Source organism: Paenibacillus sp. P36 (genome assembly GCF_045866505.1).
GTDB classification, from domain to species: Bacteria; Bacillota; Bacilli; order Paenibacillales; family NBRC-103111; genus Paenibacillus_E; species Paenibacillus_E chondroitinus.
Window position 1 is genome coordinate 5445079 of record NZ_AP038372.1, and the last position, 461373, is coordinate 5906451.

Annotated in this window: 373 protein-coding genes, 2 pseudogenes, 1 riboswitch and 2 other annotated features (1 of these 378 only partly in view); of the genes and pseudogenes, 72 read left to right on the forward strand and 303 right to left on the reverse strand. The window is 47.2% G+C overall.

What is annotated here, in order from left to right; genetic code table 11:
• Positions 1-30 precede the first annotated feature (30 nt).
• Positions 31-1029, reverse strand: a complete 999-nt coding sequence (gene gpr / locus ACKTT9_RS24615; RefSeq protein ID WP_157321725.1) for a GPR endopeptidase — start codon at positions 1027-1029, stop codon at positions 31-33.
• A gap of 196 nt (positions 1030-1225) precedes the next feature.
• Here gpr and rpsT point away from each other — a divergent pair, with 196 nt between their 5' ends.
• On the forward strand, positions 1226-1477 hold the full coding sequence (rpsT, locus tag ACKTT9_RS24620; RefSeq protein ID WP_028557986.1) for a 30S ribosomal protein S20: 252 nt from the start codon (positions 1226-1228) through the stop codon (positions 1475-1477).
• Positions 1478-1548: 71 nt separating this feature from the next.
• On the opposite strand, the gene holA is transcribed toward rpsT, so the two are convergent.
• From holA to ACKTT9_RS24635, 3 genes are all read right to left on the reverse strand, one after another.
• Positions 1549-2568, reverse strand: coding sequence for a DNA polymerase III subunit delta (holA, locus tag ACKTT9_RS24625; protein ID WP_407867967.1), 1020 nt, complete (start codon positions 2566-2568; stop codon positions 1549-1551).
• Between the two features lie 215 nt (positions 2569-2783).
• On the reverse strand, positions 2784-4004 hold the full coding sequence (locus tag ACKTT9_RS24630; protein ID WP_407867968.1) for a zf-HC2 domain-containing protein: 1221 nt from the start codon (positions 4002-4004) through the stop codon (positions 2784-2786).
• Positions 4001-4549, reverse strand: a complete 549-nt coding sequence (locus ACKTT9_RS24635; RefSeq protein ID WP_127449845.1) for an RNA polymerase sigma factor — start codon at positions 4547-4549, stop codon at positions 4001-4003. Before ACKTT9_RS24635 ends, ACKTT9_RS24630 begins: the two co-directional genes overlap by 4 nt.
• A gap of 338 nt (positions 4550-4887) precedes the next feature.
• On the opposite strand from ACKTT9_RS24635, the gene ACKTT9_RS24640 reads away from it, so the two are divergent.
• The 4 genes from ACKTT9_RS24640 to ACKTT9_RS24655 are packed head-to-tail and all read left to right on the forward strand — an operon-like array spanning position 4888 to position 8943.
• Positions 4888-6450 carry a spore germination protein gene (locus ACKTT9_RS24640; RefSeq protein WP_407867969.1) on the forward strand — a complete coding sequence of 521 codons (1563 nt, stop codon included), beginning with the start codon at positions 4888-4890 and terminating at the stop codon, positions 6448-6450.
• A gap of 2 nt (positions 6451-6452) precedes the next feature.
• Entirely contained in the window at positions 6453-7562 is a 1110-nt protein-coding gene (locus tag ACKTT9_RS24645; RefSeq protein WP_407867970.1) for an endospore germination permease, read from the forward strand.
• Complete coding sequence (locus ACKTT9_RS24650; protein ID WP_407867971.1) at positions 7552-8751, forward strand: Ger(x)C family spore germination protein; 1200 nt, start codon at positions 7552-7554, stop codon at positions 8749-8751. The genes ACKTT9_RS24645 and ACKTT9_RS24650 overlap by 11 nt, the downstream gene beginning before the upstream one ends.
• 6 nt (positions 8752-8757) lie before the next feature.
• Positions 8758-8943: a hypothetical protein gene (locus tag ACKTT9_RS24655; protein ID WP_407867972.1), complete on the forward strand. Its 186-nt coding sequence runs from the start codon at positions 8758-8760 to the stop codon at positions 8941-8943.
• Between the two features lie 4 nt (positions 8944-8947).
• Here the strand turns inward: ACKTT9_RS24655 and ACKTT9_RS24660 are convergent, their stop codons facing one another.
• From ACKTT9_RS24660 to ACKTT9_RS24670, 3 genes are all read right to left on the reverse strand, one after another.
• A complete protein-coding gene (locus ACKTT9_RS24660; protein WP_407867973.1) occupies positions 8948-11473 on the reverse strand; it encodes a ComEC/Rec2 family competence protein in 2526 nt (841 codons plus the stop codon).
• Between the two features lie 107 nt (positions 11474-11580).
• A complete protein-coding gene (locus ACKTT9_RS24665; RefSeq protein WP_157321785.1) occupies positions 11581-12093 on the reverse strand; it encodes a dCMP deaminase family protein in 513 nt (170 codons plus the stop codon).
• A gap of 83 nt (positions 12094-12176) precedes the next feature.
• The gene (locus tag ACKTT9_RS24670) at positions 12177-12812 is read right to left on the reverse strand and encodes a ComEA family DNA-binding protein (RefSeq protein WP_407867974.1); all 636 of its coding nucleotides are present in this window, start codon (positions 12810-12812) and stop codon (positions 12177-12179) included.
• Between the two features lie 160 nt (positions 12813-12972).
• Between ACKTT9_RS24670 and comER the strand changes: the two genes are divergently transcribed.
• Positions 12973-13812, forward strand: a complete 840-nt coding sequence (comER, locus tag ACKTT9_RS24675) for a late competence protein ComER (RefSeq protein WP_157321789.1) — start codon at positions 12973-12975, stop codon at positions 13810-13812.
• Positions 13813-13825: 13 nt separating this feature from the next.
• Here comER and leuS read toward each other — a convergent pair whose 3' ends face one another.
• The 18 genes from leuS to ACKTT9_RS24765 all read right to left on the reverse strand — a co-directional run bounded on the left by leuS (position 13826) and on the right by ACKTT9_RS24765 (position 31087).
• Positions 13826-16285, reverse strand: a complete 2460-nt coding sequence (gene leuS, locus ACKTT9_RS24680) for a leucine--tRNA ligase (RefSeq protein WP_407867975.1) — start codon at positions 16283-16285, stop codon at positions 13826-13828.
• Between the two features lie 63 nt (positions 16286-16348).
• Positions 16349-16586, reverse strand: a binding site (T-box leader).
• A 68-nt stretch (positions 16587-16654) separates the two neighbouring features.
• On the reverse strand, positions 16655-17416 hold the full coding sequence (locus ACKTT9_RS24685) for a class I SAM-dependent DNA methyltransferase (RefSeq protein ID WP_407867976.1): 762 nt from the start codon (positions 17414-17416) through the stop codon (positions 16655-16657).
• 1 nt (position 17417) lies between these two features.
• Positions 17418-18311, reverse strand: coding sequence for a S1 RNA-binding domain-containing protein (locus ACKTT9_RS24690; RefSeq protein ID WP_407867977.1), 894 nt, complete (start codon positions 18309-18311; stop codon positions 17418-17420).
• On the reverse strand, positions 18308-18655 hold the full coding sequence (gene rsfS / locus ACKTT9_RS24695; RefSeq protein ID WP_127449916.1) for a ribosome silencing factor: 348 nt from the start codon (positions 18653-18655) through the stop codon (positions 18308-18310). Before rsfS ends, ACKTT9_RS24690 begins: the two co-directional genes overlap by 4 nt.
• Before the next feature lie 18 nt (positions 18656-18673).
• On the reverse strand, positions 18674-19240 hold the full coding sequence (gene yqeK / locus ACKTT9_RS24700) for a bis(5'-nucleosyl)-tetraphosphatase (symmetrical) YqeK (RefSeq protein WP_407867978.1): 567 nt from the start codon (positions 19238-19240) through the stop codon (positions 18674-18676).
• Positions 19230-19817 (reverse strand): nicotinate-nucleotide adenylyltransferase, encoded by a 588-nt coding sequence (locus tag ACKTT9_RS24705; RefSeq protein ID WP_407867979.1) that lies wholly within the window; start codon positions 19815-19817, stop codon positions 19230-19232. The genes yqeK and ACKTT9_RS24705 overlap by 11 nt, the downstream gene beginning before the upstream one ends.
• 12 nt (positions 19818-19829) lie before the next feature.
• Entirely contained in the window at positions 19830-20123 is a 294-nt protein-coding gene (gene yhbY, locus ACKTT9_RS24710; RefSeq protein WP_407867980.1) for a ribosome assembly RNA-binding protein YhbY, read from the reverse strand.
• Between the two features lie 20 nt (positions 20124-20143).
• Entirely contained in the window at positions 20144-21004 is an 861-nt protein-coding gene (gene aroE / locus ACKTT9_RS24715; RefSeq protein ID WP_407867981.1) for a shikimate dehydrogenase, read from the reverse strand.
• 17 nt (positions 21005-21021) lie between these two features.
• Positions 21022-22137, reverse strand: coding sequence for a ribosome biogenesis GTPase YqeH (gene yqeH, locus ACKTT9_RS24720; RefSeq protein WP_407867982.1), 1116 nt, complete (start codon positions 22135-22137; stop codon positions 21022-21024).
• An 8-nt stretch (positions 22138-22145) separates the two neighbouring features.
• Complete coding sequence (locus ACKTT9_RS24725; protein WP_174806720.1) at positions 22146-22640, reverse strand: YqeG family HAD IIIA-type phosphatase; 495 nt, start codon at positions 22638-22640, stop codon at positions 22146-22148.
• A 90-nt stretch (positions 22641-22730) separates the two neighbouring features.
• Positions 22731-23510 carry an alpha/beta hydrolase gene (locus tag ACKTT9_RS24730; RefSeq protein WP_407867983.1) on the reverse strand — a complete coding sequence of 260 codons (780 nt, stop codon included), beginning with the start codon at positions 23508-23510 and terminating at the stop codon, positions 22731-22733.
• Positions 23511-23571: 61 nt separating this feature from the next.
• Complete coding sequence (locus ACKTT9_RS24735) at positions 23572-25803, reverse strand: DUF3488 and DUF4129 domain-containing transglutaminase family protein (RefSeq protein WP_407867984.1); 2232 nt, start codon at positions 25801-25803, stop codon at positions 23572-23574.
• Positions 25796-27082 (reverse strand): DUF58 domain-containing protein, encoded by a 1287-nt coding sequence (locus ACKTT9_RS24740; RefSeq protein ID WP_407867985.1) that lies wholly within the window; start codon positions 27080-27082, stop codon positions 25796-25798. Before ACKTT9_RS24740 ends, ACKTT9_RS24735 begins: the two co-directional genes overlap by 8 nt.
• 4 nt (positions 27083-27086) lie before the next feature.
• Positions 27087-28046 (reverse strand): MoxR family ATPase, encoded by a 960-nt coding sequence (locus ACKTT9_RS24745; protein WP_127449931.1) that lies wholly within the window; start codon positions 28044-28046, stop codon positions 27087-27089.
• A gap of 317 nt (positions 28047-28363) precedes the next feature.
• Complete coding sequence (spoVAE, locus tag ACKTT9_RS24750) at positions 28364-28714, reverse strand: stage V sporulation protein AE (RefSeq protein WP_127449933.1); 351 nt, start codon at positions 28712-28714, stop codon at positions 28364-28366.
• Positions 28711-29730 carry a stage V sporulation protein AD gene (gene spoVAD, locus ACKTT9_RS24755; protein WP_127449935.1) on the reverse strand — a complete coding sequence of 340 codons (1020 nt, stop codon included), beginning with the start codon at positions 29728-29730 and terminating at the stop codon, positions 28711-28713. The genes spoVAE and spoVAD overlap by 4 nt, the downstream gene beginning before the upstream one ends.
• A 4-nt stretch (positions 29731-29734) precedes the next feature.
• Positions 29735-30208 carry a stage V sporulation protein AC gene (gene spoVAC, locus ACKTT9_RS24760; RefSeq protein WP_157321810.1) on the reverse strand — a complete coding sequence of 158 codons (474 nt, stop codon included), beginning with the start codon at positions 30206-30208 and terminating at the stop codon, positions 29735-29737.
• 18 nt (positions 30209-30226) lie between these two features.
• Positions 30227-31087 carry a DUF421 domain-containing protein gene (locus tag ACKTT9_RS24765; RefSeq protein ID WP_407867986.1) on the reverse strand — a complete coding sequence of 287 codons (861 nt, stop codon included), beginning with the start codon at positions 31085-31087 and terminating at the stop codon, positions 30227-30229.
• 198 nt (positions 31088-31285) lie between these two features.
• Here ACKTT9_RS24765 and ACKTT9_RS24770 point away from each other — a divergent pair, with 198 nt between their 5' ends.
• Entirely contained in the window at positions 31286-31492 is a 207-nt protein-coding gene (locus tag ACKTT9_RS24770) for a DUF1657 domain-containing protein (protein WP_127449940.1), read from the forward strand.
• A 186-nt stretch (positions 31493-31678) separates the two neighbouring features.
• On the opposite strand, the gene ACKTT9_RS24775 is transcribed toward ACKTT9_RS24770, so the two are convergent.
• The 11 genes from ACKTT9_RS24775 to ACKTT9_RS24825 all read right to left on the reverse strand — a co-directional run bounded on the left by ACKTT9_RS24775 (position 31679) and on the right by ACKTT9_RS24825 (position 44867).
• Positions 31679-31819, reverse strand: a complete 141-nt coding sequence (locus tag ACKTT9_RS24775; RefSeq protein ID WP_127449942.1) for an N-acetylmuramoyl-L-alanine amidase — start codon at positions 31817-31819, stop codon at positions 31679-31681.
• A 27-nt stretch (positions 31820-31846) separates the two neighbouring features.
• Positions 31847-32608 carry a C1 family peptidase gene (locus ACKTT9_RS24780; protein ID WP_407867987.1) on the reverse strand — a complete coding sequence of 254 codons (762 nt, stop codon included), beginning with the start codon at positions 32606-32608 and terminating at the stop codon, positions 31847-31849.
• Between the two features lie 613 nt (positions 32609-33221).
• A complete protein-coding gene (locus ACKTT9_RS24785) occupies positions 33222-34337 on the reverse strand; it encodes a rhamnogalacturonan acetylesterase (RefSeq protein ID WP_407873106.1) in 1116 nt (371 codons plus the stop codon).
• Between the two features lie 3 nt (positions 34338-34340).
• Positions 34341-35366 (reverse strand): glycoside hydrolase family 88 protein, encoded by a 1026-nt coding sequence (locus ACKTT9_RS24790; protein WP_407867988.1) that lies wholly within the window; start codon positions 35364-35366, stop codon positions 34341-34343.
• A gap of 53 nt (positions 35367-35419) precedes the next feature.
• Entirely contained in the window at positions 35420-36265 is an 846-nt protein-coding gene (locus tag ACKTT9_RS24795) for a carbohydrate ABC transporter permease (RefSeq protein WP_407867989.1), read from the reverse strand.
• A gap of 12 nt (positions 36266-36277) precedes the next feature.
• The gene (locus ACKTT9_RS24800; protein ID WP_127449952.1) at positions 36278-37165 is read right to left on the reverse strand and encodes a carbohydrate ABC transporter permease; all 888 of its coding nucleotides are present in this window, start codon (positions 37163-37165) and stop codon (positions 36278-36280) included.
• A 100-nt stretch (positions 37166-37265) separates the two neighbouring features.
• Positions 37266-38585 carry an ABC transporter substrate-binding protein gene (locus ACKTT9_RS24805; RefSeq protein ID WP_407867990.1) on the reverse strand — a complete coding sequence of 440 codons (1320 nt, stop codon included), beginning with the start codon at positions 38583-38585 and terminating at the stop codon, positions 37266-37268.
• 111 nt (positions 38586-38696) lie between these two features.
• Positions 38697-40250, reverse strand: coding sequence for a response regulator (locus tag ACKTT9_RS24810; protein WP_407867991.1), 1554 nt, complete (start codon positions 40248-40250; stop codon positions 38697-38699).
• A 5-nt stretch (positions 40251-40255) separates the two neighbouring features.
• Positions 40256-42025, reverse strand: coding sequence for a sensor histidine kinase (locus ACKTT9_RS24815; protein ID WP_181646169.1), 1770 nt, complete (start codon positions 42023-42025; stop codon positions 40256-40258).
• A gap of 129 nt (positions 42026-42154) precedes the next feature.
• On the reverse strand, positions 42155-44194 hold the full coding sequence (locus ACKTT9_RS24820) for a beta-galactosidase (protein WP_407873107.1): 2040 nt from the start codon (positions 44192-44194) through the stop codon (positions 42155-42157).
• A 190-nt stretch (positions 44195-44384) separates the two neighbouring features.
• Positions 44385-44867, reverse strand: coding sequence for a DinB family protein (locus ACKTT9_RS24825; RefSeq protein ID WP_407867992.1), 483 nt, complete (start codon positions 44865-44867; stop codon positions 44385-44387).
• A gap of 218 nt (positions 44868-45085) precedes the next feature.
• On the opposite strand from ACKTT9_RS24825, the gene ACKTT9_RS24830 reads away from it, so the two are divergent.
• A complete protein-coding gene (locus ACKTT9_RS24830) occupies positions 45086-45988 on the forward strand; it encodes a LysR family transcriptional regulator (protein WP_407867993.1) in 903 nt (300 codons plus the stop codon).
• A 619-nt stretch (positions 45989-46607) separates the two neighbouring features.
• Here the strand turns inward: ACKTT9_RS24830 and ACKTT9_RS24835 are convergent.
• From ACKTT9_RS24835 to ACKTT9_RS24870, 8 genes are all read right to left on the reverse strand, one after another.
• Positions 46608-46934, reverse strand: coding sequence for an L-rhamnose mutarotase (locus tag ACKTT9_RS24835; protein ID WP_157321824.1), 327 nt, complete (start codon positions 46932-46934; stop codon positions 46608-46610).
• Positions 46935-47073: 139 nt separating this feature from the next.
• Positions 47074-48258, reverse strand: coding sequence for an MFS transporter (locus ACKTT9_RS24840; protein WP_407867994.1), 1185 nt, complete (start codon positions 48256-48258; stop codon positions 47074-47076).
• 165 nt (positions 48259-48423) lie between these two features.
• On the reverse strand, positions 48424-48897 hold the full coding sequence (locus ACKTT9_RS24845; RefSeq protein ID WP_407867995.1) for a DinB family protein: 474 nt from the start codon (positions 48895-48897) through the stop codon (positions 48424-48426).
• A gap of 80 nt (positions 48898-48977) precedes the next feature.
• Positions 48978-49613 (reverse strand): ThuA domain-containing protein, encoded by a 636-nt coding sequence (locus ACKTT9_RS24850; protein ID WP_407867996.1) that lies wholly within the window; start codon positions 49611-49613, stop codon positions 48978-48980.
• Between the two features lie 20 nt (positions 49614-49633).
• A complete protein-coding gene (locus ACKTT9_RS24855; protein WP_407867997.1) occupies positions 49634-50359 on the reverse strand; it encodes an SDR family NAD(P)-dependent oxidoreductase in 726 nt (241 codons plus the stop codon).
• A gap of 26 nt (positions 50360-50385) precedes the next feature.
• On the reverse strand, positions 50386-51072 hold the full coding sequence (gene rpiA / locus ACKTT9_RS24860; RefSeq protein ID WP_407873108.1) for a ribose-5-phosphate isomerase RpiA: 687 nt from the start codon (positions 51070-51072) through the stop codon (positions 50386-50388).
• A complete protein-coding gene (locus tag ACKTT9_RS24865) occupies positions 51062-51292 on the reverse strand; it encodes a DNA-directed RNA polymerase subunit alpha C-terminal domain-containing protein (RefSeq protein WP_407867998.1) in 231 nt (76 codons plus the stop codon). Before ACKTT9_RS24865 ends, rpiA begins: the two co-directional genes overlap by 11 nt.
• Positions 51293-51299: 7 nt before the next feature.
• On the reverse strand, positions 51300-52760 hold the full coding sequence (locus tag ACKTT9_RS24870; RefSeq protein WP_407867999.1) for a PLP-dependent aminotransferase family protein: 1461 nt from the start codon (positions 52758-52760) through the stop codon (positions 51300-51302).
• 129 nt (positions 52761-52889) lie between these two features.
• Between ACKTT9_RS24870 and ACKTT9_RS24875 the strand changes: the two genes are divergently transcribed.
• The 4 genes from ACKTT9_RS24875 to ACKTT9_RS24890 all read left to right on the forward strand — a co-directional run bounded on the left by ACKTT9_RS24875 (position 52890) and on the right by ACKTT9_RS24890 (position 57673).
• A complete protein-coding gene (locus ACKTT9_RS24875) occupies positions 52890-53504 on the forward strand; it encodes a LysE/ArgO family amino acid transporter (protein ID WP_407868000.1) in 615 nt (204 codons plus the stop codon).
• 1278 nt (positions 53505-54782) lie between these two features.
• On the forward strand, positions 54783-55286 hold the full coding sequence (locus ACKTT9_RS24880; protein ID WP_407868001.1) for a TRAP transporter small permease: 504 nt from the start codon (positions 54783-54785) through the stop codon (positions 55284-55286).
• Positions 55286-56578 (forward strand): TRAP transporter large permease, encoded by a 1293-nt coding sequence (locus ACKTT9_RS24885; RefSeq protein WP_127449979.1) that lies wholly within the window; start codon positions 55286-55288, stop codon positions 56576-56578. The genes ACKTT9_RS24880 and ACKTT9_RS24885 overlap by 1 nt, the downstream gene beginning before the upstream one ends.
• Positions 56579-56611: 33 nt before the next feature.
• A complete protein-coding gene (locus ACKTT9_RS24890) occupies positions 56612-57673 on the forward strand; it encodes a TRAP transporter substrate-binding protein (RefSeq protein ID WP_157321842.1) in 1062 nt (353 codons plus the stop codon).
• Between the two features lie 29 nt (positions 57674-57702).
• Here the strand turns inward: ACKTT9_RS24890 and ACKTT9_RS24895 are convergent, their stop codons facing one another.
• The 5 genes from ACKTT9_RS24895 to ACKTT9_RS24915 form a co-directional block, all read right to left on the reverse strand.
• Complete coding sequence (locus ACKTT9_RS24895) at positions 57703-58455, reverse strand: helix-turn-helix domain-containing protein (RefSeq protein ID WP_407868002.1); 753 nt, start codon at positions 58453-58455, stop codon at positions 57703-57705.
• A 4-nt stretch (positions 58456-58459) separates the two neighbouring features.
• Positions 58460-60304, reverse strand: a complete 1845-nt coding sequence (locus ACKTT9_RS24900) for a sensor histidine kinase (RefSeq protein WP_407868003.1) — start codon at positions 60302-60304, stop codon at positions 58460-58462.
• A 74-nt stretch (positions 60305-60378) separates the two neighbouring features.
• Positions 60379-60696: a cupin domain-containing protein gene (locus ACKTT9_RS24905; protein ID WP_145657127.1), complete on the reverse strand. Its 318-nt coding sequence runs from the start codon at positions 60694-60696 to the stop codon at positions 60379-60381.
• A 138-nt stretch (positions 60697-60834) separates the two neighbouring features.
• Positions 60835-62340: an alpha-glucosidase/alpha-galactosidase gene (locus ACKTT9_RS24910; protein ID WP_407868004.1), complete on the reverse strand. Its 1506-nt coding sequence runs from the start codon at positions 62338-62340 to the stop codon at positions 60835-60837.
• A gap of 67 nt (positions 62341-62407) precedes the next feature.
• A complete protein-coding gene (locus tag ACKTT9_RS24915) occupies positions 62408-63367 on the reverse strand; it encodes a helix-turn-helix domain-containing protein (RefSeq protein WP_407868005.1) in 960 nt (319 codons plus the stop codon).
• A 217-nt stretch (positions 63368-63584) separates the two neighbouring features.
• On the opposite strand from ACKTT9_RS24915, the gene ACKTT9_RS24920 reads away from it, so the two are divergent.
• Complete coding sequence (locus tag ACKTT9_RS24920) at positions 63585-64808, forward strand: aspartate aminotransferase family protein (protein ID WP_407868006.1); 1224 nt, start codon at positions 63585-63587, stop codon at positions 64806-64808.
• A gap of 1 nt (position 64809) precedes the next feature.
• Here the strand turns inward: ACKTT9_RS24920 and ACKTT9_RS24925 are convergent, their stop codons facing one another.
• Positions 64810-65646: a phytanoyl-CoA dioxygenase family protein gene (locus ACKTT9_RS24925; protein WP_407868007.1), complete on the reverse strand. Its 837-nt coding sequence runs from the start codon at positions 65644-65646 to the stop codon at positions 64810-64812.
• A gap of 132 nt (positions 65647-65778) precedes the next feature.
• Here ACKTT9_RS24925 and ACKTT9_RS24930 point away from each other — a divergent pair, with 132 nt between their 5' ends.
• A complete protein-coding gene (locus ACKTT9_RS24930) occupies positions 65779-66645 on the forward strand; it encodes an AraC family transcriptional regulator (protein WP_407868008.1) in 867 nt (288 codons plus the stop codon).
• A gap of 789 nt (positions 66646-67434) precedes the next feature.
• Here ACKTT9_RS24930 and ACKTT9_RS24935 read toward each other — a convergent pair.
• Complete coding sequence (locus ACKTT9_RS24935) at positions 67435-67590, reverse strand: hypothetical protein (protein ID WP_315952360.1); 156 nt, start codon at positions 67588-67590, stop codon at positions 67435-67437.
• A gap of 174 nt (positions 67591-67764) precedes the next feature.
• On the opposite strand from ACKTT9_RS24935, the gene kduI reads away from it, so the two are divergent.
• From kduI to ACKTT9_RS24955, 4 genes are read left to right on the forward strand one after another with little or no spacing between them, the layout of a single operon-like run.
• Complete coding sequence (gene kduI, locus ACKTT9_RS24940; protein WP_127449997.1) at positions 67765-68598, forward strand: 5-dehydro-4-deoxy-D-glucuronate isomerase; 834 nt, start codon at positions 67765-67767, stop codon at positions 68596-68598.
• 35 nt (positions 68599-68633) lie between these two features.
• On the forward strand, positions 68634-69389 hold the full coding sequence (locus tag ACKTT9_RS24945; protein WP_315952363.1) for a DeoR/GlpR family DNA-binding transcription regulator: 756 nt from the start codon (positions 68634-68636) through the stop codon (positions 69387-69389).
• A gap of 18 nt (positions 69390-69407) precedes the next feature.
• Entirely contained in the window at positions 69408-70160 is a 753-nt protein-coding gene (gene kduD / locus ACKTT9_RS24950; protein ID WP_407868009.1) for a 2-dehydro-3-deoxy-D-gluconate 5-dehydrogenase KduD, read from the forward strand.
• Positions 70161-70991 (forward strand): sugar phosphate isomerase/epimerase family protein, encoded by an 831-nt coding sequence (locus ACKTT9_RS24955; RefSeq protein WP_407868010.1) that lies wholly within the window; start codon positions 70161-70163, stop codon positions 70989-70991.
• Between the two features lie 53 nt (positions 70992-71044).
• Here the strand turns inward: ACKTT9_RS24955 and ACKTT9_RS24960 are convergent, their stop codons facing one another.
• From ACKTT9_RS24960 to ACKTT9_RS24985, 6 genes are all read right to left on the reverse strand, one after another.
• Positions 71045-71263 carry a hypothetical protein gene (locus ACKTT9_RS24960; protein ID WP_315952367.1) on the reverse strand — a complete coding sequence of 73 codons (219 nt, stop codon included), beginning with the start codon at positions 71261-71263 and terminating at the stop codon, positions 71045-71047.
• 92 nt (positions 71264-71355) lie between these two features.
• Positions 71356-72363 (reverse strand): LLM class flavin-dependent oxidoreductase, encoded by a 1008-nt coding sequence (locus ACKTT9_RS24965; RefSeq protein ID WP_407868011.1) that lies wholly within the window; start codon positions 72361-72363, stop codon positions 71356-71358.
• 365 nt (positions 72364-72728) lie between these two features.
• Entirely contained in the window at positions 72729-73544 is an 816-nt protein-coding gene (locus ACKTT9_RS24970) for a carbohydrate ABC transporter permease (RefSeq protein WP_407868012.1), read from the reverse strand.
• A gap of 20 nt (positions 73545-73564) precedes the next feature.
• Positions 73565-74440, reverse strand: a complete 876-nt coding sequence (locus ACKTT9_RS24975) for a carbohydrate ABC transporter permease (protein WP_407868013.1) — start codon at positions 74438-74440, stop codon at positions 73565-73567.
• Position 74441: 1 nt separating this feature from the next.
• Positions 74442-75743: an ABC transporter substrate-binding protein gene (locus tag ACKTT9_RS24980; protein ID WP_407868014.1), complete on the reverse strand. Its 1302-nt coding sequence runs from the start codon at positions 75741-75743 to the stop codon at positions 74442-74444.
• Between the two features lie 44 nt (positions 75744-75787).
• Complete coding sequence (locus ACKTT9_RS24985; protein WP_407868015.1) at positions 75788-76981, reverse strand: LLM class flavin-dependent oxidoreductase; 1194 nt, start codon at positions 76979-76981, stop codon at positions 75788-75790.
• A 248-nt stretch (positions 76982-77229) separates the two neighbouring features.
• On the opposite strand from ACKTT9_RS24985, the gene ACKTT9_RS24990 reads away from it, so the two are divergent.
• The gene (locus tag ACKTT9_RS24990; protein WP_407868016.1) at positions 77230-78102 is read left to right on the forward strand and encodes an AraC family transcriptional regulator; all 873 of its coding nucleotides are present in this window, start codon (positions 77230-77232) and stop codon (positions 78100-78102) included.
• Between the two features lie 112 nt (positions 78103-78214).
• The gene (locus tag ACKTT9_RS24995; RefSeq protein WP_407868017.1) at positions 78215-78409 is read left to right on the forward strand and encodes a hypothetical protein; all 195 of its coding nucleotides are present in this window, start codon (positions 78215-78217) and stop codon (positions 78407-78409) included.
• Positions 78410-78772: 363 nt separating this feature from the next.
• Here ACKTT9_RS24995 and ACKTT9_RS25000 read toward each other — a convergent pair whose 3' ends face one another.
• The 8 genes from ACKTT9_RS25000 to fucU form a co-directional block, all read right to left on the reverse strand.
• Positions 78773-80557 carry a sensor histidine kinase gene (locus ACKTT9_RS25000; RefSeq protein WP_407868018.1) on the reverse strand — a complete coding sequence of 595 codons (1785 nt, stop codon included), beginning with the start codon at positions 80555-80557 and terminating at the stop codon, positions 78773-78775.
• 145 nt (positions 80558-80702) lie between these two features.
• Positions 80703-81584, reverse strand: a complete 882-nt coding sequence (locus tag ACKTT9_RS25005) for a carbohydrate ABC transporter permease (protein ID WP_407868019.1) — start codon at positions 81582-81584, stop codon at positions 80703-80705.
• A complete protein-coding gene (locus ACKTT9_RS25010) occupies positions 81581-82492 on the reverse strand; it encodes a carbohydrate ABC transporter permease (RefSeq protein ID WP_407868020.1) in 912 nt (303 codons plus the stop codon). Before ACKTT9_RS25010 ends, ACKTT9_RS25005 begins: the two co-directional genes overlap by 4 nt.
• Positions 82493-82558: 66 nt before the next feature.
• Positions 82559-83983, reverse strand: a complete 1425-nt coding sequence (locus ACKTT9_RS25015; RefSeq protein WP_127450025.1) for an ABC transporter substrate-binding protein — start codon at positions 83981-83983, stop codon at positions 82559-82561.
• Between the two features lie 112 nt (positions 83984-84095).
• The gene (locus tag ACKTT9_RS25020) at positions 84096-85418 is read right to left on the reverse strand and encodes a response regulator (protein ID WP_407868021.1); all 1323 of its coding nucleotides are present in this window, start codon (positions 85416-85418) and stop codon (positions 84096-84098) included.
• 940 nt (positions 85419-86358) lie between these two features.
• Positions 86359-86562: a hypothetical protein gene (locus ACKTT9_RS25025; RefSeq protein WP_407868022.1), complete on the reverse strand. Its 204-nt coding sequence runs from the start codon at positions 86560-86562 to the stop codon at positions 86359-86361.
• A gap of 258 nt (positions 86563-86820) precedes the next feature.
• On the reverse strand, positions 86821-88611 hold the full coding sequence (locus tag ACKTT9_RS25030; protein ID WP_407868023.1) for an L-fucose isomerase: 1791 nt from the start codon (positions 88609-88611) through the stop codon (positions 86821-86823).
• Between the two features lie 83 nt (positions 88612-88694).
• The gene (gene fucU / locus ACKTT9_RS25035; RefSeq protein WP_127450032.1) at positions 88695-89120 is read right to left on the reverse strand and encodes an L-fucose mutarotase; all 426 of its coding nucleotides are present in this window, start codon (positions 89118-89120) and stop codon (positions 88695-88697) included.
• 121 nt (positions 89121-89241) lie between these two features.
• On the opposite strand from fucU, the gene ACKTT9_RS25040 reads away from it, so the two are divergent.
• Both ACKTT9_RS25040 and ACKTT9_RS25045 read left to right on the forward strand, forming a co-directional pair.
• The gene (locus ACKTT9_RS25040; RefSeq protein WP_407868024.1) at positions 89242-90249 is read left to right on the forward strand and encodes a LacI family DNA-binding transcriptional regulator; all 1008 of its coding nucleotides are present in this window, start codon (positions 89242-89244) and stop codon (positions 90247-90249) included.
• Between the two features lie 134 nt (positions 90250-90383).
• The gene (locus ACKTT9_RS25045) at positions 90384-90695 is read left to right on the forward strand and encodes a hypothetical protein (RefSeq protein ID WP_407868025.1); all 312 of its coding nucleotides are present in this window, start codon (positions 90384-90386) and stop codon (positions 90693-90695) included.
• Positions 90696-91008: 313 nt separating this feature from the next.
• Here the strand turns inward: ACKTT9_RS25045 and ACKTT9_RS25050 are convergent, their stop codons facing one another.
• The 7 genes from ACKTT9_RS25050 to ACKTT9_RS25080 form a co-directional block, all read right to left on the reverse strand.
• Positions 91009-91518, reverse strand: a complete 510-nt coding sequence (locus ACKTT9_RS25050) for a hypothetical protein (protein WP_127450038.1) — start codon at positions 91516-91518, stop codon at positions 91009-91011.
• Positions 91519-91605: 87 nt separating this feature from the next.
• On the reverse strand, positions 91606-92448 hold the full coding sequence (locus tag ACKTT9_RS25055; protein WP_407868026.1) for an SDR family oxidoreductase: 843 nt from the start codon (positions 92446-92448) through the stop codon (positions 91606-91608).
• Positions 92449-92636: 188 nt separating this feature from the next.
• Complete coding sequence (locus ACKTT9_RS25060) at positions 92637-94439, reverse strand: DNRLRE domain-containing protein (RefSeq protein ID WP_407868027.1); 1803 nt, start codon at positions 94437-94439, stop codon at positions 92637-92639.
• Positions 94440-94640: 201 nt separating this feature from the next.
• Entirely contained in the window at positions 94641-95486 is an 846-nt protein-coding gene (locus ACKTT9_RS25065) for an AraC family transcriptional regulator (protein WP_407868028.1), read from the reverse strand.
• 190 nt (positions 95487-95676) lie between these two features.
• Entirely contained in the window at positions 95677-95889 is a 213-nt protein-coding gene (gene tatA / locus ACKTT9_RS25070) for a twin-arginine translocase TatA/TatE family subunit (RefSeq protein WP_127450046.1), read from the reverse strand.
• A gap of 20 nt (positions 95890-95909) precedes the next feature.
• On the reverse strand, positions 95910-96470 hold the full coding sequence (locus tag ACKTT9_RS25075) for a RidA family protein (protein WP_127450048.1): 561 nt from the start codon (positions 96468-96470) through the stop codon (positions 95910-95912).
• Between the two features lie 20 nt (positions 96471-96490).
• Positions 96491-98098 carry a flavin monoamine oxidase family protein gene (locus ACKTT9_RS25080; protein WP_407868029.1) on the reverse strand — a complete coding sequence of 536 codons (1608 nt, stop codon included), beginning with the start codon at positions 98096-98098 and terminating at the stop codon, positions 96491-96493.
• Positions 98099-98329: 231 nt separating this feature from the next.
• On the opposite strand from ACKTT9_RS25080, the gene ACKTT9_RS25085 reads away from it, so the two are divergent.
• The 3 genes from ACKTT9_RS25085 (at position 98330) to ACKTT9_RS25095 (ending at position 100313) form a co-directional block, all read left to right on the forward strand.
• Positions 98330-98557 (forward strand): MerR family transcriptional regulator, encoded by a 228-nt coding sequence (locus tag ACKTT9_RS25085; protein ID WP_127450523.1) that lies wholly within the window; start codon positions 98330-98332, stop codon positions 98555-98557.
• A gap of 28 nt (positions 98558-98585) precedes the next feature.
• Complete coding sequence (tatC, locus tag ACKTT9_RS25090) at positions 98586-99344, forward strand: twin-arginine translocase subunit TatC (protein ID WP_407868030.1); 759 nt, start codon at positions 98586-98588, stop codon at positions 99342-99344.
• Between the two features lie 81 nt (positions 99345-99425).
• Complete coding sequence (locus ACKTT9_RS25095) at positions 99426-100313, forward strand: LysR family transcriptional regulator (protein WP_127450054.1); 888 nt, start codon at positions 99426-99428, stop codon at positions 100311-100313.
• Here the strand turns inward: ACKTT9_RS25095 and ACKTT9_RS25100 are convergent.
• Positions 100297-101628, reverse strand: a complete 1332-nt coding sequence (locus tag ACKTT9_RS25100) for an APC family permease (RefSeq protein WP_407868031.1) — start codon at positions 101626-101628, stop codon at positions 100297-100299. The genes ACKTT9_RS25095 and ACKTT9_RS25100 overlap by 17 nt on opposite strands.
• Positions 101629-101968: 340 nt before the next feature.
• Positions 101969-102094: a hypothetical protein gene (locus ACKTT9_RS25105; protein WP_407868032.1), complete on the reverse strand. Its 126-nt coding sequence runs from the start codon at positions 102092-102094 to the stop codon at positions 101969-101971.
• 411 nt (positions 102095-102505) lie between these two features.
• Here ACKTT9_RS25105 and ACKTT9_RS25110 point away from each other — a divergent pair, with 411 nt between their 5' ends.
• Positions 102506-103930 carry a discoidin domain-containing protein gene (locus ACKTT9_RS25110; protein WP_407868033.1) on the forward strand — a complete coding sequence of 475 codons (1425 nt, stop codon included), beginning with the start codon at positions 102506-102508 and terminating at the stop codon, positions 103928-103930.
• 275 nt (positions 103931-104205) lie between these two features.
• Here the strand turns inward: ACKTT9_RS25110 and ACKTT9_RS25115 are convergent, their stop codons facing one another.
• The 6 genes from ACKTT9_RS25115 to ACKTT9_RS25140 all read right to left on the reverse strand — a co-directional run bounded on the left by ACKTT9_RS25115 (position 104206) and on the right by ACKTT9_RS25140 (position 110119).
• Positions 104206-105180 carry an ROK family protein gene (locus ACKTT9_RS25115; RefSeq protein WP_407868034.1) on the reverse strand — a complete coding sequence of 325 codons (975 nt, stop codon included), beginning with the start codon at positions 105178-105180 and terminating at the stop codon, positions 104206-104208.
• A 16-nt stretch (positions 105181-105196) separates the two neighbouring features.
• Complete coding sequence (locus tag ACKTT9_RS25120) at positions 105197-105880, reverse strand: N-acetylmannosamine-6-phosphate 2-epimerase (protein ID WP_407868035.1); 684 nt, start codon at positions 105878-105880, stop codon at positions 105197-105199.
• Entirely contained in the window at positions 105877-106803 is a 927-nt protein-coding gene (locus ACKTT9_RS25125; RefSeq protein WP_407868036.1) for a dihydrodipicolinate synthase family protein, read from the reverse strand. The genes ACKTT9_RS25120 and ACKTT9_RS25125 overlap by 4 nt, the downstream gene beginning before the upstream one ends.
• Positions 106804-106858: 55 nt before the next feature.
• Positions 106859-107752, reverse strand: a complete 894-nt coding sequence (locus tag ACKTT9_RS25130; RefSeq protein ID WP_407868037.1) for a carbohydrate ABC transporter permease — start codon at positions 107750-107752, stop codon at positions 106859-106861.
• A gap of 9 nt (positions 107753-107761) precedes the next feature.
• Positions 107762-108658 carry a carbohydrate ABC transporter permease gene (locus tag ACKTT9_RS25135; protein WP_157321905.1) on the reverse strand — a complete coding sequence of 299 codons (897 nt, stop codon included), beginning with the start codon at positions 108656-108658 and terminating at the stop codon, positions 107762-107764.
• Positions 108659-108733: 75 nt separating this feature from the next.
• The gene (locus ACKTT9_RS25140; protein ID WP_407868038.1) at positions 108734-110119 is read right to left on the reverse strand and encodes an ABC transporter substrate-binding protein; all 1386 of its coding nucleotides are present in this window, start codon (positions 110117-110119) and stop codon (positions 108734-108736) included.
• 221 nt (positions 110120-110340) lie between these two features.
• Between ACKTT9_RS25140 and ACKTT9_RS25145 the strand changes: the two genes are divergently transcribed.
• Genes ACKTT9_RS25145 through ACKTT9_RS25155 form a run of 3 tightly spaced genes read left to right on the forward strand, consistent with a single transcriptional unit; the run spans position 110341 to position 113777 of the window.
• Positions 110341-110682, forward strand: a complete 342-nt coding sequence (locus ACKTT9_RS25145; RefSeq protein WP_407868039.1) for a response regulator — start codon at positions 110341-110343, stop codon at positions 110680-110682.
• Positions 110649-111983: a helix-turn-helix transcriptional regulator gene (locus ACKTT9_RS25150; RefSeq protein WP_407868040.1), complete on the forward strand. Its 1335-nt coding sequence runs from the start codon at positions 110649-110651 to the stop codon at positions 111981-111983. Before ACKTT9_RS25145 ends, ACKTT9_RS25150 begins: the two co-directional genes overlap by 34 nt.
• On the forward strand, positions 111984-113777 hold the full coding sequence (locus ACKTT9_RS25155; protein ID WP_407868041.1) for a sensor histidine kinase: 1794 nt from the start codon (positions 111984-111986) through the stop codon (positions 113775-113777). It abuts the gene before it with no gap.
• 150 nt (positions 113778-113927) lie between these two features.
• On the opposite strand, the gene ACKTT9_RS25160 is transcribed toward ACKTT9_RS25155, so the two are convergent.
• From ACKTT9_RS25160 to ACKTT9_RS25215, 12 genes are all read right to left on the reverse strand, one after another.
• The gene (locus ACKTT9_RS25160; RefSeq protein WP_407868042.1) at positions 113928-114722 is read right to left on the reverse strand and encodes a sporulation protein; all 795 of its coding nucleotides are present in this window, start codon (positions 114720-114722) and stop codon (positions 113928-113930) included.
• A 2-nt stretch (positions 114723-114724) separates the two neighbouring features.
• Positions 114725-115483, reverse strand: coding sequence for an AAA family ATPase (locus tag ACKTT9_RS25165; RefSeq protein WP_127450076.1), 759 nt, complete (start codon positions 115481-115483; stop codon positions 114725-114727).
• A gap of 26 nt (positions 115484-115509) precedes the next feature.
• On the reverse strand, positions 115510-115923 hold the full coding sequence (locus ACKTT9_RS25170) for a pentapeptide repeat-containing protein (RefSeq protein ID WP_407868043.1): 414 nt from the start codon (positions 115921-115923) through the stop codon (positions 115510-115512).
• Between the two features lie 78 nt (positions 115924-116001).
• Positions 116002-116634, reverse strand: coding sequence for a carbohydrate-binding family 9-like protein (locus ACKTT9_RS25175; protein ID WP_407868044.1), 633 nt, complete (start codon positions 116632-116634; stop codon positions 116002-116004).
• A gap of 26 nt (positions 116635-116660) precedes the next feature.
• Entirely contained in the window at positions 116661-117863 is a 1203-nt protein-coding gene (locus tag ACKTT9_RS25180) for an enolase C-terminal domain-like protein (protein ID WP_407868045.1), read from the reverse strand.
• A gap of 28 nt (positions 117864-117891) precedes the next feature.
• Positions 117892-118665 carry an SDR family NAD(P)-dependent oxidoreductase gene (locus ACKTT9_RS25185; protein WP_407868046.1) on the reverse strand — a complete coding sequence of 258 codons (774 nt, stop codon included), beginning with the start codon at positions 118663-118665 and terminating at the stop codon, positions 117892-117894.
• Positions 118666-118691: 26 nt separating this feature from the next.
• Positions 118692-120917: an AraC family transcriptional regulator gene (locus ACKTT9_RS25190; protein WP_407868047.1), complete on the reverse strand. Its 2226-nt coding sequence runs from the start codon at positions 120915-120917 to the stop codon at positions 118692-118694.
• Positions 120918-120943: 26 nt separating this feature from the next.
• Positions 120944-122488: an ABC transporter substrate-binding protein gene (locus ACKTT9_RS25195; RefSeq protein WP_407868048.1), complete on the reverse strand. Its 1545-nt coding sequence runs from the start codon at positions 122486-122488 to the stop codon at positions 120944-120946.
• Between the two features lie 59 nt (positions 122489-122547).
• Positions 122548-123453 carry a carbohydrate ABC transporter permease gene (locus ACKTT9_RS25200; protein WP_407868049.1) on the reverse strand — a complete coding sequence of 302 codons (906 nt, stop codon included), beginning with the start codon at positions 123451-123453 and terminating at the stop codon, positions 122548-122550.
• 16 nt (positions 123454-123469) lie between these two features.
• A complete protein-coding gene (locus ACKTT9_RS25205) occupies positions 123470-124390 on the reverse strand; it encodes an ABC transporter permease (protein ID WP_407868050.1) in 921 nt (306 codons plus the stop codon).
• Between the two features lie 190 nt (positions 124391-124580).
• Positions 124581-125504 (reverse strand): EamA family transporter, encoded by a 924-nt coding sequence (locus tag ACKTT9_RS25210; RefSeq protein WP_407868051.1) that lies wholly within the window; start codon positions 125502-125504, stop codon positions 124581-124583.
• Positions 125501-126667, reverse strand: coding sequence for an iron-containing alcohol dehydrogenase (locus ACKTT9_RS25215; RefSeq protein ID WP_407868052.1), 1167 nt, complete (start codon positions 126665-126667; stop codon positions 125501-125503). The genes ACKTT9_RS25210 and ACKTT9_RS25215 overlap by 4 nt, the downstream gene beginning before the upstream one ends.
• Positions 126668-126805: 138 nt before the next feature.
• Here ACKTT9_RS25215 and ACKTT9_RS25220 point away from each other — a divergent pair, with 138 nt between their 5' ends.
• Positions 126806-127144: a L,D-transpeptidase gene (locus ACKTT9_RS25220; protein ID WP_127450087.1), complete on the forward strand. Its 339-nt coding sequence runs from the start codon at positions 126806-126808 to the stop codon at positions 127142-127144.
• Between the two features lie 67 nt (positions 127145-127211).
• On the opposite strand, the gene ACKTT9_RS25225 is transcribed toward ACKTT9_RS25220, so the two are convergent.
• The 3 genes and pseudogenes from ACKTT9_RS25225 to ACKTT9_RS25235 all read right to left on the reverse strand — a co-directional run bounded on the left by ACKTT9_RS25225 (position 127212) and on the right by ACKTT9_RS25235 (position 134163).
• Positions 127212-127664 (reverse strand): sensor histidine kinase, encoded by a 453-nt coding sequence (locus ACKTT9_RS25225; protein ID WP_397369258.1) that lies wholly within the window; start codon positions 127662-127664, stop codon positions 127212-127214.
• 54 nt (positions 127665-127718) lie between these two features.
• Positions 127719-132407, reverse strand: a pseudogene (locus ACKTT9_RS25230) (AAA family ATPase); the annotation flags it as partial.
• Positions 132408-132510: 103 nt separating this feature from the next.
• Positions 132511-134163, reverse strand: a complete 1653-nt coding sequence (locus ACKTT9_RS25235) for an FAD-dependent oxidoreductase (protein ID WP_407868053.1) — start codon at positions 134161-134163, stop codon at positions 132511-132513.
• Between the two features lie 467 nt (positions 134164-134630).
• Between ACKTT9_RS25235 and ACKTT9_RS25240 the strand changes: the two genes are divergently transcribed.
• Positions 134631-135848 (forward strand): PASTA domain-containing protein, encoded by a 1218-nt coding sequence (locus ACKTT9_RS25240; RefSeq protein ID WP_407868054.1) that lies wholly within the window; start codon positions 134631-134633, stop codon positions 135846-135848.
• A gap of 53 nt (positions 135849-135901) precedes the next feature.
• Here the strand turns inward: ACKTT9_RS25240 and ACKTT9_RS25245 are convergent, their stop codons facing one another.
• The 4 genes from ACKTT9_RS25245 to ACKTT9_RS25260 form a co-directional block, all read right to left on the reverse strand.
• Positions 135902-137668: a methyl-accepting chemotaxis protein gene (locus tag ACKTT9_RS25245; protein WP_407868055.1), complete on the reverse strand. Its 1767-nt coding sequence runs from the start codon at positions 137666-137668 to the stop codon at positions 135902-135904.
• 166 nt (positions 137669-137834) lie between these two features.
• The gene (locus ACKTT9_RS25250; protein WP_407868056.1) at positions 137835-138209 is read right to left on the reverse strand and encodes a hypothetical protein; all 375 of its coding nucleotides are present in this window, start codon (positions 138207-138209) and stop codon (positions 137835-137837) included.
• Entirely contained in the window at positions 138199-138369 is a 171-nt protein-coding gene (locus tag ACKTT9_RS25255) for a hypothetical protein (protein WP_157321945.1), read from the reverse strand. The genes ACKTT9_RS25250 and ACKTT9_RS25255 overlap by 11 nt, the downstream gene beginning before the upstream one ends.
• 224 nt (positions 138370-138593) lie before the next feature.
• Positions 138594-138779 carry a hypothetical protein gene (locus tag ACKTT9_RS25260; RefSeq protein WP_407868057.1) on the reverse strand — a complete coding sequence of 62 codons (186 nt, stop codon included), beginning with the start codon at positions 138777-138779 and terminating at the stop codon, positions 138594-138596.
• 74 nt (positions 138780-138853) lie between these two features.
• Between ACKTT9_RS25260 and ACKTT9_RS25265 the strand changes: the two genes are divergently transcribed.
• Both ACKTT9_RS25265 and ACKTT9_RS25270 read left to right on the forward strand, forming a co-directional pair.
• Positions 138854-141178 carry an ATP-binding protein gene (locus ACKTT9_RS25265; RefSeq protein WP_407868058.1) on the forward strand — a complete coding sequence of 775 codons (2325 nt, stop codon included), beginning with the start codon at positions 138854-138856 and terminating at the stop codon, positions 141176-141178.
• The gene (locus ACKTT9_RS25270; RefSeq protein ID WP_127450103.1) at positions 141175-141822 is read left to right on the forward strand and encodes a response regulator transcription factor; all 648 of its coding nucleotides are present in this window, start codon (positions 141175-141177) and stop codon (positions 141820-141822) included. Before ACKTT9_RS25265 ends, ACKTT9_RS25270 begins: the two co-directional genes overlap by 4 nt.
• A 132-nt stretch (positions 141823-141954) precedes the next feature.
• Here ACKTT9_RS25270 and ACKTT9_RS25275 read toward each other — a convergent pair whose 3' ends face one another.
• The 7 genes from ACKTT9_RS25275 to ACKTT9_RS25305 form a co-directional block, all read right to left on the reverse strand.
• Complete coding sequence (locus ACKTT9_RS25275; RefSeq protein WP_407868059.1) at positions 141955-142677, reverse strand: nucleoside phosphorylase; 723 nt, start codon at positions 142675-142677, stop codon at positions 141955-141957.
• Between the two features lies 1 nt (position 142678).
• A complete protein-coding gene (locus ACKTT9_RS25280) occupies positions 142679-143356 on the reverse strand; it encodes a sulfite oxidase-like oxidoreductase (RefSeq protein WP_157321953.1) in 678 nt (225 codons plus the stop codon).
• Between the two features lie 21 nt (positions 143357-143377).
• Entirely contained in the window at positions 143378-144301 is a 924-nt protein-coding gene (locus ACKTT9_RS25285) for an ABC transporter permease (RefSeq protein ID WP_315952446.1), read from the reverse strand.
• Positions 144285-145352: an ABC transporter permease gene (locus tag ACKTT9_RS25290; protein WP_157321957.1), complete on the reverse strand. Its 1068-nt coding sequence runs from the start codon at positions 145350-145352 to the stop codon at positions 144285-144287. The genes ACKTT9_RS25285 and ACKTT9_RS25290 overlap by 17 nt, the downstream gene beginning before the upstream one ends.
• Positions 145345-146844: an ABC transporter ATP-binding protein gene (locus ACKTT9_RS25295; RefSeq protein ID WP_407868060.1), complete on the reverse strand. Its 1500-nt coding sequence runs from the start codon at positions 146842-146844 to the stop codon at positions 145345-145347. Before ACKTT9_RS25295 ends, ACKTT9_RS25290 begins: the two co-directional genes overlap by 8 nt.
• 90 nt (positions 146845-146934) lie before the next feature.
• Positions 146935-147966 carry a BMP family protein gene (locus ACKTT9_RS25300; protein ID WP_127450115.1) on the reverse strand — a complete coding sequence of 344 codons (1032 nt, stop codon included), beginning with the start codon at positions 147964-147966 and terminating at the stop codon, positions 146935-146937.
• Positions 147967-148195: 229 nt separating this feature from the next.
• A complete protein-coding gene (locus ACKTT9_RS25305; RefSeq protein WP_127450117.1) occupies positions 148196-148465 on the reverse strand; it encodes a late competence development ComFB family protein in 270 nt (89 codons plus the stop codon).
• 300 nt (positions 148466-148765) lie between these two features.
• Here ACKTT9_RS25305 and ACKTT9_RS25310 point away from each other — a divergent pair, with 300 nt between their 5' ends.
• Complete coding sequence (locus ACKTT9_RS25310; RefSeq protein WP_157321961.1) at positions 148766-149275, forward strand: metal-dependent hydrolase; 510 nt, start codon at positions 148766-148768, stop codon at positions 149273-149275.
• Positions 149276-149326: 51 nt separating this feature from the next.
• Here the strand turns inward: ACKTT9_RS25310 and ACKTT9_RS25315 are convergent, their stop codons facing one another.
• Together ACKTT9_RS25315 and ACKTT9_RS25320 are read right to left on the reverse strand one after the other, a co-directional pair.
• Entirely contained in the window at positions 149327-151078 is a 1752-nt protein-coding gene (locus ACKTT9_RS25315; RefSeq protein ID WP_407868061.1) for a sensor histidine kinase, read from the reverse strand.
• A gap of 295 nt (positions 151079-151373) precedes the next feature.
• Positions 151374-153359 carry a hypothetical protein gene (locus ACKTT9_RS25320; protein WP_407868062.1) on the reverse strand — a complete coding sequence of 662 codons (1986 nt, stop codon included), beginning with the start codon at positions 153357-153359 and terminating at the stop codon, positions 151374-151376.
• A gap of 152 nt (positions 153360-153511) precedes the next feature.
• Here ACKTT9_RS25320 and greA point away from each other — a divergent pair, with 152 nt between their 5' ends.
• Positions 153512-153982, forward strand: coding sequence for a transcription elongation factor GreA (greA, locus tag ACKTT9_RS25325; RefSeq protein WP_315952457.1), 471 nt, complete (start codon positions 153512-153514; stop codon positions 153980-153982).
• A gap of 80 nt (positions 153983-154062) precedes the next feature.
• On the opposite strand, the gene murI is transcribed toward greA, so the two are convergent.
• From murI to ACKTT9_RS25355, 6 genes are all read right to left on the reverse strand, one after another.
• Positions 154063-154839 (reverse strand): glutamate racemase, encoded by a 777-nt coding sequence (gene murI, locus ACKTT9_RS25330; protein ID WP_407868063.1) that lies wholly within the window; start codon positions 154837-154839, stop codon positions 154063-154065.
• 31 nt (positions 154840-154870) lie between these two features.
• The gene (locus tag ACKTT9_RS25335; RefSeq protein ID WP_407868064.1) at positions 154871-155641 is read right to left on the reverse strand and encodes a Cof-type HAD-IIB family hydrolase; all 771 of its coding nucleotides are present in this window, start codon (positions 155639-155641) and stop codon (positions 154871-154873) included.
• A 125-nt stretch (positions 155642-155766) separates the two neighbouring features.
• Positions 155767-156297 (reverse strand): ATP-dependent Clp protease proteolytic subunit, encoded by a 531-nt coding sequence (locus ACKTT9_RS25340; protein WP_407868065.1) that lies wholly within the window; start codon positions 156295-156297, stop codon positions 155767-155769.
• 151 nt (positions 156298-156448) lie between these two features.
• Positions 156449-158449, reverse strand: coding sequence for an MASE4 domain-containing protein (locus ACKTT9_RS25345; RefSeq protein ID WP_407868066.1), 2001 nt, complete (start codon positions 158447-158449; stop codon positions 156449-156451).
• 94 nt (positions 158450-158543) lie between these two features.
• Positions 158544-158861: an MGMT family protein gene (locus tag ACKTT9_RS25350; RefSeq protein ID WP_407868067.1), complete on the reverse strand. Its 318-nt coding sequence runs from the start codon at positions 158859-158861 to the stop codon at positions 158544-158546.
• A 1-nt stretch (position 158862) separates the two neighbouring features.
• On the reverse strand, positions 158863-159942 hold the full coding sequence (locus ACKTT9_RS25355; RefSeq protein ID WP_407868068.1) for a lactonase family protein: 1080 nt from the start codon (positions 159940-159942) through the stop codon (positions 158863-158865).
• A gap of 518 nt (positions 159943-160460) precedes the next feature.
• Here ACKTT9_RS25355 and ACKTT9_RS25360 point away from each other — a divergent pair.
• Entirely contained in the window at positions 160461-161108 is a 648-nt protein-coding gene (locus tag ACKTT9_RS25360) for a transcriptional regulator (RefSeq protein ID WP_407868069.1), read from the forward strand.
• Positions 161109-162294: 1186 nt separating this feature from the next.
• Here ACKTT9_RS25360 and pruA read toward each other — a convergent pair.
• Both pruA and ACKTT9_RS25370 read right to left on the reverse strand, forming a co-directional pair.
• A complete protein-coding gene (pruA, locus tag ACKTT9_RS25365) occupies positions 162295-163863 on the reverse strand; it encodes an L-glutamate gamma-semialdehyde dehydrogenase (RefSeq protein ID WP_407868070.1) in 1569 nt (522 codons plus the stop codon).
• Positions 163864-163890: 27 nt separating this feature from the next.
• Positions 163891-164805 carry a proline dehydrogenase family protein gene (locus tag ACKTT9_RS25370; protein ID WP_407868071.1) on the reverse strand — a complete coding sequence of 305 codons (915 nt, stop codon included), beginning with the start codon at positions 164803-164805 and terminating at the stop codon, positions 163891-163893.
• Between the two features lie 230 nt (positions 164806-165035).
• Here ACKTT9_RS25370 and ACKTT9_RS25375 point away from each other — a divergent pair, with 230 nt between their 5' ends.
• On the forward strand, positions 165036-166766 hold the full coding sequence (locus ACKTT9_RS25375) for a sigma-54 interaction domain-containing protein (protein ID WP_407868072.1): 1731 nt from the start codon (positions 165036-165038) through the stop codon (positions 166764-166766).
• Between the two features lie 49 nt (positions 166767-166815).
• Here ACKTT9_RS25375 and ACKTT9_RS25380 read toward each other — a convergent pair whose 3' ends face one another.
• Positions 166816-167550 (reverse strand): aminoglycoside adenylyltransferase domain-containing protein, encoded by a 735-nt coding sequence (locus ACKTT9_RS25380; RefSeq protein ID WP_407868073.1) that lies wholly within the window; start codon positions 167548-167550, stop codon positions 166816-166818.
• A gap of 76 nt (positions 167551-167626) precedes the next feature.
• Positions 167627-168439: a phytanoyl-CoA dioxygenase family protein gene (locus ACKTT9_RS25385; protein ID WP_127450145.1), complete on the reverse strand. Its 813-nt coding sequence runs from the start codon at positions 168437-168439 to the stop codon at positions 167627-167629.
• A gap of 185 nt (positions 168440-168624) precedes the next feature.
• Here ACKTT9_RS25385 and ACKTT9_RS25390 point away from each other — a divergent pair, with 185 nt between their 5' ends.
• Positions 168625-169557, forward strand: a complete 933-nt coding sequence (locus ACKTT9_RS25390) for a hypothetical protein (RefSeq protein ID WP_407868074.1) — start codon at positions 168625-168627, stop codon at positions 169555-169557.
• Between the two features lie 485 nt (positions 169558-170042).
• On the opposite strand, the gene ACKTT9_RS25395 is transcribed toward ACKTT9_RS25390, so the two are convergent.
• From ACKTT9_RS25395 to ACKTT9_RS25415, 5 genes are all read right to left on the reverse strand, one after another.
• Positions 170043-170726, reverse strand: coding sequence for an HAD family hydrolase (locus ACKTT9_RS25395; protein WP_407868075.1), 684 nt, complete (start codon positions 170724-170726; stop codon positions 170043-170045).
• A gap of 615 nt (positions 170727-171341) precedes the next feature.
• A complete protein-coding gene (locus ACKTT9_RS25400; RefSeq protein ID WP_407868076.1) occupies positions 171342-171485 on the reverse strand; it encodes a hypothetical protein in 144 nt (47 codons plus the stop codon).
• A 467-nt stretch (positions 171486-171952) separates the two neighbouring features.
• Complete coding sequence (locus ACKTT9_RS25405; RefSeq protein ID WP_407868077.1) at positions 171953-172321, reverse strand: resolvase; 369 nt, start codon at positions 172319-172321, stop codon at positions 171953-171955.
• A gap of 168 nt (positions 172322-172489) precedes the next feature.
• On the reverse strand, positions 172490-172885 hold the full coding sequence (locus tag ACKTT9_RS25410; protein WP_407868078.1) for a VOC family protein: 396 nt from the start codon (positions 172883-172885) through the stop codon (positions 172490-172492).
• A 335-nt stretch (positions 172886-173220) separates the two neighbouring features.
• Positions 173221-173592: a winged helix-turn-helix transcriptional regulator gene (locus ACKTT9_RS25415; protein ID WP_407868079.1), complete on the reverse strand. Its 372-nt coding sequence runs from the start codon at positions 173590-173592 to the stop codon at positions 173221-173223.
• 128 nt (positions 173593-173720) lie between these two features.
• On the opposite strand from ACKTT9_RS25415, the gene ACKTT9_RS25420 reads away from it, so the two are divergent.
• Entirely contained in the window at positions 173721-174902 is a 1182-nt protein-coding gene (locus ACKTT9_RS25420; RefSeq protein ID WP_407868080.1) for an MFS transporter, read from the forward strand.
• 123 nt (positions 174903-175025) lie between these two features.
• Here ACKTT9_RS25420 and ACKTT9_RS25425 read toward each other — a convergent pair whose 3' ends face one another.
• From ACKTT9_RS25425 to ACKTT9_RS25530, 22 genes are all read right to left on the reverse strand, one after another.
• Entirely contained in the window at positions 175026-175538 is a 513-nt protein-coding gene (locus ACKTT9_RS25425) for a hypothetical protein (RefSeq protein ID WP_407868081.1), read from the reverse strand.
• Between the two features lie 507 nt (positions 175539-176045).
• A complete protein-coding gene (locus tag ACKTT9_RS25430) occupies positions 176046-177461 on the reverse strand; it encodes a sulfatase-like hydrolase/transferase (RefSeq protein WP_407868082.1) in 1416 nt (471 codons plus the stop codon).
• 5 nt (positions 177462-177466) lie between these two features.
• Positions 177467-178858: a sulfatase gene (locus tag ACKTT9_RS25435; RefSeq protein WP_407868083.1), complete on the reverse strand. Its 1392-nt coding sequence runs from the start codon at positions 178856-178858 to the stop codon at positions 177467-177469.
• Positions 178855-179394: an adenylyl-sulfate kinase gene (gene cysC / locus ACKTT9_RS25440; RefSeq protein ID WP_127450158.1), complete on the reverse strand. Its 540-nt coding sequence runs from the start codon at positions 179392-179394 to the stop codon at positions 178855-178857. Before cysC ends, ACKTT9_RS25435 begins: the two co-directional genes overlap by 4 nt.
• Before the next feature lie 24 nt (positions 179395-179418).
• The gene (locus ACKTT9_RS25445) at positions 179419-180414 is read right to left on the reverse strand and encodes a Gfo/Idh/MocA family protein (RefSeq protein ID WP_407868084.1); all 996 of its coding nucleotides are present in this window, start codon (positions 180412-180414) and stop codon (positions 179419-179421) included.
• Positions 180408-181856, reverse strand: coding sequence for a sulfatase (locus ACKTT9_RS25450; RefSeq protein ID WP_407868085.1), 1449 nt, complete (start codon positions 181854-181856; stop codon positions 180408-180410). The genes ACKTT9_RS25445 and ACKTT9_RS25450 overlap by 7 nt, the downstream gene beginning before the upstream one ends.
• A 31-nt stretch (positions 181857-181887) precedes the next feature.
• Complete coding sequence (locus tag ACKTT9_RS25455; protein WP_127450163.1) at positions 181888-182688, reverse strand: sugar phosphate isomerase/epimerase; 801 nt, start codon at positions 182686-182688, stop codon at positions 181888-181890.
• Between the two features lie 19 nt (positions 182689-182707).
• Entirely contained in the window at positions 182708-183697 is a 990-nt protein-coding gene (locus ACKTT9_RS25460; RefSeq protein WP_407868086.1) for a Gfo/Idh/MocA family protein, read from the reverse strand.
• 21 nt (positions 183698-183718) lie between these two features.
• A complete protein-coding gene (locus ACKTT9_RS25465) occupies positions 183719-184678 on the reverse strand; it encodes an AraC family transcriptional regulator (protein ID WP_157321998.1) in 960 nt (319 codons plus the stop codon).
• Between the two features lie 71 nt (positions 184679-184749).
• Positions 184750-185508, reverse strand: coding sequence for a DeoR/GlpR family DNA-binding transcription regulator (locus ACKTT9_RS25470; protein WP_127450529.1), 759 nt, complete (start codon positions 185506-185508; stop codon positions 184750-184752).
• Between the two features lie 50 nt (positions 185509-185558).
• Positions 185559-186380, reverse strand: a complete 822-nt coding sequence (locus ACKTT9_RS25475) for a sugar phosphate isomerase/epimerase (protein ID WP_127450168.1) — start codon at positions 186378-186380, stop codon at positions 185559-185561.
• A 27-nt stretch (positions 186381-186407) separates the two neighbouring features.
• Positions 186408-186863, reverse strand: a complete 456-nt coding sequence (locus ACKTT9_RS25480) for a hypothetical protein (RefSeq protein WP_157322002.1) — start codon at positions 186861-186863, stop codon at positions 186408-186410.
• Positions 186847-187245: a hypothetical protein gene (locus ACKTT9_RS25485; protein ID WP_407868087.1), complete on the reverse strand. Its 399-nt coding sequence runs from the start codon at positions 187243-187245 to the stop codon at positions 186847-186849. Before ACKTT9_RS25485 ends, ACKTT9_RS25480 begins: the two co-directional genes overlap by 17 nt.
• On the reverse strand, positions 187242-188267 hold the full coding sequence (locus ACKTT9_RS25490; RefSeq protein WP_157322004.1) for an ABC transporter ATP-binding protein: 1026 nt from the start codon (positions 188265-188267) through the stop codon (positions 187242-187244). The genes ACKTT9_RS25485 and ACKTT9_RS25490 overlap by 4 nt, the downstream gene beginning before the upstream one ends.
• Entirely contained in the window at positions 188264-189298 is a 1035-nt protein-coding gene (locus ACKTT9_RS25495; protein WP_407868088.1) for an ABC transporter ATP-binding protein, read from the reverse strand. Before ACKTT9_RS25495 ends, ACKTT9_RS25490 begins: the two co-directional genes overlap by 4 nt.
• A 12-nt stretch (positions 189299-189310) precedes the next feature.
• Positions 189311-190471: an ABC transporter permease gene (locus ACKTT9_RS25500; protein ID WP_407868089.1), complete on the reverse strand. Its 1161-nt coding sequence runs from the start codon at positions 190469-190471 to the stop codon at positions 189311-189313.
• Complete coding sequence (locus ACKTT9_RS25505; protein ID WP_127450180.1) at positions 190468-191466, reverse strand: ABC transporter permease; 999 nt, start codon at positions 191464-191466, stop codon at positions 190468-190470. Before ACKTT9_RS25505 ends, ACKTT9_RS25500 begins: the two co-directional genes overlap by 4 nt.
• Positions 191467-191566: 100 nt before the next feature.
• Positions 191567-193528: an ABC transporter substrate-binding protein gene (locus ACKTT9_RS25510; protein WP_407868090.1), complete on the reverse strand. Its 1962-nt coding sequence runs from the start codon at positions 193526-193528 to the stop codon at positions 191567-191569.
• Between the two features lie 822 nt (positions 193529-194350).
• A complete protein-coding gene (locus ACKTT9_RS25515; RefSeq protein ID WP_407868091.1) occupies positions 194351-195211 on the reverse strand; it encodes an AraC family transcriptional regulator in 861 nt (286 codons plus the stop codon).
• A 220-nt stretch (positions 195212-195431) separates the two neighbouring features.
• Positions 195432-196244, reverse strand: a complete 813-nt coding sequence (locus ACKTT9_RS25520) for an MBL fold metallo-hydrolase (RefSeq protein ID WP_407868092.1) — start codon at positions 196242-196244, stop codon at positions 195432-195434.
• A gap of 4 nt (positions 196245-196248) precedes the next feature.
• Positions 196249-197151: an SMP-30/gluconolactonase/LRE family protein gene (locus tag ACKTT9_RS25525; RefSeq protein WP_407868093.1), complete on the reverse strand. Its 903-nt coding sequence runs from the start codon at positions 197149-197151 to the stop codon at positions 196249-196251.
• 136 nt (positions 197152-197287) lie between these two features.
• Positions 197288-201190 carry a polysaccharide lyase family 8 super-sandwich domain-containing protein gene (locus tag ACKTT9_RS25530; RefSeq protein WP_407873109.1) on the reverse strand — a complete coding sequence of 1301 codons (3903 nt, stop codon included), beginning with the start codon at positions 201188-201190 and terminating at the stop codon, positions 197288-197290.
• A 512-nt stretch (positions 201191-201702) separates the two neighbouring features.
• Between ACKTT9_RS25530 and ACKTT9_RS25535 the strand changes: the two genes are divergently transcribed.
• Both ACKTT9_RS25535 and ACKTT9_RS25540 read left to right on the forward strand, forming a co-directional pair.
• The gene (locus ACKTT9_RS25535; RefSeq protein ID WP_407868094.1) at positions 201703-202854 is read left to right on the forward strand and encodes an MFS transporter; all 1152 of its coding nucleotides are present in this window, start codon (positions 201703-201705) and stop codon (positions 202852-202854) included.
• A gap of 48 nt (positions 202855-202902) precedes the next feature.
• Entirely contained in the window at positions 202903-203682 is a 780-nt protein-coding gene (locus tag ACKTT9_RS25540; RefSeq protein WP_157322021.1) for a 3'-5' exonuclease, read from the forward strand.
• Between the two features lie 83 nt (positions 203683-203765).
• Here ACKTT9_RS25540 and ACKTT9_RS25545 read toward each other — a convergent pair whose 3' ends face one another.
• Both ACKTT9_RS25545 and ACKTT9_RS25550 read right to left on the reverse strand, forming a co-directional pair.
• On the reverse strand, positions 203766-204143 hold the full coding sequence (locus tag ACKTT9_RS25545; RefSeq protein ID WP_127450193.1) for a hypothetical protein: 378 nt from the start codon (positions 204141-204143) through the stop codon (positions 203766-203768).
• A 99-nt stretch (positions 204144-204242) separates the two neighbouring features.
• Positions 204243-204935: a polysaccharide deacetylase family protein gene (locus ACKTT9_RS25550; RefSeq protein WP_407868095.1), complete on the reverse strand. Its 693-nt coding sequence runs from the start codon at positions 204933-204935 to the stop codon at positions 204243-204245.
• Positions 204936-205062: 127 nt separating this feature from the next.
• On the opposite strand from ACKTT9_RS25550, the gene ACKTT9_RS25555 reads away from it, so the two are divergent.
• The 4 genes from ACKTT9_RS25555 to ACKTT9_RS25570 all read left to right on the forward strand — a co-directional run bounded on the left by ACKTT9_RS25555 (position 205063) and on the right by ACKTT9_RS25570 (position 211957).
• The gene (locus ACKTT9_RS25555) at positions 205063-206631 is read left to right on the forward strand and encodes an SWIM zinc finger domain-containing protein (RefSeq protein WP_407868096.1); all 1569 of its coding nucleotides are present in this window, start codon (positions 205063-205065) and stop codon (positions 206629-206631) included.
• Positions 206628-209540: a DEAD/DEAH box helicase gene (locus tag ACKTT9_RS25560; RefSeq protein WP_407868097.1), complete on the forward strand. Its 2913-nt coding sequence runs from the start codon at positions 206628-206630 to the stop codon at positions 209538-209540. Before ACKTT9_RS25555 ends, ACKTT9_RS25560 begins: the two co-directional genes overlap by 4 nt.
• 22 nt (positions 209541-209562) lie before the next feature.
• The gene (gene uraA / locus ACKTT9_RS25565; RefSeq protein WP_407868098.1) at positions 209563-210876 is read left to right on the forward strand and encodes a uracil permease; all 1314 of its coding nucleotides are present in this window, start codon (positions 209563-209565) and stop codon (positions 210874-210876) included.
• A 223-nt stretch (positions 210877-211099) separates the two neighbouring features.
• On the forward strand, positions 211100-211957 hold the full coding sequence (locus ACKTT9_RS25570) for an AraC family transcriptional regulator (protein ID WP_407868099.1): 858 nt from the start codon (positions 211100-211102) through the stop codon (positions 211955-211957).
• Positions 211958-212045: 88 nt separating this feature from the next.
• Here ACKTT9_RS25570 and ACKTT9_RS25575 read toward each other — a convergent pair whose 3' ends face one another.
• Both ACKTT9_RS25575 and ACKTT9_RS25580 read right to left on the reverse strand, forming a co-directional pair.
• Positions 212046-213455: a HEAT repeat domain-containing protein gene (locus tag ACKTT9_RS25575; RefSeq protein ID WP_407868100.1), complete on the reverse strand. Its 1410-nt coding sequence runs from the start codon at positions 213453-213455 to the stop codon at positions 212046-212048.
• A 118-nt stretch (positions 213456-213573) separates the two neighbouring features.
• Entirely contained in the window at positions 213574-214806 is a 1233-nt protein-coding gene (locus tag ACKTT9_RS25580) for an HAD-IA family hydrolase (protein ID WP_407868101.1), read from the reverse strand.
• A 193-nt stretch (positions 214807-214999) separates the two neighbouring features.
• Here ACKTT9_RS25580 and ACKTT9_RS25585 point away from each other — a divergent pair, with 193 nt between their 5' ends.
• Positions 215000-215893, forward strand: coding sequence for an AraC family transcriptional regulator (locus tag ACKTT9_RS25585; protein ID WP_407868102.1), 894 nt, complete (start codon positions 215000-215002; stop codon positions 215891-215893).
• Positions 215894-215918: 25 nt separating this feature from the next.
• Here ACKTT9_RS25585 and ACKTT9_RS25590 read toward each other — a convergent pair whose 3' ends face one another.
• From ACKTT9_RS25590 to ACKTT9_RS25600, 3 genes are all read right to left on the reverse strand, one after another.
• Entirely contained in the window at positions 215919-216563 is a 645-nt protein-coding gene (locus tag ACKTT9_RS25590) for a hemolysin III family protein (RefSeq protein WP_407868103.1), read from the reverse strand.
• 112 nt (positions 216564-216675) lie between these two features.
• The gene (locus ACKTT9_RS25595; protein ID WP_407868104.1) at positions 216676-217308 is read right to left on the reverse strand and encodes a glycerol-3-phosphate acyltransferase; all 633 of its coding nucleotides are present in this window, start codon (positions 217306-217308) and stop codon (positions 216676-216678) included.
• Positions 217305-218399, reverse strand: coding sequence for a glycosyltransferase (locus ACKTT9_RS25600; protein WP_407868105.1), 1095 nt, complete (start codon positions 218397-218399; stop codon positions 217305-217307). The genes ACKTT9_RS25595 and ACKTT9_RS25600 overlap by 4 nt, the downstream gene beginning before the upstream one ends.
• A 216-nt stretch (positions 218400-218615) precedes the next feature.
• Between ACKTT9_RS25600 and ACKTT9_RS25605 the strand changes: the two genes are divergently transcribed.
• The 5 genes from ACKTT9_RS25605 to ACKTT9_RS25625 all read left to right on the forward strand — a co-directional run bounded on the left by ACKTT9_RS25605 (position 218616) and on the right by ACKTT9_RS25625 (position 221729).
• On the forward strand, positions 218616-219173 hold the full coding sequence (locus tag ACKTT9_RS25605; RefSeq protein ID WP_407868106.1) for an S-Ena type endospore appendage: 558 nt from the start codon (positions 218616-218618) through the stop codon (positions 219171-219173).
• A 132-nt stretch (positions 219174-219305) separates the two neighbouring features.
• Positions 219306-219638 carry an S-Ena type endospore appendage gene (locus tag ACKTT9_RS25610; protein WP_407868107.1) on the forward strand — a complete coding sequence of 111 codons (333 nt, stop codon included), beginning with the start codon at positions 219306-219308 and terminating at the stop codon, positions 219636-219638.
• A 159-nt stretch (positions 219639-219797) separates the two neighbouring features.
• Positions 219798-219974: a hypothetical protein gene (locus tag ACKTT9_RS25615; protein ID WP_164819425.1), complete on the forward strand. Its 177-nt coding sequence runs from the start codon at positions 219798-219800 to the stop codon at positions 219972-219974.
• Positions 219975-220014: 40 nt separating this feature from the next.
• Positions 220015-220764, forward strand: coding sequence for a hypothetical protein (locus ACKTT9_RS25620; RefSeq protein ID WP_407868108.1), 750 nt, complete (start codon positions 220015-220017; stop codon positions 220762-220764).
• An 89-nt stretch (positions 220765-220853) separates the two neighbouring features.
• Positions 220854-221729 carry a helix-turn-helix domain-containing protein gene (locus ACKTT9_RS25625; RefSeq protein ID WP_407868109.1) on the forward strand — a complete coding sequence of 292 codons (876 nt, stop codon included), beginning with the start codon at positions 220854-220856 and terminating at the stop codon, positions 221727-221729.
• Between the two features lie 21 nt (positions 221730-221750).
• Here the strand turns inward: ACKTT9_RS25625 and ACKTT9_RS25630 are convergent, their stop codons facing one another.
• From ACKTT9_RS25630 to ACKTT9_RS25705, 16 genes are all read right to left on the reverse strand, one after another.
• Positions 221751-222902: a Gfo/Idh/MocA family protein gene (locus ACKTT9_RS25630; RefSeq protein ID WP_127450218.1), complete on the reverse strand. Its 1152-nt coding sequence runs from the start codon at positions 222900-222902 to the stop codon at positions 221751-221753.
• 186 nt (positions 222903-223088) lie between these two features.
• On the reverse strand, positions 223089-223259 hold the full coding sequence (locus ACKTT9_RS25635; protein WP_157322049.1) for a hypothetical protein: 171 nt from the start codon (positions 223257-223259) through the stop codon (positions 223089-223091).
• Positions 223260-223293: 34 nt separating this feature from the next.
• Positions 223294-224277, reverse strand: coding sequence for a formylglycine-generating enzyme family protein (locus tag ACKTT9_RS25640; protein ID WP_407868110.1), 984 nt, complete (start codon positions 224275-224277; stop codon positions 223294-223296).
• Positions 224278-224393: 116 nt separating this feature from the next.
• Positions 224394-225404: a LacI family DNA-binding transcriptional regulator gene (locus tag ACKTT9_RS25645; protein WP_407868111.1), complete on the reverse strand. Its 1011-nt coding sequence runs from the start codon at positions 225402-225404 to the stop codon at positions 224394-224396.
• Positions 225405-225487: 83 nt separating this feature from the next.
• A complete protein-coding gene (iolB, locus tag ACKTT9_RS25650) occupies positions 225488-226306 on the reverse strand; it encodes a 5-deoxy-glucuronate isomerase (RefSeq protein ID WP_407868112.1) in 819 nt (272 codons plus the stop codon).
• 23 nt (positions 226307-226329) lie between these two features.
• Positions 226330-227373 carry an inositol 2-dehydrogenase gene (gene iolG, locus ACKTT9_RS25655; RefSeq protein WP_407868113.1) on the reverse strand — a complete coding sequence of 348 codons (1044 nt, stop codon included), beginning with the start codon at positions 227371-227373 and terminating at the stop codon, positions 226330-226332.
• Complete coding sequence (gene fba / locus ACKTT9_RS25660) at positions 227370-228248, reverse strand: class II fructose-1,6-bisphosphate aldolase (RefSeq protein ID WP_157322061.1); 879 nt, start codon at positions 228246-228248, stop codon at positions 227370-227372. Before fba ends, iolG begins: the two co-directional genes overlap by 4 nt.
• A gap of 43 nt (positions 228249-228291) precedes the next feature.
• Positions 228292-229737 (reverse strand): CoA-acylating methylmalonate-semialdehyde dehydrogenase, encoded by a 1446-nt coding sequence (locus ACKTT9_RS25665; protein WP_407868114.1) that lies wholly within the window; start codon positions 229735-229737, stop codon positions 228292-228294.
• A gap of 42 nt (positions 229738-229779) precedes the next feature.
• Complete coding sequence (gene iolC, locus ACKTT9_RS25670; protein ID WP_157322063.1) at positions 229780-230790, reverse strand: 5-dehydro-2-deoxygluconokinase; 1011 nt, start codon at positions 230788-230790, stop codon at positions 229780-229782.
• 7 nt (positions 230791-230797) lie between these two features.
• Positions 230798-231706: a myo-inosose-2 dehydratase gene (gene iolE / locus ACKTT9_RS25675; protein ID WP_407868115.1), complete on the reverse strand. Its 909-nt coding sequence runs from the start codon at positions 231704-231706 to the stop codon at positions 230798-230800.
• A gap of 18 nt (positions 231707-231724) precedes the next feature.
• Positions 231725-233590 (reverse strand): 3D-(3,5/4)-trihydroxycyclohexane-1,2-dione acylhydrolase (decyclizing), encoded by a 1866-nt coding sequence (gene iolD, locus ACKTT9_RS25680; protein ID WP_407868116.1) that lies wholly within the window; start codon positions 233588-233590, stop codon positions 231725-231727.
• A gap of 128 nt (positions 233591-233718) precedes the next feature.
• Positions 233719-234618, reverse strand: coding sequence for a TolB family protein (locus ACKTT9_RS25685; protein ID WP_407868117.1), 900 nt, complete (start codon positions 234616-234618; stop codon positions 233719-233721).
• A gap of 139 nt (positions 234619-234757) precedes the next feature.
• A complete protein-coding gene (gene fdhA, locus ACKTT9_RS25690) occupies positions 234758-235972 on the reverse strand; it encodes a formaldehyde dehydrogenase, glutathione-independent (protein WP_407868118.1) in 1215 nt (404 codons plus the stop codon).
• Positions 235973-236205: 233 nt separating this feature from the next.
• Complete coding sequence (locus ACKTT9_RS25695) at positions 236206-237153, reverse strand: hypothetical protein (RefSeq protein WP_407868119.1); 948 nt, start codon at positions 237151-237153, stop codon at positions 236206-236208.
• A gap of 39 nt (positions 237154-237192) precedes the next feature.
• Positions 237193-237510: a MocE family 2Fe-2S type ferredoxin gene (locus ACKTT9_RS25700; RefSeq protein WP_407868120.1), complete on the reverse strand. Its 318-nt coding sequence runs from the start codon at positions 237508-237510 to the stop codon at positions 237193-237195.
• On the reverse strand, positions 237500-238639 hold the full coding sequence (locus tag ACKTT9_RS25705; RefSeq protein WP_407868121.1) for a fatty acid desaturase family protein: 1140 nt from the start codon (positions 238637-238639) through the stop codon (positions 237500-237502). The genes ACKTT9_RS25700 and ACKTT9_RS25705 overlap by 11 nt, the downstream gene beginning before the upstream one ends.
• Before the next feature lie 167 nt (positions 238640-238806).
• Between ACKTT9_RS25705 and ACKTT9_RS25710 the strand changes: the two genes are divergently transcribed.
• Positions 238807-239691, forward strand: coding sequence for a helix-turn-helix domain-containing protein (locus ACKTT9_RS25710; protein WP_407868122.1), 885 nt, complete (start codon positions 238807-238809; stop codon positions 239689-239691).
• A 4-nt stretch (positions 239692-239695) separates the two neighbouring features.
• On the opposite strand, the gene ACKTT9_RS25715 is transcribed toward ACKTT9_RS25710, so the two are convergent.
• From ACKTT9_RS25715 to ACKTT9_RS25735, 5 genes are all read right to left on the reverse strand, one after another.
• Positions 239696-240973, reverse strand: a complete 1278-nt coding sequence (locus ACKTT9_RS25715) for a polysaccharide lyase family 7 protein (RefSeq protein WP_407868123.1) — start codon at positions 240971-240973, stop codon at positions 239696-239698.
• Positions 240974-241289: 316 nt separating this feature from the next.
• The gene (locus ACKTT9_RS25720) at positions 241290-242291 is read right to left on the reverse strand and encodes an aldo/keto reductase (protein WP_407868124.1); all 1002 of its coding nucleotides are present in this window, start codon (positions 242289-242291) and stop codon (positions 241290-241292) included.
• A 164-nt stretch (positions 242292-242455) separates the two neighbouring features.
• Positions 242456-242602 carry an aspartyl-phosphate phosphatase Spo0E family protein gene (locus ACKTT9_RS25725; RefSeq protein WP_145657396.1) on the reverse strand — a complete coding sequence of 49 codons (147 nt, stop codon included), beginning with the start codon at positions 242600-242602 and terminating at the stop codon, positions 242456-242458.
• A gap of 149 nt (positions 242603-242751) precedes the next feature.
• Positions 242752-244593: a PAS domain S-box protein gene (locus ACKTT9_RS25730; RefSeq protein ID WP_407868125.1), complete on the reverse strand. Its 1842-nt coding sequence runs from the start codon at positions 244591-244593 to the stop codon at positions 242752-242754.
• 226 nt (positions 244594-244819) lie between these two features.
• Complete coding sequence (locus ACKTT9_RS25735) at positions 244820-245698, reverse strand: phytanoyl-CoA dioxygenase family protein (RefSeq protein ID WP_407868126.1); 879 nt, start codon at positions 245696-245698, stop codon at positions 244820-244822.
• 172 nt (positions 245699-245870) lie between these two features.
• On the opposite strand from ACKTT9_RS25735, the gene ACKTT9_RS25740 reads away from it, so the two are divergent.
• Positions 245871-246731: an AraC family transcriptional regulator gene (locus tag ACKTT9_RS25740; protein ID WP_407868127.1), complete on the forward strand. Its 861-nt coding sequence runs from the start codon at positions 245871-245873 to the stop codon at positions 246729-246731.
• 69 nt (positions 246732-246800) lie between these two features.
• On the opposite strand, the gene ACKTT9_RS25745 is transcribed toward ACKTT9_RS25740, so the two are convergent.
• Positions 246801-248000: an ATP-binding protein gene (locus ACKTT9_RS25745; protein WP_407868128.1), complete on the reverse strand. Its 1200-nt coding sequence runs from the start codon at positions 247998-248000 to the stop codon at positions 246801-246803.
• 234 nt (positions 248001-248234) lie between these two features.
• Here ACKTT9_RS25745 and ACKTT9_RS25750 point away from each other — a divergent pair, with 234 nt between their 5' ends.
• Both ACKTT9_RS25750 and ACKTT9_RS25755 read left to right on the forward strand, forming a co-directional pair.
• Positions 248235-249392, forward strand: a complete 1158-nt coding sequence (locus ACKTT9_RS25750) for a glycosyltransferase family 4 protein (protein ID WP_407868129.1) — start codon at positions 248235-248237, stop codon at positions 249390-249392.
• A gap of 14 nt (positions 249393-249406) precedes the next feature.
• The gene (locus ACKTT9_RS25755; RefSeq protein ID WP_407868130.1) at positions 249407-250735 is read left to right on the forward strand and encodes a UDP-glucose dehydrogenase family protein; all 1329 of its coding nucleotides are present in this window, start codon (positions 249407-249409) and stop codon (positions 250733-250735) included.
• A gap of 58 nt (positions 250736-250793) precedes the next feature.
• On the opposite strand, the gene ACKTT9_RS25760 is transcribed toward ACKTT9_RS25755, so the two are convergent.
• From ACKTT9_RS25760 to ACKTT9_RS25915, 32 genes are all read right to left on the reverse strand, one after another.
• Positions 250794-251471, reverse strand: coding sequence for an MgtC/SapB family protein (locus tag ACKTT9_RS25760; protein WP_157322333.1), 678 nt, complete (start codon positions 251469-251471; stop codon positions 250794-250796).
• Between the two features lie 48 nt (positions 251472-251519).
• Positions 251520-252653, reverse strand: coding sequence for an alanine dehydrogenase (ald, locus tag ACKTT9_RS25765; RefSeq protein ID WP_407868131.1), 1134 nt, complete (start codon positions 252651-252653; stop codon positions 251520-251522).
• 19 nt (positions 252654-252672) lie between these two features.
• The gene (gene phnW, locus ACKTT9_RS25770; RefSeq protein WP_407873110.1) at positions 252673-253773 is read right to left on the reverse strand and encodes a 2-aminoethylphosphonate--pyruvate transaminase; all 1101 of its coding nucleotides are present in this window, start codon (positions 253771-253773) and stop codon (positions 252673-252675) included.
• A 42-nt stretch (positions 253774-253815) separates the two neighbouring features.
• The gene (gene phnX / locus ACKTT9_RS25775) at positions 253816-254631 is read right to left on the reverse strand and encodes a phosphonoacetaldehyde hydrolase (RefSeq protein WP_407873111.1); all 816 of its coding nucleotides are present in this window, start codon (positions 254629-254631) and stop codon (positions 253816-253818) included.
• Positions 254632-254666: 35 nt separating this feature from the next.
• Positions 254667-255452, reverse strand: coding sequence for a DeoR/GlpR family DNA-binding transcription regulator (locus ACKTT9_RS25780; protein WP_407868132.1), 786 nt, complete (start codon positions 255450-255452; stop codon positions 254667-254669).
• Positions 255453-255499: 47 nt separating this feature from the next.
• Positions 255500-257221, reverse strand: a complete 1722-nt coding sequence (locus ACKTT9_RS25785; RefSeq protein ID WP_407868133.1) for a putative 2-aminoethylphosphonate ABC transporter permease subunit — start codon at positions 257219-257221, stop codon at positions 255500-255502.
• Positions 257221-258258 carry a putative 2-aminoethylphosphonate ABC transporter ATP-binding protein gene (locus ACKTT9_RS25790; protein WP_407868134.1) on the reverse strand — a complete coding sequence of 346 codons (1038 nt, stop codon included), beginning with the start codon at positions 258256-258258 and terminating at the stop codon, positions 257221-257223. Before ACKTT9_RS25790 ends, ACKTT9_RS25785 begins: the two co-directional genes overlap by 1 nt.
• A 91-nt stretch (positions 258259-258349) precedes the next feature.
• Positions 258350-259444: a putative 2-aminoethylphosphonate ABC transporter substrate-binding protein gene (locus ACKTT9_RS25795; RefSeq protein WP_407868135.1), complete on the reverse strand. Its 1095-nt coding sequence runs from the start codon at positions 259442-259444 to the stop codon at positions 258350-258352.
• 365 nt (positions 259445-259809) lie between these two features.
• Positions 259810-260850: a LacI family DNA-binding transcriptional regulator gene (locus ACKTT9_RS25800; protein WP_407868136.1), complete on the reverse strand. Its 1041-nt coding sequence runs from the start codon at positions 260848-260850 to the stop codon at positions 259810-259812.
• 34 nt (positions 260851-260884) lie between these two features.
• Positions 260885-261439 carry an HAD family hydrolase gene (locus ACKTT9_RS25805; protein ID WP_127450280.1) on the reverse strand — a complete coding sequence of 185 codons (555 nt, stop codon included), beginning with the start codon at positions 261437-261439 and terminating at the stop codon, positions 260885-260887.
• Entirely contained in the window at positions 261429-262454 is a 1026-nt protein-coding gene (locus ACKTT9_RS25810; RefSeq protein ID WP_407868137.1) for an ABC transporter ATP-binding protein, read from the reverse strand. Before ACKTT9_RS25810 ends, ACKTT9_RS25805 begins: the two co-directional genes overlap by 11 nt.
• Before the next feature lie 2 nt (positions 262455-262456).
• On the reverse strand, positions 262457-263500 hold the full coding sequence (locus ACKTT9_RS25815; protein WP_407868138.1) for an ABC transporter ATP-binding protein: 1044 nt from the start codon (positions 263498-263500) through the stop codon (positions 262457-262459).
• A 29-nt stretch (positions 263501-263529) separates the two neighbouring features.
• Entirely contained in the window at positions 263530-264675 is a 1146-nt protein-coding gene (locus ACKTT9_RS25820; RefSeq protein ID WP_157322108.1) for an ABC transporter permease, read from the reverse strand.
• A 2-nt stretch (positions 264676-264677) separates the two neighbouring features.
• Positions 264678-265676, reverse strand: a complete 999-nt coding sequence (locus tag ACKTT9_RS25825; RefSeq protein WP_407868139.1) for an ABC transporter permease — start codon at positions 265674-265676, stop codon at positions 264678-264680.
• A gap of 88 nt (positions 265677-265764) precedes the next feature.
• Entirely contained in the window at positions 265765-267738 is a 1974-nt protein-coding gene (locus ACKTT9_RS25830; protein WP_407868140.1) for an ABC transporter substrate-binding protein, read from the reverse strand.
• 393 nt (positions 267739-268131) lie between these two features.
• Positions 268132-269106, reverse strand: coding sequence for a substrate-binding domain-containing protein (locus tag ACKTT9_RS25835; RefSeq protein WP_407868141.1), 975 nt, complete (start codon positions 269104-269106; stop codon positions 268132-268134).
• Positions 269103-270896, reverse strand: a complete 1794-nt coding sequence (locus tag ACKTT9_RS25840; protein WP_407868142.1) for a sensor histidine kinase — start codon at positions 270894-270896, stop codon at positions 269103-269105. The genes ACKTT9_RS25835 and ACKTT9_RS25840 overlap by 4 nt, the downstream gene beginning before the upstream one ends.
• Positions 270889-272502 (reverse strand): response regulator, encoded by a 1614-nt coding sequence (locus ACKTT9_RS25845; protein WP_407868143.1) that lies wholly within the window; start codon positions 272500-272502, stop codon positions 270889-270891. Before ACKTT9_RS25845 ends, ACKTT9_RS25840 begins: the two co-directional genes overlap by 8 nt.
• 133 nt (positions 272503-272635) lie before the next feature.
• Positions 272636-273643 (reverse strand): ABC transporter substrate-binding protein, encoded by a 1008-nt coding sequence (locus ACKTT9_RS25850; RefSeq protein WP_407868144.1) that lies wholly within the window; start codon positions 273641-273643, stop codon positions 272636-272638.
• Positions 273644-273710: 67 nt separating this feature from the next.
• Positions 273711-274709, reverse strand: coding sequence for an ABC transporter permease (locus tag ACKTT9_RS25855; RefSeq protein ID WP_157322117.1), 999 nt, complete (start codon positions 274707-274709; stop codon positions 273711-273713).
• Positions 274710-274725: 16 nt separating this feature from the next.
• On the reverse strand, positions 274726-276204 hold the full coding sequence (locus tag ACKTT9_RS25860) for a sugar ABC transporter ATP-binding protein (protein ID WP_407873112.1): 1479 nt from the start codon (positions 276202-276204) through the stop codon (positions 274726-274728).
• Between the two features lie 192 nt (positions 276205-276396).
• Complete coding sequence (locus ACKTT9_RS25865) at positions 276397-277182, reverse strand: DeoR/GlpR family DNA-binding transcription regulator (protein ID WP_157322119.1); 786 nt, start codon at positions 277180-277182, stop codon at positions 276397-276399.
• Positions 277183-277393: 211 nt separating this feature from the next.
• Positions 277394-279142, reverse strand: coding sequence for a hypothetical protein (locus ACKTT9_RS25870; protein ID WP_407868145.1), 1749 nt, complete (start codon positions 279140-279142; stop codon positions 277394-277396).
• A 33-nt stretch (positions 279143-279175) separates the two neighbouring features.
• On the reverse strand, positions 279176-280804 hold the full coding sequence (locus ACKTT9_RS25875; protein ID WP_127450302.1) for a DHA2 family efflux MFS transporter permease subunit: 1629 nt from the start codon (positions 280802-280804) through the stop codon (positions 279176-279178).
• A 14-nt stretch (positions 280805-280818) separates the two neighbouring features.
• Positions 280819-282135 (reverse strand): efflux RND transporter periplasmic adaptor subunit, encoded by a 1317-nt coding sequence (locus ACKTT9_RS25880; RefSeq protein ID WP_407868146.1) that lies wholly within the window; start codon positions 282133-282135, stop codon positions 280819-280821.
• Positions 282136-282144: 9 nt separating this feature from the next.
• Positions 282145-282804 carry an HlyD family secretion protein gene (locus tag ACKTT9_RS25885; protein ID WP_157322124.1) on the reverse strand — a complete coding sequence of 220 codons (660 nt, stop codon included), beginning with the start codon at positions 282802-282804 and terminating at the stop codon, positions 282145-282147.
• Positions 282801-283244 carry a MarR family winged helix-turn-helix transcriptional regulator gene (locus ACKTT9_RS25890; RefSeq protein WP_407868147.1) on the reverse strand — a complete coding sequence of 148 codons (444 nt, stop codon included), beginning with the start codon at positions 283242-283244 and terminating at the stop codon, positions 282801-282803. Before ACKTT9_RS25890 ends, ACKTT9_RS25885 begins: the two co-directional genes overlap by 4 nt.
• A gap of 870 nt (positions 283245-284114) precedes the next feature.
• Positions 284115-285044 (reverse strand): nucleoside hydrolase, encoded by a 930-nt coding sequence (locus tag ACKTT9_RS25895; protein WP_407868148.1) that lies wholly within the window; start codon positions 285042-285044, stop codon positions 284115-284117.
• 24 nt (positions 285045-285068) lie between these two features.
• A complete protein-coding gene (gene glpK, locus ACKTT9_RS25900; protein WP_407868149.1) occupies positions 285069-286574 on the reverse strand; it encodes a glycerol kinase GlpK in 1506 nt (501 codons plus the stop codon).
• Positions 286574-287515 carry a transketolase family protein gene (locus ACKTT9_RS25905; protein WP_407868150.1) on the reverse strand — a complete coding sequence of 314 codons (942 nt, stop codon included), beginning with the start codon at positions 287513-287515 and terminating at the stop codon, positions 286574-286576. Before ACKTT9_RS25905 ends, glpK begins: the two co-directional genes overlap by 1 nt.
• A gap of 1 nt (position 287516) precedes the next feature.
• Complete coding sequence (locus ACKTT9_RS25910; protein WP_407868151.1) at positions 287517-288362, reverse strand: transketolase; 846 nt, start codon at positions 288360-288362, stop codon at positions 287517-287519.
• Between the two features lie 14 nt (positions 288363-288376).
• Positions 288377-289810, reverse strand: a complete 1434-nt coding sequence (locus tag ACKTT9_RS25915; RefSeq protein ID WP_407868152.1) for an L-fucose/L-arabinose isomerase family protein — start codon at positions 289808-289810, stop codon at positions 288377-288379.
• Positions 289811-290082: 272 nt separating this feature from the next.
• On the opposite strand from ACKTT9_RS25915, the gene ACKTT9_RS25920 reads away from it, so the two are divergent.
• On the forward strand, positions 290083-291132 hold the full coding sequence (locus ACKTT9_RS25920) for a LacI family DNA-binding transcriptional regulator (protein ID WP_407868153.1): 1050 nt from the start codon (positions 290083-290085) through the stop codon (positions 291130-291132).
• Between the two features lie 85 nt (positions 291133-291217).
• Here ACKTT9_RS25920 and ACKTT9_RS25925 read toward each other — a convergent pair whose 3' ends face one another.
• Positions 291218-291640: a universal stress protein gene (locus ACKTT9_RS25925; RefSeq protein ID WP_407868154.1), complete on the reverse strand. Its 423-nt coding sequence runs from the start codon at positions 291638-291640 to the stop codon at positions 291218-291220.
• Between the two features lie 170 nt (positions 291641-291810).
• Between ACKTT9_RS25925 and ACKTT9_RS25930 the strand changes: the two genes are divergently transcribed.
• Genes ACKTT9_RS25930 through ACKTT9_RS25950 form a run of 5 tightly spaced genes read left to right on the forward strand, consistent with a single transcriptional unit; the run spans position 291811 to position 297070 of the window.
• On the forward strand, positions 291811-293370 hold the full coding sequence (locus ACKTT9_RS25930) for a spore germination protein (RefSeq protein WP_407868155.1): 1560 nt from the start codon (positions 291811-291813) through the stop codon (positions 293368-293370).
• Between the two features lie 16 nt (positions 293371-293386).
• Positions 293387-294580 (forward strand): Ger(x)C family spore germination protein, encoded by a 1194-nt coding sequence (locus tag ACKTT9_RS25935; protein ID WP_407868156.1) that lies wholly within the window; start codon positions 293387-293389, stop codon positions 294578-294580.
• 5 nt (positions 294581-294585) lie between these two features.
• On the forward strand, positions 294586-294825 hold the full coding sequence (locus ACKTT9_RS25940) for a hypothetical protein (protein WP_407868157.1): 240 nt from the start codon (positions 294586-294588) through the stop codon (positions 294823-294825).
• Between the two features lie 27 nt (positions 294826-294852).
• The gene (locus ACKTT9_RS25945) at positions 294853-295956 is read left to right on the forward strand and encodes an endospore germination permease (RefSeq protein WP_407868158.1); all 1104 of its coding nucleotides are present in this window, start codon (positions 294853-294855) and stop codon (positions 295954-295956) included.
• 16 nt (positions 295957-295972) lie between these two features.
• Entirely contained in the window at positions 295973-297070 is a 1098-nt protein-coding gene (locus ACKTT9_RS25950; protein ID WP_407868159.1) for an endospore germination permease, read from the forward strand.
• A gap of 42 nt (positions 297071-297112) precedes the next feature.
• Here ACKTT9_RS25950 and ACKTT9_RS25955 read toward each other — a convergent pair whose 3' ends face one another.
• From ACKTT9_RS25955 to ACKTT9_RS25995, 9 genes are all read right to left on the reverse strand, one after another.
• A complete protein-coding gene (locus ACKTT9_RS25955; protein WP_407868160.1) occupies positions 297113-298081 on the reverse strand; it encodes a 2-hydroxyacid dehydrogenase in 969 nt (322 codons plus the stop codon).
• Positions 298082-298133: 52 nt separating this feature from the next.
• Entirely contained in the window at positions 298134-299333 is a 1200-nt protein-coding gene (locus ACKTT9_RS25960; RefSeq protein WP_407873113.1) for an MFS transporter, read from the reverse strand.
• A gap of 65 nt (positions 299334-299398) precedes the next feature.
• On the reverse strand, positions 299399-300058 hold the full coding sequence (locus tag ACKTT9_RS25965) for a hypothetical protein (protein WP_407868161.1): 660 nt from the start codon (positions 300056-300058) through the stop codon (positions 299399-299401).
• A 286-nt stretch (positions 300059-300344) separates the two neighbouring features.
• On the reverse strand, positions 300345-301643 hold the full coding sequence (locus ACKTT9_RS25970) for an ABC transporter substrate-binding protein (protein WP_407868162.1): 1299 nt from the start codon (positions 301641-301643) through the stop codon (positions 300345-300347).
• Between the two features lie 42 nt (positions 301644-301685).
• Positions 301686-302840, reverse strand: coding sequence for an efflux RND transporter periplasmic adaptor subunit (locus ACKTT9_RS25975; RefSeq protein WP_407868163.1), 1155 nt, complete (start codon positions 302838-302840; stop codon positions 301686-301688).
• A gap of 42 nt (positions 302841-302882) precedes the next feature.
• A complete protein-coding gene (locus ACKTT9_RS25980) occupies positions 302883-303743 on the reverse strand; it encodes a carbohydrate ABC transporter permease (RefSeq protein WP_407868164.1) in 861 nt (286 codons plus the stop codon).
• 11 nt (positions 303744-303754) lie between these two features.
• On the reverse strand, positions 303755-304618 hold the full coding sequence (locus tag ACKTT9_RS25985; RefSeq protein ID WP_407868165.1) for a carbohydrate ABC transporter permease: 864 nt from the start codon (positions 304616-304618) through the stop codon (positions 303755-303757).
• A 115-nt stretch (positions 304619-304733) separates the two neighbouring features.
• Positions 304734-305822 (reverse strand): sensor histidine kinase, encoded by a 1089-nt coding sequence (locus ACKTT9_RS25990; RefSeq protein WP_407868166.1) that lies wholly within the window; start codon positions 305820-305822, stop codon positions 304734-304736.
• Positions 305815-306507 carry a response regulator transcription factor gene (locus ACKTT9_RS25995; protein WP_407868167.1) on the reverse strand — a complete coding sequence of 231 codons (693 nt, stop codon included), beginning with the start codon at positions 306505-306507 and terminating at the stop codon, positions 305815-305817. Before ACKTT9_RS25995 ends, ACKTT9_RS25990 begins: the two co-directional genes overlap by 8 nt.
• A 355-nt stretch (positions 306508-306862) precedes the next feature.
• Between ACKTT9_RS25995 and ACKTT9_RS26000 the strand changes: the two genes are divergently transcribed.
• Together ACKTT9_RS26000 and ACKTT9_RS26005 are read left to right on the forward strand one after the other, a co-directional pair.
• Positions 306863-307267 carry an Rrf2 family transcriptional regulator gene (locus tag ACKTT9_RS26000; RefSeq protein ID WP_407868168.1) on the forward strand — a complete coding sequence of 135 codons (405 nt, stop codon included), beginning with the start codon at positions 306863-306865 and terminating at the stop codon, positions 307265-307267.
• A 72-nt stretch (positions 307268-307339) separates the two neighbouring features.
• Positions 307340-307975: an NAD(P)-dependent oxidoreductase gene (locus ACKTT9_RS26005; RefSeq protein ID WP_407868169.1), complete on the forward strand. Its 636-nt coding sequence runs from the start codon at positions 307340-307342 to the stop codon at positions 307973-307975.
• Between the two features lie 58 nt (positions 307976-308033).
• Here the strand turns inward: ACKTT9_RS26005 and ACKTT9_RS26010 are convergent, their stop codons facing one another.
• Complete coding sequence (locus ACKTT9_RS26010; protein ID WP_407868170.1) at positions 308034-308774, reverse strand: SDR family oxidoreductase; 741 nt, start codon at positions 308772-308774, stop codon at positions 308034-308036.
• A 174-nt stretch (positions 308775-308948) separates the two neighbouring features.
• On the opposite strand from ACKTT9_RS26010, the gene ACKTT9_RS26015 reads away from it, so the two are divergent.
• Positions 308949-309530 (forward strand): TetR/AcrR family transcriptional regulator, encoded by a 582-nt coding sequence (locus tag ACKTT9_RS26015; protein ID WP_407868171.1) that lies wholly within the window; start codon positions 308949-308951, stop codon positions 309528-309530.
• A gap of 48 nt (positions 309531-309578) precedes the next feature.
• On the opposite strand, the gene ACKTT9_RS26020 is transcribed toward ACKTT9_RS26015, so the two are convergent.
• The 6 genes from ACKTT9_RS26020 to ACKTT9_RS26045 all read right to left on the reverse strand — a co-directional run bounded on the left by ACKTT9_RS26020 (position 309579) and on the right by ACKTT9_RS26045 (position 321691).
• Entirely contained in the window at positions 309579-311267 is a 1689-nt protein-coding gene (locus ACKTT9_RS26020) for a methyl-accepting chemotaxis protein (RefSeq protein WP_407868172.1), read from the reverse strand.
• 164 nt (positions 311268-311431) lie between these two features.
• Positions 311432-316771 carry an S-layer homology domain-containing protein gene (locus tag ACKTT9_RS26025; RefSeq protein WP_407868173.1) on the reverse strand — a complete coding sequence of 1780 codons (5340 nt, stop codon included), beginning with the start codon at positions 316769-316771 and terminating at the stop codon, positions 311432-311434.
• A 430-nt stretch (positions 316772-317201) separates the two neighbouring features.
• Positions 317202-318800: a diguanylate cyclase gene (locus ACKTT9_RS26030; protein ID WP_407868174.1), complete on the reverse strand. Its 1599-nt coding sequence runs from the start codon at positions 318798-318800 to the stop codon at positions 317202-317204.
• Between the two features lie 119 nt (positions 318801-318919).
• Entirely contained in the window at positions 318920-320158 is a 1239-nt protein-coding gene (locus ACKTT9_RS26035) for a TolB family protein (RefSeq protein ID WP_407868175.1), read from the reverse strand.
• 132 nt (positions 320159-320290) lie between these two features.
• On the reverse strand, positions 320291-320746 hold the full coding sequence (locus tag ACKTT9_RS26040) for a CBO0543 family protein (protein ID WP_407868176.1): 456 nt from the start codon (positions 320744-320746) through the stop codon (positions 320291-320293).
• Positions 320747-320839: 93 nt separating this feature from the next.
• Positions 320840-321691, reverse strand: coding sequence for a bifunctional 5,10-methylenetetrahydrofolate dehydrogenase/5,10-methenyltetrahydrofolate cyclohydrolase (locus ACKTT9_RS26045; RefSeq protein WP_407868177.1), 852 nt, complete (start codon positions 321689-321691; stop codon positions 320840-320842).
• A 56-nt stretch (positions 321692-321747) separates the two neighbouring features.
• A riboswitch (ZMP/ZTP riboswitch) is annotated at positions 321748-321826 on the reverse strand.
• 116 nt (positions 321827-321942) lie between these two features.
• On the opposite strand from ACKTT9_RS26045, the gene ACKTT9_RS26050 reads away from it, so the two are divergent.
• Positions 321943-322359, forward strand: coding sequence for a GNAT family N-acetyltransferase (locus ACKTT9_RS26050; RefSeq protein WP_407868178.1), 417 nt, complete (start codon positions 321943-321945; stop codon positions 322357-322359).
• A 141-nt stretch (positions 322360-322500) separates the two neighbouring features.
• Here the strand turns inward: ACKTT9_RS26050 and ACKTT9_RS26055 are convergent, their stop codons facing one another.
• Positions 322501-322956: a GNAT family N-acetyltransferase gene (locus ACKTT9_RS26055; protein ID WP_407873114.1), complete on the reverse strand. Its 456-nt coding sequence runs from the start codon at positions 322954-322956 to the stop codon at positions 322501-322503.
• Positions 322957-323731: 775 nt separating this feature from the next.
• Positions 323732-323929: a hypothetical protein gene (locus tag ACKTT9_RS26060; RefSeq protein WP_407868179.1), complete on the reverse strand. Its 198-nt coding sequence runs from the start codon at positions 323927-323929 to the stop codon at positions 323732-323734.
• A 289-nt stretch (positions 323930-324218) separates the two neighbouring features.
• Between ACKTT9_RS26060 and ACKTT9_RS26065 the strand changes: the two genes are divergently transcribed.
• A complete protein-coding gene (locus tag ACKTT9_RS26065; protein ID WP_407868180.1) occupies positions 324219-324428 on the forward strand; it encodes a hypothetical protein in 210 nt (69 codons plus the stop codon).
• A gap of 139 nt (positions 324429-324567) precedes the next feature.
• Here ACKTT9_RS26065 and ACKTT9_RS26070 read toward each other — a convergent pair whose 3' ends face one another.
• The 5 genes from ACKTT9_RS26070 to ACKTT9_RS26090 form a co-directional block, all read right to left on the reverse strand.
• Entirely contained in the window at positions 324568-325401 is an 834-nt protein-coding gene (locus ACKTT9_RS26070) for a nucleotidyltransferase domain-containing protein (protein WP_407868181.1), read from the reverse strand.
• Positions 325402-325423: 22 nt separating this feature from the next.
• Positions 325424-328039 carry a GH116 family glycosyl-hydrolase gene (locus ACKTT9_RS26075; RefSeq protein WP_407868182.1) on the reverse strand — a complete coding sequence of 872 codons (2616 nt, stop codon included), beginning with the start codon at positions 328037-328039 and terminating at the stop codon, positions 325424-325426.
• Positions 328040-328090: 51 nt separating this feature from the next.
• Entirely contained in the window at positions 328091-328969 is an 879-nt protein-coding gene (locus ACKTT9_RS26080; RefSeq protein ID WP_407868183.1) for a carbohydrate ABC transporter permease, read from the reverse strand.
• Between the two features lie 17 nt (positions 328970-328986).
• Positions 328987-329880: a carbohydrate ABC transporter permease gene (locus tag ACKTT9_RS26085; protein WP_407868184.1), complete on the reverse strand. Its 894-nt coding sequence runs from the start codon at positions 329878-329880 to the stop codon at positions 328987-328989.
• A 73-nt stretch (positions 329881-329953) separates the two neighbouring features.
• A complete protein-coding gene (locus ACKTT9_RS26090; protein WP_407868185.1) occupies positions 329954-331222 on the reverse strand; it encodes an ABC transporter substrate-binding protein in 1269 nt (422 codons plus the stop codon).
• A 393-nt stretch (positions 331223-331615) separates the two neighbouring features.
• Between ACKTT9_RS26090 and ACKTT9_RS26095 the strand changes: the two genes are divergently transcribed.
• Complete coding sequence (locus tag ACKTT9_RS26095) at positions 331616-332617, forward strand: LacI family DNA-binding transcriptional regulator (protein WP_181646056.1); 1002 nt, start codon at positions 331616-331618, stop codon at positions 332615-332617.
• 88 nt (positions 332618-332705) lie between these two features.
• On the opposite strand, the gene ACKTT9_RS26100 is transcribed toward ACKTT9_RS26095, so the two are convergent.
• The 7 genes from ACKTT9_RS26100 to ACKTT9_RS26130 all read right to left on the reverse strand — a co-directional run bounded on the left by ACKTT9_RS26100 (position 332706) and on the right by ACKTT9_RS26130 (position 343041).
• A complete protein-coding gene (locus ACKTT9_RS26100; protein WP_407868186.1) occupies positions 332706-335294 on the reverse strand; it encodes a discoidin domain-containing protein in 2589 nt (862 codons plus the stop codon).
• A 239-nt stretch (positions 335295-335533) separates the two neighbouring features.
• The gene (locus ACKTT9_RS26105) at positions 335534-336418 is read right to left on the reverse strand and encodes a carbohydrate ABC transporter permease (RefSeq protein ID WP_127450379.1); all 885 of its coding nucleotides are present in this window, start codon (positions 336416-336418) and stop codon (positions 335534-335536) included.
• Positions 336419-336435: 17 nt separating this feature from the next.
• Positions 336436-337326 (reverse strand): sugar ABC transporter permease, encoded by an 891-nt coding sequence (locus ACKTT9_RS26110; RefSeq protein WP_127450381.1) that lies wholly within the window; start codon positions 337324-337326, stop codon positions 336436-336438.
• Between the two features lie 75 nt (positions 337327-337401).
• Entirely contained in the window at positions 337402-339111 is a 1710-nt protein-coding gene (locus tag ACKTT9_RS26115) for an extracellular solute-binding protein (RefSeq protein ID WP_407868187.1), read from the reverse strand.
• Between the two features lie 160 nt (positions 339112-339271).
• Positions 339272-340375: a response regulator gene (locus ACKTT9_RS26120; protein WP_407868188.1), complete on the reverse strand. Its 1104-nt coding sequence runs from the start codon at positions 340373-340375 to the stop codon at positions 339272-339274.
• Positions 340368-342104 carry a sensor histidine kinase gene (locus ACKTT9_RS26125; RefSeq protein WP_407873115.1) on the reverse strand — a complete coding sequence of 579 codons (1737 nt, stop codon included), beginning with the start codon at positions 342102-342104 and terminating at the stop codon, positions 340368-340370. Before ACKTT9_RS26125 ends, ACKTT9_RS26120 begins: the two co-directional genes overlap by 8 nt.
• 55 nt (positions 342105-342159) lie before the next feature.
• Positions 342160-343041 (reverse strand): helix-turn-helix domain-containing protein, encoded by an 882-nt coding sequence (locus ACKTT9_RS26130; RefSeq protein WP_407868189.1) that lies wholly within the window; start codon positions 343039-343041, stop codon positions 342160-342162.
• A gap of 129 nt (positions 343042-343170) precedes the next feature.
• On the opposite strand from ACKTT9_RS26130, the gene yicI reads away from it, so the two are divergent.
• Positions 343171-345492, forward strand: a complete 2322-nt coding sequence (yicI, locus tag ACKTT9_RS26135; protein ID WP_407868190.1) for an alpha-xylosidase — start codon at positions 343171-343173, stop codon at positions 345490-345492.
• A 652-nt stretch (positions 345493-346144) separates the two neighbouring features.
• On the opposite strand, the gene ACKTT9_RS26140 is transcribed toward yicI, so the two are convergent.
• From ACKTT9_RS26140 to ACKTT9_RS26185, 10 genes are all read right to left on the reverse strand, one after another.
• Positions 346145-347677, reverse strand: a complete 1533-nt coding sequence (locus ACKTT9_RS26140; RefSeq protein ID WP_407868191.1) for an extracellular solute-binding protein — start codon at positions 347675-347677, stop codon at positions 346145-346147.
• A gap of 96 nt (positions 347678-347773) precedes the next feature.
• Positions 347774-348646 (reverse strand): carbohydrate ABC transporter permease, encoded by an 873-nt coding sequence (locus ACKTT9_RS26145; protein ID WP_407868192.1) that lies wholly within the window; start codon positions 348644-348646, stop codon positions 347774-347776.
• Between the two features lie 27 nt (positions 348647-348673).
• Positions 348674-349636, reverse strand: a complete 963-nt coding sequence (locus tag ACKTT9_RS26150) for an ABC transporter permease (protein ID WP_407868193.1) — start codon at positions 349634-349636, stop codon at positions 348674-348676.
• Positions 349637-349863: 227 nt separating this feature from the next.
• Positions 349864-352191: a helix-turn-helix domain-containing protein gene (locus ACKTT9_RS26155; RefSeq protein ID WP_407868194.1), complete on the reverse strand. Its 2328-nt coding sequence runs from the start codon at positions 352189-352191 to the stop codon at positions 349864-349866.
• A gap of 280 nt (positions 352192-352471) precedes the next feature.
• Entirely contained in the window at positions 352472-354007 is a 1536-nt protein-coding gene (locus ACKTT9_RS26160) for a glycoside hydrolase family 28 protein (protein ID WP_407868195.1), read from the reverse strand.
• Positions 354004-355641, reverse strand: coding sequence for a glycoside hydrolase 43 family protein (locus tag ACKTT9_RS26165; protein WP_407868196.1), 1638 nt, complete (start codon positions 355639-355641; stop codon positions 354004-354006). The genes ACKTT9_RS26160 and ACKTT9_RS26165 overlap by 4 nt, the downstream gene beginning before the upstream one ends.
• Complete coding sequence (locus tag ACKTT9_RS26170; RefSeq protein ID WP_407868197.1) at positions 355638-356765, reverse strand: glycoside hydrolase family 105 protein; 1128 nt, start codon at positions 356763-356765, stop codon at positions 355638-355640. The genes ACKTT9_RS26165 and ACKTT9_RS26170 overlap by 4 nt, the downstream gene beginning before the upstream one ends.
• A 270-nt stretch (positions 356766-357035) precedes the next feature.
• Complete coding sequence (locus ACKTT9_RS26175) at positions 357036-358670, reverse strand: AraC family transcriptional regulator (protein ID WP_407868198.1); 1635 nt, start codon at positions 358668-358670, stop codon at positions 357036-357038.
• Between the two features lie 2 nt (positions 358671-358672).
• The gene (locus ACKTT9_RS26180; RefSeq protein ID WP_407868199.1) at positions 358673-359647 is read right to left on the reverse strand and encodes an ABC transporter substrate-binding protein; all 975 of its coding nucleotides are present in this window, start codon (positions 359645-359647) and stop codon (positions 358673-358675) included.
• A gap of 491 nt (positions 359648-360138) precedes the next feature.
• A complete protein-coding gene (locus ACKTT9_RS26185; RefSeq protein ID WP_407868200.1) occupies positions 360139-360921 on the reverse strand; it encodes a class I SAM-dependent methyltransferase in 783 nt (260 codons plus the stop codon).
• Positions 360922-361045: 124 nt separating this feature from the next.
• Here ACKTT9_RS26185 and ACKTT9_RS26190 point away from each other — a divergent pair, with 124 nt between their 5' ends.
• Entirely contained in the window at positions 361046-362080 is a 1035-nt protein-coding gene (locus tag ACKTT9_RS26190) for a stalk domain-containing protein (RefSeq protein ID WP_407868201.1), read from the forward strand.
• Positions 362081-362088: 8 nt separating this feature from the next.
• Here ACKTT9_RS26190 and ACKTT9_RS26195 read toward each other — a convergent pair whose 3' ends face one another.
• Positions 362089-362994, reverse strand: coding sequence for a beta-propeller fold lactonase family protein (locus ACKTT9_RS26195; protein WP_407873116.1), 906 nt, complete (start codon positions 362992-362994; stop codon positions 362089-362091).
• Between the two features lie 163 nt (positions 362995-363157).
• On the opposite strand from ACKTT9_RS26195, the gene ACKTT9_RS26200 reads away from it, so the two are divergent.
• Positions 363158-363334 carry a hypothetical protein gene (locus ACKTT9_RS26200; protein ID WP_157326056.1) on the forward strand — a complete coding sequence of 59 codons (177 nt, stop codon included), beginning with the start codon at positions 363158-363160 and terminating at the stop codon, positions 363332-363334.
• 80 nt (positions 363335-363414) lie between these two features.
• Here the strand turns inward: ACKTT9_RS26200 and asd are convergent, their stop codons facing one another.
• The 38 genes and pseudogenes from asd to ACKTT9_RS26390 form a co-directional block, all read right to left on the reverse strand.
• Positions 363415-364500 (reverse strand): aspartate-semialdehyde dehydrogenase, encoded by a 1086-nt coding sequence (asd, locus tag ACKTT9_RS26205; protein ID WP_407868202.1) that lies wholly within the window; start codon positions 364498-364500, stop codon positions 363415-363417.
• Between the two features lie 130 nt (positions 364501-364630).
• Positions 364631-364895, reverse strand: a binding site (T-box leader).
• A 72-nt stretch (positions 364896-364967) separates the two neighbouring features.
• Positions 364968-365276 carry a hypothetical protein gene (locus tag ACKTT9_RS26210; RefSeq protein WP_407868203.1) on the reverse strand — a complete coding sequence of 103 codons (309 nt, stop codon included), beginning with the start codon at positions 365274-365276 and terminating at the stop codon, positions 364968-364970.
• Positions 365277-365401: 125 nt separating this feature from the next.
• On the reverse strand, positions 365402-366409 hold the full coding sequence (locus ACKTT9_RS26215) for a DUF3231 family protein (protein WP_407868204.1): 1008 nt from the start codon (positions 366407-366409) through the stop codon (positions 365402-365404).
• Positions 366410-366587: 178 nt separating this feature from the next.
• A complete protein-coding gene (locus tag ACKTT9_RS26220) occupies positions 366588-372350 on the reverse strand; it encodes a glycoside hydrolase domain-containing protein (protein ID WP_407868205.1) in 5763 nt (1920 codons plus the stop codon).
• 26 nt (positions 372351-372376) lie between these two features.
• Positions 372377-374140, reverse strand: a complete 1764-nt coding sequence (locus tag ACKTT9_RS26225; RefSeq protein WP_407868206.1) for an S-layer homology domain-containing protein — start codon at positions 374138-374140, stop codon at positions 372377-372379.
• Positions 374141-374166: 26 nt separating this feature from the next.
• Positions 374167-375891, reverse strand: coding sequence for a metallophosphoesterase (locus ACKTT9_RS26230; protein ID WP_407873117.1), 1725 nt, complete (start codon positions 375889-375891; stop codon positions 374167-374169).
• A gap of 26 nt (positions 375892-375917) precedes the next feature.
• Positions 375918-377591 (reverse strand): annotated as a pseudogene (locus ACKTT9_RS26235) (discoidin domain-containing protein).
• 941 nt (positions 377592-378532) lie between these two features.
• On the reverse strand, positions 378533-379423 hold the full coding sequence (locus ACKTT9_RS26240) for an alpha/beta fold hydrolase (protein WP_407868207.1): 891 nt from the start codon (positions 379421-379423) through the stop codon (positions 378533-378535).
• Positions 379424-379442: 19 nt separating this feature from the next.
• Positions 379443-379883 (reverse strand): DUF1330 domain-containing protein, encoded by a 441-nt coding sequence (locus ACKTT9_RS26245; protein WP_407868208.1) that lies wholly within the window; start codon positions 379881-379883, stop codon positions 379443-379445.
• Between the two features lie 17 nt (positions 379884-379900).
• Positions 379901-380509, reverse strand: a complete 609-nt coding sequence (locus ACKTT9_RS26250; protein WP_407868209.1) for a DUF2239 family protein — start codon at positions 380507-380509, stop codon at positions 379901-379903.
• A gap of 296 nt (positions 380510-380805) precedes the next feature.
• Positions 380806-381756, reverse strand: a complete 951-nt coding sequence (locus ACKTT9_RS26255) for an iron-hydroxamate ABC transporter substrate-binding protein (protein ID WP_407868210.1) — start codon at positions 381754-381756, stop codon at positions 380806-380808.
• Between the two features lie 48 nt (positions 381757-381804).
• Positions 381805-382824, reverse strand: a complete 1020-nt coding sequence (locus ACKTT9_RS26260) for a FecCD family ABC transporter permease (RefSeq protein WP_407868211.1) — start codon at positions 382822-382824, stop codon at positions 381805-381807.
• On the reverse strand, positions 382821-383786 hold the full coding sequence (locus ACKTT9_RS26265) for a FecCD family ABC transporter permease (RefSeq protein WP_407873118.1): 966 nt from the start codon (positions 383784-383786) through the stop codon (positions 382821-382823). Before ACKTT9_RS26265 ends, ACKTT9_RS26260 begins: the two co-directional genes overlap by 4 nt.
• Before the next feature lie 151 nt (positions 383787-383937).
• Positions 383938-385617 (reverse strand): helix-turn-helix domain-containing protein, encoded by a 1680-nt coding sequence (locus tag ACKTT9_RS26270; protein ID WP_407868212.1) that lies wholly within the window; start codon positions 385615-385617, stop codon positions 383938-383940.
• A 226-nt stretch (positions 385618-385843) separates the two neighbouring features.
• Positions 385844-386845, reverse strand: a complete 1002-nt coding sequence (locus ACKTT9_RS26275; protein ID WP_407868213.1) for a FecCD family ABC transporter permease — start codon at positions 386843-386845, stop codon at positions 385844-385846.
• Positions 386838-387857 carry a FecCD family ABC transporter permease gene (locus ACKTT9_RS26280; protein WP_407868214.1) on the reverse strand — a complete coding sequence of 340 codons (1020 nt, stop codon included), beginning with the start codon at positions 387855-387857 and terminating at the stop codon, positions 386838-386840. The genes ACKTT9_RS26275 and ACKTT9_RS26280 overlap by 8 nt, the downstream gene beginning before the upstream one ends.
• A complete protein-coding gene (locus tag ACKTT9_RS26285; RefSeq protein ID WP_407868215.1) occupies positions 387847-389817 on the reverse strand; it encodes an ABC transporter substrate-binding protein in 1971 nt (656 codons plus the stop codon). Before ACKTT9_RS26285 ends, ACKTT9_RS26280 begins: the two co-directional genes overlap by 11 nt.
• 355 nt (positions 389818-390172) lie before the next feature.
• Positions 390173-390724, reverse strand: coding sequence for a GNAT family N-acetyltransferase (locus ACKTT9_RS26290; protein WP_407868216.1), 552 nt, complete (start codon positions 390722-390724; stop codon positions 390173-390175).
• An 18-nt stretch (positions 390725-390742) separates the two neighbouring features.
• Positions 390743-392635 carry a substrate-binding domain-containing protein gene (locus ACKTT9_RS26295; RefSeq protein ID WP_407868217.1) on the reverse strand — a complete coding sequence of 631 codons (1893 nt, stop codon included), beginning with the start codon at positions 392633-392635 and terminating at the stop codon, positions 390743-390745.
• A gap of 1 nt (position 392636) precedes the next feature.
• Positions 392637-393842 carry a response regulator gene (locus ACKTT9_RS26300; RefSeq protein ID WP_407868218.1) on the reverse strand — a complete coding sequence of 402 codons (1206 nt, stop codon included), beginning with the start codon at positions 393840-393842 and terminating at the stop codon, positions 392637-392639.
• Between the two features lie 10 nt (positions 393843-393852).
• Positions 393853-395637, reverse strand: a complete 1785-nt coding sequence (locus ACKTT9_RS26305) for a sensor histidine kinase (RefSeq protein WP_407868219.1) — start codon at positions 395635-395637, stop codon at positions 393853-393855.
• 37 nt (positions 395638-395674) lie between these two features.
• Entirely contained in the window at positions 395675-396703 is a 1029-nt protein-coding gene (yjfF, locus tag ACKTT9_RS26310) for a galactofuranose ABC transporter, permease protein YjfF (RefSeq protein ID WP_407868220.1), read from the reverse strand.
• Positions 396687-397727: an ABC transporter permease gene (locus tag ACKTT9_RS26315; protein WP_407868221.1), complete on the reverse strand. Its 1041-nt coding sequence runs from the start codon at positions 397725-397727 to the stop codon at positions 396687-396689. The genes yjfF and ACKTT9_RS26315 overlap by 17 nt, the downstream gene beginning before the upstream one ends.
• Complete coding sequence (locus tag ACKTT9_RS26320; RefSeq protein ID WP_407868222.1) at positions 397699-399234, reverse strand: sugar ABC transporter ATP-binding protein; 1536 nt, start codon at positions 399232-399234, stop codon at positions 397699-397701. Before ACKTT9_RS26320 ends, ACKTT9_RS26315 begins: the two co-directional genes overlap by 29 nt.
• A gap of 85 nt (positions 399235-399319) precedes the next feature.
• Positions 399320-400351 carry an ABC transporter substrate-binding protein gene (locus ACKTT9_RS26325; protein WP_407868223.1) on the reverse strand — a complete coding sequence of 344 codons (1032 nt, stop codon included), beginning with the start codon at positions 400349-400351 and terminating at the stop codon, positions 399320-399322.
• A gap of 651 nt (positions 400352-401002) precedes the next feature.
• Entirely contained in the window at positions 401003-406681 is a 5679-nt protein-coding gene (locus tag ACKTT9_RS26330) for a family 43 glycosylhydrolase (protein WP_407868224.1), read from the reverse strand.
• A 210-nt stretch (positions 406682-406891) separates the two neighbouring features.
• Entirely contained in the window at positions 406892-411232 is a 4341-nt protein-coding gene (locus ACKTT9_RS26335) for a family 16 glycoside hydrolase (RefSeq protein WP_407868225.1), read from the reverse strand.
• 119 nt (positions 411233-411351) lie between these two features.
• Entirely contained in the window at positions 411352-411945 is a 594-nt protein-coding gene (locus tag ACKTT9_RS26340; protein ID WP_164819437.1) for a TlpA disulfide reductase family protein, read from the reverse strand.
• A 179-nt stretch (positions 411946-412124) separates the two neighbouring features.
• Complete coding sequence (locus ACKTT9_RS26345; protein WP_407868226.1) at positions 412125-416366, reverse strand: PA14 domain-containing protein; 4242 nt, start codon at positions 416364-416366, stop codon at positions 412125-412127.
• Between the two features lie 305 nt (positions 416367-416671).
• Entirely contained in the window at positions 416672-417706 is a 1035-nt protein-coding gene (locus ACKTT9_RS26350) for an S-layer homology domain-containing protein (protein WP_407868227.1), read from the reverse strand.
• 469 nt (positions 417707-418175) lie between these two features.
• Entirely contained in the window at positions 418176-418460 is a 285-nt protein-coding gene (locus ACKTT9_RS26355; RefSeq protein WP_407868228.1) for a chorismate mutase, read from the reverse strand.
• Positions 418461-418477: 17 nt separating this feature from the next.
• Positions 418478-419380, reverse strand: coding sequence for a glycoside hydrolase family 43 protein (locus ACKTT9_RS26360; RefSeq protein ID WP_407868229.1), 903 nt, complete (start codon positions 419378-419380; stop codon positions 418478-418480).
• A gap of 67 nt (positions 419381-419447) precedes the next feature.
• Positions 419448-420239 carry a sugar phosphate isomerase/epimerase family protein gene (locus tag ACKTT9_RS26365; protein WP_407868230.1) on the reverse strand — a complete coding sequence of 264 codons (792 nt, stop codon included), beginning with the start codon at positions 420237-420239 and terminating at the stop codon, positions 419448-419450.
• A gap of 379 nt (positions 420240-420618) precedes the next feature.
• A complete protein-coding gene (locus tag ACKTT9_RS26370; protein ID WP_407868231.1) occupies positions 420619-421260 on the reverse strand; it encodes a YfbR-like 5'-deoxynucleotidase in 642 nt (213 codons plus the stop codon).
• Positions 421261-421435: 175 nt separating this feature from the next.
• Positions 421436-422605 (reverse strand): chromate transporter, encoded by a 1170-nt coding sequence (locus tag ACKTT9_RS26375; protein WP_407868232.1) that lies wholly within the window; start codon positions 422603-422605, stop codon positions 421436-421438.
• A gap of 588 nt (positions 422606-423193) precedes the next feature.
• A complete protein-coding gene (locus ACKTT9_RS26380) occupies positions 423194-424102 on the reverse strand; it encodes a hypothetical protein (protein WP_407868233.1) in 909 nt (302 codons plus the stop codon).
• Between the two features lie 199 nt (positions 424103-424301).
• Positions 424302-425201 carry a DMT family transporter gene (locus tag ACKTT9_RS26385; RefSeq protein WP_407868234.1) on the reverse strand — a complete coding sequence of 300 codons (900 nt, stop codon included), beginning with the start codon at positions 425199-425201 and terminating at the stop codon, positions 424302-424304.
• A gap of 150 nt (positions 425202-425351) precedes the next feature.
• Positions 425352-426020 carry an O-methyltransferase gene (locus ACKTT9_RS26390; RefSeq protein ID WP_407868235.1) on the reverse strand — a complete coding sequence of 223 codons (669 nt, stop codon included), beginning with the start codon at positions 426018-426020 and terminating at the stop codon, positions 425352-425354.
• Positions 426021-426148: 128 nt separating this feature from the next.
• Here ACKTT9_RS26390 and ACKTT9_RS26395 point away from each other — a divergent pair, with 128 nt between their 5' ends.
• A complete protein-coding gene (locus ACKTT9_RS26395) occupies positions 426149-427054 on the forward strand; it encodes a LysR substrate-binding domain-containing protein (RefSeq protein WP_407868236.1) in 906 nt (301 codons plus the stop codon).
• Here the strand turns inward: ACKTT9_RS26395 and ACKTT9_RS26400 are convergent.
• From ACKTT9_RS26400 to ACKTT9_RS26465, 14 genes are all read right to left on the reverse strand, one after another.
• A complete protein-coding gene (locus ACKTT9_RS26400) occupies positions 427033-427938 on the reverse strand; it encodes an aminoglycoside phosphotransferase family protein (RefSeq protein WP_407868237.1) in 906 nt (301 codons plus the stop codon). The two genes, ACKTT9_RS26395 and ACKTT9_RS26400, sit on opposite strands and share 22 nt — an antisense overlap.
• A 58-nt stretch (positions 427939-427996) precedes the next feature.
• Positions 427997-429187 carry an MFS transporter gene (locus tag ACKTT9_RS26405; protein ID WP_407868238.1) on the reverse strand — a complete coding sequence of 397 codons (1191 nt, stop codon included), beginning with the start codon at positions 429185-429187 and terminating at the stop codon, positions 427997-427999.
• A gap of 72 nt (positions 429188-429259) precedes the next feature.
• Positions 429260-429619 (reverse strand): response regulator, encoded by a 360-nt coding sequence (locus ACKTT9_RS26410; RefSeq protein WP_407868239.1) that lies wholly within the window; start codon positions 429617-429619, stop codon positions 429260-429262.
• Positions 429620-429706: 87 nt separating this feature from the next.
• Positions 429707-436780 (reverse strand): S-layer homology domain-containing protein, encoded by a 7074-nt coding sequence (locus ACKTT9_RS26415; RefSeq protein ID WP_407868240.1) that lies wholly within the window; start codon positions 436778-436780, stop codon positions 429707-429709.
• A 20-nt stretch (positions 436781-436800) separates the two neighbouring features.
• On the reverse strand, positions 436801-442587 hold the full coding sequence (locus ACKTT9_RS26420; protein WP_407868241.1) for an Ig-like domain repeat protein: 5787 nt from the start codon (positions 442585-442587) through the stop codon (positions 436801-436803).
• A gap of 225 nt (positions 442588-442812) precedes the next feature.
• Positions 442813-443913, reverse strand: a complete 1101-nt coding sequence (locus tag ACKTT9_RS26425; RefSeq protein ID WP_407868242.1) for a response regulator — start codon at positions 443911-443913, stop codon at positions 442813-442815.
• Entirely contained in the window at positions 443906-447025 is a 3120-nt protein-coding gene (locus ACKTT9_RS26430; RefSeq protein ID WP_407868243.1) for an ATP-binding protein, read from the reverse strand. The genes ACKTT9_RS26425 and ACKTT9_RS26430 overlap by 8 nt, the downstream gene beginning before the upstream one ends.
• A 182-nt stretch (positions 447026-447207) precedes the next feature.
• Entirely contained in the window at positions 447208-447690 is a 483-nt protein-coding gene (locus ACKTT9_RS26435; RefSeq protein WP_157326093.1) for a CcdC protein domain-containing protein, read from the reverse strand.
• A 116-nt stretch (positions 447691-447806) separates the two neighbouring features.
• The gene (locus tag ACKTT9_RS26440; RefSeq protein WP_407868244.1) at positions 447807-448439 is read right to left on the reverse strand and encodes a DUF2306 domain-containing protein; all 633 of its coding nucleotides are present in this window, start codon (positions 448437-448439) and stop codon (positions 447807-447809) included.
• A gap of 30 nt (positions 448440-448469) precedes the next feature.
• Positions 448470-449018: an ATP-binding protein gene (locus ACKTT9_RS26445; protein ID WP_407868245.1), complete on the reverse strand. Its 549-nt coding sequence runs from the start codon at positions 449016-449018 to the stop codon at positions 448470-448472.
• Between the two features lie 428 nt (positions 449019-449446).
• The gene (locus tag ACKTT9_RS26450; RefSeq protein WP_407868246.1) at positions 449447-450364 is read right to left on the reverse strand and encodes an aldo/keto reductase family oxidoreductase; all 918 of its coding nucleotides are present in this window, start codon (positions 450362-450364) and stop codon (positions 449447-449449) included.
• Between the two features lie 142 nt (positions 450365-450506).
• A complete protein-coding gene (locus ACKTT9_RS26455; RefSeq protein ID WP_407868247.1) occupies positions 450507-451055 on the reverse strand; it encodes a D-lyxose/D-mannose family sugar isomerase in 549 nt (182 codons plus the stop codon).
• Positions 451056-451450: 395 nt separating this feature from the next.
• On the reverse strand, positions 451451-452302 hold the full coding sequence (locus ACKTT9_RS26460; protein WP_407868248.1) for a thermonuclease family protein: 852 nt from the start codon (positions 452300-452302) through the stop codon (positions 451451-451453).
• Positions 452303-452432: 130 nt separating this feature from the next.
• Positions 452433-453800, reverse strand: a complete 1368-nt coding sequence (locus tag ACKTT9_RS26465) for an MFS transporter (RefSeq protein ID WP_407868249.1) — start codon at positions 453798-453800, stop codon at positions 452433-452435.
• A gap of 118 nt (positions 453801-453918) precedes the next feature.
• On the opposite strand from ACKTT9_RS26465, the gene ACKTT9_RS26470 reads away from it, so the two are divergent.
• The gene (locus ACKTT9_RS26470) at positions 453919-454263 is read left to right on the forward strand and encodes an ArsR/SmtB family transcription factor (protein ID WP_407868250.1); all 345 of its coding nucleotides are present in this window, start codon (positions 453919-453921) and stop codon (positions 454261-454263) included.
• A 153-nt stretch (positions 454264-454416) separates the two neighbouring features.
• On the opposite strand, the gene ACKTT9_RS26475 is transcribed toward ACKTT9_RS26470, so the two are convergent.
• The 3 genes in view from ACKTT9_RS26475 to ACKTT9_RS26485 are tightly spaced (at most 3 nt apart) and all read right to left on the reverse strand, a layout consistent with a single transcriptional unit that may run on beyond the window.
• Positions 454417-457149 (reverse strand): alpha-mannosidase, encoded by a 2733-nt coding sequence (locus tag ACKTT9_RS26475; RefSeq protein ID WP_407868251.1) that lies wholly within the window; start codon positions 457147-457149, stop codon positions 454417-454419.
• A gap of 3 nt (positions 457150-457152) precedes the next feature.
• Positions 457153-460284, reverse strand: a complete 3132-nt coding sequence (locus ACKTT9_RS26480) for a beta-galactosidase (RefSeq protein ID WP_407868252.1) — start codon at positions 460282-460284, stop codon at positions 457153-457155.
• Positions 460281-461373 carry the 3' portion of a glycoside hydrolase family 125 protein gene (locus ACKTT9_RS26485; protein WP_407868253.1) on the reverse strand. It continues 227 nt past the right edge of the window, so 1093 of the gene's 1320 nt are visible here — the last part of the coding sequence; its start codon lies beyond the right edge, outside the window — the gene reads right to left on this strand; the stop codon is at positions 460281-460283. Before ACKTT9_RS26485 ends, ACKTT9_RS26480 begins: the two co-directional genes overlap by 4 nt.

Genomic DNA, 461373 nt, shown 5'->3' on the forward strand with positions numbered 1-461373 from the left:
ACGAAAATCGCAGACACAGTTCCGATATGTTCAGTGCGTATAAGCCGCGACATTCTCAACGCCAACGGCGTCGTGCAGTGCAGCATTCAAACCGCTGGCAATAATATTGGCGATGTCCTCGATAAACTGATCAATTTCCTTCGGAGTGACTAATAAATCGTGGCCGACAGGGTTTAGCACTTCTTTAACAAGCTGAAGACGCTCCTCCTCGTGAATATTGTCCAGCAGCCCAAGTATTTGTCCCGTATTGGCCGTCTGTTCGCTAAAATGCTTTTGCATGAGGTCGAAGGCGTTATTGACAATGGTTGAAGCATAAACAACCGTCGGCACGCCTATAGCCACTACAGGTATGCCAAGATTCTCCATCGTTAACCCTTTGCGCTTATTGCCGATACCGGAACCCGGATGAATGCCCGTATCGGCAATTTGGATGGTCGTATTTACCCGATCGAGCGATCTGGAAGCCAATGCATCGATGGCAATGATGAAATCAGGTTTGGATTTTTCAACAATCCCGAGCACGATATCACTGCTTTCAATCCCCGTTGTTCCAAGCACCCCGGGAGCTACCGCACTGACGGGGCGATAGCCTGGACTCACATCTTCCGGCATCAGTTCAAAGTAGTGGCGTGTCACCATGATATTGTCAACTACGAGTGGGCCGAGCGCATCCGGCGTCACGTTGGAGTTGCCGAGTCCGATAATCAGCGCTTTGGCATTCTGGGGAATCCCTATGTCCCGCAAAAATTGTTCGAATTCTTGGGCCAGCTTCGTAGCTACACGGTCCTGCAATTGGCTGTCTTTTTCGCGTAGTGCAGGAACTTCTATCGTTATATAATGTCCAAGGAGTTTGCCAAGGGCTTTGGAGCCTTCTTCATTTTTTACGTTAATTTTGGTAACGCGTATGCCATTTTCACGAGTCGACTCCTGTTCAATACCAGGTATCGGCTGCCCTTGATTCGCTGCATGAGCCATATCCCTTGCATCCAGCGCAAGATCCGTATGGGTGGTAAAAGAGCTTAAGTCCATGGAAGTTCCCCTTTCTGAGGTGCTTTGCATCTCTTAGTGTGTGACGAATATGAGGCCGTTATGCAAATGGAATAGCCACTGAAAACCTATTGACAGGTCTTGCATTTTCAATAGTTGCATGGTAGAATACTTAAAGTTGTCAGCAAACATACAAATGTAACGTTGAACCGTGTTTTGTAAGTAGGAGGTGAATTTCATGCCAAACATTAAATCCGCTATTAAACGAGTAAAAGTTAGCGAAAAGCGCCGTCTTCGTAACGCTTCCCAAAAGTCCGCTCTGCGTACTGCTGTGAAAGCTTTCGAAACAGCTGTAAGCCCAGAAGCTCTAATTAACGCTTCCAAGAAGTTAGATAAAGCAGCTTCTAAAGGTTTAATCCATAAAAATGCCGCTAACCGCAAGAAGTCCCGTCTGGCTAAAAAGCTGAACGCTCTTACGGCCCAAGCGTAATACAGGACATAAAGCAAAAGTCCAGTTCTCTTCCGAGAATTGGGCTTTTTTCCGTTTAACAAAAAACCTCCTTAGGCAGCCAGCCTAAGAAGGAACATTTCTAACCCTAGCACTTTATCAATTTTCCCGGTCTTCATCTGGAAATCAAGATCAGCCAACTGGGACATGATATCGCTCAGTTTTTCAATATTGTATTTCCGCGCTTGACCTTCAGCCACTTTCACCGCGAAGGGGTGCAGCCCGATCTGAGAAGCCATTTGCTGCTGAGAGTAGCCTTGCTTGCTAAGCTCTTTGACCTGCAGCATAATACGAAACTGCCTTGCAATAAGCGCAGCTATTTTGATCGGCTCTTCCCGTTGTTTCAGCAGCTCTTCTAAAATAACAAAGGCACGATCCAGCCTCACGTTCACAATGTCTTCAATGAGTATAAAAACGTTCTGCTCCGTGCTTCGAGCGACAAGCTGATCAATTACATCTGTGGTTGCCTCGCTCCCAGCCCCCACATATAAGGAGATCTTCTCGATTTCTGCGGATAACGATTGCAAATTGCCACCTGTATAGAGGATCAGTTGGTCCGTAGCTTCCCCGGTAAACGAGAACCCCCGCTGACGCGCCCTGGCAGCCACCCATTGCTGCAGCTCTTCTGGGCTTAGGGATAGGAAGGGAACAGCCGCCTCCATGTCTTTGAGCGCTTTGACGATTTTTTTGCGCTCGTCCAATTTATCAGCGTCAACAGTAAACACCACGACAGTGTGCTCGGCGGGCGATTTTAAATAGTCGGTTAAACGTTCTAAGTGATGCTCAATTTTCGTGCTTTCCTTAGCCCCAGTAAAAAACAGCGCGTTTTTGGCGATGACAAGCTTCTTGGGCACCATAAATGGAAGCGTCTCCGCATCTTCAAGTACGGATGAAAGCGAGATTTCGCTTAAATCGAATTTACTCACAGCAAATTCCTTATGTTCCGGCTCAATAAGTGAATCTGTTAACACCTGAATAAACTCTCTCATTTTATATTTCTCAGGACCGTAGCACAAATATACGGGTGCTTGCCGCCCTGCTTGTATATCTTTCAATGCTCTCTTTGCGTCCATAGCTGGCGTTCACTCCTCGCCTTCATTTTACCAACAACAAAGGGATTACGTCAAAGTCCTTCGACCTTGAAGTAATCCCTTTGTCTGTCTATTTAAACACCGGTTAAAGGCTCTAGAAACCTTAGACCGTGTGGGCGAACCCTTAGCATACTTTCGCTTTCCTTTTGTATAACATACGCTAGAGCCCCTCTAATGGTGCACTCATTTTAAGCTTTTTACGGAGATACTTCCGTTTTGAGCTTCACATCGACGCGAATGGTATGCAGGGTGCCCCCGCTTTGCACTTGATAAAAGAATTTGTCATCCTTGGACCACTCGACCAATGTGATCTGATCCTCCGGCTTCCACACTTGCTTGGACTCGAAAATAATCTCTAAAGTTTCACTATTACGGATCACGACGTGATGATCTTCAACGGCCGCCGTTAACGCCCCTGTCGCTGACTTCATAAAATTATCCGTGACCGGTACAGTCATCGCAAACATACCTGCCCCCGTATCTCTCTCAATCCCTTTTTTTGCAGAGGGAGTTGGTGAAGGAGTTGGTGAAGGCTGTATGGTTGCTGCCTTCTGATCATTATCAGCTTTAGTGGGAGCAACTGGCGCCGGATTCGGACTCACTTGATTCTGATCTACAGATTTCTGCTCATTTCCGCCAGTTGTACCTGAATCTTTCATACGTGCAGGCTCCGAAGTTGAAGGGACCGTAGGCGTTGTATCCTTGGAGTCCACCGATGTCGACGGACTAATCGTACCCGGCTTTTCCAGTGGAGCATTCGTTGTAGCCTGCGGTTCCGCTACATTAGACCCCGCAGAAGATGGGGACTCCTGCCCCGCTGCCGGTGCAGAACCAGAAACAGCATCGCTTGGCGCAGGTGACTCAGTAGCGCCAGAATTACCGGAACCTTTCATCTGATCCTGGGCTTCTCGATTCAACTTCAGCTCTGGGGAAGCCGCTTCCTTCTGGCCAACCTCTTGCTTGGATGCTGCCATTGGAAGCAAACCATCAGCATTATCCATCACAGGATGCTTCATGTTAAAAGCAAAGAATCCAATAATGAGACCCGCGGCAACGACGCCACTTGCAAATTTCCAAGAGAACTGCGATCCTAATCGGCGTGTCCAAGGGAGTTTCTTGCGCTGTCCTTGCTCGATATGGCTAACTTCTGCGTTGAAGACAGCTGCCTTGTCGGTAATGGACGCCGCGGCTCCTTTATCAATCTCATCTAGCTGCGGCAGAATGGCATCGACCAAGCTGTATGGAGGGACAACCTTCGGTAATTGGGCGAGTTCACCCGACAATCTTTGTAAACGTTCAAACACTTGTACACAGTCTAGACAATAGGCTAAATGAGCATGGAGCTCATCTTCCTCTTGCGAGTTCAGATCTCCATCCAGCTGCCTTTGCATAAGTTCCATCACCTCTTGACAATTCATCCCCGAACACCTCCTTTCTGATAATCTTGGAGCAACAATTGTAACTGTTGTCTAGCTCGAAATAAGTAAGACTTCACCGTATTTAGCGGTAAATTTAACGATTCAGCAATTTCATGATACGAAAAGTCCTGCAAATAACGGAGAACAACAACAGACCGATGGTGCTCGGGAAGCTTATCGATTGCTTCTCGAATATCTTTGGCTAAATAGCCAGACATAATTTCATATTCAACATTTTGCTCTGCAGTAAACGTCATATCATGCTCATCAATAGAAACCGTAGGTTTCGCCTTGCGAAATTTATCGATGCAGATGTTCGTTACAATCCGCTGCACCCACGTCTTAAACAACGCTTTTTCTTCGTATGAGTTGATTTTGGTATAAATCCGAAGGAGCGCCTCCTGTGAAGCATCAAGGGCATCTTGTTCATTATTCAAAATATAATAAGCGGTTCGATAGACGTGAGACTCAATTTCTCGCAATAGGGTAATGAGTGCATCACGATCACCGGCCTGAGCTCTTTTAACCAGTTCGGGTGCTACCACTGGGATCCCTCCCTCTTGCAATCTTACAGACGCGGCAGCGTCTCATAATGTTGCAGTATTTTTAGAATAAAAAATATAAAGGCTGTTTGCAACTTCCAGAATAACAAACTTTCGTGAATAAATACACAACTTAGACGTGATAGAAGCGTGTTAGTTTAATCCATTTGGATGAATTTGTTCATTCCCCTTTCTGATTTCGGTCAAATTACTCTTCATTCTAAACCTTTTCCATCGTTCGGAAAGTACTATGTTTGCGTAGTACCTTACAAAAAAACCGTTTATTTCTAACTAAAGTGGTAAATATTACTGAGAAGCTACTTATAAGCGGAGGGCTTGCCGTGTTCAAACAATTATTCGGTAGAAGACGCATGTCTCACAGCAGCATTACGAAATCTCAAGCAAAACCATCATCATCAGACCAAACCAAAGTCATGCTGCCGACTCTGTTAGATAATTTGAATACCATTAGAACGCTGCTTCATCAGCCCAGTGACCTCATTATCAGACAGTTTACGGTTGGCCAGGAAGAGTACCCTTGCGCAATCGTCTGCATTGATGGCCTTGTAGATACAACGCTCGTTAACGAGCAGCTCATTAATCCGATGCTTCACTCCGCCTTACAACCTGTAAGCTCAGCCCTGGAACTTTTGAATATCTTAACGCAGCAGGTTTTAACTAGCTTCGAAATCGAAACCGGTGAGCTTCTGGACGAGGCACTCTTAGAGATCCTTTCCGGAAACACATTGATTTTACTGGATAATCTATCTCAATACATTATTGTTACGAGCAGCGGCTGGAAATCTCGAGGCATTGAGGAACCGCAGACGGAATCCATCATTCGCGGACCGCGGATCGGTTTCACCGAAGATTTACGAACAAATACTGCGCTCCTTAGAAGACGCATAAAGGAAACCAATCTTGTTTTTGACACTTTTCAAATTGGCCGAAGAGCTAGAAGAAAAGTTATCGTCACTTATATTGCCGATATTGTCCATCCGGATCTAGTCAAGGAAGTTGTGCGGCGCATCAATAGTATTGATATGGATGATATCGAGGGTTCCGGTTATTTGGAGCAATGGATCACAGATAGCTTTCTGAGCCCTTTTCCTGTCATTCTGAATACAGAACGGCCTGATAAAGTTTCCGGCGCTCTCCTCCAAGGTCGCGTAGCCATTCTAGTTGACGGTGATCCCTTTGCCCTCATTTTGCCGATTACGTTTTCCTCCAGCTTACAATCACCTGAGGATTATTATCAAAACTGGCTGATCTCCACGCTGACTCGGATTCTGCGGCTAATTTCAGCCTTTATTGCTACCTTCCTGCCTGCGCTCTATATTGCATTACTTGAGTTTCATCACGGGATGATTCCGTCCAAGCTTGCCTTTTCTATCGCGGGAGCGCGGGAAGGTGTGCCGTTTCCAGCCGTTATTGAAGCATTCGTCATGGAATTCACATTGGAGCTGCTTCGAGAAGCAGGACTGCGTCTTCCTAAACCCATTGGACAAACGATTGGGATCGTAGGAGGTCTAGTTATTGGAGAATCCGCGGTAGCTGCCGGTATGGTAAGTCCAGTTATGGTTATCGTCGTTGCCGTCACGGCCATTTCCTCTTTCTCCTTACCATCCTACTCATTTGCCATTTCCTTGCGCGTCATGCGGTTCGGCATTATGCTGTTCGCGGCATTCCTTGGATTGTATGGCGTCATTCTGGCTTATATCATGATCAACATTCATATCGTTAATCTGAAAAGCTTTGGAATCCCATACTCCACACCGTTTGCACCTATGTTCATTCGCGACTGGAAGGATCTCGTGCTGCGTGCCCCTCTTCACTTCATGAAGAAGCGGCCGCAAATGCTTCAAACGAACAATGACGACAGAATGAAAACCAAGGAGAAATAAGAATGAAGTCTTTTGAATACGGGGATAAAGAGATCAGTTCATTGGATATTTCCATTACCGTGACTTCGATGATTATCGGTGTAGGCATTTTGATGCTCCCACGTGAGTTAGCAAAATCAGTCAACGGCTCGGACGGTTGGATATCTATGATCGCAGCAGGCATAATTGCCATTGGAATCGCTTGGATACTCGCCAAAATAGCGACGCATTTCAGCAGCCAAGGCTACTACGTCTATGCTTCTGCTGCGATCACAAAGCCCCTTGCCTTCGCTGCCGTTTTATTGCTATCGCTTTATTTTCTTTCCTTTTGCGCTTATGAAGTCAGGGCAATCGCCAATATTGCTAAACAATACTTATTTGAAACAACGCCTGTAGAGGTCATTGCCTTTGCTTTCTTAATGGTAAACGTGTATGCCGTTAGCGGCAGCCGCGTAGGTCTCATTCGTTTAAATATCTTATTTATCCCGATCGTACTCTTAGTCGCGGTGCTCGTTCTTCTATTTAGCCTTGGTATGGTCGATCTGAAAGAACTAAAACCTTTTTTTACGACGAATTGGAAATCGTTAGCCGCTGCAACGAAAACGACCGCTTTTTCACTTTTGGGTTTTGAAGTCGTCCTGTTCTATATTACAATGATGAACCGGCCGAAAGATGCCCCAAAAGCTGTAGCCATCGGTGTGCTTATCCCTCTCGTGTTATATACGGCCATCTATCTTGTCTGCGTAGGTGTTTTTTCACAGCTTGCACTGCCGGAAATCACTTATCCTGCTGTGGAGCTTGCTAAAGAAATGCAGATCCCTGGTGAATTCTTTGAACGGTTTGAATCCATATTTTTCACAATTTGGATCATGGCTGTTTTTACGACAACTGTAATGGCCTATGATTGTACGATTTATGGACTTCGGTCTTTGTTTCCCAAACCTAAGCACAAAACATGGGTATTTATTCTCAGTCCGATCATCTATTTGTTGTGTATGTATCCGAAAAATCTCTCAGATTTTAGTAAAATGAGCACTTTCATCAGTTACGAAGGAATCATTGTAAGTATTCTGTTTCCAATACTCATTTATACGGTTGCCAAGCTTCGAGGAGTGAAGAGCGATGCTTCCTAGAAAAGTTCTCTGCACGCTATGTCTCGGCTGCACGTTGTTGCTGCTGACAGGTTGCTGGGACCGCGTGGAAATTAATCAACGCGGCTTCGTTGTTGGAGTCGCCATCGACAAACCCGAGGGGGAGAACGGAAAAAATCTATACAAAGGCACCTATCAAATGATAGTGCCTGGAGGTCTAAAACAAAGCAGCGGGAGTACAACCGGACAAGGCAACAGCATGAATCCCCATGCCGGACAGGCTTATTTCAATATCTCGACAACAGAAAACTCGATGCCGGCTGTAGCGGCCAGAATAGCGGGAAGAACAAGCCGATCTCCTTATTTTGAACACTTGAGAATCATCATCATTTCTAGTGATGTAGCGAAAAACAAAGCCAACCTTCCCAATGTGCTAGATTTTTTTCTGCGAAATAGCGAAATGCGGCGCGGTGTTCAAATTTTAATCGCGGATGGGAAAGCCTCGGATATCCTCGGCATTTACCCAAACAATGAATCAACGCCAATTGATTATATCTCCTCTATCGCCAAAAACAATCAAAAAACGAATTTCATGCTGCCTGAATCGAGGATTGGCGATGTGCACGAATTTTTAATCAAAAATGAAAGCTTTGTTCTACAAACAATTAAAAAGGAAGACGGAGGTGTGACCCTAAATGGAAGCGCCTTGTTTGATGGAACAACCAAGCAATTACTCGGCTTCCTAACGGGAGAAGAAACGCAAGGATTAAACTTTATTACACAGCGAGTGAAGGGCGGGATCATTGAATCTAACGTCGATGATCAAGTCGTAGGCTTTAAAGTGGAACGCTCAAATAGGAAGTTTTACGTCCAACAAACAAGTCCGGGACATATGAAATTTACGATTAAGATCATAGCCGAAGGTACATTGGACAAATCCATCACCAACATTGATCCCTCTGAAGGGAAAACCGTAGAAGCACTTGAGAAAAGCTTGCAAGATAAACTGGCATCCACAGCCAATAAAACAATCAAAAAATTGCAGCATTCCTATAAAAAAGACGCTCTGGGCCTGGGCCCTTATCTATTCCAGGATCATTATAAAATGTGGAAGCCCATTGCGGAAAATTGGGATAACGGAGAAAATTTGTTTGCCCAAGCAGAAGTCGACGTGCAGACCAAAGTGATTATCCGCCGTATAGGCAATATTTTCGAATCAACAAAGGAGTAATGAGCCATGTGGTCAACCTTTTTAGGCTTAATGCCTTCCGGACTGGTCTTGATCTGTACCATCCTTTCGTTTGTTGTACCACTCGGTACTTATCTGATTAATCAACTCCTTCACAAAAACGGAGACCCGCCATGGAAGCAGCAAAACGATACGGTTCAGCAGCAATCGAAACCCCCGGAGGCCAAATCTTAAAATATCAGGGCAAGACGATTTTCGTACGCGAAAATAGCCCATCTTTGCGCACTTCCAACTGAACCTCCCCCATCCGATCCGTTCGAAATACGTGTGAACCTATATTGCTTAACCGCTCCATGACATCGGGCGCTGGATGACCATATAGATTTCCAGCACCAACTGAAATCACAGCCGTTCGCGGCCGCCAATAATCCAGCCATTCCTGCGAAGTAGAGTATTTGCTGCCATGGTGCGCAATTTTCAAAACATCTAGACGATCTGGTACCTCCTTGCTTTCTTTCAGTCGTTTCAGCAGCGCCAACTCCGAGTCCTTTCCCATGTCTCCTGTAAAAAGCCACCTCGTTCCCAACATTTCCAGCAGGAGCACCACAGAATATTCGTTTTGTTCCTTCACAATCTCTGCATGTTCTACGACTTCTGAAAAAGGATACAGAACCTTCATTCGGGTCACAGGATCGATCTGGATCCATCCGCCTTGCTCCCCGGCAAGCATCGGGATTTTCCGATCGAGAGCAGTTTGGAATAGTTTCTCTATGCCTTTATTCGGATTGTAGGTACCGTTGAACATAAATTGCTTAACAGGAATTTGTTCCATAACAGCCTGAAGCCCTCCGCTGTGGTCGGTATCTTCGTGGGATAGTACCAGCATATCCAATTGATGAACACCACGCTTTTTAAGCAAAGGAACCAGCAGTTTTTTCCCTACTTCATAAGGATCTTTTCTCGCTTTCCAACCTTCGCCAGCCTTGCTGAACGAAATTGTGCCTCCGCCATCTATGAGAAGATTTCGCCCATACGGTGTGCTAATCAATATGGCATCCCCTTGACCCACATCTATAAATTGAACAAGTCCGGTCCTCTCCAGTCTGTCAGGGGAATAGCCTATCCACAACAGGCCAAAAAAACCTCCTACGGCAAGCCATAATCCTATCGCGTGTTGCGCTCCTCCTCTGTCATGTAAACTCTCTAACCTAATCGGGGGCTCATCCATAGTGCCGAGCATCCAGCGTCTCCATGACCCATAAATCCCAATCAACAGCAGATAATAAAAAGCAATCCACGGCAAGCTTGGGCTTGGCCAAATTTGTTTGAATAGGTACAGATGTTGAAGCTTGTCTGTCACCCAAAAAATCGCATCATTTAACCACGAAATGAGCCACCCCATTCCTTGGCCAGCCGGCAAATACAATAGTCCCGCAACGACCGCCACGATACCAGCAGGAAAGACAACTAAGCTGATTACAGGAACAAGAACGGCATTAGCCAGCCAGGAAAGCAAGGAAAATTGATTGAAATAATAGATTGAAACAGGAAAGGAAACGAATTGCGAAACAAGGGTGATTGACACTGTGTTTCTTAATACGGAGGAGGTTAGCCAACCTTCAAGCAATTCATTTACACGCTGTACACCAAGAATAAGTCCAAGAGTGACCAGAAAAGAAAGCTGAAAGCTGACATCCAGTAAGAAATATGGATTCCACACCAGCATGACCCAAGCCACAATCGCCATGCTGTGCAGCACATCCTTCGTTACTCCTTTTCTTGCCGCGTACAGCGCCACCATGGCCATCAATCCCGCTCTTACAATAGAAGGAGATGCACCCGTCAGCAGGATGTAGAAGGGCAGCAGCCAAAAGCATATGCGTAAGTATGATTCTTTGGTCAGCTTTAAGCGACGCATTCCCCAGAAGCAGACACCTAGAAACACGGCAACATTCAAGCCTGATATGGCTAAAATATGGGTCAGCCCCAGCTCCGAAAATTGCTGGAAGCGTTCGGGATCCAGATCGTCCGTCAATCCGATCAGCATGCTCTTCATAAACCCCGCCTGCGGCGCGGGGAATATCAGGTCCATGCGGCGGCTGAGGCTATCCCGCAGCATGTCGTTCCAGCGCAGCAGCTGCGTGGCGCTGATGCTCGCAGCCGCAGGCTGCACCTGCGCCTGATCCACCCCTTTGGCTACCACCTGCCAATGGGTGTGGTGAAGGCGCAAATATCGGCGGTAGTCGAAGCCGCCGAAGTTGCGTGCCGGGGACGGGCTGCGCAGCGTCCCCGTGAGCGTCAGGGCGTCGCCTCGGCGCCACGCCGACGCCACCTCCTGCTGCGCCTGCGCCAGCAAGCGCAGCGAGACCTGCACGCTTTCCCCGCTGAGCGGGAAAGCGCGGTCCTGGAAGCGGATGGACTCCGCTTCCACGGTAAAGCTGGCCCTGTCGCCGTCTACGGTGACAGGGGAACTGAATCGGCCGCGCAGTATGACTTCGCGGCCGTCCGGGTTTTCCTGCTGCGTGAGGGGCAGCAGGGCCGTGACGTTGCGCTGGTCGGTCCATTGGAAGTAGCCGTAGGCTACTCCGACCAGCAAAAGCGCGCACAGCGGCTGTCCGGCAGGCAGCCGCAGCAGGCGGATGACGACGATCGCGGCAAGCATTAGCGCGCTCGTCGTCAAAGACAGCCATGGCAGATGGCTGTAGAGTGCAAGCACATAGCCAGTTATCCACAGACAGCATCCTATAACAACTGGTCGTTTCATTTAAGCTTATTCCTCCCTTCCGGCAAAGCAAAAAACCTCATTCCAGATGAGCCTTAATCTTAGGCTGCTGCTGAAATGAGGTTCTTCCCCAATGTAGATTGAATGATCTAATTCACGACGTCAGATACGGTGCCAGGCGGAGGCTCATACCCTTCCATAGAGCGGAAGGTGATGCCTCTGGCCGACATTAACTGGCTGACCTTCTCGTTATCCTTCGGATAACCGCGATGGAAAACAATCTCTGTCACACCGCTATTTGCGAGCATATTTGCGCAAGTCCAGCAAGGTTGATCGGTGACATAGACCGTAGAGCCCTCCCGATCCTCGCGATCTGTAAAGAGCAACAGATTTTGCTCGGCGTGAATGGTGCGGATACAGCGCTGCTTGCGCACTACTTCCTCAACATCCTCCACTACTTTCAGTTCAATTTCTTCAACAAGCATACACCCGGCTTCCGTGCAATCAGGTACTCCCATTGGAGCACCATTATAAGCTGTTCCGAGCAGCTTTTTCCCTTGAACAAGCACAGCTCCAACATGGCGTCGATTACATCTGGAACGCGTGGAAGCCATATAGGCGATATCAAGAAAGTAAGTGTCCCAGTCTTTGCGGTTACTCATCGTAGCTCCCCTCCCATGTCCTTTATATTCCTTTTTTCATTTCTAGTATTCTCTCATACTTCATCTCAAAATGAAAGAAAGGACTATATTGAAGTTACGTAAACCAATGGCTTCAGCTTTTCGAGCATTTTATCCCCAATCCCCTTCACCTCGGTTAGTTCTTCAACCCTGCTGAATCTACCTTTTTTCAAACGGTAATCCAGAATGGCTCTTGCTTTGCTGTCGCCGATCCCTGGCAAATCATTTAGTTGCTTAAGCGTTGCGGTATTCAAATCCAATAGACCCTTTGCAGGCGCTGGTGGAGGGCTTCCTTTTAGCTTAGGTAAAGGCGATTCAGATGTGATGTTTGTTACAGGTGCGGCCGGAGACGCATCAGGTCTAGAAGGTTCTGAGGTTTCTGAGGTTCCAGGGGTTCCAGGGGTTCCAGGGGTTCCAGGGGTTCCAGGGGTTCCAGGGGTTCCAGGGGTTCCAGGGGTTCCAGGGGTTTCAGAAGTTTCTGTGGGATCAGAGACTTCAGAAGTAACTCCAGGTGTTGCGAGGGATTCCTGAGCTATTTCCTCTCCATTCGCTATAAGAGCTTCAATTTGCTCATTCACCGGTTCAAACTCCGTTTGTATCATCGATGACCGTCCTCCAGTCACAAAAGGCCATACAACAAAAACGACAATACAAACAATTACAGCAGTATACAGAAATTTTCGATAACGAAATAGAGCCACGAGTTCCCTCCTAACAGTTAAATAAAAAAAACAAGCTAATCTTTCATAACGGCAGAGAAGCATGCATATACATGAAAAAGCATCCGAATGGCATCCAAAACTGACCCCGTTCTATAAATATTAACGAAAGTGACTGATTTTTTTCGGGAGGGATTACTAGATGAAAGCAGGGTTCATCGGTACTGGGAGTATGGGAAGTATTCTGATTGAAGCGTTCATTCATTCTGGGGCTTTCAATCCGGAGCAAATTATTGCAGGAAATCGAACGATTCGTAAAGTTGAGCTTCTTGCGGAGACATATCCTGGGCTTCTGGTAGCCCAATCGAATAGAGAAGTCGTGCTGGAGAGCGATATTATTTTCCTCTGTGTGAAGCCTTCTGAATTTAAAAAGGTTATTGATGAAATTAAAGAGGACGTGCTTCCCTCCCAGTTCATCGTATCCATCACAAGTCCTGTGCTGATTAAGCATTTGGAAAGTCTTTTGCCGGCAAAAATAAGTAAAATCATTCCAAGTATTACGAACTATGTATTAAGCGGTGCTACACTCTGCATTCATGGTAATCGGATGCAGCCTGAGGATAAAGAATGGCTTGAGAATTTATTTGCCCATATCTCATCACCGATACGGGTATCTGAAAATTACACACGCATCTCATCAGACCTATCCAGCTGCGGCCCTGCTTTTCTTGCCAACTTCATTCAATCCTTTATCGATGCAGCTGTTGAAGTCACAGGCATCTCCCCTGAAGAAGCAACGCTTCTAGCCAGTGAGATGACACTTGGAACAGGCAAGCTGCTGACGACGGGCGGCTTTAACCCTATGACCTTGCAAAAACGCGTTTCCGTGCCCGGCGGTATTACTGCCGAAGGATTGCGTATTTTGGATGAAGAGCTTTCCGGCGTATTCTCGCGCGTGATCCACGCTACCCACGACAAATATCAAGAAGACCTTGAGAAGACTGAGCAGCAATTAACCATAAAGCAACAGTCTTCTCAATAGTCTTTTTTCTTGATTAGCCTACAACGATGTTCACTAATTTACCTTTAACGACAATCAATTTGCGAACGGCCTTTCCGGCGGTCGCTTCTTTGACTTTATCAAGATCAAAAGCGATTTTCTCCATCGCAGCTTCGTCCGTATCTTTTGAAATCAGCACGCGGTCCACAATTTTGCCGTTGACTTGTACTACGATCTCAATTTCATTGTCGACGGTCCAAGCTTCGTCATAAGTTGGCCATGGTGCATACGTGATTGACTCGGTACCACCCAGCTTCTCCCACAGTTCTTCCGCCAAATGCGGTGCAAGCGGAGACAACATCTGAACGAAGTTTTTCATCGCTTCGAGCGGCAAGCGCTCCGTTTTGTAAGCTTCATTGACGAAAATCATCATTTGGCTGATCGCCGTATTAAACCGCAGCGCTTCGAAATCCTCCGTGATTTTCTTGATGGAACGATGCCATGTTCGTTTGAACGTATCGCTTCCAAGCGTCTCATCCGCGCTGATTTTGGATTGAACTTGACCGTTCTCATCCACAAACAGTCTCCACACACGGTTCAAATAACGGTAAATGCCGTCTACACCCGTTGTGTTCCATGGTTTTGTCGCTTCAAGCGGTCCCATAAACATCTCGTAAATACGCAGTGTATCCGCGCCTTGATCGCTCACGATATCATCCGGATTTACAACGTTGCCGCGTGATTTACTCATTTTCTCCATGTTTTCGCCAAGAATCATCCCTTGGTTGACCAACTTATGGAACGGCTCCTTCGTATGAACAAATCCAAGATCATAAAGCACTTTATGCCAGAAACGGGCATACAGCAAGTGAAGTACCGCATGCTCAGCTCCGCCAATATATAAATCAACCGGCAGCCATTGCTGTTGAAGCTCATGCGAGCAGAACTCTTTATCGTTACGCGGATCGATGAAACGCAGGTAGTACCAGCAGCTGCCAGCCCATTGCGGCATCGTATTCGTCTCGCGGCGAGCTTTCATCCCCGTTTCCGGATCGGTCGTATTCACCCATTCAGATACGTTAGCCAGCGGTGATTCCCCAGTTCCCGAAGGTTTAATTTCATCAACTTGAGGAAGCAGAAGCGGAAGTTGGTCAACCGGTACAGGCTTCATCGTGCCATCTTCCAGGTGAAGAATCGGAATCGGCTCTCCCCAGTATCTTTGACGGCTGAACAGCCAGTCTCTCAAGCGGTATGTGACCTTACCTTGACCTTTGCCGTTCTCTTCAAGCCAAGCGATCATGTGACTGATGCCTTGCTCAATGTTCATGCCATCGATAGGTCCAGAATTCACATGAGCGCCGTCTCCAGCGTAAGCTTCTTTCTCCACATTGCCACCTTGCACGACTTCAATAATCGGCAAATCGAACTGTTTCGCAAACTCCCAGTCACGTTGGTCGTGTCCAGGCACTGCCATGATGGCGCCAGTACCGTAACCGCCAAGCACATAATCCGCGATCCAGATCGGCACTTTCCCGCCATTTACTGGATTAATCGCATAGGCACCTGTGAATACGCCTGTTTTGTCTTTAGCCAGGTCAGTACGCTCCAGATCGCTTTTGCGGGAAGCTTTTTCTTGATATTCTTTCACAGCGGCCGTTTGTCCGTCTGTCGTAATTTGCTGCACAAGCTCGTGCTCAGGTGCAAGCACACAATAAGTCGCTCCGAACAAAGTATCTGGACGTGTTGTAAAGACAGTCAGGCTCTTCTCTTCATGCCCTTCGATCGCAAATTGAACTTCAGCGCCTGTCGATTTACCGATCCAGTTGCGCTGCATATCCTTAATGCTCTCCGACCAGTCAAGCTCCTCTAGATCTTCCAGCAAACGTTCAGCGTATTCCGTAATTCTCAGAATCCACTGACGCATCGGTTTACGGATGACCGGGTGGCCTCCACGTTCACTCAAACCATCGATAACTTCTTCATTCGCAAGAACCGTCCCCAGCGCCGGACACCAGTTAACAGGCACTTCGTCTACATAAGCAAGGCCTTTGTTGTACAGTTGGATGAAAATCCATTGCGTCCATTTGTAATACTCCGGATCCGTCGTGGAAATCTCCCGATCCCAATCGTAGGAAAATCCGAGCGATTTAATTTGACGGCGGAACGTATCGATATTTTTCTGTGTAAAATCACGTGGATCATTCCCTGTATCCAAAGCGTATTGCTCAGCCGGAAGTCCGAATGCGTCCCAACCCATTGGGTGAAGAACGTTGAAGCCTCTCATCCGTTTGAAACGGGAGACGATGTCCGTTGCCGTATAACCTTCCGGATGTCCTACATGCAGACCTGCTCCTGAAGGATATGGAAACATATCCAACGCATAAAATTTCGGCTTATCCGAATTTTCAAGCACTTTGAATGTTTTCTTTGCATCCCAGTAAGCTTGCCATTTGGGCTCAATCGCTTGCGGATTGTAACCCTGTAATTCCTTGGTTTCTTTCGTTTCCTGTGTCATGTGAAATTTCCTCCCTGTGTACGGCTATAAGCGCCAAAAAACCCCTCATCGCTAGCGGATATCGCTAGGGACGAGAGGTTAGATTCCCGTGGTACCACCCTAGTTAACACCAGGCATGCTTTGCCTGTGTTCACTCTGCCCCTTAACGCGGGTGAAACGATCCGGCTAACGCCAACATGCGTGGCGATTCACCTTCTAGCTCCAAGGCGAGTTCACAAGACGGACATCTACCGGCTTCCACCCTTTAACCGGCTCTCTGCGAGATGCTGTGCAAGTTACTAATCCTCTTCCAAGCTTTGTGATCATCTGATTAGCTTTGATTATATGTAAAATAATGCCGCACTGTCAAGCGGCGGGGCTCCTTATGCTTTATTTCTTTGCAATAAAGAAAGCCCGCTCTGTCAGCTTCGTAGGTTGTTCCCATGTAAAGTCGGCTGCCTTGTACACTTCAAGAAAGCCTGCTTCCCTCAGCATCTGCTCCAGCCAATCCAGTGCATAAGCGCGCTGTTCATGCGTTTCATCGATGCGCCGGAACAGTTCCTTGCCGCCTTCCTCTTTGACAAAGATGGTCAATTCGTGCTGAATTTGAACTCTTTCCTCATTCAACTCGCTTGTCCAAATGTAAGCTACATCCTCTTCGTTCAAAAAGAAGGGCTGAGATTCCGCATAAGCAAACAGCTGCTGGGGCGTATGCACATCGAACAGGAATAAACCGCCCGGCTTAAGCCCTTCATACGTTTGGCGAAAGGCATCTACAATGTCCTCTTCCTCTAGCAAATAGTTCAAACTATCACAGAAGGATAGAGCGACATCAACCGATTCCCCCAGCTCCCACTCCCGCAAATCCTGCTGAAACAAACGAACGGCTCCGCTGCGCGCAAGCTGAGGGTGTTCTCCTGCTTTTTGTTCCGCTACAGCCAGCATATCTTCCGACAAGTCAATGCCTGTCATTTGATAACCTTGCAATGCCAACGGAATCGTCAAGTTGCCGGTACCGCAGCCGAGATCAACGATCGAAACCGGCTTCACGCCAAACCGGTCAAAGCTTTCTTTGACAAAACGAAGCCAATCCTCGTAAGGCATGCTGTTCATCAGACGGTCATACGTGTAGGCAAATTTCTCATAGCTCATGTTAACTAGGATTCTCCTCTTTTTTCAGATAGGTCCAGTCGTCCTCCTGATAGATGAGCCCGTCTTTCATCAGCTTGCCTAACGCACGCTTAAAAGCCGCTTTGCTCAGGCCAAACCGATCCTTAATGATGTCCGCAGACGTTTTATCTGAAAATGGCATCGCATTTCCTGGACGCGTCTCCAGCACACTAAGAATTTTCTCCGCATCTTCATCGCGGCCTTTTTCCTTTGGCTGTCTCATCGACAGATTCACGCGGCCATCTTCTTCGCGAACGAAGGCGACACGTACATCCACCAACTCACCCACACGAAGCAATCGTGTTCTCTCCGTAGGAGCGATAAGTCCGATCACACCGTAACCGAGAACACCGGCCTCGCAAATAACGAAAGTGCCCATCTGCAGCGGCCTGTACACGCGCGCTTTCACCCAGCGGTTGCTCCAGCTTGAAGGAGCACGCACACAAAGCGGAGCCAGATCGTCTTCCAGTGCCAGCTTCGCAATCAAGCGGCCTTGACGGTCATGCGCTAATGTTGCAAACACCTTGTCCCCTACTTGAGGTCGCAATTCCTCCAATTCCGGGACATGACGGTAAGGAAGGAGCAAGTTGCGCCCTAATCCCATCTCCAGAAAGTAGCCAAATCTCGGATGAATATCGACAACCTCGAGCAGCCCGACTTCGCCCATTCGGATTTGCGGACGTTTCATAGTAGCCATGAGCCTGTCCTGCGTATCATGGAATAAAAAAGCTTCCACGTGCTCACCGGCCTTGATTTTGCCTACAATCTCCGCATAAGGTAAAAGTACATCCTGATAGCCGTCGCTCAGGAAATATCCGTTTGGCGGAACTTCCCTCGCTACCTCAAGGGTAACGAGGGATCCTGCTTCCAGTCTCATACGCGCTCCACAACTTTGGCATCGGACCAAAGTCTTTCGATGTTATAGTACTCGCGATCATCGCGGTGGAAAACGTGCAGAACAACATCTCCTAAATCAAGCAGAACCCATCTAGCTGTATCAATACCTTCGTAACCTCTGATCGTGACGCCATACTCATGTGCTTTCTTTCTGGCTTCGCTCGCGATCGCTTGCACTTGTGTTTCTGAATTTCCGTGGCAAATGACGAAATAATCCGCAATCAAGGAAATACCTTGCAAATTAAGCGTGACAACGTCCGCCGCTTTTTTATCCTCTGCAGCCTCTACGACAAATGCTAAAATCTCTTCTGGGCTTTTACTCATTCAATCAACCTCCATTAATTAGTTGTTTATTTGTTGAATCAAATCATTCCGTGTCAAAATAGTAAGCGGATAAATTCGTTTTCCTTTTTCAATCAAAAACCGAATCGTAGAATCAAACCCGACAACAAGCGCCTTCTCCAAGCTGGTCTTGGCTTCCTCACGGATGAGCTCTACACCGGGGAATTCCCGGCCTGGCTCCATATAATCCGCTAAACATACGATTTTGTCTAACAGCGTCATCCCTTCACGCCCTGAGGTATGGTACCGGATCGCATCCAATATCTCTTCGTCCTGAATACCAAATTGCGACTGGGCAATGAACGCCCCGGCATGCGAATGCCAAAGCTCCTTGTCAAAATCCAATAAATCCTGCGGCAACCCATTCTCGCGAATAATCTTAGCTTGCTCCTGCACAGGCCAATACTTGCAATAGTCATGTAAAATAGCTGCAAGATCAGCTTTGACAGGATCTCCACCGAATCGCTTCGCAAGCATGACGCTCGTTTCCATGACACCAAGTGTATGAAGCCAGCGTTTCTCCGGCATTTGTTCTTTTACGGCTGCGATTAGCTTCTCACGATTCATACAATCGGTTCACCTCCATGTAACCGTTCACGACTTCCGGAACAAGGTATCGGACCGATCGTTCCTGTCTTCGTTCCTCGCGAATGGCCGTGGATGAAATTTCAACAAGCGGCATGGGGACAATGGTTACTCGCTCACGGATGTTAGCCGACATATGCGCCATATCCAGTTCGTAGCCAGGTCTGGCTAAACCGATAAAACGAATATGCCGCACGATGTCATCGATGCGATGCCACTGCGGCAAATACTGAACCATGTCTGCACCTATAATATAAGCAAATTCTGTAGTGGGATATTGTTTGCGCAGCAGTTCAATCGTATCGATACTATAAGATACGCCGCCTTTGCTGATTTCGATATCAATCGGACGAAAAAAAGGATTCCCTTCCGCAGCAAGGCAAACCATCTCCCAGCGCTGCTGCGTTGTGGCCTTCGGCGCGTTGGACTTATGCGGCGGCACATTAGCCGGCATCAGCCATACTTCGTCTAATCCTGCTTCCACCCTCGCCCGCTCCGCAGCGATCAAATGACCGGTATGGATCGGATCAAAGGTTCCACCCATAATTCCGACAAGCATGCTTACACCTCTTTAGCTCGGCAGTTCAATCTTTTTCTTGTCACGCGATTCTTTGTACAATACGACGATTTTACCGATCACTTGTACGAGCTCAGCACCGGATTTCTCGGATAATTCAGCGCCTACCTCATTCCGATCTTCTCCGCTGTTATTCAGCACTGTAATTTTAATCAACTCACGAACTTCCAGCGCTTCTTGGATATGACGGATTAAGTGTTCGTTCACGCCGCCTTTACCTACTTGAAAAATCGGATCTACATGGTGCGCTAGCGAGCGCAAATAACGTTTCTGTTTGCCTGTTAACATGGATGTCCCTCTATTCATTCTTATTCAGCTAACGACTGTTCTACCACCTGTCTCATCGCCGCAACGGGCGCAGGTTTACCAGTCCAGTATTCAAAAGCAAAAGCACCTTGATATATAAACATGCCCAGTCCGCCATGAATGCGGGCTCCCTTGGCTTCCGCCTCACGAAGGAACCTTGTAATGCGCGGATTATAGATTAAATCGCTCACAAGATGATGTTCTTTCAGAAGTTCAACCGGCATCGGCAGCTCTTCCGTGTTAGGATGCATCCCCGCAGAGGTCGTATTCAGTACGAACTGGACCTCATCCACGACATTTGCAATCTCATCAAGTCCAAGACCCACGGTCTTCGTAAAAGCGCTGATCGTTTCTGCCAACTCCAAAGCACGCTCTTTGGTTCGGTTTGCAATATAAATGCAGCCTGCACCCTCTTTGGCGAGCGCATACGCAACCCCTCTGGCAGCTCCGCCGGCTCCAAGGACAAGAACGCTTTTCCCCTTCAAATCGATGCCCGTTTCTTCTTTGAGAGAACGAACATACCCAATACCGTCCGTATTGTAACCGGTAAGCTTGCCGTTTTCATTCACGATTGTATTTACCGCGCCAACGATCCGAGCTCCCTCGTCAATTTCGTCCAGGTACTGCATAACTTCAACTTTATGTGGAATAGTGACATTAATGCCTCGATACCCCAGCGCCCGAATCCCCCGAACTGCATCTCCTAGCGCGTCAGGACGTACATGAAAAGCAGCATAAACCGCGTTAATATCCGCTTCTTGAAAAGCGCGATTCAACATGATTGGCGATCGGGAATGCCGAATCGGATCTCCGAATACCCCATATAGAATCGTATGACTGTCAATCGCCCGGCTCTTCTCCATGGTTTCCTCTGGTCCCCCTATATCAATGACTCTCGTGTGATAACCTTGATCCCCTTCGGTGCATGCACGGCAAGCTGTGAACCAGCCAGGCTGTTCACTTTAATCCAACCTAAACCGGAGATGAGCACATCCATTTGTTTCCCCTTTGGAATGTTCAGCCCATGCTTCACAAGTGGAGGCAGCTCGTCCAAGTCCGCTTCATTCGGAGGCGCTAACATGACGCCTTTGTGATCGGCGTACAGATCATCTGCCCGCTCCAACTTCGTGCGATGGATTTGAATCGCGTTGGACGTGTAGCATGTGAACGACTGGTGTTCGCCTTTTATAAAATCAAAGCGAGCTAACGCGCCAAAAAACAACGTTTGTTGTTCATTTAACTGAAAAACAACCGGTTTGAGCGGCTTATCCGGCATGATACGTGCCAAATCACGTTTCTTCACAACCTCGGTTAGACGGTGCGTGTGCACAATCCCCGGCGTATCTACGATAAACCGGCCATCGTCGAGCGGGATTTTGACCAAATCCAGCGTCGTGCCCGGGTATTGGGATGTCGTAAGCTCCGCTTCCAAATCGCTGTAATCGCTGATTAAACGGTTAATAAGCGTCGATTTGCCGACATTGGTGGCACCAACAACATACACGTCTCTGTCGCCGCGGTGTTCCTGCACAGCCGTAATCACGCGATCGAAGCCGATGTTTTTCTTCGCACTGCACAGCACAATATCAACAACCTTAAGGTTGGCCTCTTTGGCTCTGCGCTGCACCCAGTTGATGATCTTGTTGGCATTGGTCACTTTCGGCAGCAAGTCAATCTTGTTGACGACAAGCAGCACCGGATTCGTGCCGACAAACCGTCCCAGACTGCTGAGCATACTGCCTTCAAAATCAAAAATGTCCACAATCTTCACAACTAGCGCCTTGGTTTGGCCGACATGTCCAAGCAACTTCAGGAAGTCGTCCTGCTGCAGCGTGATGCTGGAAGATTCGTTATAATGCTTGATTCGGTAGCAGCGCTGACAAATAACGGGCTCCTTTTGCAGCGCTTCTGCCGGAATAAATCCGAGCTTGCTTTTGTCTTCTGTTTGCAGCAATACGCCGCATCCCGCACAATGATTAATCGTTTCTGTACTCATGAAACCTCCTAATTCTTCATCCTGGCATTCGCCCATTTCTCAATCCGCCGGTTAATTCGTGTGAAAAAACCTTCGTCATTGATAGAAATCGGATTGACCAGAATCGTGTAAAGCCCCATTCGATTGCCGCCAAGCACATCCGTCAGCATTTGATCGCCTATGACCGCTGTTTGTCTCGCATTCGTACCAAGCAGCTTCATAGCTTTGTGAAATGAAACGTTCCATGGTTTCTTGGCTCTGTGAATGAATGGAATGCCTAACGGCTCCGCAAAGGCGGATACGCGTCCATGATTGTTGTTGGACACGATGACGACCTTGAAGCCCATCTTCTGCAACCGGTTCAACCACTCTATTAACTCTGGAGTCGCATGCGGATCGCGCGCGCCTACGAGTGTGTTATCGAGATCGGTAATGATACCGCGAACACCAAATCCCCATAGATGATTGGCATCAATATCATAGATTGTATGCACGGACTGTCTGGGTACGAGCTTTTTCAGCAAACCATTTCCCTCCACTGCTTCCTCGACATATACGAGAAACTATACCATAGTGACCCGTTTGTTGCAAAAAGAAAAGAACATATTTTCCCACTAGCCGCGGGCTGGAAGCGGCAGCCAATTCAGGACATTTTGGATTTGACGATCCCAATAACCCCACTCATGTTCTCCAGGCCCTTCCTCATAAGTCAAATCCAGACCCAATTCCCTGCAATAATTTCGGAAACGGATGTTATCTTCATATAGGAAATCTTCCGTACCGCAGCACTGATATAAATCCGGCTTCGGTCCTTTGCTAGCCTTCACTTGCTCTGCCAAATAGAATAAATCATTTGCGCTGCCTTTGATCCTTGTCACATCGCCATAAATCAGCTTAAATTCATCCGGAAAGTTTAATGCTCGCTGCGAAATATCTACGGCGCCCGACAAGCTGGCGGCAGCTGCAAACCGGTCTGGATGCGTAAGGGCCAGCTTCATTGCGCCATATCCGCCCATCGACAAGCCCGCAGCATAATTCAACTCTCTTTCCTCCGCGAGCGGGAAAAAAGATCTGGCAATCGCCGGCAGTTCCTCGCTAATAAACGTCCAGTATTTCGGACCTGCCGCCATATCCGTATAAAAGCTGCGATTAACAGCCGGCATAACAACGGCAATCCCCAACTTGGCCGCATACCGCTCGATAGATGTTCTCCGCATCCAGATGGTGTGATCGTCAGATAAACCATGCAATAGGTACAGCGTAGGATGCTTTGTAGTGCCGTAGCTCGCTGAGGCGATCCCGATCTGACTTTGAGCCGGCTGCGGTAAGATCACATACATGGAAGCTGAGACACCAAGGGAATCGGAGTAAAAATGACAATCGATAAAAGCCATGCGAATATGCTCCTCTCATAGGGAAAACCACCCCCCGGCAAGGGAAAGTGGCTTTCATCACCTATTTCATTTGTTCTTTTAATTTCATAATCGATTGACTCACGGTTTGATAATCGGTTTCGGTCGAAACATTTTGACTGTATTTTGCTCGTTCAAACAGCTCTAACACCGTTTCCAGATCTTTTTTCATCCATTTGCTCTGGCTTGACCACCTGGCCGTCGCTTCTCTCATCGTTTCATGCTCTAATCTGGTATAGCCCTTACGCCGGCTCATCCGCAGAAGCTTCTCGAATTCCACGATAATTTTCTGATTAAAATTAACGGCTTTCAATTGCTTTCTGTGCATCCGCCATGTTCGCCAATAATTGCTTTTGAGCAAAAATACAGCGCCAGCAGCAATTACTAGAGCAGCACCAACACCGCTTAACGTCAACCATAGCCAAGTGAAGCTAGGTGCTTGACTCGTCTCTTCAGGCAGTGTAACCGGATCGCTCTCTGTCGTGGGATCAACAGGCGGAGGTGTCTCCGCTGGGAACACATTCGGAAGCGCAAAACCGGAAGTAGGCTCGAAAGGGATCCAGCCGAAGCCTTCAAAATACACTTCAACCCAGGAATGAGCATCCGAATTCCGGACTGTATACGTACCGGCAGCGTCGGCATCAATGTCTTCACCGAATTGACTCAAAATACCAAATTCTCGCATCTGATCAGATTGCGGAGAAGTTCCTGATGAGTACCCTTTCACCCAGCGGGTCGGAATTCCGATTGAACGAGTAAGCACAGCCATTGACGTGGAATAATAATCACAGTATCCCTGTTTGATTTCGAACAAGAATCGATCTACAAAATCCTTGCTTTTCCCTTTACTTTCGTCCGGTGTGTTCGTATAAGGGTAATGCGCTGATAGATAAGCCTCAATCAGCTTGGCCTTATCATAAGGATTAGTCGCTGATTTAGTGATGTCGATCGCAAGTTGTTTGACTCGTTCGGGAAGATCCTCCGGTATTTGCAGATACTCCGCCCATTCCGGCTTATTCGCATAGTCATTCTTCACCTCGCGCAGCTGCGCTACATCCAAAATAGGCTCTTGAGTAATAATGGCATACTCTTTGGGATAATTCGTTCTGCCCGTGTACCGGAGCTCAGATTGTCGAGGCGACCATAGAATACGCTGGAACGGATTCTCACCTTGATTCACTTCCACCAGACGCTGAACGGCATATCCGCCGAAGAGTACCGGAAACACATCTTCTCTCTGCATAACAACAGTTTGTGTGACTTCCTGGGTTTTCAGCAGTGAGAGATCAAATCTCGGATCAAGAGGCAGTGTATTCAAATTGACTCGATTCATCGGAAGCTTTTTCTCATTCGGACTAAGCTCCCAACCTTTTCCATTATACTGAGCTCTCGTCTCACCGCGGAAGTAGGTGCGTTTGCTCGTTTCAACCGTCATGACAGGTGTGTAATCAAATTGAAACCCGCCACCCAGATGACTGTCATCCCTGCTGTAACCCGAAGAAGTATCGGCAGTAGAAGCCGTCACGCTTACCCCTTTCCCTAATAGAGGTACAGATTCTCCCCGACTCACCTTATAAGCGGTGTATGGATCGGTTAAGACCGGTTCTACGGTAGGGGCCAGAAACCCAACAAGCGTAATAACAGCTACGATCAGCCCCACTGGAAGCAGAAGCGATGAGGGATAATCCGTAATCGTCTCCCAAATAACAGGTGCCCGTTTCTTCAGCTTGGCGAAGTGGCGAACCATCAGCAGCGAAAATCCGCAGAAGATGACCATAGCTACTTGCGGCCACAGAAAAATCGTGCTGAAGGAATCTCGTATGGCAAAAAACAATATACTGACAGCAATGAGAACGAAAATACGCAGCCTCGATTTTACTGACCACATAGCAAATAAATAGGTAAGCCAAGCAGCTAAGCTAAACCAAATATATGGCTCTAACTGACCTGCGTTTAAAGCGACCCAACGGAGTGCAGTCTTCCATGTTGTCACTTTTACGGCAACGAAATGGTAACCCATCCCGATGATGTGAAGCGCAATGACCAATCCAAATTGAATGAGAACTCGCCATATGCGGCGAAGATGCGGAATCAGATACGTAACCGCTGCTAGACTTAATGTTCCTGTGACAAAAACGACCGTTTCAGGGAGCCACAAGCCGTCTTCCTTCATAATCCAAATCACAAATTGATACAGATAAATACCAGTAAGAATCGCACTAAGGCGCTGTTCCCAATCCGTAAAAACAATTCGCTTCCAGAGTGAGCTAAGCATAACGTTTCGCCCCTCCCAACAGGTTAGGCAAGTCCGTTAATTGACTGACCTCGTACCCCATATAGCCTTGTGAGCGAATCGCCTTAACCCAATCATCTTTTGCGCTATCCTGAACCGCACCCTGCAGTTTGAACGCATGCGAAGGTTCAGCATGTATCCACATATGGCAAGGATTCATTTGCAGATGCTCGAGTTGTGTCAGCACCTGCATCATGACCGAACCCTTTTGCGGGGAAATAAGCACAAAGAAGCAGCCGGCGGGGAGTTCCCGCGAATGTTCTTTCAAAATTTGCTGCAGAGAGCGAAAGCCGTCCGCTTCGACCCCGACCAAATGTTTTAAAATATGCTTGTGGTGATTCTGGCTTTGTTTCGGTTCAAAATAGGTGGATTCTTTCCCGATGGACAGCAAACCAAGCGCTAAGTCGCGGCCGGACCCATAGCGGAACAAAGATGCCGCTACAGAGACTGCTAGTTCAAATTCAGCCGCGTCACCATAGGCACGAGCCGAGCGATCCAGTAAAATGATCGTTTTGGGCAGCGACTCCCTTTCGAACTCCTTGGACTTCCAAGTCCCGGTCTTCGCTGTGGCATTCCAGTGAATGCGGGACAAGCGGTCCCCGTAAATATATTCACGAACACCGTTAATTTGCGTCGTTTCCCGGTGCGCTCTTGTCGTCGTAGAATGATGCTGCATGCCTTTGAGCATTTGATGGAATTGCGCCCATTCCCGGATGGCCACAGTTTGCGGATACACCGTAACGGATTGCTGCAATTCCAGGCGTCCCTTGTGCTGGAAGAAGCCAAAGATATCCTCGGTCAAACATTCCGTATCGCCAAACCGGTAATACCCCCTTCGCAGTGGAGGCGTGCTGTACAACAATTCTCCCCTGCGCTTCCAGTCCGGAATCAGCGAACCTTCAAAGATGGTTTCTTCTCCACTCTGGCGAATGAATTGATCTTTGATAATCATATAAGGAATCGGCCAAAAACCAGGAATTTGTACGCCAATGCCGATTTGCAGCGATTGACCCGCTTCAAGCTGTGCATCTTGCCCTTGAATGGAAAGCTTGCGCGTCCCTTGAGCGCGTCTAATGCCGCTCCAGTTGCCTGCGAGCAAGTAGATCGCCAAAAGAGTGATGATAATAAACAGCATGGAGGCCAGCTTTCCTCCTTGGAATAGCATGAAGAATAAGCTAGCCGTAAAGCAGGAGATCAGTAGCCATAAAGGAGCCGGAAACCGGGGACGTTCCCCGAATCGTTTGAATACCGGTCGAGTCATAGGCTCACTTCTCCAATCGAACCGGCACGCGAACCTGCTCGAAAATCGAACCGAGCACGGAGTTAACGGTAGCTCCATCCATGCGTGCTTCGGAATGAAGGATCATTCGGTGACCGAGCACAAAAGGCGCAAGGTACTTGATGTCATCTGGAATGACATAGTCTCTGCCTTTTAAGAACGCATATGCCTTGGACGCTAACACAAGCGAAAGCGTGGCACGTGGACTTGCGCCCAGAAATACAGCGTGATGGTCGCGCGTTTTCCTGGTGATATTAACTAAGTAATCCGATACCGCGTCATCCATATGTACCCTGCGCGCTTGCTCTTGTGCTGCCAGTACTTCCGACGTATCCATCACCGCATGCAAGGCTTCCATCGGATGCGCTTTGATTTGCGAAGCAATCATCTGTTTCTCGGCAGCTTCGCTCGGATAACCCAAACTAAGCTTAATCATAAAGCGGTCAAGCTGCGCTTCCGGCAGAATATACGTGCCTTCGAAATCAATGGGATTCTGAGTGGCCAGCATGAGAAAAGGAGAAGGCAGCTCATGGATATCGCCGTCTACCGTAATGTGCTGCTCTTCCATGGCTTCCAGCAGTGCCGATTGTGTTTTGGTCGTTGCGCGATTGATTTCGTCGACAAGTAAAATATTCGCCATGATCGGTCCTGAGCGAAACAGGAATTTTTCTTCTTTGGGATGATATATAGAAACACCGGTAATATCCGAAGGCAATAAATCGGGATTGCACTGAATGCGACGGAATTGGCCGTCGATGGAACGGGCGAGGGCTTTGATCAGCACGGTCTTGCCAGTACCAGGCACATCTTCGAGCAACACATGTCCGCCGGCCAGCATCGCAGTCAGCAGTAATTCAATCTCAGCGCTCTTGCCGAGTATGCAGGATTCTAAATTCGTTTTCAGTCTTGTTAAAACTTCTACATGATGATGGGTGGCAGTTTCCATGACTTAATCCTCCTTAGAGTTTTCGTAAGAAAACTTACTTCGTAAGCGTATGCTGCACGGCATTAAAACCTCATCTTGTCACGACCGCCAGGCGCAAAAAAACGCCAAAATGACCGTAATTCTTAAAATAGAAGAGAAAAAGTGCGTAAATCCAGTTTACAGCAAAGTTTTTCGTCCGTATACTTGTAATTCCTCTAAATTTATTTGTTAAAATTACCCATGTGCATTTGGCGGCGTTGCAAAAGAAAAAAGTGCAGCAATTTGAAGGTGTAAGGCGATTACACCAATCAATTTGCTGCACTTGTTGCAGATCGTTTCTATCCCTTTGGCTTAACAAATACGGCGGCAATAAACGAGAAAATAATCGCGGCCGAGATACCCGCGCTGGTCACTTTGAAAATCCCGGTTATGATCCCGATGTAACCGTCCTTGTGCAGCTCTTCCAGCGCCCCATGCACGAGGGCATTACCAAAGCTGGTAATCGGGACGGTTGCTCCCGCACCCGCAAATTCAATAAATGGGTCATATAAATTGCAACCATCCGCAATAGCTCCAAGGACGACAAGCGTACTCATGGTATGCGCCGGCGTCAGCTTCCCAACATCCATTAGAAGCTGCCCGAAGACACAGATAGCACCGCCAATGACAAAAGCCCAAAAAAAGTTCATGCGTACAACCCTCCAGACTCAATAGAAACTGCATGCGCGATACACGGGATACTTTCCCCTTGCTGGAAGGAGAGCGGTGACAGCAAAGCTCCTGTAGCAACAACAAGGATGCGCTTCAGCTCTCCTTTCTTCATGCGTTTGAGGAGATGCCCATAGGTGACGGTTGCGGAGCAGCCGCAGCCGCTGCCTCCGGCTTGCACATTTTGCGTGTCCCGCTGATAGATCATTAAGCCGCAGTCATCATACGTCGTTTGTTCAATCGGAACCTTGTGCTTTTCGAACAGTTCACGTGCAATCTCGGAACCGACCGCAGCCAGATCCCCGGTTACAATGAGATCATAATAACCCGGCTCGCGGCCCAAATCGCGGAAGTGAGCCTGGATCGTATCCACCGCAGCCGGAGCCATCGCTGCGCCCATATTGAAAGGGTCTGTGATCCCCATATCCACAACCCTGCCGATCGTTGCCGAGGTGATGACGGGGCCATCCCCCGTCTTCCCGAGCACGGCCACTCCAGCGCCGGTCACGGTGTATTGCGCGGTCGGCGGCTTCTGCGATCCGTATTCCGTCGGATAACGGAACTGCTTCTCCACCGTGCAGTTGTGGCTGCAGGTGCCTGCCATTATATAATTGGCCGCGCCTGAATCCATTAACTGCGCGGCAAGCGCCAGCCCTTCCATTGAGGTCGAGCAAGCGCCGAAGATGCCAAGATACGGCATGCCCAGCGTGCGTGCCGCGAACGTATTGGAGATGATCTGATTCATCAGATCGCCTCCAATATAGAACTGAATTTGGCCGCCCGTGAGCCCGGCATTATCAAGGGCATGCTGCGCGGCTTCCTCAAGCAGCGCTTTCTCCGCTTTCTCCCACGTCTTCTGGCCGACCGTCAGATCGCCATGCACGATGTCAAAGTCTTCCGCCAGTGGACCTTCGCCTTCATCAGGTCCAACTACAGTCCCTGTGGACAGAATGACCGGACGATTCTCGAAAACCCAGCTTTGATGCCCTTTCAGCATAGCATCAGCCCCCACCCATTATGATTAGATGCAAGAGTCCCACAATGAAAGCTGCCACGGTGCCAAAAACGATGACAGAGCCCGCTAATTTGAACATATTCCCGCCTACACCAAGGACTAATCCCTCAGCCCGGTGCTCAATTGCAGCAGAGCAAAGGGAGTTCGCGAATCCTGTAACAGGAACTGCGCTGCCGGCCCCAGCCCACTGAGCAATTTTATCGTAGATGCCAAAGCTTGTTAAAATGACCGAAATGATAATCATAACAGCCACGGTAGGGTTGCCGGCTGTTTTCTCAGTAAACCCGAACCAATTGATAAACATTTGCATAAAGCACTCACCAATTAAGCAAATCGTGCCGCCAACTAAAAAAGCTCTAAGGCAATTTTTCAAAACAGGTCTCTTGGGTTCAATCCGTTTTGCTAATTCCTGATATTCCTGTTGGGTCATTGTTAGATTTTTCTTCTTATTGTTGGCCATACTTTCCCTCCTGCTTGATTAGGATCTTAACAGGGTATGAAGATCCTGAATGACCTTCGTCATCACCACGGAGCTGTCTTGATACATTTTTTTCGCATCAGGATGCTTCGTTGTTAAGGAATACAGCTCAAGATCCGCTTCGCATTTCTTCAGAGTTGCAAGAAGCGCAGGTCTTTCGCTCGGCTGAGGCACTTGCAGCTTGTCATCATAGAGATCAACGGTTAATTCGCCGTTGGTGTCTACATGGCCAAGAAACACATTTTCTTTCGTTACTCCTAGCTTATCCAGTTCCGTTTGCAGCCATCCCATTCCTTTCCCTGCTGCAGCCAGCGGCTCCTTTTGGATCACACCATCCATAATGACCGTTTGGGTCGGCTTTTCTGTTCCCAGCTTCATCCCCAGATGCTTGGGCGTCAGAGGCTGTGACTCGCTTTTGAGCAAAACACTCAGATCACCGCTGGATTCGAGCATCGCAAACTCCACATCCGCCACTCGGAAAACACTTTTCGTACGCAGCTGCTCAAGAAGCTCGTCCCCTGTGTACCGCTCCTTTTTCAAATTATCCTCAAGCACCTTCCCATCTTTGATGAGCACTGTGCCTTTCCCTTCAAACCACGTACGCAGCGTCTTGCTCTTGAGTGTTAGCAGCTCCAAGATAAACGGCACAAGACACCAGACCAATATGGCAATAACCCCATGCATAAAGTTGCTTTCTACATCCGTTGAAATGACACCAGCCAAGTCACCTAGCGTGATACCTATCACATATTCGAAGAACGTCAGTTGAGATATTTGTTTCTTACCAAGGATTCGTGTCAGTACAAACAGAATAACTAGCGCGCTAAATGCTCTAATAACGATATGTAGCCAATCTGCCACGGGCCCGTTCCCCTCTCTTTCTTAGTGCTCCAAACAAAGTCATTATGTGCAAAATAAGCGAGTGCTATCATTGAATTGATTTGTATTTAATTGTCAATTATGAGAACGAAGAGAAAGGGTATATTAATGAGCGCAAACAAGTGAAATCGTTATGCTCTCTTTGGTTGCAATCCAAATTCAAATGAAGAGGTGTCTACCATGACTGTAGCTGCTCAAGTAAAAACAACACTAGCCTCCCTCAAAAGCGCGCAAGCCAGCCTAGAGACCTTTGCGTTGTCTACGCAGAATCAGGAAGCTAAACAACTGTATGAAACTGCCGCGATGGCTGCCCAAGACATTGTGAATCAAGTTTCCTCCAGGGTGCAGCAATTGGAAAACGAAGAGCCGCAATACAAAGGCTTCTAGTCTGAACACAAAAACAGCCGATACTTACGAGAAACGCTCTCGTGTACCGGCTGTTTTTGCTTTTTAATACATCATGAGGAGAATGAGGGCAAGTAATACAAAAAGCACTAAAATAAGCAATTTGAGATGATCTTCTTTTGGCATGTGAGCCGCCCCTTGTTTCAGATCGTTTCCGTTAAATCTTCCTTATTGTGTCGGTTGGCCGGAAGCTTTCCTCAATTCATTCGCTAAACGGTGAAACTCATCTCTTGCCTGCGGGTCCTCCGTTGCCATGTATGCCGCAGATAAAAAGGCAATGATTTTATTCGCGTCTTCAACACTTATCACAGCTTATTCCCTCCTAGAAGCACCACTTTATTTTCCGGTCCAATAATCGAAGGTCAGCACATTGTTTTTGAAAAAGGAATAAGGCAAATAACAGTAGCCTTGATCTCCCCAACTTTTTCCCCAAGAGTTGCGGACGATCATTACGCCTTGGCCTTTCTTCTTGCCGTCTCTGTACCCAACAGCCAGCATAGCGTGCCCGCCTAGCAGCATTTCTTTTTTTCGATCTGGATAAGGGACACGTCCTGTTCGGATAACCGGCAGGCTTTCAAAAGAGCTATACAGCCATATGCCGAAAACAACAGGCTGACCGTCTGCCAAAGCCGCTTTGATTCCCGCCAGATCGTGAATGCGATGATAACTGCCGATGCGATAATTTCCTGCCGTTTGTTCAGCCTCTTTATCCGGCTTCTCTTTATATTTGGCAATTTGATACGGCCATTCGCTTTCCGGGCAAACACCGATTTTCTGAAGCACTTTCATCCCGTCGCGGACCGTTGCGCCAGAGTCCCTACTTACCGTGCCTTCTAATTGCCGCTCATGCCAATAATGAAAAAGCCGGGATAATCGAAGCGCTGAATCGCTTTCTTGACGCAGCCAATATTCACGTAATCCGCTTACAATGGCATTCGACGTGCAAGATCCTAAATTCCCTTGATTGACAATTGGAGAAAGCTTGCTCCGCAGGTCGACTTTGCCGGGCAGCTGAGATTCACGGACATAATTGGCACTTCGGTAAAAATAGTCGCGAAAGTCACGTTGGTCCCTCTTTACCGTTAACTTTCTTCTCATCTGTTTTCCTCCCCATTGCCCGTTTGTGGAATTGTTACTCCAGTGTATTCATGCATAGGCAGGAGCGTGCAGAAAAGCGCATACCCCTCTGGCATGCGCGCGGCTTTTTCATGTTAAACCGTCCAATCATTTGACTTCTACTGGACCTACGGATTTGATATTCGGGAACTACAGGGCGCTATTTCTCGGAAAACACATGTTTTCTGGGCGAAAGGGAACTGTGGGCCTCTATTCCACGAATTTCGACCAAAATGCCTGTCGCAGGGGTCAGATAAGACCCTGTAGTTCCGCTCATCGAGGAAATTGCTCGATTTCTTCGAAATAGAGGACGCCAGTTCCCTTATGAACAGCCTTAGCGGAATTTTTCGCTAGTCTTTCTGTGTCTGGTGAGGTGGAAGGTTGCAAATGTTGAGTAGAACGGTTGGATCGTGGAAGGTAGGTAAAGTAGCTTGATTACGCAGGCTTTTTGTTGTACAAAAGCCACCGCATGACGTAGCACGAACAACAAGGCGTTATTTCCCAGAAAATAACGTGCCCGCCCAAACGAAAAAACCAGGTAAACCACGCCTGTTTCAGACGGATCCACCTGGTTCTATTAGAATCTCCTCAACGCTTACCGCAGATAGCGTGAAAGCGGCTGTATCTGTTGCTTTCGAATACACGCAACGACTAGCTCGGCGATAGCGATACCGCCTTTTTCTTGAAAATGCGTATTATCCTCTGCTCCTTTTGGGAAGTTAGGAAACTCCCCGGGCCAGGCCCACATGAACAAGGATTTGGTTTCCTCAGGACCGAGCGCTTCGAACAATTGCTTGCTGGCTTCCGCCAGATCAATGAGCAGAACATCCGCCTCTTCGGCCAGCTGTTTCATAGCTTCGATATACTCGCCGTGGGTGTCGACGATTTTGCCAGCTTCATCAAAAAATCTCCGCTGCACTGGCGTCACCAGAATGGGAACAGCTCCCCGCGTTCGAGCCTCCTGAATATAAATCAGGAGATGCTCTTTATACGTGGTAAAAGGGGAGGTCGCCCGCTCCTCATCCAACTTTTGATCGTTATGCCCAAATTGAATGAATAAATAATCATTCGCATTCATCGTATCAAGAATCGGCGTAAACCGTCCTTCGCTCAGGAAGCTCTTGGAGCTGCGGCCGGACATCGCGTGATTCGATACAGCGGCATCCGATTTGATGAACAGCGGCAACATTTGTCCCCAGCCGGTGTACGGATATCCATCCTCGGGCTGATCGGTTACCGTGGAGTCGCCAACCAAATATAAGGTAGAAGCTTGAGGCGCCGAAACGATCTCGAGCGCATTGATGCGCGGTGCAGCGCCTGAGAAGGCAAGCCTCAATTGCCCATCTGCTACATGGACGCTAAAGCTGCTGGACACGAACTCCCCGGCCGCCGTTCGGCATTCCGAAAGCAGCAGCCTTCCCTGCCCTACCTTCAAGCCCGTAACCGTTGCGGTAATGAGATCCCCCATCAGTGTGTGAATCGTGTAATTGCCATTCGGCAAATCGACAAGAAACACAGCGCCCACAGGAATGCAAAAGTCTTGACGAAGCGCTTCCGGTCTCCCGCGATCCCTCTCATATACCTCTGAGCCAACCCTAAACCCATAGCCGCCGTTACTCTCATGATAAAAAGAATCATGGCTAATTTTCGTGAAACCCTCTTTCGCACCACTCTGTTCAGGACCAAAGTCGAATTTCAAATGTATGTTCATCATTTACCAGTCCCTGCGGTTTAGTAACGAGGATAAGAAAATCAGTCCCAATCCTTGACCCCAGCCTTGAATCCGTTTGTAGGGAACTCCTTTGTAGCCGTCAATATCCCGCATCACCGCTGTTCCGGCAGACACGCCCGTGACTGTACCGTCATCTGTTATACATGAAAGAATCCCCTTGATCGACTTGTTTGTATATTTATTGTATAACGGCCCTGCACCGATGAGGGTGGCCGCGATACCTGCGGAACCGGATGTTTCCAAATACGCATCCTTATCCGTCAGAACGGTATGCCATAATCCGCTTTCATCCTGTAACCGCACGAGTGCGCTTAATTGATCACGCAGAGAACCTTCAATAATCATAAAAGAAGGATGCGTCACATGTACGAGCCTCAATGCGCGTGCCATCGTAATGGCAGCCCACGAGTTGCCGCGTGCCCAATAAATGCCTGACATGTGGTTTTGCGCCAAATTGTCCCAGCCATGGTAATACAAGTTCGTCGCAGCATCCTGCAGCACATTTTCATGGCCGTGGTACTGCTTCAAGCCGTCCTCGAAATAATCCTCACGATTCAGCATCGAACCGATCCGCACCAGGAAATAACCCGCCATGAACATCGTGTCCACCCATGCCTGCTCTGGGAAATTGTACGTTTCCGAATTCACAGTATGCTGGAAAATGCCGTCTCCAAAACGCTCCGCCTCATGCTTCAGGAAGTCCGCCATTTGCGTAGCGATTTCCATATACCGCTCTTCCCCGGTTTCCTTGTACAAGGTTAACAACGAGTGACCGATCGAGATGCCGTTGACGGACAACTTGGGCAGCCCGTCTTCCAGCTTCTCATCGACCCATTCTTTTAACAGTTGAAGATACTCTTTATTTCCGGTTGCTTCATAGGCTTCCGTCACCCCATAAAAAGCTACGCCGCCTGGCCAATCCCAATTAAAGTCCATGCGGAACGTTCTATGCACAACGCGGTCAATGACTTCGCGAATCTCATCCGGATCAAATTGTAAAGCTGGCATCTCTTCATTTCCTCCCTGTAGCTGGTTATTGATCAAATGAGCATTCATTCTCATTACCCTTTCAAACCGCTCGTCGATATTCCATCAACAATATATTTTTGGAAAATCATAAACACAACGAAAATCGGAACTAGCGACAACGTCGACATCGCGAACATACCGCCCCAGTTATTTAAGGATTCGCTGTCCAAGAATAGCTTAAGCGCTAGGGATACTGGATACAGCTGGGCATTATTTAAGTAAAGCAACGGCGTGTAGAAATCGTCCCATCTCCAGTAGAAGGAGAAGATTGCCGATGTCACGAGAGCCGGGACGATAAGCGGGATAATGATTTTGTAGAAAATGCTGTATTTGCTGCAGCCGTCCATTTTCGCGGCTTCATCAAGCTCAGGCGGAATCGTGCGGATAAACTGCATAATCAGAAAGATAAAGAACGGAATTCCGAAAAACTGCGGCACAATAATCGGTTTAAAGCTCGATAACCAGCCAATTTTGGCGAACAAAATATACTGCGAGATAATCGTTACATCTTGAGGCAGCAGCAGCGTCAACATCACCATGGCGAACCAGAACTTGCTTCCTGCAAATTTGATGCGAGCGAAGCCATATCCGACAAGAGCGGAAGAAGCCACAGCGCCAATCGTTGAAAGAATCACGATAATGAAGCTGTTTTTCATGAAGGTCGCAAACGTGATGCCCGCAAATCCCTTCCAACCGGATACATAGTTGCTCCACTCCAGCCGGCTGGGAATCAGTGAGGTTGCCGTTGTATAAATCTCATCATTTGGCTTAAAGGAACTGGCGACCAGCCAGAGAATCGGATAAATCGCAGTAAGCGCGATGAGGCAGACGAACAGATGATACAGCACTTTTTTCAAATTTTTTGCTCGAAAAACCATGTCAGATCCCTCCTAGCTCTCGTAATGAACCCAATATTTTGATGTTTTGAAAATAACCAAGGTGATGAGCCCGATTAAGATGAGCATGAACCAAGCCATTGCTGACGCATAACCCATTTCAAAGAAGACAAATGCGCGATGGAATAAATACAGTGAATATAACAGCGTATTGTTAAGCGGACCGCCTTCACCGTTCGAAATGATATAGGCCGGCGTGAAGGTTAAGAAGCCCGAAATCGTTTGCAAAATGAGATTAAACAAGATAATTGGACTTAACAAAGGCAGTGTGATGTGAAAAAATTTGCGAACAGGTCCTGCTCCGTCCACGCTTGCCGCCTCGTAGTAAGTGCCTGGAATATTTTTAAGTCCAGCTAGAAAGATAAGCATTGATGAACCGAACTGCCAGACCGATAAGAGCACCAACGTGCCAAGCGCCGTAGCCGGCAAGCCAATCCAAGAAGTGGTGGTGTGGATACCAATGCTGCCGAGAAACGCATTAATTAACCCTTTGTCACCGAAAATTTGACGCCACATGATAGATACTGCTACGCTTCCGCCAATCAACGAAGGCAAGTAGTAGGTAGCTCGGTATAAGCCAATTCCTCTTGCAGCACGATTGAGCAGCATGGCTACCAATAAGGCAATGATCAGACGCATTGGAACGGATGTAAGCACGTAGATTAGCGTCACGCGAATTGAATCTATGATTTTGTCATCACTAGTAAACATCTTCTCGTAATTCGCAAATCCTACCCATCGCGGCGGAGACAATAAATCATACTCCGTGAATGAGAAATAGAGCGAAGAAAACATGGGAAACAGCGTGAAGATCAAAAAACCAAGAATGAAAGGTGAGACAAACACATAGCCGACTATGTGATCATTTTCACGTAGTTTCATAATTCCACTCCTTTATGCTTATCATTTTCTGTGTATTTGGAAGGGCAGCCGGATTAGAGCCACCCTTTTATACCTGTAACTTGTGTCAAACTATCCATACTTACTTCTTATTTTTCGCTAAAATGGCATTGGCTTCACTCATGAATTTGGCAGCGGCCTCTTCCACCGTAAGCTTGCGAAACAAGATTTGCTCTTGCATATCGCGGAGCAGCTTGCTTACTTCTGCGGACCCGATCGGATCAGGAGGATCCATGGGGCTGCTGTTCTTCTCCACCCAAGTCACATAATCGTACACTTTCAATTCTTCTTCAGAGAGCGTTGGCTTTAAGCCTTCCTTGACCTTCGAGGAAATCGGAATCCCCCGATCGCCTTTGATTAATTTATTAGCCTCCAAATCATTTAAAAACCATGAGATGAATTTGGCGGCTTCCGTCTTTTGTTTGGAGCTTTTGGCGATGGAGAACAACATCGTTGGCTTTAAGTAAAGCCCTTGGTTCCCGTTCGGTCCCGGCAGTCCGGTTAAGCTGAGCGGTTTCTTGGCGGCTTCCTGCAGCGACGTGAATTGATTCGACCACGCCATCGTCATGAAGCCATCCCCTAGCGCAATCGGATTCTCCTCAGGCGTCAGCTTGGACAATGACTCTTTGTCCCAGTCGCGCATATAGCCCGCTTCATACCACTCTAGGTACATGGTGAAGTAATCTATAAAATAGCGTGGATCGCTAAATCCAAGACTCGTACCATCCTGACTAAAATAGTGCTGATCTTGCGTACGCAGATAGTATGGGAAAAACTGGTCAAAGCGCATATGGTCGAGCACTTTCCCTTTTGCCTTCATCCGCTTGGCGATTTGCTCCAAATCGGACCAGGTCCAGTTCTTCGGGATGGCAGAGATCCCCGCCTCCTTCAACATGGCGGCATCATAGGTGGTCCCCATCGCATTAACACCTAACGGGATGCCGTACAGCTTCCCGTCCACTCGTCCGGAATCAATCGTCTCGGGTGATGCTGATCGCACATCGATCGTTCCGTTATTCGTCAGCTCGGACAAATCTACTAATTGATCCTTTGTTGCATATTGGGTTAGATACGAGATATCCATCTGGATAATATCAGGCAATTGATTGGCCGCAGCTTGTGGCGCTAGCTTTTTCCAGAAGTCATCAAAGCCGGCATATTCCGTATCAATTTTCACGTTAGGATTCAGCTCCTGGTACATGGCAATCAGCTTCAACGTGTAGTCATGTCTGGATTGACCGCCCCACCAGGCAATTCGCAGCTTAATTTCTTGTTTGGAAGTGCTTCTATCAGACTCCATGTTCCTCGGGTTTCCATCGGCAGATGGTTGTTTCGCGCTGCATCCGATGATGGCGAAAATCAATGGAATGAGAAGCATGGCCGGTAAACGTCTGCGTTTCATTGTTAGCGTCCTCCTGTGTACCCTGCGCCACATCTCTTATTATGGGCTCGCAGAAGCAAAAATTGAATCTAATTTACCGCGTTAAATGTTCAAAAAACAGTGAATACGGGCCTACATCGTCAGCTTCTTATACTCGGATGGCGCGCAGCCGGCAATCTTTTTGAACACCTGTGAAAAATACTGCGGGTTATCGCCGAAGCCCAATTGTTCGGCTAACTCGAACATTTTGACATCATCATTCGATTTGATCATCTCCATAGCTTTTCGAATTCTTACCGTGACAACGTAGTTAGAGAAACGCTCGCCCGTCTCTTTTTTGAACAATTTGCCCAAATAATCCGGGTTCATATACAGCATTTTGTGCGCTACCCAGTTGAGTGACAGCTCGGCATTCGAGAGCTCCGCGTTCACAATATCGATCACCTTCTGAATGACCTGGGAATGCTTATTTCTGTTCTGTTCAAAAATGGCGTGAGTAATTTCAGAAGCGGTTTGCTTCAGCAGCTGGATGCTCGCCTGCAGTGTTTCCATCTGTGAAATATGGCCAATAAGCCCCATATACTGGTGCATTTGTGGTTCTGCACATAACCTTGTCATGGAAATAAAGCTTTGAATGACATACGATTTTGTCGTCTGAATGTCCAATCGGGAGTTCACAAGAAGGTCTTGAAACGCTTCAATACTAGCTTCAGCTTCTTCCCAGTTTCCTGCGCGGATCGGAAATAGAATGCGATCTTCATCAAAAACAAACTGGGCTTGACTCGGCTGCGCAGATCCCAAAATGTCGCGCATCGTGATAAGGCCGCCTTCACCCAGATAAAAACGGTGGCTCAAGCAATCTATCGCTTGCAGATACAATTTTCTGGCTTCCCCGATTTCCCCGGACTCGCTTAGAGCAGCGGTGGTATCGATTTTGTAATACAGCATGAAAATACGCCGAATTTCTTCAATTTGCTCCTGCAGCCGTGTCATATCTTCCTGATCCTCGATCATGACCAAAATTTGCTCCGCGATAGTAGAGCTCAGGAGCGGTTCATCGAGAATATCTTCGGCAATATTTTTCACAGCAAATAAATGCTCATATTCAAACTTGTCTTCCAGCCGGAATAACAACAATCGAACTTTCCTGCCGCTGACATGCAGTCCGAATAAATCCTGATAATATTCCCAGTCGCGGCTGCCATACGATTTATTCGTCACGAATTCCTTCAAGAATTGCTCTTTGACATGCGGAAGCACTTTCTGCAAATTGGCTTTCATCGACTGAATGAAACCTTCTTTGCTCTCCTCCTGTTTGTACTCGGCAGCAATTTCACTAAGCGCTTTCAAAATGCTGTTCTCGTTGCACGGCTTCAACAAGTAGTGTTTAACGCCATGCTGCATCGCAATTTGTGCATATTCGAATTCATCAAAACCCGAAAGCATGATGAAGCGCGTATGAGGATGTGTTTCCTTGACTTTGGCGACTAACTGCAAGCCGTCCATGCCAGGCATCCGAATATCACTGATCACAATATCCGGCTCGTGTTCACACACAAAAGCGTAAGCCTCAATCCCGTTGCGGGCGGTTCCTATAAGCTCGGTATCAACCGATTGCCAATCCACAATGGATGAAATCCCTTCCAGAATCATCCGTTCATCATCAACCAATAACACTTTATACATCGTCGTTACCCTCTTTTCGTCATCGGAATTCGAATGGTAATACGTGCGCCGCCATCCGTGCGATTCTCTACTTGAATACCGAACTCTTCGCCAAACGTCAGCTTAATCCGTTCGTCAATATTTTTCAGGCCGATGCCTGTGCCTTTGGATTGGCGCTCCCCTGTCAGGATTTTTTCCAAATAAGCCTCATCAATCCCTGGACCATTATCTTCTACGATTAGAAAGACAGCATCGCCTTCCTCCCGCCCCCAAATGTGAATGATACAAGGTTCCAGCATGACCTCGACCGCATACTTAATCGCATTTTCGAGCAAAGGCTGCAGCGTCAGCTTCGGAATGCAATGACCTCGCAAAGCTTCCGGAACGTCGAGCCGGAAATCCAACCGCTCCTCGAAACGCACCTTTTGAATCGTAATATAATGCTGCACAAGCTTCAGTTCGTCTTCAATCGGAATCATATCCTGCTTTAAACTAATCGATGAACGAAGCAGATAACCCAGCGATTCCACCATTTGCGAAACTTGCTGCTGCCCATTCATCTTGGAAATCCAATTGATCGACTCCAATGTGTTATACAGAAAATGCGGGTTGATCTGCGCTTGTAAGGAGCGAAACTCCGTCTCTTTGATAATGAGCTGCTTCGTGTAGTTCTCTTTGATCAATTCCTGTATGCGCACAATCATCATCCGGTACGTCCGCTGAAGCAGCCCAACTTCATCCATCTGCTGCGAAATCGGTGCAATTGGCGGAAGCTCCGAATTTTCCAGATCGCCGATTTGCAGCCCCCGCATATTGCTTATTAAGCCTTCAATGGGACGAGTAACGCTTCGCGCAACCGCCATCCCGAAACCAACGAGCAGAAAGAAAGAAATAAGGAATGCGGCGATCATCCAATTTTTCATCAATGTCAGATTATAAAAAATCGTTTGAAACGGCAGCGTATTGTAATAGGTCCAGCCCAAATAATCGGAATGAATGTGAGACACGAAATATTTCTCGCCATCCTGTTCAATAATGCGAAATCCCCTCACGGAAGCTCCGACTGGACTGTTTTCACTAATCAATGACTTCATGCTCACAGACCTCGGATAAACTAAAGTCCCCTTGGAGACAATAATGAGCTCGCCGTCGCGGGTTACAGCTTCCCTCGCATATTGATTCACCATCTTGTCCAAATTGACATGCAGCACCAGGCTGCCAAGCTTCTTCAACTCCAAATTGTCCGAAGATCGGATTTGCCTTGTTGCAATAAGGCTGTAATCCTGCTCATCCGGATTTACCCAACCCAAGCTGCCCGCTCCGCGATCCGAAGTTTCTTGGATCAGAGCTTTCCGCTCGGGAGAAAGCGTTGTCAAATTTCCGCTGGAGTAGCTATTTCCCATCACATCAGTAATATCCGCGGCTGAAATATACGTCTCCGAGTTGATATACTGGACCAGCCGGTCTACGAGCTTGGCGCGGGACTGAATGCGGATATAATCCGATTCATTCGAATTCATCACAATCAAATGCTGCTGAATTTGCTCATCCGACATGATGCTGAACGTCAGCCGCTCCACTTTGTTCAACTCATTTTCAATTAACGTGGAGGAAAGATTCAGAACTTGCGACGATTTCTCGTAAATTTGCTGATCATACATCGAAAAGGCGATCTGTAAGCCTACCAGTGAAATGCTGGAGCTGACAGCCATTGTAATGGTAATAAGCAGAAACAGCTTCGCTTTAATCCGCATATTACGAATTTCATCGAACCAGAGGCGGAAGCCCGTTTTCATGTAAAGTTCACCACTTTTCTTTCTGTGTAAGGTCTTGTAGCACTGATTCTTCGCGGTGGAGGGCGCCATTCCCTCTAACTGCATAAAAAAAGGATGCTGGAAATAAATCCCAACACCCCATTTATCGGCCTACGACCTGCTTCGCTTCAGAACTCGCACCCCGTAAGATTGAAGTACTATGCTTGAATTGACGGTACCTGACTCCGCTGTTCCATCCGAAATAAGCATGTCGGAATAGGATTGTTCATCGAGCAAAACCGTCTGATCTTGGTCGCTGAAATTCATCAGGAAAATGAAATCATGCACCCCATCTGTGCGGATTTGTGCTGTCACCTGGTGAGGCAGTTCCGTTTGTAAAGCTGGCTTGATATTGGCCTCTTTTATAATCTGCTTATAGAAGCTGTTCTGGAACGATTGCTCCGCACGAGCTGCCATGTAGTAAGCTTTTCCTTGTCCAAAACGATTAACGGTCAGGGCTGGCATGCCCGCATAGAAATCTTCACCATAGACAGCAAGGGTCTGAGCCCCTTCCAAGTGGATCAGCTCGCACAGCTCACGAACCTTAAAAGCTCCAGTTAGTTCAAGCGGGTTCCCCTCGTTGCAGATGATTTGATTTTCATCCTGATCGTAAAGCCCGTCGATTTCTTCCGACCAAATACCAAGCGTTTGACGAAGCGGCCCTGGGAATCCGCCAAGGAAGCACAAATCGTTTTCATCGACGACGCCCGACCAGTACGTGGCTACAAAAGTGCCTCCACCAGCAACGAATTGTTCAATCCTCTCTCCAACTCCAGGACGAACCATATAAAGCATTGGAGCGACAACGAGCTTGTATTTGCTAAAATCACCTGTCATATCAATGACATCAACCGGGACGCCCTGATCCCAAAAAGCTTGATAATGACTTAGAACCGTCTGCTCATAGTTGATTCCCATATTGCGTGGACCTTGCGAATCTTTCACGGCCCAACGGTTCTCCCAGTCGAAAATGACGGCAGTTTCCGCCGGCACGGTCGTACCCAAAATTTCCGTCAGCTGCTCAAGATGACCGCCTAGCTCTGCAACATCACGGAATACGCGTGTGTGCTCATGACCGACATGATCGACTACTGCGCCATGAAGCTTCTCGCTGGAGCCACGGCTTTTGCGCCACTGGAAATATTGCACAGAATCCGAGCCGTGAGCGACAGCCTGCAAAGAGGATAGCAGATGCATACCCGGCCGCTTCAGCTTGGAAACGGGCTGCCAATTCGTGGTGCTCGGCGTGCTCTCCATCAGCAGAAACGGTTGTCCACCACGCAGGGATCGGAACATGTCATGATTGAGCGAGAACCATGCGGCCAAGCTGCTTTGATCCTTGGCATGATGCCAAGTTGGATACGCATCCCAAGAGATTACGTCCAGCACATCCGTGAACTTCCAGTAGTTCAACCCTTCGTAAGCGTCCATGAGATTAGCTGTCACAGGAAGTTCTGCGTTGATGGCTTTCAGGGGAGCGATCTCATGTCGGCAGAAGTCAACCGTCTGGTCTGTCACGAAGCGTTTCCAATCGAGATTCATGGCATGCACAAGTTTCTCGCCGTGTGGTGCCGGGGATTCGATTTGCGACCAGCTTGTATACGTGTGGCTCCAGAAGCTTGTCCACCATGCCTGGTTCAACGCGTCAAGTGTTCCGTATTTGCTTTGCAGCCATCCGCGGAATGCCTCTTGGCAATAATCACAATGACAATCATCGCTATATTCATTGGAGATATGCCAACCTACAACGACTGGATGCTGAGAATAGCGTTCAGCCAATCTTCGATTCATCTCCGTTACTTTCTCACGATAAACAGGGGAGGTGTAGCAATGGTTATGGCGTGCACCAAAAAGATTGCGCACACGATTAGCGCCAACGCGCAGCACTTCCGGATATTGCTCCGCCATCCATGCCGGCCTTGCCCCGCTTGGGGTAGCCAACCAGGCGTAGATGCCATTCTCGGCAAAGGTATTCAGCACGCGGTCCAACCATTCGAAGGTAAACACCCCTTCTTCCGGTTCAAGAGCGGTCCAACCAAAAATGCCGACAGCCATTACATTGCATTTGGCAAGCTTCATTAAACGAATATCTTCTTCAAGCACCTGCGGATCATGCTGCCATTGATCGGGATTGTAATCGGCGCCATGCATGAAAACAGGAAGCTTAGGACTAACAGGCGGAAATTTGTATGGCAAGCTGTTCACCTCTTGGATATTTTTGGCATTGATCGAATTGTCAATTTCATACCATAAGTATCCATGACATCGCTTACTAGTGCAACCTCATTTTTCATTTAAAAAAAACCGAAGCATGGTTGAGCCATGCCCCGGCTTATGTTGTTTATGCTTGCATGCTTTTACTTTGAATCACCTTGAGTAAACAATCGCAGGTTGCAAGATGCATCCCTTCGTGAACGACTCCGAAATTGAGCAACTCCCCTACTTTATAAAATGTGAGCGGTCCAAATGGCAATGGATTTTCGAATGTAACCTCGAGACTCTCTGGGGATAACTCGCTTATTTGGTTTAGCTGGGCGGATAACTGGACGATGAGTTCTTCTTTAGATGGTGGAATGTGGGTCCAGCTTGCCGGCGATGTCCCGGAATTGAAGAATGTAGCATAGCTTTCAGGAATCATCGAATCCTTCGCAAACCCGATCTTCATATAAGCGTCCATCCAATAAACCATGTGTCCAACATTCCAGCGAATCGTGTTATTGTAGGAATCTGCTTGAATATCAAATAGTTCTTCCGGGATGCCCTGTACCTTGTGAAGTACCACTTGGCGTACTGTTTTTGCCGTGCTGATAATGGTTTCTGACATTTGAATTCCTCCTTTTGGGTGAGAAGCATTTGGTATGCTTTTAGTATAGATTTCACGGGAGGTACCATCAATGCAGTACAAATTACCGAAACGTTAAGTATAAGTTAATGATCATGCATTGACAGAGAAACAAGAGGAAGCAACAATAAGGATTAGAAATCTCTTAAATTGAAAATGCCTTCCATCTTCAGCGATGTTTTTGAAAGCGAGTGTGAGCTATGGAGTTAAAGCAGCTGCAATACTTTATGGCGATTTGTGAAGAACTTCATTTCACGAGAGCCGCCGATAAAATGGGCGTGAGCGCTCCCAACATCAGCCAACAGATTAGAAGATTGGAGGAAGAATTAGGCGTTCTCCTTTTCGATCGAGTTGGCAAAACAATCGTCCTCACAGAAGCAGGAGCCATTCTGCAAGAACATGGTGCTGCTGTGTTTGGACATCTGAAGCAAGCGAACGATGCTATTGCCGATCTGAAGCAGATGCAAGGCGGATCGTTATCCATCGGTGTTTTGCCTGGTGATGCGGATCTCCTGTTTAACGCCTTGCTCCTGAGTTTCCATCAGACCTATCCCACCATTACGCTCTCACTGATGGAAACCACGAGAGTCACGGAACAAGTACTGGACCGCAGCATCGATGTTGGCGTCACGATTGGACCTGTCAGCGATGAGAGGCTCACCTCCATCCCTCTATTTCACGAAGAATTTTCGTTGGCTATAAGTAGGAATGATCCCCTTGCCGATGAGAATTTCATCCCACTGAGCAAGCTGAATGACTTAAAAATGGTCATGTTTCCTCCAGACCATCAATGCCGTAAACTGATTGACCGCTTCTGCATGGAGAAAGGGTTTACTCTGCAGCCGCATATGGTGACTACAACATTATCCTCCCTCCTCCAAATGGTGCAGAGCGGAATTGGTGCCTGTGTGCTGCCACGCCTGCTGCTCGATACCCTTCCAAACAAAGAGATAAAAGTGGTTAGCCTGCGCCAGCCAACACCTTCCCAGGACATTTGTCTCATCTACCGCAGTGACAGGTATGTCGGATATGCGATGCGTACTTTTATTAAAACGCTCAGAGCCTACGTCGAAGCCGCCATCCAACAAGCGAAAACTTCGTAGGGGGAAGGCGCCTGCCAGCTTTCCTCTTGCGAGCAGCAGCTGTCGGCTAACGGACTGAGATGACGCTATTTGCTGCTTTTGAACGGGTTTTAGCTTCTAACGGACTCCAGTGCCGTTATTGGCCGTGAATTTGCCTAAAACAGCAACAAAATCCAATAATAACGCTGCCTCAGTCCGTTAGCACTTCAAATTCAGCCGAATTCGGCTGAATAACGGCTGCTGGGTCCGTTACAGAAAGCTAGCTACTTGAGGGGAGTGACGGACGAGGCACTGTTGATGGGGTTCATGGCACGTTAACTAGTTGGCTACTATTGGCGGTATTCTTGGTACTTCAGCCGCCCAACTTGCCTCTCTTGCGAGCAGCAGCTGTTGGCTAACGGACTGAGATGACCTTATTCGCTGCTTGTGTGCGGGTTTTAGCTTCTAACGGACTCCAGTGCCGCTACCTACCATGAATTTGCCTAAAACAGCAACAAAATCCAATAATAACGCCGCCTCAGTCCGTTAGCATCTCAAATTCAGCCGAATTCGGCTGAATAACGGCTGCTGGGTCCATAAAAAATGGCTATCCCTCCGCCATTTTCATGACTTCCGGGATAGCCTTTTCGTAATTTATGTACTATGCCAAATAAAAAACTTCGCGCATCGGTTGAATCGGTACAGCTTCACGGAAATCGAAGGAGCCTACGACCATTTTGCTCGTAATTGCATTCCATCGATTGCAAGCCTCGCTCTCAGCCAAGTAAGCAAAAGCGGCTTCCAAGTCGTCGCATAAAAAGCAATAAAAGAATTGATTGCCATTTTGGAAGATGGAGTAATCCCTGATCCCTGCTTTGCTGTGTTCTTCCATAATTTCTGGCCAAGGCGCCAAATGCATTCGGACGTATTCCTCCAAATCTTCCTCCCGAATCGTCCATGTCCATGCGAACTTCCCGCTAGTGGTCATGCGCTACACCCTCTCCCCATTTATTGGATAACCGATTACTTTTACTTTACCGCGCTAAGTCTGTCCCGTCAATGCTCATCCCCATCAAAATAAAAATAAACAAAAAAAAGAAGTCACGAGGACTTCCGTTTTTTCGTTTTTACATTTGTTTGATACTACGAGATGCATATACAAACCAAACAAAAGAAGCAAAACAAAGCAGAGCAATAAAACCATATCCGCCAAATACATCATAGCTCGCTGCGAAATAGCCAAAACCAAGACCCGCGAACGTGCTCAACACATTCTCGCCCAACGACTGAAAGGAATCAATGGTTGCCCTCGTGTTTGATTCTATGCGGTGATGCAAATAACCGGAGGCAAGCGGCTGCATGACGCCAGAGAACAGGCAGATGATAAACATGGCTGCCAACCCGATGGAATCATGGCAAATAGAAACACAAAGGAATCCGACCGCGATCGTCGCGGTAATACAGACAATCAGCCTCTTGTAGCTGAATCGCCGCAAAAGCGCATAGGATAGCAGATTGCCAGGCAGCTGCAAAAGCATTATAACCGAAGACAGCACCCCGAAAAAGTAGACAGGCGTCCCTAAACGGCTCGCGTACAACTGCCAAAATTCTCCCACATAACTCATTGACGCACCAGTAACCATACCGGAAAGCATAACCAGCGAGACATTGGGATTTTTTCTAAAAAAACGCAACGATGCCGTGACATACGTTTTAAAAGGAACAGCTTTCTCAGCATCCGTGCCCTCCGCACACTTCTGCGGCTCGACCAGCAGGAACGCAAGCATTAGGGCAATGCCCGAACTGACAAGCGATAGCCAGTAGTTCAGCTCAAGACCGAATTTACCAGCGAGCAGGCTCCCGCAAAATGCCGCAAGAATAGCCGAGAGCAAATCACAGGCGTTCAATCGTCCTAACAGCTTTTCGAAATGGGAACCTTTCCCCTGCTGCATTAATGTATCATACAACAAAGCGTTCTCCGATCCGCTGCTTGCTGAACGAGAGATGCCCGCCAAAAAGACGACGAGCGCAAAATGCCAAAACTCTGTCGCAATGATCAGAATCAGAAACTCGCAGCAGCCTAGCAGAGCGCTTAGAACGAGCATTTTTTTCCTGCCCCATTTGTCCGCTATAACACCTGTTGGAACTTCTAGCAGCACGATGGTCAGTGCAAAAATAATTTCCGTATACACGACCATCTGAATGGTCATGCCCCGCTCCTCCCAGTACAATCTCTCAATAACATAAGCAGGGATGAGACTGGAAAAAAAGCGAAGCGCAAACAGCACGCGTATGTTCCTTATGTTGTTCATATGGAGCTCCTCTCCGAAATCTGATTGGGTAGATGAACTCAACCGGATCGGGGGCGCTCGTGAACAACGAAACGTTACGTCTTAGCAGGGAGGCCTTGCGAACTTGTTGAACCTCATCACTTGAGGATCTCCTCCATTCGTCAAAATCTCATTTCGTTGAATAATTTATTGGGATAATAATACCTTGTAAATTTTAATAACACTAAAATGCATGCCTTCATGATATAAATTAAAGCTGAGGAACTGCTCTAAGGATTCAAGTTTCATCCCTGCCGAAGTTGTATAAGGCGTCACGTTGTCTTGCAGCCGGTTACCCAGTTCATTGCTAATTCTCTCAATCTGATTTTTAAGGAGAAATTTCAACTCTGAGAGAGTAGGAACGACAATGTCCGCTGGCGTAGTTAAAGGAGATGTCTTGTATTCAAATTGCTCCTTGAACCCCTGTGGTAGTTGAACTGGAAGATCCATGTATTGAAAAGCGTACCTTTCCATGACGACATAAATATGTCCCAACTGCCAACGAATTGAATTGCGGAATCCATTCGGAATCTGGTCCGCTGTTTCTTCCGAAATCCCTTCAACCGCTTGAAGAACTTGATTTCTAACGAATGTCAACTGCCTGAATAAGAAATGTTCCAAAATCCTCACTCCTTTAGCGACTCTTTGGCCTATTGTAGCACACATCCCCATTAGGGAGTATATGGAAAAACAGCTTTATTCTACGCCTGCCTGCTCAACCAACGTGCGCTGTTTAACACAAGTCGTCGGTAGGCTTCAGGTTGGAAAGAAGGAGCATGATGTCCTGGCTGCAAATACACAACCTTTCCTAAACCATAAGCGTGCTCCCATGCCGCGGGATACCGTTTTCCTTCAAATTCAAACTCCATAAATACCGTTTTTTTCGTAAAAGGATCAAATTCGAACAAGTACGGCTCTTCGTCCAAGTTGAAGTTCTCGACACCTTCCAGTAAAGGATGCTCGGCGGCTGATCCATAATAAGCTAGTGGCTGGTAAGGAGGATGCCCCGTAAACTTGGCGCCGATCATCTGCAGCAGCTCATAGCTCCGCTGAAGTGAAATACCATTATGGATAACTAGCAGGCTGCCTCCTCCTGCCACATAGCGCAGTAGTCCTGCGGTTTGCTGCGGCGTCAGGTCTCGTTTCCAACAGTCCGTATAGGAAATACACAGAGGAAACTGGTTGTAATCCAACTCCGACAAGACTTGATAGTCTTCCGTAGCGGTTAGCGCAAACTCGTCGCCAAGAATGGCCGCAAGCTGCTGCCTGGCAGGCTCCAGTGGATGCCACGGAGCATCCGTGTTATCGCCGATCAGCATGACTTTTATCTCGCTCATATGTCCTTCTCCTCCTCCCTTTACCAGGGCAGCTCTTTTCCGCTGTCGGCTTCGATATAAAGCGGCAGAGCCGCAAGCTTGTCCTTGTTTTCCTCAATCCGGTCCAAAATATTCGCGGCGGCTTCTTCCGATGTAAAGGTACCGGCCGGATTCCATTCGCCACTCATATATGATTTGACCCAGCCGGGGTGGATCAGCAGGACGCGCCCGCCTTCTTTGCGAATTTTGTTATGAATGACCGTGGACCCCATGTTCAGAGCCGACTTGGCCATACAGTACCCGAACCATGCATCCCGATGGCTGTTCGCTATGCTGCCCGCTTCGGAGGATATGTTAACAATCAGCTTGCCGCCATTCATGATCGGCTCAAGTAAGCTATTGGCCATGCGAATAGCGCCAAGCGCTGACACATTATACACTCGCTGAATTTCTTCGAAATCAAGGTCATCTTCGATCGTTTTCACCGTATCGCCGAGAATGGCGGCGTTGTTGATCAAAAACTCCAATTGATTGGACCTGCTTTTGATATAACGAGCTGCTTCCTTGACACTTTCGTCAGAGCCCACATCCAATTTGAAAACGTGGAGTTGATCAGGAAATTGAGCTCCGAGCTTGGTCAGCTCCTCGTTATTGCCCATAATGCCGCCAGCATAAACGGTGTATCCTTGATGCAATAAAGCTTCCGTAATTGCAAGTCCAATCCCTCTGTCCGTTCCGGTTACACAAACTGCTTTGTTCAACAACATCTCCCAGCTCCCACCATTCCTAGTTATTAGACAAGCTTCAGCTCTTCCACAGATCCGTCTTGATAACCAACGATGACTCTTGCAGCCATCTTAATAAACAACCCATTATCGACGACACCCGGAATACGATTAATGGCATCATGACATTCACTTGGTCTTTTAATCTGCTTAAAATCACAATCCAGAATATAGTTGCCATTATCCGTCGTAAAAGGCTGCTGATCGATCATTCTCATCTTTGGTTCGCATCCAAGCGCGCTAAGCTTGTTACGTGTAAGCTCATAGGCAAACTTCACTACCTCAACTGGCAAATGGAATTTCCCCAACTGGTCGACAACCTTGCTTTCATCAACAACGATAATAAGCTGTTTGCTGGATGAAGCGATGATTTTCTCACGGAGCAGCGCACCGCCCCCGCCTTTGACCAGATTCCACGCACCGTCCACTTCGTCAGCGCCATCAATCGTTACATCTATTTCCTCTACTTCAGAAAAAGGAATCAAGGGAATTCCTAGCTCTTTAGCCAAATTCTCCGATTGTACGGAAGTTGCTACTGCCTTGATTTGCAGCCCGCTCAGAACTCGCTTTCCAATTTGTTGAATAGCCCAATAAGCTGTGGAGCCGGTGCCCAAGCCTACTGTCATACCATCCTGAATATACTCCACTGCTTTTTCAGCGGCAGTTCGCTTGGGATTATTACTCTCAAGATTCATCTGCAAATGTCAGTCCCTTCTCGGCAAGTGCACGGCGAAGAGGATCCAGCGACTTGGGTCCCATGCCATGCAGCTTCATAATCTCTTTCTCGGTTGTTTTGCTAAGTTGTTCAAGCCTGTGATATCCGGCACCTGCGAGTGCACGAAGGGCAGGATTTGAAAGCTTAGGCAAGTCTGATTGCTCGTCTTTCTTATTCAACTGCGCGTCATTCGTTGACAAACCTCGCTCACCTTCCCAATCTTTTTTTCCCAACCAAATCTCGAATTAAAAACGCTACTCGCTCAAGTCCCCATTCCAGCTCATGCAGCTTGGCATAGGCGTACGAGATACGCAAATAGTTGCCTGTAAGTCGATTATAAATCGAACCCGGGTTTAACAAAACACCCTCTTTGAAAGCTCGCTCGAACAGGATTTGCATCGGAACATCGACTGTAAGCTGTACCCAAATGTAGAAGCCTCCCTTCGGAACTGACCAAGTGGCGATCCCAGTGAAAAAAGCTTGGAGCAGCTCCACTGTCCTATCCCTTCTCAACTTTAGCTGTACTCTGATCTTGAGAAGATGCTCCTGATACAACCCTCTTCCCAGCCACTCCGCTGCAGCCCATTGAGAGACAGAGCTCGAACCGTAGTCATTCTGCATTTTAATATCCGCTAATCGTTCGATAACAGGTTCCGGAGCAACCACCCAACCAATGCGAAGCCCTGGACTTAATGTCTTGGACAGTGTTCCTAGATACAGGACCAGTGCATGCGGGTCCCTCGCTTTCAGAGGTAAAGGAGGCGGTTCATCAAACCATAGCTCTCTATACGCATCATCCTCAATAATCGGGAGACCTTCGTCCGCGCAAGCACTCATAAGCATCTGGCGCCTTCCCTCGGGCATCAAAATGCCGGTTGGATTTTGAAAAGTAGGAATTGTGTAGAGCAGCGAAGCGTTATATCCCTTTTTGTGACGCGCAATCTGGTTCGTAAGCAGGCCATCCTCATCCATGGGTAACCCTACAAGCTTAATATGGTTCGACTGAAAAACATGGACAGAATACAAGTAAGATGGCTTTTCTAAAAGAATCGAAGAACCTCGCGGCAGCAGCCCGATTGAAATGAGTTGTAAAGCTTGCAGCGCCCCGGAGACAATCAGGATGTTCGATGGCGAAGTATTCACGCCAAGGCCTTGCAGGTAGGCTGCCAGCTGTTTGCGCAAATAAAGATTCCCCTTCGGCTCTTCATATCCTAAGAGGAACGAATTTGTCGAGCTTTCGGCGAAAATCTCCTTCATCCGCTCCGATGGCAGCAAATCCGGCGAAAGCTCCCCGGTTCCAAGCCGAATGATACCTTCTTGAAATTCCGCCCGATTGATGTGCTGGATCGTCGGCTGGTTGGGATAGTGTGCTCCAGCTTGTACATACGAGCTCCAGTCTGGAGGAGGAGAAGCCGTTAACAGATTCCAAGAGTTATTAATAACTCTCGTCCCTCCTTTAGTGTTGCCCTCCAATAGCCCATCAGCGATCAAATCGCTGATCGCCGTGACCACTGTGCTGCGGTTCACGCCAAAATGCTCAGCCAAAGCCCGCTGCGATGGAATTTTGGTCCCCACCGCCCATTCACCCAGCGATATTTTATGGATAATAAAATCTTTAATCTGTTGATATAACGGAGTTTCAGATGATAAATCAGGTCGCCAATCCATCGTTTCCTCCTTCCTTACAGCTCCACTATATCATTTGGTTGGGGTCGATGCCATCCATTTGGACGGAGACAAATATCAAAATCCCTCTATACTAAGTAAGAATTCGACAGCTAGATTGGAGTGATGATTTTGTTTCAAACGATATTACATGCGGTTGTTTTGGGCTTTGGACTTATTTTACCGGTTGGGGTGCAAAATGTTTTTGTGTTTAATCAAGGCGCCAGCCAGCGCACTTTCCTTGGGGCATTGCCCGTTATTCTCACAGCTTCCCTCTGTGATACCATCCTTATTCTCGCAGCGGTATTCGGAGTTTCCCTAATCGTGCTAACTTTTTCGTGGCTGCAAGCGGCATTATATGGAATTGGCTGCGTCTTCCTGCTCTACATGGGCTGGGTGCTTTGGCGCAGTAAGCCGAGTAGTTCTTCTACCCAACAAACGGAGGAGGTGCGCCAGCCGAAAAAGCAAATTCTATTCGCGGCTTCCGTCTCCTTACTGAATCCTCACGCAATTTTGGATACGATTGGCGTTATTGGCACCAATTCATTGAACTATGCCGGCGGGGAAAAATGGGTGTTCATGATCAGCATCGTGTGCGTGTCTTGGCTGTGGTTTTTTGGATTAGCCTTTGCAGGGCGGCTCATTGGTAAACACGATACAAGCGGGCGTTTTATTGCGAGATTAAATAAAGTGTCGGCTTGCATGATATGGGGCGTGGCCGTGTATATGGGGTTGCAGTTCGTGTGAGCTGCAGGCGAAAAGGATGCAGGCTACCCGATGCATTTCATATGGCTGACTCAGCCGATATGAGAGAACTGTAGCAGCCAGTTGCTGATGAAATCTCATGCTGGAACAGCAGTTCCGTTGGATGAAATCCAACGAACACTGCAATTTCACCACACAATGCGCCGGTTGATTGGATGAAATCCAATCGAGCTCGTGAAAATCACCTCAAATAGCGCTAAAATCAGTCCTCGCATTGGAATACGTCCAATGAAAAGTGGGATTTACGCTGTTAGAGGTTGCTTTCATTGGAATTTGTCCAGTGAGGTTATGGGGTGAGGGATGTTGGGGTGTTGGGGTGTTGGGGTGTTGGGATGTTGGGATGTTGGGATGTTGGGATGTTGGGATGTTGGGATGTTGGGGTGTTGGGGTGTTGGAGTAAGGTGAGTAGGAGTGTAGAAGTGCAGTTGAGTAGAAGTAAAGGAGAGTAGAATTAGATGTAGGCGAGTGAGTAATGAGCCGTACGTCCGCTTTATTTAGCGTTGCACATCACCTCCCGCCAAGATGTACATATTAAAGTCCACTCCTCGTTGTATTTTTTACAACATACAGACGCTTTTTACGCTGCAATCTCATCTTCATTGCACAAAATACAATCATTTGAACCCGAAATGACAAATAAGTGCCCATTTCATGTGAAATGGTTGTATAAACTACAACATAGACGAGTAAAAAGCCAGATAGACTCCCATTTGGTTGTACAAACTGCAATATAGTGCAGTGTGGCACCAAGGAGCATTGCCGTTATTCCACTGCATGGCCATTTCTCCACCTCACTACTCTACTCCTCAACCCTCCTCTTGCTACTCTACACATTCCCCTATTCACTCTGCGCCACTACTACTTTACTCACTCTACTCCTCAACCCTCCTCTCACTACTCTACTCATTCCCCTCCTCACTCTGCGCCACAACTAGTTTACTCACTCTACTCCTCAACCCTCCGCTCACTATTCTACTCATTCCCCTCCTCACTCTGCACCACAACTACTTTACCTACACTACTCCCCAACCCGCTTCTCACTTCACTTTACTTCACTTCATACTCATCCCATCGCTTCTCTACACACTCCTCATCTCACTCCACTCCTCAACTCATCCCTTCTTGTCCTCCCCCAATCTCCTAAAAAAACTACAAAAAAACCTAAAAGCAATGGTGTACCAGCCCAAACACTGGAACGCTATACTTAAGTCAACCCAAATGAAAGCACTTACAAAATAAAAGAAGGGAGGTCGCTTAACGATGCGGTTACTTCGCAAAATAGCATTAGGCATCGATACTTTCATCGAATCAGCCGCACTAATCGGCTTGCTCAGCATGATTATTATCGTTACTGTCCAGGTGATGACGCGCAAGCTGTTCGATTTCGTTTTCTTCTGGTCCGAAGAAGTGACCATGCTGCTGCTCATTTGGTTCTCTTTCATGGGCATTGCGATTGGCTTTCGAGAAAAGCTTCATCTCGGCATTGATTCCTTCACGCACAAGCTTCCAGCGCCCATCAACAAAGCACTGGATAAAGTGATCGAGTTAGTCATCCTCGCTTTCGGAATCTATCTGGTGTTCTATGGCTGGGATTTTACCGTCATGATGAATGAATCCGAGCTGCCGGCCACCGGCTTACCGAACAGCACACTCTATGTCATCATGCCGATCACCGGCGTTATGACCTGTGCTTATGCACTGCTGCAACTGTTTGGGATCGAAACGAAGCGGCATGTCAATCTTCAAGAAGGAGGCAACCATTAATGGATCCGACCATTGCCATACTCATTCTTTGCGTCGTCTTCATCCTCCTGATCATCCTGCGCTTTCCGATCTCGCTAGCTTTAGCCGGTTCATCGCTGCTCACTTTGCTTTACTTGAAAGTGCCACTGGCTACCGTTGGCCAGACGATGATTCAAGGGATGAATTCGTATTCGCTTCTGACCATCCCGTTCTTCATCCTGGCCGGCCAAATCATGAGCGAAGGCCAGATGGCCTTGCGCCTCATCAATCTCGCCCAAGTTCTCGTAGGCGGTATTCGCGGGGGCTTAGCCATGGTCAACTGCGTTGCCTGCATGTTCTTCGGGAACATTTCCGGCTCCGCCATTGCGGATGTTTCCTCGATCGGCTCCGTCATGATTCCCATGATGAAGAAAAAAGGCTACGACACCGATTATGCCGTAGGTGTCACCGTCTCCGCCGCCATTCAAGGCGTCGTCGTTCCGCCAAGCCACAATCTCGTGCTTTATTCTCTGGCAGCTGGAGGCGGGATCTCGATCGCTTCGCTTTTTCTCGCGGGCATCGTTCCCGGCTTGATCCTCTGCGTATCGCTTATGATTACAAGCTATTTTATCGCCATTAAGCGCGGCTATACCAAAAGCGAAGCCGTTCCTCTGCGGGACATTCCCAAAATTGTGCGCGACGGCCTGCTTTCACTTTTAACAGCGGTCATCATTCTTGGCGGTATTTTCACCGGCTGGTTCACGGCTACAGAAAGCGGCGCGCTTGCGTGTTTGTACGCTTTTATCCTCACCTTTCTCGTATACCGGGATATTCCGATCAGCCGCATGTGGGTCATCCTGAAACGCACGTTCCGAACTGTCGCGATGGTGCTTTTCCTCATTGCCGCCTCCGCTACCTTCAGTTATGTGCTCGCCTTCCTCAAAGTTCCCGGCATGCTGACGGATTGGATGCTTGGCATCACCGACAGCCCCATTATCATTCTGCTGATCATCAACGTGTTGCTGCTCTTGCTTGGCGCACCTATGGATATGGCTCCGCTCATCCTGATCATGACGCCGATTCTGCTGCCTGTCGTCACCGCGCTTGGGATGGACCCTGTTCACTTCGGCATCATTATGATGTTAAACTTAGGCATCGGATTGCTGACGCCTCCTGTTGGAACCGTTTTATTCGTCGGCTCCGCCATCGGCAATATCTCCATTTCGGAAGGCACCAAAGCCATGATGCCCTTCTTCTATGTCATGTGCGTCGTGCTCATGATCCTGACTTATATCCCTGGCCTTGTGATGTGGCTGCCAAATCTTATGAAATGACCAACTAATTTTATGAAAAAGGGGATCACCAATATGAAAATGAAAAAATCATATATAACCGCACTTAGCACAATGCTCGGTGCAAGTTTGCTGCTAGTCGCTTGCGGCGGGGGAAGCACTCCGACAACCGGCAGCTCGACAACGGCTCCGGGAGCAGCTAGCCCTGCAGCAGCCAAGAAAGCGGAAGGTCCGAAACTGACTTTTCGCTTGGCTGAAACACATCCCGCCGACTATCCGACAACACTTGGCGATAAAAAATTCGCCGAACTCGTGAATCAAGCCTCCGATGGCCGCATCAAAATCGACGTCTTCCCAGCTTCCCAGCTCGGTGAAGAGAAAGCCGTTATCGAACAGGTGCAATTGGGTGCGATTGAGTTCACTCGCGTCAGCACCGGAGCGCTTGGCGGCTTCAACAAACAATATGAAGTGTTCAGTTTGCCTTATATTTTCGACAATGACAATCACCAATGGAAGTTTCTAGAGAGTGAACAAGGCACAAAGCTGCTGGACAGTTTGGAATCCTCGCGTATGAAAGGGCTTGCCTACTACAGCTCCGGAGCGCGTCATTTCTACTCCAAAAAGCCGATCAAAAGCATTGCCGATCTAAAAGGACTTAAAATTCGCGTGATTCAAAACAAAGTGAACATCGATCTCATGAATGCACTCGGAGCGAATGCAACACCGATGCCGTACGGAGATGTGTTCAACGCCCTGCAAACAGGTGTTATCGATGCCGCAGAGAACAACTATCCGAGCTACTTCTCGTCCAATCATTTTCAGCAGGCGAAAAATCTCATCCTTGACCAGCATCAACGTGTGCCGGAAGTGCTTTTGATCTCCAAAGTAGCTTGGGATAAACTGAGCAATGACGACAAAGCGCTGATCAAAAAAGCAGCCCTCGAATCCGTCAAAACGCAAAAAGCCGAATGGGATAAATTCGAGAAAGACTCCGAGGCCAAAGTCAAAGCGGCTGGGGTTACGATCACCGATGTCTCTGACCTCAAGCCATGGCAGGACGCAGTAAAGCCGGTTATCGAGAAGTACCGCGCAGAGTACAAAGAAACGTTGGAAGCTATTGAAAAGGCGAGAAAGTAATAACAAACCAAAAGGAACCTGAGATCAGCTCAGGTTCCTTTTGGCTCTTGCAGCTTCCCCCCACTTTTTCGATATTCCAGTGGAGAGCTCCCCGTCAGCTTTTTAAACGTGTTGCTAAAATAGGCAATATCGCCATACCCCAGCCTCTCGGCGATTTCAGATACGCGCAGAGAGGTTTTGATAAGCAGCCGCTTCGCCTCTTCCATTCTCATGAGAATGACATAGTCAACAAATTTGCCGCCCGTTTGCTGCTTAAACAACTGACTTAAATAGCTGGGATTCAGATGAACTAAAGCTGCCGCATCGGTTAACGTAATATCCTTCGCTAAATTAGCAGCTACAAACTGCTGTACTTGCTCGATAACTGACATTTCGGCCGTTTCGAGCGAACCACTCATGCCTCCCGCCGCCAACAGCGCTCTACTTTGTATCCATCGCTCCAAACAATCCGCCATTGCCTCCGTTTCCACCGGCTTCAGCAAGTAATCTTTGACGCCATAGCGAATCGCTTTCTGCGCGAATTGAAAATCGTCATAACCGCTCACAAGCACCAGATTGGCTGTCATCGCCGCCATCTGCTCAGCCAAACCGATGCCGTCCATAATCGGCATTTTCACATCCGAAATCACCAGATCCGCCGCATGCTTCTGCACCGCATCCAAGGCTTCAAGGCCGTTGGCGCATTCCTGCACAATCGTAACGGGAAGTTTCGTTTGCTCCACAGCCTTGCGCAGCACAACCCGAACCCATTTTTCATCGTCGGCGAGAATGATTTTGTACATGTCTCTACGCTCCTTCCCGCATCCCAAGTCCAAGCGGCAATTTCAAGCTAACGGTCGTTCCTGCGCCTGCACGGCTTTCCAGCTCTAACCCGTAAGCCTCTCCGAATAAATAGGCGATACGCCGGTGCACATTCACGATTCCTATCTGTGAAACGGCTGCCACCATATCCTTTTGCAGCAAATCGAGCTGTAAAGCACGCAGCCTTTCTGCCGGAATCCCCGTCCCGGTATCTTGGATCTCGATGACGAATTGCTGCTCATCTACCTTTTTAGCGGAAATCGTAATATGAACCTGACGGTCGCTCGTCTCGATGCCGTGGATCACGCAATTTTCCACTAAGGGCTGCAGCGCAAACTTCGCAATCAACTGATTTTCCACCCAATGCGGGATTTGAAACTCGTAACTAAGCTTCTCTTCAAAACGGTACTGCTGTATTCGCAAATACATCTCACAAATATGAATTTCCTGCTGCACAGAGCTCGTAGCACCCGCATGATTCAAATTGTAGCGCAGCAGCCTCGCCAAGGAGGCGACTAACACGGAAATGTCGGTCATATCTTTTTCCAGGGCCATCCCCCGCACCGTTTCCAAAGCATTCATAAGAAAGTGAGGATTCACTTGGGATTGGAGCACCTTAAGCTCGGTTTCCTTCTGGCGAAGCTGAAGATCCTTCTCCCGCAGCTGGGAGTAATAAATCTCATCGAGTAAGATTTGCAGTTTTTCCACCATTTTATTAAAATCATTCGTCAGCTGCCCGATCTCATCCTTAGATTCGATGTCCACCCGAGCTTGAAAATCTCCTTCTTTTACCCGTTTCATAAAATATTGCAGAGCCCGCACCGGCCGAACGATGCTTGTCGCAAAGCCGATCCCGATTAAATAAGCGATAACGAGGGTCGCAGCTACCGTCCACCAAATGGTCTGCCGAATATATTGTGTTCCGTGCGTCAACTCATGCTCAGGGATGGTCGTTACCAGACGCCAATTCAAATAGGACGATCGACTAAACGTATAAAAGGGCTTATCGCCGGTTAACGACTGATAGGAGCCACTCTCCTGCTGCAAAATATAGTCCAGCTGATCCCACGCCGCCAAGTGGCCAATATCCGCATACTCCGGGGAATAAATATACCTGCCGTTCGGGTCTAAAATGGATAAATATCCTGTCCTGCCAATCGTAACACGTTCGGCAATTTCTTGAATGCGTTTAAAATTTACTTCCATGATGAGCGTGGCCACAGGTTCTAATGTATTGGGACTGACCAGTCGCTTTACAATGGAGAGGACAGGCACATCTTCCAGCTCATAGCGCTCCGAAGGCGGACGGATAATGAGCATAATGTCGCTGTTGGATGGCACACTGGCAAACCATGGCTCCTCGATAAGCTGCAGCGCCGGTGTCACATTTTTGTCCATACTCGTATCGAGTACCGTTTGATTTTCCATAATCAGCATGATCCGGGAAATGTCCGAGCGGGAGTACGCCGTATCTTTCAGAAGCTGCATCATCGGCTCGCGAATGCCCGAATCCCGCACTTCCTGCTCACTCGTCATACGAAGAAACTGCTGCATGGAGGGATGATTTTGCATTCGGATGGAGTCGATTTCGAAATCCCGAATGTAATATTCGATATGCAGCTTTACCTGCTCAATGATTTGTTCGTTGCTTAAACTCGCTTCCTCGCGCAGCACTTCCGAAGATTTCTGATACGAGATGAGCCCAACAATAACCAGCGGAATTACGACCAACATAGCAGAATATACGAGTAGTTTGACGGTCAACGGTCGATCGCGCAAAAATAGACTCCTATAAAACCACGTCCAAGCCCGGCGGCTTTTTCTACCCATAATTGCCTCCTCCCGCACATCAATGTAAACGCATTCACATTAAAAGAAAGAAAACCAGTTGCAAGAGCAACTGGTTAACGTTTCACAAGATCTTCACGAATCGGTGTAAATACATCCAGTAAAGCAGATGCTTCCAAAGCTGTTACGCCATGCTGCGCTCCGCTAGGTATGTAAACCGTTTGTCCTTGTTCGATGACCGTCACAACACCATCTATCGTAAACTCAATTTTGCCTTTTAGGCAATAGGACATTTGTTCATGCACGTGACTGTGCTGATATCCTACGGCTCCTGGCTCAAAGTGAACCTCCATCATCATTAACCCGACTTCAGCTTTCAAAATGCAGCGTTTCACGCCCGGCTCAGCCGGTTCCCATACGCCAATATTCGACATCTAACTTTCCCCTCTCCCATTTGAACGATCCTAGAAAAATAAAAAAGGGCCGCAAGCGGCCCTTCACTTACAAAACTAATTATAACCCAAAAGAACCAAAATGAACATACTTGAAAATAAACGAACATTGCGTTTCTATTAGGATGAAACAGCCGCACGGTCTTTCCCTTTGTCTGCTTCGCCTGCATTTTTGTTTGCAGCTTGCCGGTCCTGCTTCATTTCTTCCACTGTTTTCACCTTCAAGCGCGCTGCGCCTTCATAATCACGGGTAGGAATGAGATTGCCAGCGGCAAGGCGGTTTTTGGCTTCTTCAATGGCAGATCCGTACTGCGGCAGCCATTTCTCTTGGGCAACCAACATCTCATCCACCATTTGCCAAATTTCTTTCGGATTGCAGACAGCTCCAACGAGAGGATCCATCATAAACGCTTGACGAAGCAGTTTATCGTCCCCATGCACAGCCGCTTCTACAGCCAGACGCTGTACAGAAATGCTGACATTACATACGGCAGCAGGGCCTAATGGCAGATTTCCTACATGCGGCATCGAAATCCCGTTGCCATCCACATAACCCGGTGCTTCAATGATCGCATCATTTGGCAGATTCGAGATGACGCCGTTATTCACCAGGTTGAAATGTCCGCGATACACACGGCCGGTTTCAAGGCCCTCGATGATATAGGAACCGTGCTCTTCACTACGCTTCTCCGCTGTGTAAACCATTGCCTTATCCTTCATCCAGTTCGGAAAATCCGTCTCAAACCAGTTCCGCCCTTCCGTACATACGCGCAAGTAACCGCCCGTTTCACCGTTAATCCAGCTCCCCAGATCGATCCAATCCTGGATTTCACTAGCGCGTTTCCGGTACCAGGGCACATACTCGCTAAGATGGCCGTTGGATTCTGTGCTGTAGTAGCCGAAGCGACGAAGCATGTCGATGCGCACTTTCTCCGTGCGGGCATATTCCGGATGGTTCTCGAACGCTTCCAGCAGGCCTTGCGTCAGATCCTTGCCTTGGTGGCGGGCCTGTACATACCAAGTTTGATGATTAATTCCTGCACAGATAATATCGACTTCTTCTTTCTTCAAACCGTACACGTCAGCAATTTGACGATGGCCGTGCTGCACGCCGTGACATAACCCGATTGTCCGTACGCCGCCGTACGTATTACAAGCCCATGTCAGCATCGCCATCGGATTCGCATAATTTAACAGCAGCACATCCGGCGAAGCTACATCGCGAATGTCTCCGCAAATACGCAGCATTTCTGAGATCCCGCGCTGGCCGTACATAATGCCTCCAGCGCACAACGTATCCCCGACGCACTGGTCAACACCATATTTGAGCGGGATATCAACATCCGTTGCAAAAGCTTCCAGACCCCCGACGCGAATCGTACATAACACGTATTTTGCGTCTTTCAAAGCTTCCCTGCGATCCGTGCTTGCTTGAATTTTAATGTTCAGACCATTCTCCACAATGTCTCTTTGGCACAGCTCGGTCACCATATCCAAATTGTGCTGGTTAATGTCTGTAAAAGCGACCTGAATATCTTTAAACTCAGGAACTGATAATAAATCCCTTAGTAATCCGCGTGTAAAACCAATACTTCCTGCTCCAATAAAAGCCACTTTAAATGACATGTTTATCGCCCTCTCTATCGTGTTCTCTACCTTTCACATTGTATCAAGCACGAAAGAGAAACCGTTATCAAATTTCTAACTTCCTCGTCTCACTTTTGTCAAAAATCCTAACTTCTTTCGGATAGTTTCGTTTCTCCGCATACATGGATTTACGAAAATCGGTGGGGGTCAGACCCGTATAATCTTTGAAAAGCATATGAAAATACTGCCGGCTTCCAACACCGATGTACTCACAAATATCGGAAATCGGCACATCGGTTTCAAGGAGCAGCATCTTGGCCTTTTCCATCCGAATGCCGGTTAAATAAGCCATTAAGGTCTGTCCAGTCAAGGATTTGAAAATCCGCTGCAAATACCCTGGATGCAAATTAACAGCCCCGGCAATATCCTTCACTTGAATATCACGGTCATAGTTCTGATGCAAATACTCCATCGAAATCTTGACATATCTTTCACTCTGCGCCTCTCCGCTATTAACCGTTTCACGCCAAAGCCGTGCAATACGAATCAGTAGTTGTGTGATCAAAAGTTGAACCATCAAGTCGCTTTTATTCGCAGCTTTATCCAGCTCAAGCACCAAGCTTTTCATAATATGGTAGACTTCATCTCCATCCCGCAGCACCAAATAGGGAGCTTCCGACGCCAATAAGGCGATCAGCAGGTCATCTTCGGCAGCCAATTGCTGAATCGAGGGGAATACCCCTTTATTCGGAGTAAAACGAAATTCTACATTGAGCATTCTGCATGGATTAGCTGCATCGACCAGCAAACGATGGGGGACGTTGGCATTTATAATCATAAACTCGCCTTTTTTGAGCGCGACCTTCTCGGTATGTGCCGGCTCAGTTTGAACCTCAATTTCGCAAAAGCCTTGAATTGTATACATAATTTCAGTGGCATCATGACGATGAAAGGGCATTTCAAAGCCTTGCCATTGTTTAAAATAATACGCCATTACATGCGGGTGACCGTTCGATTCCATTAAGAGAGCCGGAAATAACGATTCGTTATCAGGCATAAACGTCATCTTTCCCTTCCACAAAACGTTGTCATTCCTATCGTCATTGTAACCCCCTATTCATAAAAAGAAAATCGTCAGGCAGCCAAATGCGTAGGCCTCTGCTAAGGGCGTGCCCTGACCAAATAAAAATGGATAACCATGCTAATTATTTTATTGAATAAAAATACATAATCGTGTATAATTATTCATTATTTCTTATTTTTATTATAAAGGATGTGTCTATGTGGACAAGGAAAAATCATACACAGATGAATTATTGGCTGAGGCTAATGCCTCTATTCTATTCGTTGCAAACCGACCTCAGGTCGTTATGGAACGCGGCGAAGGGATGTATCTCTGGGATACGAACGGGAACAAATATTTGGATTTTGTCGGGGGGTGGGCGGTTACCAGTTTAGGCCATTCGCCTAAAGTCATCAGCGATGCGCTGCTGGAGCAGTCTGGAAAGCTTGTTAATGCCAGTCCTGGCTTTTTTAATAAGCCGATGGTTGAATTTGCCCGCCTGCTGACGGGACTATCGGGATTGGAGCGCGTATTTTTTGGCAGCACAGGTGCGGAAGCCAATGAAAGTGCGATTAAACTTGCCCGTAAATACGGCGCTGTCCGTAAAAATGGCGCTTACGAAATTATTACAGCGAAGCGCAGCTTCCACGGGCGTTCGTTGGCGACTACGGCGGCAACAGGAAAAGCCGGCTGGGAGCACATGTTTGCTCCGCAACTGCCCGGCTTTGTGAAAGTGCCTTTTAATAATATTGAAGCCATGAAGCAAGCGATTACTCCCCGTACCTGCGCTATATTCATTGAGCTCATCCAAGGTGAAGGCGGTGTGTATGAAACTGATCCCGCCTATATTCAAGCACTCCGCACCCTATGCGATGAGCAGGGGATTTTGCTCATGTTCGATGAAGTGCAAACCGGAATTGGCAGGACTGGAACCATGTTCGCCTACGAACATTACGGCGTAATGCCTGATGTGCTCACACTCGCCAAAGGGATCGGCGGCGGATTTCCGTTATCGGCGATGCTTACGAAAGAAGCGTATAATCTTTTTGAAGCAGGCGACCAAGGCGGCACCTATACCGGGCAACCGCTTGCCATGGCCGTTGGCCTTGCTGTCGTAGGCGAAGTGCTTGAGCGTAAGCTTCCTCAGCAAGCCGCAGAGCAAGGAGCTTATTTGCTGCAAAAGCTGCATGGTATTAAGGAGCAATACGGTGTGACCGATATCCGCGGAAAAGGATTATTACTAGCTTTTGATCTTCCCGAGCCGCGTGGCGCCGAACTGGCAGCCGCTTGCCTGCAAGCCGGCTTGCTGATTAACTCGTCCGGTCCGAGTACCATCCGGTTGATACCCGCTTTGATTGTATCGAAAGCCGAAATCGACGAGATGATGACTCTTTTATGCAACGTGATGGATCGAGTTTTCAAAGATGTAGCGTTACGAGGCTGACTTATCTTTGGAACAAAACCGGAAAATAGTCGTTCGCAAAAAGCTGCCCCTGCTGCGGGCGCGGCCCCAACAGTCGGATATTGTCATGCCGCTGAACGCCTGCTCGATAGCTTGTGCCACCCGGCATCAAGTGCGCTACGATTGACAAACGAGGCTCCGCCGTTGTATTCGCACCGGACCCGTGGAACGTTAGTCCGTGATGAAAGCTAGCCTGCCCTGCCTTCAAAATGCAGGGCTCTTCCACCCAATCACGCCCGGCGGCGTATTTGTCCCTAAGCTCTTCCATGTTGGGATTGAAGAACGTGTCGCTATCCGGAATCAGCCCCCATTTATGCGAACCGACGATCGTCTTCATCCCGCCATTGGTCAGGTCCGTGTCCTGAAGAGCAATCCAGACAGTCACCATGTTGGGATTGCTGGAACACTGCCAGTAGCCATAATCCTGATGCCAACCCACATTGCCTACCGCCGTCACTTTGTCACCGACACCCGGCTTATAGATGACCTGATCATGCCACAGTCGAACTTCATCTGTTTGCAGCAAGTCTGCCGCCAGCTCCCCGATCAACGGATCCGTGACGGTGCGGCGAACCTCATCATTAATCCACCAACCGTTGTCCAGCTTGCGCAAGGCGTCCGGGTTGGAAGTTGGCCGATAATGGTTCATCGGCAGCCCGTCCCCATCATAATTACCGCTCCAAATGCGTTCGTGCGCCTCACGAAGTCGTTCAATCTGTCCATCATCCAGCAATTTCGGTGAAATCCAATAGCCGTCCCGATCGAATATTTCCTTATCCTGCGTAGTAATTTTGTAAGTTCTTTCTGCTTGCATAGTCATAGTAACATGCCTCCTTCTTCGTCTTGCTTTCATCATACGGGTTCTGCGGGTTATTGACGTTCATAGACCTGCTGAGTAGTATGAGAAACATAGAAGATAAATAAGAACATGTTCGAAAAAGGAGGCTTGCCTGTGGTTGCCAAACAAAGTCCCCGCTGGACCTATGATGCCGAGTTACAAGCATCGATTCCTGATGTTCCGGAGTTGGTCCTTTTCGGCTTCGATGAAATCAAATCGGCGCTCCCCCTCTCCTACCATCAACATGACGGCTATGAATTTGTACTGGTAGAACGCGGGAAAGCGAGCTGGGAGCTGGACGGACAAGTCTATGAAACCAAAGCTGGCGATGTCTTTCACACTTGCCCTGGCGAGCTGCATCGCGGTGGTTTCAATGTCATAGAACCGAGTCGGTTTTGGTGGTTCATCGTCACGCCTCCCCATACGGAAGATTGGCTCCGACTCCCTTTGGGAGAAAGCGAAAACATCGCTAGCGCTTTGCAGATGCTCCCGCGAGTTCGCCATATCGGCCTGCAAGCCATTCAAGGCTTCAGGCAGCTAGGCGATGCAATAAACAGCAACAGCCCGATGCGTTCTACCGCCGTACGCCAAGCGGTTATGGGGCTGCTACTTGCCATCGTGCAGGCGAATGAGCGTATGTTTTCGCTTGCGGACGACCTGGCCAGCCAATTCGACCTGCTGCTCCGCCGCATCGAGGATGAGCCTGAATGGCGGCCGGATGTGGAAGAATTGGCGGGCATGGTCCGGGTCAGTCCCTCCCACTTTTTTCGGACTTTTCAGTCGTACACGGGACTGCCTCCCATGAGTTATATCGAACGGATGCGCATCAAAAAAGCTTGCAGCTTGCTCGCAGAGAGCAGCGCGACCATTACCGAGATCGCAAATTCGCTTGGCTACGCCTCCTCCCAGCATTTTGCCACCGTTTTTAAGCGCATCATTGGGATGACGCCTTTGCAGTGGCGGATGTCTAGCGGAGGGTGAAGGAGGCGGATGAGGAAACGAGGAGAAGTGAGAAGGCAGGATAAGGAACGACGAGAAGTGAGGAGACCTGGGTTGAGCTTGTGGAGGCGTGCAGCCTCAAGAAGAGCGCTAAGGTGGCTGACACCGCCACCTTAGAGGAACTACAAGCCGCTATTTCGCAGAAAAGTGGCGATAGTATTGTGCTGGGGAACTACAGGGCTCTATTTCAATGTTTCAGGCGGAATTTCCGCCAAATACCTTGAAATAGCGGACCGTAGTTCCCCTTCCTTATAAAAAAGGCGCATTTCGTAGAAATAGCGCCCTGTAGTTCCCATCTGCGGCTGGGCTTAGCCGCAAGGGGTGTTTGAGAGGGGCAATTGCCCCCTCTGTTGTTTATGCTAGTTTAAGAGCGAACAATGTGCGACTTTTGGAGGGGTTGAGCGTGTGCGCGCTGATGAAATGAGCGCTCAAGTTAAGCATACTGGAGGCGTGCAACCTCAAGAAAAGAGCTAAGGTCGCTGATACCGCCACCTTAGAGGAACGACAAGCCGCTATTTCGCAGAAAAGCGGCGATAGTATTGTTGCTGGGGAACTACAGGGCTCTATTTCACAGTTTTAGGCGGGATTTCCGCCAAATACCTTGAAATAGCGGACCGTAGTTCCCCTTCCTTATAAAAAAGGCGCTTTTCGCAGAAATAGCGCCCTGTAGTTCCCCTCTGCGGCTCAGCCGCAAAGTGTGTTTGAGAGAGGCAAGCCTCCCCACCGTGAACCAAAAAAAGAACGAAGCAGCAACCTGCTTCGTTCTTTTTCTTAATCCCGCTCGTTCGTCGAGAAGGCGCTTTTGATATTGTCCATAATTTCCTCGACCGCGTCACTGACCAAATCGGTTGGCGTCGTACTTTCTTCCTCCGGCTTGGTCGGGATCGTATCGTTGCAGACGTGGTCGAAATAATGACTTTTATCCATAGACATAACCTCCTGTAGGGTTGTTTTTTCCTTAATCTTGCTCCTTTATTCACTTCAATGGAACGATTTGTAACCTCCTCCGAAAACACTTGCTTAATCTGGCTGATTGGAGTAAATTAAACCTATATGAACCCATATCAACACAAATAAACCAAACCAAGGAGCGATTATCACATGGATATCCGTTACGCATCACACCCGAATGAAGTTAAACAATTTGACACAGAGCGCTTGCAATCCGAGTTTCAAATCAACGCTTTGTTTGTTCCTAACGAGATTAAACTAGTTTACTCCCACGTTGACCGTTTTATCATCGGCGGTGTTCTTCCGATTACAGGTTCCCTGCAGCTGCAAGCCGATAAGAAAGAAATGGCGGCTGATTATTTCTTGGAACGTCGCGAAATCGGTATCATTAACGTTGGCGGACGCGGGACGATTACGGTTGACGGTACCGTTTACAACATGGATTCCAAAGATTGCATCTACATCGGACTAGGTTCGAAAGACATCACTTTTGCCAGCGAAAATGCGGCTGATCCGGCTAAATATTACTTCAACTCAACACCTGCTCACAAAACATACCCAACGGTAAAAGCGGCAATTAGCGAAGCGACTCCAGCACATCTGGGCAGCATCAATACATCCAATGAGCGTACAATCTACAAATATATCCACTTGGATGGCATTCAAAGCTGTCAACTAGTTATGGGTATGACCCTTCTTAAACCGGGTAACATGTGGAACACAATGCCTTCACACACACATAACCGCCGTTCTGAAGTTTACTTCTACTTCGACATGCCGGAAGATGCGGTTGTTTTCCACATGATGGGCGAGCCGCAACAAACGCGTCACGTAGTTATGCGCAATGAGCAAGCGATCATTTCCCCAAGCTGGTCCATTCACAGCGGCGTAGGCACTAATAACTATACATTCATCTGGGGCATGGCTGGCGAAAATCAAATGTTCGACGATATGGACGCCGTGGCTATGAAAGATTTAAAATAATCGGTAATCTCTCTTTTGGAAAGTGATGATCATCGATGAACCCTTTACGCAGATACGAAACCATAATGGAAATACTCCTGGCTCAGAAAGAAGTCACGGTTAACGAACTTAGTGAACGACTGGACGTAACAGGTAAAACAATTCGTGAAGATTTGGCCAAGCTGGAGGAAAAAGGGCTGCTCGTCCGCATTCATGGCGGCGCTATGCTCGCTCAAAGCGATCAGCTTGGCATTCTTTCGGCGAAGGAGCCGATCGTCAAACATGCCGATCAAAAATCGGAAATCGCGACGATTGCCCTTCGCTACATTCAGCCTCGAGACATCATTGCCCTCGACGGCGGCAGCACAACTCTTGAGATTGCTAGGCGGCTGGACAATCAGCCGCTTACTGTCGTGACCAATGATTTATACATTATTTCCGAGCTTGTTCATAAGGAAGAAATCCGGCTTGTTGTTCCTGGCGGGTACCGAACGCGGAATATGCTTGCCGGGCCTGAAGCCGTTGCTTATGTGAGCTCGCTGAACATTCAGAAATCGTTCATTTCTGCAACCGGCGTTCATCTGCAGCACGGCTTTACGATTTATACGAGCGATCACGCCGACTACAAACGTGCATTGATTGCATCCAGCGCAGCCGTCTATGGCGTTGCCGATCACTACAAGTTCGGCCAATGCGCCCTGCGCACTTTTGCTTCTTTGTCAGAGGTTGCCCTGATTATTACCGACAGTAACCTGCCCGCAGAAACGGCCAAACAATACCGTGATGCAGGCATCCAAATCGTCACTCATTAGTGAAAAGGAGTATGTTTCATGACACTTTTTAACTTAGCAGGAAAAACAGCTTTCGTAACCGGAGCTTCCGGCGGTCTGGGTCAAGCAATGGCCATCGGGCTTGCTGAAGCAGGCGCCAACGTTATTGCTGTCTCTTCTTCCGAAAGCGTGCAAACCGTTGAAGCGATTCGCGTATTAGGCGGTAAAGCGGAGCTGATCGCAGCTGATTTAAGCAACGAAGACATCCTGGAGGATGTCGTCAACCGAGCTGTCGGCATTTATGGCGGCATCGATATTCTTGTGAACAACGCGGGAATCATTCGTCGTACACCGGCTGTTGACCATTCCCGTGAAGACTGGCACGATGTCATCGACCTTAACTTGAACTCCGCATTCTTCCTGTGCCAGCTGATCGGCCGTCACATGATCGAGCGCGGCAGCGGTAAAATCGTCAACATTGCTTCTATGCTGACTTATCAAGGCGGCATTAACGTGCCTGGCTACACAGCTAGTAAACATGCGATTGCAGGTGTTACGAAAGCATTAGCGAACGAATGGGCCGGCAAAGGCATTCAAGTCAATGCCATCGCACCTGGCTATATGACAACAAACAATACCGCGCCAATCCTGAAAGATGAGAAGCGCACACAATCGATTACAGAGCGTATTCCTGCTGGCCGTTGGGGCTCCCCTGAAGATCTCAAAGGACCTGTTGTGTTCTTGTCCTCCAATGCTTCGGATTATATGAACGGACACGTATTATGCGTGGACGGCGGATGGATGGCGAGATAGATGGGCATCGGGACGCTAGCTCACACTGTCGGTCATCTTCCACTGAATCAATTAACAGAGAAACTGCGCGGCCGAGGCGTTGACTTCGTGCAGTTGGCTCTAAGCAAAGCCATCAGCGATATCGACACAAGTTTGGGAAAGCTCAGCCCTGGACTCGCCAATCATATTGGCGAACAGTTCCAGCGCGCTGGTATCCGTATCGGCGTACTCGGCTGCTACATCAATCCGATTCATCCAGATCCACAGCAGCGTCGCCATGAGATCAACAGATTTAAGGAGCATCTGCGTTATGCCAGAGATCTCGGAACGTCCATCGTGGCAACGGAAACGGCGGATTTGACGACTTATCTCACGCAGGATCCCGAGCGTTATGAAGCCATCGGTTGGGAACTTTTTAAACAAACCGTTGAGGAATTAGCGGAAGAAGCGGAGCGTTGGGGTGTTCATATTGGTCTTGAGCCCGTATTCACACACACATTATCCAGTACGGAGAAAATGGTGCGTATTCTGGAAGAAGTCCCATCGAGCAATTTAGGAGTGGTCTTTGATCCCGTAAATTTGCTTCCTCCAACGGCCATTCATGCACAAGAGGCATTCCTGGATGAGGCATTTGCAGCTTTCGGTGATCGCATTGTTCTGGCACATCTGAAGGATGTTATCGTACAAGACGGCAATCTGAAGTCTGTCCGTTCGGGCGAAGGCATTTTCCAAACCAAATCATTTCTGGAAAAGCTTCATCGTGCAAAGCCGGGCGTTGACATCTCATTAGAGCAGCTTACCGATGAAACGATGAACGATGCCTTCCATTATGTTAGAAGTCTTATGTCTTAAAACAAACTAAAAAAACCTATTCCGATCTTCAGAAGATCGAATAGGTTTTTTATTTATGTTTTAGGTTGCTCCCGTACGACGCGAACAGGCCGTTCGACCCAATTGTCGCGTTTCATTGGCCGCACTTGATTAATCGGATTATTGTAGTCAATCTCCGGATTTTTACCTTCTGCTCTCGCAGCCTCGGCCAACTTCTCTTTATAACCCGTTCCAGGTGCCGGTCCGCCGCCCCCATTGCGCTTACCTTTATTCCAAACTCTGTTCTTGCTCATCTCACCACTCCATTTTTTGTTTAAGTGTAAGGGCAAGAGCAGAAAAACGCAAATTTTTATTAGCGGATTACGCCCAGAGGTACTTAACAAGATCAGCCCTGCATGCCAAATACTTCAGCTAAAAGCCTGTAGGAATGGATTCTCGCTGCCACATCATGAATGGGTGAAACCACCATTAATTCATCTGCTTGATATGCTTCATTAAGTTTGATCATTTGGGCTTTCACTTGCTCTGGTGTACCCACGATCCGCTTATGTTGGCGGTCTTGGATCAGGGCCAGATCCCCCGGTGTATAAGGATAATTTGTTGCTGTCTCAGCCGAAGGAAACGATGGTAGCAGTGCGCCACGGCCTAGGGAGAGGAAAAATAAATCCGAGCTCGAAGCCAGACGTTTGGCCTCTTCTTCCGTATCCGCGCAAATCACCATAATCGCTGCAAGCGAGTGTGCTCGCTCATTCAGAATCGACGGTTTAAAGTTCTCACGATAAATCCGCAAAGCCTGCTCGCAATCTGCATTGCCAAAAAATTGCGCAAAACCAAAAGCAGCCCCTTGATCAGCTGCTATTCGGGCACTGTCATAGGAAGAACCTAACAGCCAAATTTCCGGGGCTGTCTCAATGATTGGCGAGGCATGCAGAGCCGCAAAACGGTGGCTCTGCGGCAGCGAGTCATATAAATAGCCCGTTAGATCAGCAACTTGCTGCGGGTATTGATCTACGCTAGTATATTTCCCCTCTTGCAGAGCGCGCGTGGATATCGGCATTCCGCCTGGTGCGCGGCCAAGACCAACATCAATCCGCCCCGGATGAAGGGCCTCCAGCAACCGGAAGTTCTCCGCCACCTTATAAGCACTGTAATGAGGCAGCATGATGCCGCCAGATCCTAACCGGATGCGATTCGTTTTGGCAGCCAAATGTGCAATAAGCACCTCCGGACTTGAGTGCGCAAGCGCTTGTGACGCATGGTGCTCCGAAACCCAATACCGCGAATACCCTAATTTATCCGCTTCTTGCGCCAACTCCGTCGTTTCGGCCAGCGCACTTGCCGCGGTGCGGCCTTCCCCTATTTGTGATTGGTCCAAAATACCCAATTTAAACATCGTCGATCACCTCACTTCTAACTGTAACATAAGAAAGCACAGAATAGCAAAAAACAGTCAAGCATCATGCTTTGACTGGCTCCAAACTGATATGAAAAATCTGTGCCTTTGAGTTCTCATTGGATGAAATCCAAGATGAACACCCTTTTCAGGGCGAAATATTGCCTTCTCGTGGACGAATTCCAATGGCCTCGGGAAAAAACGTGCTATTTGGCTTAAATATCGGACTGCCATTGGATTTACTCCAACGAAAATGACTCAAGCACCTCATATCTTCTCTTCTCGTTGGATTTCCTCCAATGACAGCCCGCATCTCTTTCAACTGCACAGCCTGGGCTAGGCGAAAACTAACGGTTGCCATCTACTTACCCCTTCAATGACCCCGCCATCACGCCAGCTACAAAATAACGCTGCAGGAACAAAAACAACACAACCATCGGCGCCGCCGTAATCACTACACCCGTTAACAACATCGGGTAATCCGTCACGTATTCCCCTCGAAACTGCAGCATAGCAAGTGGAAGCGTGAGCTTCGACTTACTGTTGATGAGCAGCATCGGAATGAGCAGGTCATTCCATACCATGACGAACAAAAAGGTTGCCGTAGCGGCCAGTGAAGGCGCCGACAAAGGCAGGGCAATGCGCGAGTACAATGTCCACTCGCCGGCCCCATCGATGCTGCCGGCTTCCAGAATTTCTTTGCTCAATACCTGCATGAAACCTTTCAGCATGAAGACTGTCAAAGGCATCAGCATGGCAACAGATACAAGTATTAAGCCGTATAAGCTGTCCGACCAGCCAAGTTTGTGCGTGAGCGAATAGATGGGCAGCATGTTCACCTGAGACGGGACGATGAGTCCTGCAAGGAACAAAGCAAACAATATCGTTGCGAGTCTGCCACCCAATCGAAAAATCGCATAGGCGATCAAGCTGCCCAGCAGCAGCTCAATCAATACCGTGCCTAACGTCACTTCTACACTATTCCAAAAATACTTGATAATCGTCTGGCCTTTGAACATGGACGTAAAGTTAGACACTGTGAACGGCTTCGGCCAACCCAGCGGTGAAGCAAAAAAATGCTGCGTCGACTTAATCGACGAAATAAATACAAAATATAAAGGCGCTGCAATAATGACTGCATACAGCAGCAGCACAACGCGACCAAACCATTTCATTCCCATATTGGTCAACCTCTTTTGGATTAATACGAAACACGATCTGCACGCAGCGCTTTGAACTGCAGGACCGTCAAAATAGACAACAAAATAAGGAACAAAACAGAACCTGCTGAAGCCATGCCAAACGAGTAGTTAGCAAAAGCCGTGTGATAAATGTAAGTGGTCAAAATTTCGGTCGCATAGTTGGGGCCGCCGTCCGTCATGGTAAAGATTAGATCGAAAGCTTTAAACGACTGAATCGTCGTATAAGCAACAACAATCGTCGCTGACGGAGCCAACAACGGCCAGGTTACTTTGCGGAACACTTGCCACCTGGTGCCCCCATCTATTTTCGCCGCCTCATATAACTCTTCCGGAATCGCGTGTAAGCCAGCAATAAATACAATCATCATTTGCCCGGCATGCGCCCAGACTTGAACGCCGGCTATGGCGTAGAGCGCGATTTTGACGCCGCCAATCCAATTTTGGCCCCATGCCCCAAGCCCTGTTTGGTTGAGCAAGGTATTAATCAATCCCAAGGAAGGATCGTACATAAACGACCAAATCAACCCCACCGCCACTGACGAGAGGATGGTCGGGAAAAAGTAAAGCGCGCGCAGGAGCACGTGTATCTTACTATTTTTCACGAGCAGCATGGCTAGTGCCAAGGACACCAGCGTTTGCACGATCACAACCGTCAGCATGAATTTCGTATTGTTCCAGAGCGCTTTCTGGAAGACGATGTTATGCAGCGTTTTGGCATAATTGTTCAACCCGACAAGCTGATAGGACGGCGATACGCCGTCCCAATCTGTAAACGAGTAAAACAATCCGGTTAATGTCGGCCCTACGAATAAAAACAAGTACAGCAGCGTTCCCGGCAGAAGGAACAGCCATAACACACGGCGATTATGGGTCATCTTATTTGACTAGATGCTGATCGATAATAGCCTGCGCTTCTTTCGCAGCATCCTGAGGCGATTTACCGCTGAGCACAGCCTGGATCGAATTCGTTACCGCCTTCTGATTATCAGCATTCGTGATGCTGAAGCGCGGCTGGAAGAGTGTTTTCTTTCCTGCCCACTCTGTCGCTACCTGAAGCTCAGGCGATGTGTACTGAACGTCTTTGACTGTTACATTTTGCCCCGTTTCATTCGCATACGTACCCGCAATCTCCTTACGGCTCAAAAATTCAATGAATTTCTTGGCTTCAGCCGGATGCTTGGATTTGCTATTCACGGCTAGCATAAACGTACTTGTGTGGACACCTTCATATTTTGCCTGGTCAGCAGCAACCGTGATCGGAGCGAGCAATTTTTGCTCCAAGTTCGGATTTTGCTTTTTGTTTTGCGCTAATTGATAGGATCCGCTGGCCAGAATGGCTGCTTTTTCTTGGATAAAAAGAGCCCCTGCTGCCGCATCCTTTGTGCCCAACGCATCAGGCTGGAGATAACCTTTGTCGTTAAGCTCCTTGAATTGCGTTAAGGTTTTGACCCAGAACTCGTCGGTTAATTTCGCTTGACCCGCTTCAACTTTGGTGAAAATGTCGGCGCTTGGTTCATTGTTCATCACCATCGTATTCATAAATTGCCCCGGGCCAATATCCGCACCTGCAAAAGCAATGGGAATAATGCCGTTCTTTTTCAACGTTTCGCATAAAGCCAGAAAGCCTTCCCAGTCCTTCGGAGGAGTCAGATTAAACTTTTGGAACAGTTTGACATTATAAATCGGATCGTTGTAAACCAGCTGGTAAGGGACTGCCACTTGTTTACCGTCTTTTTTGCCTACTTGAATAAGGGTATCATTAAAATTGCTAAGGAATTTTTCAGAAGACAAATCCGTGAAAATACCAGCTTTGGATAACGCTTCGAACTGCGCGCCAGGGAACGTTGTGAACACGTCACCTACAGAACCGTCTGCCAGCTTGGCTTGTGCAGTGGATTGATACTGCTCCGAGGGCATCGTTTGCATCTCGACCTTAATGTTTGGATTCTCGGCTTGGAATTTGGCAATAATGCCGTTCAAGGAGTTCACGTCTTCTCCGCGCCAATGCAGGAAGCTAATCGTTACAGGTTTGCCTGAAGCAGCAGCGGTCGCGCCTGCTCCGGTAGATGCGCCTGGTGTAGAAGCGGTGTCTGTATTCGATCCGCATGCTGCCGTAAGGATGGACAGCAATGTGATCGTTGCAACGAGGAACCCGCTCTTTCTTTTATGTTTTTTCATGGAAAGACCTCCTGATTAATTGTTTCGTTACGATGCTGCTTGCTTTATGCGTTAGATGGCACTCCGGCCTCTTGCAGTTTCAATTGCCATTTCTCACGGAATAACGGAAGTGCAGCTTGACCAAATGTTTCTGCCTCCTCCAGATGAGGGTACCCGGAAAGGATGAACGACGAGACGCCTAATTCGGCGTATTCAACCAATCGATCCGCAACCTGATCGGCTGTGCCGACAAGGAGGATTGCACCACCGGAGCGGACAAGGGATAAACCCGTCCACAAATTGGGTCCTACGACGAATTGCTGGTCCTTCGAAAGCTCCCTCAAATCGTTCTGACGCTGCTGATTGGTCGCATCTGTTTTGGCAAACGACGCTTGCGCTTTCGCAATCGCTTCTGGCGACACCTTGGAGATGCTCTCCCAAGCTGCTGCCCAAGCCTCTTCTTCCGTTTCACGAACGAGCACTTGCGCTCTCAGTCCGTAACGAAGAGGACGGTCCACTCCTGTTTCTGCCGTATACTCGGCCCGAACCGTTTCGATCTCACTGATCTGTTCACGAATCCAATCATGAGGTTCGCCCCACATCAGATACGTGTCGGCCACTTCAACCGCCAATCGCTTGGCAGCAGGCGAGCTTCCTCCTAGGTAAAAAGGCGGATGCGGCTTTTGAACCGTTAACGGAGAAGAAACGGGACGATTGAATTGATAATACTTCCCTTGGTAAAGCTGGCTTTCTTTCATCTTTTCATTCTTCGATGCATCCGCAAACTCGGAAGCCGCGAGGACATCGGTTTGCGTCCAAGCTTGCTGCATAACCTCTACATACTCTCTAGCACGCTCGTATCTTTCATCATGGGCATGTGCTAATGGATCCCCTAATTCTTCCAAATCCTGCACGGACGAGCCGGTTACAACATTGATCATGGCCCGCCCTCCGGAAAGCACATCCAATGCCGCTCCCATCCGCGCTGCCAGTACAGGAGCGACGAGTCCGGGACGTACGGCAACTAACGGCCGCAAAGTCGTCGTTTGGCTCATCACCGCAGAGCCTACAACCCAAGCGTCCAAGCAAGCTCCTCCGGTTGGAATTAGCACAAATTCAAATCCGGATCGTTCTGCCGTTTGGGCGACATCAATTAAATAATCTAACGTAGCTTCCCGCTCCGGGGCTACCCCAACATACTTACCATCACCGGATGTCGGTAAAAACCAACCAAACTCAATCTCTTTATGAAGTGTCATCTCAGGCTCTCCTGTCGACTTGATGTTATTTTTATTTTTGTTATTTCCAGTTGTCTGGTCAAAATCCTACAAAATAGGTAGGAATAGAATGTATTTGTATCATAACAACGAACCACGGGCGTGGTCAATGTCATTTCGTGTTATTTTCAACTTGTCAATTTGTGGTTTTTAGTCTTATGATGGAGTTGTCATTCTGCTTACTTCATGAAAGTTCATTGGGCTGGGCATGTGAAAAAGAGGTGTAGTCAATGAGGAAAAACATGCGTGAAGATCATCATGAGTATTTGGAGATTTACTATTTTACCCCTTCCGAATTTGAAAAAGCAGGCAATGTGTGGCCCATTCGCATCGGCCATAATATCGCAAAATCCAATTATCATATCGGTCCCAGGACGACGCCCTATTATTATTTGATTTTCGTGCTGGACGGCCAAGGGACATTTTATCAAAACAATCAGACTTTCCTACTAGGCAAAGGAGATATGTTTTGTTTATTTCCACAGGTGACGCATGAGTATGTGACCGTCGCGAGCAATCCGCTGCGTAAAATTTTCGTGGCTTTTGACGGGAAGCAGTCGCTTCATTTGTTGGAACGAATCGGGCTGAGCCCTCACTCGCCTCATCTCTCGGGCGCTGCAACCGAGCAAGCTCTCAGCCTGATGTGGGACTTCATAAGCGCAGTCAGCGAAGGAGAACGCCAAGCAACAGATCTGACGAGGCTGAATCATCTGTATCGTGTTTTTGATTCATTATCAGGTATGCACAGGCCCGCGGCCAATCACGAAAATCGCTCCGTTACCTGGCTGCAAATGGGCCTCTCCTATATGCAAATCCATTACGCCGAAGGAATCACGGTACAGCGGGTATCGGATCATGTTGGCGTAGAAAGAACACATTTTACCAAACAATTCGGCAAAACGTACGGGGTCACCCCGATGGAGTACCTCCAAACCTTGAAAATGAATGAAGCCAAACTGCTACTGGAGCAAACGGCATACACACTTTCCGAAATTGCAAATTCCGTTGGCTATCCTGATTTATTTAGCTTTTCTAAAGCGTTTAAGAAGCAAATCGGGATGCCCCCAACCCTCTATAGGCAGCAAAATAGAAGCAATTCATGATATTTACATGAAATAAGCCAAGAATTGACAATATCTATCAATTTACACCTCTACCAAAAATCTGCGATTGATGATAGTTTAAGATATACATCAAAGCGAGGGAGAGATCAGAATGAGAACCATTTATGAGAATTACCGAGGCTTTAAGATTAGTAAAGAAGAAAGCACCTATAATGCTATCTCTTCAGACCATGTTATTTTTAGCCGCTGGCAGTTGAGTCAGGTCCTGGACACGGTCGATCAATATGTGGATATTACTGATCCCAATACATCAACGAATAGCGAGTTTGGTTTACCGCAAAACTAAACTTAAACATAGCCTCACGCGAAAGAACCTAGTGGTATTTTATACCGCTGGGTTCTTTTTGTGTGATAAATTTCAGATCATCTAGCGTTAATTTCCGCTTAGGTTTCACTCGAAGGGAACTGGTGTCCGCTATTCTCGAGGAATTCAACCTATTTCCTCCCGAGCGGAACTACAGGGCTTTATTTCGCCTCCTTGGCACGTTTTCCAGGTGGAAATGGTCAAATAGCGGACGCTAGTCCCCGTCGCAATCGCTAGGCCTTCTTTTTCCAGGAAATAGAGGCCTGTAGTTCCCTGACGCGGGAGGGTTGGACGACTGCATTTGTAACGAGCCAGGACTACTCCTCACGCAGTAGTTCCCAAGCCTCAGGCCGGAGGCTGCTTCCATTCATTCTCATCAAGAACAGCCGGAATCTCAATCAAGGCACGTACGCCTTGATCCTCTCTGTGGCTGTAGCGCAAGCCGTAACTGCTCCCAAAATGCAGCTGAATCCGCTTCTGAACATTAATAATACCGAACCCACGATTATTTTCTTTGCCTTTTAAAATCGCATTCAGCATCTCGATATCCACCTGCCGGTAACCGTTATCTTCCACGCTGATCATGACGAGACCACCCCGCACGCGCACCGTGATCCACAGCTCCCCGTCTTGACTCATATGCTTGATACCGTGCAGGATGGCATTCTCAATAATTGGCTGCAGGATGACCTTTGGTACGAGATACTTTTTGGCCTCCTCCTCAATGTCCCAATGCACCTGAAAAGCGTACTCATAACGGAACAATTGCAAGCGGACGTATGCCTCTGCATGATTCATTTCCTCCATAACCGGAATCAGCAGCTTTCCTTTACTTAACCCAATTCGCATAATAAGCGATAAGTCCTTGATCATTTCAGCGGATTCCGTGGCGCCTTCCATAAACGTATGCCAGTACACAGACTCCAGCGTGTTGTACAGGAGATGCGGATTAATTTGCGTATGAAGAATCGATAATTCGATTTCCTTATGTTTTAACTCCAGCTCATATTGATCATAAATCGTCTGATTCAAACGGTCGGTCATCCGGATAAAATGATTGCTGAGCAGCACGATCTCATTTTTACTCTCCGAATGCATGGAGATGGCCAGCGGCCTGCCTGGATGATAGGAATTGGTGATACGCGCCAGCCTCGAAATCGGCTTCAAAATCGATTGAATAAAGTAGATGCTGGCCAAAAATAAAATCAAGAAGTAAATAAACATAATCCAATCCACGAGGCGCTGCACACTAATATGATCAATAATGATCGATTGAACCGGCACCCTCATGAGTAGTTTCGTGTTCGTAGCCTCACTAGTATGCAGCACATGCATGTACTCCACGCCGGCTTCCTTCAGCTTATAGACACCCTCCACTTTATCCGCAGCCGCAGGCACTGTAGAGCCGATCTCGAATTTCTCAGTGTTGGAGGCAAGCACCGTATTTTCTTGGTCCAGCAACATGACTTGCCCATCCGCATATTTATCAAAGGGCGAAAAATCCTGCTGCAAAGGCGTTTCAATGCCCGACACAAGCAAGTAACCGATGACCGTCTCTCCGTTATAAATGCTGTTGAGCTGCCGTAAATAAGCAACCGTTTTCACGTTATTCGGATTATAGCCGAACTTATCAATGACACGAAGAACCCCTTTCCCCTTTGCTTGACTCACCGATTTATACCAAGAGAGCGCATTCAAATCCGTCGCATAAAAGATCCCATTGTTTAAAATATCCGAATTCGGCACGAAGGAATATTGCTTATCGGTGTCTGAAAAGAACATGGAATAACGAATCGCATTCGTTGAATAATTGCTCAAATATTTATCAAGCGTCTTGAAGATTTCAAATCGCTCATATTCCGATGAGGAAGGGATACTGGCAAGCTGTTGAATCTCCTGAGAGATCATGATTTTTTCCGTCTTTTCCTCGAAATCGCTGCTTTCCCGATCCAACGTTAAGTGGCTGCCCCGCACTAATTGCAGCAAGGCGTTGCCCACCTGCTCCTCTGTAATGGACTCCAGCTTTTTGGCGACAACCAAATCCAAAACCAATATCGGGATGACAACGAATAAGATGAGCAGGACGATCAGCTTTTTCATCAGATTCATATTACGCAGCATTTTTCGCATACTGATTTCCCCTTCCTTTCCAGCCGTTTCATCAGGTCATACTCCCGATATCCCTTGCTTTCACCTAGTTTCGCGATCTCAGAGACATTCTCCTTTAAGCAAAAGAAAACGCCACCAGAAATAGTTTCTGATGGACGTTATTCGCTTATCCTTTTACACCGGAAACTGAAATGCCACGAATAATAAATTTTTGAAAAACGAGGAAAAACACCACAGGCGGCAGCATCGCCATCGTCAGCACCGCAAAGCGCACACTCCACGGAATCACCGATGTCGAGTAAACGACATACAGATAAATCCCGGTAGCCAGGGGATACATCCCTCTCTCCGACATCACGAGACTAGGCCAGTAGAAATCGTTCCAAGTCGCCGAAAAGATTAACATCAACAGGGTACCGATAATCGGTGTTGAAAGCGGAACAGCAATCCGGATGAAGGAGCTGAATTCGGTTGCGCCATCTATCCTCGCCGCTTCCAGAATCTCTTTGTGAATGCCGTCAAAAAAGTTTTTGAGCAGCAGCATGAAATACGCATTTGCCGCAGCCGGCAGCCAGAACGCCCAGTAGGTATTCAGCATACCGAGGCTTTTCAAATTGAGCAAGTTAGGCACAACGTACGTGGCCGGCGGGATGAGGAGCGTGGAAAAGAAAAACAGCGTCACCCATCGTTTAAACGGAACTTTTAAGTGCGACAGCGCATATGCCGCTAATCCGATCAACAGCAGGGAAACGATCACATTGCCGACATAGATGAACACGGTATTTTTGAGAAATGTCAACAAGGGCAGATCGAATCCGGTAAAAGCATCCTTATAGTTGGTCCAAACCCAGCTCTTTGGGAAGAAAGTCGGAGGGAAAGCGAAAAATTCCTCCCGCGTTTTTAATGAGCCAAAAAATGTATTGAAAAACGGGTATAGCATCGTTACACCCATCAAAAGCATCAACACCACCATAATGGTGTAGCCCGTGCGTACCGTGCCTTTTTTCATATCAAATCTGGAAATAATGCCGCGTTCTTCTTGCTTCATGCCTTCTCACCTCTACGCTGCAGCAGATTGTATAACACAGACAACAGGATTAAGACAAAAAACATTAAGCTGCCCATCGCGCTTGCTTTGCCAAAATCAAGATCCCGGAATGCCGTATGATTGAGCCACAGCAGATACGTTAACGTCGCATTGTTCGGTCCGCCATCGGTCATGGATAACTGCGCTTGGAAGCCCTGTGACGTTGTAATCACCTGCAGAAGCAGCAGGAGCAGCATCAGTGTTCGGATACTGGGCAAGGTGATGTAGAGGATTCGCTGCCACACGCTCGCCCCGTCAATCTCCGCAGCTTCGTAGATGTCCCTTGGAATTCCTACGATAGCGGCGATATAGATGAGTGTAGCCGCCCCGAAGCTTTGCCACGTTTCCAGCAGAACGATGGAACCCATAGCGAGCTTAGGGCTGAAGAATTGCAGCTGTGGAAGCCCCAATGTTTGCAAAAAAGAGTTGATCGGACCTACTGCATCATAAAACCACTGCCACATGCCGTATAGAACGATAGCGGGAATCGCACTGGGCAAATATCCGATAATGCGCGCTCCTCCCTGAAACCACTTCAATTCCGTGACTGCGATCGCAACAAGCGGTGGGACCCAGAAGCCGATCACGATACCCAGCCCCATATAATACAAGGTATTTTTGACAGATATCAGCAGAAGCTCATCCTGAAAAATACGAAGATAATTTGCAAGGCCAATAAAATGATTGCCATCCACAAAATCAATATTGTAAAAGCTGTAGAAAATCCCTTTTATAATCGGCACCCACAAGAAAATTATAAACAGCACAATCTCCGGGATGATGAATAACGTTCCCCACAAATACCAATTGATCTTCTTCTTAGCGGTGCTTGCCGCTGCGACAGGCTGTACACTTAGTTCTGCATCCATCTCCAACACTCCTTATGAAATCGGACCTAAACCGCAAAGGCAGCTTAGATCCGATTGTTCCGGTCGCTATTCGACTTTCACTTTATCAAAGACTTCCGTTTGCACTTTATTCGACGCATCTGTTAGAGCCTTTTTCAAATCTACATCTTTGGTTGTGAACACTTTTTGGATCACATTGGCCATCTCTGTGTAATACTTTTGCGCTTCGTATTGGGCTTCCGGCTTGCCGTCCCAGAGGCTGAGCAGCTGCGGATCGTATTTGAAGACGTTGTCATATTTAGCTAATAAGTCCGTGTATTTCTTGCCGAAATCGGAGGAATCTTTCCAGTAGTTGATCGGCTGCGGAATGTAGACACGGTTTTTCGTTTTACGGTCCTCGATCTCTTTTTTCGTGGAGTTCAAGAAATCGTCCGTGAAGTACTCATCCGTAATCCATTTGAAAGCCACCGTCTGCTGATCTTTGTCGCTTTTCGGATTGATCACTCGGTAGTTGCCGCCGAGAACGCCCGTATGTTTGCCGCCTTTGGTAAGCGCCGGCATCGGATATACCACCATATCCTCTTTGGAGATACCGCCTTCATTAATCGCAGCATCTGCTGCATTTCCGCTTCCGCACATAACCATAGCGCCGCGTCCTTGAGAGAATGCGCTTAATGCATCCCCGTAACCGAGTGCCCAGTTTTGCGGAATCAAGTTTTCATCTTTCAGCTTTTTATAAAATTCAAGCGCTTTCAAACCAGCGTCGGAATTGAAGATTCCTACGACTTTGCCGCCATCGAGCTTTTGCACATCTCCGCCCGCTGCATAGAGGAAATTCGTCCAGTTCCAGCCCGCTTCCGGACCTTTGCCCATTGGAATAAAACCAGCAATACCTTTGGCCGGATCGTTGATTTTTCTCGCAGCTGCAAGAAGGTCATCCCACGTCCAATCCATTGGCGGAAGTTCGACGCCTTTCTCTTTGAACAATTTCTTGTTCAAGGTAATCGTCATGACGTAGCCGTCGATCGGCACTCCATACGTTTTGCCATTCACAACGAACGGTTTAGAGAGAAGATCATTCATGTCTTTCGAATGCTCCCAGGCGTTCATGGAATCGGTAATGTCCGCTACCCATTTCTTATCTACGAGCACCTTGCCTTCCGTTGCATACGTTGTGTATTCGGTCGGAGCGCTGTTCGAAGCCATTTTGATCCCAATTTCAAGCGGATTGTACTGCCAGTCGTCTTTCTTAAACTCAACGTTCGGATTTTTCGCTTTAAAACGGGCGATCCGCTGATCCAGTTGATCGTTTTTCTCTTTTTGGTCCGGCTTGAAGCCTTGGGCGGTGATGGTCACCTTTTTGGCAGCAGGCGTTGCCGTGGAAGCGTTGGTTGCTCCCGTTGCGGCAGGACTCGCGCTTGGCGCGCTCGTTGTTGTGGATGATGTGCCGCATCCTGCCAAAAAGACCGTCAGGGCAATCGCCGTAATTGCGGATGTCTTCTTACCTCTCATATTTGGTTCCCCTTTCAAAATCATGTTAGTTACGTTTGCTGCTACAATTCCGATTATAAGGGGTACCCCGGCAGCCTTGCGATGTGCCTTGTTACGCTAATCATGTCGCATATTACGGTCCCGCCATTTTGATCTCCGAAATATTCACCCCGAAATGCTTTTTAAATATTTTGCTAAAATGCTCCGGCGATTCGTACCCGATTTCCTCCGAAATCTCATATCGGCGTTTATCTGTTGTGAGAATCAGCTGCTTCCCTTTTTCCATACGCAGTTGGGTCACATAATCCCAAATCCCCTGGCCCATCACTCTTTTAAACAAATAACTCAAGTAATTGGGGCTCAAATGCACACTGTCTGCGATGTCCTGCAGCTTCAGCCCTTTATCGCAAAAATGATGCTCAATATACGTTTTCGTCTCAAAAACAATGCGATTATTCGCCTCGTCCACTTGCGTGTTCGTTAAATTCTGCTCATTCGTCGTTTTCCCGATATCCTCTATGTAAAACATATAATGGTCCTTCTGGGTCTCTCCCCACGTCAAGCTCTCCATCGCTTCTTTGTAGATGACCGGCCACTTGATGATGCCTTCCTGAATACGGCTGATGCCGATTTGGCATTTGACATTCACATATTTTTGCAAATTCGCATGAATCATTTGAGCGACCATCAGCATCTGATTAATACTGAGCGTTCCTTGTTTCTCTTCCTCAGGAATTTGCATCAACAAAGAAAACGTGGAATAATGCGTGTTAAAAACAAGATGGCTCCACTGGCTGGCGGTCTCTTCAATAATATTCAAAGCGGCGTACTTCAGAAGACTACGGTCCTTCAGCGTCGCAATCTCCTCATCTCTAATGCCGCCCCGGTTCAAAAATAACTTGATCACCAGCATGCTGTAATGGGTGCCAGACGCACGACTCCCGAGCTTCTCCCTAATATCGGGCACTTCAGATTCATGGACGGTTCCCGTGACAATCTCGCTCAAATAATAGTTCATTTCCAGCGTCGTAATGTCCGCCAGCGTTCGATTGCCTTCCCAATTGGAAAAATGCTGCTGCCGTTCTTCCTTCTCCTTAAGCAGCTTCGCTGTTACTGCAATCAGGTGCGGCGGCGTAATCGGCTTCACCAAATATTCCTTGGCTCCGAAACGAATCGCCTTCTGGGCGTATTCAAACTCGCCATGAGCGGATAAAATGACAATCGGGATCGATGGATCCTCCATGAATATATTTTCAATTAATTCAATACCGTTCATCTTTTCCATCTGAATGTCGGTAAACACGAGATCAATTTTCTCCAAATGGATGAAATCGAGCGCCTCAAACCCGTTATATGCAATAAAAACCTCGCCAATATCCAGCTTGGACTGCTTCAAAATGGTTGCAACACCTTTACAGATCATAGGCTCATCATCGACAACTAAAATATTTACCATAGTTCACCTCGGTATTCTTTTCATGCATCCTCTTCATTTTATTGTACAACAATTGGCTTTCCTATGGTTTTTATTACGTTTATTGTGTCGGATGTAACTATGTGCAACTTGCCATAAACCCTCGGGAGTCTGAGTACTCGAAACCAAAGTGCGGGAATCTGAGTACGGAAACCTAGTACGGGAATATAATTGCCATAAACCCTTACGTTTGAGCACGGGGAGGGAATTGGATATGGGGTTCCAACCGTTTCTTGAAATCGTGTTTCTTTTGAATTTAATTTTATGGTTTGAACACGATTTCAAATACGGGCGCTACGCTTTTCCACCCCATATCCATTCCCTTTTTGTTCTACTTGGTGTTGACTGCTGCTTCTACGTCTTCATACTTATACACCTTATACACCACTTTAGTCTCCATTAGATGAGCTCCAATGAATTGTGCATGCAGCCGTCGCGCTAGTATAACCATTACATTGCTTCGCTTCACTTCACATCGAAACACCAATGCAGCACTAGCACTAGCAATCCACAACGAAACACCATTTCTCATTTATCGCTCATCACCATCACTGATCCTACCACTACGTAGCATTAGCACAAGCAATCTACAACTAAATACCATTCAACACTTATCACCAATTCTCACTCCTCCACGATGAATCACCAGCAGAAGCAATCTACAATTAAACACTATTTATCGCTCATCACCATTTCTCATTCCTTCACGACGCATCACTAGAACGCTGATTTCATCAGCGCTCACACACTTAACCCCGCCGAAAGTCGCGCATAGCTCGCTCTTAAACTAACATAAACAATTGAGGGGGCGATTGCTGCCCCTCTAATATCTCTGTCGGCTGTGCCCAGCCGCAGATGGGAACTACAGGGCGCTATTTCTGCGAAATGCGCCTTTTTTATAAGGAAGGGGAACTGTGGGGCGTTATTTCAAGGTTTTCGGCGGATATTCCGCCCAAAACCTTGAAATAGTGCCCTGTAGTTCCCCATCAACAGCTCTATCGCCGCTTTTCTGCGAAATAGCGGCTTGTAGTTCCTCTAAGGTGGCTTCGAAGCCAACCTTAGCTCTTTTCTTGAGGCTGCACACCTCAAGATGTATTACTTGAGCGCTGATTTCATCAGCGCTCACACACTTAACCCCGCCGAAAGTCGCGCATAGCTCGCTCTTAAACTAGCATAAACAAATGAGAGGCCCAATTGCCACTCTCAAACATCCCCATTGGCTAAGCCCAGCTGCAGACGCCCAGTCTCTCCCCAAACACCAATAAACCCGCCCCCATCAAATACCGATGAGAACGGGTTTTCTGCTACTGGCCCCGAAATCGACGACCAGCATTTTCTAAGGGTGTGTACTAAGTGCACTAACGAGGCGGAACCTCATTACCTCCTACTTGTACAAAGGACCAAAAGTGCTGCAAGCCCTGAAATCCGCACCTTCCGGATCGGACGTTCCGAAATTGCTCCAAACACGCGGGCGGAAAACTTGCTCTTTGGCCACGTTATGCATGGAAACCGGAATTCTCAACATTGCCGCTAGCGTGATCAAATCTGCGCCGATGTGGCCGTAACTGATGGAACCGTGGTTCGAACCCCAGTTATCCATAACCGAGTACACATCCGTGAATGACCCTTCACCTGTCAAAATCGGAGCAAACCAAGTTGTCGGCCACGTTGAATCCGTACGATCATCTAATGTCTTATGAACATCTTCAGGCAGATCCACGGAATAACCTTCGGCCAATTGCAGGACAGGTCCCAAGCCTTTCACAAGGTTGATTCGGGACATCGTTACTGGCATTCCGCCTTTGGTAAGGAAGTCTGACGAGTACCCGCCTCCGCGGAAATATTCGAGGGAAGCCGGGCGCCAAGATGTCGCTTTCAGACATTTGCCCACTTCTTCATCGGTAATTTCCCAATAAGGTTTCATGGCAGGCTGACCGTCACGCGTTTGCTCACCTGTACCGTCGAGTGCTGCTGGACCCGAGTTGATTAAGTGAAGAATGCCGTCTTTGGCCGCACCGCTTAATGTGTGCCCTGTCACCCGTCTAACGGAGTCAGGACTCCAGTATGTTCTTACATCTGCAAAAATTTGTGCCGTGTTCGTCAAAAGATTACCGAAAAGCATCGCAACCCCATTAAGGCTGTCGTTTTCCGTAGCAACCAAATAAGGCGCACGTTTGCCGTTCCAGTCAAAGGATGTGTTCAAGATCGCTTCCATGAAGTCGCCGTTCGGGAAGTGATCCGTCCAGTGGCGTTGGCCCTGGAAGCCGGAAAGGATCGCGTTGTGACCAAGCGCTTCTTCTCCAAATTCAAGATCAGCCAGGCGCGGATTGCCTATCATTAAGTCCCTGACGATCATGGACATTTTCACAACGGTCTCCCAGTCTTGATCTTTTCTTTCACGTGTTGTTTGGATGGCGGCTGGATTATTATCCGGCCCTTCTGCACAATTCTCTTTGACCCAGTTTAGCGCCAATTGGTACTCTTCCGGATCAAAAATTTCCTCCTCTATGCGGCGGACCAGCTCCGACATATCGACATACTCGTTGCGCATACCCAGGTAGTTCTGAAATAACTCCTCATTCACGATCGAACCCGCAATCCCCATGGAAACAGAGCCAATCGCCAAGTAGGATTTGCCTTTCATGTAAGCGGCTGCAAGACCGGCCTTAGAAAAACGGAGCAATTTCTCCTGAACGTCTTGAGGAATGTCCGCTGAACCGGCATCCTGCACATCTTTCCCGTAAATACCGAAGGCAGGAATCCCTTTTTGTGCGTGACCGGACAAAACTGCCGCCAAATAAACAGCGCCGGGACGCTCTGTACCGTTAAAGCCCCAGATCGCTTTCGGTGTGGACGGATCCATATCCATTGTTTCTGTTCCGTAGCACCAACAAGGAGTAACCGTAATGGACACGCCTACGCCGGATTTCGAGAATTTGTTGGCTGCGGCTGCCGCTTCCGCTACCCCGCCAATGCAAGTGTCCGCAATGACACACTCAACAGGTTCGCCATTTGGATATTTCAAAGTTTCGCTTAATAGTGCAGCTACGGCTTTGGCCATGTTCATCGTTATTTCTTCCAGAGATTCGCGAATCCCTTTTCTTCTGCCGTCAATCGCTGGTCTGATCCCGATCTTCGGGAAATCCTGGTTCCATCTGTGATTGCTGTTTGCCATGTTTTTAACCTCCTCAGTAATGGGTTATTGAGATTTACAAGGTTCTATCGCACGTCAACTTTTAGAGTTATCGATAATTCAAATTACGAGCTAATGACACCTTTTTTCAAAATAACATTGGCGTATAAAGCTTTCTCGCTTGTTGCTACAATGGCATAAGCCTTCTTGGCTCTTTCATAAAAAGCAAAGCGCTCAACATATTCAATCTCCGGTTTCATGTGCTTTTGAATGATTTCTTCGTATACGCCCCAGATCGGCGTTTCCACTTGATCACCGGGGACAACGGCCATTAAAGCTACCGGTTGTTCACTGTATGTATCCAGAGGGAACAACGATAAAACCGCTTCCAACAATTCCGGAACGCCATGGCCGTCGCAGCGAAGCAGACGATTCGCATGGCTTGCTGCCGGAAAGTTTCCATCCGCAAAAATAATCTCATCGCCATGGCCCATCTCCATCAACACCTTCAATAACTCAGGTGACAAAATGGGCGGTATTCCTTTTAGCATATTCAAGCCCTCCTCTAAAAATGTGTGTTATCGATAACTCAAAATTATCAACTTTAAACCTTGCTGTCAATCTTTAATTTCTATACAATAGACAAATACATGAATGAAAAGGTGACGCTATTTGATTACAATTTATGATATCGCTGAAAAAGCCGGTGTTTCCGCCATGACCGTTTCCCGAGTTATCAATAACACGGGCCGCATCAGCGAAGCCACGCGTAAGCGTGTGAAGAAGGTTATGGAAGAACTTCATTATATTCCAAACTCGATGGCCCGCAGCCTCGTCCTTCAAAAGACGAAAATTCTGTCACTGCTCATAACAGATATTACGAACCCGTTTTATACAACACTCGCCCGCGGGGCTGAGGATGCCGCACTTCGGGCCGGTTACCGGCTGTTGTTCGCAAATAGCGATGAGGACTACGCCAAGGAGAAAGGTTATGTCGATATGATGTTGTCTACCCGTGTGGACGGCGTCCTGTTCGCCCCTACCGGGGATCACTCGCTCGAGAATTTGCTGCAGCTGCAAAAACATAACATTCCTTTCGTCGTACTCGACCGTGAAATTCCGGGCATTGAAGCGGATCTCGTGCTTGGGGACAGTAAAGAGGGCGCAAGAAAGCTCGTAGAGCACTTGATTGAGCTCGGGCATCGCCGGATCGCCATGATTAACGGCTCCCCTGATGTATCTACCGCTCGTCTACGGTATACAGGCTATCGCGAAGCACATCTACTCAGTGGGCTTGCTGTCGAGGATTCGCTCGTGATTCACCGGAACTTTCGGGATTTTCAGGATGAATCGGCACTTGATGCGCTGATCCATCACGAGAATCCGCCTACCGCCATTTTTGCAGCCAACAACATGCTGGCCATTGGCGTCATTCAAGCCCTGCGAAAGCGCGGCCTGCAGGTTCCCAGCGATCTCTCGGTCGTTTGCTTCGATGGTTTCGGTCCTACCGATGCCTTAAACCCTTTTCTGACCGTAGCTTCACAACCGGCCTATCAATTCGGCGCGTTGGGCATGCAGCTGCTCATTGAGCGCATTGAAGGTGAAGCAACGCTGGAGCATCGGAAGATGATCCTGCCTTCGGAGCTGCTCATTCGTTCATCTACGCAAGCTTTGGCGTGAGGCATATGTAACGCCGAGATACATCGTTACATACGCGCAGGGTTCACTGCCGCACTCCGCGACAATGTAAAATATCACCGCGTACTCTTACGCCTCACACCCAGCAAAATCAACAGGTTATCAAAGGAGATCCCATGAACCCAACCGTTAAAGAAGCCCTGCAAACAACTATCGACAACTGGAACGCCATGTCTGCCTCGCGTAACGATGAGCAGGAAGCGGTCGCGGACCAATTCCAGTCCTCTTTTTACCTATTCATCGATGTTTTCCGTGAATGGGTTCAAGCATTAGAGCCGCGGCCGCAATCCATCGACGATCTGATGAATTTGGAGATGGTGCAGGACATCCTGGACATCCTCCCCGCGCCGCTCCACCTCAACTTTGAGACGGAAGCCGAATTGATCATGGATAATGTCCTCCGAATTGACGATGATAAATATGATTAAGACCGGCATACGCTTGAATACGGCGACAACGTTACTTACATTTAACGGAACTACAAGACGCTATTCTCTGGCAAACAGGCGATTTGGCAGCGGAAACGGAACTACAGGGTTCTATTCCAGCGAATTCGCCCCATTTTATCCAAAAACCTTAAAATAGTGACCCACAGTTCCCTTATAATGTCGCAAACGGCTAATTACATCAAAATAGCGCCCCGGTGTTCCTTTATCTCTCTTATCTCTCTCATCTGCACGGCAAACAAAAAAAGCCGTCTCCAAAGGTCCATCAGACCCACGAAGACAGCTTCATTCATGCCTATACCGTTTTATCCACAAAAGCAACTTGATTCTGCTCAGCAAATTTCTTCAATCTGCCCGCCATGGCCGCAACATCAAAACGATTCAACGTTCTGTTGTATACCCAGCGCGGGGACTTGCCTTTCAGATGAATAACCACCTGTCCTGGCGCATACACGATCTCGTTAATGTTATCCGCGCCCAGTACCAGCTCTCTGGCAAACCCACGCTTCGACAAGCTCGTCTTGCTCACCTTCAGATAAGGTCTGCGAATGAAATAAACGAACAAACCTACTACCATGTATGCGCAAGTTGTGTACCAATACATGGTGTCCCCACTCGTTTTAGTCAAAGTCAACAATAGAAAGACGGAAATCAGAACGAAAAACAAAGCTAACATAATGCTTCTGCCCTTAAATACTTCAGCTCGATCAGGATCTGTAGAAATAGGGGCAATCCCTCTTTTGGACCTATCCTTATTGATTTTCTTAGCATTTTTACTGACCATTCGTTCCCACTTGCGAGACATTCATTTCACTCCTTGATCTTCTGCGTTCTGGACTCCCTGTCACTGTTGCTATCACTGTCACTACCTCTACCGCTACCACCGACATTGTTATTTCAACAATCGATGTAAGAGGCCTTCATACCATTTCCATGGCAAAAAACTCCTAGCCCAAAGCCCCATCTGCACACCGCGGCCAAGCGGATAACGAAGTTTCGCTCCCGGCTTGTCCACTAGCCGCGCGATTGCGTCTGCAACTTCCTGCGGATCGGGTGCGGTCATGGCCGCTTTCCGCGAATACGCCAGCACCTTGCCGAGCTGCTGCCAGTACGGCGATGTTTCCGTCGTATGAATAGCCTCGAAACCTTTTCGCCAAATCTCCGTGCGGTAGGCTCCCGGTTCAACCAAATGTACACGAATGCCAAACGGCAGCATTTCCAAACGAAGGGATTCGCTAAAGCCCTCGATTGCGAACTTGGATGTGCTATACGGTGCGTACCCGGGAAAGGCCGACATTCCGCTCACACTGCTCACATTGACGATACAGCCTGATTGGTTAGCGCGCATGATCGGTAAAACGGCCTTGGTCGTCGCTATGACGCCAAACACATTTGTTTCCAGTTGGGACCGCCAGGCTTCCATCGGTACATCTTCTACATAGCCGCCAACAGCGAAGCCGGCATTGTTAATCAGCACATCGATTCGTCCATACTTCTTCATGATAGCAGAAACAGCCTCTTCAATCGATGTCTGAATCGTTACATCTAAGCGCAAGGTGTCGATAGATGAGCATACTCCTGCTTTTTCAGCTTGCAGCAGCAAAGAATCACTCCTGCTCAAGTCCCTCATCGTCGCGATCACATGGTACCCTTTTTGAGCCAGCGTAATTGACGTTAACAAGCCGAAACCGCTGGATGCACCTGTCACCAGTGCGATTCCATGTGTAATCCCCATCGCCGCCACCGCCCCTCATCTAGCAATCACTACCCTACATAATCCCACACAAACCTCGCAATGTCGATATACAAAAGTGATTCAGCAAAAGCAATTATTCTCTTGCATGCCCATAACGCAGGCATTTTAATCCCTCTTCCCCTCAAACAAAAAGAAGCCCCACAACTGGGACTTCTCCTACTTCACCATCATTTATTCACATTGGAGTTATACAAGTTACCTCCGCCCGTCCGGGTGTCATTCTGAGCCGTCGTCCCCGTAGCAGCGCTTGTCGCATAAACTACATAGCCTGTTGAGCTATCTAAATTTACCGTGTTATTGTTAAAAGCATTATTCGTACCTGTCGCATACTCCGTGCCATGGGTACGAACTTGGAACGCATCCAACACGTTGGCATTACCGTTTCTGTACCCTTGATTATAGCGTACGATTGTATTTACACCTTTGATATCGATAAAACTATCTGCACTGTTCGCTCCGCTTATACCAGTCCCGTTGAACGTACAGTACTCAATAATCGTACCGGTAGCTCCTTCTTTTACATCAATATGCTCAGCGGTAATCCCGCCGTCAAAATTCGTGTGCGAGATCACATTCCCTGTCACAACATGCTCATAATCGGAACTGGAATCCGAACCTACATAGGCTCCTTCACCATAACCCGCTTGGTATTTGCCGGTATCATAGATCAAAGAATACTCCAGCGTGTTGTTCGAGCTGCCGTCACGGAAATGCACACCTTCGTCTCCCACATAATGAACTTCAACATTGTTAAGCAGATTGCGGTTTCCATTGTCAATGATGATTCCTTTTTGGGCATTGGTGATCTCAATATCCCGAATTTGCCAGTAATCACCTGTCAGGTGAATGCCATAGGAACCATCGTTCACATTCACGCCTTTGAGGATTGCAGGGTTTGCAGCATCACAGCTTTTCAAGATAATCGGATTGGCAGATGTCCCGCTTTTACCTGAGTAGAATAACCCTTGACCACCTGGATCGCCACTTGTCGATCGGTTGCCGACGTAAGTGCCCGGAGCAATAGAGATGACACTGCCTGCTGACGCATTCAGCATGGCATCCTGGATGGCAGCTGTTGTGTTCAGCGCATTTGTGCACCCCGTCGGCGGTGACCCTGCACTCGTTGTCGCGTTGATCGTGCTGCTCTGCGCGGAGGCATTGCCTGCGGCGTCTTTCGCTTTGACATAATAGCTGTATGTCGTCGAAGCCGATAAACCGGTATCGCTAGTCGAGGTGCCGCTTACGTTTTTCAGGAATGTGCCGTTGCGGTACACATCATAGCCCGTAACCCCTACATTGTCGGTGGATGCATTCCAGCTTAAATTGATTTGCGAGCTGGAGGCCGCTGATCCTGTCAAACCTGAAGGCGCAGTTGGCGCCTGCGTATCTCCGCCCCCGCCGGCACTGCCGCTAACGACAACAAGCTGAGGTTTATTCGCCGCGTTTTCACTGCTGTTGAGGGTTGTGTACTTACCAACACTTTCCTGGAGCGCAAAAGAAACAACGCCATCCCCTGCAGCTTGCGCAGTCACATAGGAGGTCACATCAATTTCGTTATACGTATTTGTCGTATTGATTGAAACACTACCAGCCGAACTGCCAATTGCAGGTTTGTTGTTCCAGGTCAGCGCCGTCTGCGTCCAACTGTCAGCCGTTTGATAAGCAGATAAAACCGTTGCTGCCGACGCGCTTCCGTACACGCGCAATTTGGCGCTTGTTACACCGCTCAGACCGCTTAGATCAAATTTGAGATACGAGTAGCGAGATGCGCTTGCATCATTTTTGACATACAAGGAAGTCGCTGTCCCATAATTGGAATCTCCGTTACTTTGATGAACGTAAGCGTCATCAGACGGAGCGAGCGTCGACGTTGCAGCACTTGCGAACGATGGCAGCGCCATCAGCATCCAAGATGAGAGCAGAACCGCAGCCCAAGTCTTCCCTGCATGTTTGCGAACGATTGTAACCATTACACCATTCCTCCTAAATGTTCAAATCTTCTCCTCATTGCCCAGATGACCAGCGGTAGATTAGCAGCAGACAGGTTCACACGCTCCTCTTTTCCACACATTCCTATCAACTTGGCAACGCTTACATATGAAAGTATAAAAGATTGCCAGCCCAGCATGTGTCCATTTATTGTCTAGAAGTTGCACTGTGTTGCGGTATTTCTAAAGCTGCAGACGGTAGGTCTTCGGAGTGATCCCCAGCACTGTTTTAAATACTCGGCAGAAATAAGACCCATTCAGAAAGCCGACCTCCTGCGCAATGAAACCGGCCGTTTTATTCGTCGTTTCGAGCAGCAAACAAGCCTCTTTTAGCCTGCGTGCCACGATAAATTCTGTAATGGAACTGCCCGTAGACTGCCGAAAAGTATGAGACAAATAATAGGTGGATAAGTGCAAATCCTCGGACATCCGATTTAAATCGAATTTCTCTTTATAGTGAAGTTCAATCCATTCGATCATCTGTATGGCGGTATGCGAATAACGTGGTCTGAGCTTGTCTTCAAGACCGCTATACAGCTTTTTCCTGACAGGCTCAATCCCCTGAAGAATGGCTAAAAGCGATAAAACGAACTCTTCCTCCTGTTTATGAAGGAGCGTACGCGCCAATTTCTCGTGGAGTCGCTCAAATAAAGCTGCCACATGCTGCTGCTCCCCAATGGCCTGACATTGTAACGGCTGCTTCCAGAGGATATTGAACCACTGGCGCATTCCGCTGAAAGCGAGCAGCGCTGCATCCAGCTTATAGGGATCAAACATGAGGATGGAGCGAACGAACGGCCCCTTAATTTGAAGCCGATGCAATTGAAATGGCTGAAACACCAGCAGCGTGCCAGGTTCAACAGGGAAAACCTGTTTATTCACCTCGACACGGCCGTATCCCTCGTAGACATACAGAAACTCCATACAAGGATGAGCATGGTAAATCTCCCACGCGGGCTTTCGACTGACCTTGTAATGGTTCAGGTGAAACGGTTCTTTTCTCACATCAACATTCGTGCTTAGCTTCAATCGCGATCCCTCCAACTGATGGAATGAAATGGCAGCCTTTTGCGTGAGCACACTATATCACATCCAGCCTTCCTGCAATTGTGTAAAACCTAGGTTTGCCAGTGTTTTTTATAGGCAAAAAAACCTGCACTTGCTCCCTCCCAAATGAGGAGGATCGCAGGTACAGGTTTCTTTTATTCACGTCGTGAAGTTAAGCCTTTGCTTTATCTAACAGTTTATCATCCTTCTCGATGTGATCAGCTGTTTCTTTGCCTTCGGAAACAAGCTCCCTCGCCGAACTCTTAAACTCATGCAGCGTACGTCCAACAGCGCGCCCAAGCTCCGGAAGCTTGGAAGGCCCGAATAGCACCAGCACAACAACTAAGATTAACATAAGACCTGGAAACCCAATATTTTGCAGCATAGATCATCAACTCCGTTTCATTAGTCTTGGTTATGATGTTTCGGATATACCGCTACCGCTTCGATTTCGATCAACCAGTCAGAGCTGACAAGGCCTGCCACGCCTACTGTGGAACGCGCCGGTTTCACAGGATTGGCTTCCGTGCCGAAGAATTGAGCATAAGCATCAAACCAACCTTGATAGTCAAACTTGTTCTCTTTGGCGGCATCAGCTGTCACATAGACTCGCAGATAAGCGACATCGGCAAGCGTCAAGCCTTTCTCCTTCAATTGCTTTTCAATTTCCTTCAAAATTCCGATACCTTGCGTTTTGGTATCTCCATAACGCTCATAAACGGTTTTGCCATCCTTATTAATAACCGGCGGCACGGTACCGCTTGTAAACAAATAGGAAGAGCCGGCCGGGACGGATACGCCCGCAGAAATCGATGAGCTCGGATTACCGTAGAACTCGACTTCATTAATAGGCTCCGCTGCATATTTATTTGTCTTCTCAGCTCCTGCTGCATAAGCGCTAACACAAATGAGGCATGAACCTATGGTGGCAGCTGCTATGGTTTTCACTTTTTTAGTTAAGATCATCGTTCATCGCTCCTCTTTGTCTACTCTTTCATGACGCGCTCATGAATCTCGGTGACCACTTTTCTTGCAGATTCGATAGCCCCTGCTTGCCAAGCGGTAATATAGCTGATGTGCTCTCCCGCCAAATAAATGCGGCCGTCCGGCTTACATAACGTCGGATAGTAGTTTTTACGGTCATCCGCCGTATAGGACGCCCATCCGCCCAGATTATACTTGATCTTCTTCCAGTCGATGGAGAACGAAGCTTCAAACTCTTTATAATATTGCGGATGGATTTTGGCGCCTTGGCTTAATGCATAATCTTCGCGCTGGGCCGGCGTCATTTTGCCGAGTTTATCCGCATTTCCGCCGAAGGCGTAGTAACCGAGCAGAAGCCCTTTTTTCGCAAAATAGTCGGTAGGCGGGTAATAAATGCTGGAAATATCCATATTCGTCAATGTACTTCCGCCGTAGATGAATTCATCTTCCTCCCAGAAGCGGCGTTTGAATTGAAGACCGATTTTACCAGCAGATGCGTAAGCAATCTTGGAAATCGCCGTCCTCATTTCAGCGGAGAAATCAGCCTTAATATCAGTGAGAACAGGAAGCGGAATGGTACAGATACAGTAGTCTCCTGAAATCTCTTTACCGGCACCCGTGTTCAAATCCTTGTACAGAATGGTTACGCCGTCAGACGATTGTTTAATTTCTTGCACTTCGGAATGGAAGACAATTTTGTCGCTTACACGCTTCTCGAAAGCTTTGGCAATCATATCCATCCCGCCAACCGGGTGGAACATCATCATTTGTTGGTCATAGGAATATTCACTGCTAAAAAATTGCCCAAAACCGGAATTAATGATGGCCTTTAAGCTAAAAGGGTCTTTCCGAACGCCGGAGTCGAATTTACCGCCCGGTTCCTCGGTGTAGCCGGCCCGCTCCGAGCCTTTGTAGAACAGATCCGCATTAAGATCTCCCTCGGATTTCAAGTATGCGACGAGCTTCGCTTTCTCTTCTGTTGTTAGAGGAAGATCCAGCGCCTTCTGATTCACTGCTTTCGCCAACATTTCGGCAACATACCCTCTTACATCCGCTTTGGCCTGGCGCTTCGGAATTTTCACACCCGATAATTCGCCAACATTTTCATTGTAATAGTAACCACTTTCGTTCACATTGTTAAACGGCTCGATCGCTACGCCAAATTTACGGGCATAATCCAAAGTTACATGAAACTGTGGAATCCGCATTGGTCCTGCGTTAAAATACATCCCGTTATCAAAGCGGGCCACTTGCTTGGTACCGCCAATTTCCGTGACCGACGTTCCTCTGCGAACCGACCATGCTCTACCACCCGCACGAGCTCTAGCTTCTAGAATGGTGCATTGATACCCCGCATTCCCTAGTTCATAGGCAGCTGTTAAACCTGCAATCCCTCCGCCTAAAATGATGACTTTCTTACCATTGCGATTGGTAGATGTGAGATCCCAGCCTGAAGGAGGCGTATAGTCGGCTGCTTTCATTGTCTCTGGGGATAACAAACCTAATGTACCCATTACACTGAAAAGTGCGGCTGACCCTCCTACTTTTCCGACTGTGGTCAAAAATTGTCTACGTGTAATTTGATCTTCTTTGATCGGTGTCTTCTCCATGCTCCCATCTCCTCGTTCGTGTTTGGATAAACCGCACCTTAAACATACCAACGGGAAATGGTTTCGTCATTAGTTTATGTAAGATAACATTACATAAATTAAACTTATACTAGGATAAAAAGGGATTATTTGATCTGTTTTTGCTGAAATGATAGAGTTTACTTATGTTTACGTCACTTACATGTTAGTTTAACTTACATAATTGGAGGTTGGATAACGATGATAACGAAGATGACGCAAAAGAAAGTAATACAAATCGGAGTGGTCAGTGAATTAACCGGATTATCAGAAAGGCAAATTCGCTACTACGAGGATCGGAAGCTTATTTTTCCGGAGAGGAGCAAAGGCGGCGTTCGCAAATATTCGTTCGAGGATATTCAGATGATTATGGACATTCATACGAAAATGTCGGACGGCTTCCACACCCTTGAGCTCAAGCGCATGCTGGCAGGTTCGTAAGGTAAACTGAGAGTTGGAGGCGCCATCTATGCAACTAAAAGAAATGATGTCATTAGTTGACCATTTATCCGAACTCCGAACCCGCATCATTCGAATTTTGGTCGTGCTGGTTCTTACTATGATTGGCGGCTTTTTCGCAGCACAGAAAATTCTCCTTTACTTTAAAGAGACACCACCGGCATCTACGATGAGTTGGCATGTGTTCTCTCCTATGGACGGCATTCGCATCTATATGATGATCGCTTTCGTCATTTCGCTTACGATTACGCTACCTTTCATCCTTTTTCAATTATGGGGCTTCGTGAAAGAAGGTCTTACGAAGGAAGAACAAAGCGCAACCCTTCGCTATATTCCTTATACCTTTCTCTGCTTTATCATCGGCCTTTCCTTTGCTTACTTCGTCGTTTTCCCAATGTGTATGACATTCACCGTGCGCATCACGGAAAACCTTGGTTTAACTCAAACCTATGGCGTCGCTCAATATTTCGGCTTTATGCTGAATATTGTGCTCCCTTTATCCATTGCGTTCGAATTGCCGATCGTCGTGATGTTCCTGACACGAATTAAGCTGCTCAATCCGAAGCTGCTGCACAAATTTCGCCGGTACGCCTATCTCGTTCTCGTCATTACGGCCAGCCTCATTTCACCGCCTGATCTTATTTCACATCTGATGGTTGCCATGCCCTTATTTGCTTTATATGAAATCAGCGTCGTGCTTTCCCGCTTCGTGTTTAACGCGCAAATCCGCGAAAACAGTAAAGTAAGCGCAGAACTTCCTTCTTATTAAAATAGGCCTTCATTATCATTGCCTTCCCTTGATGTATGGGATATATTTACACCAAGATATCCTACAGGGGCAGGGTGAATTATGCGTATCGAACAACTGCTGTATATGATTGAAATCAATCAAACAGGATCTATTTCGCTTGCAGCTGAGAAGCTGCATGTTTCCCAACCTAATATTTCACAAGCCATCGTCTCTTTAGAGGAGGAACTTGGCGTGAAACTTTTTAATCGATCCCGTTTTGGTGCTGCACCTACCGTAGAAGGCAAGCTAATCATCAGTAAAGCAGAAGAAATCATTAGCAAAGTAGAGGAGCTTCGGGAGTCTGTCAGTCATCATGACAAGGAACTCTCCGGGCTCCTCTCCATTGCGTCCATACCCAGCCTATGCTTAAGCGTTCTCCCAGGAGCGTTAGCGGTTTTTAAAGAAAAACACCCTGAGGTTGAGTTAGAGATGCTTGAACTTGATTACCAGCAGATCAAACAAGAGGTTCTTTCCGGCAACGTTGACATGGGGTTAATCGCTTTGTCCAAAGAACACGAAGAGAACAATAAACAATTAACGGTGGAAAAGCTGATGGATAACCGAGTCATGGCGTGTGTAGGCAAAAATTCACCATTCGCTCATCGGACAAGCATTTCCATTGAAGAACTGGCGAATCAACCAATTCTGCTCAATTCTGAACACTTAATTGAAAAGCTCCGAAAATACGGGGAACCGAACATTTTATTCAAACTCGGAAACTCGGAAGCAGCGAAGCGCGTGATCGCCGAGGGTATTGCGATTGGCTTTTATACCGAACTCGGTTTGAAATATGACCCCTACATTCTTACAGGCAACACGATTGCCCTGGAAATCACCGGAGAAGACATGGATGTCACCTTCTGCTCCATAAGATTAAGAAATCGGCATCAATCCATCGCCTCCAGAGAATTTGCCAAAGAATTAAAAGCGATTATTGCGTTAAATTAATTTCTAAGCGATCATCTTTTCGTCTGCCAACCATTTTCACATAAAGGATCGAAGCGATGAACAGCAGGACATTCCCAATAATTAATGGCGTTGACAACCGGCTTAGCAGTAAATAACCCTGGTACACTAGTAAAATAACAGCTATGGAGACAATGATATATAGCAAGGCTGGTTTCATGGTGAAGGGAGCTTTCCGGTAAAGCTCCGGATGTTTGCGTGGCAGTTGAAGTGCCGAGAGGACAGGAAAAATGCTGGAAAAAAGCAATATGCCGACACCAAGCTGAGAAATCGTCGTTAAGGATACGCCCGTCACGATCGGTATGACGCCGAGTAAATAGTAGAACGTCAGCAGCCAGTGCGGCGTGCCGAATCTGCGATTGACGGCGCCGAATGCGGCAGGAAGCCAACCGTCCCGGCACGCAACCAGCATTCCTCTCGTCACCCAAGAGAAGGTCACATTCAGGGTTGAAGCTAGCGCGAACATGGCTCCCCCAACGATAAAAAACAAAAACAACGGATGGGGCAATATGGTTCTGGCCACATCAGCAAGCGACTCTCCCGCAACCTCGCTAACCGGCAAAACACCAGTCGCCACAATGCCAATGCCAATGTACAACAGAGCAACGATACCACTGCTAATCAGTATGGCAAGCGGAATATCCCGATGAGGGCGTTTCATCTCCCCTCCCATTTCAACAACCGCATAAGCGCCGCCGGAAGCGAAGGAGGTCATCCCTACAGCCGTTAGCAACCCCGTCCAGCCACCTGGCATCATCTCCTTCGGATGAAACACCGAGTAATCGACTTCCGTCACTCCCCACACAATGAAAACAAGCAGCGAAACCAGCTTGATTACAACCAGCAATTTGCCCAAAGATGACATGAATTTCACGCCGAACAAATTAATCAGATAGAAAAACGTGAGAATAATGAAGGCAACCAGCATAATTGGCGCCTCTGGCATAAGTCCTTGTAAATATTGAGCAAATGAGATGGCATACACCGCTATCGTCAAATGGCCGAAAGTGAATAAAAGCAGATAAACAAACCCTGCATTCGGAGACAGCAGTCGGCTTGTGTACGTGTACATACCTCCTGTTGTTGGCAGAACAGATCCTAGTACCGCAAGTGGAATCGTAATAATAAGCATAAAAATCGAGGAAAGCAGGAAAGCAAGCGGCACCCCCGTCCCGGTTAAGCCAATGGCGATCCCGGTAATAGACATAATGCCTGCACCAATGATTTGACCAATTGCAATGCCAATTGCGTCCCTTAACCCTAATACCTTTTTTAAATCCGCTTCTTCATTCGCCACAATGACAACCCCCTCACAACTTTATTCACAAAGTTAACAACCCAATTCTTCATGCAGTCGACATTCCCTGCTTATTTTCTGAATATTTATTTTTTTTGTAATCCGGCATAAAGCTTCCCTGCCCCTGCATAGTTTATATAGTTGCTTATTACTGAAAGCCGCATGAAACTTTTACAGAAAATCATTTTTACTTGGGAAGGGAAGTTGATTTCGTATTCTTACACTTGAGAAAATCGAACACATTGAGGTTGGCTGTACAAATCCGCAGGACGCTATCATTATTCGCCTGTTGGTCGAGGGCATTGAGGCCCACGAAATCGTTTATTTAAAAAAGAGCTCATTAGACACCAAGAAGCAATTGCTTACTGTCACGGACGCCTTCGGGGCCAAAAGACAGGTACACGTATCCAAACGTTGTGTCGACTTGTTTCAAAAGGCCATGCTCCAAACGCAATATGTCGCTCACCTCGGCCATCCTACCAAACAAAAGGTCACCGATCTACGCAGCAGTGACGACCTGATCAAAGTCAGCATGGACGATTTCATCGCAAATCGGTGTCTGATTACTCAGATGGATTGCGTACTTTTAAGAACCATTTATATGCGCCTTCGGCAGTTAGCGGAAAGGTTTGCGACGCCGGAGCTTACATATTTAACTACGACCAGACTAGAGATAAAGCAAGCCGCACATGCTTAACATCGAAAAGAGGCCCTAGGGCCTCTTTTTTGATAGCTATTTCCCGCCAACCTACCCTTATACCGTAGCGAAATGTTCTATTTTTATTGTTTATGTACGAAAATGTTTGAATAATTCAGGATGATATGTTATTTTCATTATTGTAAGCGATTACATATAAGCGAAAGGCGGTATGAGGTAATGACTTATTTTGTAATGAGGACAGCCAGCCTATCCAACGTTTTCAGGAGGAAATCCACCCAACTGCTGCTTGTTTCGACGCTAGCAGCTGCGTTTGCACTGCCGGCGCAAGCTGGAGCGGCAACCGTTAACTGCAGTTCAGCTTCGTGCCTGACAACCGCACTGGCGAATGCCGCCCCCGGCGACAGAATCGTTCTTGCCGCAGGCACTTACACAGGCAACTTTGTGTCAGGTGTAAACGGCACGGCAGCGAATCCGATCACCATTGAAAGCGCCAGCGCCACCAACAAAGCTATTTTGAATGGCGGAGGAACTTCCAGTGGCTACACGCTTTATCTGACTGGTGATTACACCCAAGTGAAAAACTTGAAGATTACTAACGCCAAAAAAGGCATTATGATTGACAATGCCAACTACGGCCTGATTGATGGCGTCGAAGTGTATAATATCGGCGAAGAAGGCGTTCATTACCGCGACGGAAGCTCCAACAACGTCATTAAAAACTCCAGCGTGCATGATACCGGACAAGTCACCGCCGATTATGGCGAAGGTCTTTATGTGGGATCTGACGTCGGTAAATGGGAAACATACGTCAAGGAAGCGGATAACAATCGCATTACGAATGTAACGATTGGGCCGAACGTAACAGCGGAATCCGTTGACATCAAAGAAGGCACGACGGGCACCATCGTAGAGAACAGCACTTTTAACGGCACAGGCATCAGCGGTGCCAATGCGGCCGATAGCTTCATGGATGTCAAAGGCAATAATTCCATCATTCGCAATAACATCGTGAACCGCAATGGCAACGCCATTATCGTCGACGCCTTCCAGGTGCATGAACGTTCACCAGGTTGGGGTTATAACAATGACTTTTACAACAATACAGCCAATTTGGATAATGCTACTCCTAATGTCGTGCTGGTGAATGGCGGTTCTGCAAAAGCCTGCAATAATACCCGCACGCCTGCTGGGAACATGTATACGTCCGGCGTTACAACTTACACATCCTGCACGGGCGGGACGCCAACGCCATCCCTCCTGACGGTTTCAACCGTTAGCGATAGCGGTAATGACGGGAATGTCGCCACGAATACGCTGGACAACAACCTAAGCACACGCTGGTCCTCTCAGGGTGACGGTCAATGGATTAAATACGATTTGGGCGCCAGCAAAACCGTCGCCTATGCTTCGATCGCCTTCCATCAAGGCGACATTCGCACGACAACCTTTGATGTCCAGATTTCATCTGACAATACGAATTGGACCCCGCTGCTAACGAATAAAATCAGCACCACAACCCTATCGCAAGTGACCTATGACTTCACGGATACGGCGGGTCGCTACGTCCGCATCGTCGGTCACGGCAATTCATCGGGCAACGGGTGGAACTCCATTACGGAAGTTGATTTTTACGGTAATTAGGTAACGCAAAGAGACCGTCTTGGATCGCAGTTCTTAATCGGATGTCTTTAACGCCGATTCTTACAGCTATTCAGCACGAGAAAGCCAATTATGCTCAAACAACGGGAGTAACTCCCGTTGTTTGAGCTGAAAGTAGCAGCTTTGGCAAAGCTATCGACGATTTAGATGGAGTGTCTACCGCTAAACCATTTCCAGCCACGGAACAGCACAAATTAGCGTTAGCATTTCCATCTATTTTATCTGGAGCACTAAATAATTTACGGCATTCAATCCTATCAAATCGCAGGATCAGCATACTCCCACACCTGCAAAGCAGCCCCAATCATCCCGCTCCAGTTCCCACGATAAGCCTTCTCAATCCTGACGCCATCATGCATGGACGGCATGGTTCTAGCAGCCACCTCTTTCCTTATCTCATCCAGGAAACCATCGCCAGCTTCAGCAACGCCTCCGCCAATTATGATCAACTCCGGATTAAAGATATGAACAAGCGACGCCAGCGCCGAGCCCAGGGCTGCAATCGTTTCCGCCATGACTTCCGCAGCCACAAGGTCGCCAGACTGCCAGCGAGAGAAAACCTCTCGCGAATCCATAGCAACCGGAGCCTCACCTACTGCAACTAGCTTCTGCATCATTCTGCTAGCAATATTCGTGCCTGACGCATATTGCTCTAAACAGCCTCTGCCCCCGCATAAACAAGGCGCTCCGTTCCAATCCACCGAGAGATGGCCTAATTCCCCGCCTGCGCCCCAGCAGCCATGCACAAGATGGCCATCAACGACAACGGCGCCGCCGACTCCTGTCCCAAGTGCCACGCACAGGAAATGACGAACGCCTCTGCCTGCGCCAAGGTGTTTCTCCGTCAAAGCCAGGACATTGACGTCATTATCCACCGTGACGGGCAGCTGAAACTGTGCCTGCAGCAGCACCTTCAGCGGTGTCCCGGCGTAGCCCGGGAGCAGCTCCGAGGCGGAGCGAACTTGCCCAGCGGACCAGTCAATTTGCCCTGCGCTGCCAACACCGATTCCTTTATATCGGCAGCCAGGTTTGACAGCCTCAACCTCGGTGAGCAAGCTCTGAATCGTCTGCGTAACACGGTCCCTAGTGTTAACTTCCCCAGCTAGCGTAGGCAGACTGACCGTAAACAAGACCTCGCCACTTGAGCTGACCACGCCTGCATTCATTTTCGTACCGCCGATATCAACGCCAATTGCATAATCCGAATGGGAATCAAATAGGATTGTTTCCATCAATTCTCCCCCTGCCCTATCCTCGGCTCATCGCCTTGATGTATCGAGCCGTAATCAGTTGCGGCCGGGTAATCGCGCTGCCGACAACGACGTTAGCCGCACCGCATTCCAGTGCTTTCGCCGCCTCTTCCGGCGTCCAGATCCGCCCTTCTGCGACAACCGGGATCTTGACCGCCTCGCTTAGCTGCTGCAGCAGCTCAAAATCCGGTTCTTCCGACTGCCGGCTGTAAGAGGTATACCCCGAAAGCGTGGTGCCGATGAAATCCACACCAAGTCGCTCTGCAGCAATCCCCTCTTCCAGCGTCGAGATATCCGCCATGACCGCTGCGCCCATCTTGCGGGCTAGAGCAATCAATGGTTTCACGGCTTCCAGACGGCCCTCGCGATCCGTCACATCAAGCGCCACGACGTCCGCACCGGCCAAGACAATCGCTTGCACTTCATTTATCGTTGGCGTAATGAAGATGTCCGAGCCGGCGATATCGCGTTTGATAAGGCCAATAACCGGCACAGACACTTCCTGCTTAATGGCCAAAATGTCAAACACGCCATTCGTCCGGATGCCGACTGCGCCTGCTTCCACAGCAGCTCTGGCCATTTTGGCCATCGTATCTCCGCCCCGCAGCGGTTCATGTGGCAGCGCCTGGCAAGATACGATCAAGCCTTTTGCAGGGAACAGCTCACCTGATCTCTGTGTCACAGCCCTTCTCCTTTCACTTGCGCAGCAAAATCTAGAATTCGCTCATTTAACGCATGAATACGAGGCAGATCCGTTTCCCCAACCGGCAGCAGCGGCATTCTCGGCTCACCTGTGTCATAGCCACGCAGCTTCAAGATCGCTTTGCAGGCGCCATACAAGGATGGGAATGACAATAACTCCACGATCAGTGCATTCACAATAAACTGCCATTTCAATGCCTCCGCCATCTTTCCTTGCGCATAACAATTTTCAATGTGGAGGAAAAGCTCCGGCATCACACCGTATGTACCGCCAATTCCACCATCCGCGCCAATGCTTCTACCGGCCAAATATTGTTCATCCGGCCCGTTGAGAACGAGGAAATCTTCGCCACCGGCCGCTTTGAACTGCTGCAGCTCGAATGTGCTCTCTGCGGAGATTTTGACGCCGATGACTTTTTCTTGAGCCGCCATTTTGGACAGAAGGCCTACGGATAGCTGAAAGCCCGTCGTTTGCGGGATATGATAGATGATAAAAGGCAGATGCGTACTGTCGATGATCGCCTGCCAATGTGCCTCTACACTTGACGCCGACAATCGGTAATAAATGGCCGGAACAGCGGAAACCGCGTGCGCTCCAATTTTCTCCGCATGAAGGGCAAGCTCCACGCTATCACGCGTAGCAGGTGCACCGACGTGCGCGATAATTGTCAATTCATCGCCGACTTCGCTGACAACGGCTTCCAGCATCAGTTTGCGTTCAATCACAGATTGCAGCATACCTTCACCGGAACTACCGCCGACATACAAACCTTTGACGCCTGAATCAGCGTAATACCTAGCCAAACGGCGAGCTGCTGCCAAATCAATTTCACCCGAAACATCGTAACAAGAATACATCGCAATTATAATCCCTTTAAATCGATCTAAATTGTAGGATTTCATGCTGCATTTACCTCCGGCTTTGTAGGAATTTCGACTTTCTATCCCATGCTTTTATTTATCCTTTTACGGCACCCATTGTAATACCCTGTGTGAATGCTTTTTGGAACACCAGGAAAATGGCAATCATAGGAACGGAGGCGAGTGCAGCTCCGGCCATAAGTACACCGTAATTCGTCATAAACTCACTCTGCGTCGTCATCATAGACACACCTAACGGCAATGTCATCATCGTCGTCGAGCGGATCATAATGAGCTGACTGAAATAATCGTTCCAGGATGCGATAAACGTGAAGATGGCAAGCGCACCAAGTGCGGGTTTGAGCAAAGGTAAAATAATCGTGGAGAACAAGCGGATCTCCGAGCAACCGTCCATCTTGGCCGCTTCCATCAATTCCCCTGGAATGGTCTGAGCGAACTGCTTCATTAGGAACACACCGAATGGCCAGCCGATCGCCGGCAAAATAAGCCCATAATACGTATTAACCCAACCAAAATCCGCCAACATCGTAAAAAGCGGAACAAGAATAACCTGCTTCGGCAGCGCCATCGCCGCGATGAACATCGTAAAAATAATTCTGCGTCCTGGGAAAAGCTTCTTCGCAAGCACATAGCCGGCCGTCGAAGAAACGAGGCAAACCGCAATCATTTCCACGATAGAGATAATGAAACTGTTCAGCGTCCAACGCCAAATCGGGTTCTTAAACAATTCGAGCCAATTGCTGAGCGTCGGTTGAAGCGGGAACCATTCAGGAGGTATCGCTGTGGCGACCGTCTGAATTTTGAAGGCACCGGTCATGATCCAATAGAAGGGAAAAATGAACACAATCGTAGAAAGAATTAAAAGCACGGTGGAGACCACTTTCGTCGGCGTCCATGTACGTTTGTTTCCGGTGTATCGCTGTTTTCTGACACTGCCGGTGTGTGCGTGCACATGTGTATTTGCTGTCATGATGACCTCCTAGTACTCAACATCGCTGCCAAAATATTTGAATTGAATGACGGATATGATGCCAATTACAATCGCCAATATAATGCCCATGGCGGAAGCAAGACCGAAATGCCCGAGCATAAAAGCTTGCTCGTACACGCCATACATCACCGTCGATGTGCTGTAAACCGGACCGCCCGAGGTTAACAGCTGAATTAATGCGAAACACTGGAACGTGTTAATCGTCGTAATGACAATCACATACAGATTCGTCGGCATGAGCATCGGCCATACGATTTTGGTGAATATTTGCCACGGGGTTGCACGATCAATCTCCGCCGCTTCGATATAGGAGGTAGGAATGTTGCCCAGCGAAGCGACATACAAAATGATGGGCTGTCCGACAGACGTTGTAATCAAAACGGCAATGATCGCGAGCAACGCAGTTCTTGTATCGCCTAACCACGATATCGGATCGAAACCGAATAAACCGATGATATAATTCAAAATTCCGTAGTTGGGATGATAAATCCAACCCCATACGACCGTAATACTGACAACCGAGGATACGGCAGGCAAGTAAAATACACCACGGAAAAACGACCTGGAAAACTCTTTCATTTTATAAATATTGACGGCTACAAAGATGGAAAATACGATGACGATCGGAACCGCAATAACAACCAACAAAATCGTATTTCGCATGGACTTCAGAAATGTTTCGTTATGCATCAAGGAAACGTAGTTATCTAAACCAATAAAATCAAAAGTTCTCAAAGAATAATCGAAAAAGCTGATGTAAATACCTTTTAGCATCGGATATGCGACAAAAATCAGAAAAAATCCAAACGCTGGAAGTAAAAAGAGATAGCTCATCAGCCAGTCGCGCAGGACCATATTTCTCGATTTGCTAACCGTTGCTTCCATTCCCTTTTCCCCATTTCTCGTGTTTAGTGCAGGAGCAGCGCCGCTTGCTGCGCTGCTCCCCCTGCCTATTGCTGTTTATTTTTGAACTTGCGCTTTCGCTTTGGCAATGGCCTCATTGGCTTTGGCCGCAAAGGCGTCCAGCGCCTCTTTCCCCGTTGCCGTTCCTGTCAATGCGCGCTGCAGCTCAGGGAACCAGAACGTGCGGATTTCCGCATAGCCGTCTGCAATTGTCGGAGGATCTGTGATAAATTGACGCGCCAAGTCCGCATATTTATACTCAGGGTCGTCATACAAGCCGGTTACCGACGTACGTGCGGATAGACCACCGGTCTGAATGACGTTCTTTTTGCCCCAAACGGGATCATTGACAACGAAATCGATAAATTTCTTGGAAGCTGCAATTTTGTCAGCATTCCCGTTGTTGAAAATCGCGAGCCCCCCAAGGAACGGCTCAAGCTTAGGTTTCGAGCCATCCAGTGTCGGGAATGGAAGCAAAATATCCTCAAACGGCACTTTTTTATTCGCCACGTTTTGGGCTTTCAACACTGGCGAGTAGTTCAGGGTAAAAGCCAGCTTCCCTTGTAAAAACAAGTCGTTGACGTCAGACGCGGCCAGGGAAGCTGCTCCCGCTACGCTGATCTTGTCTTTGGTGGCTTCGACAACCCAATCCAGCGCCTTGCCGGCATTCTCGGTATTGATCGCAACTTTCGAGTTATCTTCAGACAGGAATCTTGAAACCCCCATGTTAGCCAAATAGGCGCGAGTGCCTTGATCACCTGCCGTGCTTTTCGCGAAGAAGCCCGTTGGAATCATATCCGGCGCTTTCTCTTTCACAGCCTGCAGCGCCTTTTCGTATTCCGCTACCGTCCATGTTCTGTCCGGTTTGTTCAGCGGAAGCAGATCGAGCGCGCCGATTTTCTCAAACACGGTTTTGTTCACAGCCATCATGAACGGCCCCGTATTCAGCGGATACATGACGATCTGATCGCCGACGGTGGATTGCTTCCAGAATGCCGGTGCAATGTCATTTTTAACTTCCGGGGTCACCATGTCGTTTAAAGGCGCGAGCAATTTTTTCTTGCCCCAATCAATAATGCGTCCAGGAGCATCATAAATGACGTCAGGCGCCGTATTGGACGCAATCGCGACATTCAACTTTTGCGGACCTCCATCGAACGTAATCATTTCAAGATTGACTTTTATTTCCGGATATTTTTGATTAAATGCTGCAATGATTTGTTTCTCGTATTTGCCGACTTCACCGTCCAAGGTTTGGAAGTTGGGAAAGTTCCACCAAGTAATCTCGACGGGCTTAGCAGCCGCTTGGGTCGCTGCAGGCGTTGCTGCGTCCGGCGTTGCTGCCGGTTTACTTCCCTCCGAATTACTGGTGCATGCAACCAATTGGGATCCTACTAGCGCTACACCTAAAACGGTCATCAGCCCTTTTTTCATTGCTCTCATCTAAGTACCCCCATTATCGTTATAGGAACGAATGATTTCGCTTTCATTCCTTGCTCTAAGCATAAAACATATCCATCCGTGGCAAAATCCCACTGGTTTTACATCTATGGTCGTATTCTGACCTATTTGCTTTTCGATCTTTTTCAAACACGTTTTGTAGCGATTTTAGTATATAATTTAGAAAAAGAACAGAGCAGGCCATAAATCTTTCGGGGGATCTTATGTATAAACTACTCATTGTCGAGGATGAGCCACTCATTCGCACAGGCATCAAGCATTATTTTAACTGGCAGGATCTTGAGGTCTCCCATATTGTAGAAGCGGACAACGGGAAAACTGGCCTAACAATGGCCTTGCAAGAGAAACCTCATCTCATTATTACGGATATCCGCATGCCGGAGATGGATGGGCTTGAGATGATTGAGCAATTGCGCCCCCAGCTCCCGGATACGGTGTTTGTCATTTTGACAGGATTCAATGAATTTGCCTATGCGCAGCAAGCCATACGTTGGGCGGCGTTCATGCCTTTTTGCTTAAACCGCTCGAATACGAAGAAAGTCTGACCACAATCCAAAGTTGTCTACAAGAAATTGTAGCTAGGGAGAAGAAGCGGGAAACCCACTCCGAGCTCATCCATGAAAGCAAGCTGTCCAAGGGCAGCGAATGGGTTCAGCTTTTGCTGGAGGAACCTGATCTCGCTGTGGCCCAAGAGGGAAAGCTGCAGCAGATCTTTGAATTCCAAAGCGACAACTATGGGTATGCCCCTTTTGTTATCTCGTGGTTACCTATGAAAACAGCTGCTCCTCTTGCCAAAAATAGCATCAAGCAGATGGCGGCCACTTGGATTGATGATACGATTTCGTCGCTGTATTCGACTGAAACGGCACGTCAAATTATTACCTATATGTATAGATCGAAGATATACGGGCTTGCAATTTTAAATAGCCCCTGTGCGGAGGTCGATCAAAGACTTGCTTTTCAACAACTGGAGCGTTTGTTAAAGCAAGCGGGAGAAGTGAGCCAAACTTCTATTTTCATGGCCATCGGGGAACCAACAGACAAACTGCCTGAATTAGGCCATTTGCTGCACCAGACGGATAAAGCATTATGGCAGCGTTATTATGAAACTGGCCGGCACGTGTTTCTTGCAGCCGTTGGCGAGACGGCACATGCAAGCAAATCATCCGCCATTCATTTGGATGATCAAGATAAAAAACAGCTTTATGCCTGCTTGGAAAGCGCTAATGCAGAGGAAATCAAAAAACTCTTGCATCGATTTGAGAAGGACAATCTTGCACATATGCCGCAAATGGCGCCCGCACGTTGGCTTGCCTTTTTGCAGGAACTCATCGGCGTTTGCATTCAGTTTGCCAATAAAAACAGCATCCCGTTTGAAAGCGTCTACAGCGACAAGCTGTTAAGCCTTGCCTTCGCGGATGATTTCTCAACATTCGAGGCTCTCTTCGACTGGCTCGGGGATTGGATGGCGCAGCTCGGAACCTTGTCCCGGGATGGCTCGCTGTCGGACCAGCAGCAGGACGTGCTCATTTTTGAACACATCGCCTCTTTCATTAGGCAGAACATTGCGGAAGATGTGACGCTGCAAATGGTCGCTGACCGCTTTTTCTACAATCCTTCCTACTTAAGCCGCCTGTTCAAAAGAAAATTAGATAAAAATTACATGCGGTTTGTCACGGAAATCCGAATAACCTACGCTCAGGAGCTGTTAAAGAAGCCTGACTTATTAGTAACGGACATCTGTACGATGTGCGGGTACAAAAGCTACAAGCATTTCGTCAAAACCTTTGGTATCATCGCCCAAATGACACCCACCGAATACCGCAAAAAATGGGGTTGGTCCTAAATGTTGAAATGGCGGATGAAGCACGTCAACCAGCAAATTTTTGTACTGATGATCCTGATTATTACAATTCCTTTATTAATCATTTCCGTTATCATCTACTTATTTTCCATACAAGCCGTCAAAAACGAATACCAAAGCAGCTCCAACTTAATTCTTACGAATTTGTCCTTCAACATTGATCAGTACTTGCAAAGTATCGAAAAAGGAACGCTGAACGCACAAATGGACGGACAGCTGCAAGGAGCGCTGGAGCATTGGACCCTAGCTGGCGAGGACAGCGGCAACGATCAGATGATTGTATACGGCAACATTATCGAGCATTTTATCAGCTCTATCGAGATGACGATCAAGAACGTGGACAGCGTTCAAATTTACGCAGGCTCCAGAATGTTTTACTCGATGAATTTCAATCGTTCCGACTACGATGTGAAGGATTTTACGCATGAAGACTGGTATATTCAGACACAGCAAAAAGCAGGGGGAATCGTACTTTTTGGCGCACATCTTCCTTTTCATCGGGTCAATGCCAAAGAATCGGTTATTTCCATCGCTAGAGTCATTAACAAAGTAGGCAGCAAACAGCCTATCGGTGTCATGCTCATTGACATTCGTTTGGATTCTCTAAGGGAAATTCTGAAGCTATCGGAGGATCGGAAGCGGAATTTCATCATTATTGATGATAAAGGCGGCGTGATTTACAATTCCAACCGCAATCAGTCGATAAGCGATTTGTCGGCAACGCTCAAGGAGCAAGCCATTCAATCCATGCTGGGTAACGAAACGGGGAGTTTTTATGCCAATTTCTCAGGCGTTGACTCGTATATTAACTTTGTCACTTCTTCGTATTCCGGTTGGAAAGTCATTCAATATATCGATGAGAAAGAAATGACCAAGCAAGCCGATATTTTGATTAAAATAGTTCTGACCTTAGCCTTCCTCTCCCTGGGCACAGCGCTTCTCTTCATGTTTATCCTGTCCGCGCGTGTGACCAAACCGATTATTCTGCTTAGCAGACAGGTTAAATTGGTCGGGTTAGGGAAATTCGACGTTGATTTAAGCAGCGACCGTCAGGATGAATTCGGTGTGCTGTATCAGGGCATCCGTAAAATGGTGGAGGATCTGCAAAGCTATATCGAGCGCTCGGCTACGGCGATGGTGCAGCAAAAAATAGCTCAATTCGGCGCGTTAAAAAGCCAAATTAATCCTCATTTCCTCGCCAATGTACTCGAATCCATCCAAATGAAAGCCGTCATTAACGGACAGCGGGAAATTAGTGAGATGGTCGGCATGATCGGCCGCCTGTTCCGCATTCAGATCCAGACCGGCAAAGAAACCGTATCCCTGCGTGAAGAGCTTGAGCATATTCGGTTATATGTGAAAATCCAGCAGCTCCGCTTCGGTGATAAAATCCAGTATTCCGAGAAGCTTGCGGACGAAAGCGCCGAACTGCAGGTCATTCACTTCTCCCTCCAGCCGCTCATCGAAAATGCGATTGTGCATGGGTTGGAGCGATTAAGCGGGCCAGGTTTACTTGAAGTGTCCACGGTCAAATCCGGCAATGATATGCTCATCATGATCAAAGACAATGGTGTGGGCATGGACGAAGAAAAGCTGCAACAGCTGCAATTAAGGCTAGCGCAGCCTTCCAGTGCGTTAGACGAGGCCCATATCGGAATTAAAAATGTTCATGATCGCATCTGTTTCTACTTCGGCGAACAATACGGCCTGACCTTGTACAGCCAAACGGGGCAAGGCACGACGGTAATCATTCGCCTTCCGATGAAACAAGGATAAATGACTTCGTCGTCCCTCCGGACGAGCGCGTTTGTCAAGGTAGAGCGAAGCAAAAGAAAAAAACGTATACTTTCGTATCTACTAAAAAGGGACTGTTTCGAAAGATCACATGATCTTTTGAGACAGTCCCTTTCGTGCATGGCGTGTATGTTACCGATCCAGCAAATCGTCAAAAATGCCCCGGAACTGATCCGCCACGGATTCAGCACCTTCCTCAAGCTCATCTACGCTGAAAAAGAAACGGTGATGGGACTCATCCGTATCCAGCATATCCGCTAAAAGTCCGCCGAAGCCCCGCGTTCTGCGGTCAAATTCCAGAAGGACTTCGACCCCGTTCTCATCCGGGTAGAACACAAGCTCCAACTCATCCACGGAGCTGCGGTATTCCCCATTTTGATACGGTACAAATTCGAAATTTTGAATAAAAGGCAGATGATAATTACGCTGCGGATAATATTCGTTCTCTGCTTTATGTAAATGAAAACCAAGTTCCTCCAACGCTTCAAAAATAACCGACGTGTGCGGGTGAGCCAACACCTCGATATGATCACGATCGGAAGGATCAACCGCGTTGTCCACATCCATGCCTGTACGGATCCATATTGGGCTCACGCCAATAGAAATAGGCGTCTCATGCGGCAGCACGAAATGGAAAGGAATTTCCACCGATTCTCCCGGTTCAAAAACAAAACTTTCCCCAAGCAGAATATTGGCGATCACAACCGTTTCTCTGTGCATTCGATTCGCATCGTTATTTGCCGGTTTGAGGTATTCCGTCATGATTTGAAAATAGATTCTGTCCACTTTCTGCTCTACACTGCCGCCTTTGGCAACAATAACTCCCTCTACAAGCTCCCCGGGAATGAAAGCCTCCGTATGGAACTGCGTGTCGATTTCAATGTTGCCAATCCCTACTTTAGCCATCATTTTCTTAAAAAAAGACATGATTATTCCTCCGCTTCATCCTCATCAAAAAGCGCCCGAAAATACCGCTCCCGATGATTCAAGAAATCTCTCGTTAAATTGAAATGATCCGTATCTTCATACGAGATTGGCTCGATGGCGGTTTCAGTAAACTGCAAAATTTGCGCGCCTGGATACGCCATGATGATCGGGGAATGCGTAGCTATAATAAATTGCGCCTGACCTGATTTCTCCAATTCCCGAATCATGCTGAGGAAAGCCAACTGATTCTGCGGCGATAGCGCCGACTCGGGCTCATCCAGCAGGTACAAGCCTTTGCGGCCGAACCGGTTTCGGAAAAAGGTCAAAAAGGCTTGGCCATGCGACTGCTCATTCAGGGATTTGCCGCCGTATGGCGCGTAAGCTTGAAATCCAATATACGGATCCTTCGCCAGCTCATCAATATACCCGGCAAACGTATCAAAGGTCTCTGCACGGAAAAAGAGTCCATGGCTGACTTTGGGCAGCCACGATAATCTCATGATATTTGCCAGCGATTCATCATCTTTTTCTTTCTTGATCGTTAAATCCCGGCCTCCGACCACACTAAAGCCGCAGGAGACACCGATCGCCTCCAGCAGCGTTGACTTCCCCGAACCATTATTTCCGATAAAAAAGGTGACATTCGAGCGGAATCTGAGTTCATCGATTTGGCGAATGGGCCTAATGTTAAACGGAAATGCCGCTTGATCCGCTTCGGACAACTCGGACCAATTCAAGGTTATTCGCTGTAAAAATGGCATTCGTGCCTCCTGCTGCTCATCTCTTATTAATTAGCTGAATAGTTTTTGAGTAAATCTTCAACAAGAATGCCATTGATTTTCATGCCCCTGAGTTCACAATCTGTAAGCTCGGCATCCGTGAAATCACAGTTGGCAATCTTGGTATTGGCTAGTTTGCATTTCGTAAATGAGGTATCGGCAAAATGAACATGTTCGATCTGAGCGTTGCTGAAATTGGCATTCTGAATGCTCGTGTTCGAAAGGTTGATGTTCGAAAACTTTGTTTTCTGCATATTGATGTCATCTAACACCATGCCGCTCATATTCGCATTATGAATCTTTGTGTTGGCAAGATTCACATCGTCAAAAACAAGCTCCTCCGCTTTCACTTTTTCAAACTTTGAACCCGTGATATCCGCCATATGCACATTCAATTGCTCCGTTTTCAAATTCAATCTCATCAACCTCGCCTTTTCAGCAGATTCATTCCCATTGACATCTTTAATAGTGCTTACATTAACTTTACACGAAAATGGTTCTCAGGCAAACTGCAAGAAGCCAAATTTCTCCGGCGTATGAAATTGCATCGTCCCCACCGGAGACCAAGCCGAAAATTCATCCGGCTGACCGCATCCTCTGTCAATGCGGAAAAAGTTGATTCGCCATATATCACTCACAGAGGGAACGCCAACCGAAAAGTTGCCCAGCGGCAATTCCCAAATGGACACATAACCACTCTCGGAAACTCTCGTCTCTGTCTTCCAATCGATCGCATGCCACTCTCTAACTACCTGAATCGGTGGACGGGCAGCATCATAATGAATGATAGCGTCAAATTTCACATTCGCCGGAGAGACCTCGAACTCTTTGTACTCCGAAACCTTGCCCGTATCGCAAATAAATACTTCTACGACATCTTCTTCGTAGAGGGAATCATCATGATTCGTCATTGTGGCTATGACGTAATCGTCATCGCAGGTGAACCGGAAATAGATGGCTTCGCGCAGCCGGTTCCAGCAACCTTTAACTTCTGTGGACAACCTCGGCTGGCCGCCAGTAACGATGTCTCGAAGACGAATGGCAGGCAGCCGATCCCAGACCAGATCGTCCAATGATGGCGAACATGCAAAGTCTGCATGTTCACAAATATAAAGGGGCAGCTTCTCCTCCACAACGCTCACTCCCCTTCTTCACTTCCCTACGGCCGAATGGCCGTTCCATCCGGGATTCGAGCCAGTGTCCAAGCCGGCAGCTTGTCATGACAAGGATACAGTGCAGCTTTGCTCTCGTCTAGGTCAATGCCAAGTCCTGGCTTATCGTTGACGTAGACATAGCCATTCCGTACTTCCGGAGATCCGGGAAATACTTCTCTCGCCTGCTCGGAATATTCGGTCCACTCCTGTATGCCGAAATTCGGACTGGCCAAATCCAGGTGAATATTAGCTGCTGCACCTACGGGAGAAAGATCCCCGGGTCCGTGCCACGCCGTCCGCACGCCAAAAGCTTCGCAAAGCGTGGCCAGCTTTCTAGCTGGCGTCAAGCCTCCGATGGCACTGATGTGGCAGCGGATAAAATCAATGAGCCGCCGTGAGATAAGCGGCATCCATTCCGCCGGATGGACGAACAGCTCCCCCATCGCAAGCGGTGTTGCACACTGGCTGCGCAGATTTTCGAACCAATCGAGCTGCTCAGGAGGCAGCGCATCTTCGAGGAAGAAAAGCCTGTACGGCTCGAGCTGCTTCGCCAACCGGACAGCCTCAATCGGCACAAGCCGCTCATGGATGTCATGAAGCAGCTCAATCTCGCCGCCCAGCTGCAGGCGCATATGCTCGAAAAGATGAAGCACGCTGCGCGAATAAGCCTGCGGGTCAAAATAAACGCCGGGCTGTGCGTTCTCCGGCGAATGCAGTTGATGGCCGCGCCCGCCGTAACCGCCCATCTGGCAGCGCAAGTAGCGGTAGCCTTGCTCGATGAAAGCGCGAACATGATGTTCGACTTCCTGCGCATCGCGTCCGTCTGCATGGCGGTAGACCGCCGCCGCTTCGCGGCATTTGCCGCCAAGCAGATCATACACGGGCATATTCGCCAGCTTGCCCTTAATGTCCCACAGCGCCATATCGACGCCGGCAATGGCATTATTCAGGACAGGTCCGTTGCGCCAGTAGGAGCTGACCATGGAGGTTTGCCATATATCTTCAATACGGCGCGGATCTTTACCCACAAGAAACGGCTTCAAGTATTGCTCAACGGCATTAGCCACTGTCAGATGTCGCTGTGTGAACGTAGCACAGCCGATTCCATACAAGCCTGGTTCCGTCGTTTCTACTTTTACAACAACAAGATTAATACCATCCGGAGCGGTCAAGATTACGCGTACATCGCGAATTTGTAAGTGCGACACTCTCATTCATCTCCCTTAAGTTATTAAGCTAGTGAGGGGTGCCAGGCAGAATAAGTCCCCCGTCCACACGCAGCGTCGTACCTGTCATGTAAGATGCTTCCGGAGACACCACCCAAGCGACGGCTCGGCCGATATCTTTGGGTGTTCCGGAGCGATGAAGCGGTACACCCGGATTGACGACATGGAGCGGTTCCATGCTACCGTCTCTGGTGTCTATCGCTCCCGGCCCGATGCAATTGACGCGGATGCCGTGAGGCGCAAGATCAATAGCAGCAGATGCCGTCGCCCTCGCCAACGCAGCTTTCACACCGCCGTAAACAGCATCTTGCGCATAAGCGCGTTCTGCACGAGTTGAGGTAATGTTCACGATATTTCCTTGAATGCCCTGTTTTATCATGTGTTGGCTGATGGCCTGCATAAGAAGAACCGGCGCTCGAAAATTCAGATGAAGAAGCCGATTCGTGTGCAAAATATCAATATGTTCGATTGATTTAAAAAACGTGATCCCTGCATTGTTCACCAGAACATCGATGCGACCCAGAACATGAATCGCTTGCTCTGCAAGCTTAACCGGCTCGTTCTCCTCCTCCAGGTTTCCTTCAAACACCTCACAGGATCGGCCAAATGTATGCCTGATCAGCTCCGAAGTCTCTTTCGCATTCACTTCGTCCTGCCAATGACTGATTACCAGATCGTACCCACTCTCTGCGAGCACGAAAGCAATGCCTCTGCCGATTCCCCGGCTGCCGCCTGTGACAAGCGCTGTTTTGCGTATGATGTCTGCACCCGTTTGCGATATCATTCGTCATCGCCTCCTTGAACGGCACCTCACAAATTACTCGCTGCCGTCCTCATTTTTTGCCTATACTCATTAGGGGTAATGCCGTGAATCTTCTTAAACACTCTTCCGAAGTAGCTCGTGCTGGCAAATCCTGTTTCACTTGAAATTTCAGAAATAAGCCGTTCGCTACCTTCCAGCATTTCAGCAGCTTTCTCTATTCTAACTTCATTAATATAGTCCGTCACCGACTTGGAGGTATGTTTTTTAATCAACCTGCCGAGATAGACTGGGGACATATTCAAAATGTCTGCGATATGATCTAAACACAGATCTTCCTTCCGATACTCAGCGTCAATAATGCCATATATTTTTCGGATTAGCTCCTCATACTTGGCGCTTTTCTTCTCCCCGAGCTTCTCTTCAATTTGCCGGAACATCTCCATAAAACGGTCGCTAATATCGCCTAATCTTTCCAACTCAGCGAGATGTGCAAACATCTCATTAAAGGGAATGCCGAAGCTATAACCTGAAGCCTTCTCCAGTGTATCTACCACCATATTGATGGAGAAAAACAACCGCAATACCGTTAAATTCAAATCCTTATACGAATACCCTTCCGTAGAATCCAAAATAGACTGACAAAGCAGCTTAACTTCTTCCATCTTGCCAAGCATAAGAGCATCGGTCAGAAGTTCTTCCTTTTGAATCGGGTACCGGTAGGAGCGTTTCATCGCTTCTGATGTCTGATCTGCGTCAAGATGAGCTTCCCATCCGGCAAATACCCGGAATCTTGATATTTCCAACGCCTCCGAATAACAACCAGGACACAGAGTCACATCCTCGCCCACTCGGCTTACGGCCGAAGTTACGGAGAATTTGAGGTATTTCTTAATCTCTTGCCGGATTTGAGCAATGTCATGTTCCATCTCTTCAATCTGAGGTCTATGAAAAAGGAGAATCACATGATCGTCACCGGAATCCACGGCTTCGCAAGGGGCATGTCTGGACATGATTTCCAAGGCAATGTTCATCATCCCAAATCGCAGCAACCCTCTGTCGTTATACTCAAATTGGCGGCAAATATCTTTATAACGATCCATTTTCAAAAGCAGTACCCGCACTTCCTCCTGAAAGTTCAGCTTGATCTCATGGCTCTCAAAGCGCTTTTGCAGGATACTCGGAGGAAACGATCCGCCTTCAATCACCCATTGCTTCAAAAATTCTTGTTTCGCCTTATAGGAATTTTCTCTGATTGCTTGATCCTGAACCCCCAGCTTTTTCAACATTTCAGCGAACGGACGATTCAATCGGCGGGATGTCAGATACGCAAGCGAGAGCCCAAGCCCAATCAGTAAGAAGCAAAGCTGCAGCGTTCTGTTTCTCATTTTGTCGACTTCTTTAACAGCAACCTCATAAGGAGTGTACCGGACGAATTTCCAATTAAGCGCATCGGAAGAAGCATAGGTCACCAATGATTTAACCCCATCCACATCTCCGATAAAATGACCTGATTTCTCCCCCGCATGCAAAATATCCTGCACGAATGCCTGATGCGACAAGTCGCTGAGCATTTGCTCCTTATAGATGCTGCTCACCAGCACACCATCCGAATCAAGGATGATGATACCGCCGCTTTGGCTTTTATCCATGGTGGCTATCGCCTTTTTCATCCAAGTGTCTGAAATATTCAGAATGATGGCGCTGCCTCTCCCTGAACCGGAAGTTTCGTAATAAATAAAAGAGTACACATTATAGTCCATGTTACCGATGGTTGACGCATTTTTAATCGTTCGTGTAATCGGTTTCAAATTCATGTCACTGTTATAACCGTTCATGATTTCAACGATTCCTTGATCGGCGAAGTAGGCACTCTTTTGCAGTCCAATTGTCGAAGTGTAATATAAATCAAGCTTGCCGTTATAGAGATACACGGAATGCAGAAAAGGCATAGACCCGATTAAATTAATCCGGTCTGTAATCGTTTTCGTTTCAACAGGGTCCGTCTCCGACTGATAAAACACTTTAGGCATATCCCGATCGAGCAAAATCTGGGCAATCGCCATTTTCGCATTTTCCAGCATGGCATCAGCGGATGAACTTATTTGAGATAAGGATTCTTCGGAATACGAAAAAATCTTCTTTTGTTCAATATGGACGAAATTGACGTACAAAATATAGGTCACGGCAAGCACGATCACAGCCGTTAGCGTCGAAGAATACAGGAACAAGCTGGAGAAATAACGGCTTTCCGACTTGCGATTTGGCAGTTTCATTCGTTCTCCCTCTTGTTCCCTGATTTTTACTTCTTGTTAGCGGTTTTCCACTGTGCATATTGCTTATTCATTTCTTCGAGGACCTTCTCGATTCCTGCCGCTTTGAGCTTCTCTTTGAACTTCGGAATCGTCGAATCCGGATCAACAGAGCCCGTTTCCAGAATCGGACGGAACTCACTTTCAACATTTTTAATGGCGGCAACCTCTGTTTTTAGCGCAGAACTGTCGAAGTTGAAACCAAGATCCGGCATAATTTCGGATTCACCGTTGAACTTTTTGAACTGCTCCCAAATATCATCCGGTTCGCCCGGCATTAAATACGTAAGGAATTGATTCCCGTATGCCCAGGTCTCGTTGGGATTGTAGCCGGACTTTTTCCCATTTTCCGTTCCCGGCGCATATTCAATCCTATTGTCGGCTGTCTTGACAATGTGCTTGCCTTCGATCCCACGGCCCACGAGATTGATCAACTGCTTGTCGGTGTACATCATATTGTAGAACATCAACACGCGATCCGGATCTTTGGAGTTTGTCGGAATGCCCATCATGGAGCCTACCAAATCATTCGTCGTTGTAATCGGCTTGCCGAAGTTATGGTAAATAAACGACGCTCCATACGCGTTGGACACCTGTACATCAACATATGGCTTCAATTGTCCGAAAATAAAAGCAGACTTGGCGCGATCGCCGTTCGTCGCCTTCATGACGGCCGCATCCTTCGGAATATAGCCCGCTTGGTAAAATTTATTCAACGTTTTAAGCGTTTTCAAATATTCCGGTTCATCCAGCTCTAAGGTGTAGCCGCTCGCGTCTTTTTTCAGCACAATCGATTGTACCGGCGAAACGTTCCATAGATTTCGATTAACGAAATTCGGTATGCGACTTGCACCTGCTGCCAGGAGCGGGATAGCCCCGGCTTCATTTTCTTTAATCGTTTTGAGCGCAGGCTCCAGCTCTTCCAGCGAGTTGATTGCGCTAATATCAATCTTATATTTCTCCATCATGGTCTTGTTAGCAAGAAAACCGAGCCAGGAGCCCTTCTCTTTATTAGCTGCCATGGTGTAGGTACGCCCTTTAATTGCACTTGCTTGCAGGAACCCGTCAGAGAGCAGCTTTTTTGCATCAGGAGCCAGCGTATCTAATTTATCCGTGATATCAACTAACCCGCCTTTACCGACCAGCGTATTGTAATTCATATTCCCATTAGACGTGAACATAAGATCGACCTTCTCGCCTGTGGCAAGCAGCGCAGTCATTTTGGCATCATAATCAGCAAATGGGATAATATGCATTTTAACCGTCGCATTGATCTTAGGTTGCGTGATTTTGTTGATTTCCGCTTCCACCAGCTCGCCGTCCGGCTGCGGTCCAGGTCCAATGATGTACCAATCAACCTGATATGGTGCAAGCGCTTTCGCAGGTGCGGTCGTACTCGTGCTCGAAGTGCTCGGAGCGTTTGGTTCACGCTTTTCGCCTGTCGGCTTACTGCCATTCGTGCATCCCGCTGCTAACATGGACAACAGCACAATCGTAGTTACCGAGAACTGCCTCACTTTTATCCCCTTTAACATGCTCAAAAACCTCCCTGAGTCATTTATATGCTATCCAGTTCCCTGGGATTAGCCTTAGATTAGCCTTTTACTGCCCCAATGGTCAAACCCTGAACGAAATATTTCTGAAAAAAGGGGTACGCCAGCACAATTGGACCGATGCCAATGACGGCAAGCGCCATTCGCAGGGTTAAGGAAGGCGGTGCGATCCCCACCGTAGCGCCGTAATTTTGTGCGTTGGCTGAGGACAGGAAATCCGACATGCTCTGCGCTTTGTACATGAGATACTGCATATTCATGATTTTGTCGTCGTGAATGAGCATAAGCGGGAGCCACCAATCGTTCCAATAGACGATAGCGCTGAACAAACCTACTGTGGCAAGCCCCGGCAGTGAGAGCCTCAGGATGATGGAAAAGAAAATACGGTACTCTCCGGCCCCGTCAATTTTGGCTGACTCCACAATGGCGTCAGGAATCGTTGTTGCAAAATACGTTCGCAAAATCATTACGTACCAGCCATTAAATAAATAAGGCACGATTAACGCCCAGATATTATTTTTCAAATGAAGAATTTGCGTCGTGACCAGGTACCAGGAAACCATGCCGCCATGGAATAATAAAGTAAATACCACCAAAAAAGCGAACAACTTTCGATAAGCAAAATCTTTCCTCGACAATGGGTAGGCAAACATTGCGGTAATGAGCAAGCTCATCATCGTCCCAACCACCGTAACGAAAAGCGTGACCCCGTACGCATGAAGGATCACATTCCCTTGCTCCCACAAATAGCGGTAAGCTTCAAGCGAGATAAAATCCGGTATAAAACGGTACCCGTTTGCAGCTACACTCTTTTCATCTGTGATGGAAACAACGGCCACAAGGATAAGCGGGATGAGGCACGTTAGACTCATCAGTATAAATACAAGATGGAAAGCAGCGTTGACGGACTTCGGGATAGCGTTGATGTTGCCTTCTGACGACTTCATTCGTTTCTTCCCCTTTCTAGAAAATCGCTTTTTCCTTGTCGATTCTGCGGACAACCCAATTGGACAGCACCACAAGTACAAATCCAACGAACGCTTGGAAGGTGCTGGCTGCCGCGGACATTCCGATGTCCCCGCTGTTCATCAAGGCACGATACACATAGGTGTCAATCACATTCGTAACCTCAAAAAGTGCCCCGGAATTAAGAGGAACTTGGTAAAAAAGACCAAAGTCCGCAAAAAACATGCGACCAATCCCCAGCAGTACCATAAGCGTGATCACCGTTGAAATGGATGGAATCGTAATATGGCGGATTTGCTGCCATTTGGAAGCTCCGTCGAGCGATGCCGCTTCATAGTAATCCGGATCGATACCCGTGATGGCGGCGAGGTAAACGATCGCGTTATAACCTGCGTACTTCCATAGGTTTGCGAAGATTAGAATGTAAGGCCAATACGCCTGCTGACTGTACCATTCCACAGGTTTTGTGCCCAACGGCTGAAGAATCATGCTGTTCATGATGCCTTTATCAGCGCTGAGAAAACCAAAAAACAAGTAGCTGACGGCAATCCACGATAAAAAATAAGGAAGCAAAATGAATGTTTGATATATTTTTGCCGCCCGGCGATTCCTCAGTTCATTTAAAGCAATAGCGAGAAATACGCTCACCGCCGTCCCAAGCGCGATAAACACCAGATTATACAAGATGGTATTGCGGGTGATGATGAACGCATCCGGTGTTTGGATAAAAAACTCGAAGTTTTTCAACCCGACCCAAGGGCTGTTCTCGAAATTCTTTAAAAAACTCCCACCCGAGTAGCTGAAATCTTTGAACGCGATCAAAATGCCCCCGATTGGCAAGTAATGGAAAGCGACCAATAAAATGAGTCCGGGCAATGTCATTACAAGCAATGCGGGGTTGCTGCTTCGTTTCTTCATTTTCATTCCTCCTGACTAGTCAAAGCGTAGCACCCGCAGCTCCCAGGGGTAAATCGCAAATAACGTAACAAGATCGCACTTTTCCTACGATTGCCCATGTAAAAAATCATACATGTTAGAAAAAATCATACTTTGACGCATAACAAAAAGGTGAACTCCCTCATCATCACGATGCAGAGTTCACCTGATTCTAGTTTACACCCATTTGACTCCGCCGCTTTCGCAGCTTCATCAATTCTGGCAAAGCAATACCAACCATTGTAATAATAACACCGATCCATTGTATGCTATGCACGGTTTCATGAAGCACGACAAAGGACATGATGACGGCGGTCGGCAATTCCGCCGCGCTCATAATGGTCGCGATGCCGCCGCCGATCCGAGGAACGCCAATCGCGAAAAACAACGGCGGTATGACGACGCCGAAGAATGCAAGCAGCAGCGCCCAAGGCAGAAGTTCTTCATGTAAAGAGCCGTTAAACAGAAAATGTGGCGGATACACCAGCATAACCAGGATTAACGATCCTGACTGCATGATAGCGCTGCGAGTAATTGGTGCAACCTCGTTGGAAACTTTGCCGCTAAACATAATGAATAAGGCATAAGTTAGCGCAGAGAGAAGCCCCAGACTGATGCCAATCCATGACGGCGCTGCTTGCCCGCCACCCAAATATCCGCTTGCCATAATAATTCCGACAAACAGGATGATGAGCGAGAATATTTTTTCTTTCCCAGGCCGCTTCCGCTCTGTTATCGCCTCAAGTAAAATACCGATCCAGGTAAATTGAAACAAAAGAATAATGGCAAAGGAAGCTGAGATATACTGCAAAGCTGCATAATAAAAAATGCCCGTTAAGCCTGAGGTTGTTCCGACGGCCATGAGCGACAAGGCTTGGCGCGGCGCCACTTTATACTTCTTGGACTCAGCGCTGCCGCCTCGATTGGATTTGGCAGTAACAAGAACCAGGGTCCAAATCATCAGCACGCCGAACAAATTTTGGCTGCCAACGACTTCCCCCACATGGAAGCCCGACTCATACGCTTTTTTGACAAATGTGGATAACAATCCGAAGCTGCATGCGCCAGCCAGCACGAATAAATAATATTTCATCATAGTGATTTCGTCAGAATATCTCTGACCGTATCACGCGTCATGATTTTGTAACTTCCCACTTGCTCCTTCATGAAGGACTTATGAATTAATTCCTCAAGTCTGGCATCACTAATGTCATAGTCCGCTAAACAGTTCGGAGCGCCCAGCGAATTCCAGAATTGACGCAGCGCTTCAATGCCTTCATACGCAATTTCGTGATCGGTTTTGCCAGTAGGATCAACACCGAACACAGCCAGCGCCAGCTTGGTCATCCGTGAAGGATCGTCTTCGGCGCAATGTCTCATCCAGTTCGGATAAATGATGGCGAGACCTCCGCCGTGCGGAATATCATACACCGCGGACAAGCCGTGCTCGATCTGGTGAGATGCCCAATCTCCGCCATCGGTCCCGCTTGATAATAACCCGTTAAAAGCCGTAGTTCCCGCATACATAATCGTTGCGCGATGCTCATAACTATGCAGGTTCTCAAGCAATTTAGGCGCAGCTTCGATGATCGTCAAGAGAACCGATTCCATGAAACGATCCATCATTGGCGTATTTTCGGTAAGGTGGAAATACTGTTCAAGCACATGAGACATCATATCCACAATGCCGTATACCGTTTGATCCAAAGGCACCGAATACGTAAACTCCGGGTCCAGAATGGAGAAAGCCGGATAGGCCAATGGGCTGCTCCAGCCGCGCTTCTCGTTTTTGTCCCAGTGGGTAATGACTGAAATGTTGTTCATCTCGGAACCTGTAGCCGCAAGCGTTAGTACCGTTCCGAACGGCAGTGCTTTAGCAGGGACCGCCTTGCGCGTAATAATATCCCACACATCTCCCTCATAATAAACGCCGACTGAAATCGCTTTGGCGCAGTCAATCACACTGCCGCCGCCTACAGCTAGAATCAGCTCAATACCGTGCTCCCGACACTGCTCGATCCCCTTCTTCACTGTCGTAAGCCGCGGGTTCGGCTCAACGCCTGACATTTCATACACGTCCGCTTGCATATGGTCAAGCTGCTGTTTAACAGCCTCGTAAACGCCATTTTTCTTAATGCTTCCGCCGCCAAATACGAGCAGCACCTTCTTGCCAGGCGTGCCAAGTTCCTGCGCCAGCTGCTCAATTTGCCCTTTGCCGAACCATAATTTCGTTGGATTGAATTGTAAAAAAGATTGCATGATTGTAGCTCCCTTGGATGACTGATATCTGATAACTAACTAAAGCAGTATACCACAAGTCCGATTTAATTTCGAAAAAGGTTTGGCGCCCTGTTCCTTTCTCATGCACCTACATAAGATAGACCGAGGTGAATATCCATGCCTAATTACCGCATTATTATAGACTTGTCCGATTTCCAATTATATTTGCTTGATGTTAATCGCGTTGTGCGTGGTTTTCCCGTAGGGATCGGCAAAATGGTCACCCGAACACCCGTAGGCGAATATACGATTATCAATAAGCAGCCGGATCCCGGCGGACCCTTTGGCGTTTTCTGGATGGGGCTGAGCAGGCCGCATTACGGTATTCATGGCACCAACGACCCCTCCTCCATTGGCAAACGTACCTCTCACGGATGTATTCGAATGTACAACGAAGACGTGCTTGAGCTTGCCGCACTCGTACCCATTCATACCCGTGTGACGATACGACCCTAAGAGGCTGTCCCGGCAGTCATCAGAATGACCGAGGGACAGCCTCTTAATTTTTGGAACATTAGCCACATTAAATCCGGTGTACCGGCAAAGAAAAAGAGATACTGCAGCCTTTGCCTAGACGGCTCTCCGCCCAGATCTGTCCGCCATGATATTGAACAATCTCTTTGGCAATCGCAAGGCCAAGCCCGCTTCCGCCAGATGTGCTGCGTGATTTGGAAACCTTATAGAACCGTTCAAAAATGTGCGGCAGATCCTCTTCGCTGATCCCCACGCCTGTGTCGGTCACCCGAATCACAAGCTGGCGCGGATCGCCTTTGATGTCCACATGCACATGAATGAAGCCGCCTTTGGCTGAAAACTTAATGGCATTGTAAATAATATTGGCATATACCTGCTCGATCCGATCCGTATCAACGGTTAACAGCATCTCTTCATCTTCCGACTTCGCCATATCGAGCGTGTAGGTGATACCCGCATTGGCGCAGTCCAGCTCATATTTAGCAAAAAGCTGGCGCACCATGGTCTGACAGGAAGTAGGCGCGAGCTGGAAATGGAACTGCTTTGTTTCCAAGCGGCTCAGCTGATACAGATCGGTAATCAATCGTTGGATACCGACAATGCGCATATGCACAACTGAAAGGTACTTTCTTTGTTCTTCGGGCTCCTGAATCACGCCGTCAAGAATCGCCTCGACGTAGCCCTGAATGGAAGTCAGCGGTGTACCCAAATCGTGAGAAATATTCGAGAGCAAGTCGCGTCGCGAAGTCTCCATCAGGATCAATTCATTCGTACGCTCTTTTACTTTGGACTCCAAGTCGTTGTAAAGTCTGGCATTTTCAATGGAAATCGCCGCCTGTGCGGACAGCAGCTTGATAATATCAAGGCGGTCCGACGTAAACGCATTGCGAATCAAATTATTTTCCAGATAAAAGACGCCGACGAGATTGCCCTGATGCAGAATCGGTTCACAAAAAATCGATTTACCCTCAGCGGCGCGAATGTAAGGATCATGCGTGAAGATTCCTTTATTCGCGGCATCATCCAGCACGACGCCTTCCTTGGTCCGGGCAACGAATTGAATCACAGCAGCCGGAAGATCTTCCCGTGTTTCCAGAGCGACCGAGCTCACCGTGCAGGAATCTTTGCCTTCCGTCGCTAGCATTTCCGCCTCGACATACAGGCTTTCCTTCTCCTTCAGAACAAGGATGCTTCGCTCTGCACCTGATGAATAAGTAACGATTTCCATCAACCGTTTAATGAGCTGCTCCAAATTGACTTCACTGGATAAGGACCTTGACGTATTCATAATCGTCATAAAATCCAACGCCTGCAGCGAATAGTCACTGATATTCGTCGTACTCCAGTCCTGCTGCTCCTTCAGTGAGGTCAAATAGTTTGGATAGCGCAGCTTCAACTCATCGGCTTTCGCTTTAGCTCCCCAGCTTAAATAGCCATAATAAGCATCAATGAAGTAAGTCTTAGCGATCTTCTCGCGGCCGGCATCTTTGTAGAGCCTCCCCGCCAGTTCGCAAGCGATCGCTTCATGCTGAATGAAGCCCTGCTCCCTAGCTTGCCGGATGGACAACTCATAGTCCTGCTCGGCTTTCTGGAAATTCCCTGTGACACGGCTCCACTCGGCACGCATCAAGGAGCTGAGATGCAGGAAGTTTTCTGGACAGTGGGTCGCCCACTTGTCCATTTTGCGCAGCATTTTACCTATTTGCTTGGCGTAAAGCTTCTGCTCAAAGATGGTTGCATCCTTATACACAGCGGCAATGGATAAAACATAATAGAAATAGTTCTCGGGAATGTGGAACAATCCGAAAGAGACAGACTGCATCGGCTCTGCTTCTTTGCCGGTCTTTAGAGCAGCGTCGTATTGACCGAACAAAAAATACAGCATCATTTTTTTAACCTTATACTCATGTAAAATGACTTGATTCGGGTGGATAATCAGCTTTTGGACAAACCGCTCTTCCGCTGCTTCGTCCGTACCAACGATCAGGGGGTTTCCGGCTTTTCCTTCCAGATTCTGAATCACCATACGCAGCATTTCTAACATAAGCAGAGTGTCATGATGGTTGGTTTGCTCCAGGATACGATAGTGCTTATTCAGATCTTCTTGCACTTCCGGAAGCGCCACGCCCTGAAAATCCTTAGCCAACACCTGGTAGGTCAGTGCGTAGCCTGCGAAAACCAGATCTCCGTCTTCAATTCCGCTTTTGAACGACTCATTTAAATGCTCCAAGCTAACCTGCAGCGGTTTGACCCACGGTGTAACAAACAACCCGAAGGAAAAGTGGCTTTTACTGCGGTATTGATGGGATTGGAAACGGGCATTCAATCTTTCGCCAAGCTGGCCGTACTGGTAGCCTAACTGATAATCACCGAAACCTGAGCCAAGGATTAATCCATAGGAACCGTACACGTAGGCCATAACCGGTGTATTGCCGTATTTTAGCGCGTGTTTGGTCATGATGAACATGAAAAGCACGAATAAGTTCGTATTTACAAAATAGGCCGATACTGCAATACTCATCATCAAACTCATCAATTTGTACCGGTATTCATCCTCCATGATGGGCAGATCATACAGCTGCAGCGTATTTTTGCGCCCAATCTTTGCTTTGAGGTTGAGATAAGCCAGAAAAATATTCGCGCTCGTCGGTTCGCTCGGAATCCGAATCCCTTGTTCAGCCAAGGCTTTTAAGCCAACCTCGACACTTTTACGCTGCTTTCCGACGTTGGTGTACAAAATAACTTGTAAGTTATACACTTCCAGCTTTAACTCATTCGTTCGGGCATCCTGGAGCAGCTGCTCATAGGAAGTTTCCGCTTCATCCGCTTGGCCGTTCAAATACAGGACTTCGGACTTTTCCAGCCGAATCGAGAAGCTGAGATCCTCCAGCTCCTTGTTTTCTACCAGATTCAATAACGTCAAAGCTTTGTTGTAATATTGCAGCGCAGAACGATAGGCATTCGAAGATTTGGCTTTACGGCCAGCTCGCAAGTTAAACTCAAGCAGATTGACAAGCTCCTGGCGCTCTTTCAACAACTCGGAACCTAAGTTCATATGGTTGATGATATCGAATAAACGCTGCTCAATTTGTGCTTCAGGCAAAAACTCCAGCAGCTTGCGTGCAATATGCAAATGGGTCTCAGGCAGATCGGCTTGTTCGATCGAACCGTATACAGCTTCCTGAATGGAATCATGCACGAACATGAAGCGAATGTCTTGAGCGGCGGAATTGCCTTGCGAATCTGTATAAAATTTATAATCCGTACCCACAGGGATGATCAAACCCGTCTGAATGGAAACTTCCAGCTCCTGTAAAACTTCCTCAAATGACGTCATCGCAATGATGCCAAGCGCCTCGAGATCAAAGGTTGCACCTAAGCAAGCTGCCTGACGCAATAAATATTGCGTTCTGGACGGCATGCGCAGCAATTTTTCCGCCAAAAGGAACATAAGATTGTCTGTAATTCGCAACTTTTGAATTTCATTCATATCCCAAATCCATCGATTGGCTTCGTAGCTGTAGGTAAGTAAATTTTGCTCGTATAAGGCTGTTAGGAATTGCTTGACGAAGAAGGGATTGCCTCCCGTTTTCTGCAGGATCAGCTGAGCCAACTCGGCTACTTGATGGTTTTCCGTCTTTAATGACTCCGCAACCAGCTGCTTGACATCGCCGATTTCCAGTGCTTTCAGCACAATGCGTTCCGCAACAAGCCGCTCCGGCAGCTTATCGAGCAGTTGAACATGTGTGGAGGATAACCAATTGGTATCGTGTTCGCTTCGGTAAGCCCCAATAAATAGGAAATGCCTCATCTGTGAATCGTTTAGAAGCAGATCGATAAACTGCAAGGAGGCCGCATCCGCCCATTGCAAGTCATCAAGAAACAAGACGATAGGCCTGTCTTTCGAGCAAAAGATAAGCAAAAATTGCTGTAACAAGAAATGCAACCGGTTTTGCGTTTCTTGCGGTGGGAGCTGCTTCGCATTAGGCTGTTCGCCGATCAGCAGATCCAGCTCCGGAATGAGATCGGTTAATACTTTACCGCTCGTTCCAAGCACTTTGAGCAGCTGTCCTCGGTACTCTTCAATTTGTTGGTCCTTCTCCGTCAGAAGCTGACGGACCAGCTGCCGAAGCGCTCTCGATAGCGCGTGGTAGGAGACATGCTGTTTGCCGGGTTCAAAACGCCCGGCCAAGAACCAGCTATTGTCCTTCATCACCGTCTTCATCGTCTCCGCGATGAGAAATGATTTGCCGTAACCGGACTCCCCCGTCACCCACACGGCTTCTACGGAGCCATGAATGGCGCGCGAATACACATGCAGCAGCTTTTCGATTTCCTGGGAACGCCCGTATAGCCCCTGCGGAATTTGGAACATATCGGTCATATCGTAGAGACCAATGGTGAAGTCTTGGATTTCGTCCGGCGCATTGACCATCATCAGACAATGCTCAAGGTCCTGAATGATTCCGTAAGCACTTTGGTAGCGGTCTTCGGCGTTTTTAGCCAAAAGTTTCATGACAATCTCGGCAAGCGGCTTCGGAATGTCCATCCTGATGTTGTCAGGAGAAATCGGCGTCACTGCAAAATGGCAATGAATCAGCTCCACCGGATCTTCGGTTTGAAAAGGAAGCCGGCCCGTGAGCATTTCGTAAAAAGTAACCCCTAGCGAATAATAGTCCGAGCGATAATCGATAATCCGATTCATGCGGCCTGTTTGTTCGGGGGACATATAACTCAGTGTTCCTTCAAGCTGATGCGGATCTAACATTTCCTGGCGCTCTCTGGTAAAGGAGGAGATGCTGAAATCCGCCAGTTTCATAATCTTTTTATCAGGATTAGTAATGATGTTGCTTGGCTTAATATCTTTGTGTATCACATATCGCTGATGAATATTCCCGACGATTTTGACCAACTGAATCGCCGCCGTTAAGAAAGCCTGAAGCGACTGGCGAAACAAAGGAAAGTAAGCGGATAAGGTGTCGCCGTCAAAGTCCTCCAAAACAAGCGCGATGCTGTTCTGATATTTAGGCAGCCCCAGCGGTTTCACAATGCCGGTGATGTCGAGCATTTTGCCAATTTCGTATTCTCGCTTCAGTCGTGCTACATCCGCAGAAACCGGAAAATCCGACCGAAGGGTTTTGATAATGACTTTTTCCATAGTCGGCTTATGGATGGCTCGGAACAGCACGGTCCGGTCGCCCTGATAAATCTGTCTGATCAATTCATATTCCGGCAAAATTAACATAAAATCCTCCTAGTAAAACTTGCTGCCAGGTACTTTCACAGACAAACGCCCCTTAACAATCAAGGAGCGCGTTGGCCTGGAATGATATGTGATCTGCTATGTATTACCAACCTAAAATCTTGCCGTCCCAAGGAAGTCCCTTCTCAAAACGGTGCTTATCATGGATATGATACGGCTTCAATATGTCGAGGTGCCCCAGCTCAAAGGTGTACATTTCCCATATCTTACATGGCTTTTCCTTCGAACCGTCTCGTTCGAGAATCGCATTCACCGCACGGCGCGCCGCTTCATTGGCGCCTTCCATCGTGGCAAGGTTCGTATTCGTACGAACGTAGTCCGCCGCCAGGAACAAATTCGGAATAGCCGTATAAGCTTCTGGACGGTAATCCCAAGTTCCTACGCGGTTAATCAGCAGCGGCTCCATATTCGTGCAGGCGTGATCAGGGTTATCAAATTGGATATCGGTATCCAGGAACCAGGAATGCAGAACTTCGTCCTCCAAAATGACGGCGCCGTCCACATTCAAGCTTTTCTTCATCTGTGCCCAGACTTCCTCTTTAATTTCTTCAGCCGTACAATGTGTAGCTGGTTTACCATATAGAATCCCTGGCGTATCCCAATCGGAAATATCAACGGACAGTACACCTTTAACCGTACCATCTCCATACTCGCTCAGATGAACATCAGGCCAGAATTGTTTCTGCGAAACGGATGTGAGCGACCAAGGTGCATCCAAGTAAATGACATGGCCGTGTGTAATTGTAACATCCTCTTTCAAATAATACTGGATCCCGTTCATCCACGCCACAGAATCAACCAACTTTTGAACGCCGGCAAGTGTTGGATCTGCTTCTAACATTGCGCCGGTAATGAATTTCCCCATCACCTCTACCGGGAATGCAGCGATGTAGTAATCCGCTTCAACGTCAAACGTTTGTCCGTTCTCCGTCACCTTCGCGCTGCGAATGACTCCGTCAACACACTCGATGCTCTCTACTTTTGCAGCCAAGTGATAGTCAACGCCTTTTTCTGTTAAAAAGGATAACCACGGGTTCACCCATTTGTCATTCGTGGGACCGTTCAGAAGTCGGACAAAGCTCGTCCCTGGCGTTGTAATGTCCAGTGTCATCTGAGTAGCTACTGGACCTACCGTTTGCGTGTTGGCAATCTTGGATTGGCAGGCAACAAGGGTCTTGGTGAAACCTGCAAATATTTTCTGGAAAGCAGGGGATTGCTGCTCAGCCTCGATGAATGTCCACCAATCGATCAGGTTATATTCCTCGCGGATACGCTCCTCGCAGGACGTCATAACTTGCCATAACTTACGTCCATACTGCTCCATGTCGTCCATTGTCAAACCCAGATTATTATCGAAAAGATCGCGAATAACAACCAGGAAGTTATCAAGGCTGAACTCAATCTTCGCGAGCAATGGGAGCAAAGGTGCCGTGAAAGTCGCAATATCGAGTCTCGTCACTTCCATTAAATTATCATACACGGTTCCGTTTTCATAGGGAATATGTTGTAAAGTATCAATCACATGTCTGTAAAAACGTGGAAACAATCGGAAGCCATGTTCGCCTGGGAGATCTCTTCTCCCGTCAGTTCCGCTTCCTACATACGGCATGCTTCTCGCTTTCCCGCCGGGTATAGTCTTAAATTCATAGACCGATACCTCATAACCTCTTGTGATTAATTCATGAGCTGCGCTCATTCCAGCGACGCCGCCACCCAAAATTGCGACTTTTTTCACCATAATTCCCCCTCGATTTGGATCATATTGTAAAATTATCTGTAAACTATCATACCATCTAGGCAATTCGAATCATAGACTTTTAGTTCAATAGAAACAGAAAAAAAACTGAAAAACGTTACCGTTTTCCAGAAAAATTAGGTCTTGTTATTATTTTCGCATGTATTGTAGCCTAGATAAGCTATGAAATATAAAATTCTCGTTTAATTTGCTAAAGCCTTGTTCCAAAACCAAGCAAAAAGGTGTACAGTAAAGTCTATGAAGGAATTAGCTTCACCTCTTGATCTTAACTCGACTTTACTCCTATTTTCACCCCGCCTATTCCGAACGATCATCATAATCTTTAACTAAAAAATTCGCTTTTCTATTGTTATTGCAGCAAACAAGATACCAAAATTCCTATATCTCACCGAATCATATATAATATAGGCAATGCTCATATGATGCCATCAAGAGAGGATGGATATTCCATGCATAACAAGATGGGTACACGATACATACCGGGAACCCGGATCATCAGTTTACCTCAGGGCACTCTTCATGATGGAGAAGATGTATTTCTGACTCGTAAAGTTCTTCTTTATAACATAAAGCTTGTTCCCGGACAGATTGGCGCAGATTATATGCGAACTCTTCATCACAAGGCTGCTTTCATCCATGACGGTTTTCAGCATATTCTGGACACTTCCGTAGAAGAAGATTCTGTGACCATTATTTTACAAGCTAAGCCAGGAGCATTATTTTCTCGCGTTATCCATAAACAACCGTGGACATTCCATCAAATCATCACGATGATCGCAGATCTGGGAGTCTCCTTGCTTGATGCTTTGGAGGAACGGATTACCGGATTCTCCGTAGCCGCCGAAAACCTGTGGCTAGATGATCATCATAAGCTTACTGTTATCAATTATTGGGACGAGGGGGATGCGCAGGCACAAGGCGCGATTGGGCTCTGCCGCTTGATGCTTCAGCTCTTTAGCGGCACGCAGCCGAGTACAACCCCGTTTGAAGTGATTCATACGCAGTTAGAGCGTACGCCTATCCCTTCGGCTACTCCCGAGCAAAAAGCTGCCCTCATCAAGCTAGTGAAGCTCATCTGTCAAGGCCAAGCTTCCCTATCCTCCTTCGTATTTGGTTTGCGCAGCTTGCAGCCTTCCAGCTTCAAGGAAGAAGCTTTCGCTGCACCCATTCATCGCCCCTCCCGATCCCAGAAGGCGCAGGTGGTCGCCCACGAGGAAGAGGATGTCGAGGAAGAAGAAGAAACCGAGCAAAGTTACACAAAGAACCGGCTACGTAAAGTTGGTATCGGAGCATCTGCCGTGTTCGTTGTGGCTATTGCCGGTTGGATCCTTTGGCCTTCTTCAGAGAAGAAGCAGCCTGTTGTTAATACGCCTGTGCAGACCGCTACGCCGACTCCACAGACGAGTACCCCAACCCCCACGCCTGTACCAACGAAAACTGTTGGGGATGCCAATAAGCAGCCAGTGGAGGTAGAGATCCCCAATCTGCTTGGGAAAGCTCTTGCTGATGCTGAACAAGAAGCCCTAGCTTTGAGACTGCGTTATAATTTTGTCATTGAAGCAAGTACTTCCCCTGACGGTACGGTCTTTAAGCAAGACCCTCAGCCTGGGACCAAAGGATTCCAGGGCGATAGTGTAACGTTCTGGGTGAGCAAGCAAAGCCAGTAAAGGTAGGAAGAAACAAAACAGCCTCTCATCCAGAGAGGCTGTTTCTCATTCAACTATACCTTGATTTGATCGATTGATTTACGCATTTCATCTGTAAGCCCGCTTAACGCATCTGCCGAATCAGCGATTTCTTGCGCTATTTTGAGCTGCTCATGGGTCAGCTTATGGATGTTCGTTGTGCCGTCCGATGATGATTTCGCGATATGCGCAATATCGACAACGGAAGCTGCAACTTCCTCAGAACCCGCAGACATTTCTTCCGTTACCGAAGATATCTCCTGAATCTGATGAGAAACAAAGCGGAATTGTTCCACAATATGACGGAAGAACTCTTCTGCTTTTCTGGAAAGATCAGCGCCCGTTTGAATTTCGCTCCGACCTGCTTCCATCGCCTCTCCCATACGCTCAGTCTCACGATGAATATTTTGCAATAAGGACGCGATCAGCTTCGCCGAATCCGCAGCGTGATCCGCCAGCTTACGCACTTCTCCGGCTACGACCGCGAAGCCCGCTCCATGTTCGCCAGCTCTTGCGGCTTCGATCGACGCGTTCAAGGCTAACAATTTCGTTTGCTCCGAGATATCGGAAATGGCGGATAAGGCAATACCGATCTCCTTCGAGTGGCCGCGAAGGGAGGCCGCACGATCCAGTGCTTCTTGCGTAGCTGTCGTAATCGTCACGAATTGTCCGTTCATGTTCTGAACGATCGATTGCCCCGATTGCGCGCTTTGCAGCGCGTTGTTGGATGCATCGGCAACGGTCAAGGAAGCTTCGGATATGCGGTGAATAGCCGTCGCCATTTCTTCCATGGACCGAGCGCTCTCGTTGGTGCTGAACTGCACGGTATTAGCGCCGTCAGCCACCACTTGGAGGGATGTATTCACATTCGTATTCATCTCCAGCAAACGGTGAGCTTGCACATTGAAATGCTGCGTGGTCACTACAAACTGCTCCGACGTATGCGAGACCTGCGATACAATCGTCCGCAGCATATCATTAATGTCGTTGGACATCTTCATCATCGCGCGGTATACCGTTCCGATTTCATCGATAGAGCGAACCGGATTAGCAGCTAATTGCTTCCTTGCGCTTAAGAAGTCTCCTTTTGCTATGCTCTCCGCACCTGCCCCAATCCACTGCAAAGGACGAAGGGCGCGGGTGACTACGAGCGTAACAAGTCCAAGTCCAAGTATGGTGAGAACAAGCATCAATCCATAAATCGGCAGATTGCTTTTGATAACACTGGCCGAAATTTGCTCCGTCACGCCCGCCTCCGTATCAATGCCAAGAACAGCAATCACTTTGCCCTCGGCATTTTTCACAGGAGTATAGGTTGAAATGTATTTTCCGTATTTCGGATTATCGATAATCGCCGAGCTTGCCGAAACGCCCTTCAACAGTGTTTCAACTTCCGTTGCCGCGATATCCGTCTCCTCATTGATGGGAGATGCGACGTCCGACCCCTTAGGCTGTCCATCGATCATAATGAGAGGTTTGTGCTGGTCATCGAAACGAACCAAATAGACATAAAGCGCTCCGATTTGCGTACGATATGTATCCAGCTGCTGTCTTATTTGCCAATAGAGATCATTTTCCTTGGGGTCTTTCAAAAATTGTTCGATTTGGCCAATATCCATTCCTTTGGTATAGCTATCTGAAAGCCGAATACCGTAACTGGCTATCGCTTCCTTCCCCGCATGTTTGGCATTGCGGAATTCCATGGTGATATAACCGGCGGACAGTGCTAAAACAACAATCATAACAGCGGCTACAATACGAACTACCAAGTGTTTTCTGAACCATCGAACACTATGTAACATATGATATTCCCCTTATCCTCAACATCTATTTCGATTGTTTTCGACAACTGTTTTCGACAATGACATGGAAAATCCTTCTTCTATGAACACGAATTTAGTTCAAAGGTCCTTATAAAATAAAAATGATCAGACAGAATTGCTCTGTCCAACCATTTTGAAATTTATATTAAGATTGTAAATCCATATATTCACTGTTATCAGACAAGCGTCCTAGGAAGGTAACGACGATCATTTTATACCGCGAATGGCCTGCCCGAAGCTCATTTTCTTCCATCAGCTCAAATTCAGCCACCATCTCTACATCATCATCAATGATAAACATCGTCGGTTCGTTGCGGTTACTGGGCTTAATTCGCTCATCTTCAAGCTTCTTCCGTACAAATAAGTTAACCTCTTCGAGATTCGCTTTTTCATGCGTAACGCGCTCGCCAAATCGGGAATGAGCATGACCGGTTACGACCAGATCGGCGATTTGTTTACCGCCCAGCTCAGCAGCCAAAGGTTCGTAAGTACTCCACCGATTCATCTTCTTATCGCTCATTCCCAGTATTCCACCGGTGATTCGCTTCGATCATATCCATCATCTTTTTCATGGAAATTTGGATTTGCTCTTTTGAGGGCAGGGAAAGCGTGCTGTAGGTTTGTTTAACAACATCCGTTAACACCGTATCAAACATAAATTCAAACTGTTCGTTATTCATTATGAAATCCCTCCTTATTTACATGATTTTGGAAAATTGCCTACTTACATCATATATCGAAGCGCTCTAAATATCAGCGCAATAATTATTTTCGTAAATACACCTCTGATTCTCAAATAAACGCACATTTTTTTGCGCAAAAAAAAAGATAGCAGCTAGATTTTAAAAATCTAATTGCAATCTTTTTGAGAGATTTGGTAAAATTAAGTAACGGTGTTCATGAACTAGAACCAAAACTCTTCTTTCGGTTCGTTCTTTCTAGAAATGGTAAACGTTTTCATAATTGCCTGTTTTTCGCAATCCGAAACACCTGTCAGACCTTGAAGTGCGGACAATCTTTCGCTCAAACCCAACTTTTTCAAAGAAGCAATGGTGGTTGATAAATCCGGTGACCATGTTGCACTGATCATACACATACCCCCTAATTCACCCAAATTAAGTAACAACTGCTATTATAGCAGTGAATGAGAGGAAGATATAGTGATTGAATCACAAATTATATAAAATTCTTCTATCTTTTTGTTTAGCAGGCTTGCAGATCTGGTTTTTATTCGTCACCTTTCAATACACATTCTTCGGAATTCAATTACAGCGAAATGAACTTATGGAATGGCATATCAAATCGTTTCAAGATGACAACATTCAATTGGAGCTGGGACTTCAAGTTGGCGACAAAATTGTTGCTGTAAACGGAAAAGCCCCTAACGAAAACAACATTGTCCAAAAATGGGCCACGATCGAGCAAGCGGATACGATTACCATCGCCAGGAATGACCGGCAAATAACAATTTCATTAGAACAGGTTGTTCAACCTGCTTTCGACTTTATCTCTTTGTTCGGAGAAATTATTTGTCTTTGTGTTTCCTTTATGATCTTGTGGAAAATTCCCCACTCCAAATCAGCTCGTCTGCTATCGCTTGTTTTTCTCATTGTAGGCATCATTTTCATGTGCATCCCCCCTTCCGCTCGCGGAGATAGTTTGGCGAAAGTGCTGATTAGCAATCTTGTAATGATCATGCCATTTGTCTTCGTTCATTTTCTTACTTTATTTTTCAAAGAAAAGAGCGGCGTCTCACTGCCAACCGCGTATTTGAAATATGTCTATAGCTTCATGTTTCTCACTTTTATTGGAAGATGCATCTATTTCACGCCGCTGGACACATATAAGTTTTATATATTAGACTATCGCTGTGTCCTACTTTTATTTTTGTGCGGATTCTTACTGAATATCGGATTACTATTTTATGTGTTTTTCAAATATCGGCGGGAGAATTCTTCCATACAGGCCATTATCAAGCTTGTCTGGTTCGCCCTCTTTATTTCGACTGCGCCGTTAGCTTTTCTATCTTTCCTACCCATTTTGTTCACAGGAGCGCCGCTCGTTAAATCGCTTTATACGGGATACTTTGTGGTGTTCTTTCCATTATCGTTTACGTATATCATCGTCACCAAGCAATTGTTTGATATTCATATCTTGCTTCGCCGCATTCTGTACACGTCGCTTATTTCGATGGTGCCAACCACTTTAATCGTGCTCATGATCGCTTTGATCTTTAGTAACGAAGTCACTGTGAAAAACATGTCGTTAAGCTTCTTATTTATTTTAACAACCATTTCCTTCTTGCTTTATGTACTTGAATATTTTGTCACAAAGCTGGATGCCATCATGTTTCCCAAAAAGTTTTACTTGCAGCTTGCCCTTAAGAAAATTGCAAGAAACTTGCGGACCATTACGAGTTTTCGCGAATTAAAAGATATTATTCTGGTAGATATCGTAAGTACCCTCAACGTCTACGGTGGCGCCATCGTTTTTCAATACCCGCATTCCATGGAAACCATTGGCGAAGGCGTTTTGGATTTAAACGAAATCGAACAGTACTTGCGTGAAAATCGATTGGATGACTCGAAATATTCTATTTTTGTTATTAATCAAAACGAAGAGTACTCCTGCTACTTAGTCACAGCAAGGAAAAAAACCAACACCCTGCTAAGTCTGGAGGAACGCCAGTGGTTAAGCCTGATCATTTCTTATTTGGCAGTAAGCTTGGAAAATATCTATCTGATCCGTAAATTAACGGTTAAATTGCATGATCTGGCTTCGCAAATTCCGAATGAGGAGGCCGGACAGGACGTTGTTTGGCTTCGCAAATCGCTTTTTGAACTACAGGAACAAGAACGATACAGGCTTGCTACGGATCTGCATGACACGACAATGCAGGACATTTTATTAGTACGTAGAAGATTAATTTCTTTTATCAATAATAACGAGGATCAACAGCAAGTAGTTCAAGCGATCAAACACCTGGATCTGGTGAATGAAAGCTTGCGTCAAAGCTGCTTTGAATTAAATCCTCATTTGCTTCAAAATATTGGGTTAATTCAAACCATACAAGCAACATTGGATCTGGATATTGGCTTAAACGAATATGAAACGCAATTCCACGTGGATGGCGCGTTGATCATTGAAAGGCTCGATATTGATATTAAAAAGCATATTTTCCGTATCTTTCAAGAACTTATGCACAATGCCAAGAAACACTCAAACGCCTCCAAAGTCATCATTAAACTGGCTGTCGCTGATGATAACTTGTGTTTATTTTATCGGGATGATGGGGTTGGCATTGACTCGCACGCCCTCGCTAAGGACAAAAGACAACGAACTATTGCTAACACCAGCTTTGGACTAGAACAGATGAAAAGCCGTGTTTTACATTTGAGTGGACATCTAGAGCTTCTCTCAGATCGGGGAAACGGCGTTGAACTCACCATTCGGATTCCCATACCTACTCAGGAAGGAAGTACTGCATGAACAAGCAATCAAAAATTTTAATCGTAGATGATCACCCTTTAATGGCTGAGGCAACTTCCAGTACGCTCAAACAAATTGACGGCGTGCAAATTGTCGGGATTGCAGGCAATGCCAAACAATGCCTAGAACTTGTGGACTTGCATGTGCCGGATATTGTATTTCTGGACTTTAATTTGCCAGATCAGTACGGAGATGAAGTTGCCAAGATCATTAAAGGTAAATATCCCACGACACATCTCGTTATCTTCTCTGGCATCGAATTATCACATCTCTATAACCATTTGATTGGGCTCGAGGTTAGCGCGGTCATCTCTAAGGAGTCCAGCGGGACGCTCATCAAGAGCTTGGTCACTCTGTTGATGGAGAACTTTACAGTTGTACCTGTTCCTGTTTTCCACAAGATGAGAGTATCGAGCGGAAATTTGCACCAGACGGATTTATTGGACGATGATGAAGTGAATATGATGACGATGATTGTACAAGGCTTAACCAATGAACAGATGGCGGATGAAGTACATATGAGCAAACGTACGGTCGATAATTATGTTCGCAAAATTTACGAGAAATTAGGCGTCAAATCCCGTGCGCAAGCGGTGGACAAGTTTAATCAGTTCAAGCACATTTTTGATGTTAACCGCAGGTAAGGAAAGGGAAGCTTCAGCCGAGAGACGGGAACTGAATGAACGAGCGGCTGAACAGCACAGACGACTCAGATACAATAGCAAAAAGAGGTCAAACAGCTTACGCTGAATGACCTCTTTTCTATTTTGTACATCTTACTGGTTCAATTTGACTATAGCACGTATAGCAGCATTAATCTCCCGCTCAACAGCACCAGAAACCACATCTGTATGTGGATCATATACTTCTCTCAGATCCGCATCTGCGTAACCATCCAATGCGACTATCGCGCCTGCCCGCACTCCGCGGAGTGCTGCAATGACGTATAACGCAGAGATTTCCATCTCAACAGCCAAGGCGCCCGCCTGCTTGTATTTCCGATGTGGGAATTCCTCCACACCTTGGAAGAAGGCATCCAACGTGACGGTAATTCCCTTTTTCACAAGACCGTCTGTCTCGCTTGCAGCTTCAAACAGCGCCCGTACAACGTCTGAATCGGCTACTGCCGGGAAGCCTAGCGGTACCAACTGACGGGTCAAGCCATCTTCCCGAACCGCTGCCGTGCTCACTACCAAGCTCCCCGGAGGGACTTCTGCCGAGTAAGAGCCTGCGGTTCCAACACGGATCAACGTCTTTACGCCGCCTTTGATCAACTCTTCAAAGCAAACCGCGGCTCCTGGCGACCCAACGCCATGGCTGACAACGGTGATCGCTACGCCAGACACTTCACCAACGAAAGTCCGGTATTCTCTGCTAAAAGCTAGCTCGCGAACATTGTCCAGCTTGCGCGCGATGGCTTCTGCTCGGAATGGATCCCCGCAAACAATCGCGTATGGACTCAAATCCTCTGTGTTTACCTGTAAAATGGATAATTTCAATTTAATCGAACTCCTTTCTAACCCACTCGTCTTCCGGAATCGGAATCGCTTCCCCTGAGAAGCGCTGTTCTTGAAACGGATCTGCTACATTATGGAACCCATTGCGCTCCCAGAATCCTTCACGGTCTTCTTTCATGAATTCAATACCCTGAATCCATTTGGCGCTTTTCCAGAAATATAAATGCGGAACGAGCAGACGAAGCGGCCAACCATGCTTAGGCGTAAGCGGTTTGCCGTCATAGCTCATGGCCAGCAAAATGTGATCTCCCATTAGGTCCGTGAGCGGAACGTTCGTTTCATACTCATTATCAGCATGCAGCATCACATACTTACCTTCTGGCTTAACGTTGATAAGCTTAAGGAAATCTCGGAAGAGCACGCCTTCCCAAACCGTATCCAGCTTAGACCAACGCGTCACGCAATGAATGTCGCAGACGATTTGTGTCCGAGGTAACGCAAGCAATTCTTCATAGCTAAACGACTTCTCCTCCGCAACCTCACCGAACACACGCAGCGACCATGTGGACATATCGTATTTCGGCACTTCACCTTCGTGAAGGATTGGAAATCTCTCTGTGACAGCCTGTCCAGGTGGAACTCTGTCTGCAATCTCCTGCGGAACATCAACAGCGGGAATATTCATTCGCTTGATGCGCTCTGCTTTGCTATCTTTGTGCATCTGTCATCCTCCGTTACTCCCTTATCGGGAACTGCCATTCGCCTTCTGTGCATCAGCCAAATAATTGCTTCTCCGGAAGAAAAGCATCGCTAGCAAAGTCACGACGTAAGGCAGCATTTGTGTAAAATGAGTAGGCAGGGAGAAGCCCTGCAATCGGATACTGAACGCATCCATCAATCCAAAAAGCAAACTGGATGCCATGACACCAATCGGATTCGCTTGGCCTAACATCGTTGCGACCAAAGCAATAAATCCTCTTCCGGCCGTCATGCCTTCCGTAAACATCGTCACTTGCCCCAGTGAAAGCTGAGCGCCAGCGAGTCCACAGAGCACTCCGCAGATAAGAACCGCCAAGTACTGCATCCGATTCACCTTGATTCCAATACTTTTGCTGGCAATCGGATTTTCGCCAACCGCGACCAATCGGAATCCCAGAACAGACTTGAACAGAAAATACTGAAGGACAAATACAAGGATAAAGGCCAAGTATACAAGCGGTGAATGCCCGGATATAATGTCGCCGACGACGGGAATATCTTTAATGAACGGAATATCCCATTTCGGTAATCCGATCATATTTTTATCATAGAAAGCGCCTTTGACATGAAAAATCGCTCGCAAGCTAAACGCAGTCAAACCCAGCGCCAGGAAGTTAAACGAGATACCGACAACGATGACATTCGCTTGCAAATGTATACTGATATAAGCAAATATCAAGGAAAAGAGCATCGTAACCGCAACGGCAATAAGAACAGCAGCCAATACATTTCCAGTGTAAAAATTACCCACAATCGCTGAGAATGCGCCGACTAACACGAAACCTTCCAAACCTACGTTAAACAAGCCGACTCTGGAACAAATCGCCCCGCCGAGTGCCGCAAGCAGAATCGGAGCCACCATCCGAATCATTGAACTGAATAAGGATACATCAAGAAGATGCTGCATCGCCCTTGCCTCCTTTCCGTCGTTTCCAAAGGGTGTAGCTGAATTTCGCTGTAACGAACAAGATAAGCAAAGACTGAATAACACTTGAAATCTCTAAAGGGATGCTCGTGTTCCGTTCAACCCCCATACCTCCGGTTTGCAAAGCTGCAAGAAGAACGGCCGCAATTGCCGTACCTAGCGGATGAGCGCCTGAAAGCAGTGTCGCCATAATACCGGACCAGGCATAACCTGGGTTCGTTATCATGCCATCTGTGTATCGATACTGCATGCCAAGAACTTCGATTGCGCCGGCTAACCCGGCAAACCCGCCACTGGCAAACATACTGGCCAGCATCACTTTCCCTCTGTTCACGCCTCCATATCCGGCAAAAAGCGGATTATATCCTAACATCCGAATTTCATAACCGGCAACCGTATATTTAATAAACAGATACAGGAGTACCGCAAGTGCAATCGCAATAATAAATCCACCGTGAATGCTCATCCCTTGAAATAGTTTGGGCAGCCAGACCCCTTTCTCAATCATCATCGTTTGAGCGAGAGCGGCTGATCCTGTTTTATCCTTAAAAGGATAGGCAACCATATAGCCTGCAAATAAAGCAGCTATATAATTCATCAGCAGTGTTGTAATGATCAAGTTCATTCTGAACTTGGCGTCCAGCCAACCTGCAAAAGCCGACCAAATGCCGCCGGCAATAATTCCGCCGAGTATAGCTGCCAACAATTTAAATAAGGCTGGCCCAGGCAAATAAATAGCGATCATTGCGCTGGATAATGCGCCCAGAATCATTTGACCTTCCGAACCCATGTTGAAAAAACCTGCACGGAACGCGATCGATACGCCTAAACCTACGAGAATCAGCGGTGTGGCTCGGGTCAGCGTATTCGTTATGAAAAAGAAATTGCCGAAAGCACCCTTCCACATCTGTGCATAAGTATCAATAACGGATCCGCCAATCAATGAGATGGCAATCGCACCGCCGATTAAGCCGATGATGACGGCAAGCAGCGGTTGGACCCAAGCGCTTATAGGGAAACGACTTTTAAGCATGAGAAACTCCTCCCGCCATCCACAAGCTAATCTGCTCCTCCGTTGCGTTCTCGGCAGAAATTTCACCAGCGATTCGTCCTTCATACATGACGATAATACGATCTGAAAGCTTGAGAATTTCTGTTAGCTCCGAGGAAACTAATAATATCGCGCCTTGCTCGTCACGTTTGCGAAGCAATTCTTCGTGAATAAGCTCCATCGCGCCAATATCGACGCCACGAGTAGGCTCTGCTGCAATCAGAAAGGGTTGCTTCTGCGCAATTTCTCTGGCTACGATCAGCTTCTGCAGATTACCGCCAGACAGATACTTTACCTTCGCATCCTGTGAGCCTGCTTTAATCTGAAATTGCTGAATGAAGCCGCCCACCATTTGCCGCAATTCTTTCCCCTGTAAAAACCCTTTACGGCTGGTGGTTCTGTGGTGACCCATCGTCCCATTTTCTAAGACAGTGCCCTCTTTCGCCGCACCCCATTGATAACGATCCTCCGGAACATGCGAAAGACCAATGTCTCTGATTTCCCGCACAGAACGTCCTTTCAGATTGTCGCCAAGCAATCGAATCTCCCCTTGGTCAATAAATTGCAGGCCGGAAATAGCTTGAATCAGCTCGGATTGACCGTTCCCTGAAATACCTGCAATACCCACGATTTCTCCCGCTTTGACATGAAAGCTGACTTTATCCAGAACGGGCTTTCCTTTGTCTCCCATGATTGAGACGTCTTGGACCTGTAGAACGGTTTCACCAAGTTTCACATCACTTTTGGACGTAGGAAGCAGATCTCTGCCCACCATTAGCTTGGACAATTCCTCGACATTGGTTGCCCCGGCATCCAGCTCTCCTGTTACTTTCCCATCACGTAGAACAGTAACCCGGTCAGCAATTTCCATCACTTCATGCAGCTTGTGCGTGATGATAATAAAACTCTTCCCTTGGTTGGCCAAGTTCCGCATAATAACGAGGAGTTCCTTCGCTTCAAGCGGCGTCAATACCCCCGTCGGCTCATCCAAAATAATAATGTCCGCACCTTGATACAGCACCTTCAAAATTTCCACACGCTGCTGCATGCCAAGCGGAATATCCGCCACTTTCTTGTTCGGATCAATCGGCAGGCGATACTGCTCGCACAATGCCTCAACTTGCTTGACGGCCTTTTTACGGTCAAATTTGAGCCCTGACTTAGGTTCATTCCCGATCACAATATTTTCAGCTACTGTAAAGGAGGGAAAAAGCATGAAATGTTGGTGCACCATGCCAATTCGATGACGGATCGCATCCGTAGGATTCGTGAAGGCCACTTTTTTGCCATTCAAAAGAATGTCGCCTGCCGTTGGCTGCTCCATGCCGTACAAAATACGCATTAGCGTTGTTTTTCCAGCTCCATTTTCCCCGACTAATGCATGAATCTCACCTTGACGCAGCGAAAAATCAACATTTGAATTCGCTGTTAAATTGCCATATGTTTTCGTAATTTGACGCATTTGAAGCAGCATAACGGTTTTTCGCTCCTCTGTCTAGACATGAGGAAACTGTTTACGTCTCCGTAAACAGTTCCCATGGTCGATATGAAATGATCGTGCTAATTATTTAACTGGATTTTCAACTTTCACTTTGCCAGAAACGATATCATCGCGAATCGCTTTAACCTTCGTAACTACGTCTTGTCCAATGAAAGGACTAAGCGTAGATTTGCTGTCTTTGGTTACGAAAGTAAGACCAACACCGTCTTCTTTCAAACCGTAATCGACAGAACCGAATTTAAACGAGCCGTTTACAAAGTCTTTCACCGTTTGGTAAGCTACGGCATCTGTTCCTTTTAGTTGAGAAAGGACGATATGCTGTGGATCCGTTACTGTACGGTCAATATCTTGTCCGGATGTGAAGAAGCCTTTTTCTTTCGCAGCCTCGAATACGCCCAGATCACCAACAGCAGAAGCGGCAGCGATGAAATCAGCACCTTGTGAGAATTGCGTTAATGCTAATTCCTTTGCTTTCGCTGGATCCGTGAAGCTGCCTACGTAGTTAACGATGAATTTAGCATTAGGATTCGTTGCTTTCAAACCTTCTTGGAAGCCAACGGTGTACTTCTTGATCAGCGGGATATCAAGTGCCGCAACCATACCTACGACATTTTTCTTAGTTGCAAGACCAGCTGCCGCACCCAGCAAGTAGGAAGCTTCATGCTCACGGAATACTACACTGCGAACGTTCGGAAGATCGACAACCGTATCAATAATGGCAAAGGATTTCTTCGGATTCTCAGCAGCTACTTTCTTAAGAGCATCTTCGGACTCGAAAGAGCTGGTGATGATGAGATCATAGTTATCGGCAACGGCAGCGCGTAAATTTTGTTCAATGGCGCTTGCATCAGTGGATTCTACTGTTTTAACCGTAATGCCAAACTCTTGTCCAGCTTTCTTAACACCTTCATCCTCTTGTGCGAAAAATGGGTTCAAACCAATTTTCTCCGGTGTAATCAAGATAACTTTCTTATCTGACTTAGCTGTAGCAGCTTTCGTTGCTTCCGCAGCCGGTGCTGCTGTGTCTGTTTTTGCCGTTGCGCAGCCAGTTAGCAATATTGTAACAGCAAACATAGATATTAAAGCTTTTTTCATGTGTATCTCTCCCCTTGGTGAATATATGTTATGTACAACATTCTTTTGTATATCCTACTAAATAACTCGGATTTAGTCAAAGTATTTTTTTGCTCGACAAATGTTAACGAATTATGTTCGAAATATACGAAACTCGTCGATAATTATACTATATTGTCGAATGACATGCTATATAAAAAAGCCAGCCTCCTGAGATGGAGACTAGCTTTGTTCAAATTTATGTATGTTACTAGACTTCGTGATGCTGATGATCAGCCACAATATTCGCAGCTTCCATTAATTCACGCATAACATCGGATTGCAACTGCGGGTTAATGTATATGCCTTTAACAAACAATGCGCCCTTTTCACTTGACGTATATCTAGGCGGGATTTTGTTTAAAGCAAGCGCTAGCATATCATCTTTACACTTATTACAATCGCATTTCAATTCGTAATTTTTCTGAAACTCATCAAACATATTGACGACGATCGTTTCCATCGCATTAAAGACTGGCATCGGAGTTAGCTCCTTCACTATTTCAACTATATGTCTATTATAACGTATAAACCTATATTCAAAAAGTGCTCATAGACTAGTTCCCCCCTCATTATTGACTCATGGTTGGTAACTACGCCTAGTTCCAAGCACCCTGATCACGTATTTCTCATCCCAATTTCAAAGAAATGACCACAACATTCACTAGAATGTGATACGCTGTTTGTTGCATATGCATGGTATGAGCGGATTCCGACTGAAAATACGTTTCTGCTTCGAATGCTATACAGTTATAAATAAATTAGACTTAGGGGTTAACTTATGCTGCAAAAAACACACAGTATTGCCGGATTCATCTCGGCAGAACTCGTACTCGCTTATCAAGATGTAAGCTTTTTCTCGTGGGACACGGCCGGAGCTCTTCTGCTGGGCTGCTTGGCAGGAACGCTGGCGGATGTCGACAAGCCAGGCTCGACGATGGCCAAGGTTCTATTTCCGTTATCTGCCTTGCTTCGCATTCTGAAGGTCAAGCATCGGACGCTAACCCATTCGATTGTCTTTATCCTCCTGCTAATGATGATCTCATTGCCGATGTCGCCCTTGTACTTCTGGGTTTTCATCGTCGCTTATGCATCGCATCCGCTTATTGATTTGCTCAACGAACGAGGCATTCAGCTCTTCTGGCCGCTCCCGATGAAAATTCGTTTATTGCCGAAATTCATCGCAATTGATACCGGATCTACAAGCGAAACCGTATTCCGTTGGCTGCTTTTGGCCGTCACCTTACTGATCCCTTTTATGCTTTATGTATATCCCATGCTGCAAAAATAAATAAAAGCCCCTTCTTCTCTGTCTTATACAGAAAAGGAAGGGGCTTTACATTTATTGCATTGGAATGGATATTTTAAAGCAAATCCAGCCATCCTCCACACATACTTCGATTGTCCCTTTGTAGTGCTCAATCCGCTCCTTCACGACCGACAAGCCTAATCCCTGATGCTCACCGTCACCTTTGGTGCTGTAGCCGATCGAAAACATTTGATTGTAGTCCTCTACTTGGAAATCCGGCAGCACGGGGTTGGAAACAGAGATCGTCACTTGATTCGACTCCGACCATCCGTTCACAATGACCTCCCGTTCACCTGGCGGGAATTTATTCACCTCGTCAAAAGCATTATCAATCAGATTTCCGATAATTTTTACGAGATCAACGGATTTTACCCCTAAAGCTAAACCATCAAGGCCTGTAAATTCATAAGTAAAATCAATTTTCGTCCGCATAGCAAGCGCAAACTTCGCTTGAATTAAAGCGGCGATCGCCGGATGGCCGATACGAATAATATCGTTCACTTCATTGATTTCTTCCAGCAACTCTTTCATGTATTTCATCTGGTCTTCTTTTTTGCCATTTGCAAGCAGCGCATACATGGTCTGCACATGATTTAAGAAATCATGCCGCTGGCTGCGAATCGTAGCAAACATCAGATCCACATTTTGAATGTACATTTCTTGTGTGGATTGAACCGCGGTTTCACGGCTTTTGGTAATAAATCGGAAGACGAAATAAATAAAGATGCAGCTGCAAACCGTAAACAGAACAACGACAAGCATAAGCTGAACGAGCTGTTTGTTTAAAGTCTCTTGAATCGATTGATAATCCGACGTAATGGATATGACATAGGGAACTTCTCGCTGGATTTCGGTCAGTTTGTTCTTGACCGGGACATACATGAACGTTTTGAGAATAGGTTTCCCATTCCAACTCTCTACAACGCTAACCGGTTTATTATTTTCGATGGACTCTTTGTAATACTTCAAATCTTTGTCATTCGTAATGTTGTACGAACCGAACAGCAGTGGCCGATCATACACCGAAATGAAAGATGTGCCGTCATTGCCTTTGTACTCAATTGGCTTGGAGCCGAACGTAACCCCATGCAGGCCTGAAATTTCCAAAATATCCTGATTAGCCGCAAGCGTTTTCTTTACAACGGTGTCTGCACCGACGATTTCTTTAAACCGCTGAATTTTATCGGCGTTCACAAACACACAAATAATATAATTGGTCGAACCGTCGTAATAGTAACCAAATTTACTGACATTGCTGGAGCCCGAAGCTGGAACCTCGTAAATGCCGGACCAGAAATTCGGCAGTTTCTGACCTTCAGGAATCGAGACCTGGTGATCCGTCATCAATTGATCAAAGGCCGTAAACCAATAGCCGAACGGGATTGTGCTTTTGATTTGAAGTTCTTTGGGTTCCGATGACTTGGCGACCATGATATCGTTTCCAACACCACTGCGCTTCATCAGCGAGAAGCCGTCGACACCCGCTTGTTTGGCGAGTTGAACCAATTGCTCATTGGATACTTTATCGGCATCCGGATCAAGCTTGCTCGCGGCGAAAAGTGCGACAGCGCGCAGCTTTTCTCCAACTAAATCTTCCACGAAGAAGGAACCTTCCTCTGACAGTTCAATGGATGTGCGGATTTGGTTGGCCGTCGACTCCATCCTCATCGATAAGGCTTCCGTTAACAGTGATTTCGTATACCAGTAATAAGAGGTATTATTCGTCACCAGCAACAGAATAACGATAATTAAGGTGATGTAGATGACTTTGGAGTTTATTCTCATGAAGATGTTCACACTTTCTATATTTTGTAAAATGAATATTACAAAGTCGACACTATGTAAAACTTATGTAAAACTTTTTTCGACACTATCCGAAATTAGTTGTCCCTTTCAGTAGTATAGTAGGATAGGAAAGCCTTGTCTATCAATTAATATTGCGGTTTATAAACCGTTGGTAAGATAGGGAAAATTACCAAGATACAGGGTGCGAATTAGGAGTGGATTTCTCGTTGGTTTCTTCCTCACGGTGCCGCCAAAAAAAGAATGCAACCCGCAGGAACCAGGTTGCATGTTTAGGTTACTTAGCCGCTATCTCAGCACTTTTCTTCCAAATGATTCTTTCGCCTATGCGCAAGACAACATCGACTCGATGTGTCCCCATAGCTAACGGACGTGATGCTTTCAAGCTAAACAGGATAACAGCTGAATTGTGATCCGACTGATTCACAATTCCTTTGTTCACGGAAGTATGCTCGATTCCTCCGCGGTCTTCTCCCTCTTCGATGCTCAGTTGAAGCGGCATTTGCCCGGCATCGTAATCTTCCCTGCTGGTCCAGTCATTCACGAATGCCTGCAATTCCAGCCTTCCGCTCTTCACACTTGTCGGAATGTTTTCGGCCATTACGGTATAATTTTTCTCAAACAAACTGTACTCATTTCCGACAACTACTTGCGTTAACCCAAAGAGCGCCAGCACATCTTTTAAATTTAAATACCAGCCTCCCTCAATAAACTGAGCAGGCTTATCCAGAGGCACGTTCCCACCTGCCTCTTCTTGCCAATGCACAGCAGCACTGGCTTGATTTGCTTGCAAATCGAAGGAGTAATCGCCCTTGGTAAGCGTAATCTCATTTTTACCCGAAGCGGCGCTTACTTCATAGTGATATAGATCGGCCAGCCGGTTCACGTTTAAATAAGATTGGCCTTTGTCCGTGTAGCCTATTCTTACACCCGTGTTAAGCTGTAAATCTCCTGTGCCAGTCGGTAGAATATTCACACCATTCGTCTCCGTCTTGGCAACACGTGCTATCGTTTGAGAATCCTCATCCCACAGCGTATCCTGCGTACCGCTCCAGAATGGAATCCAACCTGTTCGGTTATCAACGTGTACCTTCAGCCACATAGATCCGCCATTCGGCGGATTCCAAGCTTCTGTCACTTCCACTGTCTGATTGCGCAGCAGCAATGTCGTGTCGTTAAACGGCACTTCCGGATATTGCGACAGTTCTCTTGCATCCTTAACCAACATCTTCCAGTGAACAGGTACGGCAGACTCCGGTTCTCCGACCAGCTTGTTAATCCATCCTGTTCCCTTCGAGGAACGTACATGATACCAGGTGCTGTTATGCCAAATTTCGTATGGACCTCTCCCCGTCCATAAGGGTTCTGCGATTTTCTCAAAAACAGTGACCATCTCGTCTTTAAGTACCGCATCTTCTTTGGCCATCCCCGCGAAGACAGTAGGGAATAACGGCGTCTCTCGCACAATTTTCAGTGTTTCATCTGCCGGAAGAATGGTCACTCCTTTGTCCCGCGTCCAGACTGTCCCTTGATCGGTCTGAACTTCGAAAGCGCGATCATATATCGTTGTAAATTCATGGAGAATCGTGAAATCTCCAGCTGTCGTCGAAGACCAATCCATCTGCTTCTGACCTATGCCCATTGCCGCGCCAAGGTCGCTTTTTACGGGAAGATTATCATAATGTGCTTTGCGCTGAACGTCGTGAACAGTGCCAATTTGATTAATTGGAATAAACGCCCAAAGATCGCCTAACCAATTTGTATGCACCTTAATCCAAGATTTGCGGTTGGGATCGTTGGCGTAGAACCACATCTTTTCAGCATCTGTCACTTCCACTTCTTGGGGGGATAAAGCGGCAACAGGATCATTTTTCGTGCTTGGACTGCGATAAAGCGGTGTTTCATCTAAAAGCGTGATCCGCTTAGGCGGTGCAATCTCGATTTCCCAAGGTTTTGGCCTGATCCAACGAGGTCCGAACATGGTTTCGATTTTCCAAGTCGCCTCGCCGATCGACCAGCCGCTTTCGGTTTCCAGTACATGCACGGCCTGCGGAGCAAAAGTTCCTTCAGGATCCGTGTTGTACGTATCCGCCGCAGCGTAATAAGGTGTGTCAGCCAGCAGCTCTATCTCGGCCGGGAATCGAAGCCCCTCTGGAGCAAATGAACCTCCAAAAATTGTATCCGCAGCTGCTTGGGACACATAGCCAGCCAAACCCATTGCTGCTGCAACAACTGTGAATGTGAACAATTTTATTTTCATCATCGTAAACTCACCGCTTCCGCATCCATTTCAAGGAAAATACTTCCACTATTTAGACGTTCTCCTGGTTAATAAGTTGCTTTTTTACGATTACTTTACTTGACCTCGCTACTTTAGTACTATAACAAGTATCGAATACATGAGGAGCTGTAAAAATGTCCAATGATGAAATCATCCTAACTCCCGAAGGATTACGCAGTTTAGAACTTGAGCTTGAGGAACTGAAAACCGTTAAACGCAAAGAATTGGCAAGCCGGATTAAGACGGCCATTAGCTACGGTGACTTGAAAGAGAACAGTGAATACCATTCGGCCAAAGAAGAACAGGGTTTCATGGAAACGAGAGTTTTAACCATCGAAAGAATGTTAAAAAAGGCGCGCGTTGTAACGAATCTGGATACATCTAAGGTTCAAGTAGGATCCACTGTTGTCCTTAATGATGTAGAATTCGCCGAGAAAATCGAATACAAAATCGTCGGTACCTCTGAAGCAAATGTCAATGAAAATAAAATCTCCTACGAAAGCCCGCTTGGCGTCTCGCTCATGGGCAAAAAAGTTGGCGATACGATCAGCGTCAATGCGCCAATGGGTGTTATCTCTTACGAACTGCTTGAGATTCGCGTATAGTCTAGTTAACACGAAAGGGCTGTCTCCCTGTAGATATATCTACTGGACGACAGCCCTTTTCATATTCTCCTGTTCAACTCTTATACCCCAACGACTTCAAAAAGCTCCAGTGCTTTCCGCATCTTCTCCAAGTACTCAGGATTACTATCCGAGCACATCCATTTCAGATCGGAATGTCCTTTGCCAAGAAGTTGGTCTCGATCACTTAGAAGCTGGGTCAACCGGTTCACTGTCCCTGCGCTTCCATCAACAATTTGGATATGATCCGGAAGAATCTTCTTCAATACGCTTCGGAAAAAGGGGAAATGCGTACATCCAAGGACTAACGTACCATACATACTCAGGTCGAACGAAGCTAACTGGGTATGAAAATAATCAATAATTTGCTGGTTATCCACGTTTAATTGCTCACAAAATTGAACCAATTCCGGCATTGGCAGCGAATCCACCATGTGCATGTCATCGATACGGGAAACAAGCTCCCTGTATTTGGACTCTTTGAGCGTTAACGGTGTAGCGAGCACAAGCACTCTTTTTCCCGAAGAACGGTTCATGGCAAGCGCCGGCTTCACCGCTGGTTCCATGCCGATAATCGGCATTTCGTAGATGTTGCGAAGTTCTGAGATCGCAATACTCGTTGCCGTGTTACAAGCAATAACGAGTGCACTAACCTCTTCCTTGCTGATGGTTTCCACCGCTTGTTTCACAAAAGAAAGGACTTCATCCTTCGATTTTGTTCCGTATGGCACGTGCAGCGTATCTGCAAAATAAAGAAAGTCTTCATGAGGCAATTGCTTCATGGCTTCGTGTAAGACGGAAATTCCGCCTATTCCTGAATCAAAAAAAGCTATTCTCATTTGTTTTCACCCTGATCTTGTTCTTTCGATGTTAGAGCAATCCTGCTGTTATAAGTCCATTGCGAACGCCATCTTCATCCACATGCGTCGTCACATGATCGGCATAAGGAAGCAAATCCTTGTGGGAGTTCCCCATTGCGATGCCCATCCCAACAAAGGAAAGCATTTCCATATCATTCAAGCCATCGCCAAATGCAACCGCTTCTTCCGGTTTAATGCCTACAAGCTCAAGCAGTGCTGCAATCCCCTGAGCTTTGGAACCTCCAGCCGGTAAAACATCAATCGCATGCTGATGCCAGCGAATCAGCTTAAATTCCGTTTGAAGCTCTTCATACAGATGTTCATCCGTATCTTCACAGTGCAGGAAAATCTGATAAATATCGTTCGTTTTCCAGAAATCCGGGTCATACCCTGGCAAATCCACCTTCAACGACGAAACGGATCCTGTTACGAATGGATGATCTTCCGTGTCAGTGAAAAACTGATGCTCCCCCTCGAATACGAGAGAATGTTTGTGCTTCGCGGCAAGTTTGACCAAAGCTTCAATGCTGCTTTTGGCAATGATGCGTCTGTACAGGGGCTCCCCACGATACACGGCATATCCGCCGTTCAAACAAACATAGGAATCGATCCCGAGCTGCTCAGCCAAGGGCTTAATGAAGTATGGGGCTCGTCCTGTAGCAATCACCGGTTCAATGCCTTGCTGCTTTAATTGGTGAATAGCGGTTACTGTGGAAGCTGGAACCTGTTTTTCCTCATTGACAAGCGTACCGTCGATATCAAAAAACACAATTTTATACACAGTTGGGTCTCCTTTGCACTTGGCGGCAGCTGTCGCTGCCAGCCTTCTCTCTTTCTCTCATTAAACACCAAAAAGAGATAAAAAACAAAGAAAAAGAGAATCCCCCAGGCTTCTCTCCTCAATTTCTATACAATTTCATCAATCACACCGTAGGATAAAGCCTCCTCAGGACTCAGATACCAATTTCGCTGATGTTCCTGAACACGAAGGATCTCATCTTGGGTTAGCTTTGTTTTAGATAAAAGGTATTCATCATAAATATTTTGCAGCCTCTGCGTTTCATCCACCCTATTCTTCAAATACTCCAGATGACCGTCAATATGCGTAGAAACGGCATGATACATAAAGGTGCTGAGCCTGCCGGCATATCTTTTGTGGCCACTCACAGCGATCAGCAAGCTCATGCTGGCAGCTAGTCCATACACGTAGGTGTGTATAGGCGTCTTGCTATTTTCGATCACATTAATGAGGCCTAGACCGTCGTAGACGCTCCCCCCGTTGCTATTAATAATGACGTCGATGGGAACGCGTTTAAAATCTTTTTCCTTCTTATCTTTGTCATCATCAAATTGGTTTATTTTCATGATTTGCTCGACAATCATTTTCACAGAGCTTTTATTAATGCCATCGAATAGATATAAGGTTCTTTCATTCATCGAAATGCCTCCTGTCCTATGGCCTATGATACAGTTAGTCTATTCCCGACAGTTGGACTTTGTAACACTTTTGTTTGTTTTTGCTTATTTTTGGGCGAAAAAGAGAAGAACCTGGCACGGGGCCAGATTCATTTAGGTTTTTATTAGCAGGCTACGTATCTATGTTCTCGTCGAATTGAACCGTAAAAATCGAACCTCTGCCTAACTCGGACTCCACCAACACCTTACCGTGATGAGCTTCTATAATCTCTTTAACAATAGACAGCCCGAGTCCCGTTCCTCCGATTTTCCTGCGATCCGAATTGTCTACCCGGTAAAATCTCGCAAATAACTTATCCAACGCATCGGCCGGAATGCCGAGACCATAATCTTGAATTTTGATGCGCACATGACCATTCTCACGTTCTACATATACATCAATCTTCGATTGATCAGGAGAGTACTTGATGCTATTGGAGATCAAATTATGAAAAACCTGTTTGAGACGTTCTTCGTCCCCGTGAATAAAAGGGAAATCATCAAGGACATGCAGTTCAATCTCATGATTGTCTTTCCCCTGCCATTGATCCACGATTTCACCTACCAAATGAACTGCGTTGAGCGTTTGAAAATGAAAGACCTGCCGTCCTGAATCCAATCGCTGCAAGTCCAAAAAATCGTTGATTAGATTGGACAGCCGCATAGATTCCTTATGAATCGTCTCTATGTACTTGACTCGCTTGTCCTCCGTGACGTTCCGGGTCGCCAAAATCTCAATAAATCCCATAATGGAAGATAGCGGAGTTCGGATTTCATGGGAAATGATGGAGACAAATTCATTTTTCATCTCATCGATCCGCTCCTCTTCGGTCCGGTCCCTGAATCCGAACAAATGCCCCCTGAGCGTGTCAGCTCCCTCGTCTATGATGGGATTGACGTAACATTCATAATGCTTCATTTCGCCGGAAAGCGATACTCTTGAGATCCTTTTCAGAAAAGGCGGTATACTTTGGTTGAAATAGGCCTCAACGACGGCTTTAAAAGCAGTGTCTGACGCTCGCATGCCTTCGCAATACGTGGACAAACAGTCCCCTTTGTGAATCGGCTTTTCAAAAAATAGCTCGACGCGGCGGTTTGCAAAAATAACTCTGCCTACGGTATCACACATGATAATAGCTTCATGACTGGACTCCAACATTTGTTCGATAATCGTGTTCTGTTCGGAGATCGTCCTTTCCGCTTGCTGGCTTTCCCCAAGGAGCACTTTATAGCTATACTCGCTGTCTTTGACTTTTCTAAAAAGATCCGCCATGTTCAGATACATTTTCGTAAATTCATAGATCATGCCGGCCAGCACAACATTCGAGCATACAAAGGAGTTCCACTTCGCCACATACCAACCTAGACTGAAACGCCCTCCCCCGCAAAGAACAATGATCACATCCAGCATCATCGCTAGGATTGCTACGCACAGCCATGTTGAGGTTACCGTACTAGCTTTAGTCCGTATGTAAAAGACGAGCAACGTGATGAACGTAAGCACAACGATTGGTATCCCAACAAGCTTAACAAATGCGGGAGACAGCTGTCCTTGTGACAAAACGGTTGGCAGCCGCTCGACGAAACGAGTCGTAAACAACGTGCATATGGCCAACAAAACGATTGTCCCGATAAATGTACACCAGCCGGCTATCTTTGCCTTGCGAGCGCTGTACCGTACATGTCGATGTTTGGCGTCAAGCCGCAAATAAATCAGGACGGCCAGCGGAAAGCCGATGTGCCAAAGCGCATACACCCACACGGACGTTTGTGGTCCCGAGTTGAACACCCCATTGTCAGCAAAAACACGGGGAAACGCGAGGATGTAAACTAAACTCATACCAGCCGAGAACAAATAACCCGCAAAAAGAGCAAGCACGGCGGGTTGGCGGGAGATTTTAAACTGACTATAGATCACGTAAGCTGTAATGAGTTCAAAGCAAACGACCGTAGAAAAAATAGCCGGCTGGAAAGCCGCCATTTCTCCTAACTGCATGCGGACAAAAGGTACTGAGAACAAAGAGATAAGGGTTACTAGAACCCCAATGATATATGCAAACCGCCGCTGCGCACGATTGGACGGCATCGTTAATAAATTGTATACCGCCACAGGCAGCGCTTGATGTTGACTCATGATAAACCCCCGATAATGCTAAGCTTAGTGCTTTACACGGTACGAAAGCCTCACTTCTTATTGTGGCAAGAAATGAGGCTTCTTATGTTACAGATTACGTATTTTCTTCCATGTGAGCCTGGTAGCGTTCAAGCGATATTAAGCGATCCTCAATGAGCTCAATGCCCTCTGATTGAAGCAGAAAGCTTTGCAGCTCCGCTCCTTCATCATCTGGAATCGCAATTTCACCTTTCGCATTCACGACTCTATGCCAAGGCAGCTTATACTTCTTGCCCATGGCATGCAAAATTCGCACGACCTGCCGGGCTCCTCGAGGACTTCCTGCAAGGCGCGAAATCTGCCCGTAGGTCATCACTTTCCCTTCAGGAATAGAACGGATAATTTGGATCACACGCTCCGTGTATGGTGTCATGTTAATCTACAATAGCAAATTTGATGCATACCGGTTTGGACAGCGTCAACACGCTTCCAGTTGGCAACAGCTTCCCAGTTGCTGCATCTCTTGCGAACGATACGATGTTATCGGAGTCTTTGTTTGCGACTAAAAGATGCGCCCCGTCCGGTGAAAGGGCAAAATTGCGCGGATGCTTCCCTAGCGTAGGTGCATATTCAACAGGAGTCAATTTGCCTGTATCCGCATCAATGGCGTACACAACTATGCTGTCATGCCCGCGATTCGAGCCGTAAAGATACTTGCCGTCCGGAGAAACGTGAATATCCGCGCAAGCATTTTCACCCTCGAACGCCTCTGGCAGCGTAGAAATCGTTTGAATTTCAGTAAGTTCGCCCTGCTCCTCTTTGTAGCTGAAAGCAGTCACAGTTGAGCCTAACTCATTGATTACATAACCATATGTATAGGATGGGTGAAAGGCAAAATGCCGCGGGCCTGACCCTGGAGCGACAGACACTTCACTATGAGGATGCAGCTTTTTCGCAGCAAGATCCAGCTTGTACAGCTTTATTTTATCCAATCCTAAATCACAAACGCCTACATAGGTATTCGTACGATCCAAGAAAACGGAATGAGCACGAGGTCTATCCTGCACATCCAAAAGACTGGAGCCTTCATGCTGCTGAATATCTGCATTTTCGCCAATTCGTCCGTCCGCCAGAACAGGCGACAAGCCCACCATGCCCCCGTGATAGCTCGAAACCATAACGACTTGATTCAAATGATCAAGCTGGATATGGCAAGTCGTTGCTGGAAGCGTAATCTCATTATTCAAAAAGGCTAATTTCCCCGAGACCGTGTCGATGTCATAGGAGCTTGCTGCTCCGCAGCGTTGACCGTTTGCACCCGTTCCTTCCGATATCGCGTAAAGCCTCCAATTTTCTTTATCAACGGATAAAAACGTAGGATTTTGCAAGCCATCCACTTCATGAAGGACTTCCAGACTTCCATTCCCTTCACCAAATTGGCAGGTATACACGCCTGGATTGCTTGAATCCGCATAGGAACCAATAAATGCTAGCGTTTTTTGGGACTTAGACATAATAACCATCTCCTATCTATCAATTTCCTATGTGCATTATCTCAAATCCCGTCCTCAGGAGCAATATGTTGGGGATTTGGATACATTGGACGCGTGATGGGGCGGGTTCCATAGAAAAACGCGTGGACCTTCTCCACGACTGCATGTACATGATTATGGTGAGGAACTACGGGCCGTTATTCCGGTGAACAGCGGGGAATGTGTGGCCGGAGGGGAACTACAGGGCTTTATTTCTTCACATTTGGCTGGATTCTGTCAAAATGCCAGGAAATAACGGACTGTAGTTCCCACTCATCGCGGAAAGGGCGTATTTTAAAGAAATAGTGCCCTGTAGTTCCTTTAAAAAGACTGGCGTAATGGCCGGGTTTTCATTATACTGAAACTTATAGTACTAGCTGGTCGTGAAGCACACGCCGCTTTCATCTGGTTCGCAGGAGTTCTCTCCTGTACGAACAGGTGGAGGCGGCGTTTTGTGTTTTATCACAGCTAAAATCTAATGGAGAAAGCAGGAATTCATAATGAGATTTGAACAAGCATTTGAAGATTTCATGGCGTCACAAATTGCAGCGGAGACTAACAGGCGCAGGCGAGAGCGCTTGGAGCAAGGTTTAGGACACGCGGAAATGGAATTTCTGCGTGCGGTATGGTTTCCGATTATTGGACACTTTGACCATTTGTATCCGGAATGGGAAGTGCGTGACTTGGCGAACGGATACCGTTACTTGGACTTTGCGTACATGCCAGGAGATGCTAGAGGGGCAATCGAAGTCCAAGGCTACAGCACGCATGCCCGAGATGTTGAACTTTGGCGGTTCAAGGATCTCTGCCAGCGGCATTGCCATCTTGCTTTAGACGGCTGGTTGGTCATGCCTATCGCTTACCCGTCAATTGTGGATTCGCCTAAGTTGTGTCAGCAGCTGATACTTTCTTTAGTGGGGATATTCATCTCTTCTGCCCATACTCCGGTACCCCTCACATGGGCCGAAAGCGAAGCAATTCGATTCGCAAGACGAATGATGCGCCCCCTCTCCCCCTCGGACCTTGCCTCTCATCTACAAGTAAGCAGCAAATATGCCAGAAAAATTTTGCATGGCTTGTGCGACAAGCAGCTTTTCGTTGTCTCGAGCGGGCAATCACGTGCTCGCACGTATCGGTTGAATGATTAGTGGAGGAAGCTGCCAACATAGCGGAACTACTAAATGACGGCTGTAGGGAACTCCGGTCCCATTCGCGGCAGTAGCGTTAGGAGGAGCTCTCCTCTCCTCCGCTAGTTAAGCTTGTTCAAGAGCGCGGCATCAGCGAATATTCGTGGGTGAGAATGGCTTTATTAGGGGCTAGCGGTTGGTGCGACATCACCAATTGAGCTCTGTTGGCTGTACGGCCAACGGAGCGGAACTACAGGCCACTATTTCGCTGAATAGTGGGGGGTTGGCGACCGGAGGGGAACTACAGGGCTTTATTTCTTCACATTTGGCTGGTTTTTAGCCAAATATGAAGAAATAAGAGCCCCCAGTTCCCCTCCGCGCTTCAAATGGCGCGTTTCGAGGAAATAGCGCCCTGGAGTTTCCTTAGCTGGATGAGAATGCGCAACGCGCTGCGAATTCAGCGTTACTGTTGGGCTTAGTGGTGACGTGTGCAACCTCACCATCAGCACCAAGTTGGCTGCGCAGCCAACATAGTGGACTTACAGTCCACTATTTCACTGAATAGTGGGGCGTGGCGACCGGAGGGGAACTACAGGGCTTTATTTCTTCACATTTGGCTGGTTTTTAGCCAAATTTGAAGAAATAAGAGCCCCCAGTTCCCCTCCGCGCTTCAAATGGCGCATTTCGAGGAAATAGCGCCCTGGAGTTCCCTTCGCTGAATGAGAATGCGCAACGCGCTGCGAATTCAGCGTTACTGTTGGGCTTAGTGGTGACGTGTGCAACCTCACCACCACACCAAGTTGGCTGCGCAGCCAACATAGTGGACTTACAGTCCACTATTTCACTGAATAGTGGGCCGTGGCGACCGGAGGGGATCCCAGCCCCCACAGTTAAGCTTGTTCAAGAGCGCGGTATCAGCGAATATTCGTGGATGAGAATGCATAGCCCGCTTTGAATTCGGCTTTATTAGGGGCTAGCGATTGGTGCGACATCACCAATTGAGCTAAGTTGGCTGCGCGGCCAACTTAGCGGAACTACAGTCCACTATTTCGCTGAATAGTGGTGGGTTGGCGACCGGAGGGGAACTTCCCCTCCGCGCTTCAAATGGCGCATTTCGAGGAAATAGCGCCCTGGAGTTCCCTTCGCTGGGCGGGAAAGCACACCGCCCAACAAAAAAAGACGGACACATCGTCCGTCTTTCCCATTTTTAAACCTTGCGAGATGTCAGCTTCGCTTGCGTGAAGAGCAGCAGGTAATCATAGCCGCCTGCTTTGGAGTCCGTTCCCGACATGTTAAAGCCGCCGAAAGGATGAACGCCGACAAGCGCACCCGTACACTTGCGGTTGATGTACAAGTTGCCGCAATGAACAGTGTCAAGCGCTTCGGAGATACGCTCTTCGTTTGTCGAGAAATACGAACCCGTCAAGCCAAACTCCGTATCGTTGTACATCGCGATAGCTTCTTTCCAGTCCTTCGCTTTGGCAATCGCGAGCACTGGCCCGAAGATTTCTTCCTGCATAATGCGAGCTTTTCCGCTCACATCGCCGAATACGGTAGGCTGAATGTAATAACCGTTGCCGTCCGCTTTGCCGCCGCCAGCAAGAAGTGTGCCTTCGCTTTTGCCAACTTCGATGTAATCAAGAATTCGCTCATAGGAAGTTTTATCGATCACTGGACCTGCCGCATAATTAAGCTCCGGCAAACCGCTTTGTAGCTGGTTGGTCAGGGCAACCACTTTTTCAACCACTTCGTCATAGACGGACTCTACAATGATGGCCCGGGAACCCGCGGAGCACTTTTGCCCTTGGAAGCCGAAAGCCGAAGCCACGATTGCCGCTGCAGCCGCGTTAAGATCAGCTGTTTCGTCCACGACGATACCGTCTTTTCCACCCATTTCAGCTACGACACGCTTGATCCAAATTTGCCCCGGAACAGTGTCAGCAGCAAGTTTGTTGATGCGTAATCCTACTTCTTTGGAGCCTGTGAAAGAGATAAAACGTGTTTTCGGATGCGTCGTTAAATAGTCCCCAACCTCTGCGCCGCTGCCTGGAATGAAATTGATGACGCCTGCTGGCAGACCCACTTCTTCCATGAGGGCAACAAATTTATGCGCAATTACCGGCGTCGTGGAAGCAGGTTTAAGCAAAACAGTGTTACCGGAAACAACGGCCGCCATCGTCATCCCAACACAAATTGCAAGCGGGAAATTCCATGGAGGAATAATAACGCCAACGCCTAGTGGGATATACGTAAGCTTGTTGTTTTCGCCAGGAATTTTGACCAGTGGCTGCGTCTCGTTGATTTCACTCAAGCGAATCATTTCACGCGCATAGAACTCGATGAAATCGATCGCTTCTGCCGTATCAACATCGGCTTCCACGTAGTTTTTGCCGGATTCCAGCAGCATCAGCGCTGAGAATTCATGCTTGCGAGCGCGCATCAGTGCCGCAGCTTTGAACAGGTATTCGGCACGCTCTCTTGCCGGAACCTTTTTCCAAGATTCAAAAGTTTCAAGCGCAACGTTCATCGCTTTCTCAGCAAGAGCTTGGTCCGCTTTGCTGACGTACCCGATAATTTCATCCACATTCCCTGGGTTAATGGATGTAATTTTCGCTTCTGTCGTTACTTTCTCTGTCCCAATATAAAGCGGATACTCGCGGCCCATTTCCTCTTTTACTTTCGAAATAGCTGCCTGCATGGCCTTTTTATTGTCCTCTAAGCTAAAATCCGTAAACGGCTCGTTCGCGTAAGGGCTCACCTTTGTAAATGTTGTCATGTTATTTCTCCTCTCCGAATAGGAAGTTTATTTGAACATATTTTTAAGAACAAACCAGACATTGGCTGGACGTTCTGCTAGCCTTCTCATGAAATAACCGAACCAATCCACACCGTAAGGAACATAGATGCGTACCCGGTATCCTTCTTTCACTAACTGCTTCTGTAAGTCTTCACAAATCCCATACAGCATCTGGAACTCAAACTGATCGCCCGAGATCCCATTTGCCTTAACAAAATGCTTCGTAAAATGGATAATCGCTTCATCATGACTGGCGATCGCCGTATAATGGCCGTTTAACAAATGTTTTTGAATAATCTTTTTGTAGTTATCATCAACAGCGCTTTTCTCTGGAAAAGCGACCTGCGGGGATTCCTTGTAAGCCCCTTTCACAAGACGCAAGTTGGCGCCAAGCTCATGCAAATCATCCATATCTTGCATCGTACGGAACAAATAAGCTTGAATAACGATGCCTACATTGTCGTAGTCTTTTCGAAGTTCGCGGTAGATGTCGAGCGATACTTGGCAGTGCGCATAGTCTTCCATATCAATCCGGACAAAATTGCCGTGCATCCGAGCGCGGTCAAGAATCCGTCTCATATTGCTTACACACAATTCTCTGCTTATGTCCAGACCAAGTGAGGTCATTTTGAGAGATAGATTGGAGGTGACACCTGCCTGAGCGATGGCATCTAACGTTTGGATACACATATCCGCCGATTCCACGGCTTCCGCTTCACTGAAAACAAACTCCCCTAAATGATCCAATGTGGCAATACGGCCATCCTGATTAAGTCCGCGCACAGCTTCGATTGATTGCTGAATGGTTTCACCGGCAACGAAACGTGCGGCGCCAAAGCGTAAACCATATCGCTTCGCTAAGCGATTCGCGGTGCGGCTCTTCCCTAAAGATTGAAACATGTTTCTCATCATGAGTTCCATCTGTGTTATTCCTCCAAAGGAATTTGTACAATAGTGTTTAATTTATGTTTTTATTGTACACTATAAATTATATTTTGAACACTATTTGTTTATGTGTATATTTTTCATGATTTTGAACACATTATCAACTATACTCCTATCATACTCGCCGCCCTTCCAGAACGTGTTGAATCGCCATTAGCTTCGTGGTAAATTTATAGCAAATCAACGCTCCATAAATGAGGTCGACTATGTTCAAAAATGAACACTTTCTGTTAAACACCGAGATCGTTATTGTTTCAATAGAAACAACGCTTGAGGAAGTTTCCTTCTATTTAAATAAAGGCACCGGTGTTATTGCACATTCCGGCAGCCACACCTGTTTATTTACGCCGGAGGACGCAGCGCTTCTACCTGCATTATCGGCTATGAACGTCCAGGCTTTATTGGAAAAGAGTTCTTTTTTCCTTGCTGAATCTGTGCAATGGGACGACAATGAAAACCTGGCAAGCCTCATTCCACTGACATTGTCATCGAATCGGCCTCTTCTGATCAAGGATAAAGAAGGGAACGTTCGGGGATACTACTCCTTATCAGATCTGCTGCGTGCTGCAACGTTAGAACAGCAAAAATCGGCGTCTTATTTCGCTGCCCTTGCTGACACCGTTACTGATGCAGTCACGGTTGTTGATAGAGACGGTTCTGTAATCTACTGGAATACGGTTGCCGAAGAGCTTTATCAGCTTCCGAGCGTAGACATTTTAGGGAAGCGGATTGGTGAGCATTTTGACGTGGAAACACTGATGGTGCTCAAAATCTTGGACGAAGGCCGCATGATTCGTAATACGTATCACCGACCGCGCCCAGACACACATGTCCTTATCAACGCCTCGCCGATTCGGGACGCCCAAGGGCTGATCATTGGCGGTATTGCGACTGAACAGGATATTACACAGTTGGTGAGGTTAAATGAACAGTTAACGGCAGCGGACTCTTTCGGACTTCCTAATAAAGAACAAACGGAAGATTTATTTACGTTAATCAAAGGCAAAGGCCCTGCCATCGGCAAAGTCATTCAGTGGGCCAAAAAAGTGGCCGCAACAGAAACACCCGTCCTCCTCATCGGAGAATCGGGCGTTGGCAAAGAGCAGCTTGCTAATATTATTCATCAGTCTAGCGCGCGATCCGAGCATCCTTTCTTGACACTCAATTGCGGCATTGTACCCGCGGGACTGCTTGAGGCTGAATTATTTGGCTATCAAGGCGGGGCTTTCACAGGAAGTGAAACAGGGGAAGCCGGGAAGCTGGAACAAGCCAAAGACGGCACTCTATTCATTAATGAAATCGAAAAGCTTCCACTGGATCTTCAAGCCAAGCTCTACCACTCTATCACGCAGCACACCATCGTCCGTTTGGGCGGAAGCCAGCCTATCCGGATTCGGACGCGGATTATTATTGCAACTACGCAGGATTTGGCAGCTAAACTGGCTACCCAAGAATTCCGCTCTGATCTGTACTATGCGCTGAATGTGATTTCCATCCGGATTCCGCCTTTACGCGATCGAACGGAAGACATTCCCGCCATGGTCCATATGTATTTGAAGCAGTTTTCTTTGAATTATCAAAAGCCGGTTCCCGTGCTTTCACCGGAAGTTATTTTGGCGCTCACGAACTATGCTTGGCCAGGAAATATCCAGGAATTAAAAAATGTCATTGAGCGCTGCGTTATTTTAAGTGATGAGGATATCATCCAGCTTGAGCACCTGCCTACAGCTTTGCAAGAAGGTCAGCCTAGTCTCGCCTCTTTTGAAGGAGATTCCGCTGCCGTATTGTTGAAAGCAAAAGTATCGGACGAGGAAGAAATCATGCTCATTGAGGAAGCTCTAGCCAAGACAGCAGGAAATAAAAGCGCAGCCGCCAAGCTGCTCGGCATTTCCCGAGGTACCCTTTATAACAAAATGAAAGAATTTCATATGGAGTAAAAATAAAAGTAAAAATCCCCTTCCATAGCCAGATGGAAAAGGGATTTTTTTACTTACAAGCCTGCTCAAGGGTATACCTGACAAAAGCCAATGTTTGTTCGATTGCGTTCAGCTCATCTCCCTTGCGCCATGCCAGGGCTTGCCGAATCAGCGGCTCCCACTTGCTTCCATGTGATGTGTCTAGCACCCACTGGGCTGCGGCAGGTTTGGAAGCGACAAGCCCCTCTTCTATCGTGTACAAGCATCTGCACATCGTAAGAATTGCATACGCCTGATATTCACTCGAATTAAGACGTGACGCATCCTTGAATAACGGGCTCCACCATTCGGTTAAAATCGCCTGCGCTGCTTTTTTAAGTTCAGCTGGCGCTACAGGATCAATCAGAGTCTTTGGCTCTGAGCCATGCAGCGTAAGGCCATATTCACGAAGGATGGCTCGCTGAATGATCCAATCGCTCCCATGCCCGTCTACACCAAAGCTGCCGTCACAGCGTAATGCAGGATGCCAACACCGCTCAGGATCATAGCGCTTAAGCAATTTCTGCGAAATGTAAGAGCCTTCCATGTTGCAAGCCCATTTGAACCCCTGGTCCCGCAGTTCGGCATGCATCTGTTCCAAAGCTGGAAGCTTTTCCGCAGACAGTTCGGTTCGAGTTGCCACTAGAAAATCAACGTCGCTCGTTTCACGATTGAAGTCCCCCAGCGCCAAGGAACCGTGGACATAGACACCAACAACGTCCTGATCGAGTACACGCAGGATGCCAAGAACAAGTTGCGCTAACATTTCATTGATATCTGGAAAAGGCGTAGGTTTCGGGTTAGGGATAAAACAGTTCCCCTTTCTTAACGTAGGGCTATCTCTATCTTTGGTACACCGCCGGGAAACTTTCTCCTGACATGATCTCGCCTGGCGCCACATGAATATGAGGTTCCATTGGATGGCCGCCTGTCGGAGCATAATACGTATGACCTGGCATATAGTGAACCGCAATCGCCCTGCGTTTCAATTCTGAACGGTTATTCGGACTGCCGTGCCATGTCAGAGAGTGGTGATAGCCGACTTGACCTTTTTTAATTTCAAAAGGGACCGCTTCCACCTTTGCCCCTTCAGGAAGCAAATCCGGTTGTTTGTGAACCGGCATGAACTCATCGTTCGAGCCTAAATATTTTTGATGGTTGCCCCATTTGTGACTGCCCGGCACCATCCACATACAGCCGTTTTCTATGACGGCATCATCCAACGCAACCCAGGCGCTGATGAGATCAGCGGGTTGAATCACAGGCCATAGCGGATGATCTTGATGCCAGTGTGTCGGTCCTCCCATGACGGGCGGTTTGTACTGAATTTGATCGTGCCAGATCCGAAGCGTATCCGTACGGCATAACTGCGCCACATCTTCGCATATTCTACGGTTGGAAGCATGCTGTAAATACACGTCGCTTGCCATCCATATATTCACGATTTGGACAACCGTTTCCTTCTTCGTTATCGTCATCCCGTAATGGGAGTTATCGAGCATATTTCGGTTGAGGATTGGCTTTTTGACAGATTTCCCTTCCATCACGTTTTCCAGTTCTTCACGCAGTTGCTCCACTTCTTCATCGGATAAAACGACATCGCCTTTCAGAAATCCCAATTCATCGAATTGTTTGATCTGCTCTTGTGTTAGCATGATTGATTCCTCCTCGCTTGATATATCTTTATTGTAAGGTCAGCAAGCCTCCGAGTCGTTAGATATTTCCAACCTGAAATTGCACTTTTCACAGAAAATTCAACGATCAGAAATTAACCGCCCTATTTTGTAAGGGCATGGTGTATGATGGTAAAGAAGCTTGTCAACCACTAAGGAGGTTTCATATGTCTGAGCAGCTTATTATTGGAAACGCTTCACATCTTTATGCCGTACAAGAAGGCTGGGGCCAACTGCCGGCAGATATCCAGTATGGTTACACCCATGGGATCGTCGTAGACGATGAAGATCGTGTGTATGTTCATCACACTGGCAAAGAATCCGTTGTTGTATTTGACAAAAATGGCACCTTTCTCACCTCCTGGGGAAGTGAATTTGAAGGCGGGGCCCATGGCTTTTACTTGCATCGCGACCCGGATGGACAGCAGTATCTTTATTTTGCAGACACCAAACGCTCCATGATTGTCAAAACGACGTTATCCGGTGAAGTACTCCTGCGGATTACGCCGCCAGATCGGCCTGATTTGTATGATGCCGAGCGCAAATATGTGCCAACCGATGTTTGTGTCGCTCCTAACGGTGACATTTATGTTTCCGATGGTTATGGCCAATCCTACGTCCATCATTACAATGCAGAGGGCACATATATCCGTTCATGGGGCGGAAAAGGATCTGAGCCAGGCAAGCTTAATTCGCCTCATGGCATCTCCATCAATCTGCGCGGAGAACAACCGGAAATCTACATAGCTGACCGCAGTAACAACCGTATTCAAGTTTTCACACTAGAGGGGGAGCATCTACGTTTCGTTGAGCATAATCTGGATCTTCCTTGCTCTTTTTACTTCTTCGGCGATGAGGTCTATCTGCCCGATCTGCACAGTCGGGTTACCATTTTGGACGCAAACGATCGCTTGATCACGCACTTGGGTGAGGATCAACAAGCCTACAAACAGCAAGGTTGGCCGAATCTTCCCAAAAGCTATTACCGACCGGATCGATTCAGCTCTCCGCACGGCATCTGTGTAGATTCCGAGGGCAACGTCTATTTGGCTGAGTGGATTTCCGATGGCCGGGTAACGAAGCTAGTGCGGCAACGGTAAACAAAAAGGACCATCTACAAGGTCATCATTGATGACTTTGTGGATGGTCCTTCTTTATTGACGCAAGCACACAATCTGGCTGCAACACTCTATTTGTCCAGTGAAAATAAAGTTTTAGACTGTCGCTGTCTTTGTTCAACTATCGTATCCCGTTAGCGGAATGAGCTTCAAGAGTTAATTAACCTGAGGGTTGTTTTCTCCCTTTTGAGAACCATCGACAACCGTCATTCATCCATCTTTTTCTCCACTCAATATAAACTGTCTCGTCTTTATTGTCATCGTCATAGCCGAAATGAAACCCACAGCATGGACATATTTCATCTGAAGCAACTTTATGTTCATCGTAGGGTGGCTCATACAAATTGTCGTAACCACAAACTAAACATATGTTAGTCATTAACATTACCTCCATTTGTTGATCAAATCTGCCCATTACTTCAATGAAAAAAGGGAGTAAATGCAACGGCAATCTGCTCCTTGGTTATTCAACTAGAGTACTTCGTTATTAACGATAACACTTGTTTCAGTGAATCAATTTGGTATGACGGTTCATCATATCCATTTATCCAGGGATGAATGCCACGTATCCAGACTGGGGTTAATCCAGCATAATATGAACCAATGATATCATTAGCTGGATGATCCCCGATGTACCATGTCTCAGAAGCACTTACATTTATTTTCTCAAGTGCAATAGAAAAAATTTCGCAATTGGGTTTCTTCAAATTAACTGTTTCTGAAATAATAATCGTTTCAAAATAATGACGAATACCTAAAGCATCAATTTTTTTATTCTGCGAGAAGCTGCCACCGTTTGTAATAATTCCGAGTATAATGCCATGAGATTTTAGAGTATCTAAAACTTCATACATCCCTGTCGTTGCGACACTGCAAAGGGGAAATGTTGAAGTCCAATGCTCACCAATTTGTATGGGGCTAAGAGACTTATGTGCCCATGGTAACTCATGAATGAGTTGTGTAAAAACATCCTCTCTCGATCGATATCCATTTCCGTCTGCAATTTTCAATAATTGATAGAGATCTTCCGATGACACATCCGTTAAATGTCCTTTAAAACTTTGCAAAAACTCATTACTATACTTCATTAGTGATTTGTTCCTATCAGTCAAAGTTTCGTCAAGATCAAAAAGAAATGCCTTCGGTGACATTTATTTACTCCTCTCACTAGTATTCTTTCTCATATGATTTATTTGCATTATTATACCATTCCTTAGGCCCATGTTACCCATCAACACATGCTAACTTGCCCTTTAGTTGAATAGCAAAAAAGAGACCCACAGCAACGGGCTGAGGGTCTAAAGTTTATATTTAAAAGGGGGTCGAGTTTTATTATATGCTTAATTCATTAATATCACATGAATGTAAGATTTCAATTATGTTACATTCACTTTACTCTCTTCTTTCGTTAGTTTAATGGAAATTGTTTAATCCAATTAGAAGTTTTCAGAACTGTTATTGGTCGATTGATCTCATACTTTTAGCGTAACTTATCATTTCATCTTGGGATAGCACTCTAAAATAATTGAAAGCAATCGTAGATGTCCATATGGTTTGAATGGTAAATTCCCATCAATATGTTGTCCAAGTATGACTTTTCCACCCAAAGTTTGGAATTCATTTAAGGAAAATATGAGTAATGTTTTGTACTGAATTCTGATGTCCCACAATCAATGGACGTGGTTCAATGCTTCCATTTTGAAATTATCAACAGGTGCCAACTCTATATCAATGTCAAACCTAGTATTGTGACTATAAAAAGTCATTTAAGGCGTTAAAGGAGTTATTCGCATCTGAGACTCATCAAGAACTTCACGTTGGGCACATTCCCAAGCCGTTTCAGCCCCTTCTCTATGACCGCCTAGTCTAACAATAGCAAGTTCCAATTGATCCACAGTCGGTCCCATCATAAACGCCACTCTTTTATTGGTTATTATAAATGCTCCAGTTTTCTGAACAACCTGATCATTCCTGTAACGAATCACTGTTTTATACCCGTCTGTAGTACGTGGAAAAATTGCTCTAATTTTTCATTGAAATCAGGTTCTTCTGGCAACCTCTCAATGTATTTCCACAAAATCATTTTCGATATTTACGAATTCAAATTCCATCTGTCTAGATTTCCAAACCATAACTTGACCTAAACAATTTTCAGATTCATAACTAACGCCTGTAGAAGGGTCTGGAATACGGCTCTCATCAGGGTTTTATGCTTTAGATATTCCGTCTTTATAGATTTTTCTTCAAGTTCATTCTTTTTGTTTTCTGCCCATAGTTGAAACTTAGTTCGCATTCTTCCGACCTCCTCTTCTTAACGTAACAAAGGCTGTTTCGCGGCAGCCGTTCGAATATAGTTTTTCGTTGAACTGAACCCTGATTAGCTTCTACCTAATCCTCTATCAGCCTCTAATTGAAGTTGTATGGTTTTAGGTCCCATATATTCTTGTGCAACCCCAAGAATTGTTGTGTCGTTACCCAATGACTCCAATACTGTAACTGAAAAAACGTTAATTAAGTGCATATCTTTACAATTAGATACTTCTTCGAAAAAATCAAAAATACTCTCTAACAGCTTGATGTTTCTATTCTCGCTTAATAGCTTAATAATTTCAGGCATGAAGATATTCTCAATTATGACAGTTTCTAAAACCTCACCGTAATGCTCAATTGATTTTTCATAAGCATTACCTGTTGAAGGTAAGAACTTTAACATAATTCTAAAAAATTCCTCCGATTTCTTTCTCATGACAACCAACTCCTTCGTCCTTTTTACGAACTTCGTAAATTCGCCACGACTTATACTATTCACAACGTGATTCAACTAATCTCCCGTTACTTCAATGGACAACAGCAGCCAATCGTTTGCCGGCTGCCGTCATGTAGTGAGTGATTGAACTATCGTTCTTTCGATAGCTTAGTGGTTACACTCGATTTTGTAAGAAGCACTTGTGTTATTTAGTTCCCCTAACTCAATGCGATTCCCATCAGGATCTTTGAGAACAGCAATCGAACCCCAACTATAACTTAATTTTCTTTCAATAAACTTAACCCCTCGTTCTTCTAATTTACAGACAATAGGTAAAAGGGAATCAACATCAAAACGAATAACAGTTGGATTCTGGGTTCTTAATTTCTCCTTTGTTTCCCCCACTCCGCCTTGTTCAACCATAAGATATCCGTGAGGCAGATTAAAACACACTAGTGAACTCTTAACATTCCTAACTGGTAGATTTAAGACTTCTCGGTAAAAAGTAACACACTCGTCATATCGTTCAACAAATAGAATTAAACCGAACTCACGATATTCCATATATAATTTACCCCCTATTAGCAATTGAATCATAATAGACGAACCAATCTGTACATACCCATTATATTCCATTTAACTATTCCGTTATCCTGCCCAATAGCTTAATGAGGCTCCGACAATGGCAAAGACCAAAGAATTACGGAACTGATCTAACTAGTCATAGAACGACCTACTTTTTTACATTTATTTCATCAAACTAGAGTATTATTCCACCGTCCTGCCCGTTCGATCCTAATGCCTATGCAAAAAAACAACAAACCGGCACTCCAACGGAGTCCCGGTTTTTACATCTTCCTATTTAACTTCACTCAACCGCCTATCCCGAGAAGCGCTTGTTACGAAGAAATACTCGTTTTCCCGTTTACTTGCTGTGGCTTCCCCCACTTTTCCACCCATTTATTCATTTCCTTCAGTGCAGTTTGGAAATCGCTTCCCTTTTCAGTTAAGGAATATTCAACCGTTACAGGTACAGTAGGAAAAACTTGGCGCAGAACTAGACCGTTTTGTTCCAAGTGTCGAAGCGTATCCGTAAGAGACTGCGTCTTAATTACAGCTGCATTCCTTTGCAGTTGATTAAATCGCTGTGGCCCACGAAGCAATTCGTTCAGCACGAGAAAAGCCCACTTGGCTCCAAGAATTTGCAATACTTCGCAAATGTTAGAACTATCCGTATCTAAATAGGAATTGGCATTAACTTGATCCGTCATCCCACTCACCCCTAACAAAAAGTAAGTTAGTCAAAATAGATGGATTACATCCGAATACTTTGCCTTCTTACAATATTATCGCACCCCTTCTATAATGACAATAAGTCAAATGGAAGGGAATGAAAGATATGAATAAATGGACGATTTATGTAATTGCATTAGGGGTATTTTTAACAGCTACTTCCGAGTTGGTTGTCTCCGGAATCCTGCGTGTACTCGCTAAAGACTTAAACATTTCCATCGCCTTTGCCGGGCAATTGATTACGGCCTACTCGCTGGCCTTTGCCATTGGAACACCTATCCTGGTATCACTGACATCCCGCTTGGGACGTAGAAAAGTGTTGTTAGGTGCAATGGCAGCTTTCATCATGGGGTGCTTGCTCTCCTTCTGGAGCTTGGATATCTCCACCTTAATAGCGTCACGCATTATTCTGGGTGTAAGTTCAGGCGTTTATATTGTCGCAGCATTTGGTGCGGCTGCCAAAATTGTTCCTCCCGAAAAGATAGGCAGTGCAATCAGCACGATCGTTCTTGGCTTCAGCAGCGCGATGATTTTGGGCGTGCCCATCGGCATATCCATTACGAACTGGTTGAACTGGCAAGCAATTTTCCTGATTTTAGCACTGATGAGCCTGTTGGTTACCTTCGTCATTTTTCGCTTGCTACCAGAGATCGAAGGGGATGCACCGACGTCATTCCGTCAACAATTTAAAGTGCTGGGCAGTGCCGTAATCGTGAGCGGTTTGTTTCTTACTTTCTTTAGAGAATCAGGTAATTCGGTGTTGTTTACGTATTTGACCCCTTTTATGCAAGACATCCTTCAACTTAAAGCGTCCAACATTAGCATCGTCATGCTTGTTTTTGGTATATTTGGCGCAGTCGGTACCCGTTTTGGCGGCTACGGAATTGATCGATGGGGGGCAGCGCGCATCATAGCTTTCAGCACCATTGTGCACGTTGTTGTCCTGGCCCTTCTTCCTCTGTTTGCTGGGTCGACTCTCATCGGTTTACTTTTGATTTCAATCATGATGGTCTCTCTGTTCATGGCTGGTCCAGCAACTCAAACGTATTTCATTCAACAAGAACCACAATCTTCCAGTCTCGTTCTTAGCTTGAATACATCGATCATTCATTTAGGGTTGGCGACAGGCGCTGGGGCTGGAGGAGCGATGATAAGCGCCAATTCCACCGTTCTCTACAATCCATGGATGGCAAGTTTTATTATAGTGTTAGCACTATTGTCTGCATTCATCAGTTTTTCGATGGGTAAAAAGCGGCTGAGCAATTTACAAAAACGTCTGACTTTGTAAAATTTGTTTTTGACTTTCCTAAAACAGCATCAGTCGTGGACGAAATAAAAGTCCTCGTCCTCGACTGACGCTGTTTTATTGAACTATCGTTCCTCGTTAGCATGATGAATGAATCCATTCAAGTTACGCTGTATCGTATACATGAACAACTTCCACTATACCAGGTCTACGTAAATTCCCCTTACAACGGGAGCAGCAATCATTAGGTAAGTTATTTAACTTGAGAACAGTGTTCAGTTCTAGATAGCCTTTTCCTGAATAAGCATCATTTTCGATTGCATAAGCGTCAATGTCTAATTGACAGTCAAAGCAATGGAACTTGCGAAAATATACTTGGATAAAAGTATTGTCCATAATTTTGCTATCGGGTTCAAGTATTGGCTTATCGTTTAGCCAATAAATCAAGGATGGAGTCCATAGTGAATCCCTAGCCCATTTTCGCAGCTCTAAAACAGGCATTACTTTGCCGCTGAAAGCATTACCTCGAGTAAACGCATATCCTAATGCCATATCAAGATATTTCTTTTGGAGAACCTGATAGCCATCTAATTGGGTTATTTGGCCAGACAGCAATTGGTTCCATTCACTTAATGTCGGCAATTGTAAAGACATTTGATTTATTGAGCATCTGTCCATTGTATCCTCCAAGCAATATTTCCTTACGTTATAGTTTATTTTACCATGCAACTAACCGTTAGCTTAATGCCTACGGCCAGTCTACAACTTTATTTTTCAGTCTAATACTTTTTTTTCACTGTACACTATTCCTTTTGCAAAAGGATATAAAGGGCAGCTACTTTGCCGAAATCAGCTCGGGAACCGAAACTTCGCTTTTTTGTCGCAAAAGGGGATTAAGCTCTGTTAACATGACGAAATAGGTTCATCTTAGAGATGAACCTGGGCGATTCATTGGACGAAATCCAACGAGATGTCAAAATTGGACGTGCAAATGTACTTTTCGTTGGAGTAAATCCAATGAGAGGCTCGCATTCGAGTTAAATAAAGCGATTTCTTCGTATGTCATTGGATTTCGTCCAATGACAAGTAAAATTTCCCTCTACGGAGGGCATCCTCAGTGGATTTCGTCCAATGAAAACTCCATAAGACCCATGAAAGATAAGCAAGCTGGGCATATCTTCCCCGCTACCCCTTCCGCCCCTCCAGCAGTTGGTCTCGCATCCAATCATTTTGCACGATGCCATCGCCATCCTCGTACAAAATATGATAGAGTCGCTTCCGCAGCTCGGCCAGAACTGTCTTGTTAGCCGGATGATGAATCACGTTATGAAGCTCATGCGGGTCATGACGCATATCGTAAAGTTCATCGATATCCGTACAATTCCAGATGTATTTCCACTCCTGGGTGCGAATCATTCGCTGTGTGTAAAGACCGAATTGTGCGCCATTGTAAGAGGCGACAACTTCTTCGCGCCACCCCGCCGGTTCAGCGCCCAGAAGCAGCGGCAGCAAGGATTCCCCATGAAGCCGGTGATCCACTAACGGCTCCGCTTCGCCGATGGCCAAGAGTGTTGGCGGCAAATCCAGCAAGGTCTGGACAAATTGCTCGCAGCGGCTGCCAGGCGCAATAACTCCAGGCCACCTAATGATTAGGGGAACCTTTACGACGTCCTCGTACAGGACGTAATGTTTATCCAGCATGCGGTGGCCGCCGCACATGTCACCATGATCGGTTGTGAAAATGACAACCGTATTCTCACTTTGTCCGAGCGCGTCTAACTCCGCGAGCAGCTTCCCAACCGCATCGTCTAACTGCGAGATGATCGCATAATAACGAGCGACGATCGGCGCCCAATCCGCCCAGTCGTAATGCTCGATCTCCCAATTCCTAAGCTGTTGGCTCTGGATATACGGTTTATTCGCGAACGTTTCACGGAAACTTCCCCATTCGGGAATGCTCTCCGGCGGATACATGGCTGCGAATTCGGCAACCGGGCGGCAGGGCAGATGAGGCTCCTGGAAATTAATCCGCAACTGCCAAGGTGAACCGGCGCTCTCCTCCGACAGCTGCTTCATCAAAACCGTGGCCATGGCGGCCGTCTGGTGTGTACGCGTATCTTCCAGCGGCAAAGGGTCGATTTCGCCAAAGAACCCGCCCGTATACGCCAGCTCCGGGTACCGATCCTTTGTCCGCTCCCGGTACTTCTCATCGCTGGAAACGAACACATCGTAGCCATAATATGTCGGATCATAGGTCGGATGGACATCCCATTTGCCGATATAACCGTTTCTGTAGCCCGCGCCCTGCAAAGAACGGGCCCACGAGTAGCTCGTGGGCTCGAGTGCGCCGATCCGCATCCCTAAAGAGAAATTCCAAAGTCCGCCGAAGGCTTCAGCCCTCCTGCCACAGACGAAAGACTGCCTCGCGGGACCACAGATGGGAATATGATTATAGGCACGGTCGAACCACATGCCCTCGGAGGCGAGCTTATCGAGATGAGGTGTCAAAACAGGCGCCTGATTACTATAGCCGAGGCAATCATAACGCAGTTGATCGACCATGATAATAAGCAAATTAGGCTTTTGAACCGTCTCCGTCAAAGTGATTACCTCCCTGCATGCCTGGCTGCGGAAGCTTCGTCGAACCTGTCTCGCCGAGGATCCTGTATCCATTCATCCCATGTCAAGCCATACTGCAGCAAAATTTCATGGATGCGATTGCGAAATGGAAGGCCTACTTCGATCTGTTTCAGCATGGGATCCGCCCGCCCATTCAGCATTTTTTCCGTCCAATCGTCTAACTGATAAGCCAGCTCATCAGCAATGGCCGAAGAACTTTCGGCGATATTCACTGTTTCATCCGGGTCAACACGCAAATCGAACAGTTCCCTTGGCGGACGAACAAAAGGTCCTGCATCCAGTGTGCGAATAAATTTATAATCCTTCGTCACAATCCCTCTGCTCGCTTGCCAAGCGCATTCGCTTAAATAGATGGCATCATGCGTTCCATCCGCTTCCCCGCGTATACTCGGCCACAAGCTGCGCCCGTCAATGTTCGTCGGTGTCATGATACCGGCTGCTTCCAAGATGGTCGGCAGCATATCGACCTGCTGAACTAAGCCTTTGACTCGGCGTCCTTCCGGAATTCGTCCAGGCCATCTCATGATCATCGGCACTTGAACCGAGGTTTCATACAAACCGCAGTGATCCCAGTAAATATCGTGCTCCGTCAAGCTTTCTCCATGATCGCCGAACAAAATCAACAAGGTATCATCATAGACCCCTTCCGCAATAAGCAGCTCATCAAGCTCACGCAGACGATCATCGAGATAACGCACTTCCGCATCATAAAGCGCATTGACGTACGCCGCATCCGTAATAGGACCAAGCAAGTCATAATGATGATGCTTAAAAAACGGATAAGCCGCATGATTATATGCGGCATCCATACTGCGATTGGCCGGATCATAAGGGTCACGGCCCTGATCATAGAAAGTCGGCACATAACTTGACGGAGGCTGGTATGGCGTATGCGGATCCCAATAATGCAGGAACAGGAAGAAATCATCTTCTTTATGCTCGCGAATCCACTTGAAAGCAAGCTCATTCACCGACTTCCCGTCGATGCTGCGCGTCTTTTGAACCGAGTTGATGTAATATCGGTAGCCTCTCGCGAACCATTCCTTTAACTGATATAAATTATCGACAGCAGCCGTCGTAAATCCTTGATTTTGCAAAAGAGAAGGCAGCCACGACTCTTTCTTGGGCAGCTGGGTGAGCGGTGAACCATGTGAAACGACACCTGTTCGCAGCCCTACTTTTCCCGTAAATATACCGGTATGGGCCACTTCCGTTGGTATATCGGCAGCATACGCTCTTTCGAACAGAACCCCTTGCTCTGCGATTTGATCCATGTAGGGCGAAGTCGGCTTCTGATAGCCATAACAGCCCAGCCGGGAGGCGCGCATCGTGTCCATTGAGATGAAAACAATGTTCATACGGCCTCACTCCGTCCTGTTTTTGTCATCAGATAGTCCATGATTAAAGCGACATTGCTCTCTACTTCGTCCACATGCGTTTGAATTACGATGTCCGGCTGCTCCGGCATTTCATACGGATCTCCAATGCCTGTAAATTGCTTAATCTCATCGTTTCTGGCCTTGGCATACAGCCCTTTCACATCTCGTCGCTCACATTCTTCAAGGGGGCAATCCACGAAAATTTCAACATAACCGGGCAGCTCGGCACGGGCATGCGCTCTCATTTCTTCATAGGGCGTAATGGCGGATACGATGACCGTAACACCGTTACGCGATAACAACTTGCAAAGGAAAACGATACGCTCAACGTTCGTGATGCGGTCCTTCCTGCTAAAGCCGAGCCCCTGGGAAATCGTCTGCCTAAGCTCGTCTCCATCGAGCAGCTCTACTTTCCTGCCGCTGACGCGAAGTGGCTCAACCAAGGCACGAGCCGTCGTTGATTTGCCTGAGCCTGAGAGACCGGTGAACCACAGTACCTCTCCATCTTTACTCATAACCTTCCTCCTTCGGATCGGTCTTTAGGAAATCGGGATAACAGCACCATTTGCCAGATGGGAACGGATTGCCGCTTCAATGATTTCTTGAACAGCCAAGGCGTCCGCACCGGAAGCTGTGATTTGCTCAGGAGGAACTCCCTCCTTCACTTCCTGTATGAAGGCATCCAGCCGAAGACGAAACGTATCCTCGAAACCGCGCATGCCGCTCATAATGGAATTCCGGTAAACCCGCAGGTCTTCCTGACGATGCGGATAGTACGTAAGCGATTCATAAACATTATCCAACACAAACCTGCCTTGATCGCCTGCGACCTCACAAGCCTCAATGGGATGAATGCCGAACATATCGTAGCTGCCCAACAGATGGCCTACCGCGCCAGAGGCAAATTCCAAATTAATGGAAGCCGTTGACCACACCGTACGACCAGGAGCCTTCGTCAAAAAAGCTTGAACACGGCGAACCTCGCCTGCAAAATAACGCATCACATCGAGCGAATGCGGATGCAGTGCGCGCAAATGGATCCAGGGGCTGGATTCATTCGGATTGCCGATCGTCAGCTTCATATTGACAAAAAGCGGATGGCCGATATCGCCATTCATCATCCACTGCTTCGCCTTCTTGGCAGCCGGCGTGAAACGATGATTGAGATTACAAGCGAAACGAACACCTTTTTCTTTCGCAAATTGAACCATTTCTCTCGCTTCATCCAGCGAATTGGAAATAGGTTTTTCGACCAGTACATCCTTACCGGCCGCAATGGCTTTCATAACTGGCTCTCGGTGATGAGAGCCGTTATCGATTCCTCCGGTAGCCACACTGATAATATCCAGCTGTTCAGCTTCAAGCATTGTATCCAGATCATAATAGGCTTTCACGCCAAACTGTGCAGCGACGGAATCCGCCAGCTCTTTGTTCAAATCGCAGATAGCGATGAGTTCGCTATCTGCGTGTTCCTTGTAACAACGGCAATGGATACGTCCAATGTGATTAACTCCTACAACAGCTATTCTCAACATGTCGTGTCGGCTTCCACTTCTGCGGGTTCCCCTTCCGCTTCTGCCACTGGCTCGGCTTCCTTCTCTTTTGTTTGCAAAGATCGTGCCGTCCTCGGGGAACCAATGTGCATGGAGTCAAAGGCTTGCTGCGAAGTCTTGAACGGGCCGCATCCTAATCCATGCCAATTCAAGTTCGTATAGATCGGATTCTCACGCCCTGTTTCTTGCTCCCGTTTCGCAATATGTGCATTTAACCGGCTCATAAGATGCGCCGCCACTTCCGGCTCTTCATCAATCAGATTATGCAACTCCTCAGGATCGCGAACCAAATTGTACAGCTCCACCGGAGGCTTGAAATGCAGATCAGGCTCAAGCGCTACAATCAGCTTCCATTCCGGCGTCCGCCAACCATGTTTACGCATCCATGTACATTCCGTAATGTACATTTCGCTTTCCGGCACCCGCTCCTCGCCTTTCACAAGCGGAATTAAGCTGCGGCCATCGAATGGAATCTCACATGGTACACCCAAAAGCTCCACAATAGTCGGCATCACATCTTTAATTTGCGAGGAACTGGAAACCCGCTTGCCTGCCGGCAGTTTACCCGGGAAACGCAGAATGAGCGGAATTCGCAAATTCGTTTCATACAACCCATGATGGTCATAATAACAGTCATGTTCATTTAAAGTTTCACCGTGATCGGAGGTGATGACCACAAGCGTTTCATCTTCGATGCCAAGGGACTCAAGCGCCGTGAATATGGACTGAATACCCGCATCCATGTAGGCAATCGCGCCATCATACTGCGCGTCAATATATTTGCTGTCTGTACATCCCTCAGGGAACCAGGAGCTGAAGTAATCAGCGAATGGTTTAAAATCATACAGCTCATCCAAAGAGTGATTGTCGGGATCGCACTCATTGCCGTCATAAAACATCCGCTCAAACGGCTTAGGCGGCAAATAAGGCGAATGCGGATCCATGTGGCGCAAAAAGAGGAAAAATGGCTTACCCTCTTCCTTTAGGCGCTTCATTTCCGGGATGGCGACACGGTTCAAGTTGTCCGCTTTTGGGCTTCTTCCCGTTTCGTCAGGTCCCCAGCCTTCGAAATCGATATATTTCTGAAAGCCGCGTGCCGAGGGGTTGCCTGTGAAGCCGATACACGTTGTATTGTACCCGTTCTCTTCCAACAGCTCGGAAAGCATCTTGACGTGGTCGCCAACAGGTCCGCCGTGCCGCAGCGCGACAACGTCTGTTCCGAAGCAATCCATACCCGTGAGCATGGAGGCATACCCCGGCGTCGTTGGAATACTCGGGGAAAAATGCTGTTCAAACAGCACGCCCCCTTGGCTGTATTGGTCAATATGCGGGGTTGTCAGCCGGTGATAGCCATAACCGCTCATATGATCTCGACGTAAGCTATCTATACCAAGCAGCAGTAAATTCGGCATTTTAGATGTCATGGGAATTACTCCTTCTCCGTTTATAATCGACTTATCTGGCTCCAAAAGAGCGCAGTACCGCGTTCAAATAGCCATAGCTTTCAGCCGCTACAATAGAAACCTGTGCGAGGGAATGCCCATTGGCGCCAATAACTTCTAGACACACAGGACCTTCATAACCATTATCCGCAAGCACTTTGCAGTAGCCGATCAAATCAATGTCTCCACGCCCGCATGCCTGCTTGTCGATTGTGCCTGGTCCCGCTTGTCTGCCACTGCAGTCGCGAATATGAATATGCTTCACACGCGAAATCACAGCTGGCAAAGCCGCTTCCGGATTCTCTCCTGCCCGATAAATATGACTTGGGTCCATATCGATGCCAAAAGATGGATTCTCAATTGCCTCGATCGCTCTTAATGAGGTAGGCGTATTATAAATCGAACCGCCGACATGCGCTTTCACGCAAAGCGTAACCCCGTATTCACTAGCGAGCTTTGACATTCTTGTCAGCTTTTCAATCGTGAATTGCAAATCCTCTTCGACGTCCGACTTTCCGCCCGGTCCCACATTGACAACCGGGATCCCGAGTTCTGCCGCCGCTTCAAAAGCAAGCGGAAGCCTCGTCTCATTCAGCTCAGCCACTTCCATCGACAGAAGCTTCAGCCCAACCTCCTCGGCGATTCTACGAATCTCCGGCGCTTGCTCCCGCCAGTTGTCAAGCTCAAGGTGCTCGCACATGCCTTTGATTGCCGAAAGCTCCACACCGTCATAGCCGCAAAGCTTAATGTGCTGCGCTGCCGTAGCGAAATCGAAATCTTTGAATAACACCGAATTTATCCCTAATTGCATCATGGTTTACTGCCTCCCCAGGTTAAAGTTCAACAATGCTTGACGTTTCAAATGAACGAATAGCCGCCTCAATAATCGTCTGCGCCTTCAGCGCCTCTTGGCCCGAGCCATTGATTTGATCGTAAGGCACTTTGGCATCCAGCTGCTCAATCCAGTCGCTGATGCGGCTTTTAAACGTTTCGTTGAAATGGCGCATGCCGCCCAAATAGCTATAGCTTTCCGTTGCAATGCTATGACGGGGATAGAAGGTTAAGTGCTCACAAGCGTCGTCCAGTACGAATCGGCCTTTGGAACCGACAACCTCGCAGCGCTCCAAACCGTAGCTGGCTCCAGCATCATAGCTGCCGACGAGGTTCCCGATGGCGCCATTTTCAAACTCAAGCATAACCTGCGTATTGGACCAAATTTTCCTGTTTTCGCCTTTCATCATGAAGGCCGCTACCCGTTTCACATCCCCGCAGAAGTAACGAATCACATCGAAGGAGTGCGGATGAAGCGCGCGCAAATGGAACCAAGGCGAAGTTTCGACCGGGTTGTTGATCCACATTTTCATATTAATCATATGTAATTGGCCAAGACGGCCTTCCTCTACCCATTCTTTGGCACGAAGCGCTGCAGGTGTAAAACGATGATTCAAGTTGACGGCATAAGGAACCTGCTTCTCTTTGGCAAGCGCCACCATCCGCTCCCCTTCATCAATCCGGTTGGAAATCGGCTTTTCCCCGAGAACAGGAATGCCCGCCTCGAGCAGTTCCATCGTAGGCTGGTAATGCTCGCCGCCATTTTCTTCCCCTTTGGTCGCCATCGAGCAAGCATCCAAATGAATGCCGCTAGCCAGCATTTCCTGCACGCTATAGAAAGCTCTGCAGCCGAATTTGGCCGCAGCCGCATCTGCTTTCTCCTTATTGATGTCACATACAGCAACAAGCTCTGTTTTCGCATGTTCATGGTACACACCCGCATGGATTGAACCGATATTGCCAACTCCTACAACCCCAACCTTTAACGTCATCGCCTATTCCTCCCGTTTCTTCTACTGAATTTCCTGCGCGTTCTCCAGCACTTCCCCATGCAAATCACGATACTGCCCTGGCGAGCATCCGACCCTACGTCTAAACAATTGTGTGAAAAAGGCCGGGTCTTCATAGCCAACACGCTGGGCGACATGAATCACTTTGTCATCGCCTTCTATTAAATACTGCTTCGCCCGTTCAATTCGAATGTCATGAATACGCTCCGTTACGGTTTGATTCGTTTCCTGCTTGAACACCCTGTTTAGCTGCCTGCTGCTCACATTAAACAACTCGCACAAATCGGGGATGGTCATTTTTTTATCAAAATGACGCTCCAAAAACCCGGTGATCCGACGCACAAGTATCGTATGATTTGCTGATCTTGAGCTCTTTTTCTCCTTGCTTGCGGAATCCGCATAGCAGCGAGATAACAGGATGAGCAGCTGGAGCATTTGCAGTTTAATGAGCGTTAGATAGCCCGGCCGGTGATGCTCCCATTCTGAAATCATCGTTTCAAGCAATATAAGAACATGGTTTGATGCTTGCCCCATCAAATTCAACCTATGATGAAAGCGTTCTCTTGGATTTAAGAAAGGATGCACATAATAGTAATCCATGGACTGCGACACGCCCAATTCCTTCAGCAGAGACTCATGAATTAATTCTGGCGTGAAGAGACAATTAATGATCTCGATGCTTTCTCCCGGCTTCGTACGATACGTATGAACTTCCCCTGGATTAATAATAAAAACATCGCCCGTTTGGATCTGGTAAGACTCTCCTTCAAATACATGATCCGCTTGACCGCTAACCACATAAACAAGTTCAATAAAGTCATGTGAATGAACCAACGGCGTATTATCTTGATGATGGAAGCAGCGGTTAATGTAGAACGGAATTTGCTTGTCTTTCATGAATTGACTTTGTCGCAGGAGATTAACCATATGTACAATTCCTTTCTTTGCTTCTGTCTTCATCATAAGGCATCCAACTCACGCTTTCATTGCGGTTTCAGCCATCTTACAAGGGGATTGCGCCATTTCGATTTGTCTTAGACTTGAATGACATTAATAAACTTCCGCTGGAGCAGCTGAACGTGATCAAGAGGCGTTTGTTCATCCGTAATGAGATGATGAATCTGGTTCCAAGCCCCGATCATCGTAAAAGCCTGCATATCAAATTTGCTGTAATCTGCGAGGACAAACACCTGTTCGGCCATGCCGATCATTTTCCGTTTCACCCTGGCTTGCATTTCATTCGACTCGCTGATGCCCCGCTCCATATGTACGCCTTTGCAAGAAACGAACGCTTTATTTACATGATACTCTTCCAAGGCCTGCTCCGTCAGGGGTCCAACGAAAGAAAGTGAATTTGGCACAAGAATGCCTCCTGTGCTGATGACGCTGATATTCTTTTTCTCGCTTAGAACCAAAGCCACCTTCAAGGAGTTGGTGATGACGGTGAGTGGAATGTCGGGCAGCAGCTCTGCCAAATGCCATGTCGTGGAGCTTGCATCAAGGACAATGCGATCATGCGGTTCCACAAATTTGGCAGCTTGAGCCGAAATACGCTGCTTTTCCGTCACATGCACCGTTTCCCTCAGCTCATACGACGTTTCCGACGTTTGCGGCTGCAGACGAATCGCGCCGCCGTAGCTTCGCAGCAGCCGGCCTTCGTTCTCCAAACGGTCCAAGTCCCGGCGGATCGTTTCTTCCGTAACCCGGCATATCTGGCTAAGTTCAGTGACGCGCATGCTTCCCCGCTCGTTAACCAGCCGTAGAATGTGCTGAACCCTTTCCGCGACTAGCATCATCAAACACCTCCCTGAGCTTCAGATTTCCGATTCGTTGTAGAGGACTATTAGCGGGCTTGGTCAAACGCGATCACCCGATCACGAATTTCACAGAAATTATGGATATTGACATATTCCAAAATAAAAGGAACACCTTCCGCATGCTCATGATACAAATTAAGCAGCTTTCTCCAGTCAATATCCCCGTCTCCAACGCAGCGCCCGTAGGTATCATTGACTTTGCGGTCTTTCCCGTGAAAGTAAGCCAGATGCGGTGCTAAATACTGGAACATCTCCTCTTCCGAGCTGTTCGCGATTAAATTCGCCGGATCCAGGAGAACTTGAACGTGCGGCGATCCGACCTGCGCCAGGAAATCCGCTGTGCGTTTAGCGCTGGGCACAACATCCAAGACGCAGGGTTCAAGCGCAAGCTTAATGCCGTAATGTCCTGCACGCTCGCCAAGCCAGCTTATCTGCTGTTTGAGACGTTCGAAGTCCTTCTCATACGAATCCGCTTGAATGCCTCGTTTTCCCGGAATGAATCCGCACTCCGTTGCAACAATCGGCACGCCGGTCCCGGCAGCAATTTGCATATGCCGTTCAAAATATTGCAAATTCGCCTCCATTTCCTGCTCATCCGTTTCCAACAAATTCGTAAATACGCCAATCGAGGCAACTTCAATGCCATGTTTGCGATAGGTCTCTACGATTTCTTGACTTCTTTTATCCGTTAGATCACTAAGATCACTCCGCCCGTTGTAACGCCAATAGTTAGAATCCGTTTGGGAGAAGCAAAGCTCTGTCCATCTGAACCCGCGCTCAGCCAGCAGCGCCGCCACCTCTTCATTTGATAATTGCGGAAAACTGCGCGAAACCACACCTACATCCATAAGAGATTACCCACCTTTATCTACAAATTATTGTAAGACTCTCTTGCGAGCCGCACGTCTGGCAAACCAGCCCAGTATGACAGTCAAAACGCCTTCAATAATTAAAAAAAGCAACATGTACGTTTCAAACGGTACGCTCAGCAGGACGTGCGACAGAAAATTACATACAAACAAGATCCCCAGCTGTATGGCCAGCAGCATCGCTGAAGCTTGCAGCACCTGCTTGGCTTCCGCCTTCTTTTTCAAATAATATTGGCAGTAGAACACATAAGCGAGCCAAACCACACCCATGAACAGAAATGAGAGATTATCAATGCCCTGCCACGAGGAACGTTTAACGCCAAAAAAGGTCAGCAAAACCAGCAGTAAGCTCCTTAATTCGAACCAATTTATAATGCCTAGCGCCGCAGTAATGACGGTAATCCCCACCGATTTATACCCCGCCGACGGGTCACGCTGTTTTAATTCAAGAAAAGGATCCATACGAGTTAGCGTCCCTCCATTCCCGCTCCACTCTTTGCAGGATACGCAGCGTAGCTTTTCGCGCTTCTTCACTTTCTACCAATGTCGATTTTTTTACAAAGGCAATAAGTTTACCGATTTTATTTAAATAGGACTTCCGTGCCATTCGTTCAATACGGTCCACTTGTTTGGTATTCCCCTGCTTTTGATGTTGAATCATGCGCTCGTTAAATTTGACCGACCATGCTTCAGGGATTGTGCCCGTCGCTGTCAGTGTCTCCAAGTCGCGCAGCTTGCCTCCGACCATTTTCTCCAATAGCACCCTCATATACCATAACGATCCCACCATAATGAGACTGAGGCAGACGAAGAAAACCAGCAGCGTAAGCAGAATATACGTCATATCGACGTGGCCCCCCTAAGGTCAAGCTCTCCGGCAAAATGACAGGCTGCGTAATGCCCATCGCCAACCTGCTTCATTTCTGGAGCCTGCTTTTTGCAAATGTCTTGGGCGTAGGCACATCTCGGATGAAAATAGCAGCCGGAAGGCGGATTCGCCGGGTTGGCGACTTCCCCTTGCAAAATAATGCGGTTCGACTTCTTCCGAGGGTCAGGAACCGGCTTCGCAGAGAGCAGCGCTTCGGTGTAAGGGTGTTTGGGTGCTGCAAACAAATCTTTCGTTGCCGCTGTCTCTACCATTTTGCCAACATACATAACCCCGACTCGGTTAGATATATGCTGGATAACCCCGAGATCATGAGAGATAAACAGATAGGACAAGTTCAGTTTTTCCTGTAAATCCTGCAGTAAGTTAATAATCTGCGCCTGTACGGATACGTCTAGTGCCGACACGGCTTCATCGCAAACGATGAACTTGGGATTCGTCGCCAAAGCTCGCGCAATACCGATCCGTTGGCGTTGCCCACCGCTGAATGCATGCGGGTACCGCTCCAGATGGCGGCTGTTCAGGCCCACCATCTCCATGAGCTCAGCTACACGCTCTTTGAGCTCGGCGCCGTGCGCCATGCCATTGCAGACAAGCGGCTCGGCAATAATATTGAGCACCGTCATCCGAGGATTGAGTGAGGAGTACGGATCTTGGAAGATGAGCTGCATGTCACGCCGAATCGATCGCAGTTCCTTGGCGTCGAGCTGCAGCACCTCCTGCATCTGACCTTGGCGGTCGCGAAAGCGCACTGAGCCCGAGGTCGGTTCGATAGCGCGCAGAATACAGCGTCCAAGTGTTGTTTTGCCGCAGCCGGATTCGCCGACAAGACCGAACGTTTCACCGGGACGGATATGAAACTGGACATCGTCGACCGCTTTGACATACCCGACATTTTTTTGCAAGAATCCCTTTTTAATCGGGAAATATTTCCGCATATAGCTCACATCAAGAATGAGTTCGTCTGTTTGTACCGTCATGAGACCACCTCGGCTTCTTTAAGCTCCGTTTCAACCAATAAGCAGCGAACTTTATGATCTTTTTTCACCTCGACAAGCGGTACGTCAGCTACATTGCACACGCCGTCTATGGCCATTTTGCAGCGCGTATAAAAGCCGCAGCCCTTCGGCAAATTCATCGGGAACGGCACGGTCCCCTCAATGGATTCCAGCCTCTTATTCTCCCTGCCGATCGCAGGTATCGAATTCAACAGCGCCTTCGTATACGGATGTTTCGGATTATGAAATAAGGAGTCCACATCTGTGTATTCGACGACTTTGCCCAGATACATGACCGCTACTTCGTCCGACATTTCGGCAATAACGCCAAGGTCATGCGTGATGAAAATGACGGAAGTATCATGATTCGCTTTCAGTTCATTAATCAGCTGCAGCACTTGCGCTTGGACCGTAACATCCAAGGCCGTGGTCGGCTCATCTGCGATGAGAATCGAGGGGTTGCAGGACAACGCCATGGCAATCATGGCCCGCTGCCTCATCCCGCCCGACAGCTGATGCGGGTATTCGGCAAGCCGCTGCTCGGGATTGGACATGCCGACCTTGCGCAGGATGTCCACCGCCAAGCGGTAAGCTTCTTTTTTATCCTGTGTCACATGCAATAAGATTGCTTCCATAATCTGATTGCCTACAGTATGAATCGGAGAAAATGCCTTCATGGGCTCCTGGAAAATCATCGCGATTTCATCGCCCCGGATATCCCGAATTTCCTTGCCTCTCGGGTCCAGCTTCACCAGATCCACCGATTCCTTGCTCCCGGCTCCGTTTCGCTGCAGCTTAATCTCGCCTTCCACTTGGCCCGGCTTGGGCACAATGCGTAAGAGCGCTTGCGAGGTGACGCTTTTGCCGCAGCCGCTTTCGCCGACGATGCCCAGCGTCATGCCCCGTTTGATTTGCAGATCAACGCCGTCCACCGCTTTCAATACGCCTTCATCCAGATGGAAGTGAACTTTCACGTCCTTCATTTCCAATATGACGTTATCCCTATTTGCCATTCACTTCACCTCCTATTTGTATGGATCTGCCGCATCACGCAGTCCGTCCCCAAGGAAATTAAACATTAAGACCGTCAAGATAATGAATGCCGCCGGCCACAGCAGCCAAGGGTGATGGGCCAGTGTTTCCAGATTTTGCGCATCCTGCAGCAGCACGCCCCAGCTGACAACCGGCGCCTGAAGCCCGATCCCAAGGAAGCTTAATGCCGTTTCTCCCAGAATCGTGCCGGGAATCGAAAGCGTCACGTTTACGATGATGTAGCTTGCGAAAGACGGCAGCAAATGTTTGCGAATGATGCGGAAATCACTTGCCCCCGCAAGTCTGGCCGCCATCGTGAAATCCTCTTCACGAAGAGACAATATTTTCCCCCGTACAACGCGAGCAAGCCCCGTCCAGCCAATGATGGAAAAGATGAGAATCAGCCCGAAGTACGTTTGCAGCGCCGTCCAATCTCTTGGCAACGCAGCTGTGAGCGCCATCCAAAGCGGAATCGTTGGAATACAGATGAGCAAATCAATGGTCCGTTGAATGATGGTGTCCGAAACACCGCCCAGATAACCGGATATTCCGCCCAGCACCAATCCCAAAATGAGAGTTACAACGATGCCCAGCAGACCGAAGGAAAGCGAAATTCTGGCTCCGTAAATGATTCTGGACAACAGGTCATGCCCCAGCTTATCCGTCCCCATCAAAATGAGCGCATCCTTTGGATTTTTCAAACCAAACAAGTGGCGTTCCATGGGGATGAGCCCCCAAAGCTTATACGGCTCGCCTTTTGTGAAAAAGTAAATCTCAAACTTCTTCGCCGGATCTTCGGAGAATGTGCGTTTGAACGTTTGGGGATCGACTTTCTCGCTCATCCCATAAACAAAAGGTCGAAGCTGAAATCCATTATTCGGATCGACAAAATGAATTTTTTGCGGTGCTGCGTTCTTATAATCGGAGTACCTCGCATCCTGCAGCGTGGGCGCCAGAAATTCACAGAAAACCGCCACCAGATAAAATAAAATCAATACAACCGCAGAAAACACAGCCATTTTATGCTTGATGAATTTCCACCACATCAGCTGCCACTGGGAAGCGACTTCGTATTGATTATCGGCACCGACTCGGTTTCGGCTATTCACCTTGGTCCTCCGAAATCGATTCGCAATCGTCGTTATCGCACTCATTCCGCAACACCCCCGAAGCGTATTCTCGGGTCAACGAACGCTAGCAAAATATCGGATAACAGCGTCCCGATAACCGTCATCACGCTTAGAATCAACAGGAAGCTTCCCGTTAAGTACACGTCCTGGAACATCAAAGCTTTGAGCAGCATCGGCCCCGTTGTCTGCAAATTCAGCACGATCGAGACGATAGCTTCCCCTGAAATAAGCGCCGGAAGTGTCCAACCAATGGTCGAAATCAACGGATTAATGGCTAATCGAACCGGATATTTGAACAGCAGCTTGCCCTCAGGAACACCCTTGGCTCTAGCGGTAATGACATACTGCTTCGACAACTCATCCAGCAGCATCCCACGTGTAATCCGGATCAGCGATGCAGTCCCCGACATGCCGATAACCACAACAGGAATAATGAGCCTTGGCAGCATATTCAAGATTTTGTCCATCGTCCAAGGGGCATCCACATATTGGGCTGAGAATAAGCCAGTAATCGAAACGCCTGTTTGCGCGAAAATGACATACACGATAATCAAAGCAATGAGAAATCCGGGCATGGCCAGACCAATGAAGCCTATAAACGTAAACACATAGTCAAGTGCCGAATATTGATGCGTCGCTGAATAAATGCCGATTGGAATCGCGATCAGCCACACAAAAACTAAGCAAATGAGCGATATGATAACTGTCAACGCCAGTCTTGGACCAATAACTTCTGTCACAGGCTGATTCCATTGAAAGGAACGACCTAGGTCACCGTGAAGAATAATATTTTTGATCCAAATGATGTATTGAACGATTAATGATTTATCCAACCCGTAAAGCTGTTGAAGATTTATGACTGTACTTTCTGAAACCGCAGATCCGGACTGCTTTAATGTGGCAATATATTGTGTTAGGAAATCCCCAGGTGGAAGCTGAATGATCACAAAAACAATAATACTGATGGCAATCAGCAGCGGGATTAGCTGCAAAAGCCGATAGGAGATATAATTCAGCATGTAATTCCTCCTTCCAAAAATGTACCCTGTCTCTGAACGAACCGTGGAGCCCGGATCAAACGACCTGCCGCCGTCCGGGCTCCTACTGGTTCCTGTTCAATTATTTGCTATAAAAGAACTGCTCGCCGCTGAAGTTCGCACCAATCGCAAAGCTGGTGTCATTCGGAATGTTGTGCAGCTTCGCATTGACGATTAGAGGCTGCTTCACTTCCGAAATCGGAATGAAATAGTAGACCTTGTCTTTCATGACTTGTTTAATTTCAGCTACTTTTTTCTTCGCATCCTCTGGGTTCGCAGCTGCAGCGTCATTGATCATTTTGTATAGGTTCTTGATGTCGGCAGGCGGTTCTTGACCGTTCTTACCGCCTGAAGTACGCCAGAGATCCCATTGCGCTCCCCAAAGCTGAGTACCCCAATCGCCCATGTACCAGAGCGGTGTATGCGTCCAGATCATGGTCGCTTGCAGCTCATTGTTCGTATTCCGCGTCGTCCAAAGCGTTTGGTCGATTGTTTTCATGGTGACGTTCAGACCAAGCTGCTTCCACATCTCCACGATTAATTGAGTTAGCGGGACGATATCCGGTGCTTGTGCTCCGACTTCGAACGGAATCGTGAACACCTTGCCATCCGGTCCAAGACGTTTGCCGTCAGCCCCTTTGGTGAGGCCCATTTCATCGAGCAATTTGTTCGCAGCAGCCAGATCAAATGTCGGATCCTCAATGCTGCCCGGCTTCGCAAAGCCATAGTAGATCGTGTCAATGATCTCTTTGCGGTTCAGCGCCAAGCTGAGTGCCTTGCGGAAGCGCACATCCTGAACAACTTTTTGCCAGTTCGGATCGTTGAACGTTTCGTTCAAGAAAATATCCGTTGGCGTCACGTGCATGTTGGCCAGCAATGCTTTGTAGCCGTTTTTCTCGTTTTCACGATAAAGCGGCATTTTGATCAGAGCTGCTGATTCCCTGGAGAAGTCGACTTCACCAGCAATCGTTTTCAAACCAACCATCTCAATGTCCTGTACGAGCGTACTCTGAATGCTGTCGATATAAGGCAATTGATTGCCTGCCGTATCCACTTTGAAATAGTACGGGTTGCGTTCATACGTTGTTACAGATTCCGTCGATTTGGTCATCATCCATGGGTACAGTACAGGGAAACCAACAGCTTTCTTATTTGCAAGTTCCCAGTTCGTAATATCTTTATCGTTAAAAAGATTGAACCATTCGCCAGGTTGGAAGCCTGCTTGTTTAATCAGCGGTTCCAGTTTATCCAGTGGTGTGTACTTTTTGTGGAACTGTTTGAGATAGTGCGCAGGACGGATGAGCTCTGTATATCCGCGCCAGCCTTGAATGGCGAAGCGGATCAGGATACCGCCGTACGGACGGTCGAACGTCAGCTTGAAGTTCAAATCGTCGATCACTTCCAGCTTCATCGGAGCCGCATCGGCTTCACCGCCGCCACGCAGCCATACAGGGAAGATTGGCGTCAACTCGGGATCGTTCAAAATATCCTCCACCGTAAATCTGACGTCTTCCGTTGTAACCGGCTGACCATCGGACCATTTCAGCCCTTTGCGCATGGAGAAAGTGAATGTTTTTTGATCATCGCTGACTTTGTAATCTTTGAGCACGTTACCTGTGATTTGATCACCGAGAATACCCGGCGTGTTCAGCAGCGGTTCGTTGTTCATAACGAAAACGTCAGCATCCCAGTCCGGAGCAGATGTAACCGTTCTCAAAACACCGCCATACGTACCGATTTCGTATTTCATTTGGCTCTCCGGCAATTCATTCGTGAATTTATAATCGCTTGGCAAGCGATCTTTCACGGGTGGCAATCCTTTGGACGCCAATACCGGCGAATCCTTAAATGCTGTCAATTGCGCAGGTTGTCCGCCTCCACCGTCAGGTGCTTTTGTTGGATCCGGCGCTTTCGTTGCTTGTACCGCAGCAGTCGTTGGCGCTGGAGTCGTCGAAGCTGGACTGTCTTGACACCCCCCAAGTACAAGCGTCAACATGAGTGCAGAAACCAGGAGTAAAATAATCGACTTCCTCCTTGACTTCATTTGCAACCCTCCGATTTCCTAAAATGTTTTTGAGTTTGTGGACTCATCCTCATTGTTATGGAGATTGCCCCTAATAATCAACCTTATTTTCTGAAAATTCACTATCTTCACTAAACACACTACTCATCGTTAAGATTCGACAAGATTAGACCGATTCGGCTCTTTATGCATAAAATGTAACCGCTACCAACACCTTCTCGACATCATTTACGGCTATGAAAATGAGATAATAGGGCCTCATCATGAAGCCTGCCTAGAGGCACACATGCTGGACTCAGAGGTTCAGTCAGGCAAACGCAAAGAAAGTCCCACAAAGTCACAACAGGACTTGGGATTTGACGGCAGGCTTTCCTTGAAGCTACGAGGTTCAAGCCTGTGGCCGAGTGCATGGACAGTGCGCAATGCCAACGGAGCTTTTAAACAGGTTGGTTGGTCGTTGGACGAAATCCAATGAACCTAATGATTTGATGGCTCGATTACCGATTCTATTGGATGAAATCCAATGACATCGGATAATCATGCCGCTATAGCGCTCGATATTGCTGTTCTATTGGATTTGGTCCAATGTAATGAGCAATTTAGAGGCGCTAAAGGGGGTTTCATTGGATTTCGTCCAAGGAGGCTGCACAGCTTCTAGCGCTTTGACACGCTAACTCTCGCCGGTGTGCTCATACCTGTGTGATCAGCCTCTAACCCCAAAAACAAAAAGCCCACCCCAACAAGCGGAGCAGGCCTACCATCCATATTAAGCGTTTACAATTCTAATTGCTTGTAAATGCTTTTACATACTTATCCCTCAAAGCCCGCTCTTCAAGCATACTTTCACATCTGCTTCCTAAGCTGCTGAGGCGTCATCCCTAAGGTCTGTTTAAACAGGCGGAAAAACTGCGTTTTATCCTCATAACCGACGCTTCGTCCGATGGATTCGACAGAATCCTTCGTTTCCAGCAGCATTCGCTTCGCTTCGCGCAGCCTGACGTCGTGAACGTATTCCGTGAAGGTGAACCCCAGGCAATCTTTGAACATTTTGCTCAAATAATAGGGGGAATAAAAGCTCTCGCGCGCCAAATCATTCAGCGTAATATGCCCCGCATAATGCTCCTCGATATAGGACAGCAGCTGAGGTAGCATGTGATAAGCCGTGCGCAATTCGGAGTTATGTAGATTTTCTTGCATCGATCTGAGCATACGCGTCAATAACAGTGTCGCATAGCCGTGAAGCATAGCTAAATAACCGCTCTTTTTACCACAATATTCCGCATACATCGTTTCGAGCAGCTGCTCGACTTCAATCATGTTTTTCCCTCTGAACGTGACGTGAGGCGAAGGATTGGCAAGTGAGGACTTGAACTCCTGAAACAACATGAGCGGGAGAAAATCGGAAGCGCTTTCGGTAGCCTGCAATCGATTGCTTAGAAACTCAGGATCCAGCAAAATATTCATATACTGCATGTTCTTTTGAATTTCAAACGCATGCCGATCGCCAACATTCATGAACAAAAAATCCCCGCGCTGCACGGCAAATGACTTCCCATTCACTTGATGGTACCCGGCTCCCTGACAGATATAAACCAGCTCGATGAAATTATGCGTATGCTCCGGCTCATTCGCCTGTTGATGAAGCTTGTAAAGCGCGATTTTCTCAGTCTGCTGGATGTAGTCAACGGATTGGTACATTTTCATCTGAACAACACTCCATTCATAATGGTCATGTTAGCAGCTGTTTAGGTGCGTACCAGCCTCTTCAGCATATCACATCACATAGGATACCTGAAGATGAAGATGTGCTTAGTTGCAATAGCCTTATGGCCTATTTTCAACGCACAGATGTGTCGAATAATCCGAAACCAAGGCCCCTTCGTGCTAACTCGAACACTGAGAGGCCCTAATTACTGATCCCAATCTATCTCATTTTCCTATACAAAAGTGTCTCACCTGGTTGAAAAATATGAAATTTCTGCCCCAGATGCTTCTGATACAATCGGTCTACGAACGGCGCAATGCCTTCACTATTATTAGGATACATATCAAAGTGAACAGGCACCACAATATCAAATCGAAGATGCGCAGCCAGATCTGCCGCTTCCAAAGCATTCATATTGCCCACGACGCCAACTCTGTTGCGGAAAATATCCCGGCCATTAATCGGCAGGAATCCTACATCAATGCTGTAACCTGACAATGTGTTCACCAATTCATCCGTCAAAAGGGTATCACCTGCATGGTAGAGACATAAGTTGTCCCACTCGAGCATGTAGCCCAAATAATGGTCCCAGCCCGCTTCATCCTGCACACGCTCTTCATGCCACGCCGGTATCGGCTGAATGTTCAGCCCTTCAGCGAACGGCCAAGCCTCTTGAACTCCAAGCGCTTGCAGCCGATTAGGCGTAATTCCCATTGCCTCCAGTGCCGGCAAGCAAACCTTGGGAGCGCCGAAGCGGCAATCCGGTGATGCCTTCGCAATGGCCCGCAGCGTCGCTGGATCCATATGATCCATATGTTCGTGCGTACAAAGGACAAGATCCAGATCCGTCAATGTTTCGGGCTTTACCGGTGGTCCATATCTTCTCACCCAGAACCCTTCGGGAGATCCTCCGAGTTGATCGACAGAATCCGTCAAATACGGGTCAATGGCTATGGCCATGTCGTTTTTTCGCAAAATAACGCCAACCTGTCCAATATACTGGATGTTTAGCTGATTAGATTCTACTGACATAAAACTACTCCTTTTGTTGGATATATGGTGTTCCAAATGCATGCGTCTTCGTTCCTTTAACACCAGGTTTGACTGCAAAAATGCCGCCGGCGTGAGGCTGATCTCCTGCTTTGTCTTCCTCCAGCCCTTTTCGCGCGCTCGTTATGTATAAAGTGTCCAGCTCATCTCCGCCAAAAATACACGAGGTTACTTTCGCTGCGGGGACCGCGATGCTCTCCAGTTTCATGCCTGTGCGGGGATTCCAGCGCGACACCTGCCAGCCATCCCAGTGAGCAATCCAAAGCATCCCTTCTGCATCAATCGTCATACCGTCTGGAAATCCTTGCTCGCCAGCGAAATCGATCAATGTTCTTGGACGGCTAATTTCTCCTTTTTCCGCATCAAAATCAAAAGCTAACACATGTTTTCTCATCGAATCAATATAATACATCTCTTTTTCGTCTAGACTCCAGGCGATCCCGTTCGATACACCGACGTCTTCGTGAACTTTGCGGCAGCTGCCATCTGGTTCAAGTACATAGAGGGAGCCTGTCGCCCCTTTTTCAATGATTTCCATCGTTCCTGCCCAGAAGCGGCCATGGCTATCACATTTTCCATCGTTAAACCGATTGGAAGGCAAGTGTTCTTCTGGATCAACGAGAGGTGTTAAAGTACGCTGCTTCATGTGATAGGATTGGAAACCGGATTGTGTCGCCAAAACGACCTCATCTTTCCCGGCGCAAACAACTGCACCTACAAATTCGCCAATAGGAAAGGACTCATTTTGACCGGTCTCCGGATCGAACCTGCAAAACCTCTCTCCTATAATATCAACCCAATAAAGCGCTTTCTCATCCTCATTCCAGCTCGGGCCTTCACCTAGAGTGGCTTTGGCGTCCAGAACCAGCTGCACGATCTTCGAATCCATTAGACATCAACTCCTCTTCCGTTATTGTAAACCGTCCTCGTACGAATTGGAAGAAGCAGGAATGCCTTTCCACAAAAAAAGAAAGGGCTTTCCCTCCGTCATCTTCATGACTTTCAGGAAAACCCGATGATCTTGTTTATGCCTTCAGGAATGAAATGGCATCCAGTAAAAATGCTGCAAAATTGCTGTCGATTTTTTTGCCTGACTGCGCTCGAACATGCTGTTCGAGAGCGTTCAATGCCGTCTTGACACCCTTGTCATCCAAGTGCTTTTGCAACGCCTCAACCATCATTAACAAGCTGTTATAAATGCCTTGGTTCGTAATCCAGCCTTGTTGGTAAGCATAACGAACCGCTTCATCCAAATGCATGACGTCCATATGCACCTTAAGCACGTAGCTCACGGCCGCTTCATTTCCTGCAGCATCCGTTGCCGTTACGTTAACTTGATGCTCACCAATACGGAGCGTAAAGGGTTTGTACGTATAGGGATCGCTAACTTTAGCGCCGTCAATGCTGACTGACTTGGCAACCACTCCGCTTACTTCATCTCTCGTGTTGAAAGTTAGACTGCCGCCATCCGTCCAATAAACATCCATCGTGACCGAAGGAGAAATGACCGGCGCCTTGGTATCGATTTTGACTTCAACCGTTTTGATAGACTCTTGGTTGCCGGCTTGATCGACACTGTAATAACGAATTTGATGCAAACCATCCTCCGTAACGGATACCGTGTTTCCTTCTGCGAAGGCACCGTTATCTAGGCTGTACATCGTTGTTTGTACGCCGCTGCCAGCGTCGCTTGCCGTTAATGTCACCGTTTGCGCCGTACGCTGCCATCCTGATTTCGCGTCATCTGTCGTTACAGGAGCTGCGCTGTCTTTCTTGAAGGTAATGACATGCGTTTTACCATACGAATTGGCAACCTGAATATCAAGCTTCAAGCTAGGAGACATTTGCTGCACAGAAATTGTGCTGTCGCTGCTAACGAGCTGCAAGCCCGTTTTATTCAGTTCAAGTGAAATCATGTTCTGCGCTTGTGTTGGATCGGATACCGCGATGGAAAGCTCCGTCTCCGATTCCTTCACCATAACAGACGCCGGATTGCTGGAGGTAATGCCAGCCACGGAACCCGGGTTCCAGAAGTTTGCCGCTGTAATGCCCAACTGCTTTTCTTTCACGGCATGCACATCGGCTGTATTACTTAAAATCTCAACGTTCGGCGATTGACTGTACGCCGCTGTTGCCGCAGCATCCTTGTGTGGCAGCATGATATAAGCATAGGAGGCATTCGTCGGATTTTGCCCGTGTTCGAAAGCCAAGCTTACATAATTACGCGTAATCGGCGTATTCGATTGGCCGCTGTTAATCTCTTGCCAGCTCCCCGTTCTCGCTTCACGCAAGCCATAGACGGTTGCTGACCCTGGGAAATAATAACCGATATCCGAATTCGCCACATTACCGGCTATATGAGCCCAGTTCACTTGATTTAGCGTTCCTGACCAGCCCAATTGATTCGGTTGTGCAGAGCCGTTAATCGTTAGCACATTGTCTCCCGCGTCATTCAGCTTCCGGTTATCGATGATCGTTTCAACCGGCGCGTTCGCTGCTGAGCTTTTCGATATTCCTGCTCCTAAAGCGACGATTTCATCGTCGAACATGAACCACGATTTTTTGCCTTGCAGCGTGCTGCCCGTCACTTTATCCATCGAAAAGTCCATGCCTGCGGCACCATATAGGCCGTCGATGGAGGAACCGCCCACCCAATTTTTGGCGTTCATATACGAGGTCCACTCGCCAGGGGTCACGCCTTTCCCAGACTGATCCGTCGTCGTGCCTGGCAAACGGAAGGAATCCACAGTCGGCCAGAAGTCATTGCGGTACTGGTTAAGATCCTGATCATACAGGAACGTCATGCCGATTCCCGTGTACCAGCCTTTAAGATTTTCGTTATTTCCCTTTTCAAAAGCAGAAATCCGGTTCGAGAAAAGACTTAATCCAAAGCCATATCCGTCACGCAAATGAACGACACGATCCATGCCGGCAAATACCTGATTCCGCTCTAATTCTCCTCTGCGCTGAATCGTGGAGTCGCTCATTAGCTCTTTAATCAGCGTCAACTCATAAATCGGCAGCCCATCCACATAATTAGCGTAGGTCGTATCGCTCAAAATCCATTCCTTCGCCATCCGCTTAATCGAAAGCGCAACATCTGCCGGCGCTCCTACCGCTAAACGAAGCAAAGTGGTAATCGTACTTCTAGCGCTGCCTGTTGCTTGTCTGGAAATACCCCGGCCGTTCACCATATCCATGTAAAGTCCTTTATAAATAACAGGTTCGAACGTATCCGTAACCCATTTGTACACATTGTTAACGTTAGGATCCGTTACAGGCCATGGGGAGCCATTAAGGACATACGTCATATCAGCAGCTCGGCTTAACCATACAGCGCCATAACCAGCTGTATACGCAATATTCGTATGCTGCACTAACGAACCATCCAGGTATACTCCGTCTCCATGATTGGCATAAATAAATTCGGGACCAATCGGGTCGCGGCCTTGCGTAATTTTCGCACTGTTATTGCCGATGATGCCCCGCATCGTAACAACAAGCGCTTTGTCCAGCAGATTGGCGCCGGTTTCAACGACGTTATTCAGCGTGCGCTTTTTCGGATCAGGGACAAATCGATCGATCGCTTTCATATGTTTCGTAATTTGAGCAGGTGTCAAATGCTCATACATCAGTACGAGGATATCATTCATAATTTGCGGAGCGCCAATTTCCCAGTCCCACCAGTTGCCGTACTCGGTTTTGGACTCGTTGTAACGGTTAGCGTTCAGCCAGTCCAACGTGTTCAAAATGTCGATTTTAAGCGTCTCATTATGATATAAGCTCGATCCCTTGAGCGTATAGGCGAGCGCCATCGTCCTCAATCTGCTGTACGAAGTCGTGACTTGCGCCGAATCTGTCGTGCTCGCCAGATCATTCCAGACCAACGTTCGGTCTGCGGATTTATTAAGCGTATCCCAGATACCGGTCGCATCGGCATTCGTAACGCTATCGGCAATTTTGGCCAAGTTAGCTGAAATATCTGGATCAGCGGCATCATAATTTGTACCGCCTGTCAGCTTGTTGAACCATTTGGCCCGCATCTGCGCATAGGATTGAAAAAGCTCTGCAGATTCAACGTTTACGAGACATTCTGCCTTGATTGTACCATCTGTTGTCGACACCGTAATCGTCGTGGAGCCCAGCCCTACACCGGTTACATTTCCATTGTTATCTACAACTGCTGCATTGGGGTTCGATGAACGCCAAATCACCGTTTTGTCCGCCGCATTTGCTGGAACAAACGTTGGCGCTAACGCCACTGACGCTCCCTGAGCCATGGAAAACGCACTTTGATCCAAGGTAATTCCTGTAACTCCGTTATATTCCTCCAAACTCATATCATCAAACCATACCTTCCCTTTGCCTGTTTCCAGAAACGGCTCGATCACCAGCTTCGTCACATTTACCGGAATTGTCATAAAAACTTGCTGCATCGTCCAATCCTTCGTTCCGAGCAATTTCGCGGATGCAGGGCCGTCACCTACTTTGCTTGTATTATAGTACTGTGTTCTAAAATAAGCACCAGTCCCCGTGACATTATCGGTTTTCACCCATACTTTCAGCCGATAGGATTTGCCTGGCGTAACCGTCAACACGCTTTGATTGACAGAAACTCTGCTTGTTGCAAAAGCGTCAAACAAAATCGATTTGCTCCCTTCATGAAAGGTAGTTGAGTCTAGGGAGACATTCACCGTTTGATTCGGTGCTTTGCCGCTCCCTGTAGGAATCCATAAGCCCCAACCGACCGGTGCAGGACTTGTAACGCCGCTCCAGCTCGCATCCAGCGTCGTCGTTGTCTGCTCGAAGCCGCCGTTGCTCAGCAGGTTGACAGCAGCAGCCTCCGCTTTTGGATAAGCGCTTTCATAAAAGGGCACAAAAGATACTAGAAGACTCGACACCATACTGACCGATAGCAGTTTTGTCATTTTTCCCAAACGATCACCTCATCGACATTTTTTTCGTGCGAGAAAAGAAGTTCTGGAGAATGCTTAATACCAGCTTTTCTAGCATAAAAGACACCGATCTTTCTAAGCAATCTTCAATTCTTGCAAATGGTTATATAAAAAACGCCGATTCATGATAATAAAAAAAGCCGACTCAGCAAAAAAAGCCTATTTCGTCGCCTAACGACGCTTAACGGACTGAGATGACGCTATTTGCTGTTTTTGCGATAAGATTTGGATCTAACGGACTCCAGAGTCGCTATTAGTCATAGAAACACCTCAAAGAGCGAAAAGTTCCATAAATAACGTCCCCTCAGTCCGTTAGCACCTCAAATTCCGCTGAATTTAGCAAAATAACGGCTCCTGAGTCCGTAAGAAGTTCGCGCCTCATTTGCAATTGAGACATTTTTCTTTTTGGAATCTTTCGTGCATCGTGTTAGAATGTAGTTTTACAACAAACATAAGTTATTTCAACTAGGAAGGTTACGGTCATAATGAGCTCTTCAAATCTTTTACGTTCATTTAATTTTTTGTACTTTGCCCTGCTTGCCATGTTCGTTTCTTTTCTCCCTGTTTATCTGGATGCCCAAGGGCTTCCAGCGACCAAAATCGGCCTGATCATCGGTACAGGAGGAATTATTACGATCTTCTCACAGCCGCTCTGGGGCATGATTAGTGACAGGACCAGAACCATTAAAAAGGTTATGCTGCTTCTATTAGTGTGTTCAAGTATTGTAGGGTATTTTTTGTATACCTCCAATAGTTTCATTGTACTGCTTCTGTTTACGATGTTTTTGTACTTTTTCCTTATGCCGCTTGATCCGTTAACGGAAAGCTTAAACTTTCAAACAGCGGAAGCGAACGGAGTTAGCTATGGCTCCATAAGGACTTTCGGTGCGATTGGCTATGCCGTCATGTCGTTGGCCGTTGGATACGCGATTCAATATTTGGGCTTGAACAGCTTGGGTTACCTTTTCGGAGGGATCGGCGTCATTAGCCTTATCATTTGTCTAGCACTTCCAGATGCACCAGTGACTGGCAAACCCATCACATTAAAAAGCTTGCGTAATTTCCTAGGAAATAAAGAGACAATTTGGTTTATGGTGTTAATCTTTATTGTTGCCGTTCCGCAACGAATTAATGATACCTTTTTAGGCGTATATATACGAAAATTAGGCGGCAGTCCTGAGCTGGTCGGACAAGCATGGTTTTTAGCCGCAGGAAGTGAAATTCTTGTTTTTGCGCTAAGTTTCTGGTGGCTGCGTAAAGGGAAGGAACTCCAAATCATCGCATTTTCTGCGTTCTTTTACTTCATTCGCTTTCTATTATCCTCGTGGATAACAGAACCTCATGTACTTGTTTACTTACAGCTTCTGCAAACCTTCACGTTTCCAATCTTTTATTCCGCGGCGATTCAATATTTATACCGTATTGTACCTGAGGAGTGGAGAGCGACCGGTCAAACCGTTCTTGCTTTGCTGTTCTTCGGCGTATCCGGCATTGTTGCTTCTTATCTGGGCGGGTGGTTCTATGAAAGCTTTGGCGGTCAATCGCTTTACTTATGGATTTCCGGTATGTCCTTTATCGGACTGTTGTTCAGCCTAGTACTAAGCGCAATCTACGGAAAAGCCAGGATGGCAGCCTAAACATTTTCTGCTAAAATGATAGGAATAGAAAGAACGGGGGCAAGCAGCATGGACTACATTATTTTGGATATCGAATTTAACGGTCGCAAATTTGCGAGCGATTTACCTATGGAGGTCATCGAGATTGGGGCAGTGCGCCTTAATGACTCCCTTCAGCCGGTCGATGAGTTCTCCTCTCTGATCAAGCCGGTTTATTTTTCTAAATTGAACAGTTTTATTAAAAAGAAAACAGGCATTCCGCAAGAAGACATTGACGGCGCCGCCGGCTTTCGCAGTGTCATTGCGGATTTCATCAGCTGGCTGAACCGGAGTGAAGCTTTTCTGCTTGTTACATGGGGCGGGGAAGATTTGAAACGCATTGTCTTCGATACGAGAATGCACAAATTGGATGATGCGTACTGGATGAATGCCAACTATTTTGACTTATTGAAAGGGTTTATCCGCTATAAAAATGTAACGAATGACGTCAGCGTCGAGGCCGCCCTGCTTGATTTGCAGATCGAGGCGGAAGGCTCCGCCCACAGAGCGCTGGATGATGCGCGGATGACATCGCTTGTGTTCAAAGCGATCTTTCAGGAGCTTGATTTTGAACGGACGCAGCAATATGTAGATGTCTACAGCAATGCAAAGGAACGCCGGCTTCTGAAGACAGCCATCCGTTCCATTACAGCCCAGAAAATCGTGCCTACGTGGGAGCTCGTTGTGGAACAATATTTTAAAGATAAAATGGCGCTTACCGATCCAAGGAAAATTACCGAGCTGCAAGCCCTGTTTGAAGCGGAAATGGTAAAAGGGCCGCAGGTTGTGAAAAAGGCGCCTGTGCAGTAATGCGCGGGGCCGCGCTCACTCCCCATCAACCAAAAAAAGCCAATCCACTCGACATGTCTCACATGTCTTGGATTGGCTTTTCATTATAGCTGATCAACGCCTAAGCGGTTTTTGAAAGTTAAGGACGGAAGCTGATCGCGCTCGCTGCGCTTGGACTCATTTTGTTGAATCGCCAGCAGTTTGCCCGTCAATTCAAGGAACCACATTTCGTCTCTCACCGCGAGGGAAACATCGATCAAGCTTCTCACTTGCTCTTCTATATCCAAGGAACTTGGCGGCAATTTTTTAACGTCTTGGTTGCTGACTTCCATGACTTTCCCAATCGTCGATTCACGGTCGGATGCAATCACGTAAATGCGAGTCAAACCTCCAAGCACATCCATGGATTCTACATACCCATGCAACATTTCATCTTGATTCGTAGTGGCTGTAACCCAATCACTGATTTGATAGTTCATCATCCAGCACCGCCTTTAGCGTTATTTTTATCACTCACTAGCTATACTGTAATTATAAATGTTACAGTATCTTTTGTCAATGTGGCTCATGCTGACTGAATATTATCTATTTTGTAGGTCATTGACAGTTACAAAGGTGTAGCCCTCTTTCGTCAAAGCATCCAGAATGCCTTCTATCGCAAGAAGCTCCGTCTTATCGTACATAGGATGCAGCAAAATGATAGAGCCTGGCTTCACATGCTGAACGACTTCATTTACTTTGTCGGAAGGAGTTCGAAAATTCGTGTCCGGCTCCAAACTCCACATGATCGTTTGAATCTGCTGCTTATGTAAATAATAAGGTAAACCAATCAACTTTTTACCGTTTGGCGGCCGAAAATCAATTTCACCTTCGTAACCCGTCTCGCGGATCAGTTGATTCGTTTTTTCAATTTCTTCCCGGATAAAAGAGGGCTTTTTGAAAACCATTCGTTGATGTGAAAAGGTATGATTTCCGATTTGATGCCCCGCCTGCGCAATCAACCGCCCAGCTTCTCTATTTTTCTCAAGCTCGCTTCCTATTAGAAAAAAAGTAGCTTTTGCCTGATATTTACCCAATAGGGCAACAATTGAAGCTGTTTGTTCCGACGGTCCATCATCAAACGTTAATGCCACAACTTTTTCATTCGTCTGCACATGACTGGTTAACCCGCCAAAAACTTGGAAACTTCTAGCATTCATCCATTTCCATGTACAAAACAATAGAACAAAAACAATAAATAGTCCTATTCCAATTATGACTATTCTTTTTCTCATTTATTCACCCTACCTTCCCTAATTTCAAAAAAACATTTTTATTAAGAAACAAAATTTACAATATTAGCTGCACTATTTATACTAATAAGGTTATTAGATACTCTATTCATTAGCAAGGAGCCTTCCTATGAGCACTTCTACTGTTTTAAATGATGAAGAGTGGTTGAAGCTGCTCGAATATGTGGCTGAAACCTATACGGACGTAACCCTTTCCAGAGGGTTTACCTATTTTAAGCAAGGACAAGTTATCTCCCTTAGCATCTCCGACGCTCGTTTGGTGCAAGCCAAAGTCGACGGATCTGAAGCCTACCGCGTCTCGCTTAACCTAAATAAGTTGAAAGAAGGCAGCTGCACATGCCCCGTTCATGGCGCTTGCAAGCACCAAGCTGCTGTCATGATGGAACTGGCGGACCGTCTCGGATACCCGGCGACCCAGATTATGAATGCAAAAATGCACCTCAAACGCGCGGCTTCGCAAGCTACATCGGAATCCGCCATGATGAAATTGCCTACAATGTCTGTTAGCGAATGGCAGCAGTTTCTGGACCAATACACCCTCTCCATAAAACCGACCTACGATCAAGGCATTTACGCTCAGCAGCTGCGCAGCCATTTAAGCACCTTAATGAACGTTGCCATTCCTTTTTCTGAACAGGATCTGGGCTTTTTCGAGCTGCATCAAGCGTTATTCCTGCTAAGAAAAGTAAAAGGGCAAAGCACACAAGGCGGGACGAGCTTCTTTACGTCATCTGCAGCCTACAAGATTTACGATGAGATTATGGACTGGTTAAAAGAGAAGGGTAGCCGATTAGCTCTTTCTGAGTCCAGCGAACGCCTTGAGACAACATTCGCTTATATCAGAACGCAGTTGGCAGCTCAGAAAGGGCACAGTTATCAAGATTTTGGCATCTACTGCGCGCTTTGGGACGAATGGATGGCTTCAGGAATCACAGCGGCTTTATCCTACGCCCCGAAGGAAATTGAAGCTCTTAAGACATCGACAACAGATGACTCTGCCGCTACGCCATCGGTTTCAGCCGCGAAAGCTTACCTGCACCTGCTGATGTCACAACCGAAGATCGCTTGGGCAGCACTCGCAGAGGGGCCAACCTTCAAAGACACACCTCCCTACCTTTTCGTTACGTTCTTCGACCATCTGCAGGATAACGCAAACTGGAAGGAGCTTGTAAACTGGCTGACCGAAACCGCCGTCTTCTTCAACAATCCGCGAACCCGTGAACTCGATACCTACGCGAATTATTGGCAAAAAGCCGTCGCTCATTTTCCTGGAGCCGAGGAGCTGATGTGGCAAGCATTTGAGAGTCTTCTGCCGCGTTCCTACTTTCTCATTGAAAATGTCCTCTACGAGCAAGGCAAATGGAAGGCTTGGCTCGAAATGCAGATCCTTCAAGGGCATGACCCGCTTTTTCACAGAGTCAGCGTGCTTCAGCCAATCGAAAAAGAAGCGCCACAGCTGCTTTTACCCTATTATCATCAAGCAGTGAACCATTACGTTGCTTTAAAAAACCGCCACGACTATAAAGCTGCTGTTAGACTTTTGAAAAGACTCGAAAAAGTGTACAAGAAAATGAAGCAGCCCGGTCGTTGGGAAGCATTTTTTGCCGGTTTCGTTGAACGGCACAGCAGACTGCGGGCACTGCAAGAGGAACTTAGGAAAGGAAAGCTGCTCGGATGAACGCAATATTGCACAATTTACAAATGAGCATGACTTTAACTGAAAGCGGCGACGCTTTATTCTGGGGATTTCTGGACGACCGCGATGTGCCTGGCGAGAAGCTGCGAAATCTCATGTTCGCTTGGCACGAATCCTCCTATTACGGCACTGTGTTGGACCTGCAGCAGGCTGGTGACATCTCGGTCGTCGTGCTCCCTGCGGATATGGTGCTTCCCTACTTCACGGAACCGGATTTCATGGAAATCCTGCAATTTGAGGATGGAAATGAAGGCATGAAGGCCATGCGCGAGCTAGCGCCGCTCCTATACCAAGAAGCACAAGCTGGCCGTTATGTACCAAGCTTGCACGATTTCCGCAAAGGGACGCTGGGTTGGACCTGGGATGCCGAATCCGATGCGCTGAAATCGTTTAAATGGGCAGCAGCTCAAAACCTCGATGCCCTTGGTCAAGGTCTGGCCGGGCTGCGCGCAGCGTTCTCCGCCGTTGTCACCGCGGAGCATTATGCAAGCGAAGCGGCGATCTCCGACCTTCGCCGCGACTACCCCGCGTTGTTCCAACGCTCAGCTTCACCAGTCACCCTAACGGAGGAAGAATGGCTCGCTTCCTTAGGGTGGCGGCCTGACACGGCTCCTTTCCGCCCTGCGCTGCAGCTGCTGGAACCGGATGAAGAGGACGACACGTGGCGACTCCGTCTTGTCCTGCAGGACAAGCAGGATCGATCCGTGCTCGCCCCGATTCGTCTTGCTTCGGACGGAACCGCAGCCGGAACTTGGGACAGCAGCTGGAGTCCCTACGTGCTGGAACGGTCGCCCGGCTGGGCAGCCAGCCTGGCCGAAAGCCTGCCCAGCGGGAGCAGCGGCTTGGCACTCTTGTCCAGGCCGCTAAGCGATGAATCGGCCTGGACGTTTTTAACGACAGACAGCCGGCATCTGCTGGACGGCGGTTGGAATGTGATGCTGCCCGGCTGGTGGGAGGCTGCCTCCAAGCGAAAGCCGCGGCTGCGCGCGAAGGTATCCTCCGAAGCTGGCGGCAAAGGGCAGTCGCTCTTCGGGCTGAACGCCCTGGTCGACTTCGACTGGCGGATTGCCATTGGCGAAGCGGATCTAAGCGAAGCGGAATTCGCTGCGCTGCTTTCGCGCAATGAGCGCCTCATCCGCTTCCGCGGCCAGTGGGTCTACTTGGACCCGGCGCTGCTGGAGCAAATTCGCAGACTGATGGCCAGCGTTGACCCGCAAGAAGGTCTATCCTTGCTGGATATTTTCCAGCTTCACCTGCTGAATGAAGCAGAGAAAGAGAACGCGCCTAAGGGAAGTTCATCGCCTGAGGATGACGCTGAGAACGAAGAACGCATCAAATTGGAAGTTGAGTTAAACGCGCATCTGATGGGCCTTTTGCGTCAACTTGCACAGCCGTCGGAGCTGCAGGAGATTCCTGTTCCAGCAGGCTTGCGTGCTGAACTGCGCAGCTATCAACATGAAGGTTTCACATGGTTAACTTATCTAAGAAAGTTCGGGCTTGGCGCTTGTCTTGCCGATGATATGGGGCTTGGGAAAACCATTCAATTCATCACCTATTTGCTGCATCACCAAGTTGAATCCGAGCAGCCTGCTCTGCTGATTTGCCCTACCTCTGTACTCGGCAATTGGCAGAAGGAGCTCGTCCGTTTTGCCCCGGATCTCAAGGTGCTGCTTTATTACGGCAAAGGCCGTTTAAGCGGCGAAGCGCTTTCTGAAGCTTTGAAAGACACCGATATCGTGCTGACTTCATATACGACCGCTCTTATGGAACAAGAAACGCTGCAGGAGACGGTTTGGAGCTCCCTTTGTCTGGACGAAGCGCAAAATATTAAGAACGCCCAAAACAAGCAGTCCGCCGCCGTGCGTTCACTCCAAGCGAAACATCGGATCGCCCTGACCGGCACACCGATCGAAAATCGGTTATCCGAGCTGTGGTCGATCTATGACTTCCTGAATCCCGGCTATTTGGGAAATCAGCGCGGCTTTCAGCATCGTTTTGCGAATCCGATCGAGAAACATCAGGATGAGGAGCGGACGATGCAGCTCCAGAAGCTCGTGAAACCTTTTATGCTGCGCCGGAAAAAGAAAGATCCCGCCATCCAGCTCGATTTGCCGGATAAGCAGGAGATGAAGGTCTACTTGAACTTGACCGCTGAGCAAGGAGCGCTGTATGAGCAAGCGGTCAAAAACCTCATGGAGCGCATGCAAAAGCTGGAAGGCATGGAGCGCAAGGGCGCGATTCTCTCTGCGTTAACGCAGCTTAAGCAGCTTTGCGATCACCCGGTTCTGCTGACCAAGGAGGCTCCTATCTCCGAGGAAAGCCTGCTAAACGAAGACAGTCGGGAAGGCTTCGTCTTGCGTTCAGCCAAGCTGGAACGGCTTGTTGCGATGGTTGGCGAGCTGCGGGATGAAGGCGACTCCTGCCTGATCTTCACGCAGTATGTCAGCATGGGCAAGCTGCTGGCCGATATTTTGCAGGCACAACGGGACGAACCCGTGTTGTACTTGAACGGCAGCACGCCGAAGCAGGAACGCGACAAGATGATTGACAAGTTCCAAGCTGCGGATGGGCCTGGCATCTTTATTTTGTCGCTCAAAGCAGGCGGCGTCGGTCTCAACTTGACCGCTGCCAACCACGTGTTCCACTTTGACCGATGGTGGAATCCAGCCGTAGAAAACCAAGCGACAGACCGTGCTTACCGGATGGGTCAGAAACGGAATGTACAAGTGCATAAGTTTATTTCTCTGGGCACACTTGAGGAAAAAATCGACGAGATGCTCGAAAGTAAAATGAGTTTGAGCGAAAATGTGATTTCCACCTCCGAAGCCTGGATTACCGAGCTCTCGAATGAAGAGCTGCATGATTTATTTGCGCTGCGAAAAGATTGGTAAGGCTTACCTACGGGCACGTTTTATGATAAGATATCGAACGAGAAGAAACAGAAAGGGAGTTACTACCGTGTCTCGTATCATTCAAGTTGATGAACGCCCCTCCATAGGCGAAAGCATTCCCCTTAGTTTGCAGCATTTATTTGCGATGTTTGGCTCCACCGTGCTTGTACCGATTCTATTCCATGTCGACCCAGCTACCATATTGTTAATGAATGGAATCGGCACCCTGCTCTATATTTTTATCACAAAAGGCAAAATCCCCGCTTTCCTGGGGTCCAGCTTCGCCTTCCTTTCACCTGTTTTCGTCGTCCTAGGTCAAAAGGGTTATAGTGCAGCACTCGGCGGTTTTCTCGTAGTGGGACTGATCTTTACGATTATCGCTTTATTGATTCGCTTCGTTGGAACACGCTGGATTGACGTTGTCTTCCCGCCTGCGGCGATGGGCGCTATCGTGTCCGTTATCGGGCTGGAGTTAGTTCCTACAGCAGCGTCAATGGCCGGCATTATCGCTCCTGCGGATGCCAAGGAAGCTTGGGTTCCCGATATGACCGTAATCACGGTATCTATTTTCACCTTTTTAGTAGGCGTGGTTGGTTCCATCGTATTTCGAGGACTGTTGAAGGTTATCCCTATTCTAGTAGCTATCATCCTAGGGTACGTGCTTGCCGCATTGCTTGGTTTAGTGCATATTCAAGAAACTTTAAATGCCGCTCATTGGCTTCAGCTTCCTACTTTCTACTCACCAACGTTTGATTTAGCAAGTATATTAATTATTGCCCCTGCGGCACTTGTTGTCATTGCAGAGCATATCGGCCACTTAATCGTAACCAGCAATATGGTGGGCAAAGATTTATCCAAAGACCCGGGTCTAAGCAAGTCTTTACTCGGAAACGGGATCTCAACGATGTTGTCTTCCTTGGTTGGTTCCACGCCAAATACAACGTACGGTGAAAACATCGGCGTCATGGCGATTAGCCGTGTGTACTCGGTTTGGGTCATTGGCGGAGCTGCGATCCTGGCGATTGTACTTTCTTTTGTGGGGAAAATCTCGGCCTTGATTCAAACGATTCCTACAGCTGTCATGGGAGGAGTTTCCTTGCTGCTGTTCGGTATTATCGCTGCATCCGGTATTCGGATGCTCGTAGAGACGAAAGTGGATTATTCCAAACCGATGAATCTGATTCTGACAACGGCAGTTCTTGTCATCGGTCTTAGCGGTGCAACGTTGAAGCTGGGGAATTTTGAATTGAAGGGCATGGCGTTGGCCACGATTGTTGCTATTGTGCTTAGCCTGTTTTTCAAACTGCTGGATAAGCTAAAATTAACGAACGAGTAATTTATTAAGGGAACTAGAATCCGCTATTTGTGTGAGATTAAGCGCTTTGAGCCGTGAATGGGAACTACGGGGTCTTATTTCCGATTAAAAAGAGCGTTTGGCATCAAATTGACGAAATAGCGGATCATAGTTCCCTTTGCCGACTCGGACGGGTCATGGCAAGCCGGATAGCCGTTATGCACATGCTTAAAATGCCCGAATATTCGTGAAAGGAATATAGGCTATGAAGAACGGAATGAACGATAGCGAACGCACGTTCTGGAAGAAATATCTCGCCAAGGCGAAGCTGGATCTATCCTACGCGGCCTATACCAAAGTCCAAAAATCCTGGACAGATGAGAATCCCGCCTGTCCGTTTAACCGACTTTATTTTATCCGCGAAGGTGAAGGCTATGTCAGGATCGGGGGTCAAACTTACTATCCGAAACCCGGGGAGCTGTATTTGCTGCCAGCCGGGAGTGACCAAGCCTATGGCACAATAAGCGACAATACGTTCGGCAAGTATTGGTGCCATTTTTCCGCCAAAATCGGAGATTTGGATTTGTTTCAAATTTTGCAAACCTCGCCTTGCTTGAAAGTTCATAATCCGGAAGAGCTCGTGAAAGCTTTCGAGCAATTGATTGCTTACAGCCAGAGCGATAGCATCACCTCAGAGTTTCGAGCGTACTCGATTCTGATGACGTTTATTGCCGATTTTATTGAGCAAAATCAATCCGTCAAGCTGAACCTGACCTCCACGCCTACGTTTGAAAAAATGAACAAAGTTTTGCTGTACATGGAACAGCATATTGCCGAAAATGTGTCCGTAGATACCCTTTCTCGTATTGCGCATTACCATCCTAATTATTTTATCAATGCTTTCAAGCAATTCACGGGCTACTCGCCTATCCAATACATGAATCATCTGCGTTCCGAAAAAGCCAAAGATTTGCTGATGACGACAGAATTGAACGTTTCGCAAATCGCTGACGCGTTAGGGATGGAATTATCGTATTTTTCCCGTATGTTCCGAGAGCAGACCGGTTTTAAGCCTACGGCTTTCCGTGATTTGAGACCAAAAACCATTGAGAATAACCCATAAATAAAAGACGAGGCCGTCTCCAAACCATGAAATCTGGTTGAGAGACGGCCTCTTCGTATATCAACGTGCCTTTGCAATTTCTTGCAGCTTACGGATAAAAAGCATTCGCCTTTGTCGTCGTGGAGCACCAGCGGTTGTTCAGCAGGAAGCGGATCAGCGAATTTTTCGCCCGATCTGTGCCGATGTAATGGAGCGTTTCCGCAGCATGTGCACGAACGTATCGGTTCTCGTCATCCAGCGCAATTTCCAATTGCGGAACAGCCGGTTCTGCCGATGCACCCATACGGGACAAGGATAAGCTGGACATGAAGCGCACTTGTGCGTTCTGATCTTGAAGCCCGCGGGTTAAGCTGGCAACGACGTCCTCTACAGGCGAGTTCATAAAACCAAGCGCATCAACAACGGCGCTGCGGATTTTGTCCTCCGGGTGATCAAGTAGTTCGGTAAGAGCCGGAACCGCTTTGGCCGCTAGCCCGCTCAATTCGCCAAGCGCAAACACAGCATGTGTTACTGTATTTACATTCTCATTGTTCAGAGCAGCGATCAACCCGTCAACCGCTTCGCTTCCAGCAACCGCTAAACCATACGCGGAGATTCGCGATACATGAACATCATCACTGCGGAGTCCGTCCAGCAGAGCATTCACGCCAGCCTGCCCTCTACGTGCAAGATCATAAGCGGCATTGATGGCGATCGTTTCATCACCGCTCAATTTCCCCGCCAACTCCTGAACTTCCTGCGGATCGGACGAAGCCGTTCCCGCCAAGGAGCAGAGTTCGCCGGATAACCAGTTCCAAGTCTCTTCCCACATCAAGTCGTGCGCAGCAAGCGGTGCAAGCAGGTTCGCAGGCTTCTTCCATTCGCGCTCCTGATTATTCCAGCTTGGCTGTTTAGGCAGCTCGGTACGCATGAACTCAAACTTCAGCATATAACGCGGTTTTCCAAGAATATTCGGAGTGGAACGGTGCCAGATATCATAATGGATCAACGCGAAAGTGCCTGCCTCGCCGCTTGCCAAAACTTCAGCCGGATGCTCATTCGCTTCAAATGCCCGCTTCTGGTGATTTTGCGTGCCTGGCATAATGCCTGTCGGCCCCAAATCTACCGGTGTATCCTGCGGGAAATACATAATCATTGCCCAGTTCGGGTGATGATTGCGTACGCGGTCATAACCCCAATAGCTGTCTTTATGCCAGCCGCCTGCCGTAGGCAGCGCATTGAAATGTCCATGTCTGTGCGCATGCATCATATAATTTGGACCTAACACACTTGTTAATGCGCCAGTAACAACGGGGTGGTCAAATACTTTTTGCAGCTCTCGGATACGCGGCAGCAAGTTATTTCCAGGATTCCCCTCTTCCGCATACACCGTATTTAATTGCTCAAGCAGATTGTCATGAAACGCATGGGAAAAATCCGTTTTAAGAATTAGACACCCATTCGTAATAAATTCTCTCATTTGCTCATCTGTCAATAGTAAAGGTTGTTTCTGCTGCATTGTTCCTGCCTCCTTGGCGTGTTTTGAATGCTGTAACCTTACCCTTATTATAGAAAAATCAAATGAGATACTTAATAGACATTCTTAATCAGAGCTAGCACAAAACTAAGATAGCCACTTAAAATGCACCCAAATCGATTTCATCCAGTGAGGCAACTCTCAAATCGTGTGCGATAAACTCCAAGTTCCGCGTAACATCATTCGGCACGATCACGCATCGGATACCGGCTGCCTTGGCGGCTTTCAACCCATTAGGGGAATCCTCAAAGACGAGAGCCTCCCCGGCTGCTACGCCAAGCTTTTCCAGCGTTAATGTATACAATTCAGGATCAGGCTTCACCCGCTTGACATCATCAGCTGTGTGAATCACATCAAAATAGGAGAAAATACCTTGTTGCTTCAAGTATTTGTGAACCCAATCACGTGTTGAACTGGACGCTAATCCTATTCGCAGACCTCTCGACTTGGCTGCTTCCAATAAATGAAGCACACCGGGAAGCAGCTTCGCTTCTCCTAGATAGACGGCATACTTTTCGTGAGACAACTGTTTGATATATCCATGATCCAAAGGCTTTTGGATGGAGGTCTCCAGATAAACATAAGGATTAAACTCATCAAAAGTAGTTCCTACATTTTTACACCAAAGTTCAAGCGAAAGTTCGACTCCATGTTCCTGGTAGATGTCTTTAAAAGCGTGGTACCAAGGAGATTCCGTGTCTATAATCAACCCGTCAAAATCAAAGATAATCGCTTTAAGGCCAAATCTGCTCTCGGGTTTAGCCTCTGTAACCATTAAGTTCATAAAGTGCGTAGTGCTCCCTGTTCCTTGTGGGGATTGTGCGACAAGTCCAGCCTTACATTCACTTGGCGTGCGCATCCCGAAATAACGAACTAACGTCCATTCTTCGCCATCCTGCGAGTAAAAAAAGGATACACAATCGTCCTCTTTACGGATTCTCAGATACGGGTTAGCCACATGAACGATTTCTGAATTACAGTCATCAGAAATGCCATCTTTTGTCACGACAGAAACAATCGTTGGCACTTTACCGTTATATTCAAAACACAGTTTACACCAATTGTTTTCGTCTACCAGGAGCATTAAGCATCCTGAGTCATATTTATTTTTCATTTCAACAGTCAGCTGTGTTGTCATTTCAAACGATTGCTGCACTGATGTGTACAAAAAAGGAGCCGACGCACAAATATGCTTTCCAGCGGGATCGCAAAAATAATCGGCGCCTGGAGGAGCCGTAACGATCAATCCCCCGTCATCTGTAAACCCCCACTGCTCTGGCTTATTCAGCCAAGAAAGCTCCAGCTGTTTCTCAACATCCAATAGATTGGTCATATTTACCTCCTAAGTACCTTGATGAGTACTTATTCTCTCAGATAGACCCAAATCCTTTCTACTATTGAAACCACACCGATCTTGCTCTAAAATGAAGGCACAATCTCCTCACAATCAGCAATTTATTCTATAAATCTATCTGATCTTGCTCAAGTAACCTTATTTCTCCGACAACTAGAAAGCGAGGCTGCGCATGACTTATCCCCAAGATTTAAGGGAGAAAACACCTCTCTGGGACAGCAACTATCCGATTCGGTTTTACCGAAATCGATCTCGGGCGGCCAAAAAGGACGACAATATTTTATATCTCCATTGGCATGAGCACTTCGAAATTATTGATATGCAGGCAGGCAAAGCACAGTTTCATATCGATAGCCGCCCTTACGAGGCGAGCGCCGGCGACCTGCTGTTCGTCCCTGCCGGGGCGCTGCATGTCGGCTATAATGCCTCAGACGAAGACGTGGAATTCGTAGCTGTTGTCTTCAACGCCTCCCTCCTGCGCATGCTGCATCCCGATCCTGTCTACGAGCGGTACATGCTGCCGTTCTTGGACGGACGCGCGCAACTGCCTGCCAGGATTGGCGCAAACGACGAACAAGGAGCCCCTTTCCGGCGGCTCCTTCGTGAATCAACCTATGAGTTTGAGCACGCGGCCGCGGCCTACGAGCTTATCATTAAGCATAATTTTCATCTGCTTTTCGCGTTGCTCTCCAGACAATTTCTGCCGGACAAGTTCGTGGATAAACCCGCTCCTCTGCGGCATTCCGAGTCGTTTAAGCCGTTAATTCAGCACATTGAGGCTCATCTTGCAGAGCCGCTCTCCGTTGAACAGGCTGCGAAGATGGTCAACCTCAATCCGTACCATTTTTGCAAAACGTTTAAAAAGCTGACCGGACGAACATTTGTGGATTTTGTCAATTGGCTGCGCATTAACGAAGCAGATCGTTTGCTGCGTGAAACGGAATGGACCGTAACCGAGATTGCCGAAAACATCGGCTGCGGGAACGCGAACTATTTTACAAAGCTTTATAAAAAATATAAGAGTTATCCGCCTTCAGAAGTTCGGAGGAAACTGTTGTCTACTTGATTTTTCAAGGCACATCCTCAGTAAATTAAAGTACAGCGGGCATCACGTACGCGTACACGGCAATGAAATGGCAGCTGCTTCCAGCAACTACGAACACATGCCAAACCAGATGATGATAGCGCAATTTCCGCCATAGAAAAAATAATAATCCGATACTGTATAGAATAACGCCGGTGACGATCCAAGTAATAGCCATTAGAGGAAGCCTTTCCTGTAGTGGTGCAATCAACGAAGCCATGAAACCGGCCAGCAGCAAGTAGAGGAGCAGACCCCAGGGGATAAATCGCCGAATGATGAACTTGATGTAGCGAACGCCTCCCAAAGCAAGGACCCAGACCAGAAGCAGCATAGAGTAGCCTAACGTGCCCTGAAGAGTAATCATCAAAAATGGCGTATAAGAACCCGCAATGGCGATGAAAATAGCCGCATGATCCAGCATTTCGAAACGCTCCCCCCACTTGCGCGAACGTGAGCAATGCAGGAGTGTTGAGGACAGGTACACCAAGCAAAAGGATAAGCCGTAAATCGTATTGCTAATTGTATAAGCAAAATCCTCGAACAGGGCGGCTCGCTGAAGGAGCAGCACAAGACCGAAGGCACTTAGCGCGGCGCCGATTCCGTGGCTTAAAGCGTTTAGGCGTTCCTCTTTCAAACGAAAGCTGTCATCCATGCGAAGGGGTCACTCCTTTCTGATTGTTTCCTAGTTTTACCCTTAGTCGGGACTAGTATGTAATCAGATCGTCGTGACCCCTTTTTCCTTACCGGCTGCCTGCTGACAGCATTTATTCACCGCCTGGCTTGGGCTGCTTTTTTGTCAAATAAAAGGCAAGCTCCTTCCGATGCTTATACGCAATCAGCGCAACATTCCCCAGCCACACCCACATGATGGCTTCCACATAGCCGCCTATATACAAATACACACCTAACAGCAGCATGCCTATTACCACTTGTAAGCCATCCGCCGAGGAGGAAATGGACTTTCCTCGTGTCGCCAGCTTCGTTACGGCTACGCTAACTGCCAAAATGATCGCTAATGCAAGGGAAGCCTCAAACTTCGTCAGCGCGCTCCAAACCCCGAAAGTAACGGCAATCGCTTTGCCGCCTCTCCCTTTCAGAAATGGCGAAAAGGCGTGCCCTATGATCGGTGCCAGCGCAACAGGAATCAAGGCATAACCTTGAATACGCGTATTGTCTAAGTTAAATCCCAGGATCCAAACCAATACCAGGTACCCTTTTAAAAAGTCGAGAATAATGCCCGCAAGCCCGGTCCGATACCCTGCTGCTCTCCACAAGTTCAACGCCCCTGGATTGCCATCGCCAACGTGTTTGAGATTATGTCTGGCCAGGAGTCCAAGCCAATAAGAAAACATCAGAGCGCCTGATAAAAAAGCGCAAGCCGTCCATACGATGGTCATAGCTCCCGCCTGCTTCCTACTTTGACATTCCTTCCTTTCCACGCTACATGGCCCAGAAACACCACTTGATAAACGGAATACAGCATGACAACAATCATAAACACCGTTGAAAAGATATGCAAAATGGGCATGATGATACCAAACTTCCCCACATACCTGACAAAATAAAACAGCTGCATCATGTAGATCAAATAGCCCATAAATAAAGGGAGCCACCAGGACGTGTTCAAAAATAAAAAGAACGTTTCGGAGGCAACGAGACCGATTACCCACAGGGCAATAAGCGCGATCGTTCCGCCTTTCATTTTGGAAGTTCCGAGAGCGGCTCCTTTGCCGAAGCCTTGAATGCGACTTCTCATCCCCTGTGCGTACATACGGAAGGATACGAGACCATAACCAATGAAATTCGTCACTTGGATACCGGCTTTGCGAAAGGCAGCTCCGAGGTTCAGGTCGTCCAGCATCTCCCCTTTAACGCTTTCGTGACCTTTAATAGTTTCATAATCTGCTCTTGTTGTTAAAATACAGGAACCATACAGCCCCTTATTCGGACTGTCTTTCTCAATGGGTGAGGTGAAAGCAAACACCCCTAAGAAGTTAAAAATGAGAGCCAGCCTTTCACCGAAACTTACCGTATAGTGAAATGGCACGACCGAGATGACGCCTCCGGCTTGCTGCCTAGCCATGATTAATATTTCCAGTGCGCGTGGCACTAATCGAATGTCGGCGTCAAGAAAGGCGATCATATCCCCAGAGGATTGTAAGTAGCCGTTCCATACGGCCCAATTTTTGCCGGTCCACCCCTCTGGAAGGCTGGGATTGGAGATAACGGTAACTCCGTAGCTTTCCGCGATCTCCCTCGTGTCATCCTCCGAAAAATCGTCTACGACGATAATTTCAAAGGGTTCCAGGGTTTGTATTTTGAGCGCATGGAGCAGATGAGGTAAATTGCACGCTTCGTTTCTAGCTGGAATTATGACGGACAGCTTCACTTTATCTGCACCTGGCACATAACCTGGCCGAAGCACATTTTTCCTGAACAGTATAAACCCACAGAGACACCCGACTACGCAAATAACCGCAACCAACATCCCAGTAACCCCCTCAATCCGATTCCCCGCAGCCGTTTGCTAAGTAACTCCTTGCTCTATTCTGGCGTTCGAGCTTGTTTTGATGTATATGAACTTTGGCGCGATTTTAAGCCAGTGCGAAAGGTACTGGAAACAAACATGGATGTATTCATTAGTCAAGTCGTCCAACCATCTCCGGGGCTTTATCCATAGATTGGTGTATAGGAGGTGGTTTCTTTGCCATGTCATAAAAGACGTGTTAAAAAATCATGCAAAATTTGCCGAACTAAAAAATTCATCTGTAGAAAGAGGAAAGCATCTCCGCTTCAAAAACGACTCGTCACGGATGAAATTTGCGGCAGTATTTCACAAGAAAGCAACGGCGAAAGCGTGCAATACTGGCGAACGGCCAACACAGGACGTCGTCTTCCATTCGGAACGATTACGATACGGAATCAGAGTCCTCATTGCACGTTGACGGTTAAAGCAGATACAACAGGGGACGGGATTTCCGACACCACTTTGTTTACACTCACGGAGTTGAATCAAACGAAATCCATTACATTAGGAGCCGTCGCAGGCTTGGAAATAAGCGCTTCAAGTTCAGCGGAGATTAAAAGCGTTGGCCAATACTCTATCACCGCACATTATTTTTATACGATAAAAAAACGTAAGCATCCTAAGAGGAAAATAACCGTCGTTAAGCCTCGGCCGCAGCTCATTTGTGATACCTCACCTAAAGAAGAAATTTATCTAGTAAAAGAAGAAACGGAACAAATCGCTTGTAAAACATAGATGTACTAGGTATATAAACATATTTCTAAATATAGACGAGCTGCTATGTTAGTATCTATACCAACTACAATCAGGACGCATTAATAGTAAGGTAATGATATTTCAAAACTCAGATCCGTAGGAGATGATTGTATGCCTTGTCTATGCAACAACAGAAATCCTTATAATGACGATATTTGCGGTACTTTTATGATTACAGCCGGCAATTCATTAACCGTGTACGCGATTGATACTTCAGCTCCTGCCATCCCGCCATTGCCAATTAGCGGTTCTGTTAGTGTAAAAGCATCCGGTGGAGGAAACGTAGATGTGACGATTCGCAACTCAATCGGAGCTTCTATCGATACTTTTACAGTGCCAGTAGGCAGTACATTTACAAGAACTTACGGCGATATTGGGTTTGTAGCGCTACTTAACAATTCTTCTTCAGCATCAGGGGAATATGGTCTGTCCCTCCACTACTAGCATTGCTAGACTCAACTTCTCAGTGTATAAAATGCGACCAAAAAACAAGCTGCTTGGAGGCAGCTTGTTTTTTATGTCAACCTAAAAAGCTACCTCATGCGAACTTTTGAACGATTGTGTTATAATAAGCCATATCAACTTATTTGGAGGCATTTTGACATGAAAATTTACGTCATCCTCTCTTTCGACGGCGAAGAAATGGAAAATGTTTATGTAGGCACAGACGAGGAGAAAGCGCTGTCGTTCACGCCCGCAGATTTCGATAATAGCGAAGCCCTGTTTGTGGAAATTTGGGAAGACGGCGAGAAAACGGATGACTTCCGATTAGAACAATAAAAGAACCTTCTACCATAAATACATAGAAAGGCGGCACAACATGGTACATGCATTCACCATTCAGCCCGAAACCTACACAACCTTCGAGGATGAAACCGAACAATTGGAGCAGTGTAAAGAATGGGGCTTGCTTTCTGAGAAAGCGGCCAAAACGAAAACCTTTTACTATAAAAACAACGGCATGAACTTGTCTTGCGACATCGTCGGCTTGGTAGATAAAATGACCGCTGTCATTGCATTCGACAATAAGCAGCTGCACTGCATTCACCCCTCCTATCTGAAGGAGATGCAGGCGGCCAATTACAGCCAAAGACTGACGACTGCTGCAGACGAGACGACTGGAACTGACGCGGCAGAGTCTGAAGCCGAAGCTCCCGCTGCTGTAGAAGACAACGCCGCTCCTGTCGAGCAGGAAGCTGAACAAGCGAAAGCTCCGAAAGCAAAGCAACCGAAAGAAAAAGCAGCAAAAAAAGAGAAAGCCCCGAAGCTGGAGCTGCCGGAAGATAAAGTTAAAATGATCGCTACGGTGCAGGAATTTACAACCGTCCCTAACAACTTCTCCGATAATGATGATGAAGTTATTATTTACGAGGCTGTTTCCATCACGGATCCCGCCATGGAGATCGGCACAGCCTGGTCCAGTCACAGCAACACGCTCAAAAAGCTGGAGCTCGAAGTCGGAGATACCGTCACCTTCGAATGCAAAATCGTAGCCAAGAAGCTTAGCAAGCATCCTGTGCCTTACAAAATCAACAACCCTGCCAAAATGCAAAAGGTAACGGCGGAATAAGAAGACCAAAAAAGCTTAATCCATCAGCTCTAGCAAGCTGGGATTAAGCTCTTTTAACGCTGCCGCGGCAGCAGAGGGACGTGCTTCAGATGACGTATATTCAGAACCTTAGCTTCAGCGAAAGCCCGCTTTACTTTGCCTACCGCCGTCAAACGATCGGCAACGAACAGTTTCATGGCACGTTTCATGCTCATCAAGGCGTAGAGATTTTGTTTGTACACGAAGGGCAAGGCACGCTGATTGTGGATCAACAAAGCTATGAGGTTACCGCCGGCATGCTCTGCGTTTTCCAACCCTATCAGCTGCACCATATCCAAGTGAGTCCCGACACGCCCTTCATCCGCTCGATTGTGCACTTCGAGCCCTATCTCTATGAATCTTATTTTGAGAGATGGCCGAAGCTGCTTACATTTTTCAAACAAATGCACACTAGCAAGCTGCCTGCACCATGCATTTACCATATCGGCGAGCCGGAGCCGCTGCTATCCCTTTTTCCAAGCCTGGAAGAGAAAATACCGACGTTAGCGAAGAAAGACGAGCTGGAGGAATTCTCGTTATTCCTCGTTGCTTTTTTCCGAGCTTTGCGGCAAATATGGGAACGAAGCGATGTGCAGTTCGACTCCGGCCACACGCGCCATAAGCATCAGGCTGAGCGTATTCTCGGCTGGCTCGAAGGGCACTACACGGAACCGCTCCGACTTGAGCACATGGCTAGCGAACTTCACCTGTCCCCCTACCATCTTTCTCATCTGTTCAAGGAGTGTACGGGCAGCAGCATTTCCGATTATGTGACCGCGCGTAGAATGCAGCAGGCCGTCATGCTGTTAACTTCAACCGAGCAGTCGATCGCACAAATCGCCGAAAACATCGGGATTACGAACAGTTCCTACTTCTGTAAAATGTTTAAAAGCCGTATGGGCAGCACGCCCCATCAATTTCGCCTGCAATGGCAGAAGCAGCGCTGACAGCCATGGCAAGCAGCATTCTTATTTGTAGCTGCTACCTGTCGAGATGGCGGTCGTTGCAAAATTCTCGATCGACTTATTTTTTTCATAGAAATGGGTTGCATTCGCCTGAACACCTTCACGAGTATAGAAAGCATCCTCAGGGCCGATCGGGAATTTCACCAATTGTCCAGTGCTCGCCGATTTATAAATAGCTGTAATTAATTCAAGTGTTTGTCTGCCGCTGCTCCCATCAATTAAGAGAGGAGCTCCTGTCTCAATGGCGGTAAGCACATTATCGATTTGGCCCGCATGGCCTTCATGCACAACGTCCGGCAGGGCATCATAGAAAGCCTGCAGCTGTGACTCCAATGCTGGGTTTGGCTCAGGGAAACCGTTCGCTTTTGAATTGGATGCTTTCACTTTCCAAGGTGTGGAGACTCGCGCCTTAGCGCCTTGGAAAATCAATTGCTGCTCCTCCCCGTGATGAACAACAGAGGAGGTCAGTTGACCAAGCGATCCGTTTGCGTAACGCAGCATACCGATTGATAGATCTTCCACTTCGGCATTATCATGTGCAACATTGCTCATGAATGCCTGCACTTCACTCGGGCTGCCCATCATCCACAGCAGCGCATCGATATGATGCACGGCATGGTTCAGTGTCGGGCCGCCGCCTTCTTTTTCCCATGTGCCACGCCACCAGAGATCATAATACGAATGACCGCGCCACCAGAAGGAATCGACCTGCACGTGCAAAATATTCCCCATGAGTCCGCTTTCCAGGACAGACTTCATTTTCATCATCGGCGTTTTGAACCGATTTTGAGCCACAACGGACAACAGCTTGCCTGTGCGCTGCGACACTTCATTCATCGTATCGCACTCTTCGAGCGAAGATGCCATGGGCTTCTCCACCATGACATGCGTGTTAGCCTCCATAAATTCAACAGCCAATGAAGCATGCGTATACGGTGGTGTACAAATGGAAACGAGGTCAATCTCCCCCGTGAGCAATTCTTTATAATCCTTGACAGCCTTGGCATTCAGCCCATGTTGGTCAATACGCTCCTGCGCCTTGTCCACATAGATATCACTAATCGCCACAATTTGGCAGCGCTCCGGAAATTTCAAATAGGCTTCGATATGTGCGTTCGATATAGCTCCTGCACCAATAATAGCTACTTTGAGCATGCTTATTTCCTCCTTCAGCTTATTGGTTCAAGCTTACCAATATTCTCCTGCGAAATGTGCACACATCTTGTGCAAAAATACGACTATTTTGCGGTTGGATAACGGTCACTTCCAACGTGATGATCTACTAAGCCAAAAAGGCCGCTCAATAGGCGACCTTTCATGTGACTATTTCCTTTAAACGCTTCAATGCTTCAGCTTTCTTCTCGCTTCCAATTCCTTTTTCAGTGCATGCTCAACCGATTCAGCCATTAGATCGAATTTCTCAGCAACGGAATAACCGAGCACTACTCCGCAATGCGTACATTTCTGCAATTGAAGATCTGTCATTTTGAAACAATGTCTACACTTGATCACAGTAAGCCGAACCTCCTATCGTGAAGCATCGTCTCTATTCAGCATCCGAAGCGCAGCGGAATCCAATATTTCCTGTCGAGCTGTCCGGTGTGTTCTTGCTTCGCGCAGCTACCCGGTACCGGTTGCAATACGATTTGTGGCACAAATAGGAGCCTCCACGCATCACACGGGCTTGACCGGACGGAGGTCCTGCCGGGTTCACTCGTTTGGCTTTCACATGATAATCTGGGCTGAACCAGTCCGAGCACCATTCCCAAACGTTGCCCGAAACATTATACAATCCGTAGCCATTAGGCTCGAATGCTCGAACCGGCGCGGTGCCTGCATAACCGTCGCTTGCGTTATTCTTAATTGGGAATTTCCCCTGCCAAATGTTGCATCTATGCTGTCCGCCCGGCTTCAGTTCATCGCCCCAGGGATAGCGTTTTTGCACCAAACCGCCTCGAGCAGCATACTCCCATTCGGCCTCTGTAGGAAGACGTTTGCCCGACCATTTGCAATAAGCCAGCGCATCTTGATAGGACACGTGGATGACTGGATGGTCCCATCTGTCTTCCACATTGGAGTCCGGCCCTTCCGGATGCTGCCAATCGGCTCCCTCGACAACCCACCACCAGGGTGTTTGCTGCACAGCGGATTTCACCTTTTGAGCTGTGGCTTCGGAAACAAACAGATGAAAAACAAACGACCAACCAAACGATTCCGCTTCGGTGCGATACCCCGTTTGATCAACAAATTGCTTGAATTCCGCATTAGTAACCGTACATGGATCTATGTAAAAAGGCTTGATGGTCACCTCTCGTACCGGTCCTTCACCATCGGCTGGGAAGCCTTCTTGGTCATCCGTCCCCATCAGGAACGTGCCCCCCTCCAAATAGATCATGCCCGACTTGTCCGAAACTTGACGATCGTTAGGTTCAACCGCTTGAGCTTGAGCCTGAACAGGTGTCGGAGCGTCGGAGTGAGCTGGTGTAGCTGAATCTCGACTTGCTGAACAACAGGACTTGTTAGCTTCCATGAAAATCTCCCCCCCATTTTATAATGAATGCCAAAACAACGTTATAAGACAAGAATATCACCTTCCAAGTAAACAAGAAAGGACCATTCGACAATCGTCGACTGGTCCCTGCTTGTTTACTTGCTTACCGCTCCGGTAGATTTGCGCACAACGAGCTCCGGTTTAAGCACTTGCTCCGGCTTGGCGTCCGCCTTGTTCGCGAGCTGCGCGATCACAAGATCAACCGCCAGCTTCCCCATCGCCTCGATCGGCTGGGCGATCGTGGTCAAAGGCGGGTCTGTGACCGAAGCCAAAATCGTATCGTCAAATCCGACGATCGATACGTCCTCCGGAACGCGCAGACCCAAAGCTTTGGCCGCTTGCAGCGCGCCAATGGCGAGCAGATCGTTACAGCAAAAGAGCGCCGAAGGTCGCCCCTCCTGCTGGAGCAGCTCCATCGTTTGACGCTTGCCGTCGCGAAGCAGATCGTAGCCGCCGGACTTCACCGAGGCTTCCGGCAGTTCGAGCCCCGCGCCCGCCAGCGCTTCACGGAACCCGCGAATGCGCTCCCGGGAGGAACTGACCTTCAGATGCTCGGCCAACACAGCAATCCGGGTATGTCCGAGTTCAAGCAAATGCTGCGCAGCTAATTTGCCTCCTTCGAAGTCGCCTACATGCACGGTTTGTACATAGGGACTAGCCATCTCCCGGGCTATGGAAACAATGGGAATCGACTTATCGACCAAGGGCGATAAAAGCTCCAAATTGTCCATTCCGGTACCGATGATCATGCCGTCCACGCTTTTTTGCTGCAGCAGCGTTAAATACCGCTCAATTCGCTCGTCTTCGTTATGCGTTGAGCAAATGACAATGCTATAGCCAAGCTTATGTCCTTGATCTTCAACCGCATGCGCGATTTCAGCAAAAAAAGGATTTGAAATATCGGGGACCAGCAGCCCGAGAGTGTATGTCTTTTTGCCAGTCAAAGCTGCGGCAATAACGCTCGGTCGATAATTTAACCGCTCCATCACGAGAAAAATTTCGTTGCGGCGCTCCTCGCTGATTTTACCTTTTCCGTTGATTACCTGCGAAACGGCCGCAATCGATACACCGGCTTCACGGGCTACATCATATATGGTTGCCTTCATTTGCTTCTCCCATCGTTGTTTCTTCCACATTAGTCTCTATTATGCTTAGAAGGCATCCAAGTTGCAACCCGGTCGTACAGCCGTTATTCGCGAGGTTTGGTCATGAGCCAAGCATGATCGGGATCATTATGGAACTTCCACGTCCGCGTTGGCCCCGCCATGACGTTCAAGTAATACACTTCGTACCCAGGCGGCGCACACACCGGATGATAACCTTTCGGCACCAACACCGTTTGACCGTCACGGACAACGAGCGTCTCATCCAAGGAGCAGTCATCCGTATACACACGCTGAATGGCGAAGCCCTGCTCAGGCTGAACATGGAAGTAATAGGTCTCCTCCAGCAGTGACTCATCAGGCAACGAATCCCGGTCATGCTTATGAGGCGGGTAGCTGGACCAATGTCCATTCGGGGTAAAAACCTCCACCACGAGTAAGCTGTCCGCTGACTCCTGTTCGGGGAGGATATTATGAATCCGACGCTCGATATTGCCATATCCGCGAGCCTCGATGCCAACCTGCGCCGGTTCAATCAAACGGGCCGGGTAGGTGCCAAAGCCGGGAGCAGCGCATACCGCCAACTCCACGTCAGTAAGAGCCTTAACTTCGTACAAATCGTCATTCGGCACATACACCGAATAAGGGGCGATTTTCTCAAAAACGCTCATCCGCTCCCCAATTCCTTGCCACGATTGGAGCTTGGTAGAAACGTCCGCTTTCCCGCTTAAAAGGACCAGGCAGATTTCATTGCTGCCTGTTTCACGACGCAGAACCTGGCCTTCTGCCAGCTTGACGACTTGAAACCCTACATACTCCCACCCTGCAGACTCGGGAGTGACCGTAAGGACGACCCCCTCTTTATCTGCCTCATGGGCTTTAACGATCAGATTGGAATCCGACATGTTATCCCTGCCTCCCTACTGCATTATTGAGCTACTGACTGCTGTGACAACAGCTCGCTGATTTCGCTGATTTTTACCGGACGCTGCAGCTCTCGAGAGAATTTCGCAGCCAAGGCGATGCGCTCTGCTTGCAGCCCGTCAAAGCCTTCAACCGGGAGGGGATGACCGTTCACTAAACTATCAATAAACATTTGTGTCTCCAGGATATACGCTGCATTGTAGCGTTCCAAGAAGAAATGCAGCGGTTTATCCCGCATAATGCCTTCGGCTGTGGAAATTTCCGCCGTATTCGGATGATCATTGGTCACAGCGACGCTGCCTTTGGAGCCGAAAACCTCCACTCGCTGATCGTAACCGTAGACAGCCTGACGGCTGTTATCGATGACACCAAGCGCACCGTTTGCGAAACGAAGCGTCACAATCGCCGTATCCACATCGCCATGCTCAGCGAAAACCGGATTGATCAACACATTCCCCTGCGCATACACCTCTTCTACTTCGCTGCCGGTTACGAACCTGGCCATATCAAAGTCGTGGATCATCATATCCATGAAAATGCCGCCGGAAACTTTGATGTAATCCGGATGCGGAGGATTCGGATCGCGCGATGTAATTTTCACGATGTGAGGATCTCCGATGGTTCCGCTCTGCACGTGCTCGCGCACACGTTTGAAGTTATGATCGAACCGGCGGTTAAATCCGATTTGCAGCTGAACGCCAGCTTGACGCACCACTTCCAGCGCTTCTTCCGTTTGCGTAATGTCCATGGAAACCGGCTTCTCGCAGAAAATATGTTTGCCTGCTTTCGCCGCCTGCTTAATCAAAGGTACGTGTGTATCCGTCGACGAGCAAATAAACACAGCGTCAATGTCGGGATTGGCGATCAGCACCTGGCTGTCCTGTACGACTTGGTCGATGCCTCTTTCCGCTGCCCAAGCTGTAAGTTCCTCTCCGGCAAATAAATCACTCACCGCAATAACTTCTACCTGCGGCAATTTCAACAAATTATCGGTATGGATTTTTCCGATTCGTCCCGCTCCGATGATGCCAACTCTGATCTTCTTCATTGTGCATGTCCTCCCGCTTTTCCATCGCTGCCAAACAAACGAATTTTCGCCTTCACAGAGGCCTTGATCGCTTCCCGCGCCGGGATCAAATAATTACGCGGATCGTAAGCTTCCGGATGCTCTTGTAAATAGCTGCGAATCGCTGCTGTACAGGCCGATTGGTTATCTGTATTGACATTGATTTTAGAAGTCCCCAAAGCAATCGCTTGCCGAATTTCGCTCTCTGGCAGGCCGCTGCCGCCGTGCAGAACAAGCGGCAGACCCGTGAGTCGCTGAATTTCGCCCATGCGGTCAAAGCCTAGTTTAGGCTGCCCCCGGTAGGGCCCATGCACGGAACCTAGCGCAGGCGCCAAGCAGTCGATCCCGGTCTCATACACCAGCTTGACGCAATCCTCCGGCACGGCATACATCCCCTCGGCTTCGTCCACCACCAAGTCGTCCTCACGACCCGTGATTCTTCCAAGCTCTGCTTCAACGGTTGCCCCAAGGACATGAGCCATCTGAGTGACCCGCTGTGTCACTTCAATGTTCGCCTCCAATGTGTGGTGCGAGGCATCGATCATCACAGAGGTAAACCCGGCATGAATCGCCCGTACACACACCTCATACGTTGTGCCATGATCCAGGTGAAGGGCAACCGGCACCGTAATTCCGTAATGCTCGATGAGCGCATTGACCATTCCTACAATGCAGGGAAGCCCACCCATGTAAGGAATATAAGGCTCGCTGACACCGAGAATGACGGGTGCCTTCTCTTCCTGGGCCGCTTGCAGAATTGCCTGAGTAAATTCCAGGTTGTTCAAATTAAACTGTCCAACGGCATACTGCTCTTCAAGCGCCTTTTGCAGCATGTCTTTCATCGAAACCAGCGCCATACCTTCCACTCCTTCTCTGTCTCCATCACGTTTTCTTCCTACATTACCAGCGTGCGGTCACCATTTTCTTCCGTGTATAAAATTCAACGCCATCCGTGCCGTTCGCATGCAGATCCCCATAGAAAGATTTCTTCCATCCCGAGAAAGGGAAGAACGCCATTGGCGCGGGTACGCCAAGGTTAACACCGAGCATGCCGGCATCAATCGTATCCCGGAATTGTCTTACAGCGCTTCCGCTATCCGTGAAGATACAAGCGCCATTCGCAAAATCCGAACGATTAGCCAAATCGATCGCTTCTTCTAGGGAATCTACCCGCACAATAGAAAGCACAGGGGCAAAAATTTCGTCTTTCCAAATTTTCATATCACACTGCACATTGTCAAAAATTGTTGGCCCAACGAAATAGCCTTCACCGCCCGCAGCCGCATCTTTACGTCCATCGCGCAGCAGCAAAGCTCCCTCTTGCTCTCCGGTCTGAATATATTGCAGCGTACGATCCTTATGCGGTCCACGAATGACAGGGCCAAGGAAGATGCCTTCTTCGTTGCCGTTGCCGATCGTAATTTTATCCGCAGCTTCCACCAGCTTCTCTACGAGCTTATCGCCTACATCTCCCACAGCGACAACTACCGAACATGCCATACAACGCTCGCCTGCAGAACCGAAGGAAGCATTGATAATTTCTTTAACCGTCAGGTCCAGGTTCGCATCCGGCAGAACGATGGAATGATTTTTGGCGCCAGCCAGCGCCTGTACCCGCTTCCCGTGTGCGGAAGCCGTTTTATACACATATTCTGCAACAGGCTGTGACCCTACGAATGAAACCGCCTTAATGTCCTTATGCTCCAAAATACCGTTCACTACATCATGCGCGCCATGAACGATGTTCAGTACACCTTCCGGCAAGCCAGCTTCCATAAATAGCTCCGCCAAACGATTAGCCAGCAGCGGTGTCCGCTCGGACGGCTTCAAAACAAACGTATTGCCGCAAGCAATCGCCAGCGGGAACATCCAGCAAGGCACCATCATCGGGAAGTTGAAAGGCGTGATGCCGCCAACAACGCCAACCGGATAGCGATACATGCCGGACTCCAAACCCGTTGCGATATCCGGAAGCTGCTTGCCCATCATTAGATTCGGCGCACCCGCTGCGAACTCGACGCACTCGATCCCGCGCAGCACTTCACCGTAAGCTTCCGTGTAGCTTTTGCCGTTTTCTTTGGTTACGAGGCGCGCCAGTTCTTCCCAATGATCAACCAGGAGCTGCTGGTACTTAAACAGCACGCGGGCTCTGCGCGGAACAGGTGTCGCGCTCCAAGTTTTAAAAGCAGTGTTTGCCGCTTGAACCGCTTGATTCACATCCTCTTTTGTTGAAAACGGCACATAAGCAATGATTTCTTCGGTTGCCGGATTCATCACGGCTTCGTTCTGCGTTGCAGTGGATTCTACCCATGCTCCGCCAATCAAGTTTTTCAATACTTGTGTCATTGTGGTTTCCCCTTTCAAATTTGCCTGGTTTCTAAATATTTCCTATGAGGCAGTAATTTCATTGCGATTGCAGCGCTCGATATAATCTTCTACTTGGTTAACGGTCGGCATGGCATCCGAGCAGCTATGGCTGGAAATAACGATACATGCGGCAGCGCTTCCGAATTCCATGCTCTTTTCAAGCGTCCAGCCTTGCATAACGCCATACAGGAATCCTGCAGCATAGGAATCTCCCGCCCCGAAGGTTTTGACGACTTTGGCCGGGAAGCTTTTCGCCCGGTGCCCCTCATCATCCTGTGTATAAGCGATAGAGCCTTCTTTCCCATGCTTGATGATGACGATTTTCGCCGAATGGTTAAACCACTTGGAAGCCGTAACTTTATCGTCGGAGGACTCGTTATTTTCGAAGCATTCCATCATATCGAACTCTTCACGCGTTCCGAGGATGATGTCGCATTTTTCAGCGGCAAGATTGTAATAAACCGCCGTTTCTTCCGGTGATGTCCATGTATAAGGGCGATAATCCAGATCGAAGACGATGACGGCGCCGTGCTTTTTCGCATAATTCAATGCTTGGAATACGGCTTCCCGCGATGGGCTTTTGGCAAGCGCCGTCCCGGAAATAAGCAGCACTTTAGCCTGGGCGATCAGCTCTTCTTGCACCTCGTTAGGCGTCAGTTTCAGGTCGGCTGCATTGTCACGGTACATCAGAATGCTGCAATCGGTAGGACTTTTGATCTCTGTAAAAGCAAGCCCCGTCACCGCTCCAGTTGTATCCGTTACAACACCGGCGGTGTCAATTTTGTTGCGCTGCAGATAATCGGTAATAAAACGGCCCATTTGATCGTTAGCCACTTTCCCGATGAAAGCCGTATTCAGACCTAAACGCGACATTCCAATCGTGATATTCGCAGGCGATCCGCCGACATATTTCGTAAACGTCATCGTTTCTTCCATGGGGCGATGAATTTCATTCGCATTCAAATCGATGCACAAGCGTCCAATAGCTACAAAATCAAGCGGCTTATTCGTTGGAAAAGATACATAAGTCATGGCTTCTCTACCTGCTTTCTTGGGATATGAGCGTTTGGATGAAATCAAGTGATTTCTTCGCGTATTCGTATGCTGGATGTTCAGCGGGATCTTGTTCGCCTTCGAGCATCGCCCAACCGCTGTAGTTGCGATCCAGCAGCTCCCGGAAAATTGGAGCAAAATTCAGGCATCCGTCACCCGGTACCGTGAACACGCCTTGCCGAATGCAACTCACGAAGTCGGCGTTCGATGCGCGTGCTTGATCGAGTATTTCTTGCCGAATGTCCTTTAAATGAATATATGCGATACGATCGTAATGCTTACGCAAAACCGCAAGCGGGTCTGCGCCGCCATAATAGGCGTGGCCTGTATCAAACAATAGATACACAAGATTAGGATCGGTTAATTCCATTAGGCGATCGATTTCTTCCGGCTGTTCGACAGCCGTTCCGCCGTGATGATGATACGTCAGTTTGAGACCGTACTCCTGAGCGATGGCTCCGGCTGCATTCAAACCTTCTGCCAGCGAACGCCAGGCTGCTTCATCAAAACGCAGCACTTCCTTCTCGTTAGGTGTACGCCGCGGATCAAAGTGCAGGGAACCTCCCACTTCGCACGTGGAGATGACGGTGCTTCCCATCTCATGAAGAAACTCCACATGTTTACGGTACGCTTCAAGTTCCGCCTCGCGGTAAGCCGGGTCGGAAAAAAGCACCGATTTCCACTGCGATGTTAGCTGAATGCCGCGCTTCGCAAGCTCAGCCTTTAGAACGGTCGGATCTGTCGGATATTTCCGTCCCATCTCGGTTCCCGTCAACCCTAAGGCCTGAATGTCGTCAACAATTTGCTCAAATGTGGTGTCAGCGCCGTGCTCTTTCACATCTTCGCCAACCCAGTTAATTGGATGTATGCCAAGTTTAAAAGGTTGTTTACCCATACAGCGTATCCCCTCTCGCTAAATAATCGTGACCGCTTGAATGCGGGCCTTCATGTTTTCGTGTGCTTGAACCACCTTGCTTGAGACGGAAACCTCTGGTACGCCTACATTCCACCAGGATTCATACCCATCGGTATTCGTGCCTGGAACAACAGAAATTTCAATGAGTGTAGTTACACTCTCCTGTTTGGCCATCTGCAGCGCTGTCTGAAGCTCCTCAGCCGTATTTGCCTTATAAGCTTTAGCCCCCAAACTGCGAGCATGCGCGGCAAAATCAATAGGCATGTAGGCACCTGTCAAACCGCCAGTTGCTTCGGTGCGGTAGCGGAATTCGTTACCGAAACCGTCACTGCCTTGGCTTCTCTGGAGATTATGAATGCATTGAAAGCCGTGGTTATCAAATAGCAAAACGGTAATTTTGCGTCCTTCCTGCAAGCTGGTGACCATCTCGGAATGCATCATCAGGTAACTGCCGTCGCCTACCATGGCGTATACGTCACGTTCAGGTTCTGCCAGGGCAGCCCCGAAGGCTCCGGCAATTTCGTACCCCATACAGGAGAAGCCATACTCCATGTGATAGGTTTTGGGCTCGACCGGCCGCCATAATCGATGCAAATCACCCGGCAGGCTGCCTGCCGCACAAACGATCACCGAGGATGGGTCAATCGCCGCGTTAATGACACCCAATGCACGCGTTTGTGCCAGTCCAGCCTCATGCTCAGCTGCGTACAAGCGGTCAACTTCAGCGGTCCATTGCTGTCTAAGCCCGTCGATTTCCCCGCTTTCGTATGCGGTTCTATAAGCGGTCTGTGTAAGCGCTTCCCGCAAGGCGATAAGACCTTCTCTCGCATCTGCGGTAATCCCCACGCCATTTAACTTCGCCGCATCAAATCCGCTGACATTAATGTTGACGAACTGCACGTCAGGATGGGTAAAAGCCGACTTCGACGATGTTGTAAAATCGGAATATCGCGTTCCGACGCCGATAATGACGTCCGCCTCTTGCGCGAGCCGGTTGGCTGCCAGCGACCCTGTGACGCCGATTGCGCCAACCTGCAGCGGATGGTTCCAAGGCAGCGCGCTTTTGCCGGCTTGCGTTTCGGCTACGGGAATGCCGAAAGCTTCGGCGAACGCAGCAAGCTCCTGCGAAGCGGAAGCGTACAGCACGCCGCCGCCGGCGATGATGAGCGGCTTACGCTTGCCCTTCAGCAGCTCCGCTGCGCGTTTGATCGCGCCCTCTGCGGCTGGCCGACGATCGATATAATGAACTTTCTTATCAAAGAAAGCTAAAGGATAATCATACGCCTCCGCCTGTACATCCTGTGGCAGAGCCAAAGTTACTGCTCCGGTCTCAGCCGGATCCGTTAAAACACGGATAGCCTGAACGGCAGCTGCCATCAATTGTTCCGGTCTGACGATCCGGTCCCAATATTTGCTTACCGTTTTGAAAGCATCCGTAGCCGATATCGTGTAATCCTGAATAGATTCCAATTGCTGCAGCACGGGGTCCGGCTGTCTGGAGGCAAAATTGTCTCCCGGCAGCAGCAGTACCGGAATACGGTTAACCGTCGCTGTTGCTGCGGCTGTGACCATATTCAATGCACCCGGGCCGATCGAGCTGGTGCAGGCATAGATTTGCTGCCGATTCCGCTGTTTGGCGAAAGCGATTGCAGAATGCACCATGCCTTGCTCATTTTTACCTTGCCGATAAGTAAGGCTGCCCGCGCTTCGTTCCAACGCTTCACCGATGCCCGTCACATTGCCATGTCCAAATATACCGAAAACACCTTCAACAAACTTCTGTTCTCTACCATCAACCGATATGTACTGACTGTCCAAGAATCGAAGCAAAGCCTGTGCCATCGTTAAACGGATTGTGCTCATGGGTATCTCGATCTCCTTTGCTATCCCGAGGGATTAAGCGCTTAATCTCTCCTGTTTTAAGCACTTAATCCTCATCGAGGTTAAGCGCTTAATTTGATATTACTACAGGATTTCAAATGCTTCAACATTTATTTTCCAGCGTCGTCGGGTGTAATCAATGAATAGCTGACAAACGCCAGCTTGCTGCTATCTGGTGACCATGAGTTGACATTAATCGTGCCTTGTCCTCCAAACAGTTGCACCAGTGTTCTGGCTTCGCCGCCACCGCTTGGCATCAAGCGTATTTCCACCTGCTTGTTCGGGGGATGGTCGCCGGGTTCAACATCGCCTTTTTTGTAAGCAATATACGCAACAAGTTCGCCGTCGGGGGACACATGCGGAAACCAGTTGTTACTTTCATCAAACGTCATCTGCGTCTGCTCGCTGCCATCTACATTCATGCGCCATACTTGCATCAGACCCGATCGCACGGAATTAAACCAGATATGCTTGCCGTCCGGCGAATATTCAGGACCGTCATTCAGACCCGGACTATCCGTCAGCTGTTTCTCCACACCACCGGCAGCAGGGATTGTATAAATGTCATATTGTCCGTTCCGTTCTGCACAGTAGGCTAGCTCACTTCCGTCTGGTGACCACCCGTGCAAATAACTCGGCGCCATAGGGGTAACGAGAACCGGATGTCCTTCCTCCAGCGGTACGATGTAAATGCGAGACTGGCCGTCTTCCTGCGTATGATGACTTACGGCAATTTGCGTTTGATCGGGCGATAGCACGTGATCGTTATTACAATGATCAATGTATCCCGAATCGATTAACGTGCTTTCACTTTCCAAAATATCAAAAGAATAGAGGCGGCCCAAACTATTATAAATAAGCCGATTACCGTCACTCGTCCAATTCGGAGCCTCAATCAGGTAATCGTAATAAGCCAGCTGCGTGCGCTCACCCGTATAGATATCGACGACTTCGAGGATGCTCCTCACGTTGCGGCCTTTATTCGTCAGCGGTTCTTTTAATGTATTCATTTGCTTTCCTCCGTAGTCTATAGAATGCAATTTCATCTCTTAAATACTTCGATGTTGGCCTGTTTAAACCTGCCTGCTTTTCCGCAGCCCAAAAAGACATCCCCAGTCCAACGACTGAGGATGTCTTAACCAAAACTATCTATCTCACAAGCCCATGCGGATCAATCACGAATTTCCGTGAAACACCGCGATCGAATTCCTGATACGCGCTAGGCGCTTCCTCTAAAGAGATTTTCGTCGCGTTCACCGCTTTTGCAATTTGCGCTCTGCCGCTGAGGATCGCCATCATCAAGTCACGATGATATTTCATGACCGGCGTTTGGCCGGTGACAAACGTATGCGATTTGGCCCAGCCGAGCCCGAACCGAATTTTCAGTGTGCCGATCTTGGAGTCCTCATCCACAGCGCCAGGATCGCCTGTCACATACAGCCCCGGAATACCCAGACTGCCGCCCGCACGCGTAACCTCCATGATGGAGTTGAGCACAGTCGCAGGCGCCTCGCCATGCGCCTTGCCATGTCCGTGAGCTTCGAAGCCGACGCAGTCAATTGCGCAATCCACTTCCGGCGTGCCCAAGATTTGCTCGATCTGCTCGGCCAAATTGGCATGCTCACGCAAATTGACGGTCTCGCAGCCGAAGCTTTTCGCTTGAGCTAACCGCTCGGCGTTTAAATCGCCGACAATAACGACCGCTGCGCCCAGCAGTTGTGCGGAATGCGCTGCCGCCAAACCGACAGGACCCGCACCGGCAACGTATACGGTCGAGCCAGGACGGACACCGGCGCTAACTGCACCATGGTAGCCCGTTGGGAAAATATCGGATAACATCGTTAGATCCAAAATTTTTTCCATCGCTTGCGCTTTGTCTGGAAATTTCAGCAGTTGAAAATCTGCGTAGGGCACCATGACGTATTCGGACTGACCGCCTACCCAACCGCCCATATCCACATAGCCGTAAGCTGAGCCTGGACGATCCGGATTCACATTCAGACATACATTCGTATGGCGCTCTTTGCAATTGCGGCAGCGTCCACAGGCAATATTGAACGGAACGGAGACCAGGTCCCCTTTTTGGATAAATTCCACATCCCGACCAACCTCAATGACTTCACCCGTGATTTCATGTCCCAAAATAAGCCCCGACGGCGCCGTCGTTCTGCCCCTGACCATGTGCTGGTCGCTGCCGCAAATGTTCGTCGTAACAACTTTAAGAATGACGCCATGCTCACATTTACGTCCAACGTTTAACGGATTCACGCCTGGACCATCTCGTAAAATAAGATCCGGAAAAGCCGTATCCCGGATTTCTACACTGCCTGGTTTGTTATAAACGACCGCTCTGTTTCCTGTCATCTTCGTATTCCTCCCAAAATTGAAATGTCACTTTCGTCGTTCGAACATCCGTGGAACATTCATCATTTTTCGCATAGGGGAAACGCTTTCACAAACTTATAAATAGGCAGTCCAAACGCCCATTCCATCTATTTCCATTATATGAGACAAGCCCAGTGAAGTATACAGCTTCGCGCAACAAAGTTGTATCCACACTTACACCTGCTCCTTCTGTAGGCATTTTGTCCATAAATCTACGGTTGAACTGCCTTTAACCACTCACCGACACCGAGAGAAAGCTCCATTTCCCATTCGAAACAACCTTTTGCCGGAATGACCTGTGCGGTTCCATTACTTATCGCTTTCTCCAGTGAATCATAATAGCCGATGCTTGGCTCCAAGGCACACGTCACACGATCATTTATCATCCCTTCGTCGATCCAAATGCCGAGATAGGGAACTTGGTCGGCCGATACAGACATAATGAAATAATTACCGTTTACTTCCTCATACAAACCTGACCATCCAGAAGTTACTTTCCCTTCGTAGTAAAACTTGCGCGCATCTCTAGTTGCCTCGGGCGTAAGCATTGAAACCTCCTCCCAGGAATAGGAACTGCCAGCTGTAAGTTTGTTACCTCCAAAAACACACAACATACGCTCCATAGAGTCTGGAAGAAGCAGGCGTGTCCGCTCTGTAATCGCAAACTGAGGATGCGGGACCCACAGGAAGGGGAGCGGTTTATTTCCCTCATTCACCACACGATACGCCAGCTTGACCTTGTCTCTGTCCGCCATTGATATTCGTCTTGAAAAACGGTAGGGCAACTGCGGACTCTCAATGATACAGTTAACCGTCCCCTCTTCGATCTGACAGCTCCCTGGAAGCGACCAAAGCTCTCCATGATCCGGCAGGAGAATAGGTTCATCTACGCCCGCAGGACAGGCAATAATGGTTGGAAAACACTCGTCCCACCCGCTCATGTCCCAATCCGTAAAGGTTGAGCCAAACTCCGGCTGCTTGAGAGGACGCGTACCTGAATCAAGCAGCCACTCTTTTCCTGTTGGCTTATACATCATGGAGACCAGCTTCCCTCCGAGCTGCGGGATGAGTTCTACTTTGAGCTGCTCATTTTCTATGACAAAAGAGAGGTGCCCTTTATATGTTCCTGTTTGAACCTTCGCTGCATTCCTGTCCTTCACACGCATTCTCCTCCCGAAACCCGATGCTCCCTTACTCTCTCAGAGCCTAATGAAAACTTTCCCCGCTTCTACTTTTACGGGATACGTTTTCAGATCAATACATACCGGCGCCCTCTTCGCTTGCCCGGTAATCACATCGAATCTCCCGTTATGCTTCGGACATTCGATGATGTTACCCATGACAAGCCCCTCTGACAGATGAAACTTCCCATGGGTACAAAACCCATCCGTCGCATAGTAGTCATTACGATCCGTTCGGTATATCGCGAAGGAACGCTCGCTATAATCAAAGCGGATCACGTCTTCCTGTTCAATTTCGTCCGCTCTGCACGCTTCAATCCACTCCTCAGGCGCCATGTGTCATTCCTCCAGTTATTGCAGGTTTTGTGTCTGATCTTTTCGATTCTGTAGGGTCTGGCGTTGTCGCCGGCCCATAATAATAAGGGCGCGCCGTGCTGGGCAGCGGCTTAACAATCGTAAACGATGGATCTTTGCCCTGTTTGATGAGCGCGATCATGACTTCTTTCAACGCTGCGCCCAGACTGCTGCACGGCTTCGGACAATCTCCCTGCATTTCTTTATGAAGCGCAGGAAGCGCATGATAAGGCACCATCGGAAACATATGATGCTCAACGTGATAATTCATATTCCAGTAGAGAAATCTAAACACGGGATTCAGATATACCGTGCGGGTATTCAAACGATGATCCAAGACATCTTCATGCAGTCCCAAATGCTGCGATAATCCAAATAACAGCATTAACAAGGTACCGTAGAACGTCGGCAGGCCGATAAACATTAGCGGCAAGAAACTCATATGATAAATCGCAAGTCCGATAACAGTGGCTAAAATAAGCAGGTATATGCGTGCTTCCAGATATGCTTTAGGGCGCTCTGACAGGGGAATGTACTCATTTTCGGTACGATCCACCTTCCCAACACAATGTAGAAAAAAGCGTTTTATTTCCTTCGGTCCGCCGTACAGATGAAAAATCTCCATAACAAGAATGCGCCAAATCGGTGGTCTTTCCATAAAAATCTCAGGATCACGCCCCACTATATACGTATCGCTATGATGTCGCGTGTGGCTCCAGCGCCAAGGTGTTGCAGACCGCAGCACCATGAAGGACGCAATCTGATACACCACTTCATTCATCCAAGGTGTTTTAAAAGCCGTCCCATGCCCGCACTCATGCCAACGTGAATCTCCCGGGGAGGCGTACAAGGTGCCATAGATAAAAAATGCTGGAACAGCCCACCACGTTCCCCACGAATAATACGCAAGGATGCCAGTGCCTATGAGAAGCGCGAATAAAATAAGGGTATCCCGTATGGCCGGCCCGTCTTTACGCTTCATTAACTCCTTCATCCTCTGACGAGGAATAGGAGATGTGTACCATTCAGTGGTCACAAGGCCCCTATCTTGCGCTCGCTGGTTCTCCTTGCCTGTAAGGCTGTAATCTCTTCTTCCATTAGCTGAAGACATCTGAGCGCCTCCTTCTTCTTGATGATTATGCTTTCATTGTACAGACCCGCCCTACGGAAGTATTTATCCCAAAGTAACAAAATGGTTACCAAAATCACACTATGGCAGATTCCCATAAATTTGTATAATGGAAATAGGCACTCGGACGGATCATGCGGAGGCGAACGATGACGACTAAGCTTTATTTTATGGAGCCAAGCGAAACGCTCGAACAGTTAAAACAGTATTATTTCCCGCCGTATATTACGCTTGCTCATATGTTCCATGCCCCTAACGGTTGGAAATTGAAACCACGCTCATTGAAGCAATATCAACTTCAGTATGTCGTTGAAGGAGTCGCAGATTATCATATTAGCGGGCATGATTATGTGACGGAACGCGGAGATTTGATCTTTCACAGACCAAACGAGCCCCACTACGTCACTACCCGCCCGAACGAGCCTTATGTCTGCATCTCGCTTGTTTTCCATTTCGGCGAATCCGGTTTCCCCGTCCAACAAATCCTGGATAACTCCAATGAAATCGGCCCTCATTATATGGGGAATTACCAAAATCACACTATCGAGCATAAGCTCACTGAGCTTGTACATCATTACCGGATGCCGGAGGTAACGGACCACTTCCTCTGTCAAAGTCTGCTGACACAGATTTTGCTTCAGATATCCAGACAAAAAAAAGAGCTCGCTGTCAGCCCTTCGAAAAAAGAAGATGCTAACAAAGCGAAGCTCATTCTGATACGCAACTATATCTCCAACCACTTGCAGGCCGGATTTACGCATCAAGATCTGGAGAAGCTGACAGGCTGGAGCCGGAACTACATCATTACGCAATTCCGCACGGCATTCGGCATGTCACCCATGCAATATTTGGTCTGGGTCCGATTGGAGAAGGCCAAGGAACTGGCGCTCCAATCCGGGCAATCCTTTGGCGAAATCGCAAATGAGGTCGGCTACACGAATATCCATGCATTCGGGAAAATTTTTAAGCGAAAAACGGGCATGAGTCTTAGTCAATTTTGCGCTACCCTTTTCAAAGACACGCCGGACCAGTAACAGCTTATTGATGTGTGACCGAATAGTCGTACACCCAGTTCTCGGCATAGGCATCCGGACTTTCGCCAGGGGCAGTTGAATCATTGGATTGCGTATAGTTGCCAATTTTGAAGAAACAGCCTGTTACATTTTTCGTTTGCGTGTATGGCACAGTTTGACCATTGTATTCATAGGAAATAACGCCATTGGCTACAATGATTTTAACCGTAAATAAAGTTCCCAGCGTGTAGTTGCTGTCGAGCAAATAACCATGCGTATTGTCCCCGTCTGTAATGTAAATTTTGGCCGTCGTGGAAACGCCGCCAGGATTATTGCCTTCGACACGGAAGACAGTCACATCATCATTGGCATCATGAATTTGGCCAACGACCGTTTGCGGTTTCACCGTTGTCAGATGCGTCACTTTTTGCTTAATGTACATCGTATGTGTTTTCCCGTCATTACTGCCCCAAGACATCTGATTACTGGAGTCTCCAGTCGTATAGTTATCCTTCATCTCGCGCAGCTCACTTCTAGGATTGCTGGACCCTGATGTTGACACAGCACCATGGTTTGCGCGAAATTGAACGGCATAGCCATCCGCATCGTGCACAACTTTAAACCAAGGGTCGATGGAATACGAATTTAACGCTGGTTGTAAAACTTCAAGTGGACTAGTCGAGCCGGATTGCTTCGGAATCGGCAAAGTGATTTTCCAATTTTTCAAGTATAGGACATCAGATGGAAGTGTTGGAGTTGTAGGTGGCGTTGGTGTTGGAGTCGTTGTTGGCGTTGCGGTAGGCGTTGGCGTCGAGCTAGTGCCGCTGTCAAGGGTAAAATCATCAAAGCGTACATCGGAAGATCCCGTGCTTCTAGTGAAAATGACGGCGCTGGTATTCGTCGCACCTGTCGTAAAGTTGACGGTAAATTGCGTCCAAGTTGAGGTATTGCCGCCAACCGTAACTTCACTGCCGCCAAAGGTATTAGCGCCAATCACGCCTTGGCCGAGAATCCAGGCTTTCAGCGTATAGTCGGTGTTTGCTGTAAGACCGGATATGGTTTGCTTATAACCGCCACCGTTAGCTGTGGATTTGGCCGAACGAGTACCCGAGTGATGATCGCTCGTTGAGATTGCAGCCGAGCCGACTTTCGTCCATCCTGTTGCATCGCTTTCGAAGCCAGGATTGGTGATCGCAATGGATGCGGCTGTTACCGACGTAACATTGCTGAAAATGAGTGCGGTCGACAACAGTAAGGAAAGCATGACTAAGTAATGAATGGGTTTTAGGATCTTTTTTCGCATAATAATCCTCCTAGTTAATGATTAACTTTTGTGTTCTGTGTTCGAAGCAGTACGCAATGCGGTTCATCAGATAAACAGGCGTGAGGCGTGCTGAAAGTGAACGGAATCTTTCGTGCTGTTGGCCTAGATGACCTCCCTTCATGTTCGAATACTAACGTTTATTTCCGTGTAAGCGCTTAACAATGTTCATTATAGTTAAAATTTTCCTATCTCTGTAGCGTTTTTTTTAGGTCCACTTGTGTTATTCCTAGAGTCAGCACAAAAAGGGCCACCCCTCAGAAGATCATCTTCCTGGAGCAGCCCTCTATTCACTGTCTTAATTCCTAACTAGATTCGCTTGGGGGTTTCTCGTCACCGCATCGAGCTCTTTCAGTTCCTCCGAAGTCAACTTCTCAGCAACCGTTGCCAAAATATCCGTGATGTGATGCGGTTTGGACACTCCCAGAATCGCCGATGTGACTCCCTGCGTACTCAGAACCCAGCTCAGCGCTAGCTGAGCAAGTGTCCAACCCTTACGCGCAGCGATTGGTTTCAACTGCTCCACAATGTGGAAATGCCGCTCTTGCTCCAGCAGCACTTGCAGCCGTTTCTCATTGGCAGCGCCACGAGTTCCTGCTGGCGGTTGCTGGCCGTAGGCGTATTTCCCCGTCAAAAGGCCGCGTCCCAGCGGGCTGTACACGATAACGCCTACGCCTTCCGAGATGGCGAACGGCAGCAGCTCCTGCTCGATTCCTCGGGCAATCAGGCTGTATTCCGGCTGAACGCTCTCGAAGCGTTCAAGCCGCTGCAGCGCAGAGATGCCATGCGCTTTGGCGATCTGCCACGCCGCATAGTTCGATGCGCCGATGTAGCGAACTTTTCCTTGACGAACAAGGTCGTCCAGAGCGCGCAGCGTTTCTTCCAGCGGTGTTTGCTCGTCGAATCTATGTACTTGGTACAAGTCGATATAATCGGTTTTCAATCGTTTAAGACTATTCTCAACAGCACGGTAAATATGGTATCGGCTTTGACCAGCATCATTCGGGCCCAGTCCGACACGTCCGTGAACCTTGGTCGCAAGCACGATTTCGTGGCGGCGAGCGCCAAGCAAGTTGCCGAGAATCGTTTCGGACTCGCCGGTTTCAAGCGGGTTATCCTTGTCCATCCCGGAGCCATACACATCGGCTGTATCAATCAGGGTAATTCCCGCATCAAGCGCCGTATCCAGCACTTCGGCAGACTCCTTCTCCCCGATCCATCTGCCGAAAGCCATCGTGCCCAGACTTACCTCTGAAACGCGCAAGCCTGTTCGTCCAAGACGTCTTTGTCCAATACTCATATCCACATCTCCCTGTCTGTTGGTATTAAAAAAAAAAGGGCAATCCATCAAAGGATCGCCTCCGTTTTCTACGGTCGGTCAAACTGCTTCACTTAAACCAAGTTAATCACTTGGATTAATCCCATATTATCACCACGATGTCTAATCGTCAACCTGCCGATTGGTTATTTCAGCACGTAATATCGGATAATATATTCATCCAATTGTTGGCTAATCGCAACGACCTTTTCATGGGTAAAACAGCCGTGACGCTCGGCTTCCTCTATCATCTTCATGCGTAATGCTTCAATTTTCTGCAACAATAGTTCCATCTCAACAGTTCACACCAATTCTGTTCAGTATCGTTAGTGTCTTTATTATAAATCATGATTCCGCAGAAGTTTGTAAAACTTTGTCGACATGCTTTGAAGAATTTGTGAAATTTTATTTCAGAATGAAAAAGACGTTGAAAGCCCACTTTTTATAGCACAAAAGGGAGTTCAATATCGATGACTGTGCCTACTCCCAGTTTGCTTTGAATCCGCATGCTCCCATGGTGCGCTTCAATAATCCGATAACAAACCATGAGTCCAAGCCCAGTTCCTTCTTCTTTTGTCGTAAAAAAGGGGTCACCCAGTCTAGGTATGAGCTCCTCAGCGATCCCAATCCCATTATCTTTGAGCTTGATCAACATCTTCTTATTTCCTAAACGTTGAATAGCGATATGTATCATTCCACCGCCTGGCATGGCTTCCACGGAATTTTTCAACAAATTGATAAAGACCTGTTTCAACTGGCCTTCATCGCTTTTAACCATATGTTCGCCGCCGTTCATCCTATTAAAATCAATCTCAACATTATGCAGGAGCGCCTGGGGCTGGAGCAGAGAGACCACGTTTTCAATAATCTCGCAAATATTTTTATCTTCAAATCGGCTTCTTTGCGGCTTCGAAATAAGCATGAATTCGTTTACAATGCTGTTGATTCGATTTAATTCTACCAACATGATATCTGTGTACTCGACGATTTTTTGGGCAGGAGCACACTTGATAAGCTTTAAGAACCCTACAAGCGAGGTTAAGGGATTTCGAATTTCATGCGCGATTCCTGCCGCCAATTGTCCGACTACGGAGAGTTTTTCCGATTGGAGCAGCATCTCCTCCGCCGTCTTGCGTTCGGTGATATCTCTTAGCACCGTCTGGATAACAGGACGTTCCAAATATTTATGAAGCACGACAGATGAAGCCTCAATGGCAATGCGATCTCCGTGCAGACCTAACAGATTCAGTTCAATAAATGGGATATATTGATCGACGAACTCAACGGACTTGACTCTCTCTTTAAAAATCTCATGAAAATCGGGATGTATGAACTCAAGTACGCTTTTACCTATAACTTCATTCTGCTTTACTGCCCCTAACAGCTTCAATCCGATATCATTGATATAACAAATGATGCCTTCCTGATGCACAACGATTGGCTCAGGGAGCAATTTAATCATGCGCCTATACTCTTCATCCCGTTCGCGAACGATGCTTTCCATCACTTTTTTATGCGTCGTATCTCTACACAGTAATTGAACCGATGGTTTGCCCAAATACTCAACCGGAACGGCTCTGATTTCGACATTAATCAGTTGGTTGTCCAGCCTGACCAACTTCTTTTCAATAATATCCGTAGGCTTCTTGGTTTTCAGTAAATCCTCCACCTGCGCTTGAAGCTCGTCTCTTTCATCCGGATGAATAAATGCTATGGCTAACTTCCCTCGCACCTGATGTTCACTTTCTGCACCTACGAGCTTTAATGCGGCAGGGTTTGCATAGACGATAACAGATTCCGTGTATACAATAATCGGCTCCGGTGAGTGTTCGACCAAATTGCGATAGCGTTCTTCGCTTTCTTTCAGCTTCACAGCTTCCATTTTACGACTGGAAATGTCTCTTGCTACTTCCACTAGCGCAAAAATGCGGCCTTCGCTATCCTTCAGTGGGGATATGGTCATGCTGGCAAAAAAAGAATCGCCATTTTTGCGAAGTTTATGCGTCTCATAACATTCAGCCTGGTCATGATAAATCACACGGGAATGGATATTTGTTACTCGGTCAACTTCGTATGAGGGAACCGTCTTTAAACACTTTTCAAAAACCTCATCATTCGTCCAGCCATACATCTCTTCATACGCTTTGTTCACCTGCAAAATATGATTTTGAAGATCAATAACTGCAATGCTGGCATTTGTATGGTGAAAGCAAAGGTCGAATAGTTGGTTAATTTGCTGCATCCAATTTGTCGGTATTGGTTTACTCTCTACCCTATTATCCATGTTGTTAGTCCTCACCCTATCAATAACGCATGTGTTTTTAGTAACAATTCTATGTTCTTAAGCATTTTCCTTTCCATAAAAGGGTAAAAAGTGATTTTCCATTTCATGGATAATGTCGAATGCACAAAAAGGAGCGGCTCAGCAAGAGCCAACTCCTTATTTTAGGGACAGCATCACTTAAAAATCGACCAAAAATCCCCAGATAAAATCGATCCCGCCCAACAGATTAAGCCGGTGTGACGGGGATATGCTCCATCCGATTCTCCAGCCAATCCTCCAAGTTCGCAACGCGATCAGGATATTGGTAACTTCTCGCCAGGAATCCCGCTCCATGCCCCGGCATCGGGTCTTGATCCGTAGGCTGATAGCGCAGGTCTACACTCCAACGCACCTCATCGGATAAATTAGGCGTTGACATGTGCAGACAACGGTCATTAAACAGGATTGCGCTTCCTGCGGAGACCGGTAGAACGACAGTCTCTGTTTTGCCCAATTGGCTTTCGCGCAAAGCCGTGTAGCCTGTTCCTGTATCCTCTTCCCGGTGCCACTTCAGTAAGCGCTTACGGTGCGTGCGCGGTTTAATATGCAGACAACCGTTAATCTCATTTGCATCAACAAGCGGAATCCACACCGTAATCACGGGATTGGAATTGGCATCGGGCCAATAGGATTTATCTTGGTGCCAAGGTACTGCGCCTGCGGCAACCTTTGGTATTTTGGGTCGCGTGTTATAGACCGGATTGGAAAACAGCTCGCCGCCGATTAGCGATTCAACCGCATTCAAAATTTTGGGATTGCTCATTAAGTGAAAATAACCAGGAATCCTGTCTCTCCAGCTGCGCCCATATTTCAGGAAATGCTCCGCCGTCAAATCTTTGAACAATTCCGCCAAACGATATTTAAAAGGGCGATCTTCTAATTTGTCCTGAATGAGCCCTGCCTGCATAAGCTCTTCCGCAATGGCCGAGACCTTCGTCGTCATCGCTTCAATGGCCTGCGCGAGATCTTCTTCCTGAAGCAAATTGGGAATTACGAGATAGCCTTCTGTGTTATAAAAGTCGACTTGCTCTTTGCTCAAACTTCCGCCAATTTGGTTCACGTTCATTGTGTTCATTCCTCCTCAAAGTTGATCTACACTTATAAATTTAGCATCTTTGAGTTAAAACGTATTTATCCGGCTGTTCAAGGATTGATCAATTCTTCCGGTTATTTCTTTTCAACCTGAACATTATGACATACAATGAGATGAGAACCTGCTAGCAAAGGGAGACTGTCCGATGCCGATTTTGACAGCGATGAATCCATCTATAAGAACCGCCCACCACTACCGCTTTCCTTACAAGAAAAATGGCAGCGAATCTTTCCGTTTAGGTTATTGTTATGCCTTCCACCTCGTGACCGGCGGCAAAGGAGCCGTTACCCTTCCGACAGGAACATTCGCCATAGCCAAAGGTGATCTGCTCTATTTTCCGCCTAAGCTCCAGCATTCCTTTCATTCTGATGCCGCACACGCGCTATCGACCTATAACATTTATTGCGACTTATGGGTTATGCGCCCGGACGCCGGGCAAAAACATCTTGTTTGGAAAGAAACCGACTTCGATCCTCACATGTTGACGGCTATAGAGCCCAATTCTGACTTGGATAGCTTGCCTAATTTGCTACATTTCCAGCATCAAAGCGCCATTACCGACCTATTCGCCTTAGTCGTAGAACAGCATCAGAATGCTGCCCCCTACTCTGACGCTATAAGCAGAACCCTGCTCCAAGCCTTGCTGCTAAAAATTGTTCAACTGCATACCTACATGCCGTTCATTGATTTCCGAATCAAGCCTCTACTCGATAATATTCACCAGAAAGCCTATATGGGGTCGAGTTATGAATCCTGGCTGGAACAATGCAAGCTGAAGAAAACACAATTTCATCAACTGTTCAAACAGGCCACAGGCATGTCGCCCAAGGCCTACTGGACTTCCGTTATCATGAAGCAAGCCGCTGCCGCATTAAAAGAGAGCGCACGATCGGTCACTGACATCGCTGAAGATCTGGGATACTCCTCTATCCACCATTTCAGCAAGCAATTCACGCTGTATTATGGCATCTCTCCTTCGGAGTACCGGAATCGGCAGCGGTCATAAAATGTTTAAAACCCTAGCGAGAAATTCGCTAGGGTGACTGTCAATGCGTGTCCTTCTCCATGAAGTCACTTACAAAGCCTCCAACAAACGCTTCCGTTCTGCCGAGCCCATCGCCAAATGAATCAGATGAGCCATTAATTTCTTCTGTTCCACATTTAATCTAGCGAACACTCGGGGTTCCAGCTGACAGAGCTCCCGAATGACGGATTCCAGCTCATTTTTCTTCATCGTGTCCTCAGGACCGTCCGTGAAATCCGGAAAAGCCTTCGCTTCCGCAAACTCTTGAATGACATGGTCAGACAGTATTTCTAAATAAGGCTTTCTTTTCTGCTTAATAAACGCATTGATTTCTTCCAGCAGAAATTGGAAAGCATCGCTTTTCTTGCTCACACCAAAAGCTGCTTCGAGCTGGCCGCTTTGATCATCGCTCTCAAAATCAAAGTAGTCGAACAGTTTGCTTTGAATATAGACACTATGGTAAAAGGAGTCCCCTTTATTATTAAAGGTGGTCGGTTGTTTATACTTTTCGTCCAAATGGGAGTCGATGAAATACAGCTTGGAATATTCGTGGTTGATGCGGTCCTGCCACCGGATGAACTTAACTTCAAAGGCTGTTTGGCTGCCAGCATGAACGAGGTCAAAGCACTCTTTTTCCCCAATCAGACTTGAATAATCCAGAGATTGGCCATCCAGGCGAAGATCGAAATCTTTGTCCGCATGAAGCTCCAGAAACCAGCCAAATTCCTTGCAGAGATAGGCCGACAAATCCTCAAGGATGAAGTCCTGCACAATAGTATGAAAAGTTACACTCGTTCCTGGCTCTCCATCCGTCAATTTGATGCTCGAAACCTTGTAATCATCCAAAGTGTTCGCGCCAATTTGAATGGTATACGTATTTTTCAACAAGCCGTCTGTATAGGTCGTTTTCCATGTCGCATCGGAAGCAAAGCGATGAAAGGTTAATCGGCCGATCCCATTTTTACCGTGCATCGCCGATGTAGTTCTTGACCGCTTCTCTGGATCTATCTGCTTCTCCGACTCAAAAAAAGGTGTGAATTTCCGTTCCAATTCACGCCGATCAATCCCGTAACCATTATCCGAGATCACGATATGGTCAACACCGCCGAGCACATTTAAATGAAGTTTAACGTCTACCACTGTAGCTTGCGCATCGAAGCCGTTCCAAATATATTCGGAAATCGCCTGCAAATAATCAAATTTACGAAGCGTTTTTTCGATCCCTTTTGAGGATATTTGTATTTTGCCCACAACGATCAGCCCCTTCTACGAGTGAACTCTGCCTTCCTTTCTATCATATTCCAAATCTCTCATTGCTGTATGTCGATTTCTGCTACCCTTTCACCATTGATTTTCGACAAAATGAGGGTTCTACGCCCGTAATCAAGCCCTTGCTGTTTTAAAAAAGAATTAACATGCGGTTAACGTTCCACAAATAATCGAATGTTACCCTTAAGGCATCTAGGAACTACAGGAGGGATTCTTATGCGCCTCGCGTTGTTTACCGATACCTACGTTCCTCAAATGAATGGCGTTGCACTCACGTTAGGACGTCTTACGGATTATTTAAATCGTCGTGGTGTTGATCACCTCGTGTTCACGCCGAAATGCACCGATGAAATGGCTTACTCCGAACTGATTCGCCCCGTACCGTCCGTTCCTTTTTTTCTCTACCCCGAATGCCGGATTGCCTTGCCCAACATTATTTCTCTGCGTTCTGAGCTTGACCGCTTCCGTCCCCATCTGCTCCATATGGCAACTCCGTTTAACATCGGTTTGTGCGGTCTCCACTATGCCCGCAAGCATCGGATTTCGCACGTAGCCTCCTATCACACCCACTTTGATCGCTATTTAACCTACTATCGAATGAAAAGAGCCGTTCCGTTGTATTGGACATACATGAAGTGGTTTCACCAATCCTGTGACGCCACTTTCGTCCCTTCGACCGATACGATGCAGCACCTGCATGCACAAGGCTTTGACCGCATGCTTTTGTGGTCCAGAGGTGTTGATTGTGCGCTCTACACCCCCGATAAGCACACGAACGCAGTTCGCGAGCGATATGGAATTACAGCCCCTTACCTCCTCCTCTATGTAGGGCGCATCGCCCCGGAGAAAGATATAGATACCTTATCGGCCGTCATGCGTACTTTGCCTGATTCGCTGAAAGAGCGTGTTCACTGGCTCATCGTAGGAGACGGACCGCAACTGGAGGAGCTGCGCGAGCAAGCTCCGAACAATGTGACATTTGCCGGTTACAAGCAAGGGGAAGAACTCGCAGAAATCTATGCCTCATCCGATCTCTTCTTCTTCCCTTCCAGTACCGAAACATTCGGCAATGTCGTCCAAGAGGCAATGGCTTCCGGCCTTCCCGTTATTGCCGCAAATAGCGGTGGCGTGCGGGATATGATTGTTCCTGGACAGACGGGAACTTTATGTGAGCCCCGCCAGCCCGAATCATTCATTCAAGCTATTGACGCATTCATCAATGCCCCGGAACAATGGGCAGATTTCCGAAAAGCAGCAAGAGGTTTTGCCCTTGGACGCTCATGGGACGCTATCTTTGACAGATTGCTGGAGGACTACGAACAAATTATCGATGCTCGCCGAATTGGAAGTAAACTGGGATTCTATACAGCTTAAAGGAGGGGACATCCATGCGAATAACATTAGTCGGAACAGGATATGTGGGCTTGGTTGCTGCTGTGTGCTTTGCGAAACTGGGGCACGAAGTCATTGCTGTTGACCGTGAGCCCGTCATTCGCGGGCTGAAGGAAAATAAGCTGACCGTATGGGAACCTCAACTGGAGCCAGAGCTGGCCGATGTCTATGCCAAAGGGTTATTGAGCTTTGAAACAGATCTCGCCCGAGCCTCATCGGACACGGACGCTTTGATGATTGCCGTAGGCACGCCTACACGATCAGACGGTCATACGGATCTAGGTCATGTGCATGAAGTGCTGTCTCACTTGATGCAAGCCGGCACCTGTCCTCCCCTTGTGATCATAAAAAGCACTGTACCTGTAGGCACCTGCGATGAACTGGAAGCTACTTTGCTGGCGGCTGGTCTTCATACAGAAGTCGCCTTTAACCCTGAATTTTTAAGGCAAGGCAGCGCCTTCAAAGACTTCATGCAACCCGATCGCATCGTATTCGGTTGTAAAACGCTGCAAGCCGAATCCCTGCTTCGCCAATTATATGAGGGGATCGAGGCTCCTGTACATGTTTGCGACAGGCGCAGCGCTGAACTTATCAAATATGCATCGAACGCCTTTCTTGCGATGAAAATCTCATTCGCGAACATGATGTCCGATGTGTGTGAAGGCTATGGCGCAGATATCCGCCATGTCATGAGCGGAGTTGGCGCCGATCATCGCATCGGGCCTGAGTTCCTGTCGGCAGGCGTTGGTTATGGAGGCTCCTGCTTTTCCAAAGATTTGCAGTCCCTGCTGACGACCGGGAAGCTGATCGGCAGCTCGCTTCCGATTTTGGAAGCAGTCGCCAAAGTCAATGACCAGCGCATTCCAAGGATGATCGCCAAACTTATCTCGCTTTGGGGCAATCCTTTAGGCAAGCGTCTCTGCGTATTAGGCATCTCATTCAAGCCTAATACCAATGATGTTCGCGACGCGCCATTTCTAACCTTATTAGCTCAGTGTGAACGCCATGGCATCGAGGTTCAAGCCTTCGATCCTGTCGTCAGACAAGTTGGAGCCAAAACCGTTCAGGTGATGGATTCCCCTTATGCAGCAGCAGCCCAGGCCGATGCTATCATGATCATGACGGAATGGCCACAGTTTGCTGAACTCGATTGGCCTTACCTGCTTCACCTTATGCGTCGGCCTTATGTGCTTGACGGTCGGAATCTACTGCCAAGTCAAATTATCTCACAAATTGTTGATGTTGATGGGGCTATATATATGCCCGTAGGAAGGTCGATGGAGTGCAGCCCGGTCCCTTGGGCCGGGATCTCCTCACCGGAATAAACGAAATAAACCCCAGTCCTCCGAAATAGGACTGGGGTTTTTCCGTTCCGCCATACGGTTATCTGCTTTCAACTTCCACAAAAGTAACATGCTCAACTGATTTCAACGAAGCATAGATATCCGTTGCCTGCACTTTTTCATACGTTAGCAGCTTTAATTCCATTTGATTAGAGCTGCCTTCTACATCCTTTACTTTCACGCGTTCAATCTGAATGTTTAGCTCTTTTAACCTTTTGAAAATCCGGTTGGGATCCTGACTTTCATGACAGATGATTCGTACTTCCAAATATCGTTGTTTGAGAGAGCGGGGGCCGATCCACTTAATCATAATTGGGAAAAAATTCACAGAAAAAATGATGAAAATGACGGCTACGAATGCCTGCATATAATATCCAGCACCGGTTGCAATCCCAAGCGCAGATGCTGACCACACCATAGAGGCTGTCGTTAAACCGGAAATTTCATCATTGTTTTTTCTTAAAATGACGCCTGCGCCCAAGAAACCGACGCCGCTGATAATTTGTGCAGCAAGCCGCATGGGGTCCATGTTGGTATGACCTGGAATAGAAAATCGGCTTACGGATTCAATCGAAACCATCGTAATTAAGCAGCTGGCAACAGCAATAACCATGTTTGTTTTCATGCCTACTGGCTTATGTTTCAATTGGCGATCAATGCCGATTAACATGCCAAGAAATAGAGCAATGCCTAACTTAATAACAAAGGGAGATATCAACACTGTGTTTCTCCTCTCAACATGCCCCCGTCTATAGTGCGGGACTTGTTATACAGATACGGGAAGACCGTTTAGTACCGCGTCAATTTCAACGTAAGGATAACCATGAGCTTCAGCAACAGCTTTATACGTGACTTTCCCTTGAATCGTATTAAATCCTTTGGCTAAATCTTGATGCTGCAACCCGGCTTCTCGATAGCCTTTATTGGCAATTTGCAAGCCATAACCTACGGTCACGTTCGTTAAAGCAACTGTAGATGTCTGTGCGACCGCGCCAGGCATATTGGCAACTGCATAATGCACAACACCATGTTTCACGTAGGTCGGATTGCTGTGTGTCGTAATACGGTCGATAGTCTCTATCGAGCCGCCTTGATCAATAGCTACGTCCACAATAACGGAACCCGGTTTCATCGTTTTGACGGCAGCTTCGGTTACCAGACGCGGTGCCCGGCTGCCCGGGATCAACACGGCGCCGATCAGCAGATCCGCTTTCTTAACCGCCTCGGCAATATTGCTGCCATGCGACATCAACGTGCGCAGCCGTCCTTGGAATTGATCATCCAATTGGCGCAGCCGCTCTGGATTTACATCCAGCAGCGTAACGCTCGCTCCTAGACCTACCGCCATTTTCGCTGCTTGCGTCCCCACCACGCCCCCGCCGATAATGACGACTTCAGCTGGCGCTACCCCAGGAACACCGCCAAGAAGAATACCTTTTCCACCCTTGGACTTTTCCAAAAACTGTGCGCCGATTTGAATAGACATTCTGCCGGCTACTTCACTCATCGGGGTCAGAAGCGGAAGGGAACCGTTATTTAGTTGAATCGTTTCATATGCGATCGCGACGACTTTCTTGTCCGTTAACGCCCGGGTCAACTCGGATTCTGCCGCTAGATGCAAATAAGTGAACAGAATCAAACCTTCCCGGAAAAACCCATACTCCTCTGCCAGGGGCTCTTTTACTTTCAGCACCATCTCCGCCGACCAAGCATCCGCAGCTGTAGGTACGATTATGGCGCCTGCTGTCATATATTCCTCATCCTCAAAGCCGCTCCCCAAACCAGCGCCGGCTTCAATCCAAACCTCATGTCCGTAATGTTTAAAAGTGGCCACACCCGCAGGTGTAATCCCAACTCGATTTTCATTATTTTTAATTTCCTTCGGCACACCAATAATCATACTCTCGCCTCTCCTTCGCCTATGTCCAAAATTGTTCTTGCTGTATGGCATCCACAAGACGAATCATATCAGCCGCTTCCACTTCACCGATGTTGCCGATTCGGAACGTGTTGGCGTTCGTAATTTTCCCCGGATAAATCACAAAACCTCTGCGCTTCAACTTCTCATATAACGTTTGGAACTGGAACTCATCGCTTTCCGGATACAGGAAGGAAGTGATGATCGGCGATTGCAGCGCTTCCGGCAGCAAGGTCTCAAAACCGAGGACCTTCATTCCTTTGACGAGTGCCCGTTGGCTTGTTTTGTAACGATTGTATCTGGCGACAACGCCACCTTCATCGGCCAGTTCTTTCAATGCTTCATAGAAAGCACGGACAACGTGAGTTGGCGATGTAAAACGCCATTTGCCATTGTAGTTCTCCATTTTATCCCACTGGTCAAACAAATCGAGGGAATGGGAACGCGCCCATCCGGCGCACTTTTTCATTTTATCAATTTTGGCGATAATAAAACCGAATCCGGGAACACCCTGAATACATTTGTTAGCGCTGCTGATCAAGAAATCGATTTGTAGTTCCGCGATATCCAATGGAATTCCGCCGAAGGAGCTCATGGCATCTACGATATAAGTTTTGTTATATTTTTTGACGATGCGGCCAACAGCTTCTATCTGGTTCAACATGCCTGTCGTCGTCTCGCAATGAACAACAGCTACATGTGTAATATCCGTTTCTTTGCGCAGCGTATATTCCAGTTGATCCAAATCTGGAGGATGAACCTCCCCGTTATCCAAGAGAACGAGCGGAATATTCAGCATTTTCGCCATTTGGGCCATCCGTTGGCCATAAGCGCCATTTGCCATAACCAGAATTTTGCCATCCTGTGGAATAACGCTTCCGATGACCGATTCTACACAAAATGAACCGCTGCCCTGCATAAGAACGGAGGTATAAAGCGAAGTCTCCTTGGTTGCTAATTGGACAAGTTTAGTGCGAATATCCTGCACAATTCGATTATAATCATCATCCCATGTACACCAGTCTTTCAGCATCGCCGCTTTTACCCTTTTGCTCGTCGAGAGGGGGCCAGGCGTCAAAAGCAAATACGGGTTATCCTCAATCAAATCAATATTCATCGTTACGTCCTCCTTCGTTTTATTCATCTATTGTCCGCTTTTTGCTAACCGGGCGTTAATATCGTCAATGACTTTCACAAGATCGCCGATCGTCGGAATCACATAATCGGCCCCAGCTTGACGGAACCGTTCTTCGACAACGGCCATTTTCGCTGCCAATTCCGCAGCTGGCATCGTATTGACTTCCGCCTCGGTAAGACCGAGCTCGCTTCCACCTTTTACAACCCCAACACTCCAAGCCCCGGCATTAACACCCTCTTGAATATCGCTGACCGTATCGCCTACTTTGACAATCGCCTGGAACGGATAAACCCCTAAATTCGCTGCATTCGCGTAACACATCCACGGATACGGCCGCCCGGCTTTCACTTCGGAAGGAGTAACCAAGGAATCCGGCTCATACCCTTTCAACTTGGCCTCCCGGCTCACCACTTCCATCATTTCCGCCGTATATCCAGTTGTAGAGCCAATTTTCAGTCCTCTGTTTCGCAGTTCCTTCACTAAGTCCAGCGCGCCAGGGATCGGATCCGTATAATTCGGTAAAATTTCAAATAGCAAAGGTTCGAAATCGGCATACAGGTCATCCACATCCGCATTCGTCGGCAGAGCCCCGAATTTATCTTTCCACAACTGAGCGATTCTTGGAATGCTGCATAGGGTATGGATATGATCCCACTTCAATAGTCCCATCGGACCGCGTGCTTCTTCAGCTGTAATGGCAATGCCCCGTTTCTCAAATATCCGCAGGAATACGTCCAGTGGCGCAAAACATCCATAATCAACCATCGTCCCTGCCCAATCAAAAATAACAGCTTGAATATGACCTTCATAATTTTTCGGCATCATAACCATTCCTCTCATAGTTCGTAAATCGATATTCATTCTGATGTTATCCACTCGACATGCATTTCTTCCAGTTCAACTTCCCATTCTTCCGGTGCAGGAACATTGCTGACAATGACATCGATATCCCGCAAATCCGCCATTTTATAAAATTGCACCATGCCTATTTTGGAGTGATCGGATACCACAATGCTCACTTTGGCATGTTCCATCATCTTCTTCGCTAATTGACCACGTTTTTCATCAAAAGAGGTGATCCCTTTGTCAATCATCATCCCATCGATGGAGATAAACGCTTTGTCCGCGTAGAAGTACTCCACCATTTTCTCCGCCAATGAGCCAACAACCCTGGATTGCAAAGAGCTTACTTTGCCTCCGATAAAAAAAATTTCCCCGGAGTACAACTCCCTGTTCTTATACTCAATTAGCGAATGAAGTGCAGGAATGGAGTTTGTCAAGATCGTGAGATTTTGCTTATCAAGCAAGTGTTCGATCATCTGCATTGTCGTCGAGCCATCATCGATAAAAATCACTTCATTGTCCTGGACAAGAGCTGCAGCCCATTTGCCTATTTTACGTTTCTCCTCCACATTCAGTACTTTTCTGTTCAAATGGGAGGGTTCTTCCCGGGAACGATTCACTTTCACCGCTCCGCCGTAGACCCGCTTCAGCTTGTTAGCCTCTTCAAGGTCCTCCAAATACCTGCGTACAGTCTCCGAAGAAACCTGGAGCACCTCGACAAGCTCATTGGTAATCACTTTGCCTTCGGCATTGATCTGATTAAGGATATACTCCTTACGTTCTTCCCCGATAAGTGACACGAACGTGAACCTCCTTGCACAACTGCCTCATTGTTTGTTCATAGCGGCTACTTTCGAATTTGCCAAGCTTCCGTTTTCTTTCTTACTTTTTTGGAAAGAAGCGTGTACAGCAGTCTTACGATAATATTCGTAATCACGATGAGCACCGCCATAGCTGCCGCTGCTGCTACATCACCTGCATCCTCCATGCTCACCAGCGCTACTGCTGCTAAGTTCAAATCCGCTGACCGCAGAAATACTACAGCAGAAACCGTAACCATGGAGTTGACAAAGAGGTACATGGCAATTTCTATGATTGCCGGTAGACACATAGGAACCGTGACTTTCAGCAATGTTTTGTAAAATGGCACACGCATCGATTCTGAAACGAGCTCGAATTCTTTATCCAGCTTCTTCAAGGCTGTCGTCGCCGTGATGAACGGCACGCCATAGAAATGAGTGATATTGGCGAGTACAAGGATAATCATCGATCCATAAATCCAGTTCATGGGATTGTTCGGATTATTAAAGAAGAAAATGTAAGCCAAACCTATGACCATCCCTGGCAGCGCTAGCGGTAGTACCGACAGAAAATAGCCAATCTGCCTAAGTCCGTTCAAATGACGCGATTTCTCAATGAGATAGGCGAATAAAAACGTGACGATGGTCCCAACGATTGCTGTAAAAAACGACACCTGCAAACTGGTCCAGAACGGATCAAGTCCTGAGCCTGCGACACCGGAGAAATCATAATGTTTGAAGCTGAAATTTAAGTTATAAGGCCAAACTTTAATTAACGAAGCACATGCGATTGTTATTAATGGAATGAGAATCAAAATCGAAATGACTACTCCGAACAATTGAAAGATGGTGTCTCGAGCTTTCCCCCCGGCTATCCGATAGGGAGTTGATTTGGAAGAAAGCATGGAACGCTGTTTTCTCTCGACCATTCGGTCAACAACAAAAGCGATGATTGCCGGAATGGTTAACAAAATGCCCACTGTAGCGCCCATTGACATATTTTGCTGTCCGATGACTTGCTTATATATATCCGTGGCCAGTACGTTGAATTTACCGCCAATGGCTTGTGGCGCCCCGAAATCCGTAAAACAAGCCGTGAAACATACGAAGATTGCACTGATTAATCCATATTTGACCGAAGGCAGGGTAACTGTCAGGAACATTCTTACCTTACTTGCCCCTAATGTCTCCGCCGCTTCATACAGCCGTTGATCCGTGATGGATAATGCGGTAATAAAAATGAGGAACGCTTGCGGAAACAAATAAATAACTTCAGAAATAACAATTCCCACAGGACCGTAAATCGGAATACGAATACCGGGCAATAATCCGAAAAAACCGGATGTCAATATCCCTTGATTGCCAAACAGATACGTTAAAGCAATTCCGTGCATCATGGTCGGCTCAAAAAGCGGCAGCATGGCGACATAATGCAAGTAGGCTTTACCTCGAATCGCCGTCCGGCTAATCCCATACGCATATAGGAATGCCAAGGTCACGGCAATACCAGTAGAAAGCAATGAAACCCATACCGTATTCCATAAGGATTGCGCCAAGGAAGGTGTCGTAAAATACTTGATGAAATTCTGGATCCCGATGAATTCTGCATTCGTATTGAAAAAAGCTTTACTGAACAGCAAACAGAGCGGTACTAAAATCGTAAACGACAATGTAATAACGAGTACGACGATTAGGAAATTTTGCAAATTGAGGATTTCTCCCCAGTTTCGACGAACAGACGGCGTCCAGGCAGCGCTTTGCTTCTCCATCACGCGATCACCACATCATCCGGTGTAAAGGTAATGACTCTCTCTTGCGGAAACTCAACAGACACTTCAGCGAACTTCATCAAGTTTAACTTGTGTGCATGTTGTGCAGAGACATCCACGGAAAGCAGCTGATTTCCTAGCAGATCTTTCAGCTCACGAATGGGCTGCAAAATCAATCTATAAAACGGACCTCTAAACTCCATGTGCTTAACAACAGCTTGGTATCCTGAACCTGAAGAAGAAATACGAATATGTTCGGGTCTGACGGCAAAATTGGTGAGCGGCAAGTTTCCTTTGCGAGGCCCGTAGGCCAAGAAATTAATCGAACCTATAAAATCCGCTACAAAAGGCGATTCCGGTTGATCATACACTTGCTGAGGACTCCCCACTTGCATAATTTCAGCATTATTCATAACGACAATCCGATCCGCCATGGTCAATGCCTCTTCTTGATCATGCGTTACCATAATGGTTGTAATCCCCAACTTTTCTTGCAAGCTGCAAATTTCTTCACGCAGTTTGGTCCTAACTTTGGCATCTAACGCTGATAATGGTTCATCCAGCAAGAGAAAATCAGGCGATAATACAACGGCTCTGGCAAGTGCAACGCGTTGCTGTTGGCCTCCTGAAAGCTGGGATGGATAACGTTCTTTCAAATGTAGTAAATCGACTAGTGAAAGCGCCTCGCTTACTTTGTCGCTGATTTCCTTCTTCGTAAGTTTCCTCCCCTGCAAGCCGTAAGCCACATTCTGAGCAGCCGTTAAATTTGGAAATAAAGCGTAAGATTGAAAAACCATGCCGAAGTTTCGTTTGGATGGCGGCAAATCTGTGATGTCCTTGCCTCCAACCGTGATTCGCCCGCGCGTCGGTTTCTCAAGACCGGCGATAATGCGCAGCAAGGTTGTTTTGCCACAGCCGCTTGGGCCAAGCAAGCAAATGAATTCATTCTTTTTAATATCAATATTTATTTCTCTAAGCGCTGTAAAGGAGTCAAATGTTTTGTTCACACCTTGAATGGATAAATAGGCTTCTGGCATAAGCTGCCTCCTTGAACTTAGATTTGAGAAGGAAGCGACTGCTGACCCAGGCAGATCCGGACAGCAGCCGTTTCATTAACTTGATGGCGGGTTATTTCGGCTCGCTCTTCGTGTTATAACGTTGATCCCATTCAGCCAGAATACTTGCCCGATTCTTCGCAATATCGTTGAGATCATTTTTGATCAATTGTTTCATCGGGTCCACTTTGTAGCCTTCAGGAAGCTGCGAATTGTCGGTTTTGGTAGCCAAGATGGCATAATTTTTGTTGTATTCTTTCATAGCTTCATCTGTAATTGCCCAGTCCAGGAACTGCTGAGAAACTTGTTTAATCGTTTTTTTCTTAATAAGTGCATTGGCTTCTACATCCCACCCGGAGCCTTCCTTCGGGAACACAACCTCGACCGGGGAACCGTTCTTTTTCTCTTGCAAGCCGCGATATCCAAAAGAAATGCCGATTGGGTACTCGCCTGTCCCCGCCAACTTGGCCGGCTTCGACCCGGAGTGAACATACATAGCAACATTGTCATGCAGTTTGTTCATATAGTTCCAAGCCTTATCTTGGCCCTCCAATTGGATCAATCCGGATACCGTCAAGAAGCCTGTGCCTGAGGAAGAGGGGTTAGGCATGGTAATAAGCCCTCTATACTCCGGCTTAATTAAATCGGCGTATGATTCAGGAATTGGCAATTTACGCTTAGCCATCTCTGTTTTGTTGACGATGAAAGCCGTTTCCCAAGCATCGATACCTACCCAATGCGCCGGTGCATTTTTATCTTTAAATTCAGGCAGTATGCGATCTACCCCTTGCGGAGCATAAGGTTCTAACTGATTGTTCTGATCTAGCACCAGTAAGCTTGTTGCCGCTAATCCCCACACAATATCTGCTTGCGGATTATCTTTCTCGGCCAGCAGCTTAGCCGTGATTACCCCCGTCGAATCTCGGACAATGTTAAGTTTAATATCAGGATATTTCTTCTTGTAACTAGCTAGATAGTTCTTGATCGCATCATCTTCCAGTGCCGTATACACCGTCAATTCCTTACTGGTTGAATCTATACTGCTTGTTCCAGCAGGACTTGCGACTGCTCCAGGTGTCGACTCTTGGATGGTTGCGGATTTACCACATGCCGATAATAAAGAAACTAATGCAACCGCAACGACTAAACCTCTAGTTAATTTTTTCATTGTTCCGATTCCTCTCCTGGTTATAATCTGTTCCTTCCGATAGGACACACGCTTCTCTCTACTTTAATTTTGTATGGTCTGGATGCAAAACGCCGTTTTCGCTGATCGACTAACCGATCAATGATCCCCCCCACATCGTTTTCATTCAGTAACAAACATAAAAACAACTTAATTAAATTGATTTTAATTGTTTTTAGTTGTTTTTATAATGGGATTATAAACTTTTCTCTGCGAATGTGTCAATACTTTAATGTCACGAAATATAACATTAACATCACGCAAAGCCACTGAACTATACGGACTAGTCGGAAGATTCCCTACGAATGAATAAAAGGTCTGCCCCCGTTTCGGAGCAGACCTTTTATTCATTTAACCAAGTTTCCCAGCGTGGAGCAAGAATTTCTTTCAACTATTTTACTTTGAATAATGACATTTCTTTGGAAGTCATTAGGCAGCACGCCTAATTGTTTCATTAACAATCTGACGGATTGAGCACCTAATTCCGAAGGCTGCAAATCCATACTGGTTAGAGACGGGTTTGATTGAACCATCATGGAAAGATCACCACAGATAACGAAGACTGAAACATCTTCAGCGACTTTGAGATTAAGATCTTTCATTGCATTGATGGCACTGAAGGCCGCGCGGTCATCATCCGCAATGATCGCGGTTACCCCTTTCCCAAGCTTACCTAAAGTAGTCATCGTTTCCTCGTAGCCATAATCCATGTATACGTTTGAACTTAAATCGGGCTTATGATGGATCATGTGCTCTTCTACGTGAAGATGGTGATCTTCCATCGCTTTGATGAAGCCCTCTTTTCTATCAATGGATACCGTCATTAACTCGTTGGCATTTAAAAACATGATATTCCGGTGACCTTTTTCAATCAAATATTTACAAATATGATAACTAACCGCTTGATTGTCGTTATCCACACTATAAGCATTAAGAACCGTAGAATTCATTACCCTGCCAACCGTTACAAATGGAATATTTTCCGAAGCCAACAGATGTATTCGCTCATCATTGGTAGTTGGTCGCATGACAACAGCCCCATCGATTGGATAACTAGATAAGAAAGGGGTTTGAACCTTTTGCAAAGGAATCATATCAAGCAGCACCCGGTATCCGTAATAAGAAGCTTCGAGTATGACACCATTGATAAATTGCGTATGAAATGCGCTAAATAAGAAGTTACCATGCGGAATTGTTAACCCGATCGCCATCGTTTTCTTCGTCACCAAGCTGCGTGCGATATGATTCGGCACATAATTCAGCTGCTTGGAAATACGTAATACTCGCTCTTTCACTTCATTACTTGTAGGCCTCTTTTGGCTAAAAACATTGGAAACAGTTCCCTTCGAAACTTGAGCTAATTTGGCAACGTCATCTATTTTAGCCATATCCTTATTAACATCCCTTCAGAAAACCATCCATTTATGCTAATTTGTCATTGAGCTGCTCGACTAATTCAATTAACTCTAATGGGTGACTAATTGTATATTGAGGGATTTCGCTTTCGTCTGCGTGCAGCTTCGGATAACGTGGCGTCCAGCTCAAGAAGACACTCGTGATTCCCATTTGGTTAGCCCCTTTGACATCCCTGCTCAAGTTGTTGCCGACCATGACAATACGGTAGCAATCCTGCTCGCTGAGATCCAATGCGCCAATCGCTGCTTTGAACATCCGAGGACTTGGCTTGGAGGCTTTAACCGTCTCTGAATACACCATCGTCGTAAAATAATCGTACAAGCCATTTTGCGTCAAAATATTTTTGAAGGATTGCGCATTGCCGTCGGCTACAATCGCTAATGTATACCCTCGTTCGGCCAGCGTTTTTACCATGACATCGGCTCCTGGAATCACATTAGCTTGAATGACAATATCGTGGTCATCTCTAATTTCAGTGCCTTCATCGATAATGGTGTCGCCGCAATCCAGAAAAACAATCAATTTCTTTGGTGCTGAACTATTCGTCGTATTAGGATTCATGAATGACACCTCTCAGATTTAATTGGTTTGCGTAGTGACACGCAGCAAAATGGTTATTGCCATTGTCCACAGTTTGCAGCTCAGGTTCCTGCTGCACGCATTTGTCCGTTTTATACCTGCATCTTGGGTGAAAATGACAACCGCTTGGAGGATTAGCCGGATTAGGAACTTCCCCTTCCAGAATAATCCGATCCTTCTTCGTATCTGGATCTGGCTCTGGTACGGCTGACAAAAGCGCTTCGGTGTAAGGGTGCATCGGATGGGTAAATAACGAATCAACAGGCGCCAGCTCTACAATTTTACCCAGGTGCATAACCGCGACCCGATCGGATATGTTTTGTACGATAGATAAGTCATGAGAAATGAAGATATAAGTAATTTGAAGCTGCTCTTGCAAATCCTTCAGCAAATTAATAATTTGCGCTTTAATCGAGACATCCAAGGCCGACACCGCTTCGTCGCAGACAATGAGTCTTGGCTGGGAAATGAGAGATCGCGCAATGGCTATCCGCTGCCTTTGTCCCCCAGAGAAGGCGTGAGGATAACGTTTGAGATAACTGACATTTAAACCCGTTTTTTCAGCGATGAACGTCACTTTCTCATCCAATTGCGATTTCGACAACTTGAAATTGGCCAAAAGTGGTTCGGATATAATGTCATACACGCTCATTCTAGGACTGAGAGATGAAAAAGGGTCCTGGAAAATCATTTGAATATCTTTCCGATATTTCTTGAATGCTTTTCCCCTTAATCCCAAAAAGTCGACTTGCTCCTCTCCCTCCGGATGATAGAGAACTTGCCCGGATGTTGCATCCATCCCTCTCACAATACAACGTCCTAATGTCGTTTTACCGCAGCCCGACTCACCAACAATGCTTAATGTCTCTCCTTCCAAAAGCTCAAAAGAAACATTACTCAGCACGCGGATGGAGGAAGGTTTGCTAAACAGCTTATTTTTGGATTTCACCTGAAAATCCTTGTTCAATTGATTTACTTGCAAAATTGGTTTAGACATCCTTATTCTCCCTCACCTTCAGCCTTGTAGAGAAAACATCTCACCATATGGTTATCGGAGACATACGTTTTGGGAACGTTCTGCCTATTGCATACACCCTCGATTCGATCTGAACAGCGCTCGTAGAAACCGCACATCGGCGGCATATTGGTTGCCATGGGAACTGTTCCATCGATGGATTCCAACCTTGCATGCCTGTTTCCGGATAATTTGGGCATGGATTTGAGCAGCCCTTTGGTGTAAGGATGTTTGGGGTTATTGAAAATTTCCTTCACTGTCGACTGTTCGACTATTTTCCCCAAGTACATGACAGCTACTTCATCACACATTTCGGCAATAATCCCAAGATCATGAGTGACCAGCAGGATCGCCATACCAAATTCACGTTGAAGTTCTTTCATAAGCTCCAACACTTGTGCTTGAATCGTGACATCAAGCGCAGTAGTAGGCTCGTCGGCAATTAGCAATTCCGGGTTGCAGGACAAGGCCATTGAAATCATCGCCCGTTGACGCATCCCCCCGGAGAATTCATGCGGAAATTGGTCAAAACGTTTCTCCTGATCCGAGATTCCGACTTTGCCAAGCATTTCAAGCGCGATTTTTTTAGCCTCTTTTTTGTTCTTCGTTCGGTGGATTAATATAGCTTCCATAATCTGATTGCCAATGGTGTACATCGGTGAAAAAGCAGTCATCGGCTCTTGAAAAATCATCGCTATTTTCCTGCCACGAATGGAACGTATTTGTTTACTCCGTGTAGGTAACGATAACAAGTCCAACTGATTTAAAGCCTTCTCCGATTCGGAGTGATACACGATCTTTCCGGTGGTTTCGCACTCTTTGGGATTAATACTAATAATTGCTCTGCTCGTCAAGCTTTTCCCACAGCCAGACTCGCCAACAAGTCCTAGCGTCTTCCCCTTTTTAATGTCAAAGTCAACGCCATCAACGGCCTTCATTTCTCCATTATCCATTTGAATGCGAATCCTGAGATCTTGGACAGACAGAAGGGGGCGTTCAGATTGTGAAACGGTAGCTTGCGATGTCATATTATCCCCTCGCTTTGGACTAGAGTGTATTACTTCTTGTATGGATCGGCAGCATCGCGCAATCCGTCGCCGAGAAAGTTAAAGGTTAAAACCGTCACAATGACAAAACCTAAAGGAATCAGTTTCCAGGGATACAAAGCAACATTCTCAATCTGTTGTGCTTCTTGGAGCAGAACGCCCCAACTCGTAGCAGGCGAGCGTATTCCGAGCCCCAGGAAGCTCATTGCGGTTTCACCAAGAATCATGCCAGGTATGGCTAAGGTCGTTGCCACAACCAAATAGGAAATAAAACCAGGTAACAGATGTCTAATAATGATTTTCGCGTCACTCACGCCGGCAATTTTGGCTGCCAACACATACTCCTCATTTTTCAAAGAGATGAACTTTCCTCTCGCAACCCTGGCTAATTCCGTCCACCCGATAAAGGCGAAAATGATTACAATATACAGATACATCGTAACGATAGGAACTCTGGCAGGAATGGCGGCTGACAATGCCATCCAGAGAGGCAGCGTCGGAAAAGACCTAATAATTTCAATACTCCGCTGTATAATCGAGTCTAGCCAACCTCCGAAATAACCGGACACCCCTCCGATAAATAATCCCAAAACGAAGCTTATTGATACGCCGATGAGAGGAATGCTTAATGAAACTTGGCTCCCCAGAAATACACGGGAAAGTAAATCCCTGCCCATACCATCCGTACCGAATAAAAAGATACGTCCCGGCGCATCGACGCCAAATAGATGAATATTTGTAGAAAACAGTCCTAAAAACCTGTAGGTTTCACCTTCTACAAAGAAACGAACAGGGTGACGAACGTTCTCGTCCTGCACAAATATTTTACGGAGTGTCACAGGATCTCTTCCTGATTTCAGCTCATTCACGAACGGTCTCAAATGGAACTGGCCATCTGCGTCCTTAAAGCTCACTTTCACTGGTGGAGCGTTCACGTATTTACTGTCATAACTTTGCAAACCATAAGGCGCAATAAACTGTGCAAATAGGGCCGCTACATAAAAGCATGCAAGAATCGCTAGGCTAATCCGGGCCAATTTATGCTTTTTTAAACGACGATACATGAGCCTCCATTGTGAGCTGTGGGAAAGATCACTTTTGGGAGCTTCTTTTATTGGCGTTATCTTCTGTCTTCCGATAATTGGAATCGTTTTCATGGTCACATACCTCTGAACTCTGTGCGAATTTTTGGATCGAGCCATGCCAATAAAATATCTGAAATCAATGTTCCCAGAACCGTCAAAACAGCCATAAATAACAGCCATGTACCCGCCAAGTACATATCCTGCGCTAAGAGAGCGTTATACATGACCGGCCCTTGGATGGGAAGATTGAGAACAATCGCCGTAATCGTAGAACCTGTAAATATTGAGGTCAGTGACCAACCAATTGTGCTCACGATCGGATTCATAGCTGCGCGCGTCGGATATTTGATTAATATTTTTGTTTCCGATAAGCCCTTTGCTCTCGCCGTCACCACATTCGGCTTATTCAATTCGTCCAGCATCTGGCCTCTCATAACTCGAATCAATTCTGCCGTATTCGCTAAACCAATGACGATAACAGGAATGATCATATGCTTGAGTAAATCCAATACCTTATCGAACGACCAGCCTGCATGAACGAACTCACTGGAAAAGAGACCTAATAAGGGATCGCCAAAGTAAACATACGACAAATACATTAAGATAATGGCCATCAAGAAATGCGGCGTTGCCATGCCAAGAAAGCCAACAGCCGAAAAGATATAATCACCAATCGAATATTGCTTTACGGCGCAGTAAATGCCGATCGGAACCGCTACTGCGTATGTGAATGCCATCGTCACCAAAGAGACGACAATCGTTAACCCCATATATTGCGAGATAACCGTAGTAACCGGCTTGTTATAGCTGAAAGAATAACCGAAGTCGAAGTTCGTTATCATATTGCTCATCCAAGCCAAATATTGAAAAAACCAGGGCTGGTCTAATTTCAAACTTGCTCGCATTGCAGCTATATCGGCTTCTGACATGACATCACCGGCAACCGACATCTTAGCCGCATAAGTCGACACATAGTCACCTGGCGGAAGCTGAATAATGTAGAAAACAATCATGGAGATAAAGAAAATAACCGGTATAACCAAGACGATTCTTTTTAAAATGTAGTGAAGCATCTCTACCCTATCCTCTCCGTTTAATTCAAGAATACCGCTAAACGATACAGGGGGATTCGGGATCCCCCCTATTTCGTCAAGAGCTTATTTATGGTTTGATAAAAAATTGCGCGGGATGACCGTGCCCTAAGCTGCGGAATTCATCGGAATAGACTAAGTCTTTGGGTACGTTGCCCATTTTATTGGAAGCTACTACAAGGCGAGGTGTAGGACCGGCGTAACCGATAATCCATTGATTTTTCTGATGCAGCTTCACAATCTCATTGCTCCACTTCTCGATCTCCTCTTTACTTGTTGACGCTTTAACTTTGTTCCAGTAATCGAGAATTAAAGCTACGTCGCCTTCCGGTTTGACACCTTCTTTGCCATTGGAAGACGAATACAACCCGTAATGCCCATACCAAGGCGTCAACACCCTCAGAGGAACGAGCGTATCCGGACGGAAAGCTACGTTAACCAGTGAGATATTTTCAGTCGTCGCAGGAATTTTGTTAGCATATTTGAGTTCCTGATGAGTTCCTTGATCCACAACTTTAAGGTCTACTTTAATGCCCACTGCCTCATAATACTTTTTGACAAGTTCCAGGAAACTTGCTGTACTCGTACTGCCTTCAATGATCGTAATAGTTAAATCAGAACCATCTGCATTGAGCCGGAAATTATTCTTATCGCGTTTGGTCAAGCCAATCTCATCCAGCAGCTGATTAGCTCGATTTACATCGAACTTACTCCACTGATCTGCCCATCCTGCTTGGTAGCCAACCAGCCCTTCAGGAACCGATGCCTGCTGAGGAGCGCCCAAGCCATTCGTTACGATTTCCGAAATCTCTTTCCGATCTACTGCAACCGACAGTGCCTCTCTAAATCTAATATCCTGAAACAGCTTGCGCAGATTCGGATCTGCAATCGTCTGATTCAACTGCAGGCCAGCGCTCGACCAATTTGGCGTCGTCCAAGACATAACGCGGAACCCTGCTTTTTTCTCATTTTCCTTGAGCACAGTGAAGTCTTTAAAATCGAAGTCAAGCAAATTGTAATCTCCAGCGAGCGCACCTAGAATACGTTGAGCAGGATCCTGTACTTTGGTAGCAACGATACGATCCATATACGGAAGCTGATTACCCTCTTTGTCCGTTTTCCAGTAATAGGGGTTACGTTCCATAATAAACTGATCGCTGTTGGGGTCATTTTTGGCCACCCAAGCCCGCAATGTCGGGATTTGCGGATTAACCCAATAATAGTAGCCTGTTGCGACTAAGAATGTTTTTACGTCTTCGAAGCCCCATTTTTTCGCAATCTCAAGTGCCTTCTCTTGACCTACAAATTCAGGGAGTATCGTTTTTTGGAAGTGCGCCGGCGCGAAGAACCATTTGTTGTCTATCGCAACACGTTCGAGGAATTGTACGCTTGGATACTTATGTACAACCTTAAACGTGTAGTCGTCTACCTTCGTAACCGTCGCCAAAGCCTTCTCTCCGGATACAGGGTCTACGGAATAATAAGCGTCATATATTTTTTTACCAAATGTTTCTTTGGTCAGCATGTGCTCCCAGTAAAACAGCACGTCATCGGCGGTAAACGGCACCCCGTCCGACCATTTCATACCTTTTCTTAAATGAATCGTAAATTCTGTAGAATCTTTGTTGACCTCATAACTTTTGGCCACATTAGGTTCAATCGTGCTTCCATCTTTTTTAAAACGAAACAGAGCTTCCTCAGTAGGCTGGCCTACTGTCCACCGGTCATTCGGTCCGGTCCATGGCATCTTCCAATCTCCACCGTATTTGCCGATTTCCTCGGATACGGTTTCGACCATGATATCTTCCTTGGCAGGCATACGCTCAGCCACTGGCTTTAACGTACCTGCGCTCACTAGCTTAGTCAGCATAGGAGCTTCTTTGAATCCGTCTGTCTTTGCAGGAGCGGGTGCTACGGGAGCCGTCGTTGCCTCTTTAACAGATGAGCTTGCCATTGGACTAACTTCGCTTGCACTCTCGCAGGCAGCAAAAACAACAGCGAACACCATCAGCATCATGCCCATAAATATGCGATTCGTTTTCAAACTTATCCCCTCCATCTTTCATCTGGTACTTCAATCTTCCTCATCACGAACTGGAAATTGGTTCCCTTCCACCCCCTAGATAGATTCAAGCTTAAACCGGTTTAAGTATGCGGAGATCAGGGAAAGCGCTTTCTTTAAAAAGCATTAAAAAAGCGATAAACAACAAATTAAACCGGTTTAACAACGTACATAACAATCGGGTAATCTCCTCTTTTGAGTGGAATTAAACGTATGATATGGATTTTGTTAAACCGATTTAATCGTGGTCGCTCGCAATGTAAGCGCTTAACTATTATCTGTATCGTACCGTGTAATATTGGAAAATGCAACAACTTTTTTTGGAAGAATTTGGTGTCAAATGCTGTCGAAAAGAAAAAATCCTGAAGGCATCCACTAAGGACGCTTATCCAGGATTGGAAAAAGCAGCTTCTGATTCGGTTTCGTATACATGTTCGTTTTCCAGATAACCTCCGCCCCCGTATCGATCCTTCCTTCCACCTTCTGCCCATTGCTCAATTGAACCGCCGTCTTCAATGCCACATAGCCCATATTGAACGGCTTCTGGACGACCATTGCCTGAATGATTTCCTCTTCCAGGAAACCGATTTCCTCCATGGAACTGTCGAAGCCAATCAGCTTGATCTCTCCTGGCTTCTTCCAATCGTGAAGCGCTTTGGCCGCGCCAAGGGTCGAAGGCTCATTTAATCCGACTATTCCTTGCAAATTCGGGTAATCCTTCAGCAGCTGCATCGTAATGTCGTAAGCTTTTTCCGAAGATCCCTCGCTGTAGTAGGTGTTCAGAATTTGGAAGCCCGTGTCCCTCTGTATGGCAGAGCGAAGGCCGTTTTCTCTTTCAATGGAAGTAGATGACCCTTTAATGAAATTTATAATGGCTACTTGCCCGCGATTCGGCAATGTCTGGATCAGCGCTTCACCCGCTTTTTTACCCGCTTCCACATTATCGGTGGCGATAAACGACTTGGAAATGCCCCCCTTGAGACCAGAGTCCACAGTAATTAAGGGAATGCCGGCTTTTACAATTTCGTGCGCAATAGGCACCGTTCGCTCAAAATCTAAAGCGGACAAGACAATTGCCTTCGGCTTCATCGCTATGACTTCGCGCAGCAACCGAATTTGACCATCGACATCTTTTTCCGTGTCTGTGCCGACAACCTTCACTGTGCTCCCCATCTCTGCGGCAGCGGCATTGACGCCTTGCTCGACAACCTGCCAAAACTCAATTTGCTTATCAATCGTCTTGGGCACAAAAACGATGGGCTGATTATTTTTACCTGCCGCTTTTAAACCATACACATAAACAACCATTGATAGGATCGCTATGACAATTAAAAGTAACCAACGCTTCATTCGTCTTTCACCTCCAACTCGGAGCAAGGAATTCGCAATGTGACTGTCGTCCCTTCTTCCGGTTCACTTTCGAAAGACAAGCCATACGCTGTACCATAGAACAGCTGAATACGATGATGCACATTCCAAACCCCTAGCCCCTGATCCTTGGAAGATTCGGAATCTGGTCCTAGTCCCGCTCCCGCTCCCAGCAAGCCTTGCAGCTTGGCTTTATCCATACCTAACCCGTTATCGCTTACCGTAATTTGGATGACGCCGTCAACCAACCGCCCTTCAATGCGGATATGCCCCCGTTCTTCCATGCGCCTGATGCCATGGTAAATCGCATTTTCCACGAGCGGTTGAAGCATTATCCTAAGCATACGGCAGCTTTGCAGTTCGGGTTCTACCTCAATCGCATACGAAAATTTATTGGTGTATCGCATGGATTGCACCGTGAGATAGTTAGCCAAGTGCTCCATTTCCATGGATACGGAAACTTCTTGCTCCCCTTTGCCTATGCTGTAACGCAGCATTTTGGAGAGGGCCATGGTCATTTTCACGACTTCTCTCATTTTGTTTGTTTCCGCCATCCAAATGATCGATTCCAGCGTGTTATACAAGAAATGCGGGTTGATCTGGGATTGGAGCGCTTTGATTTCACTTGTCCGAAGCAGCGCCTCTTCATGAACGATCTGTTTCATGAGATCCTTTATTTTGACCAGCATGACATTGAAGCTTCTCGCTAATTTCCCAATCTCATCGGCTTGCGTGATATCAGCCCGAATGTCAAAGTTGCCCTGTTCCACCTGCTTCATATTCGCTTCCAGCTTCTTGATCGGTCTACTGAGTGTAAACGATAGCACGATTGAAATACCCAGCGCGATGATCAAACAGACGCTGCCCCATAGAACCGTTGACAGCTGCATCTTTTTTTTATTGCCAACCAGCTCTTCGGGATACGTGACACCAACAATTTTCCAACCAAAATTCGTCGTTCGGATCGATAAGATTTTTTCATGATCATTTTCTTTCAAGGATAACTGCCCGTCTCCCGAGGCCAGAATCGCTTCAATAGGTTCACTTTTCAAATTCGTATGGATGATCTGCTGCTGAGGGTGATAAACGAGGTCTCCTTCGGAATTGACAATAAACACATACCCTCTCTTGCCTAGTTGAATATGGCTGCAGAGGTCATTAATGATCGTGTAATTCAAATCGATCAGCAGCACGCCGGTCTTGTTGATTCGATCGTCGCCCCGAAACTGCTGGCTCATGGAGATGACCCATGGATATTCGTTGCGATAGACGTGTTCAACTTCCGAGGAAGAAATATAGATGGCGTCATTTTTCGCTTTCGTATACCAATCCTGCGCAATTAACTCCGGATAACTCTTCAGGGCGCTCTGCTCCCGGTCGGAGATGACAGCTCCATTGGAGCCTATAAAAAGAATGGCACTAATGTCATTTCTGGATTGAACGATGACTTGCAGGGAGCTTTCAATCGCGTTGACCAGGCTTTGTCCGACTTCTGAATGTGGATCCGTCATCGTCAAATACTGCCTGATTTGCCCATTGTTATACAGCAGGGACGAAATACTTTTCATATTGTCAATGTATGTCTCAATGGTCGTCCCAACCTGATTGATCAGCTCATTCGTATACTGCACGGAGTTTTCCGTAACCGAGTCCGACGACTGGCGGTATGTGTTGTAGCTCAGAATAAGCGTTGTGCCTATGATCAAACAGGAGAAAGCGACAGCTATGCTCGTGTGAATGCTTTTAAATCTAAAGAAACGCCTCTTATTCAAGAGAGCTCCCCTCTCTGCTTGCTGATCTATATTCTTTGGGCGTCATCCCATGATGCCGTTTAAAAATCACGCTGAAATACTGCGGGTCGCTGTATCCAATTTTCGCGGCAATTTCATAGGCTTTCAAATTCGTCTCAGTTAAAAGCTCCTTCGCTTTGGCAAGGCGTATCCATGTGACATATTCAATGAAGGACTGGCCTTTCTTTTGCTTGAACAGCCCGCTGAAATAATTCATGCTCATGTAGACGTGTTGGGCCACTTCATTCAGCGATAAGTTCTCATTCTGATAGTTTTCCAGAATATACACTTCAGACCGGATCAACAAAGAGTCTACATCTTGCGCCATTTTCATCATGACCTGTTCAAACAACTGCAGACATAACAACTCCAGCCACCCTTTTATTTCATCTAAGGTTTTGTAGGCTCGAACCTGTCCGAGAATATCCGCAGCCTCCAGGGCGTCATGACCGGAGTCCTCAAATACTTGAATGATGGCTACAAGAAGCCTCTGCACATAAATGTAACAGCGATCTACCGAGGATTGCGAAGCACGCAGTTCATGCATCCAGTCATTCAAGAGCCTGGCGAAAAGTTCTTTATTCCCCGTCTTCAACGCTGCGATCAGTTTGCGCTCCCATTCTGCATGATGCACCTGCAATTTGCCTTTCCCATGCACGATATCTTCAATGGAAATAATTTTATTTTTGCCGACCATAAACCGATAATCGAGCGCCGAACCCGCTTCGGAATACGATTTGGACAGCTCCTCCATCGTTCGGTACGGTCTGCCAATCCCAATCGAAACGCGAACTCTCACATACTTTTCTATGCACTGCAGGGCTTGCTCTGCGTATTTCTGGACAGCCAGAATCAAATAAGGCATTTCCCCTGAGAAAATGATGCCGATTCGCTCGTCTCTCGTCCGAAAGACAATACCGCCTTGCTCTAACTCAAAAATTTCGTGAACAATATTATACACGGCAAACCGCAGTAATTCGGTCTCCGAGCTTATTTTCGTAACCATTGGGTACATAAACTCTTCCACGTCTAACGTTGCCGCCATATAGTGAGGCCCTGGGAGTGACAAATGAAACAAGGCAAATTTGTTCAGAATCTCCTCTTTCTTCACTTCACTGGTGACCATGCGTTCTAAAAATTGCTCACGCAATAAAGGCATGCTCATATTTAGTTGGCTTTGCAGCCTGGACAGATCTTCATTCCTTAACCGTTTCTCATCCAGCTCTTTTCTCAAATGCTGTAAAATACCCGTAAATTCGTGATGGCCAACGGGTTTCATCACATATTCATAAACCTTCAGTTTAACGGCCTGCTTGGCGTATTCGAATTCTCCGAACCCCGTCATAATAATGACGGTAATATCCCGGTAACGATCAGCAATGGCCGCGGCAAGCGCCAGCCCATCCATGTGAGGCATCGAAATATCCGTAATAATCACATCCGGCACCCGGATGTCAAGGGAATCCAAGGCCTCTCTCCCATCACCATAAGAACCAATTAACTCGAAGCCATTGGCCTCCCAATCCATTTTCTCACGAATACTTTCCCGTACAGCCTCTTCGTCATCAACTATGATCAGGGTATACACCTTACCACCTCAGGTTTAACAAATTCGCTCTGAACCTCAACTCTATTCGAGAATAGCGCTTACATTTCCTGTAGAGGTCTGGAATTTCTTTTTGAGAAAGAGGTTGCCCGCTTAAGAGCAACCTCCTCTAAACTTAGTTATACAGCAATGCTTTAATTTCAGCAGAGTCAATGTTTGTTTTATCATACCAGTGGAATCCTGTATCGATGGTCTTCTCTACTTTTTCGCCTTTGCTCGCCATGACCGCCGCCTTAACGGACCAATAACCGATTCCGATCGGGTCTTGAGTAATGGCGCCAGCCATTTTGCCGCTCTTAATGGCGTCAATTTGCGCTTTGCCCGAGTCATAGCCGATAATGACAAGCTTATCGTTTTTGAGCTCCGTCACCGCGTTGACGACACCAATCGCCGAGCCTTCATTGGCTCCAAAAATACCTTTCAAGTTCGGGTGCCCTTGAATGATCGCCTTGGCCAAATCGGTTGATTTCAATTGGTCGCCGCCGCCATATTGAATATCAACGATTTTGATGTTCGGATGCTTCGCTTTCATCTGGTCGACGAAGCCGTCTCTGCGATCAACGCCGGTGCGGCTCGTTTGGTCATGCACAACAAGCGCAACTTCACCGGCATCGCCAATCTTCTCCGCCATTTTGTCAGCGGCGAGCGCTGCGGCTTTCTTGTTATCCGTCGCCGCTGTCGTGACGGGAATGTCGCTGTCTACGCCGGAATCGAAGCCGATAACCGGAATATTCGCGGACTTCGCTTTTTGCAGAAGCGAAACGGATGCTTTGCTGTCCAGCGCTGCGAAGGCAATGGCGGTTGGCTTTTTATCCAGCGCAGCTTGCAGCATTTCAATCTGTTTATCGACCTGCGCTTCGGTTTCCGGGCCTTCGAACGTAATATTCACGTCGAATTCTTTTGCGGCTTTTTCTGCTCCTTGCTTGACCGCTTGCCAGAATTGGTGCTGAAAACCTTTGGAAATCACAGGAATGTAAGGTTTTGAAGCGTTCGAAGAAGCAGGCTTGGCTGAAGATGATGTTGTTGTGCTGGAGGTTGAGCTTGAGCCGCAAGCAGCGAGAAGAGATGCAGAAAGTGTAAGCGCAGCGGTGACCATGACAACTTTACTCATTTTGTTTTTCATTTTGTCGTCTCCCTTTTACTTGGAATTTGGTATATGAATTCTTACAAAGAAGGAACACCTAAAGTCATTACCTCGCCTTGCGCCGACGCAGAATGTCTGCATACACCGCAAGCAAAACCACAATACCCACGATAACTGTTTGCCATTCTTGAGGAACGGACAAGATCCTTAACCCATTGGTCATGACACTCATAATCAAGGCCCCGATCACGGTTCCCAAGATAGATCCCTGGCCTCCGCTTAACGACGTGCCCCCGATGACGACGGCGGCGATGGCTTCCAACTCATACCCCATCCCAAGCGCAGGTTGAGCGGAGTCAAGTCTCGAAGCAATCATGACCCCCGCAATCCCGCTAAATAAACCGGTTAATACGTAGATGGCAATTTTCCAGAAACGGATGTTTACGCCGGATAGCCGCGTTGCTTCCTCATTGCTGCCTAATGCAAAGTTATAACGTCCAATCACCGTTTTCGTCAGCACCAAGCTTGAAACAATGGCAAGGCCGAAAAAGATCAGAATCGCATTCGGAACCGCAAAGCCGGGAATCACCTTTTCCAACGCGGTGCCCATTACAATTTCACGAAAAGCAGGCGTTTCATTAAAGTAAATCGGTTTCGCATGCGAAATCACAAGTGACAAGCCTTTCGTCATCATCATGACGGCCAGTGTCGCAATAAACGGTGGAATATTCATCTTCGCTACCGCAAAACCGCTGAACAATCCGCATAGGACGCCAGTCAAAATTCCTGCCAGAATGCCAATGGGAATCGGCAAATGCCAGTTCGTTATGAACACGCCGGTCATCACAGCCGAGAAAGTCATGACCGTGCCGACGCTGAGATCAATGCCGCCTGCAATAATAACGAACGTTGAGCCTAACGCCAGGACACCGATGACAGCCGTTGATAGAAGAATCCCGACGATATTCGTGAATTGCAAGAAATTGCTGGAGGAGAGCGAGAAAATAATAACTAAGAGCGCCAAGCTGGCGAAAGCTAACAATTTCTGTGTAGCGGCTGTCTTTGGAAGCATAGGCTTTGAAGATTTCAAGCTGCTTAATTGCATGAATGTCCATCCTTTCTTAATTGCGGCTTGTTGCTAATTTCATAATCTCTTCTTGGTTGGCCAGATCCCCTGGAAGCTCACCGGTAATTCGGCCTTCACACATCACCAGCACACGATGGCTTAAACGCAAAATTTCGGGCAGCTCGGAGGAAATCATCAAAATCGCCTTTCCTTGCTTGGCTAAATCCTCTAACAGTGCATAAATCTCCGATTTTGCCCCCACATCAATCCCTCTTGTCGGCTCATCAAAGATAAGAATCTGGCAATCGCGATGCAACCATTTCCCGATGACGACCTTTTGCTGATTGCCTCCTGACAGAAACTTCGCTTTCTGCTGCACACTAGGCGTTTTTATTTTCAGAGACTCTACATATTGGCCCGATACTTGTTCAATGCGACCATCCTTCATCCACCCGATGCGGTTGCGGAATTTCTTCAAAGAGGGCAGCGCAATGTTGGCCCCCACCTCCATATCCACGACAAGTCCATATCGCTTGCGGTCCTCGGAGAGATACCCGATCCCGTGTTTCACCGCGTCATGCGTTCCGCGAATATTCACTTTTTTCCCATGTACATAGACTTCTCCAGTATCCATACGATCGGCTCCAAAAATCGCTCGCGCCATCTCCGTTCGGCCTGCTCCCATTAAACCGGCAACGCCCACGATCTCACCGGCATTCACAGTAAAATGAATATCTTTGAAGGCATTCCCTCGACTTAGATTTTCGACTTTCAAAACCGTATCCTGCGATCCGACTTGCCAGCTTGGCCGTTTCTCAACTACGATTTCCCTTCCAACCATCATCGAAATGATCGCATTCATGGATGTTTCTTGCGTCTTCACAGTCGTAATGTAACGCCCGTCCCGCATGACCGTTATTCGGTCGCTAATTCTTCTTAACTCTTCCATGCGATGGGAAATATAAACAATACCTACACCGTTATGCCGCAGCTTCTCAATCATCCGGAACAGCTCGTTTATTTCCGCTTCCGTCAGCGCCGCAGTCGGTTCATCCATGATGAGCACCTCGGAATGGAAGGACAGCGCCTTGGCGATCTCAATCATTTGCTGCTTGGCGACGCTCAGCTCCGATATTTTCATACGCGGATCCAAGTTCAGGTTCAGCTGTTCCAAAAGCGCCTTCGTGTCATCATTCATTTTCTTTTCATCTAAAAGAAATCGCAGTTTCTTCCGCGGCTCCCGCCCAATGAACATATTCTGAGCGATTGTCAAATCAGGTATCAAATTGAGCTCTTGATGAATGATGCTGATACCTAGTTGTTGAGCGGTTTTGGTATCCGGAATCTGAACCTCCTTCCCTTTCAACAGGAGGCGTCCGCCGTCTTTCTGATAGATGCCTGTCAGGATCTTCATCATGGTCGACTTTCCTGCACCATTCTCACCAACCAAAGCATGAACCTCACCTGGGATTAGTTCAAATTGGCAGCCGGAAAGCGCCTGTACGCCGGGGAAATGCTTATCAATACCTTCCATTTGTACAAGTGGATGTATCACTTTGGTTGTTCACCTCAATATCGTTTACTGCTTTCATCTTATCTGTAAACGCTTCAATTGAGAGTGGAGTATTTTCATAAAAAAGTCGAAAAATTACCGATAAATGGTTCTAAGAAATACAAAAAAGCACCCAAGGCCGCTGCCTCAGATGCTTCTCTCACTACCTATTTTTTATTCTGCCTGAATCCAGGTAATATCTTTTTGTACTAACTGTTCTTTCCACTCTTTAGGAGCGTCCACATTGCTGACGATAATATCGATCTTGTTCAAGTCCGCAATTTTGTAAAATTGTACTTGCCCAAATTTCGAGTTGTCCGTTACCACAACGCTAATCTTCGATTGGTCAATTAATTTTCTGGCAAATTGTCCGCGATCTTCATCGAAAGCCGTGATCCCTTTGTCCAACATAATGCCGTCAATCGAAATAAAAGCTTTATCCACATAAAAGTTCTCGATCATTTTTTCAGCCATAGAGCCGACAACACGAGACTGTAATGAACTTACTTTCCCTCCGATGAAGAAGATGTCGCCGGAAAGGAGTTCCTTGTTCTTGTAATCAATGAGCAGGTAAAGAGCAGGAACTGAATTTGTAAGTACTGTTATATTTTTCTTATTAAGCAAATAATCAATGATGTGCAAAGTCGTTGATCCATCATCGATGAAAATAACCTCGTTATCTTCCACTAATGTAGCTGCAGAACGGCCGATGATTCGTTTTTCTTCCGCATGCAAAACTTCTCTCTTCAGATGGGAGGGTTCCTCACGGGAGAGATTGATTTTCACAGCGCCGCCATATACCCGCTTCAATTTGTTTTCTTCTTCCAATTCCTCCAGATATCTGCGAATCGTTTCAGAAGATACATTCAGATTGTCAACCAGGTCCGTCGTTTTTACTTTCCCCTCAAGGTTAAGCAGGTTTAGTATATAGTCTTTGCGTTCTTCTCCAATTAATGACATGATTCCCTTCCTCCTGAATAACTGTGATTGTCCTTCCTAATTATATGGCTTTACGTATCGTTTGCCTATCTGTATTTAAAAAAATAACAGGAAGGGTAAGCGGTAACCCTACAGACATGATATCAGACAGTCTACCAGAAATTCCAAGCAATTAAAACAAAGAGGATGCCCCCACCATGTACATGGCTATTGAGACACCCTCTTCTATGATTTATTTCAACTCTGCAATAAGCCGGTCTACTTCGCCTGAAGGTGTGTTCAACACTTCATATACATTAACCAGTACATTATTTTGAAGTTGATCAGTCGTTAAGTTGCTGAAAGTTAACGTTTGTTTACCATTAACCAAGCGGTCAGTGCCGGTGAATGGGAAGATTTTAGAACCCAAAATCGTACCCGATCGATCAACCAGCTCAAATTTCAATTTGGAGAAGCTATTGTCTACCAACACCTTAGGATCACGAATGAGATCCATATACAGCTGCAATTTGTAGGTGTAGTTGAGAGCAATCGTTTGTCCAGGCACTGTAATTTGAGACAACATGTAGTCTTTCAAATTAACCGTATAAGGGTACAAAGAGATTTCATGTCTATCCTCTGGCTCCTGTACAGCTACTTTGTAAGAAGCAATCGTTGACTTGAATGCCGGTTTGGATTCTCCGCCCGTTTGTCCTTTGATTTCGTTTTGCACCTTCATCGTGTATGTATCGCTTGTCTCAGACACAGGCAGTACAAATGCATAGCTGACAACCGTTGAAGTTCCTGGCGCGATCGACTTCTGAGCATCATTTTGTCTGGAACCTGTGTAATCATAGCCGGTCGGACTAGACAACATCGTTTGGAAAGCCGGAACAGGAATGTCACTTACACCTTTGTTCGTCAAAGTAAACTTAGCAAAAGCGACTTTGCTGCCTTGATCTTTGTTGTCCGTAACATGCAGTTCTACCAAGGCTACATCAAGATCCTGATTAATAACGTCATTCCATTTCTCAAAAGTAATCGGTGTTCCATACGTATAACTGCCTGTAGCACCAGCAGCGCCTGGCATCTCCACATTCAGTTTTCCGATCGTGAATGCTGAAGTTTTTACATTGCCTGCTGCATCTGCTTGCGTGAAGCTTTCGGATGTCAGCACATTGATGCTGTTCAGCACAGTATCCATATCGGCATGAATTGCATAATGAACATATTTACTTTGACCTGCATCCAGCACGACAGGAGCATCTTCAACCTGTTTGCCCGCATACAGATTCGTTTTGGACTTGCCATCCAATTCAATAGCTGGCAAAGTTTCCGCTTGATCGTTCGGATTGGTTACCAAAAGTTTCACAACATACACAGCACCTTCATTGCTGTTGCTTCTGGTAATATCCACTGTTTTGTATTGCAGTGGCGATGCCACAGTTGGGATGCTGAACGTTTCTCCCCATTTAATGGAAGTAGGAGCCTTTTTAAACTCTCCGCGATTTCCGTTCCATACTACCCCATCGATTGGAGCAGAAAGAAGCAAAGTCTCTTGTTTCGGATACACATCATAATTCACATCAATCAGTGAAAGATTGCTTAAATCCACTTCTGTTTGACGGTTAATGACTTTCAAATAAGTCAATTCGACTTCCGACTCCGGCTGCACCCCGTGTGCATTGCTGCTGCTTGGACGCAGCGTATAGATGGTACCATCCGTCGTTTTTACTTTAAGCTCATAGTCTGGGATGCGCAGGGTCTGATTGCTGGTGTTTATGATTCTAATGACAGAACCGAGACGCACACCGTTTGCTGTTTTCTCGCTAGAGACGCCTTCGATTACAACTTGGAGGCTGTCGCTTATTTGATAAACCGGAGCAGCGACTGTTTGAGCAACAGCAGCATCTGTTCCTTCTGCAAGCGCCGGAAGTCCCGTCATCAGCAGTGCTGATGACAGAACGAGCGTCATTGCTACTTGTTTAAATTGAATTTTCATTTTTCCCGTTCCTCCCAAGAGTGAGTTTTGCGATTACATTTCAATCATCACATGGTGCTGAGCATCAGAATCTTTGGCGGATTGCTGCTCGGCTGCCTCACTTTTCTTTTTCTTCCGCATAAAAATGACCAAGACGATCGCAATGAAAGCCGGAACCGCAGATACCATTAAGGTGTCAGCAATCGCTCTTGTCAAAGCCTCTTTCTGTACGAGTCCGTATAAAACGCCGATAACACCGCCGGAAGCTGAACTTGCGTCCGTTCCGAGTTCTAAGTAACGATGAACGACATTTGTCTGAAAATCAGCATACGCAGGTGTATTCGTAGAAATGGATTCATTGAATCTTACTCCGAACTGCGTAGATTTGTTATTCATAATACTGGTCAGCAAGGCGATACCAAGCGATGCCATAACGTTACGCACAACGTTGGATACAGAGGAAGCTCTGCCGATCAAATGATTGGGCAACGTATTCATCCCGGCTGAAGACAGCGGCATCATACACAAACCGATACCAATCCCACGGATAACAAGCAAACCGCTAATCCAATGTGTAGACGTTTGCTGCGACAGAACATGCATTTCCAGCGTTGTAAAACCAATAATAGCCAACCCTACGATACTTAGAGGTACGACTCCGTATTTGGAAACCAGTTTCCCTGCAACTGGCATCATGAAAGCCATGGCGATCGACTGCGGCATCATGACCAACCCTGTCTGCATAGGCGTCAGCCCCGTTACATTTTGCAGAAAAATTGGCATCATATAGATCCCGCCCTGCATGGAAATCATAACGAAACTTGAAGCTGCCAAGCTGATCGTAAAGACGGAGTTTTTAAACAAGCGAAAATCCATAATCGGATTATCTTTACCCAACTCGATATAAACTAATAGAATAAAACAGGAAATAGAGATGAAAAACAAACTTACGATATAGAAGGAAGTCCATCCGTCCGCTTGACCGTCCGTCAATGCCAGAAGCAGTGTGCTGAAAACAATCATACATAAGATACTGCCTACGTAATCAAATTTCAGCCCTGCACGTTTAGGCGTCTCTTTCAAGATAATCAAACCAAGACCTACGGCAACAATCCCAATGGGAACGTTAATGTAAAATAAATAGCGCCAGCTGAAATTATCAATTAAATATCCGCTTAACGTTGGCCCCATCGCAGGCGCAGCCATCGCTGAAATCCCCCAGATCCCCATCGCTACTTGAATTTTGCTGCGAGGCATGATCTGGTAAAGCATGGCCATCCCGACCGGCATAATAAAGCCGCCGCCAAGTCCTTGAATAATTCGGAAAATAATAAGACTCGTGTCGCTCCAAGCGATCCCGCATAATACCGAACCAACGATAAACGCGCTCACCGTGGTCAGAAACGTTGTTTTGTAACCGAATCGGTCCGCCAGAAAGCCACCCATCGGAACAACGACAGCTGAAGCGAGCATATACCCCGTAACAACCCATTCGATTTCCGTAGATGTTGAACCGAATACAGCCATCAGTTTCGGTATCGCAACGTTCATTAAACTATTGTCCAAAATGGCTAGAAATGTGCCTAGAATGAGTACTAACAGTGCTAACCACTGGTAGACTGTAATCTGCTCCTCTTTTTGCTCAACTGCCGGAGTAGCTGTATCTGCCGTTGTTGTTGACATTGTAGCAGCCTCCTTTACTCGGCATGAACCTTAGCTCCGTCTGTCAGCTTGTCACCCGGGTTCAAGACGATTTTATCTCCCGGTTTCAGAGCCGAGTCTCCTTTAAGGTATACCCAATCCTGATTCTTGTCTTCAGTCTGAAGAACAACGGATTGCACGGCGTCACCGTTAAGTTTGAAAGCGACGGATTTCCCATCTTTTTGAACAAGCGCTACTTTAGGCACTTCAACGCGACTTTCTTTGCTGCTGCCTCCGAAGTCAACACTTGCTACAGCACCTGCATGTAACGTTCCATCCGGGTTGTTTACTGTCAACTTAACCGGGAATGTATTATTATTCGTGTCAGATACCGGACTTACAAAGGAAACCGTTCCTTCAAATGTTTTACCAGGAACACTAGGAACAACAACGTTACCTTTGCCACCTTCCTTGATCGAATTGATCATTCCTTCAGGTACGCTAACTTCAACTTTCACTTTATCCACATTAACAACGGTCAATAAAGCAGCACCGGCTTGCGCCATTTCTCCTGCGTTTACGTTCTTTTTAACAATGACGCCATCGATAGGAGATACGACTCCCGCATTTTTCACTGCAATTTGAACGAGATTCAAAGCAGCTTGTTTAGCGGTAACATCGGCTTTTAATTGTTCTAACGTATTTGCTGTTGCACCTTCTCTGAGCAAACCAAGCTTCGCTTCTGCCGCAGTCAATTGCGCATTCGCAGCCTGTTGTTGTGAAAGGGCAGCATCATTCGCTGACTTAGCCTTTTCATAATCAAGCGTTACTTTATCCAATTCATCCGAAGTTACATCGCCTTGATCATAAAAGTTCTTAGCATGATTGTATCCTTTGGTCACAAGATCATAAGCGGCTTGTGCTTGCGTTACCCCTGCTTTCGCTTGGTTAACAGCTGCTTTGGCTTGATCAACACCTGACATTGCCGCCTGCACATCCTGCGAGCGGGCACCAGCTTCCGTATCAGCCAATTTGGCTTGCGAAGCCGTTAGTCCTGCTTGCGCTTGATCTAACTGTTGGAGCAAATCTTCCGTATCAAGCTGCACAAGCAGATCGCCTTTTTTCACTTTTGCGCCTTCTTCAACGGAAACTGCGGCAATTTTACCGCCAATTTTGGACACGACTTGAACGGTTTGATCCGATGCCAGTTTACCGCTTGCGCCTACGGCATTCGCGCTGTTGATCGTAATCACCTTGACGGAAGGTACGGATGACTGCGCAGTAGTAGCCGACGAGGATGTACAACCGCTCGCAAGTATCATGGAACCGGCCAGAACACTTAAAGAGATAACGACGTTAAGATGTTTTTTCATGGGCAATCCTTACTCCCCTTTGATATGGATTTTGATCGAAGCATTCATTCCTGGCGCTAGATCCAATCCTTTATTATCGTCTATAGAAATTTTTACACTCATTCTTTGTGTTACTTTAGTGAAATTCCCGCTTGAACTTGTTGTTGGAAGCAAAGAGAACGTAGACGCTGTTGCTTGACCAATCTCCATAATTTTTCCTTGGAACTCTGTTTTGCCATATGTATCGACATCAAATGTTACCACTTGACCCACATGGACTTTTTTGATCTTCGTCTCATCGATGTCTGCGGATACGTAAAGCGCATTTTTATCCACAATCATCGCTACAGACTGGCCAGGAGCCACGACTTCGCCGACCTTGGCAGAAGTTTGAATAACCGTTCCGCTAATCGGAGCACGCAGTGATGCTTGATCTAATAAGCTATTTGATAAGTTCGTAATATCCTGCTGCCCAACGATTTGGTCCGCCACAACCGTATCCCCCATCTTAATGCCCAGCGTATTGATTTTGCCGGAAATTCGAGGCATGACACGGTAGATATCCGCAGAGATACGGGCATTGTCCGTCGCTACATAGTTAGCGCCTTGATACCAGTAATAACTGCCGATAAAGGCTCCGCTAAGCACAATAACAGCCAGAATAACAATTAAAATTAATTTACGTTTCATTCCGTTCCCTCCAGCTTTTTCTCCAAATGTTTAATCAATGTACCCACTACTTCTTTGCAAGTCGCAATCTGCTCGGGTGTAAAGACGTTTTCTAGACCTGCATAAAACTCATTATTCATCGTCTCGACCTTCGATTTCTTCATTTGTTGGCAGAAATCTGTCGTACCAATCCAGACCACCCTGCGATCTTGTTCATCTCTTTTGCGTTCCACCATCCCATCACGTTCAAGCCTGTCGACAATACCTGACACAGTGCTATTACTGAGCTGCACGGACTGGGCAAGGTCACCAAGCTTTCTAGGTTGCTTCTGAAACAATTCACGCAAGATAAATAACTGAGGTCCTGTAAGCTCTTCCCGCTGAAGTTCTCGATACAGTAAAGAAGCCCGTAATTTATGCAGCCTCGTAAGTTCAGCCACAAGTTCTTTAACCTCTTCCAAAACGCGCCCCCCTACACACCAAAATCATTCGTATACGAAATATTGTGACATCACACATCATACCACGCTTTTATGAAACTGGATATATGTAGAATTGTAATTTTTATAAACCCATACTAGGGGCTAAAACCATATGTTTTCCAGCTTGCGAGGGAAGAAAACGAATGGAGATTTGAAGTATTTCACATTATCAGCTTGAAGCATTTTTTAATGAAGCGCTTACATAATTACTCAGCCAAACTCCGTTTTATCATGCGATTTGGATCGTTAAAAGTGGAAGCTGTTTTAGTTGGAAACGCTGGTGCTTGAGTAAGGGGCAATGGAATATGAGACAGCCTTTAGAGCTTACTCGGAAGGTAATGGAGCATTTTTCGGCTGTGAGACAACCGATTGTGCTTTTCAGTTGAGCTGACTCGGGGGTAGGGGGGCTACGTTAGCGTTGTAAAACAACGCTACAGCGTGTCGTAGGCGTGGATTGGGGTTTCTCGCAGAATTTAAGCTTGTTCTACAATGCTAACGAGTGCAGTTTGTAGCTACGTTAGCGACATAAAACAACGTTACAGCATGTCTTTGTGGTGGAAGGCAGCTGCGGCGAGCACTTAAGCAGGTTCTAGGTACTTTTGAAGGTGCGAGAAAGCCTATTAGGCTTTCTCGCAATGAATTGCCGGATTTAACGACTACGAGACGAATTTTTTGACCTTCTCGCCGGAGATATGGCGGAATTATGCCTATATTGCAATGCGAGACGGCCCTTTTAGTACTCTCATTTGGGAATAGGAGATTTTACGACTGCGAAACGGCCTATTTAGCTTTCTCAGCTAGAGTCGGGGGGGAGTGGTTACATTAGCCACGTAAATAGCCCCCCTCGCGCTATTCCTGTGAATCTCGCTCCTTCTCATAAAGAGCAAACAACGCCAATTTCGCGTAAAAATCCTCCAAAATAAATCGGGAATCCACACTCCGATAGACACGGATTTTACGGTTGCCCGGCTTCGCGATATAGCGCATTTCGGCGTCCACATTCGGCGCTTCGACCAACTCATAATCGAACCTTTGCTCCTCCAGCAGCAGAGAAACGGCCGGCGAATCGCCGAGCACCCAAGTCTCCCCTTTCGGCCACTGCGGGCGATGTCCGTTTTTCATATTGTGATTGACGAGATAATCATACAAATAGCTGCCGATGCGGCCGTGAGGACGAACCTTTACAGCAAGCTCGGCGAGGCTAACGCGCACCATCTCGTACACATTTTTAGGAACCTGCCATAGCGGAATCGGCGAATTGAAAACAACATTCACTGCGTCGACATCATTGGATAAATTAAATTCATCATGCCCCTCAGGATACGTACCTCCGCCGATCCAAACGGCGATAAGCCGATCCGCAATGCGCGGCTCCTGCAAATAAGCGCTGGCCAGATCGGTTAACGGCCCTTGAAAGGTGACGAATAAAGGCCTCGGATCATCCTTCATCGCTTCGTCAATAATGAGTTGGCTACCTTCCGAAGGCACAGGCGTATGTACATCCGGGATTTTGTGCGGAGCCCCCCGATAGACGCCATATTGCTCTCTCATCCCCATGAGCTGGAGCACGCGCTCCACTTCCTCATAAGATTCTTCCATTGGAGCGGCGCTTCTTGGACCGAAGTGGGCGCCGATGAAGCCTTTGATTTGTAAGCGTTGTGATAAAATCGCATGCACAATCGCATATTGATCGTCCGCTTCACATTTGGCATCAGTATTGATAATGACACGAACCTGCTTTTGCTCTGGAACCTCATACGGCATAAAATGGTGCGGCATTTATGATCTCTCCTTTTTTTGCATCTAAGCATTCCTAGTTAATACGGAGGAAACGGCCTTCTTCCAGCCCGAACAATGGGCTTCGCGCAGTTCCGGCAGCATTTTCGGCTGATACGATATAGATCCTTCTCGGGTTGTACCTATCGCTTCTAGTGAAGGCCAAAAGCCAATTCCGACACCGCCCAAATAAGCGGAGCCTAGCGCGGACAATTCAGCAATTTCTGATTTCACGACCCTTTTACCTAACAAATCAGCTTGGAATTGCATTAATTTTACATTATCAGAAGCACCGCCGTCTGCCCGCAGTTCTTGCAGCGCAACGGCCGTTTCATTTTCCATCAATTTAACCGCGTCGTGTACTTGAAAAGCAATGCTTTCAATGGCAGCCCGAATGATGTGTGCTTTCGTCGTTCCCCGGTTCATGCCCGTTATGGATGCTCTGGCATAAGAGTCCCAGTAAGGCGCACCAAGCCCGACAAATGCCGGCACCAAATATACGCCTTCACTATCCGGCGTGTGCTCAAGCATCTGCTCCATTTCCTCAAACGTACGAAACAAGCCCAAATTATCCCGAACCCAGGTCAAGCTGTCACCCGAGGTGCGGATAACGGCTTCAACGGCATACGTTACTTTGCCGCCTCTACCCCAGGCAATAGCGCTCACAAGTCCGTTGCCCGATGCAATCGGACTCTCGCCGACGTTCATCAGCACGGAAGTACCTGTGCCGTAGGTGGCTTTCGCCATGCCGCTCTCAAAACACTGGTTGCCGAATAAAGCTCCCTGCGAGTCGCCGATGACCCCCGTGATGGGTACACGGCAATCGCCGAATAATTCGCTGTCTTCCGTGTAGCCGAAAATCTCGTCCGAGCCCTTGACCTCGGGAAGAAGCTGCAGCGGCACGCCAAAGAGACCGCACAACTCCTCATCCCACTGTAACGTGTGGATATTAAAAAGCGAGGTGCGGCTGGCGTTCGTGTAATCCGTCGCATGCGTCTTGCCCCCGCTCAGCTTCCACAGCAGCCAGCTGTCGATTGTGCCTGCGAGCAGCTTGCCATCGGCCAGCTTTTCGCACACACCCTCTGCATGCTCCAGGATCCAGCCCCATTTCGCAGCGGAGAAATACGGATCGAGCATCAAGCCCGTTTTGCTGCGCACACGCTCCTCGTGCCCAGCCTTCTGATAAACGGCACACTGGTCAGCCGTTCGCTGGCACTGCCATACGATCGCGGCATGCACGGGAAGCCCTGTCGTTACATCCCACAACACGGCTGTCTCCCGTTGGTTTGTGATCGTTAAAGCAGCTAAAGACTCTGGCCCGACTCCGGCTATCGCCAAAGCTTCATGAGCAGATCGAATGACGTTGGCGTAAATTTCCATAGGATCATGCTCGACCCAACCCGGGCGCGGATAGTACTGACGATGCGGGATCGCGCTCTGAGCCGTTATCTGCCCTGCGCGGTTAATAATGAGCGCTTTCGTTCCTGATGTGCTTTGATCAATCGCGAGCAGATAGGACTTTTCCATCGTCATTACTCCTGTCTGCCGAGCATGCCAAGCGCCACACGCTTAAGATTGCTGCTGCTAATGCCATAATGGCCAAAAACCTCAGCCGTTTTCCCGGCAATCGCCGGTTCGTCCGGGATGCCGATGATCCGCATCGGTACGGGCTGATGTTGAACGACGACTTCGGACACAGCTGCGCCAAGTCCGCCATGAACGCTGTGCTCTTCCACTGTGATGATATGCCCGGTTTCCTTCGCCGCCTGAATAATAGCTTCTACATCCAGAGGTTTTATCGTATGCATATTGATCACTCGGCAGGATACGCCCGCTTCCTTCAGGGCTTCATGCGCATCCAAAGCCACACGAACCGTCTCCCCTGCTGCAATGATTGTTATGTCGCTGCCATCGCGCATTTGCACGGATTTGCCAATAATGAATTCGTAATCGTCCGAATCATATACATCTTCTACCGCGTTGCGGCCAATTCGCACATAAACGCCGCCTTCGTGCTGCACGAGCGCCTCTGTCATCCGCTTTGTTTCATGCCGATCAGCCGGCATCATCACTGCGATGCCCGGTATCGCCCGCATAACGGCTACATCTTGTACGGAATGGTGGGACATGCCAAGCGCACCGTAGCTGACGCCGCCACTAATTCCCACCAGCTTCACGTTCGTTGCCGAGTACGCTACGTCCACTTTGATTTGCTCAATGCTGCGCATGCTAAGGAAACAGGCCGGCGAGGTAACGAACGGCTTTTTGCCGCTGTGGGCAAGCCCGGCGGAAATCCCGACGATATTTTGCTCGGCGATGCCCACCTCAACGAATTGCTCCGGAAACGCTTTGGCAAAAGGCCCCATCGCCGCCGAACCCCGCGAATCGCTGGCAAGCACCATAATAGAGCGGTCGTGCTGCGCCTTTTCGAGCAAAGTCTCGCATATGACCTGACGATTTGGAATCGTGTTCATCTTAACTCACCTGTCCTTTCTGCTCGTAGTTGTCGAATGTGGCGGCGAGCTCTGCCAGAGCTTTCTCCAACTCAACCTGGTTAGGCACATGATGATGCCAGTGTGGAACATTTTCGGCAAATGAAACACCTTTGCCCTTCACCGTATTTGCCATGACAAGCGTCGGTTTTCCATTAATTTCTGGTACGGCCTCAAAAGCCTCGATCAAAGCCTGCATGTCGTTGCCATCAATCGAAACAACATGCCAGCCAAAAGCCGCCCATTTGTCCTCAAGCGGATCCAAGCCCATAACATCTTCCGTTGAGCCGCTGATCTGCAGCCGATTACGGTCGATGATCCCGATCAAATTATCTAATTTGTAGTGAGATCCGGCCATCGCGGCCTCCCATACCGAACCCTCCGCCTGCTCGCCGTCTCCCATAAGGCAATAAGTTCGATAGGCGGCACCGTCTTTTTTCGCGGCCAGCGCCATACCTACAGCCACCGCAAGTCCATGGCCAAGCGCACCTGTATTCATCTCGATGCCTGGCACCTTATTGTTCGGATGTCCGATGAGCTTCGTGCCGAATTTGCTGAAGGTTGCCAGCTCCTCTTTTGGGAAAAACCCGCGGTCAGCAAGGATCGACCATAGCGATTCCACCGAATGTCCCTTACTTAAAATAAAGCGGTCGCGATCTGCTGCCTTTGGTCTCGCAGGATCAATATTCATCACACGATAATAGAGTGCGGTTAAAATATCTGTATTGCTAAGTGAACCGCCCGTGTGGCCGGTTTGAGCCTGTGCAATCATCTGCAATAAATCCATCCTGATTTGCGTTGCTTTCGCTTGAAGCGCTGTGATTTCCATAAAACCCTCCTTATTTACAGGCCCTTGCCTCGCAGCCAAGCCTGAATTTCGCTTTCCGTCGGATCAACAGGATCAGGGGATAGTCCCGGGATATACGAGCATGCTTCATATAAAGCAGGAATGACATTGGCATGAATGCCTACGGAATGATGCACATATGGCCCCTTCACAAGCTTCTCTTCCCATAGCGGCCAGTCGTTCACTTCAACCCATACATAGGATCCACGTGTATAAGGCCCTTGAATTCCCTTGGCTTTCCCAAGGAATAATTGATAATCGCCATGATCGCCGTCAAAACGGGCCAGCGTCATGCCGCCTCCTTTAATCTCACCTTCGTGAGTGCCAGGCGCATGATCATCGAACAAGAAATGCTTGCGCAGCTTAGGCTTATTTTCAACAGAGAGAGACACAGGAAAGTTCCCGCAATGGAACAACAATTCACCGTTGGCGTTCTCCGGATGGCGTACCGTTAAATCAGCAAAAAAGGTCGGCGCTTCATTCATGCCAGCAGCTTGAACCATAACGGAGGTAATCGCGCCATGGATATCAGTCTCGCATGTTACCGGGATCTGTTCATCCGTCAAAATCGCGTTCGCCAGACAAGGCATAATGCCCATCGCTTCCTGCAGTGCTGACCAGCATTGAATGGCAATCGCCGTGCTGCCTGTTTGCTGTGCGTACTGCTTCATGGCTACTTTCAGTGCGGCAATTCGCCTCACGTCCTCTTCCGTCACTTCCGACCAGTCCAGCTTCTCCTTAATGTAGTCCATCGCTTGCGCCAATTCCGAGGATTGCCCCTTTTCGATGCGCTTGGTAGCACGCTGAATGTCAACGAGTGTGATCGGGTGCAGCTCAATACCGAAACGCTCCAGCAATTCCCCTTCATTGCACATCATCGTCCAAAACGACGACGGTCTCGGTCCGATTTGCAGGATGCGCAGCGAACGGAACTGGCGAACCACATTCGCCGCCGAGATGAAATTTGAGAAACCCCTTTCAAAAACGGGATCATTCACACGCGTGTTCGTCACGTAGGAAAATGGTACATTAAAGCGTCTAAGCACCTTCCCTGTTGCGAATAGTCCGCACTGTGTATCTCGAAGCCGCATGCCATCCTCGAGCGGAGCTTCATCGCGTGGCCCCCATAGCAGCACAGGCTTGCCAAGCGCTTTGCCTACTCGTGCAACTGTGTCTTCGGTACCGAAGTTACAATGCGGGAAAAATACCGCGTCCACTTGCTCTTGTTTGAACCGATCGATGATGAGGTCTGCGTTAATGTTATCGTCATAGAGAAGACCTTCTGAATTGATTCCCTCCAGATCGACAATATCGATATCCAATCCGAAGTTTTGGATTTTTTCCCTAATGAGTACTTTGTACTTAAACGCATCTTCCGCGCTAAAAACAAATCGGCGAGTCGGCGCGTAGCCCAGCTTTAATTTTTTCATGGATGTGCCTCCTGATAAGTTTAGCTAAACAACTAAACTTTTGAGTAATAACGGAACTAAAATGAATATACATCTCTTAGTCTTCGTTTAGCTAATTTTATGAATAAACTTAATCTAACATGCCAATATTAGGACGTCAATGCTGTTTTTATGAAAGTTTAGTTATTTTTATCTAAAAAGTTTAGTAAATTTTAAATGGATTGTTGCATTTCCACGTCGTTAAAGATAAACTAAACTCACTCAACTAATTTAGTAAATGGGGATTGTTTGATTTGAAAATGGAAGACATTGCGAAAATGGCCGGGGTTTCCAAATCTGCGGTATCACTGGCTCTAAACGGGAAAACGGGGATTAGCTCAGAGACTCGCGACCGTGTCCTTGAAATTGCCAGAGAAAGCGGTTATTCTCCGAAGCCTCGGGCATCCGCTGTCGAAAACGCCGTGAAATCACTCTCATTTCTCGTTTTCACCAACTCGGGTATCGTGCTTGAAGCGTATTACCAACAGCCCTTTTTTAGAGAGCTGATTCATTATATTGAGGATCGCTGCCGCTCCAAAGGCTATTCTTTGCTATTCTCTTCGGTAGATATGGAGTATTTCGAACGCGAAATTCGGATGCTTGCGGAGGATAACCAAAGCGACGGCATTATTTTACTTGGCAATAACCTTAGTCCGGAGGAGATTCTCGATATTTCAAATCGCCTGGGACCACACCTGGTGGTACTCGACAATTGCTTTGATAAGCTGCCAGTTCATTTTGTGAGCATGAATAACTTCATGGGTGCCTATCAAGCGGGGGCTCATCTATGCGGCATTGGACATACCGAAATTGGCTATATAGCTTCCAATGTTCGGATTCAGAACTTTGAGGAGCGTAAAGTTGGCTTTTATGAGGCTTTGCATGAACAGGGACTCCAAATCCATCCCGATCATATCTTTGCTGTAGCGCCGACCATGTTGTCATCTCAGGAAGATCTTAAGAAACAAATCAAGACGTATATGGAAACGGGCCGAGAGCTGCCGACCGCTATCTTCTGCGAATGTGATTACATCGCCATTAGCGCTATGAAGACGTTATCGGAGCTAGGCATCCGTGTGCCCGAGCAAGTATCCGTCGTTGGGTTTGACAACATTTCGGAGTCACGTATCATTTCACCGGAGTTGACCACCGTTCACGTCGAGAAAAAACGCATGGCTCAATTAGCTGTTGATCTGCTGATCGAATCCATCGAGCAAGGTGTCGAGGCCACCTCCAAAATCAGGGTGGATACCCGTTTTGTTGAGCGGCACTCCTCTCACCCGCCGCGCAAGAGCACAAATTGATGCTGGAAATTTGGTTCCACTTTGCATATTTGGCGCACAAAAAAGCTGCACCTTTTCGGCCTCAAACCGAAGGTGCAGCTTTTCTTTATTTTATGATCAAGACAGGGCAGTTCGCATGTTTGATCACACCGTGGCTTACACTGCCGAGGAAAATTTCCGACATGAGGCCGACACCCCGGCTGCCCATGACGATCAAGTCGTGGCCATCTGTATCAGCCTGATGGCAGATGGTCGTTGACGGGTCCCCGGTCAATGTCACACTTTTGAAAGCTACCCTATTCTCCATCAATTTCGCCGAAGCAGGTTCAATAATCTTCTGTCCTTCTTCGGCCAGTGTGTCACTAAGCGGAACACTCATCAGTGGTTCGTTCAAGATGATCTGAGGACTCACATGAATAATCGTTATACGCGCATTCGGATATCCGTGCATGGAAAGTTTAATCGCATGATCCAATGCCCGATCGGATTGCTGCGAACCGTCGATAGGAACAAGAATATGGTTGTACATAGGTTTTTCCTCCTTTGATCGTTGCCTGAACCATCCTAAGCATACATACCCGAATCCGTGTTCCTTGAAACCCACATGTTCACGCCGCGCTTTTTTGCTCTCACGCATACCTCAGGAAACTTAAGGAAAAGATACTAGCACAACATCCTAGAGCTTGGAGAAAATACCATATGTTCGCTCGTTGGCTGAGCTCCAAAAAACATCCGAGTCTTCCTAAACCAAACACCATCGTAGAACCGTCGGCTTCCATGCCTTTATTCGCAACCATCCAGGAAAATACGGATTATGTCAGGCAAGCTCTCGGAAACAGCACAGATATTGTGATTAGAGAGTTTACCTATAACTCCATTACAGAGGACGTCGCTATTTTATACACCGATGGCCTTGTGGATGGGAATGTCATTAACGATTTCGTTATGCGAGCTATGATGACAGATACCATGGACATTGATCCTGCTCAAAACCCTTTTGACGTCTTGGAATTACATACGTTGACGATTGGTGAAATTCAGAAAGTTTCCGATATGAAAAAATTGTTTCATCATATCTTATCGGGCGACTCGGTTATCTTGATGAACGGTTACACGACAGGTCTTGCAGCAAGCACGAAAGGCTGGAAAGACCGTGGTGTAACAGAGACAAATGTTGAAACTGTTGTCCGCGGACCGCGCGAATCTTTCTCGGAATCGATTCGAACGAATACGGCACTCATCCGCCGAAAAATTAAAGATCCGAATTTATGGGTGGAAACTTTTCAAGTCGGCAATGTGACCCAAACTGACGTCGTGCTGATGTATCTGCATGGGATCGCACAGGATTCGCTTATTATGGAAGCCCGCAATCGACTGAATCAGATTGACATTGACGGAATCTTCGAAAGCAGCAATATCGAGGAGCTTATCCAGGATGAAGTCATCACACCTTTTCCAACCGTTTATAACTCGGAACGTCCGGACGTCGTCGCACTTGAATTGATTCAAGGCAAAGTTGCCATTCTCGTCGACGGCACCCCCTTCGTGCTGATCGCTCCCGCCTTGTTTGAAACCTTCCTCAAAGCTTCCGAGGATTATTATCATCGCGTGGATATCAGCACGTTAGTCCGGATACTCCGTTATGCGGGGTTTCTCATCGCATTATTAGCGCCATCCTTCTACGTGGCCATCACGACGTTTCATCAGGAAATGCTGCCGACGCAGCTGCTCATTTCCCTTGCTGCGCAGCGAGAAGGCATTCCCTTCCCGGCTTTCATCGAAGCTTTGCTGATGGAAATCACCTTCGAAGTGCTGCGGGAAGCCGCACTGCGGATGCCGCGAAGCATCGGTTCGGCGCTGTCCTTCGTCGGGACATTGGTCATTGGGCAAGCAGCCGTTGAAGCCGGTATTGTTTCGGCGGCGATGGTGATCGTGGTATCCATTACCGCGATATCCAGCTTCGTTTTTCCTTCCTATGACTTATCAAACGCCATTCGCATCTTGCGGTTTCCCTTGATGGCTTTAGCGGCTTCGTTCGGATTTTTCGGGATACTGGCCGGACTACTTGGGTTAATTTTACATTTGAACAGTTTACAATCATTTGGGGTGCCTTATCTAAGCCCTTTTGCTCCTCTGGAATTAAACAAACAAAAGGATGCCTTGTTTCGGATGCCTTTTCAGTCGTTATTTTCCCGAGTTCGTACGGTCCATACCAATAACGTTGTGAAGAAAGCAAAAAGAAAACCATTCCGACCTTAAGGGAGGCACGAGGTCATTGATATCCCGGATGCGACTAACCGCCTGCTTACTCCTCATCATTTTCTTATTAAGCGGCTGTTGGAGCCGCAGAGAACTGAACGATATCGCGATTGCAGAAGGTGTCGGCATCGATATCTCAGATGGCCAGTTTGAATTAACCGTTCAAATTGTGAACCCGCGGAGTGTAACGAAGGAAAAAGGGAATGCCGAAGTTCCCATCATCGTCTACTCTTCCAAAGGCGTGACTTTGAATGAAGCTGTCCGAAGATTGACATCGTCGATTTCAAGGAACATTTATTTCGCCCATATCCGCATCCTTGTGATTTCTGAAGATCTGGCCTCCAAAGGCATCGTTAATGCGATGGATTATCTCATGAGGGGAAGCGAATTCCGGACGGATTTTGACGTTGTCATTGCCAGAAACAACACAGCCAAGGACTTACTAAGCGTCATGACACCGCTAGAGAAAGTTCCAGCCAACTATATCTTCAATTCTCTAGAAGCAGCCAAAAAAGAGTGGACTTCTGCCGTCACAATTAAACTCGATCAATTATCGAGCGGTCTCGTAACCCCAGGAAAAAGTTCCGTTGTCTCCGGCATACAAATTGTAGGTGATCCTACGACGGGCAAGAGAAATAACAATATCGACTACACATCCCCCCGCGTGAAGCTGCAATATTCGGGCAACGCAGTCTTTAAAAAAGATAAACTCGTTGGATGGTTGAACGAGAAAGAGTCCCGCGCATACTCCGTCATTACGAATCAATCCATGCGCTCTTCCATCCACCTCGTCTGTCCCGATGGCGGGAACATTGGGATCGATATTGCCCGCGTCAAAAGCAAGATACACGCTGTTATCAAAAACGATAAACCTGAAATTTATATCAACACACGGACGGAAGGAAATGTCTCTGATGTAGAGTGTAAAATCAATCTATTCAAAACAGAGACGATCGCCTACTTGGATGCACAATACGCTGATTTTTTTAAATCCAATATGGAGAAAACCATTAAGAAGACGCAGCAGTTAGGGACGGATATTTATGGTTTCGGGGAAGCTGTCCATCGGGCTGATCCGACCTATTGGAACAAAGTCAAGGATAATTGGGAACAGGTCTTTAAGCAGATCGATCCCCATATGAATGTGGTTGCCAAAGTGAGAGGTACAGGTACCTTGGGAGATTCTGTAGTCAATGATGCAAAGGAGTAGCCTTCATGTTAATTGGCATCAGTATACTTTTGATTTCTATCCTGATTGCGTGGTATGAACTTCCGCGTTTGTGGAAGCAAGGATGCAGGAAAACGGTTTGGTTGTACGTTATTCTCATGCTGATCGGCAATGTGCTTGCTACGTTCAAAGGGATGGGAAAAATACTTCCAAATCCAGGCGATGGCATTACGTTTCTTATGGCTCCATTAAGCAAGCTGTTATTGCAGATGGGGTTAATTAAATAAGTTGGGCTCGGCATAGGGAGGCAGAGCATGAACAACGAGAGTACTTTAACCGCTCGGCAGCTCATGATATTTATTTTCTTGATTTCGCTGGGGACAACGATCCTTGTCGTCCCCTCCATTTTGGCTGCACAATCCAAACAGGATGCCTGGATCTCCGGAATTACGGCGGTGTGCGCAGGAATGCTCTTCATTTGGATGTATGTCAAGTTAGCTCGGATGTATCCGGATATGACCCTATTTGATATGAATGAGTATGTATTGGGCAAATGGCTGGGCAAAGCGGTAACACTTCTCTACATCTACATCATGTTCATTATAAGCGCTCAGGTGCTATTCTATATTGGCGCCTTCATGACGACCCAAATCATGCCTACGACACCTATTCAATCCATTCATTTACTCATGATTACTTTTACTGTTATTGGCGCAAAGCTGGGTGTGGTTATCTTAGCGAGGACCGGGGAAATCTTTTTTCCATGGATTGTCTTGTTGTTTTTCTTATTGGTGATCTTTGTAGCTCCGCAGTCTAATATTAAAAATCTGCTTCCAATTGGGGAAGCAAGCTTCATATCCATTGCTCGTCCAGCTATGTTTATGATCGTGTACTCGTTTTTCCCAATTGTTTTCACGCTCTGTTTAACCTCCAAAGAGGCCAGATTCCCTTCAAGGTTCGCCAAATCCTTCTTCTACGGAGGGATAACAAGCGGAGTCATGATGATCATCGTTACATTACTTGGCATTCTGGTGATGGGGGCGGACCAGTCATCACGACATGTTTATGCCACCTATGCGCTAGCCAAAAAAATTAGCGTTGGGAATTTTCTGCAACGGATTGAGGTTACGGTCGCTTTCCTATGGTTTATATCCATTTATTTTAAGCTGACGCTCTATTTTCACGTAGCGCTCAAAGCCATTGCCTCCCTTTTTCAGCTCCAAGATTATAAATCACTTGCAACGCCTACAGGTCTCATCGTGATCGTGCTTTCTTTAATGGTATACCCCAATGTAGCTTACATCCACGAATGGGACCAACATACTTGGGTACCTCTTGGCTTATGTTTTGGCTGCCTGCATCCCGGTCTGCTCATCATCATCGGCTACATGCGCAGAAAAAAAGTTAAAAACAGCTAAACAAGGATGTGCTTGCATGGGCAAAGAGTCCATCACACCACGGCAACTCATGATCATCGTCATCCTTTATTCCATAGGTACAGCTATCCTGGTCATACCAGCGTCGATAGCCGCGGATGCCAAACAGGATGCCTGGATCCCACTTGTGATTAGCATAGGTCTGGGCGCAATCTTGACCCTCCTTTATACAGCAGTGGCGAAAAAATATGCGGTCTCATCTCTCTTCGAGATCAACGACCTCGTTTTTGGCAAGTGGCTGGGCCGAACGATCACCTTAGGCCTCACTTTTCTGACGCTTATTTTTGGCGCTCAGGACGTTTTTTACGTCGGCCATTTCATGAGCAATCAAATTATGCCTTCAACGCCGATCCAGGCCATTAATATCCTGTTCATGCTGGTAGTCATGATGGGAGCCAAGCTAGGACTGGTTGTTTTCCTCAGAACGGCTGAAATTTTCTTTCCTTGGCTCATCCTGTTGTTTGCCTTATTTATGACTATGAATATCCCGAATATGGACACGAACAATCTCTTGCCGATTGGAGAGGCAACCGCCATTCCGATTACCAGGTGTGTGATCAGAATCCTTTGTTTTACGTATATTCCTTTATTTATTACGATTGGCCCTATTATCAATCAAGTTTCAAATGTAAAAAGAGCTGCAAAAGGGTACCTTGTTGGCGTTGTGATAAGCGGACTCGTCTTGCTCTTGCTTGTGGTATCCAGTGTGTTGGTGTTAGGACCAGATACGACGGCCATGGAATCGTTTCCCAGTTATGCCTTGGCGCAAAGAATCTCCATCGGCAATTTCTTGCAGCGCATCGAAGTTGTCGTAGCCTTCTTATGGCTGGTCTCTATTTTTTTCAAAACATCCATGTACTTTCATACAACACTTCGAGGTTTAGCGCACACATTTCAACTACGCGATTACAAATCGCTTTGTACGCCCATTGGGCTAATCGTTACCGTCCTGGCTCTTGTCGTTTACCCCAATGGCGCATTCGAACAAAAATGGGATAACCACACTTACATTCCGCTCGCCATCCTCATAGGCATTGTTTATCCGCTAAGCGTGGTACTGATTGGATGGATGAGAGGTCGGTTGGCCACAAAATAAAAAAAGCCTGACGGAGATCAAGTTTGATCCGTCAGGCTTTCCTTACTTCAACTCCGCCACAAGATTCGGCGGCACTTCCCCTTGAACACCCTTCACCAAATTCGTTGCGGCAAGCATCGCCATATCAAAACGTGTTTGATGTGTGGCCGATCCGATATGCGGCAAGGTGACAACATTCGGCATTTTCAATAGCTTGTTCTCCGGATCTACCGGTTCTTGTTCAAAAACATCAAGACCCGCTCCGCGAATCTGCCCTTTTTCCAATGCGTCAATGAGTGCTTCTTCATCCACGGTTTGACCACGGGACGTGTTGATAAAGATGGCGGTGTTCTTCATAAGCGCCAGCTCTTCGCGGCCGATTAAACGGGTCGTTTCAGCTGTCAGCGGCGTCATTAACACGACAAAGTCAGACTCTTGAAGCAGCTCCTGCAGCGACCGGTAAACCACACCCAGCTTCTGTTCAGCTTCTTCTTTCCGGCTGCGATTATAGTACATGACCTCCATATTAAAACCAAACTTCGCCCGTCTGGCTATAGCCTCCCCGATGCGCCCCATGCCGATAATCCCGAGCTTGGCGTGATGAACATCGATGCCGAAAATGTGATCATCGCTTCCTTTTTTCCACTTGCCGGCTTTCACGTAAGCATCAAGTTCCGGTATTCGCCTTGCTGCGCCTAAAATAAGCCCGAACACCGTATCGGCCACCGTTTCATCCAATACGCCCGGTGTATGCGTTCCCATAACACCTCTGACTTTCATGGCCGCTGTATCTAAATTGTTGTAGCCTACCGACACATTGCTTACAATTTTGAGTTTCGGCGCATGATCCAGCAATTCTTGATCAATGCTTCCGCCGGAGATTAAGAGTCCGTCCATATCGGACAGCTCCTCTAAAAGCAGTTGACGAGGAATTTCTTCTTCCCTGTCCCATTTTCGATAATCGCAGTGCTGTGCAATATACGCTTCTACTTCACTTGGAACTCGCTTTGCAAGAAAAACTTTCGGTCTCATCTTCAAAACTCCTCTCCATACTATGTAAGAATCGTACCACAAATTGCTAGATTCAGATAAGCTCTTTTTGCTTTTTTAAAATGAGGTACAAAATGAAACTGCAAACTGCGCAGATCGCAGCGCACAACCCGATGAACCCATATCCGGTCTGGAGACCGCGAATCAAGCCGATTTGCGTGTCCGATCCAACCCCGTTTTTGACCAATTCAATAACGCCGCCAATGAGATAGTTGCCGATGACACTGCCGACGCCCATGAGCGTAACCGTGAATGTAATGGCCGTATCGGTTCCGTTCGGGTACCTTTTGGCAATAAAAGCCATAACGGTTGGATAAATCATCGCGATCCCGATTCCCGCCGCTGCGAATAGGAAGGCAAGTGGTTCCCCGCCCACTATAGCACCAAACGTGCATACCGCAGAAAATCCAGAGAAAATAATCAGCGACAAAATGAATCCTATTTTATCCGTAATCGGACCCAAAATTAACCTTGCAAGCGTAAAACAAAGAAAAAAGGCAGAAAGCATGCCGGAAGCCTTCACATCTTCCCACTTGTACGCTTTTTCCAGGAAATTGACTAACCACCCGCCTACCGCGAGCTCCGATACAACGCCAAATGAAAGAATCAGGACCATGAACCACAGAACTCGATCACGCATCAGTGTTTTCAAAGGAACCCGGTCTTCATGGGCAACTTCATCGGAAGGAAAGGAGCTGCGCAATGCAAAAAGGATGGGTAGTATCGACAATGAAAGCATGGCCACATACATGCCGCGCCAATCGAGCATATGCCCGAATACGCTTACAGACATAAGTCCTGTCGCAATCAACGGAGCAACCGTGGAACTAAGTCCATAGAAGCCATGCGTGAGATTCATCATCGTTCCCGTATTTTTCACAAAGATTCTCGCCCCCAGAATCGCGAGTGCAATCTCCAGCATCCCGTTGCCGATATACATGAGAAAATAGGAAGAGGAAAACATTGGAAAACTTTTAGATAAATAGATACACACACCTGAAAGGATCATCACGCTAAAAGCAGCGATACTGACGATTTTAATTCCCCATAGGCGGGTTAAAAAAGCCGTGAAGGAGCAAGCGATGAGATAACCCAGCGCGTTGAGAGACAGCAGTGTTCCAAGCTGCGATTCATTCAGCATAAAATCGAATTGAATGCGCGGGATCGCGGGTCCCTTAATATTTTCTGAAAAGCCAAACACAATGAAGCCTAGAAAAATCGTAGCCAGTTGCATGGCGTAGATCTTTTTGGACTGTTCCAAACGTTGTTCCACGTTGTTATTCCTCCATGCAGCTTAATTCATTTGTAGTCGCCTAAGTAATACGCAAAGATGGGTTCAATCTGTTTGAAGTACAGATAGCCGTCTTCTTCCCAAGGCTGGAAGTGCAAATCCATGCGCGAATCCTGCCAGTTCTCGGGAGTTCCCTTTGTTTTCAAACGACCAGGTACAACCGGCTCTTCAATAACCTTTGGAAACTCTTGATAACCAAACAGCAGGTTCTCGTGCATCGCAATGATTTCGTATTTGTCCCCTGTGAACGACCGCTCTTCCTGAAGCTGATAATGATAATAGATATAACTGCTGATCATTTCAGGTTTCAAATGCGCAACTCGCCCGACACGCTTTTCTACCCGCTCCTTGCGCAGCCAGTGTTCGGTATCCGCCGGCTCATTAAAGTGGAACACGTCAATCATTGGAATCCACTTGCGCGGTTCTGCATGACCAGGCCAGTCCTTCAGATAGGGCACAGCTGCACCGGCGATTTCAAGAGGACTTAACCGAACGTCTATACACTCATAATAGAGGAATAGACTATTTCTCCACACATAAGCAGCAGCGGTCATCAACTCACCTTGCATGATGCGTTGCTTGGCTTGCTCACTTGTTTCTAACGCTTTTACACCTGTTGATACTTGCCCCTCTTGAAATTCCGCTCGATAAATCATTCTTGTAATCATTTAAACTCTGCCTCAACTTTCTATGAGATCATGATCAACAAAACTGATTATACCACTGTTCACCAAGGTGCGGCGCGACAAAAAAAGACCCTCAGCTCTGTGCTGAGGATCTTCTGTTTACTTCAAACTCTAAACATCCTAACCAAATCGTTAAGCTCATACCTCATTTTTTGCAATTCCTCAGTGGCTTGAAAGATATCTTCCATGGATGCCGTCTGTTCAAGGGAAGAGGCTGCGAGGTTTTGAAAAAGTCGGTTTATATGAAGGCACTGCTCTGTCATGTACCCTACTCGTTCAAGAAGGTTGTTGCCTTGCTCTGGATCAGCTTCGCTACTTCCAGCGCGGACTTCTGCTCACCAAAGAAAGCTCTAGCCTCATCCCCTATCATGGCGATCACACTGCCGTCTACCATCGGATAATTATCCGCCGTACTGAGGAGCTGTTTGAACTTATTGAATTCTTCATCCGACACCTTAGGCACTTTCCCGTCCTTCAGCTTATACGTACCGCTTTTCACCTGTTCCTGAATGCTGTTTAATTTCTTCTCATTCACAGACTTAAGCAGTGAAAAGCCTTCTCTGTCTTGCAGAGACTGCCCCTCTTCCGATAACAAGAAGGCAATTACCTTCCAAGCCTCCTCTTTCACCGGAGATTTGGCTTGAATAGCAAGCTGGGTCGAGGTGACAATCCGAGTTCCACCTGTTTGTTCAGGTTTTTGCAGCAGCTTCGGATTGGCGAAAAACTGATGCAAACCATCTATAAAATCTACAGGTGATCGCAAAACGGTAGAATAGAACATTTGCTTGCCTACATCCGCTGATTCCGAGGTCATGACTTTGTCATTATACATTTTCTTAATTTGCTGCATCGCTTCAATGAACAAAGGGGAGTCGAATGTTGCCTTTTTCGCTGTATGATCAACAAATTGTGCGTAATGATCGACCATCATTTCTTGCAGTAGAATTTCTGGCGGATCATTGGCTAATGCGTAACGTCGTTCCGTGCCGCTTTGCCCCATTTTCTTCGATGTCTCCGCAAACTGCTTCCAGGTCCAGTTCTTATCGTCAACCTTCGTTTTTTCAAGAATATCTCCATCACCGACGAAAGCCCGCAGAGAGAAACCAGAAGGAATCGTATACAAACCTCCATTTAACTTTAAGGCCTCCAACACATTTGTTTGCAAATCACTTTTATTCACTGTTTGGTCTTGTTGCATGAGGTCAGTCATGTTCAGCAGAAGCTTTTTGTCCAAATACTCGCCGATTGGCAGTGAACTGATTTCGAAGATATCAGGCCCTTTTTCTGATAGCAGAGCTGCATTCGTCGTCTTCTGGTATTTCTCATAATCATTCGTAAACTGAATTTGAAGGTCGATGTCAGGGTACTTTTCTTCAAACTTCTTCTCTAGTGTCTGGAAATAAGGATTTGCCGCTTGTAAAGACATCGTAACGACCGTTTTCCCCTTTGCCGACCCTGATCCTGTGACCTCCTTGCTTGCCTCTGAGTCATCATTGCTTCCGGAACTGCACGCGGTCGCTACCGCCATTAAAAAACTCATAATTATGATTGATTGACACTTCTTCATCGTATGAATCCTCCTATCATTCTCTCTCATCTGCATGCTTAATTACTCCAGACGTACTCGGTTTCCATCTTGTAAAGGCTCACTGCTCTCCAAGATCACCATATCTTCCTCATAAAGGCTATCGGATTGAACCATCGTTTCTTTGCTATTTCTTTCGCTGTATTGCAACCTGACTTTACGGACTATGAATTCGTTGCCCAGCGCATTTCTCATCTCTTCCAATTTATAAACAAACATACCTTCTCGATCCTGATGAATCGCTTCATTCGATATCATCCATCCCTCTTTACCCGATCGCTTCTCCAGCTTGATTCGAACCTCCTCACCCCCGTTCAATTCAGCATCAACGACCTTCACGCGAAGAACCTTCTGAGGCACTGTTATCGTCTTGCCTGCCTCTCCATCAGAGGAGCTTACGGTTCGAGATTCTGCATCCGCCATTTCATCAACTGTACCGTTGATGATACGCGTATAGGGTTCCTGACCAGCGTGTACTTCGACCTCTACCTTCTCTCCCGCCGACATCCCTAAGCTGGACAGAAGAGTTGAATCAACGGATAGATCGAAGCGGTAGCCAAGGCTACTGTTCGTGATAAGGATCTCCGATTCTCCCGCCGAAACCAGCCCTTCCGTAGCATTTACTTTCGTTATAAAGCCATCGAACGGAGCCTTCATTTCCTTATAGGCTGCCAGAGCATCTCTAAATCCGTTAATTTTGCGCTCCTGCGCAGCCAGATCGAGCTTTCTCGTCTCAAGATCGCGCCTTGCCGTTCGAATCTTGATGTCGTCCCCGTCCATGGTTGACTGGATGAACTGGTCTTGCACATTCTGAAGCTCGATGTTTTGCTTGTCCAAGTTGGTTATAGCGTCTTCCAGCTCATGTTCAGCCACTTTGCTGTCATAACGGATGAGCGATTGCCCCTTTTTGACATGATCACCTCCTTTAACGAGAATCTGCTGCACTTTCCACCCGGCCGTATTCGACAGTTTAGCCTCATAGAAAGGTTGTAGGCTGCCGCTGCCTTCGATTGTAAATACAAGACTCCCTTTCACCGGCTTTTCCGTTCTCACTTTCGGTAATGCTAACGACTGCAAGGTATTACTGAATAGCGAAAAGAACGCAAGTAATCCCATAAAAACAAGGAATACAACTTGAATGCTTTTCTTTCGGCCAGATACAGCCGGCTCCTTTTCCAACCCCGTTCCCCCTTTCTTCTCTCCTATATACTTTTCGCAATACTAACCCTTGAGGCCAGACAATTGAATACCTTCTATGAAGTACGATTCCGCGTACAGAAACAGCAGCACCATCGGAGCCATATAGAGCACGGATGCAGCAAAAGCAATCCCCGGCTCGCCGCTTATCCTGGATAAATAGACGGACAAAGGCTGCTTGAACGGATCTTCCAGAAAAACAATTGGCTGCTCCACCATGTTCCAATAGTCAACGAATAAAAGAAGAATTAGGGCAGCCAAACCCGGCGAAATCATAGGAACAATAATGGTGTAGAAAATCCGCAAATGACCGGCTCCATCCATCTTGGCCGCTTCCATATAGGCATATGGAATTTCCAGCATGAACTGTCTAAGCATGAACACGCCGAAGGCTGCGAAAATACCTGGTAAAATGATCGCACTCGGACTATTCAAAAGCCCCAGCTTATCCGCCATCATATAATTAGGCACCAGAGTCACTTGAAACGGCATCAGCATCGTAAAGACATATACGAGAAACAAGGGCTCTCGCCCGCGAAATCGCAGCTTGGAGAAGGCATAAGCGGCAAGCGATGCTACCAAGCTCTGGCCTGCGATAATCGGTACGACCATAAAAACCGAATTCCAGAACATTTCCAAGTATCTAGGGCTGCCGACTAACACCTTGCCATACTGTTCCAAGGTCACTTGATCCGGGAGTAATTTTAGATTCACGAAACGAGCCGCTTTGTTCATCTGCCCAATAGTGCTGTAATTGATGCTGATTTCTTGGGCAGTCATTAATGAATTGGTAAAAGTGATAACAATAGGAAATAACAACACGAAGGCTATGACGCCCATAACAATCGTTAACGCAATTTTTCGCAGGATACCAGCAACAAGCACGACTCCTCCCCCTACTCCATAAACTGCCGATACCGGCGCTCTAGTTTAAACATGCCTATGACGATCAGAAGGATACAGCCGGCCATCAAAATCGCCGATGCAGTCAGCTTCTGAATATCCAACGACGTGAACATGTTGTTCATATAATGCTGCAGCATATAGATACTTTCATGTGGATAATCACCCGCAATCAGGTACGTTTCCCGGAATACTTTAAACGAATTAATGATCGACATGATGACTACAAAAAATATGGTGGATGTTAGATAGACCATCGTAATACTGCCAAACCGCCGTAAGCACCCAGCGCCTTCGATTTTGGCGGTTTCGTAATAATCCTTTGGAATTTGCTGAAGCCCCGCCAAGAAAAGAATCACGTTATAGCCGATGTTCTTCCATATATACACAACAATGATGACCGTTCGGGCATCATCCGTTTTCATCCAATCCACACGTGCGATCCCGTAGCTGCATAACCAGGCATTCAAAGAGCCGTTCCAGTCCAATAAAATCTGCCAGACAAGCAGGATCGAAGCAACAGGAACGACAAGCGGCAGTACATATGCCATACGAAGCCAATTGCGAAAATAAATATTTTGGTTTAACAACAGCGCCAAGCTAAGCGAAAGAAAAAGCATAAGCGGAACACTAACAACACTGAAGTAAAACGTGTTGAGTGCTGCCTTTCGGAAGGAGTCGCTTGCAATCAGCGCACGGTAATTATCCAATCCCACAAAGCGGCTATCTACCGTACTATCCAAGAAGGAATTGTACAATCCCATGGCAAACGGGATCAGGTAGAATAGCGCAAATCCGATACCGCTCGGCGCAAGAAACATCCATGCCACTGAAGCATCCTTACGTAAACCTTTCATCTGTTCCCTCCTCTCTTACATGTAGATTAAGATGAACTTTTTAAAAAAAAGCTGGGTAAAACTTAAAGTTTTTCTAAAGTCTTAGCAGAAAAAAACACCGCCTTGGTAGGCGATATCAACGTTGAGGGATTCGGACTTCAAATAGCGTACGAATTAAATTGCTTTGAACTGTGATGGTGCCATGATGCTGCTCAACGATATTCTTCACGATGAACAGGCCTAACCCGGAACCGCCTTTTTCATGCGTCCGGGCCATATCCCCTGTAAAAAACATATCAAAAAGATGCGGCAGCTCCTCCTGCGGAATACAATCTCCGTAATTGACCACTTGGATCACTGCCTCTCCTCCGTCCGAATGGCCAAGAATATCGATAAACTGCCCATCTGCGCCATAGCGAATGGCATTCGTCAGAAGATTTTCAAATACGCGTGCCAGCAGATCTCCGTCACCCCAAACGAGCAAATGCGGAGTAATATTCATTCTGACTGTTACGTTTTTTTTAGATACGACAGGAAATAATTCCTCCGATAATTGGAAGAGAAGCTCGTTGAGATCGATCGATCTTGTCTCGAGAGGAAGCGTGCCATAGTTCATTCGAGCGATTTCAAAAAGCTCGTCAATCAGCTTTTCCAATCGTTGTGCTTTCGTGTAAGCAATGCGCGTATAGTGATTCGTTTGATCCCCCGTTAGTCCATCCGATTGAAGGATGAAATCCAGATAACCAATCACTGAAGTCAGAGGCGTACGCAAATCATGAGCCAAATTCAGTACCAATTGTTCCTTGCTGCTTTCCGCAAAATCGCCCCTTTCCATCGCTTGCTGCAGCTTCTCGCTTGCCCGATTAATGTCTCTAGCCACATCTCCAAATTCATCCTTGGAGGACAGACGGATTCGGCGGTTGAAATCACCTTTCGCCAGTTGGTTAATTCCATTGGATATGACATGAAAATAAGTCGCATATCGTTTCGTGGAAAGATAGAAAAAATAAAAGGAGAGAGGAAGGAAAATGACGAGAAAAAAATTGATATCCCCGATATCTCTTATGAAATATCGAACTTTCGTTAAGGGATTCTCAAACTTGGTCGTGTAGTAATAGGATTGAAGGGCTTTAAAAAGGATGTAGGTAATCGTCGCTGATAGTGACATGCTTAAACTAAACCATAAAATCATTCTAAATCGAAAGCTGCGGAACATATTAGCCATGGAAGGAGTACCCCACCCCCCAGACGGTTTTAATCCGTTTGGTTTTATGTACGTCTTCCTCCAGCTTTTTCCGAAGAGAGCGAATATGCACCATGACTGTATTGCTTCCCTCGTAGTAGGTCTCACGCCACACTTGTTCGAAGATATGCTCCGAACTGAAAACCTTCTTGGGATGCCGGGCTAGCAGATATAAGATATCAAACTCTTTCGGAGTTAATTCTATGGGTTGGCCATATAAAAAAACAGTACGTTCTTCGGGATAGATGAACAATCCACTGGCCTCCAAAACGGGTCTAGCCGTTTGCGTCGATAGAATGAATTGCTTTGATCTCCTCAACTGCGCGTTAACTCGCGCTACCAACTCCATCGGGTTGAATGGCTTGGTCACATAATCATCCGCTCCTCTTACCAATCCCGCAATCTTATCGAGGTCGGACGTTTTTGCGCTTAAAAAAATGATAGGGAAGTGATGCTTCTCTCGAATCTGCCTGGTTACTTCATAACCATCCCGTTTAGGCATCATAATATCCAAAATCGCCAAATCAATGACATGTGTGTCACAGACAGCTATAGCCTCCTGACCGTCAGCTGCTTTCAGGCATCGGTAGCCTTCTTTCTCTAAATGAAGCTCGATAAGATCGGCAATCTCCGTCTCATCATCAGCGATCAAAATGGTAATCGACATCCTACATTCCCACCCCTATAAATTTCATTTGTCCAATAGCAGCTATGACCTGCCGCTTAATCAAGGATAGAGAAATTTATTTAAAAAGATATGGGGCTAAAAATTAAATCTTTCTTAAATTCTTTAAAACAAAAGCAACAGGTTGACAAAAAGAACACATGTAACTATTATTGTTACATGTAGGACGAGATTAACAAAAGGAGTGAATATTTATGTAGTGTATTTTAAAATTGGCGGCACTGCTATGACCATGTGGAAGCTAGAAGCTCATTTATCTGCTATAATGGGGTAAACGTGTCCTATGGAAAGAAGCCTCATCCTTTCATCAAGACACTTCCTTCGCGAGGTGATAATCATGGTTAACACACGTCTTTCCGTTGCCATTCATATAATGTCTCTAGTTCATACAAACCCTAAGGCCTCTTCCGATATGATTGCAGGAAGCGTCTCAACGAATCCCGTTGTCATTCGAAGAATTACCAGCATGTTGAAAAAATCCGGCTTACTATCTTCAAGAGTGGGCGTTGCCGGGTTTGCCCTGACCAAAAGTCCAAGCGAAATCACCTTGTATGATATCTATAAATCCGTCCAACTGGAGTCAGAGATTTTCAATATCCATGATAATCCGAATCCCAATTGTACAGTCGGCAGGGAAATTCAACAAACTTTGGATGTGACCTTTGAAAGTGTGAAAGCTGCCATGGAAAATGAGCTTAGAAATAAAACACTACAAGATGTTATCTATCATATCTTCAAGTAGTACGAGCTTTTTTTCGACCATGTTGTAACAATAACTATTACAAATAACTTAACCTTTTTAGGAGGAAAAACAATGAAAATCGCCATCATCGGAGCAACAGGAAAAGCGGGTAAAGTCATTATGGAAGAAGCCCTTTCAAGAGGGCATGAAGTAACGGCCTTTGTTAGAAGTGTGTCCAAAGTAGAAGAACGCAATGTACACGCTGTAGAAAAGAATATTTTTGACCTCACAGCTGACGATTTGAAGCCTTATGATGTTGTTGTAAATGCCTTCAACGCCGCGCCGGGACTTGAGCATCAGCATGTCGAGGCTGGTAAAGTGTTGTTTCAAGCCTTACAAGCTAACACACATACCAAATTAGTCGTGGTGGGCGGAGCTGGCAGTTTATTCGTTGACCAGGAGAAAACAACACGACTTTTCGATACGGAAAATTTCCCGGCTTTATACCTAAGTACCGCCAAAAATATGGGAGAAAACCTTAACGAACTGCTAAGCGCAGCTAACATCGTATGGACCTATATCAGCCCTTCCGCCTTTTTTGATTCAGAGGGCATTCGGACCGGGGCGTATACGACAGGAAAAGATCACTTGCTTGTCAATTCGCAAGGACAAAGCTATATCAGCTACGCTGATTACGCAATTGCGCTACTCGATGAAATCGAAAATCCTAAGCATGTCAACCAAAGATTTACGGTTGGATCGAAATAAGATTTTTGTAAAAAGAGATTAGGCTGCCGATCGTTTGTTATCGGCAGCCTCTTTTTGATTAAGCTAAAGCGGTGGGTCTAACCATGATTTCGCTGATCAGCGTATCATCCGGTTCGTTAATGGCAAATGCGATAGCTCTGGCAATACGATTAGGAGAAATCCCCAAGCCGCTTATTTGACCGGCTATCGCCTGCACTTCAGGGCTCGTAATGCTGTCAAACAGTTCGGTCTTTGTCAGACCCGGTGCAATCACGGTCGATCGAATATTCGAAGTCGCCGATTCTTCAAGCCGCAGTCCTTCCGAAATGGCTCTTACCGCGAACTTGGTAGCCGCATATACAGCCGATGTTGGTGACACCTGATAACCTGAAGTAGAAGACAGATTGATAATATGTCCAGATCGCTGCTCCCTCATCGCAGGCAGTACCGCGGCGATTCCATATAAAACGCCTTTGATGTTCACATCGATCATTTGATCCCACTCGGTTACTCTTAACTCATTCATCCTGGAACTCGGCATGACGCCTGCATTGTTCACCAGCACATCGATTCGGCCATATACACGCAAGGCAAACTTGGCCAATTGCTGCATATCTTCAGCTGAAGCGACGTCGGCTTTTACAGAAACAGCCTCGCCACCAGCCTGTTTGATTTCATCCACAATCGTGTGCAAGCGTTCCTCTCGTCTGGCGGCCAATACTACCTTTGCGCCATGTTGCGCCAACATTTTCGCTGTAGCTTCACCTATTCCACTGGATGCTCCTGTAATAATGACCACTTTACCTTGTACATTTTCCATCGTTAAACACTCCTTCAATGTTGAATATATTTAACACGTGTTGAATATTTAACGGCCGTTGATTAATATTATAGACAGAAGATCGGATTACTCAATGGTTGATTGATGCGGATTTGTTAGATATCCAACATCACCCTTACAATTGTTGATTATCTGAAAGGAGGTAACACTAAGTTGGAAAACGTAGTTAAAACCGACCGCCGCATACTCAGAACGAAGCAAGCCATCACCAAGTCATTTTTGGAACTCTTTTCGGAAAAAGATTTTGAACAGATTACCATCAACGAAATCGCCGAGCGCGCCAATGTGAACCGCGGCACCATTTATCTGCATTATAGTGACAAATACGACCTCTTAGACAAATGCATCGAAGATCATATCAATGAATTAATTTCGCTTTGCACAAAGCGGGAGAATCCTTCGGTTTCGCAAGGCATGGTGCAGGAGCCCAAACCGATTTTTGATTATTTTCACGATAACTTTCCCTTCTTCTCCGCCATGTTTTCCAATCAAAGAGTTTTTCTATTCCGGGAACAACTGCTGAATTTTATCTCTGTCAATCTGATGGTTAAAATGAAAAAGCCGGACAATCAGCCGGACATCGATCTTGAGCTGAAAGCACAATTCATGGCCTCAGCTTTCATTGGCATTGTGGAGTGGTGGATACGCCATCAAATGCCGCATTCCACTCAGTTTATGGCCGACCAAGTAAAGAGTTTATTTGAAAATAATCAAGTTTACCCGGCGAATAAGTAAAAAAGTGCCCCTCACGCCAACTTCTTGGCTTTAGGACACCATCATGTTTTAAACTTTAAACTGTCTAATTATGACATGTAATTCTTCAGCAATCGTAGATAAATTTGCAGCTGAGGACGAAATATCCTCCATGGATGCTAATTGCTCCTCGGCTGATGCGGATGCCTCTTGCGTTCCTGCAGCAATATTCCCCGAAGCTTCGGAAATGAACTGCATGGCGTGAACCAATTGTTCCGTGCCCGAGGCTGCATGAAGAACCGCAGATGACACTTCTTGGATCTGAGTTGACACTTCTTGGATAGCAGTCTCAATATGCTCGAACGACTCTCCTGCTGTATTAACCACTTCGATGCCTACAGCTACTTCCTTCGTTGTAAATTCCACGGATTGAACAGCCTTAGCTGCCTCCTCCTGAATCATACCGATTAATTGAGAAATTCGCTCAGCGGAATTGGCCGATTGCTCCGCTAATTTACGAACCTCATTCGCAACAATCGCAAAACCGCGTCCTTGCTCTCCTGCTCTAGCTGCTTCAATAGCTGCATTCAAGGCCAGTAGATTCGTCTGCATGGAGATGCCGGCCATCACTTCAATAATCTGCCCAATCTCTTGGGAACGTTCGCCTAGACCTTTAATATTTTTCGATAAACCATTAACGGTCTGATGAATGGCACTCATCTGTTTACCAACCGTCTCTATGGCACCCCCGCCTTGCGCTGCCTTCTCTGCCGCTTCCATAGCCGCATCTGTGACAGAGTGCGCATTTCTCGCAATTTGCTGCACACGATCGGATATTTCACTCACCGTTTCTAAAGTTTCCTCCGCACTTTGAACTTCTTTTTCAGTACTCGACGCAATATCTTGCATCGTGATGGAGATCATCTCTGTGGCATGACTCGTTTGTTCAGCACTTGTTGTTAACTCTTCAGCTGCTGCAGCCACTTGCTCAGAATTTATTCTCACTTGCACAATAATGTCACGCAAGCTTTCCGCCATATCATTCGAAGCGTGGATTAATTGGCCGATTTCGTCCTTCACATTCGTTATCATTTTATCCTCCATTAAATTGCCTGCAGAAATGGATTTCATTCTGGAAACAACTTTAATAATCGGGGATACAATTTGATTCGCAATGAAAAGAGCCAGTATTATTCCTATGATTATGGCGATGATAGAAAGAGTTCCAATATTCAACTCCAAACGGTTTCCGCTAGATAACAACACACTTCCCAGTTCATGAATCTCCGATTCTCTGGTCAGCGCTAATTTGTTAAAGCCTTCGTCAATTTCACGTCCTTTAGGAGTTACTTCATCTTTTAAAATTTGGATAGCCAATTCCTTATTGCCGCTGTCGTAAGCAGGAAATAACTTTTGTTCAATTACCTGCCTCCACTGAACACTTTTTGCTACTAGATCTTTCGCTTCCTGCGAAGTCGTTATAGCTAAAAGTTGTTCCTGGTACTCCTTGCTCTCTTCCGTAGTTTCCAAGAACCTTTTTTTATAATCCGCATCCCCAAATATGATATAACCCCTTACCAAGGCTATCCGTTTTTGTATATTTCCGCTTAGCTTTTCATCAATAACCAACTTCGTGACATCACTCGTTACAATTTGTTTGACACTCCCATTGAAAACGTTTACTTGCGTGTAAATAAAAACAAACATTACAACGAACAACACCAAAACAGCCGAGAAACCAAGTAAAATTTTAAGACGTAAACTCTTCAATTTCTTCATTGTCAGCTCTCCATCACCATTTTGTATTATATATACGACAAAATATATGATACATCTTTTACCTCCAAAGATAAACTACTTTTTCATTCTGCTGTAATCCACTCTCGCATGAAAAACGATCGCTCCTGGTTTCTAGATACCAGAGAGCGATCGTTGCAAAATAATTATTTTTTATTTTCCATTGCTTTGAGCAGTGTCGCTAGCATTTTAGCTGCCTCAGCTCTAGTTGCACTCTTAGCAGGTGCAAATTGGTTGTTCGGCAATCCGTTAATAATCCCGGCTTGCTGCGCGAATTTCACCGCTTCAACCGCATAAGAGGAAATACTTGCTTCGTCCCCGAACTGATTCGGTGTTACGTTGCTTTCCAACTTATATCCAACGAGATTGGTTAATCGGATCAGGATGACAGCCATTTGTTCCCTGGAGATGTTCGCATTTGGAGCAAAAGATTCTGCGTCGATCCCATTGACGACTTTATTTTTCTCCGCCCATGCAACATACGGCGCATACCAATCGGTTGACTTAACATCCGCGAATGTACTGTTTGTATATGCGGAGACATCAGCACCAGCGGCACCTGCGATAAGTTTTACAAATTCGCCACGCGTAATTTCATTATTCGGGGAGAACTCATTGTCGCTTACTCCGCTGATAATGTCTTTGCCAGTCAGATAATAAATATCCGATTTTGCCCAGTGCTCATCCGCATCTTTAAAATCAAGAATTTTTTGCGATGTCAGCATGTACTCAGCTGCTGTTGTCGTTGTGAACGGAATCGCTACGTTTCCGTTTTCGTCTACAGTAAGCTCGGATACGAGTACAGGAGCTTGATCCGCGGAATTTACCGCGTAGAAGAACAGCTTTTTCCCCGCTTGCTCTTGGCTCGTCGGGATCTCAAGTGTCATTTTCCCCGGAAGAGCTCCGTTTTGGTTGAGAGACAAGCCCATAACAACTTTCTTTGTATTGACTTGAACTGGCGTCGAAACTTTCCCTGCGGGAGCTTGATTTTTGACGTTAACTCCCAAGTCTACGTCAGCATTAGGATTCGTAATGTCAGAGCCATTGACTTTCCATTTGTAGCCGTTACCTTCGAACGTCATCGTCGCGTTCTTGTCTTTCGCGAGCTCCGCGAAGACGCCGGATTTCACGATGCTGTCCTTGGTGAGATCGACATTCGGTTTCGTCGGAGGAGCGATCACGATCGGACCGGAATTACCCAGGTTGCCATTGCCTGAATCCTCATGGCCTGATGCCGGAGGCGTAGGCGGCTTAGGAATGATTTTCGCGATGGCTGTGGCATTCAAACCGCTAAACGTAGCTGTAATCTCTTCATCGCCTTCGGCATCCGCAATGATAACTCCCTCATCTTGCATGTGTGCTTTTCCGTTCTTGAAGCTGAAGGTAACGTCCTTCGCGTCAAGGGCGTAAACCACGCCGTAAGCGTTAGTCGCTTTAATCGTCGGGATGAATGTATCACCGACTTCCGTTTCCGCAGGAACGGACAATTCAAGCTTGACCGGTTGGACGTCCGTCGGCTTAACTGTCTCGACCGAAATCGAATTACTCTTTCCGCCGGATGTTGCCGTAATGATTGCCGTACCGGAAGACTTTGAAGTGACAACGCCATTTGTATCCACGGAAGCTACGTCTTGGTTGCTGGATTTCCAGTCAATCCCAACTAATTTGCGATTATTGATTTGAGTCAAGTAATTAGCAGGATACTCCCTGAAGTCCCCGAACAAATCCATTTGGACTTGGGATCCGATTACCGTGTTCATTTTGCCCGAAATAATCGCTTCGTTAGTAATGTAAACCTTCGTCAAGAGAGGATCGAAAGTATACGCCATTTTGCCGCCCGAAACCGTCATCTTACCTGTACCCAACAAATCTCCATCGCTATGCGGGAGATACGTCTTGTCGGCACCGTTACCGGTAATGATGTATTTGACTCCGCCGACATCCCAAGTTTGAAGAGAATGCAAATGTCCGAAAATACTGTAGATATCCGCATCTGGATGCTCGAGCTTGTAATTGCTTAGAATAGACTCGTATTTCGCGGCGTCCTTCGGATCCATTTCATGTTTGGTGCCGAATGCGTCGCGCGTAATCACATGGTCAAGAACGATAATGTTTTTCTTCGTATTTTTCTTCAAAACTTCTTCCAACCAATGGAACTGGGTGGAATCCGACAAGGTAAGACTTTGGATATATGCCGAATTCAACATGATGATCAGCGTATTTCCATAATTGAAATGCATCGTCGGAGAACCGAATTTCTTATAGTAGATATCCAAGGTGTTCTGGAACGCTTCATGATTACCCGCCAATACGAAGAACGGTTTAGAATCTGCGGCCCCGAAATACTTGTTGACGAAATCCGATGCTTGATCGTATTGCAGTTGAGAGCCGTCATCTACGATATCGCCCATATGCATGACTAATGAAGTATCATCCGCTGCAACCTTAGCGAACAATTTATCGGTAAACGCGTTGCCTTGCGTATCCGGAATCAGCGAGATTTTGAAGTTATCTCCATCTTGCGGTTGCGGAATCGAGGCCAAAGTCAATTGATCCTTATAAGTCGCCATGGCGTTCCCGGCTTTATCCCGAGCATTGATTCTCAGGGCATATTCACCATTCGCCAAGTCGCTTGTCGGTTCGGCATATCCCCAACCTGTGTCGGCGTCGTAATACACAGGCAGCTCGATATTATTCATCCTAACGGAGATGCTCTCCGGATCTACTTGCGATTTGCTGTCCAATAGTTTGAACGTGACCCTCGGCGTCGGAATTTTGACTTTGACGTCCTTCGTAGGAGTTACGTCTGTCATCGTCGGAGCTTCCTCGTCCGGAGTCAAATCCACATGATACGTTTTGTCGATATATGGAACGGATTCGTTGGGGGTTAACGCTTTGTCGTAGGCGTCTACGAATACTCTGTAGTCCCCTTGGGTTAGATTCTCCAACTTGAAGCTAAGACGACCGGTGGCTTTATCGTAAGTGTAATCCTTATAATCCACGTCATTGATTTTAACCGTGATTCTGTTCTCGTCTACCCCGGAGAGACTATCGGTAATCGTCGTCGAGAAATCAAGGGTACTGCTGAACAAGCCATCCGAAGAAGGACTTATCTCGGTAAACTCCGGACCGCTAACATCCGTAACCTCGTCCGTATAAATAAATTTCATATCATCGAAATAGACCGTTCCGGAATATGCCGGTTTCGATTTTATTGTCTCAACCATATACACATAGTTAAGACGAATCGGCAGCGCCCAGCCCTCAGGGATAGGCACTTCTATATACTTCCATCCAACCCAGTTTATATCATCCGTCTCCGTGGTCAGGTCGAGCGTCTTGTTCGAGGAATTGCCATCTCTAAAAATCGCCCTCAACCAAGGAGCTTTGCCGTCCCCGTATACCCACATGCCGAATCTCTTCGGGTATACGTCGGTCTTGTACGTTGCGTCCATTTGCGCCACGCTGGACCAATGCGGAAACAAGTTCATTGTTCCGTTCAAGCTTCTATTCGTCCATTTGGATGTGTCATAGCTCATTTTGAAGCTTTTGTCGCCTGAATGTTTGACCGTCGTGGATAGACTCAAGTAAGGGCTCGTTCCGGCGCTTCCTGCGTATTGATCTACATTGCCATAAGCGTAGCCGCCTAGATGGTAATTTTCTATCGGGTACTTCTCGAAATTGTCGATGACCTGCTCTTTGATGCCGACCGTAACTTGTGTAGTTAACGTCTTACCCGCAACCGTTGCCGTAAGCGTTGCCGTTCCGTTACTATCGTTAGATGTGACCAAACCGCTTTCGCTCACAGTACCGATACTGCCTGAGAGGCTCCACGTTGCCACAGAGGGGTCAATGTAAACCTGCGCCCCACTTGCATCGGTAGCGACAAATCCGAATTGCTTTTTCGCATTATTGTTCAAAACTACGTTGGTGCTCGTCAAAGCAATAGTAGCCACAGCATCCACGACCGACACTTTTGCGCTTCCCTTTACGTTATCGACTGTCGCGGAAACTTCTCCCGTGCCGATTCCGGTATTCGCAATATAATGGCCGTTCGGGTCGACACTTCCAATGGTCGATGCCCAAGATGCTGAACTATTGCCGTTTGAGATTGGATTGCCGAATTCATCCGCCAAACGATAGGAGAAATCGTATTTCGAACCGGTGTAAAGCGTCACGTTCTTATCGACAACCACGTTGCCGACCGTCGTGCCTTTCGTCGCCGTGCTGACAAATAACAAGGAGCTGGACACGAGTCTCGAGCCATTGACATCGCCAGGATGGCTAATGGTTACCGGACGATCACTGCCTGCTTGACGTGCGATCATCTCTGTTGAACCGCCGCCGTCCAGATTCAACGCATTGATGGCTCCCGCTTCTTGTAAATATTTACCAAGATCAGGAAGACCTGTTCCAACGCTTCCCGAATAACTAGAGCTTGGTTTGTCTACGGTTACCACAATAAGGCTTCCGTCTGCCTTCATGCCTAATGCTGTGCGCGCGTTAGCGACCGGATCTCCGCCATCCACCGCTACGCCGTCACGAACAAGCCAAGCGTTAGAGGTGATCGAAGTCACGATATCGTTGTTCAAAATATCTTGGTTCGCGGCATCATTGCCTACGTGTAAATCGTATTTAAAGCTAACCTCGGCGTTAGTCTGCAACGCCTGAACGATCGGCTTCGACGTGCCTACGCCTTCCAGAACGACGGAGTCGTCGGGAATATCAAAGCCTTCCGTCGATGTTACGTTAACGACGGTACCCGTGTAAGTTTGCCCCGGATGAACGCCATCGAAATTGTTGCCCACGCGGATCAACGCGAACACGGACTTGCCTTTGTCCGCATCGTAGTTATGCGTCATTTTACGTGTTTTCGTAATTTTGCTCGTATGGATGACTAAAGCGTTATTGACAGCTTGGTTTCGGTTAAGCAGGTTTACGTCGTAAACGGCCCCCGTAACCGTGAATTTTCCTTCAGCATGAATTTCTTTAATATCGGGCTTATTAGCGTTATCCATATAAAAACTGATGCGATCATTATCGCCTGGCATCTGGCTTACAATCAGCTCGCCGTCCTTTATCATTAACCCAAGCGGATTTCCGGATGTCCCACTGATATCGTAAAAATCGCCGTCAACTCCGGCAATGACTTGATTGCCTTTCAATATTTCCCTGTTTGCCTGATCGCCAATTGTTTCCACGGCGCTGATCGTATCGTACGCCTTGGCCGTGATGATCTTCGTGTTTGGATCGTTCGGTTTAATATCCAGACGGTTAACGACTACGCGATTGTTCGGTTTATAGTAGTTGCTGTATTCCTCCGTAGTAAAGTGGACGCCGGAGGACACTTTCTCGCTTCTCAGTACGTTGACCTCGCCCGGTGGAGCTGCATGGGCCGTCAAAGCGCCAATGCTTGATACATTCAGTACCGTCGCGATTGCCAGCAGCATTGCTGGAATTTTTTTGTTTCTAATGAATCTTTTCATACTTCTCTCCCTTCAATCGTGTAAAACGATTACGAGCAGCTATAAGAATAAAATATAGATGAAGCGCTTAATCTACTGAACAATACTTTTTCCTACTTCTTTTACCCTCCTTACTAACCTTTTTTACAATACGGTACTATACGACTTAACAAAGTTTCGTTCAATACATTCAAAAGAACGGAAACATGTTGAATTTGTAAAAATGAATGACGAATTTTCACATACACTCGTATTCATTTAGTCCTTTTTACGCAAAATCGAAGGGATAGAACGCTTGCATTGGTCAATTTTTCTCATGTTAATTTTGCATATGCAGGATAATTTGCATGCTCATTTGTGACTTTTTATTGAACATATAAAGTTTATGTAAACTATTTCAAAAACAAAAAGGCTGCCCAGAAGGTAATTTACCTTGTGAGACAGCCTCTGTTTATTTCGTATGACTTACTCCGTTACTCGCTACAGAAATGGCATTCTTCCCGCTCCTCTTCACCTCATACATGGCCTCGTCCGCCTTTTGCAGCAACCCTGTAAGATCCGAAGCATGGTCGGCGAATAGACTCACTCCAGCGCTAAAAGAAACGGGAATCGACTTCTGATGGATGCGAAAAGGATTGGCAGAAAGCGGGGATAAGCGAGAATGTGCTTCCTCGTACACTTGCATGTGGGCCGAATCGAAAGGCATCAACAGGACAAATTCGTCCCCGCCGATTCTTCCCGCTAGATCTCCTGGCCTTGCATGCAGTTCCAACAAATCCGCGATATGCTTTAAATAGTCATCGCCAATCAAGTGCCCATGCGTATCGTTCACGGTTTTGAAATTATCCAAGTCTATTAGAATGAGTGCGAACGGCTCGCCCACAGCTATTTTAAGGTTCGCATGCTCCTGCACGGCAGCCCGATTCAAAAGACCCGTGAGGGGATCATGGTAAGCCAAATGGCGATACTTCCTTTCCGACTCAACCAGCTGGCGTTCCGTAGCTTTCAGGGAGGTGATGTCCGTCATATTCAGGATGACCATCCCTTCCTCCGCCCCTTCGATATTCTCCATGCTGACAATCATATCCAACTGCGCCTGATCTTGAATGTTCAGTTTCATTTCCCACTGCCTATTCTTGGTTTCATTCATCTGAAACTCGTTCCACCGCTCTTTGAAACTCGTATCATCGTAAAAAGATAGACTTGAGATCACATCAATGCGCTCCATGTCTTCCGTAAGTAAGCCAAACAAACTCTTCGCGCGCGGATTCATCTCTTTGACAATCCCCGCTAGATCCAGAAGGAAGATTGCGGTCGGAGCGGATTGGAACAAAGTGTGAAACAGATCGCGGTAACTGGGCAAAAAGTCGTATTTCGTAATGAGCCTTCTAAGCGACACCACCCACAGAAGAGTTCCGGAAAAATAAAGAGCAATAGAGACTGAACTCGTAATAACTGCTAGAGACAGAAGGAAAGTCACAATAAGTATCCAGGCAAATAGCGATAGTAATCCCGCTAAAAGCCTTATGAGCATCTTTTTACGCTTCACAAGTTGGGTAGTCAACCAGGCAATTAACAAAATACCTACGGATAATAAAATATAACTTCCTACAAAAAAAACCGCTAAACCAAGCATAAGCGGACTTAAAGGACTAGGTCCATCTACCCTTGGCTGATAGAGATGTTGAGGACCAAAAATCAGCAGCATCAACGCCAAAGAAAGCAGTGGAGTCACATATATCCATAAGACAAATTGTCTTATTGTCGAACTCGTCTTACCCGCAACAAGCACACTAAGATGCACAAGGTTGCTAATCGTTAATAGCAGCATAGGAGCATTCCAAAAAAGCACAATCAAACTCTCATACTTCGGAAAAAGCGCTGTCTTGATATATTCACCTAGAAAATAAAAGAGTAATGAAAGCATAAGCAGCGAGGCCACGCGGTTCACCAGATTTTGTTTATTCCGGGCATACATTGAAATAGCCATATAAAAAAACATATAGGACGGTAATAAAATCGTCAGAAAATCAAGCGATATTTCGTTCATCTGGAAGTCCTTTTCTTGGAGATTAACCATATCATTTATCGTTTAATGTTATTCCAAATCTTATAAAAATACAACAACCCGAACGCTGGAAAAGCGAACGGGCAGCATGTAAATTGACGCTATCGATGAGGGTCATACCAAGCTAAAACGGCGCTCCAGTTACTCCATCCATAATAAGGAACGCCTACATCCAACTGGGAAATCCAGATCTCCGCTTTGCTTCCATCCGGATTCGAGCTCCATACTTCCGCATGGTTTCCGTCTGAGCGGATCCAGGTTAGTCTATTACTCTTCCTTAACATGTACGGACCGAAGTCTCCGTTTTTTTCCGGAGGATGTGTGAGCTGCTTCTGCTCTTTATTTGAAAGGCTCAGCTGATATAAAGCGGGAAGCGGCCATACAGCATCCTCTTTGGATTCCTTCGACCTAGAAACAATGATCATGCGATCGTTTTCCCATGTAAAATCACGATCCGCATATCCTTGAGGCGTATAAGAAGCCGGCTTCAGAGCGGGCAAATCCTTGAGCTTCAAATGCTTATTCTGCACCGCAACTCGGCCTTCCCCTGCAATATAGGCGAGCCTTGCCTTCGTAGGCGACCAAGCAAACCATTGCGGGTAGTGAAGCATGTTATCCAATTGCTGGAACTGTTCGCCATCCGAAGACAACACGCATAACGCATTGCCGTCCGCCGACAAAGATGCCGTTGGATGCGCGGTAAAAGAGATCCACTTTTTATCACTGGACCATTTGAATAAGCTTGTGCCAACAGCGAAAAAGCCAGGTGACTCCGTAGGAAGCGTATAAAAATGCTTACTCTTGTTGGGATCCATTTTGGCGTCGGCCGGAACCATATACAATTCCACATTCGTCCAACCGGATGGCCGCAGCTGAGCAGGTGAAGATACCAGAAATCCACTGCCATCAGGTACCCATGAGTAGTTATCCACACCCAGAGTTACATTCTTAAAGGGTTCCACTTTATCGCGGCCAATCTTTGCGGTATTCAGAACGCCATCTATTTTAAAAGCAAGATCATTCCGATTGGGAGACCACTGAAAATTGTCGCCGCCTGGATAGACGCGGTTATGTTTTTTCGCCTCCAAGCTGTACACCCATATCTCATGCTGCTGTTCGCCAAGAGCAAGTGAGTAGGCAATGAACTTTCCATCTGCCGACCATTTGGGCTCGCTTACCTTTTGATGTAGCGTAACTTGCAGCTCCTTATCGTCTTTTTTGACCCATAGATCGCCGCCGCGCACAAACCCAGCTTGTATAGATTGCCTTGGTTCAGCATATCCGACATTAGCGCATAAGACTGATATCACCAGGCTAATGAACAACATTTTAATTTTCATCGGTTGCCCCCTTTTCAAATCGTTCAGAAATATTTTTAGCAGGTTGATCCAAATTATTCCTCATGGGAAAACAACAAAAAAACGCTTAACAACTCCCTCTGGCCGCTGGCCCGAAGAGCAATTAAACGTTTTTCATTTCCAATAACCGTATCTTACCAAAAGCCTGTAATACAAATAGACTAGGCTATATGCAAGTAGATAAGATACAAAGGTCCAACCAATATTCCAATGATTGCTGTATTCTACTTTTCCAAAAATAAACGCCAAATATTCCAACGCAGTCGTAGCCAAGCAAAAACAGCCTATTTTCAAAAGCGTATGCCGATTATTTTTTCGAATCCAATAAATCAAATAACCGGCCATAACGGGATAAAGCCCAATATCAAGCGGCAGTGCAGAAAGCGTCTCATCATTCTCAATCAAGGGGGTGAAATCCCAAAATTCCAAATAGTACCCTGTATCGTTGATTAAGCCAGATATAACGACAGTAATCGGAAAAATTAATAACACAATAGTTCGAGACTTTCGATACAAATAAATGCCAAACACCCAGGGGATTACAAAGCCTGCAATAATGTTAAATAACATGATTTCACCTCTTTACTCTAGATCCACTAGTATGACCAGTTGTTGGTGAAAATATGATGTTTACAAAACTTGCAGGCTCGGGGCGCATTACGCTTATCGCTTGATTGCTATGTTTTCAGCCGCATCGACCGTATGTTTGAGCAAAGTTGCAATGGTCACTGGACCAACCCCGGCAGGAACCGGTGTAATAGCCGAAGCCACCTCACAACAAGCCTCATAATCAACATCACCAACGTTTCCAGGATTGTAACCTGCATCTAAGACAATTGCGCCTGGTTTTAGCCAATCGCCTTGAACAAATCGAGGTTTACCCACAGCAGCTACAACAATATCTCCCAAACGCACGATATCGGCCAAATTCGTTGTTTTCGAGTGGCAGGTCGTAACGGTTGCGTTCTTATTTAGCAGCATCATAGAGACAGGCTTGCCGAGAATTGGACTTCTTCCAATAACAACCGCATGTTTGCCTTCGACCGGAATTTCATAATAGTCTAAAATGGCCATAATCGCCGCCGGCGTACAGGATGGGAACTCGGCAAATCCAAAAGCATTTTGAGCAAATCCCAACGTCGTGACGCCATCGACATCTTTATCGATATGAATCGCCTCAAAAGCTGCCCTTTCATCGATATGCTTCGGGACCGGGTGCTGCAACAAGATCCCATGCACGCTGTTGTCATCATTAAGCTTGTGAATGGCTGCAATTAACTCCTCTGTAGTCGTGTGTTCAGGAAGAACAACACGAATAGATTGAATCCCCAGTCGCTTGCATGCGTTTCCTTTCATCCGTACGTAAGTCGCTGAAGCAGGATCGTCGCCGACCAACACGGTCGCTAAACAAGGAACGATGCCTTGATCGGACAAGTTTTTGATTCTGTTGTTCAGTGATGCCTTCATGGCGTCTGCGACCCGGTTACCATCCAAGATTAATGTTTCTGCTGACATTTCAATCATCCCTTTTGAGTAAATTTGAAACGCAAAGAGGTAAGGGGATCTCCCCTTACCTCTGCCCAGGCGTACGGCTGATTATCTATGTGCTCCCTCATGGTTCCCCATGTTCCGCCAGTCACACACAGTTACTTGTATGAAAACATAATAACAACTATAGCGATAGTTTTCAATGCTCTCTTCCAATTTGCCTGCAAGAATAGGATAATCAAATGGAGTTAAACCATGATTCAAAGGAGAAGCGATTGATGTCCATTATTCGGGAAATGACCATTGAGGATTATGATCAAGCCTTTATACTCTGGAGTCAAATTGAGGGTCTTGTCTTAAGTGAGGCGGATTCTAAACCTAATATCGCGAGCTATCTGCAGCGAAATCAAGGATTTTGTTTTGTTTGCGAAGCGGACCAGCAGGTCGTTGGAACTATTCTGGCTGGGCACGATGGTAGAAGAGGGTTTATCTATCATCTAGCAGTAAATCCGGAATATCGCAAACAACGGATTGGGCATCGGCTTGTAGAAGCGAGTCTTGCTCAGCTAAGAGAAATAGGCATTGAGAAATGTCACATTTTTGTCCTCGAAAATAATGAATTGGGCCATTCTTTCTGGACGGCTGCAGGTTGGGAAAAAAGAAGCGGATTTTTCGTGTATTCGAAAACGCCTTAAAGCGCGGAACAAGGATAAACGACTTCGTCGTCCTTTCAGGGACGAGCGTAGATGCGAGGCAAAGTATAAAACTTATACTTTCATATTTACTAAAAAAGGCTGTCCAGACCTGTTTAATCTATGGTCCAGCAGCCTTTTTTTCTATAATTTCAACGTCATAAATGAGCTGAGAGGGTCTTCGGTGTAATCCGCAAACGGCTCGCAATACTCAAAACCCGATTTCTCATACAGTTTTCTTGCCGGCTCAAAGGCTTCGAAGGAGCCAGTTTCCAGGCTTAACCGCTGATAACCACGTCGCTTGGCTTCCCCGATGATGTGCTCAAGAAGCTGTTTCGCAACCCCTTTTCTAAGATGTGCAGAAGAAGTTCGCATGGATTTTATCTCACCGTGTCCGGGTTCAAGTTCTTTCATTGCGCCGCAGCCTGCTAATTGTCCTTGGTCCCATGCACTCCAGAACGTAACTTCCGGTTTTTTGAGCCCATCAATATTCAGGGCATGCATGCTTTCCGGTGGTGAAAGCTCTGACATTCCTTTCAGATGCTCCAGAATTAATGCCCTTACCTCAGGACCCGTTAAGTCATCAACCTTAATATCCAACACAGCCATAGTGAATCTCTCCTTATCATTACTCTCTATTTCTAAATTATATTTTACATGAATTTGCCTAAGGTCAAAACCTTTTTATAAAGGAAATTTTAAGAGAATACCTAACTGATTAAACACCGAAACCTAACCGACTAAACACCGGCTGGCTTGATGTTAGACACGTCGCACCATCCCATCACACTACTCACCTGATCAGCCAACTTTCACTCACCTGCCAAAGACAAATTATACTGGAGCGGCTGGCGGAGCCTGCCCGGGGACCAGGGCCTGAAGCCGAGGTTGAAGCTCGGCCTCGGGGAACTACAGGGCGCTATTTCTGCAAAATAGCCCCTTTTACGCACCGGAGGGGAACTACGGTCCCTTATTTCAACGGATTGGGCTGAAAGTCAGCCGAAAAACGTTGAAATAAAGCCCTGTAGTTCCCCAAAAATTTGAAACAGACCGATAGGGCAGAAATAGCGCCCTCAGGTTCCGCTATGTGATGTATGACGTGCAGCGACAATCCACAAAGAAGCCGCAAGCTACGGTAGATGGAAAAACTACCGTTAATCTTCCCTGCTCAAGAACAAGAAACGAAATAACGGTAGAAGCTCCAGCTAAATCATCGGTAGGAGACGAGAATTGGTTATACTTGGCATAATTAACGCCAATAAATCCAGCTAATTAGGAGAAAAGTGGAATAATCGCAGCAAATAGCAGGAGGAATTGGCGTTAAGCAGTAGTAATCTGCCTCATCCTCGAAGTTGCTCGGTTGGTTCCGCCGGGCCTAGCCCGCTCCGCTACTTAGCAATCGCCTATACCTCACCGGCAAGCTCCGCAAAAGAAGAGCAATCGCCCTCGTTAAATCCACGCGATCGGCCGTCAGGCAAGCAAATCCCTCCTGGATCCGCTTCTCGAAATCAGCAGGTAGCTGCTGCAAATTGGCTGCACTGGGTTGCAGCTTCACCTCCACCCCGATGAACACATTAAAGCCATCTCCCCGTTGTATTTTTTACAACATACAGACGCTTTTTACGCTGCAATCTCATCTTCATTGCACAAAATACAATCATTTGAACCCGAAATGACAAAAAAGTGCCCATTTCATGCGAAATGGTTGTATAAACTACAACATAGACGAATAAAAAGCCAGATAAACTCCCATTTGGTTGTAAAAACTGCAATATAGTGCAGTGTGGCACCAAGGAGTAGTTCCCCAAGAATTTGAAATGGAACAATAGGGCAGAAATAACGCCCTCAGGTTCCTCTATGTGATGCAAATAGTCAGTGTGATGGGCAGCCTCTTCACTTTGACCGAAAATGCTGTCATTGCTTCGAGCGGACAATCCACTAAGAAGCCGCAAGCTACGGTAGATGGAAAAACTACCGTTAATCTTCCCTGCTCAAGAGCAAGGAACGAAATAACGGTAGAAGCTCCACCTAAATCATCGGTAGGAGATGAGAATTGGTTATACTTGGCATAATTAACACCAATAAATCCAGCTACTTAGGAAAAAAGTGGAATAATCGCAGCAACTAGCAGGAGGAATCGGCGTTAAGCAGTAGTAATCTGCCTCATCCTCGAAGTTGCTCGGTTGGTTCTGCCGGGCCTGGCCCGCTCCGCTACGTAGCAATCACCTGTACCTCACCGACAAGCGCCGCAAAAGAAGCAATCGCCCTCGTTAAATCCGCGCGATCGGCCGTCAGGCAAGCGAATCCCTCCTGGATCCGCTTCTCGAAATCAGCAGGTGCTGCTGCAAATTGGCTGCACTGGGCGACGGCTCCTTTTTCGTTCAGCAAATACTGCCCATTGCGCGCGTACAATACTTGAACGAGGCAGCTTACCGTTCGAAACAGATGCCCCGCTGCGTAAGAAACATCGTTACGCCCCAAAGCCTTTTTAGCGTTAGCGATGGAAAAATCCGCTTCCCACATAAATTTCGCGAGGGTCGCTTGCCGCAGCGCTTCTGGAAACGGCCAAGTCTTGGCCTTCATCTCAGCGACGAGACCCTCCGGATCCCAGAGCGGCCGGCAGCGCGCGACTTCTCCCATGTAGATCGATGTGCAGAAGCCATGCGGATGGCCCGGCTGATAATGAATATCGATCCGGCCGTGCCGGCAATCCTCGATGATGCCTGACACTTTCGCGGCATCCCGATACAGCACATCCAAGGGAAAGCCGCCGCTGCTAAGCCAGCCGCCGCCATTGATCCACGGTCCCCAACCGCCGATTGGCGTGATAAGACCGCTGCGGTGCTGATCATCCAATGACTCCGCAGCTTTCTCCAAAGCAGCAATGTCAATCGGCTGCTCAGGTCGATAGTAAACGCCGATGTCAATATCCGACTCCGGTGTTTCGGTGCCGCAGGCACGTGAACCGCCTAACACGATAGCAGCGATTCCTTCTACTTTTTGCAGCTGCTCTACAGCCGACTGAATAACTTGATTAGCTTCCATAGACGAATCACCTACCTTGATACTAAAACTTTACGATAAGAGTAGATAACGGATCAAGAGTGATCTTTTCATTAAATGATACTTTCCCTTCCGCATGGTCTACGGCTACTTCGTTCCCTCCAAGCAAGACGCTCTGAATGTCGCGCCCCTTCAGCAATTCGCTGCCGAAGCTGGATAACGTCAGTGTCCCCATTTTAACCTCCAGCTCCAGCTGTCCATCCGTGCTTCGGAACTCACCCCATCCGTCATTCAAGCTCCAGAAACTGCTGAACTCATCTACCTGCCATTTTGGACTGAAGCCAATATGTCCTTCGACCATATCATACTCGAATCCGCTTAGCGCCAGCAGTAAACCGAAAGAAGCCATAGAGCGAGCATAATTGCTGCCGCATTCGAATTCATTCCACGGATTGCGGCGTTCCCCGTCATACCGGTCGCGAATCGCCTTCACCACACGCAGCCCTTCCGTTACATATCCTTCATAGATCATATGGCAAGCAGCTTGATATTCAAAGCCATTCATGCACTCTTCCGCGTAAGGAACTGGCACAATCGGAGAGTTCGCATCAGGCCATGAGCAGATGACGAGCCCCGCCTCGTCGTTTAACCCATAAATGCGGCAAGCATTCGGGTGGTCGCCTAATTGTTCAATAAAGTTGTTCTCATAGATGGAATGGACCGCACGTTTTACTTTCTCCGAATCCAGCACGTACCCTAAGCCAACCAGATGAGCAAACCACTGTCCGAGCACCTGATCAATGCCGCAGCCCTCACCGATTTGATATTTATGCTCCCCTGCCTCTTCATTCCAGTACACCTCTTCTGCACCATACTTTTCAAGCACAGAACGGTCTTTAAGATCAACCATTTGATGAAAATAACGCCCATTGAACAAATGCTCGTTCGTCCATGCCGATCCTTTGAGCCTGATTGCATCGTACTCCGCCGCTGTCTCTGGCTCTCCCAGCGCATTCGCCATCTCGGCTGCAGCTTTCAAAGCCGCCAAGTACATACTTGTCAGCCAGGAATTCGGGCCGAACAGCTCCATATCGAGCGTATGGTGCTGCCGCCCTTCCATCACGCCGTCCTTGTCGGCATCCCACTTATCCTCGTTGGTCGGCTCCCAGGCAAACTCTAACGCTTTGCGAATGTTAGGCCACAGAGAGCGCAGCCACGCTGTATCCCCGGACACTTTCCATTCGCGATAGGACTTAATGATGCCGCCCATTTGACCATCGGCAGCAGCTCTGAACTTGTTATCTCGTGTTGTCCGCTCGGCAGGCAGCATGAGGCGGAACGCCATTTTCCCATTTTCAAATTGGGCATACGTATAATCGATCTTCCGCATCGAACGCGCCAGAGCCGGGAACAGGAAAGCTGTTGCTTGCTCGTAATTCCATACGTGGGTGCAAGAGCCTTCGCACGAGCCTTCGTTCGTATGGACGCCTTCAAACCCGTACAGAGTCCCATCGGTTAAACGCAGTACAGTAGGCGATTTTAAAATAGAAATATTGCTGCTAATGGCATCAACGACCGTATCAGGCAGCGTAGACCCAAACAACGTATCCTTAAACAGTCGCGACTCCGCATAGAGCCGATCGTAGTTCGTCATGACGTATTTAGCCGTAGCAGTCGAATCCTCGAATAGCGTCGAATAATAATTTTTCCATGAAGGCAGTTGATCGCCGCCCGGGTTCCAGAAGTTTACATAATTCGGAAAACTCCATGTAAGGATGAAGCGAAACGTAGCTTTACCGCCCGGCGGTACTGTACGATGCCCGCTCAGCAAGCCGACATCCTGGTGCTTTTCATGCACTCTTCTCGGATCTAATTCACTTGATGTTTCATAATTTCGCTCCTGAAAGCGGCCTGGTCGGCGGAAATCTTTCCAGAACACGGTCAAGTTATCGAACCAGCTCCCACGGAACCAATAGGACTGATAACTGACGTCATCATGATCGACAAGCAGCGTCAAATCGCCGAAATCCGCCTCATCCTCCTTATACTGAACAGAAGACATCCGAATTGCTCTTCTGCCATCTACTTCCGTTGCTTCGTTTATGGCTCCTTTGCGAAGAGGGTTCGTCAAGTTGCCTACCACGCTGAGATCTAATTCATCCGTAGAGCGGTTCGTCACTTCATATTCGAAAATGGCACACGGGATCGACGAATCCCGATCGTTCAGCGGGATGAACGGATTGAAAGCCGTCAACTTGACATGGATGGGATCATCGTGATCATCGAATGTCATTTCCGCAAACGGAAATTCTCCACGAAACGACGTGTTTTTAAAATGCGGGAATCCCGACATATTCTCCCGTCTAGGACCGTAGCCGTAGCCCTCGAACTTCCCTTTTCCTTCGCCGGTATAAGGGGTCTGCAAATCCCCGTTCAACACTTTGGTCAGGATCACCTCGCCTTGACGCTCGGCTTTTACAGCAAAAAAGGAAAATCCGTTAAAGCTCAGCTTATTCGGACGATTGAAAATCTCCCAATCGATCAGCCGGCCATTCCCGGCTAGACCAATGCTGCCCGTCCCAATCCCACCAAGCGGAAACGAGATTTGATTCGTTTTGGCACCTGTATATTCAAAATTTTTCTCCATACCAAATTGCGCATTTGACTGATTCGTACTCATAGAACGGCCTCCTCAAACTCCTCATGATATAAAATTGTTCGTTGTGCTCACTTACATTTTAAGTCCACCCGCAGTGATGCCATCCAGCAAGTATTTTTGTCCGAATATGTAAAAAAGCAGTGGCACGATGAGCGACAATGTCACTCCTGCTAGAATGGCGGAAAGGTTCCCGGTTCCAAACGCTCCGGTTAATGCGGTCATCCCGATCGGCAGCGTCATTTTCTCAAATGAATTCAGGAAAATAAGCGGCCGGAAAAAATCGTTCCAATGTCCGATAAAGCTAATAACCGAAGTGACGGCCACTGCTGGATAAGACATCGGGAGAATGACCTTCAGAAACACCCAAATCCGGCTGGCTCCGTCCATATAGGCGGCTTCATCATACGCGCTGGAGATCGACATCATCGTCTGCCGAATCATGAAAATGCCGAACGGATTAATGAGTCCCGGCAAAATAAGCGCCAGATGCGTGTCAACAAGACCCAGCTTCGACATCAGAATAAACTGCGGGATGATCGTTACTTGCCCTGGAATCATAAGCCCGGATAGAAATATGAGAAACAGCGCGTTGCGTCCCGGAAAAGCGATGCGGGAAAAAGCAAAAGCCGCCATGCTGGAGATAAAAATATGTCCCAACACGATGATTAAGCAAATTTTTAAACTGTTGCTAATAAAATCGAAAAACGGTACCTTCGCAAACACCTCGGCGTAATTGCCAATATGCCACGCTGTCGGAAAGATGGCAGGCGGCAGCGAAAACGAATCCTTTGGCAGCCGCAGCGAGGTGGAGAAGATCCAAAGGAACGGGGTCAGCATTAGAAAGGATAAGAGCAGCAGCACGCCGTCCAGCAGAATGCGTCCCGGCCCTAACCCCCGCATGGCGCCCATTTTAGTCCCGGTTCCTGCTGCCTGAAGATTGGAAGCCTCCACTTGTATCAACTCCTCTTTTAATCCCTGTCATAGTTGACCCATTTCTTGCTAATCGAAAATTGAAAGACCGTCACACATAAGATGATTAAGAACAAGCTGAGCGAGAGTGTAGAGGCATACCCCATCTCATGATGCTGGAACGCCACTTCATAAATATACATATTCACGGAACGCGAAGCGTCTCCTGGTCCACCTGACGTAATAAGGTACGGCTCATCAAAAATTTGGGTCGCTCCAATCAGCGTCGTCACCAAAACAAAGAAAATCGTTGGCGACAGCATGGGCAGCGTGATCGAAAAAAAACGCTGTGTCTTATTCGCTCCGTCAATTTCGGCGGCTTCATACAGAGCAGCAGGTATGCTTTGTAGCCCGATTAAGTAATACAGGAACGCATTACCGATAAATTTCCAGAAGCTATAGATCGCTACAGCCACATAAACCCACTGCGGGGACTGCATCCAGGCAATGGGACTGACACCAAATTTGCCTAACAAGAAATTCAGTATGCCGAAATCCTTGCTGAAAATGAACTGCCAAGCGACCGCAACCGCCGCCGAAGTCGCGAGTACGGGGAAATAAAAAATCGTACGGTACAAATATTTCCACCCTTTGCCGATATTTCGATTGACCGCCAAAGCAATCAATAAACCGAGAATCGCATGCATAGGGGTTAAAATCAAGACATATTTGAGCGTATTTCCATACGTCAGCCATAAACGATCATCCGCGAACAAATGCTTGATATTGTCAAAACCGATCCATTTGGCCGGCGTGATCACGTTGTATTTGGTAAAGCTTAAATATAGAGTCGCTACAACCGGTTCGCCAATGAAGAGTACAAAAAATAGCAACGCTGGCGCCAGAAATAACAAGCCGACAACAGTATTAGACATCTTGCGATAGGTTCCCACGCTAGACTCCTCCCATGAACCGTGGAGCCGGGCGATCCCTCCGGATCGCCGACGGACTGCCAACGATTCGGCGTCATTTTTTCAGGATAGCGTCGATTTCTTGTTTGGCCTTTTTCATGGCTGTCGCCGCATCGGATTGATTAGACAGGATCTCCGATACGTGACGGTCGAATACACCTTGAATTTCGCCATATTGCATAGGCGCTTCTACCGCTTTGGCGACATCGGCGCTTTCTGCGTATACTTTCCAGTTTTGAGCCGGTGTTTTTGGCAGCACTTCGTTCATGACGGATATGCGTGTCGGAATTGAAGTATTGGAAAGCGTCGTTTTCTGTGAGTAGACACCGCTCAAGAAAGCTGAAAGCTTGTAGGCGGCTTCCGGATATTTGGTGGATTTAAGAACAGGGAACGCTCCGGAACCAAAAATCACTTTGTTCGTCTTGAACGTCGGCAAGAACTGCACATCGATATTCGTAAACTTATTTTTGTCATACGTTCCGAATGGCCATTTGCCAGCAGATATCATCGCTACCTGACCATTCATGAGCATCTGAATTTGATCATCCTTCGGTCCTGGAACCGGGGCCACTTTATATTTGTAAATGAGGTCCTGGAAAAACTGCATCATTTCGATGGCGTTCGGATCGTCTAATTTACTGGTTGTCATGTCATCATTCAGTACGCTAGCGTTATTGTTAAACAACCACGCAGAGGCGCCAAAATAATAATTCGGAATCGCAAATCCGTATTGTTTTTTGCCGTCTTTTTCCGTAGTCATCTTCTGCGCGTACTGGAGAAAATCGTCCTTCGTCCAGCTTTTATTCGGCATAGACAAGCCAGCTTGCTTGAGCATATCCGTATTAAAATGCATCACGACATTGTTCCAGTCCCAAACAAAACCGTACGTTTTTTTGTCGATGACAAAAGGCGACTGAAGCTTCGGATGCAAATCATTGTAGTTGTCCAGTGCAGCCGGATCGGCTTTCATGTAGGTATCCAACGGGAGAAGCAAATCCTGCTTCGCAAACATTTGAATGCCTTCGATGGCAACGCGAATGACGTCAGGGGATTTACCGCCGGCGATCAACGTCTGAATTTTATTGAAATAGTCCGCCCAACCGCTGCTGACGACTTCCACCCTTTTGACCGTGATATCCGGGTTTTGCTTATTGAATTCGGCCAAAATATTCGTTAACTGCTCATCAGAGGCTTCATTTTTACTCCACACTAGCGTTAATTCCGCTTTGCTTGATTTCGATGAAGCTGGTGTTGAATTGGAGCTGCATGCGACAAGTGACCACCCGAGTGCAAAAATTAATACGAAGACCCAAACCTTTTTCATACAGGACACCATCCTTAAAAGAATGTGACGCCGCTCTCCCGTATTGGCATATTCGGTGCGGCTGATGCCTTTCTACGTTGCGATTCATGGTCCATGTTCACACCCGTGCACGTGAACGGGAAAGACTAAAAAAATTTGCAACAAAGCAACTGTGCCATCCGGGGCGTCCCCCGCTTCGGCTAATCCTGCATCGGAGCTCCACTCACCTGCATCGTGCACGTGAACGAACTCATCTTAACAAATAAGTTTCATTTTGTAAACGCTTTAAATAAAATTCGTTCCTAGTGCCTATATGCATGCCCCCCCCTTTACGTTCACGAGCACGGATCTTGACCTGCACGCCGAGATAAGCTACGATTAGACCACTAGAGCCTTTCACGGAGGTCCATGCCTATGAACGTTACCAGCAAACAAATCGCCGAATTGTGCGGCGTTACCCGAGGGACCGTAGATCGCGCATTAAACAACCGTCCCGGCATTCATCCGGACACACGCGATAAGATCATGCGCGTCGCTGAAGAGCTTGGCTACCGACCGCATTTCTTGGCTCAGAGCCTTGTCAAAGGACATACAAAAACTCTCGGTATCGTGTTATTCGACATCCATAACCAAATTTTCTCCCAGCTCTTCCATGCCTTCGAGGCTGAAGCTCGGAAACGAGGCTATATCGTCTATTTGGTGCTTTCCAATCGCGACAAGGAGCTCGAAATGGAATATATCAACAATTTGTTGGATCGTCGTGTCGACGGCATTGCCCTGCTGCCGGCAAATGACAACAAAAAGTTCGAGTCTTTTCTCCTTCGTTCACGCACACCGATTGTAACATTCGGCAACCGGCTTACCAATCCGTTTCCTTACATTTGGATTAACGATAAACAGGCGATCTGTGACTCTGTTGCCTTTCTTGCCGAACAGGGATACCGCCATCTCATTTATTTAAGCCCTCCCTTGATGCGCAAAGGTAAAGAAAATATTTATGTGCCCGAACAGCGATATCAAGGTTTCGTGCAAGCCTGTGCGGAAATTCCGGATATGCGGTTTAACGTTATCGCACAGAAGCAATATTTGACCGAATTAGAATCACTCTTGGATACAATCGACAGCAAATGCGCCATCCTCTGCTCCAGTGATGTGTACGCATTGGAGGTATTGAAATGGCTGAAAGCGCGTAAAATCCGCGTGCCCGACCAAGTCGGACTCATGGGGTTCGATAATATTGAGTTTCTAAAATATATCAATCCCTCCCTCACAACGGTGGACTATAATGTGAACGAAATCGGTACGAAGCTCGCAGATTTATTAATTCGCCGCATTAACGATGAGGAAGTGCCGGCCGAGACATTGATTGACCATCATGTGCTGCAGGGTGAGTCCGTATCGTTGTCTCTTGATTAGTTGGTTGGTGAAATAAAAAAGGCTGTCCCAAAGTCATTTAATGACTGAGGGATCGCCTCTTTTTTTAGAATGTATGGGACAGCCATAATTATTTTACTTCATCGGCCTCGGCACCAATCCGGTCTTCTAGTTGCTGTAAATATAAACTTCGTGGCCTGACATGTGTACCAAAGCTATCCCAAAAAGCATCATTCTTTGGTCTAGGATCATAGGCATTAGGCAGCAGCGCTTTCCCCTTCTTCCCCACATGTCCGAAAGCGTAATTTTGCGCAGTCGGCGGTTGTTGAGAAACGAGCTCATTGCGGGTATTCCAGGTGACGTAGTTAGCCCCCGCCCAGCCATGACCACTGCCTAACCAAGCCCTATCTTGAATGTGAATGCGACCATTCACATTGTCATACAAACAGCCTACTGACCATCGATGATGCGGCTCGCTGGTGTTATAATCCTGTTTGGATTTGCAATCGAAGAATACATTCGGACCTGCAACACGGGAATCAACTGTAAAAGCATGTCTTGCCCCTTCCGAGTAAACACGTTGTACCAAAGCCAATTCGCCAACAAGATGAAATGAATAACGGCGTCCGCCGGTTATTATACTTATAAAATCGGATACGGCGCAATCTTGAACGGTCGTCCACTTGGTATCACGCTCAACTTGCACGAGAGCATGCTGCAGATGGAAGCCTGCCACATTGCGAACCCATGCATGCTTAACTCGGTCTATATACACACCTGTGATGGCGTGATTTTCATCAGCCAGGTACGTCGCACTTCCCTCATTTCCATCCATGCTCGTTTCCTTGACGCTCGGATCATAAGTCACATCAATCCGCAAATGTTCCACACCAATCCGTTCAATCCGGCCGGCATCATCGTATTTGACGATCTCACCTGACCCCCACCGTTGTTCTATTGCATTGGCTATAGGTGCGTCGAGTGTTATACAATTGCCGTCAATCTGCGTGATCACCCTGTCGAACGCTAGTTCAAATGGCGACCATTGCACGGTCCCTCCTGTTACAGGCCTTGACCTAATTGAATCCATTCCAATGGCATGAATCCATCTTTCATTCCCAAATCGCAGCACCTTCACGGTATCACCCGGACGAAAGCCGGATGAATCTTCGACATGGAGGCTGCGTGAGCCTGACGGAACGTAGAGATCCGTTATAGACGCTGAGGTCTCTGTTAACAGTTCCGGAGCTGATGCTCCCTGGATATCGATCACACTGCGTTTCATCGTCCCTGTTGCATACAGCAGTGTGCCCTTTTCATCTGCTCCTTCTCCACGCAATACGACTCCGCTCGCACGAATACGAAGCTGTCCGCTGACAGGGTATATACCTTTCCTTAGAAGAACGGCCCCCCGGAAGCCGTCTGGAGAAAGGGGCAGGGCTGAGATACGATCCAGCGCATGCTGAATATGTACCGTATTATCGCCTTCAATAGGTTCGATGGTGAGGACTATCGGCACATCCGGTAATGGGATTCCCCCACCTCCATACCCTGCATTGGAAAAGTCGATGACACGGTTCCCCTTATAATCCGGTACATAGGCAAGCTTGCCGTTCTGGTTCAGATAAACAATTTGATTCTGACCTTCCTCAGAAGCCGTGGGATCTAGAATCGTAAAATAAAAAGCATCGTAACCTACAACATGGCCGTTCAGTAGTAGCTCGATACGCCATTGATAGTGCGCAGCTTGGGAAGCATAACCAGGTATTATAAACGTACATTCCGTGTTGGCCTCAACTTCACGTTCCGGTAAAAAGATGATGACCTCACCGGTTAAATCGTTTATCAAACTGCTCTTCACCGACATACGTTTATTAGCCAAAATATGCAGGACCGGAAATTCGCTGTCCGCTGCCAGTAGAGCAGGTTGCCCGATTTCCATCACAAGGGAAGGATGCGTTAGCCATAGATCTGCTATCCTTTCGGACGGATCATCAACGTCAACATAGAGGTTGATCTCTTGCGTGACCCCATGTAAAGTAACATGGCTTTTGACTTGAGCAATACCTGATTTAAGCGCAGTCATGGCACCTAGTTCATCCAATACGACTACCTCCGGATTCATGCAAGTTGTGACGACCTCTGCTCGTGTTAGATCAGCTGCCGTCCTATCCGTCATGATTCCTTTTATAGTAAGTCGCGCACTGCCCCCTTTTACAAGCGCTAATGTATCCCATTGCTCAAAGGTATCTCCCTCAGCATTGCTCGCATAAACACTTGCTAACAAAGGTCCGTTTGGAATCGATGGGATCTCGTAAATTCCGAAATCCACCAATTGAAAATCACGTTCTGGATCGAAAAGTTCCGCTTCCAGCTTGACATATCTGGCATTAACTCGTGGAAAAATGGTCTTATTGGTACGTCCGATGTCTTCTTTAGAAGCATCTTTCCGGTAAGCCTCCTGCCAAATGAGGTTGTCTTGCGAATAGGCGATCTGATAACCACTTATGAAACCCGATGCAAATTTCAAAATGATCTGGTTAAACGAAACGGTACTTCCCAAATCAACCGTTATCCAAACGCGATTGTCATCCTTTCGATCCGTGCTTAGCGGCTGCCAAAAAGTGCCCGCTTCTCCATCCACAGCATGGCTTCCTTCACCATTCATACGCTCCGAGCTGCAAATTACTGGTCGTTGTAAAGCTAAGTTGACATGCATACTATTCTTATACCTCCTCACTTTTCGTCGAAATTGCCATGATCTGTTGCAGTGTTCAAAATCCTATGACCTCTGTCTAAATTTTACTCCTTACAAGCTGCCTTTACATTGTATGAACTTACACTGCCCTGTCATTTTTTACGATCTCGCTGTACACCTTCACTCCAATCGTTCAAGCGTCGTATAACAGAAAAACGGCTGCTCTGGTTGCACAGAGTCAGCCGTTTTAAAATTTCTTATTACTCTTTCACAGAACCAAGCGTAATCCCATGGATGAAAAAGCGCTGCAAGAACGGGTAGATGACAAGCACCGGGATCATCGCAATAAAGATTTTCGCCGCATTCAACGTCTGGTTGGAAAGCTCGCTCATCTTCTGAATCTGCTCCGCAGTCATCGTATTGGCATCCACAATGACCACCAGCTGTTGAATGTAGGTCTGCAGCGGATAATGATCGGCATTCGACATCAACACCAGACCGTTAAAGAACTCATTCCAGTGATAAACGATACTGAACAAAGTCACAGTCGCGAGTACAGGCACAGCCAGCGGGATGAATATTTTTACAAGCATATACCAAGGACCTGCACCGTCGACGAGTGCCGCTTCCTCCAGTTCCTTCGGCAAATTCCGGAAATAGTTAATGACCAGAATAACACTGAAGATCGGAACGCTGTTCCCAAGGACTAACGCCCAGATATTATTAATCAAACCAAGTGATTTAACCGTTTGATACCAAGGAATCAAGCCGCCGTTAAATAACATCGTGAATACCAAAATCCACATCAAGACATTGCGAAACGGCAAATCTTTGGTATTTTTGGATAAAGGATACCCCATCAACACAATAATAACAAAGTTCAGGGTCGATCCCAGAACAACACGCTGAATCGAGATCCAAAAGGAATTGAAGAATTTGCTGTCGCCCATAATTTCATGATAGGAATTCAAGTTAAATCCCACCGGCCAGAAACTGACCTGCCCCGAGGACGCTGCCGCATTGTCGCTTAACGAAACAGCCAGCGTGTACCAGAGAGGAAGCACACACAAAAGAGCGATGCCAACCAGCAGCACGATAAGGAAAAGATCGAACACTCTGGAGCCTATTGTTGTTTCTCTAACCATAATCCTGCTCCTTTATATTAAAAAATACGATAATTTGCAAACTTAGCGGCTAGCACATAGGAAGTCGTAATTAACGCAAAACTAATGATGGATTTCAAAAGCCCCATTGCCGTAGCCAATCCATACTGCAGATTCAATAGACCTGTCCGATAGACCCAAGTGTCAATAATATCTCCGCTTGAATACACAAGTGGATTGTACAAATTAAAAATTTGGTCAAAACCAGCATTTAAGACATTCCCTAAGCTAAGCACCGAAAGTAAAATGACCGTTGTCATCATGCCGGGAAGCGTGACGTGAAGCAATCGCTGCCAGCGCGTGGCGCCGTCAATCGCAGCCGCTTCGTACAGCGCCGGGTTAATCCCCGTTAAAGCCGCCAAAAAGATAATGGTGTTAAAACCGAATTCCTTCCAAACATCACTTCCAACGATGATGAAAGGAAACAACTCCGCCTTGCCGAAAAACAGCGTAGGACTGATGCCGAAGAACCCCAACAACCCGTTAACAGGTCCTTTATAGGACAAGATATCAAGCAAAATACCGGAAAGAATAACCCAAGATAAAAAGTGCGGTAAATAGACAATCGTCTGAACCCATTTCTTCAACACCGCGATGCGCAATTCATTCAACAATAACGCGAAGACCAGTGGAACAATCATATTCGCAATAATTTTCATAACAGCAATGAACAAGGTATTGAAAAACACCGTTTTACTGTCATTCAACGAAAACATGTACTTGAAATTTTCCAGCCCGACCCACTCGGAATGAAAAATGCCTAAACCTGGATTAAAATCCTGAAAAGCAATGACAATGCCGAACATAGGCACGATACTAAACAGCGTCAACCATATAAAGCCAGGAAGAAGCATGAGATAGTAATGTTTGGCAAAACCCTTCGTAACCATCCTATCAATCACTTCCATTCTTTGTTGTTAAGGGAAAGGCGCCAGAGTAGTCTGGCGCCTGGTGTGCCCTTGCGACTATTTCAAGTTCGCTTCAATTTCACTAATAATCTGATCTCCGCCTTGCTTTTTCCAGTCCTCGACGAACTTGTCGAAGGATTCTAACGGCGCAGCGCCCATAATAATTTTGAGGAACGTTTCTTTTTCCAATTTATCCAGCGCAGCCCATCGGCTTTCCATCGTTTTCGTCTGGGAGTACGTTACGCTATAGGTTTTCTTATACGGCAGCTGGAGCGCGGAGATCCCTACAAGTGTTGAATACATCCGTTTCCATGTACCTAAATCCGCATTCGGATCCCAATACTGAATATCGTATTTATCGTAAGGCTCCAGCTTCACTTTTTTCACTTTTTCCGCATCGGATTTCAGCAATTTGTATCCTGGGAGATCCAAATCCTCCGGTTTTTTGGTACCGGCAAGCACTTCTTTCATCATTTTGTACGTAACGTCCATCTCATCCATTGGAGCATATACGATACGTAATGGATAGTTGCCAATGGCTACTTTCACATCGAATTTGGATTCGTCACGCAGCAACAAGTTTTCCATTTGAATAGCAGCTTCTGGGTGCTCATACCCTTTCCGAACAACGAGATACTGATTCGTCGGGTTCCCCATGTGTGGCGTAAATTCGCCATTTACATCCAGAGGCGCCGCATAAGCCTGCCAGTTCGCTTTTGGGTTATTTTTGATGGCATCTGCTAATGGACCATATCCGCCAGCCCACCATAGACCGAAGTAAATACCGGAAGTTCCATTTTTGATCAACTCTTGCGCATCCTTACGAATGGTCATTTCCTTGTCGATCAAGCCTTTGGAATATAGATCACGCAGCTTAGAGAGCGCTTGCTTCGTTTCTGGCTGAAGGGAACCGTACGTTGTTTTACCGTCAGCGCCTTTTAGCCAAAATCCTGGATAAGAATGGTAGGAAGCGAAAATCGGATCGAAACCATAGTTATTATTGTTAGGATTGATAAAATCTGCATTCAGCAAGCCGCCCAATTGTGGCCCTGAAATCCCGATCGTATCCGCTTTGCCGTTTCCGTCTGGATCTTGCTCGACAAAGGCTTTGGCTACTTTCTCCAGTTCATCCATTGTTTTAGGTGGTTGCAGACCTAACTTATCCAGCCAATCCTTGCGAATCCACATCATATGAACCATGTCAGATTCCGTTGTGACGTTCGGAAGGGCATACATTTTTCCATCTACGGTAACTGATTTAAGCGCAAGACCTTTTGTACTATCGATGATGCTTTTGAGCGCCGGTGAGGCATATTTGTTATAAACCTCTGTCAGATCTGCGAGCTGACCGCTTTTCACCATTTGTCTGAACTGCGTGTCTTTCACAACAAGAGCGTCAGGCAAATCATTGCTGGCAATAGATAAGTTAACTTTTTGATCGTAATCTTTCCCGCTTGCCGCTTGCCAAACAATTTTGGTATCAATATTCAAATTGTCTTTAATATAGCGGGTATACTGGTTGCTTTCCGGCGAATCTCCGGCAGGCAAGCTTTTGTCCGCAGCGTCAACATCTTTCCCGATTTTAATCGTAATCGGTTTCTCTGATTTGGCGAAAGGGCCTGCCGCTGCTGTTTGTGCACCCGCAGTTTGTGTAGCTGCTGTTGAAGCTTTCGGTGATTCCTTAGCCGTATTCGCTTCCGAACAGGCAGATAAGACAACTAGCATTCCTGCGAGTAAAAGCAGCATGCTTTTTTTAGGCTTGCTCATATAAATCCCCTTCTTTCGTTTATATAATTTGTCTACACGATAAAAATAACACGAATTATGCCCCTGCAAGGAGGGAAAACGGTTACACCTTAGATGGGTAATTGACCGAGATTTTGCTGGCATTTGCATCCAATCATCGGCATTTTCGGCATTTGACCCCCTAACTTTCGGACATTTCTCTACCTGCTGCATGCTTTAGCCGATACTCGCTTGGCAATAATCCGGTTTGCTCCCGGAAGCTGCGGCTAAAATACTTCTCATCCATATAACCTACATGCTCAGCAATCCATAAAATCGTCTTGTTTGTATAAAGCAAATACTCCTTCGCCTTGTCGATTCGGTTATTGCGCAAAAACTCACTAAAATTAATGCCGATAATTTCCTTGAAACACTGGCTGAAGTAGCTTCTGCTCATGTTCACCCGCTTCGCAATGAATGCCGCAGTAATCTGCTCCTGCATTTCTTCACTGACGATGTGAACGGCTTTCATCACGCATTCGACGACCTCTTGCGAGAAGGCCGGTTTGTCCATCGCCTTGCGGATCATGTCACGCGTATCGGTTAACCACGCTTCAACCTCCGGCCAGTTCTCAAAAGCGTCCGGCAGCGCAATTTTCGCCATATGAACAGGGTGGAATAATAGATTCCATTTATCCGTTAACGTATATAAAAGCCCGATTAGCTTGGTTTGCGGCAAACGCAAATGCTTCAACTGTTTGACCTGAGCAACGAATAACGTATCTTGATGAATCCATTCGTGCCCCGACCATTGTTCCTTCACTTGATCTAGATCCGGCACAGCCTTTTCCACTGCCAGAACGTTTTCGTCTTGTGAGACAGCCCCTTCATAGAAGACATCCGTTGCTTGTGGAGCAGGCTTTGGTTCCTCCAGAATCCGTTTATGAATTCTCCCTAACACTTCTTCAAAGCGCTCCTTTTCAAGCTGCACCTTGGCAATATAATCAATAGCGCCAAGCCTCAGAGCCTCTTGGATATACTCAAAATCCTGGTGGAAAGTGAGCACAACGGTATACATAGCCGGATATTGCTTGCGCACAATCTTCAAGAGCTCAATCCCCGACATGACGGGCATCGCTAAATCCGTGAGCAGTAAATCGACGGCATGGTCAGCCATGAATTCCAACGCCTTCTCGCCGTTGCTTGCTTCTCCGACAACCTCCATATCAAACTCGCTCCAAGGCATGGCAGAAATCAGCCCTTTTCGCACCAACTTATCGTCATCGACAATCATCACTTTAATCATGACGGCGGTTCCCCTCCATAATAGGTATCGTTACAAATATCGTTGTCCCTTTGCCGATTACACTCTGTATACGCAGCTCCGCCTTATCGCCATACTGCGATTCGAGCATCCGCTTCACATAATTCAGCCCAATTCCCATGCCGACTTTTTTGTTCTCGATTTCCGGGTTATGCAGGAGGTTTTGAATCGTTTCTTCCGACATCCCTGAACCGTTATCCTGAATAGAGATCAGAATGGCATTCGTTAAATTCACATCTACCCGGATATACCCATCGTCGCTGAGCCCATGATAAAGAGAGTTTTCCACCAGCGGTTGAAGGATAAACCGTGGCACCGGCATGCTCCAAACGTCTTCATCAACATGCATTTGAACATCAAACTTAAAATCATAACGAATTTGCTGCAGCGTCAAATATTGCTTCAAGGCCTCAATTTCTTCATTAATCGTGGAAGCCGTTCCCAGCTTGCCTAAATTGTAATGCAGCAGCTTATTAAGGGAAGAAACAAGACGATCGATCTCATTTTGACCATTCATAAGGGCTAACCAGTGCACCGTATCGAGCGTATTCATCAGAAAATGAGGGTTTATTTGATACAGCAGCTTCTCAACTTCAAGATCCACCCGCCGCTTCTCCTTATGCTCAACCTCGGCGAACAACTCCCAAATCTGCTCCCTCATCTGTCTAAATTGGTTCAAAAGGAAGTCAAACTCCGGTATTTTCGTTTTTACGTTAAGCGTTTGCGCGCGATTTTGAGCCATCAGCTTGATTTCTCGATTAAATCCATTCAAAGGAACATAGACCATTTTCCATAAAAGCCATGCCATCAGCAGGCTAATCCCTAGAAAAATAAGCGCAAACATTAAAATTTGCAGAAACCACCGATTCATTTCCTTATTGTAATCAGCTTTCGGAATGACGGATACGATACTCCACCCTTGATTGCTGGCCTGCCGAAACCAAATAAATTCATTCTGCTTGCCGTGCGTACTCTCACTGGAGAAATTCGGAAATATCGTATCTTTCACGAACGAATTGGGCAGCTCCGTATAGGCGATTCGACCATTATTGTCGAGAAAAATATGATAATTCCCGCCGCCAAATTGATCATTGTTCAGAATGTTTTGCGTCAGATGGAACCCAGATTCAATGTAGACATACACGTCATCGCGCATGGGCAAATCCACCTTCCTCATTGCCGAAAAAACAAAGTTGTTATCGAACCGATTGTTGCTGATATGAGGGCCATAATACGAAATTCCTGAATATTCCGCCAGTAACGGCAGCTTTTCAGGAGAGAAATTATCTTTGACCCCTACATTTTCGAGATCATAGGTATTGTCCTTTTGAAAATAATACAAGGTTAGACCGATATTGGGATTCGTAAAGGTAACTAAACTTAATTCATCTCTTAAATTGCTGATCATTTGTGATCGTTCATAGGTCTGGCTAGGCGGAAGCGATAACATCTGATCCAGCTTTTTTCCTACGCTCCCTGCAAAAGCAAGCTGCTGAGAAACGTGATTTAAATTGCTGATCGTGCTTTCCAAGGAGAGTTCGACTTGCTTCAGATTGCTCTGTATCCCGTTCTGAATTTTATTCGTCAGGATCGAGTAAATCGTGTAATAAGAAATAAGAACGATACAAATAAACGGTATCAGCGTACTGCAGAGAAAGATGATAAATATCCGCTTTTTTAAAGTCAAATAATCGTACATCCATGACTTCATATAATCTCTTAGCTTAGCAAACACATGACTTCACCCCTGATTCTGTTTCCATTCCTTAGGCATGGGCTTTTCTGCGATATTCGGATGGCGTGCAACCAAAATGCGCTTTGAACACACCAATAAAATAACTTAGCGTATTAAATCCCACATCCAGCGAAATTTCCGTAATCTTCTTATCCGTATCCTTTAATAGGTACGCCGCTCGCTGTGACCGTACCTGATTTAAGTACTCCAGCGGGCTTTTTCCGGTAAAATTTTTAAAATATCGGCAGAAATAAGACTCGCTGAAGGAAACGAGCGCTGCTAACTCCTCCAAGCGAATGGGCCCGCTGTAATTCATTTGAATATATTCGATAATGAGTTTTAACCGGTCAATATGCGTCGGGCTCACCGCAGGGGGAAGCTCGCGATAAGATGGCCCTCCCAACATCATCAGCTTCGAAATAATTAATTGCAGCAATCCTTTTGTCGTCAATTCATATAACGGTAATTCATTAATGTTCAAATCGAACACTTGCAGCAGCAGTTCTAGCAGCTCTACTTCGCTTGCTGTTTGACGTGAGATATGGGCAGGAATGACATATTTCTGTTGGATAAGCGGTGTGATATATTTCTCGCCCACAAGATCAAACCGCCCGTTTCCTACAATATCGGGGTGAAACACCACGGCTGTGAAGCAGCACTCTTCTTCTGAGGTGATATAACCCGAGTGAAGCTGACCGCCATTCACGAAAATCGCTTCACCCGCCTCCAGTTCATAATCATCCATAGAAACGCGAAAAGTGGCTTTTCCTTTCGTCAGCATTAGAAATTCCAACTCATCATGCCAATGAAGATCCAACAGTTCTTCCCCTGGCTGACAGCAAATTTCATATACACGAATGGGATATAGCGGGTCACCGTGAACGCGGTCTTCTTTTAAATGCGCCTGCTGCATAGCTTTCGTTCCTCCTTCACAAAATCAAGTCCTATGTCAAAATACTGATACATTCCAGCAATATAAAGAAAGGAAAGCGATTTATAAATCAATATACTTATATTAAATTACAACGAAGGGCTGATGGCAATGAAATTTTCGAATGGCTATTGGATGGCAAAAGAAGGATACACAGTTTTGAACCCTGTCGATGTCCGCGAAGTGGAACAAAACGGCAGCAGTCTTACGGTTTATGCCGCTGCGCGAAGGATTCAGCGAAAGGGTGATACCTTAAACGGCGCGCTGCTGACTTGTGAAATTAGCTCGCCAATCCCTGATGTCATCCGGGTACGTTGGACGCATCATGCAGGCAAACAAACAAAGGGACCGGCTTTTGAATTATTCGAAAATCCGTTGACGCCTGTCACTATAGATGAAAGCGGCCACCAGGTGACGCTTAAATCCGGCAATCTAAGTGTCAAAATAAATAAACAAGAGACTTGGGGAACGGAGTTCTTTTACGAAGAGAAACGTTTGACCGGCTCCAATAGCAAAGGTGCGGGACATATCACAACAGACAACAAAGATGTTTACTTTCGCGAACAACTAGACCTGGGCGTCGGTGAGCACATTTACGGCCTTGGGGAACGCTTCACCCCCTTCGTGAAAAATGGGCAAGCGGTTGACATCTGGAACGAAGATGGCGGCACAAGCAGCGAGCAAGCGTACAAAAATGTTCCTTTTTATCTATCGAGTAAGGGGTACGGCGTGTTCGTCAATCATCCTGAGCATGTCTCGTTCGAAGTTGGTTCCGAGGTCGTCTCCAAAGTCCAATTCAGCGTACCTGGCGAAAACATCGAGTATTTCATCGTCGGCGGCCAAACGTTAAAAGACGTTCTGAACAATTACACGAAGTTGACTGGAAAACCCGCCCTGCCGCCAGCTTGGTCGTTCGGTTTGTGGTTAACCACGTCCTTCACAACGAATTACGACGAAGCCACCGTGAACAGCTTCATTGACGGGATGATCGAACGCGATCTTCCGCTGCATGTTTTCCATTTTGACTGCTTCTGGATGAAAGAATATCAATGGACCAACTTCGAGTGGGATGCCGACATGTTCCCGGATCCGGTAGGCATGCTGAAACGGCTGAAGGACAAAGGCCTCAAAATTTGTGTATGGATCAACTCATATATCGGCCAGAAATCTCCGCTGTTCAAAGAAGGCATGGAGAATGGCTATTTGGTCAAAACGTTGGAAGATGATGTGTGGCAGTGGGATCTCTGGCAGGCTGGCATGGGGCTGGTCGATTTCACGAACCCGGCAGCAACGGAGTGGTACAAGGGGCATTTGAGACGGCTGATTGATATGGGTGTGGACTGTTTCAAAACGGACTTTGGCGAGCGCATCCCTACGAATGTTAAGTACCATGACGGATCTGATCCGCTGAAAATGCATAACTATTACACCTTCCTGTACAACAAGGCTGTCTTTGAAGTGCTGGAAGAAAAGCTTGGCAAAAATGAAGCGATGCTTTTTGCCCGCTCAGCCACAGCAGGCGGCCAGCAATTCCCTGTGCACTGGGGCGGTGATTGCTCAGCCAATTACGACTCCATGGCGGAGTCGCTGCGCGGAGGCCTATCGCTCGGCTTATCCGGCTTTGGCTTCTGGAGCCACGACATCAGCGGCTTTGAGAAAACAGCGCCGCCTGATATTTATAAGCGCTGGGTCGCCTTCGGCCTGCTGTCTTCCCACAGCCGACTGCACGGCAACGAATCTTACCGCGTTCCGTGGCTGTTTGATGAAGAAGCCGTTGATGTTCTCCGGCATTTTACAAAGCTCAAAAGCACGTTGATGCCTTATCTCTTTGAAAGTGCCATCCAATCGACCGAGATGGGGATTCCGATGATGCGCGCCATGGTGCTCGATTATGCTGCGGACCCTTCCACCCATCATTTGGATACGCAGTACATGTTAGGTGACAATCTGCTCGTGGCACCAATCTTTAATGATCGCGGGCAAGTGATGTATTACGTGCCGGAAGGACGCTGGACCGACTTCTTTAGCGGGCAAGTCGTTGAAGGCGGGAAATGGCACGAAGAAACCCATGGTTACATGACGCTGCCATTGTTGGTTAAGCCGAATTCGTTAGTCGCAATCGGAGCGAACGATCAGAAGCCCGACTACGACTACGCGGATGGCGTATCCCTGCATTTGTTTGAACTGCAGGATGGCGCCAGCGCTGCAGCGAATTTGTACAGCTTGCAAGGCGAGCTGGAAGTGACTGTGAAGGCTGTTCGCCGTGATGAAGAAGTAAGCTTCTTCATGCAAGGGGCAACGAAGCCGTATACGATCGTGCTGCGAGGCATTCATGAAGTCGCCGGCGTAGACGGGGCTGAGTGGATCGATTCCGCTAACGGCATCGTGCTTACGCCTGGAACGGGCAAAACGCATGTAGTCGTTAGCTTGTAAGAAAAGGCAGTTCCCGAGTAGAAACTTCTACTTTTGGGAACTGCCTTTTTTTTGTTGCTGTAGGCGTGCTGTTAACCGAAGGCATAGGGGAACTACAGGGCACTATTTCAGCGAAACTGGCTGATTCCAGGTTGCGAGCGGAACTACAGGGTCTTATATGCCCGCAGCATGATCCATTTGGGCATTATACGCCGAAATAGCGGACCATAGTTCCCATTAAACCAGAAAACATGCGTTTTCTGGGAAATAGCGCCCTATAGTTCCCTCTAAACTGTGCAAAAGCTCTTGCACAACAAATAGCCTCTGCATATCATGCTACTTTACCTACCTTCCACAATCCGACCACTGTACTCACCATCTTACAACCTTCCACCACTCCAAACAAAAAGAGACTAGCAGAGAATTCCGCTAAGGCAGATCATAAGGGAACTGGAGTCCTCTATTTCAGAGAAATCGAGCAATTTCCACGATGAGCGGAACTACAGGGTCTTATATGCCCGCAGCATGATCCATTTGGGCATCATACGCCGAAATAGCGGACCATAGTTCCCCTGCAACCACCAACTGGCCCGTTCAGCGAATAATAGCGGCCCCTAGTTCCTATGCAACCGCCAGAGTTCATCTGTTCCGCCGAAATTGGCGGAACAAAACCCTATTTCTTCTGGCTCTGAGCATACGATTCTTGATACTCTTGAATCATTTTGCTGCCGCCCGCCGTTTTCCACTTCTCGATTTCCGCTTTCCACCCTGCTTCATCAATCTTGCCCATGATGAATTTGGTTTCAGCGTCCGTGATCATCTGCTCCAATTCCTTGCCACGCTCCGAAAACGTTGCCGAATTCAGTGTCAGCGCCGGATTCGGCACGATAAACTGTTCATTCGTCTGGCCGATCTTCTGGCTTTTGCGGAACAGATCCGGCTGTATCATGGCTTTTGCAACATTATAGCTCTCTCCGCGCTGCGGCAAAGTATCCCGATATGGCTTCACTTCTTTCAAATCCGCGTCGCGATCAAGCGGTTCTGTGAACTCGCCTTTATCCGCATAGTGCTTGTCTTCAACACCTTTCACGATGAGATTCGCCATTTGCGGATCCAGCAGCTTATCAACGAAAGCGAGCACCTTCTTGAATTCCGCTTCTGTTTTCACAGAAGATTTGGGGATCGCCAAGAAGCCGGCATTACCGCTTTCTCCTGGCACTCGGCGGCCACTCGGTCCTTCCACAGCAGCTGCATCAATGACGGCGCTCGGAACGACCTTCACGATTTTATCCTGCCAGCTTTGCGCATTGCCACCGGATATTCGAATACCTGCGCGTCCGGACTCGTACGCTTTGTCCACTTCCGTCGTGTCAACGACAGGGAAATCTTGATTGATCAGCTTTTCATCGTATAAGCGTTTAAATAATTTCATCGTGTCAAAGAAAGGCTGAGTCACAAACTCCGGTGTAAACACACCTTTCTCCACCATCCACTTGGACGGCCCGCCTTGCGAAACCGATATGCGTGTCAAGGTTGAACTGACATCCTGGTTGTACTTTTTCTCGAGCATCAAGCCGTAGGTGTCGTTTTTCCCATTTTTATCCGGGTCATTGAGCGTAAGCGCTTTAATAACATTGTACCAATCGTCCAGGGTTTTCGGAGACTGAAGGTTCAGCGCATCAAACCAATCCTTCCGATAATGGATCACGGCGCGTCCTAAATCGCGATACAGTGGAACACCATATATTTTGCCATCGACGGCGATATTGTCATAAAACAGCTTGTTCTGTGCCTGAAGGTTTTTGTAATCCTTGAGATACGGACCGACCTCCCAGAACAGATCTGACTTCAAGGAACTGATCATGCTTGGATTGCTATAATTCAGTTTAATCAGTTTAGGCAGCTCGCCGGAAGCGATCATGACATTGACTTTCTCATCGTAGGCAGATGCCGGAATCCATTGGATTTGTAAATTTGTATTCGTGTAGGCTTTGATCGCCTTCTCAATGTCATTGTCTTTCGCCGGGACTTCGCCAACTTGATTCACAACCAACGTGAGTGGAAACGGTGTCTTATCCTCCGCTGCCGTCGTGCTTTGCGCCCCGTTCTTGCCTGCATCGGAGCCGGACTCAGCGCCGCACGCAGTCAGCACCGCAGATAACATGAATACCGTTCCCAACATCAGAGCCACTTGATTTCTTTTCATCGAGCTTTCCCCTTTCGTTATCCCTTATTATACTCTATTTTTAATCTCCGCCTATCTCCTTAAAAAGAAACGGGCAGAGCGTAAATAGCTGATCGCCTACCCTTTGACAGAGCCAAGCAAGACGCCTTTCGTAAAATGCTTTTGCAGGAATGGATACACCAACAAAATGGGAAGCGTGGCAAACACGATAACAGCCATTCGAATAGTCAGCGGTTGAATCTCAGCTTCATCAAACCCTGCATCGCCAATCCGGCTTTGAGCCAACATGATAATTTCTCGCAATAACACTTGAATCGGCCATTTACCGTTATCATTGATATACAGAATAGCGTTAAAAAATTGGTTCCAATGCGTCACGGAATAAAAGAGAGCGAACGTTGCCATAGCCGGCATTGAAAGTGGAAGCACGATGCGAAATAACACACCGACATCGTTACAGCCGTCAATTTTGGCCGAATCCTCCAGCCCATCGGGAATTTGCTGAAAAAAGTTTTTGAGCACAATCAGGTTAAAGGCGCTTATGGCGCTAGGAATCATCAAAGACCATAACGTATTCGTAAGGTGCAGGCCTTTGACGACGAAATAGGTGGGAATCATGCCCCCGCTGAACAGCATCGTAAATAGCACCGCAAGGAGGATCGTTTGACGTCCTCTTAGCTTGTTTTTAGCCAGTGGATAGGCCATTAAAGCGGTAAAAACAAGATTGATTATCGTGCCCACTACCGTAATATAGATCGAAACTCCGAGGCTGCGAAGCAAAGTATCCGTGGAAAAAATGTACTTGTAAGCAGATAGAGACCATTCTTTTGGAAATAAAATCAACCCGCCCTTAGCAACCTCTGTTGGGCTTGTGAAGGATACCGCCAAGACGTAAACAAATGGCAGTACGCAAATTATGGCGATAATGAGCAGCAAGCTGGTATTTACGAAGCTAAAAATGCGATTCCCAAGCGTTTTATCGTACTGCATATCGTGCAGCCTCCCTCTCCAGATGCGTCAATAAACGCCCTCTTGACCGAATTTTTTGGCCATCCAATTGGAGCCTAGTACAAGGATAAGCCCGACCAATGATTTGAACAGACCTACAGCCGCACTATAGCTATACTGGCCTTGACTCAGCCCCTTCATATACACATAAGTGTCGAAAACTTCTCCGACTTCCCGATTCGTAGGCGCTAACATAAGGAAGATGTGCTCAAAACCAGCGTCCAAGAAGTTGCCTAATCTTAAAATAAGCAAAATAACGATTGTACTGGAGATAGCTGGCAGTGTGATATGCCAGAGTTGACGCCAACGTCCTGCGCCATCCATTCTTGCAGCTTCATATAGCTGGATATCAACGCCCGATAGCGCCGCCAGGAAAATAATCGTGCCCCAACCGACTTCTTTCCAAATGGACTGAGAAACGATCATCGTTCTAAACCACTCCGGTTCCATCAGGAAGGCAATTTTTTTACCCGTCAAGTGATATAAGAGTTCATTCAATATCCCGTTTTCAGTCGTAAGCAGCATGTAAAAAATGCCCACGACAACGACCCATGACACAAAGTGCGGAATGTATACCAACGTTTGCACGAAGCGTTTGAACCGTTCTTTTCTAACCTCGTTCAACATCAAAGCCAACACAATGGGTAATGGGAAGAAAAACACTAAATTGTAAATCGCTAATAACACCGTATTTCGAAAAAGCATCCAAAACTGAGGTTCGCTAAAGAAGCGCTGAAAATGCTTCAGCCCAACCCATGGGCTATGCGCATAGCCTAAATGCGGCTTGTAATCCTGAAAAGCCATAATGATGCCGTACATAGGTACATACTTAAATATTAAAAAGTAAGCAACACCGGGCAACAGCATATAATAGAGCCATTTATCTCTGATTACGTCTCTAACCCATTCACTTTTTCGAAGCTTTTGCCCAGGGACTGCAGGTGCAGTTGTTTCTATCGCCGTCTCCTTCATGCTCTCTTCTCCTTCCAGCTCGAAACCGTTATGCCCTGATTATTGACCATGGGCACGTGGATAGATATACCTAGCAGACAACTTGTGCACTCCGTCTGAGAAAAGCCCCTCTTTCCATCTTCATCCGCTGCAGCCATACCTCTTGCATAACCCGGTGTATGCCACAGAAAACTAAAAAAAGAGCTATTTCCTTGGGTGATCGTGATCACGCATGGAAACAGCTCATCTTATTTATTGCTTTCAAACAACTCCCGGTAGCTGCCCGGTGTCGTACCGAACGTTTTGCGGAAATTGCGAATGAAGGCGCTGATATTTTTATACTGCAGCTTCTCGCCGATTTCAGAAATTTTCAACGTGGTCGTCTCCAGCATCACTTTGGCCATGTTCATCCGGTAGTCCGATAAATAATCGCTAAATGGAATCCCCATTTCTCTTTTGAAAACACGGCTTAAATACACGGGATGGAAGTTAAGCAGCGCTGCGCAGGACTCCAGCGTTATGTCTTGATCGTACTGATCATGAATGATCCGAACCAAACGGTCAGCAATGTTCAAATACTGTGAATCTGCCTTCTCCGATAAAATAACGATAATAGGCGCAAACAACCTCGTTTGAAACCAAATTGCGATTTCCTCTCTCGTTTGGAGCTTTAGCAAACGTTCCACAGCAGAGTCACCTTCCAGCACTTTTTTAACCGAAATACCTTGATCCTGAACGACAGTCAATATACGTGACATCAGCTGCAAGAGAAGAATGTGATGTTCGTGAAGAAAGCCATCCTTGTTCAGCAGCGTGGATAAATAGGTTTGAAATACTTCCATCGCTTGATCGAGCCGTACATCTTTGAGCGCTTGCAGCAGCTGATCTTCCATAAGCTTCAGATGCGAATATACCGCTGACTCTGCTCGCTCGCTGCTTTCAATATCTTCAAAATGAACGATGATATCTGGCCCTAAACTTATGCGGCATTTCAAGGCTGCAAGACTTTCGCCGTAGGCTTTAACGGTTTCAGACAGCTTATTGTATGGCTTGCTGATGCCAATACTGACCTGGAGCTGAAGATATTTGTCCAGATTTGACTTAATAAGCTCCGCTGTTTGGTAGAACAGATGCTTCAGCTCCTGTGGGTCTACGGTATCCAGTGCCAGCAAGGTGACCTGCGAATCGCCCATCAGGATCGGACTGAACCGGCTGTGGACGGGCAGCAGCTCGCCAACGATATTGTTAATAGCGAACAACAGCAGCTCGCGATCTTGCTCTTGATAGCGTGTTTCCTGCAGCTGATCGACTTGCAAGGTCAATACACCGAGAGAACTCCACTCCGTAGGAAAACCGTACATTTGCGAGCGATGCTTGAAATCCTCATCAGATATTTGACCTGTGAACAGCTTGAGCACGAAAAACTCCTTCAAATGCACCGACTGCCCCTGCATCTGCTTCTCCAATCGACCTCGCGATACCGCTAGCGACTGGAACTTTTCTTGTATGTAAGCCAATTCATCTCTTCGGCCTGTCTGGCAAATCACTGACGGTTCCAACTCGTATGAGCTTGTCACCTCTAGTAGATTGCGGATTGGAGAATACATCCGTTTGCTTCCGTAAAAGGCAAAGGCCAGAACAATCAGCAGAATTAATGCGCAGGCTGCTGCCGTCAGTAAGCCAATCTTTTTGCTGGCCTTCGTCATATCAGAGATGGAAACAACCGATACGAAGGTCCAAGCGTTATACCCCGATGTCAGAAAGGTAACCCCAACCTGCTTATTCCCGATTTTCGCCTTAAAAAAGCCACTTTTGTCCGTGGTAACGCTAATTTTATCCGTAATCGTCCGGTTAATTTCACGATAAGCGTCTTGATCCTCAGGATTGGATAAAAAAGCGTTCCCCTTTTGATCAAGCACGTAATTCATTCCCAACTGGTTGTTTGAGGCTAGTCCACCACGAATCTCATCCGCTGAAACTTGTACCACCAACATTCCTTTTGGCGTGTTCGTTTTGGGAACAATGGGAATTTTATAAACGAGACTAAGCATATTTGTAGAGCCGCCGGATCGTCCTTCACCTTGATCTTCACCGCTAGTGGTATGGATCTCATTCAACAAATGCGTATTCCAAAATAAACTCTCAGGCTGCTTGGCATACAGCAGCAGTTCATTTTTATTCTCCAGTTGATCTATCTGCTTCAAATTATCTAAGGTTACGGCCCAGCCCTTCTCAAAATTCACGAGATAAGCTTCCGTAATGACTGCTTTCGATTGTAAATTATACAGACCCGTCATCACTTCACGCACCCGGACAAAATCTTCACCCGTCAGAGACTCATTCATCACTTGTTTGACAAGCGCGGAGTTAATAAATTGCAAGGTGGTCACTTCAAGCGATTTGACAGTCTGCTCCACACGCAATTGTGTTTGCAGAAGCAATTGCATATTCGCTTCATTGACTTTCGCTTCAACATCCTTAGTAGCTAAATAGTAGGAAGCTATGCCGATAAACACGGTAGGAAGCGCGCCAAGGATTAGACTAAACCCCAGGAGCCGAAGCAAATATTTATGCAAGATCCATACAACCTCCCCACAAGTAATGTTACTAGTATTACATATTCATACAGACTCATCAAGCGAGAAAGGCTAGATGATATCGCTTACATTACCAGACTATGCAGCTTCAAACTATGCAGTTTAGATAACTTTTGGCTTGCATAACGAAAACCCCCTTACAGAATAAGGGGGTTTTCGAATCTTGGTCCTTCATCTCATAAGAGGAAGTTTCTTCAAGCATATAAGTTATCTGCTGCATATATGCAGAGTAAATACGTCTAGCAGATCTACACAGCAGCTACTCCGATTCATCATATCGGATGTTGCTCGTGTCTGCTCCCGTAACAACCAGCATCCCTTCGCCTGATGCTCCATATGATTGTCCAAGCCGCTTTAGCTCCACATCCTGGCATTGATGCAGCTTGATCACAGGGCCTTCACTTGTTTGCAATTGTAAACAATCAAGTAAAATATCTTTGGCGTAATGGGCGATAACTCCCCGCTTCGCAGTCGCATGAAAGTTGCTGACTCGCACATCTTCCAACGGCATTTCGGGAAGCCCATTCACAATGAGCGCCGTTTGAGCCCCTGTGCAGGTAACATCCGCAATCGTAATTTTACGAAAAACCGGCGTGCCTTCCGTAACGGGAAAAACATCTTCCTGCGCGCTGCCCGAGCCTTCCACACCCGCATAAAACAAATGGAAAGAGATTGCTTCCCCGGCAATATTGGTCATCCGGATACGGCTGATATCGATTTCTTCCACAACGCCTCCGCGTCCGCGGGCGCTTTTGAACCGCAGGCCGATATCGGTACCGATGAACGTGCAGTCGGACACACGAATCCGCCGAACCCCGCCGGACATCTCGCTGCCGATGACAAAGCCTCCATGTCCGTGATAGACAATGCAGTTGCGAATCGTGACATATTCGCAAGGAATTCCTAACTTACGTCCCGCTTCATCTTTGCCAGACTTCATGCAGATCGCGTCGTCTCCCACGTCAAACTTACAGTTTTCGATGATCGCATACCGGCAAGAATCCAAGTCCAAGCCGTCTCCGTTCTGGGCAAACCATGGATTACGGACCGTCACATTGCGAATAGTGACATGCTCGGAAGCCCATGGGTGCAAGCACCATGCAGCCGAGTTTTGGAACGTAGGACCATACAGCAAAATATACTTACATCGTCGGAAGCTTAGCAAGTTCGGTCTGAGATAAGCGCGATAAAGCTCATAGGCGGACGGATCATGGATACCTTTCTGAATGAGCTTCTCTGTCTGTGCCCTGCCGTTCATAGCAGCAACCGACGGCCACCAGAACTCGCCTTCCGCATCCGTGACTCCGCCGGATTGCAGCAAGCTGTCCCACTGCAGCGATGTCATTTTCCAGCGTTTGACCGGGCGCCAAGCTTCTCCATTGCCGTCAAAAATACCCTCGCCTGTTATGGCTATATGCTCCAATCCTTCAGCGTCTAACGGTGATTGACAGCGAACCGAGGGGATGCCTTCAAAGCTGGACATGACAAGAGGATACTGCGCAAAATCCTTCGTAAACATGACCAAAGCTCCTGCTTCAGCATGCAGTTCTAATCGGCTTGCCAGCTTAAGCGAGCCTGTTAACCATAAACCGGCCGGGATCACTACTCTCCCGCCGCCAGCTTCGGAGCAAGCCTGTATGGCTTGCTGGAATGCCTGCGTGTTGTCGGTATGTCCATCACCGACAGCGCCAAACTCCGTTATCCTGAATAAGCGATCAGGTATTTCCGGCAGCTGAACTTCTGGCATGGTCCATCCGTTTTGTGCCTCGCTGCGCTCTACATGTGATCTTGTCATACGGAAGCCCCTTCTTTCTCCTCGCTGAATCGGAACCAATCGATATCCACGAAGCCTTGGCTTGCCCAAGCATCCGCCTGTTTGTCTTGCAAACAGAACAGCCCCAGCTTGGCGCCGACCCAACCGCCAGGCACCGCAGCAAATTCGTCCCCAATCCGGTGGTAGGATATCCCATCCAAGCTATAATAAAAGCTAAACACGGCTTCCTCTACGACAACTGTTCGCAAATAAATCGTTCGTGCTAATTCTGCTACAGGCACACGGGCGGTTACTTGTTCGCTCGATTTCTCCTTGCTGCCACTTCCTTCAACAAACACGAGCTCAAGTCCCTCCCCCGCCCATTTTAATGCGAGATAACGGTACTCATGTCCGAAAACCGTCAAGCCGGCCAGTTCTTCCAACGACTCAGAGTCGAAGCCAGAACAAGTGCACGAGCTGGAGCTGGGTGTAAATGTTAGCTTTACTGTTGCAGTAAATGCCGGGGCAGGGAGCTTTTGACATAGGATGTTCATCGCATGATACAAGGTCGATGCTCCAGCAGGCAGCGGCTGCGCGTATAACCGCAGATGCCCGGGGTTCGCGGTGAGCGAGTACCACTGCAGACGATGATTAGCCTGCCATTGCCACTGCAAGCCCAGAACCGGCTGATTGAACTCATCGCTAGTATCCGGTTCTGCGCTAGGCCATGCACGTCCTACATCAGGCTTCTTATGGACAAGAACAGGCTCGCCGATGCCGTCACCTTTCGTATCAAGACCGATGATCGGCCAATCATTCTCCCAGCTCATGGGCTGGAGGTGGATAATCCGGCCATAAGCCTCGCGGTCCTGGAAATGCATAAACCAAAACTCACCCGATTCCAACTCCACATAACCGCCTTGGTGCGGTCCGTTAATGGGGGAATCGCCTTGATGAAGCACAATTTTATCCTCATACGGTCCCCAGATGTTCTCGGCTCGAAGCACGGTTTGCCAACCTACAGACACCCCTCCGGCTGGAGCAAACACATAGTAATATCCGCCACGCTTGTACAGCTTAGGCCCCTCAATTGTCGGATGATGATCTGTCCCATCGAAAATGATTATGCCGTCGTCCAGCAGCGCTGTGCCGTCTGGCGACATCCGGCAGATCTGCAGCTTGCTCTTGATGCCGCAGCGGCTTCTGGCGAAGGCATGCACCAAATAAGCTTGCCCGTCTTCATCCCAGAATGGGCAAGGATCAATCCATCCCTTCACTTCCTGCACCATGTGAAGTGGTGTCCATGGACCCGCAGGATGCTCAGCGGTTGTCATATAAATGCCCTCATCCGGAGCGCTGAAATAAATCCAGTACTTCCCGTCATGATAACGAATCGCAGGCGCCCAAACGCCGTCCCCATGCCGCACGCTATCATCATAGCCGCCAGGGAGTTGATCAATGGCATGGCCAATTAACGTCCAATTCACCAAATCCTTGGAATGGAGAATCGGCAGGCCCGGGGTGCTGACGAAGCTGGAAGCCGTCATATAGAAATCTTCGCCGACCCGGATCACATCAGGGTCCGAATAATCCGCGCATAGAACCGGATTGCGATAGGTACCATTTCCCAAATCGGCAACCCATACCGGCCTGACTTTGCTTTCACTTATGCTCATTTCAGGTCCCCTCCCTGCAAACGTTCGATTTCCACACTGGCCAGCACAAAAGGCGCCATACCCATCAAGACATCACTTACAACTTTTTCTCCTAAATAGTACTCAAAGCTTCCATCCCGATAAGGATTACCTCCAAGCCCCGCTCCATGGCATATGCCATGAACATGAACGCCATGAGCGTCTTCATCGATAAGCTCATTCAATAAGCCTTGGTAACCCCTCTGGGCTACTTCCTTAAAAGGACCGGAAAGATACTTCAAGCGCACACCTTTGGCAGCCGCATACACAAACATACTGCTTCCTGATGCTTCCAAATAATTGGTGCCCTCACCGCCTCTATCCAAAACCTGATACCATAACCCTGTATTCGGATCTTGTACACGCGCAAGTGCATGCATCATCCGTTCGAAAACGCCCATAATCGTTCCTCGCTGCGGGTGATCCTTCGGAAAATGCTCCAACGCATCCACGATGGCCATCGCGTACCAGCCCATGCCTCTGCTCCAGAAATGTCGTGATTTTCCTGTTGAGGAATCACACCACCGCTGCTCTCCACTTTCATCCCACCCATGGTGAAGCAAACCTGTCTGACGATCGCGGGTATGCCGCTCGACCAGAAGCAACTGCTTCGCAGCCTCATCGAATAGCTCCGGCGCATCGAAGACCTTGGCATACTCGGCCAGGAACGGGGTTGCCATATATAAGCCGTCCAACCACATTTGGAACGGGTAGATCTTTTTATGCCACAATCCGCCCTCGCTCGTTCGCGGATGCCCTTTTATCTGAAGAATGAGTTCGGATGCCGCTTGCGCGTATTTCGCGTCAGACGTCTTTTTCCAAAGTGAAAAAAGCACCTTGCCTTGGTTAATTTGATCCAAATTGTAATCTTCCAGCGTATAGGTACGAATTGTACCGTCCTCCTGAACGAACAAGTCCATATGTTTCTTGACATATTCGCTGTAGATGTCCTCCCCCGCCAGTTCCCCAACGTGAAGCAATGCTTTCAATGTCATTCCATTCACATACATCCATCTTTGCTCAAGTTCCCGGTGATAGCCACTTTCATTTGTATTCCTCATGATGGTTCGCGCTGTTTTGACTGACCATTGGCCTACTTCCTTCATCGGATTCTCCGCCCCTCTTTCTCAGTGCTCTCATGTCTGCCATGACTACTAACTATTATCCTTGAGGATGTCATGCCACACTATGCATTTGAGACAACCTGTTTCCTATAGTTTCGAAAAAAGCTGAAGTAGCCTCGATTTACGCGGAAAAAGGCTGCTGAACCGAGTTAAGAAGTTGCTTAAAGCATATTGGTTACGTACTGCATATGAAACGAAATAACAAAAAAAGCCTAACGGAACATTATCCGTCAGGTTTTCTTCTGGGTTAAATTAAACTTTGATTTCCAATAGCTTAGACAGGTAATCAAGAAAACGGTCATGACAAAACGCATTATACTCGTTCCACGGAGCTTGTAATCCGGTATAACCCGCAATCATGTGTATTTGCTTCGTTTTCACAGCTTTCAGTTCTTGCCATGCTTGAGATCGGCTCATTCGATGCCATGTCGCCTGCGAGATCTCATCTTTGGGCACACTCAGCAGAATATGATCTGCCTCATAGGTACCAAGATCCTGAACCTCAATCGCTTGCGTCCAAAAGATAGTGTTAATCTGACATGCTGGGGCAAGTTGAAGATCATCATACAAGACAGTGCCAGCGTGTCGCCCCCAGATATGCAGCGTCTGCTTATCGATCACTACAAGGATAACCGTCTCGTCTTGTAACCTTTTCTTCACTTTCCCCCTAATTTCCACAGCTTTCTGATCATATCGATGCAGCCATTTCGCCGCATCCTTCGATTTACCGAGGAAGTCTGCTGTCAACATCAGATGCCGCCGCCAACCTTCTTCCCACGGCAGAAACAGGGAAGGAGCAATCTGCTCAAGCCTGACTTGCTCATCTTTTTCGATCCAAGCATCGATACCGATGATATAATCAGGCTGCGCTTTTTGCAGGGCTTCTCTGTTGAATTCGTAATGATGGCTTAGCGGTACAGACACATCAAAGGCATATTTATTTCTATAATAGTCTGTCCAGTATTGATCGATCGGCGCGGCATAAGGAATCGTATGCAGAGCCAGCAGCTGACCGATATTCACCCAACTGTAGGCGGCGATTTTGACGGATCTATTTTTCATATACACGGCGGGCGCCAGACCTATATGTTTCTTGAACATATTGCTAAAATACGTTTCGTTCTTGTAGCCAACTTTATACGCGATGTCCGTGAGGGAAAGTTTGCCCTGCTCGCCCATTAACCTTCTTGCCTCATTGAGGCGCAAATCAGTCACATACTCCATGACACCTTTGCCAAACTTTTCTTTAAATAGCCGCATAAAATGGTACCTGCTCAGCCCTGCCGTCGTGGCCAATCGATCAATCGTCATATCTTCCGTGTAATGCTGCTCGATCATCAGCTTTGCGCACTCCAGAGCCAGCTCTGTTTTGTGCTCTTGGTTTTTGAACACCTGACTGAGCAACTCATAGAAGCCAGACTCGCTGCGAAAGCGATCAGCCATACTTCCACTATTCCAATGTGTGAAAATGGATTTACACAAAGGAATAACGGAAAAGGCTGACAATTGGACGGCTTCGCTTTCGCCGGGAAACTTGTGTCCCCTTTTTACGGTAGCTTTGTGCCCGGCTGATGGCATCTCCACGGCTTGGAACCGCAAGAGATAAAAGCCATGCTCATCCCCAACGTGCAGACCCATTTCTAGTAGCTGACCCGGTCTGCAAACAAATACAGTCCCAGGTCGCATTGGATAATAACGACCATCCACGATAAGTCGTCCCTCGTTAGCAGCCGATGCCACAAGTATGAGTGTATCCGCTCGAATGAAATCACGTTCTGCCGGCCATTTCATCTGATTTTCCGTTACATGCTGGACTCCGAGGAGCTTATACCACGTATCAAATAACGAGTGATTGCTGTTGGTGCTTACATTTGCGTCTTCTCCCATGGCTATTTTACAACGTCACGCAAAACATCATCGATAATCAGTTGATTGGCAATGACATTTTGATTAAACCAGTGACCTGAATCCGCATCAAAGACATGGCCTTGCTTCACCGCCGGCAGCTGCTTCCATAACGGATTATCGACGGGCGGTTTCGCCCTGCCTTTTCCGGACAACACGAAAAGATAGTCGACATCATCCAACTGAGCCAACGACTCCATCGAATAGGTCTCATAGTCGCCTTTTAACAATTTCGGCTGTTTGAAACCGAGTCCGTCATACAACAGCTTTCCGCTATAGAACTGCGCCCCGAACAGCTTGTATCCCTTATCTCCGGCTTGGAGCAGCACAGCTGTCTTATCTCCTACTTTGGTGCGAATTTGTTCTTTTGCTTCGATTAGCGTCTGCTCAAGCTTCTTGGCAGCCTGATCCGCCTCGCTGCTCTTGCCCAGAACTTCGCCTAATTTGGCAAAATTGCCGCGCCAGTCGTTTTCATCTTTCGAAAGTACATAAGTAGGCGCCACTTTTGAAAATTCTTCATAAGATCCATTTTTTATATAAGCCTCTGAGGTGAGGATTATTAAATCCGGGTTATAACTCAGCGCTTCTTCCGGCTTAAGCCCGCCTTCCATATGAAGGATTGCGACATCTTTGAGCTCCTTTTGTAAATACTCCTGCGGTTGCCCGGCAGCGGACCACTGTGCAACCGGCTTAACGCCAAGTGCCGTAAGCCCATCTTCCAGAAACGGCGCAATGATACGCTTAGGCTGTGCAGGAACTTTTACCGTGTGCCCCATGGCGTCTGTCAGCGTTCTCTCCGTCTCGGGTTTTTGAGTTGCCGCGCTGGAAGCCGGCTGCGTACTGTTCGCTGTCCCCGCTCCCACTTGCTTCGTATCGTTTCCAGCTCCGCAGCCGGCGAGAAAAACTGATGTCAAAAGAACAACAGAAGTGATCGTTGCGTACTTTTTAAGTTGAAACATCGTAAACCCCCTAGATGATGCTAATTCCGATATAAATGATGATACTGATAATCATTATCGATACTAAGGAGTATATAGGAAGACTTCCCATTTGTGAATAAGCAAAAATGCTGAATTTATGGCGATGTTGCGCACGATCGTGTATAAGCGGAGGTTTACATTAGTTGTGGAAGTAATCTGTATGGGGAGTTGTGCGCTGGGATGGTGGAACGCTGGCAAAACAGCTGATTTAGTGCCTGACGCGGTTTGAATCCGTCAGGCTTTATGGAGGTAGGGAACTACAGGCCTCTATTCCCCTGAAAAAGTACAGTTTCCACCTGCCGGGGGAACTACGGACTCCTATTTTGCCGCTATCACCTGAAAAACGCGAAGAAGCGGCTAGATAAGACCCCGTAGTTCCCCTAGCAAGTAGAAACAGCTCGTTTTCCCCGAAATAAAAGACCATAGTTCCCTAATGAAGCCTATCTAACAGATAGGACACCTGGATCACTTCAGAGCGGCGATAGCTCCAACTCCACCTTATCAGCCACTAACGTATAAAACTCAGGAAACCTAGCGTCTGAAGGACTTGGAATCTCTTCCAATGCGCGTATCACGAGCCCGGAAGCCGCAATGGCCGTAATAATCTCGCCAAGCGTCCAGCTTCGAACGAGAACCTTCTCCAATCCGGAGCGTTCTTCCTCCGGCAGCAATTTAGCAAACGCGACCTCCCCTTCTTTGGTCTCCTTTTCAAAATAGTTGCCGCTTGGTTGAGTCAGATTAACCGTGTTCAGCCAAGCTCGTGCAAAAGGATGAAAGTCGGTCAACAGAAACCGGCCCTTGTTCCCAAGCCTGCGTCGGACCACCTCAAAGATAGCGTTAAGATCAGTGAAATAATGCAAAACGCCAAACTCCATCAGCACGATGTCAAACTGGCCAAGCGACTCTTCATTCGGGATTTGCAAGACATCCGAGCAAATATAGTCGAGCTTCACACCGACGGCATCGGCAACTTGCTTGGCGTACAAGCGGTTTTCTTCAGAGATGTCCACGACGGTTACATCCGCGCCTAACATCGCAAAAGAGATTGCTTTCCTCCCGTGCGAACCAAGAAGATTAATCATTCGCTTCCCATTTGGATCTCCTATGTATTTTAACCAGTATCGCAGATGATGTTTGTGCTCCTGTTTCAACTCTTCGGCAAGTTCAGCCGGTGTCCCAAAATGTTGCACCCAAGCCTGATACGCTTTCGTTTCCCAAGCCTTCTTGTTTGCTCTTGAAAACTCCTCTTGCACATCCATCCCCCCCAGTTTTTCTGACTCATTAGTCAACATCCTTAATTTACCACAAATTTTAGAGCAACAAACAGGCTTTCTTCTGCGTCTAAACATTACTAAAGTCAGCTAAGGAGTATAGGATATGAAGATAAAAAATGGCTTACAAACTGGAACCGCGTTGATGCTTCTGCTCATGGGCATGCTCCCGGCAGCAATTACCCATGCAGATACGACCGACACGTCGCTTCCCGTCTATCTCGATGGCCATCCGTTGAGCTTTGAGACGCCTCCCGTTATCGAAGATGGCTACAGTCTCGTTCCACTTCGTGCAATTTTTGAGGCTGAAGGCGCAAAAGTTGCTTGGGATGACAACACTCGAACAGTTACCGCTACGAAAAATGATATCGTTTTTACATACCGCATTGGCGACATGATGGCTTATAAAAATAAAGACCAGCTGGATATGCCGATCGCGGGTAAAATTATTGACGGCTCCACGATGATTCCGCTTCGATTAATAAGCGAAACGTTGGGCAATCTCGTGAAGTGGCATGAATATTCGCGATCAATTACGATTTCCTCGGCGAATGAGTATGAAACCAAGATTGAATATGGCGTCAATCTGCGTGACACTCCGAATACGAGTGGGCAAGTGCTTCGAATGATTCCGAAGAGCGAGAACATTCATGTCATCCGGGAAGTGGACGCAAACTGGCTGGAGGTGCAGACGAAGGACAAGACGATTGGTTTTCTTTCCGCAGCCTCCCAGTATACGGATTACGCCAGCGTCGCTTCAGCGGATAAAAAAGCCGATGAATTGCTCGCTTTTGGAGCTAAATTTCTCGGAACGCCTTATGAATTCGGGGCGGAATCCGGTCAAACCAAGACATTCGACTGCTCCTCATTCGTCCAATATGTGTTCAAGCAAGCATTGTCAATCGATCTCCCGCGAGTCTCCTACAACCAAGCATTGAAAGGAACGGAAGTCCCTCTAGATGAGCTGCGCAAAGGTGATGTGCTATTTTTTGACGCACGCGGGCTCGATATCGGGCATGTTGGCATCTATGCAGGAGACGGGCGGATTCTTCATACTTATTCCAAAGAACAAGGCGTACATTATGAAGACTTTACTGATAAATGGAAAAAACGTTTTGCCACGGCTAGAAGAATGTTCTAATCCCTACATCAAAGTGGGACAATGGCTAGTCCCGAGGCAGCATTTCCTACTTTTATCGTGTCTATGACTTTATTATCCCGGACTCTTATAACAGAGACTGTATTTTCTCCAAAATTAGCCACATAGGCAAATTTGCCGTTTTGCGTGATAGCGACGATGCCGGGTTTCTTGCCCACCGGAACGGTTGCTATCACTTTATTTTTCTTAAGCATAATGACGGAAACGGTGTTATCTCCTTCATTACCGACGTAGGCAAATCGATCATTTGGCGTTATCGCTACTCCCACAGGAGTAGAGCCGACTTTAATTTTGCTAAGAATCCTTCTGCTTCTTGTACCAATGACCAAAACGTTGTTATTCGTGGTCACATAAGCCAATCTGCTATTTTGGGTAAAAGCAATTTGATCAGGACCCACTCCAGCAGGAATGGTGTCTATGACTTTATTGCATTTCGCATTAAAAATAGAAATCGTATTGCTGTCGTGATTGCTTACGAAACCTAGCGTTCTTTGTCCTATCTTCTGCGGTGTGACAGTTACGCCTACCGGTCTCTTACCTACCTTTAGCGTTTGAATGACCTTTCTCTTCTTTATACATAAAACTGAAACGGTATTATCGGCTGCGTTCGTAACATACACGTACTTAGGCGATGTTCCTACATCCGATGGACTTTTTCCAACTGGGATCGTGCTAATAATTTTATTCGTACTTCGCTGGATGACTTGAGCGGTATTATCAGTTTTATTGATGACAACTGCATGTTTCCCATCGGGGGTGACCGCGATCTCAAAGGGACCTCTTCCGGTCTTAATCGTTGCCTTGACCTTTCTGGTTCGGGTATCAATCACCGAGATGGTATTGTCGTTGAAATTCGTAACGTAGGCGAAATGAAACGAGGGTATACGTCTATTCATGGTCACAAGGGATCACACTCCTAAGTAATCTTATGTTGGGAGATGTGCCTCAGGGAACGGCTGTTATCACGAACAATTTGCAAACTCTGCATGCAACACCCTCATACGGGATCAGCATGACGAAAATATATGAGTATGAAACGTTGTCATGGAGGGACTTCCTATGCGAACCAATACAGAACAAAGAAAAATCACAAATCAAGATATTGAACAAATGATTGTCGAAATAGATAAAGGCTGGACAGAACTGAATAACATCCATGTGTCGTGTCACCATATTTGGAGGGATCTCGTGCAAATTTCGCAAGATTTGGACGAGAAATTCGGTATTTCCTATTGATTCACGGTTTTAAAATGTTTTAAAAACAAAAAACAGCAAGCCCCTAATAAATAGGAAGGCTTGCTGTTTTATTTACATTTTTATTTCGCTTGAATGTAGCCTTCTGCTTTCAGCAGTTCAGCAATCAGAACAGCGCCGCCCGCCGCGCCGCGCAATGTGTTATGCGACAATCCTACGAATTTGTAATCGTAGATGGAATCCTCACGCAGTCGACCTACGGAGACACCCATACCGCGCTCGATGTCACGGTCAAGTTTCGTCTGCGGTCTGTTCTCTTCTTCGAAGTAAGTGATGAACTGCTTAGGTGCGCTTGGCAGCTCAAGCTCTTGCGGACGGCCTTTGAACTGCAGCCAACGAGCAAGAATTTCTTCTTTGGACGGTTTTTTCTCGAACGATGCAAAAACGGTCGCCAAATGTCCATCTGTTACAGGAACGCGGATACATTGGGTTGTAATCAAAGGGGAGCTCGCTTTAACGATGGCATTATTTTCGATGCTGCCCCAGATGCGCAGCGGCTCTTGCTCGCTTTTTTCTTCCTCGCCGCCAATATACGGAATGACATTGTCCAGCATTTCAGGCCAATCGGTAAAGTTTTTGCCCGCTCCCGAAATGGCTTGATACGTCGATGCCACAACTTGGATTGGTTTGAAGTCCAGCAAGGCATGAAGCGCCGGCACATAACTCTGAATGGAGCAGTTAGGCTTAACCGCAATAAAGCCCGATGAAGTTCCGAGACGTTTTCTTTGTGCCGCGATCACTTCAATATGCCCTGGATTCACTTCCGGGATCACCATCGGGATATCAGGCGTCCAGCGGTGAGCCGAGTTATTGGAAATAACAGGCGTGCCCGTTTTGGCGTAAGCTTCTTCCAAGGCTTGAATTTCATTCTTTTTCATATCGACGGCACAGAAGATGAAATCAACTTGAGAAGCTACTTCTTCCACTTTCGAGGCATCTTGAACAACAATTTGTTTCACGCCTTCAGGGATAGGTGTCGCCAGTTTCCATCTGCCTTGCACGGATTCTTCATATGTTTTACCCGCAGAGCTGCTGCTAGCTGCGATCGCTGTTACTTTAAACCAAGGATGTTGATCCAGCAATTCAACAAAACGCTGGCCAACCATTCCTGTTCCTCCGACAATACCCACTTTTAATTTTTCTGACATGTGATATTCAAATCCTTTCAAAATGGTATGATAAACTATTCAATAAGTCTGAATTGGTGTACCTAATCAGCGCATAACCTGCATTTCTTTTATAAAAGCAAAAAAATCCCACCCCCAAGACTAATACAGCCTCAGGGACGAGATTTGGATTCCTCGTGGTACCACCCCAGATTCGCCAATATGTCGCCATATTAGCCTCTTCAAGTACGGCATTACCGTGTAATGCGGATACTTTAGCTCTGTAACAGGAGCTCCTGGCACACCATCCCCTTCTTGCCCGGTTCCGATGCGCTGCTCTGAGCCTTTTTTCAATAAAGATTTCTTTACTCCTTTTCAGCTAACGGAGCTCTCTGTGAAAGATTTCATTTATTTACTCTTCTCTTCGTCGCATTTGAATGTTGCGATAATATTATCAGATATCGATTGTAACGTAAACAAATTTTTTGAAATTTCGAAAATAGGACAAATTATTCCCCTACGATGTCCGCCCTTAAATCGCTCGCAACTTCCATCATCCTTGGAATCACGGCTTCATTCGTGCCTGACACGTAAACATCTCCCTGATAATGCCGGAAGGGTATCTTGCTGTCGCCATAACTCCACATGAAGAAATCACCCTCGATGGACATCGTGGTCGTACCGGTTATCGTAAACACAGATGTATAGGAAAAATCAGATTGGGATGCAAAATACTGTTTGCATTCTTCCAAAGTGATGACAGCTTCCGAGTTGTCGTTGACTTGCAAAGCTCTTGTAATTCGATAGCGTTGGCTCAAAACCATTCCTCCATTCCTTCACCAACCTATTTTATTGCAAAATCACGTAAATTGCTAGCGCGATTTGATGCAAAAAAGCCAATCCAATGACTGGAGTGGCTAGGTCGGAATCCATGTGTTGCCCATCATGTTTTGGTTAGCTGTCTGCGGTCTTCCACTTGTGGCGGCTCTTCCATCCAACCATGCTCAATCATGATTTCCCCGCCTTCTTTGACAAAGGGGATAATTTTTTGAGCAAGTTTCGCGAGTGCAAGCGGTAGATCACTACGCAAACTGAAAGCTCCGCCAAGCGAGTGACTGCCAACCGCGAACGAGCCCAATAAATTGGTGAGGTACATCATTATTTTATCGGAAAATGGAGAAACAGTGGAGTTGGTCGCTTTTCCCGCGTGAGTGGCAGGAGGCTCAATGTAATCCTCACGCAGAAATTCACCCAAGGTCGTTTCAACCTCTTTGGACAATTTCATGCCTTTTACAAAATATTCTTTCACTTTCTTATCATGAGCAACTTGAGCGAAGCCAATCATCAGCTGCATCCCTGTAAGATTCGTTTCAATCGAATGATGCAAGAGCGAAATCTCAATCGCATTCAGCGCTCTTTTATCCTTAAACAAATTGAATCCAGATAAATAATTATCATTCTGAATAAAGGTTACCTCAGTGGGCATGGACATATAGGGCGGCCGCGATAGAGCCCCTTTCTCCTGCAGGAATTGTACGCACTGATCGTACATCTCTTGTGATTCTGCTGTTAACTGCTTAAAGAGCTCTCTGATGTCTTTCCGATATGACATCGTAGAATGAAACGCGAAAAGTGGAACTTCAATCTTGCTTATCATAAGCAAAAACATCGGTTCGTACAGATAATCAAATAACTTGGGAACCCCTTTATTAACGTCATTTGCATTAAATCCTAGCGGAATGACTGCTCCTGCTTGCTCAAAAATGTGTTTGATCGTCGTTACTATTTGATCACTGGAATCGTACGTTGCTTTCAGAATTTGTTTAACCTCTTCATTTTCTGCGTTTTCAAGGAAATATTCCAAAAAGCGAAGCAACATGGTTTTTTCTTGATAGGTCATCCACAAGTTACCTATTTCAGACGATGTCAATGGGATATCGGTTGATGCCATATGGTTGACTCCTTTATGTAAATTCGCGTGATCTCTTCCTGATGTTTACTTTCATTTATCATTTCCTATCGGGGAAAGAATATCCAGAATCCCTGAATCCTTCTATGAAAATAGGGCTACCCCTCTGGTCATTGACCTTTGGAATAGCCCTCATCATTATTTACTTGCAGCCTGTATGTTACTGCACATTTAAAGAAAACCTAACATTATCGAAATTACCAATGTATTTCTTGGAGGAATTGGTTGTTCCCGTAAAGACAAGATAGATATCTTGAAGCCCAGTTAGCTTTTGAGTTAGATCAGCAGCTACGGTTTGGTAAGTTCCCCAACCGTTTGCTGTCGGAGGTGTGGAGATTTTCCCGACTAACGTACCATTTACGCCACCTAGACGAATCTCTACCGCCGAATCCGCCGCACAGTTTCCGCTATTGCTTGAGTACTCAATAGCTACGTGATCCACCCCTTCACTGCCCAAATTCATACTCTTGAAACCAAGCCAGGCGCCATTAAACGTATTAGCAACCAGATCACCGCTAGTTCCCTTTTCCGTTTTGAGCGGAGTATTGTTGTTGTAGATGTTTGGAGCAGTTGACCATTCATTGAAGCTTTCCAGCTCCAGTTTGGCATAATCATTTCTAGTCGGGTATACATACGAAAAGCTGGCTTTATCGAAATTACCGATATATTTGAATGTTGCGCTTGTCGTTCCCGTAAAAACGAAATACACATCTTGAACGCCGGTAATCTTTTGAGTTAAGTCGCCAGAAACCGTCTTGTAGGTGCTCCATCCGTTCGATGTCGGAGGTACTGCGAGTTTCCCGACTAACGTACCGTTAACTCCGCCTAATCGAACCTCGACAGCTGAATCGGCCGCCGTATTCGAAGTGTTACCTACATACTCAATGGATAAGCTGTTAACACCTTGTGTGCCAAAATCCATTTTTTTATACGCAATCCATGCGCCGTTAAATGTATTGGCAACTTGAGTCCTACTATTTTGATCCTCTGTTTTGAGCGGACTATTATTGTTATACACATTTAAAGCAGTTGTCCATTCATCGTACTTCTCCAGCTCCAACTTAGCATAGTCGCTTCTAGTTGGACTCGCATACGAAAAGCTGGCATTATCGAAATTACCAATGTATTTGAGTGTTGCGTTTGTCGTTCCCGTAAGCACGAAGTACACATCTTGAATGCCGGTTAACTTTTGAGTTAAATCGCCAGTAACTGTCTTATAGGTGCCCCAACTGTTTGATGTAGGAGGTGCTGTCAGTTTCCCGACTAACGTACCGTTTACTCCGCCTAATCGAACTTCAACAGCTGAATCGGCCGCCGTATTGGTCGTGTTCCCTACGTACTCAACGGACAGTCGGTTAACACCTTCCGTGCCAAAATTCATTCCTTTATACGCAAGCCACGCTCCATTATAGGTATTTGCAACCTGCTGCCCGCTTTTTCCACCTTCTGTTTTCAATGGTTGTGAGTTACCCGGATTCAGGTCTGTCGACCAATCATCATAGGTTTCCAATTCCAGCTTCGCAAAGTCATTTCTACCCATTGCAAAGGTTAAACGGTCGAAGTTTCCAATGTATGGAAGCGCGCTTGTTGTGCTGCCTTTCATGACCACATATACCTTCTGCAGCCCTGTTACGGTTTTGTTCAATTGAGCACTCACCGTTTTATAGGTTCCCCAACCATTACCGGAATTTGTCAAGTTGACAGTCCCGACCAGTTCACCATCCAGAGCGCCCAATCTTATTTCCAGCTTACTGTCCACTGGCACTTTATTCGTCGGAGCATCATATTCAACCGTGATCTGATTAGCGCCTTTGGTACCAAAATTAAATTGGTCAAAAGAAAGCCAAGCTCCGTTAAACGTGTTGGATACAACCGTTCCGTTATTCCCTGTTTCTGTTTTTAATGGGCCATTGTTAAAAGTATTAACATCCGGTGACCATTCGGTGCGATTCTCGAACTGGATCGTTAAGCCATCCTGCGTAGGCGGCTCTTCCTCATCCTCCGTTTTGTCCGGTAACGGAAGCGGATCTGGAAGCGGCTCAGGGTCTACAACGACCGGAGGCTTCGGTCCTGAAGGTGTTCCAGGCTCAGGCTTCGAGACAATCGGTTCCGCCAGCCATAGCGAATCATAGATATTCCCGTTGTAGGCATCGACCAGATACACGTTCATCTGGAATTTACTTGCGTTTACGTTAAATTGCTGCGAAAGCTGAAAGCTTCCTTTTTCTACAGGCACGCTATTGGACATTAATGCCCGCTCATTCTCATCCATGAGCTGGAAGACAACAACAGCCGAATCTCCGTAATCGCCTTTCAATGTTCCAGTGACGTTAACGGCCATATTGCCATTCCGGCTGACATCTGCTTTGAGATCATAAACATCCCATTGAATATCTGATGTAAAGGCCGCCTGCGAAATCAATTCATGACCAAACGTTATATTCGAGTCTTCATTGGCTTTAACGCGAACTTGAATCTGGCCTGCTGCATAATCGAGCGGTCCTACAGTCTGCGGATTTGCAGTTGCCTGCTTCCACTTCACGCCGCCGTCGGTACTGAACTCATAGTCAGCTGCTTGATTGAAGCCAGGGACAGCTGTCCAACCGAAGGTGTTAGCTTTATCATCCACGACAGCTCCTGTCGGCGCTGCTGGCTTCGTCATCTTTTTCACCGCTTCGAGACTAAACTCAAAGGCAATATCCGAGCTCGTTGCATTCACCTGATGAACTTCTGCGGACACGACGTTTGTACCTTTCACCAGATACGAAGGGTCGATCACATAGCTATTGCGATCCCGCTCATCGCCTACGGTTGCATTTGCTTTGGTGTTGTAACTCACTTCACCTGTCGGCATATTCGTACGGATAATTTCATGTCCGTTCAGATATACGACTGCCCCGTCATCACGAATCAGACTAGCATCCAATTCAAGAATATCATTCACATCGGACATCTCGAACGTTTTTCTAAAATAGGTCGTCGGATATTTATTGTTCGCATCCGGACCATAACTTGTTTTGGTTTTTACCCTGCCCAAACTGTCATACCCCAACAAAGCCTGCCCAGAAGCCCAAGAACTATCATCATAAGCCAAGTTTATCCAGCCATCGCCTGCGTACTGGCCTTTATCATGATATTTCCATACAGATTGTTCAGCAATCAACTTTTGATGACTTAATGTGTTGGTAATGTCGGCATTATAATCCATCGTCGGAGGTGCCGCGCTTGCCAATGCTCCCCAGCTTGTATTCGGTTTGGCATCCATTTCAAAAGTCAAGGTACCGCCCGACATAATGTCGTTGTAAGTAATCCAAGCTTGATCGAAATTCTTGCCATTCAGCTGTGCAGATTTAATGAAACGATTTTGACTGGAAACGTTGTTCGCTTTGATGGTAAAAGTTTTACCATTATCCAAATGCAGCTTTAATTCAGAGAAAATAGGCGAACCTATCAAGTAATTCGCTTCCCCCGGATTTCCTGGGAACAAGCCCATACTGCTGTAAACAAACCACGAAGACATACCGCCTGCATCGTCATCCATCGATAACAAATATCCTTCTGGATCATCACGATAAACACGGGATTTCATCGGGAATGCGTAAGGTCCATGGTTGTGATATTTTTGCGTGACTACTTCCGTTGTATATTCTCTTGCATAATATTGCGTCAAATAAGGATATCCCAAGTAGTTGAACAAATAAGGAACATGTAAATCAGGTTCGTTAATCGCCATGTACTCGTTGATTTTGAAGAAATGCTGAAGCTCTTCCGCCATTTCTTTTTTACCGCCCATTAAACTCGCCAATCCATTCACATCCTGAGGTACGGACCAACGATACGACCACAGATTGCCTTGATAAGCGTATTTATCGACGGCTAAAATATCTTGTTTGTTTACGGTTTGTCCATTCGGTGTGAAGAAGCCGCGTTGGTCGCCTTTCTCATCGACTTGCGTGGCGTTCCATAGGCTCTTATAAGACAAAGCGGCGTTTTTGTATTTCTCGTAGGTTTCACGATCTCCGATCAACTGAGCTAACTTCATTGGGAAGGAAGCGCTGTTTGCCTTTTCCAGTTTCCCGGAAATTTCGGTGTCGCTGATCGAGAAATTGTCCGCATCAACAGCCATACCTTTGAGCGCTTTATACACATCAAAATTAGTGAACCCTTTGGCATAAGCATCGACAATAACGGCTCCATTAAACTCATTTCTTACCGTTGGGCTCGGCCAATATCCTTCCCCCCACTGTTGATAGGAACCACGGGTATTGTAGACGTCAACCATGGATTTCACCATGTTTTCGTATTTCTTAGGCTCTAGCAGGGAGAACAAGGAATATTTCCGGAAATCATCCCAAGTCGTCCAACCATTGTAGTAGTCAAAATCGTTGCCAAACTCGGAGGTTTGGCGAATCGTGTTCTCATCCCTTGCTGCCTTAAATGTCCCATTTGAGCTGGTCACATTATTGGGATGAAGGAACGTGTGATACAACTGCGTATAGAATACACGTTTGTTCGTTTCATCAGCATCGGTAATTTCAACCTTGTTCAGCTCTTTGCTCCAGTTACTTCTGGAAAGGCTCCGCTGAGCATCAAAATCCCAATTTGCGATATCATGCGTACGTTCATACTTCGCTTGATCAACGCTGATTGTCGATAGACCAACCTTCGCTTGAACCACTTTATTGTCTTTTGTATTGAAATTCACCCATACGCCGCTGTTCGAACCGCTGCGTTTAGCTTCTGTTCCAACTGCATCTCCCTGCCAAGAACTGTAGGAGTCAAAATCATGGTCAAATTGAATGGAATAGTACATGGTGTAATAGCCATGTCCGCACACATTCTTGGATTGAATCATACCTGAAATCTCATTGTTATTTTCAACAGTCAGGTTAGCATCAATCATACCCGCATAAGAGTTGGAAAGATCAACCAGTACTGAACCCGTATCCGCTGCTGGGAACGTATAACGGTGGAAACCAACATTATGAGAAGCTGTAAGTTCAACGCCAATACCGGATGCAAGCTTCACGCCATAATAGCCTGGAGAAGCATTTTCGCTGCTTTTATCATACAACTGCTTATACTCAGCACTATTTTTTGTAAAAGAGCGTGTTTCCGGCATCATCAAGATGTTACCGCCCCCACCGCTGCAGCCTACGCCGCTAAAACGCAGATGCGAAAAACCCTTTAAATATTTATCCTGGTAATAATATCCACTGAATGCTCCGCCATCGCTATCCGGTCCTAAGGAAACCAGACCAAACGGTGTGGTTGGACCTGGATTCGTCTGCCCGTTATCTCCCAATGTGTTGATAAACGGGTCTACGTAATCCACAGGGGAAAGATTAGTCGCCGGGTAAGCCGGAAGTTGATCGGCATCAACCCCGTATACTTCCAGCTCATACAGACGTACCGTGTTACTGTCGTAAGCCGCTTTATCCACAAAGAACCTGATATACTGTGCAGAGAACGCCGGGACATACCGGTTAAGAATCGTCTGCACGTTATTTTTTACGACATCGACATCTTCCCAAGTTTGTCCGTCATTACTTTTTTGCAAACGGAAATCCTTGGTGTTCCAGAAGGGGAAATTTCCCGACTCACTGATTCCAGCGTTTTTTACAATCCATTCATTGATGTTATAAACTTTGCCTAAATCGAGTGCTAACCATTTATTGGCTACACCTGAATTATCGCACCATTTCGTGTCATTCTTGCCGTCAACTGCACTACTTGGACTCTCATTCGCGTTACATTGTCCTGAAGCTGTTACTGTGGCATTCAAGGCCACATTTCTGGTTTCAGTTTCTTGAATGGAGGGATTCGCAGCCGCAGCAACGACTTCCAATGCTAACGGCGCCAGCAAGCTATATAAGAACAATACCGTCATTACAACTGAAATTATTTTTTTGCGTTTCCACATTACGATGGGGTCCTCCCGCTTTCGTTTTATAAAGAACCGTTCGGCAGCAACCGAGTGATCATGACCGCAACTTCAGCCCGTGTAACGGAACTTTTCGGATTAAAGCGTGCGCCATCTCCTTCAATTAATCCTTTTGACCAAGCTTGTTTGACCGCAGCAGCAGCCCATGATGAAATATCATTTGTATCGGCAAAAGCTGGTTCAGCTTTATTCGACCCTACTACGTTGAAATACTTGGCGGCTTGAACAAGCGCAACAACAGCTTCTTCACGCGTAATGATATCGTTCGGTCGGAATGCTCCGTTATAACCGGAAACAATACCTAGTGATGCAGCGCCAATAACTTGTTCGGTGTAATAAGCATTAGCAGCAACGTCCGAGAACGGATTTGAACCCGCTTGCGGAGTTGTATGACCGGACCATTTCAATGCACGCATTAACAGGGTAACGAATTCTGCCCGTGTGATGCTCCGATTTGGCTCATAATGCTGCTCATCTACACCTTCGACGATATGTTTGGCTGTAAGCGACTGAACAGATTTTGCCGCCCAATGTCCTGCGAGATCTGCGAACATCTTGTTATACTCGAGAATTGTATAGTAGGAAAAATGCTCCGCCGTGAAAGTGAAAGTTCCTTTGGAGACAGTTCCTCCAACATATTCAACGGCAGCACCGTCCACGTGGTAGACGCCGGCCAGATCCGATCTGATTGCTTTCTCTTGCTCTTCCGTCAATTTCATCGTAACTACGGCAGGTTTGTCCAAGTGATGGATTTCAACCGCGTTGTCTCCGGTAATCAGTTTGATTTCAACGGAAAGAATAACGCCGGTTGACTTGTAATCCGGATTGGACTGAAGCGATTGATTCAACAAGTTTTTCGCATCCGATGTTAAAGCTGTATTCAGATCAATACGAATACGCGATTGCTGTTCACCTGAAGCCGAAATGGCGTTGGCCGGGAAACGAACCGTACTATTTTCATAAGTAAGAATGAGATCCAAGTTTTTATCCTTCAAATCTTGCAAGGATTTAGCTGGGAACTCCAGCGCCGTGCCTTCATCGCCAGTCGCTGCCGGCAGTTGAACCGTAACGGAATCCTTGGCTTGCTGGATGGCCTGATTCAATGTTTCACTGCCTAGCAGGTAGCGTCCGTTCGTGGATTTCTCCGGCTGAACGATGCCATCTGCGGTTTTACCGGCATTGGTTGGGATGGTGGTTGGATCCGTTGGTGAGGATCCAGAGCCACTATCGTCAGGCTGAGTATCACCAGGGTTTGACGGATTTCCCGGATTTGTCGGGTCCGTTGGATTTCCTGGATTCGTCGGGTCTGTTGGATTTCCCGGATCTGTTGGATCCGTCGGGTTTCCTGGATCTGTCGGATCCGTCGGATTTCCCGGATCTGTCGGATCCGTTGGATTTCCCGGATCTGTTCCGCCACCGTTCGGGTCGATGACTTTGAATGTCTTGGTTTCCGTTAAGTTATCACTACCGGCAACCACCTGGTACAAACCAAAAGGTGCAAAATCCTTGTCATCCGGTATCGTAACCTTCGCCGTGTAGCTGCCCTGTACCGGAGTTATTGCATTAATATAAAACGTCGTTTGATTAGGACGAATAATTTTAACCACTACATCTTTCGCATTGTTCGTAACCGTCCCGGACAGCTGGATTTCGCCGCCACGCTGCACTTCATCTACACTTAGAGCAAGTGTAAATGAAGCTGCTGCGCGAGCCGAAACCGGTGAGAGCACGAACAACAACGCCATAATGGCCGCTATATATTTTTTCACCGTCGTCAGTTCCTCTCTTCATTCCATTATTCGAACAACTTAGGTCTTGCTAATTGAAGCGGTACGCGAAGTTCACTGTCATATTGGTTGAAAATGAATGCTTTTACTTTGTATTCCGCTCCTACGACGTTAAAATACTGCTTGAATGTCAACTTGTTTTGCTTGTTCGGAATGGCATTCATGAGAATCGGTTTGTCGCCTTCCAGCAATTCAAACACGATATAAGCATCACTGCTATAATTAGCCAGCGGTTCCAACGTCACATCGAGCTGCAATTGCTCTCCTCTTTTGAGTTCACCCGTGATTTTATACGTATCTTCAACGAAATTCGTGGTAAACGGCAGATTCGAAGCCAGAGAAAGACCTGCTGCTAACCCTGATGTGGCGTTCGCTTTGATGCGTACCTGTACGGCACCCGCAGGATAATCGTTATCTCCGACCGGCTGTGGATTAGCCGTTACAGGTTGCCAATTAGCTCCGCCGTCAACGGAATATTCATAATCAGCTGTGTTCGCATAACCAGGAACATTCGTCCAACCAAACGTGTTGCGTCCATCATCAACTACAGGTGCAGTTGGTGCTGCTAAAGCTGTGCTCACTGTGCTTGCAACGGAGTTGTCCCGTTTATCAACGGCTTTAACTGCAAATTTATAGGATTGCCCCGGCTGTGTACCCGTTACAACAAATTGATAATTCGCTTGGTCTTTGACAGCCGGCACATAAGTGCTCCAGTTCATGCCTAATTTCCCGTCTACTTCGTAAATTCTAAAACCTCTAACCGCATCTTCCTCTGGGTTAGCAACTTGAGGTGCGATCCACGTCAGAAGCTCTTTGCCATCCGCCGTCTTGCTAGCCGCCAATTGTGCGACAGGAGCTGGTTTCGCATCGTTTCTAACAATCGTATACGTATCAAAAGGCTGCTCCTGACCAGACTTATACGAATCAATCGTAAAGCTGTTCTCCGTCATACGAATGCCCGAATAAATCGGTTGATACGGCTGTTCGTAGACCGCAGCATAATAGCGATCAACGCCATTTTGGAGATCATAATATTTCGTACCGGCTGAGTTATTGATCATATACAGGGTACCGTCCGGATTGAGCGCATTCCCATTCTGATCTTTCTGCACATTCGTAACCGGTGCATTGTTGTACATTTGATAAGATCTCATGAACGTGTGGTCATGACCTTGTAAAACCACATCGATACCAAGCTCATCAAACACAGGATAGAGCATCTGTCTCATACTCAAAATATCAGAATCAAGCGCATGGTTCCCGAGTGAATAAATGGCCTTATGGAAAGCCACGACCTTCCACTTCCGATCCGTCTCGGCTACTTCTTTTTTCAACCATTCCACTTGCTGTCTAAAAGATTCTTTTTGGCGGTCATCCCAACCAATATCCATCGTGTTCAGCACCATAATGTGGGCATCGCCATAGTCATACGAGTACACGCTGCCTGGTGGCAGAGGATTTTGAATGGAATCATTCGGATAATTAAAATGATAATAATAATTATCGTTATAAGGCCCTTCGTGATTACCGACCGCCGCCATAATTGGCAGCTTCAAAAACATGCTTTGCGGTTTTCCAAAATAATCAAGCCACTGAGACTCCAGAGAACCGGCATCCACTTCATCACCTGTCATCACCATAAACTTGGAGTTCGGGTAATGGTCAAGACCTTGCTTCATCGTGTCTGCAAAAACTTCATAGTCATGTGAATTCGAACCCTGCGAATCCGTCATGTACAGGAATTCATAATCATTTTCAATCAGTGATTCCGTTGTAAAGCTGCCCGTTTCGCTCCAGTTGCCGTCGCTTCCCACCCGGTATTTATAGGCAGTTCCTGGCGTTAACCCCACCGCCAACGCTTTATGGCTAATAAACGCGCCATTCGTTGAACTTGTAATTTTGAGATTTAAAATTTTGGTTTCTTCCGGCTTTCCAGCGAAACGTTTCACATCTGATGATCCAAAATCTTTATCAGCCGGTACAACCTCAACAATGCTATCCGCTATGTTAGCCGGTGCATTATCCGGTTTCTCATAGCTTGTATACCAAGCAAATGACCGGTTCGTTTTGGGACTTCCATTGAAAGACATCGCAATGGCAATCGGGGAGTAATCAACCACATCATTCACAGGAATGTACAGGAAACTCCCAACAACCGTTCCATCTGCAAATTGCAAATTGGCTTGCCCGTCATACGAAATTTTAACAACCTGATTAGGTTTAACTTTCGCTGCCAAATTTAGCTTAAGCATGGATGGGGTGCTGCCTAATTCAACGCTAGGAACCTGAATGGGCTGATCGTCAGCCGTAACCGTCAGGTGAGCTCCTAGATTTGCTGGCAAGTTATTCATATCGGAGGACATTGTCAGATAAGCGCCAGAGCCATCTTTCAGAATGTTTCCTGCGATAGGCCCCGTGTAGTTTTGAGGTAAGTAGAAGACATTGCTTGGCACGATAATCTTGGCCATATTTGGCGTCGACCAACGCAGATACAAATTGGAACCGCCTGTATCTTCAAAGTATTCAATTTTGAAATTGTATTTCTTTCCACCTTCCAAGGAGACGACATTGCCCGTTTGCTCCTTGTCCCAGTCATTCACCCAGTGATCAATCACAATCTTATCATCACCCATAAGCGAAATCCGTTGTCACCCATCATGTAAAATGTGTAATCTCCCGATTGGGGTGGCATAATTTGCCCTGTCCAGCGAACATTGGCATGGTCCTGTTGCCCCGTCCACGATTGCAGCACAGGATCGAGATTGGTGAAATTAATCTGAGGATCAACGGTCGTTGCTTTGTAAGCTCCAAAGCTAAAATCGCTGTTTCCTAAGTAATATTCACCAAGCAAACCCTGATTGCTGCCAGACGCAAGCGGAGTAACTACAGGAACAAGCGGTTTGGTTTCTACAAATCCAAAAGCCTGGAATTCATAAATATTAGCTGAATATTCACCGGTTGTTAGATCAGCACTGCCAGGATCTGTAATGTTCAGTTTAAAATACCTAGCTGTAACCGGTGAGCTCAAATTATGGGTCGTTAGGCCATATGTATTATTTGTAACCGATACGACAGGATTCCAGTGCACATCATCTTCACTGGTTTCAATCGTATAGTCCCGGGTATTATAGATGTCAGGCGCTCCGCTATAACCGGCATGTGCAAGTACAAATTGATGCACAGTAGCTTCTGCACCGGCATCAACTTTCAGCCAATAAGGATTCTCCTGACTAGGCGGATTCGTATCCCCCTTGTAAACCCAGTTGCTGGTCGGATTACCGTCAATCGCATGTGCTGGGGCTGCTTGGTCTGACACATACCCATTTGCGGATACAGTAACTCCTGCTGTGGCAAAGACGTTCGTGGCATCTGGCTGTGCATAGGCTGGCTGCGCAGGAGCAATCCCCGCTGCGAACAACGAGGTCGCAATCATGACGGCAGCAAGCACACGAGATGTCAACGTGATACTCTTTTTCACTAGTTTCCCTCCTAAATAAAATTGGTTTTTTCCTAACGGTACTATACGGTCAATTAATCTTACATTCAATCGTTTTTGGGTTATTTAACCATGTAGTTATTGTAAAAGCGATGATGCTTGATCCGGCACATTTGCTTTATTTTTCCTGAAAGCGTTAAGCATTTTAACTTCGTTTTGTTAAAAAATGCCGTAAAATGGATGATACATTCTGCGTGAAACGTGCATTTTGTTTTCAATAAAACGCTATCATCTCAGCAGTGATGGCACTTCTTCCTTTCCACCTTTTGCATGCTCACTTGGGAAAAATATGGCCCCATTGTTGGCGTAAATGAAATGTAAATGTGTTTTTTCTCGATTAAATGAAGGGGCTTTCAGGAGAGATGCTGCCTCTTGAATGTTACATGGGATGTAATATGATATTAGGGGTAAATTTCCATTTCACTGCTAGTTTTCGCCTCGTCTTCCGATAAGGAGATTGCTAGATTTCTATTAAAGGAACTCGAGGCCTCTATTATGGAGGAAATCGGCCTGTTTCCTCACAGAGGGGAACTACAGGGTCTTATACTGCCTCCGCGACCCGTACTGAGGGTCTAATTGGCAAAATAGTGGACTGTAGTTCCCCTCACACCTGAAACCGTACCTTTTCAGCGAAATAGCGCCCTACAGTTCCCTCAAAGCTGCCGCATGAGCCTGTGGTCCTGCTTTTGTAGGCAATACTAATAGCCTAACGAGTAAACCTCCGTCAGGCTTTCTTCTTAGCTACTTTACCAACCCTTCAACTTTCTCCCACCTAATTCACCATACGACCACCTCACCAGACGCAAAAAAGCTATCCCCCAGCCATATGAAAACAGCTGAGAAATAGCTCATAAATACTATAATTGTGATAACGCCTGTCAATTGCGACGAGCCGTTCGCTCAATGGCATCAACGATTACATTGTACAATTGGTGCGGCAGGTCGTGTCCCATGCCGTCAACCATCAACAGCTCAGCACCCGGGATAGCAGTAGCTGTGTCCTCGCCACACGCCGGGACAAACAGGGGATCGTCCACCCCATGAATGACAAGTGATGGTACTTTTATGGTCGCCAGCCGCGGACGACGGTCACCGGAGACAGCGATCGCAGCAATTTGTCGTCCGACACTGCCCGGATCGTAGGCTCGCTGGACTTCCTCCAGAATGAGTGCTTGATAAGCTTCTTCTTCAAACGGATAGCCGGTGCCAGCGATGCGTTTGGCAAAAGCGAGACTGTGCGCCAAAAATCCTGCTTCATTCTCAAAAGGGTTCGGCGCCGGTGTAGTCATCATCGCCATGACATCCGGGGATGTTTGCGGAAGAGTGGGATTACCGGAACTGGACATAATAGAGGTGAGTGATAAAACTCGTTCAGGGTACTCACTGGCTGCAATCTGGGCGATCATTCCGCCCATCGACCTGCCGACGAAATGTGCCCGGTCAATGGAAAGGGCGTCAAGAAGTCCGATAGCGTCGCCTGCCATGTCATCGAGCGTATAAGGGATGGCCGGTCGCCGCCCTGACATGAGAGCAGTTGCAAGTGCTTCAAAATCCAGCGTCGGATAATGGCTAAAGTGTGTCGAGCAACCTACGTCGCGATTGTCAAAGCGGATCACGCGGAAGCCCTGCACTGCTAATGTCTGACAAAATGGAACCGTCCATCGGATCATCTGGGTTCCAAGTCCGGCGATTAGGATAATGGCTTCGTCATTTTCGTTACCGAAACTGTCATAGGCCAAATCAACGCCGTTTACTTTCAGAATGTTCATAATCATGTTCTCCTTCAATTTAATTTGGTATCGGAAGATCTGCTATAGGCAGAAGACGTGAATCTTCGATCGCTGCAGTTCGATGCCCGATACCGGCCTGGTAGTCTTGATGACTTGAAAAAGCAAGAAACGACTGCGTGCTGCTCTGGCGTATTAGCATAACAAGATCCCATCTTTCGTCTTCGGGTCCGATCAGAAACTCTCCACCATCGCCAAGAAACAAGATTTCACCTCCGCTTTCACGGAGAAATGGAAGGGTATGCTCAATATAGCGGTTGAACGCTTCGGCACCGCTGATTGCGTCCTTCGGTGCTAGTTCAGGATTGGCTGTGTAATCGGCAACATCACGAAACCGCAGCAGGTTCAACATGACGATGCTGCCCTCAATGCCTCGTTGTATAAACCTCATGCCGGCGCGTTGTGATGGCTCGATGTAACGAATAGATTTAAACTCCGTCATAGTGTCTCCTTTCGCAGTCATAAATTCCCTTCAGGGAACGCATTAGCGGCTAATTTTTTGACATGGTTTCTAATATCAGGTGCCCAGTCATTAATGAAATGGTAAAACCGCTCCAAGTCACTAGCATACAATGCCCGAAGAGCTTCTTCGTATTGAAGGAAGTCCCCGGCCATAGCTGTCATAAAATTATAAGTTGCTTCTTGCGACTCTCGGACATTGCTCTGTTCAGCTCCGGCGCGGCGAGCCTCATCAATGAGTTTTCTTAATGTTACCGATGCCCCACCTGGTTGGCTCTTGAGCCATTCCCAATGCCTTGGTAATAACGTGACCTCACCGGATATAACGCCCAACTTGGGTCGACCGACCCGTCCTGTAGGTTGGTGCTCTTCTTCCTTACTGGGTAAGTCACCAAACTGTTCTCCCAATCGTTTGAGCACATCAACTGTCGTGCCACGAAAATCAACATCTAATGGCTTCCCCGTGGAATCGTTAAATAAAAGCAACTCTGTGAGGTCTCTGTCATCCAGAGTTTCCTTCACTGTAGTTACAACGTGCTCTATCAAGCCATTGGCGACGACTCTCACACCCAAAAATGCCGTGCAGTACAAGCTCGTTAGCATATACATGTTGACCTCCTCTCTGATTACACCGCTAATTATACCCGGGTAAAATTAAAAGGTCAATATTACCCGGGTATAATTAGTTTTATTGTTCCCTCTTTCGTGAGCAATACAAACAGCCCAACGGGTAAATCTCCGTCAGGCCCTCGTCCTAGCTACTTTACCACCCCTTCAACTTTCACTCACCTAACTCATCACACAGCCAATCCCCCGCCCCTACAGAAGCCCTTCCGGCCACCTCACCAGACGCAAAAAAGCTACCCCCAGCCATCTTAAAACAGCTGAGGGTAGCCTCTAAGTACTTATTTAGCGAAAAGCTTTTCTGCCGCATCAAGGGCCATTTTATTTCCAATGGCTGAGTAATCCAGCCAAGGCTGATCAGCAATCGGGTAAATGTGACCCGCTTTGACCGCTTTAAGCCCTTTCCAAATCGGGTTAGATGACAGCTGTTCAAAGAGCTTCTTCGCCCCATCTTCATTGTTTACAATAACAAAAATCGCATCGGCATCATAGTCAGGAAGTACTTCCTGCGAAATCGTTTCATACGCTTTGTCGATTTTCTCCACGCCATTTGCCGGCTTCAATCCTAGATCTGTGAACAGAATCGGGCCCAGCGGACGCTTCATCCCCATAACACGCAGCTCTTTTGCAGTTACACGAATCGCCATCACTTTCCCGTCGCCAATCTTAGCGTTAATAAGTCCTTTTACATTCGCAGCCTGTTTCTCGTAATCTTTGATGTAAGTTTCCGCTTGCTGCTCGCGGTTCACAAGTTTACCAATTTTCTTCAAATGGTCGCGCCATGTGCCTTCGTCCAAGTTAAACATTTCAGTTTTTGCGATTTTTTCATACTTCGCGACATCCTTGCCTGAGAAAGCCTCATCCAGATAAATGACTTCAGGCTTCAAGGATAATAAAGCTTCCATGTCGGGCTCAGCTACAACGCCAAGCTTTTTGGTGTTCTGCAAACGGTCAGCGACATGCGGCAGAAAGGCCTTAAGATCGCCACCCATAACGGAACCTACAGGCGTAATGCCCAGCGCAAGCAAGTCATTCGTTAAATGAATGGACAGCGACGCAATACGCGGTTCTTTCTCTACTGGCTTCGTTGTACTCGCAACAGCAGCAGCCGATGCAGAAGGTGTGGCGGATGCGGCGGACGCTGCTTCTTTAGGTGCAGCGGATTGACCACATGCGGTCAGGACGAATAAGGAACTGATCATACTCAGGACGACCATATTTTTCTTTTTCATGATAAAAAACCCCTTTATTATTTACGTTTTCGTTATTTCGTTATTTGGTTATTTTGTTCTTGCCAGCAAAAATAAAAAGTACGGAGCTCCAACAGCAGCTACAACAATACCTGCCGGGATTGCGTTAGGCTGAAAGATAGAGCGCCCAATCGTATCGGAGGCCACCAGAATAACGAGTCCAACCAAGCCCGCAATCGGCAGTACATATTGGTACATCGGTCCAACCAATCGACGAGCCAGATGCGGCGCCACCAAGCCAAGAAAGCCAATACCACCGGTCATTGCCACGCTTGCGCTCGACAAGGCAACTGCCGTCAACAGTAACAGCAAGCGTTCGCGACTCACGGCAATGCCCAGCCCCGAGGTCGTTTCATCCCCGAGTGAAAAGGAATTCAGAATTTTCCACTTGGTTAAGGCGAAAGGAACGAACAGGCCAATCCATGGAAGCAGTGCAATGACATGCACCCAATCTCTTCCCCACACATTGCCTACCAGCCATCTAGCTGTAAAACTATACGTCGCATCATCCAATCGTAGCGACAGAAAGAGCGTCACAGCGCTAAAACCCGCTGCAACGGCAATGCCAACAAGGATCAACCGTATGGGCACAATTCCTTTGTACCGGTCATAGGCCAAGGCCATAATCAAAATTGCGGTTATGACACCCCCGGCAAAAGCGAAAATCGGGATGAGCAAGGTCGGTGTTCCTTTCATGGAGTGAAAGAAACTGACGAATACAATGAGTCCTAATGCAGCACCCGAATGAAGTCCCAGAATGCCCGGATCGGCTAGACCATTACGGGTTATCCCCTGCAAGAGAGCGCCGGATACGCCAAGACCGATACCCGCCAGCATCGTAATAAGAATCCGAGGCAAGCGATACTCGAATAAGACGAGCTGATTGTCCGCGCTCCCGTATCCTAGAAAAGTTCGCCAAACTTCCATGGGCGAAAGCCGAATCGAGCCTGTATTCAGACTGATTAAGATGACAGCCACACTTATGAGAAGCAAACAAATGCCGACCAAGATACTCTTGTTTTTGCGTGGAATAGGACGATGCGATCTCATGACAAACTCCTCCTTTCTTTCCTGGCTAAATACAGAAAGAAGGGTACGCCTACCAAAGCAATCATTAAGGAGATGGCCAATTCTTTGGGCGGATGAACCATCCGAGCGGCTAAATCAGCTACTACCATCAAAATCGCTCCAAGCAAAGACGAAAGTGGAATGATAAAGCGATAGTCCACACCAACGAGCTTTCTGGCGATGTGCGGAATAACCAGACCTACGAAGCCAATGGAACCTACCGCTGAAACCCCCACACCAGCCAGGATAATCGCCAGAACAATACCTAGTAAGCGGATTCTGTTCGTTTTGACCCCCAAACCTGCAGAAACATCTTCTCCCAGCGATATCAACGAAACGGATCGGCTTATCGCTACAGCTCCTGCAATTGCCAAAAGAATAATAGGCACAAGCAGTTTGACATGCTGCCATTTCACTCCTGCAACGCCACCGGCATACCAGAAGGCTAGATCCTGACTAAGGTCATAATAAATTGCAACCCCCGTACTCAGTGAATGCAGTAAAGCAGCTACCACGGAGCCTGCAATTGTTAAACGCAGTGGAGTTAGACCGCCGGGTGTGGATGATCCCAGCAAGAAAATGAAGCCGGTGCTGAGCGCTGCCCCCACAAATGAGACCGCCATGAGGCTCGAATACGGCAGATTCGGAAAAAATGCAAAGCTTAGAGCAACCATAAAGGCTGATCCGGCATTGATGCCCAGAATACCGGAATCCGCCAAAGGATTGCGCGTTATTCCTTGCATCAACGCACCTGCTACTGCAAAGCCGGCACCGATAACCGCCGCACCGAGAACGCGAGGCAAACGCAATTCATGAATAATCTGATGGGTAGTTAGCTCCGGATTATACTGAAATACGGCTGCCCATACCGTCCGCAGGGTCAAATCCTTGGCCCCGAACGAAATTGCAATAAACATAATGATGAGTAAGGCGATTATAGCCATGGCACAAATCAATCCATATGTAATTCGTTTCATACTTGAAAGACCCAACTTCCTGGACGTGATCCCTATCTCTCATTAATATTGATAATCATTATCAATAAATTCATTATAGAAATCTCCTCGGTATTCGTCCATGACATATTTATAGATTTTATCCTTGGATTATTTTCATATTGACGGGTGAACTCGTTAATGAAGAATCGCTTAGCATCGATACCGCCCTCTCCAAAAGCTGCTGTATCGCTTGCGGCGCATAAACCATCCATTCATCCCACTGGAGCATGAAGTAGCGCCCCTGCCTAATCGCCGGATGTCGCAGCCAAACAGGATCAGTCATAATTTCCTGCGTAAGTTTAGCCGATGCTTGCTTCGTGGCATTCAAGAAGATGACATAATCGGACTCATATTGGGTCATATCCTCTGGTGTTACGTTAATCCAATTGAAGTTCGTCCCTTCTCGATGTTGATTAAGTTCGCCCGCAATAAGACTAGGAGGAGACAACTGTAAAGCTCGATAGAAAATATGTCCGACATTTCTGGCACCGTACAATCTCATCTCTGAGTTCATCAAGCGGCATATCGCAACCGTCGGACTTCCGAACTTCTTGTTCACTTGTTTCTTGGCCTGATCAGCTTTGTAGGCATGACGCTCAATCCACTCTTTGGCTAACTGCTGGCGACCGACAAGTTCGGCTATTGCTTCCAAATGATCAAAGACATCCTGTGATGCCCAAGGAACAGAAATGATAGGGGCAATGTCCCCAATATGTTCTCTGGCTTTCAAAACAACGTTATCTTTACAGAGAATCAAACCCGGCTGCGCTTCAAGAAAAGTTTTTCGGCCTATTTCCCAAGAATCTGCGGCGTGAAGCGGCAAAGTCAGCGAAATCGATTCCGTCGGCAAATAGGATTTACGGTGAAATTGGGCCGCACTCGGAACAATACCTAAAGTCATTAAGTGATCTGTATATGGGTACGACAGCGAAATAATGCTGCTTAACGGCTCATTCGCATACTGTGTGGGAGCATATCCGGAATTCTCTTTGAACCGGCGGCTAAAATAAAACTCATCGCGATAACCTACGCGTCCGCTCAAATCTCGTATCTGCGGGGCAGAGACAAGCAGAATTTCCTTCGCTTTGTTCATGCGTATTTGCGTGAGAAATTCGATCGGAGACTTATTCATTTTCTGCTTAAAACGCTGCGAATAATAGGCCGGGTGCATCCCCGCGATCTCCGCAAGCTTATCCAGATTAATATCGGTCTGGTAAGCATCCTGCATGTATTGAATCGTAAGCTGCAGCGATGCATCAGCATCTTTCGGTGTCGTAATTGAAGCCGGCTGATCCTTCAGAATCAACTCCACCAAGGCATACAAATACTGCTGCCGCAAGTGCTCCCTTACGCTGGAAGTCCCATAGGCGGAGGCAAGCAGCTGCATTTTACGCTGAAAAAGGAGTAAATCCGTCTGCAAATTCCCCTGTACGGGAAAATGAAGCTCCCTGTCATAAACTTTACGGGATTGTGTATTTTCTTTTATTCGAAACAGATCGAATTCCAGTTGATAAATCATACTATTCGCATTACCTGACAAGTTCAGCCCTTGGACACTCATGCCAGGCAGCAGCAGACAGAGCGCCTTGCCATGGATCGGAATTTCATTCTGATTGAGATGAAGCTGACCTCTCACCTTCACAAAAAATAGCAAAGTGTGATGAGCAGCCTCCTCTGCCGTTCGCTTCCACTCGGCTATATCCGTTATAACTTCAAGCTTGACCAGCTCAAGCAATGTCCCTTCTAAATACACATCGTGGTCCGTATCACGAATCACTCCGAATCCCTCCCGTGCAAGTGATAACCATTCTCACAATAATATACCACAAAAAGTATTTCTTCGCTGATGTATAAAACTTCCATGAAGGCCATGTAACAATGCGTACAAGCTTTCGTACAATGAAAAACGCATTCGTGGTCAGACCGCGCCGTTACGCCATCCCAAAACAAATAAAAACCGTCAGAGGAATTTCCTCATGACGGTTCTAACTTAGCGGATCGTATTAACCAACCCGCTTGCGTTTAAACAATAAGTACAGGAAAAACGGGGCTCCGATCCCCGCCGTGAATACCCCTGCCGGTATATCAAGCGGCATAAAGAGCATACGTCCGGCCAAATCCGCCAGCAGCAGCAGGATCGCGCCGGTCAAAGCCGCAACGGGAATTACGAGCGAATACGAGTTGCCTACGAGCCTGCGAGCAATATGAGGAGCCATGAGGCCGAGGAATGAAATCATCCCCGCTACCCCAACAGCTGCACCTGCGAGTGCTACGCTATAGAGCAGCACTATGACTCGGCTAAACTGCAGCCGGCTGCCCAGCCCCAGAGCCGTCGCTTCGCCTAGGGTCTGAATCGTCAGCTCCTTGGCATACAGAAGCGAAAGAGGGATAAAGACGGCAATCCATGGGAAAATGACCTGCACATACTTCCAACTTGTCCCGTAAATGCTGCCCGTCATCCAGTTCAACACTTGAGCCGCCAAGTAAGCCGGCCCGCTAATCAGCAGAAACATGGTAAGGGCGCCCATCGCGGCCGAGAGACCAATGCCAATGAGCACCAACCTGTAGGTCGATACCCCTCTTTTCCAGGCAAGGACGTAATTGATCAGGACCGCGAGAAGCGCTCCCACCATCGCAACAACCGGAACCCAGTGAATGCTGTAGCCAGTGAACAGCGTCATAAAAGCAACTGCCGCAGCCGATGCGCCTCCCGTGACGCCGAGAATGTCCGGTGAAGCCAGCGGATTGCGAATGACTCCCTGCAGCAACGTGCCCGATACGGCCAGCGCCGCACCGATCAAGATGGCGGCAAGAATTCGCGGCAGCCGAAAGTTCAGGAGAATCAGATCCGAGCTGCCCAAGTTCTGCCCGATCAACGTGCGGAACACCTCGTTCATCGGGATGCCTACACTGCCGAGAGAAAGGCAAAACATCGAGATCACAATCATCGCGAGAAATAAACCGATGATGATCATAATCGATCTGCTCGAGCGCGATTTAATCATTGGCCTTCCTCCTCGCCGTATGGATCAGAAATGGCACGCCAAGCATCGCCATGGCGATCCCGACGGGAACCTCTTTCGGCATCAAGACGAAACGCGCAGCCAGGTCCGCCGCTACAAGCAGATCAGCTCCGCTTAATGCGCAGCATGGCAGCAGCCAGCGGTGATCCTGGCCTATCAGCGTTCGGCACAGGTGCGGAACGATCAGTCCGACGAATGCGATCGGACCTGCCGCCGATACTGCACTCCCGGCGAGCAGCACGACCGCAAGTGACGACAGCACCCGTACAAGCGTCACCCGCTGCCCTAGCCCCCGGGCGCTTTCCTCGCCTAGCACCATAATATTGAGCGAGCCGGCTAGCAGAAACGCAAGACCTAAGCCAATCGCCATATAGGGGGCTACGGACAATAAATGGTCCAATTTCCTCCCGGAAACGGACCCGATCATCCAGAACAACGCCGCGTCCAGCGACTGCTTGTTAATTAGAATCAAGCCCGACGTGATCGACGTGGCAAAAGCCCCCATCGCCGCGCCGGCAAGCGTAAGCTTAACCGGCTCGAACCAGCTGTCGCGCATCGCCATCGCATAGACGCAGACGGAGACGAAAATCGCGCCGGCAAAAGCGATCCAAATCATCATATTCATCGTAAGAGCTGATCCATATAGGACCAGCCCGATGACGATGAATAAAGAAGCGCCGGCATTTATGCCGAAGATGGAAGGCGAAGCCAGCGGGTTTCGCGTCAACACCTGCATGACGGCGCCTGCTACGGCAAGCGACGCGCCTACTGCAGCTGCGACCAGAACCCGCGGTACCCGGGTAGTTCGAAGAATCAAGTGCTCATTTGAACCGTCGAAATGCTTGTAACTCGTCCATAAATCGCCGAGCCGGAATATGTGCTCCCCCAGCAATACGCTCGCTACAGCAAGCACAAGCAATAACACAGCTCCCGCTGTCAATCCCGTCAGTTTTCTCTTGCGCGTGTCAAGTAAAGCGGCGTTATTATTTGACATCGAAGTATTTAATCAATTCGTCGAGAAGCAGGTTCGCTGCTTTATATCCGCCTGCGGAGTTCCAAATTCCTTCATCTACTTGAATCACTTTATTCGTTTTTGCTACGTTCAAGTTTTTGAATAGCGGATCATTTTGCCATTCCTTCACCACATTCGCTGCATCTGTCTTGCCTTTAGCTTCCGTGACGAAGTAGAACAGGACGTCGCCATCCATTTTGGCGATATTTTCTTTATTCAAAACTTCAATGAAATTCTCTTTATCCTGCGACTCAGGACGTGCGATGCCCAGTTGGTTGAGCAATACTCCGGCAAATGTTTGTTTCTGATAAATACGCACTTGCGACGCTGAGAAACGGACCAGCGAAACTTTCGTCGCCGCCTTGCTGCCAAGCTTCCCTTTCACTTCCGCTACACGCTTGTCGAAAGCAGCCATCGCTTTCTCGCCTTCGTCCTTCTTATTTACAGCTTCTGAGTACAGTTTGAAATTGACTTTCCAATCCCCAACCAAGTCAGCCGCGAACACCGTAGGAGCGATTTGCTTCAATTGATCGTAGATTTTCTCCTGTCTCACTTTGTTCCCGATAATCAAGTCCGGCTTCAAGCTGGCAATTAGTTCAAGATTCGGCTGCAATTCATCGCCAACGACCGTTACATTCTGCATATCGTTTTTGATATGGTCGTACCAAGGTTCGCCCAGCCAAGACATAACAGCTCCCACTGGCTTTACACCAACTGCCAGCAGCGCTTCCGTCCCCTCATTGGTGAGGATAACGACACGAGATGGCGTACCGTTAATCGTTGTTTCTCCCATCGCGTGTTTAATGACCCGCGGAGCATCGGCTTCCTTATTAGCTGCTGGAGTTGAAGTGCTGCTGGCGCTCGGTATCGGCGTCACGCTGCTCGTCGTGTTCGGCGATGTCGTTGCCCCCGTTGAACATGCGCTTAGTAATAATGTGAAACAGATGACGACCATGGCAGTCATCCAAGCTCTTGATTTCTTATACATCTGTGAATCTCCCTCTCCCCTGCTTTGATAATGATTCTCATAACCATTCCTACTATAGCGTCTAAGCCCACCTGCCACAATGGGATATCTCGACAGTAAGAATGGATTATTTCGACGCCATTCCCAAGCATGCAGCTCTTTGAATCTTTTGGGAGAGACACCCTCCTGCTTTTTGAAAATCCGGCTAAAATAGTAACTGTCCGTGTAACCGACACTCTCCGAAATCTCTTTCAACGTTTTGTCCGTATAAACGAGAAGTTCCTTCGCTTTGTTCAACCGCAGCCCGATTAAATACTCGATGGGGCTTGTATCCATTTGATTTTTAAACAAACGCAGCAGCTGTCTTGTCGTGCATTCCAGCGTATCGGCCAACTCTTCCAGTGTCACTGTTTCCTGATAATGTTCCTCCATATAATAAACAGCTTGGCTGACGAGATCGGGAGGGATGACGTCGACCCCTTGTTCGTGCAGCTGCTCTACCAGTTCATACAGCAATTGATAAAATAGTGTTTTCACCTTTAATTTATCGAGTGGGCTGGGAGCCTGCCATATTTGATGCATATGCTCCAGCTTCTGCATCCAGGAAATCGGAAATTTTGGCGATAAACTATAACGCAGCTGAAACGGATTCTCGCGTTCAATCAGATTGACTAGCTCAATTCGGCTCGGAAGCGGCAAAGTTGCCTTGTACAGGACCATGAAATATTCGAGCGGCTCCAGAGCCTCAATGTCCAGGCGAATTCCTTTCCCTACATGCAGAACATGAAATCGTTTCATGCGGCTTTCGACGCCATCTATGTGCAGCTGTCCACTGCCTCCCGTGACATATAGAAAAGCGCTAGTCGGCACGCGATAACCCCGCATCACTTCACCAGGCTCAAGCAGCATACGGCGAACGTCCATCACTCGGATGAGAACATGATTCCACAAGACGATATGGTCGCTAATTCTCATTAATCAGTCATTCCTTTCATTCCCATCTATATAAAACTATTTTATCACAATTGAAAATAATTCTCATTATCATTTGAGTGTCCCCAAACAGATCACCTAGGGGAACTGGAGTCCCCTATTTCCAGTAAAACGACCTGTTCCCTCTCTGAGCGGAACTACCGGCCCTTATTTGTCCTCGATTACGCAGTTTTCAGGTGAAATCCGCAAAATAGAGGATCGTAGTTCCCCTCACCTGTGAAAAATGTGCATTAGCGGAGAAATAGCGGACGCTAGTTCCCTGGAATCCCCCCACCACATAAAACAACGAAAAAACCTAGCGAAAATCGCTAGGTCCTTTAGTCCCTTTGCCAACGTGTTATTTCATCAAATTCTCATACTCGCCCTTCGTCAAGCCAAACAGGCATTCATCAAAGTGCTGCCCCTTCGTGAAAATCATATTCCGCAGCCTGCCTTCCTGGACGAACCCAAGCCTCTCATGCAGCGCCACGGAGCCTTCATTAAAGGCATACACATGCGCCGTAACTTTCTGATAGCGCAGCTCTTCGAAATAATACCGCAGCAGTATTTTTATTGCATCCGAAGCGTATCCCTTACGCCAATGCTCACGAAAGACGGCTACGCCGTATTTGAAAGTGCCATGCCGCCGATCGCAGCTGCTAGTGCTCATGCTCCCAACCAGCTCGCCATCCAATGTTTCAATGGCAAGCATGATGTTATCGCTGACCGGAACATTCGCTGCCTGGTTCGCTGCCCAAGCTTTCGTTCCTTCTTCCGATCTAGGAAAATAGATGACGTCACAGTGCCTCGCACCTTCCGAATCCAAATCATTCAGATGGAATTTCTCCCAATCCGAAGCCAGAACGGGGCGTAACTGGACTTTTTTACCTGACCATATATAGTTTTGCATAAGCCACTCCGTCATCTATCAATATTTTCGTGTAGAAACATCCCGTTTAGCCGTTTCCTGAGAGAAAATACTTTCCGCTGTAATAATATTCACCGGAATTTCCTTGCCTGCGACGAGATCTTTAGCCGCTTTGATAATTTGTGGCCCCAGCAAGGGGTTGCACTCCACGGACATGTTCAGCTTCCCGGCAAGCATAGCTTGAAAGGCAAGCTTCGTTGCATCCACGGAAATGACAATGATGTCTTTGCCTGGCTTCAAGCCCGTCTGTTCAATCGCTTTAATCGCGCCAAGCGCCATATCATCATTATGTGCGAAAACAACTTGCGGTACTTTCCCCTCTTGAAGCACTTTCCTCATTAACTGCTGACCGCTTTCCGTTGTGAAATCCCCGACTTCCGAAGCGATCACACGAAATCCGTCATGCTGAGTGAGCACCTCTTCAAAGCCTTGTCTACGCTCAATGGCAGGTGCGGACCCTGCAGTTCCTTGGAGTTCTACAATTTGGGTTTCCCCGAACACAGGCTTGTGCTCCACAAGCCATCTGGCTGCTCGCCGTCCCTCTTCAACAAAGTCCGAACCAATGAACGTCGTCCATAAGGAGTCATCCTCCAGCTTCACTTTGCGATCCGTCAAAATGACCGGTATGCCAGCAACCTTGGCTTCCGCCAAGACATCATCCCAGCCGGACTCCACAATCGGCGTGAAGGCAATTACGTCCACCCTTTGCTGAATAAAACTCCGAATAATCTCGATTTGCTTGTCTTGGCTGCCCTCGGCATTTTGCATCATAAGGTCGATGCCGAGATCTTGAGCCGCCGCATTCTTAATAGATTCGGTGTTGGCTGCCCGCCAGCTGCTTTCAGAGCCTACAACCGCTACGCCTAACTTCATTTTTTTCGGGTTCACACTCATACGTGAAGCCATCTGTTTCAAACTAGGGTCACTGGCTGCCCCTAGCTCTCTGGTATTTTTTTGCGTGATAACATGGCTTGGCAAAATAATCTTTTTAGGAATAACCTTCTCACGGTTCAGGATATCGAGTGCGTATTGAATCGATTCTCTGCCCCCTGTTGGACTAGTAACCGTCCCGCTAAGAACACCTTGTTTGACTAAATCAAATCCTCCATTTACCGTGTCCAATCCATCAATACCGATAATTTGCACATTGCTCAAACCTAAAGCATCAATCGCGCGATATGCGCCTAACGCCATGGCATCACTATGCGCAAATACGAGCTTGATTCCGGGAGAGCTTGGTAAAATACGCTTCAACTCGTCTTCCGTTCGATCCCGCTGCCAGTCTCCGACAATGACTTTATCCACCTGAATCGATGGTGATTGCGACAAATAATCTCGAAACCCACGGCTCGTTTCTTCAACGGACCTGGAACTGACGGCTCCTTTGATCTCCACAACATCGGCTGGAGCGCCACCCAGTAAGTCAGCAGCTAACTTACCCGATTTTTTGCCAATCGACAGATTATCCGACCCGATAAAAAGCGAATAATCATAGCCGGTAACGCCTCGCCCAAGGACAATCACAGGAATGTCCTTATAGACCTCCGTCACGATCGGCGTCAGTTTCTCTGAGTCATTCAGCGAAATAATAAGCAGATCGATGCCGTACTTCATCAGCTTCTGGACATCGTGAACCTGCTTCTCACTATTTTCAGCAGCATCGGTAAAAATAAGCTTAACGTTCTTGTGCTTTTCGGCTTCTTTCCGTATTTCATTGTTCATCAGCAGCTGCCGGGGTTCATTCAAGTTCGGTTGGCTAATGCCAATTAAAAAATCAGGTTCATCTTTTACTGCTTTAAGGTGCAAGAGGCTCGCGACGAGCATGACCACAACCAGGCCAATCAAGCTAAAAGTAAGCAGCCAAATGTAACCTTTTTTTGAGGGAACCTTCATCCTAGTAGTCTCCACGCTTTCTATATTCCAGTGGCGAAACGCCTGTCATTTTTTTGAAAGTATGGCTGAAATAATGCTGCGATTGGTAGCCGACTTTTTTCGCAATTTCATACATTTTGGAAGTCGGATCATTCAAATATTGAATGGCTTTTTTGATCCGAATATCGGTAAGACAATCTACAAATGATTTGCCCAAATCTCTTTTTAACAATTTGCTCAAGTACGTGGCATTGACATTCATCTGTTCGGCCACTTCGGACAAGGACAAGTCTTCTTTATAATAGTAGGTTTCCAAATATTTCTTCGTCATCATAACAATAGGAGTCAAAGCGCTTTCACGAATCAGTTCCTGATTCATCTCTTCATAATGCTTTGGCACTTGTTCAAGCTGTTCAACAACCGAATGCGTAAGCAGCATGCTGACTCCCAAATAGGTCATGACTACACGTTCAAACTCTTGATATATGGCTCGTATACTGTTAAGATCTGAAATTTGTGTAAGTGCAGCTATTCGGCCCTTTTCAGCACTAAAAACCGTGGAGATCGGCAGCTGCGGAAGCATTTCGCTTAAAATATTTTTGATGGCAAATTCAAGCAATGCCGGGTCCCAAATTTTACTCGGGGCATTCGCTGTCACTTTGCCGAGCGGCTTTAGAAGCAGCATGCTGATTTTCCCGTGGAACTGCGGTTGAAAAAACAGCCATTCTTCCTCAAACTGCTCCTTCGTTAGCTTCCCGGTAATCCATTTGCTGAAAAATTCTTCCCGCATCGTTTCCGCATTGAACTCCAATTTATGGTTCATCCATTGCGTATGCTTTTGCTCCACTCTATCTTTCATCAGCACTTCGAGCGCTTTGTTGACGGCTGAGCTAAGCTCCGTTTTTTGCACAGGTTTTAGCAAATAATCAAAGGCATTGAGACGGACAGCTTGCTGGGCGTAAGCAAATTCATCATGGCCTGAAATGACGATCACCAGGCAATTCGGATTTTGATCATGCAATTTTTCGATCAATTCAAGGCCGTTCATGAAGGGCATATTGATATCCACAAACATCAGATCAGGACAAGCTGAAGCCGCGATTTCCAGCGCTTCTTTGCCGTTTTCAGCTTCTGCAACAACCTCAATGCCCATATCAGCCCATGGAAGCGTTTTACATAAACCGTTTCGAATGCGTGGTTCATCGTCTGCTATCATAAGTTTCCACATATTCGTCACCTCATCCTGTCTTTTTCACTGCTTGCACCATTGGATGCTTGATTTCGACTGTTGTACCTTTGCCAAGGGCACTATAGATCTGAATCCCGTAAGCGGTACCATAAGTGAGCTGAATACGCTCATTCACATTGAACAAGCCAATTCCGTACTGATCCTCGCGCATTTTCTCCCCACGTAAAATTTGATTGATTTCCTCCAGCTTCTCCGGAGGTATGCCAGCTCCATCATCTGTGATTCGAAAACAAATCAGATCCGACTCCAGCTCAGCGCAAATGCTGATCTTCCCCTTACCTGTTCTTGCCTTGATGCCATGATAAATTGCGTTTTCAATTAAAGGCTGCAATATCAGTTTAAGAACCTGATAGCTGTACAAATGTTCCGGAATATCGAATTTAAAATCTAATTTATCCATATAGCGGGACATTTGAATAATCATATAGCTCTCGGCGTGTTTAACCTCATCCCGTACCGGAATCCACTCGTTTCCGCGATTCAAGCCAATTCGGAATAGATTCGTAAGCGCACCGATCACTTCAATAATATCGTCGGCTTCATATTCTTGCGCCATCCATTGGATGGTATCCAGCGTGTTATATAGGAAATGCGGTTTGATCTGGGCTTGAAGGACTTGCAGCTCAGCTTCCCGCTTTTTTTTCTGCTCCGCATAAACCACATTAATTAAATTGTTGATTTCTTCCAGCATATGATTAAAACTGTTGCCCAGTTGTCCAATCTCATCTTTGGTTTCGGAGACGAAACGTTGATTGAGTTCACCGTTCTTCACATGACTCATCAAACTCATCAGCTTGCGGATGGGACGGATCAATGTACCGGTAAAATAAGCGGACAACAAAGACGCTAAAACAATCGTTATGAAGGTAACGATGAGTGTGTATAGCTGAATATCAGTGATAACTCTCTGGTAATCGTCATTCGGAATAACCCCAATGAATCTCCACTTATTCGTTGCGGAATCATTGAACAAAATGCGATAATCGTGCCCTTTAATCTGCTGCGTTAAACTTCCTTGTGAACCGTCCGGCAGCCATTTGCTCTGAATGCGGTACACAATATCATTCGTTGGTGCATACACAATATTGCCTTTGTGATCCAGGATGTACATGAATCCGGATTTGCCGAGCTTCACATTTTCAAAGATGGATTTAATCATATCCATTCTTAAATCCATAAGAACGACCCCCAGCACTTCTTCCGTTTGGGGATCCACTACTGCGTGTACGAGCGATAATACATCGTAGGAGCTGTAATTTTGGGACGTCGAAACGTTACGCCCTATTGGATTACTAATGATCATCGTATCATTAGGTGCTTTCAGCGCATCCTGAAACCAGCTTTCCTCGACCAATGAATCGCGTGTAATGCGAAACATATCATGCGATGTAAATGACCCACTTTTATTAACTAACATAATGCCCATGATTTCTTTGTTGCGCTCTGTGTACATGGTCAATGTCTTATCAATTCGTGCAACTTCATCTTTAGAAGGTTCTTGCCCCTTCATTTGCATAAATTTCTCGACTTCTGGATCCTGGCTTATGTAATGTTGAACATCTTTCAGATGCTCGATATAGTAATCCACATTGCTTTCTACCTGATGAATCATTTGCAGCGTACTTTGATCTGCCTGATTCTCAGAGTAACTGCTGTATGTTCGAATGCCCCAAAAGCTGAGCGTAAGGATAGAAATAAGAATAATTAAGAGAAAGATGCAGTTTAGCTTAAAACGTATGCTGCGATCGTGCCACCAACGAAGATATGCTCTCACTGCGATCCTCCTCTTAATTGATCTGGTTCTTATAATATCACAACTGAACTACGTTTTGGACGGTACTTTTCGTTTTTTTCGGGTTATGCGGATTCCGCTTTCTTTCCCTTCTCGATACGATGGCCCGCTGCAGGGCGATGAAGGCAAACAAGAGAAAACCGATCACGATTTTCGTCCACCAGGAGCTTAAAGAGCCTTGAAACATAATCATCGTTTGAATAACGCCAGCGCTCAAAACACCAAGCATTGGACCTACGAAATAACCAAATCCGCCCGTTAAAAGGATGCCCCCAATGACACAAGCCGCAATTGCGTCCATCTCGCCTCCCATTAAATGAAGGCCATAACCGGACAGCATGTAGAATGTAAATACGATTCCGCTTAATGCCGAGCAAAATCCGCTAAGCGTATACACCGCTAATTTGGTCACATACACAGGAAGACCCATTAATTCTGCAGATTTCTCATTCCCGCCAATCGCATAAACATTTCGGCCAAACGCCGTATATCTTGAAACATAAACGGCTGCAGCGACAGTGACTAACGCGACAACAACCCCGATGGAGATGGACCCGTCTCCTGGCAAAGGAATTCTGAAGTTGGAAATGGCGCTGTAAATGGGATTATCAATCACAATACTCTCAGGACTGATCAAAAAGCACGTGCCACGTGCCAAAAACATGCCGCCGAGCGTGACAATCCACGGATGAATATGGAAGCGGCAAATCAGATAACCTTGCAATAATCCAAATATAGTGCCTAGCAGCAACACGCTTGGCATAACAACAAATGGATGAATGCCCGCTCTTAGCATAACGGCGGAAAGCACACTGACCAAAGCAATCAATGACGCAACGGAAAGATCGATACCGCCTGTTACAATGACAAAAGCAAGGCCCGTCGCAACAATAATCAGAAACGCGTTATCCACGAACAAATTCAAAAAGACTTGCATGGAGAAAAAGCTGTCAAACATCGCGGAGCCTGTTCCATATAGCGAAACGAACAATAGAATCGTGGCAAGAATGGTGATGTTGGAGGATGTAATTTTAAGCGGCATTTTCATGAACAAGCACCTTCTTTCCCGTTTTTCGGCTAAACGTACGACTGAACATACTTCTTAATACGTCAGATTGGACTAAGCTGACAAGAATAATAACGACAGCTTTGACAACCATAACAGACTCCGATGGCACGCCTAACGTGTAAATGGTCGTCGTTAAGGTTTGGATGAATAGAGCGCCTAACACCGTGCCGCCTAAGTAGAAACGTCCGCCTCGCATGGAGGTGCCGCCGATAACAACGGCCAGGATCGCGTCGAGCTCGAACCATAACCCGGCATTGTTAGAGTCTGCGCCTGTAATATTGGAGCTGACAATAATGCCGGCAAGGGCTGCGCAAAAGCCGCAAATTACATAAACAGACATCATAATGCGTGTAGAATTGATGCCGGCAAATTCACTGGAAACGCGGTTGGAACCAACTGATTCCAGGAATAAGCCAAAGGCCGTTTTCCGTGTAATGACATGTAAAACAACAAAAACAACAACAGCCAAAATGACGGCAAAAGGCAGTCCGAGCAAATAGCCTCCTCCTACAAAGCGGTAGGCTTTATCGGAGATCGTAATGATTTTCCCGCCGGAGATCAGCTGTGCGATGCCTCGACCTACGGTTAACAAGATCAGTGTGGCGATCATCGGTTGAATTTTCAACTTCGCTACGAGTAAGCCATTCCAGTACCCGCACAGTACGCCGATTCCCAAACCTGCCAATAAGGCTAAAGCGAACGGAACATGTTTCTGCAACAGAAATGCCGCCAAGGAAGCGGCAATCGCCAGCACGGAACCTACCGAGATATCGATTCCTTCTTTGGCAATAACCAGCGTCATGCCCAGCGCTATGATAAGGATGGGTGTTCCTCTGTTTAAAATATCAATCAAACTTCCAAATAAGTGCCCGTCTTGTATCCGAATGTTGAAAAATCCAGGAGTAAACAGGGCATTAAATAGCAAAATTACCGCGATCCCTAGTGAGGGCCAAAACAATTTGGAGCGAATCGCATTATGAAACATGCTCTTTAGCGGCGTCATTTTTATACCCTCCCTCTGCAATCATCTGCATAATTCGTTGTTCACCGATTTCGTTCCCGTTCAACTCACCAATGATCTGGCGATCGCGCAAGACCAGAATGCGGTCACAGCAGCCAACCATCTCTTCCCATTCCGATGTGATCATCAAAATGGTCATTCCCTCCGCTGCAAGCGATAAAATTAGTTTGCGAATTTCCGCTTTGGAGCCTACGTCAATACCGCGAGTCGGCTCATCTAAAATGAGGAGCTTCGGTTCTGTCGCTAACCATCTCGCCAATATCGCCTTCTGCTGATTGCCTCCGCTAAGCTGATCAATTCTTTGCTCCATGCTGGAAGCCTTGATGCTAAGCAGCTTCATATAATACTCTGCGATTTCTTGCTGCTTGCGAAGCGATAAATTATGCAGGATTCCGCGTTTGGCTTGCAGCGCGAGCACAATATTTTCCCGAACCGTCAATTCTCCAATAATGCCTTCAACCTTACGTTCTTCCGGACAAAATGCTAAACCGTATTCGATCGCTTTCTTAGGAAACATGGTGCGGATCTTCTCATTATCGATTGTCATGGCACCTTCATCCGCCTTATCGATGCCAAAAATCAACTTTGCGATTTCCGTACGCCCTGATCCGAGCAAACCTGCAAGTCCTAAAACCTCTCCTTTGCGAACCGTTATATCAAATGGCTCCATGGAACCTCGACGTCCTAATTGTTTGGCTGACACCCACACCTCGCCTTTTTTCATTCCGACAATCTTGCTTTGCTGTTCTTCATCCGTCCATTCACGGCCAATCATCTTGGAGATCAGGTTAATTCTTGGCAATTCCTCCGTTAAGTACTCGCCTACCAATTCGCCGTTTCTCAGCACCGTAATGCGATCGGATACCTCATAGACTTGATCCATGAAGTGAGTAACGAAGACGATCGCCATCCCCTCGTCCTTCAGTTTCCTCATAATTCGGAAGAGTTCCTTGACCTCCTGCTGATCCAGACTGGACGTCGGTTCATCCAGAATAAGCAGGCCGGAAGAAATATCGACCGCTCGCGCGATCGCCACCATCTGCTGAATCGCTACGGAGAACTCGGAAAGCGGCTTCGTTACGTCGAGCTGGATGCTCAATCGCTCCAGCAGTTCCTCCGCCTTATGATTCAGTGCGTGCCAATCGATGCTTCCTCCGCGTTTTCGTGGTTGACGGCCGATGAACAAATTCTCCGCAACGGATAAATTCGGGCATAGATTCACTTCTTGGTAAACCGTGCTGATGCCTAAGGTCTGCGCATCCTTTGGAGACTTGATGTGCACTTGTTGACCGTTCAAGGTAACGATGCCTTGATCCATCTCATGCACACCTGTCAAAACTTTAATCAAGGTGGATTTCCCTGCGCCATTCTGTCCCATCAAAGCATGAATTTCTCCTCTTTTAAGCTGAAAATCCACATTCGTTAAAGCTTTGACACCAGGGAAAAATTTGCTAACGCCAGTCATCGTTAATACGGGTTGCTGCTGCATTCCTCTCCACTCCTTTATTCATTCTTGGATGAACGAAATCAAGAGCTCCGATTGACTCTTGATTTCGTTTAATTCTCTATTTATCTTAGTACTTACGGTTTGGCAGAGCGTCGATAGCTTTTTGGCCTGTGAACACATCTTCATTGGATTTAATCCATTTCGGAAGCTGTTTTCCTGCTTTCAGGTCTTTTGCCGCTTGGAACAATTGAGGTCCGAGAAGTGGGTTACACTCAACAACCGTGTTCAGCTTGCCGGCTTTAACAGCTTCGAAAGCTTCTTTAATACCGTCAATGGAAACGATTTTCACGTCTGAACCTGGTTTTTTACCAGCTTCTTCAATCGCTTGAATTGCACCTAGTGCCATGTCATCGTTATGAGCGTATACGCCTTGAATATCTTTACCTTCAGGGGATTTCAAGATCGCTTCCATGACTTGTTTACCTGTTGCACGGTTGAAATCACCGCTTTGCGATTTTACGATTTTAATGTTCGGGTGATTTTTCATCTCATCGTCAAAACCTTTTTTACGGTCGGTTGCTGCGCTCGCGCCAACAGTTCCTTCCAGCTCAACGATGTTCCCTTTGTCTCCAAGGTGCTCAGCCATTGCTTTGGCCGCGTTTTGGCCTTCTACGATAAAGTCGGATCCGATAAAGCTTGTGTATAGATCTTCATTCTTTTTGTCGATGCCACGGTCAACGAGGATAACTGGAATTTTTGCATCCTTCGCTTCTTTCAGAACAGCTTCCCAGCCTGTCTCTACTACAGGGGCCATAGCGATAACATCAACCTTTTGGGCGATAAAAGAGCGAATGGCTTTAATTTGGTTTTCTTGTTTTTGCTGCGCATCAGAGAACTTCAAATCGATCGTAGGATCAGCCTTGGCTGTATCTTGAATGGATTGCGTTTCCGCACCGCGCCAGCCGCTCTCCGCTCCGATTTGGGAGAAACCAACGGTAACTTTGCCATCTCCTGCTTTAGCTGCCTCTGCCGCCTTCGTAGCTTGAGGCGCTGTTGTAGCGGAAGTCGTTTCTGTTGTTTTCGCCCCGCAGCCTGCGACCAATGACATTAATACCGTTGCTGTTACAAGTGCCCCCATGACTCTTTTTCTTTGTACCATTTGTGTTCCTCCTCGAAATAATTATTTACAACCTTAGTGTAATATTTAACCAGGTAAAGGTCTTTACACGTAAAAGTCATTTTTTGCTTTATTCCGTCATAGTGGATGAAATTCAAAAGAAAGAGTGCGACTGCCAGGCAGCATCCGAAGCTGGCGGATTGAACCGGGGGAATGACGGGCAGTACCGGATCGCCACAACAAGCGGACTACAGTTACTAAACACTTTCCCCGGCCTCCCTTCTCCCGACAAACGGAACTACAGTTCCACACCACTTCGCCCGGCCCCCTCCTCCTGACAAACAGAACTACAGTTCCCCAACACTTCGCCCGGCCTCCCTTCTCCTGACATACGGAACTACAGTTCCACACCACTTCGCCCGGCCCCTCCTCCTGACATATGGAACTACAGGGCGTTATTCCGGTTAAAATAGGCGGATTTAGCGCTGGGGGGGGAACTACAGGGCTCTATTTGCTCGATGGAGCCAGCAATTCAACCAATTAGGACAAAATAGTGTACCGTAGTTCCCACTACCTCATCAATTGGCTGTACTTAGTCCAAATAGAGGACCATAGTTCCCTACACGCTGCCAAGCCCCCTCTTCCCGCCAACAAATACAAAAAGTCCGGCCAATTGAATGGCCGGACAGTTGTTTATTGCATGATTGCTCTCGCAACAATGACAAGATCTGCGATATCCACTTTGTTATCCATGTTGACGTCTGCTTTCTTCCCTACCGTTTCCCAATCCGCATCGCCTTGCTTCTTGCCATACGCTGCCGCAACGATCGCTAAATCGCCCACGCTAAAGCCTCCCGAATTAAGGTCGGTATTAATCTTCTTCGCTTCAAAGGCCGAAACTGCCTCTGCCAGCATGTTAATGGCCGCAATGAGCTGTTCCTCTGTTGAAGCACCATTGCCTGCAACAAGCACTGCTTGATCAATGGCTGCTTGCAAGGCCGCTTTGGCGCCTACCGCATAGAAGCCATCTTGATCAGCTTCAACGGCTTGATCATGCTTCGTTTGAGCCGAAGCGATCGCTGCCAAGAGAGCAGCTTTGTTCCCTGTTGGATTTGCTGCCTCCTTAAGCTCAAGAATAAGCCTGTCGACTTCAGCAAAGTTCGTTTTTTTAGTCAACTTAATCGTGTTCAATCCTTGATTCAACGTTACCGTTATGGAAGACGGATTGTAACGTCCCCAGCCGAATTGTTTGTAATCAATCACTTGATTAGCGCCATTGTTGACAGAAACATCGTGCTGGGAAATGACCGTGCCACCCGTTCCGTTAGAAGCCATAACCGTCATGGTGTACGTACCCGCTTCTTCTACGTTGACGTTAAATAAGATATAGTCGCTGCCAGCCGTGTCCACATAACCGACTACTTTGCCGCCGGAAGCGTCGTCCGAGCTGTTGACTTTTGCATTTCCGCCAAGAACAGCGTCCTCTGCCTCATAGCTGTACAGGGAGACGGACGGCGTGCCGGATGGTTCTTGAACCAACGCGCCATATGCCACCGGTGTGCCAAAGTTTGGCGTGCCATCCTGGTTCCAGGTGAATTTTTGCGCACGTACGCTACGATTGCCCCAGCTTCCGCCAGATTTCAGATCAGCGTGGTACACGATCCAATCCTCCGTACCATCCGGGGACTTGGTGAAACTGTTATGTCCCGGACCGAAGGCCCCCGGAGTTTTGCTGAATACAGGACCCGACTTCGTCCAAGAAGAAGGATTCAGCACATCGCCATCCGTATTCGTCAACATGCCTAACGTATAATCATCCGTCCAACTGCCGCTTGCCGAATAAACGATAAAAATTTTATCATCTTTCATCAAAATTTCCGGAGCTTCATTAATACTAGGCGGCGTGCCTTTCAGCTCCCAAGCTTGATCAGGCGTAGACACCCGAACTCTAGGTCCGCTAATTGTCCAAGGATTGCTCATTGGAGCGATGTATAAATTTTGACTTACATTCGTGTCGCCTTCCCAGCCAGACCATACGAAGTACATGGAGTTGTCGCTTTTCGTTAGGACCGTGCCGTCAATAGCCCATTTGTCTGTGGCATCTGCAATCTTTCCTTTCATTGTATAAGTCCCTTGCGCGTCTTGCGAATCGCCTTCGATCACATACATTCGGTGATTATTATTGTTGCCATCATCCGCTGCGACATAGATGTACCATTTGCCATTCAAATACTGAATTTCAGGCGCCCATAGTTCCTTCGAATACATTTGTCCGGCAGGAGGTGTATAGACCGTTACGCGAAGTTCAATTCCGATATCCTGCAAGCGTTTGGCTTTCGCCACCTGAATTGAACCGTCATTCTCCGATTTGACATAATAGTAGTAGCCATCCTTAAATACAACGCTCGGATCCGCCGAACCCGCACCGCTGGAGACAGGTACGATCGGGTTTTTAAACGTACCGCTATCCGTAACCGTCACCACGGCTGAAGCGCTCACGCCTCCCGCTGCCGTAACCGTAATGGTCGCTGTTCCTTTGTTAATCCCTTTCACGTATCCGTTGTTGTCAACTCTCACCGTACCTGTGTGGCTGGAGCTCCACGTCAACTGTTGGCTAGAAGCATCTTCAGGCGCAATCGTAGCTGTCAGTTTTTTCGTTTCGTCGACCTTTACAGTTAACGTTGCCGCATCCAAGGTAACTGACTGCACACTTTTGCCTGAATAAACAGGTGTTAAGGCTTGTTTAATCAAATTCGCGTGCGACCATTTCACATGTAAGCTTGCGTCGCCCGTTGCATGCACATACTCGACTTTAATCGGGTACTGTTGGCCGGCTGTTAAGGTAATCGTACCGGTTTTTTCTTCTCTTGTACCGCTTGTTTTATTAACGACCAGCGTCTCGCCAATCCACACTCTAGCGATGTTGTCGCTATCAACATAGATCGTGTGAGTTCCTGTATTCGCAGGCTGCACGGTCCCCATCCATCGAGTTGAGAAATGGTCTTCGCCAATGCCGACACTTGGATCGGAAGCTCCTGTTCCCTTCTCATCCCCAAGGTCGAAATCAATTTTTGGCGTGATGGAAGATTTGGCTAACGATGTAAATTGATCATCTTTGTAATAGTTCACATTGAATAGTGGCAGCGTGTCAAAAGCAGCGCCTGTCAACGCTTTAATATCATTGACATCCCACGGATGTCCATCCGGATACGCGATTCCATGGAAAGGCATCGTCGGCTCCGAAGTCATCGGATTCGTGTCGGATCCCCAAGGGAAACGTGTGTTATCCCGGCCAATACCAAACTCCCACATGACGTAGCCAATGCCTTTATTCCCATAGTGTTCCACGATGCCCGGAACGGTTTGTGTCGATCGGTTCATGGCTTCGTCCGCAAGAATTCCCTTGCTGACCCCGTAAGGAGTCGGATAGTCCGCCTCATAGGGATGCCAAGTAATGAAGTCCGAAGTAGCTTCACCGCTAAATTGACCGGCTGTTGAAGAAACCGGGTGTACGGTATCAATTTCTTTGATCCAAATCCGCGCATCGTTCATAATTTGCTTCGTGATTTGATCCATAAGACCGGTCTCGCCATTGCTTGGTTCATTATAAATGTTCCAGAAAGCAATTCTCGGATCGTTTTTATGCGCTGTTACGATGCCTTGTACGTACTCCTTCAAATCTTGCTTGTTAGCCTCATAGTTCGCTTTCACCGCATCTCCCGGGCCTTCTACCCAACGGCTGTTATGCGCACCGTATCTAGGTGCCAACTGAGGCCCCATGACCGGATAGTCATCCCAACAATCGTCGAAGAAAGCAAGCTCGACCTTAATGCCGTGTTTGTCGGCAAGGGCCAAGAAATCTTCCAGATTGGCAAGCAGCTTGGCGCTGTTATCTTTCCACAACAAATTATGCACGAAAACCCGCACAAAATTGATGCCATACATTTGCGCATATCCTAATTCACGATCGTTGATGTCATGATCGTACTCATTCCATTGTTGAATCTGGTTCACCACATTCGTTGGCACGAAAACTGCGCCTTTTACCCAAGACCAGTCATAGGTCGGCATTTGAACCTCGCCCAAGTCTTTGACAAATAGATTGTCATAGCTGGTTGCAACAAAGTGCGCTCTGACACCGATAGCTCCCGTCGTATAGGAGGTATCTACCGCACTTACGATATGCTCACCATCGATATAAATATCGATATGGCTGCCTACTGCCGTCACCTTCATATGATAGGCTCTATTTTGCTGGATCGGATATAAAATGGAGGCAAGTTCTTTCCAGTTGTTGTTGAATTTGCCCAATTGAACACGGCCATTAGAAGTGATTCCTGCATAATAGCCTTTCAAATTATCTCCGCCATTGCTAGGATCCGTAACACGGAAGATTAAACCGGCATTATCGTTATTTACGCCGTCTTTCATTGTGATATCTGCTTCGTATTCAAAGTTGCTGAACGAAGTGCCATCCGCTACGGATTTGTATCCAGGACCTTTATCCGTTATTTGATAGGCTTTGCCGGATACATTCCATGTGCCTTGGTACGTCTTCCAGCCGTTCGCATTGTCGTCGTTGAAATCATCCGAGAAAGTACGGCTGACTAACGTAAACGTAGCGCTTTGCACCGCTGAATCGAGCATGCCGCTTTTGGTCGCGTAAGCTTTCACCGTCGTAGTTGCCGTCAAAGTGATAGGTCCACTGTAAACAGGCGATGCAGCTGTAGGGAAACTGCCGTCTAAAGTGAAGTGGATATCGGCATCTGCGGTCGAGCTCGTCAATGTGACGATTTGCGTATTAGGGAACGTACCCGATGCTGGACTGATGACCGGTGCTGCAACTGGCAGCACAACCGTCGTCAAGCGCTGCAAAGAGACATTGTCGTAGGTAACCGCTTTATCATCGTTCCAAGCTCTCAGCCCAACAGTACCTGATGCGTACGTTGCGTCTGTAAAATCAAATGCAAGCTTATCATTCACATAGATGTAAAAATACGTCCCAACACCAATCACTTTCAGATGATTGTAGGCATTCGGGTTGACACCGCTCACAACCGTTGACGCGATTTCCGTCCAGGTGCCAGACGCACCCGCTGTGCTCATTTTGCCGACTTGAAGCTTTCCAGCAGCGTTCATACCAGCGTAGTATGCATTAACTTTATCTACGCCGTCAGCCGGCGCCGTCGCCCGGAAAATGACTCCGCTATTATTAGCTATCGCATCCTGCGGATTCACATCCACTTCAAACACAAAATTTTGATAAACCGCATCCACGACTGACTTTGCACCTCTTGGATTCACAGCCATATAGCTGTAAACACCTTGTGTTACTGACCAGGATGTCGGAGTACCAACTGCCGCCCCCATATAATTCGTCCAGCCGTCTGCAACGCCATCGCTGAAATCATCCGCGAAAACTTGCTCGCTCTGCGCAATGATATACGAGGCTGTCACCACATCCGAGACCATTTCCCCTGCTTTTTCAGCATAGGCTTTAAGGATCGTATCCGATGTTATCCCAATCGGTGACGTGTAGATGGGAGAAGCCGCATTCGGCAGTGTGCCGTCAAGCGTGTACCGAATCGTCGCCCCGTCTGTCGCCGAAGTCATGGCAACTTGCTGTGCACTGTCGTAAACCCCGGACGTTACGCTGAACTCAGGCGCAAACGTCGCTGCAGCGCTATATTCTTTGGCTTCAAGATTATCGAAGGTCGCCCCACCCCACCATGTTCGAAGGCCAATCGAACCGGAGGATGTAATCTGCTTGCCGTCGTTATCGATAAAATCAATCTTAGGGGTATTCATATCCTCAACGAAGATCTGAATGTGATTGCCTACCGCGACGACTTTCATATGACCGCTCGCATAAGGATACGGTACTTTCTGCAATTCCTTATATTCATTGCCACCCGCCCCGGTTACCCTCGAAAGCATAAGGGTCTTGTCCACACGCAGAGCTGCGAAGTAACCATTATACCCATCCGGCACGTTACCTGTTGGCGTTGTGACCCGGAACAAAAGCCCCGATTGATCATCATTGATCCCAGAAACTTGAAGATCCGCTTCATAGACCAGATCTTTAAAATTTGTGCTTTCATACACCGTCTTTAAGCCAGGTGCGCCAGTCGATTTATACTGCTTGGCTGCATTAACCGTCCAAGTCCCTCTGTTCCCGGCATCCGCCGACCCATAGGTTGTCCAGCCATCTGCATTGCCATCGCTGAAATCCTCTCGAAATACAGGCAATGGATCTCCTGCCGCCGCCGAAACCGAGGCAACAGGCAAATACGTGACTGCCATGCATAAGAGCAGCATATACGCCCATACTTGTCGAATCTGTTTGTGTTGAAAAGCAAATACTCTGTTCAAACCAAATCCTCCCCCTTAAATCACCTATGTAACCATGCTGTGGTTATCTTAATCATGAAGGATACAGCACTTTTTGTATTTAGATTATTTGGTTTTCCTTTATACTTTTCAGACAAGAATCCGATTCAGCGCAGACCATTCATCCGTTTAAAAGAAAGACGCTCCGCACAGATCCACCTCGTGATCCGTCCGGAACGTCCCCTGTTACGCCTATTGCAGAATTTTTTGCGCCATGATCGCTAAATCTTTAATGTCAATTTGATCATCGTTAAACAAATCAAATGGTTTGTACTTCTCCCAGTCCGCATCCTTGGAAGACTTCCCGTAGGCGGCCGCTAATATGCCTAGATCCGCGATGGAATATTTGCCGTCTCCATTCGTATCTCCAGGGCTGGCCGTTAGGACTGAATTCAAGAAGCTGTTCAAAGCTTCACGCAATGCCACGATCGCTTGCTCGACTTCACTTTGTGTCGATGCCGTATTATCAGCGACGGCTTTGGCTTGACTAATCGCAGACCAGAGAGCTGCCTTCGAGCCAACAGGATAGTTTCCTGGACTTGAGCCTTCGGTTGCGGTTTGATGCTTATCTTGTGCCTGAGCAATCAAATTGTTCAAGGCTGCTTTGTCAACGACAGTTGCGATTTGCAAGCTGTGCGTAACACTATCGAGCTGTGTTTCTACACCGTTGGCATCAGCTATAACAGCTTTCGTTAACGTGATGTTCGTGCTGCTCGGTTGGGCAATGGATTTGGCTTTCCACTTCAGCTTCAGCAAGTGATCATTGATATTGCCTGCTCCCAAATTAACCATAATGATACGTACCTTACCGGGAGTTTGTAATTGATCTACAACTTTAAATCCTTCCTTCAGCTCATCTACACCTACATATTCCACTAGATTAGGGTTGTAGCTAATGTTTAAATCCTCGGCATACACACGCTCAGTAACACTTGTGAATCCTAGTTCAACGTCAAATGGATCACTCGCCTGAACTTCGGCAGGTCCCGTCAAAGTCGCAGAAGCTGGAGTAGATGGTTCGGTTACAGCGGCTTGCAGCGGTCTCACGACAATATAATCCAACTCATAGAAACCGGTGCCTTTCATGAACGTGATCGTGTTGGAGCCCTCGTTCAGCTCGACTTTCACAGGGATCGCCATAAACCTGCCCCAGTTTTGAGTACCTTGGAGCTTGAACGACTGTTCCTTGCCGTTCACGAGCATTTTACCTGTCGCAGCTGTAAAATCACTGCCATTGGCAAACCAGACATCAACCGTATAAGTACCGGCTGCTGCGGCCTGAATATCGCCAAACTTCACATAGCTATCCGCGTAGTCAATTTCACCTACATAGCTTTTACCGGATGCATAATTGTTGTTTGTATTCACTTTTGCTTTGAACAACTCGGCTTGTTCAGCCTCATATTTAATGGAAGCGGCGGCGTCCGGATTCTCGGTCACCTCCGGGAAATAACTGACCCGCAAGTTCTCCGCCCCATATGGAACCAGCGTAATGTTCTCCGTCGGCTCTGCCGAAAGCAGCGGCCCGATTGGCGGCTCGGAGGCTTCTACATTGTTGGCCGATTTGCCCCATGCAGGAATTTTCTTCGCTTTGGCAATCAGCTTGACTGGACTAGTCGCCTGGATGAAAGGATTCTCAGGCATTGGCCCCTGCACAACCTCAATGGATTCCTCCGGATGTTCTCGGTCAATCAATAACCCGTAGTTCCATGGTGTTTTGGAAAGCACGCGGAACTGGCTGAACCCAAGCGCTGTGCTATTAAATCCTGGCACGGCCGCAATCGGATTCGATTGTACTTGCCAGTCTTCTTCCACTTGAAGAGAGAACACGAGTGGACCGCGTTCGATCCCGACCGAGTTGTTAACCCACGTCGATGTTTTCAACTTCATCGGCACTGTCAAAACAACACGATCGCCTGTCGCCCATGTTCTGTCGATCGTCAGGTATTCTCCCGCTTTCACAACTGGCTGAGCTTGGCCGTTCACCGTAACCGTCGGTTGATCCGCCCATGCCGGAATTCTTAGCTTGAGTGGAAAACTTACGGATTGTGACGTGTTCACTTCAAACCCGATTTGATCTTCAAACGGATAGTTCGTTGTTTCTTCTACCGTTACATTGGCATTCTTAATCTTGGTCGAAACGCGGCTCGGGCCGTAAGCAATAACGCCAAGTCCGCCATCCTTCGTAGCTGCCCACATATTTTTTACAAAATACGGCCAACCCATATGCATATTAAAACGGCAGCAAGGGAAACCGGAAGTCGGGGAAGGCATCATCCCGTTATCATAGTTTTGTTTGAAGCCATGATCCGCAATATTGCTCTCGACCTGATTCGGCAATGAATAATACTGATGTAGCTTCAAGTCCTTATCCATCGCGCCCGGCAATGAATTGAAGGCAATTTTCTCAAGCGCATCACCAATGTGAGGATCCCCGAGAATCATGGCCGCCTCTTCATTACTTTGCATCCGCTCGGTAATCGCACAGAGCTCTACGCCCTGCGTAGACGCAATACCGGCTAACATCTCTGTACCGGATGGCATTCCCGTAATTTGTGCATGCTTGGTCAAATTCTCAACGCCTGCTTGGAAGGCATCACGATCCACATTGTCATGTGATCTTTGATAATAAATAGCCGGCATTTTAATCGCTTCATTCACGTTAACAGAATGAGTCGGTTGGAAGTCATTGCCGAAATTCTGGAAACCATCGTTCGTAAACGTATCCGTGATCGGATACCCTTGTCCAGCCAGTGTATCAGCCAACTGCAATAAGAAAGCGTCATCCGTCCGGTTGTACAACCAAAGTACCGTATCAATATTATCGCCAACCCGCACCTTGCCCCAGTCTCTGAGTGGTCGAGCCGGTAATTGAGCGGCTTGGTAGTGGAAATAGTTCGTCATGAACGTAAGCACACGAGCATCATTCGTAGCTTCATAGTAATCCTTCATGACATAGAGCGCGACCATGCGTGGCCACCAATCATCGCTGCTTTTGGGACCAAAGGAACCGTCCGCTTGCTGGCTCACCAAGATGGCTTCAATCCATTTTTGGGATTTGGCAATTAAGTTCGGATCTTTCAGTGTGTAAGCTAGAGGCACTAGTCCCTTCAAATAATAGACTGGACGCTCCCAATCAGAATCTGGTGCTGTGCCCCCAAGCCATGCTGCGTTCGTACTAAGTTCTCCGTATAAATCCTCAGCATATCCGGTAGCTCCATCACGCTGAAGTTCAAGCTGCTTCAGGAGCCAGCCTTTGGCTTCAACCGAACCAAGCGGCAGCGGGATAAAAGGCGTTTGCACCAGCGGATCCTTATTCGCTACAGGTGAAGTGAATTCTTTGTCCGGCACCACATATTCACTTGCGATGACATTATCGTAGCTTGCCTGCGCACGGTAACTTCGTAAACCGATTCCGCCTTTCGTATATTTCTGCGGGCTGTCGTCCGTGAAGGTGAGGACGGGTTTTTGGGAATCGTTGACATACACTTTAATGTCATTCTGATACGTCACGACCTTCATGTGATAGTAACGATTCGGATCGATCGTATCGAACACTTTGACTTGCTTCAGCGGGGTCCAGTTATTGTTCATGCGGCCAAGTGTGACCTTGCCATCACCGCTTAAACCGGCATAGTAACCTTTTACATTATCGGCCCCGGGTGTTGCGCTTTGTGTCTTGAAGAGCAGTCCCGCATCTCCTGTACCTGTATCGCTCGGCAGTTTAATATCGCTTTCCAGCGTCATATCCTGGAATTCAGCGTCCTGAGCCAGCATTTTGTAACCGTCACCTTTATTGACCGTAATGGCTCCGGATTGCAATTTCCAGCTTCCATCCACCACATTCCAATGTTCAATCGTTTGTTCTGCCGGCGTATCGAAGTTATCCGATAACAACGTATCGCCTCCCACGGATTTCACTACAATATTGTCGTACGATGGCGTTGAATTGTACATTCTAACGCCAACACTACCTTGTGTGTACGTGCTGTCAGTTTGCTGCAAAACTAACACATCATTGACATAAACGTTGATTTGACTGCCTACTGCAGAAACTTTCAAACGATAATCCGTATTCGGATTGATGGTTACATTGGAACGCTTCAATTCCGTCCAATTGTTGCTCATGCGCCCAAGCATGACCGCTCCTGTTCCGGTCGCGCTAAGCCCAGCATAATAACCACGCACATTATCAGCGCCTGGTGTTGCGCTTACGGTTCGGAATAAAAGGCCAGCGTCTCCATTACGATCAGCCACACGAATATCTGACTCTATCGTAAAGTCGCTCATGTCATCCTTGTTGGAGATCGCTTTATAGCCTTGGCCTTTCGCTACCGACAGCCTGCCAGCATCAATGGACCATGGGCCTTCAATGGCATTCCATGTATCGTTTATCTTCATTTTATCGAAATGATCTGCAAAATAGCTAGGTATTTTTTCCACTTCCGCCGCCTGCACCGGATAGGGAGATAACATGGTCAAATATAAAGCAAAAATAAGCAATTGGACGATTACCGTTTTTCCTTTTAACACAGGACACCTCTTTTCCTAAAATAAATCAAACCTTACCCCTTGTAATTAGACACAGCCACGTTGTTATGTAAGCCGTCAGCCGTCAAGCTGTCTCCTCCTTTCCATAAAGTTGAAAGCTGTTAAGGCTCCGCAAGATGCCTGATCTTTTCTTCCAGTTCCAGCGGATCTACCATGTGAAACGTATCCATGACATAGCCGTTTTTATCGATTAGAAAAACAGTTGGCAGCGCATGGAGCTGGTACAAATCAGCAGCGTGTTTGTGCTCATCCAGCAGGATTGGATACTTGAGATTGTTCTGTTTGACAAACTTCTCAATATTTTCCGGCTTTTCTTCGGTGGACACGTTAATGCCCAGAAAATCAACTTGATCCTTGTACTGTCCATACAGTTTACGCAGCGTGGCCACCTCAACCGAGCAGGCTTCACACCAACTGGCCCAGAAATGAATGACAACCGGCTTCTCTCGTTTGCCCCCAATCGTGTGATACGAACCGTCCAGTGCTTTTAAGGTAAAAGAAGGCGCTTTGACATCATTGGTGCCTGCCTTTTCCCCTGAGCTTGCCAAATTCACGATGCTCTCCAGCTTGTGGACATCCAAACGCTGCCCGTCGCCGCCTGAATCAGGTTCCGTACTTTTGTGTGCGAAATGCAGATACAATGGCAAGCAGCTTAGCAGTAGAATGCCAACTAGCACACTGATCATCTTTTTCATGTGAACCTCTCCCTGAACGTTGTTTACCCTGATTATATCCATGTAAAAAAAGGGCGTCTTTACGCGATTAGGCGAAACTTTGCGCGATTCTGACAAAAGTTCAGGACAAGGCATCTGATGGCGCAAAAAAAGACGCCCAACCCCAATAAATCCTGAAGTTAGGCGACTTTACTACCCGTTTATTCCAAAATTTTCTGTGCCAACATGGCCAAGTCGACAAGGTCAACGCGACCATTGTTGTCCAGATCCGCTTGTTTGTACTTATCCCAATCTGCGTCTTTCGACGTTTTGCCATAAGCGGCTGCAACAATAGCCAGATCGCCGATTGAGTACTTACCGTCGCCATTCGTGTCACCAGAATTGCCAGTAACAACCGACTGGTTAAAGGCTTGCAACGCATCATTCAGTTCAGTAACCGCTTGTGCAACCTGCGCATTCGTCGCATTTGCATCGTTAGCAACCAAGGCTGCTTTGTCGATAGCTGCTTGCAACAGCGCTTTGGCGCCAACAGGATACTGACCAACGGCTGTACCTTCCGTCGCACCGTCATGCTTGCTTTGCGCAGTAGCGATGAGAGAGTTCAACGCTGTTTTATCGACATTAGCAAGTATGCGAATGCTTTGCGTGGTACCGTCCACAGCCGTTTCTACGCCTTCACCGTTCGCCAAAACAAGATTAGAAAGTGTAATCGTGCTGGTGATATCCTCCCCAGTCGTCTTCGCCTTCCAATGAAGCTTCAGCAAATCGCCGTTGATACTCGTACCGCTCACATTTACGGTAATGAGACGGACCGAACCCGGCGTTACTTTCTTATCGAGAAGCTCTAAACCGCTTTTCACGCTTTCTGCGGATACAAATTCGAGTTGACTCGCGTCATACGTAACGCTTACGTCTCCTGCATACACACTTTGCGTGACACTGTTCAGGCCAAGTGTCGAATCAAACGATTGCTCGCTTGTGACCGATGCAGGTCCAGTTAACGAAGCCGAAGGATCATTCACAATCGGACCGGCCGAGAAGTAATCGAACTTAGCCGGGATAGACGTCCCGTCAGTTGCGGAGAATGCATAGAATCCTACTTTGAGATTCGATAATTGAACAGTAACAGGGTCTGCAGCCTGCTTCCAGCTGGAACCATCCCAATAATAGGTCGTATAAACGTTACCTACCTTACGGATTTGCAGGTACGATGTATCGTAACCTGGATGTGTCGCCATATGCCCGGCTTTGGTGTATGTGGCATTTTTCTCGAAAGCGGATTCCAGGGATTTCCCTGTTGCGCCGTCTGTATCCCACACATGCCCAAACTTCACATAGTTATCTTCGTCCTGCCAAACGAGCAGCCCGGCTTGCTGGTAGTTCTTCCTTACCTGCGCATCAACCTTCGTCGTGATGACAAAATCGCCGCTAGGCGCGTTTTGCAAGAAGGCATTTTTCAGCGCATTGGAATTGCCAAAGCTATCGCCTGTAAGCGTTTGAATCGTCAGCTTGCCAGGATTGGTAGTCAGACTCCAATTTGCGTTATTTTGACGGTAAATACTCCAATTGCTGTTTAGCGTAGTGCTGTCGAAGTTATCCACCGTGGAGCCTTTTGGAAGCGGATCATTCACACTAGCGAAAACGCTATCCTTCTCAGCTTTCAGGTCATTTAGCGCTTGCTGGTAATTGCTCGCAGTGGCATTGCTGTCGGCAAGTACCTGCTTAGCGGATTGAATGACACCTTGGAAATGATCCACTACAGCTTGCGGATATTGGCCAGGTTTCGTACCTGCGGTGAGCTTACTGAAAAAGAGCTCAGCGTCTTGAATGCCGCTGGACAAATCGCCCGCCGTAACCGTGCCGATTAACTCGCGGTGAGCTTTGGCGATCCGGTCAAAATCGAGTTTCTCCACTTTGCGGTCATAGGACAGCAAGCCGTTAATCTCATATTCGACGTCGCTGATCTGCGTATAAACCGCTGCGCTCAAGCCAGGATTTCCTTTGAGATTTTTCAATTGGTTAATGTAATCGATGTATTTGTCCGTAATCTCTTTTTTGCTTTTCATCTCTTGATACGAGAATACGAGCGGACTCCATTCATGTCCCGGTGTATGCAGACCGAGCCCACCATATTCCCCGAGTACAGCAGCACGTGTGTCCGTTGGCTTCGGTGAATTTGGAGCCGGGTAAGCATGCATATCAACCAAGTCGCCTGCACCGGAATCCTGCCAGCCGCTTGCGTTGTTAATTAAACGCGTCGGGTCAAGGCTTTTTACATAATTGGTCGCATCCTTCGTCTGCTGTCCGCCCCAATCGAATTCGCCCCAGCCTTCGTTAAAGACGGTCCATTCAATAATGGATGGCACGCTGCGAAGCTGGTCGACCATTTCTTTGTATTCCTTCAGCCACTGCGTTTTGGCAGCTTGTGTGATATCCGCGCCATGGTTATTTTGGCGATCCTCCAAGCTCGGCATATCCTGCCAAACGAGGACGCCCAGCTTATCCGCCCAATAGTACCAGCGAGCCGGCTCTACTTTAATATGCTTACGGATCATATTCATACCGACTCGTTTCACGGTTTGAATATCATATTTCAAAGCGTCTTCCGTCGGTGCTGTATAAATACCGTCCGGATAAAAGCCTTGATCCAGCGGCCCCATTTGGAAGACGAATTTGCCGTTCAACAGCGGTCTTGTAATGCCGTCTACTTTCCCTAGCTTGATCTCCCTCATTCCGAAATAGCTGTTAACTTGATCGACAACTTGATCCCCGTTTTTCAAGCGAACTTGCAAATCGTACAAGAAAGGATCATCCGGCGTCCATAACCGAGGATTCGGAACTGGAACTTTCAGCTCCGTACCGGCAGGACCGCTGATTCTTCCAACTTCCTGACCGTCCTTCGTCGCAATGGCTTCAACGGTGAGATTGTTAGCGGCTCCCGCAGGAACGGTTAATTTTAACGTTTGATTCGTAAGATCCGGCGTCATGTCCAGCTTTTCGATATGAGCCGGTGCGACAGGCTCCATCCAAACCGTTTGCCAAATCCCGGAGACCGACGTGTACCAGATGCCGCCGAGTTTTTTCACCGTTTGCTTACCGACAGCTTGATCGTCCCCCATATCCGTATTATCCAGCACATGAACGATCAGTTCATTATCGCCTGCTTTTAATTGATCAGTGACATCGAAGCTAAATGAAGTGTAACCGCCTTTGTGCTCGCCAACCTTCACACCGTTGACATAAACCGTTGTCAAATAATCGGAAGCGCCGAAGTTCAGCATCACGCGCTGCCCGTTCCAATCATTTGGAACCGTGAATGAACGCTTATACCACATGAGATTTTCTACGCGTTTAATGCCGGAAAGCACCGACTCCGCAGCAAAAGGAACAACGATTTTTTCCTTCAAAGTTTGCCCGGTTGGCAGCGCCTCCCCGACCTTAGCCGACTGGAATTGCCATTCTCCGTTCAAGTTCTGCCATTTATCGCGAACGAGCTGCGGTCTAGGGTATTCTGGAAGGACATGATCCTTGTCTACTTGGCTCGCCCATGGCGTCGTGATTTGATATGTAGAATCGTTTTTCAACATTTTATCGAATGCCTGAACGACTCTGCCATCCTGATCTTCAAGGCCCGCCTGGCCGTCATAACTTGCCTTAACTAACCAAACATCCTTCGAATACACCGGATACTGGAAAGTAACCACGATGGTGCTGTTATCGCCTTGTTTGAGCGCTGCCGATGCGATCGGCCAGTTGCTGCCCATGACACTGACGTTGAAATGATTAACAAATCCCTCTGGAAGCGATTGCAAAGGTTTATCTAATTTCACTTCCGCTGTCGCTCCATTGACGGCTACGCTGCCCCCATAGGAGAAACCGCTTGGCGGAGTAAGCGCCTCAGTCGGTATCGCCGATTTCGGTGTGGATGGACTCGACCAACGCATGTGAATGTTAGATCCGCCCGTATTCTCAAAGTATTCAACCTTAATTGCATATTTTTGCCCTGCAACCAGTGAAACCGGCGCTGCAACCTGCTCTTTATCCCAATCGTTGACCCAATGATCGATGACCAGTTTGTTGTCAATCCAGAGCCGGAAGCCATTGTCACCAATGATGGAGAACGTGTAATCTTCGGAAAACTGGGGTTCAATGAACCCGCTCCAACGTACATTCACATTATCTTGCTGACCGGTTAAAATCCCAAACGCTGGATCCAAGTTGCCAAAGTCCAAATTGGGATCAAGTACGGTTGACTTTAACGTGCCAAAGTTAAACTGCGGTGAACCCGAACTTGTGTAGTACTCCCCTTTTAAGCCGTGAACGACAGGCTCATTCGCTACTTCCGCTGCTTGAGCTTGAAGGGTCATCAACGGAGCCGTTGAGATCGTTCCGAATGCACAAGCGGCAATAAGCAGCAGATTAAACGTCTTCTTTAACTTCATCCTATTCCAGCCTCCTGATTACATAAATGATGAATGGGCGCGAGCATTGAAATCTATTAGCCTCGCTTTTTTTGCACATTAACTCCTTTCATCCTATTCATTGGAATATTACAGATACATTATGTAACAATGGAGACAGGAAGTATTTAGGTTATTCCGCCTTTTTGTACGTTTTCTTGCCATTTCGCTTCGGATGCTTGCGGCTATGTAAAGAACAAGCGCAAAGACAAAAAGGAGGCTGCTCTTAGGCATTTCCGCCAATAAAGCCCCTCCCTGATGCGATTTCACAGTCATTTTGCCGATAATTATTTTGCAGTCAACAGTTTATAAATCAGCATAGCCGCTTGAGCGCGATTCGTAAATTCCTTAGGATGAATGCCCTCGCCATAACCATCTACCAAGCCCATCTCCACTAGATTTGTAACACTTTGTATCGCATAATCCGAAATCTCTGAAGTATCGTTAAACGAATCAGCTAAAGATGTCCCTTTACTTGCGGGGAGCTTATTCAGCGTTTTTAAGGTACGAGCCGTGAGGGTCATCATGTCCTCTCTAGTTACAGACTCTCTCGGATGGAAGTTATTATACTCGTCACCTTCTACAATACCTAAGCTTCTTGCAGCAGATAAGTGCTCATCGAAGTACTCACCCTGCTGCACATCGTCAAAGCGCTCGCCAGATCCGCCTTTTACCTCCAAGGCTCTCATCAGAAGAACCACAAAATCGGCACGCGTAACAGGCTGGCCCGGACTGAAAGTGCGCTCAGCCGTTCCATTCACAATCCCCTTCTCAGCTAGGAAGGCAATCGCTGTTTTGGCCCACGTAAAATCTCCCAGATCATCGAATGGGAACAAATCGTTAATATCAACAGCCACTTTGGCATTCGAGTCCTGGTCCGTGCTTGCTAGAATGGAATCGACCAATTTGACCTTGCCGATCGCCAGCTCCGCCTTCCCCTCATCTATCGCTTCAAACTTTAACTTGTACAAAATCTGTTCGCCATCGTCGCCTTTCGTTCGGCCTATACGTGTGTGCGCGAGCTGAATATGGTTATCTTTCACAATGGGAGGAACCGAGAATCCAGGAATCTCCGTCGTAGCTTCTTTTAATTTAAGCTGCTTCGGATTGAAATCCAGATTGATTTCGTACGCATAGACATCTTTTAGCTGATGTCCTTTTATGAGAACCTCCACATTTTCTCCTTTGGACGGCTTATCCGTAAGAACTGTCAGCGTATACGAGGGTGTATCCTCTGCTGAAACTGATGCTGAACCCCCTACTATCATCGTTGCAGCGAACACGGTCAATAAACTTCCTGTCATCATTTTTTTTACTTTCACGTTGGAGTGCCCCTTTCCTTTCATTACCTCCAATATAAAAAAATCCGGCATTCATGTATTTAGACTATCAGGTGTAAATTTGCTATTTTCGGATATTTTGCTTAAAACGGCGTTGTCTTGCCCGGCCCGGCCTTGCTCCGACCTGATCTGCCTTGCCCGCCCCTTCCTCGCCCGCGCAAAATAAGGGAACTCCAGTCGCTTATTTTGCAAAAAAGCGGTGTTTGGCGTGCTGGAGGGAACTACAGGATCTTATTTGCCCGCCAAACCCAGTTTTCGCTCCGAAAGTTGAGAAATAGCGGTCCCTAGTTCCCTCTCCCTCGCTCAAAAGCCTTATTTGAGCAAATTAACGCCCTGTAGTTCCCCAACAATATCGCGTAGCTCTGAAACCAACCGCCGCTGCACAAATCTACAGTAAAAAACCAGACACAGGAATTAACTTCCCATGTCCGGCTGCGGCTCACTTTTACCTCTATTTACATGTCGTTTTGAGTAATTCTTCGTGCCGTGAAATGACGATATCGATGAGGCATCTATAAATTTCCGAAGCATAGTCAGGGTTCAGTCCGTATTGAGCCGAGAGCTTAGCAATCTTCTGAAACTGTTGATTTTCACGGCTGACATCTTGCGAGTGCAGGTGATTCTCCGCTTTATAAATGCCGACTTCTTCTGTATATTGAAATCTTTGAGCCAGCAGTGCAATGATCTTTTGGTCAACTTCGTCTATGCCATTTCTTAGTTCATCTAGTTTTGTCATCTGCTATACCTCCGCGTTTAATGCGATGTTTGCCAGTTATCCGTCATCGTAACGGGAATAATTGCGCCATCCTCAAAGTGCAGCCTGTCCATACATAAAACCCTGCTTCCAGGATCAGTATCTCCTATCATTCTACGATGATATACAATGATCCACGCATCCGTTTCCGGCAAATACAAATAACCGTGATGGCCGGGTCCCTCGGCAATCGGTTCTTGTTTTTGAAGAATCGTGCCTTGGTTCTCAAATGGTCCCAGCGGACTATCGCTTACGCCATAAGCCACCCGATAAGTGCCATTCACCCAACTTCCCATGGACCACATGAAGTAATAAAGGTCCCCTTTTTTAATCATGCAGGGGCCTTCGACATACCCTTCCGGCGTGATAGAAAGGAAAGTATCCCCATTTTCAAAAGGAACAAAGCCAGTCATGTCTTCATTCATTTTCGCTACATTACAGTGCCCCCAACCTCCATAATAGAGATAAATGGTACCGTCATCATCTTTAAAAAGATGGGCGTCAATCGGTTGAGCCGAGTGAATGAAACGATCGATCAGCGGTTTTCCTAAGTATCCTCTAAACGGCCCCGCCGGATTATCCGACACGGCCATTTCCAATCCGCCGATTTCATCATTGGACTGGATATCGTTTGATGCAAATATGAGGTAGTATTTCCCCTTATTTTCAATGATCGTCGGTGCCCAAACAGCCCTCCACACCCATGGGAAATCTGACATTTCCAGTATAGCTTCATGCTTGTTCCAGTGAATCAAATCCGTAGAGCTAAATGCATCCAGATTCATCTGGCTCGTATACTCCGTGATGGATCGCGTAGTGTAAATCCAATGCTTGCCCTCATAGGTTCTAGCTTCAGGGTCTGCATAAAATCCGGGCACAATAGGATTTGTTATTTCTGGCATCTGCGTCAGCCTCCTCGTTTTTATGACTTAAAAAAGAGCCGCATAGCGCGACTCCCCCCACTACCTTTTACTCGTATGTTTTCCGAATTCGCTCAGCTATCCAGTGGTTCACTTGAAAAAGATCCGCCACAGGCTGACGTGTAAAAGGTAATGTCGGCATGTAACCTGGCGGGCCGAATTCAGGCGTGAACGTTGCAAATGGCTGCGCCGGGATGATCGGGTTGTGGAACATTTCATCCCACCATGTCTCGAATTGCTGCAAATGATTAGCATACTCAGGAGCTGCAGGGTGCGGCACTTGCGGACCTTCCTCAAAGCCGACCCTTCCATGAACATGCAGAGCTCTGCTCTTAATCAGAGCAAGATCCTCTTGCTGATCGGCCAACATGGATTCACATACACATGTGAAATGGCTGAAATCTGCTGTGACTTTCAGATCCGGGAACAATTTCAGCACTCTGGCCGTAGCTTTCGGAGTGAACATAACACGACCTCTATGTGTTTCGTGCGCAACTTGAATGCCAGCCGCTTTTTCCACTCGCAATGCTTGTTCGAAAAAACGATTTTGCTCATCTTCCGACATATAGTCTTTTCCACTATGAGAGTTGATGAGCACAGGGGAAAATTGCTTCGCCCGCTCGACTTGCTCTTGAAAGGATTCTTCATGATGATTGGATGTAAAAATCTGAGGTATGTATGCCAGTTGCAGTTCGCCTAACAACTCAATAAATTCATTTTGCTGCTCTTGACTTGGCATAGGTGCTTCAATTCCCTCGTAGCCATGCTGCTTGGCGCGATGCAGCTGCTCGCTAAGCGAACCTGTCATGCCCCACAGCGCGTGAAAAAGATGTAATTTCAACGTATTCCCTCCATTGATTATAAAAATGGCTGATCATCGACTAGTTCGCCTCTGACCGGCCAAATACCTTTAAAGGTGAAAAATTGAAGGGAATGCATAGCGGAAAAGGGGATGAATTGCGAAGCAGAGCGGCAGTCTTTATCGCCGCGGACCTGTATACGGTCAATAGCCATTACGGTTACTTTTAGAATGCGCCTTCATTCATTAATATACTCATTTGCTTCATACATTTTAGGATAACTCGATGAAATTTACAGATTGGGGAGCCGCGTTAATGGGGACTTTGAAATAAATGAGAGGGTGAATAGAATGAAGCAAGAGGGGGAGAATACTAGCAATTAACATAGATACGCCCCCTTTTTTTGCCGGGAAGACTTTCTCACTTCTGATCACGATAAGATAAAGCTTCTTCTGTGATTCTTTTGATATCTACCGATGAAGTAATTTCGTCATTCACCATATCCGGCAGGATATTTTTCAAAAAATAATCAACGCAATGTAAAGGAATCGTATTTATTTTGATAAGAGCATCACGGTACATTTTAATGAATTCCTTCTCCGTGTTTCCCCTTTTAAGTTCAGCAAATGCTTCATACACCTGATCCATTTTATCTGCCACTTCCAAAATTAACCCTTCAAGCGAATGATCTTTGCCCTCACGAAGCTGATTATGAAAAATTTCTTTAAATTCCTCAGGAATCTGCTCTTCAATAAAGTTATAGACCATGCCTTCTTCAACCTTTTGAATCAATAAACGAAGTTCAGGGGATGCGTGCTTGACAGGCGTTTTGATATCCCCAATAAATATCTCACCATAATCATGGCTGCTTGTGATTTCGTAAAGCTTTTTCCAGTCGATGCTAGCGCCGTTTTTCTCTTCAATATCTGCGAGTGTTTTGGCGTATTGGACGACTTTCCATGAGTGAGCCGCGACACTGTGTTCCTCAAACTTGAACTTGCCTGGACAGCGAATAATTCTTTCTAAATCATTTAAAGACCTAAAATAAGCATGGATTCCCATACGTTCAGCCCCCCATTATGTTAGAATAGCTCGTCCATTACATTCTTGGTCTTCACAATAATTAGTTTACAATCTGCCTGTAAAATCTAGATTAAATCTAATGCGTAATCAAGTTAAATGTCTGAAAATTTGCAAATGCTAAAAAGCCTGATTGCTCAGGCTTAACATTATTAAATCAGCTGATCAGCATTCCGCCTACGGCTCCAGCGATGACGACAACCCAAGGGGGCAGCTTCCAAAAGACAAGCATCACAAACAGAATCATGGCCAAAACAAAATCTACGGGAGCTAGGATAGCCGTGATCCAAAGCGGGTTATATAACGCAGCAAGCAAAATGCCAACAACGGCTGCATTAATTCCGACTAATGCTCCTTGGACTTTAGCGCTTTTACGCAAAGTATGCCAGAAAGGCAATGCTCCTACGACTAAAAGATACGCCGGAAGAAAAATAGCTGTCGTAGCGATAATCGCCCCTTTCACTCCGCCAATCATCGTCCCCAGATACGCTGCGAAGGTGAATAACGGTCCAGGGACAGCTTGCGCGGCACCATATCCCGCTAGGAAGTCCGACTTGCTGACCCACCCTGTCGGGACGACTTCCCTTTCCAGCATGGGGAGAACAACGTGGCCCCCGCCAAAAACAAGCGATCCTGACCGGTAAAAACTATCGAACATGGACAACCACTGGACATGAACCATTTGCCGAAGTGAAGGAAGCAGGATCAGGAGTCCAAAGAAAACCCCCAAGGAGAGCATTGCAACGCTTCGGCTAATCGGAATGGAGAGGCTTGTCGTATTCGGGATCGACGTATTTTTATACAAAAACATTCCTACAATCCCCGCAATGCCTATAAGCAAGACTTGGCTAATAGCTGTCTGCCACAGGACGGTAACAGCTGCAACAAGAACGGCAATCGTTGCTCTATTGCGATCAGGAGCAAGCTTCTGCCCCATGCCCAAAATAGCTTGCACGACGATAGCTACTGCAACAATTTTGAGGCCATGAATCCAACCGGTGCTGCCAATATCAAACCCTTGCAACAATAAGGCAAACAGTACCAACGCAATGACCGATGGCAGTGTAAAACCAAGCCAAGCTGTCAATCCGCCCAGCATGCCTGCGCGAACGATCCCAACGGCTATGCCTACCTGGCTGCTTGCCGGACCGGGCAAAAATTGGCATAGGGCAACGATATCGGCATAGTCCTGCTCATTCAACCATTTGCGGCGACGTATGTACTCGTTATGAAAATAACCGAGATGCGCAATCGGCCCGCCAAATGAAGTTACGCCTAACTTCGCGGACACGGCCAATATTTCAAGGAGAGCCCGTGGTTTGCTCATGGGCGTCTGTTCCTTTGTAATCATATCTTTTTCCACGAATTGTGATACCTCCGATTAGATCGTTCGATTTCTTGAAAGGAAACATGGATAAACATTGATAAATTACCACCGTTTTGCTCGGCGGTCAATTACAAACTCTTAATAAAGCGAAAAAAGGCACATCCGCACACCCTTCAGCCAACTGCTAGCTCAACTGCGTAATAACAGAGGTTGACCGACAACACGCCGGGTTGCCATCGCTTGGCAGCGCTCCCCCGACTTTCTAACGGACTCAGACGCTCTTATTCGGCGTAATATAGCCGTTTTGAAAATCTAACGGACACCAGCGCAGCTATTTGCTTGTTTCTACCGCAATTTCAACCCAAAATCGGCAAATAACGGTTCCTGTGTCCGTTAGATGTGAAACAGGGCGAAATTTACGCTATTAACGTCTGTGGTGTCCGTTAAAATTGGCTGGCGAGTTCGCGCGCCAGGTAATTCCCATGGATCGGCACGGGATGGATCGAGGCGGACTGGCGGGGCGCGAATGAAAAAAGCAAGCTAATTCCATGAGCTCTCTCACTCAAAGAATTAGCTTGCTTCCTTCTCTTATTGCGCAAATTCACCGCGTAACCGATCTTCAAAATATTCATCCATATAGGATTTTATGAACTGGTTACGCACTTCAATATTTTCTTCTTTCTTAAATAAGCCAATCTTTCGAATCCGTTCATGTTCCGGCTTACGATTCCAATGCTCGAAGGCTTCCTTCTCAAGTGCCAGATTGATTCTGCGGATGGTGAGATACTCGTTGGTTCTTTCGCTGCGTTCTTTATCGAGATCTGGCGCAGGTGGAATCAGTTTTTGAATTTCCTCATTCTGACGCTTCAGTTCTTCATAATGCTGCTGCTCCAGCTTCTTTTGTTTTTCATGCAGCACCTTCACTTCATCTACGAGCTCTCGCTGCTGACGTTTCTCTTCCTCTACGTCCCGAGGAGCTGGAAGCATGGTTCTTAGCTCTTGATTTTGGCTTAGCAGCTGTTTATTCTGGCTGGTCAAATCCGCTACAAGACCGCTTAGCTGAGTGACCCCTTCGATGAGCGGTTTCATCGCGGTATGGATGCGGTCTTCCAGCATTATCGCAAAACCCTCCTCAAACTTCTGTTTGAAGACGTCTGGAGAACGCTCGGTTACCGCTTGGGATGCTTGAGGAGCAGCCGGGGTAACCGCTGGCGCCACAGGAACGGGTAGCGTTCTTGGGACGTTCTTGCGAACATGGTTCATCGTTGAGCTTGCCGCAGTCTTCATACTTTGACCAGCATCCAGCCGTTGTTTCAGGATTTCGAAAATATCAATGTCATGCTGCGTAAAAATCCGATTGCCATTATCTTCTTTACGAAACTTATAGCCTCTTGCTTCAAGCGCCATCGCATATTTGCGTAAACTGGAATCGCTTACCCGGAGATGCTCATGCACCTGTTTTGGACTGTATACCAACTCTAAATCTAAATTTACCATATCGCCATCTCCTCACTATTTCCAAGGATAAAATGCTTTTAATAGTATTCTAGATTGATAGAGTTGCATTTACAGTCGAAATAGGAGTGTCGAAATCTGTTTACCTTTGCGTACAAGAATTCATGAATTATTTCCCAAGAAATAGTTTATCTCAAACAAAAACAAGCAGATACCCGACTGGCACCTGCTTGCTTATTTGTTAAATTCCCGCCCCTATTTCCCGGGGCTGACGGCGTTTCATATTGGCTATCATAACACCAGCCAGAATCAGAATGCCCCCGCCTACTTGGGCCGCTCGAATCGGATCGCCCAATAAGAAGAAGCTTACGATGATCGCGATAAATGGCGGGATATTCATAAACATTGCGCTAGTAGACGGCCCGACGACGGCGATGCCCTGGTTCCACCAAAAGCCAGCCACCCCTTGGCCAATGACGGCTACGCCGATTAGCAATAACCAAGTCAGCAAGTGATGGCTCGCGTGAAGATGACCTTGAAGCGCTTCAACTCCTACCGCAGGTGACATTAAAATGGTCCCAATAACCGTTGAATATATCGTTACCTCGTAGGAACTCATCCCACTAGTTAATCTGCGAATGAACAACAAGCTGATCGACATACCCAGCATAGCGAGCAGCAAATATACATCGCCTTTTGAAATACCGAGTGTCTTTCCTCCGTAAAGGACTATACATACAACACCAACTAAAGCTACGACAGATCCGCAAAGCTTCAGCCATGTGACTTCTTCTTTCAGAAACAAGCGCGATAACAGCAGTGTAGCTATGGGAGAAAGCGCAATAATGAGCGCTGCGTTGCCCGCTGTTGAGTGCTGCAGCCCTGTAAAATAAAACAATTGGTTGAATAAAGTCCCAAAAATACCGGCAAACAATAGAAGTCCCCACTCCCGCGAGGTTGGGCGTCTGATGGATTTGTTAATGACCGCTACAGAAATTAAGAACAGTGACATAACAACGAGTCGGGCGAATGATAAAAAAATAGGCGAGAAATCTCGCAGCAAATAGGCGCTTGCAACATAGTTAAAGCCCCATAACAGCGATACTCCCCAAAGCTTCCATAAAACATTACGTTCTGGCATCTCTCTGAAATCTCCTTAACCTCTAAATCAAATTTGATGATTGCCTGACAGTGACAGCAAACAGATCATTAAAAAGATATTCGCCCGGACTCCTGGAATTCCTCCCACAAACGAGAAAGCCGGACATGGAAAATCCCATGTCCGGTTTCATCATTTTACAATACCTAATACAAAACCATCATATCCTTTACTGCCGACCGTCTGAATGGCCGTTGCCGAAATCCTCGGTTCATCCGCCAACAGATCATAGAATTTCCTTACTCCCTGCACGCGGGGATCTTGACTTTCCTCATTGATGACCTCGCCATCACGGATGACATTATCTCCAATAATCACCGTCCCAGGATGAGAAAAATGCAGCGCCCATTTTAAATAATGAGGGTTATTGGGTTTGTCAGCATCTATAAATATCAGGTCAAAAGGTTCAACACCTTCATTGTCCAACTGAGCTAATTGTTCTAGTGCGTCTCCTACACGAAGCTCGACAAGTTCACTCAGCTGAGCATGGGATATGTTTTCACTTGCCACTCGAGCATGAATCGGATCCAGTTCCAGTGTAACTAGCTTTCCGTCTGATGGTAATGCCCTCGCCATCCAAATCGTACTATATCCGCCTAATGTGCCAATCTCCAGGATTCGTTTAGCGCCTTTCATTTGAATCAACAAATTCAAAAACTTACCTTGCGTAGGTGAAACATCATAAGCTGGCAGCCCTGCAAGCTGATTCGCGGCCAAGGCATTTTCCAGAACAGTGTCGTGTGGAATCAACCGTTCTTTAATATACTGATCTACTTTTTCCCATGTGTTAGTTGCATTCATCGATATCACTCCTCTTTGCTATTTACCTTCTGGCTTCATTATAAAACGAATCTAATCATATAAATAATATATCTTTATGTTAGAATCATATATATAATATATAAATCAGAAACAAAGGGAGCCTTCTAATGAATTTACATGCTTTACGCTTATTTCATACAGTTGCAACCAGCGGTAGTGTGACACGCGCTTCCGAATTGTTAAATATAAGCCAACCCGCCATTACTGCACAGATCAAAAAGTTCGAAAAAGAGCTGCAGCTTCTCCTGCTGAAACCTCTGGGAAGAGGGGTTGCGCTAACGGATGCCGGTGAAGAACTTGCTTTACTTGCAAAAAGGCTTTTTGCGGTCGAGCAGCAAATTGAACAATTCGCTCACAATTACCGCAGCGGCACAACCGGAAGTATTCGGCTAGCCGCTACCTACTTACCCGCTCATTTCCTCATCCCAACTTGGATCGCAAAGTTTAAGCAGCAATATGAACAAGTTGAAATGATGATCAACACGACCAATTCCAGTGGTGCCTTGAACCAGCTGCTAAATGTAGAAGTTGATATCGCCATTTATGGGGGCATAGCCGAGACCTACCCGGACACCATTCTGACAGAGGAATTGTTTCAGGATGAGTTATGGTTTGTAGTGGCGCCTAATCACAAATATGCCAATCAGCAGGTCTCTCTGTCCGAAATGATGAAAGAACCTTTTGTCATGCGTGAAGAAGGCAGTTCAACTCGCGAGAGACTGCTGTCTTTATGCCGCACCTATCATTCAGCCGTTCCCGCCATTTCTTTGCAATTTAACGGACTGCATGAAGCGATTACTGCCGTGATTGCTGGGTATGGCGCTAACTTCGTGTCTTCCCTCGTTGTACGCGAATATGTAAATCGTGGTGAGTTGTCCCGCGTTTATGTAGAAGGAATCCAACTTAAGAATACAATCGCCATTTGTACACGTAAAAATGAACCCTTATCTGCTTCAACAAACAATCTCATTCAGATGATTCGTCAAAACCCTTATAACAAGCCGTTCTTGTAATCGGCGAGCACTTCATTGATTGTGCGCCGAGAAATCTCTGCGAGGACAAGATTTGTTTCTAGATAGTAGGCTAGCGCAATTAAACCGAATGAAAGCGCCCACCCGCTCCCGCGTGACCAAGCCGCATCATCGATTGGCAGATCTGCGCGGAAGCGTTCGCGGCCTTGCGCGGCAAGGAATGTCCACGCGACCATGAGGTCGCACGCAGGATCTCCCACACCCAAAGTTCCAAAGTCAATAACGGCGCTTAGCCGGCCCTCTTCGATCAGCAGGTTCCCTGGGTGGAGATCACCGTGAATCCAAACCGGTTTGCCCTGCCACACCGGGGCCTGCAGGGCTGCCTCCCACACAGCGGTTGCTGCGTCAGCATCCACAATGTCATGCAGGGTTACGATGGCAGCACGAACTGCGGCATCGCGTTTCGCCAGAGGTTCGCCACGGCCTGAGTTATGTGCGCCTGGCGGAGGCCCTCCATCGGAATCGATCCGCTGCATGGCGATTACGAACTGAGCCAGTGCGTTAGCTGCTTGGTTTTGATCTTCCACTTGTCTGACCGTCGCGTTCTCCCCTTCCAACCAGCGATACACAGACCAGTTCCGGGGGTAGCCTTCAGTCGGCGCCCCAAAAGCTATCGGAGCATGAATAGGAATCGGCAGCAGCCCAGCCAGTTGTGGCAGCCATTTCTGCTCCTTCTCCACCTGCCCAACCGCCCATTCCGCCCGCGGCAATCTTACGGCCATATCCGTGCCGAGCCGATAGATCACATTGTCCGTCCCGCCGGAAATGACCTGCTCAATCGCAAGCTCTGCCCACTGTGGAAATTGTGTGGAAATTAAACTTTTCACAAGAGTAGCATCAATCACAAGATCGTTTGCTTGGCTCATTTGGACAAAACCTCCCAATTATTTGGTTCGGAACAATTCGGTCCCTCGCGTTTAATGCCTAACTCTCCTCTTGCTCTGTCTGCCGCTCGAAAGCTTCCGTGCTCTTCCCTGAGAAGTAAGGAACCATGAGTGCGCAGGCAAGCGCCAGCATGATTAAGAAGATAAACGCTCCTCCGCGGATGTCTTTTACCGATAAAGCCAGTATGAGCAACAGTATCCTCGAAGCATTCAAAAAACATTCACGCCATAAGAAAATTCGGGCTTGCTGTAGAGCCGTTTGCTTGGCAATAATTCGAAACTGCCTCGTGTTCCACACCGTCCCAAAATAAAACATCCCGATGGTCGTTAAAATATTGGAAATGATAAGGATGGGCGCTTTCGGCAGTAAGGGCAGAAGAATGCCAACTGACACAAAAATCATCCCGATGGCCAACCATACACCTTCACGCGTCTTCAGTCTTCTATACAACATCATAGCCCCGATGGCAAAGCAGGCATAAAGCACATTAAGCATGGCGATGACCAATTTATCCTCTGATACTGAAAAAGTAAACACCAACGCAAACAGCACCTGAAATTGCAAAAATATGCCGGCCGCCAGCAGAGAAGGAACCATCCATCGCAGCGCACTGGTCGCAAATACGAGCCGAAATTGGATGCCGCGAAATAATGGCACAGATTCACCGGCGAGCGTAATGGTAGGAATATAGAACGAAACGGTCAATAATAAACCCACGAACACGAACATCAGTAAAAAGGACCCTGAGTAGCCAATCCATTTGATAATGAGCGCAAAAGCAATCGGATTAATAATCGATACGAGCTGGTTGATGATATTGGCAATTGAAAAATACTGCTCGAAATCCTTCCCTTTTCCGTACACACTTAAGGTAATATTTTGCGCTGCGGCATAAAATCCCCACATGACGCCGATGGGAATGGCGATGATTGTGATCCATAAAAGCCTATTTTCCAGCTCCAGCACGGATAAAAGCAGAAAAACGACTCCGCCGCAGACCGCATTCGTGCGAATCAACACACGTGTCGTATAGCTGGTTAACAATCTGGAACCAACCGCAAACGCGAACGTCCATGTGATAAACATAATGAGGTTGAACCATACCACCTCAGAGATATTGTTGTTCTTCTCCCAAATAAATAAATTGACGAAAATACCAATGTAGTTAAATATGACTGTTGATGCTGCATTCATGAGCAGCAACCGTTTCATCTGACCGCTAATCTGCATCCCTTTCATCCGCCTTCTCGTGTGTTCATGGACATCCACTACAGATTCGATTAGGGCAAATTGATTTCCTGCCTAAAATAACTTTTCCAAAGTGTCAGCAATTCTATCTTTATTAAAAGGTTTGACGAGGAAGTCCTTTGCGCCTGCTTGAATGGAATCAACGACCAGTTTCTGCTGACCCATGGCTGAACACATGATGATTTTGGCCTGGGGATCCAATTGTTTGATTTCCTTCAGCGCTGCGATTCCATCCATCTCAGGCATGGTTATGTCCAATGTCACCAAATCCGGTTTGAGCCTTTTGTATAACTGTACAGCTTCAAGACCGTTTCGGCCCTCCCCTATAACCACATAGTTCAAAGCTAAAAGCATATCTTTTAACATTGCTCTCATAAAGGCAGCATCATCTACAATCAAAATCGTATTCTTCACATGAAACCTCTCCTTATTAGTAAAGTAATAACTTCCATAATTGAAAAGAGGACAGATCTTAACGATCTGTCCTATCGATACAGCCTCCTACCTGTCATAAAACTGAATAAGTCTGTAAATCAATATCGCTGTTTCTTCACGCGTCATCGTTTTGCCCGGCCTAAACGTTCCGTCCTCATAGCCATCCATTAGTCCATGTTGACGAACTTGCTCCACATAGCTTTTTGCAAAGTCCGGTATGTCACTCGCATCTGCAAACGGTTCGGAAGCTGCGGCTGTCTGGCTGTTGCCCGCAAGCACTCTGCCTAGAATCGTGACAGCTTCCGCTCGGGTAACTGGTGTGTTGCTGTCCAAGACGAGACCTTGTTCCGTTTGGCGACCTCCTAGTATATTCTCAATGATGGAGGTATACATGTAGGGCTTAGCCCACTCCGGAACCTGATGCCAATCTTTAAACTCGCTTTCTAAATTACCGGTTTGAATAGACAGCTTCCTCGCAGAGGCAAGCAGTTTGATGAACTCCGCCCGTGAAATACTGCGTTCCGGTTGGTACACCATGTCTTTCCCCTCTATTAAACCATCAATGATGCCTAAAGATTGGAGTGCATAAATGCCCGAAGCCGACCATCTTTCTTTCGAAATATCAACGAACTGGGTGGGAGCGCTCACGTTGAACAAGGCGTATTTGCCCAACCGATCAACATTTACCGTAACCTCATGAAGTAAAGGATCCGCTTTGCCCGGAACAACTTCCCATTTCTGCATATAGTCGTTGAATCGGTACACGGCCAAACCGCTCGAATCTTGAACACGCTCAGCGTCGTAATGGAATGTCACTTCTATTGGTTGTTTCATTTGCTTGCTTTTACTCGCAAGTCCGAGCTCATAGATGCCAGTAATAGGTTGTTTATTTTTCTTTTCATCTGTTGAAAGATACTTCTCAACATTGCTTACTCTGCCAACCAGCAATTTATCAACCTGATTAACGGCACCTTTGTGAATAGAGATAGAAATTTCATCGACACGTTTGTTCAATAAATCCGTATCCGGGGTGAGATCGTATTCGCTGGCTCCCTTGGTGTTGGGATCTACAGGCTTTGGATTCCCAGTCCCAGTCCCGCTTCCCGCTCCATTTCCAGAAGAAGAACTTTCTTGCTCCACTATGGTGACCGCCTTTTCAGCCTGAAGGGTTGTCCCATTATCCAGCGTATAGGTGGCCTGGATGCCGATACTTCCAGCTTGCCGTGCTGTCAGCTTACCAGATGAATCGATGAAAGCGAGCTCGCCGCCCTTGGTTAGCTTCCAGTCGACCTTCTCTGGATTAAGCGCCATTGCAAGGCCTTCGTCATCAATACCGGTCAGCTTCAAGAGAAGCGATTCGCCTGCTATCATTTTAGCTGCATCCGGTGATATATTTACGCTTTTAAGCTGAATCGTTTTCGGATCTCTTTCAATATGAATGCTCATCACATCTTGAACCGTCGAACCGCTGCTAAGCCTGTTGGACGCGCGAACCGTGATGTCGCCTTTCGCAAGAGCCGTCAAAGTACCCGTTTGATCGATGCTCGCGAGAGAGGCGCCGTTGCTAATTTCCCACGTCACACGGCTGTCGTCGAGTGTAACAGCTGTTCCATCATCCCTCAAACCGATGAGGTCTAGTTTCAAAGAATCTCCGATGAACATTTTCTGTATATCAGGTGTCAACTTCACGCGACTAACCGGTTTCACATCCGATTCCTGACCGACCTTGATGACAACGGCATCTTGGAACGCATAAGTATCCGTTACTTGATACGAGGCAAGTAGAACGATATCTCCGTCCTGCTTCGCCGTCAATCTTCCATCCGTATCCACGTGGGCAATGGATTCACCCTCCATGAACTCCCACTTCACATACTGGGGATCAATATTCATTTCGCTGCCTGCTGCATCATTCTGAATCCCTATAAGTTGAAGCTGCACGCTCTCTCCGGCCTTCATTTTCTCAATACCCGGCGTTAAGCGCACCTTCTTCAGCGGCTGGATGGCTCCGTTAATTACCTGTAATTGGGAAGTTGTCGTATTCCCGACGGCATCGGTAGACGAGACGGTGATGTCATGCTTGAAATGGTTGCTCAGCGGAATGGAAGCTTGGAAACGACCTTGCTCATCCCCAGCCACTTCACGGCCGCCGATTACGACCCTGGCACCTGCTTCCGTTCTGCCTCTAATCTCGGCTATTCCGTTCGGAGCCATCGAGTCGGATGCAGGACTGTCCAGCATGATCACTGGCGCCTTAGTATCAACAACAAACTTCTCCCGCTTCACGGCCATGTCTCCGTCTTTGTTCTTGGCAACCAAATCCACATAATGAATGCCATCCGTTAGTTGATAAATGATCAACTCATCCGATTGACCGTGCATCTGTTTACTTGATTTTACAGAATCAACGTAAATGTCCGCAGTGACTTCCTCCTCAGCGCTTAACATAAGCTTGACGTCGCGTTCCTTAACGCCCGTCATCTGTGAAGATGAACCTTGGGCGCTGTCAATAGCTTCCGTATCGCTGATAAGGACGCCCTCCGTCGATTTGCCAGCGACACCAACAGTAAACTCAGGAGGTTTCGGCTTAGGCAGCTCTACTTCAGCGCTGATCGTGGTTGGCCCGTAATAGGATTTACGCTTCGTGCTGTCGTGGATGTCGGTTTCTTGCCGCACTGGCGTAATGCCAATTTTATAGGTCTTGCCGGTCTCCAGCCCTAAAATTTCAGGTGGCTTTCCTTCGGCTGCAAGCCCTTGATACGTTCCCCCGATGATGACGCTGTAATTGCCGTTCGCATCCTTCGTCGTATTCTTCGCGTCAGCATAAGCGACGCCAAATTTATCAACCGCATTGCCTTCCGTATCGAACACTTCGATGTTGTAGCCTGTGGTCGCTGGATCCGAGCTTGCCGGCCACGCTGCGCGCAGCATGCCGTTGCCGTTCTTCGCGCCTTGCACGGAAGACACGGCAGCCGGTGCCTTCGGATTCACGATATGCAGCTTCTGTGAATCCTGCTCGCTGTATGACATTTTTTCCGTCGATAAGCCGAAATGGACATAATAATCACCGGTCTGTAAATCCTCCGGAATGTCTAGTGTCTGCTCACCGGTTTTTGGATCAACCGTAGCAAGCACCCTGCCGACACTTTCCTTCTCGGTCGACAAGGAAATAATGAGCTTGGACGCTTCTGCCGGGTTCGCCGATTCTTTATAATTCTGGCCGCTCCAGCTCAGCTTCAACTTGCTGCTGCCCTCAAGCTCTACGTTTGCGTTCGTCAGCTTCGGTACTGGAAGTACTTGCGCCAGCTTCGTTTCAACTTCATGATCCGAAGTAAGCGTATAGACGCCATTGGCAGGCTTTTCAAGACCAATGACCATGTAATGCTTCTGAACCCCGTTAACCTCATCGGTACGGAGGAAGTAGTTCCCTTTTTCCACCAAATCAATTGGTGTACCGTCAGGTTTTGTTAAATTTACTTGAGGCAGGTCGCCTTCATAAGTCATCTCGATTAAATAGCTGCTAGACGAGTCACCTAACGTAAACATATGCGTCTTTTTATCGTCATCTGCTGCAAGAGCAGTTCCCGTTCCGTAAATAGGTGCCTCGTTATCGCGAGTCCACCCATCTCTCGAAGCCAGAAGCGACATCGGCTTCGAGCTGCCGATGATCCGCATATTCGTGCCGTACATCATTGTACCTCTCTGATTCCCGTCGCGGACTGGCATAGCATAAATGCCTTTGTTGCGCTCTAGACGAGGCAGGTAGGCTGGATCGGAAGAAGCGATACCAACCCCAACATCCAAACCGCCTGACCAATAATAATCAGCTGTCAGTTCAATGGTAACCAGAAGCAGATTGATTTGCGCCGCTGCCCAAATCTCTTCGTTATTGATGCCCGCCGAGGCTTTCGCCAATGTTTCACCACCAATAAAAGGAACAGAACGCGGTATTTTCAGCTCAATATAAGCTCTGCCGTCAAGCCGTTTGTCAGAAATGTAGACACTGCCTCCGCCTGCGATCAGCCCATCCAGAATATCGATGGTACCGCCCCCTGTGACATAGAAGCTCTCATCCGTACCTGTATCCCAGGAAGCTTCCAAATAGGCCGTTTTGAAAATCGGGAGAGAAGCAACGTCCAGATTGCCGTCAATGCGCATTTTTCTCCGATTGAATTTCCCTTCAAATTCACCCTTGAAAACTTTCACCGCACTGATATCGCTAAGCACGACCACTGTAAAAATTTCAGCCCCTCCGTAATACGGATTGGTCAGCTCAGCAAGATTCTCAACGCCGCCGCCCAGCTTGGTCACATACACGCTTCCAGGCACAACAGGGATACCAGGATCACCTTCGCCTGAAAGAATGAGCTTATTTAAATACCAGGTGTCGTTTTGACGTTCACGCATAATTTCAAAGCTCACTTCTGCTTTGACGACGCCGATTTCGGCAGATCCGTTCACGGTGTAGTGTCCATGAAAGGTATCAACGCCAACATTAGCTTCAATCCCTTTCACCATACCGAAGTTCGATAAAGAGAGCTCGCCTTCTGCGATTAGTCCTTCATATCCCTTGCGGGAGAAGAGAATATCCTTTGCATCGATGGAGAGAGATCCTTTCGGCTCCTCGCCATCTGCGCTTTTTTTGCCCCCAAGGAACGGCAGGGATACCTTGGCTCCGAAGGACAACATATCTTTATCATCCCGGTTAGCCAGAATAAGCTCGTTAATATCAATCGGCAACCCGGAGAGCATGACGTTCAGGAACTTCCCAACGCCGCTCATTTGAACGACAATTGTTTCGTCTTTCGCCTCTTCACGATCCCCTTCCAGGGTGTAAGCCTGACCGTCCTGCAGTGCAATGTTAAAGTTGTCATACCAGAAGTCAAAGCCATTCTTGGCATTAACGCCTAGCAGGCCTTGGCCTTGAATATACACGAAGGTATTTTTCAATTGATTCAATTGATCTTTGTTCAAGCCGGATTGCCCGGAACGATAGGGATAATCGATATCAAAGCCCGTATTTACCGGTTTAAACGTCTTATCGAAGCCAAACTCCGGCAGACCCAAATCAGCGTTCGTGTCAGGCTTCACCTCAGTTCCTTGCGGAAGTGCTCCACCTATCGCATCAAAATTCCACGGGAACCCAGGATCAAATGCCGGGATCAACGCATAGTTAAACCCAAAATTATAAGTTGGATCGATGTTCAGTACCTGCTGCTTATTGTCCGAAATAATCATCGGAACCGGCGAGCTATAGGTCATGATATCGTTGATAACGGCTTTTTTATTCGCGGAGTAAACCAAGTACTTGGATACCTTCCCCGTGGTTGTCCGCACCTCGCGAATATCACCTTTCACGGTAAGCAGCACGCTTCGTTCAGCACTGCCGTTCTTCGGCATAGCCGCAAGATGGGCTTTGAGCTTCTCTAATTGATCTTCGTCTTTAAGCGGCAGCACCCGGTAAAAGTACGTCGGATCGCTGCTTGATCCCTTCAGCTCGTAGTCTTTGAGAACCGCGAGAACGCCATAGTTTCGGGAAATATACGTTTTATCCTTCGTAAACATCAGCTTGAACGGCAATTGCGTTCGCGTGCTGTCTTGCTGTTCAATAAGAATATTGTATTCTCCAACAGGCAGTTCATCTTCCAAGGTCGCCAAAATCGTCGTATCATCCGACACGGAGATTTGGTTAGATGGTATTTTCAACTCCTGCTTCGTGCCCGCATGCTGCAGCAGCAGCTTCCATTTGGTGGTGTCTTTGTACATCTCAAAGCCCGTTCCTTTGATCGTGAACGAACGTTTGCCGCTGTAATAAAGCTTATCTGGGCTTACGGTATTGTACAGCGTCTTCGGCGGGCCGCCATCTACACTCGGCAACAAAACAAAACGGCTGCTCGAATAAATATCGGAGGTGTTCACCTTACCGTCAGGCCCGATCTGCCGACTGTCATAAACATCGACACGGTACTTCTCCATTTTGTAAATATCCTGAGGCAATGCCCTCACCCGCCATGTAAACGCCTGCTGCTCGCCTACCTTAAGGAGACGTTTGACCTTCGTGCTCTCCTCGCCTTTAACTAGCTGCAGCCCTTTCTCAAAAGAAATGGAGGCCGTGGCATCGTACACGTCGGCGGAATTAGGCAGGTTATTTTCCACATAAGCCGTAATCTCAAACTCTTCTTCCTTGTACCCGTCGTACGTTTCATTTACGTTCAATTTGCTTATCGAGGACAGCTGGACGTTGTAAGAGTATGCCTTATCCGGCACTTCCCCGATGCCGTAATACGTTTCAAAAACCGTTCGCTCTCCGCTCGGAAGCGCAATCGGATTCCAATAAAAGGCGACGGCCGTATCCTTCTTCCCATAGTCCGATTCGATTGTAAAATTACGATCTGGCTTCACATTGTACTCCCAGGTTGATTGGGACAGCCCCTGCCAATGGCCGATCGTCATCGCATCCGGCGTTTTGTTGCCCCACCCGCTTGTTAAACCATAGGAGATTACGCTTGGAGCAAACTCATTGTCGCTCGCACGCCAAATTTTTGGCACGTCGCTGCCTGTATATGTCTTTTCTGTATCGATAAAAAGATTGCCAAGCTTGATGCCTGCGCCATCATTCGTCCCCGTCATGACATCAAGCAAGATCCGGCTGCCTACTTGCACCGACGTCTGAGTGTGATTCGTCACGCCATACTGAATGAACACATTGCCGTAGTTTGGATTGTCTTTATCAATAATGAGCTCCAGCTTCTGCTTGATCTCCACACCGTCGACATCCCAGGTCGTCACAATGGCTTTGCCTTGAATTTCCGGGCGGCCTTGCAAAGCAGCCTTTCTCGCTAAGCTTAAGCCGTAGCCCTCACCGAAAATATAATCTTCATCATTAATTCGAAACGTCGTGAACGACGTATCTGGGCTTTTATCCTGGAACAGCAACCACTTGTCATCGTCACTTTTTCTCAACGGATTGCCTTTGACGGTTTTAATCGTGTAGTGACCCTTGCTGTCAACGACCATCTTCACGATGCCATTGTCCAGCTCTAAGGGAGGGTCACCTACAACTGCCGCATGGGTTAGCTCGGCAAACGAAAACGTAAACAGCATCAAAGCGACCAAAAAACTACTTATCCATCTATACACAGCCAAGCTCCTTTCTTAACTCACTGACCTCCAAGGAAGTAAATGTTGATAACCACCGTTCGCCGATTCAAATCCTGAAAATAAAACGTATGCCATCCAGGCTGCTTGGCCGTGAACTTGACTTCTTTGGCAACTGGCTCCTCTGTTACGTCATGTTCCAAATCCGTCGTGTTTTGCTTAAAATCCCCGCTTTTCAGCATGCCGTCGCCTTTTTTGAAATCAGCCTTGTACTGCTCGATGAAGTTAACGACTTTGAAAGTCACTTCATATCCTTCAACCATATACTGGGAGCTTGGTTCAAACTTCCCGTTCACCAGAACAAGGAAATCCTGCGGCGTTAACACTTGGACAGGGCGTTTCACTTCAGCCGTGTTGCCCGCCTCATCCGTCGTACTGTAAGTGACTACGTACGTCCCGCCTGTCGAAGCATCCACTTCCGGTGGTTTCAGAGTGACGCGATCCTGTGCGATTGCACCATCCCTGTCATCATAAGCTTCAAAATCGTTCAAAACGATCTCTTCGCCAGGCTCAAAAATCATATAAGGCTTGGCAAATTTGATGATTGGCGGGGATTTGTCAATGTTCTGAACCTTCGCGAGGGCACGAACGCGATTGCCTGCTTCATCCGTGACAATAAAAGTGAAGGCGCCGTTCTCTTTAAAAACAAGACTCGTTTTCTCGTCATTATTGATGGCTATCAGTCTGCCACCCTCTTCGCTGTAGACAGAAGCCGTTACGCTCTGATTAGTCAGCTTCGTAGCGCTGTATTTGATGGTTACAATTGGCGCAGTTCTATCGATTCGATTCACGGTTGCTTTTACCGAGGAGGTATTGCCCGCTTCATCTTGCAGATCAAACACGAACTCACCGTTCTCTTTAAACACAACCTGTTTGCTGCCATGATTGTTCAGCACCTTGAAATCTTCTCCTGCAATCACCGTTGCAATGACGTCTTGGTTCGTTGGCCCGTCCGTGTTGTATACGATTTGCCCAATCGGCGCTTTTCGGTCGATGTTGTCAACCCGATAGGTGATATCCGCCGTATTGCCAAGCGTATCTGCCACTTTGAACGTGTAATCGCCGTTTTCCGTTGCGACGATGCTAGACTTCCCGTCATGATTAATGATGTCGCCGCCTTCCGGCAGATCCAACGTCAACACGACATCCTGCTGTGTAGGATTCGTTTCCGAAGCCGTAATCGTGCCACGTGGAGGTGTTTTGTCAATCCAATTGACGCCCGCAACGACAGTGCCCTCATTGCCTGCTCGATCCTGGAAGGTGAAGGTGAACACGCCGTTTTGTTTAAAAGTAGCCTGGGAGCCGCCTCCGCTAGTGACCGTCACAGGTTCACCGAGGTCGTCAATCGCCAATAATTGGGCAACCACATCCTCATTGGTCAACGCTTTGGTGCTGTAAACCACGCTGCCTGTCGGTTTCCTCTTATCAATGTTCGTAACCTCGACTGGAATTACGCTCTCATTGCCAGCTTGATCCCGGATGATAAAAGAGAATGTGCCATTCTCTGTGAACGTGTAGCTGGCTTGTCCACCGTTATTCATGATGCTAACAGGCGCACCGCTGTTGTCGGCAGCTAGCAACGTCACGGTTACCGGCTTGTTCGTTGGCTCCGTCGTGCTGTATGAGAGACTTGCCGTCGGAGCCTCGTTATCAATGTGCGTGACCTCCGCTGTGATGGAAGATCGGTTCCCCGCTGCATCCTGAAACTCGAACGTAAACTGGCCGTTTTCTTCCAATGTGAAGGTATTGCTGCCATGATTGTTCAAAATGACTGTCGGCGACTCGTCTGCCAGCTGCAGCGTAATACCGACGCCGCTTCTTGTCCAGTTGGAGCTGCTGTAACGAAGCGTTGCTGACGGAGCCTTTTTGTCGATATTCCACACGGGCACTTTCACAGGCTGATCGGCCACTTCCCCATTCCTATCTCTAATCACAAATGAAATAAGGCCATTCTGCGCAATGCTGTAGACGGATTCCGTCACCGCTAAGCCGTCTGATTGACTGCTTACAAACTGCTCGCCCATGCCCGCCTCGAACATGAAATCGGCTAACGTAAATCGGTTATTGGTCGTTGCCATCTTAACCAACACATCTTGATACGTGATATCCGTGGTTGAGAACGAAATGTCAGCCTTCGGCAGGACCGGATTGATTTGATCGACGGTCGCCAAGGCGCTGCTGCGATTGCCAGCTTCGTCTTCAAATTCAAACGTGAAGGAGCCGTTGCCACTGAACGTATAAAAAGGGATACCCCCTGGCGTATTGAGTATGCGAACACCAGGTTTATCAAATGTGACATGCGCAGTTACTGTATTGGCAGTTGGTTCTACCGTGGAATACACGATAGTGGCGAAAGGGACATTGCGGTCAACGATCAGCTTGTCGCTTGTTAGAACAGAGGTATTCCCGACTTGATCGACCGCTTTCACATGCAGGAACCATTCGCCGGATTCCAGCTCACTTTCAGTAATAAACGCTTCATTCGCTATGGCTTTCCAATTGGCATCGGACAAATCCGGCGCTGACTCCGTAGGGGTCCATTGTGCATAGAGATGGAGATCACCTTTCGCGGTCCGGTTGTCTTCGGCGTAGACAGCAGCACTTACAGTCCGACTTGGCTGTTGCCCCTGTCCGGCGGCGATTCGAATATTCGGCATAACGTTATCGATATTCGTCACCTGAACAGGAATCAATCGCTCATTGCCGGCCTTGTCCACAATTTTAAACGTATAACTGCCGTTTTCCTTAAAAGTATGCGTCTCACCGTCTGGCAGTTGGAGCTCGCTTGCAAGCGTCTCATTATCGTAGAGATTCGTTAATTGGACGATAACAGGATTGCGTGTCTGTGCAGTCTCGCTATAAACGACTTCGGCTACTGAAAGAGTCTTGTCTACAATAATGGACCGAAACATCTTATCGCTGCGGTTACGAACCTCATTTTCGAAGCTGAACGAATAAGTATATGTCCCCTCATTTGCAGGCATCTCCAACGTTAACGCAGTTGATCCATCCGTTATTTCACCACTTTGGATTTCATGCTGGTTTTGGTCTTCGATATGATAAGTATAGGTTTCTTTCGACGGAGCACTTATTTGAATTTTGACTTCATCAGCATTCGTATGTGTTGGCATATCCATCTGGAAATCGGAACTCTTCGGCGCAGAATGGCTTAGCTTAAATACCCTTGAAGTGGTGATGCTTTTGTTGCCGAATGAATCAACAGCTTTAATATGGAGAAACCAATCGCCATCCACATTATTTTTGGAAAGCTTCGAGCCATTTGCAAAATGAAGCCAGCTGGCGTCCGTCATACCGGGTTTTGTTTCTGATGCAGTCCATTGATAGTAAAGCGCTGAGATCGTATTGGCATCCTTTGCTCTCACGGTAGCCACTGCTTCCTTGACCGTTGCTGTCACGGATGGCGCATACTGAAACACGACAGCGGGCGGCGTATTATCAACGTAGAATGCACGGCTCTGGAATGCCTCATTTCCCCAAATATCGGACGCACGTACATGCAGAAACCACACACCTTCCATCCGTTGTTCTTCGTCGTCAGTCGAGACCTCGCGCCGTGAGCCCAGCTCCTTCCAAGCTGCATTTTTCGGATCGGCATCCTGGCTCCAGCCGTACATCAACGATTTTAAATTGCTATTCGCGTCTACTGCGCTAATCTGCGCTTTTTGCATACGCTGCTGCGTCAAATTGCCGTCTGGCGTCATATTTATTTCCGGTGGTTTCGTGTCCAAATAAAATGGCAAAGTGACGGCCTCCGACTTATTTCCTGCCCTGTCATAAGCGCGCACATACAACGTGTACCGGCCATGTTCAGGGAATTGCGGTGTTTGGACAGGATGGCCATTCTGGAAGGGGAGCCAGTCGAGTTCATTGGCCTCATCATCGTGGTACACCCATTGGTATTCCAGCTTGGCATCGTCCACACCCGCATTCTCATCGGTGACGTTCACTTGTGGTGTCAGTGATCCCAGATACTGATTACCACTGCCGTTAGGCGTAATCGCAATCACCGGCTGGATGTTATCGAAACGAATGGCTGGACTCGTAATCTGATTCCTATTGCCTGCACGATCCTCCAGCAATACCGCCACATACCAGTCACCATTCGTATTGCTCTTCGAGATGGCAGGCAATTTGCCGTCCATGATCCCGTATGTCACCCAGGTAACATTCTGCTCGCCCGGAGATTGGAGCCAAGCATATTGGAGTACGTCCCCTTTCACACCAGAGCCTTGCTCAATTACGTTCAACTGAACCGTGTGTTGACGCTGAGTGGTCCCTTCTGTAGCAGACTGAAATAACACAGTCGGCAGCTTCGCATCGACACAGATCGCTTCGCCATCCAGCGATAAAGGAGGGTTGTAGCCATTCTGTATCATCGGTGTGTTGCCATAATCGTCGGTGATCCCTAGATGGCCGATGAAATTCGAATACGCCAGATCGTTCCCTTCATCTTCAGGCTGAACGACGTATTGGTAGGTGACTACCTTCGAACCGCTGCCTGATTGATACAGGGCTTTCTTGCCATTGTTGAATGTGATGTAGCCATCTGTTCCGGAAACCACATCATCCAGCAAAAGCTTAACGGTTAGTTTGTCTCCTGCTTTTATATATTTCGTCCCTGTAGACGTTGTTACTTGAACTTCATGGATAACCGGTACGATGCCGTCTACCTGGATCTTGCTGCTGTCCAATTGGTTATAGTAACTTGATCCGCCAGTGAAAGTGTAATTAGCGTCGTATTTACTTTTCCAGTTGTAAGGATTACCCATCGTGCTGCCCAGCATTTCGTTATCCGAGAGATCCTTAACATTCGGCGGGAGTATCGCACCAATCTTATCGTCTCCGCCTTGATTGAGATCCCACTCGCTTGGTGCTCTGGTGCCGATTCCAAGGTATCTGCCCTGATTGTAGGGCTGCTTGCCAATGTCGCTTCGCGTCATATCGTCCGCTACGACCGTGTAGTGAAAGACGATGTCTTTCGTTCCATTACCCGAAAAATACACAGCCTTTTTCCCCGTATTCATTGGGAGCTCGAAGGAAGTGTCGATATTCACCAACTCATCAAAATGCAGGACAAATTCTACCGTCTCTCCGAGATGAAACTTGCCATCGCCGGCATTCGATACAGAAATAGATTGCAAGCCGGGGCCAACCACATCAGCCAAGGACATTTTAATTCTCTCGTATCGGCTAAGTGGTGTATTGACGTCATCCAGCACAAATTGAATACTGTTGCCGCTCGCTCGGAATGGATTCCATCCCGAAGTCATTTCGTACAGTTTGGCCATGCCAGTATCGTTGTTATCCTTGGTGCGCTTATATTGGTTTCCATTCGTTACGATAATCATTGTGTCATTGTCATCAATTCGCACAGAGGCGTCCACCTTAAACTCCAACTGATTCATTCTCGCTGGATCTACGAGTGAACTCGGGAGATCTGACGGCGCTATCCATCCTCCGAGCGCATAACCGTCTTCATCGGAATCCGTACTTTTTGGTCCTAACGTTAGGTTATTAGGGAACTTTGGGATATAGGAGCCATTCGCTTGCAAATTGCTTTCATCATAGTCATCATTTTCATTCGAAAATTTAGAAAAGGTACTGCTATAATTCACGTACTGAAGAAAATTATCATCTGCCCACGCAGGCTTTGCTTCCGCCTTATTCACCATCACGGCGTGTGCACCCAGCATCGCCAGCATCGCTACGAGGTACGCATATTTTTTCTTCATCCTGTCTTTTTTTCTTCTCATTCGTTTCTGTCTCATTCGCTAGTCCTCCCTGGGCATTCGATAATAGGACCCATAATATGACAAATTACTCATTGACATGCATGTTATCACACGCGTCTCCCAAGATTCTCACAAACTTTTCGACATAACTTGATAAATTCACCCAAGTGGTGCACTCCGCGTGTCGTGAAGCATTCAAGTACAAAAAAAGCTGTCCCGAAGTAGATACTTCTACTCTCGGAACAGCCCCATTCCTGCGTTCTATAAATACGCGGATGCCCTGTCTCTCATCGCTTTCGGCAGCTCGATGCCTAGTTCTTGCCTGTATAGCGATTCGAAGCTGGTATAATGTTTGAATGCCAGCTCCTGCCGGCCACTAGAAGCATAGATATCCATTAGTAATTGATGCATTTCTTCGTTTAACGGGTATAACGACAAATACACATCCAACCTTTGTTCTGCCTTGGTCCACGCCTCAACGGCCATTTCTTGCTTAACCAAGCTTCTCATTAGCACCGTATAGTGCTTGGCATAGCTTTCCTCCAGCTGAGATTTCCAGATATAATCCTTCCGTTCCAAAAGAGGTCCGCGATAAAGCGAACACGCACGATCCGCTAGTGCGAGATCCTGCAAACCGTCTCGCAAAGCATTTTGAAATTCCATTAAATCCAATCCTTCTTGCAGAGGATCAAGCAAATATCCTTCATTCGTTTTCACGATGTCCATGCCAATCTCCTGCTCTTTGAGCAGCTTTTTGAGACGATAGATCGTATTGTGCAAATTATGAGAGCCTCTGTCCTCCGGCATCTCCGGCCATAATATATCCGCTAGCTGCCATTTACTAATATCCTGTTTCAAGTGACACAGGAGATAAGCAAATAATTCTTCCGTCTTTCTAGTAGGCCAACGGACAACCATGCCGTCTGGACTCCTAACATCGAATCCACCCAGACATCGTACTAACGTGCGGCGTTCTTTTTTCTCCTCTGCAATAGTAGGACGTTCAAGCTTAATTAGCCTGCTAGTCAAACGTTCAATTGCAGGCGGTGTAACCGGCTTTAGCAAATAATCGAACGCGTAAACCTTAAATGCATCCACAGCATAGTCTTTATACGCCGTCGTAAACACGATGCGGGTATGCTCTAATCGTTCATTTAATCGCTGCGCGAGTTCCAGCCCGTTCATCTTGGGCATTTCCACATCCAGGAAGGCAATATCCGGTTTCAGTTCCTGCAGCCCTTCAAGCGCCTCCAAACCATTGCTGAAAGTCCCCACAATCTCAAAATGCCCGTTGCGGCCGATAAGAACCTTCATAAGCTCGAGAATCGGCTTTTCATCTTCGACAATGATAACCTTAAACAATCTTCGCCCCCCTTTCCTCCATAGTCGCAAATTCCGTAGATGTTAGTGGCAAATACATCACAACTTTCGTTCCCCGTCCGAGCTCAGAGCTTACAGTTACTGTCGCGCCAGGAATAGCATCCAACCGTTTGCGAATGTTCGCAATCCCGATTCCGCCTGTACGTGACCTGCCACTGGCAATACTGTAAAGCAGGTCATCATGAATCCCGACGCCATCGTCTTGAACAGCTATCTGTAAATAGCGATCCCCCTCCTGAATGGATAATGTTACCGTGCCATGCCCATCCTTTTCAAACAAGCCATGACGAATTGCATTTTCGATAAAAGGTTGAATACACAAGGAAGGAATCGATACATCCTTGAGATCGTCATCGACATAATATCTAACATCAAAACGCTCACCGAAACGCGCCTTCTCAATCTCAACATAGGCGTCAATCAATTCCAATTCACGTCCTAAACTGACGTACAGCTCATGGCGGTCCATGTCTAAAATATAGCGTAAATACTGGCTGAGCTTCGATAGTAGATAGGCTGCTTTCTCCCCATCCGTATAACAAAACGAAATGACGCTGCTCAGCGCATTGTACAGAAAATGCGGTTTAATCTGAGCCTGATGGAACGCGAGCTCGCTCATAATCGCTTCTTGGATTGACGTTTTCATAGCAATTAACGTATGTATTCGTGCAAGCAGCGTTTCTGCTTCGAACGGTTTGGTCAAATAATCGTTTGCTCCTGCCCTGAAGCCAAGAGCGATGTCTTGAAGCGTATCCTTGGCTGTGGCAAACAAAATCGGAAGGTCTAGAATGGAGTGATGCGTACGCAGCATACGGCACAACTCGATACCCGAGACACCTGGCATCATGACATCAAGAATGACCAGATCAATCTGCGGATACTCCTTCATTTTCGCCATAGCTTCCTTTGCCGAGAAGGCAGTGACCACATTGTAACGGTATCTTTTTAGAATGTTCAGCAATGTGTAGATATTGGAAGCTTCGTCATCTACAATCATTATTGTAGAAGCATGCTCTTCCAAAATGTCCAGTGAATCGCGTCTGGGAATGACTCGACCTGATTGCCCGTCCAATTCATCATTCGTGTGCTCGTAGATAAGAGCTTTCTCCGCCGCCTTGGACAATGAGAAGGTCACGCGTGTTCCATGACCAACCTCAGACCAGTCGACTCCAATTCGTCCCCCCATTCGTTCGACGAGCTTTCTACTAATATACAAACCAACCCCCATACCCGTGTACCCATCATCCGGCAACCTCTGATCCAGCTGATCAAAATACTCGAATATTTTCGTATGCTTATCTTTCGGAATGCCGGTTCCGGTATCTGCCACTGTAATATAAACGATTCCCTCAGCAACGGTTGCTGTAAGCGTGATACTTCCTGTATATGTATGTTTGATAGAATTATGGATCAAATTGTACATAACTTGGCGTAAGCGATTCTCGTCAGCTTCAACCCAAACATCCGGCGGAACCTGATTATCCAACCGTACCGTTTTACCAGCTAGTTCAAATTGCAAAACATCAAACACAATTTGAGTTACAGTCCTGACATCTACAACGCCCATTTGCAGCCTCAGCTCGCCCTGCTTCAATCGAGAGACATCGATCAAATCGCGCATCAGCATAGAAAGCTTGATCGATGTATCCTTGATGAGCCAAAGACTTTCCTTTTGCTTCGCTGACAAATTATGTTCATCATCATCAAGTAAATAGGAGGTAATATTCATAATCCCGTGAAGTGGCGTTTTGACCTCATGTGAGGTGTGCATTAAGAACTCATCTTTCAGCTGGTTGGAAACGACTAATTGGTGCGTCAGCAGCTCATTTTTTTCGTAGGCGTTTTTAAACCGTACAGCCAGTAAAATATTCATTAATGTAATGAAACAAATAACACCCACTTTACTTAAAAGATCTGAAGCAACCGCATTCTCCGCATACAGCGAACCGTCTATCAAAAAAATTAACAATGAGATGATTGCAGCGATGAAAAGCAAGATCTCTTTCCGATCGTGGCCACCACGCTGACTGCGCACATATAACTGGACCATTCTTATAAGAATATAAAGTGGAACAAGTCCGATGTAGACAAAAAATGCATATCTGACCTCATTATAAAGCGAATAAGGCAGTACGATAATGACAGCTAAATAAAGCAGAATCGGTGAGAGCAGCCACATCATCTTTTGACGCGGAATTAACCTTTTGTCTAGGGAGCAAAAAAACAAAATACTTAAAAGCGAGCTTAGGAATTGACTGACATCCAGCGCTTTGTACACGATATCGAAAGGGATATTCGGCAGCAGCCGTTGAAAAATCTTTTCGCCAAAAAGTAATTGAACAATAGAAAGCGAGAACAAATATAACCCACTGAGCAAGTAAGTTTTCTCCTGCTTCCGCAGAAGATAGAAACTGATATGGTACGTTCCGAACATGACCAAAACAAAAATAGCCACCATATCGCTACCCGTTAATATGTTATCCAAGCTCGCAATATCTTTGTGCGATCCGAACTGAATCGAATTGACAATTCCCCCCGTGAAAAATTCATAGTTGGACACTTGGATGATGAACTCAATTTCCTTGGCATCGGTATGGAAAAATGCGCTGTAAGGCGTATTGCCTGGTGCATGCATGGCCTTGCTTTCAGCTGGCCGTCCGCTCTCCCCCTGCAATTGACCGTCAATGTATAGTCGATGCGACATTCGGATACTTCTTAATTTAACCCCATAGATGTCATCATCGTTCCCTTGGACAAGCACCTTGAGTCGATAGGTTCCAAACCCTTTCCGGCTCATTCCTTGTTCGTTATCTTTGCCCTTCCATGTACCAGGTACCGTTAAATAGGTTACATCCGGTCTAGGTCCATTATGAAAATCTCCCGGTTCCAGGAGCTTCCCTTCGTAGAACTCCCACTCTCCGTCCAGAGAGGTCAACCCCTGTTGACGAAGATCCCAGTTCCTTAAATCCAACATGCCATGTTTCGCAGGCTGATCAACCTTATTCGGAGTGGCCTGCGAATAGATGCCTATGAATAAAAGAACAGAGAGAGAAAAAACCACAACGATACCAATGAACTGCCGAAGCTTGTGCATGAAGACTCCCTCTTTCTCTAAAAACAACAATTCGAGTCATTCTATCATTTCATACTCACAAAAAACTCACAAGCCAAAGCTATCAAGAAAGAGTGTCAAAAATAAAACATGTAATCATCATGTAAATGTCCGCATTGTCTCCATAAATGCAAAAAAGCAGCGCAGGATGCGCCGCTAATGATTTAAACATTTATCATCGCTTGTTTTGAAGAGCTTACGCCGCGGAACTTCACATAACTCGTGATGCGCCAAGTCGCGATGTACCCAAAGGTAAAGAGGTTGCACATAAAACTCAGTGTACTGGGATCAATTGATTTTATAGTTGCTACAGCAAGGAAACGTAATGCAAAGATCACAATCAGCAGAACGAACACCGTTTTGTTACGTTTGATAAATGTGTTGCCATTGTCCCGGACTTCAAAGTTAGTCGTTAAGATAAGGGGAATAGAGACAACCATACCGATCAAAAGTGCAAGAATCACTTGCCCTTCACGGATATGCAGCGATGGATCAAACAACTGTGTGAATGAAGTTGAAATATATAAAATTGGCAGCAGCAGCGTTACGCCTGATTTTTTGAGCGGCTTATTCATTCCACTTAATTGTCCACGCAGGATAAAAAAGAATATTAAAGCTGAAATCATCATCGATACTGTTGAATTCATAATTTGAACACTCCCTTAAAGGATTTATTGATTTCATTATCGCCTTTGAGGGAGTTTTTCAGAAGTGAATCAAGTCATCGGTTCGAGGTGACAATCGTCATATTCGAGAGGAGCTGCTAACCCGCCGCCTTCGACGGGATACGCGTAACAACTTCGCCAACCAGAAGCAGTATAACAATCGAAGAATATATACTAATCGTATAGCTCTCCGTATAGGGAAGGCTGAATCCCTTATGAAAGATTGCAGTCAACAGATGAATAGAGAAATTGGTAAAAACAAATGCATAACTTCTGATCATCCACTTTCGGTGGTGGTTCACTTGTTTTTTTCTGATTTTCACTATCGCCATGATAATCAAGAACATCCATATGATATTTAACAAATTAAAAGCCATGCTGCTAGCCTTCCCACCCGTCGCATAGGGAGCCATGTAACCGGACGTAAGGTCAACAATCATAACGGATAAAACATACAAATAGCCGTTCAAGCGATGGAACTTCCGGTATTTTTTAAGAAGGATAGAGGAGAAATTAATCGCACCCGCGATCATCGCCAAGCAAGCAAATGCAACATGCACATGCATGACCTTCAGCCATACCGCAACATGTAACGCTCGTTTGAGATCGATCTTTTGACTTAGAAATGCGGTTGCTCGTAGATCAAAAACAAAATTGGCGTAAATACTGTACACAATTAAAACAACTGTAACGAAGACCAGCAGCAGGTAAGCATTTTTTCTATTGAGCATCTGTATAACCTTTCTCTATTTCATCCATTCTTATACTTGGAGAATACTTTGAATAACTGACTGAATATCCTCCGTTTTCCTGATGACAAAAAGGTGGTCAGCCTCACCCTCAACCGGACCAGTCATGCCGTTCTTATGTGATTCAGCCTGTTGCCGAATAAGTACTTCTTCAAACGACGAAGCGCTCCTAAATATTGCTTTGCTTCGCTGACTATCTGCAACTCGGGCCTGAAGAATGTGATCCGGGATATCAAAATGAACAAGCACACTCTCGAAGCCTTTTTTACGAAAATGTGCAAGCAGATCCAATCGTCCTTGACGGGCAAGATTGGAGTTGCAAAGTATGAGATGAGCATCGGTTTGTTGAACCGCATAATTGACTATTGTTTGAGTAATGGCGTACTTAATCGCATTAGGTCCTTTTTTCGGAAGCAAAGCTTGATAATAGGCGTTGATAAACTCAGCATGATTATCTTGATCTACCACTAGGGAGTTAGGCAGCTGTTGTTCTAAGCTTTTCGCAAATGTCGTTTTCCCGCTGTGGGTTTTGCCAACCGTTATAATCACTAATCTTTTCATAAGCTGCTCCATTCTTCAAGGTAATCTATTGTTCTTTTCCTCAAGTGATTCTATTAGTGGCTAGTATGTTGTATTTTTTACAACCATTTGGCTGTAATTGAGCCTCGGATCGCCTCAATGTTGTACTTTTTACAACGATTCATGCTCTAAATCGCTTTCATCTCACCTTTTCGCAATAAATGGTTGTATATTGTGCAACGAATGACCGCATTTGCGATCAGAAGACGCTATTATATTGTATAAAATGCAAATATTGCTGATCAGCCGTCTGACATTATCTCAACCTCAGCCTATTGCCATCCACATCCCTTCACTCACGCGCCATTTTTAACGTTAGAAATGCCTGTTACTCCGCTCCGCGAACGAACATCAAAAAAAGACCTCCAGCAGCAGCTAGCAGCGCTGGAAGTCTTTTCTCTGAGCAAATCTTATGGCAGCACATTGCCTGCCGCGCGAAAAATCTCATACCATTCCTGACGTGTCAAATGAACATCAGCCGCTTTGCAGCAATCCATTAAGCGCTCGATCGTCGTCGTGCCAGTAACCGGCTGCATCCGCGCTGGGTGGCGTAATAGCCATGCGATCGCGATAGTGGTGTTACTCACTTCGTATTTTGCAGCAATCTCATCGATTTTCAGATTCAGCTCAGGGAACTTTTCATTGCCAAGGAATACGCCCTCGAAAAATCCGTATTGGAAAGGTGACCAAGGCTGAATTGTGATATCGTTCAATCTGCAAAAATCAAGTACATTGCCGTCACGGTTTACAGCGGATTCATTCAGCATATTCACGTTCATGCCGTTTGAAATCATCGTGGAGTTCGTGATACTTAGCTGCAATTGATTGGCAACCAGCGGCTGCTTAACCGATTTCTTCAGCAATTGAATTTGCATCGGAGTCTGATTCGAAACACCGAAGTGTCTAACTTTTCCAGTGCTTTCAAGAAGATCAAAAGCCTCGGCTACCTCTTCCGGTTCTACTAACGCATCCGGACGGTGCAGAAGCAGAATGTCTAAATAATCGGTTTTGAGGCGCTTCAGGATATTGTCCACGGATTCCAAAATATGTTCTTTCGAGAAATCGAACATACCCTTGCGAATGCCGCATTTGGATTGCAAAATGATTTTCTCGCGAATATCATCGTTCATATGAATGGCTTCGGAGAAGATTTCTTCACACTTGCCTCCACCGTAAATATCAGCATGGTCAAAGAAATTGGCTCCTGCATCCAGCGCTGACTGGACGAAGCGCTCAGCCTCATTTTTTTCCAATGAATTAATTCTCATACAACCTACCGCGATAACCGGAACTTCCAAGTTGCTTGTACCAAGTTTCATCGTTCTCATTGTGCTAAATATCCTCCTTCAAGGCTTCCAACTTGTTGACTCATTATATGTAACACCTTTATTGTCACACATTAGGCTAGTAGTTTTCAAGAACTGCTGTTATTAAGTTTTTTTAAGTCTCTTCCTTAAGCGCCTCGCTAATCTACTCATCTTCATCCACTAGCGGCACTCGTGCAATACGAGGATCTGTAAACAGATCATACTCGTCCCGGCTTGTACTGGAAAACTCCGAAACGACCGCTCCGTCCTCTCCAGCTTGAAACCAGTGCTTGATCCCAGGGTTTATCGTGTACTGCTCACCAGGATGCAATTCAATTTCGTGAAAAACCGAATAATAAGCTTCGCTTCCTGCAGGAATTACTGCATTCAAGTTTAGGGTCGCTTCTCCTTCCACATACAGAAAAACCTTTCCTGAACGGCAGCGAAATGTCTCCATTTTGCCGGGATCCTCACCCACTGGTGGGTGTAAGTGCTCTGGACAGGTTTGCCGTGGAAAAAGAACGAGTTCTTTGGCGCAATAACGATCATTGTTGACATAAGTCACTAGTTCAAGCCCCTGCACGTCCAATTGGCCGAGTCTGAAACCAGCCACTTCAATATGCCGGATTTCCTCCTCTGTCAGCACAATACCGCTTGACTCCAGCATTTGCGCAGCCCGCTCCTGCGCTTGGCTTACTTCACTTCTTTTCATCGATTACCGTCTCCCTTAGGCTATCTTATGATGCGGTCCGATCCAAATTTGCTCAGCGTTCTTCTTCATGACTCACGGCTTTTCAACGTAATTTTATAACGCCAAATGTTCGTTCACAACATTTATTGTGTAGTTGCTCAACGAAACACCCTTGAGGAACTACAGGGCTCTATTCTAGCAAATTAAGTCCGTTTCCGCGTTCAGCGGAACTACAGGGCCTTAGTTGACAGACCTAACCCCGTTTTCTTTAAGAAAACGGATAATTAGCAGCCCACAGTTCCTCTCCGCGCGAAAAAGTGCCTATTTCGCAGAAATAGAGCCCTGTAGTTCCCCTCCGTCAGGGAGAAACCACTCGAGGGATAGCATCAAAGTTCATGGGGTGGATTGCACCTAGATCATTTCTCACAAGCAACGCCGTCATTATCTCGATCAAGTTTAGAACTATATCCAGGTTGACCTCGTTTGATATTATAAACGCCTGCAGCCTTTGCCTCCGCGCAAGAATTATAAATAACGTTTGACTCCGTCGTTGGCGCAGGCTTCACTGTAGGTGATGGCGTTGGTTGCCCTGCTGTCGGTGCAGTTGTCGGTGCAGCTGTCGGCACAGGCGTCGCGGCTGCTGAAGGACTTTGATTGTCTTTCACGGTATTTTCGTGAAACCCGTCCTCTTGGGCGTAGTTATCCACGCTCCAAATGTTCACTCCTTTAAGCTGCGCTGCCTTTTGGATCTCACGAAACTTATCGACATATTTGACATTCGGCGGGTAGATATAGGCCACTCTGGCATACCCATTTTCGAGCAGCATTTCATTGAACATTTTATCCCCTATGTATAAATAACAAAGCAGCCTTCCGTATTTATCCCGCTCGGATACGTCCAGCTCCAGACGCACATCTTTATCCGTTAACGTATCCTTGGCGAATTTGGAAGCTTCCAGAGCAAACGGTTGAACAGGTTTATCGGGAGCTACACTCTCAGGCGTATCCACCAGCAGCAGTCTGATTGTTTCTTCTTTTACTTTCCCCGACTCTTGAAATGACACTTTCATAGTATCCCCATCGACGACACGTACGATCTTCGCCGGTATCATCTTGCTGTTGGCAGGTACGGATGCAGGCGTTGTTGACGCACTCGGTGATGGCGAGACTGCAGTGCGAACCGCTGTTTGTTGCGAACATCCTGTAACGATAAAAACGGTTAATGCGATTGAACTGATAAGTACCTTTTTAAACATTTCATGCAGCATTTGAAGACCTCCAAGTATGACTGATCTATACGACTTCGCCATTATAACAAATCGTGGGATTAGAAAATAGGAAAAGGTTGGTCATTCGCCTTAAAAGACAAATGAACCAACCTTATTCGTTCCAAGTATATTAAGCGGCAGGCTGTGCTTTTCTCCAAGCGGCCCGAAGGTACGCAATCGCGCACACGATGGCTAGAATGACAATCAGCGTAAGTCCCCAGTAAATATTGCTGTAAGCATGGGCGAGCGGCAGATCTTTCTGCCAAACAAGGGCGCTTGCCGTCGCTGCAACCCCGAACGCACCGCTGAAAAATTGCAGCAGCTGAAATAATCCAAGGCCGGACGCAATCTGTGATGGAAGAAGCAGTCTCGACATTTCGTTGGATATACTGCTCGTTAAAATCGTATAACTTACGCTCATTAACATATAGATGAACATAATTGAGAAGAAGGAGATGCCCTCGAATAAGGCAAAAAGAATCACAGATGCCAGTAGAAGCAGTGGCGTATAACGAATGATCGAGCTATTGCCGCGCAAGTCAATGATACGGCCAACTTGACGGGAAATGATCATCGCGAGAGCTGACCCTGGGAAAATCACCAAACCCGCTTGAATCGCACTTAAGTGATACTGTTTAACCAAAATCTGCGGCATGAGAAACAAGGTTGCGAAGCTGCACAAATACGCGGCTACACCCACAGCGCCTAAAATTAGAAACGAACGATTCGCAAATAACGACGGAAGTACGAAAGGATCTTTTGCAGACCGGATGCGCACAATAAAAAGAACGATCGAGACAAGCCCGGCAAGCAGCGCAATGAGAGAATGGTTTGTTAAGAATAAAAGAAGTCCTGTCGTACCAACACCTATGAATAGTGCGCCTAGTGCGTCGAAGGAGCCTTTGCGTGGTTCTTCTTTTGGAATGAGCTTCATATAAAATGGAACTAGCACCAATGTGATAGCCGTTACGACAAACAGCAGATGCCAACCTAAAAACTCAACAATAAACCCACCGACAACAGGGCCGAAGCCAAGTCCAAATGCGACGGAAGACATGATCAACGCCATCGCTTTACCTCTGCGTTCCAATGGAATGTAACGGGACAAAAGGACTAACGCCAGTGCTGGAATTGAACCTGCTCCGGAAGCTTGCAGAATGCGGACAATTAGCAGAATAGCGAAGCTGTTGCTGAATAATCCCATGATGGCTCCAATACTTAACGACAGGATTCCGATAACGAAAAGCCTTCTTATTGGAACGAAATCAGCAAGTCGACTATACGTAATGGATGAGATCGCGAATACAATGGAATATCCCGTTACGATCCATGACGTGGATGCGGCTGTGAGTTGAAACGCTTTGGCCACATCGGGCAATGCTAAGTTAAACATCATCGTGTTCATGATGACGAGTACAATCGTTAATCCGAGCAGAAAGAGAACGACTCCTTCCTTTTTGATGCCACTCTCTTGTGCTTTATTTGTATCTTTTTGCATGGCGTTTATTCGCCTCCCCATCCAATTTAATAATTCGATAATTATCGAACAATAGAATAATAACATGAGTTATGCTATAATACAATCGTTAACCCGAAATAAATGAGGGGGCTCTAGAATGAAACATTTACATCATCCAGATATTGCAGACATTCATTTGTCCACCGTCTTATATGCTTTGAGCGATCCTATCCGCTTGCATGTCGTTTCTGAGCTCAGCACTTTGAACGAACGACCTTGCGGTGACTTCCAAGTACCTGTTGTAAAATCAACCATGTCTCATCATGCTCGAACGTTAAGAGAAGCCGGCGTCGTGAATATTCGCGTTCAAGGCACTCAACGGCTTATATCATTAAGATCAGAGGATTTAGAACAACGTTTCCCTGGCTTGCTTTCCTCTATTCTAGCTGCTTATGACGCTTCCGATGAGAAAAAGCGGCTTTTATGTCCTGAGCAAGGATGACTGCCAATGCTTCAGCGTTGAGAGGTCAACTGTGCACCATCGTGACGAACAGTCACCTGTATCCATGAAAGCGCACTCACTGCCCTTCCCTGTAGCAACGCATCTAAATAAAAAAGAGCTAAGCGCATAAGCCGCTTAGCTCTTTTTTATTATTCAGCGGGAAACCCCAATCGTTACAATTTCACAACGGCCAACCGGCAGAGTCAAACGGCCTGATGCATCGGTATCCACACGCTCACCGTGCTCTTCCAAGATCGTGCTCTTGTAGAAATAGTAATAAGGCGTATTCGAATGAAGCTTCAGTTCAGCCGCATGAGACCTCATGTTGTACCAACGCAGCAGCAGATCGCCCGTACCTTCATTCATTTTCAGCGAAGAGAATGCCAAATCTCCGCCTTCCCACTCGAATGGTGCATATGTTGGCGCAATGCTGCCAACGTGAACTCCCGTCTGACTTAACGTCCACGGGATTTGGAATTGATAAGCCTCCGCATACGCGGCGGACTGCACAGCTAGATCACTGTACGGAATGATTTCCATACGAACTGTATGCTCACCTAAACATTGCGCTTCCGGCGTAGGGAACAAGCCCCAATCGCCAAGCTCGCCAACGGCACGAAGCAAGGTCACAGCAATTGTATTACGCCCGTCCTGCAGGACTTCGTATTCGTTCAAACCCAGATTAGCCACAACAAGTCCTGCTCCCGCTTCACTGACATCAACAAAAGCCTGTTGATGCTGGGTATTGCTTGGATTCTCCCATTCCGCTGCCGGCTTGTTGCTGCGCTGCGGGATTTCAAACATGGAGTCCACCTGGTGAACACTCGTATCCAAATCCGTAGGGAAAAGCATCCGCAGACGATGGTCTTTCGCCTGATTGTTGAACGTCGCTTCAATCTCTACCCCTTTACCACCACGGCTCAAAGAGACAACCGTGCGAATCGTCATAGGCACCATGCGTGTGGAACGCTGGGCTTTCCGATGCGGGAAGTAGATCAAATCGCGCTGCTCTTCATCCAGCTTTTCATCGGCCGATGCAGGGATCATCCATTCATGGATGATTTCGATCTCAGCTTGATAAGCCGTATCTTGCAGCACGCGAATCTGCGCGACGCTGCCCTTGGTCGTACGCGGCGTCTCGCCGTCCGGCTGTTTGTACATATATTCGTTACCGATATCCCCGGTATTCTCATATACACCCAAATCGCGGTACGTACGCCCGCTCTTTTTGTCCAACAGGCTGAACGAGCCGTCTTCTGCAACGGCGATTTTCAGCGCTGCATTTTCCATTACGCGGTCTGCCGTTATCAAGGATGCCTGCTGAGAGACCGTCGACTCCTTTTTCACCCAAGCATACGTCTTCAAACCTAAAGCAGGCACTTTCTCCGCTTCAAAAGTCAGCTTCACCTTGCGGCTCATATACGGCTGGCGGAATTTATCATCCGGCAAATCGTAGCCGAACTGCAAACCTAGATCTTCCACGGTGCAGGAAAGCTCCGTTCCGTGCTCATCCACGAGTACACGCCCCGTAAGATCCGCTTCCTTAGCAAGACGGCTTGCCTCTTCAAGCTTATAACCGTCACGGAAATACAGGCTAAGCGCATCAATTTCAATACTGACAACGCCTGTACGTTCCCAACCCGAAGTGTTAAAAACAACAACCGGCAGGGCGTCCTTGTCTGCTCCCTCGAAGCTCGAAGTATCAACCGCGTCGGCAAGCGCTCGGGATTTCTCCTCCACAATCGCTTCCGCCACGTGGCGGCTTTTCTCGAAACGAGTGACCATTTCGCGGTGCACTTCATCTACGCTGCACCCGCAAATACTGTCATGCGGATGGTTCTGCATGAGTGTTTTCCACGCATAAGTGAACAAATGATGCGGGTATTTCTCCCCGACACCAAGCGTATGAGCGAATGCAGCCAGCGGTTCTGCAACTTTCTCCAACATCGCTTGACCCAGTTGGTTCATCTGCTTCAAATAAACACGTGCCGAAGCCGTGTTCACCAGCGTTGACCAGCCGTCTGTGCGTTGGCTGCGAAGCTCGCCTTTGACCGTAGAAAGCTCATGCTTCAATGAACGCTGAACAGACTGCAAATAGTCGTTGAAATTCGAATGGATAAATACCGTGTCCGGATATAACTCCTTTGCCGTTTCAATCGCCTCAGGCAGATCAAGCTGAATCGGTTGATGATCACAGCCGTTCATGAAGAGCAGTTCGCTCGTCGAAGCATATTTCTCGGCATCAGACAGCTTGCGCTCCCAATACGCCTTAGCTTCTTCGAGATCCACAGGAACTTCATTGCCGTTCGAGTACCAGTTTGCAAAAAGAATCCCCAGAACCTTTGAACCATCCGGTCCTTCCCACATCAATTCAGAGAATGAGGATTCATAGTCGCTATCAGAGACCGTATTGTTAAAACCTGTTGGCTTGACCCCACGACCGAAAAAAGCGTTCGTAATGCCGGATTGCTGCATCAATTGCGGCGTTTGGCCTACAAGCCCAAACGTATCCGGGAAATAGCCGATTTTGGCTACGGAGCCATATTTCCTTGCATCTTGATGTCCAATCTGCATATTACGTACATTGGCTTCACCGCTCGTCAGGAAAGCATCCTGCAGAATATACCAAGGACCGATGATGATTCGGCCATCTTGGATATATTTTTCAAGCTTCCCTTTTTGATCAGGTCGGACTTGCAAGTAATCCTCTAGAATAATCGTTTGTCCATCCAAGTAAAAACTGCGATAATTCGGATCGTTATCTAATTTATCCAGCAATGTGTCCACCAGTTTTACGAGGCGTACATGATGTTTCTCATATGGTAAATACCATTCCCGATCCCAGTGCGTATGGGAAATGATATGAGCTGTTCGTTTGATGCTCATGGCTTAGCTCCTCTCAATTTGAACTTCATCCGGTCGGTAGACAGAAAAGATTTCACCCTTCGCATTAGCTGCAAAAAGCACGGAGCGCTCTTTCTCCAGCGTAAAGGCGTACGTTGCTCCGCTATCCGTATCTTTCACTTCAATGTCCGCATCCCAGGCATATTCGGAAACGAAGACGTACAGGAAACCTTCCTTATAACGCAGCTTTCTTCCGTATACGCCAGCGATATCGCCGCCTTGCTTCCACTGCAAACCGCTGTCGCAGCCTGCTGCTTCCATCGCGTAGCGATATAACGCAAGCATGGTTTCCGTGCGTTCGTTCAGTTCAACGGGCAGCGGACTCCAAATCAGCTTGCCGCGTCCAAGCGGAATCTCGACAACCGCATCGCCCCGGCTGCCGTCTACAACGTCTGAACCCGCGGTGCGAACTTCCTTAACCACCTCGGCAATGCGGCGTTGGCCGAAAGATACCGGCAGCTTCTCGCCATGCAGCAAGAGCATTTCTTCTCGGCGTACATTCTGAAGCTCCGCTTGGCCCAGCTCGTCGGTTAAGCGTGGCGTCTGCTTCCAGTAGGCGTCAAGACTTAGCGGACCCGTTACAAGCAGCGTCGCCCCTGTCGTCTTAACGACCTCCAGCAGCTTCTCCCAAGCCTGCTCGTCAATATTATGAGCGCTCGGAAGCACAATCAGCTTCGGCGGTTGGTCCATGAGCACGTCCAGATGATACTCCGAAGCCGCTCGCAGCGGCATGTTCATCTGATACGTCAGAACGCGAATCATTCGCGTCGTAGCATCGAAGGCGAGCTTCCGATTCGAGAAATCGTTCGAATAAGGGAATATCGCAGCGATGTCTTCCAGCGCCCGATCCTTGAATAAATCTCTGATTTCAGCCATAAATCGTCCGAAATCATAAGAAACATCTGCCTCCGGCTTCTCCGTGCCGTCTGCACGAAGCGCGCCGATATGCGATTCATTCGCATTATCCATATAGAAGTTCGTATTCCAAATCCAGTGAATAGCGCCAGCGCCGCCAGTAGCGAATGCGTAGGCATATTTGCGTTCCAGCATGCTCCGCAGCTCGTTCTCCGAGCGTTTGGCGCGACCATCAGGCGTTTCTACGTACATGATGCCTGTTTCTTGAATAACGTTAGGCTTATTGTGTGTTTTGGCAAAAATACCGTCCCAAACGAGGTTGTCGTTCAGCCACCACGAATGTACAGTCGTATAGTCGACGGCTTCCTGATAAAAAAACGGCGAAGGCCGCTGCGCGCCAAGCGCCTCGTCCTGACCGACCACAACAAGGTGATTCGGACAAATTTCCTTGATCGTGTCGTAGAGCTCCTTCGCCCAACGATTATGCATATCCATCGAGAACAGGCAGTAATCGAGCCAACGGGCTCCCTTTTTGGCCCGGTGCATATCCTGCACATCAAAGTTGATTTCATCTGCCTCTGGAATGATAGCCGCTTCAAAGGTCGGAAGCTGTTCCGGCGACATATTCCACCGCTCTTGAAGGAGCGCAATGTTATCGTGACGTTGCTTCAGCCAAGCTGTGAAAGCGGCCTGCTCGAAAGTGTCCCGGCTGGAGCGAGGGCCATTCGCAAAAATCTGCGCCGGATCAAACATGGACGGCTCATTGATCAAGTCCCAGTCCACGTGTGTTGACTCGCGGTGGCGCGACACAATGGAGCGGATAAACCGCTTCTGCGCCTCTACGCTTTGCGGATCCAGGTACGGATTCACGCCTTCCCAAGTCTCCGGTGTAAAGGAGAAGAAAGTGAACGTTACTTGCAAATTATGCTTTTTAGCCGTTAAGAAAAAGGCGTCGATCGCTCTCAGCACTTCTTCGGAAGCATGCCCATCCACCTGCATCACGTTGCGGTATGCCGTCCAAATGCCCGTACGTATCCAGTTAATGCCCGCATTCGCCATCTGGGCCATATCTCGGTCCCACACGTCCGCGTTCGGCAGAAACAGAAATTTCCGCGCGACATCGGAAGTCATGTACGTCATGCCGACAATGGGCATTGGGCGTCCATCTTTGATGAAATAATCGCGATCGCAAGTGATTGGACTGCCTTCAGCGAGCAGTTCCGCATCGTGACCCCAGAAACCCTGGCGCAACACCCGAATCTCTCCGTCTTCAGCCTCAGCCACACAAGTTACACGATACAAACCGCGTTCAATCTCTAAAGGTACTGGAATGCGCACAAGATTAAATTCTTTGTTCACGGCTGTTGTTACTTGATGTGTCCAACCGGCTCCAACGCCGTCTTCACGTTCGACAGTCAAATCAAACTTCCATGAAGGAGTTTTGACTTCCGCCAAGTTCCTTCCCATCCGTTGCGTTTGAAGCGTCAGCACCGCATGCTCGCCAGGCTCGTAACTGGCATAATTCGGCTTGATCCAAAGCTCCGTAACCCCTTTGGTGCAAAATGCCGCCCACGCGAGCAAGGCCGTTGCTCCGCCATCTTGCCAGAAACCAGCGCTCAATGGGACATTGACAAACAGCCAACGCGAACCTACAAAATCACCGCGGGTGTTTTCCCATAGCACAACAGGTGCAGCAACTTCACGGCCTTCCTTGACGATGCCCTTCATAAGGGGATAAATCTGCGTGCTCATCGTTCCAGCAGCACCCATTTGATGAGGCAAATCACTGTTGCGCGTCGTATGCGGCACCATGTTCCATGTGTCGGCAATCGCGAACATCGATTCTTGCCCCTTCAGCAACGGTATGCTGTCTAAAGCCGCATAGCTGAGAATCGGGCTCGACTCAACCCGGAGCATCTCGTGGATGAATAGCTGCTGGTGATAAGCGGTTTGCTCCGCTTCCACCTGCCAGCCGTCAGCCTGCCAGCGAACCGGCCGCTTGAAGGCTGCGCCTCCGACGCTTAGCAATCCGCCGCCGCGTTTCAAAAAAGCTAGAATTTCCTGCCATGCGGATTTAGGAAAATAGGGAGCATGCAGGTTGACGAAGCACCCTCCCTCCGCTTGCCGAAGTGTTTCCGCCAGCGAGTCGGCATCTGCAAGGATTCCACCTTGCGCTGTCAACTCAGCTGCTGGTACTTCAAGTGAAGCGCTGATCGGGAAAGCCGGATCATAGAAAATGACGATAGGATGACTCGGACTCATAGCAAGCCTTCCTTCATCGCTTTATACACGAGTTGGGAGAACAAACTGTTCGACCAAGCGAACCATTTGCGCGTAAAAATGGTTGGATCATCGACATGAAAGCCTTCATGCATGAATCCGGTGTCCGCATCCGTCGCTTCGAGCATGGCGATCATCGCTAATTTCTCTTCGGCTGTTGAGGCCGTAATTCCTTGCATGGACAAAGCCATGTGCCAAATATAATTGTCCGGCGTATGCGGACTTCCGATCCCTTTTGCCACTTTCCCTTCAAAATAGAACGGATTCTCTTTGCTCAGCGCAAATCGTCTAGTGTTCTGATAGATCGGATCGTCAGCAGACACATATCCCAGATAAGGAATCGACATGAGTCCTGGCGTTCCCGCGTCATCCATCAAGCAGTAGTTGCCAAAGCCGTCGGTCTCATACGCATAAATCGGCCCAAACTCCGGATGGCGATAGATACCGTAGAGCTTAATCCCGTGATCGATATCCGCTTCCAGCGCTTTCAGATCATGTAGGAAATCCATATCCCGGAACACCCATTCCGCGAATTCTTGCATATGGCGCAGGGCTACAACCGCGAACATATTCGCAGGAATGTTGTAATGGAAATCGCAAGCATCATCGCTGGAACGGAAACCCGACCAAACCATACCGGTATAATTCACCGGCATCCCCAGCCCGTTATTGCGCAGTGAATCGGTCGGAATTCCGTTGTTCCGAGTGAATCGGTAAGAAGATTGCTCGAAGTGATGTTGTTCCGTCTTGAAAAGCTCATAGATTTTGATCATCGCCGCTTTAAAACCGGCATCGAAGATATCCGTTAATTCCGTTTCCTTCCAATAGGCGTATGCCAAACGCATCGAGAAACACAAGGAATCCAGTTCAAATTTCCGTTCCCACACCCATGGCGACATTTCCGTCTGATCTGCTTTGTTCCAATGCCAATCGTTCGCCGATTCGTTAAAAGCGTTCGCGTAAGGGTCAATATGAATATATTGCACATGCCTTTTAATTAACCCGCTAAGAATGCGCCCAAGATCCGGATCGTTTTTCGCAAAAGGGACGTAGTGCATCACTTGTTCAACC

Excerpts from the sequence above, each read along its gene's own strand:
- gpr (WP_157321725.1), bottom strand. The coding sequence starts at position 1,029 with ATGGACTTAAGCTCTTTTACCACCCATACGGATCTTGCGCTGGATGCA.
- rpsT (WP_028557986.1), top strand. The coding sequence starts at position 1,226 with ATGCCAAACATTAAATCCGCTATTAAACGAGTAAAAGTTAGCGAAAAG.
- holA (WP_407867967.1), bottom strand. The coding sequence starts at position 2,568 with ATGGACGCAAAGAGAGCATTGAAAGATATACAAGCAGGGCGGCAAGCA.
- ACKTT9_RS24630 (WP_407867968.1), bottom strand. The coding sequence starts at position 4,004 with ATGAATTGTCAAGAGGTGATGGAACTTATGCAAAGGCAGCTGGATGGA.
- ACKTT9_RS24645 (WP_407867970.1), top strand. The coding sequence starts at position 6,453 with ATGAAGTCTTTTGAATACGGGGATAAAGAGATCAGTTCATTGGATATT.
- ACKTT9_RS24650 (WP_407867971.1), top strand. The coding sequence starts at position 7,552 with ATGCTTCCTAGAAAAGTTCTCTGCACGCTATGTCTCGGCTGCACGTTG.
- ACKTT9_RS24655 (WP_407867972.1), top strand. The coding sequence starts at position 8,758 with ATGTGGTCAACCTTTTTAGGCTTAATGCCTTCCGGACTGGTCTTGATC.
- ACKTT9_RS24660 (WP_407867973.1), bottom strand. The coding sequence starts at position 11,473 with ATGAAACGACCAGTTGTTATAGGATGCTGTCTGTGGATAACTGGCTAT.
- ACKTT9_RS24665 (WP_157321785.1), bottom strand. The coding sequence starts at position 12,093 with ATGAGTAACCGCAAAGACTGGGACACTTACTTTCTTGATATCGCCTAT.
- comER (WP_157321789.1), top strand. The coding sequence starts at position 12,973 with ATGAAAGCAGGGTTCATCGGTACTGGGAGTATGGGAAGTATTCTGATT.
- leuS (WP_407867975.1), bottom strand. The coding sequence starts at position 16,285 with ATGACACAGGAAACGAAAGAAACCAAGGAATTACAGGGTTACAATCCG.
- ACKTT9_RS24685 (WP_407867976.1), bottom strand. The coding sequence starts at position 17,416 with ATGAGCTATGAGAAATTTGCCTACACGTATGACCGTCTGATGAACAGC.
- ACKTT9_RS24690 (WP_407867977.1), bottom strand. The coding sequence starts at position 18,311 with ATGAGACTGGAAGCAGGATCCCTCGTTACCCTTGAGGTAGCGAGGGAA.
- rsfS (WP_127449916.1), bottom strand. The coding sequence starts at position 18,655 with ATGAGTAAAAGCCCAGAAGAGATTTTAGCATTTGTCGTAGAGGCTGCA.
- yqeK (WP_407867978.1), bottom strand. The coding sequence starts at position 19,240 with ATGAATCGTGAGAAGCTAATCGCAGCCGTAAAAGAACAAATGCCGGAG.
- ACKTT9_RS24705 (WP_407867979.1), bottom strand. The coding sequence starts at position 19,817 with ATGCTTGTCGGAATTATGGGTGGAACCTTTGATCCGATCCATACCGGT.
- yhbY (WP_407867980.1), bottom strand. The coding sequence starts at position 20,123 with ATGTTAACAGGCAAACAGAAACGTTATTTGCGCTCGCTAGCGCACCAT.
- aroE (WP_407867981.1), bottom strand. The coding sequence starts at position 21,004 with ATGGAGAAGAGCCGGGCGATTGACAGTCATACGATTCTATATGGGGTA.
- yqeH (WP_407867982.1), bottom strand. The coding sequence starts at position 22,137 with ATGAGTACAGAAACGATTAATCATTGTGCGGGATGCGGCGTATTGCTG.
- ACKTT9_RS24730 (WP_407867983.1), bottom strand. The coding sequence starts at position 23,510 with ATGGCTTTTATCGATTGTCATTTTTACTCCGATTCCCTTGGTGTCTCA.
- ACKTT9_RS24735 (WP_407867984.1), bottom strand. The coding sequence starts at position 25,803 with ATGCTTAGCTCACTCTGGAAGCGAATTGTTTTTACGGATTGGGAACAG.
- ACKTT9_RS24740 (WP_407867985.1), bottom strand. The coding sequence starts at position 27,082 with ATGACTCGACCGGTATTCAAACGATTCGGGGAACGTCCCCGGTTTCCG.
- ACKTT9_RS24745 (WP_127449931.1), bottom strand. The coding sequence starts at position 28,046 with ATGGAAACTGCCACCCATCATCATGTAGAAGTTTTAACAAGACTGAAA.
- spoVAE (WP_127449933.1), bottom strand. The coding sequence starts at position 28,714 with ATGAACTTTTTTTGGGCTTTTGTCATTGGCGGTGCTATCTGTGTCTTC.
- spoVAD (WP_127449935.1), bottom strand. The coding sequence starts at position 29,730 with ATGCTGAAAGGGCATCAAAGCTGGGTTTTCGAGAATCGTCCGGTCATT.
- spoVAC (WP_157321810.1), bottom strand. The coding sequence starts at position 30,208 with ATGGCCAACAATAAGAAGAAAAATCTAACAATGACCCAACAGGAATAT.
- ACKTT9_RS24770 (WP_127449940.1), top strand. The coding sequence starts at position 31,286 with ATGACTGTAGCTGCTCAAGTAAAAACAACACTAGCCTCCCTCAAAAGC.
- ACKTT9_RS24780 (WP_407867987.1), bottom strand. The coding sequence starts at position 32,608 with ATGAGAAGAAAGTTAACGGTAAAGAGGGACCAACGTGACTTTCGCGAC.
- ACKTT9_RS24785 (WP_407873106.1), bottom strand. The coding sequence starts at position 34,337 with ATGAACATACATTTGAAATTCGACTTTGGTCCTGAACAGAGTGGTGCG.
- ACKTT9_RS24790 (WP_407867988.1), bottom strand. The coding sequence starts at position 35,366 with ATGCCAGCTTTACAATTTGATCCGGATGAGATTCGCGAAGTCATTGAC.
- ACKTT9_RS24795 (WP_407867989.1), bottom strand. The coding sequence starts at position 36,265 with ATGGTTTTTCGAGCAAAAAATTTGAAAAAAGTGCTGTATCATCTGTTC.
- ACKTT9_RS24800 (WP_127449952.1), bottom strand. The coding sequence starts at position 37,165 with ATGAAACTACGTGAAAATGATCACATAGTCGGCTATGTGTTTGTCTCA.
- ACKTT9_RS24805 (WP_407867990.1), bottom strand. The coding sequence starts at position 38,585 with ATGAAACGCAGACGTTTACCGGCCATGCTTCTCATTCCATTGATTTTC.
- ACKTT9_RS24810 (WP_407867991.1), bottom strand. The coding sequence starts at position 40,250 with ATGTATAAAGTGTTATTGGTTGATGATGAACGGATGATTCTGGAAGGG.
- ACKTT9_RS24815 (WP_181646169.1), bottom strand. The coding sequence starts at position 42,025 with ATGAAAACGGGCTTCCGCCTCTGGTTCGATGAAATTCGTAATATGCGG.
- ACKTT9_RS24820 (WP_407873107.1), bottom strand. The coding sequence starts at position 44,194 with ATGCATGGCGCCGATTACAATCCCGATCAATGGCAGCATGATCCGCAG.
- ACKTT9_RS24825 (WP_407867992.1), bottom strand. The coding sequence starts at position 44,867 with ATGTCAGAAACCATTATCAGCACGGCAAAAACAGTACGCCAAGTGGTA.
- ACKTT9_RS24830 (WP_407867993.1), top strand. The coding sequence starts at position 45,086 with ATGGAGTTAAAGCAGCTGCAATACTTTATGGCGATTTGTGAAGAACTT.
- ACKTT9_RS24835 (WP_157321824.1), bottom strand. The coding sequence starts at position 46,934 with ATGACCACTAGCGGGAAGTTCGCATGGACATGGACGATTCGGGAGGAA.
- ACKTT9_RS24840 (WP_407867994.1), bottom strand. The coding sequence starts at position 48,258 with ATGAACAACATAAGGAACATACGCGTGCTGTTTGCGCTTCGCTTTTTT.
- ACKTT9_RS24850 (WP_407867996.1), bottom strand. The coding sequence starts at position 49,613 with ATGAGCGAGATAAAAGTCATGCTGATCGGCGATAACACGGATGCTCCG.
- ACKTT9_RS24855 (WP_407867997.1), bottom strand. The coding sequence starts at position 50,359 with ATGTTGTTGAACAAAGCAGTTTGTGTAACCGGAACGGACAGAGGGATT.
- rpiA (WP_407873108.1), bottom strand. The coding sequence starts at position 51,072 with ATGAATCTTGAGAGTAATAATCCCAAGCGAACTGCCGCTGAAAAAGCA.
- ACKTT9_RS24870 (WP_407867999.1), bottom strand. The coding sequence starts at position 52,760 with ATGGATTGGCGACCTGATTTATCATCTGAAACTCCGTTATATCAACAG.
- ACKTT9_RS24880 (WP_407868001.1), top strand. The coding sequence starts at position 54,783 with ATGCGGTTACTTCGCAAAATAGCATTAGGCATCGATACTTTCATCGAA.
- ACKTT9_RS24885 (WP_127449979.1), top strand. The coding sequence starts at position 55,286 with ATGGATCCGACCATTGCCATACTCATTCTTTGCGTCGTCTTCATCCTC.
- ACKTT9_RS24890 (WP_157321842.1), top strand. The coding sequence starts at position 56,612 with ATGAAAATGAAAAAATCATATATAACCGCACTTAGCACAATGCTCGGT.
- ACKTT9_RS24895 (WP_407868002.1), bottom strand. The coding sequence starts at position 58,455 with ATGTACAAAATCATTCTCGCCGACGATGAAAAATGGGTTCGGGTTGTG.
- ACKTT9_RS24900 (WP_407868003.1), bottom strand. The coding sequence starts at position 60,304 with ATGGGTAGAAAAAGCCGCCGGGCTTGGACGTGGTTTTATAGGAGTCTA.
- ACKTT9_RS24905 (WP_145657127.1), bottom strand. The coding sequence starts at position 60,696 with ATGTCGAATATTGGCGTATGGGAACCGGCTGAGCCGGGCGTGAAACGC.
- ACKTT9_RS24910 (WP_407868004.1), bottom strand. The coding sequence starts at position 62,340 with ATGTCATTTAAAGTGGCTTTTATTGGAGCAGGAAGTATTGGTTTTACA.
- ACKTT9_RS24915 (WP_407868005.1), bottom strand. The coding sequence starts at position 63,367 with ATGACGTTTATGCCTGATAACGAATCGTTATTTCCGGCTCTCTTAATG.
- ACKTT9_RS24925 (WP_407868007.1), bottom strand. The coding sequence starts at position 65,646 with ATGACTATGCAAGCAGAAAGAACTTACAAAATTACTACGCAGGATAAG.
- ACKTT9_RS24935 (WP_315952360.1), bottom strand. The coding sequence starts at position 67,590 with ATGGATAAAAGTCATTATTTCGACCACGTCTGCAACGATACGATCCCG.
- kduI (WP_127449997.1), top strand. The coding sequence starts at position 67,765 with ATGGATATCCGTTACGCATCACACCCGAATGAAGTTAAACAATTTGAC.
- ACKTT9_RS24945 (WP_315952363.1), top strand. The coding sequence starts at position 68,634 with ATGAACCCTTTACGCAGATACGAAACCATAATGGAAATACTCCTGGCT.
- kduD (WP_407868009.1), top strand. The coding sequence starts at position 69,408 with ATGACACTTTTTAACTTAGCAGGAAAAACAGCTTTCGTAACCGGAGCT.
- ACKTT9_RS24955 (WP_407868010.1), top strand. The coding sequence starts at position 70,161 with ATGGGCATCGGGACGCTAGCTCACACTGTCGGTCATCTTCCACTGAAT.
- ACKTT9_RS24960 (WP_315952367.1), bottom strand. The coding sequence starts at position 71,263 with ATGAGCAAGAACAGAGTTTGGAATAAAGGTAAGCGCAATGGGGGCGGC.
- ACKTT9_RS24965 (WP_407868011.1), bottom strand. The coding sequence starts at position 72,363 with ATGTTTAAATTGGGTATTTTGGACCAATCACAAATAGGGGAAGGCCGC.
- ACKTT9_RS24970 (WP_407868012.1), bottom strand. The coding sequence starts at position 73,544 with ATGGGAATGAAATGGTTTGGTCGCGTTGTGCTGCTGCTGTATGCAGTC.
- ACKTT9_RS24975 (WP_407868013.1), bottom strand. The coding sequence starts at position 74,440 with ATGACCCATAATCGCCGTGTGTTATGGCTGTTCCTTCTGCCGGGAACG.
- ACKTT9_RS24980 (WP_407868014.1), bottom strand. The coding sequence starts at position 75,743 with ATGAAAAAACATAAAAGAAAGAGCGGGTTCCTCGTTGCAACGATCACA.
- ACKTT9_RS24985 (WP_407868015.1), bottom strand. The coding sequence starts at position 76,981 with ATGACACTTCATAAAGAGATTGAGTTTGGTTGGTTTTTACCGACATCC.
- ACKTT9_RS24990 (WP_407868016.1), top strand. The coding sequence starts at position 77,230 with ATGAGGAAAAACATGCGTGAAGATCATCATGAGTATTTGGAGATTTAC.
- ACKTT9_RS24995 (WP_407868017.1), top strand. The coding sequence starts at position 78,215 with ATGAGAACCATTTATGAGAATTACCGAGGCTTTAAGATTAGTAAAGAA.
- ACKTT9_RS25000 (WP_407868018.1), bottom strand. The coding sequence starts at position 80,557 with ATGCGAAAAATGCTGCGTAATATGAATCTGATGAAAAAGCTGATCGTC.
- ACKTT9_RS25005 (WP_407868019.1), bottom strand. The coding sequence starts at position 81,584 with ATGAAGCAAGAAGAACGCGGCATTATTTCCAGATTTGATATGAAAAAA.
- ACKTT9_RS25010 (WP_407868020.1), bottom strand. The coding sequence starts at position 82,492 with ATGGATGCAGAACTAAGTGTACAGCCTGTCGCAGCGGCAAGCACCGCT.
- ACKTT9_RS25015 (WP_127450025.1), bottom strand. The coding sequence starts at position 83,983 with ATGAGAGGTAAGAAGACATCCGCAATTACGGCGATTGCCCTGACGGTC.
- ACKTT9_RS25020 (WP_407868021.1), bottom strand. The coding sequence starts at position 85,418 with ATGGTAAATATTTTAGTTGTCGATGATGAGCCTATGATCTGTAAAGGT.
- ACKTT9_RS25030 (WP_407868023.1), bottom strand. The coding sequence starts at position 88,611 with ATGGCAAACAGCAATCACAGATGGAACCAGGATTTCCCGAAGATCGGG.
- fucU (WP_127450032.1), bottom strand. The coding sequence starts at position 89,120 with ATGCTAAAAGGAATACCGCCCATTTTGTCACCTGAGTTATTGAAGGTG.
- ACKTT9_RS25045 (WP_407868025.1), top strand. The coding sequence starts at position 90,384 with ATGAACCCAACCGTTAAAGAAGCCCTGCAAACAACTATCGACAACTGG.
- ACKTT9_RS25050 (WP_127450038.1), bottom strand. The coding sequence starts at position 91,518 with ATGTCTCGCAAGTGGGAACGAATGGTCAGTAAAAATGCTAAGAAAATC.
- ACKTT9_RS25055 (WP_407868026.1), bottom strand. The coding sequence starts at position 92,448 with ATGGGGATTACACATGGAATCGCACTGGTGACAGGTGCATCCAGCGGT.
- ACKTT9_RS25060 (WP_407868027.1), bottom strand. The coding sequence starts at position 94,439 with ATGGTTACAATCGTTCGCAAACATGCAGGGAAGACTTGGGCTGCGGTT.
- tatA (WP_127450046.1), bottom strand. The coding sequence starts at position 95,889 with ATGCTGCAAAATATTGGGTTTCCAGGTCTTATGTTAATCTTAGTTGTT.
- ACKTT9_RS25075 (WP_127450048.1), bottom strand. The coding sequence starts at position 96,470 with ATGATCTTAACTAAAAAAGTGAAAACCATAGCAGCTGCCACCATAGGT.
- ACKTT9_RS25080 (WP_407868029.1), bottom strand. The coding sequence starts at position 98,098 with ATGGAGAAGACACCGATCAAAGAAGATCAAATTACACGTAGACAATTT.
- ACKTT9_RS25085 (WP_127450523.1), top strand. The coding sequence starts at position 98,330 with ATGACGCAAAAGAAAGTAATACAAATCGGAGTGGTCAGTGAATTAACC.
- tatC (WP_407868030.1), top strand. The coding sequence starts at position 98,586 with ATGCAACTAAAAGAAATGATGTCATTAGTTGACCATTTATCCGAACTC.
- ACKTT9_RS25095 (WP_127450054.1), top strand. The coding sequence starts at position 99,426 with ATGCGTATCGAACAACTGCTGTATATGATTGAAATCAATCAAACAGGA.
- ACKTT9_RS25110 (WP_407868033.1), top strand. The coding sequence starts at position 102,506 with ATGACTTATTTTGTAATGAGGACAGCCAGCCTATCCAACGTTTTCAGG.
- ACKTT9_RS25115 (WP_407868034.1), bottom strand. The coding sequence starts at position 105,180 with ATGGAAACAATCCTATTTGATTCCCATTCGGATTATGCAATTGGCGTT.
- ACKTT9_RS25125 (WP_407868036.1), bottom strand. The coding sequence starts at position 106,803 with ATGAAATCCTACAATTTAGATCGATTTAAAGGGATTATAATTGCGATG.
- ACKTT9_RS25130 (WP_407868037.1), bottom strand. The coding sequence starts at position 107,752 with ATGACAGCAAATACACATGTGCACGCACACACCGGCAGTGTCAGAAAA.
- ACKTT9_RS25135 (WP_157321905.1), bottom strand. The coding sequence starts at position 108,658 with ATGGAAGCAACGGTTAGCAAATCGAGAAATATGGTCCTGCGCGACTGG.
- ACKTT9_RS25140 (WP_407868038.1), bottom strand. The coding sequence starts at position 110,119 with ATGAGAGCAATGAAAAAAGGGCTGATGACCGTTTTAGGTGTAGCGCTA.
- ACKTT9_RS25145 (WP_407868039.1), top strand. The coding sequence starts at position 110,341 with ATGTATAAACTACTCATTGTCGAGGATGAGCCACTCATTCGCACAGGC.
- ACKTT9_RS25155 (WP_407868041.1), top strand. The coding sequence starts at position 111,984 with ATGTTGAAATGGCGGATGAAGCACGTCAACCAGCAAATTTTTGTACTG.
- ACKTT9_RS25160 (WP_407868042.1), bottom strand. The coding sequence starts at position 114,722 with ATGTCTTTTTTTAAGAAAATGATGGCTAAAGTAGGGATTGGCAACATT.
- ACKTT9_RS25165 (WP_127450076.1), bottom strand. The coding sequence starts at position 115,483 with ATGCCATTTTTACAGCGAATAACCTTGAATTGGTCCGAGTTGTCCGAA.
- ACKTT9_RS25170 (WP_407868043.1), bottom strand. The coding sequence starts at position 115,923 with ATGAGATTGAATTTGAAAACGGAGCAATTGAATGTGCATATGGCGGAT.
- ACKTT9_RS25185 (WP_407868046.1), bottom strand. The coding sequence starts at position 118,665 with ATGATATCGCAAACGGGTGCAGACATCATACGCAAAACAGCGCTTGTC.
- ACKTT9_RS25190 (WP_407868047.1), bottom strand. The coding sequence starts at position 120,917 with ATGAAACTGCCAAATCGCAAGTCGGAAAGCCGTTATTTCTCCAGCTTG.
- ACKTT9_RS25195 (WP_407868048.1), bottom strand. The coding sequence starts at position 122,488 with ATGTTAAAGGGGATAAAAGTGAGGCAGTTCTCGGTAACTACGATTGTG.
- ACKTT9_RS25200 (WP_407868049.1), bottom strand. The coding sequence starts at position 123,453 with ATGAAGTCGTCAGAAGGCAACATCAACGCTATCCCGAAGTCCGTCAAC.
- ACKTT9_RS25205 (WP_407868050.1), bottom strand. The coding sequence starts at position 124,390 with ATGAAGAAACGAAGCAGCAACCCCGCATTGCTTGTAATGACATTGCCC.
- ACKTT9_RS25210 (WP_407868051.1), bottom strand. The coding sequence starts at position 125,504 with ATGATGAAATATTATTTATTCGTGCTGGCTGGCGCATGCAGCTTCGGA.
- ACKTT9_RS25215 (WP_407868052.1), bottom strand. The coding sequence starts at position 126,667 with ATGCAATCTTTTTTACAATTCAATCCAACGAAATTATGGTTCGGCAAA.
- ACKTT9_RS25220 (WP_127450087.1), top strand. The coding sequence starts at position 126,806 with ATGCCTAATTACCGCATTATTATAGACTTGTCCGATTTCCAATTATAT.
- ACKTT9_RS25225 (WP_397369258.1), bottom strand. The coding sequence starts at position 127,664 with ATGGTGCGCCAGCTTTTTGCTAAATATGAGCTGGACTGCGCCAATGCG.
- ACKTT9_RS25235 (WP_407868053.1), bottom strand. The coding sequence starts at position 134,163 with ATGGTGAAAAAAGTCGCAATTTTGGGTGGCGGCGTCGCTGGAATGAGC.
- ACKTT9_RS25240 (WP_407868054.1), top strand. The coding sequence starts at position 134,631 with ATGCATAACAAGATGGGTACACGATACATACCGGGAACCCGGATCATC.
- ACKTT9_RS25245 (WP_407868055.1), bottom strand. The coding sequence starts at position 137,668 with ATGTTACATAGTGTTCGATGGTTCAGAAAACACTTGGTAGTTCGTATT.
- ACKTT9_RS25250 (WP_407868056.1), bottom strand. The coding sequence starts at position 138,209 with ATGAGCGATAAGAAGATGAATCGGTGGAGTACTTACGAACCTTTGGCT.
- ACKTT9_RS25255 (WP_157321945.1), bottom strand. The coding sequence starts at position 138,369 with ATGAATAACGAACAGTTTGAATTTATGTTTGATACGGTGTTAACGGAT.
- ACKTT9_RS25260 (WP_407868057.1), bottom strand. The coding sequence starts at position 138,779 with ATGATCAGTGCAACATGGTCACCGGATTTATCAACCACCATTGCTTCT.
- ACKTT9_RS25270 (WP_127450103.1), top strand. The coding sequence starts at position 141,175 with ATGAACAAGCAATCAAAAATTTTAATCGTAGATGATCACCCTTTAATG.
- ACKTT9_RS25280 (WP_157321953.1), bottom strand. The coding sequence starts at position 143,356 with ATGCACAAAGATAGCAAAGCAGAGCGCATCAAGCGAATGAATATTCCC.
- ACKTT9_RS25285 (WP_315952446.1), bottom strand. The coding sequence starts at position 144,301 with ATGCAGCATCTTCTTGATGTATCCTTATTCAGTTCAATGATTCGGATG.
- ACKTT9_RS25290 (WP_157321957.1), bottom strand. The coding sequence starts at position 145,352 with ATGCTTAAAAGTCGTTTCCCTATAAGCGCTTGGGTCCAACCGCTGCTT.
- ACKTT9_RS25295 (WP_407868060.1), bottom strand. The coding sequence starts at position 146,844 with ATGCTGCTTCAAATGCGTCAAATTACGAAAACATATGGCAATTTAACA.
- ACKTT9_RS25300 (WP_127450115.1), bottom strand. The coding sequence starts at position 147,966 with ATGAAAAAAGCTTTAATATCTATGTTTGCTGTTACAATATTGCTAACT.
- ACKTT9_RS25305 (WP_127450117.1), bottom strand. The coding sequence starts at position 148,465 with ATGCCAGTCTTTAATGCGATGGAAACGATCGTCGTCAATATGTTTGAT.
- ACKTT9_RS25310 (WP_157321961.1), top strand. The coding sequence starts at position 148,766 with ATGCTGCAAAAAACACACAGTATTGCCGGATTCATCTCGGCAGAACTC.
- ACKTT9_RS25315 (WP_407868061.1), bottom strand. The coding sequence starts at position 151,078 with ATGAGAATAAACTCCAAAGTCATCTACATCACCTTAATTATCGTTATT.
- ACKTT9_RS25320 (WP_407868062.1), bottom strand. The coding sequence starts at position 153,359 with ATGATGAAAATAAAATTGTTCACATTCACAGTTGTTGCAGCAGCAATG.
- greA (WP_315952457.1), top strand. The coding sequence starts at position 153,512 with ATGTCCAATGATGAAATCATCCTAACTCCCGAAGGATTACGCAGTTTA.
- murI (WP_407868063.1), bottom strand. The coding sequence starts at position 154,839 with ATGAGAATAGCTTTTTTTGATTCAGGAATAGGCGGAATTTCCGTCTTA.
- ACKTT9_RS25340 (WP_407868065.1), bottom strand. The coding sequence starts at position 156,297 with ATGAATGAAAGAACCTTATATCTATTCGATGGCATTAATAAAAGCTCT.
- ACKTT9_RS25345 (WP_407868066.1), bottom strand. The coding sequence starts at position 158,449 with ATGAGTCAACATCAAGCGCTGCCTGTGGCGGTATACAATTTATTAACG.
- ACKTT9_RS25350 (WP_407868067.1), bottom strand. The coding sequence starts at position 158,861 with ATGACACCATACACGGAGCGTGTGATCCAAATTATCCGTTCTATTCCT.
- ACKTT9_RS25355 (WP_407868068.1), bottom strand. The coding sequence starts at position 159,942 with ATGTCTAAGTCCCAAAAAACGCTAGCATTTATTGGTTCCTATGCGGAT.
- ACKTT9_RS25360 (WP_407868069.1), top strand. The coding sequence starts at position 160,461 with ATGAGATTTGAACAAGCATTTGAAGATTTCATGGCGTCACAAATTGCA.
- pruA (WP_407868070.1), bottom strand. The coding sequence starts at position 163,863 with ATGACAACATTTACAAAGGTGAGCCCTTACGCGAACGAGCCGTTTACG.
- ACKTT9_RS25370 (WP_407868071.1), bottom strand. The coding sequence starts at position 164,805 with ATGGAACTCATGATGAGAAACATGTTTCAATCTTTAGGGAAGAGCCGC.
- ACKTT9_RS25375 (WP_407868072.1), top strand. The coding sequence starts at position 165,036 with ATGTTCAAAAATGAACACTTTCTGTTAAACACCGAGATCGTTATTGTT.
- ACKTT9_RS25380 (WP_407868073.1), bottom strand. The coding sequence starts at position 167,550 with ATGTTAGCGCAACTTGTTCTTGGCATCCTGCGTGTACTCGATCAGGAC.
- ACKTT9_RS25385 (WP_127450145.1), bottom strand. The coding sequence starts at position 168,439 with ATGCTAACACAAGAGCAGATCAAACAATTCGATGAATTGGGATTTCTG.
- ACKTT9_RS25390 (WP_407868074.1), top strand. The coding sequence starts at position 168,625 with ATGTCTGAGCAGCTTATTATTGGAAACGCTTCACATCTTTATGCCGTA.
- ACKTT9_RS25395 (WP_407868075.1), bottom strand. The coding sequence starts at position 170,726 with ATGTCACCGAAGGCATTTCTTTTTGATCTTGACGAAACTTTGACTGAT.
- ACKTT9_RS25400 (WP_407868076.1), bottom strand. The coding sequence starts at position 171,485 with ATGATGGGACCGACTGTGGATCAATTGGAACTTGCTATTGTTAGACTA.
- ACKTT9_RS25405 (WP_407868077.1), bottom strand. The coding sequence starts at position 172,321 with ATGAGAAAGAAATCGGAGGAATTTTTTAGAATTATGTTAAAGTTCTTA.
- ACKTT9_RS25410 (WP_407868078.1), bottom strand. The coding sequence starts at position 172,885 with ATGGAATATCGTGAGTTCGGTTTAATTCTATTTGTTGAACGATATGAC.
- ACKTT9_RS25415 (WP_407868079.1), bottom strand. The coding sequence starts at position 173,592 with ATGACGGATCAAGTTAATGCCAATTCCTATTTAGATACGGATAGTTCT.
- ACKTT9_RS25420 (WP_407868080.1), top strand. The coding sequence starts at position 173,721 with ATGAATAAATGGACGATTTATGTAATTGCATTAGGGGTATTTTTAACA.
- ACKTT9_RS25425 (WP_407868081.1), bottom strand. The coding sequence starts at position 175,538 with ATGGACAGATGCTCAATAAATCAAATGTCTTTACAATTGCCGACATTA.
- ACKTT9_RS25435 (WP_407868083.1), bottom strand. The coding sequence starts at position 178,858 with ATGAACATTGTTTTCATCTCAATGGACACGATGCGCGCCTCCCGGCTG.
- cysC (WP_127450158.1), bottom strand. The coding sequence starts at position 179,394 with ATGAGTAAAGATGGAGAGGTACTGTGGTTCACCGGTCTCTCAGGCTCA.
- ACKTT9_RS25445 (WP_407868084.1), bottom strand. The coding sequence starts at position 180,414 with ATGTTGAGAATAGCTGTTGTAGGAGTTAATCACATTGGACGTATCCAT.
- ACKTT9_RS25450 (WP_407868085.1), bottom strand. The coding sequence starts at position 181,856 with ATGACATCTAAAATGCCGAATTTACTGCTGCTTGGTATAGATAGCTTA.
- ACKTT9_RS25455 (WP_127450163.1), bottom strand. The coding sequence starts at position 182,688 with ATGATGCAATTAGGGATAAATTCGGTGTTATTCAAAGATTTCGATTTC.
- ACKTT9_RS25460 (WP_407868086.1), bottom strand. The coding sequence starts at position 183,697 with ATGACGTTAAAGGTTGGGGTTGTAGGAGTTGGCAATATCGGTTCAATC.
- ACKTT9_RS25465 (WP_157321998.1), bottom strand. The coding sequence starts at position 184,678 with ATGATGAAGACAGAAGCAAAGAAAGGAATTGTACATATGGTTAATCTC.
- ACKTT9_RS25470 (WP_127450529.1), bottom strand. The coding sequence starts at position 185,508 with ATGCTAGTCGCGGAAAGGGTTCAGCACATTCTACGGCTGGTTAACGAG.
- ACKTT9_RS25475 (WP_127450168.1), bottom strand. The coding sequence starts at position 186,380 with ATGGATGTAGGTGTGGTTTCGCGCAGTTTTCCGCAATTATCAAATGAA.
- ACKTT9_RS25480 (WP_157322002.1), bottom strand. The coding sequence starts at position 186,863 with ATGGATCCTTTTCTTGAATTAAAACAGCGTGACCCGTCGGCGGGGTAT.
- ACKTT9_RS25485 (WP_407868087.1), bottom strand. The coding sequence starts at position 187,245 with ATGACGTATATTCTGCTTACGCTGCTGGTTTTCTTCGTCTGCCTCAGT.
- ACKTT9_RS25490 (WP_157322004.1), bottom strand. The coding sequence starts at position 188,267 with ATGACGGTACAAACAGACGAACTCATTCTTGATGTGAGCTATATGCGG.
- ACKTT9_RS25495 (WP_407868088.1), bottom strand. The coding sequence starts at position 189,298 with ATGGCAAATAGGGATAACGTCATATTGGAAATGAAGGACGTGAAAGTT.
- ACKTT9_RS25500 (WP_407868089.1), bottom strand. The coding sequence starts at position 190,471 with ATGAGTGCGATAACGACGATTGCGAATCGATTTCGGAGGACCAAGGTG.
- ACKTT9_RS25505 (WP_127450180.1), bottom strand. The coding sequence starts at position 191,466 with ATGCTGAATTATATCTCCTATCGGCTTTTGCAGCTAATCCCGCTGCTG.
- ACKTT9_RS25510 (WP_407868090.1), bottom strand. The coding sequence starts at position 193,528 with ATGAAGTCAAGGAGGAAGTCGATTATTTTACTCCTGGTTTCTGCACTC.
- ACKTT9_RS25515 (WP_407868091.1), bottom strand. The coding sequence starts at position 195,211 with ATGAAAATGTACCAATCCGTTGACTACATCCAGCAGACTGAGAAAATC.
- ACKTT9_RS25520 (WP_407868092.1), bottom strand. The coding sequence starts at position 196,244 with ATGTCAGTAGAATCTAATCAGCTAAACATCCAGTATATTGGACAGGTT.
- ACKTT9_RS25525 (WP_407868093.1), bottom strand. The coding sequence starts at position 197,151 with ATGGATTCGAAGATCGTGCAGCTGGTTCTGGACGCCAAAGCCACTCTA.
- ACKTT9_RS25530 (WP_407873109.1), bottom strand. The coding sequence starts at position 201,190 with ATGACAAAACTGCTATCGGTCAGTATGGTGTCGAGTCTTCTAGTATCT.
- ACKTT9_RS25535 (WP_407868094.1), top strand. The coding sequence starts at position 201,703 with ATGAGCTCTTCAAATCTTTTACGTTCATTTAATTTTTTGTACTTTGCC.
- ACKTT9_RS25540 (WP_157322021.1), top strand. The coding sequence starts at position 202,903 with ATGGACTACATTATTTTGGATATCGAATTTAACGGTCGCAAATTTGCG.
- ACKTT9_RS25545 (WP_127450193.1), bottom strand. The coding sequence starts at position 204,143 with ATGATGAACTATCAAATCAGTGATTGGGTTACAGCCACTACGAATCAA.
- ACKTT9_RS25550 (WP_407868095.1), bottom strand. The coding sequence starts at position 204,935 with ATGAGAAAAAGAATAGTCATAATTGGAATAGGACTATTTATTGTTTTT.
- ACKTT9_RS25555 (WP_407868096.1), top strand. The coding sequence starts at position 205,063 with ATGAGCACTTCTACTGTTTTAAATGATGAAGAGTGGTTGAAGCTGCTC.
- ACKTT9_RS25560 (WP_407868097.1), top strand. The coding sequence starts at position 206,628 with ATGAACGCAATATTGCACAATTTACAAATGAGCATGACTTTAACTGAA.
- uraA (WP_407868098.1), top strand. The coding sequence starts at position 209,563 with ATGATAAGATATCGAACGAGAAGAAACAGAAAGGGAGTTACTACCGTG.
- ACKTT9_RS25570 (WP_407868099.1), top strand. The coding sequence starts at position 211,100 with ATGAAGAACGGAATGAACGATAGCGAACGCACGTTCTGGAAGAAATAT.
- ACKTT9_RS25575 (WP_407868100.1), bottom strand. The coding sequence starts at position 213,455 with ATGCAGCAGAAACAACCTTTACTATTGACAGATGAGCAAATGAGAGAA.
- ACKTT9_RS25580 (WP_407868101.1), bottom strand. The coding sequence starts at position 214,806 with ATGACCAATCTATTGGATGTTGAGAAACAGCTGGAGCTTTCTTGGCTG.
- ACKTT9_RS25585 (WP_407868102.1), top strand. The coding sequence starts at position 215,000 with ATGACTTATCCCCAAGATTTAAGGGAGAAAACACCTCTCTGGGACAGC.
- ACKTT9_RS25590 (WP_407868103.1), bottom strand. The coding sequence starts at position 216,563 with ATGGATGACAGCTTTCGTTTGAAAGAGGAACGCCTAAACGCTTTAAGC.
- ACKTT9_RS25595 (WP_407868104.1), bottom strand. The coding sequence starts at position 217,308 with ATGACCATCGTATGGACGGCTTGCGCTTTTTTATCAGGCGCTCTGATG.
- ACKTT9_RS25600 (WP_407868105.1), bottom strand. The coding sequence starts at position 218,399 with ATGTTGGTTGCGGTTATTTGCGTAGTCGGGTGTCTCTGTGGGTTTATA.
- ACKTT9_RS25610 (WP_407868107.1), top strand. The coding sequence starts at position 219,306 with ATGCCTTGTCTATGCAACAACAGAAATCCTTATAATGACGATATTTGC.
- ACKTT9_RS25615 (WP_164819425.1), top strand. The coding sequence starts at position 219,798 with ATGAAAATTTACGTCATCCTCTCTTTCGACGGCGAAGAAATGGAAAAT.
- ACKTT9_RS25620 (WP_407868108.1), top strand. The coding sequence starts at position 220,015 with ATGGTACATGCATTCACCATTCAGCCCGAAACCTACACAACCTTCGAG.
- ACKTT9_RS25625 (WP_407868109.1), top strand. The coding sequence starts at position 220,854 with ATGACGTATATTCAGAACCTTAGCTTCAGCGAAAGCCCGCTTTACTTT.
- ACKTT9_RS25630 (WP_127450218.1), bottom strand. The coding sequence starts at position 222,902 with ATGCTCAAAGTAGCTATTATTGGTGCAGGAGCTATATCGAACGCACAT.
- ACKTT9_RS25640 (WP_407868110.1), bottom strand. The coding sequence starts at position 224,277 with ATGGAAGCTAACAAGTCCTGTTGTTCAGCAAGTCGAGATTCAGCTACA.
- ACKTT9_RS25645 (WP_407868111.1), bottom strand. The coding sequence starts at position 225,404 with ATGAAGGCAACCATATATGATGTAGCCCGTGAAGCCGGTGTATCGATT.
- iolB (WP_407868112.1), bottom strand. The coding sequence starts at position 226,306 with ATGTCGGATTCCAATCTGATCGTTAAAGCCCATGAGGCAGATAAAGAG.
- iolG (WP_407868113.1), bottom strand. The coding sequence starts at position 227,373 with ATGAAGAAGATCAGAGTTGGCATCATCGGAGCGGGACGAATCGGAAAA.
- fba (WP_157322061.1), bottom strand. The coding sequence starts at position 228,248 with ATGGCGCTGGTTTCGATGAAAGACATGCTGCAAAAGGCGCTTGAAGAG.
- ACKTT9_RS25665 (WP_407868114.1), bottom strand. The coding sequence starts at position 229,737 with ATGACACAAGTATTGAAAAACTTGATTGGCGGAGCATGGGTAGAATCC.
- iolC (WP_157322063.1), bottom strand. The coding sequence starts at position 230,790 with ATGACTTATGTATCTTTTCCAACGAATAAGCCGCTTGATTTTGTAGCT.
- iolE (WP_407868115.1), bottom strand. The coding sequence starts at position 231,706 with ATGGGTAAACAACCTTTTAAACTTGGCATACATCCAATTAACTGGGTT.
- iolD (WP_407868116.1), bottom strand. The coding sequence starts at position 233,590 with ATGAGCACAATCCGTTTAACGATGGCACAGGCTTTGCTTCGATTCTTG.
- ACKTT9_RS25685 (WP_407868117.1), bottom strand. The coding sequence starts at position 234,618 with ATGAATACATTAAAAGAACCGCTGACGAATAAAGGCCGCAACGTGAGG.
- fdhA (WP_407868118.1), bottom strand. The coding sequence starts at position 235,972 with ATGACAGGAAACAGAGCGGTCGTTTATAACAAACCAGGCAGTGTAGAA.
- ACKTT9_RS25700 (WP_407868120.1), bottom strand. The coding sequence starts at position 237,510 with ATGGCGCCTGAGGAGTGGATTGAAGCGTGCAGAGCGGACGAAATTGAA.
- ACKTT9_RS25705 (WP_407868121.1), bottom strand. The coding sequence starts at position 238,639 with ATGTCTTCAGCTAATGGAAGAAGAGATTACAGCCTTACAGGCAAGGAG.
- ACKTT9_RS25710 (WP_407868122.1), top strand. The coding sequence starts at position 238,807 with ATGACGACTAAGCTTTATTTTATGGAGCCAAGCGAAACGCTCGAACAG.
- ACKTT9_RS25715 (WP_407868123.1), bottom strand. The coding sequence starts at position 240,973 with ATGCGAAAAAAGATCCTAAAACCCATTCATTACTTAGTCATGCTTTCC.
- ACKTT9_RS25720 (WP_407868124.1), bottom strand. The coding sequence starts at position 242,291 with ATGAGTATTGGACAAAGACGTCTTGGACGAACAGGCTTGCGCGTTTCA.
- ACKTT9_RS25725 (WP_145657396.1), bottom strand. The coding sequence starts at position 242,602 with ATGGAACTATTGTTGCAGAAAATTGAAGCATTACGCATGAAGATGATA.
- ACKTT9_RS25730 (WP_407868125.1), bottom strand. The coding sequence starts at position 244,593 with ATGGATAATAGGGTAGAGAGTAAACCAATACCGACAAATTGGATGCAG.
- ACKTT9_RS25735 (WP_407868126.1), bottom strand. The coding sequence starts at position 245,698 with ATGAACGTGAACCAAATTGGCGGAAGTTTGAGCAAAGAGCAAGTCGAC.
- ACKTT9_RS25740 (WP_407868127.1), top strand. The coding sequence starts at position 245,871 with ATGCCGATTTTGACAGCGATGAATCCATCTATAAGAACCGCCCACCAC.
- ACKTT9_RS25750 (WP_407868129.1), top strand. The coding sequence starts at position 248,235 with ATGCGCCTCGCGTTGTTTACCGATACCTACGTTCCTCAAATGAATGGC.
- ACKTT9_RS25755 (WP_407868130.1), top strand. The coding sequence starts at position 249,407 with ATGCGAATAACATTAGTCGGAACAGGATATGTGGGCTTGGTTGCTGCT.
- ald (WP_407868131.1), bottom strand. The coding sequence starts at position 252,653 with ATGATTATTGGTGTGCCGAAGGAAATTAAAAATAATGAAAATCGAGTT.
- phnX (WP_407873111.1), bottom strand. The coding sequence starts at position 254,631 with ATGCCGAAAAATTATGAAGGTCATATTCAAGCTGTTATTTTTGATTGG.
- ACKTT9_RS25785 (WP_407868133.1), bottom strand. The coding sequence starts at position 257,221 with ATGGAGAAGCAAAGCGCTGCCTGGACGCCGTCTGTTCGTCGAAACTGG.
- ACKTT9_RS25790 (WP_407868134.1), bottom strand. The coding sequence starts at position 258,258 with ATGCCAGAAGCCTATTTATCCATTCAAGGTGTGAACAAAACATTTGAC.
- ACKTT9_RS25795 (WP_407868135.1), bottom strand. The coding sequence starts at position 259,444 with ATGAAAAAATTAACTAGAGGTTTAGTCGTTGCGGTTGCATTAGTTTCT.
- ACKTT9_RS25800 (WP_407868136.1), bottom strand. The coding sequence starts at position 260,850 with ATGGCTAAAATAGATGACGTTGCCAAATTAGCTCAAGTTTCGAAGGGA.
- ACKTT9_RS25805 (WP_127450280.1), bottom strand. The coding sequence starts at position 261,439 with ATGAATCCTAATACGACGAATAGTTCAGCACCAAAGAAATTGATTGTT.
- ACKTT9_RS25810 (WP_407868137.1), bottom strand. The coding sequence starts at position 262,454 with ATGTCTAAACCAATTTTGCAAGTAAATCAATTGAACAAGGATTTTCAG.
- ACKTT9_RS25815 (WP_407868138.1), bottom strand. The coding sequence starts at position 263,500 with ATGACATCGCAAGCTACCGTTTCACAATCTGAACGCCCCCTTCTGTCT.
- ACKTT9_RS25820 (WP_157322108.1), bottom strand. The coding sequence starts at position 264,675 with ATGAAAACGATTCCAATTATCGGAAGACAGAAGATAACGCCAATAAAA.
- ACKTT9_RS25825 (WP_407868139.1), bottom strand. The coding sequence starts at position 265,676 with ATGCTTCACTACATTTTAAAAAGAATCGTCTTGGTTATACCGGTTATT.
- ACKTT9_RS25835 (WP_407868141.1), bottom strand. The coding sequence starts at position 269,106 with ATGAAGCGTTGGTTACTTTTAATTGTCATAGCGATCCTATCAATGGTT.
- ACKTT9_RS25850 (WP_407868144.1), bottom strand. The coding sequence starts at position 273,643 with ATGAAAAACAAAATGAGTAAAGTTGTCATGGTCACCGCTGCGCTTACA.
- ACKTT9_RS25855 (WP_157322117.1), bottom strand. The coding sequence starts at position 274,709 with ATGCAATTAAGCAGCTTGAAATCTTCAAAGCCTATGCTTCCAAAGACA.
- ACKTT9_RS25860 (WP_407873112.1), bottom strand. The coding sequence starts at position 276,204 with ATGGAAGGTATTGATAAGCATTTCCCCGGCGTACAGGCGCTTTCCGGC.
- ACKTT9_RS25865 (WP_157322119.1), bottom strand. The coding sequence starts at position 277,182 with ATGTCATTAATTGGAGAAGAACGCAAAGACTATATACTAAACCTGCTT.
- ACKTT9_RS25870 (WP_407868145.1), bottom strand. The coding sequence starts at position 279,142 with ATGAAAATTCAATTTAAACAAGTAGCAATGACGCTCGTTCTGTCATCA.
- ACKTT9_RS25875 (WP_127450302.1), bottom strand. The coding sequence starts at position 280,804 with ATGTCAACAACAACGGCAGATACAGCTACTCCGGCAGTTGAGCAAAAA.
- ACKTT9_RS25880 (WP_407868146.1), bottom strand. The coding sequence starts at position 282,135 with ATGAAAAAACATCTTAACGTCGTTATCTCTTTAAGTGTTCTGGCCGGT.
- ACKTT9_RS25885 (WP_157322124.1), bottom strand. The coding sequence starts at position 282,804 with ATGAAACGTAAATTAATTTTAATTGTTATTCTGGCTGTTATTGTGCTT.
- ACKTT9_RS25895 (WP_407868148.1), bottom strand. The coding sequence starts at position 285,044 with ATGCCGCACCATTTTATGCCGTATGAGGTTCCAGAGCAAAAGCAGGTT.
- glpK (WP_407868149.1), bottom strand. The coding sequence starts at position 286,574 with ATGACGATGGAAAAGTCCTATCTGCTCGCGATTGATCAAAGCACATCA.
- ACKTT9_RS25905 (WP_407868150.1), bottom strand. The coding sequence starts at position 287,515 with ATGAACACGATTCCAAATCGTCAGGTCATATGCGAGACTTTGCTCGAA.
- ACKTT9_RS25910 (WP_407868151.1), bottom strand. The coding sequence starts at position 288,362 with ATGGAAATCACAGCGCTTCAAGCGAAAGCAACGCAAATCAGGATGGAT.
- ACKTT9_RS25915 (WP_407868152.1), bottom strand. The coding sequence starts at position 289,810 with ATGAAAAAATTAAAGCTGGGCTACGCGCCGACTCGCCGATTTGTTTTT.
- ACKTT9_RS25925 (WP_407868154.1), bottom strand. The coding sequence starts at position 291,640 with ATGTACAACCATATTCTTGTTCCTATCGACGGTTCGCAGCAATCCGAT.
- ACKTT9_RS25930 (WP_407868155.1), top strand. The coding sequence starts at position 291,811 with ATGTTCGCTCGTTGGCTGAGCTCCAAAAAACATCCGAGTCTTCCTAAA.
- ACKTT9_RS25940 (WP_407868157.1), top strand. The coding sequence starts at position 294,586 with ATGTTAATTGGCATCAGTATACTTTTGATTTCTATCCTGATTGCGTGG.
- ACKTT9_RS25945 (WP_407868158.1), top strand. The coding sequence starts at position 294,853 with ATGAACAACGAGAGTACTTTAACCGCTCGGCAGCTCATGATATTTATT.
- ACKTT9_RS25950 (WP_407868159.1), top strand. The coding sequence starts at position 295,973 with ATGGGCAAAGAGTCCATCACACCACGGCAACTCATGATCATCGTCATC.
- ACKTT9_RS25955 (WP_407868160.1), bottom strand. The coding sequence starts at position 298,081 with ATGAGACCGAAAGTTTTTCTTGCAAAGCGAGTTCCAAGTGAAGTAGAA.
- ACKTT9_RS25960 (WP_407873113.1), bottom strand. The coding sequence starts at position 299,333 with ATGCAACTGGCTACGATTTTTCTAGGCTTCATTGTGTTTGGCTTTTCA.
- ACKTT9_RS25965 (WP_407868161.1), bottom strand. The coding sequence starts at position 300,058 with ATGATTACAAGAATGATTTATCGAGCGGAATTTCAAGAGGGGCAAGTA.
- ACKTT9_RS25970 (WP_407868162.1), bottom strand. The coding sequence starts at position 301,643 with ATGAAGAAGTGTCAATCAATCATAATTATGAGTTTTTTAATGGCGGTA.
- ACKTT9_RS25985 (WP_407868165.1), bottom strand. The coding sequence starts at position 304,618 with ATGAAAGGTTTACGTAAGGATGCTTCAGTGGCATGGATGTTTCTTGCG.
- ACKTT9_RS25990 (WP_407868166.1), bottom strand. The coding sequence starts at position 305,822 with ATGGCTAATATGTTCCGCAGCTTTCGATTTAGAATGATTTTATGGTTT.
- ACKTT9_RS25995 (WP_407868167.1), bottom strand. The coding sequence starts at position 306,507 with ATGTCGATTACCATTTTGATCGCTGATGATGAGACGGAGATTGCCGAT.
- ACKTT9_RS26000 (WP_407868168.1), top strand. The coding sequence starts at position 306,863 with ATGGTTAACACACGTCTTTCCGTTGCCATTCATATAATGTCTCTAGTT.
- ACKTT9_RS26005 (WP_407868169.1), top strand. The coding sequence starts at position 307,340 with ATGAAAATCGCCATCATCGGAGCAACAGGAAAAGCGGGTAAAGTCATT.
- ACKTT9_RS26010 (WP_407868170.1), bottom strand. The coding sequence starts at position 308,774 with ATGGAAAATGTACAAGGTAAAGTGGTCATTATTACAGGAGCATCCAGT.
- ACKTT9_RS26020 (WP_407868172.1), bottom strand. The coding sequence starts at position 311,267 with ATGAAGAAATTGAAGAGTTTACGTCTTAAAATTTTACTTGGTTTCTCG.
- ACKTT9_RS26025 (WP_407868173.1), bottom strand. The coding sequence starts at position 316,771 with ATGAAAAGATTCATTAGAAACAAAAAAATTCCAGCAATGCTGCTGGCA.
- ACKTT9_RS26030 (WP_407868174.1), bottom strand. The coding sequence starts at position 318,800 with ATGAACGAAATATCGCTTGATTTTCTGACGATTTTATTACCGTCCTAT.
- ACKTT9_RS26035 (WP_407868175.1), bottom strand. The coding sequence starts at position 320,158 with ATGAAAATTAAAATGTTGTTCATTAGCCTGGTGATATCAGTCTTATGC.
- ACKTT9_RS26040 (WP_407868176.1), bottom strand. The coding sequence starts at position 320,746 with ATGTTATTTAACATTATTGCAGGCTTTGTAATCCCCTGGGTGTTTGGC.
- ACKTT9_RS26045 (WP_407868177.1), bottom strand. The coding sequence starts at position 321,691 with ATGTCAGCAGAAACATTAATCTTGGATGGTAACCGGGTCGCAGACGCC.
- ACKTT9_RS26050 (WP_407868178.1), top strand. The coding sequence starts at position 321,943 with ATGTCCATTATTCGGGAAATGACCATTGAGGATTATGATCAAGCCTTT.
- ACKTT9_RS26065 (WP_407868180.1), top strand. The coding sequence starts at position 324,219 with ATGCAAATAGTCAGTGTGATGGGCAGCCTCTTCACTTTGACCGAAAAT.
- ACKTT9_RS26070 (WP_407868181.1), bottom strand. The coding sequence starts at position 325,401 with ATGGAAGCTAATCAAGTTATTCAGTCGGCTGTAGAGCAGCTGCAAAAA.
- ACKTT9_RS26075 (WP_407868182.1), bottom strand. The coding sequence starts at position 328,039 with ATGAGTACGAATCAGTCAAATGCGCAATTTGGTATGGAGAAAAATTTT.
- ACKTT9_RS26090 (WP_407868185.1), bottom strand. The coding sequence starts at position 331,222 with ATGAAAAAGGTTTGGGTCTTCGTATTAATTTTTGCACTCGGGTGGTCA.
- ACKTT9_RS26095 (WP_181646056.1), top strand. The coding sequence starts at position 331,616 with ATGAACGTTACCAGCAAACAAATCGCCGAATTGTGCGGCGTTACCCGA.
- ACKTT9_RS26100 (WP_407868186.1), bottom strand. The coding sequence starts at position 335,294 with ATGCATGTCAACTTAGCTTTACAACGACCAGTAATTTGCAGCTCGGAG.
- ACKTT9_RS26105 (WP_127450379.1), bottom strand. The coding sequence starts at position 336,418 with ATGGTTAGAGAAACAACAATAGGCTCCAGAGTGTTCGATCTTTTCCTT.
- ACKTT9_RS26110 (WP_127450381.1), bottom strand. The coding sequence starts at position 337,326 with ATGGTTACGAAGGGTTTTGCCAAACATTACTATCTCATGCTTCTTCCT.
- ACKTT9_RS26115 (WP_407868187.1), bottom strand. The coding sequence starts at position 339,111 with ATGAGCAAGCCTAAAAAAAGCATGCTGCTTTTACTCGCAGGAATGCTA.
- ACKTT9_RS26120 (WP_407868188.1), bottom strand. The coding sequence starts at position 340,375 with ATGATTAAAGTGATGATTGTCGATGACGATAAGTTGGTGCGAAAAGGG.
- ACKTT9_RS26125 (WP_407873115.1), bottom strand. The coding sequence starts at position 342,104 with ATGAAGTCATGGATGTACGATTATTTGACTTTAAAAAAGCGGATATTT.
- ACKTT9_RS26130 (WP_407868189.1), bottom strand. The coding sequence starts at position 343,041 with ATGCAGCAGGCGCATTTAAAAGAAGACCGCGTTCACGGTGACCCGCTA.
- yicI (WP_407868190.1), top strand. The coding sequence starts at position 343,171 with ATGAAATTTTCGAATGGCTATTGGATGGCAAAAGAAGGATACACAGTT.
- ACKTT9_RS26140 (WP_407868191.1), bottom strand. The coding sequence starts at position 347,677 with ATGAAAAGAAATCAAGTGGCTCTGATGTTGGGAACGGTATTCATGTTA.
- ACKTT9_RS26145 (WP_407868192.1), bottom strand. The coding sequence starts at position 348,646 with ATGCAGTACGATAAAACGCTTGGGAATCGCATTTTTAGCTTCGTAAAT.
- ACKTT9_RS26150 (WP_407868193.1), bottom strand. The coding sequence starts at position 349,636 with ATGAAGGAGACGGCGATAGAAACAACTGCACCTGCAGTCCCTGGGCAA.
- ACKTT9_RS26160 (WP_407868195.1), bottom strand. The coding sequence starts at position 354,007 with ATGACAAGATCACATGTAGAGCGCAGCGAGGCACAAAACGGATGGACC.
- ACKTT9_RS26165 (WP_407868196.1), bottom strand. The coding sequence starts at position 355,641 with ATGAGCATAAGTGAAAGCAAAGTCAGGCCGGTATGGGTTGCCGATTTG.
- ACKTT9_RS26170 (WP_407868197.1), bottom strand. The coding sequence starts at position 356,765 with ATGAAGGAAGTAGGCCAATGGTCAGTCAAAACAGCGCGAACCATCATG.
- ACKTT9_RS26175 (WP_407868198.1), bottom strand. The coding sequence starts at position 358,670 with ATGGGAGAAGACGCAAATGTAAGCACCAACAGCAATCACTCGTTATTT.
- ACKTT9_RS26180 (WP_407868199.1), bottom strand. The coding sequence starts at position 359,647 with ATGTTTCAACTTAAAAAGTACGCAACGATCACTTCTGTTGTTCTTTTG.
- ACKTT9_RS26190 (WP_407868201.1), top strand. The coding sequence starts at position 361,046 with ATGAAGATAAAAAATGGCTTACAAACTGGAACCGCGTTGATGCTTCTG.
- ACKTT9_RS26195 (WP_407873116.1), bottom strand. The coding sequence starts at position 362,994 with ATGAATAGACGTATACCCTCGTTTCATTTCGCCTACGTTACGAATTTC.
- ACKTT9_RS26200 (WP_157326056.1), top strand. The coding sequence starts at position 363,158 with ATGCGAACCAATACAGAACAAAGAAAAATCACAAATCAAGATATTGAA.
- asd (WP_407868202.1), bottom strand. The coding sequence starts at position 364,500 with ATGTCAGAAAAATTAAAAGTGGGTATTGTCGGAGGAACAGGAATGGTT.
- ACKTT9_RS26215 (WP_407868204.1), bottom strand. The coding sequence starts at position 366,409 with ATGGCATCAACCGATATCCCATTGACATCGTCTGAAATAGGTAACTTG.
- ACKTT9_RS26220 (WP_407868205.1), bottom strand. The coding sequence starts at position 372,350 with ATGTGGAAACGCAAAAAAATAATTTCAGTTGTAATGACGGTATTGTTC.
- ACKTT9_RS26230 (WP_407873117.1), bottom strand. The coding sequence starts at position 375,891 with ATGACGGATTCGCAGGGTTCGAATTCACATGACTATGAAGTTTTTGCA.
- ACKTT9_RS26240 (WP_407868207.1), bottom strand. The coding sequence starts at position 379,423 with ATGAACATTCTGAAAGTAAACGGCGTTGATTTGGCCTATGACAGTTTC.
- ACKTT9_RS26245 (WP_407868208.1), bottom strand. The coding sequence starts at position 379,883 with ATGACGGAGTTTAAATCTATTCGTTACATCGAGCCATCACAACGCGCC.
- ACKTT9_RS26250 (WP_407868209.1), bottom strand. The coding sequence starts at position 380,509 with ATGTATATGCTAACGAGCTTGTACTGCACGGCATTTTTGGGTGTGAGA.
- ACKTT9_RS26255 (WP_407868210.1), bottom strand. The coding sequence starts at position 381,756 with ATGAAAAAGAAAAATATGGTCGTCCTGAGTATGATCAGTTCCTTATTC.
- ACKTT9_RS26260 (WP_407868211.1), bottom strand. The coding sequence starts at position 382,824 with ATGAGATCGCATCGTCCTATTCCACGCAAAAACAAGAGTATCTTGGTC.
- ACKTT9_RS26265 (WP_407873118.1), bottom strand. The coding sequence starts at position 383,786 with ATGGCTATAATCGCCTTACTCATCATTATGTTTATTGCAATTTCGTTC.
- ACKTT9_RS26275 (WP_407868213.1), bottom strand. The coding sequence starts at position 386,845 with ATGATTAAATCGCGCTCGAGCAGATCGATTATGATCATCATCGGTTTA.
- ACKTT9_RS26280 (WP_407868214.1), bottom strand. The coding sequence starts at position 387,857 with ATGTCAAATAATAACGCCGCTTTACTTGACACGCGCAAGAGAAAACTG.
- ACKTT9_RS26285 (WP_407868215.1), bottom strand. The coding sequence starts at position 389,817 with ATGAGAATTAGCGACCATATCGTCTTGTGGAATCATGTTCTCATCCGA.
- ACKTT9_RS26290 (WP_407868216.1), bottom strand. The coding sequence starts at position 390,724 with ATGCAAAACTATATATGGTCAGGTAAAAAAGTCCAGTTACGCCCCGTT.
- ACKTT9_RS26295 (WP_407868217.1), bottom strand. The coding sequence starts at position 392,635 with ATGAAGGTTCCCTCAAAAAAAGGTTACATTTGGCTGCTTACTTTTAGC.
- ACKTT9_RS26300 (WP_407868218.1), bottom strand. The coding sequence starts at position 393,842 with ATGTGGAAACTTATGATAGCAGACGATGAACCACGCATTCGAAACGGT.
- yjfF (WP_407868220.1), bottom strand. The coding sequence starts at position 396,703 with ATGAAAATGCCGCTTAAAATTACATCCTCCAACATCACCATTCTTGCC.
- ACKTT9_RS26315 (WP_407868221.1), bottom strand. The coding sequence starts at position 397,727 with ATGACGCCGCTAAAGAGCATGTTTCATAATGCGATTCGCTCCAAATTG.
- ACKTT9_RS26320 (WP_407868222.1), bottom strand. The coding sequence starts at position 399,234 with ATGCAGCAGCAACCCGTATTAACGATGACTGGCGTTAGCAAATTTTTC.
- ACKTT9_RS26325 (WP_407868223.1), bottom strand. The coding sequence starts at position 400,351 with ATGGTACAAAGAAAAAGAGTCATGGGGGCACTTGTAACAGCAACGGTA.
- ACKTT9_RS26340 (WP_164819437.1), bottom strand. The coding sequence starts at position 411,945 with ATGAAAAAGATGATCAGTGTGCTAGTTGGCATTCTACTGCTAAGCTGC.
- ACKTT9_RS26345 (WP_407868226.1), bottom strand. The coding sequence starts at position 416,366 with ATGAAGTTAAAGAAGACGTTTAATCTGCTGCTTATTGCCGCTTGTGCA.
- ACKTT9_RS26355 (WP_407868228.1), bottom strand. The coding sequence starts at position 418,460 with ATGACAAAACTAGATGAACTAAGAAATGGCATAGACGAAGTTGACCAA.
- ACKTT9_RS26360 (WP_407868229.1), bottom strand. The coding sequence starts at position 419,380 with ATGCCAGAAATAACAAATCCTATTGTGCCCGGATTTTATGCAGACCCT.
- ACKTT9_RS26370 (WP_407868231.1), bottom strand. The coding sequence starts at position 421,260 with ATGGGAATCCATGCTTATTTTAGGTCTTTAAATGATTTAGAAAGAATT.
- ACKTT9_RS26375 (WP_407868232.1), bottom strand. The coding sequence starts at position 422,605 with ATGAGCAAACCACGGGCTCTCCTTGAAATATTGGCCGTGTCCGCGAAG.
- ACKTT9_RS26380 (WP_407868233.1), bottom strand. The coding sequence starts at position 424,102 with ATGGTAAATTTAGATTTAGAGTTGGTATACAGTCCAAAACAGGTGCAT.
- ACKTT9_RS26385 (WP_407868234.1), bottom strand. The coding sequence starts at position 425,201 with ATGCCAGAACGTAATGTTTTATGGAAGCTTTGGGGAGTATCGCTGTTA.
- ACKTT9_RS26390 (WP_407868235.1), bottom strand. The coding sequence starts at position 426,020 with ATGAATGCAACTAACACATGGGAAAAAGTAGATCAGTATATTAAAGAA.
- ACKTT9_RS26395 (WP_407868236.1), top strand. The coding sequence starts at position 426,149 with ATGAATTTACATGCTTTACGCTTATTTCATACAGTTGCAACCAGCGGT.
- ACKTT9_RS26400 (WP_407868237.1), bottom strand. The coding sequence starts at position 427,938 with ATGAGCCAAGCAAACGATCTTGTGATTGATGCTACTCTTGTGAAAAGT.
- ACKTT9_RS26405 (WP_407868238.1), bottom strand. The coding sequence starts at position 429,187 with ATGCAGATTAGCGGTCAGATGAAACGGTTGCTGCTCATGAATGCAGCA.
- ACKTT9_RS26420 (WP_407868241.1), bottom strand. The coding sequence starts at position 442,587 with ATGAGACAGAAACGAATGAGAAGAAAAAAAGACAGGATGAAGAAAAAA.
- ACKTT9_RS26430 (WP_407868243.1), bottom strand. The coding sequence starts at position 447,025 with ATGCACAAGCTTCGGCAGTTCATTGGTATCGTTGTGGTTTTTTCTCTC.
- ACKTT9_RS26435 (WP_157326093.1), bottom strand. The coding sequence starts at position 447,690 with ATGAATTCAACAGTATCGATGATGATTTCAGCTTTAATATTCTTTTTT.
- ACKTT9_RS26440 (WP_407868244.1), bottom strand. The coding sequence starts at position 448,439 with ATGCTCAATAGAAAAAATGCTTACCTGCTGCTGGTCTTCGTTACAGTT.
- ACKTT9_RS26445 (WP_407868245.1), bottom strand. The coding sequence starts at position 449,018 with ATGAAAAGATTAGTGATTATAACGGTTGGCAAAACCCACAGCGGGAAA.
- ACKTT9_RS26450 (WP_407868246.1), bottom strand. The coding sequence starts at position 450,364 with ATGAGAACGATGAAACTTGGTACAAGCAACTTGGAAGTTCCGGTTATC.
- ACKTT9_RS26455 (WP_407868247.1), bottom strand. The coding sequence starts at position 451,055 with ATGAAAAGAAGTGAAGTAAGCCAAGCGCAGGAGCGGGCTGCGCAAATG.
- ACKTT9_RS26460 (WP_407868248.1), bottom strand. The coding sequence starts at position 452,302 with ATGCTGCATGAAATGTTTAAAAAGGTACTTATCAGTTCAATCGCATTA.
- ACKTT9_RS26465 (WP_407868249.1), bottom strand. The coding sequence starts at position 453,800 with ATGCAAAAAGATACAAATAAAGCACAAGAGAGTGGCATCAAAAAGGAA.
- ACKTT9_RS26470 (WP_407868250.1), top strand. The coding sequence starts at position 453,919 with ATGAAACATTTACATCATCCAGATATTGCAGACATTCATTTGTCCACC.
- ACKTT9_RS26475 (WP_407868251.1), bottom strand. The coding sequence starts at position 457,149 with ATGAGCATCAAACGAACAGCTCATATCATTTCCCATACGCACTGGGAT.
- ACKTT9_RS26480 (WP_407868252.1), bottom strand. The coding sequence starts at position 460,284 with ATGAGTCCGAGTCATCCTATCGTCATTTTCTATGATCCGGCTTTCCCG.